At 55.9% G+C, this 403,707-nt stretch carries 326 protein-coding genes, 4 tRNA genes, 1 CRISPR repeat array and 1 riboswitch (1 of these 332 running past the window's edge); of the genes, 152 read left to right on the top strand and 178 right to left on the bottom strand.

Annotated elements, in window-relative coordinates; genetic code table 11:
* Nucleotides 1-99: 99 nt before the first annotated feature.
* The 5 genes from JO972_RS05225 to JO972_RS05205 form a co-directional block, all read right to left on the bottom strand.
* On the bottom strand, nucleotides 100-1,836 hold the full coding sequence (locus JO972_RS05225) for an ABC transporter ATP-binding protein (protein WP_309488950.1): 1,737 nt from the start codon (nucleotides 1,834-1,836) through the stop codon (nucleotides 100-102).
* Nucleotides 1,837-2,018: 182 nt separating this feature from the next.
* Nucleotides 2,019-2,282 carry a 50S ribosomal protein L28 gene (rpmB, locus tag JO972_RS05220; RefSeq protein WP_309488949.1) on the bottom strand — a complete coding sequence of 88 codons (264 nt, stop codon included), beginning with the start codon at nucleotides 2,280-2,282 and terminating at the stop codon, nucleotides 2,019-2,021.
* A 98-nt stretch (nucleotides 2,283-2,380) separates the two neighbouring features.
* Nucleotides 2,381-2,872 carry a VanZ family protein gene (locus JO972_RS05215; protein ID WP_309488948.1) on the bottom strand — a complete coding sequence of 164 codons (492 nt, stop codon included), beginning with the start codon at nucleotides 2,870-2,872 and terminating at the stop codon, nucleotides 2,381-2,383.
* 36 nt (nucleotides 2,873-2,908) lie between these two features.
* Nucleotides 2,909-3,229 carry a thioredoxin gene (trxA, locus tag JO972_RS05210; RefSeq protein WP_309488947.1) on the bottom strand — a complete coding sequence of 107 codons (321 nt, stop codon included), beginning with the start codon at nucleotides 3,227-3,229 and terminating at the stop codon, nucleotides 2,909-2,911.
* Nucleotides 3,230-3,515: 286 nt separating this feature from the next.
* Nucleotides 3,516-4,139, bottom strand: a complete 624-nt coding sequence (locus JO972_RS05205; RefSeq protein ID WP_309488946.1) for a hypothetical protein — start codon at nucleotides 4,137-4,139, stop codon at nucleotides 3,516-3,518.
* Between the two features lie 328 nt (nucleotides 4,140-4,467).
* Between JO972_RS05205 and JO972_RS05200 the strand changes: the two genes are divergently transcribed.
* On the top strand, nucleotides 4,468-5,883 hold the full coding sequence (locus JO972_RS05200) for a Gfo/Idh/MocA family protein (RefSeq protein WP_309488945.1): 1,416 nt from the start codon (nucleotides 4,468-4,470) through the stop codon (nucleotides 5,881-5,883).
* A 64-nt stretch (nucleotides 5,884-5,947) separates the two neighbouring features.
* Here JO972_RS05200 and JO972_RS05195 read toward each other — a convergent pair whose 3' ends face one another.
* The 6 genes from JO972_RS05195 to JO972_RS05170 form a co-directional block, all read right to left on the bottom strand.
* On the bottom strand, nucleotides 5,948-8,764 hold the full coding sequence (locus tag JO972_RS05195; protein ID WP_309488944.1) for a sulfatase family protein: 2,817 nt from the start codon (nucleotides 8,762-8,764) through the stop codon (nucleotides 5,948-5,950).
* Nucleotides 8,765-8,789: 25 nt separating this feature from the next.
* Entirely contained in the window at nucleotides 8,790-11,204 is a 2,415-nt protein-coding gene (locus JO972_RS05190; RefSeq protein WP_309488943.1) for a sialate O-acetylesterase, read from the bottom strand.
* Nucleotides 11,205-11,326: 122 nt separating this feature from the next.
* On the bottom strand, nucleotides 11,327-12,007 hold the full coding sequence (locus JO972_RS05185; RefSeq protein WP_309488942.1) for a PEP-CTERM sorting domain-containing protein: 681 nt from the start codon (nucleotides 12,005-12,007) through the stop codon (nucleotides 11,327-11,329).
* A gap of 169 nt (nucleotides 12,008-12,176) precedes the next feature.
* Complete coding sequence (locus JO972_RS05180; RefSeq protein ID WP_309488941.1) at nucleotides 12,177-13,973, bottom strand: M56 family metallopeptidase; 1,797 nt, start codon at nucleotides 13,971-13,973, stop codon at nucleotides 12,177-12,179.
* A gap of 94 nt (nucleotides 13,974-14,067) precedes the next feature.
* Nucleotides 14,068-14,463, bottom strand: coding sequence for a BlaI/MecI/CopY family transcriptional regulator (locus tag JO972_RS05175; protein ID WP_309488940.1), 396 nt, complete (start codon nucleotides 14,461-14,463; stop codon nucleotides 14,068-14,070).
* A 192-nt stretch (nucleotides 14,464-14,655) separates the two neighbouring features.
* Nucleotides 14,656-15,504, bottom strand: coding sequence for a LysM peptidoglycan-binding domain-containing protein (locus JO972_RS05170; protein ID WP_309488939.1), 849 nt, complete (start codon nucleotides 15,502-15,504; stop codon nucleotides 14,656-14,658).
* 193 nt (nucleotides 15,505-15,697) lie between these two features.
* Here JO972_RS05170 and JO972_RS05165 point away from each other — a divergent pair, with 193 nt between their 5' ends.
* A complete protein-coding gene (locus JO972_RS05165) occupies nucleotides 15,698-18,124 on the top strand; it encodes an ATP-binding protein (RefSeq protein ID WP_309488938.1) in 2,427 nt (808 codons plus the stop codon).
* Between the two features lie 84 nt (nucleotides 18,125-18,208).
* Here the strand turns inward: JO972_RS05165 and JO972_RS05160 are convergent, their stop codons facing one another.
* Nucleotides 18,209-20,347: a TonB-dependent receptor plug domain-containing protein gene (locus JO972_RS05160; RefSeq protein ID WP_309488937.1), complete on the bottom strand. Its 2,139-nt coding sequence runs from the start codon at nucleotides 20,345-20,347 to the stop codon at nucleotides 18,209-18,211.
* Between the two features lie 516 nt (nucleotides 20,348-20,863).
* Between JO972_RS05160 and JO972_RS05155 the strand changes: the two genes are divergently transcribed.
* Together JO972_RS05155 and JO972_RS05150 are read left to right on the top strand one after the other, a co-directional pair.
* Entirely contained in the window at nucleotides 20,864-23,566 is a 2,703-nt protein-coding gene (locus tag JO972_RS05155; RefSeq protein WP_309488936.1) for an alkaline phosphatase family protein, read from the top strand.
* 245 nt (nucleotides 23,567-23,811) lie between these two features.
* On the top strand, nucleotides 23,812-24,336 hold the full coding sequence (locus tag JO972_RS05150) for a PEP-CTERM sorting domain-containing protein (protein WP_309488935.1): 525 nt from the start codon (nucleotides 23,812-23,814) through the stop codon (nucleotides 24,334-24,336).
* A gap of 216 nt (nucleotides 24,337-24,552) precedes the next feature.
* Here the strand turns inward: JO972_RS05150 and JO972_RS05145 are convergent, their stop codons facing one another.
* From JO972_RS05145 to JO972_RS05115, 7 genes are read right to left on the bottom strand one after another with little or no spacing between them, the layout of a single operon-like run.
* Entirely contained in the window at nucleotides 24,553-25,347 is a 795-nt protein-coding gene (locus tag JO972_RS05145; RefSeq protein ID WP_309488934.1) for an SH3 domain-containing protein, read from the bottom strand.
* Complete coding sequence (locus JO972_RS05140; RefSeq protein WP_309488933.1) at nucleotides 25,344-27,176, bottom strand: BatD family protein; 1,833 nt, start codon at nucleotides 27,174-27,176, stop codon at nucleotides 25,344-25,346. The genes JO972_RS05145 and JO972_RS05140 overlap by 4 nt, the downstream gene beginning before the upstream one ends.
* Nucleotides 27,177-27,193: 17 nt before the next feature.
* Complete coding sequence (locus JO972_RS05135; protein WP_309488932.1) at nucleotides 27,194-29,365, bottom strand: vWA domain-containing protein; 2,172 nt, start codon at nucleotides 29,363-29,365, stop codon at nucleotides 27,194-27,196.
* A gap of 4 nt (nucleotides 29,366-29,369) precedes the next feature.
* Nucleotides 29,370-30,398 (bottom strand): vWA domain-containing protein, encoded by a 1,029-nt coding sequence (locus JO972_RS05130; protein ID WP_309488931.1) that lies wholly within the window; start codon nucleotides 30,396-30,398, stop codon nucleotides 29,370-29,372.
* Nucleotides 30,395-31,309 (bottom strand): hypothetical protein, encoded by a 915-nt coding sequence (locus JO972_RS05125; protein WP_309488930.1) that lies wholly within the window; start codon nucleotides 31,307-31,309, stop codon nucleotides 30,395-30,397. Before JO972_RS05125 ends, JO972_RS05130 begins: the two co-directional genes overlap by 4 nt.
* Nucleotides 31,306-32,193: a DUF58 domain-containing protein gene (locus JO972_RS05120; RefSeq protein WP_309488929.1), complete on the bottom strand. Its 888-nt coding sequence runs from the start codon at nucleotides 32,191-32,193 to the stop codon at nucleotides 31,306-31,308. The genes JO972_RS05125 and JO972_RS05120 overlap by 4 nt, the downstream gene beginning before the upstream one ends.
* A gap of 12 nt (nucleotides 32,194-32,205) precedes the next feature.
* Nucleotides 32,206-33,195 (bottom strand): AAA family ATPase, encoded by a 990-nt coding sequence (locus JO972_RS05115; RefSeq protein ID WP_343221534.1) that lies wholly within the window; start codon nucleotides 33,193-33,195, stop codon nucleotides 32,206-32,208.
* 181 nt (nucleotides 33,196-33,376) lie between these two features.
* Between JO972_RS05115 and JO972_RS05110 the strand changes: the two genes are divergently transcribed.
* Entirely contained in the window at nucleotides 33,377-33,820 is a 444-nt protein-coding gene (locus JO972_RS05110) for a thiol-disulfide oxidoreductase DCC family protein (protein WP_309488927.1), read from the top strand.
* Between the two features lie 394 nt (nucleotides 33,821-34,214).
* Entirely contained in the window at nucleotides 34,215-35,468 is a 1,254-nt protein-coding gene (locus JO972_RS05105; protein WP_309488926.1) for a hypothetical protein, read from the top strand.
* A 291-nt stretch (nucleotides 35,469-35,759) separates the two neighbouring features.
* Here JO972_RS05105 and recA read toward each other — a convergent pair whose 3' ends face one another.
* Nucleotides 35,760-36,791, bottom strand: a complete 1,032-nt coding sequence (recA, locus tag JO972_RS05100) for a recombinase RecA (protein ID WP_343221539.1) — start codon at nucleotides 36,789-36,791, stop codon at nucleotides 35,760-35,762.
* Between the two features lie 270 nt (nucleotides 36,792-37,061).
* Between recA and JO972_RS05095 the strand changes: the two genes are divergently transcribed.
* The 6 genes from JO972_RS05095 (at nucleotide 37,062) to JO972_RS05070 (ending at nucleotide 42,790) form a co-directional block, all read left to right on the top strand.
* The gene (locus JO972_RS05095) at nucleotides 37,062-37,721 is read left to right on the top strand and encodes an MBL fold metallo-hydrolase (RefSeq protein WP_309488924.1); all 660 of its coding nucleotides are present in this window, start codon (nucleotides 37,062-37,064) and stop codon (nucleotides 37,719-37,721) included.
* 293 nt (nucleotides 37,722-38,014) lie between these two features.
* Nucleotides 38,015-38,452 carry an ElaB/YgaM/YqjD family protein gene (locus JO972_RS05090; RefSeq protein ID WP_309488923.1) on the top strand — a complete coding sequence of 146 codons (438 nt, stop codon included), beginning with the start codon at nucleotides 38,015-38,017 and terminating at the stop codon, nucleotides 38,450-38,452.
* A 212-nt stretch (nucleotides 38,453-38,664) separates the two neighbouring features.
* Nucleotides 38,665-39,123, top strand: coding sequence for a phage holin family protein (locus JO972_RS05085; protein WP_309488922.1), 459 nt, complete (start codon nucleotides 38,665-38,667; stop codon nucleotides 39,121-39,123).
* Nucleotides 39,102-39,524, top strand: a complete 423-nt coding sequence (locus tag JO972_RS05080) for a hypothetical protein (protein WP_309488921.1) — start codon at nucleotides 39,102-39,104, stop codon at nucleotides 39,522-39,524. The genes JO972_RS05085 and JO972_RS05080 overlap by 22 nt, the downstream gene beginning before the upstream one ends.
* 61 nt (nucleotides 39,525-39,585) lie before the next feature.
* Nucleotides 39,586-42,126 (top strand): LPS assembly protein LptD, encoded by a 2,541-nt coding sequence (locus JO972_RS05075; protein ID WP_309488920.1) that lies wholly within the window; start codon nucleotides 39,586-39,588, stop codon nucleotides 42,124-42,126.
* Between the two features lie 25 nt (nucleotides 42,127-42,151).
* Nucleotides 42,152-42,790, top strand: a complete 639-nt coding sequence (locus tag JO972_RS05070; protein WP_309488919.1) for an NAD(P)H-dependent oxidoreductase — start codon at nucleotides 42,152-42,154, stop codon at nucleotides 42,788-42,790.
* A 32-nt stretch (nucleotides 42,791-42,822) separates the two neighbouring features.
* Here JO972_RS05070 and JO972_RS05065 read toward each other — a convergent pair whose 3' ends face one another.
* Nucleotides 42,823-43,245 (bottom strand): hypothetical protein, encoded by a 423-nt coding sequence (locus JO972_RS05065; protein WP_309488918.1) that lies wholly within the window; start codon nucleotides 43,243-43,245, stop codon nucleotides 42,823-42,825.
* Between the two features lie 176 nt (nucleotides 43,246-43,421).
* Between JO972_RS05065 and JO972_RS05060 the strand changes: the two genes are divergently transcribed.
* The gene (locus JO972_RS05060) at nucleotides 43,422-44,900 is read left to right on the top strand and encodes a leucyl aminopeptidase (protein WP_309488917.1); all 1,479 of its coding nucleotides are present in this window, start codon (nucleotides 43,422-43,424) and stop codon (nucleotides 44,898-44,900) included.
* Nucleotides 44,901-44,906: 6 nt separating this feature from the next.
* Nucleotides 44,907-45,821, top strand: coding sequence for a cysteine synthase A (cysK, locus tag JO972_RS05055; protein WP_309488916.1), 915 nt, complete (start codon nucleotides 44,907-44,909; stop codon nucleotides 45,819-45,821).
* Here cysK and mtnP read toward each other — a convergent pair.
* Together mtnP and JO972_RS05045 are read right to left on the bottom strand one after the other, a co-directional pair.
* Nucleotides 45,818-46,690, bottom strand: coding sequence for an S-methyl-5'-thioadenosine phosphorylase (gene mtnP, locus JO972_RS05050; RefSeq protein ID WP_309488915.1), 873 nt, complete (start codon nucleotides 46,688-46,690; stop codon nucleotides 45,818-45,820). The two genes, cysK and mtnP, sit on opposite strands and share 4 nt — an antisense overlap.
* A 33-nt stretch (nucleotides 46,691-46,723) precedes the next feature.
* Entirely contained in the window at nucleotides 46,724-47,338 is a 615-nt protein-coding gene (locus JO972_RS05045; protein ID WP_309488914.1) for a L,D-transpeptidase family protein, read from the bottom strand.
* A gap of 73 nt (nucleotides 47,339-47,411) precedes the next feature.
* Here JO972_RS05045 and JO972_RS05040 point away from each other — a divergent pair, with 73 nt between their 5' ends.
* Nucleotides 47,412-48,197, top strand: coding sequence for a L,D-transpeptidase family protein (locus JO972_RS05040; RefSeq protein ID WP_309488913.1), 786 nt, complete (start codon nucleotides 47,412-47,414; stop codon nucleotides 48,195-48,197).
* Nucleotides 48,198-48,229: 32 nt separating this feature from the next.
* On the opposite strand, the gene JO972_RS05035 is transcribed toward JO972_RS05040, so the two are convergent.
* From JO972_RS05035 to thrS, 3 genes are all read right to left on the bottom strand, one after another.
* Nucleotides 48,230-48,490, bottom strand: coding sequence for a PLDc N-terminal domain-containing protein (locus JO972_RS05035; protein WP_309488912.1), 261 nt, complete (start codon nucleotides 48,488-48,490; stop codon nucleotides 48,230-48,232).
* A gap of 54 nt (nucleotides 48,491-48,544) precedes the next feature.
* A complete protein-coding gene (gene infC / locus JO972_RS05030) occupies nucleotides 48,545-49,186 on the bottom strand; it encodes a translation initiation factor IF-3 (RefSeq protein ID WP_309488911.1) in 642 nt (213 codons plus the stop codon).
* A gap of 232 nt (nucleotides 49,187-49,418) precedes the next feature.
* Nucleotides 49,419-51,323: a threonine--tRNA ligase gene (gene thrS, locus JO972_RS05025; RefSeq protein WP_309488910.1), complete on the bottom strand. Its 1,905-nt coding sequence runs from the start codon at nucleotides 51,321-51,323 to the stop codon at nucleotides 49,419-49,421.
* A 193-nt stretch (nucleotides 51,324-51,516) separates the two neighbouring features.
* On the opposite strand from thrS, the gene JO972_RS05020 reads away from it, so the two are divergent.
* Nucleotides 51,517-53,292 (top strand): hypothetical protein, encoded by a 1,776-nt coding sequence (locus JO972_RS05020; RefSeq protein WP_309488909.1) that lies wholly within the window; start codon nucleotides 51,517-51,519, stop codon nucleotides 53,290-53,292.
* 92 nt (nucleotides 53,293-53,384) lie between these two features.
* Here JO972_RS05020 and JO972_RS05015 read toward each other — a convergent pair.
* From JO972_RS05015 to thiE, 5 genes are all read right to left on the bottom strand, one after another.
* A tRNA-Ser gene (locus tag JO972_RS05015) sits at nucleotides 53,385-53,474 on the bottom strand.
* A gap of 291 nt (nucleotides 53,475-53,765) precedes the next feature.
* Nucleotides 53,766-54,356 carry a PEP-CTERM sorting domain-containing protein gene (locus JO972_RS05010; RefSeq protein ID WP_309488908.1) on the bottom strand — a complete coding sequence of 197 codons (591 nt, stop codon included), beginning with the start codon at nucleotides 54,354-54,356 and terminating at the stop codon, nucleotides 53,766-53,768.
* A 25-nt stretch (nucleotides 54,357-54,381) separates the two neighbouring features.
* On the bottom strand, nucleotides 54,382-55,404 hold the full coding sequence (locus tag JO972_RS05005; protein WP_309488907.1) for a hypothetical protein: 1,023 nt from the start codon (nucleotides 55,402-55,404) through the stop codon (nucleotides 54,382-54,384).
* 323 nt (nucleotides 55,405-55,727) lie between these two features.
* On the bottom strand, nucleotides 55,728-56,648 hold the full coding sequence (locus tag JO972_RS05000; protein ID WP_309488906.1) for a PfkB family carbohydrate kinase: 921 nt from the start codon (nucleotides 56,646-56,648) through the stop codon (nucleotides 55,728-55,730).
* Between the two features lie 61 nt (nucleotides 56,649-56,709).
* Nucleotides 56,710-57,402, bottom strand: a complete 693-nt coding sequence (gene thiE / locus JO972_RS04995) for a thiamine phosphate synthase (protein WP_309488905.1) — start codon at nucleotides 57,400-57,402, stop codon at nucleotides 56,710-56,712.
* 111 nt (nucleotides 57,403-57,513) lie between these two features.
* On the opposite strand from thiE, the gene JO972_RS04990 reads away from it, so the two are divergent.
* From JO972_RS04990 to JO972_RS04965, 6 genes are all read left to right on the top strand, one after another.
* Nucleotides 57,514-58,356: a tetratricopeptide repeat protein gene (locus JO972_RS04990; RefSeq protein WP_309488904.1), complete on the top strand. Its 843-nt coding sequence runs from the start codon at nucleotides 57,514-57,516 to the stop codon at nucleotides 58,354-58,356.
* A gap of 91 nt (nucleotides 58,357-58,447) precedes the next feature.
* A complete protein-coding gene (locus tag JO972_RS04985) occupies nucleotides 58,448-59,023 on the top strand; it encodes a bactofilin family protein (RefSeq protein ID WP_309488903.1) in 576 nt (191 codons plus the stop codon).
* A 143-nt stretch (nucleotides 59,024-59,166) separates the two neighbouring features.
* Complete coding sequence (locus tag JO972_RS04980) at nucleotides 59,167-60,132, top strand: polymer-forming cytoskeletal protein (RefSeq protein ID WP_309488902.1); 966 nt, start codon at nucleotides 59,167-59,169, stop codon at nucleotides 60,130-60,132.
* Between the two features lie 341 nt (nucleotides 60,133-60,473).
* Nucleotides 60,474-61,412 (top strand): quinolinate synthase NadA, encoded by a 939-nt coding sequence (nadA, locus tag JO972_RS04975; RefSeq protein ID WP_309488901.1) that lies wholly within the window; start codon nucleotides 60,474-60,476, stop codon nucleotides 61,410-61,412.
* Between the two features lie 33 nt (nucleotides 61,413-61,445).
* Nucleotides 61,446-62,525 (top strand): 3-dehydroquinate synthase, encoded by a 1,080-nt coding sequence (gene aroB, locus JO972_RS04970; RefSeq protein ID WP_309488900.1) that lies wholly within the window; start codon nucleotides 61,446-61,448, stop codon nucleotides 62,523-62,525.
* 209 nt (nucleotides 62,526-62,734) lie between these two features.
* Nucleotides 62,735-65,104: a matrixin family metalloprotease gene (locus tag JO972_RS04965; RefSeq protein ID WP_309488899.1), complete on the top strand. Its 2,370-nt coding sequence runs from the start codon at nucleotides 62,735-62,737 to the stop codon at nucleotides 65,102-65,104.
* A 48-nt stretch (nucleotides 65,105-65,152) separates the two neighbouring features.
* Here the strand turns inward: JO972_RS04965 and pheS are convergent, their stop codons facing one another.
* From pheS to JO972_RS04935, 6 genes are all read right to left on the bottom strand, one after another.
* Complete coding sequence (gene pheS, locus JO972_RS04960; RefSeq protein WP_309488898.1) at nucleotides 65,153-66,169, bottom strand: phenylalanine--tRNA ligase subunit alpha; 1,017 nt, start codon at nucleotides 66,167-66,169, stop codon at nucleotides 65,153-65,155.
* 160 nt (nucleotides 66,170-66,329) lie between these two features.
* Nucleotides 66,330-67,112, bottom strand: a complete 783-nt coding sequence (locus JO972_RS04955) for an Hsp33 family molecular chaperone HslO (protein ID WP_309488897.1) — start codon at nucleotides 67,110-67,112, stop codon at nucleotides 66,330-66,332.
* Nucleotides 67,113-67,397: 285 nt separating this feature from the next.
* Nucleotides 67,398-67,829, bottom strand: a complete 432-nt coding sequence (locus JO972_RS04950; RefSeq protein ID WP_309488896.1) for an Hsp20/alpha crystallin family protein — start codon at nucleotides 67,827-67,829, stop codon at nucleotides 67,398-67,400.
* Between the two features lie 255 nt (nucleotides 67,830-68,084).
* Nucleotides 68,085-68,462 (bottom strand): 50S ribosomal protein L20, encoded by a 378-nt coding sequence (gene rplT / locus JO972_RS04945; protein ID WP_309488895.1) that lies wholly within the window; start codon nucleotides 68,460-68,462, stop codon nucleotides 68,085-68,087.
* Between the two features lie 150 nt (nucleotides 68,463-68,612).
* Nucleotides 68,613-68,822 carry a 50S ribosomal protein L35 gene (rpmI, locus tag JO972_RS04940; protein WP_309488894.1) on the bottom strand — a complete coding sequence of 70 codons (210 nt, stop codon included), beginning with the start codon at nucleotides 68,820-68,822 and terminating at the stop codon, nucleotides 68,613-68,615.
* A gap of 73 nt (nucleotides 68,823-68,895) precedes the next feature.
* The gene (locus JO972_RS04935; RefSeq protein WP_309488893.1) at nucleotides 68,896-69,882 is read right to left on the bottom strand and encodes a 2-hydroxyacid dehydrogenase; all 987 of its coding nucleotides are present in this window, start codon (nucleotides 69,880-69,882) and stop codon (nucleotides 68,896-68,898) included.
* A gap of 123 nt (nucleotides 69,883-70,005) precedes the next feature.
* On the opposite strand from JO972_RS04935, the gene asnS reads away from it, so the two are divergent.
* Complete coding sequence (asnS, locus tag JO972_RS04930; RefSeq protein ID WP_309488892.1) at nucleotides 70,006-71,385, top strand: asparagine--tRNA ligase; 1,380 nt, start codon at nucleotides 70,006-70,008, stop codon at nucleotides 71,383-71,385.
* 53 nt (nucleotides 71,386-71,438) lie between these two features.
* On the top strand, nucleotides 71,439-72,629 hold the full coding sequence (fabV, locus tag JO972_RS04925; protein WP_309488891.1) for an enoyl-ACP reductase FabV: 1,191 nt from the start codon (nucleotides 71,439-71,441) through the stop codon (nucleotides 72,627-72,629).
* Nucleotides 72,630-72,750: 121 nt separating this feature from the next.
* Here the strand turns inward: fabV and JO972_RS04920 are convergent, their stop codons facing one another.
* Entirely contained in the window at nucleotides 72,751-73,533 is a 783-nt protein-coding gene (locus JO972_RS04920) for a PEP-CTERM sorting domain-containing protein (RefSeq protein ID WP_309488890.1), read from the bottom strand.
* Nucleotides 73,534-73,851: 318 nt separating this feature from the next.
* Nucleotides 73,852-75,951 (bottom strand): glycosyl hydrolase, encoded by a 2,100-nt coding sequence (locus tag JO972_RS04915; protein ID WP_309488889.1) that lies wholly within the window; start codon nucleotides 75,949-75,951, stop codon nucleotides 73,852-73,854.
* Between the two features lie 239 nt (nucleotides 75,952-76,190).
* Between JO972_RS04915 and JO972_RS04910 the strand changes: the two genes are divergently transcribed.
* Nucleotides 76,191-76,937 carry a TlyA family RNA methyltransferase gene (locus JO972_RS04910; RefSeq protein ID WP_309488888.1) on the top strand — a complete coding sequence of 249 codons (747 nt, stop codon included), beginning with the start codon at nucleotides 76,191-76,193 and terminating at the stop codon, nucleotides 76,935-76,937.
* A 21-nt stretch (nucleotides 76,938-76,958) separates the two neighbouring features.
* On the opposite strand, the gene JO972_RS04905 is transcribed toward JO972_RS04910, so the two are convergent.
* The 7 genes from JO972_RS04905 to nuoB all read right to left on the bottom strand — a co-directional run bounded on the left by JO972_RS04905 (nucleotide 76,959) and on the right by nuoB (nucleotide 81,748).
* Nucleotides 76,959-77,513 carry a Maf family protein gene (locus JO972_RS04905; RefSeq protein ID WP_309488887.1) on the bottom strand — a complete coding sequence of 185 codons (555 nt, stop codon included), beginning with the start codon at nucleotides 77,511-77,513 and terminating at the stop codon, nucleotides 76,959-76,961.
* Between the two features lie 6 nt (nucleotides 77,514-77,519).
* Nucleotides 77,520-78,335 (bottom strand): 1,4-dihydroxy-2-naphthoyl-CoA synthase, encoded by an 816-nt coding sequence (gene menB / locus JO972_RS04900; protein WP_309488886.1) that lies wholly within the window; start codon nucleotides 78,333-78,335, stop codon nucleotides 77,520-77,522.
* Nucleotides 78,336-78,366: 31 nt separating this feature from the next.
* Entirely contained in the window at nucleotides 78,367-79,077 is a 711-nt protein-coding gene (locus JO972_RS04895) for an alpha/beta fold hydrolase (protein ID WP_309488885.1), read from the bottom strand.
* Nucleotides 79,078-79,098: 21 nt separating this feature from the next.
* Nucleotides 79,099-79,590: a redoxin domain-containing protein gene (locus tag JO972_RS04890; RefSeq protein WP_309488884.1), complete on the bottom strand. Its 492-nt coding sequence runs from the start codon at nucleotides 79,588-79,590 to the stop codon at nucleotides 79,099-79,101.
* Between the two features lie 79 nt (nucleotides 79,591-79,669).
* Complete coding sequence (locus JO972_RS04885; protein ID WP_309488883.1) at nucleotides 79,670-80,458, bottom strand: rhomboid family intramembrane serine protease; 789 nt, start codon at nucleotides 80,456-80,458, stop codon at nucleotides 79,670-79,672.
* A 129-nt stretch (nucleotides 80,459-80,587) separates the two neighbouring features.
* Nucleotides 80,588-81,142: an NADH-quinone oxidoreductase subunit C gene (locus JO972_RS04880; protein WP_309488882.1), complete on the bottom strand. Its 555-nt coding sequence runs from the start codon at nucleotides 81,140-81,142 to the stop codon at nucleotides 80,588-80,590.
* 36 nt (nucleotides 81,143-81,178) lie between these two features.
* Nucleotides 81,179-81,748, bottom strand: coding sequence for an NADH-quinone oxidoreductase subunit NuoB (gene nuoB, locus JO972_RS04875; protein ID WP_309488881.1), 570 nt, complete (start codon nucleotides 81,746-81,748; stop codon nucleotides 81,179-81,181).
* Nucleotides 81,749-81,938: 190 nt separating this feature from the next.
* Between nuoB and JO972_RS04870 the strand changes: the two genes are divergently transcribed.
* The 7 genes from JO972_RS04870 to JO972_RS04840 all read left to right on the top strand — a co-directional run bounded on the left by JO972_RS04870 (nucleotide 81,939) and on the right by JO972_RS04840 (nucleotide 93,568).
* Nucleotides 81,939-84,341 (top strand): Amuc_1098 family type IV pilus outer membrane protein, encoded by a 2,403-nt coding sequence (locus JO972_RS04870; RefSeq protein WP_309488880.1) that lies wholly within the window; start codon nucleotides 81,939-81,941, stop codon nucleotides 84,339-84,341.
* Nucleotides 84,342-84,415: 74 nt separating this feature from the next.
* Entirely contained in the window at nucleotides 84,416-85,945 is a 1,530-nt protein-coding gene (locus JO972_RS04865; RefSeq protein WP_309488879.1) for a hypothetical protein, read from the top strand.
* 42 nt (nucleotides 85,946-85,987) lie between these two features.
* Entirely contained in the window at nucleotides 85,988-87,067 is a 1,080-nt protein-coding gene (locus tag JO972_RS04860) for a M42 family metallopeptidase (RefSeq protein ID WP_309488878.1), read from the top strand.
* 26 nt (nucleotides 87,068-87,093) lie between these two features.
* Nucleotides 87,094-89,079 (top strand): hypothetical protein, encoded by a 1,986-nt coding sequence (locus tag JO972_RS04855; protein WP_309488877.1) that lies wholly within the window; start codon nucleotides 87,094-87,096, stop codon nucleotides 89,077-89,079.
* 57 nt (nucleotides 89,080-89,136) lie between these two features.
* Nucleotides 89,137-90,072 carry an AAA family ATPase gene (locus JO972_RS04850; protein WP_309488876.1) on the top strand — a complete coding sequence of 312 codons (936 nt, stop codon included), beginning with the start codon at nucleotides 89,137-89,139 and terminating at the stop codon, nucleotides 90,070-90,072.
* A gap of 12 nt (nucleotides 90,073-90,084) precedes the next feature.
* A complete protein-coding gene (locus tag JO972_RS04845; RefSeq protein WP_309488875.1) occupies nucleotides 90,085-91,470 on the top strand; it encodes a DUF58 domain-containing protein in 1,386 nt (461 codons plus the stop codon).
* Nucleotide 91,471: 1 nt separating this feature from the next.
* Nucleotides 91,472-93,568 (top strand): DUF4129 domain-containing transglutaminase family protein, encoded by a 2,097-nt coding sequence (locus tag JO972_RS04840; protein ID WP_309488873.1) that lies wholly within the window; start codon nucleotides 91,472-91,474, stop codon nucleotides 93,566-93,568.
* A 14-nt stretch (nucleotides 93,569-93,582) separates the two neighbouring features.
* Here the strand turns inward: JO972_RS04840 and JO972_RS04835 are convergent, their stop codons facing one another.
* Both JO972_RS04835 and JO972_RS04830 read right to left on the bottom strand, forming a co-directional pair.
* A complete protein-coding gene (locus tag JO972_RS04835; protein WP_309488872.1) occupies nucleotides 93,583-94,560 on the bottom strand; it encodes a M56 family metallopeptidase in 978 nt (325 codons plus the stop codon).
* Between the two features lie 31 nt (nucleotides 94,561-94,591).
* Entirely contained in the window at nucleotides 94,592-94,981 is a 390-nt protein-coding gene (locus tag JO972_RS04830) for a BlaI/MecI/CopY family transcriptional regulator (protein ID WP_309488871.1), read from the bottom strand.
* A 106-nt stretch (nucleotides 94,982-95,087) separates the two neighbouring features.
* On the opposite strand from JO972_RS04830, the gene JO972_RS04825 reads away from it, so the two are divergent.
* The 6 genes from JO972_RS04825 to uvrA all read left to right on the top strand — a co-directional run bounded on the left by JO972_RS04825 (nucleotide 95,088) and on the right by uvrA (nucleotide 107,758).
* The gene (locus tag JO972_RS04825; RefSeq protein WP_309488870.1) at nucleotides 95,088-95,936 is read left to right on the top strand and encodes a hypothetical protein; all 849 of its coding nucleotides are present in this window, start codon (nucleotides 95,088-95,090) and stop codon (nucleotides 95,934-95,936) included.
* Between the two features lie 102 nt (nucleotides 95,937-96,038).
* A complete protein-coding gene (locus JO972_RS04820; RefSeq protein ID WP_309488869.1) occupies nucleotides 96,039-97,361 on the top strand; it encodes an OmpA family protein in 1,323 nt (440 codons plus the stop codon).
* Between the two features lie 19 nt (nucleotides 97,362-97,380).
* The gene (locus JO972_RS04815) at nucleotides 97,381-98,232 is read left to right on the top strand and encodes a M23 family metallopeptidase (protein WP_309488868.1); all 852 of its coding nucleotides are present in this window, start codon (nucleotides 97,381-97,383) and stop codon (nucleotides 98,230-98,232) included.
* Between the two features lie 80 nt (nucleotides 98,233-98,312).
* Nucleotides 98,313-100,907, top strand: coding sequence for a protein kinase domain-containing protein (locus tag JO972_RS04810; protein ID WP_309488867.1), 2,595 nt, complete (start codon nucleotides 98,313-98,315; stop codon nucleotides 100,905-100,907).
* A 127-nt stretch (nucleotides 100,908-101,034) separates the two neighbouring features.
* Entirely contained in the window at nucleotides 101,035-102,231 is a 1,197-nt protein-coding gene (locus JO972_RS04805) for a serine/threonine-protein kinase (protein ID WP_309488866.1), read from the top strand.
* Nucleotides 102,232-102,289: 58 nt separating this feature from the next.
* A complete protein-coding gene (uvrA, locus tag JO972_RS04800; RefSeq protein ID WP_309488865.1) occupies nucleotides 102,290-107,758 on the top strand; it encodes an excinuclease ABC subunit UvrA in 5,469 nt (1,822 codons plus the stop codon).
* Nucleotides 107,759-107,766: 8 nt separating this feature from the next.
* On the opposite strand, the gene JO972_RS04795 is transcribed toward uvrA, so the two are convergent.
* The 7 genes from JO972_RS04795 to JO972_RS04765 form a co-directional block, all read right to left on the bottom strand.
* Nucleotides 107,767-108,822: a fatty acid desaturase gene (locus tag JO972_RS04795; protein WP_309488864.1), complete on the bottom strand. Its 1,056-nt coding sequence runs from the start codon at nucleotides 108,820-108,822 to the stop codon at nucleotides 107,767-107,769.
* A gap of 85 nt (nucleotides 108,823-108,907) precedes the next feature.
* Entirely contained in the window at nucleotides 108,908-109,726 is an 819-nt protein-coding gene (locus JO972_RS04790) for an NAD-dependent epimerase/dehydratase family protein (RefSeq protein WP_309488863.1), read from the bottom strand.
* Nucleotides 109,719-110,528 (bottom strand): type I methionyl aminopeptidase, encoded by an 810-nt coding sequence (map, locus tag JO972_RS04785; RefSeq protein ID WP_309488862.1) that lies wholly within the window; start codon nucleotides 110,526-110,528, stop codon nucleotides 109,719-109,721. The genes JO972_RS04790 and map overlap by 8 nt, the downstream gene beginning before the upstream one ends.
* Before the next feature lie 162 nt (nucleotides 110,529-110,690).
* The gene (locus tag JO972_RS04780; protein ID WP_309488861.1) at nucleotides 110,691-112,067 is read right to left on the bottom strand and encodes a VWA domain-containing protein; all 1,377 of its coding nucleotides are present in this window, start codon (nucleotides 112,065-112,067) and stop codon (nucleotides 110,691-110,693) included.
* Between the two features lie 28 nt (nucleotides 112,068-112,095).
* Nucleotides 112,096-112,629 (bottom strand): RNA polymerase sigma factor, encoded by a 534-nt coding sequence (locus JO972_RS04775; protein ID WP_309488860.1) that lies wholly within the window; start codon nucleotides 112,627-112,629, stop codon nucleotides 112,096-112,098.
* A 65-nt stretch (nucleotides 112,630-112,694) separates the two neighbouring features.
* Entirely contained in the window at nucleotides 112,695-113,318 is a 624-nt protein-coding gene (locus JO972_RS04770; protein WP_309488859.1) for a redox-sensing transcriptional repressor Rex, read from the bottom strand.
* Between the two features lie 62 nt (nucleotides 113,319-113,380).
* Nucleotides 113,381-114,304 carry a Gfo/Idh/MocA family oxidoreductase gene (locus tag JO972_RS04765; protein ID WP_309488858.1) on the bottom strand — a complete coding sequence of 308 codons (924 nt, stop codon included), beginning with the start codon at nucleotides 114,302-114,304 and terminating at the stop codon, nucleotides 113,381-113,383.
* A 285-nt stretch (nucleotides 114,305-114,589) separates the two neighbouring features.
* On the opposite strand from JO972_RS04765, the gene JO972_RS04760 reads away from it, so the two are divergent.
* The 8 genes from JO972_RS04760 to JO972_RS04725 all read left to right on the top strand — a co-directional run bounded on the left by JO972_RS04760 (nucleotide 114,590) and on the right by JO972_RS04725 (nucleotide 125,656).
* Entirely contained in the window at nucleotides 114,590-116,089 is a 1,500-nt protein-coding gene (locus tag JO972_RS04760) for a prenyltransferase/squalene oxidase repeat-containing protein (RefSeq protein ID WP_309488857.1), read from the top strand.
* Nucleotides 116,090-116,226: 137 nt separating this feature from the next.
* Nucleotides 116,227-117,546, top strand: a complete 1,320-nt coding sequence (locus JO972_RS04755; RefSeq protein ID WP_309488856.1) for a hypothetical protein — start codon at nucleotides 116,227-116,229, stop codon at nucleotides 117,544-117,546.
* A gap of 98 nt (nucleotides 117,547-117,644) precedes the next feature.
* On the top strand, nucleotides 117,645-118,652 hold the full coding sequence (locus tag JO972_RS04750; protein WP_309488855.1) for an AAA family ATPase: 1,008 nt from the start codon (nucleotides 117,645-117,647) through the stop codon (nucleotides 118,650-118,652).
* A 19-nt stretch (nucleotides 118,653-118,671) separates the two neighbouring features.
* Nucleotides 118,672-120,507 (top strand): hypothetical protein, encoded by a 1,836-nt coding sequence (locus JO972_RS04745; RefSeq protein ID WP_309488854.1) that lies wholly within the window; start codon nucleotides 118,672-118,674, stop codon nucleotides 120,505-120,507.
* Between the two features lie 43 nt (nucleotides 120,508-120,550).
* Nucleotides 120,551-121,513: an ABC transporter ATP-binding protein gene (locus JO972_RS04740; protein WP_309488853.1), complete on the top strand. Its 963-nt coding sequence runs from the start codon at nucleotides 120,551-120,553 to the stop codon at nucleotides 121,511-121,513.
* A gap of 22 nt (nucleotides 121,514-121,535) precedes the next feature.
* A complete protein-coding gene (locus tag JO972_RS04735) occupies nucleotides 121,536-122,972 on the top strand; it encodes a hypothetical protein (RefSeq protein ID WP_309488852.1) in 1,437 nt (478 codons plus the stop codon).
* Nucleotides 122,969-123,847 (top strand): DUF58 domain-containing protein, encoded by an 879-nt coding sequence (locus JO972_RS04730; protein WP_309488851.1) that lies wholly within the window; start codon nucleotides 122,969-122,971, stop codon nucleotides 123,845-123,847. The genes JO972_RS04735 and JO972_RS04730 overlap by 4 nt, the downstream gene beginning before the upstream one ends.
* A gap of 12 nt (nucleotides 123,848-123,859) precedes the next feature.
* Nucleotides 123,860-125,656 (top strand): BatA domain-containing protein, encoded by a 1,797-nt coding sequence (locus tag JO972_RS04725; protein WP_309488955.1) that lies wholly within the window; start codon nucleotides 123,860-123,862, stop codon nucleotides 125,654-125,656.
* A 585-nt stretch (nucleotides 125,657-126,241) separates the two neighbouring features.
* On the opposite strand, the gene JO972_RS04720 is transcribed toward JO972_RS04725, so the two are convergent.
* Both JO972_RS04720 and JO972_RS04715 read right to left on the bottom strand, forming a co-directional pair.
* On the bottom strand, nucleotides 126,242-127,048 hold the full coding sequence (locus JO972_RS04720) for a metallophosphoesterase family protein (protein WP_309488850.1): 807 nt from the start codon (nucleotides 127,046-127,048) through the stop codon (nucleotides 126,242-126,244).
* Between the two features lie 9 nt (nucleotides 127,049-127,057).
* Nucleotides 127,058-127,978, bottom strand: coding sequence for a diacylglycerol/lipid kinase family protein (locus JO972_RS04715; RefSeq protein ID WP_309488849.1), 921 nt, complete (start codon nucleotides 127,976-127,978; stop codon nucleotides 127,058-127,060).
* Nucleotides 127,979-128,197: 219 nt separating this feature from the next.
* Here JO972_RS04715 and JO972_RS04710 point away from each other — a divergent pair, with 219 nt between their 5' ends.
* The 5 genes from JO972_RS04710 (at nucleotide 128,198) to JO972_RS04690 (ending at nucleotide 136,772) form a co-directional block, all read left to right on the top strand.
* Nucleotides 128,198-131,680 (top strand): hypothetical protein, encoded by a 3,483-nt coding sequence (locus tag JO972_RS04710; RefSeq protein ID WP_309488848.1) that lies wholly within the window; start codon nucleotides 128,198-128,200, stop codon nucleotides 131,678-131,680.
* Nucleotides 131,681-131,733: 53 nt separating this feature from the next.
* Nucleotides 131,734-132,420, top strand: a complete 687-nt coding sequence (locus tag JO972_RS04705; RefSeq protein WP_309488847.1) for a hypothetical protein — start codon at nucleotides 131,734-131,736, stop codon at nucleotides 132,418-132,420.
* A gap of 137 nt (nucleotides 132,421-132,557) precedes the next feature.
* Nucleotides 132,558-135,269, top strand: coding sequence for a vWA domain-containing protein (locus tag JO972_RS04700; RefSeq protein WP_309488846.1), 2,712 nt, complete (start codon nucleotides 132,558-132,560; stop codon nucleotides 135,267-135,269).
* A 108-nt stretch (nucleotides 135,270-135,377) separates the two neighbouring features.
* Complete coding sequence (gene thiD, locus JO972_RS04695; RefSeq protein ID WP_309488845.1) at nucleotides 135,378-136,196, top strand: bifunctional hydroxymethylpyrimidine kinase/phosphomethylpyrimidine kinase; 819 nt, start codon at nucleotides 135,378-135,380, stop codon at nucleotides 136,194-136,196.
* Between the two features lie 150 nt (nucleotides 136,197-136,346).
* On the top strand, nucleotides 136,347-136,772 hold the full coding sequence (locus JO972_RS04690) for a hypothetical protein (protein WP_309488844.1): 426 nt from the start codon (nucleotides 136,347-136,349) through the stop codon (nucleotides 136,770-136,772).
* Between the two features lie 27 nt (nucleotides 136,773-136,799).
* On the opposite strand, the gene JO972_RS04685 is transcribed toward JO972_RS04690, so the two are convergent.
* Nucleotides 136,800-138,839: a CHASE2 domain-containing protein gene (locus JO972_RS04685; protein WP_343221537.1), complete on the bottom strand. Its 2,040-nt coding sequence runs from the start codon at nucleotides 138,837-138,839 to the stop codon at nucleotides 136,800-136,802.
* A 189-nt stretch (nucleotides 138,840-139,028) separates the two neighbouring features.
* Between JO972_RS04685 and JO972_RS04680 the strand changes: the two genes are divergently transcribed.
* The 3 genes from JO972_RS04680 to JO972_RS04670 all read left to right on the top strand — a co-directional run bounded on the left by JO972_RS04680 (nucleotide 139,029) and on the right by JO972_RS04670 (nucleotide 141,689).
* Nucleotides 139,029-140,000, top strand: a complete 972-nt coding sequence (locus JO972_RS04680) for an outer membrane beta-barrel protein (protein WP_309488842.1) — start codon at nucleotides 139,029-139,031, stop codon at nucleotides 139,998-140,000.
* A gap of 85 nt (nucleotides 140,001-140,085) precedes the next feature.
* The gene (locus tag JO972_RS04675) at nucleotides 140,086-140,967 is read left to right on the top strand and encodes a FecR family protein (protein WP_309488841.1); all 882 of its coding nucleotides are present in this window, start codon (nucleotides 140,086-140,088) and stop codon (nucleotides 140,965-140,967) included.
* 26 nt (nucleotides 140,968-140,993) lie between these two features.
* Nucleotides 140,994-141,689: an RNA polymerase sigma factor gene (locus JO972_RS04670; RefSeq protein WP_309488840.1), complete on the top strand. Its 696-nt coding sequence runs from the start codon at nucleotides 140,994-140,996 to the stop codon at nucleotides 141,687-141,689.
* Here JO972_RS04670 and JO972_RS04665 read toward each other — a convergent pair.
* Both JO972_RS04665 and JO972_RS04660 read right to left on the bottom strand, forming a co-directional pair.
* The gene (locus tag JO972_RS04665) at nucleotides 141,686-142,393 is read right to left on the bottom strand and encodes a hypothetical protein (protein WP_309488839.1); all 708 of its coding nucleotides are present in this window, start codon (nucleotides 142,391-142,393) and stop codon (nucleotides 141,686-141,688) included. The two genes, JO972_RS04670 and JO972_RS04665, sit on opposite strands and share 4 nt — an antisense overlap.
* 19 nt (nucleotides 142,394-142,412) lie before the next feature.
* Nucleotides 142,413-145,778, bottom strand: a complete 3,366-nt coding sequence (locus JO972_RS04660; RefSeq protein ID WP_309488838.1) for a hypothetical protein — start codon at nucleotides 145,776-145,778, stop codon at nucleotides 142,413-142,415.
* A gap of 394 nt (nucleotides 145,779-146,172) precedes the next feature.
* Here JO972_RS04660 and JO972_RS04655 point away from each other — a divergent pair, with 394 nt between their 5' ends.
* The 5 genes from JO972_RS04655 (at nucleotide 146,173) to JO972_RS04635 (ending at nucleotide 150,406) form a co-directional block, all read left to right on the top strand.
* Nucleotides 146,173-146,394, top strand: coding sequence for a hypothetical protein (locus JO972_RS04655; protein WP_309488837.1), 222 nt, complete (start codon nucleotides 146,173-146,175; stop codon nucleotides 146,392-146,394).
* A gap of 28 nt (nucleotides 146,395-146,422) precedes the next feature.
* Nucleotides 146,423-146,896, top strand: a complete 474-nt coding sequence (locus JO972_RS04650; RefSeq protein WP_309488836.1) for a GAF domain-containing protein — start codon at nucleotides 146,423-146,425, stop codon at nucleotides 146,894-146,896.
* A 194-nt stretch (nucleotides 146,897-147,090) separates the two neighbouring features.
* Nucleotides 147,091-148,017: a deoxyribose-phosphate aldolase gene (deoC, locus tag JO972_RS04645; RefSeq protein ID WP_309488835.1), complete on the top strand. Its 927-nt coding sequence runs from the start codon at nucleotides 147,091-147,093 to the stop codon at nucleotides 148,015-148,017.
* A 12-nt stretch (nucleotides 148,018-148,029) separates the two neighbouring features.
* The gene (locus JO972_RS04640; protein ID WP_309488834.1) at nucleotides 148,030-149,487 is read left to right on the top strand and encodes an aldehyde dehydrogenase family protein; all 1,458 of its coding nucleotides are present in this window, start codon (nucleotides 148,030-148,032) and stop codon (nucleotides 149,485-149,487) included.
* Between the two features lie 43 nt (nucleotides 149,488-149,530).
* Complete coding sequence (locus tag JO972_RS04635; protein WP_309488833.1) at nucleotides 149,531-150,406, top strand: aldehyde dehydrogenase family protein; 876 nt, start codon at nucleotides 149,531-149,533, stop codon at nucleotides 150,404-150,406.
* A 5-nt stretch (nucleotides 150,407-150,411) separates the two neighbouring features.
* Here the strand turns inward: JO972_RS04635 and JO972_RS04630 are convergent, their stop codons facing one another.
* On the bottom strand, nucleotides 150,412-154,323 hold the full coding sequence (locus JO972_RS04630; RefSeq protein WP_309488832.1) for a lamin tail domain-containing protein: 3,912 nt from the start codon (nucleotides 154,321-154,323) through the stop codon (nucleotides 150,412-150,414).
* A gap of 227 nt (nucleotides 154,324-154,550) precedes the next feature.
* Here JO972_RS04630 and JO972_RS04625 point away from each other — a divergent pair, with 227 nt between their 5' ends.
* The gene (locus JO972_RS04625) at nucleotides 154,551-155,492 is read left to right on the top strand and encodes a dihydrodipicolinate synthase family protein (RefSeq protein WP_309488831.1); all 942 of its coding nucleotides are present in this window, start codon (nucleotides 154,551-154,553) and stop codon (nucleotides 155,490-155,492) included.
* A gap of 150 nt (nucleotides 155,493-155,642) precedes the next feature.
* On the opposite strand, the gene JO972_RS04620 is transcribed toward JO972_RS04625, so the two are convergent.
* Together JO972_RS04620 and JO972_RS04615 are read right to left on the bottom strand one after the other, a co-directional pair.
* Entirely contained in the window at nucleotides 155,643-157,202 is a 1,560-nt protein-coding gene (locus JO972_RS04620; protein ID WP_309488830.1) for an aldehyde dehydrogenase (NADP(+)), read from the bottom strand.
* 20 nt (nucleotides 157,203-157,222) lie between these two features.
* Nucleotides 157,223-158,218: a proline racemase family protein gene (locus tag JO972_RS04615; RefSeq protein WP_309488829.1), complete on the bottom strand. Its 996-nt coding sequence runs from the start codon at nucleotides 158,216-158,218 to the stop codon at nucleotides 157,223-157,225.
* A gap of 74 nt (nucleotides 158,219-158,292) precedes the next feature.
* Between JO972_RS04615 and JO972_RS04610 the strand changes: the two genes are divergently transcribed.
* Entirely contained in the window at nucleotides 158,293-159,042 is a 750-nt protein-coding gene (locus JO972_RS04610; protein ID WP_309488828.1) for an AraC family transcriptional regulator, read from the top strand.
* Nucleotides 159,043-159,107: 65 nt separating this feature from the next.
* Here the strand turns inward: JO972_RS04610 and JO972_RS04605 are convergent, their stop codons facing one another.
* On the bottom strand, nucleotides 159,108-160,361 hold the full coding sequence (locus JO972_RS04605; protein ID WP_309488827.1) for an NAD(P)/FAD-dependent oxidoreductase: 1,254 nt from the start codon (nucleotides 160,359-160,361) through the stop codon (nucleotides 159,108-159,110).
* Nucleotides 160,362-160,598: 237 nt separating this feature from the next.
* On the opposite strand from JO972_RS04605, the gene JO972_RS04600 reads away from it, so the two are divergent.
* Both JO972_RS04600 and hisD read left to right on the top strand, forming a co-directional pair.
* Complete coding sequence (locus JO972_RS04600) at nucleotides 160,599-160,958, top strand: FHA domain-containing protein (protein WP_309488826.1); 360 nt, start codon at nucleotides 160,599-160,601, stop codon at nucleotides 160,956-160,958.
* A 61-nt stretch (nucleotides 160,959-161,019) separates the two neighbouring features.
* Nucleotides 161,020-162,315: a histidinol dehydrogenase gene (gene hisD, locus JO972_RS04595; RefSeq protein ID WP_309488825.1), complete on the top strand. Its 1,296-nt coding sequence runs from the start codon at nucleotides 161,020-161,022 to the stop codon at nucleotides 162,313-162,315.
* Nucleotides 162,316-162,350: 35 nt separating this feature from the next.
* On the opposite strand, the gene JO972_RS04590 is transcribed toward hisD, so the two are convergent.
* The 4 genes from JO972_RS04590 to JO972_RS04575 all read right to left on the bottom strand — a co-directional run bounded on the left by JO972_RS04590 (nucleotide 162,351) and on the right by JO972_RS04575 (nucleotide 167,786).
* Nucleotides 162,351-163,337, bottom strand: a complete 987-nt coding sequence (locus tag JO972_RS04590; RefSeq protein WP_309488824.1) for a hypothetical protein — start codon at nucleotides 163,335-163,337, stop codon at nucleotides 162,351-162,353.
* Between the two features lie 78 nt (nucleotides 163,338-163,415).
* Nucleotides 163,416-165,089 (bottom strand): cation:proton antiporter, encoded by a 1,674-nt coding sequence (locus JO972_RS04585; protein WP_309488823.1) that lies wholly within the window; start codon nucleotides 165,087-165,089, stop codon nucleotides 163,416-163,418.
* Between the two features lie 150 nt (nucleotides 165,090-165,239).
* Complete coding sequence (locus JO972_RS04580) at nucleotides 165,240-166,085, bottom strand: hypothetical protein (RefSeq protein WP_309488822.1); 846 nt, start codon at nucleotides 166,083-166,085, stop codon at nucleotides 165,240-165,242.
* Between the two features lie 69 nt (nucleotides 166,086-166,154).
* Nucleotides 166,155-167,786, bottom strand: a complete 1,632-nt coding sequence (locus JO972_RS04575) for a cell division protein FtsZ (RefSeq protein WP_309488821.1) — start codon at nucleotides 167,784-167,786, stop codon at nucleotides 166,155-166,157.
* 333 nt (nucleotides 167,787-168,119) lie between these two features.
* Here JO972_RS04575 and JO972_RS04570 point away from each other — a divergent pair, with 333 nt between their 5' ends.
* Nucleotides 168,120-169,721: a S8 family peptidase gene (locus JO972_RS04570; protein WP_309488820.1), complete on the top strand. Its 1,602-nt coding sequence runs from the start codon at nucleotides 168,120-168,122 to the stop codon at nucleotides 169,719-169,721.
* Between the two features lie 459 nt (nucleotides 169,722-170,180).
* Here JO972_RS04570 and JO972_RS04565 read toward each other — a convergent pair whose 3' ends face one another.
* The 9 genes from JO972_RS04565 to cutA form a co-directional block, all read right to left on the bottom strand.
* On the bottom strand, nucleotides 170,181-171,104 hold the full coding sequence (locus JO972_RS04565) for a prepilin-type N-terminal cleavage/methylation domain-containing protein (protein WP_309488819.1): 924 nt from the start codon (nucleotides 171,102-171,104) through the stop codon (nucleotides 170,181-170,183).
* Between the two features lie 37 nt (nucleotides 171,105-171,141).
* Nucleotides 171,142-171,885 (bottom strand): type IV pilus modification PilV family protein, encoded by a 744-nt coding sequence (locus JO972_RS04560; RefSeq protein ID WP_309488818.1) that lies wholly within the window; start codon nucleotides 171,883-171,885, stop codon nucleotides 171,142-171,144.
* Between the two features lie 69 nt (nucleotides 171,886-171,954).
* Nucleotides 171,955-172,701: a prepilin-type N-terminal cleavage/methylation domain-containing protein gene (locus JO972_RS04555; RefSeq protein WP_309488817.1), complete on the bottom strand. Its 747-nt coding sequence runs from the start codon at nucleotides 172,699-172,701 to the stop codon at nucleotides 171,955-171,957.
* A gap of 176 nt (nucleotides 172,702-172,877) precedes the next feature.
* On the bottom strand, nucleotides 172,878-173,333 hold the full coding sequence (locus tag JO972_RS04550) for an ExbD/TolR family protein (RefSeq protein ID WP_309488816.1): 456 nt from the start codon (nucleotides 173,331-173,333) through the stop codon (nucleotides 172,878-172,880).
* Between the two features lie 52 nt (nucleotides 173,334-173,385).
* Entirely contained in the window at nucleotides 173,386-173,625 is a 240-nt protein-coding gene (locus JO972_RS04545; protein ID WP_309488815.1) for a DUF1232 domain-containing protein, read from the bottom strand.
* 91 nt (nucleotides 173,626-173,716) lie between these two features.
* Nucleotides 173,717-177,427, bottom strand: coding sequence for a DEAD/DEAH box helicase (locus JO972_RS04540; RefSeq protein ID WP_309488814.1), 3,711 nt, complete (start codon nucleotides 177,425-177,427; stop codon nucleotides 173,717-173,719).
* Nucleotides 177,428-177,765: 338 nt separating this feature from the next.
* Nucleotides 177,766-178,497, bottom strand: a complete 732-nt coding sequence (locus JO972_RS04535) for a hypothetical protein (protein WP_309488813.1) — start codon at nucleotides 178,495-178,497, stop codon at nucleotides 177,766-177,768.
* Between the two features lie 13 nt (nucleotides 178,498-178,510).
* Entirely contained in the window at nucleotides 178,511-182,077 is a 3,567-nt protein-coding gene (locus JO972_RS04530; RefSeq protein WP_309488812.1) for a hypothetical protein, read from the bottom strand.
* A gap of 278 nt (nucleotides 182,078-182,355) precedes the next feature.
* On the bottom strand, nucleotides 182,356-182,664 hold the full coding sequence (gene cutA, locus JO972_RS04525; protein ID WP_309488954.1) for a divalent-cation tolerance protein CutA: 309 nt from the start codon (nucleotides 182,662-182,664) through the stop codon (nucleotides 182,356-182,358).
* 64 nt (nucleotides 182,665-182,728) lie between these two features.
* Between cutA and JO972_RS04520 the strand changes: the two genes are divergently transcribed.
* From JO972_RS04520 to JO972_RS04495, 6 genes are all read left to right on the top strand, one after another.
* Nucleotides 182,729-183,937, top strand: a complete 1,209-nt coding sequence (locus tag JO972_RS04520) for a sensor histidine kinase (protein ID WP_309488811.1) — start codon at nucleotides 182,729-182,731, stop codon at nucleotides 183,935-183,937.
* On the top strand, nucleotides 183,934-185,358 hold the full coding sequence (locus JO972_RS04515) for a sigma-54-dependent transcriptional regulator (protein WP_309488810.1): 1,425 nt from the start codon (nucleotides 183,934-183,936) through the stop codon (nucleotides 185,356-185,358). The genes JO972_RS04520 and JO972_RS04515 overlap by 4 nt, the downstream gene beginning before the upstream one ends.
* A 53-nt stretch (nucleotides 185,359-185,411) precedes the next feature.
* Nucleotides 185,412-187,226, top strand: a complete 1,815-nt coding sequence (locus tag JO972_RS04510; protein ID WP_309488809.1) for a hypothetical protein — start codon at nucleotides 185,412-185,414, stop codon at nucleotides 187,224-187,226.
* A 31-nt stretch (nucleotides 187,227-187,257) separates the two neighbouring features.
* Nucleotides 187,258-187,584, top strand: a complete 327-nt coding sequence (gene xseB / locus JO972_RS04505) for an exodeoxyribonuclease VII small subunit (protein WP_309488808.1) — start codon at nucleotides 187,258-187,260, stop codon at nucleotides 187,582-187,584.
* Nucleotides 187,559-189,445 (top strand): 1-deoxy-D-xylulose-5-phosphate synthase, encoded by a 1,887-nt coding sequence (gene dxs / locus JO972_RS04500; protein ID WP_309488807.1) that lies wholly within the window; start codon nucleotides 187,559-187,561, stop codon nucleotides 189,443-189,445. Before xseB ends, dxs begins: the two co-directional genes overlap by 26 nt.
* 223 nt (nucleotides 189,446-189,668) lie before the next feature.
* The gene (locus tag JO972_RS04495; RefSeq protein ID WP_309488806.1) at nucleotides 189,669-189,818 is read left to right on the top strand and encodes a hypothetical protein; all 150 of its coding nucleotides are present in this window, start codon (nucleotides 189,669-189,671) and stop codon (nucleotides 189,816-189,818) included.
* A 116-nt stretch (nucleotides 189,819-189,934) separates the two neighbouring features.
* Here JO972_RS04495 and tnpA read toward each other — a convergent pair whose 3' ends face one another.
* The gene (gene tnpA / locus JO972_RS04490) at nucleotides 189,935-190,381 is read right to left on the bottom strand and encodes an IS200/IS605 family transposase (RefSeq protein ID WP_309488805.1); all 447 of its coding nucleotides are present in this window, start codon (nucleotides 190,379-190,381) and stop codon (nucleotides 189,935-189,937) included.
* An 88-nt stretch (nucleotides 190,382-190,469) separates the two neighbouring features.
* On the opposite strand from tnpA, the gene JO972_RS04485 reads away from it, so the two are divergent.
* Nucleotides 190,470-190,682, top strand: a complete 213-nt coding sequence (locus JO972_RS04485; protein ID WP_309488804.1) for a hypothetical protein — start codon at nucleotides 190,470-190,472, stop codon at nucleotides 190,680-190,682.
* A 52-nt stretch (nucleotides 190,683-190,734) separates the two neighbouring features.
* On the opposite strand, the gene JO972_RS04480 is transcribed toward JO972_RS04485, so the two are convergent.
* The 3 genes from JO972_RS04480 to JO972_RS04470 are packed head-to-tail and all read right to left on the bottom strand — an operon-like array spanning nucleotide 190,735 to nucleotide 193,316.
* Nucleotides 190,735-190,905: a hypothetical protein gene (locus tag JO972_RS04480; protein ID WP_309488803.1), complete on the bottom strand. Its 171-nt coding sequence runs from the start codon at nucleotides 190,903-190,905 to the stop codon at nucleotides 190,735-190,737.
* Nucleotides 190,906-190,959: 54 nt separating this feature from the next.
* On the bottom strand, nucleotides 190,960-193,041 hold the full coding sequence (gene feoB / locus JO972_RS04475) for a ferrous iron transport protein B (protein ID WP_309488802.1): 2,082 nt from the start codon (nucleotides 193,039-193,041) through the stop codon (nucleotides 190,960-190,962).
* A gap of 23 nt (nucleotides 193,042-193,064) precedes the next feature.
* The gene (locus tag JO972_RS04470; RefSeq protein ID WP_309488801.1) at nucleotides 193,065-193,316 is read right to left on the bottom strand and encodes a FeoA family protein; all 252 of its coding nucleotides are present in this window, start codon (nucleotides 193,314-193,316) and stop codon (nucleotides 193,065-193,067) included.
* 200 nt (nucleotides 193,317-193,516) lie between these two features.
* Between JO972_RS04470 and JO972_RS04465 the strand changes: the two genes are divergently transcribed.
* The 9 genes from JO972_RS04465 (at nucleotide 193,517) to JO972_RS04425 (ending at nucleotide 206,871) form a co-directional block, all read left to right on the top strand.
* Nucleotides 193,517-195,715: an NADP-dependent isocitrate dehydrogenase gene (locus JO972_RS04465; protein WP_309488800.1), complete on the top strand. Its 2,199-nt coding sequence runs from the start codon at nucleotides 193,517-193,519 to the stop codon at nucleotides 195,713-195,715.
* A gap of 120 nt (nucleotides 195,716-195,835) precedes the next feature.
* Entirely contained in the window at nucleotides 195,836-199,054 is a 3,219-nt protein-coding gene (locus tag JO972_RS04460; protein ID WP_309488799.1) for a DUF7133 domain-containing protein, read from the top strand.
* 147 nt (nucleotides 199,055-199,201) lie between these two features.
* Nucleotides 199,202-199,789 (top strand): hypothetical protein, encoded by a 588-nt coding sequence (locus JO972_RS04455; protein ID WP_309488798.1) that lies wholly within the window; start codon nucleotides 199,202-199,204, stop codon nucleotides 199,787-199,789.
* A gap of 175 nt (nucleotides 199,790-199,964) precedes the next feature.
* Entirely contained in the window at nucleotides 199,965-201,341 is a 1,377-nt protein-coding gene (gene lpdA, locus JO972_RS04450; protein ID WP_309488797.1) for a dihydrolipoyl dehydrogenase, read from the top strand.
* Between the two features lie 73 nt (nucleotides 201,342-201,414).
* The gene (locus JO972_RS04445; RefSeq protein ID WP_309488796.1) at nucleotides 201,415-202,005 is read left to right on the top strand and encodes an LURP-one-related family protein; all 591 of its coding nucleotides are present in this window, start codon (nucleotides 201,415-201,417) and stop codon (nucleotides 202,003-202,005) included.
* Between the two features lie 20 nt (nucleotides 202,006-202,025).
* Nucleotides 202,026-202,895 (top strand): DUF4339 domain-containing protein, encoded by an 870-nt coding sequence (locus tag JO972_RS04440; protein ID WP_309488795.1) that lies wholly within the window; start codon nucleotides 202,026-202,028, stop codon nucleotides 202,893-202,895.
* Between the two features lie 112 nt (nucleotides 202,896-203,007).
* Nucleotides 203,008-203,679 carry a GYF domain-containing protein gene (locus JO972_RS04435; protein ID WP_309488794.1) on the top strand — a complete coding sequence of 224 codons (672 nt, stop codon included), beginning with the start codon at nucleotides 203,008-203,010 and terminating at the stop codon, nucleotides 203,677-203,679.
* 38 nt (nucleotides 203,680-203,717) lie between these two features.
* The gene (leuS, locus tag JO972_RS04430) at nucleotides 203,718-206,519 is read left to right on the top strand and encodes a leucine--tRNA ligase (RefSeq protein WP_309488793.1); all 2,802 of its coding nucleotides are present in this window, start codon (nucleotides 203,718-203,720) and stop codon (nucleotides 206,517-206,519) included.
* Nucleotides 206,520-206,523: 4 nt separating this feature from the next.
* Nucleotides 206,524-206,871 carry a VOC family protein gene (locus tag JO972_RS04425; RefSeq protein ID WP_309488792.1) on the top strand — a complete coding sequence of 116 codons (348 nt, stop codon included), beginning with the start codon at nucleotides 206,524-206,526 and terminating at the stop codon, nucleotides 206,869-206,871.
* 132 nt (nucleotides 206,872-207,003) lie between these two features.
* Here JO972_RS04425 and JO972_RS04420 read toward each other — a convergent pair whose 3' ends face one another.
* The 10 genes from JO972_RS04420 to JO972_RS04375 all read right to left on the bottom strand — a co-directional run bounded on the left by JO972_RS04420 (nucleotide 207,004) and on the right by JO972_RS04375 (nucleotide 214,263).
* Nucleotides 207,004-207,354, bottom strand: a complete 351-nt coding sequence (locus JO972_RS04420; protein ID WP_309488791.1) for an MmcQ/YjbR family DNA-binding protein — start codon at nucleotides 207,352-207,354, stop codon at nucleotides 207,004-207,006.
* A 90-nt stretch (nucleotides 207,355-207,444) separates the two neighbouring features.
* Nucleotides 207,445-207,954 (bottom strand): plasmid pRiA4b ORF-3 family protein, encoded by a 510-nt coding sequence (locus tag JO972_RS04415; RefSeq protein WP_309488790.1) that lies wholly within the window; start codon nucleotides 207,952-207,954, stop codon nucleotides 207,445-207,447.
* 74 nt (nucleotides 207,955-208,028) lie between these two features.
* Nucleotides 208,029-210,014: an ATP-dependent helicase gene (locus JO972_RS04410; protein WP_309488789.1), complete on the bottom strand. Its 1,986-nt coding sequence runs from the start codon at nucleotides 210,012-210,014 to the stop codon at nucleotides 208,029-208,031.
* Nucleotides 210,015-210,146: 132 nt separating this feature from the next.
* Complete coding sequence (locus JO972_RS04405) at nucleotides 210,147-211,034, bottom strand: S1C family serine protease (protein ID WP_309488788.1); 888 nt, start codon at nucleotides 211,032-211,034, stop codon at nucleotides 210,147-210,149.
* A gap of 170 nt (nucleotides 211,035-211,204) precedes the next feature.
* Nucleotides 211,205-211,624, bottom strand: a complete 420-nt coding sequence (locus JO972_RS04400; RefSeq protein WP_309488787.1) for a hypothetical protein — start codon at nucleotides 211,622-211,624, stop codon at nucleotides 211,205-211,207.
* Between the two features lie 154 nt (nucleotides 211,625-211,778).
* A complete protein-coding gene (locus JO972_RS04395) occupies nucleotides 211,779-212,390 on the bottom strand; it encodes a sigma-70 family RNA polymerase sigma factor (protein ID WP_309488786.1) in 612 nt (203 codons plus the stop codon).
* 161 nt (nucleotides 212,391-212,551) lie between these two features.
* Nucleotides 212,552-212,941, bottom strand: coding sequence for a dihydroneopterin aldolase (locus JO972_RS04390; protein ID WP_309488785.1), 390 nt, complete (start codon nucleotides 212,939-212,941; stop codon nucleotides 212,552-212,554).
* 7 nt (nucleotides 212,942-212,948) lie between these two features.
* The gene (locus tag JO972_RS04385; protein WP_309488784.1) at nucleotides 212,949-213,611 is read right to left on the bottom strand and encodes an HAD family hydrolase; all 663 of its coding nucleotides are present in this window, start codon (nucleotides 213,609-213,611) and stop codon (nucleotides 212,949-212,951) included.
* A gap of 24 nt (nucleotides 213,612-213,635) precedes the next feature.
* Nucleotides 213,636-214,043 carry a DciA family protein gene (locus tag JO972_RS04380; RefSeq protein WP_309488783.1) on the bottom strand — a complete coding sequence of 136 codons (408 nt, stop codon included), beginning with the start codon at nucleotides 214,041-214,043 and terminating at the stop codon, nucleotides 213,636-213,638.
* A complete protein-coding gene (locus JO972_RS04375; protein ID WP_309488782.1) occupies nucleotides 214,027-214,263 on the bottom strand; it encodes a ferredoxin in 237 nt (78 codons plus the stop codon). The genes JO972_RS04380 and JO972_RS04375 overlap by 17 nt, the downstream gene beginning before the upstream one ends.
* Nucleotides 214,264-214,464: 201 nt before the next feature.
* On the opposite strand from JO972_RS04375, the gene JO972_RS04370 reads away from it, so the two are divergent.
* Nucleotides 214,465-215,784 (top strand): hypothetical protein, encoded by a 1,320-nt coding sequence (locus tag JO972_RS04370; RefSeq protein ID WP_309488781.1) that lies wholly within the window; start codon nucleotides 214,465-214,467, stop codon nucleotides 215,782-215,784.
* On the opposite strand, the gene recN is transcribed toward JO972_RS04370, so the two are convergent.
* Entirely contained in the window at nucleotides 215,774-217,426 is a 1,653-nt protein-coding gene (gene recN / locus JO972_RS04365) for a DNA repair protein RecN (protein ID WP_309488780.1), read from the bottom strand. The two genes, JO972_RS04370 and recN, sit on opposite strands and share 11 nt — an antisense overlap.
* A gap of 55 nt (nucleotides 217,427-217,481) precedes the next feature.
* On the opposite strand from recN, the gene JO972_RS04360 reads away from it, so the two are divergent.
* Nucleotides 217,482-218,273: an MBL fold metallo-hydrolase gene (locus JO972_RS04360; RefSeq protein WP_309488779.1), complete on the top strand. Its 792-nt coding sequence runs from the start codon at nucleotides 217,482-217,484 to the stop codon at nucleotides 218,271-218,273.
* Nucleotides 218,274-218,285: 12 nt separating this feature from the next.
* Nucleotides 218,286-219,857 (top strand): TIGR03790 family protein, encoded by a 1,572-nt coding sequence (locus JO972_RS04355; protein WP_309488778.1) that lies wholly within the window; start codon nucleotides 218,286-218,288, stop codon nucleotides 219,855-219,857.
* 13 nt (nucleotides 219,858-219,870) lie between these two features.
* Here JO972_RS04355 and JO972_RS04350 read toward each other — a convergent pair whose 3' ends face one another.
* Entirely contained in the window at nucleotides 219,871-220,851 is a 981-nt protein-coding gene (locus tag JO972_RS04350) for a hypothetical protein (protein WP_309488777.1), read from the bottom strand.
* A gap of 191 nt (nucleotides 220,852-221,042) precedes the next feature.
* On the opposite strand from JO972_RS04350, the gene JO972_RS04345 reads away from it, so the two are divergent.
* Entirely contained in the window at nucleotides 221,043-221,765 is a 723-nt protein-coding gene (locus JO972_RS04345; protein ID WP_309488776.1) for an outer membrane lipoprotein-sorting protein, read from the top strand.
* A 68-nt stretch (nucleotides 221,766-221,833) separates the two neighbouring features.
* Here JO972_RS04345 and JO972_RS04340 read toward each other — a convergent pair whose 3' ends face one another.
* Nucleotides 221,834-222,181 carry a TraR/DksA family transcriptional regulator gene (locus tag JO972_RS04340; protein WP_309488775.1) on the bottom strand — a complete coding sequence of 116 codons (348 nt, stop codon included), beginning with the start codon at nucleotides 222,179-222,181 and terminating at the stop codon, nucleotides 221,834-221,836.
* 139 nt (nucleotides 222,182-222,320) lie between these two features.
* Nucleotides 222,321-222,481, top strand: a riboswitch (cobalamin riboswitch).
* A gap of 32 nt (nucleotides 222,482-222,513) precedes the next feature.
* Here JO972_RS04340 and JO972_RS04335 point away from each other — a divergent pair.
* The 8 genes from JO972_RS04335 to cas2 all read left to right on the top strand — a co-directional run bounded on the left by JO972_RS04335 (nucleotide 222,514) and on the right by cas2 (nucleotide 233,252).
* On the top strand, nucleotides 222,514-224,427 hold the full coding sequence (locus JO972_RS04335) for a TonB-dependent receptor (RefSeq protein ID WP_309488774.1): 1,914 nt from the start codon (nucleotides 222,514-222,516) through the stop codon (nucleotides 224,425-224,427).
* Between the two features lie 54 nt (nucleotides 224,428-224,481).
* A complete protein-coding gene (locus tag JO972_RS04330) occupies nucleotides 224,482-225,291 on the top strand; it encodes an ABC transporter substrate-binding protein (RefSeq protein ID WP_309488773.1) in 810 nt (269 codons plus the stop codon).
* Complete coding sequence (locus tag JO972_RS04325) at nucleotides 225,291-226,226, top strand: ABC transporter substrate-binding protein (RefSeq protein WP_309488772.1); 936 nt, start codon at nucleotides 225,291-225,293, stop codon at nucleotides 226,224-226,226. The genes JO972_RS04330 and JO972_RS04325 overlap by 1 nt, the downstream gene beginning before the upstream one ends.
* Nucleotides 226,227-226,261: 35 nt before the next feature.
* The gene (locus JO972_RS04320; protein WP_309488771.1) at nucleotides 226,262-227,068 is read left to right on the top strand and encodes an ABC transporter ATP-binding protein; all 807 of its coding nucleotides are present in this window, start codon (nucleotides 226,262-226,264) and stop codon (nucleotides 227,066-227,068) included.
* Nucleotides 227,061-228,050: a FecCD family ABC transporter permease gene (locus JO972_RS04315; RefSeq protein ID WP_309488770.1), complete on the top strand. Its 990-nt coding sequence runs from the start codon at nucleotides 227,061-227,063 to the stop codon at nucleotides 228,048-228,050. Before JO972_RS04320 ends, JO972_RS04315 begins: the two co-directional genes overlap by 8 nt.
* Before the next feature lie 183 nt (nucleotides 228,051-228,233).
* The gene (cas9, locus tag JO972_RS04310) at nucleotides 228,234-231,800 is read left to right on the top strand and encodes a type II CRISPR RNA-guided endonuclease Cas9 (protein ID WP_309488769.1); all 3,567 of its coding nucleotides are present in this window, start codon (nucleotides 228,234-228,236) and stop codon (nucleotides 231,798-231,800) included.
* A gap of 220 nt (nucleotides 231,801-232,020) precedes the next feature.
* Nucleotides 232,021-232,950: a type II CRISPR-associated endonuclease Cas1 gene (cas1, locus tag JO972_RS04305; RefSeq protein WP_309488768.1), complete on the top strand. Its 930-nt coding sequence runs from the start codon at nucleotides 232,021-232,023 to the stop codon at nucleotides 232,948-232,950.
* On the top strand, nucleotides 232,917-233,252 hold the full coding sequence (gene cas2 / locus JO972_RS04300) for a CRISPR-associated endonuclease Cas2 (protein ID WP_309488767.1): 336 nt from the start codon (nucleotides 232,917-232,919) through the stop codon (nucleotides 233,250-233,252). The genes cas1 and cas2 overlap by 34 nt, the downstream gene beginning before the upstream one ends.
* Nucleotides 233,253-233,284: 32 nt before the next feature.
* Nucleotides 233,285-234,767: direct repeats of the CRISPR family, unit length 36 nt; unit sequence ATGTTGCCCTGTTGGGTTTTGGAATCAAGGCAAAGC.
* Between the two features lie 233 nt (nucleotides 234,768-235,000).
* Here cas2 and JO972_RS04295 read toward each other — a convergent pair.
* A complete protein-coding gene (locus tag JO972_RS04295) occupies nucleotides 235,001-236,542 on the bottom strand; it encodes an alkaline phosphatase family protein (protein WP_309488766.1) in 1,542 nt (513 codons plus the stop codon).
* 28 nt (nucleotides 236,543-236,570) lie between these two features.
* Between JO972_RS04295 and JO972_RS04290 the strand changes: the two genes are divergently transcribed.
* Nucleotides 236,571-237,068 carry a low molecular weight protein-tyrosine-phosphatase gene (locus tag JO972_RS04290; protein ID WP_309488765.1) on the top strand — a complete coding sequence of 166 codons (498 nt, stop codon included), beginning with the start codon at nucleotides 236,571-236,573 and terminating at the stop codon, nucleotides 237,066-237,068.
* A gap of 137 nt (nucleotides 237,069-237,205) precedes the next feature.
* On the opposite strand, the gene JO972_RS04285 is transcribed toward JO972_RS04290, so the two are convergent.
* The 5 genes from JO972_RS04285 to JO972_RS04265 form a co-directional block, all read right to left on the bottom strand.
* Entirely contained in the window at nucleotides 237,206-237,652 is a 447-nt protein-coding gene (locus JO972_RS04285; RefSeq protein WP_309488953.1) for a L,D-transpeptidase, read from the bottom strand.
* Entirely contained in the window at nucleotides 237,652-238,821 is a 1,170-nt protein-coding gene (locus JO972_RS04280) for a beta-ketoacyl synthase N-terminal-like domain-containing protein (protein WP_309488764.1), read from the bottom strand. The genes JO972_RS04285 and JO972_RS04280 overlap by 1 nt, the downstream gene beginning before the upstream one ends.
* A 23-nt stretch (nucleotides 238,822-238,844) precedes the next feature.
* Nucleotides 238,845-239,864, bottom strand: coding sequence for a biotin synthase BioB (gene bioB / locus JO972_RS04275; RefSeq protein WP_309488763.1), 1,020 nt, complete (start codon nucleotides 239,862-239,864; stop codon nucleotides 238,845-238,847).
* A gap of 88 nt (nucleotides 239,865-239,952) precedes the next feature.
* The gene (locus JO972_RS04270) at nucleotides 239,953-240,645 is read right to left on the bottom strand and encodes a hypothetical protein (RefSeq protein ID WP_309488762.1); all 693 of its coding nucleotides are present in this window, start codon (nucleotides 240,643-240,645) and stop codon (nucleotides 239,953-239,955) included.
* A gap of 105 nt (nucleotides 240,646-240,750) precedes the next feature.
* Nucleotides 240,751-242,562 carry a carbon starvation CstA family protein gene (locus JO972_RS04265; protein ID WP_309488761.1) on the bottom strand — a complete coding sequence of 604 codons (1,812 nt, stop codon included), beginning with the start codon at nucleotides 242,560-242,562 and terminating at the stop codon, nucleotides 240,751-240,753.
* 155 nt (nucleotides 242,563-242,717) lie between these two features.
* Here JO972_RS04265 and JO972_RS04260 point away from each other — a divergent pair, with 155 nt between their 5' ends.
* Nucleotides 242,718-243,251, top strand: coding sequence for a GYF domain-containing protein (locus tag JO972_RS04260; protein ID WP_309488760.1), 534 nt, complete (start codon nucleotides 242,718-242,720; stop codon nucleotides 243,249-243,251).
* A gap of 33 nt (nucleotides 243,252-243,284) precedes the next feature.
* Nucleotides 243,285-243,692, top strand: coding sequence for a DUF2752 domain-containing protein (locus JO972_RS04255; RefSeq protein ID WP_309488759.1), 408 nt, complete (start codon nucleotides 243,285-243,287; stop codon nucleotides 243,690-243,692).
* Nucleotides 243,693-243,729: 37 nt separating this feature from the next.
* Here JO972_RS04255 and JO972_RS04250 read toward each other — a convergent pair whose 3' ends face one another.
* A complete protein-coding gene (locus JO972_RS04250; RefSeq protein ID WP_309488758.1) occupies nucleotides 243,730-244,902 on the bottom strand; it encodes a class I SAM-dependent rRNA methyltransferase in 1,173 nt (390 codons plus the stop codon).
* Nucleotides 244,903-245,147: 245 nt separating this feature from the next.
* On the opposite strand from JO972_RS04250, the gene JO972_RS04245 reads away from it, so the two are divergent.
* Nucleotides 245,148-245,570, top strand: coding sequence for a hypothetical protein (locus JO972_RS04245; RefSeq protein ID WP_309488757.1), 423 nt, complete (start codon nucleotides 245,148-245,150; stop codon nucleotides 245,568-245,570).
* Nucleotides 245,571-245,605: 35 nt separating this feature from the next.
* Here JO972_RS04245 and rnk read toward each other — a convergent pair whose 3' ends face one another.
* On the bottom strand, nucleotides 245,606-246,031 hold the full coding sequence (rnk, locus tag JO972_RS04240) for a nucleoside diphosphate kinase regulator (protein WP_309488756.1): 426 nt from the start codon (nucleotides 246,029-246,031) through the stop codon (nucleotides 245,606-245,608).
* 103 nt (nucleotides 246,032-246,134) lie between these two features.
* Between rnk and JO972_RS04235 the strand changes: the two genes are divergently transcribed.
* Complete coding sequence (locus JO972_RS04235) at nucleotides 246,135-247,052, top strand: LysR family transcriptional regulator (RefSeq protein ID WP_309488755.1); 918 nt, start codon at nucleotides 246,135-246,137, stop codon at nucleotides 247,050-247,052.
* 163 nt (nucleotides 247,053-247,215) lie between these two features.
* Nucleotides 247,216-250,041 (top strand): DNA polymerase I, encoded by a 2,826-nt coding sequence (gene polA / locus JO972_RS04230; protein WP_309488754.1) that lies wholly within the window; start codon nucleotides 247,216-247,218, stop codon nucleotides 250,039-250,041.
* Between the two features lie 41 nt (nucleotides 250,042-250,082).
* On the opposite strand, the gene JO972_RS04225 is transcribed toward polA, so the two are convergent.
* The 6 genes from JO972_RS04225 to JO972_RS04200 form a co-directional block, all read right to left on the bottom strand.
* Nucleotides 250,083-250,820 (bottom strand): segregation and condensation protein A, encoded by a 738-nt coding sequence (locus tag JO972_RS04225; protein WP_309488753.1) that lies wholly within the window; start codon nucleotides 250,818-250,820, stop codon nucleotides 250,083-250,085.
* A 120-nt stretch (nucleotides 250,821-250,940) separates the two neighbouring features.
* Nucleotides 250,941-251,180, bottom strand: coding sequence for a hypothetical protein (locus JO972_RS04220; protein WP_309488752.1), 240 nt, complete (start codon nucleotides 251,178-251,180; stop codon nucleotides 250,941-250,943).
* A 90-nt stretch (nucleotides 251,181-251,270) separates the two neighbouring features.
* Nucleotides 251,271-251,960, bottom strand: coding sequence for a hypothetical protein (locus tag JO972_RS04215; RefSeq protein WP_309488751.1), 690 nt, complete (start codon nucleotides 251,958-251,960; stop codon nucleotides 251,271-251,273).
* A 13-nt stretch (nucleotides 251,961-251,973) separates the two neighbouring features.
* A complete protein-coding gene (locus JO972_RS04210) occupies nucleotides 251,974-252,699 on the bottom strand; it encodes a hypothetical protein (RefSeq protein WP_309488750.1) in 726 nt (241 codons plus the stop codon).
* A gap of 145 nt (nucleotides 252,700-252,844) precedes the next feature.
* Nucleotides 252,845-253,852 carry an acyltransferase family protein gene (locus tag JO972_RS04205; RefSeq protein ID WP_309488749.1) on the bottom strand — a complete coding sequence of 336 codons (1,008 nt, stop codon included), beginning with the start codon at nucleotides 253,850-253,852 and terminating at the stop codon, nucleotides 252,845-252,847.
* A gap of 18 nt (nucleotides 253,853-253,870) precedes the next feature.
* A complete protein-coding gene (locus JO972_RS04200) occupies nucleotides 253,871-256,330 on the bottom strand; it encodes a U32 family peptidase (RefSeq protein ID WP_309488748.1) in 2,460 nt (819 codons plus the stop codon).
* A 160-nt stretch (nucleotides 256,331-256,490) separates the two neighbouring features.
* Between JO972_RS04200 and JO972_RS04195 the strand changes: the two genes are divergently transcribed.
* The 5 genes from JO972_RS04195 (at nucleotide 256,491) to lipA (ending at nucleotide 263,395) form a co-directional block, all read left to right on the top strand.
* Entirely contained in the window at nucleotides 256,491-257,375 is an 885-nt protein-coding gene (locus tag JO972_RS04195; protein ID WP_309488747.1) for a hypothetical protein, read from the top strand.
* Nucleotides 257,376-257,384: 9 nt separating this feature from the next.
* Nucleotides 257,385-258,224 carry an HAD-IIB family hydrolase gene (locus tag JO972_RS04190; RefSeq protein ID WP_309488746.1) on the top strand — a complete coding sequence of 280 codons (840 nt, stop codon included), beginning with the start codon at nucleotides 257,385-257,387 and terminating at the stop codon, nucleotides 258,222-258,224.
* A gap of 4 nt (nucleotides 258,225-258,228) precedes the next feature.
* On the top strand, nucleotides 258,229-261,216 hold the full coding sequence (locus JO972_RS04185; RefSeq protein ID WP_309488745.1) for an alpha-amylase family glycosyl hydrolase: 2,988 nt from the start codon (nucleotides 258,229-258,231) through the stop codon (nucleotides 261,214-261,216).
* Nucleotides 261,217-261,287: 71 nt separating this feature from the next.
* Nucleotides 261,288-262,409, top strand: coding sequence for a DNA alkylation repair protein (locus JO972_RS04180; protein ID WP_309488744.1), 1,122 nt, complete (start codon nucleotides 261,288-261,290; stop codon nucleotides 262,407-262,409).
* Between the two features lie 44 nt (nucleotides 262,410-262,453).
* Nucleotides 262,454-263,395, top strand: coding sequence for a lipoyl synthase (lipA, locus tag JO972_RS04175; RefSeq protein WP_309488743.1), 942 nt, complete (start codon nucleotides 262,454-262,456; stop codon nucleotides 263,393-263,395).
* 14 nt (nucleotides 263,396-263,409) lie between these two features.
* Here lipA and JO972_RS04170 read toward each other — a convergent pair whose 3' ends face one another.
* From JO972_RS04170 to chrA, 3 genes are all read right to left on the bottom strand, one after another.
* Nucleotides 263,410-263,601 (bottom strand): DUF3008 family protein, encoded by a 192-nt coding sequence (locus tag JO972_RS04170; protein ID WP_309488742.1) that lies wholly within the window; start codon nucleotides 263,599-263,601, stop codon nucleotides 263,410-263,412.
* A gap of 115 nt (nucleotides 263,602-263,716) precedes the next feature.
* On the bottom strand, nucleotides 263,717-265,096 hold the full coding sequence (locus JO972_RS04165; protein WP_309488741.1) for a hypothetical protein: 1,380 nt from the start codon (nucleotides 265,094-265,096) through the stop codon (nucleotides 263,717-263,719).
* 115 nt (nucleotides 265,097-265,211) lie between these two features.
* Complete coding sequence (gene chrA, locus JO972_RS04160) at nucleotides 265,212-266,399, bottom strand: chromate efflux transporter (protein WP_309488740.1); 1,188 nt, start codon at nucleotides 266,397-266,399, stop codon at nucleotides 265,212-265,214.
* 81 nt (nucleotides 266,400-266,480) lie between these two features.
* Between chrA and JO972_RS04155 the strand changes: the two genes are divergently transcribed.
* On the top strand, nucleotides 266,481-266,798 hold the full coding sequence (locus tag JO972_RS04155; RefSeq protein WP_309488739.1) for a DUF3817 domain-containing protein: 318 nt from the start codon (nucleotides 266,481-266,483) through the stop codon (nucleotides 266,796-266,798).
* Here the strand turns inward: JO972_RS04155 and JO972_RS04150 are convergent.
* From JO972_RS04150 to JO972_RS04140, 3 genes are all read right to left on the bottom strand, one after another.
* The gene (locus tag JO972_RS04150) at nucleotides 266,777-267,397 is read right to left on the bottom strand and encodes a SprT family zinc-dependent metalloprotease (protein WP_309488738.1); all 621 of its coding nucleotides are present in this window, start codon (nucleotides 267,395-267,397) and stop codon (nucleotides 266,777-266,779) included. The genes JO972_RS04155 and JO972_RS04150 overlap by 22 nt on opposite strands.
* A 31-nt stretch (nucleotides 267,398-267,428) precedes the next feature.
* Nucleotides 267,429-268,358, bottom strand: coding sequence for a hypothetical protein (locus tag JO972_RS04145; RefSeq protein WP_309488737.1), 930 nt, complete (start codon nucleotides 268,356-268,358; stop codon nucleotides 267,429-267,431).
* 63 nt (nucleotides 268,359-268,421) lie between these two features.
* Complete coding sequence (locus JO972_RS04140; RefSeq protein WP_309488736.1) at nucleotides 268,422-268,619, bottom strand: hypothetical protein; 198 nt, start codon at nucleotides 268,617-268,619, stop codon at nucleotides 268,422-268,424.
* A 149-nt stretch (nucleotides 268,620-268,768) separates the two neighbouring features.
* On the opposite strand from JO972_RS04140, the gene floA reads away from it, so the two are divergent.
* From floA to msrA, 3 genes are read left to right on the top strand one after another with little or no spacing between them, the layout of a single operon-like run.
* Nucleotides 268,769-269,797, top strand: coding sequence for a flotillin-like protein FloA (gene floA / locus JO972_RS04135; protein ID WP_309488735.1), 1,029 nt, complete (start codon nucleotides 268,769-268,771; stop codon nucleotides 269,795-269,797).
* 57 nt (nucleotides 269,798-269,854) lie between these two features.
* Nucleotides 269,855-270,370: a hypothetical protein gene (locus JO972_RS04130; protein WP_309488734.1), complete on the top strand. Its 516-nt coding sequence runs from the start codon at nucleotides 269,855-269,857 to the stop codon at nucleotides 270,368-270,370.
* A 21-nt stretch (nucleotides 270,371-270,391) separates the two neighbouring features.
* Nucleotides 270,392-270,952, top strand: a complete 561-nt coding sequence (gene msrA, locus JO972_RS04125; protein WP_309488733.1) for a peptide-methionine (S)-S-oxide reductase MsrA — start codon at nucleotides 270,392-270,394, stop codon at nucleotides 270,950-270,952.
* A gap of 55 nt (nucleotides 270,953-271,007) precedes the next feature.
* Here the strand turns inward: msrA and JO972_RS04120 are convergent, their stop codons facing one another.
* A complete protein-coding gene (locus JO972_RS04120; RefSeq protein WP_309488732.1) occupies nucleotides 271,008-274,013 on the bottom strand; it encodes a LamG domain-containing protein in 3,006 nt (1,001 codons plus the stop codon).
* A gap of 268 nt (nucleotides 274,014-274,281) precedes the next feature.
* Here JO972_RS04120 and JO972_RS04115 point away from each other — a divergent pair, with 268 nt between their 5' ends.
* Both JO972_RS04115 and JO972_RS04110 read left to right on the top strand, forming a co-directional pair.
* Entirely contained in the window at nucleotides 274,282-275,373 is a 1,092-nt protein-coding gene (locus tag JO972_RS04115; RefSeq protein WP_309488731.1) for an LptF/LptG family permease, read from the top strand.
* Between the two features lie 6 nt (nucleotides 275,374-275,379).
* Complete coding sequence (locus JO972_RS04110; RefSeq protein ID WP_309488730.1) at nucleotides 275,380-277,245, top strand: SulP family inorganic anion transporter; 1,866 nt, start codon at nucleotides 275,380-275,382, stop codon at nucleotides 277,243-277,245.
* Nucleotides 277,246-277,281: 36 nt separating this feature from the next.
* On the opposite strand, the gene mnmE is transcribed toward JO972_RS04110, so the two are convergent.
* From mnmE to cdaA, 7 genes are all read right to left on the bottom strand, one after another.
* Entirely contained in the window at nucleotides 277,282-278,625 is a 1,344-nt protein-coding gene (mnmE, locus tag JO972_RS04105; protein ID WP_309488729.1) for a tRNA uridine-5-carboxymethylaminomethyl(34) synthesis GTPase MnmE, read from the bottom strand.
* Nucleotides 278,626-278,634: 9 nt separating this feature from the next.
* A complete protein-coding gene (locus tag JO972_RS04100; protein ID WP_309488728.1) occupies nucleotides 278,635-279,939 on the bottom strand; it encodes a hypothetical protein in 1,305 nt (434 codons plus the stop codon).
* A gap of 207 nt (nucleotides 279,940-280,146) precedes the next feature.
* A complete protein-coding gene (gene hisC, locus JO972_RS04095; protein ID WP_309488727.1) occupies nucleotides 280,147-281,253 on the bottom strand; it encodes a histidinol-phosphate transaminase in 1,107 nt (368 codons plus the stop codon).
* Nucleotides 281,254-281,294: 41 nt separating this feature from the next.
* On the bottom strand, nucleotides 281,295-281,966 hold the full coding sequence (locus JO972_RS04090; RefSeq protein WP_309488726.1) for a ubiquinone/menaquinone biosynthesis methyltransferase: 672 nt from the start codon (nucleotides 281,964-281,966) through the stop codon (nucleotides 281,295-281,297).
* Between the two features lie 38 nt (nucleotides 281,967-282,004).
* Entirely contained in the window at nucleotides 282,005-282,478 is a 474-nt protein-coding gene (locus JO972_RS04085; RefSeq protein ID WP_309488725.1) for a GNAT family N-acetyltransferase, read from the bottom strand.
* A 74-nt stretch (nucleotides 282,479-282,552) separates the two neighbouring features.
* Nucleotides 282,553-283,194, bottom strand: a complete 642-nt coding sequence (bioD, locus tag JO972_RS04080) for a dethiobiotin synthase (RefSeq protein ID WP_309488724.1) — start codon at nucleotides 283,192-283,194, stop codon at nucleotides 282,553-282,555.
* A gap of 98 nt (nucleotides 283,195-283,292) precedes the next feature.
* Nucleotides 283,293-284,132 (bottom strand): diadenylate cyclase CdaA, encoded by an 840-nt coding sequence (gene cdaA, locus JO972_RS04075; RefSeq protein ID WP_309488723.1) that lies wholly within the window; start codon nucleotides 284,130-284,132, stop codon nucleotides 283,293-283,295.
* 121 nt (nucleotides 284,133-284,253) lie between these two features.
* Here cdaA and JO972_RS04070 point away from each other — a divergent pair, with 121 nt between their 5' ends.
* Genes JO972_RS04070 through prfA form a run of 3 tightly spaced genes read left to right on the top strand, consistent with a single transcriptional unit; the run spans nucleotide 284,254 to nucleotide 287,086 of the window.
* A complete protein-coding gene (locus JO972_RS04070; RefSeq protein WP_309488722.1) occupies nucleotides 284,254-285,231 on the top strand; it encodes a DHH family phosphoesterase in 978 nt (325 codons plus the stop codon).
* Nucleotides 285,231-285,965 (top strand): tRNA pseudouridine(55) synthase TruB, encoded by a 735-nt coding sequence (truB, locus tag JO972_RS04065; protein WP_309488721.1) that lies wholly within the window; start codon nucleotides 285,231-285,233, stop codon nucleotides 285,963-285,965. Before JO972_RS04070 ends, truB begins: the two co-directional genes overlap by 1 nt.
* Nucleotides 285,966-286,012: 47 nt before the next feature.
* Nucleotides 286,013-287,086, top strand: a complete 1,074-nt coding sequence (prfA, locus tag JO972_RS04060) for a peptide chain release factor 1 (protein ID WP_309488720.1) — start codon at nucleotides 286,013-286,015, stop codon at nucleotides 287,084-287,086.
* Between the two features lie 185 nt (nucleotides 287,087-287,271).
* Here prfA and JO972_RS04055 read toward each other — a convergent pair whose 3' ends face one another.
* Nucleotides 287,272-288,081, bottom strand: a complete 810-nt coding sequence (locus tag JO972_RS04055; RefSeq protein ID WP_309488719.1) for a helix-turn-helix transcriptional regulator — start codon at nucleotides 288,079-288,081, stop codon at nucleotides 287,272-287,274.
* Nucleotides 288,082-288,463: 382 nt separating this feature from the next.
* Nucleotides 288,464-289,123, bottom strand: a complete 660-nt coding sequence (locus tag JO972_RS04050; RefSeq protein WP_309488718.1) for a nitroreductase family protein — start codon at nucleotides 289,121-289,123, stop codon at nucleotides 288,464-288,466.
* A 378-nt stretch (nucleotides 289,124-289,501) separates the two neighbouring features.
* Here JO972_RS04050 and JO972_RS04045 point away from each other — a divergent pair, with 378 nt between their 5' ends.
* The gene (locus tag JO972_RS04045) at nucleotides 289,502-290,533 is read left to right on the top strand and encodes a Gfo/Idh/MocA family protein (protein WP_309488717.1); all 1,032 of its coding nucleotides are present in this window, start codon (nucleotides 289,502-289,504) and stop codon (nucleotides 290,531-290,533) included.
* Nucleotides 290,534-290,612: 79 nt separating this feature from the next.
* Here the strand turns inward: JO972_RS04045 and JO972_RS04040 are convergent, their stop codons facing one another.
* A complete protein-coding gene (locus JO972_RS04040) occupies nucleotides 290,613-295,616 on the bottom strand; it encodes a carbohydrate-binding protein (RefSeq protein WP_309488716.1) in 5,004 nt (1,667 codons plus the stop codon).
* A gap of 524 nt (nucleotides 295,617-296,140) precedes the next feature.
* Here JO972_RS04040 and JO972_RS04035 point away from each other — a divergent pair.
* The 4 genes from JO972_RS04035 to JO972_RS04020 all read left to right on the top strand — a co-directional run bounded on the left by JO972_RS04035 (nucleotide 296,141) and on the right by JO972_RS04020 (nucleotide 299,759).
* A complete protein-coding gene (locus JO972_RS04035) occupies nucleotides 296,141-296,359 on the top strand; it encodes a hypothetical protein (protein ID WP_309488715.1) in 219 nt (72 codons plus the stop codon).
* A 186-nt stretch (nucleotides 296,360-296,545) separates the two neighbouring features.
* A complete protein-coding gene (locus JO972_RS04030) occupies nucleotides 296,546-297,016 on the top strand; it encodes a MarR family winged helix-turn-helix transcriptional regulator (protein ID WP_309488714.1) in 471 nt (156 codons plus the stop codon).
* Nucleotides 297,017-297,020: 4 nt separating this feature from the next.
* Complete coding sequence (locus tag JO972_RS04025; RefSeq protein ID WP_309488713.1) at nucleotides 297,021-297,971, top strand: NmrA family NAD(P)-binding protein; 951 nt, start codon at nucleotides 297,021-297,023, stop codon at nucleotides 297,969-297,971.
* Nucleotides 297,972-298,010: 39 nt separating this feature from the next.
* Entirely contained in the window at nucleotides 298,011-299,759 is a 1,749-nt protein-coding gene (locus JO972_RS04020) for an aryl-sulfate sulfotransferase (RefSeq protein WP_309488712.1), read from the top strand.
* Nucleotides 299,760-300,065: 306 nt separating this feature from the next.
* On the opposite strand, the gene JO972_RS04015 is transcribed toward JO972_RS04020, so the two are convergent.
* The 4 genes from JO972_RS04015 to JO972_RS04000 all read right to left on the bottom strand — a co-directional run bounded on the left by JO972_RS04015 (nucleotide 300,066) and on the right by JO972_RS04000 (nucleotide 302,850).
* The gene (locus JO972_RS04015) at nucleotides 300,066-301,124 is read right to left on the bottom strand and encodes a hypothetical protein (protein WP_309488711.1); all 1,059 of its coding nucleotides are present in this window, start codon (nucleotides 301,122-301,124) and stop codon (nucleotides 300,066-300,068) included.
* Between the two features lie 278 nt (nucleotides 301,125-301,402).
* Nucleotides 301,403-301,474: transfer RNA gene (locus tag JO972_RS04010), tRNA-Arg, on the bottom strand.
* 87 nt (nucleotides 301,475-301,561) lie between these two features.
* Nucleotides 301,562-302,386, bottom strand: coding sequence for an endonuclease I family protein (locus JO972_RS04005; RefSeq protein ID WP_309488710.1), 825 nt, complete (start codon nucleotides 302,384-302,386; stop codon nucleotides 301,562-301,564).
* The gene (locus JO972_RS04000) at nucleotides 302,383-302,850 is read right to left on the bottom strand and encodes a M50 family metallopeptidase (RefSeq protein ID WP_309488709.1); all 468 of its coding nucleotides are present in this window, start codon (nucleotides 302,848-302,850) and stop codon (nucleotides 302,383-302,385) included. Before JO972_RS04000 ends, JO972_RS04005 begins: the two co-directional genes overlap by 4 nt.
* A 163-nt stretch (nucleotides 302,851-303,013) precedes the next feature.
* Between JO972_RS04000 and JO972_RS03995 the strand changes: the two genes are divergently transcribed.
* From JO972_RS03995 to JO972_RS03975, 5 genes are read left to right on the top strand one after another with little or no spacing between them, the layout of a single operon-like run.
* Nucleotides 303,014-305,155: a TonB-dependent siderophore receptor gene (locus tag JO972_RS03995; RefSeq protein WP_309488708.1), complete on the top strand. Its 2,142-nt coding sequence runs from the start codon at nucleotides 303,014-303,016 to the stop codon at nucleotides 305,153-305,155.
* 4 nt (nucleotides 305,156-305,159) lie between these two features.
* Nucleotides 305,160-305,435: a hypothetical protein gene (locus JO972_RS03990; protein WP_309488707.1), complete on the top strand. Its 276-nt coding sequence runs from the start codon at nucleotides 305,160-305,162 to the stop codon at nucleotides 305,433-305,435.
* Nucleotides 305,432-306,937: a PepSY-associated TM helix domain-containing protein gene (locus JO972_RS03985; protein ID WP_309488706.1), complete on the top strand. Its 1,506-nt coding sequence runs from the start codon at nucleotides 305,432-305,434 to the stop codon at nucleotides 306,935-306,937. The genes JO972_RS03990 and JO972_RS03985 overlap by 4 nt, the downstream gene beginning before the upstream one ends.
* 7 nt (nucleotides 306,938-306,944) lie before the next feature.
* Nucleotides 306,945-307,814, top strand: coding sequence for an ABC transporter ATP-binding protein (locus JO972_RS03980; RefSeq protein ID WP_309488705.1), 870 nt, complete (start codon nucleotides 306,945-306,947; stop codon nucleotides 307,812-307,814).
* A 5-nt stretch (nucleotides 307,815-307,819) separates the two neighbouring features.
* Nucleotides 307,820-311,386, top strand: coding sequence for an ABC transporter permease/M1 family aminopeptidase (locus JO972_RS03975; protein WP_309488704.1), 3,567 nt, complete (start codon nucleotides 307,820-307,822; stop codon nucleotides 311,384-311,386).
* Here the strand turns inward: JO972_RS03975 and JO972_RS03970 are convergent, their stop codons facing one another.
* On the bottom strand, nucleotides 311,387-313,918 hold the full coding sequence (locus JO972_RS03970) for a DEAD/DEAH box helicase (protein ID WP_309488703.1): 2,532 nt from the start codon (nucleotides 313,916-313,918) through the stop codon (nucleotides 311,387-311,389). It abuts the gene before it with no gap.
* 132 nt (nucleotides 313,919-314,050) lie between these two features.
* On the opposite strand from JO972_RS03970, the gene JO972_RS03965 reads away from it, so the two are divergent.
* The gene (locus JO972_RS03965; protein WP_309488702.1) at nucleotides 314,051-315,826 is read left to right on the top strand and encodes a M24 family metallopeptidase; all 1,776 of its coding nucleotides are present in this window, start codon (nucleotides 314,051-314,053) and stop codon (nucleotides 315,824-315,826) included.
* 652 nt (nucleotides 315,827-316,478) lie between these two features.
* Here JO972_RS03965 and JO972_RS03960 read toward each other — a convergent pair.
* Genes JO972_RS03960 through JO972_RS03950 form a run of 3 tightly spaced genes read right to left on the bottom strand, consistent with a single transcriptional unit; the run spans nucleotide 316,479 to nucleotide 318,212 of the window.
* Nucleotides 316,479-317,216: an AIM24 family protein gene (locus JO972_RS03960; protein ID WP_309488701.1), complete on the bottom strand. Its 738-nt coding sequence runs from the start codon at nucleotides 317,214-317,216 to the stop codon at nucleotides 316,479-316,481.
* Between the two features lie 55 nt (nucleotides 317,217-317,271).
* Nucleotides 317,272-318,027, bottom strand: a complete 756-nt coding sequence (locus JO972_RS03955) for a YqjF family protein (protein ID WP_309488700.1) — start codon at nucleotides 318,025-318,027, stop codon at nucleotides 317,272-317,274.
* Between the two features lie 44 nt (nucleotides 318,028-318,071).
* Nucleotides 318,072-318,212 carry an entericidin A/B family lipoprotein gene (locus JO972_RS03950; protein WP_309488699.1) on the bottom strand — a complete coding sequence of 47 codons (141 nt, stop codon included), beginning with the start codon at nucleotides 318,210-318,212 and terminating at the stop codon, nucleotides 318,072-318,074.
* Nucleotides 318,213-318,343: 131 nt separating this feature from the next.
* Between JO972_RS03950 and JO972_RS03945 the strand changes: the two genes are divergently transcribed.
* Nucleotides 318,344-318,892, top strand: a complete 549-nt coding sequence (locus JO972_RS03945) for a protein tyrosine phosphatase family protein (protein WP_309488698.1) — start codon at nucleotides 318,344-318,346, stop codon at nucleotides 318,890-318,892.
* A gap of 78 nt (nucleotides 318,893-318,970) precedes the next feature.
* Here the strand turns inward: JO972_RS03945 and JO972_RS03940 are convergent, their stop codons facing one another.
* Nucleotides 318,971-319,639 (bottom strand): YiaD family glycine zipper/OmpA-like lipoprotein, encoded by a 669-nt coding sequence (locus JO972_RS03940; RefSeq protein ID WP_309488697.1) that lies wholly within the window; start codon nucleotides 319,637-319,639, stop codon nucleotides 318,971-318,973.
* Between the two features lie 149 nt (nucleotides 319,640-319,788).
* Here JO972_RS03940 and JO972_RS03935 point away from each other — a divergent pair, with 149 nt between their 5' ends.
* Nucleotides 319,789-320,898 (top strand): redoxin domain-containing protein, encoded by a 1,110-nt coding sequence (locus tag JO972_RS03935; protein WP_309488696.1) that lies wholly within the window; start codon nucleotides 319,789-319,791, stop codon nucleotides 320,896-320,898.
* A gap of 271 nt (nucleotides 320,899-321,169) precedes the next feature.
* On the opposite strand, the gene JO972_RS03930 is transcribed toward JO972_RS03935, so the two are convergent.
* The 3 genes from JO972_RS03930 to JO972_RS03920 form a co-directional block, all read right to left on the bottom strand.
* On the bottom strand, nucleotides 321,170-323,542 hold the full coding sequence (locus JO972_RS03930; protein ID WP_309488695.1) for a Tex family protein: 2,373 nt from the start codon (nucleotides 323,540-323,542) through the stop codon (nucleotides 321,170-321,172).
* An 89-nt stretch (nucleotides 323,543-323,631) separates the two neighbouring features.
* Nucleotides 323,632-324,600 (bottom strand): polyphosphate kinase 2, encoded by a 969-nt coding sequence (gene ppk2 / locus JO972_RS03925; protein WP_309488694.1) that lies wholly within the window; start codon nucleotides 324,598-324,600, stop codon nucleotides 323,632-323,634.
* Nucleotides 324,601-324,708: 108 nt separating this feature from the next.
* A complete protein-coding gene (locus tag JO972_RS03920) occupies nucleotides 324,709-326,496 on the bottom strand; it encodes a chloride channel protein (RefSeq protein WP_309488693.1) in 1,788 nt (595 codons plus the stop codon).
* A gap of 155 nt (nucleotides 326,497-326,651) precedes the next feature.
* Between JO972_RS03920 and JO972_RS03915 the strand changes: the two genes are divergently transcribed.
* From JO972_RS03915 to JO972_RS03905, 3 genes are all read left to right on the top strand, one after another.
* Entirely contained in the window at nucleotides 326,652-327,827 is a 1,176-nt protein-coding gene (locus JO972_RS03915; protein ID WP_309488692.1) for a right-handed parallel beta-helix repeat-containing protein, read from the top strand.
* 72 nt (nucleotides 327,828-327,899) lie between these two features.
* Nucleotides 327,900-329,399 (top strand): anthranilate synthase component I, encoded by a 1,500-nt coding sequence (gene trpE / locus JO972_RS03910; RefSeq protein WP_309488691.1) that lies wholly within the window; start codon nucleotides 327,900-327,902, stop codon nucleotides 329,397-329,399.
* A 57-nt stretch (nucleotides 329,400-329,456) separates the two neighbouring features.
* Nucleotides 329,457-330,020, top strand: coding sequence for an anthranilate synthase component II (locus JO972_RS03905; RefSeq protein WP_309488690.1), 564 nt, complete (start codon nucleotides 329,457-329,459; stop codon nucleotides 330,018-330,020).
* Between the two features lie 148 nt (nucleotides 330,021-330,168).
* Here JO972_RS03905 and JO972_RS03900 read toward each other — a convergent pair whose 3' ends face one another.
* The 3 genes from JO972_RS03900 to JO972_RS03890 are packed head-to-tail and all read right to left on the bottom strand — an operon-like array spanning nucleotide 330,169 to nucleotide 333,506.
* A complete protein-coding gene (locus JO972_RS03900; RefSeq protein WP_309488689.1) occupies nucleotides 330,169-331,698 on the bottom strand; it encodes a sulfatase family protein in 1,530 nt (509 codons plus the stop codon).
* Nucleotides 331,699-331,721: 23 nt separating this feature from the next.
* Complete coding sequence (locus JO972_RS03895) at nucleotides 331,722-331,958, bottom strand: hypothetical protein (RefSeq protein ID WP_309488688.1); 237 nt, start codon at nucleotides 331,956-331,958, stop codon at nucleotides 331,722-331,724.
* Between the two features lie 36 nt (nucleotides 331,959-331,994).
* On the bottom strand, nucleotides 331,995-333,506 hold the full coding sequence (locus JO972_RS03890; protein WP_309488952.1) for an arylsulfatase: 1,512 nt from the start codon (nucleotides 333,504-333,506) through the stop codon (nucleotides 331,995-331,997).
* Nucleotides 333,507-333,664: 158 nt separating this feature from the next.
* Between JO972_RS03890 and JO972_RS03885 the strand changes: the two genes are divergently transcribed.
* Together JO972_RS03885 and JO972_RS03880 are read left to right on the top strand one after the other, a co-directional pair.
* The gene (locus tag JO972_RS03885) at nucleotides 333,665-334,945 is read left to right on the top strand and encodes a hypothetical protein (protein ID WP_309488687.1); all 1,281 of its coding nucleotides are present in this window, start codon (nucleotides 333,665-333,667) and stop codon (nucleotides 334,943-334,945) included.
* Nucleotides 334,946-334,981: 36 nt separating this feature from the next.
* The gene (locus tag JO972_RS03880) at nucleotides 334,982-336,100 is read left to right on the top strand and encodes a HupE/UreJ family protein (RefSeq protein ID WP_309488686.1); all 1,119 of its coding nucleotides are present in this window, start codon (nucleotides 334,982-334,984) and stop codon (nucleotides 336,098-336,100) included.
* A 13-nt stretch (nucleotides 336,101-336,113) separates the two neighbouring features.
* Here the strand turns inward: JO972_RS03880 and JO972_RS03875 are convergent, their stop codons facing one another.
* On the bottom strand, nucleotides 336,114-337,283 hold the full coding sequence (locus JO972_RS03875) for a hypothetical protein (RefSeq protein ID WP_309488685.1): 1,170 nt from the start codon (nucleotides 337,281-337,283) through the stop codon (nucleotides 336,114-336,116).
* Nucleotides 337,284-337,364: 81 nt separating this feature from the next.
* On the bottom strand, nucleotides 337,365-341,051 hold the full coding sequence (gene hrpA / locus JO972_RS03870; RefSeq protein WP_309488684.1) for an ATP-dependent RNA helicase HrpA: 3,687 nt from the start codon (nucleotides 341,049-341,051) through the stop codon (nucleotides 337,365-337,367).
* Nucleotides 341,052-341,131: 80 nt separating this feature from the next.
* On the opposite strand from hrpA, the gene JO972_RS03865 reads away from it, so the two are divergent.
* The gene (locus tag JO972_RS03865) at nucleotides 341,132-342,400 is read left to right on the top strand and encodes an NAD(P)/FAD-dependent oxidoreductase (RefSeq protein ID WP_309488683.1); all 1,269 of its coding nucleotides are present in this window, start codon (nucleotides 341,132-341,134) and stop codon (nucleotides 342,398-342,400) included.
* A 3-nt stretch (nucleotides 342,401-342,403) separates the two neighbouring features.
* Here JO972_RS03865 and JO972_RS03860 read toward each other — a convergent pair whose 3' ends face one another.
* A complete protein-coding gene (locus JO972_RS03860; RefSeq protein WP_309488682.1) occupies nucleotides 342,404-343,210 on the bottom strand; it encodes an alpha/beta hydrolase in 807 nt (268 codons plus the stop codon).
* 252 nt (nucleotides 343,211-343,462) lie between these two features.
* On the opposite strand from JO972_RS03860, the gene JO972_RS03855 reads away from it, so the two are divergent.
* Both JO972_RS03855 and JO972_RS03850 read left to right on the top strand, forming a co-directional pair.
* Complete coding sequence (locus tag JO972_RS03855) at nucleotides 343,463-344,335, top strand: D-hexose-6-phosphate mutarotase (RefSeq protein ID WP_309488681.1); 873 nt, start codon at nucleotides 343,463-343,465, stop codon at nucleotides 344,333-344,335.
* Complete coding sequence (locus JO972_RS03850) at nucleotides 344,332-345,003, top strand: HAD family hydrolase (protein WP_309488680.1); 672 nt, start codon at nucleotides 344,332-344,334, stop codon at nucleotides 345,001-345,003. The genes JO972_RS03855 and JO972_RS03850 overlap by 4 nt, the downstream gene beginning before the upstream one ends.
* A 1-nt stretch (nucleotide 345,004) precedes the next feature.
* On the opposite strand, the gene JO972_RS03845 is transcribed toward JO972_RS03850, so the two are convergent.
* Nucleotides 345,005-347,116 carry a hypothetical protein gene (locus JO972_RS03845; RefSeq protein ID WP_309488679.1) on the bottom strand — a complete coding sequence of 704 codons (2,112 nt, stop codon included), beginning with the start codon at nucleotides 347,114-347,116 and terminating at the stop codon, nucleotides 345,005-345,007.
* Between the two features lie 87 nt (nucleotides 347,117-347,203).
* Nucleotides 347,204-349,993: a phosphoenolpyruvate carboxylase gene (locus JO972_RS03840; protein ID WP_309488678.1), complete on the bottom strand. Its 2,790-nt coding sequence runs from the start codon at nucleotides 349,991-349,993 to the stop codon at nucleotides 347,204-347,206.
* A gap of 145 nt (nucleotides 349,994-350,138) precedes the next feature.
* On the opposite strand from JO972_RS03840, the gene JO972_RS03835 reads away from it, so the two are divergent.
* The gene (locus JO972_RS03835; protein WP_309488677.1) at nucleotides 350,139-352,148 is read left to right on the top strand and encodes an ATP-dependent DNA helicase; all 2,010 of its coding nucleotides are present in this window, start codon (nucleotides 350,139-350,141) and stop codon (nucleotides 352,146-352,148) included.
* An 8-nt stretch (nucleotides 352,149-352,156) separates the two neighbouring features.
* On the opposite strand, the gene JO972_RS03830 is transcribed toward JO972_RS03835, so the two are convergent.
* Nucleotides 352,157-352,861 (bottom strand): type I 3-dehydroquinate dehydratase, encoded by a 705-nt coding sequence (locus tag JO972_RS03830; RefSeq protein ID WP_309488676.1) that lies wholly within the window; start codon nucleotides 352,859-352,861, stop codon nucleotides 352,157-352,159.
* 155 nt (nucleotides 352,862-353,016) lie between these two features.
* On the opposite strand from JO972_RS03830, the gene JO972_RS03825 reads away from it, so the two are divergent.
* Nucleotides 353,017-354,330 carry a homoserine dehydrogenase gene (locus JO972_RS03825; RefSeq protein ID WP_309488675.1) on the top strand — a complete coding sequence of 438 codons (1,314 nt, stop codon included), beginning with the start codon at nucleotides 353,017-353,019 and terminating at the stop codon, nucleotides 354,328-354,330.
* Between the two features lie 10 nt (nucleotides 354,331-354,340).
* On the opposite strand, the gene JO972_RS03820 is transcribed toward JO972_RS03825, so the two are convergent.
* From JO972_RS03820 to hemL, 13 genes are all read right to left on the bottom strand, one after another.
* Nucleotides 354,341-355,519: a cysteine desulfurase family protein gene (locus JO972_RS03820; RefSeq protein ID WP_309488674.1), complete on the bottom strand. Its 1,179-nt coding sequence runs from the start codon at nucleotides 355,517-355,519 to the stop codon at nucleotides 354,341-354,343.
* A 61-nt stretch (nucleotides 355,520-355,580) separates the two neighbouring features.
* Nucleotides 355,581-356,000 carry a septal ring lytic transglycosylase RlpA family protein gene (locus JO972_RS03815; protein WP_309488673.1) on the bottom strand — a complete coding sequence of 140 codons (420 nt, stop codon included), beginning with the start codon at nucleotides 355,998-356,000 and terminating at the stop codon, nucleotides 355,581-355,583.
* A gap of 504 nt (nucleotides 356,001-356,504) precedes the next feature.
* Nucleotides 356,505-357,089 (bottom strand): polysaccharide biosynthesis/export family protein, encoded by a 585-nt coding sequence (locus JO972_RS03810; protein ID WP_309488672.1) that lies wholly within the window; start codon nucleotides 357,087-357,089, stop codon nucleotides 356,505-356,507.
* A 117-nt stretch (nucleotides 357,090-357,206) separates the two neighbouring features.
* The gene (locus tag JO972_RS03805; RefSeq protein WP_309488671.1) at nucleotides 357,207-359,351 is read right to left on the bottom strand and encodes a GumC family protein; all 2,145 of its coding nucleotides are present in this window, start codon (nucleotides 359,349-359,351) and stop codon (nucleotides 357,207-357,209) included.
* A gap of 177 nt (nucleotides 359,352-359,528) precedes the next feature.
* Nucleotides 359,529-360,773, bottom strand: coding sequence for a hypothetical protein (locus JO972_RS03800; RefSeq protein WP_309488670.1), 1,245 nt, complete (start codon nucleotides 360,771-360,773; stop codon nucleotides 359,529-359,531).
* A 56-nt stretch (nucleotides 360,774-360,829) separates the two neighbouring features.
* Nucleotides 360,830-361,516, bottom strand: a complete 687-nt coding sequence (locus tag JO972_RS03795; protein ID WP_309488669.1) for a lysozyme inhibitor LprI family protein — start codon at nucleotides 361,514-361,516, stop codon at nucleotides 360,830-360,832.
* Nucleotides 361,490-361,560 (bottom strand) — tRNA-Gly (locus JO972_RS03790). The genes JO972_RS03795 and JO972_RS03790 overlap by 27 nt, the downstream gene beginning before the upstream one ends.
* A gap of 185 nt (nucleotides 361,561-361,745) precedes the next feature.
* Nucleotides 361,746-362,501 carry a Nif3-like dinuclear metal center hexameric protein gene (locus JO972_RS03785; RefSeq protein WP_309488668.1) on the bottom strand — a complete coding sequence of 252 codons (756 nt, stop codon included), beginning with the start codon at nucleotides 362,499-362,501 and terminating at the stop codon, nucleotides 361,746-361,748.
* Between the two features lie 80 nt (nucleotides 362,502-362,581).
* Entirely contained in the window at nucleotides 362,582-363,778 is a 1,197-nt protein-coding gene (locus tag JO972_RS03780) for a vitamin K epoxide reductase family protein (protein ID WP_309488667.1), read from the bottom strand.
* A gap of 57 nt (nucleotides 363,779-363,835) precedes the next feature.
* Complete coding sequence (locus tag JO972_RS03775) at nucleotides 363,836-364,114, bottom strand: hypothetical protein (RefSeq protein WP_309488666.1); 279 nt, start codon at nucleotides 364,112-364,114, stop codon at nucleotides 363,836-363,838.
* 117 nt (nucleotides 364,115-364,231) lie between these two features.
* On the bottom strand, nucleotides 364,232-364,432 hold the full coding sequence (locus JO972_RS03770) for a hypothetical protein (RefSeq protein ID WP_309488665.1): 201 nt from the start codon (nucleotides 364,430-364,432) through the stop codon (nucleotides 364,232-364,234).
* Nucleotides 364,433-364,462: 30 nt separating this feature from the next.
* A tRNA-Leu gene (locus JO972_RS03765) sits at nucleotides 364,463-364,545 on the bottom strand.
* Between the two features lie 105 nt (nucleotides 364,546-364,650).
* On the bottom strand, nucleotides 364,651-365,934 hold the full coding sequence (hemL, locus tag JO972_RS03760; protein ID WP_309488664.1) for a glutamate-1-semialdehyde 2,1-aminomutase: 1,284 nt from the start codon (nucleotides 365,932-365,934) through the stop codon (nucleotides 364,651-364,653).
* 189 nt (nucleotides 365,935-366,123) lie between these two features.
* Here hemL and JO972_RS03755 point away from each other — a divergent pair, with 189 nt between their 5' ends.
* On the top strand, nucleotides 366,124-366,843 hold the full coding sequence (locus JO972_RS03755; protein ID WP_309488663.1) for a hypothetical protein: 720 nt from the start codon (nucleotides 366,124-366,126) through the stop codon (nucleotides 366,841-366,843).
* Nucleotides 366,844-366,913: 70 nt separating this feature from the next.
* Here the strand turns inward: JO972_RS03755 and JO972_RS03750 are convergent, their stop codons facing one another.
* From JO972_RS03750 to JO972_RS03735, 4 genes are all read right to left on the bottom strand, one after another.
* The gene (locus JO972_RS03750; protein ID WP_309488662.1) at nucleotides 366,914-368,257 is read right to left on the bottom strand and encodes a right-handed parallel beta-helix repeat-containing protein; all 1,344 of its coding nucleotides are present in this window, start codon (nucleotides 368,255-368,257) and stop codon (nucleotides 366,914-366,916) included.
* A gap of 102 nt (nucleotides 368,258-368,359) precedes the next feature.
* Nucleotides 368,360-368,800 (bottom strand): hypothetical protein, encoded by a 441-nt coding sequence (locus tag JO972_RS03745; RefSeq protein WP_309488661.1) that lies wholly within the window; start codon nucleotides 368,798-368,800, stop codon nucleotides 368,360-368,362.
* 152 nt (nucleotides 368,801-368,952) lie between these two features.
* Nucleotides 368,953-369,744, bottom strand: a complete 792-nt coding sequence (locus JO972_RS03740) for a PEP-CTERM sorting domain-containing protein (protein WP_309488660.1) — start codon at nucleotides 369,742-369,744, stop codon at nucleotides 368,953-368,955.
* 402 nt (nucleotides 369,745-370,146) lie between these two features.
* The gene (locus tag JO972_RS03735) at nucleotides 370,147-370,749 is read right to left on the bottom strand and encodes a polysaccharide biosynthesis/export family protein (RefSeq protein ID WP_309488659.1); all 603 of its coding nucleotides are present in this window, start codon (nucleotides 370,747-370,749) and stop codon (nucleotides 370,147-370,149) included.
* 254 nt (nucleotides 370,750-371,003) lie between these two features.
* Here JO972_RS03735 and rpsB point away from each other — a divergent pair, with 254 nt between their 5' ends.
* Both rpsB and tsf read left to right on the top strand, forming a co-directional pair.
* Nucleotides 371,004-371,684, top strand: a complete 681-nt coding sequence (rpsB, locus tag JO972_RS03730; RefSeq protein ID WP_309488658.1) for a 30S ribosomal protein S2 — start codon at nucleotides 371,004-371,006, stop codon at nucleotides 371,682-371,684.
* Between the two features lie 67 nt (nucleotides 371,685-371,751).
* On the top strand, nucleotides 371,752-372,618 hold the full coding sequence (gene tsf / locus JO972_RS03725; protein ID WP_309488657.1) for a translation elongation factor Ts: 867 nt from the start codon (nucleotides 371,752-371,754) through the stop codon (nucleotides 372,616-372,618).
* Nucleotides 372,619-372,758: 140 nt separating this feature from the next.
* Here the strand turns inward: tsf and JO972_RS03720 are convergent, their stop codons facing one another.
* The 8 genes from JO972_RS03720 to JO972_RS03685 form a co-directional block, all read right to left on the bottom strand.
* Nucleotides 372,759-373,271, bottom strand: coding sequence for a hypothetical protein (locus tag JO972_RS03720; protein ID WP_309488656.1), 513 nt, complete (start codon nucleotides 373,269-373,271; stop codon nucleotides 372,759-372,761).
* Nucleotides 373,272-373,283: 12 nt separating this feature from the next.
* On the bottom strand, nucleotides 373,284-374,123 hold the full coding sequence (locus JO972_RS03715; protein ID WP_309488655.1) for a glycosyltransferase family 2 protein: 840 nt from the start codon (nucleotides 374,121-374,123) through the stop codon (nucleotides 373,284-373,286).
* A gap of 4 nt (nucleotides 374,124-374,127) precedes the next feature.
* Nucleotides 374,128-374,688, bottom strand: coding sequence for a dTDP-4-dehydrorhamnose 3,5-epimerase family protein (locus JO972_RS03710; RefSeq protein ID WP_309488654.1), 561 nt, complete (start codon nucleotides 374,686-374,688; stop codon nucleotides 374,128-374,130).
* Between the two features lie 28 nt (nucleotides 374,689-374,716).
* Nucleotides 374,717-375,646, bottom strand: coding sequence for a Gfo/Idh/MocA family protein (locus JO972_RS03705; RefSeq protein ID WP_309488653.1), 930 nt, complete (start codon nucleotides 375,644-375,646; stop codon nucleotides 374,717-374,719).
* An 82-nt stretch (nucleotides 375,647-375,728) separates the two neighbouring features.
* Nucleotides 375,729-377,015: an SHD1 domain-containing protein gene (locus JO972_RS03700; RefSeq protein WP_309488951.1), complete on the bottom strand. Its 1,287-nt coding sequence runs from the start codon at nucleotides 377,013-377,015 to the stop codon at nucleotides 375,729-375,731.
* 365 nt (nucleotides 377,016-377,380) lie between these two features.
* Nucleotides 377,381-378,679 carry a DEAD/DEAH box helicase gene (locus JO972_RS03695; RefSeq protein WP_309488652.1) on the bottom strand — a complete coding sequence of 433 codons (1,299 nt, stop codon included), beginning with the start codon at nucleotides 378,677-378,679 and terminating at the stop codon, nucleotides 377,381-377,383.
* A 38-nt stretch (nucleotides 378,680-378,717) separates the two neighbouring features.
* Complete coding sequence (gene fdhD, locus JO972_RS03690; protein WP_309488651.1) at nucleotides 378,718-379,518, bottom strand: formate dehydrogenase accessory sulfurtransferase FdhD; 801 nt, start codon at nucleotides 379,516-379,518, stop codon at nucleotides 378,718-378,720.
* The gene (locus JO972_RS03685; RefSeq protein ID WP_309488650.1) at nucleotides 379,515-380,018 is read right to left on the bottom strand and encodes an MOSC domain-containing protein; all 504 of its coding nucleotides are present in this window, start codon (nucleotides 380,016-380,018) and stop codon (nucleotides 379,515-379,517) included. Before JO972_RS03685 ends, fdhD begins: the two co-directional genes overlap by 4 nt.
* A gap of 431 nt (nucleotides 380,019-380,449) precedes the next feature.
* On the opposite strand from JO972_RS03685, the gene JO972_RS03680 reads away from it, so the two are divergent.
* Complete coding sequence (locus JO972_RS03680) at nucleotides 380,450-381,601, top strand: serine/threonine protein kinase (RefSeq protein ID WP_309488649.1); 1,152 nt, start codon at nucleotides 380,450-380,452, stop codon at nucleotides 381,599-381,601.
* Here the strand turns inward: JO972_RS03680 and moaA are convergent.
* Nucleotides 381,598-382,623, bottom strand: coding sequence for a GTP 3',8-cyclase MoaA (gene moaA, locus JO972_RS03675; protein ID WP_309488648.1), 1,026 nt, complete (start codon nucleotides 382,621-382,623; stop codon nucleotides 381,598-381,600). The genes JO972_RS03680 and moaA overlap by 4 nt on opposite strands.
* Before the next feature lie 39 nt (nucleotides 382,624-382,662).
* Here moaA and JO972_RS03670 point away from each other — a divergent pair, with 39 nt between their 5' ends.
* The 4 genes from JO972_RS03670 to JO972_RS03655 are packed head-to-tail and all read left to right on the top strand — an operon-like array spanning nucleotide 382,663 to nucleotide 385,650.
* Nucleotides 382,663-383,838: a molybdopterin molybdotransferase MoeA gene (locus JO972_RS03670; protein ID WP_309488647.1), complete on the top strand. Its 1,176-nt coding sequence runs from the start codon at nucleotides 382,663-382,665 to the stop codon at nucleotides 383,836-383,838.
* 40 nt (nucleotides 383,839-383,878) lie between these two features.
* Nucleotides 383,879-384,358, top strand: a complete 480-nt coding sequence (gene moaC / locus JO972_RS03665) for a cyclic pyranopterin monophosphate synthase MoaC (RefSeq protein WP_309488646.1) — start codon at nucleotides 383,879-383,881, stop codon at nucleotides 384,356-384,358.
* A 12-nt stretch (nucleotides 384,359-384,370) separates the two neighbouring features.
* Nucleotides 384,371-385,177, top strand: coding sequence for an NTP transferase domain-containing protein (locus JO972_RS03660; RefSeq protein WP_309488645.1), 807 nt, complete (start codon nucleotides 384,371-384,373; stop codon nucleotides 385,175-385,177).
* Nucleotides 385,178-385,218: 41 nt separating this feature from the next.
* Nucleotides 385,219-385,650 carry a molybdenum cofactor biosynthesis protein MoaE gene (locus JO972_RS03655; protein ID WP_309488644.1) on the top strand — a complete coding sequence of 144 codons (432 nt, stop codon included), beginning with the start codon at nucleotides 385,219-385,221 and terminating at the stop codon, nucleotides 385,648-385,650.
* An 8-nt stretch (nucleotides 385,651-385,658) separates the two neighbouring features.
* Here JO972_RS03655 and JO972_RS03650 read toward each other — a convergent pair whose 3' ends face one another.
* The 4 genes from JO972_RS03650 to JO972_RS03635 all read right to left on the bottom strand — a co-directional run bounded on the left by JO972_RS03650 (nucleotide 385,659) and on the right by JO972_RS03635 (nucleotide 389,687).
* The gene (locus JO972_RS03650) at nucleotides 385,659-386,315 is read right to left on the bottom strand and encodes a PIN domain-containing protein (protein ID WP_309488643.1); all 657 of its coding nucleotides are present in this window, start codon (nucleotides 386,313-386,315) and stop codon (nucleotides 385,659-385,661) included.
* Nucleotides 386,316-386,379: 64 nt separating this feature from the next.
* Complete coding sequence (locus tag JO972_RS03645) at nucleotides 386,380-387,255, bottom strand: transglutaminase family protein (protein WP_309488642.1); 876 nt, start codon at nucleotides 387,253-387,255, stop codon at nucleotides 386,380-386,382.
* A gap of 7 nt (nucleotides 387,256-387,262) precedes the next feature.
* Nucleotides 387,263-388,261, bottom strand: a complete 999-nt coding sequence (locus JO972_RS03640; protein ID WP_309488641.1) for an alpha-E domain-containing protein — start codon at nucleotides 388,259-388,261, stop codon at nucleotides 387,263-387,265.
* 22 nt (nucleotides 388,262-388,283) lie between these two features.
* Nucleotides 388,284-389,687 (bottom strand): circularly permuted type 2 ATP-grasp protein, encoded by a 1,404-nt coding sequence (locus JO972_RS03635; protein ID WP_343221535.1) that lies wholly within the window; start codon nucleotides 389,685-389,687, stop codon nucleotides 388,284-388,286.
* Between the two features lie 243 nt (nucleotides 389,688-389,930).
* Between JO972_RS03635 and JO972_RS03630 the strand changes: the two genes are divergently transcribed.
* The 9 genes from JO972_RS03630 to JO972_RS03590 all read left to right on the top strand — a co-directional run bounded on the left by JO972_RS03630 (nucleotide 389,931) and on the right by JO972_RS03590 (nucleotide 402,038).
* Complete coding sequence (locus JO972_RS03630; RefSeq protein ID WP_309488639.1) at nucleotides 389,931-390,851, top strand: tetratricopeptide repeat protein; 921 nt, start codon at nucleotides 389,931-389,933, stop codon at nucleotides 390,849-390,851.
* Nucleotides 390,848-391,141, top strand: coding sequence for a hypothetical protein (locus JO972_RS03625; protein WP_309488638.1), 294 nt, complete (start codon nucleotides 390,848-390,850; stop codon nucleotides 391,139-391,141). Before JO972_RS03630 ends, JO972_RS03625 begins: the two co-directional genes overlap by 4 nt.
* A gap of 79 nt (nucleotides 391,142-391,220) precedes the next feature.
* Nucleotides 391,221-393,314, top strand: coding sequence for a SpoIIE family protein phosphatase (locus tag JO972_RS03620; RefSeq protein WP_309488637.1), 2,094 nt, complete (start codon nucleotides 391,221-391,223; stop codon nucleotides 393,312-393,314).
* A gap of 94 nt (nucleotides 393,315-393,408) precedes the next feature.
* Entirely contained in the window at nucleotides 393,409-396,429 is a 3,021-nt protein-coding gene (locus JO972_RS03615; protein WP_309488636.1) for a DUF7133 domain-containing protein, read from the top strand.
* A gap of 210 nt (nucleotides 396,430-396,639) precedes the next feature.
* On the top strand, nucleotides 396,640-396,912 hold the full coding sequence (locus tag JO972_RS03610; RefSeq protein WP_309488635.1) for an RNA recognition motif domain-containing protein: 273 nt from the start codon (nucleotides 396,640-396,642) through the stop codon (nucleotides 396,910-396,912).
* A gap of 133 nt (nucleotides 396,913-397,045) precedes the next feature.
* Nucleotides 397,046-399,124 (top strand): S9 family peptidase, encoded by a 2,079-nt coding sequence (locus tag JO972_RS03605; protein WP_309488634.1) that lies wholly within the window; start codon nucleotides 397,046-397,048, stop codon nucleotides 399,122-399,124.
* Nucleotides 399,125-399,168: 44 nt separating this feature from the next.
* A complete protein-coding gene (locus JO972_RS03600) occupies nucleotides 399,169-399,573 on the top strand; it encodes a Minf_1886 family protein (protein ID WP_309488633.1) in 405 nt (134 codons plus the stop codon).
* Nucleotides 399,574-399,629: 56 nt separating this feature from the next.
* A complete protein-coding gene (locus JO972_RS03595; RefSeq protein ID WP_309488632.1) occupies nucleotides 399,630-400,379 on the top strand; it encodes a platelet-activating factor acetylhydrolase IB subunit in 750 nt (249 codons plus the stop codon).
* Between the two features lie 207 nt (nucleotides 400,380-400,586).
* On the top strand, nucleotides 400,587-402,038 hold the full coding sequence (locus JO972_RS03590) for a tetratricopeptide repeat-containing sulfotransferase family protein (protein WP_309488631.1): 1,452 nt from the start codon (nucleotides 400,587-400,589) through the stop codon (nucleotides 402,036-402,038).
* A 39-nt stretch (nucleotides 402,039-402,077) separates the two neighbouring features.
* Here the strand turns inward: JO972_RS03590 and JO972_RS03585 are convergent, their stop codons facing one another.
* Both JO972_RS03585 and JO972_RS03580 read right to left on the bottom strand, forming a co-directional pair.
* Nucleotides 402,078-402,743, bottom strand: a complete 666-nt coding sequence (locus JO972_RS03585; protein WP_309488630.1) for a PEP-CTERM sorting domain-containing protein — start codon at nucleotides 402,741-402,743, stop codon at nucleotides 402,078-402,080.
* 541 nt (nucleotides 402,744-403,284) lie between these two features.
* Nucleotides 403,285-403,707 carry the 3' end of a vWA domain-containing protein gene (locus JO972_RS03580; protein ID WP_309488629.1) on the bottom strand. It continues 636 nt past the right edge of the window, so the window shows 423 of its 1,059 coding nt (coding positions 637-1,059); its start codon lies beyond the right edge, outside the window — the gene reads right to left on this strand; its stop codon occupies nucleotides 403,285-403,287.

Here is a 403,707-nt window from a genome sequence, read left to right as displayed (position 1 = left end):
TCTGATGTTTGATACTATTGTTCATAAGGTGGTAGCATTCTACAGAAACCGTTGGCTCGGCCTCGACTACCTTCTCATTCAATCTTCGCTACGGGGAGCCTAGCCGCTTTGGCGATCGTAGAGGTCGCGATACAGTCCGCTGCTATCGTAGATCTCTGCGTGTGCGCCATCGGCCACGATCTTCCCTTGATCGAAGACCAAAATACGGTCGGCGATCTTGATGGTGCTGAAGCGGTGCGCAATGATGAAGGTGGTGCGCCCTTTGACCAGCTCCTCCAGCGCCTGCTGGATCTTCGCCTCGCTCTCGCTATCGAGTGCCGAGGTGGCTTCGTCCAGGATCAGGATGGGGGCATTCTTCAGGAAGGCGCGGGCGATGGCAATGCGTTGACGCTGGCCGCCGGAGAGACGGGTGCCTTTTTCCCCGACCATGGTCTGATAGGAATCGTCCAGCGTCTTCTCGATGAAATCGTGTGCATGTGCCTTTTTCGCGGCTTCGATCACCTCCAGATCGCTCGCCTCAGGATTACCGATGCGGATATTTTCCAGCACCGTGGCATTGAACAGGACGGGCTGCTGGGAGACGACGGCAATGGCACTTCTCAGGTCGCTCTTGCGCACGGCGCGGACGTCATGACCATCGACGTAGACGCAGCCCTCGTTGACATCGTAGAAACGCGGAATCAAGCTGGCGAAGGTGCTCTTGCCGGCACCGCTGGGTCCGACCAGAGCCACCACCTGACCGGAAGGGATTTCCAAATCGACGCCGTCCAGCGCGAGTTGGTCCTCGTAGGCGAATTGAATGTTCTCGAAGCGGATGCGTCCGCTGACGTTCTCGAAGGGCACAGGCTTCTCAGCCTCGGGCAGTTCGTCTTCGTAGTGCAGCAGGTATTCGATCCTGTCCAGCGATGCGTTCCCCCGCTGAATCTTGGTGTGGATTTTACCCAGTCGCTTGATCGGATCGTAACACATGTAGAGTGCCATCAGCAGCGGCATCATGTCGGATTCAAAATCCAAGCCGGCGCGACCGGCGTAGACGATGGCCACGGCGACGCCACAGGCGGAAACGAACTCAATGGTCGGCCCTAACATTTTGTCATACTTCACCACCTTCATCCGCGCCTTGAACAGGCGGATCACTTGGTTTTGGAAGGTGCTCACAATACCGCCCTGCATGTTGTACGAACGGATTTCCATCGGCGCCTGCAAGCCATCGGTCACCGAGGCCGTAAGATCACCAGTTTGCTCCTGCACGGACTTCGCCTTCTTGAACAGCTTCTTTCCGATCAACTGGATCGGCATGACGCAGAGCGGAATGGTTGCCAGACAGATGTAGAGGAAGAAGAACTCGCTCTTCTGGGACGACATGTAGATCAGGAAGCCAAGCGCTCCCAGCATCTGCATCGGCTGAATGATGATATCGTTGGAAATCTCCACCAAGGCCATCCGCATCATCTGGGTGTCCCCCATCAGGCGGCTTAGCAGGTCGCCACTTTTATGTTTTTGGAAAAACTTCAGCGGCAGCTTTTGCAAGCGGGAAAAGACATCCACCTGAATGAACTCCAGCACTCGCAGGCCACAGTATTGGATCAGGTAGTTGTTGATAAACTGGCTGAGGCCGCGGACGAAAAATACCGCCGGCATGATCAGCGCCACCATGAGCAGCTCCATCAGAGGCACCTCGTCACCGCGTCCGAAGACTTCGGGAAGCACCTTTTTCATCATCCACGGCAGACCGGCCCCTGAGGCCGCTCCGAAGATGGCGCCGGCGATCAAGGCGGCGATGAAATGCCACCTGACGCGCAGGAGGTATTTGTAGTAGGGCAAAAAGCGCTTCATAGATTTTCTGGAAAGTGCCGAAACTACAAGGAATCACTGCGGTGGCAGCCCAAGTCGCTCTGGCGTCAGAATCTTTACCCGAGATAACGAGAACACACAAGCTATGTCCTCCCCATCGGGACGCAAAAACGACGGCACGAATGCCGTCGTTTTCAAAAATCAATAACGATGAAGTCGTCGAGTTAGATCAACCCGGCCTTCTTCAGCGTGGCGAATGCGCCGTTTTTGTTGATGGTCTTGATCGCCTTGGCGCTCAATTTGACTTTCACAGTGCGACCCAGTTCTGGAACGTAGATGCGCTTGGTGTGCAGGTTGGGAGAAACGGTGCGTTTCACGACCTTGGTGACGTGACGTCCGATACCACCCTTCTTCTTCGCGAGACCGGAACGGTGAATTCTACCACCGACACGGACACGGGAACCTCTGATACTGCATACTCTGGCCATTGTTCTAAAAAGTTAAGTCTGAAAATTAATTGCTGATACATCGCGGCAACACAGTAATGCGCTGCTTGTGGGCGGGGAGAAATACACTCCAGCGACTATCAGTCAAGGGTATTCGCGACAATTTCTGCTTCTAAAGCCTCAGACGACCGCTTTTTCCGCGCCATCAGCCTGGGAAGCACCCAGCGAATCATCACCCAGAAGCCGACCAGCGTGCCTAAAATATCAGCCAGCCAGTCGTAATTGTCATTGCCGGTTCGGCCGGGAGTAAATGTCTGATGATACTCGTCCAAGCGACCAACCACGGTGCCAACGAGCACAACGCAGAGGAATACTCGCCAAGGAAAGCGTGATGTCCACGGTCGGCGCAAGGCCAAATACCCCGTGAGCAGTCCACCGCCGCCGAAGAAATAGCCGAAGTGGGCAATCTTATCCAAATGGGGAATTTCCGGCCCCTCTTTCGGTCCCGGGTTTCCTGCCGAGAGGAACCACAGCGTCACCAGCCAGGCGACATACAGGCACAAATAAGCCGCGGACTTCCGAGGAAGCCACGCGGCTGAAAAGTCGATCACCATGGAAAATGGATTTCGCATCGGTGATCTTGTGAATGTTCGATGAGGGTTCGCGGATTAGGCGAGACCTTCGAGGGTGGATTTCAACTGATCCAGAGTGACATTGGCACCTGTGATGGTTTCCTTCACTTCACCATCCTTGAAGAACAGGAGGCAAGGGATGGAACGCACACCATACTTGGCGGCCAGCGCTTGATTGGTGTCAACTTCCACTTTACCGACGTTGGCGGTGCCTTCGACAGCCTCAGCCAGTTGATCGATGAGCGGAGAGATCATTTTACAAGGACCACACCATTCTGCCCAAAAGTCCACAAGCACAGGTTTGTCTGATTTCAGAACCTCGGCTTCAAAGTTAGCTTCATTATATGCATTTGCCATGGGCGGACTATGTACGCGCTATCGAGTACGTCAAGAGCCGCCCATGGTAAAAAATCCATGGACGGCTCGTTAATTTGATGGCAGGTGGCGAACGGGAACTCAGCTCCTCAGTCAGCCACGCATCAGTCGGTCAGTTTTCCAATTGGGAAACTAGGACATGGTGCCGGTTGAAAATGCCAACCAAGCCACGAGACCTCCGATGATGAGCAGGATGATTTGTAATACCATTGTCGTAAATTGTGAGTTTGTTTTTTAGGTGATGGGAAGGATCGGGAATTGCGGCCGATTACTCAAAGAGTTTACCCCATTCTCCGTTCACCCAAACGCTGGCGGTAGCAAGCTGGACACCGAGCACGATCAGGGCTGCGACGAGAGCCACGACAGAAAGTCCGGCTGCTGCGCCTTCGCCACTTGTTTCATCTGAGTCGTCGTCATCTGCGGTGCGGATGGTTGCGGCTTGTGATGGAGTTGCTGGCGTCCCCATAGGCTGGGTCTGCTGCAGTTGAACGGTTGCTTTCGGCAGAGGCTGGCTCTGGCCTGCTGCTGCACCACCCACGAGAGGCACGGTGCCAGGGCCACTGGCGCTACCTGGAGTGTTAAGTTTGACAGTAGGAGCCGGTGCTGGGACAGCAGGCTTGGTTCCTGCTGCGCCTGGAGTATTCAGAGGCACGGTAGGAGCCGGTGCCGGTGGCTTGGGTGCGCCAGCACCAGGTGTTTTCAAAGGAATAGTAGGAGCTGGTGCAGGAGGCTTGGGTGCGCTCGGTGCAGGAGCCTTGGGCGCGCTAGGCGCTGGAGGAGCGGGTGCTTTGTTATCCCCTGGAGTGGACTTGAGGGTAACACGCACGGTTTCCTTACGAAGAGGGACCGCTGAGGTTTTCTTTGATGGCTTCTGGTCTTGTTCGTCGCTCATAAGATCTTAGTTGGTTGTATAGGTAGGTGTGGTGTGTTGTTGACGGCGTCGCTGCATCGTCGATTGATTTGGTGCTGCTGAGATAGAATCGTTAGAGGAAACCAAGTGCTCAGACACGGCGACAAAAATGTGGTTTTATTTTTAGCAATAAAGCCTTTGCCAAGGGCTCATGTCAAACACACAGGTCATTTTTTTTCACAGCCCAGTCCGGTGACAGGTCGGGATCCCCCGCCGCACGGGTCATGTTTATCAGCTCAGCGTCATATTTCCTGATTGAGTGTTAAGCGATTGTCCACCGCCAGTTCTGCGCGCATTCTAGGACATCACTATGAAAGACAATAGTAACTCACGCAGAAAATTTCTCAAGACTCTGGGAGGTGTCGGAGCCGGCCTCACCGCTGCCCGCACCTTTGCAGGTCCACAGGAAACCGGCAGCCCGACCCGCTTGGAAGGCGCTCAGTATATGGGAGGATTTGTCGCTCCGAAATTAAAAACGGTCAAGGTCGCCATCATCGGCTGTGGTGCTCGTGGCCGCACGCATTACTCCCAGCTCTCCGCTTTTGAAGGGACCGAATTTGTCGGTATTTGCGATCTCTACCCAGACTTGGCCGAGAAGGCGAAAAAGAAGGTGCTGGCCAACGGCAAAGGCAAACGCCACCAGCAGGTGAAGCTCTACAGCGGGGACCAACATGCCTACAAAAAGATGCTCGCCGAGACCAAGCCGGACCTCGTTTACGTCGTCACCCCTTGGGAATGGCATGCCCCCATGGCCATTGATGCCATGAATGCCGGCGCTCACGTCTGTGTGGAAGTGCCGCTGACCACCTCCATCGCCGAATGCTGGGATGTCGTCAACACCTCGGAAAAAACCAAGAAACACTGCATGATGCTCGAAAACGTGAACTACGGTCGCGATGAGCTGATGTTCCTCAACATGTGCCGCCAAAATCTCTTTGGTGAGCTACTGCACGCCGAGGCCGCCTACATCCACGAACTGCGAGGGCAGATGAACCACGTCGATAACGGACGCGGCACCGGCAGCTGGCGCACCTACCACTGGGCAAAGAAAAGCGGCAACCTCTACCCGACTCACGGACTCGGACCGGTGGCACAGTATATGAACATCGCGCGCACTGACGACACCTTCAACCGCATCGTCTCCTTCTCATCCCAGGCACGCAACCACCAGCTCTGGGTGGACAAGCACGCCAAAGCGGACAGCAAGCTCAAGAAGATCGAGTTTGCCGGTGGCGACATCAACACCTCAATTATCAAGACACACCTCGGCCGCACGATCATGGTGCAGTGGGACGAGAGCAGCCCACGTCCATACTCCCGACACAACTTGATCCAGGGAACCAAGGGCACGGGTGCCGGATTCCCCACACGCGTTGCACTCGAGGGCGGAGTCCCCGGCGGGGCCAAAAACCACCACAGCTGGGCGACCGGCGACGGGCTGAAAGAAATGTATGAAAAATACGATCACCCGCTCTACAAGCGCATGGTGGAAGTCGCCAAAGAACACGGCGGTCACGGCGGCATGGACGCCATGATGAACTTCCGCGTGATCGAATGCCTTCGCGAGGGCCAACCGCTCGACCAGAATGTCTACGAAGGCGCTCTGTGGTCCGCAGTGACCCCACTGAGCATCAAGTCGGTGAAGGAAGACGGCATGCCCCAGGTCTTCCCTGATTTCACCCGCGGCCAGTGGCAGTCCACCAAGCCACTGCCGATCGTCAGCTAGACGATCTCACGGCTACCATTTGCAAAGCGGCAATCCGGAAACGGTTTGCCGCTTTTTTCTTAGGCTAAGACTCCTCCAGCACGATCCGATAGAACCAACGGCGCTGCGCCGAAGCGCCGGGAGGAAGATCGCTGTCTTGATGCAGGAAGGCTGTGCGTGCTGCTGCGCCGGGAACTCCCGTGGCGACGACGTCCGACCAATCGACCAAATCCATCGAGCGTTCCACTCGGTAACTAGCTCCGACTTCCGAGTTCCACACCAACACAAGCGACGAGGTGCCCGGCTCCGAGGTGAGCGCTGCGAGCACCCGGAAGGCACTCGGCTGAATCTTCTCCACCTTGATTTGGTTCAAGGTCAGCTCTACCGCGGTCGTGCCCATCTGGACACTGCTGAGATGTCGGTCGTTGGTGCCCAGGGTATCGTAGAAATTCGCAGGCAGTCCAGAGGCGAGCCAGGTATTCGCGTTGGTGAAAGTCGTTGGAGTTCCGGCTGTATCATTCAGCCCGGTGAGCGAATAGGCGTAGCCGCTGGGAGTGATATCCAAGGTCGCGACGAAGCCATCCAACAACGAACTTTGTTGCAAATCCGCCCCGAGATCCAAAATAGTGCCTGCCGGAGAGTCGCCATCATTTCTCACCAGGGAGAAGCCATTGACACTGCCGGTCTGACTTTTACCGAAAAAGACCAGCCCCAGGTTGTTGGCACTGCGGTAGAAGCCTGTTCCGGTTGAGAACCCGAGGAACAGGCCATTGGCCTCCGGCTTATCCGATACCGCAGCAACCTCCCAGCTCAACCTAACACCATTGTCAGCTCCGGCAAAATCGATCGCCGTCAGGCTCGCAGCCCCCACATTGCCGCTGCCACCACTGCCAGTGTTGATCTTGAGCTGGTTGTTCGCCTCCAGCAAGGTCCCTCCAGATGCCACGGTGTTGGAAACAAGCTGCACCCCTCCGTGATCGCCCTCATCGGCAGTGGCCACGTTGCCATTTTCAAAAGCATCCACAATCAGGCTCTGCGCCAGACGGCCGGCCGGATCTGGCAGGCTTTGCTCATCGTTGAAATCCGTGCCAAACGCACTTTCCACGAGATCATCCATCCCATCGCCATCGGTATCGCTTTTTGCCGGATCGCTTTCGCCGGCATCGACTAGACCATTCTGGTTAGCATCCTCCAGCCCGTCTGGACGGAGGTCGCCATCGGAGTCAGCCTTGGTGGGATCGGTGCCGAGATTGAACTCCTGCAGGTTGGTCAGCCCATCGCCGTCCGGCCCGTCGATGTTGGCATCGTTGGGGTCATCCTTATCGAGCCCATAGAGGTTTTCAAAACCGTTGTTCATGCCGTCGTTATCGTCATCCTCCAAATCCGGATGCGGCGCGCTGCGGTCGTTGTCACGGATCGCATCGAGCTTCGCATGCAGGTCGGTGACAATGGCGGTTTCCGTCGATAGCTGGTCCTGGGCAAAAACCTCGCCAGGGTTGGCATAGAGGTCGTAGAGGCGCTGCGGTGTGTCATCGGTTCTGGTATCGCTCCCCTCGCCTGCGGCTCCACTGAAGCCACCCGAACCAGTGCCGAAGATCAGTTTCCATTTCCCTTCTCGGATCGCAAACACTCCATCGAGACTGTGATGCACGATTGGTCCACGAATGGGGCTGGTGAAAGCTTCTCCGAGCAACACTTTTTTGACCGAATAGGAATCGGCACCCGCGTCAAGAGTGTATCCCTCATCCACAATATCGGCGATGGTGGCAAACAGATCCGTCATACAGACTGACTCATCCGAGACAGAGGCGGCGGTGATGTGACCAGGCCACTTGGCAATAAAAGGAACGCGATGCCCTGCCTCATGGATGTCCCCTTTTTGCCCCCGCCATTTAAGATTCAGGTTCATATCATGACCAGATGACGCTTCGTCGAAATGCTTAGAGTCAGCCCCGTTGTCACTGGTGAAAATAATCAGGCTGTTATCGCTGATCGAGTCCGCGGTGTTGCCATCCCCATTGGGGTCTTCCAGATGCGCGATGATGTTGCCCACATGGGTATCGATCTGATTCACGTAGGCGATGTATATTTCCTCCGGTGTCATGCCCGTCGTGTCAATATCCGGCACCCACGGCGCGTGCGGTGCAGGCAGAGGATGATAGATGAAAAATGGCTGACTGCTGTGGTTTGCCACGTGATCGGTGATGTAATCGCTCAGCTTGACTTCCAGCCGACCCATCAATTTCTCGAAATCAAAACCGGGCGCAATTTTACCCGAGCGGATAAAGCGCGGTGAAGGGCTCGCTGGCTGAGTCGGCCAGGTGCTGTAGTCCGGACTGTCGGTATCATCAGCCATGTTCACTAGATTTCCGTCATCCACGATGCAGTAAGGAATATGATCAAGGGAAGCAGGCAGGCCATACCAGTAATCGAAACCCACATCATTGGTGCCGAGCTGGCGTTGGGCATCGGTGCTGGTTTGGTAAATACTGGTCAGGCCGTCATTCTCCGTCATCCCCAGGTGCCATTTGCCGATGTTCGCGGTGCGGTAATTTTTGCGCTTCAGCAGCTTGGGAATGGTATCGCGATCCGCGGCGATGAGGCGTCGACTCGATCCATTGAGCACACCGGATTTCAAGCGTGTTCTCCACGCGTAACGCCCGGTGAGCAGGCCATAGCGCGTGGGAGTGCAGACCGCCGAGTTGGTATGAAAATCGGTCAGACTCATGCCCGCGCCAGCCAGAGCATCGAGGTGAGGAGTGCTCGTCTGAGCGTTGGGGTTATACGATTGAATGTCACCATAACCAAGATCATCGACCAGGATCACAATGATGTTTGGTGTTTCAGCCTGTGCGGCGGCGGTGAGACCAAGGCATGCGATCCATGGTAAAAGACGTTTCATAATTAGGGGGTAGGGTTGGAATGAATCAGTTGGAATGCCTGATTCGGAAGAACAGCTTACCATCGTCCGCTGTGGATGGCGAGGCGCGAACGGCGATATCATCGAAACGGATACCGTGCGACTCCTCAGCACTCAGGTAAAGATAGTAGGTGAAGGTCACGTCCTCGCTGGTGGTGAAATCAGGCAGATCAACGGTGACCTCTGTCACGTTCACATTCCCCGCTGCCGGCGAGTAATCAACCAGCGCGTCTTGCTCGGCACCGGTGCCGATGCGATAAGTGATGTCGACTTTCGCCGTCGATTCAAACTGATTGGCATAGAAAACAAGTTGATCATAGGTGATCTCCTGACCGGTGCCTGAGATCGTGAATGAGAAGTAGTCCCCCGCGGTGATTGCAGCTTGTCGACTGGCCTCGGTGCAGCCGGCAAGGTTGAAACCATTGTTCCCCGAGCTTGAGGGCGAGAAGATCCCGTTATTGATGATTCTCAAATTCGCCCCTCCGCCCGTGAGGCCGCCCCCTTGGCTGAGACGGGAAGCCTGGGTGTCGGGCTCTGAATCCACCGAATCATAGGACGCGGTGTCGAAATCACCACCCGTCGCCCCCTCAGCACCGTAGAAGGCGATGGTTTCCGAGAAAACAGACTGGCCTGTCCAGCTGCCGACCGCACTGTCTGCGGTGACTTGTGCCACTTCGGTCCAACTTCCCGGCTCCAAAGTGGTGGAGCTTTCCACGATGTAGGTGGCTCCGGACTTCGCCGGCCATTCGAGGGTGTAGTCGCCCTCTTCTTCAGCCACGATGGAACTCACTTTGAAAAAGCTGTTGCCGTCAAGCGGAGCCGTCCCCATGGCGATCTCGGTGCCGTCTTCCGAGCCGTCATGATCGCTGTCCGCATTGTTCGGGTCGGTGCCTAGCGTGGCTTCCTCCGTGTCCAAGAGACCATCTTGATCGCTGTCGTTGGTCAGCAGAGTTTTCATCGCTTGAAAATGCCCCAGACCGAGTTCCACCTGCCCGACACCAGTGAAGTGGATGGCGTCGCCACGCATGGGAAACTTGGCGTCGTCGTCGGTGTTGACGGTGGTCACATTGGGCAGGTTTGCTGCAACATTGTCCTGGGCGCCACGCACGGTGGCAAAGCCCGCATTGCCGGTGATCGAACTCTGATTATCGGAGAGCTTGCCAATGACAAAGGGCCGGGACAATCCGCCAAAAATATCGGCACGCACCCGATTGACCAGTGAAGTCAGATTGGCCTCGTAGTTATTCGCATGGGTCGTGCTGGTGCAGTCCGCCTCCCCCTGCTGCCAGAGAAAACCCCTCAAGGTGTAGGTATGCCCAGCATCTCTGAGCGCCGTGGTGGCTGCTGCTACCGTGGCCAGAAGTGATGCGTAGCGATCACCTGAGGCACTCCAGTTGGTGTGCAGATTGGTGCCTCCGTGACAGTATTTCAAGATGGCAATATTCTCCCCCGGATACTCGTCCGCCATGGCATCGCCGAAGCTAACTTCAGGGCCCATTTCCGGAGAATTCTCGGGGCTCACCGTGCCGTGACCACTGCCCGGGGCGAGGTCGATCCACTCATTCTCCGGTAATACCTGATTCGTCGCCGTTTGGGTTTTATGATAGTAGAACCGGACATCGCTCTGCGCCGTTTTGTAAAATTCAAACTGGGGATGACTGGTGCCGGTGCCAAAGTCGGCAGCCCACCCACGACCATTGCCATTCGACTGCCCTGCCAGGATGTAGACATCATAATGCGTGGATCCTGATGAGGCTGCGATTGTATCGAGAGCCACATCAAAGCCATCAGTGCCGATGCGCATACCGGATAAATTAGAGCCTGTTTGAGCACTAATTGACAGCGTCCCGGTATAATCCCCCGTCAAGAGATCGAAGGTCTGGTCATCGCTCAGACCAGCGATTGCGCCGCTCGCTCCGCTTGAGGTTGTTTGCGACTGTGTAGCACTTCGAGCATTGGAATCCCAATCATAGGTCACACTTCCATTCGAAGATCCGGCACGGTAAGTATCAATATTATTGAAATTGAAATTCACCGCCTGAAGCGTCTTTCCTACTGGTAACCCTGTGGCGGAAACGTAACTCACGGTAAGAGTGAATACCTCGTTCTCTTCGAAGGAAGTATTGGCACTTGCACCGGTATCATTCCCGTTTATCGAGTCGATCCCCAATCGTCCAGAGCCCGTAACTGCCTGTATATCGAAGGAGGGGTTCCCCAAGGTGTTTGGCGATTCGCTGGCGGTAAATTGAAAATTGAGCGTCACGGAGACACCATTGCTATCCGTAAAGGTCTGGTTAAAATTTTCTGACGTTTTGGCCTCAATCGTGAGCACTTTGGCATTGTCCAAAGATGACGTGATCGCTCCCTGAGAGGCAAACAGCCCCATGGCGGACGCGGCGATTATGAAGATGGGTTTTTTCATCGTTATTGTGTGTTGTAACTATCCAAGAAAAGACTCAGGGCTACAGGTAGAATTGAACAAAAAACCCGCTCTCTACGAAGAGAGCGGGCTTGAATTTTTAAAAGATGGGTTTCGCGACGCAATTACTTGCGGCGACGCAGGATCAAAGCAAGTCCGCCAAGGCCGAGAAGTGCTGCGGAGGATGGCTCAGGAACAACGGCTGTGAGTTCGAGTTGTGCAATGGGGCTGTATTGGTTTGTTCCATCTACAGTAATGACTAGTTCACCACCTGTAGATTTCAATCCATTGAAACTTACGTAACCGTCTGGAGCTATTCCGCTAGATAATACAGTATTACCACCAGCCGTCCAATTTACCTCGAAGTTCTGAGGATTAGCCTGTGTATCAGCTCTTGTAGATCCAACGACCAGATCATAAGCCAGAGAATCATCCAGGTTATTGAAAGTGAGGGTCAAAGAAGTAGGATTACCGGAGGCTCCATTAGAAGTATTAGCAATAATTCCGTCTGCATAGATGGTAGCATCAGTGGTGTTTCCTCCGTTACCGGCTACATAATTTATGTTATCCTGTGAAGAGCCGTCCAAGGTAAAGCTCACTCCTGTAGCGGCGCCATCAGACAGACGAATCAAATCAGCGACATCACCTGTATTCGTAGCATGCGTGCTGTGGTTGTAATTTGCTGTGGTTGTGGTCGTGGCTCCGAAGTCAATGGCAATGATATCACCTAATACCACAGCCGCATTGGCTGTGGCAGCTAGCGAAGCGATGGACGTTAACATGACGGCTGTCGTTTTCAGTTTCATATCGTGTGTGTGGGTTTAATGAACAATAGCTTCTGAGGATCAAAAAATATTGTGTTGATGGACAAAGTAACGACAAGATTTTGCGAACGCAATCTAAAAGAACATAATTGTTCGATAAATCATCAAAATTACACTGGATCGAGGAAAAGTCTTCACTCCCAGCTCCGCATCAATTCCCCGTCTTGAGTGATTCAACGCCATGGGCATAAAATGCCTTGATCTCCTTGGCGGTCAGAGCTCGATTAAAAACGGACAGCTGATGCAGGAGGCCCTCGAAATGATTATCTTTCACCACATAGGCCTCCCCAACCCCCACATACCAAACATCAGTCACCCAATCCAAGCTCTTCATATGAATGTGATTGGTGCCACCGTTCACCCCCCGGTAATCTGAAACCTTTTCGCCATTCAAGTAGACGCGAAACCAAGCTTTCGGACCTCGCTCACCGTCCGCCAGTGTATCATGACGACAGAAAAAGGTCAGATTCACCCATTCCCCCGTAGGCACAGCTTCGGAGGCCTGGACAAAGGCATTTCCATAACTTGCAAAGCTAGGAAAATAACCTGGCGACGGATGCAAGGGAATGCCTTCGTTCCCAGATAGAAGCAGAGCCTGTTCGCCATATTTAACATACTTGCCTGCAAATCTCTGGGACCCTCCGTTCCACACTCCATTTCGATCGCCCTTCATGATCAACCCACCTCCGTCTGAGTCGGCATCGAGTTTCAACCAAAGTGAAACTGTAAAATCATCCCGACTGAAATCCATCCCAGGAGCACGAAATAAAACGTAATCATCCCGACCATCAAAACGCAGCACCTCGCCCTTATCCGGATCGCTATCCCACTTTGCCCCCTGAATACGCCCGTGACATTCATGACCTGACCAATCAGCAACGATTGTCCCGCGGCCACGTTCAAATTTCCAGTGAGCGACCAACCCATCTACCCGAACAGGAATGATCGGTTGATCCTCGGGCCAAGGCGTCAGCTGGATCAACGCGGTAAACAACAGCACGGTGAAAGTTCCACCTACCACCAGCCAACGAAGCCTTGCCCCCAAGGGTGTGCGCCAACGATCCACTGAAGTCAGAGCAAGTAGACGCTCCTGCAGAAATCGATCACGTCCGGGACTCATGGCCACGAGAAGCTCCGAGTAATCGACCGCCGAATACCCGGCCAGGATCACAGCATCATCACACGCTTTTTCAGTCTCAACATAACCTCGCCTGGATAAAAACCAGATCAAGGGGTGAAACCAAAATACCACCTGAAGCCATATCATCGGTAATTGCCGGACGACATCACGCCGCCTCAGATGGGCAAACTCATGCACGAGCACCATCTCTAGAGCCTCTCGACTCCCACTCAACAAGCGTTCAGGGATAACAACAACAGGTCGTATCAATCCACCAGCGAAGGGAGCGTGGCATTTTTCACTGACAAGCACCACAGGAGCCGGGGTGATATTGAGCTTTTCTGCTGATAGGTTGATCGCTTGCAGTCCCCCCTCCCCCTCAGGTATTCGAGCTGCCGTGAGGATCTGAAGACTCTTGAAGTAGAGCCAGAGATGCCTACCTATAGAAACCAACACCCCACCCAACCAGATCCAGAAAACAACAATCACCCCAATGGGAAGGCCAACATCCTCCTGCTCATTCGTGGCTACAGCTGGAGGAGCCTCTAGCTTTCGGAATGCGGCGTCCTTCTGAAGCGCTTCATTCAGCACTTCGTTTTCTTCCGAAAACGCATGCAAACCATCCAAGGCTGGAATCGTCCAATGAAACACAGGAAATGATGATCGCAATAAAGGCGCGACTATTAACAAAAGAGCCGCGCCCCATAAAATCGCACTGCGTGCCGACGCTGAGTTCCCCTTACTGACGACCAGAACACCAAGAACGAGCAGAGCCGGAATAATAATACCGAGAGCTGCTTGGACGAGCCATGAATAGATAGGTTCCATTGAAGATGAGTCATGATGTCAGGGTCCCATCAGACATAAACACCTAATCACTAAATTTCACAGCTAGGCATTATCGGGCAACCACCGATTTCCTTCAATCCTTATTGCGCTTCCTGATCTCCGTCAGAGCATCCTCAATCGCATCCAGCTCTTTATCGGAATACTTTGACGCGTCGGTATCCAATAGCTTGGAGATGCCTAGTGATGGCGAACCTTTAAAAAAGCTGCTCAGCACGTCACGCAAGGCCTTGATACCCGTATCCAGACTCGACTCCACAGGGCTGTAGATTTTTTTCCGACCATCCTTATGCATTCTCACCACGCCCTTTTTATACAGGATCCCCATCAAACGTCGTGCACCAGCCTCAGTTGCAGGTGGATCGAGCCGCTCCTGTAGTTGCTGCACACTCATCTCTCCCACCTCATGGATGAGAAACATAGCTTGTCGCTCCCGCATGGATAATTGGGACAAATCTGGTCGGGCCGCCATGTTTTCATTTTAAAGCTAACATAACTGTCCGTAAAGAATGAAGTCACCACATACAAAAAGGAAGGGCGCCTGGCGGTATCACTACCACCAGACGCCCAGCCCTTTTTCGTCGTTATGTTCTCCTGAGGAGAAGTTGTTTCCTGTTGCCGGCCATGGTGGTCGGCAGAAATAGATGACTCGATCGTGCCCCGACTAGTTTTTCGGCACGTAGAGTTCGGATCCTTTGGCGAGCATGGTGCTCTTGCTCAGGCTCAGGCCGTTCAGGGCATTCAGCTGTGTGGTGCTGGCACCGTATTTGCTGGCGAACTGACCGTAAGTCATCTGATCGTGCACCGTGATGGTGCGGATCGCTGGCTCAGGTGCCTTGGAGCTCACGGGTGTGCTGGCTGGCTTTCTTGATGGAGCTGGCTTGGACGACTTGGCTTTGGGAGCCGACTTGTGACTGGCTACCGCCTGACGGCTCGGCGCAGCTTTGGCATTGCCGTCGATTTTCAGCTGCTGGCCCACACGCAGGCTGGTCGGGCTCACCTTGGGGTTGGCAGCGATCAGCGACTGAGTGCTCACCTTGTGCTTGCGAGCAATGGAATAGAAGGTCTCACCACGTTGCACCACGTGTTTGCCGGAAGCTGCAGGAGCCTTGCTGGCAATGGCTTGGTGATTTTGTGGACGGGGGGCGTGACTCGTCGTAGCGCCGGGGATGCGCAGTTTTTGCCCGATGCTGATGTTGTCCGAGCGGAGATTGTTGGCTTTTTTCAGCGTGGCCACACTGGTGTTGTGACGCTTGGCGATGCGGCTGAGGATATCACCTTTAACCACGATGTATTCGCCCGACTTGGCCGCGGGAGCGGCCTTTTCAGGAGCGACGGCACGTTCACCGGTCGTGCCGGATCGCAAAGATCTGAGCTCGCGCTCAAGAAGATCGATTCGACGCTCGGTGGAGCTGACTCTGGAACGCAGAGCTTCGAGTTCACTCTGTCCTTGGGCCAAAAGGGAAGCGGCCGGAAGAGCAATCATGGTGGAGATTAGGGCGATGGTTTTCATAACAGCCCCATTATTCTAAAAACTTTTATTTTGACAAGCGAAAGTTTAAGAAAACTTAACAATTCGCTAAACCAAATCACTTAAAAGACTGACTATTAGCGACTTTTCAAGCCAAACCACGTTCAAAATTTATTTTAGTATTTTCACAACTTGTGACTTTTCAAGCCCCCCTGCGCCCTCTCAAATAGCGCATATGGAAATCAAGACAAGCGATTACGAGAAACTGGGTTCATTCTATCTGGGCCGCAGTTATGATCTGAAAAAAAGCCAGCTGGAAGAAGATCTGGTGCTGTATGATTCCAAGGATCTCGTCACCCACGGTGTGGTGCTGGGCATGACCGGTTCAGGAAAAACCGGCCTCTGCCTTTCCATCCTGGAGGAAGCGGCGATGGACAACGTGCCGGCCATCATCATCGACCCCAAAGGCGACATTGCAAACCTGATGCTGACCTTCCCAGATTTCCAAGGTTCCGATTTCCGCCCCTGGATCAATGAGGACGACGCGGCAAAAAAAGGAACCAGTCCGGATGAGTATGCGGAGAAAACGGCCAAGATGTGGAAGGAGGGCATCGGCTCCTGGGGGCAGTCGCCCGAGCGCGTGCAGCAGTTCAAGGACAAGTGCGATATCAACATCTTCACTCCCGGCAGCAAGGCCGGCATCCCCGTGTCCATTCTCAGCTCGCTGGAGTGCCCGCCATTCGAGGTGATGGACGATGGCGAACTGCTCGGCGACCGCATCGAGAGCACTGTCAGCTCGCTGCTCTCCCTGGTGGGGGTGGATGCCGACCCGATTCAAAGCCCTGAAGCTGTCTTGTTAGGCACCCTGTTCGGCCATTGCTGGCAGGCTGGGCAAGACCTCTCACTGGAATCGTTGATCCGTCATTTGCAAAAGCCACCCTTCGATAAGGTGGGGGTCATCGATATCAATTCCTTCATGAATGCCAAGGAGCGGCAGAAGCTCGCCCTCAAGTTCAACTCCCTGCTCGCCTCCCCTGGCTTCTCCACCTGGATGGAAGGCCCGGCACTGGACATTGCCAAGATGATGCATACGCCGGAGGGCAAACCGCGCATCTCGATTTTCTCCATCGCCCACCTCAGCGACTCCGAGCGCATGTTCTTCGTCAGCCTGTTGCTGAACCAGATGTTAGGGTGGATGCGCTCGCAGAGCGGCACCACCAGCCTGCGCGCCATGCTCTACATGGATGAGATCTACGGCTTCCTGCCACCCTCGGCAAATCCACCGAGTAAAAAACCGATGATGACCATGCTGAAACAGGGTCGGGCGTTCGGTCTCGGCTGTCTGTTAGCCACCCAGAACCCGGTGGATCTGGATTACAAGGCGCTGTCTAACATCGGAACCTGGTGGCTGGGTCGACTGCAAACCGAGCGAGACAAGGCGCGTGTGTTAGACGGCCTGGAAGGAGCCGCCGCTTCACAAGAAGGAGGCTTCAACCGTAGCCGCATGGAGGAGCTGCTGGCCGGTCTCGGCTCGCGTGTTTTCCTGATGAACAACGTGCACGAAGACGCCCCCGAGGTGTTCCACGTCCGCTGGGTGATGAGTTACCTCTGTGGACCTCTGACACGCACCAAGATCAAGCAGTTGATGGATCCCAAGCGTGACCAATTTCCTGCTGCCAAAGATCAGCAAAAGACCGCCCCGCAATCGTCCAACCCGATGGCCATGCCCAGCGCCTCCTCGCAGAGCGGAGCCAGCGAACGTCCAGTGGTCGGCACCGGCGTCACCGAGTACTTTGTCCCCTTCGCCGGAGAAGCCGATGACATCACTTACAAACCGGCCTTGCTCAGGGAGGCGAGTGTGCATTTCTCCTCGTCCAAATGTGATATCGACGACTCCCGCCTGATGCGCTTCACCAATGCCATCAGCGAAAAAGGGATCGACTGGGATCACGACGCCGGCTGCACCCACCCTGTCAAATCACTGAAGTCCAAACCCCGCCAAGGCTGCAACTTCGGTGAGCTCCCCGGCTTTGCCATGAACAAGGATAACTACAAGCAGGTGGAGAAGGACTTCGCCGATCACATCTACCGCAATGAACGGGTGAAAATTTTCTACTGTCCCCTGTTTAAGAGCTACTCAAAGTTAGGCGAGAGTGAAGGCGAGTTCCGTGGTCGTCTCGCTACGCAGGCGCGTGAAGTCCGTGACGAAGCAGTGGAAAAAATGCGCGATAAATACGAGGCCAAGATTAAAACCAAGGAAGGCCAAGTCGACCGCGCAGAGAACAGCCTCGCCAAGGAAGAAGCGGAAGCCAGCAGTGCCACCTGGGACATCGGAGCCAAAGTCATCGGAGGTCTGTTAGGCAGTCTTTTCGGAGGTCGCAGGAGCAGTTCATCCAGCAGTGCGGTAACCAGCGCCGGCCGCGCTTACAAACAACGCCGCGATGTCAAAATCGCCGAGAAAAAGATCGCTGATCTCGAGGAGGACATCGCCGAACTCGAAGCCGAGCTCAACGAGGAAATCGGTGAGCTCGATGAGCAGTTCAACCCCGCCACGGTGAAACTCGAAAATGAGGTGATCAAACCTTACAAAAAAGACATCGATGTCCGCACCGTCGCGCTACTCTGGCTCCCCTACGATCAGGACGGTCAGAAAGCTTGGTAAAGCCCGTCTCTCACCGAGCTCCCCCCTAACAAAAAATCCACCGCCCATGAACGGGACGGTGGATTGGGGGTTTTAGTAGGGGGTTTAGAACTCGTAGCTCACACCAGCGTAGATCGAGCGAGGGAATGCCGGGCCGTAGATGTAGCCGGGGTCACGGTAGGCACCGGAGGGTAAATCGTCCTGAAAATCATTGAGCAGATTCTTGATGCCCAGACTCAAGGTCAGTGAGTCATCGTTTGCCAATTGGATTTCCTTGCGCAAGCCAATGTCGACGTTGAAGAACCAGTCGCTCCGTTCCAGGCTCTGGTCCACCAAGCTGCCGTCGCTGGCAAATTGCTGACGCGGAACATCCATCGGACCGGTGAGTTTGAGGTTCATGTAGGTGTCACACCAGCTTCCCCTGTGGGTGAAGCGAAGCTGCCCCATCGATTCCGGCGAGCGCGTGTATCGATCGGTGAAAATCGCATCGATCCCTCCGTCCGCTTCAAACACCTCAAAGGGATCATCGTGGCGGGCACGTTGTTCGACCCAGGAGAACTGCACATCCCAGTTGTCCGCAAAGTAGCCGAGGTTGAACTCGAGCCCGTAGACCGCGGAGTCGCTGCCATTTTCGCGCAGCTGGACACCAGCACCACCGGAGTCAGGGCCACCGACCACAAAGGTATCGCTGAGACTGGTGTGGAAAACGCTGGTCTCAACCCGCCACTGGTCATTGATCTGCCACTCTGGTGAGATCGAGAAGGTCAGGGATTTTTCCTCATCGAGATCGGACGCATTCCGTATCGCCTGGACATCACCACCGACGACACTGATGTGAAGGTCTTCGTCGAATACTTCCGGAGCACGGAAACCGGTCGAAACAGCACCTCGGATTCGGAGGTCTTGGTTGTGTGTGTAGAGCACCGATCCGCGAGGCGAGAACACCGGCTGATCCAAGTTCGAGTGGAAGTCCATTCGCCCGCCGTATTCGAAGGTCCACAATTCGTTCGGCGTGTAGCGGTGCTGGGCAAGAATGCCGACATCGGAAAACGAATCCGTGAGTGGTGTGGCACTCGCCGCCGTGTCTTCGATTTTCTCGTAGCGGTATTGCGCGCCGTAGGTGAAACGGTTCTGATCGTGCACCTGATGGATCGCCAGGGCATTGATGAAGTGCAGCTGGTCCAAGGTTTCGCCATAACCGGTGTCGCCCGTGCTACTTCCGGGGGCCCAGAATGGGGTGCCGTTTGGATGGTAACCATCGGGCGTATTAAAGGCACCGAGTCCGCCGTAGTAACTGTCGCGGTCGGTTTGGGAAAAGGAGTAAGCCAAGGTGCCAGCCCAGTTTTCGTTGAGTTGACCGTCCCACTTCACCGTGGCAACCTGACGCATGGAAAACAGCTCCTCCGCTATGATGTTTGTGTCCGGGCTGCGCTCAAATGCCGCTCCGGCGTCACCACCACGACGCTCTTCATCCGTCAACATGTAGTCGAAACTCAAGGTTTGGTCATCCGCCGGCTGCCAGACCAGACGCAAGCCGGCTGCGTGCAGCCGACGCTCGGAAATGTCCGTGAAACCGTCGCCATTGAGATCCACGGGCTGGAGGTAATCGTGATTGTAGTAAATCGTCGCCTTGAAACTGGCATCCTCATTGACGTAATCATGCAGCAACATAGCAGAGTAGGATGGCCCCCGACCAAAGGAGTTCCCTTCGGTGAAATTGCTCATCTGTCCTCGTAAGATGGTGCCGCTTTCATTCGGGTCACGGGGCAGAAGGTTGATCACCCCTGCCACCGCATTCGGGCCATACAACACCGACCCGCCACCTTTGACCACCTCAATGCCACCAATCAATCCGGCCGGGATCTGCTCGATGCCATAGACACCGGCTAGCCCTGTAAAGTTCGGTAATCCATCGCTGAGGATGCCGATGTATTGTTGGGGCATGCCAAGCATCTGAATCTGCTGCGTGTTGCAATTGCCACAATCGGTCGCCACCCGGACGCCGGGAGACGCTTCAATGGCTTCCGCAAGATTTCGAGCCGCCGCCTTGGCGATGAGCTCCGCGCTATAGACCTCAGTGCGGACCGGGGCATTTCGCAGTGGCTCGACAAAGTGAGAGCCGGTCACCACCAAGGGCTCCAGCCCCCCGAGGATTTCCTGCGCCTGAGTATGCACGGCCAAATTCAGCCCGGCAACTACCATAGCCGCCGTTGTTCGTTTTCGAGTTCGTTGATGTCTTTTCATAATAGGGTAATGGGTTTGAGTTATAGCTTAGAGGTATATTATTAGCCCCGGATAATTCTCGAGGCTTGTTTGGCAAAAACACAAAAGATGCGCAAGCCTTAAATTAGCCTAAGCTAATTTTTTAAACCCTGAGAAACTACCCAGTTTGAAAAAAGTCTCAGCGCACCAGAGCCACACTGTTGAGAGGCAGCCAGCAGGTATCGCCATTGAGCAGCCGATTGTGATACTATTCCCCTCGCTTTCCTGACACCTCGTCCCCGGGTGACCTGTTTGATGCCAGCACTATTTAGTTTAAGAACGAGCTCATCAAACCTTTATGAAAAGACATCAAGATCCTTACTCGTCTGGCCGTCCTACAATCGAGACGATCAGAAAAATTGGTAGAAATCAGCCCGCTCCCCCCCTTAAAAATCATCACTTCTTTAATCATAATAATGAGCCATTTAACTACCTGCCAATCTTTTTTTTAAACTCTCGACACTGACCATGGGAGACTCCAATAATTTGCCCAACATCATGTTTACGAACAAAAAAGTTCTACTGGTAGGCTGGGATTCTGCAGACTGGAAAATTATCAATACCCTGCTCGAAGAAGGAGGAATGAACGGCATCCGTAGTCTTATGGATGGTGGCACTTATGGTAATTTAGCGACCTTGGAACCCCAGCTTTCGCCCATGCTGTGGGCCTCCATTGCCACTGGTAAAATGGCCTATCATCATGGTGTGCAGGGCTTTACCGAGGTCGATCCAGTGAGTGGTCAGATCGTCCCCGTCTCCGCGGCTACCCGCAAATGCAAAACCCTCTGGGAAATGTTGGGGGAGAAGGATCTTCGCTCTCATGTAGTCTCTTGGTTTGCCACCCAGGGCGAGCAAAACCTTAATGGCAAAATGGTCTCTAATATGTTCGGCCATCTCAAGGGCTCGACTGCTGATCAAGAGCCTGCCGATTGGCCTGCACCCATGCCCGGCACCTACTGGCCTGAGGATCTCGCGGAGACGATGAACGAGCTGCGCGTCAGTCCCCACGAGATTGACGAGGAGATGCTAAAGCCCTTTATCCCAGACGCTCACAAGATCGATCAATCTCGCGACAAGCGCCTCAACAGTCTGCGCGAACACCTCGCCGAAGCTTACTCGGTTCACTCTGCGGCTACTCACGTCATGGAAACCGATCCGGAGTGGGAATTCATGGCCGTCTACTACCGGGCCATCGACGAGATCTCTCATCACTTCATGCACTACCATCCTCCTCAGATGGAAGGCATTCCCGACGAGGACTTCGAGATTTATCAGCACGTCGTTAAGAGCACGTATCGCGCACACGACATGATGTTGCAACGCCTACTCCAGCTCGCCGGACCGGAGACCACCGTCATCCTCGTTTCCGACCACGGCTTTCACTCAGACCACTTGCGCCCGAAGTTCACTCCCCGCATCCCTGCGGGCATCACCGTATGGCACCGCGAGCAGGGCGTTCTTTTGGCAAAAGGCCCGGGGATCAAATCCCAACAAGAAATCCACGGCGCACGCCTCCTCGATATCGCTCCCACGATCCTCCACCACTTCGATCTCCCCTGCGGAGATGACATGGAAGGCCGTGTCCTCAACGAACTCTTCGAACAGCAGCGCCCCATTCAAAGCATCCCCACCTGGGAAGATCCCAATGGCATCCAGCAGCAGCGTGGCTCCCTCAGCAAGCAAGAAAGTGAAGCCCTGCTTCAACAATTCGTCGACCTTGGATACATTGACGAAGTTTCCTCCGACCCCACTGAAGCCGCGGCCGAGACCAATCGCGAGAACAAGTGGAACATGGCCCGCGCCTTTCTCTACAGCGGTAAATACGAAGGAGCCCTTCCGCTCTTGGAAGACTGCTTCAATGCCTCGCCGGAACGCACCGACTACTCTCAAACCCTTGCCAAGTGCCAACTCTCCCTCGGCCTCACCACCGAGGCGGAGGAAACTCTGGAAATCTGCCTCGAAGCCTTTGGTAAAAATATTGCCGCACTGATCCTACAGGGCCATATCGAACTTGAGAAAGGTCATCCCGAATCCGCCCTCAAGCACCTCGAAGCTGCCCTCGCCCAGGCTCCGGAGGAAGTTCCCGTTCTTGAGCTGATGTGTCGTGCTTACATTGCTTTAGAGCAGGTTGAAAAAGCCAGCGAACTATCCGATACCCTTTTCCGATTAGATCCTAACAACATCCAGGCCCACTTCACCCGCGCCCGCTGCCAACTCATCCAAAAAGACTACAGCGCTGCCGCAGAAACCGCCCTCGCCGCTATCAGCCTTCAGTTTGCCTCCCCCCGTGCCCACACCATCCTGGGAACCGCCCTTCTTGCACTGAACGATCTCGAGGGAGCAGAACACGCCTTCGTAAACACCCTGACACTCGACGCAGACCACCCTGTCGCCACTCGATCCCTCATCACCGTTTACCAACGGCAGGGTAACACAGAAAAAGCCCAAACGCTCGAAGCCAACGCAGTCCGCATCAAAATCAAACAAGCCTCCGAATACAAAAAACACCTCCAATCCCTCCGTCACGGCATCGCCGCCCGCGCCAAAGAACGCCACGCAGAACGTAAGGCTCTGCGGGCAGCAGCCGCCAAAAAAGCAGCCGAGGAAGCCGCCAGTGAGCCATGCTCCTTCACCATCGTCTCAGGCCTGCCGCGCTCCGGCACCTCGCTGATGATGCAGATGCTCCGCGCTGCCGGCATGGAACTCATGCACGATGGCAAGCGCCACGCCGATGAAGACAACCTCGAAGGATACTGGGAATGGGAAGAAATCAAATCGCTCAAAAAAAATCCCCGTCTCATCGAGCAAGCCAATGGCAAGGCCATCAAAGTCATCTCCGCCCTCATCCCTCAACTCCCTCCCCGCCACCACTACCGCATCATCTTCATGAAGCGCCCGGTCGAGGAGGTCGTCGATTCCCAATGGAAAATGCTCGAGCGACAAGGCAGTGCCCCCCGTTCCGATAAACAACACCTCATCCAAACGCAACAAACCCACAAGGACCAAATCCTTACCCGACTACGCCAACGCCAGGATGTGGATCTTCTCGAAATCGACTACCCTGAGCTCGTCGCAAACCCGATGGAGCAAATCCCACGACTCATCGCGTTTCTCGGAGAAGATGTCTCGGCTCCCGAAAAACTCGTGTCAGCCATCCGTCCCGATCTCCATCGAAATAAAGTGGCACCGGCCATGTCCTGAACATCATGTCAAGAAAGGCACTTTCCCTCACCTCAACACCGCGCGACTTCTCCCACTGCTGTTGGTCTGGCCATAGCGGATCACTGAAAGCAACCGACAGGCTCTCCCAGCCCCTACGCTAAGGGCTAAGCCGCTGGATGACATTCTCAACACCAATCTCCCCTCCTCCGATGCACGGAGGAGGGACTATAAAAAAGCAAAACAAAAAAATGAACAAAACAAATACACTAAGAACCTACCTCACCATGACTGCTGGGGTTGGTTGTGCGGCCAGCATGGCTGAAGGAGCGATCACCTTCTATGGGCCCGGAGCACAAAACATCACATCGGACCCAGCTACCCCCACCGGGATCAGTATCCGGAAGCCCAGTAATGGCCTAGCGCTGGACGGCGGATACGTAACTCGTATTAACTTCTCTGGTGGTACATACTTCACGAGTGGTACTGACCTCGCTGTAGGATCTGGAAACGGCATGGGCTATTACTTCATTGGCAGCTTAGGCTACGGAGCTAGCGCAGGAGACCAAAACTACGCAAACCTCTCATTCGATGGAAACGACAATGTCTATGAAGCCGTCGCCCAATTCTACTTCGATGGACTGGGTGGAGGTTATCTGGTCGCCGTTGCCACCAACGATACAGGAGAGGCTCTAAGTATCTCTGAAGGCAAAGCCATGATTGACAGTGTCCCAGAGCCTTCCAGCCTCGCGCTCCTCGCACTCGGCTCCGCGGGCCTCCTCACCCGCCGCCAACGTAAAAAAGCAGCCTAATTCTGCAAGAGTCTTCTTTACTGAGGGCATTTTTGCGTGCACATGGTCTAACTAGATCGTGTACACGCATTTTTTTTACTCGTCAAAAGCTCGGTCTCCCATGAAAAGAGGCTGAGCCGAGATGCGACCGCTAACCTTGACTGCACCTGCATTCACCACAATGATTGAGCTGATGACTTTAAAGTCAAATCGAGGCAGGATCCATAACAGAGAGCTCTAGCGAACTAACTCCGAACTATTCGTCGGAAGCCAACAGCTGTCGCCGTTGAGCAACTGGATGTGATACCAGTCACCTCGTCTTTCTAACACCTCGAACTCGGTGCCGGCATGCAGCGGCGAGCTGAAGGCATTGTCGTAGATGATACCATCCCCCTGACGCGCGATCACCTCGCGCTCGACCACTACTCCATCCACCGGATTGTCCCAGGCCTGGTGACTGACGAGCAGCGACACGCCAAAGAGCACGCTCAGCAATCCACTAACAGCCAAGCCACCGTAGAGCCAGCGGCCACGGCGGTAGAGCGACCACGCCACCAGCGCCCAAAAGCTCAGGTGACCGACAGCAAACAAGGATCCCCTCAGCGCCACCGGCCAGCGGTGCCAAAAGCTCAGTGCATGTTTCACCCGCTGCATGGTGGTTTCAGGCAGTTCATCAATGGTGAGCGATCTCACGTATTCGAGATTGTGTCGGACCTCATCATTCAAAGGGTCCAAGGCCTGAGCCCGCTGGTAGTGCAACATTGCCCGACCAGTTTCACCGGAGGAAAAGTAGGCATTTCCCAAGTTCATTTGCAGCTCGGCGGAGTTGAGTTTTCTCTGCTCGATCAGGAATTGGTATTTGAGAATCGATGCCTGATAGAGTTCCTGAGCCTTGCTGGGATTCACCAGGGCTTCGGCATTGGCGCGGGCAAAGAGGTCGTTGGCCTCGGTGAAAAGGCGCTGGTCGTCTTGCTCCGCGGCCAGCAAGCCGAGCGGAAGCATAGTGAGAATAAGGAGGAACAATCGTCTCATGATAAGGCGGCGTTGATGGTTTGGACCGCTTGGCGAGCTTGTGCGATCATGGTGGATAGGTCGGGCGTGGGACTGTCGGCTCGGTAAGCCTGCGCTTCACAGCGGCCGTAGATTTCGCGAATCGCATCTAACGAAACACGATCTCCCAGCTGGAGTTCAAGCTCCTCGAAGGTGTGTGCGTGTCGGACGAGGTTGAGTTTTTCGGCAAAGTAGCTCCTCACGATGTCGTCGAGCCGACCGATCCCCTGCTCCGGCTGAAGCTTCGGAGCAGCTTGTTCAAGCGCACGCAGTCGCTTGCTGAAGCGGGCCATCGCACGCATCGATCTGGCACGCACCGGATCGTTTTGCATCAGTCGGCGTTGGGCCGTGGCGAAATAGAAAACCAGAAACGCGGCCGGCGGTAAAAACAGACAGAGCAGCAGCCAGGCGCCGGGAGAAAAAGCAGCGGGCCGGATCGCGCTGAGCGAGGTGGCATTGGCGCGGATCCCTTCCGGATTTTTCGCCAACCGATTCTTCAAGGGCCCCACTCCCGTCATATCCGCGTCGAAGGCGGTCACCACCTCGGCGGCCTTCACCGTGATCGGTATCGGTGCGGATTCGGCCACCGCGTAGGACTTCGTCTGAGGATCAAAATACGGAATCCGAACTGCCGGAATGGATGTCGCGTCCTGAGCCAGTGGGCGAAGCGTGCGGATGTAGGTTTTCCTTTTCCCCACGATCCGGCCTGACGACTGCCGGGGCGGAATGGCAAACTGGCGGGTAAAGGCGGGCTGCGACGAGAGGTCAGGAAAATCTAACACCTCAGGGAAGGCATAGTCATCGACCACGATCGTCAGAGTGATCGGATCCCCTGCCTGCAGCACCGTGGGGGTGGCGGTGACCGTCACCTTGCAGGAGCCAACCACTCCGGCAAAGTCGTGAGGCTTGCCGGCATCCGGCAGCGGCAGCACGCGCACAGTTTGGGAGCTGGAAGCGGCGAAATACTTCTGATACTCGTCCCCGTCAGCCTCCGCGAAGAAGTTGTTATTGAAGTAGCTCGGGTAGTTGGTTCGCCAGCGTGCATTGCGATTGCGCGCGGCGGGCGGGGCAACGTAGGAGATCAGCAGGGTGCTTGGCGACCACTCAAACTCACCGGTCTTCACTGGGATGACGATTTTGGCAAAGGATACGCTGTGCACATTTCGCTCGGCTTCGTTGAGCAGGTTATATCTCCCAATCAAGCGCGTGTTGGCCACCGGCAGACCGATCGCCGCCTTGTCGTCGCCATCAATCCAGTCGAAGGGGTTCCGGATTTTAAAGGCTGGATCGTAGAACAAAGGCAGGTTCAATTTCACCGCGCGAAAGCCATTGAGCGGCAACGGCGACCGCCATGTGTAATCGACCATGAAAGGTTCGCCGACGTAGAAATCTCGATCAGGGATCTCCCTGACGATCTCCAACCCTGGATAGGTTTGTGCCTGCTTCACCTGAATGAACATTTCCTCATCCGTGCTCAAAACCTGGTCACCCACCTCCACGGAAATCGGTGGAATGGCCACCATGCCGGCACTCATCGGCATCATCCGGTAGCGTAACGCGACGGTGGAAAATGCATCTCCTTTGACCACTTCCTTTTTAACGAACTGGATGGCCAAATCGTCAGTGCTCTCGACTTCTTCGATGTCCACGCGATCTGCGGGGCTGACGAGGATTTCAAATTGGAACTCCTCACCGACAAAAAATGTCTTCGCCGACATTGAGCTGTGCAGGCTAACCTCGGGTGCCGCGATCGCCGTGATCACAGTCCCTAACATCGCCATAGCGAGGATGAGTTGTTTGTAGATATTCATGCTGGTGCTTGTCGTCGTTACCAATCTTTCTCGACCGGGTTGCCTTTCTTTTTGGCGCCCTGCGCCTGCCGCGCTTCTTGCATCGTGGCATTTTTCCGGATCACATCTTCGGGGGTGTCGTTCGGCGGTGGCAGTTCCATGGATTCGAGATTCATCTGATTGGCGTCGGCCGGTTCGGAGTCGCTCTGCGCTTCGCTGTCGCCTTCGCTTTCCTGGTCGCCCTCTTCTCCTTCTTCATCACCTTCTTCACCTTCCCCCTCTTCGTCGCCGGCCTCACCGTCTTCCGCCTGCTGCTCCGCGTCATCCGGGTCGGACGGCAGAGCGTCCAACGCTGCATGCAAGTTTTCCAAAGCCAAGCCTTCCTCCACGTGTGCCGCGTGTGGGTTGTGGATGAGGTAGGCCTCCGCAGCCGATTCAAATTCTTCCGCCTGGTTTAGGTGATCCCTGCTGGCTCGCAGAGGGCTGGCTTCGGCGGGAATGCCGTCGAAAAACTTCTTCGAAGTGGCATCGACGAGTTCGACCGCTTTTTCAGTCAGGCTGATGATTTCCTGCTCCTCCTTTTGCATCGTCTGCTCCCAGTTCTGCTCGGCCTGGTCGTCGATGAGATGAGCATCGGTCAATTTCAAGGTCTTGGCCTGCGCAGCGGCAGCTTTCTCGATGGCGGTTTTCAAATCTTCCAGCGCCTGCTTTAGCTCAGCCCGTCGTTGTTCTTCTTTTTGGATCTTCTGCTGCAGTTTGTGGCGTTCTATTTTGGCCAACTCCATGTTCATCGCGGCATCACGGTCTTGTGGGTTTTGCAAAAGAACGCGGCGATACATACGCACACTTTCGCTCACCAGAGAGAGTGCCGTGTAGGAGTCCTCCGCCTTGCCTGACAGGCGGTAATAAGTATTCCCCAGGTTGTAAGTGATGTCCCTGATCAGTCCACTGCCCGGCTGCCGCCCCAAGGCTTCCGCGAAACTTTGCTGGGCTGACTCATAAAGTTCCAAGCGATACTCAGCATTACCTTTCTTATACCACAGCCGCGCAGCCGCTGAGCTTGTGGCGGCCGACTGATAGATTTCCAATGCTTGCTGAAAGTCTCCACGGGCGTAGGCGGCGTCGCCCCCCTCCACCCCGGCGGCTTGTGCATCAGGCAGCCCCGCCAGCATCAATACCGCCGCTGTGAGCCAATTTTTTTTCGTCCGCCGCGTCATACTGTGTGGCATCAGAATCATCACCACTAACAGAATAAAAGCCAATGCGATCAGCCACTGGTAGAGTTCATCGTAATCAATCACCGATTCCTCAGCGAGCTGCTGTTTTCCTTCCTGATCACTGATGCGCTGATAGATATCGCCGAGCTTCATTTGCCGGGTTCCAACGGCGAGAAAGGCTCCGCGGTCTGCCTGCTTCACCATGTTCCGCAGCTGCACCACATCGAGCTTCGACCACACCTCCTGCCCCTTGTAAGTCATGTAATCCGATTGCTCACCGACCTGGGGAATCCGAGCACCAGCGGAGGCGTCACCTAAACCAATCGCGATCAACTTCACCTGCTTTTCATTCACCACCTCGAGAGCGTAGTCCAGGTTTTCACCCTGCTCGCCACCATCTGTTAGCAGAACGATATCTTTGTATCCCTGAGCCGAATCGGAGAACAACTTATCGCACACCTTGAGCAGGGCATCACCAACCCGGGTGCCACCGTGCGCAACGGTGTCCGGTCCCACACGATCCAGGCTGTTGAGGAAAAAGTCTTTGTCTTCAGTCAGCGGACAGGCAATCGAAGAGGAGCCGGCAAAAACCACCAAACCCAAGCGGTGATCGTCCAGCTCACTGACACACTCGGCGATGGATGTCTTGGCCGACTGCAAGCGGTTCGGCAATCGATCCTCCGCCAGCATACTCTTGGAAACATCCAGTAGGAAAACCACATCACGTCCCTCGCGCTGGAGCATGCGCGGGTGAGGATTGGCGGCAGGTCGGGCGAGAGCCAGGATCACCAGAGCACATGCGCCGACTAACAGCAACAAGCGCCACCATTCCATCGAGTGGTGCTCCAGCCCCCGCCAAGCAGCGTCCTCACCGAAGGCGCGGATATCTTTTTTTCGTCGCGCCACACGCACCCGGTAGATGAGCAGAAGCAGCCCCACCGAAGGCAGCAGCCACAGCATCGCAGGTTTCTGGAAAATCATCTCACTCATCATAACATCAGGGTGAAATCCGGAGCAGGGTGGAAGTTAATAAATATCGCAGTAAGAGCAACAAGAGAGCCGCGACGGCAAAGTGAGCAAAGGCCTCATCATATTCCATGAACTCGACTTCCTGCACCTTGGTTTTTTCCAGCTCATTGATCTCCTCATACACCGCTTGCAGTGAATCCATGTCGTGCGCGGTGCGGAAAATGCCGCCGGTGTGCTGCGCCATCTTTTCCAAGACCTGGTCGGATTCTGAGCTGGCCTGTGGTTGAAGAAAGGTGCCGTTGTCGGTTTTCACCACCTTGGGTTCGTTTTCATCCTGCAGGCTGATGGTATAAATCCTAATCCCCCACTCCTTGGCCATGGCCGCGGCCTGCAGGGGCATTTGTTCGCCGCTGTTATTTTCGCCATCGGTGAGCAGCAGGATGATCTTGCTTTTTAACTGCCCCACCTGATCCTCACGCTCCTTGAGTTGGGCGGCAGCCAGGGCGGTGGCGTCACCGTAGGCAGTGCCATCTTCGTTCGGCCGATCGTTGATCGTCAGTTCCTGAATCATGTAAACCAGCGCATCATGCCCCAAGGTCATCGGGCAGATGCTATCCGAGTAGCGGGCAAAGGAGATGACTCCTATCATATCATCGGGCCGACCCGACAACTCGTCGCCATCGCCGGCGACAAATTCCTCCATCACGCGTTTCGCCACCTCCATGCGCGTCATCGCTCCCTCGGGCGTCTTGATGTTGGTGTCCATGCTGGTGGAAACATCGACTAACATCTGAATGGCAATCCCCTCCCGGTCTTCACGTTGCCCGGTCGATTCCACCTGCGGCCGCGCCAGGCAAACAATCAAACAAGCGAGCGCCAGATACAGACAGAGCGGCGGCAGGAATAACAAGCACTGCCGCCAGGTGCGACCACTGTCCTCGAAGAAAACAAACGACGGGTAACGGATCGCCTCCTTACGCCGCTGCCTGCGCTGATAGATCATCAACACGGGCAGGAGCAACAAAAGCAGCAGATAGTAGGGTTCGGTTAGAGTCATGACCCGACCTCCTTTCCTGTCCGGTCCAAAATTCGGGCAAAGCGTTGATACAGCTGACCGACCGCAGCGGCATCGGCTGGTCGGGCGGCATAGCGCATCCGGTCGTAGTCGGCAATGGCATCGCCCAACTCTGCGTCCACATCCACCACTTGCTGAAGCCCTGAAAAATCGTGTTTCTCGAGGGGCTCACCGAGCCGATCTGACAGGGCGCGACAGAAACTTTTTTCCAACCGCTGCAGGACCTCTCCGGACTCGGCTGTTTGAAGTTTCTCAAATTCCCGACCGCACGGACTGACCTCATCCGTTAGAGTGCGGTCACGCAATAACCACCATCCAATAACTAATAGAATTACACTTCCAATCCCAACGGCCCACCACCAAGAACCTTGCTGTTTTTCCTCCGGTCGGTCGATGGGGGCGATGTCACGCAGCGGCTGATCAGCCTGCGTCAGCACCGAGAGCACCTTGACGCGATGTTCTTGGGAACGAACTACGCGTGACTGACCCTGACCATCCACCGCTTGCACGGTCACTGCGGAGAGCACACTATCGCCCGGCAAATCGGGCTCTAGCAGAAAAACCCGCCGCTGCCGCACCCAGCCATCGGCATCAAGCACAGGAGGATCTGCGTGCGATTCGAAAATGGTGAAGTCGCCCCACTGCCCCATCGGCTCGGCAAAGGCCGGCATCTGCACCTTGATCGATTCCTCGGCGCGCACCACCACCTCCACCTCAAGCATTTCGCTGGTGCTGATTTCCTGATCCGTGAGATGCACGGTGAGCTCAAGCCCGTCGGCCGCGACCGTGGAAGTGGTGCCCGCAGGCTTGCCGGTCTCTTGTTTCTGACAAGCGACCAGCAGCACAGCGAGGCAAGCTGCGAGCAAGATGTTGACTTGTTTCCAGCTCATCATGCGTCGGCACTCCGGTTCATCCGGTCTCTGAAAAATTGGATGATTTCGTGCAGGAAATCGTCTTCCGTATCCAGCGGTAGCAGGTCGGCATTCACTTCACGGCAGAGGTCCTGCAACTGCGATTGATGACCGGCTGAGCGGCTTTTGACCAACTTTCGGAGTCGGCTGTCGCTGCAATCGATGCTGCGCATTTCCCCCGTTTCCGCATCCACCATTTCCAGCATGCCACTTTTCGGAAGTTCACGTTCCCTAACATCACTGAGCGAAACGCAGATCAGGTCGTGCTGTTGAGCCGACTGCCGAAGTGCGTCACTGTAGGATTGATCGATAAAATCAGAGAGCACAAAGGCGATGCAGCGACGGCTACGCACTTGGTTTAAGTAGTCCAGCGCGCCGGCGATGTCGGTTCCCTGAGACTTCGGCTCGTGGCGCATGATTAGATCGATCATCCGCATCACATGGTTCTGCCCCTTGCGCGCCTTGATGTGGAGTTCGATCTGGTCGCTGAAAAGAATCAGCCCCACGTTGTCGTGGTTGTGTGCCGAGGCAAAGGCCAAGAGAGCAAAAATGTTCGCCGCCATCTCCCGCTTGGTGAACACACCACTGCCAAAATCGCCAGAGCCTGAAACATCGAGCAAGAAATAGAGCGATAGCTCGCGCTCTTCCATGAAGGTTTTCACATGCGGCTTTCCGGTGCGGGCAGTGACATTCCAATCGATGGTCCGCACATCATCGCCGTGGCTGTACTCGCGCACGTCCTCGAACTCAATACCCATGCCCTTGAAGCAGCTCCGGTATTCGCCAGCCAGCAATTCAAGCACGGCCTTCCGACTGTGCACCTGAATGTGGCGCACCTTACTTTCGAGCTCGCTCTGATTGATCATGAGCCTTGCAGTTTATTCCACCGTTTCCACCGTCGATAAGATACGCTGGAGAATATACTCCACGTCTTTCCCTTCGGCTTCCGCTTTGTAAGTGATCGATACCCGATGCCGCAGCACGTCCATCGCAATCCATTTGACGTCGTGAGGGGTAACGTAATCGCGCCCTTCTAACAATGCATGTGCACGCGCCCCCTTCATCAGGAAAATACTCGCCCGCGGTGACACGCCGTGGTTGATCAGCGGCACCAATTCTTCCAGCCCGTAGTTCGCCGGGTTGCGGGTGGCATCGACCAATCGCAGCACGTATTTTTCGATCGCCTCATTGGCATGAATGCCATCGAGCGACTCGCGCATTTTCAAAATCTGATCCCCCGTCATGATTGGGCGCACTTTCATTTTCGGCGCATTCACCGACATGCGTTTCATGATCTCGTGCTCTTCCTGCATCGTCGGGTATTGCACCATCACCTTCAGCATAAAGCGATCGAGCTGCGCCTCAGGGAGTGGGTAGGTGCCTTCTTGCTCGATCGGGTTCTGCGTCGCCAGTACGAGGAAGGGTTCGTCCAGAGCGTAACTATCGGTGCCAATGGTCACCTGCTTTTCCTGCATCGCCTCTAACAAAGCACTCTGAACCTTCGCCGGCGACCGGTTGATCTCATCCGCCAAGACGATGTTGGAAAACACCGGCCCCTTGTGCGGAGTGAAGTCGCCAGTTTGCTGGTTGTAAATCAAGGTGCCGATGAGATCGCCGGGCAGCAGATCAGGAGTGAACTGGATCCGACTGAAATCACCCCCCAACGTCTGCGCCATGGTGCTCACGGTCAGGGTTTTCGCCAAGCCAGGAACACCCTCGATGAGCACGTGGCCGTTGCACAGCAGAGAGATCAGTAAGCGATCAACCAAATCTCCCAGGCCCACCACCACCTTGCCAATCTCCTCGCGCACCTCGGTGAGTTGGCGGTTTTCTTCTGTAAATGATGTGTTCGTCGTCAAGGTGCTCATTGTGGTCAATTATCGGACTCTGTCCAATCACGTAAACGTTTTAATTCCCCCGGAATTTCATCGGATCGTTGGAAAATCTCGAAAACAGCGCCTAAATCGATCGCTTTAGGATGCGGAGAAAAACAAATCATCCGTCCATGACAAGCGATGCTGGTTCAGCTACGCTACCCAACAAGCAGCCATGACGGATCCCAAACTTCAAGCCAGCCCCATCCTCTTCCTCGATGGCGACTGCGTGTTCTGTCAGAAATCGGCCACCTTACTACATCGGTGGGATCGGTATGACCGGCTTCATTTTGCCCCGCTTCAGGGTGAAACAGCCGAGCTGTTACCCCAAGCCTGGCGACAACTCACAGATGAAAACCAGCAGGCTTCCGGTGCCGCTGTGCTTACCGAACACTACGGCACCAATAAGCAAACTCACTGGCGCGGAGTCGATGCGATCCTGCGCGCGCTCTATCATTGCGGCGGGATTTCCAAGCTCTTCTGGTTACTCCATTTCCTGCCGCAATGGCTCAAGTCGCCCAGCTACCGTTGGGTCGCCAGACACCGCCACCGACTCACATCCGGCCAGCCCCATTGCCTCATCCCTGATGAGTCCTTCCGGAAAAAGATGTTACCCTAGCTGAAAAATCATCAACTCTTAACAAAATATGTTTTGCTTCGATATACATACTTTGTAATCTCAAAGAATGCGATCGAAGGTGTTTTCACACACACGACACTTGATCATCAGCATCCCTCTCTTGGCTAGCTCGACTAGTCACGCTCTGGTGATGCCGGAATATGATGCAAGCAAACATCTGCGTTTTCTCAACTTTTCAAGTGCTCCGAGTCATAACGCCAACTTTATCCATGCGGCTTATGACCTCACAGGAGTGGCCTGGCACACCACGACCACATCACGGCAACTGGCCATGGTTTCTCCACTACATTTTGTAGGAGCGAACCACTACAGACCCGGTGTGGGTGCCACGCTAAGATTCTTGGATAAGAATGGAGTCCTTCGAGATTACACGGTGGCAACTCAGACTAATATCACCAATGACGAAGGAGAGAACTCCGATTTATTCATCGGAACACTTAACACCGCGATCACAGACAGCGACGCCATCACTTACCATCCATACCTGAACTACGATCGAGAGTTATCATACTACAACAAGTCTCTGATCGTGCTTGGCAAAACCACTCGAGGAGGAGCTGGCACGATTGCTCAAATCACTGACTCTCCAGTCAGTAACCTAAACACAACGCGGGTATTGAGGTTCGATTATCTTGTCCGCAGCAATGACGAAGACGGCTGCTATTTCGAAACGGGAGACTCCGGTAGTCCCGTCTTTGTTGATCAAAATGGAGTCGCGGCAATCGTCGGAACCAACAGTTTATTATCCTCGGTCACTACACCAGCAGGGACAAACTACCTCAATTACTCGAACTTCATTCCCCACTACGTCGATAAACTCAACGTGGTGATGGAGAGCACGGGCTACCGAATGACCAAGGCCATCCCCGGCAGTACCACGCTAGTTCTAAGCCACACTCCACCGAGCACAACCATCCGAGCCGGCCATGACTTCACCATCGGCTTGAACCTCGGAAATACGGGCAGCTCCATGGCTGAGAATGTGAAGCTTGAGAACAGCCTCTCCACCAGCTACTCCGTGAGCTCTGCGTCAGGTAGCAGCTGGTTTGATGAATCAACTAACACGCTCATTGCTGCGAGACGGGCCTCCATCGACACGAGTGAAAATACCGATTACAGTCTCACACTCTCCATCCCCATCGCTGGGAGCCACACTCACACGGTGACTTATCGTTCCGACCAGTCTTCCGAAGTCAGCGAAAGTTTCACCATCGATGTGATGGAATCCTTTCTCAGCTGGTCCTTGGGACTCAGCGACCCCTCGGTGACCGGTGATGATGATCACGACGGCGTGAGTAATTTGTTAGAATACGTATTCGGTGGCGATCCTGCGGTAGCTTCGCGCTTGGTCGCTGGAGAAAACATCAGCTTGCTGCCCCAATTCCAGCTTGTCGGCGGAAGCTACACGCTGAGCTATGTGCGTCGGATCGATTATGCCGACCGAGCTATCACCTATCAACTCACTTCATCCAGCACCTTGGCGATCGATAGTTTTTCCGACGCCAGCGCAATGATCAGCAACACCAGCATCTCAGCGATCAATGCGGAATACGAACAAGTGACCCTGACCTTGGCCCCATCAGGAAGCGAACGTTTCTTCCGAATTGAAGTCACACTGGATGAATAATGAAGTATGAGGGGGAGTAAATGTAGATCGTCCCGAATCAAACAACCCTCACGCACATCATCACAACCGTGGATCGGCCCTCGATAATCGTTGCATGAGTTCGCTCATGACCTCTTACTTGATCTTCAATATTCTGGGTTCGAGATAGCCGGTGTACACAAAGCCAGCAATGGCTTCGCTACGGGGCGAGATGCTGCATGGATCGTTTTTCCAGCCTGCAGCCCGAATGCAAAAAACCGCCTCCTTGCAGGCAAGGAGGCGGGTCAATGAAACTGAATGATGTCGAGCCGTTTAGTCTTTGTCGGCAGCCATGGCTTCCTTCACCTTGGTCTCGATTTCTTCGTAGAGCGCGGCATCTTCTTTCAACGCCAGCTTGGCGCCGTCGCGTCCTTGCGCCAGTTGGTTGCCTGAATAACTGAACCAGCTGCCGCGTTTTTGCACGATGTCGAACTCGAGTGCGAGGTCCAGAAGGGAACCGACTGAGGAGATTCCCTCGTTATACATGATATCGAATTCCGCTTCCTTGAAGGGGGCGGCCACCTTGTTTTTCACCACCTTGATGCGGGTGCGGCTACCTTGGATGGTGCCATCGGTCGCTTTGATCTGGGAAATACGGCGGATGTCCACGCGCACAGAGGCGAAGAACTTCAGCGCACGGCCACCTGGGGTGGTCTCCGGGCTACCGAACATGACGCCGATTTTTTCACGAATCTGGTTGGTGAAGATGCAGGTGGTGCGGGCCTTGGCAATGAAGGCGGTGAGCTTCCGCATGGCGGCACTCATCAAGCGCGCTTGGGTGCCGACGGTGCTGTCGCCAATTTCCCCGGCCAGTTCCTGCTTGGTGACCAGCGCGGCCACGGAGTCCAGAACCACCACATCGATGGCATTGGAGCGCACCAGGGTTTCACAAATTTGCAGGGCTTCCTCACCGGAGTTCGGCTGGGAAACTAAGAGATCGTCAATATTCACCCCGAGCTTGGCGGCGTAGGCGGGGTCCAGTGCGTGCTCAACATCGATGAAGGCAGCCAGACCTCCCTTTTTCTGGGCCTGGGCAATGGCAGTCAGGGTGAGGGTGGTTTTACCGGAGGATTCTGGGCCGTAAACTTCCACGATCCGTCCACGAGGGAAACCACCGACACCGAGAGCACGGTCGATCAGCAAGTTGCCAGTGGGGATGACATCGACATCGACCCGGTGGCCGTCGCCCATGCGCATGATGGCGGTCTCGCCGAAGTCTTTTTGGATTTGAGAGATTGCAAGATCGAGATTTTTCTTACGGGCTGCGGCGAGTTTGTCGTCGGCGTCATTGGATTTGGTAGCCATGGATTTTTTCGGTGATGCCTTGTCGGCAGTGGTTGATTTTTTGGCCGGCTTGGCGTCCTGGGTGGGAGAGGCAAGATCGGCGGCGGATGCGGAATTAGGTTTAGCGGCTGCTGTGCTCATGACAATGGTGTTTTTGGTTTTCCGAAGCCTGCCATCGCGATTCGGACGCGTCAATAAAAAACTGTTCACTAGATTAGTGTTATAGAGAACAGGTTCACCTGAATGCCGGATCGAATCGCTTAAGTGCACACATTTCCCCCAAAAATTAGCATGACCCGGCGCGCCATCCTGCGCATGCTTCCGCCGCACATGAAGATTAGAAAATACATCGGCGGCATGGTGATGACCAACGGCTACCTCCTGGGCGAGGGCGAGCACAGCGTGTTAATCGACGCGCCATCGGGCGTCACTGATTGGCTGGAGCAAGAAGGCGAACTTCCAGGCGAACTGCTGCTGACCCACCAGCACTACGATCACGTCGAGGACGTCGCCCGACTGGCCGCCAAGGGAGTGAAAATCCGCGCCTTTGCCGAGTATTCCAAAGATTTGACCTTGGAGAACTTTCGTGAGCAATGGGGCATGCCGATTGAAGTGGCTCCTTACCGGATCGACGATGTGCTCGTCGACAGCCGTGAACTGACTTCGGGGGGCATGACTTTCCGCATCGAACATGTGCCCGGGCACTCGCCGGACAGCATTGTTTTCATCACCGGTGAGAACGATGACTCAGGGCCGGCTTTGGCCTTTGTCGGTGACACTCTATTTGCCGACAGCATTGGTCGTCCGGACCTCCCCGGCGGTGACCAGAAACTGCTGCTGACCGGCATCCGTGAGAAATTGCTCACCCTGCCTGAAGACACCCGGATTTTCCCCGGACATGGATTCGAGACCAGCATCGGCAGAGAACGATCGGGCAATCCCTTCCTCTAAGAGCTGTTAGCGATCGATGACCGGCTCAAAACTAACAGACCCGACAAAAAACAGCAGTCGCCCACGCTCCAACATTCTTCATTTTCCTTGTACGCTCTCTTGCGTTCCCTCTGGTTTGGTGCCAACCTATGCCTAAGGACAGAAAGTCGAGCATTGCTTATCGAGACAGGCAAGCCAGCAGTGACTTCCGCCCTTCGATAACCGCATCGCGAGAGTCATCCCAGAGGCCTGAAACGGCTGCCTGATGTGTCTCGCAAACACACGAATTACAAACCCAGTCACCTAACAAAACCATGGAAGAGACATACGCAGACCCCAATCTAACCTCCGAATCACCTTTCAGTGAGACACCACCATCCCACGGTGCCGCCAACGATCTTCGCGCCGCTGCGGGAGACAAGGCCAAGCAAATCGCCCACGAAGCTGGTGACAAAGCCAAGCACCTGGCCAATGAAGCCAGCGTCAAGGCCCAGCAACTCAAGCAGACTGCGGTGGACAAAGCCCAGCAGTTCCGCGAATACGCTGGCACCAAGGCCACCGGCATCAAGGACACCGCCGGAGCCAAGGCCCAGCAGTTCAAGCAAGTGGCTGGCGAGCAAGTGCAACACGGCCGCGTCAAAGCCCGTGCCGTGCACGCTGACACCGAGGAATACATCCGCCAGAACCCCACCAAATCCGTGCTCACGGCACTGGGAGTTGGCTTCGTCCTCGGAATCATCGTTCGCCGCTAATTGATCAAGCAATCATTCGAACGTAGGAAAGTCGGGAACTACCTCTGTGTAGCTCCCGCTTTCCTCGTTTCCTTGCTGTTTGCTGGAGTGAAATAGGAAACCTCGCCGTGTCCGGACTTGTCTCCGCAGACAACGCAGTGTCACGTTTCCCAACATCGCTTCCGGCAATTTGCATCGCATCCTTCGATTATTAGAGAACCGCCCATCGATCCATGGCCGCCCACCCTCACCCCGATCCCACCGATCGGCCGTCCGACTTCACGCCAGAACTTGGCAATGCTGTTGACGCTCCATCCGACTTGAAACAAGCACTGAGTGGCTTTTTCGCTGCACGCGTTGAGCTGGCAAGCATCGAAGCCAAGGAAGCTGCCGGCTTTGTCAGTCAGAAAATCGTCCATGCAGTGATCATGGCTGCCTGTGGATTCTTCATCTGGTGCTTGGTGCTTGCCGGAATCACCGGTGTGCTCGCGCCCATCGTGGGAGGCTGGTTGGCGGATTCGGTAGCGTGGTTACCCGGCTGGTGTGCAGTGCTTTTCGGTCTAGCACTCTTACACGCCATCGTCGCCCTCATCTGCCTGATGCGCCTGAAGAAAAAACCAAGCGAAGAACTATTCGGTCTCACGCGTCAGGAACTTGAAAACGATAAACAATGGCTAAAAAGAAACAAGTAGCCCTGAGAAAACAGGAACTCATCGCCCAGCTCGCCGACTCGCGCGTGCTGATTGATCAGGGACGTAGCCAGCTGAAAGAAAAGCTCAACGTCAGGAAGCAGTTCCGCGGCTTGATGCAGCGCAAGCCCAAGCAGCTGCTTATCGGCTCGGCCGTCACCGGTCTCGCCGCCACCCTGTTACTGCGCCGACCCAAAAAAGTGAAAGCCGTCAAGGTGCGCAAACCTTTCACCAAGATCCTGCTCGGCTGGTTGCTGATCGCGATCAAACCCGCCGCGAAGAAGTGGCTGATCGATTTTGCCAAGAAAGCCGCCGTCGCTCAGGTGAACTCTCTGAACCAACGCCGCCTCGCCCCCATGGAGCCCGATCAGTTCCAAACACCGACGCCACCGCAGCCACGGTGATTTCTGTCAGAACTTTCTTTGATCTTTACTCCATAGGCACATTTCGGCCACAGTGCAGGCAATGAGGCGTTTCGGTTCTAGCATCTTCCTTCCCCTGAGTTTCCTGTGTATTGCGCACACGTCGCATCTCTCTGCCCAAGACCTTCCGGCCGCCAGTCCTGACGCGGACGCCGCTGCCGGTCAAGAGGGTGAACAGCAGCTTGGCCGTGGTGGCGACCCCACTCAGCCAGACTTCGATGCCGGTCTCGGCGGCAACTTCGCCGGCATGCCTGAGATGCCCAGCAGTATCCGGGTTGATAACGATGGCACGCTGGAATTTGATCTGGAAAAAGGAACCTACCTCTTTCTTGGAAAAGTAATTGTCCAAGGCGACAATGGCCTGGTGCTAAAAGCCGGCAAGGTGCTCGTCGATGCCAAGGCCGAAACGGCCATCCTCACCGGCAATGTCTCCGTGCTGCAAAAAGCGGGTAAGAACCCCGACGGCACACCGGCACCCGGCATGCACCTTTTTTCAGACAGGGTCACCCTCGACGCCAAAAAGAAAGTCGTCACCCTGTTAGGTAACGTCAGCATCTATCAAGGCCCCACCCTGCACCGGGGCGACCGCGCCGTCTACAACTACGGCACCCGCCAGCTCGGGACCGAAGGCCTGGCGAGTCGGCTCGGACCAATCTTATTAGAGTCCGACAGCTTCAAGCTCGAAGACCACAATGGTCGCAAAGCCTACGTCGGCCAGAACGCCGGCATCACCACGCACGATGTGGAAAACCCGAACTTCTGGCTCCGCTCGGACACCACCACCATCTATCCGGGGAATAAGGTCATCTTCAAGAACCTGCGTCTCTACGCTGGGGACACCTCAATTTTCTGGCTCCCCTACCTTTCCCAGCCTCTCGATGCCGACCTCGGTTACCACTTCCTCCCCGGAGCGAAAACCAGCTGGGGCCTCTACCTGCTGAACACCTACGGCATCATGCTCGGCGGCGATGTCGATGAAGTCACCGGCGAGCGCGAGAATGCCTGGTTGCTCTCCCAGTGGCATTTCGATATCCGCACACGTCGCGGTATCGGCACCGGTCTGGACCTCTACGACTATCGTCTCAAAGAGAATGAAAACCTCGGCTGGCTGAAACTTTACTATCTGAACGATTGGGACCCGTCATTGGAGCGCTCTTCGGAAGACCGTGGATTCGTCAATGAAGACCGCTGGAAACTTGAGCTCAAGCATCGTCTTACCCTCCGTGAACAGGGCGACAGCCGCACCTTCCTCGATTTCGACGTCACCGCCCTCAGCGATCGCTATTTCCTCGAGGATTACGAACCGGGCACTTACAAAATCAACCCGAACCCCGACAATGACATCGGAATTTTCCACCGTAATCCTAAGGCTCTCGCCGGGCTCTATGCTCGTCTGCGTTTGAATGATTTCTACACCACCGACACCCGTCTGCCCGAGATCTTCCTCGATCAGGTCAAGGGGCCACTTTGGGACAGCCCTGTGCTGCATGAGGGGCAGACCAGCTTTGGTATCTACCGCGAATATCTAGCAGATTATTATGAAAACGAACTCCAGGCCGAGGCCGATGCCCTGCTCCCCGGAGACCCGCGCCTCGCGGAAATCAACAGCGTGTTAGACGATCGTGGATTCAGCCGCTTCCACACCTACCACGAGTTCAGCCTGCCGCTCAACCACGGCGGCGCCGTCGCCATCGTCCCTCGTGCCGGCTTTGGCCACACCCGCTATTGGGGACTAGAAAACGACACCGACTCGTTCAGCAGCACTCACTTCTCCGTGGGCTTGGATCTCTCGATGAAATTCTCCAAAGTCTATCCGGACATCCAGAATGCCGACCTCGGTATCGATGGCTTACTGCACATCTTCCAGCCCTACATCAACTTCTCACAGCTCTCCACCAATGGGATGGACAGCTCATTCTACGGCATCGATCAGCTGACGCCATCCACCCGTCCTCGTCCTCTCGAAGTCGGCCGTTTCACTGCCATCGATGACCTGAGTGACTGGTCGATCATGCGTCTCGGCATGCGTAACCGCCTGATGACCAAACGCAATGGCGACACCCACGAATGGCTGACCATGAACACCTACATCGACGTCTTCTTCAATGACCCGGAGCTGGGACGTGATTTTTCCAATCTCTACAATGAAATCACCTGGCAGCCACTACCATGGATGAGCTTGGATCTGGAAACGCAGTTCCCTATCGCCGGTGGTGGGTCCGGTTTCCGTGAGGTCTCCAGCTGGATCAACTTCATGCCGAATGAGCGAATGGAACTCAGTCTGGGATATCGTCAGCTGAACAATCACCCGATCCTTAACGACAGCGACCGGGTGGACATCAAGGGCTACCTCCGCCTGAGTGAGGCTTGGGGCTTGGGCTTTTATCAACGTTGGGAATTTGACGATGGCACTCTGGAGGTGCAGCAGATCAGCGTCCACCATGACTTCGATAGCTGGACCGGCTCGCTAGGCCTGCTTATGCGTGACAACCGGGACGCCAGTGATGAATACGGCCTGGTGCTGAATTTCACCCTGAAGGAATTCCCTCGCATGAACCTGCCGCTTTCCGTCGATAACGAATAGCCGCTTGCAGCCGCCGATACCATTCATGACACCACAAGAACTAATCCAAAGCCTGAACTGGCGCTACGCCACCAAGGAATTTGACGCTGAAAAGAAGATCCCGTCTGACATCTGGGACACCATCGAGCAGAGCCTGGTCCTCACACCTTCCTCCTTCGGCCTCCAGCCTTGGAAGTTTCTAACCGTCACCGATGCCCACGTGCGCCAGGAGTTACTCACCCACTCGTGGAATCAGCACCAAGTGACCGACTGCTCCCACATGGTCGTGCTCTGCGCGAGATCCCAAGTGGGCGACACCGAGATCGATGCCTGGCTGGATCGCTTGGTTGAAATCCGTGGTGTCGACCGTGAAAGTCTCGATGGCTATGCCGGCATGATGCGTGGCTTCCTCGGAAATATGGACGAGGCCCAAAAGTTAGCCTGGTCCAAGAACCAAGTCTACATCGCCTTGGGGCAGCTGATGGCATCCGCCGCAGCCCTCAGCGTGGACGCCTGCCCGATGGAAGGCATCATCCCCGCAGAATACGACCGTATTTTAAACCTGGAAGGCAGCGGCTACTGCACCACCGTCGCCTGTGCGCTAGGTTACCGATCCGCTAACGACAAATACGCTGAAATCCCCAAAGTTCGCTTTGAAAAAGCCAGCGTGATCGACTCGATCTAAACCGCTCTCATTACACCAAAGTGGCGGGCGGATTACATGCCTCCGCCACTTTGCTTACCATGGGCTTGCTCATACAAGGAAGCCATCAAGCTCTTTAAGACAGCTTGAGCCAGGGATTTGTCTTTATCCTGAAATCCCACAGTGATCTCGCGGCCCTCTACTTTCACGCTGAACTTTTCGGTCAGTTTCACCTTGGCGGCCACTTCATCGCTCAGCCCCCAGCGGCTCACCAGATCGTGCTCGGTGATGGCCTTGGTCATCACCGCATCGGTGAGGATCGCCTCTTTGAACTTATCAGGCTCCACCCCGTCTTGGCGTGCAGTGAGTTTCCCTTCAAAGCGGAACTCTTGGTTTTGCTTCTGACGGAACTTCTTAATTCCCCAATAGGCACCGGCGGAACCAATAAGAACAACCAGCATCAGAGCAATCGAGGCATAGAGTGTATTGCGCGACATTTCAAAATCATACACAGGATCAAAAACCTGCCAAGCCTAACAAACAGACACAGGCAAGTGCCGGAAAGGTAAGAATTGTTACCCATCATCCGGGCGGATATCTGGAATCCCCATTGACTTCGAAGGGGGCAGAAGGTGAGGTGTGGATATCTTAGAAACCAATTTTTCTCATCATTTTGAAAATCACATTTGCCGCTAGTCAAAAGGCCACCTCCGGTGTGGTCGTCGTCCCCGTGTTCAACAAAAACAGCCTGCATGGCGCAGGAAAGCAGTATTGGACCGACTCCAAAGGCCAGCTTGCCGCCGCCGCCAAGGCCGCCAGCTTCACCGGCGAGGCCGATAGCAGCCTCCCGGTATTCCTCCCCAAAGGATCCGACGTCGCTGGACTCTTTCTCGAGGGCGTGGGCGAGCAGGACGACTTCAATGCCGAGCTGTTTGCCGCCAAGGTGCTGAAACAACATCGCACTGGCGCGCACAAAACTATCACCCTGCACCTCGACGGTCTCGATCTAACACCGGAAGAGCAAGCCTCCGCCGGCATGGGGGCACGACTCGCCGGGTATCATTTTTTCAACTACCGCACCAAGCTCCCCGAGCACAGCGAGACCACCGTGACGACTCTGCGCATCATCGTGGACGATCCCACCAAAGCGCGCGCCGCCTTCAAGCAATTCTACGGACCCGTGAGTGAGGGCCAGCTGCTGGCACGCGATCTGGTCAACGAACCATCCAACACTCTGTTCCCCAAGGCCTATGCCGCACGATTGAAAAAAATGACCGAGCTCGGCCTGAAAGTGGAAGTGCTCGGCGAGAAACAGATGACCGCTCTGGGCATGCACGCTCTGGTAGGCGTAGGTCTGGGGTCCCAGCACGAATCGCAACTGGTCGTAATGAAGTGGCTCGGTGGCAAGAAGGATGAAGAACCTGTCTGCCTGGTGGGCAAGGGCATCACCTTCGATACTGGTGGCATTTCGCTCAAACCGGCTCCAGGGATGTGGAACATGAAGGCGGACATGGGAGGCTCTGCCGCTGTGGTCGGTGCCATGCACGCCGTCGCCTTGCGCAAGGCCAAGGCCAATGTCATCGGCATTGTCGCCCTGTCCGAAAACATGCCGGACGGCAAAGCTCAGAACCCGGGTGACATCATCACCTCGATGTCCGGACAAACCATCGAGCTGCAAAGCACCGATGCCGAAGGTCGACTCGTCCTCGCCGATGCGCTCTGGTATGCCAAGGAGAAGTTTAAACCGCGCGCCATGGTCGACCTCGCCACGCTCACAGGAGCCATCATCGTCTCCCTCGGTCACGAACACGCCGGCCTGTTCACGAATTCGGACAAGCTCGCATCCGCCTTTGAGGACGCATCCAAAGCCTCCACGGAAAAAACTTGGAGACTGCCAATGTCACCGGCTTACGATCGATTGTTAGACTCCCCTTCCGCCGACATGAAGAACTCCGTGGCCGGCGGTGCGGGATCGATTACCGCAGCACAGTTCCTGCAACGTTTCGTTGGTGACATCCCCTGGGTGCACCTCGATATCGCAGGCACCGCGACCCATAAGGAGCCCTCCAAGGACCCGCGCTTTCCGAACTTTGCCAGCGGATTTGGTGTCCGTTTGCTGAACCAATGGATTGCCGATCAATACGAATCCTAATTCGCCATGATTTACGACAATCTCTCAGAGCTGATCGGTAACACCCCTTTGCTGCGGCTCAATGCCTACGCGCCGGGGGCCAACATCCTCGCCAAATGCGAGTTCATGAACCCAATTAGCATCAAGGACCGCCCGGTGCGGGAAATCATCCTCCAGGCAGAGGCGCGCGGGGATTTGCACAAGGGCGACACCATCATCGAGGCAACCTCCGGAAACACCGGCATGGCCCTGGCATCCATCGGTAATCGTCTCGGTTACCGGGTGATCATCGTGATGTCAGCGATCCAGAGCGTCGAACGCCAGATGGTGATGCGAGCGCTCGGGGCGGAGCTCATCCTCACCCCGGCGGAACTCGGCACCAAAGGAGCCAAGGCCAAGCTCGATGAACTCTGCGCCGAAAACCCGGACTATTTCTACCTCGGCCAGCACCGCAACAAGGACAACCCCAAAGCGCACTACCAAGGGACCGGCCCGGAGATCTGGCAGGCCACCGAGGGCAAGGTGGATCTATTTGTCGCCGCCCTCGGCACCGGAGGAACCATCACCGGCACGGGCAGCTATCTCAAGGAGCAGAATCCTGAGATCCAGTGCATTGCCATCGAGCCTGATATCGCCCCATACATCTCCCAGGGGAAATTCCAACCCCACCGGATCATGGGCACAGCACCCGGCTTTGTGCCCGAGGCACTGGACGCGACCGTGATTGACGCCTTTGAGCTGATCTCCGAAGAGGAAGCCTTTGCCGCCTGCCGTGAGATCGCCGCCACCGAGGGCATCCTCGTGGGCATCACCTCGGGAGCGAATGCCGCCGTCGCCAAAAGGCTGGCGGAAATGCCGGAGCATGCCGGCAAAACCATCGTCTGCATCTTCTGCGACACCGGCCAGCGCTACCTCTCGGTAGACGGTTTGTTCGATGTCTAACTACCGCTCGATTCCATATACTTGCCTAGCAGCGGCTTGAGGTTTTCAGCCGTTTGCTCAGGCCAGTATTCCTGGGGCGTCATCAGCGCGGGCGCCAGGGCATCGTGCTCAGGCCAGTTTGGAGTTTCCGGCACTTCGGCGATGGCGCGGGCTATGATTTTTTTCGCCTTGGCAGAGTTCGCCATCAGGTGACCAATCACCGTTTGCACGCTGACGTCTTCTTCCTCCTGATGCCAGCAATCGTAATCCGTGATCATGCCCAGGGTGGCCAGCGCGATCTCTGCCTCTCTGGCCAGCTTTGCTTCCGGCAGATTCGTCATGCCGATGATGTCAAAGCCGAGCTGACGGTTCGCCTCACTTTCCGCACGGGTCGAAAAGGCGGGACCGTCCATGTTGACGTAGGTCCCCCCGTTGTGCACCACGCAGGCTTCCGCCTCGGCGGCTTCGGCGAGGATGTTGCGCATCCCGGCGCTAACAGGATCGCCAAAGCCAATGTGGGCGCAGATCCCATTGCCGAAAAACGTGTGCTGATCACGACGGCTGGTGCGATCGAAATACTGATCGGGCAGCACGATGTGGCGCGGTTCGTAGGCCTCCTTCAGGCTTCCCACGGCGGTGACACAGATCAGCCAGCGCACCCCGAGACTGCGCAGTGCCCAGATGTTCGCGCGGTGGTTGATTTCGTGAGGCAGCAGTCGGTGCCCTTTGCCGTGCCGTGGCAGAAACCACACCTGGCGACCCGCCATCGTTCCGCCGACGATCACATCGGAGGGTTCCCCGAAGGGTGTCTCGATGCTGCGTTCCTCGGTTTTTTCAAACCCTTCAATTTCGTAAAGGCCACTGCCTCCGATGATTCCTATACTATGCATAAATAATGAGGTGATGGTTGCCCGGGGCTACCATTAGAACTTGCTGCGCACACCAAAGTCCTCTTTCCCCGCCATGTCCACGGCGAGGCTCTTTTGGAAAATGGTGACCGGCGTGCCGATCTGCGCCTTCTGATAGATCAGTGGCTGGGCTTTTTTGTAGACTCGGATACAGCCGAAGCTGGCACGTGTGCGCAGCGGGAAACCACCCACATGCATGCCCACGCCATCCCAGGTGAGCCGGAGCCAGTAGGGCATGTCGGTGCCCTCGTAGACGGTGCCTGCAGGCGGCGGTCCTTCGTGCAGCCAGTTCTTTTCCACCACCACCTTGCGGCTCTTGGCATCGACATACTTGCCGTAGAGGTTCGAGCGTTTGTGCTCCAGCTTCTCCAGCACAGCGAATGTCCCCGTAGGGGTTTCATGGTCTGGCACACCGGTGGAGACATCCGTTTTCAGGATCACTCTGCCTTCGCCGTCCAGCAGCCAGGCTTTCTGATCCCAGAGTGAGATTTTCACCGAAGTTTGCTCGGCATCCGCCTTGCGGTAGAGCGGCTTGTTGACTTCGTAGCCGGGGCCACCGCCAGGCATCCACTGGCATGATACCAGGGTCGTGATTAACAACATCATCACACCTCGGCAGGAATTTTTCACAAGCTTGCTCACACCGGCAAAATAAGTTTCATCTGCCGGGATTCCAATGGTAAAAGTCAGAAGATCATCCCCAATGACTCTCCGCAGCTCCATCCTCATCATGCTGGGAAGCCTCAGCGCTTTCGGCGGCTGGATGTGGTATGAATTCCAGCTGCAGCCACCGAACATTTCCATGGACCCCATCAGCACACTCAGCGAGGAGGAATACCGTCGAGGAGACCTACGCGCCAAAGATGCCATCACCCGGCGCTCGCCTCGACTCAGTAAGGCCCTGGCAGAACGAGATCTGAAACTCGGCGATCCGGTCTTCATCCGCATCTTCAAGGAAAGCCGTGAGCTGGAAATCTGGGTGCGCCACAGCGCCAGCGGCCGCTACCGGCATTTCCGCACCTGGACCATCGCCGCAATGTCAGGAAAGCTAGGGCCGAAACTCGCCGAGGGCGACCAGCAGGCGCCCGAAGGTTTTTATGCCGTTGGGCCGTCCCAAATGAAGCCGGACAGCACCTTCCACCTGGCCTTCAACATCGGCTACCCGAATGCCTACGATCGAGCCCACAGCCGCACCGGCTCATTCATCATGGTGCACGGCAACCGGGTCTCGATCGGCTGCTTCGCCATGACCGATTTGATGATCGAAGAAATCTACACCCTCTGCGCCCTGGCCCTGGAAAATGGGCAAGCGTTCTTCCGGGTGCATTCCTTCCCCTTCCGGATGAGCGACGCCCGCCTGGCCGAGGCGACAAACTCCAGTTGGCATCCCTTCTGGCTAAACCTCAAGGAAGGTTACGATTGGTTTGAGACCCACAAGACACCACCCAATGTTGAGGTGCGCGATCAGCGCTACCTGTTCAGCGAGTGAGGCCGGTCGGTTTAACCGACAAAACCACTGCGCTAGCGGCCGAGTTCGCGTTTGCGCGTCGGGCGGCGGGCCAGCAGGTAGATCAGGGCGCCGATCCATCCGGCCAGTGCGATCACGAGCACCCAGACGATTTTGTCGTTACCCTCCGAGGGTTCGTTTTTAATACAGTCCACCAAGGTCCAAATCCAGAATACCACAAAGGCAATACCAATGGCAAAAAACAGCAGCGCCGGCAGAATCATCATGCTGCCGTTGGGTTCGGCTTGGGCGAGAGTTGAAAAAAGCATCGTCATGATTGAAAAAAGGCGGTGTGACTCTTGATCACACCGCCCTAAAAATGATTTGGGTTATTCGCCCGCCTTATCTCCCTCGTTGGCGTCGGCTTGAACATCATCGCCGAGCTCGTCGTCATCGTCAAACTCGATATCTTCGTCACCCTCGTCATCAGGGTCCACCAAGTTACCGTGGCTGAGATAGAAGTGACGCTTGCGTTGCTCTTTGGGCAGCGGGGAAAGCATCATCGTCACGGCGCGTCCGGCCAAGCGTGGCGCCTGATCGACGTTGGCGATCTGCTTCAGATCTTCGCCCACCTTGGTGAGCACTTCGAATCCGATCTCGCGGTGAGCATTTTCCCGACCGCGGAACTGCAGACGCACACGCACCTTGTTCCCTTGATCCAGGAACTGCTCGGCGCGCGCCAGCTTGATATTGTAATCGTGTGTGTCCGTTCCCACCCGGAGTTTGATCTCCTTGATTCGATTGGCCACCTTGGGAGCTTTCTTCTTGAGCTTGGCTTGCTCGTATTTGTATTTCCCATAGTCACAAACGCGGCAGACGGGAGGATTGGCATTGGCCGCCACCTCCACAAGATCCAAGCCCACGGACTTGGCCTTTTCAACAGCCACGCGCGAACTCATCACGCCGAGCTGTTGATCTTCATAAACGACTCGCACCTTGGGTGCACGGATACGCTCATTGACACGAGTCATGTCACGGCGGCTGCGGTTTGGCTTTTTCTTCGGTTTTGCTATGGTATTCTCCTTGGTTGTTTAGGGAAAGGGGGTGTCTAACTGACTGCGGGAGTCGATCGGACACACGTCATCACGACGTGTAAAAAAGACGAGTATGCCATCTTATTCTCCATACGCTTCATGCGTGGTGCAGGGGCTGCAGCTAGGAATCAACAGGGCACACTCGGAGGTGCGGCATCCTTGTGCCGACTCACAGTGCACGGTCGGCAATTTCCTGTTGGATGGTTTGAACAAATTCATCGAGAGTCATCGCACCCAGATCATCCCGATCCCGGTGTCTCACAGAGACGGTTCCGCTTTCAGCTTCCCGTGCTCCGATGACTAGCATATACGGCACACGATCCATTCTGGCAAGTCGAATCTTGGCACCCACCTTGTCCGCATTGCGGTCGGCAGAGACACGGACACCAATTTCGGCGAGCGCTTTCACCGCTTCATCGGCCGCGTCGTTGAATTTCTCGGAAATCGGCAGCACGCGCACTTGCTCAGGCGATAGCCAAGTCGGGAACTTGCCCTCGAAGTGCTCGATCAAGAGACCCGTAAAGCGTTCCAGCGAGCCGAATGGCGCGCGGTGAATCATCACCGGACGGTGCGGTTTGTTGTCAGAGCCGATGTATGTAAGGTCAAAGCGCTCAGGCAGGTTGTAGTCCACCTGCACCGTGCCCAGCTGCCAGTCGCGACCAATCACGTCCTTCACCACAAAGTCAATTTTTGGCCCGTAGAAAGCAGCTTCACCCTCTTCCTCAGTATAATCAACACCGAGAATTTGCACCGCCTGACGCAGGGCGTCCTCGGCTTTGTCCCAGTTTTCTGGTTCGCCGACGTATTTGTCAGAGTCAGGATCACGCAATGAAAGACGCACGCGGTAATCGTTCATGCCGAGCGTTTTCAGCACTTTTTTCACCAGTTCAAGGCAGCTCTGAACCTCTTCTGCCACCTGATCGGGGGTGCAGAACAAGTGGGCATCATCTTGGGTGAAGCCACGAACACGTGTCATGCCGCCCAGCTCGCCGGACTGCTCCCAGCGGTAAACGGTGCCGAACTCGGCCAAGCGCACTGGCAGATCACGATAGCTGTGATGATCGCTGGCATAAATCTTAATGTGATGGGGGCAGTTCATCGGCCTGAGCATGTAGCCCTCGATCGTGCCAGTTTCCAGTCCGTTGGTCAGCGTCGAGCAGCTGGCATTTTCATCCGCCAACTTTTCCAGAGTATCACGCTCGGCAATCGCCGGAAATTGGCTTTCTTGATAGTAAGGGAAGTGGCCGGAGGTGCGGTAGAGGTCCAACTTGCCGATGTGTGGGGTGAACACCTGGGAGTATCCCTGCTTGTCCAGCTCATCGGTGATGAAGTCCTGCAGCGCACGGCGCATCAGTGCGCCCTTGGGTTTCCAGAGGATCAGCCCCTGCCCCACCGCTTCATCGATGTGGAAAATGCCAAGCTCTTTACCTAAGCGACGGTGGTCACGCTTCTTCGCTTCCTCGAGCTTTTCGAGGTGCTCGTCGAGCATGGTTTTGTTTTTGAAACAGGTGCCGTAAATACGCTGAAGCTGCGGGCGGGTGTTGTCGCCTTTGTAGAAGGCCGATGCCACGCTCATGATCTTGTGCGCTTTGCAGTTACCAGTGCGGCCGACGTGAGGACCGGCACAGAGGTCCCAGAACTCGCCATTTTTGAAAATAGAAATTTCCTCACCTTCAGGGATGTCGTTGAGCAGATCCACCTTGAACTGACTCACGGCATCGCGCTCGGACAGAGCACCGAGACGACCGCTCTTTGCCAGCTCCATGGCCTCATCGCGGGTCACCACCTCTTTTTCAAAGCGCTGGTTCTCCTTCACGATCTTCTTCATCTCGGCTTCGATTTTGGGGAAATCGTCCGGAGTGATCGAGTGATCCAGGTCGATGTCATAGTAGAAACCACTTTCCACCGGTGGTCCGCCGGCCAATTGAGCGTCCGGCCAGATCCGCAGCACGGCGGTCGCCAAAACGTGGGCACAGGAGTGGCGGAGCCGATCCAGATCGGACATCTGGTGGCGTTGATCGAGTGTTTTCCGTTCTTTCGCTGGCTCGTTGGCCGCATCGTTCGCTTCAGGCATGACGGGAGGAAAAAGCCATTACCCGCGCGGATTTGCAAGCTTTTACAGCGTCAGGTGCCAGGTAAGTCAGCTTAGCAAGTGATCCTACTTTGCGCTGTTTACAGCACGGTCAGGTAAGTGTTAGTCTGCGAGCATGATGAAGATGTGTCAACTTGCTGCGATCGGTTTACTCCTATCGTGCTTCCCCTCCCTCATGGCGGAGGAAAAGAAGGATGCCAAAGCGGAAACTGCGTGGCAGGAATACGACCTCGACAACACCAACGGATTCTATTTTGGAATCATCGAGTTAGCTCCAGATTTTGTCAGCCAACTTTTACCATCCCCCAAAGAAGCCACCGCCGATGACCCTTTCGGAGGTGAAAACGACAAGGACACAATACGAGTAAGACCTGGCCAAGGAGTTCTTGGCCCCATAGTAGACATGGCTCGCCTACCTCAATGCGTTCCCCAGCATCCAGGTTATCGTGACATCTCGAAGCTAGTTCATGAGCTGGGGATTCGCGTGTCAGAACATCAATGGGTGCTTCACTCCGGAGGCATGTCTGGAGACAATCGTCTCTACTACTGTCTCGATCCGGGCAATGCCGACATTCTGGAATCCATTTGTTTCGCTGTCCACCACTGCTGCGGGCCGTTCAACTTCATCCATCGCAGCGTATTGGTCTCCGTTCCAGATCAAGGCTTGGACAATCAAGCCTGGACGATGGAGCGCCTACTCCAGCTAGATTATACTGTGCACGCTCGTCATGGAAACGTCTGCCGCAGTGGAGAAAGAGCCCTGATTGAGTTCCGCAAGAAAGCACCTGAACCCACCAGCTATCTCGTTCTTGAGCCCACCCTGGGTGAAAGCGCTATCATCGCAGATGTTAGAATCGAGTATGCTCAGGCTTGGACTGGTGAGCATAAATCTTCAGTGATGCAGAATACAGCTTTTACCACTTCTGTCGGAAAACCGCTTATACTTGATTGTGGGATCCAAGGGCAAGATCGGCGAAATTTCCTGTTAATTACCGAAACCAGTGAACTCAAAGGCCTCTTAAATCACTCAGAACACCGCATCAATCGCATCCATATTTCTAAAATCGAAGGAGCATATGCCATGCGAGGCAACATGACACCCAAGGGCCACAAAGCCACGCCGAAACCATTCGAAACGAAAGCTTTCCGATGTGATTCTGATTTTCTAGTGAAGCTGAGAACCGCACTGAATCATAACGACCTTGGCCAGGATAGTCCATTCGGCGCAGGCCCCAATACGAAAGGGCCGCAAAAAATACCAGCGCCCATCCGCATCAAAAACTACAAGCCGACCCAACATCTAGGTCCAGACGACACCGTGTTTGATATCACCCCGCAATGCCACCTCTTAGGATTAACCAAACGTCAGGGCGAAAGCATTTACTTCAACAGTTCAAACTCCCGTCTAATCATCACCGGAAGCCTTACTACTCAAGCAGACATGGTTTCTATCATCAAAGGTTTCAGCTCCACAGCGCGCATGGTGAGAATCACAGCACGTATCGTAGAAGTGAATGCCGGGGGACTCAAACCCACTCAGTGGAGTCTGGAAAAAATTGCCCTTAGTCACCCGCAAACGCAGGCGATGTATGCAAGCACAGCAAGGAGTGGCGAACGTGCTACAAGCGGGCAGGAAATGGCTGCCAACGTCTACAAGAATAAGGAAGGAAAAGAAGTCACCTCACGTGATTATGAATTTGAAGTGGAGCCTACTATCAGTGAGTCCAGCCAGAAGGTAGATCTAGGTTTTGCCATTCACAGCCAAGCTTTGGGCGATGAAAAAACCTCCATCATCCTTGAAACAGCCATCACCATCCCCGATGGCAAACCCACCATCGTTGAACTCGGCCATCCGAACAGTGCCAGCCGCACTCACCTGCTGATCCTGCATGCCGATGTGATCACGCCCGACGGCAGCTATTACCGTGATCGATTTAAAGCGCTGAAATGAAGGTAGGCCGGTGCTGCCTTTTTCTCACCGAGTTCTGAAGCGCCAAAGCCAAGTGACACCTAGCGGGCATATTGGGCGGTCATGCCACCAAGTGGCAGAGGGAGTGGGATTCGAACCCACGGTGACATTCCTGCCACACTCGATTTCGAATCGAGCGCCTTCGACCACTCAGCCATCCCTCCTGGAACTTGTGCGGAGAGCTTGGCTCTCCATGATGTTGAACTCTCGGGTCTCGCAGTCGATACTAGTGAGAGTCAGCCTTCGGAGAACATCGCAGCAGGGGTGAATCCTTGGCTGGCGACACTTTAGTTCCTCGGGCGCGCAAAAACTAACGATCTGGCGTTGGCAATCAAGCAGGATTTTCATCCTCGGCTCGAAAAAATCCTCACCCCCACCCTACAGGCTCTGTGCCAACACAAAAAAATGGAGCCTTGGATCACTCCAAGACTCCATTGATAAAAATTTCGCTCAGTCTATCGACGGCGGCGGATCAGCAAAGCCAAACCACCCAGGCCAAAAAGCGCTGTGGAGGATGGTTCTGGGACGACACTAATCATATTAAATTCACCACTTTCGAAATCACCCAAGAGCAATGAGCCTGTTGTATTGTCAAGAGCCACGGATCCGGGCCCTCCAAGAGGATCATCTTCAACAAAAGTATTACCGTCTGGATTTGAGGTAGCTTTCCAAACTAGGAACTCATCAGATGCCTCTAGAGTGCTAGCATTACCCAGAACAATATAAACATCCTTTGAGGCATATTCAGAGGTAATATTTTCGGTTAAATCAAACCTAAAGTATCCGTCTAGATTACCGATAGAATCCTCGAATGCCCCACTGCCCAAGGCAGTGTAATCGGACAAAATATCAGCAGTAGATACCTCAGTTCCAAATGTTGGTTCTGAATCATAAAAGCCCACAGAAACTGTACCTGTGTTATCAGTGACAGGAGTTGAACCGTCACTATAATTAACAAATGCTTTAGTCTCTAAAGTGACTGTAGCTGATTGGGCTATTGCTGAGATTCCGATACTCAGCGCGGTTATGCTTATTAATTTTTTCATATTAGATATAGTCTAAGGCTAGTTTTTAAAGATTGTCATATAAGTCGTTAGGCTCGTATGGAGCGTTTACAGCTGCTCCACGTCGTTGGATAATGAAGCCAGATGTCATTTCAACATCTGATGCATCCCCACCCACGGAATCTTTCCAGCCCTCAGTAACAGGAACGGGAAATGCGGCGGGGTCTTCATCTCGGTAGGTAAACTTATTCCATGCACCAACATCACTTGGCATCCAAACAACATCGCCATTGGTCAAATCTCCATGAGTAAGTACGGCCTGAAGATTGCTATCAGACAACGTCGTCGATGCAGGAAAAATCCCGCTGTAGTAATTATATGCACCTCCACCTCTCAGGTCCAACAACGTTTTCGTCGTTTTGACTGCACCTGTGAAAACCAAATCCAAATCACTATTTTCGCGTCTTTGGATAAAAATACCATCCATGTAATTGATCCGAGTATTTGCAGCATCGCCGCCCACTGAGTTTTTCCAACCGGCTGTCACAGGCACAGGAAATGCACCAGGGTCGCCCTCGCTGTAGTAATATTTATCAAAACCTCCAGTTCCATTAGAAATCCAGATGACATCGGCAGTTTGTAGATCACCAGCCTTGAAGCCCTTGCTATTATCAGAACCAAACAAGTCAGAAATAGAAGGAGCCCACCTTACTTGAAAGCTATCTCCTTCAAGAGATGCATCAAGCCCCGGAATATTCGTGAAGGAACTTCCACTCCAACTAGTAGCTTCAATAATCAACCCGTCGTTATCACCATCCGTGATTTCGATGATGACCTTGCTGTCTGAGTCTGAATCACCCAATGATGCTGACAAATCCGAAATATTAGTGGCTATATCATCACCAGACAGAGAGCCTAACACACCAGCAACAGCGATAGGTTCGTGCAATGTCAGTCCCAGCATGTTCAACCCGGGTGAAACAGTGTGAGTAACAAAGCCCGCAGGCTTGGTGTAAGCCGTGTCCTGAGCAACGGCACTGGCAGCGCCCATCAACAGGGCGGCCATTGTGGTGATCGTGGTAATTTTCATCTTAGTGTGTTTGAGATTAGGTTCTTGGGGCAAGCTTGTTTGAAGCAAGAAATGCCACCTGCGTCAGCCTCGGATTATATTCATCATGCCGTATGGACACATTTCAGCTATCTCCGATTGAATGCAATTTGCTGTTTGCCGCCTCGGATGTCAATGTTCAAAGAGCGTTTTAACTCATTTAAGCGCACATTTCAGAGAACCTAAGCATACATCAGCCAATTGACCCACTGAGAGTTACCACAGGAGAAGTGCGACCGGAGAACGTTGCTTGAACAATTCTAGACAGCTCAAAAAACCACTTTTTCAGGCCGTTCCGGGCAGTTTTAGTCCCACTGACTCATGGCCTTGAGACCGTCGAGACGTTGTTGAATTTCCTGCTCGGTGACGGTTTCGAGTCGGCGAGTGGAGAAATCCTCGCAGGTGAAGCTGGCGAGGATAGAACCGCGCAGAATGGCATCGCGGATCTGGGCGAAGCTAAAATCAACGCCGCCGAGGTCTGCCAAATAGCCGGCCATGGCTCCGAGGAAGGTGTCGCCCGCGCCTGTGGGGTCAACAATTTCGCGCAGCGGCCAGGCGTGGAACTTGAAGATGGCGTTGTCCGGCCCAAACAAGATGGCTCCAAACTCGCCGAGCTTGATGACGACGTAGCGGGGTCCTTTTTCCAACAGAATCTCACCGGCGAGGATCAGATTGCTGGTGCCGGCGAAGTCGCGGGCTTCGGACTCGTTGATGACCAGAAGATCGATGCGCTGTAGCACTTCGTGGAGGCGTTCGTTGGCGATCTCAATCCAGAGATCCATGGTATCGGCGACCACAAACTTCTCGGCGGCGGTGCACTGATCGAGCATTTCGATCTGGTTGTCCGGCGACATGTTGGCGGGCACCACGATGCGGCTGTCGGCGATCTCGTCAGGCACCTGGACCTTCCAGCTTTCCAGCACGTTGAGACCGACGCGGTGCGTGGTGCGATCGTTCATATTCTCGTGGTATTCCCCGGTCCAGGTAAAGGACTCGCTATCGGAGCGTTCAACACCACTGAGATCCACGCCGTGACTTTCGAGCATTTCCAAATGTTCCTCCGGGTAATCGTGACCGACCACGCCGACCAGATGAGCTGGCTTGGTGTAATAGCTGGCAGCGAGAGATGCGTAGGCCGCAGATCCTCCGAGGAGGTTCTTAGCTTCGGCATTCGGAGTGGAGACGTTGTCGATGGCGATGGTTCCGCCGATGATGATGTTGGACATGGTGGTATGGTAAATTGTGATGGGAAAATGAAATGGCCTGAACCTCTGGCCCGGCAGTCGTCTAGGAGCTCTCGCCGAGTGATGACACCACCTCGCGGGTGGAGGACTGAACATCCTCGGCCAGCAAGAGCGCGGAAACAATGACCACGCGGCGCGCACCGGAGGCAAGCACCAATTCCAAATTGTCCGGCTTCACCCCACCGATGCAGAAAACTGGAATCTCGCAGCCCACCGTTTCCTGAACCACGCGGATATTCTCCAGACCGATGCCGGGGCGACCTTGTTTCGTGGGGGTTGGGAACAGCGGACCAAAACCGATGTAATCGAACCCTTCCGCCAAGGCGCCTTGGGCCTGTTCCACCGAATGGGTCGAGCGGCCAACCAGCATCTCTGAGCCAACTACCTGACGCACCGCAGCGAGCGATCCATCGTCCTGACCAATGTGCACACCATCGGCCCCCAAGGCCACGGCCACATCGGGAAAATCGTTGATGATGAACGGAACCTGATGCTTACGACAAAGGGCCGGCAAGTCGGCGAGGTGCTTACGAGCCAGTGCGAGCACACCCTCGGCATCGTAGCCCTTGGCACGCAGCTGCAGCACACCGGCTCCACCTTCGAGCAGCTGGGAAGCAACATGCATCATGTTTTCCACCTCCACATAGCCGGTATCGAGGATGCCGTAGAGTTTCGCCTGAGCCAGCGGACCTTCTGTAATCGTGTCACTTTCCATTCCGCCACCGCCATAGGGCAAGATCTGCCAACATCAAACATCAAACTGACCTGAGGCGACATCAAAGTGGACGCTAAATTCAATTGCCATCCCCGGTATCCTCGGCTATCACCCGCCGAGAAGTACTACATTATGGCTGAAATATCTAATCCCATCGCTGAAATTGACCACGGACCGAGCAAACTCGATCAATTTCTGGACCGCCACACTCCGAAACTTGTGATCGGAGCCATTCTGATTGCCCTCGCAGTGATCGGATACGTGATTTACTCCGGTTTGGCCGAGGCCGAAGCAGAAGAAGCAGGATCGGCACTCTACGCAGCCAACACGGCGACAGAATACCAAGAAGTCATCAGCAAGTGGCCTGACAGCGAAGCCGCCGCCAGCGCTCAACTCCTGCTCGCAGGTGTCCAGTGGGAAGACTCCAAAGACGAAGCCGTCAGCACTTTGCAAAGCTTCATTTCCGAGCACCCCGAACACTCGGCCGCCGCCACGGCAAAGGTCAGCCTCGGACTGCGCCAACTCGCGCAAGGGAAGAACGACGAAGCCGTCAGCACCCTGACCGAAGTGGCCAACGATGAATCCGCCGCTTACATCGCCCCTCTTGCTCAGATCACCTTGGGCGATATTGCCAAGGCCGCCGGCGACACAGAAGGAGCCAAGACCTGGTATGAAAAAGCAGCCGAGGACAATACCGGCCAAGGCAACACCTATGCCGATACCGCCAGCGCCCGACTGCAACTGGTCAACGCAGTGCCCCCCACCAAAGTCAAACCAACCGCTCCAGCTCCCGCCGTTCCACCAGCAGCCCCTGCGGCCGCCGGCAGCACACCATCCCCCGCTCCCACACTCCCTCCTCTGGTCGCTCCCGATCAAGATCAGCCAGCCACCCAGCCTGCTGACGCACCCGATGCAGAAGGCCAATCAGAAGAGCCCCAAAAGCCAGCTGAGAACCTCAATGAAGGACCTCGATAGTTTGGCTAAACTTTGCAAAGTTTTTAAAATTTGCACTTGCAAATAACCCAGCCTTTGCGACTTATCTACCTAGCAACCACAACTATTTATCGTGTTCCAAAAAGTAATCGGACAAAAGCCAGATTCCGCCGCTCCGTCCACCGGCTCCGCTAGTAATGACACCCCAAGAAGCTCTGCTCCAGCACCCGCAGCGCCGAGTAGTCCAAGCCCTAGTGTCAGCAGCAGTCCGGCGCCTCGTTCCGCAAGCCCTGCACCCAGCGGACGCAACGTCCTCAGCTCGGACGTGGAAATCAAAGGCACCATCAAATTTTCCAACGATCTCGTCGTCGACGGTAAGATCGAAGGCAACATCAACTCGGATGGATCATTAACCATCGGTGAAAACGCCCGCATCAAAGCTGAAGTCAAAACCCGCTCGGTCATTGTCTACGGCAAAGTGCACGGCAACATCGAAGTGACCGACAAGGTCGAGCTGAAAGCCAACGCTGAACTCGTCGGCGATATTAAAGCAGCCTCTCTCTCCATCGAGCCTGGAGCCATCTTCGTGGGTAAATCCACAGTCGGCACACCAAGCGTCTCGCCTCAAGCTAGCAGCAACAAAAATGCCGCCAGCTCCAACAAAGGAAGCAGCCAACCAAGCGCCAAGCAGGCAGCGGCTCGGTCCTAACCTACTTTCGAGCTATCTTCTCGAACACTTTCAAAGCCCACCGCAGGTTCGCCGGCGAGTGGGCTTTTTACCACCCTGACCGATTCTTCACCTCCGATTTTACCCAATTTTAACCACCGCCCGTAGACCGCCGCACCCACGCCATGGCATTTTTTTCTAAGAAAAAGAAAAACGACACCCCCAAAGAGCCGGCAGCCCGCAAGAACACCGTGGACTTAAGCTGTCCGGACTGTGGATTTAAGCAAACAGAGTCTAACATGGCGGTCTCCACCTACTGTCGAGGGTGTGGGGTGCATTACAAAATCGTCGATGGCAAAGCGGAGCCTAACAAGATCGCTCCCAGTAATCCATTCGCCACCCTGAAAAGCGATGGCCAAGCGCCCCGGTTGCGTCCACGACAAGACGACGACCAGGCGGACAAAGCATCCAAAGACCAACCTGCCGCAGAGAAAAAAGAGGATGAAAAGCCCAAGGCTGAAACGCCAAAGAGCAAACCGACATCCCCTTTCCCCTTCGCCAAACCAAAGGCCGATGTCGCTAGCTTTGTGCAAAAAGCAGCTGCCAGCACCGGCCTGTTTCACGGTAAGGATCAGCCACGTAAAGTGCGGTGCTTTGAGTGCGAAAGAGAGCACGAAGCACCAGCGGAGGCCAGCTCGACCCTGTGCCCTGGCTGTGGTGCCTACATCGCCCTCAAGGACTACGATATCCACAGCAACTGGAATCGCCGTATCCAAACCCGCGGCAATGTGGTGATCCATAAAAAAGCCTCGGTCACCGGCATCACCATCCACTGCCACCATCTCACCACCCACGGCGACTTCACCGGAGGCGTCGATTGCTCCGGAGATTTCACCATCCGCAGCCACGGTAAAATCATGGGCCGCGTTCGCTGCAAGCGCCTGATCATCGAAAAGAGAGCACAGGTGGAATTTGCCAATGCCGTGCACTGCGAAGACGCCATCATCGATGGCAATGTGACCGGTCACTTCGAGTGCTCAGGAAAACTCATTCTCCGGAAAAAAGCCACCCTCACTGGCGACATCAAAGTCGCCACCATGGCCGTCGAAGAAGGAGCCCGCCACAACGGCCGGATGTCGATTGGGCAGTAGGCGCCTATCGGGAGCCGCCAACCGAAAAGGCGGCATGAACGCCAAGATCGTCCCCCCTAGAGATACTATCGACAGTGGGATAGACCGATGGCCGATGAAGCTTCTATCGTCCCTCCGGGACTTGATGCTTATCCCTCTCTTCTTCCCGGGGTTTCACCCCGCGCTAGCTTCTCACGACCCTCCGGGTCTCCACCGGCACCCGGCACCCGGCACCCGGCACCCGGCACCCGGCACCAGTCAACCAGTCAACCAGTCAACCAGTCAACCAATCCCCCTCCATCAAGGGAGCAGCTGGCTCATTATCCACTTGTTTCTTGTCTCCGCCCTTTTACCTTAAACGCATGTCCACCACCTCACTCGATCTTCGTGAAGACATCTTGCGTCTGAAAAAAGAACGCAACGCCGTCATTCTCGCTCACAACTACCAAACCGGCGACATTCAGGATATTGCCGACTACGTAGGCGACTCTCTGGGCTTGGCCTACCGCGCCCAGGAAACCGACGCCGATGTCATCGCGTTCTGCGGCGTGCACTTCATGGCGGAGACCGCCAAGATCGTGAACCCTAACAAAACCGTCGTGCTCCCCGACAAAGACGCCGGCTGTTCGCTGGAAGAATCCTGCCCCGCTGACGAGCTGGAAAAATACCTCAACGACAACAAGGAGAAGAACTACTACGTCATCGCCTACATCAACTGCTCGGCTGGCGTGAAGGCCCTGTGCGATGTCATCTGCACCTCCGGCAACGCCGTTAAAATCGTCAACAAAGCCCCAGCCGATCGACCCATCCTGTTCGTTCCCGACGCTAACTTGGGTGCCTGGGTGATGGAGCAAACCGGACGCAAGATGGACCTCTGGCAGGGTGCCTGCTACGTGCACGTCGAGTTCACCCGGGAATCGATCAATAAAATCAAATCCGAGTATCCAGACGCGTTGGTAGTGGCCCACCCAGAATGCACCACGGCAGTCCGCCTGCTCGCTGACGAGGTCTGCTCGACCGAAAAAATGATCGCCTTCTGCCAAAATGCACCGGTGAAAAACATCATCGTGGTGACCGAGAGCGGCATGCTCCACCGCCTGCAAAAAGAAGCTCCCGATAAAAACTTGATCGCCGGCCCCACCGATCGCTGCGCCTGCAACGACTGCCATTTCATGAAAATGAACACCATGCAGAAGCTGCACGATTGCTTGGAGAAGTTGGAACCCCAGGTGGAACTTCCGGAAGACATCAGAAAACGTGCCGAGGCACCCTTGCTGAAGATGTTGGAGCAGAGCAAGTAAGCCTCTCATTGACCACTCACCCATTGTAGTATCGTGCCAAACGTTCACGTCAACCTTGCCGATCGTTCATACGACATCCTCGTTGAAGATGGCCTGCTAGATCGCGCTGGCGAGCTCATCGCGGGCCTCGGCCTCAAAGGCAAAGCCGCCGTCATCACCGATAGCAATGTCGGCGCGCTCTATGCCGATCGACTTGTCGACAGACTCAGCGAGGCAGGCATCGAGACCAGCGTGCACACCGTGCGGGCTGGCGAGGCCAGCAAGTCGATGCTGCAAACGGCCGACCTCTGCGGCGAGATGAATCGTGCCGATCACGACCGTAGCTCCTTTGTGGTCGCACTCGGCGGTGGCGTCGTGGGTGACCTAGCCGGCTTTGTCGCAGCCATTTTCTACCGCGGCATCCCCTTCGTCCAGATCCCCACCACCATCGTCTCCCAGGTGGACAGTTCTGCCGGAGGAAAAACCGGAGTGAATGCCTCCGAGGGCAAGAACCTCATCGGAGCCTTCCACCAGCCACGCCTGGTCATCGTCGATCCTCTCACGCTCGCCTCCCTGCCCGGTCGGGAATACCGCGAAGGATACGCCGAAGTCATCAAACACGCTGCCATTCGCGACGCCGCAATGATTGACGACCTCGCCACACTCGACCCCGCCGATCAGCATCCGTCCGCCGACCTGCTGGCCAGAAACCTTGCGATCAAAGCCCGCGTGGTTGAAGAGGACGAACAAGAAACGTCCGGCGTGCGCGCCCTGCTGAACTTCGGTCACACCATCGGCCACGGCATCGAAGCCTCCCTCCCCTACGGTGAAATGCTGCATGGCGAGGCGATCTCCCTGGGTATAAAAGCCGCTCTTTTCCTGTCGGAAAAAATCAACCAGTTCTCTCCTGCCGAGAGCGCTCGCATTCTCGGACTGCTGGAGAATTTCCAACTCCCTCTCACCCTGCCCGACTCCATCCCGACCGAAAAAATCATGGATAAGCTCAGTCGGGATAAAAAATTCACCGGTGGCGTGATCAAGTTTGTGCTACTCACCGGACCAGGGGCAGCGGAGGTCTCATCGAAGGTCACACTGGATGACATCCGGGAGGCCGTCGAATACCTACGGGCATAAGGAGCTAGACTCAGCTCCCGTTCCAAAAACAGGGAAGGAGCTAAGGGTCTTGGACTTAGTGGAAAGATCATTGTGGGTATTTTCCTAAAATAATTATTTAGACGCTCCAGAAATTTAGCTCTTGCGTGTTAGGTTTTGGAGTTACAACGTGCTTACAATTCACACATGAATTCTGTAATGAGCAGATTTCAACTATTTCCATCCAACCCATGAAGCGCCTTTATCTCTTTGCTGGAGTCACAGCTCTAAGCACAACCGCTTGGTATTTCTACAACGCAGCAGGAGATGATCACCCGCCACAAGCCGGTCACACACCTGACCACGTTCATCATGCTCCCTGCGATCACCCCTCGCATAGCAAGGAAATCCCCCAAGTAGGCCATCATAGCTGCAAGGGGTGCTCACACGACCGGCAAGAAGAGCTCGCCGTGGCCCAAGTCCTCGCCGACCAGCGGAAAAGTAGCTGGCCCCATGCCGTGCTGGAACACCTGGAAAAATCCTACCAGGTCTCCGCCCAAACATTGCGCCACCTGAGCCGCTCGGTGAGCTACACCGAGTTCGAGCAGCTCACCGAAGAGCAGCTGGAACGCGTTGTCAAATACACCGAATTTGTGCAAAACCACGAAGCAGATGAGCTCGTTCATCTCTGCTGGGCTGTGGAGACTGATCCAATGTTCGCTTCTGCCATGGACACCGTAAGAGCTCTCGCTATCGAAGAAGGCGAATCGGAGGAGCCGCTTCCTGTTTTCCAAGGAGATGATCGCTGGAGCTACACCGCCACCGATGGCAATGTGGGCTCTACCGGTAGCCCTGTGACCATCACTTGGGGATTTGTCGCCGATGGCACAGACATTGAATCAACCAGCTCTTTCTCCGGCGGCACCAGCGATCTGATCGCCACGCTGAATGCCACCTTCGGAGCATCGACCACCAGCAGCTACGAAGACGCTCCATGGTTCGAATTATTCGAATCTGCATTCACCTACTGGGCGGAAGTCACTGGTAATACCTATGTTTATGTCGATTACGATGACGGCATTGAAATCAACGGGCGCTCCAGCTCAAGAAATACCTACCGAGGCGTGATCGGCGTGCGTCCAGACGTGCGCATTGGCGGCACCACCCTCGACGGCACCTCGAACACTCTGGCCTATAACTATTTTCCAGATGCTGGAGACATGGTCATCGATACCGATGACAGCCTGAATTTCAACAACAGCAGCACCACCAAAAAACGCTTCCGCAACGTCATCGCGCATGAGCACGGACACGGCCTGGGACTCTCCCACGTCTGCCCGGTCGATCGCAGCAAGCTGATGGAGCCGAGTGTGACCACTAATTTCGTTGGCGTGCAGTTTGACGATATGATTACGGTCCAGGGGCTCTATGGCGACAAGTTGGAGCGCAGTGCCAGCTCCACCACGAACGACAGCACCAGCACCGCCTACGATCTGGGCAGCTTACCAGCCAACCTTGAGCGCGAAGAGCTGTCGATTTCCGTCAGTGGAGACGTCGATATCTACCAATTCAGCATCAGCTCGGCAAAAAAACTCAGCCTCCGTCTCACGCCGACCAACCAGGCAGCCTACCTCGAAGGCGAGCAGTTGAGTTCAGGGTGCAGCAGCGGCACAAGCTTCGACCCCAGTGTAAGGCAGGACCTTGCCGTGCGCATCCTCGCGAGCAATGGCAGCACGGTTCTAGCCACAGCGGATGCCACAGCCATTGGCGGAGAAGAGGTCATTAACAATCTGGCTCTTACTCAGACGGGTCAGCCCCACTTCATCGAAGTCACTGGAGGCGGCGAAAACAGCGCCGATAATAACAACGCGCAAATTTACTCCCTCGTCGTCGAAACCGAAGACCTGCCCAACCTCTCAGTAGCCAGCAGCGATGGAGTGGCCAAGGAAAGTGATGTGGCTGATACCGGCAGCTTCACAATCACCTCGAGCATCGCCCCTTCCTCGGATCTCGATATCGCCTACACCGTTTCCGGAAGCGCCAGCTCTGGCAGTGATTTTATAGCGCTGGCTGGCACCGCCACGATCGACAGCGGCGAAACATCCACCGCTGTTTCGGTGAAGGCCATCAGTGACAGCATCGTTGAAGGGGATGAAACGGTGATCATGACCCTCGCCAGCACCAATGACTACGCCATCACCACCGGCACCGCCTCAATCACTATTGAGGACCTTCTTTTTGACGATTGGAGACACACCAACTTCGGCAACGCCACAGAGAACATCGGAGAAAGCGAAGACTTCGACTTCGACGGCCTGCAGAACCTGCTCGAATACGCGCTTGGAGAAGACCCCACAGAGCTGACCAGCGATCGGCCGACTGCCAGTTTGGAAAATGGAGGCACCCAGCTGGTGCTCACCTATCAGGTGGACACCACACTCAGCGATATTCAATACATCGTTGAAGTCTCCCCCACCCTTGGCGACAGCGAAAACCCATGGACCTCCACAGGCGTGACACTGCAGAACGGAGCAATCGTCGACGGCAAACGCACGGTCACAGCTACCGTCAGCGTCACTGCCGAGCGTCAGTTCATGCGCTTGCGCGTGGTGCGCAACTAGAACCTCGCCCCTGTGACCAGACCTTAGCTCAGCCCATCCAGTATCTGACTAAGCGAACTGCTTAAGGAAACGAACGTCGTTCTCGATCAGAGCGCGGATGTCCTTGATACCCCACTTGATCATCGCGAGACGGTCGATGCCCATACCGAAGGCAAAGCCAGTGACCTTGTCCGGGCTGAACACATCGTCGCCGCGCGTTTCGCAGAGCGATTCGAACACGGCGGGATCGACCATGCCACAACCGGCGATCTCAATCCACTTCGGCTCTTGGCCTTTGGCGTGAAGTTTGATGTCGATCTCGAAGCTCGGCTCGGTGAAGGGGAAGAAATGCGGACGGAAGCGCACCTCGGTGTCGTCACCGAACATGCTGCGCAGGAAAAACTCGAGGGTGCCTTTGAGATCGCCCAACTTGACGTCGGTGTCGACGTAGAGACCTTCGAGCTGGTTGAAAACAGAGAGGTGAGTGGCGTCAATTTCGTCACGACGATAGGCCGAACCTGGAGCGATGATGCGCACCGGCGGGGTTGCCTTTTCCATGGTGCGGATTTGCACGCTGGAGGTGTGGGTGCGGAGCAGCTTGCCGCTGTCGAAGTAGAAGGTGTCCTTCTCGTTGCGTGCGGGGTGATCTTCCGGGGTGTTGAGAGCATCGAAGCAGTGATACTCGTCCTCGATTTCCGGGCCTTCCGCCAAGGCAAAGCCCATACGGCGCAGCGCCTGAATCGCCTCGTCTTTCACCTGGGTGATCGGGTGCATGGCGCCGGCAGGCAGCGCGCGTGACGGCAGGGTGAGATCGAGCCCTTGGACCGACTTCTGATCGGCCTCCTCCTCGAGCGCCTGCTGCTTTTCCTCGATCGCGGAAGTGATCGCCTTGCGAGCAACATTGAGAAGCTGGCCGACGACGGGTTTATCTTCCTTAGAGAGATCCTTCATCCCCGCGGAGGCGGCGGTGAGACGTCCCTTCTTTCCGAGAAATGCCACGCGGGCATCATCGAGGGATTTTTCATCGCTCGCAGCAGCTACGGCAGCAAGGGCATCAGTTTGGATGGTTTCGATTTCCTGTTTCATCGGCGGGCTTTTCTTTAGAGAATTCCACGTTGATGTAAATGCGGAAGTCGTGAATTACACCTTCCTGCCAGCTTCTCAGCACTGCTTCTGATCGGAGAAAGGTTCTTGAGGCTCTCATCTGCTGAAGCCAGCACAGGAATAGCCCGATGACAGGAACACCTTAGTCCTCGTCCAAATCCTCCGGACGGACTTCATAGGTTTGGCCGCAGCGTGGGCAGTTCACCTTGATGAACTCCTCACCTTGAAACAGCTCGTCCTTACGATCGCGCCATGAGCTCAAGCTAGGCAAAATGCGCTCGAGGCTGCAGCCGCAGTTGAAATGAAACTTTCGAGTTTCCAGCACCTTGGTTTGCTCTTCCTCAGTGATGGCAGCCACTTTTTTAGCATCGAGTTCATCGAACCACTCCTCGTCATAACCAGGCTGGGCGGCGATCAGGGCATAGTTTTCATCGTCCAGGCGGAAACATTTCGCCGGACGCTGCTCGCTCTGCTTGTAGTAGTGCTCAATCCATTCAATGGCGTCATTCGTCTCCAGCGCAACGGTAGTCACACGGGGTTTTTCTCCCGAGACACTGGTTTGGCTGTAAAGCAGGTTCCGGTCCGGCTCACGCACGTCCTTGGTAAAGAGGCGACCGGTGATGTTCTCAAAAGTGCTACTACCGGTGGCAAAATAATTCACCCGCGGAGCACGCAGGTTGATCGTCCAGGCGAGGGTCTCCGCCCATGGTCGTGCAGTTAGATGCAGAGTGAGAACGGCTAGCAGATCCTTGAGAGTGGCATCCATCTCATTGTCATAGCGTTGCTTGCTCTCCATCAAGTGGATGTAATAGCCGGTGAAAATCGGAGTAAACTGGCCACGCACAAGGAGGCAGTTCCGGTGACGAACAAAAATCGACTCCACCTTGGTGAAGTCTTCGACAGGCTGCATGGATGGCTCGGACATAAAAAAGTATTCGGTTGGAAAGTTTTGGGATTCAGGCGGATTCCGCTTCGCGGTCTTAGACAGGTAGACGGGAGTTGCCAAGTCATTCGATGTATCATCAGCCAAAGAACTGACTACCGCCGACTCGACCTCAAGCCATCCACGAGAAAGCTCAGGCCCGCCGACCGGAGCCGACAAGCCTGAGTTACCTACACAATGAAAAAATAACAGTGAAAATTTGTTCGCTAAGATGAGATGGTTAGGTGCCCGCCATCACTCGGCGAGCACATTACTCCCACCTTGCACTTAGTTGACTACGATTTGTTTAGGCTCGGCTTTCACCTTACGTGGAATTTTCAGATAAAGGATGCCGTCTTCCAGTCGGGCATCGATATTGTCGGTATCCACCTCGTCGGAAATGCGCACCCGGCGTTCGATTTTGCCTAGGAATTTGCGTTCCTCATCCGAGGTCTCCGCAGTGATGAGAAGGAACTCTTCGTCCACGCTCAGGCGAACTTCGTCTTTTTTATAGCCGGGCAGCTCGAGACGTAGATTCCAGCCTTTTTGGGTCGATTCCTCGGAGCCTTCACCTTCGTTGTTTGCCACATCTTCAGAGTATTCCGCCAAGGCGTAATCCTGGTTTTCGCTCGCTCCACGTTCCGGTTGGCCAAAGGCTTCGGTGACAAAGCGGTCGAGTTCTGAGAATAAACGATTATTGATTGGGTAATGGTTGATCATGTTTGTTCTATGTTGGTTTTAATTACACCTCCATAATTGCAAGGTGTATGCCACAGCACCGATAAAGAACTCAAACCACTGTAATTGTTACACTTACATAAAAACACCCCCAACCACGACCACTCCATAACAGCCAATTGGGACAAATTGACGTGTCATTATGTCACCCATGTGTCAGATCTACCCACAAAAAAACGGCCACCGGGGAAATCCCTGGTGACCGTTGTTGAATGGTTTGCTTGTGGCTTAATCGAATTAAGCGGTCGCTGGCGCCTTGTTATCGAGGGCTGCCTTGGCCTGCGCGACGATACTGTTGAAGGTATCGATGTCGTGCACAGCGAGGTCGGCAAGGATCTTGCGATCGACTTCGATGCTGGCGGCTTTGAGGCCTTCGATGAAGCGGGAGTAAGTCAGGTCCTGGGCACGGGTTCCTGCGCTGATACGCTGGATCCAGAGGCGGCGGAACTGGCCTTTACGCTTCTTACGGTCGCGATACTCATAAGTCTGCGCTTTGCGGACAGCGTCCTTGGCATACTTGTAGAGTTTGGAGCGGAAACCGCGGAAACCTTTGGCACGTTTAAGAACGCGCTTCCGGCGCTTGCGGCTGGCTGGGCTATTGGTTGCTCTTGGCATGTTTCTTTGTTTTAGAACGGACGGTTATTTTCACACCCCCCGCAGTCTCGTCCATTCGGTCTCGGTTTTCTGTTTATAGAGCGCCGAGAAGGCTGCGTAGGGGCCGCTCGTGATGCGAGCGGTTGGCGTTGGCGACGCCGATTCTTGCTGTTAGGCAAAAGGAAGACTTGCTTTGACATTCTTGATGTCAGCGTCGGAGACGAGAGCTGCCTTACCCAGGTTGCGTTTCCGCTTCTGGTTCTTTTTAGTAAGAATGTGGCGTTTGCCCTGCTTCCGGCGCAGAATCTTCCCTGTGCCCGTCACCTTGAATCGTTTGGCGACGGCCTTCCGGGTTTTTGCTGTACCTTTTGATTTGGCCATGGGGCGCGGAACCTAGCGAGAAGGCCGTGGATTGCAAGGGGATTTTTGCCTTTTTCTCCACCTCAACGATTTCCTAGCTGACTTCCGTCCCCTGATAGTCTTGCCCCTGCTCGTAGGCATCGAGGTTCTGATTGGTCACCCGTGCAATCTCGGTGAGCGCCTCACGGGTGAAAAAGGCCTGATGCGAGGTGAGCAGGACATTGGGGAAGGTGGTGAGCCGCATGAGCACATCGTCGTCGACCACGTTGTCTGAGAAGTCCTCAAAAAACAGACCCGACTCCTCTTCATAGACATCAAGTGCCAGGCCTCCGAGTTTGTGGGACTTGAGCGATTGGATTGCGGCATCGGCATCGACCAAGCCGCCGCGGGAGGTATTGATCAGGTAGAGGCCGTCTTTACATTTTGCCAAGGACTCCGCATCGATCAGATGGTGGGTCTCCGGGGTCAACGGACAGTGCAGCGAGATGACGTCGGATTGCGCGTAAATGGTGTCGAGCGAGGCAAACTCGAGACCGTCTTTTTCGGTGCCGACTTCAACCGTCGGGTCATAGGCGAGGATCTTCACCCCGAAGCCGCACAGCAGATCGCAGAACACGCGACCAATTTTCCCCACGCCAATCACGCCGACAGTTTTGCCATGCAGGTCAAAGCCCATCAGGCCGCTCAGGGAGAAGTTCCCATCGCGCACCCGTGGATACGCCTTGTGGATGTGACGGTTCAGCGCCAGCAGCAGCGCCAGGGTGTGCTCGGCCACCGCGTAGGGCGAATACTCCGGCACCCGCAGCACGGTGATGCCGAGCTCCTTCGCCTTTTCCAAGTCGACATTGTTGAATCCGGCACAGCGGAGCGCGATCAACTTGATCCCGTGCTCGTGAAGTTTCTCTAAACAATCGCTGGAAAGATCATCATTCACAAAAGCACAGACCGCATCGCAACCTTCCGCAAGAGGCACCGTGGCCGCACGCAGGTGGTTGCCAAAAAACACCCACTCGTGGGAAGAACCTTCGGCTTCGAGGAATTGTTGGTCGTAGGGTTGGGTGGAAAAAACGGCGACTTTCATACCAAGCATCAAAGCAAGCCAATTACCCACGACAAGCACCAAGCGTATATCCAACAGAAAAATCACACTGCTCCACTGTCACTTGAATCTTGATTATCCCCTCTCAGTTCCTAAAACCCCGCCATGCGAACGCTTATTAAACGTGCTCTCAGCAGCGATTCATCCCTCGATACTATCACCATCAAAGGCTGGGTCCGCACCCGGCGCGACTCGAAGGAGTTCTCCTTCCTGGAAATGAACGACGGCTCGTGCCTGGCCAACATCCAGTGCGTGGCCGATGCCGGCATCCCCGGATACGAGGACATTGCCAAGATGACCACGGGCGCCGCAGTCGGGATCACCGGCAAATTGGTCGAGTCCCCGGGCAAAGGCCAGAAGTGGGAAATCCACGCCACCAGCGTCGAGCTCATCGGTGAAGCACCGGCCGACTACCCACTGCAGAAAAAGGGTCACACCCCCGAGTTCCTGCGCAGCATCGCTCATCTACGTCCGCGCGCTAACCTTTACGGCGCGGTTTTTCGCATGCGTAGTCGGATGGCGCAGGCAGTGCACCGCTTTTTTGCCGAGCGCGATTTTAACTACGTGCACACCCCCATCATCACTGACTCCGATTGCGAAGGTGCCGGGGAGATGTTCCGCGTCACCACCCTCGACCCCGCCAAAGCCGAGGCGCAGCAGTTTGAAAACGACTTCTTTGAAAAACCCACCTACCTCACCGTCAGCGGGCAGTTAGAAGGTGAGGCCTTTGCCACCGCCCTCTCGAACATCTACACCTTCGGCCCCACCTTCCGTGCAGAAAACTCGAACACCACACGCCACGCCTCCGAGTTCTGGATGATCGAGCCGGAGATGGCCTTCTGTGATCTTCAAGGCGATATGGACCTCGCCGAGGAGTTCACCAAGTATCTGGTGGACGACGCCCTGAACAACAGCGAGGGCGACCTCGACATCTTCGCCCGCTTTGTCGACAAAGGCCTGCTGGAACGTCTCAAGTTTGTCTCCGAGAAACCCTTCCAGCGCGTCTCCTACACCGAAGCCGTGGAAATCCTCGAGAAGAGCGGCAAGAAATTCGACTACAAAGTCGAGTGGGGCGTGAACCTGCAGTCCGAGCATGAGCGCTACCTCACCGAAGAGCATTTCAAGTGCCCGGTCACCGTTTACAACTACCCGAAAAGCGTCAAACCCTTCTACATGCGCACCAACGAGCCCGATGAGAAGGGCCGCGAAACCGTCACCGCCATGGACGTGCTCGTCCCCGGCATCGGCGAGATCATCGGCGGCGCCCAGCGTGAAGAACGCATGGACGTGCTGCAGGCCAACATGGCAGCTCACAACCTGTCCGAAGAAGACTACGGCTGGTATCTCGACCTGCGCAAATACGGCAGCTGCCCCCACGCCGGTTTCGGCATGGGCTTCGAGCGCATGCTGATGTTTGTCACCGGCATGAAGAACATCCGCGACGTCATCCCCTTCGCCCGGACCCCCGGCTCATGCGAATTCTAAGCCTCCAAAAAATCCTGTAACAACTTATCAATCCTGTCTAAAAATAACCAACCATGATCGTTAAACCTAAAATTCGCGGCTTCATCTGCATCACGTCCCACCCCGACGGTTGCGCGGCCAATGTCCAAGAACAAATCGACTACGTCAAATCCCAGCCCAAGGTCGAAAACGGCCCGAAGAGCGTGCTGGTGATCGGTTCCTCCGCCGGCTACGGCCTCGCCTCACGCATCGTGCCCGCCTTTTCCTCCGGCGCGAACACACTCGGCCTGTTCTTTGAAAAACCAGGCACTGAAAAACGCACCGGATCGGCTGGCTGGTACAATACCGCCGCTTTTGAAAAAGCTGCCACAGAAGAAGGCCTGTTCGCCAAGTCATTGAACGGCGATGCCTTTTCCCACGATCTGAAGAAGCAGGCGATTGACATCATCCAGAAGGAAATGGGCAAGATCGACCTCGTCGTCTACTCCCTCGCCTCCCCCCGCCGCACCGATCCTGACACCGGCGAGACCTACTCGTCCGTGCTCAAAACCACCGGCGGCGATTACACCAACAAAACACTCAACACCGACAAAGGTGAAGTCTCCGAGGTCACCATCGGTGCCGCCACCGAGGAAGAAATCGAGAACACCATCAAGGTGATGGGTGGCGAAGACTGGGAGCTGTGGATGAACGCCCTGGCCGATGCCGACGTGCTCGCTGACGGAGTGAAAACAGTCGCCTACTCCTACATCGGACCTGAACTGACATGGCCGATCTACACCGATGGCACCATCGGTCAGGCGAAGAAGGATCTGGAAAAATCCTGCTCCAAGCTCAACGACAAGCTCTCAGCGCTGAACGGCGAGGCCTATGTCTCCGTCAACAAAGCCCTGGTCACCCAAGCCTCCTCCGCCATCCCCGTGGTGCCGCTTTACATCTCCATTCTCTACAAGGAAATGAAAGCCAAGGGGCTGCACGAAGGCTGCATCGAACAAATCCAGCGCCTGTTCTCCGATCGCCTCTACTCCGGCGACCCTCAACTCGACGACGCCAGTCGTATCCGCATCGACGATTGGGAAATGCGCGACGACATCCAAGCCGCCGTTGCCGAGTCCTGGAAAAAGATCTCCAACGAGAACTTCACCGACCTCGCCGATTTCCAAGGCTACCAAGACGAGTTCCTCCGCCTCTTCGGCTTCGGCATCGACGGTGTCGACTACGAAGCAGAGACCGATCCGGAAACCGCGCCGGCGTCACTGGCGTAGTGCTGAGCTAGCGCGGTCGATCGACCCGCTCTGCTCGTTTCGCTCCAAGTCATTAAAAAAGCCCCCGCTGATTCCAGCGGGGGCTTTTGTTTCAATCCACTTCTGTGAGATCTTAAGTTTCCTAGCGGCGTCTGCGCAGCGTCAGGCTCATGAACCCGAGACCGAGAAGTGCGGCAGATGACGGCTCAGGCACCACAGTGAGTGAGAACCCGTTGAGTGTGGCATTACCTGTTCCCGGCCCGTTATCTATTTGAAAAGAAATATCATCTGTCACCCCATCTGCCACGAAGGTGAAATTGACAAAGGGAATGGAGCCCGTCGCATCGCCACGATCAGTGATTGTAGCACCATTGTAGAGCGTCGATTGCACATTGCCCTCAGCGGCTAGGTTCCCACCGTAAGTCACGGTAAATTGCCCCTCTTGACTGATGTTGTCACCAATCCCCCAGATAGAGAGGGTAATGGTATCGCCTACGGAAGAATTCACCAAGAGGCCATCAAAGGTAACAATGGTGCCCGCTGCAGCAAACGCGTAACCTTCGGTAATGGGATTCAGGTCATTGTGAGAAGTATCTCCTGCATTGAAACCAGAATTTGTGCCCGTGTTAGGCAGGCCGTCGATGTGACTTGTAGTTACGGTGAAGCCTCCAATCACGACGCCACCGCCGAAATTGCTACCAAAGTTAGAAGCGTTCCCTCCCCCCGTGCTATTGTAAAACGTATCGGATGCAGAGAGTCCCGAAGAAGGGTTTTGAGAGATGAAATCATTGATGGTGGGGATACCGGCATCACCGTCTCCGCGTCCATCCGGCACGTCAACATTCACGGCAATGCCAGCCGCCATGGCGTGGCCACTCATCAAGAGCGAGGGAAGTAGCGTTGTAAGTATCTTGCGGGTTTTCATAATGTATTAATTAATGGCTAATTGGGTTTGTATGTTTGGGTCATCATGATTCCCACATCGCCACGATTAACAATGAAGGGGGTTATTGATGACAGTGAATGATTTTCACACAGCACCCACTCAACAACAAGAAGCTTACTTTATCACTACACCGCACCCGCTTATCATTTTTCGTCTAAACCACTTCGATTCAGAACCTTAGACCCACGCAACCTCACTCTCACGCTCCAATGGAGAGTCGAAGACACAGCACATCACAGCCCCTGAATGAGGAATCCCCCAATCAGAAGCCCGCGAGCGGCAAGGCAGGGCAACGAACTACTTCCCTGATGGCACCACGGTGAGAGTGCCCGGCTTGGCCGTCATTTTAAAACCATCGGAAAACCGCACCACCAAGGGCTTGTTTTGGAAATTATAGGCCGCGTAGGTTTTCTTCCCGCCCTTGAGGTAAATATTGGTGAAGGGATGTGTGGAGATGATGCCCGAGTCGTTGCGACCAAGCCGGTCCAAGGTGTGAATCCAGTGATACATGAAGGCATGAGTATTCCCTCCTTCCAGACTGCAGCTGGGGTTTTCATCGATGTATTTCGCCGCCATCTGGGGATCGTTCAACGCATTAAACATTACCACCAGGTCGCCCCAGCCGTTGTTGTAGTCGTTTCCTTTTTCACGTTTCTCCACAATGCGATCGTGGTTCTTTTTCACATAGTCAGGAAAGCGCCCCATGTAGATCGAGGCCGGGGTGAATGGCAGCCAGTTGATTCCGTGGATGCAATCGATGTCGCCGGAAAACCATGTCGCAAAGGCGCCCTTGCCACCCCAGATCATGCCGAGTGCCACGTTGGGAAAGTCCTTGGGGAAATTGGTCCCCGAGACATCGAACCAATACTCCTCCACCGCCGTCCGTTCGGTGTTGTAGAGGAAGATGCCGGTGTCGCGCAGTGCGGTGTCACCGGTCGCCTCTCCCCAGAGCATCAGCCCATACCAGGCATTCATCGATTCGGACGACGACTCCTGATTGTTGCCATCGGCAAACTTCGCATGCCCTGACGCCCATGAGTGACCGGCGTAGAGATCGAAACAACGGAGACGCGGAAACATGGGATCGTCCTTTTTGATGGAGGCAATGTCACGGATGACCAAGTTCACCATCGGCCCCCATTTTTTCGCCCAAGCTGGGTCGAGACGAGCCACCTCCCCTGCTGCCCGGATAAAATACCCGTAGTGGAAGTGGTGATCATTGAGCTGATCAGCACTGCCATAAGATGGTTTGTTGCCAATCAAGGTGCCCCAAGTTTTGTTGTAGTAGAAAAGAGGTGTCTGCTCACCCTGACTGGCGGTGAACCAGTTTTCCAGACGAGTGCGGATTTCATCGACGAATACCTCCTGCAGCTTCTTCTCACCGAGCATTTCTGCAATGCCGCTGAGGGTGGCCAATTTGCCAAGGTGCTTCCCTTCCCAGTAGGTGTCCTTGTATTCCGTCGTTTGGTTCGCAGCTTCTTTTTTGAGGTAATCCAACATCCGAGCACGGTCGGCAATGCCTTCTGCAGGCAACATCGGCAGCAATCCCTGAATCGGCACCGCGGTGCTAAAACCAGCGCCTGTTGCAATTTTCATCGCCCCGCGCACCGAGCGATATTCCTGCCCGGTCAGCGCGGCTTCGCTGTATTTCCACTGATGGGGGTAAAGTGCAAAAATCGTCCCAGCCCCGGATCCTTCCATCGCCTTGGTCTCGATCTGATAGGCCGTCTTGAGCGTGCCATTGAGGGGCTTGTAGACCACCGAAGTATGGGTGACGTGGTTGTGAGCGTGTTTTTTGAAAAGGCTGAAAGTTTTGGTTTCTTTGTCCGGTAAAAGTGCGATGGAAAAATAGCCCTTCGATTTCTCATTGGTCCATTTCGAGCCATCCAGACCGGTCCACTTCGAGCCTTTGGAACCGAATAATGCATAGTGACTACCTCGCACAGTCACGCCCAGCACGGAGTCGCCCTCCTTCCCCTGCCAGACCACCGGCTTGTCAGAGAACGTCAGCTGAGGGTTACCCCCCTTGATCTTTCCGAAAACGTAGGGGCTGCCATGACCGAAGCTTGTTTGCAATTGAGCAGAGTCTTGAGTGAAATCAGCAGTAACAAACCAAGCGGAGTAGCCGCCAAGTTTGCTCGAAGGAAAGGAACTCACCTCGCTGTGACCGATGACGAAGTCGCCCGTGGTGGACACGCCACTGCCCATAATGTTCCCTGAACGGCCATCGATGCCAGCTCCCGGATACGAGACGGCGAGACCGCCGGAGTGGCAGACCATGCCCAGCGGATGAGGGAAAAGATTCTGCGAGTAATTCTCCCAGACGAGGGAGCTCCACCACTGATTCGTGGGTGTGGCTCCTTGAAGATCATCGGATTTTGATATCTGTGTTGGCAAGGGCTGACAATCGACAGGCCTAACAGTGGTGTAACTGCCGGCTCCCACTTTCACGATCTCAGCTGAAACGAAGCCCGTTGAACAGAACGCCCCCATCCATAGTAAATATTTTAAACGCATGATACATCACTACACTACCCCCTGAGGCTGAGGCGATTCCTTTTCATTAAATTAGCGGCAATTGGCTAGATCTCAAATCCTGACTATACTTTCACTCAACGGTCATAGTAAAGTCTGTCATGCCAGCCAAGGAACGAGCCGATGCGTTGTTAGTCTCCCGCGCACTTTGTGATTCACGGGAACAGGCGAAACGTCTGATCCTCGCAGGCGAAGTCATGGTCGGCACCACGGTGGTAGCCAAGCCAAGCACCAAGATCGATTCCGACGCCGAGATCACGGTGAAGCAGCGACCTAAATTCGTCGGTCGCGGCGGGCTGAAAATGGAGGGCGCGCTGGATGCTTTCAAGATCGACCCCACAGGCCTCACTTGCCTCGACGTCGGAGCGTCCACCGGCGGCTTTACCGACTGCCTTTTACAGCGTGGTGCAGTGCGAGTTCACGCCGTCGATGTCGGCACCAACCAACTGGTCTGGAAACTCCGCAACGACCCCCGCGTGGTGGTGAAGGAGAAATTCAACGCCCGCCACATGACACCGGACGACATTGGCGAACCCATCGATCTCGCCGTCACCGACGTGTCCTTCATTTCCCTAACAAAAATTCTCCCGCCGATGTTTGAGACCTTGAAAGAGGGCGGTCAGATCGTCTGCCTGATCAAACCGCAGTTCGAACTGCAGCGCGATGATATCAGCAAGGGAGGTATCGTGAGAGACCCGGAACTGCACCAGCGAGCAGTGGATAAGATTCACGACTTTGTCACTCAAGAGCTCGGGCACACGTGGATTGAGTGCATTGATTCTCCGATCAAGGGGACAGATGGGAATCGGGAGTTTTTGGCCTGGTTGCGTTTGAGTGAGGAATCATAGGACTTATAGGTCCCATACGACCTATGCTTCAGCGAGCTTTTCCAGCAGCTGCGTGATCGGTAAACCTACCACGTTATCGTAGTCACCCCTCACCTCGTCGATGATCATCTCTCCGTGTTCCTGCACGGCGTAGGATCCGGCTTTGTCCATGACGTTGACCTTGGTCATGTAGTCTTGGATCAGCTCGGGTGTTAGAGTTTTGAAAACCACCTCGGTGATGCAGTGGAAGCTGTTGGTGGTTTCACCTTGGGCGATGCACACGCCGGTGCACACTTGATGAGCGCGACCGGAAAGCTTGGCGAGCGTTTCGCGGGCTTCTTGTTCCGACTTGGGTTTACCGAGCGGGGTTTGATCGATGTAAACCAACGTATCGGCGCCGATCACTGCGGCCTCAGGGTGATCCTTCGCCACCTCCACAGCCTTGAGCCGCGCATTCTCTTCGCAGAGCAAGTGCAGCGGCATGTCAACATCATGAATCTCCTCGGCGGGCGATGGGATGACGTCAAAATCGAGCCCCGCCTCGGCGAGCATTTCACGCCGCCGTGGCGAGCCGGATGCTAGAATAATTTGAGCCATGGCTGCCTACGGCACACGAGGGAACTTGGAGAAGTCAGGCTGACGTTTTTCCACGAAAGCATTCTTACCTTCCTTGCCCTCCTCACTCATGTAGTAGAGCATGGTGGCGTTGCCAGCGAGGTCTAACAGGCCCATCTGACCGTCGCAATCGGCATTGAGCGCGGACTTCAGGCAGCGCAGGGCGATCGGTGAGTGCTGGAGCATTTCACGGCACCATTGCACGGTTTCTTTTTCCAAATCGGCAAGTGGCACCACGGTGTTAACCAAGCCCATATCCAGAGCTTCCTGAGCACCGTATTGGCGGCAGAGATACCAGATTTCGCGGGCCTTTTTCTGCCCGACGATACGAGCAAGGTAGCTGGAACCGAGCCCTCCGTCGAAGGATCCCACCTTGGGACCTGTCTGGCCGAAGATGGCATTATCCGCCGCGATGCTGAGATCACAGACAACGTGAAGAACGTGACCACCGCCGATGGCGTATCCGGCGACCATGGCGACCACAGGTTTCGGCAAATTACGGATCTTGCGCTGCACATCGAGGATATTCAGGCGTGGCACCCCATCGCCTCCGATGTAGCCGGCGTGACCGCGGACTTTTTGATCTCCTCCGGAACAGAACGCTTTGTCCCCCGTTCCAGTGAGAATGATCACGCCCACTTCTGGATCTTCGTGAGCCAGATCCAATGAGATTAACAGCTCCTTGGTGGTCTCGGGGCGGAAGGCATTCCGCACCTCCGGCCGATTGATGGTGATCTTGGCGATCTGACCGTCCTCGCTTTTCTCGTAGAGAATGTCTTCAAATTCGTGTGCTGATGTCCACATGGGCAGAGTTTTAAGTTCTAAGGTTTAAGATTCAAGTTGTTTCGAGAAATGCCCTGACCAAGTCGGCAAATTGCGTCGGTTTTTCCCACGGCACACGGTGACCGCAGTCGGCGACAACCTCATGATGCCCCTGCGGTAAATGTGGCACCGCCTCGGCGGCAAGCTCGCTAAACTTACGGTCACGTTCACCGCTGAGCCAGAGAACCGGTGTGCGAATTTCCTGCAATCGCGGAGTGAGATCTTTCTGAGCACCAAGCGACCAATCGATGAACGAGCGGGCAATGGACGCCCGACGATCTTTCAGGCTCAGCCGCTCCGGCATTTCCACGCCTTCTAATACCCCTTGCGCACTCCATTGCTCAAGAAATTCAGGCCATTCACCCTTGAGGGCGCGGGCCGACCACTCGGCGTCACTAATGCGGCGCGCCGCTCGCTCGGACTCATCGCTGAGCCCCGGATGCGCGGAAATGATGACCGCGGATTTCCAAAAGTCAGGCTTTGCCAGCAAGGCATGCAGGGCGAGCCGACCGCCCATGGAATACCCGACCAAGGTCGGTGAAGGATCGATGCGAGTGATCTCCCCTGCCAGAGTATCGCCGAACTTTTCCAGCGGCATCGGGCAGCAGTCGAGAAAGCGCCAGAGGTCGAGTCGGCGCACCTCCTCACCCTGCGCGCGCATGGCGGAGGCAAATGGATGCCAATCTGCCGCCCTGCCGACGGCGCCGTGCAGGGCCCAGATCATCGTCTTTCTAACTAAATTTCGTTAGAGCGACTTCAAACATGCCTGAATGGCATCGAAGTCAGGCAGATCTTTAGGGTGATCTTGCACCTCGGCGTATTTCACCACGCCGGATTTATCGACGACGAAGGCAGAGCGCTTGGCCACGCCACCCATGATCAGATTCGCTTCCGGCAGGAAGGCGTCGTATGCCACGCCGTAAGCCTTGGCGACGTCGTGCTCGTAATCGCTGAGCAGCGTGATGCCGATGCCTTCTTTCTGAGCCCATGCTTCCTGAGCAAAAGGGTTGTCACCAGAGATACCGATCACTTTGGCATCCAGATCTTCGTAAACAGAGATCCCTTTGGTGATGTCGCAGAACTCATCGGTGCAGACGCCGGTGAATGCCATGGGCACGAAGAGGAGAACCAAGTTGGACGAGCCGACAAGCTCGGAAAGCGTGACGGTTTCCGGTCCGTCGGCAGTTTTGGTAACGAGGGTAAAATCGGGGGCTTTGTCGCCTACTTGAATGCTCATGATATGATGTTGGTTATGGTTGCTTGGATCAAAATCGACCCCCGCCAGAGTAATAAAATGCCCGACACCATGACAAGCCTCAACCCGCACCATCGATGCCTATGTCACGCTCGCGTTTGGCACGCATCTGTTGTAAATCTGCCAGACTAGGGGTCGGGGCCAACAACTTCCGCGCCAGCCACCATCCGGTCAAAGCGCCGCCGAAGTGACAGGCATGACTCACGAGGAACAACGCCTCGCCACCCCACACCTCCAAAGTTTCACCCATGGTCGACAAACCAGGGATGCCGAGCGCTGGAGTCAGCAGCCACAGCAACCCCTCCGCCACAATGATTCCTATGCCCAGAGTCTTGCCACTGACAGGAACCGGCCACATTTTCGACTCCGGAGACAGCGTGGTCAGGGTGATTAAAAGGGCGCAACAGGCACCTGAGATCCCGACCAGCCGAAGCTCCTGATAGCCATTGGCTAACATCACTACGGAGGTCAACAAATGCAAAAAACCGCCCACAGCCACGCCGCAGACAACCACTCTGACCCAAGCTTGCTGTCCCAGAATATGAATCACTCTACCGCCAATCAGCCAGAGCATGAGCACATTGATCAATAGGTGAAACCAGCTACCATGGAGTAAGGCATAGCTGAGAATTTGCCAGACCTGCCATTGCTTGACGCCCGACCACGACAATCCCAAATGAATAAACAATTCCGGCACATGGCGCGGACCTCCAGCCTGCTCGACACCCCAATGAATCCCGACTAATAAAACCACCAAACAAGTCGCCAAGTCCAGCCCAGGCAAGCGCACCCGAACACGCGGCAGCCATGGCAGCTTCGGCGTGTCTTGGGGGATTTCCGGTGGAGGCATAGGCAACTCAATCATCGTCTGGCACACTTGCCCATCCAACGGATGCGCAACTTCCTAGACTACGACAGTCGACAGTGCCAATTTGCTCAAATTTGAGCGATAATAAATTTGCCCTATTCCCAGGACGATCTAGCGAGCACGAGGCTCCGCCTTGACCTTGGACCCGGCACCCGGCGAAGTCACGAAGGGACCGCCTGCCAAGGGAGCCTCACCGGTGAAGGCGACGTCTGGCATTTCACTCGGCTTTCCAGCCAACGGGAACTCCTTACGCAGCGGGTGGAACGGATACCCTTCCCACATTAAGATACGGCGCAGGTCGGGGTGACCGGAAAAGCGGATCCCCATCATGTCGTAAATTTCACGTTCGTGCCAATCCGCAGTAGCCCAGATGTCGGAGACAGTGGGCACTTCCACCCCCTCGTCGATAGCAACCTTGACCCGCAGATGCACGGAATCGTCCACCGTGGCCAGTTCATAGACGACCACAAAACGGGGATCCTCCCCGGTGTTATCGACGCTGGAAGCATCGAGCAAAAAATTCAGCCCCAGTTCACGGTTGGCAAACTCCATCACCGCGCGAAAATCATCCAGCGGGACGGTGACGCTGTGCTCACCCCGGAACTCCACACTGGTGGCGGTGGTGAATTTCTTGAGAACTTGTTCGGCAGCTTCTTGGGCAGTCATGGAAAACGGTGTCGGATTTCGATGTTTAAAAATGGATTAGGCGTCAGGTGTCACTTGCTTCTGCACCTTGGTCGGTTCCTCGGTTTCGATCTTCTTCTGAAGTTTCATCAAACCCTCGATGAGGGCCTCGGGGCGCGGCGGGCAGCCGGAAATATAGACATCCACAGGAATCAACTGATCGATCCCCTGTAGCACGGCGTAGCTGCGATACATACCGCCACTGGAGGCACAAGCGCCCATGGCAATGCACCACTTCGGCTCGGGCATCTGATCCCAGACTCGCTTGACGGCGAGCGCCATCTTATAAGTGACGGTGCCAGCGACGATCATGACGTCACTCTGACGCGGGGAAAAGCGCATCACCTCCGCACCAAAGCGGGAGATATCAAAGCGTGAGGACGCGGTGGCCATCAGCTCAATAGCACAACAGGCCAGCCCCATCGGCATTGGCCACAGTGAGTTTTTCCGCATCCAGTTAATCGCCGCATCGACACGGGTGAAGACAATGTTGCCTTCAATCTTCGAATCGAAAGCCGCATGGGTCAGCGCTGCTTGCGCACTTTCTAAGGTGTCAGCGGAACTCTGGGTATCAGTGGATGTAACCATGGCAAAAATTAAGGGAATCTCCCTGACGCACCCTAGCGAGCGAAGAGACCTTCACAAGTCAATTCCCATGCATTTTAACGCCTGCGGCAGACGATTGAATCTACGTCGCCTACGGAGCATCGGTGCATTTTTTTCATTTTTAGGCTTACCCCATCGCCTGAAGCTGTTTATAAGCACCCCACTACGTCCCATGGATAATCTTAGTCTCTCATACCGGAGGAAAATCACGCGTGCTGGCTTGGCATGTGTGTTAGGAGCATGCTCGCCTCAAATCTTACCACCGCTGGCCGCGCAGGAATCTGTTGTACAGCAGGAAATGAACCGCCGTGCCGAGAACTCCCGTCAGGCATATGACCTGCTGAAGACAGGTGACGCCGCCTATCAAAAACAAGATTACGAGGCCGCCGTAAAAGATTACTCACGTGCTTTTGACCTTCTCCCCAAGGCCGCCAGAACGGAAGAAATTCGTGTCATCGCCGCAGAACGCTACGCCACCTCCGCCACGGAACGCGCCCGCAAACTGGCCAAGACCGGTGATTACGCCGCCGCACGCACGTTACTAGATACCGTGCTGAAGCCAGAGATCGCCCCCACTCATATGGGTGCCTTGAAGCTGCGCCAGCAAATCGACGACCCGATCCGTTACAACCACGCGCTGACTCCAGAGCACGTTCAGGATGTTGTCAAAGTCGGCAGAAACCTGCGCGAAGCAGAAGGCTTTTTCCAGCTCGGTCAATACGACCGCGCACTGACCATTTACAAATCGGTCCTAAGAACTGACCCCTACAACAAAGCCGCTCGCCGCGGTATGGAACGGGTAGTCACAGCAAAAACCGATTATTTCCGTGCCGCCAATGACCACACTCGTGCCGAGCTTCTCAGCCAAGTGGATCAAGCATGGGAAACCTACGTAGCTCCGAGCGACAGCACTCCGGATCCGATCGAGTTCAACCAACCATCCGATCTCGCCCCCGACACCCGTGACCGTCTAGCAGGCATCGTTGTCGACGTGGTGGATCTCGACAACGTTTCCGTGGAAGAAGCTCTCGACTTCGTCCGTCTGCAGAGCCGCCTCGCCGACGCCCCCGGTCCAAACGGCGAAGCCAGTGGCATCAACGTCGTGTTTAACCCCGGCCTGCCAGATTCTGACACCGCCAGAAGCATCGGTGCATCAAGAATTAACCTGAAGGCACGCAGCCTACCTATTTCCAAACTACTCGACTACATCGCCGATCAAAGCGGCACTCAGTGGCGCACTGACGGTGTTGGCGTGATTGTCACCCCCCTGGGCAGCACAGACGCCACACTCAGCAGCCGCACTTTCCGCGTCCCACCAAATTTCCTGAGCTCTGCAGCAACGAAGGAGTCCGCCGATGAAGGCAACATCTTCGACAGCGGCAATGACAACAACGGCGAAGGACTGCTGAAAAAACGCATCTCCATCACCGAGTTCCTCAAACAGAATGGTGTCAGCTTTCCTGAGGGAGCCTCCGCGACATACACGCGCTCGAACAACCTCCTCACGGTTCGCAACACACCTGATAATATTGATCTCGTTGATCAGCTTGTCTCCATCATTGCCGGAGAAGCTCCCATTCAGGTAAAAATCCAGACCAGCATGATCCGCGTGAGCGAGACCAAGCTCAAGGAACTCGGGTTCGACTGGGCAATCACCCCTTGGTCCATCAACCAAAACCTCTTCATGGGTGGCGGATCTGTCGGAAACGGCAGTGATCTGGGATCCCTCGGCTCAATCGACATCGGAGGCAACGGCGTTACCTCTGGTAACCGTAGCGGTAACAGCGCTACCACATCCGACTCCATCGACGCCCTGATTAGCGAAGCTAGTGGCGGCACTTCCGGTTCTACATCTAGTCGGGCACCCGGCATTCTTTCTCTGACTTACATCGGCAGCGGCGTCCAGGTGCAGATGATGATGCGCGGTCTGGACCAAAACAAAGGAACCGATGTCATGGTGAACCCATCCGTCGTCTCTCGTAGCGGCGAACGGTCCAAGATCGAGATCAAACGGGAATTCATCTACCCCACAGAATACGAACCACCAGAACTTCCTAACTCCATCGGCAACAGCACGCTGAGCACCGGCATCTTCCCTGTCACCCCCGCTACCCCCACAGCCTTCGAGACCCGAAATGTCGGCGTCACGCTGGAAGTGGAGCCTACGGTAAGTGCAGATAAAAACTTCATCGAGCTTTCGCTTCGCCCTGAGCTCGTCGAATTCCAAGGGTTCGTGAACTATGGATCTCCCATCTACGCACTGACCGATACCGGACTGCTCTCTAGCGGAGACACTGAGCCTCTGACTCTGAACAGCATTCTCATGCCCGTGTTCAAAACCATCCGCATGCCTAACAGCGCCGTCACCATTCAGGATGGTGCCACCGTCGTGCTCGGAGGGTTGATGACCAGCCGCAAATCCAAGGTAGAAGATAAAACGCCCATTCTAGGCGATATCCCCTACGTAGGTCGCTTGTTCCGCTCCGAAGCAGAATCCACCTTCAATGAAGCTGTTATCATTAGCGTGCACGTAGAACTGGTAGACCCTACAGGTAAACCTTGGCGCAATCGCTAACAGACACAACTTACTCGATTTGACGGTTGCAGCGGTGATGATTCCTTCTAGCCTGCCTGCTAACACAAAGTTTTATGGCATCCGATTCCTCTTCCCAAGATAACAGTCAATACTCCGTCGATGAGATGATGGCCAACCTCAAGCGAGGCGACCGTCAAAAGCAGCGCAGGAGTTCGGGCAGAGAAGGTGAATTGGTGACACGCGAGGACGGCACTCAAGTCGTCAAAGTGAAACGCCGCAAGCGCCGTTCTAAGCAGCCAGAAAAACCCAAAAAACAAACCCTGAGTCCGAAGGCCAAGTGGGCTTTGTTAGGCAGCATTATCGGGGTTCTTTTATTGATCGTGGTCGCGATCATTTTCATCATTGCCAAATACAACGGCCGCACATTCACAGAAAGCACTGAGGCGAAAATCGCTGAGATCTCCGGCGCTTCCGAAACCGCCGTGACACAGCTCCGTGTGACCCCAGTTTCTGCCAAGGCTGGGAAATTCGAACTCTCTTGGGATCGACATTCTTTCTTGAATCAAGCAACTCTGAACAACCTTCGGGCCGACATCAAAGCGACCAGCTTTTTCGGTAGCGATTGGGTCGGTGAGGAAGTTGTCGCCAGCACTGGCAAAGTTTATTTCCAGACTCCTGTGTCACTGGCAGAGACTAGCCACGATCCGGTTCCCTCCCCTTATCAGTTCGGCTCCTACCGCTGCAACGAACTCGATATCCACTTCGGTGATGAGCGCGATGCTCCATCGATCATCGCCCTGCAGATGTCCCAGCGCAAGATGGAGAACGAGCGCTATCAGTTTGTTTTTCAGGACGGACTAATCCAAGTTCCCAACTGGCCCGAGCTCACCCTCGCCTCGGGGGTCATCACGCTTAACTCGCAGTATGCAGAAATCGAAACCCTGCTCGGAACCACCGGCCATACCACAACCGGCCAACTTTCAATCAGCGGTCGTATTTCCAGAGCCATGAACAAGACCGTCTCACTGGACATCAATGCCAAGGATTACCCCATCCACGATCTTCTCGGCAAAGAACTCGGCCGCATTATTCAGGGGACATGCACCAGCTCCACCGGCACTCTTTCCTACGATTACCAAAAGAGTTCGGTCGCCGGACTCAGCTTTGTGCTGCCGTTTTCCTCCACCGATATTCAGCTGACAGAGCTACCGATGCTGGCAGCTCTGAAAGACCTCACGGGAAATACCGACTACGTGCGCCCGATCTTCCGCAACAGCCGCGGCACCATCACCCGCACCTCCGAAGGTGTCAGCATCAACGATATCGCCTGGATCAGCAGCAGCCTGCTGACGATCCGTGGCAACCTCCACATGGGCGACGACAAAAAGCTCAGTGGAACTCTCGATATCGGCGTGCCTTCCACCGCCTTCCACAGTGACCCGCCCGCCCCCTTTGAAGGGCCTAAGGACGGACTCTACCACGCCACCGTGACCATCTCCGGCACCATTCACAATCCATACGACAACCTCGGCGAGCAAATCAAAGCGGCTGGCGGCAATTCTGCGATGCCAAAAACCATCCCATCAACCCCAATTGACCCACAAAAGGCACTTGAGGACGACTTTGATTCACTGAGCCGTTGATCTTGGGTTGTCATCCGGCGTAAAGCTGTTTGAATGAGTGGCATGACAAAAGCGGACAAGCAATTCCTCTTCGATCTACTCAGCACCCCGAGCCCCACGGGCTTCGAAATGCCCGGCCAACGCGTTTGGGCCAAGCACATCGGCAAGCACAGCGACAGTGTCGACTGCGACACCTACGGCTCCACCTGGGCCGTCTTGAAGGGTTCCAGCAAAACCAAATCGGTGATGCTCGAAGCCCACGCTGACGAGATCGGCTACATGATCAAACACATCACCAAGGACGGCTTCCTGTATGTCGATCGCGTAGGGGGAAGCGACGCCGCCACCGGTCGAGGCCGCCGACTGGATATCCTCACCGAGCAAGGACCGGTCACCGGCATCATCGGCAACACCGCCATCCACCTACGCCGCGACTCGTTGGCCAATGAAAAAGCTCCCCAGATCCATCAACTTTGGGTGGACGTCGGAGCATCCTCACGCGAGGAGGTAGCGGAAATGGGCATCCGGGTCGGCCACGCCGCCGTCTATCAAGATGGACCGATGGAAATGGCGAACAAACGCCTCGTCGGCAGAGCTCTCGATAACCGCATCGGCGGATTCATCATCGCCCAGGTGATGAAAAAAATCGCCAAAGCCAAGAGCAAGCCCAACCACTCGCTGCTGTGCCTCAATGCCATTCAGGAAGAAATCGGCGGCTCCGGCGCCAAGATGGCCACCCACCGCCTGATGCCCTCGGTTTGCATCTGCCTCGATGTCACCCACGCCACAGACACCCCCGGTCTCAGCGCTGCGCAATACGGTGAGGTCAAACTCGGCCAAGGCCCCAGCCTGACCCACGGAAGCGCTAACCACCCACTGGTGGTGGAACGCTTGATGGCCGTCGCTGAGAAAAGCGAAATCCCGATTCAACACGAAGCAGCCAGCCGGTTCACAGGCACTGATACCGATAAGATTTTCGATGTCCAACATGGCGTGCCCAGCGCACTGGTCTCCTTGCCGCTGCGCTGTATGCATTCAGTTGTGGAAACTGCACATTGGGACGATATTGAGGCCACCATCGACCTCCTTGCTGCCTTTGTCAGTTCGCTCAAAGCGGGCGATGACTTCAGCCAGAAACTCTAATTCTCCCCCAACCGTTCACCGCCACCATGAAACTTTTCCTCTCCATCATCGCCCTGACCGCCAGCCTGAGCACCACGGCCATGGCCGATCTTGGTGAGGACGTCAAACCGGCAGTCGATTACCTCAACATGCTTAATCGCGGGAACTTTGAACTCGCGGATCGGACGGCGCTGTCTCCGCACTGCGACATCAACCGCCGCAAGCAAATCAAAGAACAGCTCGAGTTCTATTATAAGACGAACCTTTCCGAAGGAGATGTCTACACCCTCGAAGCGCATAAAACTGAAGGTAACTTCGCAGCCCTGCTACTCCGATCGGTCGATCCCGTCTCCCCCCTGAGCATCCACATCCACCCGATCGCAATGCTCAAGCGCGACGACGCCTGGCTGCCCGCCCCGCTGCCAGGCTCATTTGCCAATACCGGCTACGGCTACGATCCAGAAGTGGAAAAAACCGTCAAGTCGCTGGAAAACTGGATGAATGTGGAAACGCTGAAACGCGAAACCGCAGCTCGTAAAAAAGCGTCCACTCAGCTCATGGGCCAGATCACCGAGCGGATGAAAACCGCAGGCTTGGAAAACATCAGTCCGCAAGAGGCGGTGCTCAAGCTGATCTCCGCCCTACGCGAGAAGGACCTGCTGCAAACCCTCGCCATCACCGGCGCAGCCACACCAAAAGCCGAAGAACCTCTGATCAGCACCCTCGATTACATCGCTCGCGGGCTGGAGCAAACCGATCCCTCAAGCTATTGGTTTATGGTCAGCTCCCGCTCGGTCATTCCCGAGGTGATGAAGGTCGATGAGATTAAAAAGGAAATCGCTCTAGGCTTCTGGAACCCGATCGGCAAGACCGAGGCGCGTATTCTCTATTTCCCCTATTTCGAATCCGATGGCCGAACCTTCGTCAACATTTCCCAACTGATGAAAATCGCCCTTCTGCGGGAAGACCAACGATGGCGCCAGCACTGGCGGCACCGCCGGGGCGATGAAACGGCCCTCGAGAAGAAGCTGCCAGCGGCCATCTTTGAGAACAACCCTACCAAAGGTGCGGCAGAGAGTGCTCAGCTCATGGAAGCGGTGCTCAATCACAAACAATCCGGCACCTTCAGCCAACTCATCCCCATGCTGCCCAGTGGCGATCCCTATTTCGAGCAAGACGATCGCAAAAAGAGCACCCTATCGGCACTCGGCAACCTCTGGCGCCGACTCATGGAAATGGACGGCAACCCGATGCGTGAACTGGGGGTGCTGCAGGAAAAAGACCTCGCACTCGCCCCCCTACAGTTCGCCAAAAGCAACCGCCCCGGTGAGTTTGAAACCATCAAAGTCTGGATGATCCGTCAGCAGGAGCGCTGGTATCTCATCCCCGAGGAAACTCTCGCCATGATGTCCGGCAAGGATGGTAAGACCACGATGGCCAAGCTCGATAAGAAGCTGGAGTCGATTCAAAAAGAGCAGCAGGAAAAACAATCAAAAGACCTGCTTGGCAAAGTCATCACCCTGACCCCACCACTGACGCTAGATCCAGTCAGCGACACCGATGCCAAAAAGCTGGTGAAAAGCTATCGCAAACTTCTCAAGTCCAAGGAAATGGCCGCTGCCATGGGACACTGTGCCGTCCTCGAAGGAACTAACAGCGCCCAAACGCTGAAGATTTTCAACTACGCCATCCGCGGAGCCAACGATCAAGCGGTCGAGGACCTTCACCTTGGCATCAACCGTTCCGGCAAGTGGCTCGGACTGAGCTTGCGCACCACTTCGAAGTCCTCCGGACTGATGGATTACCCGCTCTATTTGATCGCCCACACTGAGCAAGGCGGGAAGATCATGTTAGATATCGACCTGCGCGAAGCCACCAATCGTGGACGAGAGTTGCTCAATGCCAAAACCTGGCGCAAGCTCAAGCAGACGCTGCCGGAAAGTTCACTCGCTGATATTGAGAAACTGTTCAAATTGCACAGTCAATTAAGCCGCGCTGATATCGCGAAAAACCAACAAGAGGAGGAAGAGTAAACACGACACTCCTGCTCACCTCATCGATTTTTTTACAGCCTGCCATCACCCTTTTCTATGTCTCCTTCGGAATCCGCCACTCGCCTTGAACAATCCGTCTGCACCATCATCCGTGGTCAGGAAAAAACCATCCGCAACATCCTGGCCTGCCTTATCTCGGGTGGCCATGTTCTGCTCGAAGACAATCCAGGCACCGGCAAAACCACCTTGGCCAAGGCGATCGCCGGCTCGATCAAAGGGGCCGATTTCAGTCGGATCCAGTTCACCCCGGACCTTCTCCCCTCGGACATTCTCGGCGTCTCGATTCTCAACCAGAAGACAGCCGAGTTCCAGTTTCACCCCGGGCCTGTTTTTACCGACATCCTGTTAGCCGATGAAATTAACCGGGCATCACCGCGGACGCAAAGCGCCTTGTTAGAATCAATGGCGGAGCAGCAGGCGACCATCGAGGGCAAGCGTTATCAACTGGAAGGGCTGTTTTTCGTCATCGCCACCCAGAACCCCGTGGAGTTCCGGGGCACTTACCCCCTGCCGGAAGCGCAGATGGACCGCTTTGCCATGCAGTGCTCACTGGGCTATGTCAGCGCCGCCGAGGAAGCCGACATCCTGGCCTCACAAAACAACGGCCACCCACTCGATAGCCTCGACCCCGCAGTCACCCTCGATGAAGTCATCGCCCTGCAAGCTGCCGTTTCCAACATCCGCATCAGCGAGGAGCTGCGCCACTACATCGTCGCTCTGACCAATGCCACACGCGGCTTGGAAGATGTTCGGCTCTCCGCCAGCCCGCGGGCTTCGCTCAGTTTGATGAAGGTGGCGCAGGCACTTTCCCTGTTTGAAGGCCGCGATTTTGTCACCCCGGAAACGATCCAAGACATCGCCCCAGACGTCATTGCCCACCGTTTGGTGATTGCCCCCGAAGCCAAGTTCAGCGGACTGACCGGGCGCCGCGTGGTGGAGGACATCCTTGAAAAAATCCCAGCCCCCGTCTAGGCTCAGCAAGATATGGCGGAAGCACACACAGCCAGTTACTTCAGGCGTCAGATTTACCAGGTGTTCCGCCGCAACTCGGCCTTGGCGCACTTTCTCACCCTGCGCATTCGCCCCGCCGGGGTCTTGCTCATTCTCGCCGTGCCAGCGGCCTGGATTTTGATGCCACAGAATGCGCTCGGCCCCCTGTTTCAGATCCGTGGGATCATTTTTGCCGTGCTGGGGGTTTCGCTGATCTGGGCCTTTTTTCGTCGCGCCAAGCTCACAGCCAGGCGCGAGCTCCCACGCCTGGCGACCGCAGGCGAGCCCATGCACTACCGGGTCATCGTGAAGAATACCGGCCGGCGCCGCCTGTCCGGAACCAGAGTGTTAGAGATGGTGCCAGATAACCGCCCGACCTTGGAAAACTTCGCCAATTCCCGCGAGCCGGGGGAAGAGAAGCGCAACTTTTTCGATCGGAAACTGGGCTACTACCGCTGGGAGTGGCTACAGCGCGGACTGACGCTTTTCAGCAACGATCCATCCCCAGCACTCCCCTCCATCGCCCCGGGAGAATCCTCCACCACTCGCCTCAGCCTCACTCCCACCAAGCGGGGAATCATTTCCCTGACTGATCTTCGCGTCTGCCTGCCGGACCCCCTGGGCGTGTTCCAGCGCTGCCGTAAAATCAAGGCGGAGCCGGGCAAACTCATCGTGCTGCCACACCGCTATCGTTTGCCCGACTACGAGATCCCCGGTAGTGCGCGATTTCAGCTTGGCGGAGAAGCCGCATCCAGCACCACGGGGCAATCGGGTGACTTCACCTGCGTGCGCGAATACCGCCCCGGCGATCCGCTGCGCCATATTCACTGGAAAAGTTGGGCCCGCACCGGCAAGGCGATCGTCAAGGAATACGAGGACGTTTTCTTTCCTCGCTACGGCTTAGTGTTAGATACCTTTGCTCCCGCCGAGGAAGCTGAGATGTTTGAGCAAGCCGTCTCGGTAGCGGCCTCATTCGCCGCCAGCATCGATACCCGTGAGAGCCTGCTGGACCTCATGTTCATTCGCTCCGAGGCCTATGTGTTCAGCGCTGGCCGGGGTGAAGAGCGCATTGATAAAATGCTCGAGGTGCTTGCCGGGGTCCAGTGTGCGCCTCAACAAGATTTTGAAGCCTTGCAGAAACTGATTCTACGATACCGCGATGATCTTACCGCCTGCATCTGTATTTTCACCGGCTGGTGCGAACAACGCCGTGACGTGGTCGCCAACCTGCGCCGGGTGGGCATGCAGCTCAAAGTGATCTCGATTTGTCAGGACCTGGAATCGGCACACCGCCTGCACGCCGAATTCCCAGCGCCCGTTCCCATTCAATGGTTACGAACCACCCACATTGAAGAAGACCTGCACCAGCGACTCGCCTAAGATGAATCAACACGCACCACCTCGCTTACTCACCGGCGTCGCCCTGCTTTTCTGGGGAGGCCTGACCGGCAGCCCGATCCTCGGTTTGCTCGCGGCGGCGCTCCTGGAAGCCAGATCTTGGGCGTCATTGCGCTGGGAGTTCAGTCGGGTTTCCTACGTCAGAGCCTGGCACTTTTCCGTGATCTGCGCACTCCTCTTAGCGGTGGTCTCTTGGCTCAACGGTATGAAGGTGGGGAGAATTCACACTCTCTTTGTCTGGGCCCCCCTGACCCTACTGCCGATTGAGCTGGCCCAACGCTACGGCAAGGCCGCGTTGATTCCGCTGAACACCTTCTCCTTTTTCGCCCGACGCAAGATGGAGTCCGACCTGAAAAATGGTCACCACACCAATCCCCGGATGATCAACACCGGCTACATCTACCTGGCCATCGTGCTGTTAGCCACGGCGGTGGCGAGTCGGAATGAAATCCAGCACTTCGTCGGACTGGCGATCATTTTCGGTGCCTGCCTGTTATTCAATGCACGCCAGAACGGCTTCCGCCCGCTCGCCTGGCTGGTGGCCTTCGCCACCATCATCACCTTCTCCTACGCCGGCCACTGGGGCTTGTTCAAACTCTATCAGCACTACGGTCAAGGCGGAGACTCTACGGTCGACAGTCGACACACCTCAGCCAACGAAGCCCGCACCAGCATCGGTAAGCTAGGCCGCCTCAAGCTCAGCCCTAACATCTTCTGGCGGATGAGTGTTGCCGATGACAACACGCCGCAGCTACTGCGAACTGCCACCTACAACAACTACAGCCGCGCGGTCTGGAGAAACATCCCAAGCCCTACCGAGGAGGACAGCCTGATCAAGGACGACGGCTTTATGGACGAAACACGGATCGAGCTCGGCACGGGGCGCGATATCCGGGTTTTTAAACAAACCAGTTCCGACACCCCAAACATCACAGGAAACCCCACCGTGCGCCTAGTTGGCGAGGTCGATTCCGCGGTGATCGCCAACCCCATTCCGATGCCGCATTTCACCCAGGCGGTTGGAGATCTTGGGAAAGAGAGCGAGGTCTCGCTGGAGTGCAACGAGCTCGGCACGGTGAGGATCATTAACCCAGACTACAACGTGGTCTCCTACTCAATCTGGCTCGGCGATGAATCGACCACTGAGACCGCCCCCAACCAGCGGCACGATTACGACCTCCCGCCGGAGGAACGCGCTGCGGTTCGCCGCGTCTGCGACGAACTCGGGCTCGAGAAAGGCATGTCCGCAGAAAAAATCGTGCTCCGGCTGCGATCCCACTTTTCTAACAAATTCAAATACACCACCCACCTCACCACACCTGGCTTGCGCAAGAACACCCGCGGCACCGCCATTGGTCGCTTTCTTGAGAGCAGCCGACGCGGTCACTGCGAATACTTCGCCACCGCCACCGCTCTGATCCTCCGCGAGTGCGGGGTGCCGGCACGCTATTGCGTCGGTTTCGCCGTCACCGAGTTCGATAGCGAGCGCGATGAGTGGGTGTTGCGTGGCAAACATGCCCACGCGTGGGTGCGAGTGTGGAACCGCGACCACTGGGAAGATGTCGATCTGACACCACCATCGTGGGAGTCGCTGGAAGAAGCCAACGCATCCGCCTGGCAGCTTAAGTTGGTCGATTGGTGGCAGCGACTGCGCGAGGACTTCTTGATCTGGAGAACGCAGGATGAGAACAAAACCAAAACGGCCGTGGTCGCCGGCGCTTTACTCGCCCTGCTGCTGGCATGGATCGCTTGGAGACTGTGGAAATCCCGTCAACGCGGAGAGAAGAAAGGACCGAAAGCTCGCTACCAACGCCCGAAGGGAACGCCGCAAACAGCACTCAACAAATTGGAGCGCAGGATTGCTAGAAAAATAGGACCTCGCCCCGAGGGCCAGCCACTCTGCGATTGGGTTCGTCTACTCGAAACCAAAGACCCGAGCCTGCAGAGCATCATCGCGCCATTGACCCAGCTCCATTCAGAAGTCCGCTTCGATCCCGAGCACAGCAGCGAAGAGCATGCTGCCAAGATCACCGAGCTCAGCGCCGCCTTGAAGAAACGCCTGAAAACGATGCCCGCCTAGACCGGCAGAGGGACTCATTCGCCTGGGAACGGATTGGCACTGTGACGAAGGTCGATTTCCTCCGGCGTGTAGCCCCCGATCTCCTGCAGGGGTTCAAGCACATCCGCCGGCCGAAGCAAACTGAGCCCGAGTGCGGTGGACGTGGTCAAAATGGCGGCAGTGATGGCTAACAGAGAGCTGCCGCTGCGGCCACCACCAAGCAGTCGGTTGACTCTCAGTTTCAATGGCGCGTGATCGGCCATCGCCATGGCACCTGGAGGTCGAGCTTCGGCCATCGCCGTTTCCACCACGTCGCAGAGCGCGCTGATGTAGCTTTTCCGATCGGCCCCGGCCGATACCACCAAGGCATCACAGGCATATTCGCACTGGGTGAGAAACTTGCCACGCAGCCACCATACCAAGGGATTATACCAGTGCAGGGCACAGGCGATTTCAGCAGCCAGACGGAACCACAGGTCCCTGCGACGAAGATGCCCCAGCTCGTGTAAAATTGCCATTTTCCGCGTTTCGTCACTCCAATCATGAGCACAGATGGGGAGTAAAATCACCGGGCGAAATAACCGAGCCACCACTGGCGAGCTCAGACCTGACTTGATCTTCATCTCGGGGAGCTTGGTTAGTCCCAGAAGTTCAGCGCACTCGACTAACACAGGTTTCCAATCTTGAGGATCCACGTCATCAGACTGCTCCAGCCATCGGTGCAGAGCGATGTGATGCCTGACTATACGCAGCAGCATCAGCAGAGCCATGGCAGCCCAGGCGATGGGTAACAGACCCGTCATCCCCCACGAAGACAGACTGGCGACAGCATCTTCCGCCCGAGGCATCACGACCTGCACTTTCGGCAGCAGAGCCAAGAGAGGTAAAACCAACAGCAAACCCAAACACAACGCCGTCAGCCAAGGCCGCCCGCAAGGGTCCTTCCGCCCCGTCACCCACACCCACAAAGCGGCGATGAGAGACATCAGTAGGCTAGTGATCAAAAGGGACATGGCTCGCGGCGGGTGGCAGGTTTCCTAGAACTTACGCATCCGAAGGACTCTGATCTTCCAGAGCATTGCGGATTTTCTCGATCTCCTTCTCGTCCAACTGCATGTCCTTGGGGTCGAGCAGAGCGGCAACCAGCTTTTCGGGTCGACCATCGAAGAAGGTGCTTAGTAAATTCATCATCGCCGATCTCCGGGCACGCTTTTCGGCGATGGCCGGCTTGTAGATATAGCGCCGGGACTCCTTGCTGTGAGTCACCATCCCCTTACCTTCCAAGGTGGCCATCAAGGCGCGGACAGCGGAATACGACGGAGGGTCAGGCATGGCCTCCAGCACTTCCTTGGCCGAGGCCTGCCCCAGCCGATACAAAATGTCCATGATCTGACGCTCGCGTCTGGACATGTGGCCTTTTTCCAATCGATTCATGCCCTGAAGTTCCCACAATGCTAAAAATGCCGCAATTAAAAAATGCTGTTATTTTAGCACAAAGAGATTGACACACCTCCATAATTGCTGCTTTTCTAGCACCATTATGAAACACCCTATCCGTCAGCTTGCCCCCCTAGCGTTCCTCGCCGCCGTCACCTGGCTACTGGCATCTTGTGCTTCGCCCGAAACCAGCGCTCCGGCACCGGCAGTGAGTGTTGAAGCCGATTCCAACATGCCGTGGAATGCTCCGGCCACGGGCGCTTCCTCTCAAAAAAGCCGCGCAGTGAACGCAAGTGCAGCTGTGCGCCGCCCAGGTTTAGGCACCGGTTGGGGCGAGACGGTTTCATCCCAGGTTGGTTACTCGAGCTTTACCCGCGCCAGCTCGAAACCCGCCGGAGTGGCATCCATTTATTACAACGATAAGGAAGGAGTCGCCGCCATGACCGGAGCTTGGAAATACAGCGGCAGCGGCATGCAGCGCGCGGCTGGCGGATTGGTGGAATGGGGCGTCAAAGGCGGCTGGAGCATGCTGAAAAACTACAACTCCGGCGGTCGGCGCTACGTAGTAGGTCGCAAAGGCAGCGATTATGCCTTGGTGGTCAAGAACCTGAGCCGATCAGCTCTTGAGATCGTTCTCAGTGTCGACGGGCTGGATGTCATGGATGGCAAAACTGCCTCCTTCAAGAAACGAGGCTACATTATCCAGCCAGGAAAAACTCTGACGGTCAAAGGTTTCCGCACCAGCGAGGCGGCCGTGGCAGCTTTCAAATTCTCCTCCGTCGCAGGCTCCTACGCGAACTTGAAACACGGCAAAACTCGCAACGTCGGCGTGATCGGCATGGCGGTGTTTACCCAGCAAGGTGTAGATCCTTGGAAATGGTCGAATAGCGCAGTCCAGCGTCGCCACAGCGCCAGCCCCTTTGCAGAAGCTCCATCGACACGAGCACGATAGTTTTTTTTCACATCTCAAGATGATCTAACTCCTGATTGCGATTCATCGTTTTCAGGAGTTTTTCTGGTTGGAAGTCATTCGTTTAGAGTTCATGTTTCGGCCATGGAGCACACCAGATCCAAGACCCCCTATATTTTTTTCATCTCAGTCATCGTGCTGACACTCATCGCTATGGTGTTGCTGGTGCGCCAATGTTCTTCGCAACCAGCAGATGATGGCACAGGCCAAGACGGAGCCGCCGATACTGAGCAAAGTGCGGCAGACGCCGACAGCATTTCACTGACCGTCGACGGCAAGCATGTCGACGAAACCAGCACCGCCCGCACCGGCACCCCGGAGGAATTGGTGGGACATATCCGTGACCTAATCGTTGAGGCAAACGACAGTGGCGATGCCCAAGACTTGATCAAATTTCTCGGCGAAGGAGCTCTGACCGATCAACAATCCAAAGACCTGCACCAACTCGCCGCCAGTACTCGATTGAAGCTCGATAGCTCCGAGCCCTTTTCGCTGTTAAAAAATGCCGATGACCGCTGGGCCATGAATCTCGCCGACCGACAGCGCATCCTTCTCGATCTAGCCAAAACCCAAGAGGGTCAGTGGAAAGTCAACACAGTCACTCTCCCCGGCGAGCGTCGTGCGGCGAACGCCTACGGCATCGATCCCGCGACACCGGAAGACGAACGCCAAGCAGCTATCACCGTGCACAAGTTCATGGAAGCTATCTTGAAGCTCGATCCCACCAGCGCCCGATCATTTGTCGATGAGTCACAGGTCAACTACGCCAAGCTCGCCGGTCTCTGCATTGTCTTCGAAGAAGGAGCCTACCAGCTCGCTGAGGATCGCGCCGTCCGCAAGATGTTCCTGCGAGACAAGTCGGCTGGCTGGCTCGCTCGGGTCACGACCAAAGACGCCACCCAGATGGCCATGTTCGCGATCAGCACCAAGCGCAAGGATGCCAACTCTCCATGGAAAATCACCGAGATCAACCTCGATAAACTCTTGGCAGATTACGCCGGCAGATTCAGCGGCGGCGATATTTACTACACCCCACTGATCAAGAACCCGAAGGGTGGTGACAGCCTGGCGATCTACTTTGACCTGGATTCCGAAGAACTCACCGCGAGGACCAAACGTCAGCTCAAGATCGTTGCCAATTTACTGAAAAATGATGCGGGTAAAAAACTCACCATTTCCGGTCATACCGATGCTCTGGGCTCAGATGCTCACAACCTGAAACTATCCGAGCAGCGAGCTCGTAAGGTGATGGCATACCTCACCGAACAGGGGGTCAACGCCCCACAAATGATGGTCACCGGATATGGCAAATCACAACCGCGCCGCCCTAACACCACTCAAGACGGCAAGGACGCTCCAGACGGTAGGCGCGCCAACCGCAGGGCTGAAATCCTACTCAACTTCTAACTTTATTTAGGCAATCATCATGAAACAACGCATTATTCTTGGAGCGGTTGCCATCCTGTTCATCCTCGTCGCCTGTCTGGTTGTGCGCGGATTTCTTAAATCCCGCTCTGGCTACGAGGTCCTGGTTAAATCCATGGACTCCTGGCAGCAGGCCGATGCTCCGCTAGGCTACCCCCTTAATTTCGCATCGCTCTCCGAAAACCCCAGCGAGGATGCGCAGATCCCAAACTTTGATTCCCGCCTGATCCAACTCTCGGCCTTCGAGCGTGCCCGGGTCCCCGTTACTACGCGCATGCACTCCGCCATGGGCAGCGAGTTCGGCGCTCTAACCTACAATGCACAACCCTATTGGGCCGATAATCCAAAACGTGGCGGTCATCACACGGGGGATGATTTCAATGGCATCGGCGGCATGAATACGGATTTGGGCGATCCTGTCTACGCGGTAGCCAACGGACTGTCCGTCTATCGAGGCGAACCCTCCAAAGGATGGGGCAACACGTTGATGCTGGCCCACCGCGATGTGGAAGGTGCCATCTTCATGTCAATGTATGCCCATCTGGATCAAATTTATACCCCTTACGGCAGTATGGTTTCACTCGGGGAAACGATCGGCACCGTCGGCACAGCCAATCTTAATTACCCAGCCCATCTACATCTCGAGATGCATCGAAGCTCCGGAGTCCACATAGGGGCTGGCTATACGAAGGTTCTAGGAGATCGGGTCGACCCCAGCCATGCCATTACGCAACAATCCACTGGCGCCCCTCATCAGCTTTACAACAGTCCACTGGCGATCATGATGCAGGAAAATCTCGAGTATACTCAGCAGAACCTCTCGATTCAAAACCAGAGCACTCAAGATAATTAACATTGATCGATTGAGATTCCTCGGTCAGACCTAAGTCACCTAACCGATTTCAAGACGAATTTTACCTAACCTTTTTCTCGATGACCCCAACACCTACACCCGACGATTTCACGCCCCCTGAGATCGAAGAAATCGCTGGTTTACTCCCGGCCTATGAAATTCTCTCCTTTATTGCCAAAGGGGGCATGGGAGCCGTCTATCTCGCTCGCCAAAAATCGTTAGACCGTGAAGTAGCGATCAAGATTCTGCCCCGCCAATACGGAGCCGATGCAAGCTTCCGCGCTTCATTTCAAGCGGAGGCGAAAAGTATGGCCAAGTTCAACCACCCGAACTTGATCGGGATCTACGATTTTGGTCAGGTTGATGGCCTACTCTACATCATCATGGAGATGGTGCATGGAGAGTCTCTCTATCACTACTCCTACGGGAAAACCATCGATCCAGAGGAAGCCAGCCGGATTATTATCGGCATCTGTAAGGGGCTCAGCAGCGCGCATAGTCATGGGATTTTGCACCGCGATATCAAACCGGCAAATATCCTGCTCGGACCCAAAGCATCTCCAAAAATTGGTGACTTTGGTTTGGCGCGTCCCGTCGGCGATCACGAGAGCGACAGCGCTTTTGGCACCCCCGGCTACACGGCGCCGGAAGTGATGAACGACCCCAGCGCGGTCGACCAGAGCACCGATATCTACTCTGTGGGCGTGATGCTCTACGAGCTACTCACCGGAGCTCTGCCGGATAACGTTTACACACCCGCTTCGACCATTGCCAAGTGCGATGCGAGGTTTGATCAAATCATCCGCAAAGCCACGCACCCGACGCCCACCATGCGCTACCGCAGCGCCGATGACATGGCTGACGAGCTGGAAAAGGTCTGTCAGCAGAACTCGTCGAATCGCCTACTGACTCGCCCCGCCACTCATTCAAACAACAGAAACGCTCTTGCCGTCCCTGCCGCCGCGGGCAGCCGTCCGGGTTTACAAGCCTCTGCTGCGGGCTCTCGGGCTAGATCCACCCCTGCATCGGTGCCACCTCCCAAGGTCGGTTCCAATGTGCCTTTCATCCGCAATGTGATCATCATCATCGGCTTGCTCGCCGCGATTTACATTGCTTGGGAAAGCCTGAAAGCAGTCAGAGCGGAACGCGCTGCAGAAAACGACTTGGTGAAGCAGCAGGATGAGGAAAAGCAGAAAAAACGAGAGGAAAAAGCCAAGGCGGCTCTAGCAAATGCCCCCAAACGCGTCCAACCGACTCCCCCTGTTAAAAAACTCACACCGCCCCCTGTCAAAGAGGAAACACCATGGCAGACATTGATGCGACTCCGTCCCAAGTTGGCCCAAGGAATGCGCAGTGAGATGCCTAAGGGCACTTTCACCCGCGATGGCCGCGCGCGGATGTATATTCGGAACAATCTAACTTGGCACCAGGCCCAGAACTTCTGCGCCCGCCACGGTGGCTACATCGCCGTTCTTCCTACTGAGGCCGATCTGCAATGGCTTTGTGGTAAATTGGAATCCGATCAGAAAATCTGGCTCGGCGCAGGCAGCGCAGGTGACGGTCAGTGGCGCTGGGTCGATGGCACTCCATGGAATCAGGAAATCCGCAGCACGTCCAAAGCCGCTTACGTAGCTGTCGACGATACCTCCATCCTCGAGCCTGTGCCTGCAACCGCCAAACGCACCTTTTTCATCGAGTGGAACATGGATGGAACGAATCCAGGCACCGTTGAGAACCAACTGAAGCGCTGCGCAGAGTCCATCGCCAACGGAGATCCTCAATACCCGGCTGGAACCACCTCATATGATAATCGGCACTACCTCCTACTGCAGAAGCGAGCCACCTGGCAAGAGGCCCAAGCCCTGGCTGAAATCGGAGGTGCCACTCTCGCCGTCCCATCCAATCCGGACGAAAATGTCTGGCTCGTCGAGTTCGTAGCAGCCGCCTTGGGTAAAGGAGAGGTCTGCTGGATTGGCGGTCACCGCCCACCGAACGGCTCCTGGCAGTGGGCCAACGGCGAGGCTTGGGAATTCGCCAACTGGAATCAAGGTGCCCCGAATGCCAAACCGACCATCGCAGCCGGTTGCGCCATTACAGCCAATCAAAATTGGAACGACTTCCCTGCCTCAGGTAAATCCTCGCATTTGATTATCGAGTGGAGCCAAGACGGAGAAGGTAACGAGGAAGTCGCCGACATCGGCGATGGCAACGATCAACTTACTCCCCTACGTCAAAAATGCGCCGCCTTGATCAAGGACATTCAGCAACGCTACGACAAAGAGTATTCCAATAACATCAAAGGCTACGAGCAGGAATTGAGAGCTTACGAACGAAGCCTCTCCAAGTCAGTCGCCGAAGCGGTCCGCCCAGGCTTGGCCATCATGACCAGCCGCTATCCAGGCAATCGCATCCCCGATGACATCCCTCGGGCCAATATGCCGGCCAAAGTCACCGAGATCCTCGACTCCCGCATTAACCGACAGACTCTGACCACCGCAAAATACGCTGCGGAAATCCAGAGCCTCAGTGAGAAATACCGCGCCAACTTGGAAAAAATCGCCCAAGAGCTCTCTAGCAAAGGACTGAAATCCCACCTGACACGCGTGCGTAAAGAGATCACCAAATCGCACAGTCAGCCATTGGCCTTCGAAAAGTATATACTGAATAGCCAGTAAAAAACACACTTTTGGACAATCTATTGAATTACCAAAGCAAAGCTACTGTCGTTTTTTAAAAAAGGATCGGTTCCGCTTGACGTAATATTAAAACTTCCTTAGTAGTTGATGTCAAATCCTTCTGGACATGACATCGAAGCCCACCGCGAACACCTCGCCTAGCGCAGAGGAGATCGAATCATACCTACCGGCCTATGACCGTGTGGAGCTGATTGCGACCGGTGGCATGGGCGCCGTCTACCGCGCACGGCAGATTTCATTGGACCGCACGGTGGCCATCAAGGTGCTTACACACGCCTGTTCGTCCTCGCTCCAGTTCCGCCAAATTTTCAAGTGCGAGGCCCAAGTGATGGCCAAGCTCAACCATCCAAACTTGGTTTCAATCTACGATTACGGCGAAGCGCACGGCTTGCTGTATATCGTGATGCAGTTCGTCCAAGGCCGTTCACTTCACGATGCCGCCCACGGTAAGTCTGTCGAAGCCCACGAGGCCGCAGCTCTGATTTCTACCGTGAGTAAAGCGCTAGCCGATGCCCATAACTCGGGAATCCTACACCGCGATATTAAACCGGCCAACATCCTCGTCGATTCCAAGATCAACCCAGTGGTGGTCGATTTCGGCCTCGCCCACCAGTCGGATGAATCTACCAAGAAAGGCGAAACCGTCTTTGGCACTCCGGGTTACACCGCGCCCGAGGTCATTACGCCTCCATTCAGTGCCGACCAGCGAGCTGATATTTTCTCCCTCGGAGTGCTACTCCATGAGCTACTCACCGGGCAGCTTCCGCAGTCGCCCTACCTGCCGCCATCCAGCCTAGTCACCGTGGATCCCCGCTACGACAGCATCGTCATGCGTGCCATCCACCCAAGCCCATCGATGCGCTACCACAAAGCCGAGGACCTCGCTGCAGATCTTGATAAAGTGCTCGCCGGACAGATGCTAAGCCCCACACCGCTACTACACACTCCGGTGAACCATCCGCAAATGGTGCGTCGCGTTCCCTCAAGTCCGATCGTGGCTGTGGCTCCTACACCCCCACCCAAGGTAAAGCCCATCAACGGGGAAGAACCTCCAGCTAACGAATCACCGAAATTGGATCATTCACGCGAAACATCTTGGTCCACCAAGTTGGCTCTCGCCGCCTGCTTGGCCATCGCATTTTTGGTCACCGGTCTGGTGATCAGCCACACCCAAGTCGATTCCGGGCCCGCCACCAGCAGGATGACTCAACCAAGTTCTCAGCCCAAGCAATCCGTGCTGGAGAACGATGAAAACAGGACTGAACCCACGATCGGACCAGGGATTACCGCCAACAGCCTGTAATCTCTGACCGCCCGATTCTCGGATTTGCTTTTCTGCACACAGCAAGCATAGTGGCTGCGTGCCACCGAAGAAACGTAGTCAGAATGCCGCCCAGACCGATGTCATCAGCATCAAAGGCGCACGCCAACACAACCTGAAAAATCTGGATCTCGAGATCCCCCTCGGCAAGTTCAGCGTGATCACCGGCCCGTCCGGATCGGGGAAATCTTCCTTGGCCTTCCACACCCTCTACGCGGAGGGGCAGCGGCGTTATGTGGAAACATTTTCTCCCTACGTCCGCCAATTTTTGGACCGCATGGACAAGCCTGCAGTCGATCGCATCGATGGAATCCCGCCCGCCATCGCCATCGAGCAGAAGAACACCATCCGCACCACCCGCTCGACCGTGGGCACGCTCACCGAGCTGAACGATTACCTCAAGCTGCTCTACCCCCGCCTCGCGGTCGGATACGATCCGAAGACCGGCGAGGAAATCACACCCGACAGCCCCGACAGCATTCTCGCGTGGTGTTTGGAAAACTTGGCTGACGAGCAGGCATTGGTCGTTTTCCCCGTCGATCTCCCCGCACAGGGCGACATTGCCGATACCTTTGAAATTCTCAACCAGCAGGGATACACCCGGATTTTCCACGGCGGCGAAATCATCCGCACCGATGAGGCTCCGGAAAAATCTAAGGCCAAGCTTTCCGGCAAGAGCCTCGTCGTTCAGGACCGTGTGAAGATCACCACACGCAATCGAGCCCGATTGTTAGAGGCGATCGAGACCAGCCTGTCACTCGGCAAAGGAGAGTGCAGCATCGTCTCGACAGCGGGGAAAAAACCAAGCCAGCAAGATTTCTCCACCCAGTGGAAAAATCCGAACACCGGCTTCACCCTCCGCCGTCCAACCGCCTCCCTGTTCTCATTCAACTCGCCACTGGGAGCCTGCGAACATTGCCGCGGATTTGGTCGGATGATCGGCATCGATCTCTCGAAAGCCATCCCCGATCCCTCACTGAGCATCAAACAGGGCTGCGTCGCTCCTTTCCAGACCTCGCGCGGCGCCGATTGTCAACGTGACCTGCTCAGAGCCGCCAAAGCCAACGGCATCGATATCAACACGCCTTACTTCGAACTCGAAGAACACGAACGCCGCTGGCTGATGCGTGGCGAGCGCGAGAACTCGGAGGATGCCTGGGAAAGCGGCGAGTGGTATGGCGTGAAAGGCTTCTTCGATTGGGTCGAGACCAAGTCCTACAAGATGCACGTCCGCGTCTTCCTGTCTCGCTACCGCGCCTACACCGACTGCCCTCACTGCAACGGCTCCCGCCTCACCCCCGAGGCGCTCTGTTTCAAAATCCATGGCCAAACCCTGCCGGACCTCTGGAGCATGCCGATCAACCGGCTCTGCGATTGGTTTGCCGAGCATTTTGACACGTCGAAAAAGAAATCCGGCTTCGATTCCAGCACCCTGCACGCCCTCACCGAGGTGAAGTCCCGCTTGTCCTACCTCTGCGATGTCGGTCTCACTTACCTCACCCTCGACCGCGCGGCCAACACCCTCTCCGGCGGCGAAATCGAACGTGTCAACCTCACCACCTGCCTCGGCGCCGCGCTGACCAACACACTTTTCGTCCTCGATGAACCAACCGTCGGCCTGCACCAGCGCGATATCGATCAGCTGGTCCGCGTGATGAACGATCTCCGCGACAAGGGGAACACCGTGGTCGTGGTGGAGCATGAGGAAACCGTCATGCGCGCTTGCGATCACCTGATCGACCTCGGCCCCGCCGCCGGTGAACATGGGGGTGAAATCGTGGCTGAGCTGTCCGGCCGTCAGGCCCAACTCAAGAAGTCGCTCAGCCGCTTCCCGCAGTCGACCACCCTGCCCTACCTCAGCGGCCAGCAAAGCATCAGCGTCCCGAAAAAACGCCGGAAAGCCAAACAGCATCTCAAGATCACCGGCGCCAATCGGCATAACATCAAGAACCTCGATTTCGATCTACCACTCGGAATTTTCACCTGCCTAACAGGCGTCTCCGGATCGGGCAAATCCACCTTGGCCAATGACGTGCTCTACCTCAATCTCGCCAGCCAACTCGGCCTGACCGCCAGCGATGAAGCGGCACCGATCAAGAACATCACCGGCAGCAATCACATCCGCACGGTCGAGCGGATCGATCAATCACCGCTGACCCGCACGCCACGCTCGACCCCCGCCGTGCACTCCGGCGCCTTTGAAGCGATCCGTCAGCTGTTCACCATGACGCCCGAGGCCAAGGCGCAGAAGCTGAAACCCGGCTACTTTTCCTTCAACTCAGGCGACGGCCGCTGCCAGCGCTGCCTCGGCAATGGCTTTGAAAAAGTCGAGATGCAATTCCTCTCCGATCTCTACATCACCTGTCCGGAGTGCGAGGGAAAACGCTACCACCAAAAGACTCTCGAATACGAATACGACGGACGCAACATCGCCGAAACCCTCAGCCTAACAGCCACCGAGGCGGTTGCCGCTTTCGAAGCCGAATCACACAGCGGCAAGGAAGCCACCTTGCGGAAAAAAATCCAATCCGCGCTGCAGCCACTGATCGATGTCGGCCTCGGCTACCTGCGTCTCGGTCAACCACTCAACACCCTCTCCGGCGGCGAGTCCCAGCGACTCAAACTCTGCGGCGTGCTGGCAGAATCGGGGACCAAGAAAAAGGCCGCAGGCGAAGCGAAGACCCGACTACTGATCCTCGACGAACCCACCACGGGCCTGCATTTCACCGACATCGAAAGGTTGTTAGAAGTCTTCCATCGCCTCGCCGACGCCGGCCACACCCTGCTCGTCATCGAGCACAACCTCGACGTCATCCGCGCCTGCGATCACATCATCGACCTCGGTCCGGGACCAGGTGTCGACGGTGGCGAAATCGTCTTCACCGGCACCCCCGATCAAATCCTAAAGAAAAAAACAGAAACCGCCAAAGCCCTCAATCCCAGCACACAGAGTACTAAGAAAATTCTGAAAAATTCTGTTCATTCTGTCAAAAACAACAACTCCATCGTCATCTCCGGCGCGCGCGAGCACAACCTCAAGGACATCTCGGTAGAAATCCCCCGCGATGAATTGGTGGTCGTCACCGGCCTCTCCGGATCCGGCAAATCCACCCTCGCCTTTGACATCGTGTTTGCCGAGGGGCAACGGCGTTTCCTCGATTCGATGTCGCCCTACGCCCGCCAGTTTGCCGGTCAGTTAGAGAAGCCCGACATCGATCGCATCACCGGCCTGCCTCCCACCGTCGCCATCGCGCAGCGCGTCTCCCGAGGCGGTGGCAAATCGACCACCGGAACCGTCACCGAGATCTATCACTTCCTCCGCCTACTCTACGCCAAGCTCGGCATCCAGCACTGCCCGGAATCCGGCGAACCAGTGATCTCGCAGACCGCAGAAGCGATCGAGCTGCAGATTGAAAAGCTTAGGAAGAAACACAAAAACCTCCTCATCCTCGCACCGCTGATCCGCTCGAGGAAAGGTTACCACACCGATGTCGCCGCCGCCGCTGCGCGCAGGGGCACCAAGCAATTGTTAGTGGATGGCCAGCTGATCAACACCGCCGATTTCGAACCTCTCACCCGTTACAAGGTGCACGATATCTTCGCCGTCTGCGATAGCAGTGAGGAGGCTTTGAAAATGGGCAAAGGTCACTGCTCCGTGCTGCTCAAGCCGTCGGACAGCGAGCTCATCGCCTTCTCCACCGCCCGGGTTTCACCGGTGACCGGTAAGTCGTTTGAAGACCCGGACCCTCATCATTTTTCCTTCAACTCACACCGCGGCTGGTGCCCACGCTGCCGCGGCTACGGCACTATCAACGCCGGCGCGAGCAAGCGCGTGAAGACCGATCAATACAACTCGGCTCTCGAAGCGGAAATTCACGAGACACTGGCCAACAACGATCCGGACGCCCGCGTCCCCTGCCCGGATTGCCAGGGCAGCCGACTCCGTGAAGACTCGCGCCACGTGCTGATCAAGGGGCACCCAATCTATGCGATCAATGCGCTCTCCGTCACTGAAGCCGCGGAATTGTTAGAAACCTGGAAATTTGCCGATCGCGAGCAACTTCTGGCACGCGACATCCTGCCGGAAATCATCCAGCGTCTGCATTTCCTCGATCATGTCGGTCTGGGATACTTGCAGCTGGATCGCTCTGCCGACACCCTCTCGGGTGGTGAAAGCCAACGCATCCGCCTCGCCGCCCAGCTGGGATCGAACCTGCGCGGTGTGCTCTATGTGTTAGACGAACCAACCATCGGTCTGCACCCGCGTGACAACGTCAAGCTGCTCGACACCCTCGCCGCCCTGCGCGATCGTGGCAACTCGCTGTTAGTCGTGGAGCACGATGATGAAACCATCGCCCGCGCGTCCCACCTGATCGAGCTCGGCCCGGGTGCCGGTGTGCTCGGCGGTGAAGTGACCTACGATGGCAAACCGCCCGAAACCACCTCCGCTCCGGCGGTGATGAAGGAAGACCACCCACGCCGCTCACTGCCAAAAGTATCTGCCAAATCCGGCTGGATGAAGCTCACCGGCTGTCGGGCCAACAACCTGAAGAACATCGATGTCCGCATCCCCCAGGCACGACTCACTGTGCTCACCGGAGTGTCGGGCTGTGGTAAGTCGTCGCTAATGCGTGGCTGCATCGCGATCGCCGCAGGCAAGACATCCAAAGCCAAGGACCGTCCATTTGACAAGGCCACCGGCTTTTCCAAGATCAAGCACACCTTCGAGGTCGATCAGACACCGATCGGGAAAACCTCGCGCTCCTGCCCAGCGACCTACGTAAAGCTGCTAGACGCGATCAGGCAAACCTTCGCCCAGCTCCCCGACGCCCGCACCCGCGGCTTCACCGCCTCCCGCTTCTCGTTCAACAATGCCGAAGGCCAATGCCCGGAATGCAAGGGCAATGGCAGGATCAAGTTAGAGATGGACTTCCTCCCCACCACCTGGGTGCCCTGCGAGGCCTGCAACGAGATGCGCTATAATCCCGCGACTCTGGAAATTCGCTACAACGGCAAGAACATCGGTGAGGTGCTGAAAATGAACATCCGCGAGGCGGCCGACTTTTTCCACGCCCACACCAAAATCCACCGCACCCTCGCCCTGCTCAGCGACACCGGCCTCGGCTACCTTCAGCTCGGCCAGCCCAGCCCCACGCTCTCCGGCGGCGAGGCCCAGCGGATCAAGCTAGTCAGTGAGCTCACCAAGGGACGGAAGTCACTGACCAAGGGAGCTCTGCAAAACAACAACCTCTACCTAATCGAAGAGCCCAGCATCGGCCTGCACGAAGAGGATGTTAGGAAACTCATCGACGTGCTGCATCGCCTGGTCAACGAAGGCCACACGGTCATCGTCATCGAGCACCACACGGCCATCATGGCGGAGGCCGACTACATCATCGACATCGGCCCGGAGGCGGGAGAGAAAGGAGGCAAAATCGTCAGCCAAGGCACCCCCGAACACGTTGCCAAGTCCAAGACCTCGCGCACCGCTCCCTTCCTTGACCTCTAGCACCTTCTCTATTCCACCCCAAGTCGGGCATGCGCCACCTTACGCCACCATGGCGGCAGCAGCACCACGGCGATGGTCCAGAAGTAACCAGCCGGCAGCTTCGGGGCTTTTTCCTCGGTGGCTAACAGATAGTAAGGTTTCACCGCCAGATGGTGGTAGGAGTGGTGTCCCACGCGGAAGGTGACGAAGCTGGAGAAAAAGTGATAGGTGTCCCATGAGTGTTCTGCCCCGGTTTTTTCAAACTTCCCGGTTTCCTCCACCTTCTCACGCAGCAGACCGTAGTGCTGGATGTAATTCACCGCCTCCAGGACGAAATGCGATCCCACGACGTGCGTGATGTAGAACAAGAATCCCCAAGGACCGGCGATCAGCCACATTAGCAGTAAAATCGCCACCTGCCCCACGGCGTAGGTCACCATTTTGTTGCTGAAGAAGCCCGACCGCTTTGCCTCCATCTGCCAGGAGCGCAGCATGCTACCGGGGATGGTGCGGATGATGTATGCGTAGATACTTTCGTTCATCCACGCCGTGTTCTCATCGTGGTCAGTGCCAGCATGAACGTGGTGACTGCGAATGTGGATGAGCTTGTAGTGGGGGTAAAAAATGAAGGTGGTGGTGATCCGCTGACAAAATTGATCCATCCGCTCTTTGCCATGCAGCAGCTCGTGGCAGGCGGCAAAGGCAATCCCTCCGATCAAGCTCACCGAGGGAAGTAAAAGGCCAAGCTCCAATGGGCTGAAGCGCTCGATATGCATCGCCAACCAAACCACGGTGCCGATGTAGCCCAGGGCGTAGAGTCGCGTGTTCCAGTGGAGCACCGACAGCGCCAGAGGGCCAAAGCTTCCTTTTTCAAACTCTCCGGTGTCCTGCCAGCCAGTGACCGTATCTAACAATGGAACCACCACCAGTAAAAAAGCCAAAGGCAGCACCATCCACCAGCCGCTCAACCAGACCCCAAGGGCCAGGAGAACAAACAGAAGGTGAGGCAATAAACACCACGCAACGTGGCGGACTTTTCCAGAATCAGAGGTTCCTGGCTGCGGTGCAGATGGTTGGGTGGGCATACTTCCTTGAGGTGCGTTGGGAGGATGCCACGAGTTATTATCGCATCGCCTAAAACATGTCAATTGGCGAGGATCGCCGACCCGATCAATCGTGCTCTTCCGGCAGACAGGCCAGGGCCATAGACAGAAAATCCGGGTAGCGTGGCTGCCAGCCGAGCGCTTCCAGGTGGGTGCAGCGCACGTATTTGCTGCTATTGCCCCGTTTTCTCGGCTGGTCCGTGGTTGCTGCGCTTTCTGACAGCGGCAGGCCAAAGTGATCGGCCAGTGCCTGATAGCACTGCCGCTGGGTGCAGGAACCGGCGGAGACGTTATAGAGAACATCGCCGCTGCCGGGCTGTTCCGCGATCAGTCTCAGCGCTGACGCGGCATCGGCTCGATGCACAAAATTCATCACACGCTCGCCCTCGCCATCGAGCCGAGCTTTTCCTGCGAGCAGGTTTTTGACAATGTGGCAGCGCCCCGGCCCGTAGAGGCCTGAGAGTCGAGCGACCCGACCTCCGGCCGCCAGCACCAGATCCTCGGTTTGCTTCAGAATTTTCCCGGTGGCCGTTTTCGGTGCAGCCACACTGGCTTCACAAACCTCACTGTGGTCTTCCTGGGCATAGACCGAGGTGCTGGAGACGTAGATCAACGAGCTCGCTGGAAAGCGTGCGATCAGATGCTTCGCAGATTCCAGATAAACCTGCCGATACTTTTCCTCGCCTCCACCGCCACTGGAGGCGCACTGGATGACCACATCGTAGTCGCCGGCAATAGCCATCACCTGATCGGAACAGGTGAGATCGCAGCAGATGTCGGCGTCCTCACTGCGGCTAAGGGTGGTCACCTCCCAGCCAGCCGCGTTGAATTCATCTTTCAACGCAGCGCCTAGAAAGCCGTGACCGGCGATGAGCAGACTAGGCATCGCTCATGGAAATGCCTAACAACTCCTCCGTGGCTTCGCGCGGACGCGCCGTGAGAATGTCCGGTTTTCCTTCGGTCACCAGCACCGTGTGCTCGAAGTGAGAAGAGTATTTGCGATCGTTGGTGATGACGGTCCAGCCATCGTCGAGAATGGTGACATCCGGCACCCCGGCGTTCACCATCGGTTCGATGGCGAGCACCATGCCCGGTCGCAGCTTGGGAGAACGACCGTGTGGTCGGAAGTTCGGCACCTGCGGCTCTTCGTGCAGATTTCGTCCCACACCGTGACCGACAAATTCCTTCACCACGGTGAAATTGAACTTCTTCACATGCGCTTCCACAGAACCACAGAGGTCAGCTAACAGCACACCGTTGCGGGCGTGATCGATGGCCTCGTAAAGTGATTGTTCCGTCGCACAGAGCAGACGTTTGGTTTCCAGATCGATTTCGCCGGCCGGCACGGTGGTGGCGTTATCGCCGATCCAGCCGCCCTTGGTGATGCCGACGTCGATTTTCATGATGTCGCCCTCTTGGATCACGGTGTCCGAGCCGATTCCGTGCACCACTTCCTCGTTTCGGGAAATACAGATATTGCCAGGGAATCCACGGTAGCCGAGGAAGGCACTTTTGCAGCCGCGCTCCTTGATCAGCTCGGCCGCGTAGGCATCGATCTCACCGGTGGTCTTCCCAGGTGCCACGGCTTTGGCACAGAGCTGGAGGATCTCACTGGCGGTTTCACAGGCGACGCGCATCTTTCTGATGTCGGCTGGAGTCTTGATCGGGATTCGGATTTTTTTGGCCATGATAATAAAATGCTTAGGTTCCGCACGGACTGTGCGCAGCGGCCCTCAGTGGGGCTCGTGGTCGGGTCGACCGGCTGGGGGCAGGCATACCGCTTTTATGCGGGATGAAAAGCAAAAAGCCCCGCAGTTACGGAGATCCCCCGCCCGGCTCTCCGAGATCGACTATTCGCCCTGGGCCAAAAGTGCGGCAATCGCCTTGAGCAACTCAAGCGCCTCGCCACGGGCGTCAGGAAATGGGCCGAGATCGTTTTGCTCAATGACGTCCACCATCGAGAGCAGTTCTCCTGCATCCAGCTTTCCTCTCGCTGAAGTCTCCGACAGCAGCATCCCGGTGGCGGTGACAGTGGATGCGAAGCGCAGGTCCGCACTGGCGGCAGTCCATGCCTGCACCTGACCTCCTGTCATGTTCAGCAAGTCCTCAGGCTGAGTTCCGAGACGCAGCGTGACGAGCGTTGCCGCCTCCGAGATGGCACCCGTAGCGGCTTCATTCGGCTGCAGCTCGTAGATCACATAGTTCCCGTGCGAGCGCGATAGCTTGCCAGGCCCCGCCGGTGCAGCGGCCATGCCCGGCTTCACCCCGGCATAACCTAACAAACGCGCACGTTTGACGTTATCAGGATTGAAATCCACCACCGCAGCGGCAGTCGGTGGCTGAGCGCTGGCGGCTCCAAGGTGCACGGCCAGCAGGATGGTGGCGGGGTTCCAGGGTGTTTGACAAAGCTCGAAATCCGCGACCAACCCATTCCCCTTCAGCATGCTGGGTGGGCGGTAGCCAAAGTGGTTCACCAGCTCCTCGATGCGAATAGCGCGTGCTGGCGGCAGCGTTTTCCGCTCGGTGACATAGCGCCGTAGTAGCGGCCAGCTGGAGGCGCCGGACGCCACAGGCACCTCAAAGGAGGAGCTGCCGGAGCCAATGTTTTTCCAATCCGCCTCCTCAAGCTCGGGCATCGGCAAAGGGGATTGTAAATCCTGCTGATTGATCCGTCTGGTCAGTTCTCGGCGGTAGCGATCGGTATCTTCACTGATGGCCGAGGCCACCGAGCGAGCCGTGGACTCTGGGTCGCTGTTCGGTGCTGGTGCGACATCGCCACCCGAGCCATCGACCACGGCTGGCGAGCTGAGGTTTTCCATATCCACCTGACTCCAGTCCATACCATTCCCGCCGTCGGCGAGATCTCTTGGCTGCGGCTGGTGGCCACTGCGCTGGCTGAGGAACAAACCGATCGCCACGGCCGCAGCCGCGCCGATACCGACCACGGCCGGGCGTTTCCAGAATGGCACCTGGCCGCTGGCGATGTCCTCGATCACCGGTCCCCCGCCGGCACTGCGAACCGTTTTCCGCTGCTCCGGGGTAAGAAATTCATTGGCTCCATCTCCCAGCGTGCCGTGCAGCAGGGAGGCCGTTTCCCGCACCTCGTCCACCGCACGGCGAATGCGTGGGTCTGAGTGCATCGCCCGTGCGATCTCAACAGCCTCGCTGCCGGTCAGTTCGCCTAGTGCAAAAGCGGTGATGCGTGGGTCATTAACGTCGATTTTCATCTCGGTGGTGGGTGTTCGTGGGGTAAAATTATTTGAGGTCGTCGGGAAGGATGGAGCGCAGGCGCTTCATGCCGGTGTGGATCAGGAAGCCCACATTGCCGGTGCTCAGCCCGGTTTGATCGCTGATTTCCTGGTAGCTGTAGCCTTTTTCGAACTTGAGCAGAATCACTGTGGCCTGGTTCTCCGGGAGCTTGGAAATACAGGCTTTCACCTGCTCGACCCGTTCTTGCGCCACGGTGATGGTGGCGGGAGAATCGGTGCCGCTGTCCTGGGCGGCCAGCAGGTCCTCATCGGTGGGGACCATGCGTTTTTCCTTCCGCAGCACATCGAGAGCGCGGTTGCGGCAGACGGTAAACAGCCAGGACTTCAAGCCGTCGTTCACCTTGCCTGCGTCCTGCTGGTAGAGGCGGATGAAGGTGTCCTGAACCACGTCGCGAGCGCGATCAAGATCATGCACGATGGTCTTGGCGTAGCCGATCAGGGGGGACTCGAATTCCGAGATCGCCCGTTCGACCAGTTCTGAGCTGGTTTCCACCATATCTTTGTCGTTTGGATCGCCCATTGAGGCAAGTTCTATGGGGTGAAACGCAGTGGCTCAGATTTTCTTGGGGAAAAAAGCAACAATCGCTATTTGCGCACGAAATAGCTCAAATTTTCCAACTCCAGGGCGAGGTCGACGTTGTTCACGGTGACATCCGCAGGCACCTGGAGCACGGCCGGGGAAAAGTTAAGCACGCCTTGGATGCCGGCCTCCACCAGTACATTCACCGCCTCCTGGGCATGCGCGGCGGGCACACAGAGGATTGCCATTTTCACGTGGTGTTGGCGGGCGAAGGAAGCAATCTCCTCCGAGGGAAAAAGTGGCACAGGGATGCTTTTCTCGGACAATTTTTCGGAATCCGAGTCGAAAGCAGCGAGGATGTCGTAACCTTCTTTCTTGAAACCATCGTAGCGCAGCAGGGCCCGCCCCAAGTTCCCGGCACCCACCATAATCACCGGCTGGAGCTTCGCACGCCCCAAACCTTCGTGAATGGCCAGGCGCAGAGCTTGCACCGGATAACCTCGGCCTCGGGTGCCAAAAGCCCCGAAGTAGGCCAAGTCGCGACGCAGCTGGGAGGATTTCACGCCTGCGGCGGCCGCCAGAGCTGCCGAACTGACCATCTCATGACCATTCGCCTCCAGCCGCTCGAGACAGCGGCTGTAGAGCGAGATCCGGTAGATCGACTTCTGCGGTATTTCTAACCTTTCCACAACGAGAAGTTTGCCTTGCTCACGCTTCGAGTCAAGAAAGCAGAACTCGCGAGGTTGTCAGATTATTTGTCGAAACTGGAGGTGATCCGATTGGTAATGTCCAATGCCAGATCAAGCGCAGCGGCACCTTGCTGGCCGGACACCTGAGGCGTCTGTCCCTTTTTCGCGCATTCTACGAACGACGCCAGCTCGAGCTTCAGCGGCTCGTCTTTTTCCACACTGACATCCACTTTCTCCACCCCGGAGCCACCAATACGATACATGCCGGCACTCTGCTCCTGGTAATCGAGGGACAGGTAGCAGTCGCCTTGGAACACCCGGATCTTGCGCATCCGCTCCGGACTGATCCGGCTCGCCGTGACATTGGCCACGCAGCCGTTTTCAAAGCGAATGCGTGCATTGGCAATATCTTCGCGCGAGGTCATCACCGCCACGCCCACAGCATCCACACTCACAATCGGTGAGCGCACCAGGTGCAGGATGATTTCCAAATCGTGAATCATGAGATCCAGAACCACGCCGATATCGATGCTCCGGTTAGGAAATGGCGACAGTCGGTGTGCTTCGATGAAGCGGGGCTCTGCCAGTCGATCTTCCAGTTCGCGCATCACCGGGTTGAAGCGTTCGATGTGGCCGACCTGTAGAATGCGATCGTATTTCTGGGAGGTTTCGATCAGCACCGTGGCGTCGTCCAGGCTATCTGCGATGGGTTTTTCCATCAGCACATGCACGCCCTTCTCCATCAGTTCGCACCCGACACTGCGGTGCGCGATGGTGGGCACGGCGACCGTGGCGGCATCGACCAATTCAACAAAGGCATCCAGCGTATCCACAGCCACACCACCAAACTCGGCGGCCACGGCCTCGGCTCGGTTTTTGTCCTGATCATACACCGCGGTCAATTCCACGCCTTCAAGTAGGGAAAACACCCGGGCGTGATTCCGCCCCATTGCGCCTGCTCCGGCCACACCAGCTTTTAAATTCATGGTGGCTGTTTAGATCAAAGCCAGCGTCGTGACAAGAGCGTGAAAGAAAATGTCGCAAAATGCCAAAGATCTTTCTGACAATTTTGATCTATAACGAGAGCGTAATCTGAATCATCTTATCGATGAAGGATTACCAAACCCAAGATTGGCAATTTTTTTATTACATATTTTTCGCTGGTCAGGGTTATTCTCCAACCTATATTTACTAACCATCATAGTCTCGTAGTCTGCACTTCAATTTGAAATGTATCTTCGCTCCTATTCCACCCCAACATTAACTACAGCATGAGCTTACACGCCCAACTTTCACCAGAAGCCCAAGCCAGACTGGCTGCACAGCAGCGGAACTCCACCATCACCAGTATTATCATCTCACTTTTGGTGGTCACCCTGATCGGGATCATTCTGCTTTTCTTGCTCTTGCCGCCGGTTGATAACTTCACCCCGGAAATCGTTTCCTACCAATCCGGAGCTGACGACAAGGAAAAGGTGACCAAGCGCGAAATGACCCGCGCCGTCGAGCGCAAGCCATCGGCCCCCTCTTCCTCCATGGCGAAAGTGATCGCAGCGAACACCTCGTCCACCACCGCCGTGCCAGTTCCGGAAATCGACGTTCCGGATCCCTCCATGGACTTTGGTAATGGCGATGACTTTGGCGATGGCTGGGGCAGCGGAGACGGCGAAGGCGGCGGCGGTGGATTTGGCAGCATCCCGGCCACCATGCGCGAGCGTTGTTCCAGAGATGATCGCTTGAACCGCCTGGCCAAGAATGGCGGTAATGAAAAATGTGAAGAAGCCGTGATGAGCTCACTGCGCTGGTTGAAAAAGACCCAGAATAAAGATGGTAGCTGGACCGACCAAAAAGTCGCCATGACCGGTTTCGCCCTGCTTGCCTTCCTCGGCCACTGTGAAACGCCCAACTCCGAGGAGTTCGGCGATGCCGTCACCCGTGCCATCGTTTACCTCGTCAATGTCAGCATGAAAAATGGCGGCAAAATGGCCGATGACTTCAAGGACCGCCACTGGCCATACGAGCACTCCATCGCCACCTACGCGCTCGGCGAGGCCGCAACATTCTGCATCAAACTGGGCATCAACATCCCCAAACTGAACGATGCGACTAAGAAATCCGGAGACTGGATCCTCGAGCACCAACACTCGTCCGGAGCTTGGGATTACGATTACGACATGTCCGGAAAACGCGGCGGAGATACCTCCATCGCCCTCTGGCACATTCAGGCACTCAAAGCCTGCAAACACACAGGCCTCTGGGAAGAAAAAACCTTCACCAGCCCAATTCGCGAGTCCTTGGAATACCTTAAAAGCAAGCAAAGCTCGGACGGCGGCGTCGGCTACACCGCGCCAAAACCTCATGGCGAAAAAGGGTTCACCATGACCGGAGGCGGTATGCTCGCCTTCCAAATGTGGGGAAAAAGCCACGACTCCGTAGTCCGCAAAGGTTCACGCTACATCCAGAAGAATGCCAAGTTCGACTGGAACACCGCAGATTCCGACCTCTACCGTCACTACTACCACGCCCAAGCGATGATCAACCGCGGCGGCAAAGAGTGGGATAATTATAACAACATGTTCCGCGACCAGCTGCTCAACAATCAGAACAAAGACGGCACATACAAGAACGTCGGTGGCGGGGCCAAAGTCAACGGCGTGGCTGCCCGCTTCCAAGGTGGATCTGAAGTGGCCGTGCATTACCGCACTTGCCTGGCGACCTTCATGCTCGAGGTTTACTACCGCTTCCTCCCAGCGACAGGCTCGAAACACTAGGGCTACCCCTTACTTTCCAACGGCTCCACTTCACAGTGGAGCCGTTTTTTTATACCCGCTTCATCAGATTTTCATACTTCTCATCTTGCCGAGGGGTATTTCTCAACTAACATGATATTCACCACTTGCCCCCTACCATGGCCGCAGAACAAACATGGCGCACGATCGCCAACAGAACATCACGTAAGATCAACTTCGGTTGGTGGTTGCAAGTTCTGGCTACGCCCCTGCTGATCACCGCCTTGCTGATCGCCTGCGGAATCTTGATCGTGCGGCGTGAGCTCGATGCCCTGCCCTGGTTGGAAATCGGCGCTGGCACAGTCGCCGCTTTAGCCCTCACTGGGGTCGCCTGCTGGCTCGCCGCGCGCAAGCACTTCGAGACCAGTCAGCAATCACTCGTCCGGCTCGAGGCCTCCATGCGATTGCGCAACGCCTTGACAGCCGCCGACCACGGCATCGCCCCCTGGCCCCAAGTCCCCGCAATCATCAACGATGGCACAAGCTGGCGCTGGCAGCGTCTCGCCCCGCCACTCGTCGGTGCCCTGCTAATCATCGCCTGCGGCTTCCTCATCCCCATCCATGCCAAGTCGGCACCGGAGGCATCGACCCAAGAGCCGTCCGCCTGGAACGAGCTCGATACCAGCCTGGACCAGCTCGATAACCAGGAAGTGGTGCAGCAGGAATATGTCGACGAGATGCGTGAGAAACTTGAAAAGCTCCGTGAGCAATCGCCCGACGAATGGTTCAGCCACTCGAGCCTGGAAGCCACCGACAACCTGAAAAAAAGCCACGCCAACGAGCAAGAAGCACTGAAAAACAACCTGCAACGGGCCGAACGCAACCTCGCCGAACTCCAACAAGGCGGTGGCAAAATGAACCAGGAGAAAAAACAACGCCTGCTCAATGAGTTCGACCAAGCCCTTCAGAAGATGGAACAGGGAGGCATGAAACCGAACGAGGAGCTGCTCAAACAGCTGCAAAAACTCGACCCCAACGAGCTCGGAAACCTCACCCCCGAACAGCTCGATCAGTTGCGCGAAAACATGCGCCAGCACGCCGAGAAGCTGAAGCAGCAGGGCGAGGGAAAAGGCGACCAGCCAGGCGAAGGTGAAGACGACTGGATGAACGACCCGGAAGGTGAGGGCGAAGATGGCGAAGGAGATCAACCCGGCCAAGGTGGTATCAATCGAGGCCCCGGCACCGCCCCTGATGTCCTCGGCGACCCGCATGCCGATGCAGGCAAAGGGAAACTGGAACGACTCCAAAACGACAACAAAGACCAAGCCCTGCCAGGCGACCTGCTCCAGACCAGCGACGGCAAACACGATGTCGATCAAACTCCGACAGGCCCCACCGCCGGTGGTGCCGCCAGCAACAAAGGCCAAGGCGGCGACCGCGTTTGGAAAGACTCCCTCCTCCCCGAAGAACAAAAAGCTCTGAAGAAGTTTTTCAAATGAAACGCTTCACTCCCAATCAATCCCTGTCCCATCACTAACCTATCCATCGTCCAGACACCCCATTGGTTTTTGGAACTTGGTATTTGAAACCTAACATCATGCAGTTCGCCACCGAATCTGAAATCGCCGCCGCCAGCAAACACGTGCGCTCACTCAATGCCACCCTGAACCAAGTGCTCTTCGGGCAGGAGGAGTTGATCGAGCTGGTTACCACCGGACTGCTGGCACGCGGTCACATCTTGTTAGAAGGTTTACCCGGATTGGGAAAAACGGAGCTGGTGAAGGGTCTTTCGAAAGCGCTCGGACTGGGATCCAAACGTATCCAGTTCACCCCGGACCTTCTCCCCGGCGACATCACCGGTAACCCTGTTCTTCAGGAGCAGGATGGACAGCGGAAGTTCATTTTCCAACCGGGGCCCTTGTTCACCAACATTCTGTTAGCCGATGAAATCAACCGGGCATCGCCCAAGACCCAGTCGGCGATGTTAGAGGCCATGCAGGAACGTCGCGTCACGGTGATCGGAGAAACTCACGATCTCCCAGCTCCATTTTTCGTCCTCGCCACCCAGAACCCCATCGAACTCGAAGGCACCTACCCCCTGCCCGAGGCGCAGCTGGATCGCTTTATGTTCAAACTCGAGGTCAGCCGCAACAATGTTGAGACCTTGGAAAAAATCGTCAACCACCGCGAGCTCGGCACCGAGCCGGAAGTCAGCTCCGTGATGGATGCCAGCCAGCTGGACGAGGTGCTCACCCTGGTGCGTCGGATTTATCTACCGGACGTGGTGGCCAACTACATCGCGCGCCTGGTCGATGCTACCCACCCGGGCCAATCCACCGCCGCCGCCGGGATCAAATACGGCTCCAGCCCGCGGGCCGCGCTGTCCCTAGCGTCCGCCGCGAAAGCCCGCGCCATGATGAACGAGCGCACCCACGCCAGCTTCGAGGACGTCAAATACGTCGCCCCCGCCGTGCTCCGTCACAGGATGATTCTCGACTACAATGCCCGGGTGGAAGGCAAGACAACCAATGACACCATCCACGCATTGTTAGAAGAAGTGCCCTTCCAGTCCAAGGAAGCTCCGCGCACCATGGTCAGTCAATAACTTGCGCTTCCCGCTTACCATGAGACCCATCTTTCTCCGACTCCTCATCGTCGCGTTCGCCCTGTTAGGATGCGCCCAGCTCCCGGCCCAGCATCAGCTGGCGAGAAATGTTTACGACACCAAGAGCAACACCTGGGTGAAGGTCACCTGCCTCTTTGGCAGTCTTCCTGCTTACGGATACGTGCCAATCCGGGTGGAGATGAACAACGCCACCGAGATCGATCGCAACCTCACCCTCGAATTCACCTCCAAGGACCACTCGGGCTTTGGATCGGAAAGCGGCAGCCGATTGAACTCATCCTTCGAATTCTCCTGTGATGCCGAGAGTCGTGAAACCTACGACTTCATCGTGCCGGTCACCACCATCTTTCAAACCTCCACCTACGACACCGGCAGCGAGCTGATCATGAAGCTGAACTGCAGCGGGTTTCCTCAGGTCAGTGGCAGCCTAAGCAGCGTGCTCTCCTACGATTGGCCATCGGTGGTCGCGAGCAGCGCTCTCTATGTGCCCAATGCCTCCACCCTGACCAGCCACATCTCCAGTAGCTCACGCAGCTCATCGAATGTGGAGTTCGCCAGCAGCTTCGACCCATCTAACATGTCTACCGACTGGCGTGCCTACATCGGTCGAGACGTGATGATGCTCACCAGCACCGACTGGACCAAACTCGACCCCGGCGCACGCAATGCCATCTTGGAATGGAATCGGCTGGGAGGCCGACTGCTCATCTACACCTCCGCCGCGTCCGAGACTTTCGCCAGTTTACAAATCGATTCCAACAGCCCGGCAGACTCGGGCAGCAGAGTGATCCAGCGCAGTTTCGGCACCGTCAGCCTCCTGCCCTTACCCACTTCCGGCCGGCTCGACGCCACCGCGACCACCGCCATGGTTCGAGGCAACTCGACGGGGAAAACTCAGCTCACCCCCGGCTACTCCAGCTTGGGCCAGCATACCAACTACTACCATTTACTCTACAGCTACGCCGCTAAATGGCCGCTTTTGGACATCTTGGGTCAAAAGCATTTCAACACTGTCTTCTTTATCCTCATCCTACTTGCCTTCGCTATTCTGATTGGGCCGATCAATCTCTTTGTGTTCGCCAAAGCTGGCAATCGTCACAAGCTCTTCATCACCACGCCAATCATCTCCCTCGCCGCCAGTGCTCTCTTGATTGTGCTAATCCTGTTCCAAGACGGCTTTGGGGGCCGTGGTCACCGGATGGTCCTGATGGAAATTCAACCGCAGGAAAATAAGGCCTACATCATCCAGGAGCAAGCAGCCCGAACCGGAGTCCTGTTAGGCGCTTCCTTTGAAACCTCCGAGCGCACTCTGATGACCCCCGTGGCGCTCAGTCCGTCGCGCTGGTCGCGTGTCACCACCGATAGTAATGCCCCCAGTTCCTACACCGCCAATGAAGGCGACGACGGGCTCGATGCCTCGGGCGATTGGTTTCAGTCCCGCAGTATTCACGGCCACCTATTGCAATCCGTGCGTTCCACCCGTGGCAGGATCGAGCTCTCCCCCGAAGCCGGAGCCCCCGTGCTGACTTCCACCTTCGACTACGATCTCGGCACTGTATTTTATCAATCGAAAGACGGCGCCTGGTGGACATCGGACGCCCTCGGCAAAGGCAACTCCGTGACCCTCAGCCCCAGTAGCAAAAGCGCTTTCCAAAAATGGTTCGTCACCCAGCGCCACCAGTTCTCATCCGGCAATGCCAAGCAACTCGATTTCCTCGCCCGCCAGCCCGGCCGCTTCTACGCCCTCACCGAAAACGCTCCCGCCATCGAAACTTACCGTTCCATCAAATGGCTAAGCACCAACACCCTGATCACAGGGCACATCGCACGCTAACCCGATCCGTCCGATCAGACCGATCTGTCCCATCTTTTCAATCATGAGCCACGCCATCGTCGTCAATAATCTCTACCGCTACTTCGGCCCGCTGAAGGCTGTGGACGGAATCAACTTTGAGGTGCCTCACGGGTCGGTCTGTGGCTTTGTCGGGGCGAACGGTGCGGGAAAAACCACCACCATGCGGGTGCTGGCCACACTGGATTACCCGACCATGGGGACGGCGGAAATTTGCGGCATCAATGTGGTCAATCACCCGGCGAAGGTGCGATCGTTGATCGGCTGGATGCCAGATCATTTTGGCAACTACGAGCACATGACGGTGCTGGAGTATCTGGATTTCTACGCCCGTGCTCTCGGTTACTCCGGCAAGGAACGCCAGATGCGCATCCAAGAGGTGATGGAGTTTGCCGACCTCATCCCACTGGCCGACCGGCTTTCTAACAAACTCTCGAAGGGCATGACGCAGAGACTCTGTCTTGGTCGATCGCTCATCCACGACCCGCAAGTCCTGATCATGGACGAGCCGGCCGCCGGTCTCGACCCCAAGGCTCGAGTCGAGCTGAAACACCTGATCCGCATCCTCGCCGAGGAGGGAAAAACGATTTTCATCTCCTCCCACATCCTGTCAGAGCTGGGAGAAATGTGCGATAGCCTGCTGTTCATCAACAACGGTCGCATCGTGCACCATGGCGATGCCGAATCGCTGCGTCAGGGCACCGACAGCCTCGGCGGCTACTTCTTCGATGTGCAGGTGTTAGGAAACCCGCAAGCGGTCTCCGACTGGGCCGTGACCAACCCCTACGCCGAGTTCATCGAAAGCCGCAAGCAAGGTGGCCGACTCCGTATCGACTCGCTGGAAAATGCCTCCCGTGTCCTTAACAGCATGGTCAAAGACGGCCTGCAGGTGGTGGAATTCCACAAAGAGCAGAGGAATCTGGAAGACGCCTTCATCGATATGTTGGACAAGGTCAACACCCCGCCGGCCATGCCCAAGCAGCCATAAGTCCCAGAGGCCCATACGACCTATGTCTTCCATCAAACATATCGCCGATTTCCCGGACAAGCTCAACCCGATGTTGGTGAAGGAGCTTCGTCAGGGGCTGCGCGGTGTCGGTTTTGTGGTTCTTTTCATCACCCTACAGGCCTTTCTCGCCTTTATCTTGTTAGTGACTGCTGCAGGTGCCTCCTATCAAAATGCCGGCCACCTACTCTCCAGGGTGATCTTTTTCCTGTTCTCCTTCGCGGTGCTGGTGGTGCAACCCCTGCGCGGAATCTCGGCGCTATCTTCAGAGATCAAAGGCAACACCATCGATCTCCTCTGCCTGACTCGCTTGAGCGCATGGCGGATTACTTTTGGCAAATGGATCTCGCTCGTCAGCCAATCGGCACTCATCCTAACAGCCGTCGTCCCCTACCTCATTCTGCGCTACTTTTTCGGCGACATGCAGCTGCTCGCGGAGGTCTTGATCCTGCTCAGCATCTTTCTGGTTTCCATCACCCTGACAGCCTTCACCGTGGGCTTCAGCGCCATCGGCTCCACCCTGATCCGAGTGCTGCTGCCGATCACCGGGGCCTGTTTCATGTTTGGTTACATCTGGTCGCTCTTCGTAACCAATCGCTACGCCTATCAAGAACTCGTGCAAAGCTTCACCCTCACCACCGGCACCAGCCAGTTAGGCTTCCTGGCCTTCGTGGTGATGTGCCTTTACGCCGGGTGGATGTGCCTGGACCTCGGCACCACCCAGATCGCACCGGTGGCAGAGAACCGCTCGACTCTTAAACGCGTCGTCAGCCTCGGCCTCATCACCCTCACCCTGACGGCACTGTCGTTGGCTGGCGCTGATCTCGCGATGGCGGTGACTGCCGCGCTGACACTCTGCATCCCAGTCACCTTGATCTGCCTCACCGAAAACCCACACCTCGTGCCTCCCATCGCGGCTCCCTTCGTGAGAAAAGGAGGCTTGGGTAAACTGGTCGGTAGGATGTTTTACCCCGGCTGGGCGACCGGTCTGTTTTTCACCTCGCTGCTCTTCCTGATGGTGCACGGCATGTATTTCATTCTGAGCGACGGCAGCCACGCCGGAAGTCTCGAGCTGCTGTTCATCCCCACGCTGTTTGGCGCGCTCTTGTTCCCCCTGGCATTGACTCGCTTGCTGGCGCGGAAACATGACAACCGCTTTGGCCTCTTCATCCTCTTTGTTTGTACCCAGTTCCTGATTCTAGCCATCGTCGCGGCCACCGAAGAGTGGTCGACCAAGCTCGAGGTGCTGCCCTACTTCTGCTGGGTGCCAATCACCCTCCCGGTGCTGCACCACCGCGATTTCTTCTCACCCCAGACGCTGCTCTACATCGCCTACGGCAATGTGGCTTTCTACTTTCTCGCCGCACTCGCCACTTCACTGCCAGTCTGGCGCCAGGTGCGTGAGAGTGAATCTCAAATCCTCCCTAACAACGAAGCATGACACCCGAGCAGCTTAGCCAACTCTACACCCAAGCGACCGTCTGTGCGGAGCGCTTGACCCTGCCTTTCCGCAGTCAGGTCTGGCGCGGTATGGCCGGCGAGTTCCAGGGCGCAGGCACCGGCTCATCGATCGATTTCCAAGACCACCGCGCCTACGTGCCGGGCGACGATCCTCGCCATATCAACTGGCAGGCCTACGCCCGCACCGGGGACTACTCGATGAAGCTTTACCGCGAAGAGGTACGGCCTGTCATCGACATCATCCTGGACGTTTCCGAGTCGATGTTCTTCCAGCAAGACAAGGCCGAGCGCACGGCGGAGTTGTTCTACTTCACCGTGGTCTCGGCGATGCAGGCAGGGGCCTCCACGCGCTTGCATCTGCTCAAAGGTGCCAGCTACCGAGAGATTCCGATGGATGCCGTCAGCTCACACCACTGGCTCGATACCGCGAAGTCGCTCAGCTCCGATCACGATGCCTCACCGCTGGCCCTCGACAAGGTGCCGATGCGAGGCAATGCCATCCGCGTGCTGATCTCCGATTTGCTCTTCGAAGGAGACCCCACACCACCGCTGCGACACCTCACCCAGCAGCAAGGCAAGGCGATCCTGCTGGCTCCTTTTTTACAATCGGAAGCCCGTCCTGAGTGGGAAGGAAATTACGAATTCATCGATGCCGAGCAAACCAGCCACCACCCGCACCGGATTGAGAAATCCACCCTGCGCCAGTATCATCAAGCCTACCGAGAACACTTCACCCAATGGCACGCCGCCGCCCGCCGTTTCAACGCCCCCTTCGCCCGCGTCAGCACCAACACCGACCTGCTTACCGCCCTGAACGAAGAAGCGGTCACCGCCGGTGCTCTCACCATTTCCTAACCACGACCTCCCATCAACCTCATCCTCACCAACTTTCACGGCTTCTGGGCGCTACTCGGCATCCCTGCGGTCATCCTGATCCACTTCCTGCAACGCCGGGCAAAAGTGGAAACGGTGAGCACCCTGTTCCTGCTGAAGCAGACTCAGCGGGAATCGACCAGTGGCCGCCGCTTCGATCGACTGGTCAACTCCGTGCCGCTGTGGCTGCAAATTTTAGCCGTTCTGTTAGCCACCTGGCTGCTGCTTCAGCCACGCTATGTGAAGGCCAAATCCACCCAGCGTATCGCCATCGTGTTAGACAGTTCGGCATCCATGCGTGTTTTTAAAGACAAGCTACCCGAGACCATCCAGCGTGAGATCCCCCGCTTACAGGGCAACGCCGCTAACATCGAAGTCTGGCTTATGGAGTCGGATCCATCGAAGGCAAAAATTTACCAGGGGAACTCAACCGAAGACCTGCTCACAGCACTCGCCGACTGGTCACCGAGCGCAGGCGCCACCGAACCGACCAATACCCTGCGCGTGGCTCGCAGTCTGGTAGGCAGCGAAGGCGCCGTGAGCTACATCACCGACAGCCCACTCGCCAACCACGCCCCCTACAACAGCTCAACCATCGCCATTGGCGAGCCGACCGATAACTGCGGCTTCACCGGAGTCACCTTCGAATCCGATGGCCCGAATGTGATTTGGAAGGCCATTGTTAGAAACTACTCAAGCACCGAACAAACCTGCACATGGAAACTGGAAACCGCCACAGGTGCCAGCAGTAGTCGGGAGATCACCCTGAAAGCCGAAAGCCTAACAACGCTGCAAGGAGCCTTCCCCAAGGATCATACTCGCTGCCGACTGGTGCTCAGCGCTGATGCCTTTGATCTCGATGACACCCTGCCGATGGTTGTACCGTCGCCGAAACCACTCTTCGTCACCTCCACCCTGCCTAAGGAAACCGTGTTCTTGAGCGATCGGATGCTCGCCAGTTTTCCCAACCTGAAACCAGCGCCCGAGTTCGCTGCGGCGGACCTCATCGTCACCTCCACCGAGACCACGCCCACGACCCAGCACCTGATGGTTTTTCCTCAGGACAAAGCCAGCAGTCGTCCCTACCTCACAGGCAACATTGTGGCCACCAAGCACCCGCTAACCGAGGGACTGAACTGGCAAACCTTGCTGGTGCGCGAAAGTTATTCCATCCCCCACGCGGCGGATGACGAGGTCCTGCTCTGGCAGGGCAACCGCGCGCTGATCTACCTCCGAACCCATCCGAACTCACGCAAGAAGGCGCTGATTTTCAACTTCGATATCAGTCGCTCCAACGGCATGAAACAGCCAGCTCTCGCGGTGTTGATGCTGAGATACTGCGAGCTGCTGCAGCGTGAAAAAGTGGCCCCCGAAACCCGCCTCACCGAAACTGGCGAACCGCTGCAAATCACGCATCACACCGGCGCCGACGCGGCGCCATTGGTGCAGAACATCATCACCCTCGCTGGCGAAAGCTTGGAAGCCCGGGAAATCCCCACCAGCCGCAACGACCTCAGTGCGCCGGAGCAACCCGGCTTTTTCATCCTCAGCCAGGGTGATCAAGCGCTGCTCACCTCGGCCACTTACTTCGCAGATACCCGGGAAGCTGATTTCTCCGACTGCGCCACGGAAGAATCACCCGCCAGCAGCATGGCCAGCGCCGTGGACCATCACACCCGCGACGACCATCTCTGGCGCATCTGGGTCTGTATGATTCTAGCTGCCGTGTTCGGAGCATGGTGGTTTACCAAGTCGGGCCGAAAAGAAAGCCTACCAGAAACGGCGCGGTAGGGTTGTTTTGCCAAAACAACCGGAGCGAAGTCATGCACCTTGGCACGGGTGCGCATGGGGCAATGGCTTTGAGGTGCCTGAGTGGAGACGGATCCGTGAATGGCGCTGCCCGGCGGTATGAGGCCATACCGCCCTACCGGTTAGATTTCCAGCCATTCGACCGCAATGATGCCGGTAGTGTGATTGCCGCGCAGGCTGCCCTGCGGCCGTGGTAGGGTTGTTTTGCCAAAACAACCGGAGCGAAGTCAGGCACCTTGGCTCGAACGCGCATGGGGCAATGGCTTTGAGGTCCCTGAGTGGAGGCGGATCCGTGAATGGCGCTGCCCGGCGGTATGAGGCCATACCGCCCTACCGGTTAGATTTCCAGCCATTCGACCGCAATGATGCCGGTGGTGTGATTGCCGAGCAGGCTGCCCTGCAGCCATGGTAGGGTTGTTTTGCCAAAACAACCGGAGCGAAGTCAGGCACCTTGGCTCGAACGCGCATGGGGCAATGGCTTTGAGGTCCCTTAGCGGAGGCAGATCCGTCAATGGCGCTGCCGGCGGTATGAGGCCATACCGCCCTACCGGTTAGCGTTTCAGCCCTTCAACCGCATTGATGCCAGCGACCGTGTTGTTTTTTAAAGTTCGTTGTTAGATCGTGTGTGAACGAACCATCCAACCAGCTGTAACGAAGAATCTCGATCCGCGTCTCTGCCAGACGCAGCAAATGAAACCCGGCGGGTTCCCCCTTGGTGCGGGTGGAGCAGACGGTGGATGACTGGGACACGACCACATTCCGGTCGTCGTGCCCAAGCTCAATCACCCCTGCGTAGGACTGATGAAAATGACCGGCAAAAACGATGTCCACTTTTCCCATGGCCAAGGACCGCTGCACCAGCGGCAGTGGCGAAATCAGCACTCGCGAGGTTTCATCCTTACGGTGCAGGGGGTGGTGAAAAGCCACCATGCGCAGACCTTCCGCATCATCAAAACCGGTCGCAATTCGCTGCCCTTGGAAAGGCGAGAGAAATCCCCGTGACCAATCGATATGCAAACCGAAAGGAGTCGACGAATTAAAACCTAACAAACGCCCGATCGTTAAGTCGAGCGTCGGCTCAAGCTCCTCGTTGATGTATTTTTTATAGCGCCGGAACGGACGAAAAAAGCGATCGATCGGCTGGTTCAACAGCGGCACATCATGGTTTCCTGGGATCGTAAACCGTGGCTCGGGCAATCGTTCTAACCAAGCACTGGCCGCCACCATCTCCCGCTTGCGTGCTCGCATGGAAAAGTCCCCGGGGACCAGGGTAAGATCAGGCTGGATCTCCGCTGCCAGGGCAATCGCCGCCTCGGCCTGCTCAAGATCAACAGCGCCGAAGTGGGGGTCTGAGAGTTGGAGAATTTGATACATCGTCGAGCTTTAAACCTCTGGGTTGGGGATGAGCATGCGCAAGGCATGGGGGATTAGTTCGATTTTCAAGGGCGACGGCAACTGCGTCACTTCGCCATCGATCATGATCTTAATCTCCTTCTTGCCTTGGAAACTGAGTGTCGCCGCCGTGACCGAGACCTCTTCCATGTCCGGGTCCTGGCTACTTTTTCCTAACAAAAATGAAAGCATCCCCCGCAGCATTGCCCATCGCGTCAGGTGCCGGAATACGTAGACCGTGGCCTTCATGCGGTCGACCTGTTTCCGTTCGGGGATGATCCCCAGGGTATCGCGGTATGCACCGGGCACCACGGAGAGCATACGACTCTTGAACTGATGCTCAACTTTTTGCTCCCCATCGGTGCCGGTGATGGTGACTCGGTAGACGGTGGATTTCGCAAAACGGCTCACCGTCCAGCCGAAGATCCGTAGTGACTTACGCCACCATTTTTTCCCATGATACTCATCGATCATGCGAGCCATTTTCGGATAAAAGCCGATGATCGCGGTGCACAGGCAAGGTCGGTTGCCGATTTTCATCAGCTGAATGTCACGAGGTTCCGCACGGGCCAGGGTAGTGAGCGCCGAATCAAGCTCCAACGGAATATCGTGGTCGCGTGCAGCGAGATTAAACGTCCCCATCGGCAAAATCCCCATGGCGATGCCAGTGCCTGCCAGCATACCGGCTGCGGTGTTGACCGTGCCATCACCACCAGCCACGAGTATCCCGTCCGGCTTTTGCGGTATCACTTTTTGGAAAACCGACTCCACTTCCGCGCCACGCGTCATTTTGACGTCCAACGTAACTTCATATTCCGCCATGCGTTGCCGCATCATGGTCGAGAGCTCTGCCAGATCGGACTTCTTCGCGAGACCTGACTCTTGATTAACGATGGCGATGAATTGACGCATTGGGGATGTATTACCATAGCCAGCATCCGCCACTGCGCAAATGCCTACCTTAGCGCAGCGCTACAAGCTCTTTCGCTGACGAACAAAGTCACTCACAGCCAATATTATGCATGTCATTACAATGTGTATTTTAAATTGACGTTCATTGTCAGAATGCGCAAAGATGACATATTGTAAGGTTATACCTAAACATTCAACACATATACATTCATTAAAACGATGAAAACTACACACCCCCATCGAAACGGAGGCTCCTCACACGGCCACACACAATCCGGCTTCGCACTCATCGCCACGATATCGGTGATGGTGCTCTTATCCATGATCGCATTGGCGATGCTCTCACTGTCCAGCATCTCCGTGCGGTCTTCAAACCATGACCAAGCCATGGAGGAAGCTAGGCACAATGCTCGACTTTCATTGATGATGGCCATCGGCCAGCTGCAGTCGCTATCAGGGCCCGACACGCGAGTGACCGCGAGCTCACGTTTACTGTCGGAAAGCCACGTGGCTGCGACCGGCGTTTGGAGAAGTTGGGAAGGGACCGATCATGACGGCACGGGTAAACCGAAGGCTCCGGACTACGACCTAAAAACACGCACAGGTGACCCTGACAAAGATCCCGCCAACGCCAGTGACGATGGACGTTTCCTAGGTTGGCTGGCTTCTACCTCGGCCAGCCCCAGCGTCGATGACCTCAGTGATTTTTCCAAAACTGCAACCGATGATTACATTCTAATGCTAGGCTCCGGCAGCGTGGCCAGCCCCGATGAACATGTCTACGTCAACCCCTTACCGGTGAACGATGGCCGGGGTGCGGTCGCTTGGTGGACCAGTGGGGACAACAGCAAGGCGATGATTAACACCGACCTCACCGAAACACCATCCTCTGTGGTGGAGTGGCATCAGCGTGTGCGCTCGAATGGACGTGCCGATGCGGAAACCTTTGGACTGGGGAAAATCAATGACCGCGCTGTGGGCTCCACCGTTCCCAGCAGAGAAAGTCTAGAACTCGTAGAATCAGGCGCCGAGGTGCGAAAATTCCACGATCTCACAACCTATAATCGAGGTCTGTTGACCAACACTGCCACGGGAGGCTGGAGAAAAGATATCTCTCTGCTGTCCGAGCAGTATCAACAGCTTCCTAACACCGACCTTCCATCGTTCACCATGGAGCCTGGAGACATTGAAACTTTTGACAAGGCCACACAGAGCAGCTTCCCCAACGATGCCTTGATTTACCCATGGTCGAGCTACCGCAACGTCCGCAATACAGCATGGGGCAAGGTCCCACCCATCTGCTCTTGGACCGCCTTGGTGGATTACGCGTTGCAATACCAGAACCTGACCAGCGGCTCATCAGCCAAGACGGCCATGAACACCCACATTTCTGGCATTGGCGCCAATGACCGTTATAACTTTCAGGAAAAAGTTCGTCGTATTCCGCAACTGGCACGCATTCAGTGGGTCTTCTCACTCTGCTCCACTAAGCAAGTGAGTGGCACCAATGCGGGGAAATACAAACCAGGCCTGATGCTCACGCCCGTGGTCACGCTATGGAACCCCTACAACGTGGAACTTACCACCTCAGCCTATCAAATGAGAATCCGCCGCGAAGGAATTGTGCCTCTGAGGTTCTCCTTTAAAGTGGGATCAACCGTCTACCCGCTCACCTCGATTCCGCAGATCACCAACGGGGATATCACGCTGAGGATTCGCAACTCATTCACCCTTGCCCCCGGTGCCACGCGTATTTTCGGACTGAGCAATAACAGCCCGCAAGATGCCGCTAATCGCACACTCGATTTGGTGCCCGGATACCAGCCCGGTGGCGGCTTGCGATTTTATCGCATTAATTCAGGTAATGAAGTTTACGTGAATGCCAGCGATCCATACAGCATCGAAGAAGTCGCCTACAATGATACCTCTGCAGGGAACGGCAGCATCGGTATCTACTTCGATACCACGATCAATAGCTCCTACACCTTGGCCCAGCGCATGGGCTATCGTGAAGATCAGCTCGGAGGCTCAGATGTTGTCGAGCAGCTTTATCCACCGCTCACCCAGAGTGCCGAAGTCGACCGTGTCGACGATGTTGAGGACACTGGCAGCTATGCCTTTGCCAGCGCAATCTTCGGCTTCCGTATGGCAACCCCCATCTCATCCGCGCCAGAGCACCAGCACCTTTATTCGAAAGGCATGCTGCAGAGCAATCCGCTCAATTACTATGCGGAGGTGGGCAAAGAAGATAATGGGTCCAGCCTTACAACGATGGCTGGCTCTGGCGTATTCCACCCGATCAACGCCCCCTATGATTTTGCCTTCTTAGACGTGAATGGCTGGAATGATACGCGTTATATCCCCCAATTTGATGCCAGCACAAACAGCGGATATATCGTCTCCGGTTTATCGGCCTACGACGGACTGACACGTAGCGTGATGGCCGAGCTCCCGACCCGACCACTACAAAGTTTAGCGCAACTGCAGCACTTCGACGCCCGCAACAACAACCCCATCCCCCCATTCCAGTTCAACTTGATCGGCAACGGCTCGGCTCATCCACTTTTCGAACCCACCCAGGTCTCGGTCTCGACGTCTGTGAACTCAGGGATGATCAACGACGACACTTATATGCTCAACCATCTCCTCTTTGACGACTGGTTTGTATCCTCCATCGCGCCTGACCTCGATGATTTCAGCAATTCGGAAGATCGAGATTATGAAACCGTCTACCGCGACCATGTCACAGGCGTCGAACGACTACCCAACCGCTTCTACCTGCCAGCCAGCGGGGCCGATGAAGATGCCGTCAGTGACCATGTCAACTCAGCCACCAACGTTTACACTTACGCCTCGATTGCTTCCCAGCTAGAAGTAGCCGGTATGTTCAATGTGAACTCGGTATCCGTCGAGGCATGGAAAGCTATTTTGAAACACAGCCGCGATAGCGAAGTCCCCTATTTGGCATCGAACGGCAGCACCACCTCTGATGCGCCAAGGTCCTATCCCTACCCCAGAACCTCAATCGCTGGCGATCAGGCGGTAAATTCCGGCTCCACCGAATCCAACCCATTGAACAGTGACGCCGCCATTTTTGCTGGCTACCCGGCACTCACGGACGAGCAAGTGGACGCGCTCGCCGAGGAAATTGTTGAGGAAATCCGCAAACGTGGACCATTCCTCTCGCTCTCCGAGTTTGTGAATCGTCAACTTTCTTCGGACAAGGACCTTGCCATTGCCAGCACTATTCAAAAGGCACTCGATAATTTGGCAGCCATGGGCACCTCAGCAGAGAACCCCTTTGCTGAAATCCAATCAAGAGCCTTTGAGATCACATCTCCTCCTCCAGGAAACACCGATTACAAATTCCCAGAAGCCGCTCTGGGGTCCTCCGCTTTCGGAGTGCCCGGCTGGGTGCGCCAGGCTGACATTCTCACCCCACTGGCCCCCATCATCACCGCTCGTGACGACACCTTCACCATCCGAGCCTACGGCGATGCCAGAGATGCCTCTGACCCTGATAAAATCGTCGCCACCGCATGGTGTGAAGCCACGGTGCAGCGCAGCGCCGAATTTGTCGACCCCAGCGACCCCAGCGTCATCGACCCTTATTCCACAGAGATGAAGTCTGAGGTGAACAAGCGTTATGGACGACGCTATCAGATCGTAGCATTTCGCTGGCTTGCAAAAGATGAGTTGTAAAAAGAAACCTTGTATCCACCTTCATCACCCCTACCTTAACTGACACTCCCCCCATGAGAATTCAGTCGATTATCCTTCTCGTGCTCCTCGTAGCCGCCCCCATGCTCTCGGCTCGCACTGTGCGAGCGATTTTCCTTCAGCCCCACCGCGGAGCTCCGAAAACAGCCTTTCTCTTCACAGGAACCAAGTCGATAGAGATTGATCTGCCCAGACGCAATCTCTCCCCCCAAGTGGAGATACCCGAAGGGAAGGTGACCTTGGCCGTGAGTCAGAGCAAGCTTACCGAGGGAGTTGAAGTTCCTCGTGGCATCCAGTCAGTCAAGATACCCGCGCAATGGAGCCGCTGCTTGTTAGTGTTCATCCCAAAGCCCAACCGACCCGGTTTCCCCGCCGTCGTCATGGCCATCAATAGCTCGGACAGTAACATCGCCAAGGGAGACACCATGGTTTACAACCTCTCCGATGCACTTTTCATCGGTAAATTCGGGAATCAGACTCAGCTCTCCGTTCGCCCGAGGAAATCAGGTATCGTCAAAGCCCCCATCGATAAAAGAGGCTCGTATCCTGTGGCCATCGATTGTGTCTTACCTGAAACAAAAAAACGTTCTGCCATTTGTCGCACCAACTGGATGCATCACCCAAAAGCTCGTCAGATTCTTTTTGTCGTCCCCTCATCGGGCCAGAAAGTCCCGCGTGTCTGGGGCGTGCTCGATCGGAGGGATGAGAGAAAAGAACCGTGATCTCTAATCACGAAAACGTATCGTTCCCAACTGCACTGTCCAACGCCGTTGGGCGGATTTTTCAAGAGCTGAACATTGCAATTTTTGAGCGACTGGGCAGGTTGGGATCATGGCAGTATCCCACTGCTTGATTCACGATGACATTCAGCGCTCCAGAGTGGTTTTTTCTGCTACCCGTCTTTATCCTGTTAGGTTTGCTATGGCGGTCCTTGCAATTGTGGAAACCACTGCGTGCGCTGTTGCTGCTGACACTCACGGTCTTGTTAGCCGACCCCCATATCAACAAGCAACAGGACGCACTCGACCTGTGGGTGATGTTAGACCGCTCTGAATCCACCGAGGACCTTGTCGACAAAGGCTTGCCGGAGTGGAAAAAGCTGTTGGAGAAATCAAAACCTTCGCGCCAAGACCGACTTCATTTCATCGATTACGCCTCCGAAGTCGTGGAGCAAAAACCTGGCACCGAGACCGCCGTGTTCACCGGCAGCCGGAAGATGACGCGCACCAATCTGGCGATCCAAAACATCACCGCCCTGGCACCGAAAGACCGACCATCGCGCATCCTCGTCTTCAGCGATGGCTACTCCACGGAGCCCCTCTCCGAAGCAGCCGCCAAGCTCAGCTCGATGGGAATCCCCCTTGATTACCGCTTGGTGAGGGAGGAAACCACCGATGACTTCCGCGTGGCCCGCATCCACCTCCCGGTCAGAACTCAGGTGGGCGAGCCCTTTGTTTTAGGCGTCACCGTGCGTGGCTTCACCGATACCACCGTGCCCTTGATCATCAAACGCAACGGCCAGACACTTTCAGAAACCCAAGTCAAAATCACCGGGGGCACCGGCAAGGCGGAGTTTACTGATCGGATCGCACGCAGTGGCTCTTATGAATACACCGCCGACATCATGCCGGAAAAAGATGCCCACCCAGGCAACAACCGGGCGGAGCGATGGATCGAGGTAACCGGCGGCCCACGCGTTCTGTTAGTCAGCAAATACATCGACGATCCTCTAGCAGCCGCCTTGAAAGATCAGGACTACGATGTGCAGGTGGTCAGCGAACCAGGCAGTCTTAGAGTCGGGCAGCTCGCCGGTGCGCGCTCGGTGGTGTTTAACAATATCCCCGCCTTCGAAGTCCCCGCCGCCTTTCAAGACGCGCTGAACTTCTACGTGCGCGAGCAGGGTGGAGGCTTCATGATGGTGGGAGGGAAACAATCCTTCGGCTCCGGTGGCTATTTCCAATCACCCATCGATCCCCTGCTGCCCGTTTCCATGGAGTTGAAAAACGAGCACCGTAAGCTCGCCGTCGCCATGGCAATCGTCATGGACCGCTCCGGCTCGATGTCGATGAGTGCCGGTGCCGGAAAATCCAAAATGGATCTCGCCAACACCGGAGCCGCCCGCGCGGTTGAGCTGTTGGGCACCATGGATCAGGTCGCCGTCTTTGCCGTCGATAGCGAAGCCCACAAGATGGTCCCCCTGGTAGAAATCCAGGACAAGAAAAATGCCATCACCGGCAAAATCCGCCGCATCAAATCTCAGGGCGGCGGCATCTACGTTTACAACGGCCTGAGCGCCGCGTGGAAGGAGCTGAAGAAGGCCAGCGCCGGCACCCGCCATATCATCCTCTTTTCCGATGCCGCCGACTCCGAAGAGCCCGGCGCTTATAAGAAGTTGTTAGCCGAGATGACACGTGAAGGGGCCACCGTTTCCGTCATCGGCCTCGGCACCCCGGCCGACAGCGACGCCAAGCTCCTGCAAGAGATCGCCAAGCTCGGCAAGGGCCGTTGTTTTTTCACCACCCGCCCCGCCGACATCCCACGACTATTTGCCCAGGAAACAGTCACCATTGCGCGCTCGGCATTCGTCACCGATCCGGTAGGCACTCGCGCCACAGGCAAGTGGAGTGAAGTCTCGGCCACCCCCTTCAGCTGGCCTGCACAGGCTGACGGCTACAACCTTTCCTACGCCCGCCCAGATGCCACCACCTCCCTAGCCACCACCGATGAATACCTCGCGCCACTCGTCGCCCACGCCCGCCGTGGCATCGGACGCACAGCGGCTGTCTCCTTTCCCTTGGGTGGGAAATACTCTGAAAAAATCCGCGCTTGGCCACCATATGGCGACTTCATCCAGACCCTCACCCAGTGGCTGATGGGCGATCAATTACCGCCAGGAATCGGGCTCAGGCATCGGCTCGAAGGCACTCGCCTCACTATCGATCTCCTCTACGATCATGAAGAATGGGGCCAAAAATTCGCCATCACCCCGCCGCGAATTCGCCTTCTGGAAGGCGACGCCGCAGGCACCCCTTACGAGGTGGCCTGGAAACGCATTGCACCGGGTCGTTTCTCTCTCACCAGAGACTTGGAAGAAGGCAGTCTGATCCGCGGTGCGATTCAAACCGGAGAACACGCCATCCCCTTCGGCCCACTCATCGTTGGCTCCAGCACCGAGTGGGCATTCGATCCCGACCGCCTTGCCGAACTCCGCTCCGTCTCAGCCCAAACTGGCGGACGTGAGCTGGTGGATCTTTCCCAGGCCTGGATGCGCCCGCCACAAATCCACGATACCGACCTTCGGATCCCGCTTGCGATCATCGCATTGCTCTTGGTCGTTCTCGACGCACTAATTACCCGCACGGGATGGAAATTGCCATTGCCTGCGATCACGCAACGCCCCGCCAAAGCCAAAGTGATCCAACCAAGCCCCGCCGCCGTGCCGACAGCGCCCCCAGAACCTTCTATCGCTAAAGCTTCACCGCCACCATCCAACCCGAGCGCCGCCCCGGATGTGACGATGCCGGAAACAAGCCGGAGCTCACGCTTCAGCCGGGCCAAGAAAAAGCGGTAACCCATTTCCCAGCTCTCCCTAGGTCTCGCACTGTGACAGAAAAATCAGATGCACCCCCGCAGATCCTGTGTATGTTACAGGCTCAACATCGCATTCGTCCTATCATCCATGAACTCGTCATCGTCCTCCAACCAACACAGCGCACCTCCGGTCGCTCTCAGCATTGCTGGTTCTGACTGCTCAGCGGGTGCCGGCATCCAAGCCGATCTGAAAACCTTTCAGCGCCTTGGTGTGCATGGCCTATCAGCCCTCACCAGCGTGGTGTCTGAAACGCCTCTAGAAGTGCGCGAAATCGAAGCCACAGCCCTACCTCTGCTCCAAAGTCAGATTCAAATCCTACTCGAGAGCTACCCTGTGACCGCTGTGAAAACGGGCCTGCTACCATCACGTGCATGCATCGTCGCCGTCTGTGAAATCTTAAAAGACCTCGATATTCCCATCGTGGTGGATCCGGTCATGGTCGCCTCCAGTGGTTCCGCGCTAATGCAAAATGACGCCGCTATGGCCATCGCCGATCGGCTCATCCCCCTCACCACTCTGGTCACTCCAAATATGCCCGAGGCCTCGGTATTGCTCGATCGCGAAATCCGCAGCGAGCGCGATCTCGAACCAGCGGCCAAGGAAATCGCTGAAAAATTCAACACCTCCTGCCTGGTCAAAGGAGGCCATCTTCCCGGCACGGACGATCGCTTAGACGTGCTCTGGCACGATGGCGCCGCCTACCGCTTCCAGCATCCGGACGCCCACATTGGCTCCGGCATTCACGGCACCGGCTGCGCGCTTTCCTCCGCCATCACTGCGGGCATCGCCCACGGTCAATCCGTCGAGACTGCCGTGGAAAACGGGATCAAAACGGTGCAAGAATTAATCACCGGCTCATATCAATGGACGCACAACGACCGCTCTGTGCGCTGCCTTGGATGGTAAAGCCCCCTCACAAGCAGCAATATCCTCCACTTAGCCGGATAATTAAGAAAACTTAACAAGAAACCCTCAAATCCCTTGAACATGGCACCCGCTGCGATGTCTTACATTTACCACGTGCATTCACCCCCCAGAACTGATACCCAATAACTTATGAGTCACTCCCACGAATCTTCCCCCCTCGCCCCCCAGTTGACCCGCGTGAGCCTCACCCTTACAGCCTGCCTGATCATGACTTCATGCAGCAATTTCAGCGCGACAGACCTCGCTAAGAAGTCGGTCAAATCGGTGAAATCCATCTCATCAAACATCATCCCGTCCCGTGTGCCCATCGCCACCGTGCGAGCTCAAGATTTGCAAGAAATGCCCACTGGTGCCGATCGCGCTCTCGCTTGGGAGCGCCATCTCAATTCTCAGCGTTTCGCCTCCAACTCGCGCAGCTGGTTTTCTCCTAAAAATTACAAAGCACCTACCCTGCCGGACGAAAGAAGCCTACCTACCGACGGAGGCCTGCTTCCCCCACTGAATCCCGGCCAAGGATCATCGCTCGATGGTGGAGGATCTCTCCCCGAGCTCTAGTATTCTCAGGTGGCGGTTTGCCCATCGCTATTTACTGTCCATCCGAATCACGCCGTCCCATCCGGGCGGCGTTTTTGTGCCCGCACTCAGCTTCATTAGCTCCTGCTGATAGAACCGGGCCACACCGGCAAAGGTGGGAGCTGCTTCGAGCTCAGCAAAGTGAGCGGTCGCTTTGCTCAAATCACCACTGCGGAAGGCGGCTACCCCTGCTTCCAAGACGAGCCGTTGTTGATCATCGTGAGGGAATGGCGTGTAGAGTGACACCGCGGCATCGCGTCCCTTGACCCGCACACTGAGCACTTCGACCCACCCCTGCGGCTCGGTCAGATGCGCATACACTGCAGAGGAAATGAGCAACTCGACAGCCAACTTTTTGGTCAAACCCTCAGTCCGGGATGCCAGGTTGACCGCATCACCAATGACGGTGAAGTCAGTGCGTTGATCCGAGCCGACCTCGCCCACCACCGCCTCGCCATGGTGAATACCGATACCTATGTGGAACGGTTCCAAGCCTTCACTCGCCCACTTCGCATTCAACTTCGCCAGCTCATGCAACATCCCTTTGGCTGCCTGCACAGAGGCCTCGGCCTGAGCTTGTGAGTCATCGCGATCCAGCCCGCCCCACGTTGCCATAATGGCATCGCCGATGAATTTATCCACCGTGCCACCATGGGCAAAAATCACCTCCACCATTTTCTCGAGGTATTCGTTCAGCTGGCTCACCAGCTGCACCGCATCCTGCTGCTCCGAACGTGTGGTGAAGTCGCGCACATCGGCGAACAGAACGGTCACCTCTTTCCTATTTCCTGAAGCTGCCGCGTAGTAGCCGGACGGAGCTTTCACGATGGCATCAGCTACATCCGGCGACATCGATCTCTGCAAATGACGGTGCAATTGCTGCCGGCGCGCACGTTCCGTGATGGCCTGCCATATCATCGCGCCAAAAATCCCGGATGAGGTCGTAGCCATCCATGGCACACCACCAATGACCACCCCGGTGAAGTAGCAGGTGAAATAGGCGGTGCCCAACCAAAGGACAAAGGCTACTGACAAGGCCAGCAGCAACCTCCCTACCCGGCTCCAGGCAAAGGCCACTGCACAAGAAACCATCAGAGCGACACCGCAAAGAATCCAACGCAACAAAAGCCCGTCGCCTAACAAGCCTTCACGATACCAAGCGTCTTCAAGAATCGCCCCCAGTGCGTGAAGGTGCAGCTGGGCACCATACACCTTACCTGCCGGCGTGTCGTGCGCGTCTTGAAAGGTGGGAGCCGCCGGCCCGATAATGACCACCTTGTCCTGAAAAAATGCCGCCTCACGATACTGCTGCCAATCGCTCGGCACAAAGATGCGATACAAACTTTGAGGCTCATAAACCTCGTCGACATTGCGCCCTTGCACCCTCGCCATGCGGAACCGGGCGATCTGACTCGGCGCGGTCGGCTCTTTTCCCAACTGCCGTGCCGCCGCCACAGAGAGAGGCACAAACACCGGCTCATCCGATCGCCGCGGCTGATTATTGACCTCTCTGAGGGTTTTACTCAGCTGCACTTCGCGCACTAGCCGATCTTTGTAATGAGGCCAGAAATTGACATAGCCTGACGGTGTTTCACTATCGAGTGGTCCTAGAAACGGCTCAATAGGTTCCACCATCTGAGTCACCGTCTGCTGATCGCCGGCGGCTTGAGCCATGAAAGCGGACGCCAGCACCACCTTGTTGCGGTGTCGCGCTATCGCAGCAGCCAACGCCTCATCCTCCTCGGCAGTGGCGCCTTGGGGGAAAACGAGATCAATGATGATCAACTTAGCCCCCGCATTGGCGAGGCGGTCAATGGCCTCTGCATAAACCCGGCGGTCCCAAGGATAACGCTTCGACATTTTTTCCAGCGTCGAGTTTCCTGCCACCACTTCCGCAGCAGGGCCGTCGAGGGTCAGGCTGGCGGAATCGATGCCCAGAAAAACAAAATCCTCTCTGGGTTTCAATCGATGGTCGTGGGCGGTGAAAAAGTCCCGCAGCATCCGTTCCTGCTTGGCCAGAAAGTCTCCCATGACCGGCAACCACCACATCGCGGCAGCGAGTAGACCGCAAATGAAGCAGGCTAACACCCTGCTCCGGGTGTCCTGATCCCAGCGACCCCACCGCAGAGTTTCGCCAGAACGCGTGCTATTATTGGTCTGTTTGCTTGTCATCGCTAATGTTAGTGCCCTAGGTTGACCTTCGTTATCTCTGTGTAACTGAACAACAACCCACCTGCCATGCGAAAAATCGCTACTCTATCAAAACCTTCAGGGTTCCTATCACCCGCCCTTGTGGTCGCTACCCTCACCGCGAGTTCTGTCGCCAGCTTTGCCATTGACGCCCTCTCACCCGTCGAACGCTTCTTGGGAGACGGCTTCGACCCAGACGAATACAGCGATCAGAACCTCGACCAGCAGAAGCGTTTCGCCCCCACCAGCCCCGGCGACTCGGACTTGGGAGACCAGTTGATTTTAAAACGTTACCAAGGACGCGCACCACTGCGTTTTGACATCGCGACCCACCTCTTCTGGACGGACAACGTGGCTAGCACTCGAAGCAACGAAGACGATGGTGTGATCTGGAAAACTCGGGCCGCCGCGTCCTGGAAACCACGCATCGGGGATAACCTCTTTGCCGATTTCTCCATCACCCAGAGCATCTATCGCTATGATTCGCCCAGCCGCCTGGACTTCGAGCGCACGGACGGTCGTGTGGGATTGGTGAAAATCGTCCCCGAGTTCTTCGACATGCTGTTTTTTGCGCGATACGAATACGCCCGTGTTACCTCTGGTTCACTCAGTGACGGAATCTACAATTCACATCGGCTGCGCGTTGGAGCCCACAAGGTCTTCCTCAGCACGCCGAAACACACCGCCTACGTCGCCTTGGATTATGCCTATGATCTGAATACTAAACCGAGTCGACTGGAGCGTGATGAATACAGCGCGCACCTTGGCTACACCTACCAAATCACTGACGACCTGAAGGCGGTCTTTTTCTATCATCTAGCACTTTACGATTACGATCAGGCTGGGCGCGACGACGTGAACCAAGTCGCTGGGGCCGAACTTTACTGGCAATTGAATCGCTCTGCCCGAGTTCACGCTTCCTTACTTTACGCGGAAAACGATTCCAACCTCTCCGACGGCGCCGCCGATTACAGCGCTTTTCAAGGAGGCCTTGGTCTTGGGATGACCTTCAATTTCTAAGCGATAAAAAACTGAATGCATCCACCGTTCACCCCGTCCTAGACAGCGACACAACAACAACGCCACTCAACAACCCCACATCGCCATGAGCCGAATCTCACTCATCACCACACTCAGCGCTGCCAGTTTATTGCTGGGGCCCAGCCTGCAGGCGGATAATTTACAATCAGCCAAAGTCACCACCCGCGTCAATGACGTCCGTTTGCACCAGCCGAACTCCTCCCGCCAAGCGAAAGTGGGAGATACCGTCCGCGGCCATACCTCCGTGCAGACAGGCCGCCGCTCTCGTGCTGAACTAACCTTCCAGGATCGGACAGTCACTCGGCTCGGAGCGAACTCAGCCTTCACCTTCCGCCAGGGCAGTCGCGATATTAATCTCAATCAGGGCTCTATTTTACTACAAGTTCCCAAGAGCGCCGGAGGAGCTACCATTCGCACAGCCACCGTCACCGCGGCAATCACAGGCACGACCCTGCTGATGGAATACAACCGTGATAAGTGGGTCAAATTAATTACTCTGGAAGGCACCGTGTCTCTCAATCTGGGAAAACAAAAAGGCAAAGGTGGCCTGTTCCGCCGAGCCCAGAAAGTTAAAGTGCCTGCCGGCCAAATGATCGTCATGCGCCCCGACGGGACAATCATCACCCGCCCGGTGGACGTTGACCTGAAACGATTGCTGGAAAGCTCCCTGCTCGCAGGCAACCAAGTCTTCGGTCCGCTCTCACCTGAAGCTCGCCGGCACATTGCTCTCGCCGTGGAAGCGCAGGAAAAACTCAAACGCAAAGGCATCTTGGTGAGCGAGAACCAAGTCAATCGCCATCCGGGTTCAAGAGTCATCGCGGACCGCAACGACCTTCGCGACATTCTCGACAAGCCAGATCCCTACGAGTACGAGACAGACTATCCTGACGATTATCCGGGAGACACAACAGGAGGCAATGGCACGCCCCCCGATGTGACCCCCTAACAGTCAGACTTAACCGATCAAATCCTATGTCAGATCATCCCAACGATAGCGAACTGGTTGCAGCAGCACTCGGCGGTGACGCGGCTGCCTGCGCCCAGATTGGCGGTCAGGAAACTCTGAACTGGCTACACGCAGTCCTCGTCAAACGAGGAGCCAGCCACAGCGAGGCCTCAGATATCGCAGCGGACCTTATCGCAGATTGCTTTGGAGGGAAAAATGGAAAACCTCCCCTACTGGAAAAATACAATGGTAAGGGCAAGGTTCGTGCTTTCCTAACTCGCGCGGCGATCAATCGACTCATCGATTACAAACGCCACGCCAAGTTCCAAGGTCAATTACCCAGCCGTAACCTGGATTCAGCACCCACAGATGAATTCGACATGCTCGCAGGCGAGGATGGCGCAAGTCCTCCGGACGAGGATCAACTCGTGGGACTCATCCGCGATGCCCTCGTGCATGCCATTAGTCGTTGCGATCCTCTCCATCTTCTGCTTATGCGCTTAGTCGTGGTCCATGGTGTCAAACAAGACGCCGTGGGAACCTTATTCGGCTGGAGCCAATCCAAGGTCAGCCGGGCAATCTCATCGGTGATGACCACCATCAAGGAGGAGACTATGGCCGAGCTGAAAGCCGCCGATCCATGGCTGGAGCTCGAGTGGGAAGACTTCCTCAGTCTCTGCCGCTCATCCACCGGCTTTCTGGTCGGCGCTAGCTCCTCTTAAAAATCGCGGATCGGAGCGCAGTAGTAGGTGGTATGCTGCGGCGCAGGCTTCGGCATGATAAAGAGTACATTGCGAATCCGGTCGCTGTGACTCCACATCTGTTTCACAAGTCGGCGCGGTTTTTTTTCTCCGCGGATCACGGCATTTAACTTCACCGGGTAATAGCCATTTTTCTGCACCGGGTTCTTGACGATTTTCAGCGACTTCGGTTTGAGTTTCAGATGCTTGTCGCCGATGGAACCGACCACTCCCGCCTCAGAAAAGTTCATCATGTAAATGCTGCCGAGGCCAAAATGCCGATCGCTGGCATTGATCGCCTGAATTCGGATGGGCATCACCCTGTTCTTCGGGTCTTCGAATACCAGCAGTAGCACCTTCTGCCACTTTTCCGGGATTCTAACCAAGGGAGCTCGCTTCGGCAGCCGCTGGCCCTCTGCCAGTGGCGAGCTGAGAAAGCGCAACAACAGATCACCCTGAGGGATCTTAAAGGTTTCGGAAAAATTGGTGCGGGTCAGTTCCGTCTGTGCCACCTGCTTGCCTCCGGCATAGAGATAGGCTTCACTGGGGGCATCCGCGGGGGCCAGGTAATACATCAATTTCACAGGGCGGCCCTTGTTTTCAGCCTCCTGAGCCAGACCGATGGCTGACAGCAATCCACTCAGCAGCAGTATCAGTCGGACCATTTTTTTATCTTGGGTTTTCATTCTCTGTAATTCGAAAATCTTAGATCTCGTTAGGGTTCATCCATCGGAATTTTTTCACTTCGTATCGACGACCATACGACTGCTCATCATCGCTCGGCAGGGCGTATTTATCGGAGCCGTCAACAAATTCTGCCGTTCTCTGCACCACGGCCTCGCACCAGGCTTCGGCTAACACCTTGCCTGAATCATCCTTGCTGGCGCCGTAAGCACGGATGACAAAGGTATCATCACGGGCTGTTAGGATTCCGCTAAGAGGGCGAAGCACATCCGCCTGGCGAGTCCAGCCAGGGAAGCCATAGGCAGGGTTTCCTTCGGCCGCGGCTGGGAAGGGATAGGTAAGAGGAGAACCTGTTGGAGTCACAGAGGAGGCTGTGTCGGTGAAGATCGTTTGCAAATCACGGAAGGGGTTTTCACTACTCCCCCCCTCAGCCAAGCGCATCAAAGCACTCTCAACCGCCCCAGCTTGAGCGAGGTCACTGTCTCCCGAAAGCTGACGGTTGTAAAATTCAGAGAGCGAGAGAAAAGGGCCACGCTTCTTCACCTCTGCCACAATCTCACGCGCCAGGGCCATGATTTGCTCGTCCGTGAAACGCCTTGGCTGAGTGAGCTCAGTGTACCCGCCGGCACCTGCGGAGCTGTCCGAGCTAATAAGCGTCCGAGGGAAAGGAGTGCCGCTGTTCTCCACCAACGAGGCCGAGGCACTCGCGTTGCCTGGAGTGCTGTCGTTTAAAGTCAAAACTCCGGGACCATCGCCACCACTGAAGTTCCGTTTCAACAACATGGCCCAGGCCAGTTCCGAGGTGGAGTTGACGTTGAACATGCCCGTGACTTCGAGCTCTGCGGCGACTTTCTGCCAGGCATCTTCATAGCTCAGAAAATCGGCTGCTTCACCGGCGGCATCGGACACCCCCATCGCATTCGCGGGGGTATAATAATGGTTGGGCAGAGGCTCGCTGCCGCTGAGGTGATCGGCATAGACGTCTTCCATGCTGCGGCTTTGATTGGCCGACCAGTCGTTCATGCCGGGCGTGATGGAGGAGACAAACCAATCGTCCATCATCACGTGGTTGATCGCATAGCTATGATCGTGCCCATATTCAGCTCCGCCACCCACTGGTTTGACGCGGATTTCATCGCTTTCGATAAACGGGCTGGTGCGACTGTTGCCCAAGGCATTGAGCGTGTATGGGCCGGCATCATCACAGGCATTGACGTTGAAATGCTGCAGCGCCCCGATCGTGCGCAGCGGACGACTTGGGATTTCCAGCAGCACCAAGTTTGCCAGACCATCACTGGCGCCAAATCCACTGCCAATGTAGCCTTCAAGGTCATCGGTAATACCGCTGGGCATGCCTGGGTCGGCATAGGAATTCACCGCATACAGCTGAATGTTGTAGGGGAAACCATCAAAGCGTGCCTGCATGTCCTGTTCGTCAGCCTCGGCTGCGCCACCCACGATGAAGCCCACGGTTGGGTTCATGTTGTGAATCCCATTGACCATGATGTTGTCTCGGTTCGGATTGGTGTCGCGACCGTAGCGCAGGCCCATAATGACGCTGAGAACTGGTTGGGGGGAAGAGGCCAAACTAGACAAAGATGCCGAACTGGTAGCGGTCAAAACCACCTCTTCGCCCAACATCCGCTGGGCATCATCGGTATCGAGCATGTTCTGCACATTCGTGGTGCTGGCATTGCTTCCCGTGCCGAGTTTCTGTGTAAAATATAAACCTGTCCCCTTGACGTTGGGACCTGTGAAGGTGGCGTCCATGGTGGCTTTGCCCACTGAATATTGAACGGTGCCTGGCTGTGCGGGGTAATACCGGTTCGCATTGTTGAGCAGTTTGTAACTCAGACCACTGTCAGGACGATAGCCCTCCACAAAGGTGATCTTGCTTTTGATATTCTTGTTCGCAATCGCATTCCCCTGAGGAGAAAACACCCTAACTTCGCCCGGCAGCCACAAGTTCGGCGAAGCGATCGGAATATAACAGGTCATGTTGCTGCTGTTGTTCGTGGCGTGAGCGACAATTTTAGCCAAGTCCTTGGTAACCGAGTCGGCCCCGACCTTGAATTGAAAGTTCACCGGACAAGCCACATCGCTGAGGGCAAACTGCATGTTGTTGTAATTGCTGGTATCGAGAGCGATGCTGTATGGGTTCCAAAGAGTGATTACCGGGGTGATCAGGATCGAGGGCACATAGGTCGAGCTGGCGGTATCTTCACGCGCTGTGAGTGAAACCACCAAGTGTGCCCGAGCCAGCACGGGCAGATGCCTAACCTTATCGATCCAATCGGTGTGCGTCTTACTGGAATACAAGGGAACCTTCGTGATGGGGTTGCCCGAACTTTGAACACGGCGATATTGCGTCATGTATTCTACGAGAGCCGACCAGCTCACGGCGTCCGGATAGACGCTAGTCTGATTCCCCCAAGGGTAAATGAGTGCCGATCCAGCACCTGCGCCGACATGCTGCTTACTTGCCTCATAGACCTCTCCTGGCTCAAGGGTCAACGAGGGGAAAGGCTCTGAAATAGCCGCAAAACTCTCGGTAAAAATCGATAAATCACGCTTCCAGCCACCGTTGGCATTGTTGGTTAACAAACCTTTCGAATGCGCGGTGAGGTCGTGAAAGAACTCGGCCGGATCCGCCGCGCCTGACGACGATGAGTTTTTAACCAAAGTCAGCGATGGTTGTGTCAGCGCTTTATCGGTCTCACTGCTATCTTCGATGCTGAATGCATCACCACTGGGACCGGGAGAAACCACCATCTGATCAACGGCTTCGGTGGTGGACACCGGAGCGGTGGTGGGTTTCAGACGGACCTTGGTATTCTCACCTTGAATCCACCAAGCCACGGCACCGCGACCGTTGTCGTTGCTGATTTCCGTAGGAACCACGTGCACTTCTTGATCGCTTCCACTTGGCAGCGTGCCTGCGGCCAGTAGCGGCACGGTCTCGCTGGTTTCGTCCAGAGCTGGTGGGTTAGAGGGATCGTAAAGGTCTTGGGTATCGTCTGAGATGAGCCAGCGTAGAAAGCGTCCATTTCCGGAGCCGCTCTGATCGGCTGCTCCTTTGATATCGTAATCAGGAGCAATCGGCCGCCCCGTTGAGGTATCGTGATCCAGCCCCTCCCAGGAACGCCACACTCCAGTGAGCTGCCTGACATGCTTACTAGTTTGAGCGTCGCTGGTGGAAAGAGCATCTGCCGGGGCGGTGATCCTGGTGTCAGCTCCCGTTGTTTTCTGTAATTCGGCAATCGCCATCATCAGCGCCATGCGCGCATTGGTCTTGGCCTCCTCTGCATCCCTGCCGGCCTCACTGGAACGCAGCTGGATGGTGGAAAGGCTCAACATCGCCAGTGAGATCATTACCAGCAGCACCATCACCGATATCGAGGCGATCAGCGCAAAACCATTTTCACTTGAAAAGCAGACACGAAGTCTCCTCTCGGTAATTTGCGGACAAAATGGGTTAAGTGGATGAACCATCATTGTTTCGGGGGGAGCTAACGAAATACTATGCATTTACATAATGACTACCGTATAATTAATCTAATTCACTCATGGTCAACATTCAAATGACTCATCACCCCACATCATGATGCGTAAAACCCACATGCTCAAAATCACTTTGAACAGCCCCCTCTCTAGCCTCCAAGCGATGAGCTAGAAGCTTGCAATTTACCGAGTAATGAGCAGATTAATGGAAATTCAGCTTAAATATTGCATACGGGAGAAACCGCCCCGTCTAATGAGCGCACAAGCTAACCATCTCATCATGAACAACGAATTTGCAACCATCTCTGAATTCCTCACTGCCTTTGCTCCGGAAGTTTCCGGACGTTCCAGCGAGGCCATTACTCCAGAACTTCGCCAGAAACTGGAAAAGATGGCTGCTGGCGAGCTTCCCGAGGACGAGGGACGCCATCTTTCTCGTGAGATTTTAGCCAATGAACATGCCTTGAGCACCTTGGCCGACCTTCTCCACAACAACGCATAACTGGCGCTCCCCGCGCCCCAAGGAACCCATGCCCCCCGAAATCGATGACGCCACCAGCGCGCTCCTCACTGAGGTGCTCCAACGCTGCTGTGGCGTTGTCCATTGCAGCGATTGCGCGCTTTGGTTGGCTGGAAACGATCACCTCCACCCACTGCTCGGTCACGGTCCGCACTCATCGCGCTTTATTGGCGACTACCGCCACCCGCTCAGTGAAGGCCTGATCAGTATGGTCTTCGCTTCCGGGCAGCCGTTTTGTGAAAACAATATCCAAGCAAATCCTCAGCACAGCTCCCGCCTCGACCAGCAGCTCGGCATTCAGACTGATGCCATGATCGTAGTCCCGGTGGTCTCTGCCGGGGAAATGGCAGGCGTAATCACTTGCGTGCACACCAGTCAGATCGACTCACCTGCGGAAAATAGCCAGGCATTTACCTCCGCCGATATGGATGAACTGGAATTCTGTGCCGCTCTCGTCGGTAGAGTTTTGGAAACCCGCGTGTAAGTGCATCAGGAAGCGTGCACAGCCATGCGAGCCGTCCCGCTAGCACTGAGGACATCGCGCCGAGGTTGAATCGTCTCCTTTTTTGACGTGCATCCACTCCGCAATCAGCGATAATTCACGCTACGGTCCGCGGCCACTAGCTACGATCGTGTTTTGTCTCTATTCGTTCAGCCACGCTCCTTTTTTATTCCAGCATGAAGACCTCAGCCACCGCTCCATCCGGTCGTATCGATATTCCCCACTCCCCACCTGTGGACCAGGTCGGCATCGCCGAGCGCGCGGCGCGGTTTACGACCCGCAGCATCAAAAACGAGACCAAACGATCCGGCTTGAACATGGTGCTGAATATGATCGACCTCACTACCTTGGAAGGAGCGGACACGCCGAACAAAGTCCGTCAGCTCTGTTATAAATCCGAGCACCTACACGACTCCATACCGGGCCTCCCCACCACCGCAGCGGTCTGCGTTTATCCACCCTTTGTCAAAGTTGCCCGCGAAGCTCTCGGCGATCGGTCACCGGTGAAAATCGCATCGGTTGCCACCTACTTCCCCTCCGGCCACGCCACCCTCGAGCAGAAAATCGATGAAGTTCATCGCGCGGTCCACGATGGCGCGGACGAGATCGACATGGTCATCTCACGCGGTCGTTTCCTCAGCGGCGATCACCACTACGTTTTCGATGAGATCGCCGCGATCAAAGAAGCCTGTGGCAAGGCTCGTCTGAAAGTGATTCTGGAAACTGGCGAGCTGGGCACCCTCGACAATGTTCGTCGAGCCAGCGACATCGCCATTCATGCCGGGGCGAATTTCATCAAGACCTCCACCGGAAAGATTGCCTCCGCCGCCACCATTCCCGTGACGCTGGTGATGCTGCTCGCCATTCGCGATCACTTTTTCAAGACTGGCAAAATGGTTGGAATGAAACCAGCCGGCGGTATTTCCAAATCCAAGCTCGCCCTGCACTACCTGGTGATGGTGAAAGAAACGCTCGGACCGGAATGGCTCGATAACCAATGGTTCCGCTTTGGCGCCAGCAGCCTCGCCAACGACGTGCTGATGCAAGTCGCCAAACTCGAAAGCGGCCACTACCAAGCCGCCCAATACTTTTCCAAAGACTAATCCTTTCTCGCCATGCCTAAGAAAAAATCATCACCCGACTGGACCTACGCCGCTGCGCCGGAGACCACCCCAGTCAACATTGCCAAACGCTACGATCATTTCATCGGTGGTCAATGGACCGCGCCCAAGGAAGGGAAATACTTTGCCACCAGCAACCCAGCTACCGGTAAAAAACTCGCCGAAGTGGCCCAGGGGTCACAGGCCGACGTCGATGCCGCCGTTCAAGCCGCTCGTGCTGCTTACAACGGATCTTGGGGGAAAATGAGTGCCCGTGAGCGAGGCAAATACATCTACCGCATCGCCCGCCTGATCCAAGAACGCGCCCGCGAGTTTGCCATCATCGAGACCATGGACGGCGGCAAGCCGATCCGTGAATCGCGCGATATCGACATCCCTCTGGCTGCCAACCATTTCTTCTACCATGCCGGCTGGGCGGACAAGTTAGACTACGCCTTTCCCAATCAAAAAATCTCCCCGCTCGGTGTCGCCGGCCAAATCATCCCTTGGAACTTCCCCTTCCTCATGGCCGCGTGGAAAATCGCACCCGCTCTCGCTACAGGAAATACCGTGGTGCTGAAACCGGCAGAAACCACTCCCCTCACAGCGCTAAAACTCGCTGAGCTCATTGCCGATGCCGGCCTGCCCGATGGCGTGGTCAATATCGTCACCGGAGCAGGAGAAACAGGCGCGGCCATCGTCAATCACCCTGATGTGGACAAGGTAGCGTTCACCGGCTCCACCGCCGTGGGGAAGCAGATCCAGCAAGCGATCGCCAACACCGAGAAAAAGCTCACCCTCGAATTAGGTGGCAAGGCGGCGAACATCATCCTCGAAGACGGGGCGATCGACCAAGCAGTGGAAGGCATCGTCAACGGCATCTATTTCAATCAAGGCCACGTCTGCTGCGCCGGCTCCCGCCTCTTTGTGCAGGAAACCGTCGTGGACGAGGTCATGTGGAAGCTGAAACGCCGGATGGATTCGCTAATCGTCGGTGACCCGTTAGACAAGAACACCGATGTCGGAGCCATCAATTCCAAGGCCCAGCTGAAAACGATCAAGAAATACATCCAAGCCGGCATCAACGATGGCGGCGAGATCTATCAGCCTGAATGCCAGCTGCCGGAAAAAGGCAACTGGTGCCCGCCCACCGTCTTCACCAACGTCGCCCAATCTTCTCTGATCGCTCAGGAAGAAATCTTCGGTCCGGTGCTCGCGGTGCAAACATTTCGCACGGTGCCGGAAGTCATCGAAAAAGCGAACAACACCCCCTACGGACTCTCCGCCGGCGTCTGGTGCGATAAAGGATCACGCCTCTTCCAGATCACCAGTAACCTGCAAGCCGGTGTCGTCTGGGGTAATACCTTCAACCAATTCGATCCCACCTCCCCCTTCGGCGGTTTCAAGGAAAGTGGCCACGGTCGCGAAGGAGGTCTCCACGGCCTCGCGGCCTACCTCAACACCAGCCTCTAACACTCGACTCACAAAATTCGCGATCTCAAATAATGCATCACCCATGAAACGCATCGAAGTTTTGAAAACATACAAACTCTACATCGGAGGAAAATTCCCCCGCACCGAGTCCGGCCGCTATTATCAGCCCGAGGGCAAAGGTGGCAAAAAACTCGGCAACCTCTGCCAGAGCTCACGCAAGGATTTCCGCAACGCTGTGGTCGCCGCGCGATCAGCACTCGCCAGCTGGGCTCCACGCGATCCCTTTAATCGCAGCCAAATCCTTTACCGCATCGCTGAGATGTTAGAAGGGCGCAGCGCACAGTTCGAGGACGAGCTGCAACGCCAAGGTGCCAGCCCCGCCGCCGCCCGCAAGGAGGTGGAAGCCGCGATCGACCGCTGCATTTACTACGCCGGGTGGTGCGACAAGTATCAGCAGACATTTTCCTCCGTGAACCCAGTGGCCAGTGCCCACTTTAACTTTTCAGTCTACGAGCCCATGGGCGTGATCGCCGCAATCGCTCCGGAAAAATCATCGCTGTTAGGACTACTCGGCACCGTGCTCCCGATCATCGCAGGCGGCAATAGCTGTGTCGTGCTCACGTCCGAAAGCAAACCGCTCTGTGCCATCACCCTGGCCGAAGTCCTCGCCACCTCGGACCTCCCCGGCGGCGTGGTCAACTTGCTCACCGGCAATCGCGACGAACTGCTACCCGTGATCAGCACCCACATGGATGTCAATGCGGTGGTAGCATCTGACCTCACTGACGCCCAAAAGTTCAGCCTCCGCGAGCAATCCACCAGCAACCTCAAGCGCGTGATTCTCAGCAAGGAGGACCCGGCCAAATCTGAATCCCCCTACCCCATCCTGGCCACCCAGGAGCTAAAAACCACCTGGCACCCAATCGAGTCCAGCATCGCCGGCGGCAGCGCATACTAAGCGATCTACTCCGCTGGTGTCAGCTTCAGGCGCACAAACAAGTTCGCCTGCGCCGCCACACCGCTCGCGATGCGATACGTTTCACGCACCAGGTTCCCCGGTAGCACCACGCGTTTCACCAAGGTGCTCCCAGCCGGAGGAGGCCCCCAGCCGCTGAGCCCTTCGGACTGCTCAATCACCGCACTCACACCAAAGGCTTCCGGGTCGCGAGTGAAGGTAAAGTAAATGCCATCTTCACCAGCATCCGATTTCAACGCTAGCCCAGGTCCTTGCGAGCTACCGTGAATGGAGTCACTGCTGCCGGAGTAATATTCAACAATTGCGGGCACTCCATCCACGTCACTATCAGCCGATGCCTGGCCGCTGAATGGCCCCACAGAGCCATCGCTTGGCGAACCGTGATTGGCGATAGCCATCCATGCTTGAGGATCACTGAAATCAATGTCTCCGTTCAGATTCGCCAACTGAAGGCTCAGGCCCAATCCGTCGGCATCACTCGGCCACGGTGCCTTGTCGTTGTAGCGAAAAGATGCCAGCACGGTGCCCTCGGAGTTACGTAGCTGCAGCCACTCGCTTGAGTTTCCCAGCCCCCCGCTGTATTCCCCGGCGATGCCACTGTTCGGCACAGTGGGGTAGCGAGCCATGAACGCCTGACGATTGGCCACGATGGAAATCCGTTGACCGGGAGCCATGAGCAGGCCGTCAGTAAATGTGAACTTCACCCCCTCCAAGTGATCGTTAATCACCTGCTCCGCCAATTGGACACCACGTAGTTCCAAGTATTTGTTAGTAACGTTAGCGAGCTCGACAAATTCAAAATCTCCATCGTCATTAGACACGGCAAGCTCAGCTGTCGTATTGGGATTGGCTGGATGATAATGAACTTCAGAAATCACCAAGTCACCTGGTTTAGGATAGCTGCCGGTGCTGTAATACTTACTCGTCAATGCCGACCACTCAGCTCCATTTAAAACCCGAGCGTTTAGATACGTTGGAACGTTAAGCGTATAGGTGGATTTTGATCCCTCAGCGACCGAGAGGTCCATATCAAAGCCAATATCCGATGACCCAGCATTCACTTGGTGAACCTCTACGGCAAGAGTGTTTTGCCCTTCTAACAATAAAGAAGTATCAATGAAAAAAGACGAGTAAGCAATCTCACTAGCTCCCCCCACCGCATTTTCAGCAAAGTCCGAATAAACAATCGCACCCGGTGCGAGGTTCGACCGATACACCTCCACACCATTGAGGTAAACGATGACGCCGTCGTCCGCCAAGACAGAAGCTGAAACCGAGCCAATCTCATGGACAGCATTGATGGAAAATTGACGCCGTAAGTAGCAGGTTCTTGGGTTGGCCCCACCTGCAGCCGTGCCATCTCCCATCGTCGTATCCGGCGTGACACTTGATCCCGATGCCCCAAGCGCCCCAAAACCGAGCACGCCAGCCCCTGACGACCAGCCACTCGCAGCAAAGTCCGGATGTTTCCAATTGGATGAATTATAGCCAGCCTCGCCATCCACCAGCGCACTGGAACCACGGTCAGTGCCGCTATCATCAAAAGCCCATACTGAATTTTTACCGACGATAGTGTCCATGGATGCCATGGTAAATGACTGCGCCAATGGATTCACGCTACCATCCGGGAGGCGAGGATCGCTCCCGTCTGTGGTGTAATAAACCGTGCCAGTGGGGGCCGACATTTGAATACTGGTGCCAGAGATCAAGGTTTCGGTCCACGGGGAGAACGACGGGGCCTGGGTGGCTGGGTACAGACCGGCGTTCTGCAAATGCCCGATGAACACCTCCGTGCGTGTCTCGATGACATCCATCAGATCGTCCACAGCGCTTTCCCAGTTTTCTTTATCAGCAGGCTCGGTGCGATCGGCATCGCCCCAACGTGCGGACTCCGCAATGATCACCGTATCCAGAATCTGACGGCGTGCCTCTAGCAACTCCAGCACTCGATCTTTGGTAAGCAAGCCTCCGTTCGACAGCGCTGCATGAGCTCGATCAGCAAAGCGCTGACGATACTCTGGGGTGCTCTCAGCCAAATCCATGTGTATAAACTGAGGATTACTTTTTTCAAATAGCGCACGATCATCCACACCGTTGGTGGTGCTCATTCGGTCGTTGTTACTATTCCACCTACTTCCGCCCGCTCCCAACGTGTGTTCTGCGTCGTGCATTAGATGCACAAAGCCCCGATCACCTTGAGAATCTCTGACGGCATACCAATTGTTAGACGCCCCAACAAAAGACGACAGGCTGTTATCGTAGGCCCCTGTGTATCCAACAAGCAGCATGTAATCGATGAGGTTATCCACATCTAACAAAACAGGCAAAGCCAGATCACGAACACCATTGGCATCCAGGCCCTGCATCTGGTAATAACGCACCGTTGTTGGGTTGGCCAATTGAGCTTTGGTCAGCTGCCAGAGGTCATACCAAGCACCGTAGAGATCGCCATCGGTAGCTTCCGTATCGTAGCGATTCACATTATATCGGCCCGAGGCTTTGATGGCATCATAATCATCGCTAGACCCTCCGAGGTAACTCTCACCCCAGTTGGCTTCGGCTCGTTCCTGAGTCATGAATAAACCCCAATAGATGCCATTAAGGTAAAGATGATAGAGGCGACTGCGGGTGTAGGGTTGCCCCATTGCCCCTTGTAAATCACGCGCCAGCGTATCTCGGAGGAAGGTGTTTTGCGAGACATCTCCATCCTTCGACCACGAGTAGTTTTGGGCCGTTCGGAAATCTATTTTATCAAACTCATCCACGCCTTCAGCCTCGAACAGAGGGAAATCGAGCTTTCCATTTCCGTATTCTCCACGGAAAAACACTCTGAACGAATGCTTCGGATTGTTATCGGCACGACTTGCTCCACCGCGGATTCTTATCCCACAGGGAGAGCTCACCGTCTCGGTCATATCACCACCAAAGAACTCGATATTCGCCACACGCTCCCAATCGCGCCCGCTTTCTTCGGCATTCGAATAAATACCGTTCACAGCCCCTGTAAGATTATCCAAATCCGTGGTGAGCATCACCGAGGGTATCGCAGTCAGCGCGTCTTCCATCTGCTGGGCGCTGTATCTCCCGGTAATCTCGGGGTCCATGCCGTAGTCATAGACCTGTTCATTTACGGGGGAACTTGGCCACCCGGCGGGAGCATTACCATTGGCAAACTGCGTCCGCACATCGGAAGGAAAGAGATAGCTCTGAGTATCCACTTTACTAGGAAACAATCCAGCCTTGAAAGCAGCAGCACGCAGCACGGTGGTCTGGCTAATGGGCAGAGGAGCGGTGTAAACGAAACCTGTGGTCGTGGTCGGGGCAGAGCCGTCTGTGGTGTAGCGAATCTGAGCGCCCACCGTGGCACTGGTGATTTCCACACTAATTGGAGCATGGTGGATCCCGCGACCGACCGAGAACTGGGTATCTTCGACACTCCCTCCCGTTGCCACCGCATTCGCCGCCCCTGGTGACGGTGTGGTAAAAAATCCACGCGTCACACCGTCCGGTCCAATCCCATAGGAAATGTCATCTTCCTGTGCGGGAAATGCCGGTGCGTAGTCATGTAAAACCACTCCCTGCGTGTCTACTAGTGCCAAGTATTCGCCACCGGAGGAGAGTTTGAAATTTGTGTGCAGCTCGCCAGACGTCGGTGCCCTGTCTTTCGACGAAGCAAACACCACAAGGTAGCCACCGGCTGGAATCGTCACGTTGGGAAAAGTCCACTGGCTAAGGTCCGAGTCATCATCGGTCAGGTGGTAACCCAACATGGAGACCGCGGAGGTCCCAGAGTTATAAATCTCCAGCCAGTCCGATGATTCGCCATCTTCATCGACCAGGCTGACACCTGTGCTCGCTGCCATGAATTCGGAGATCACCACCTGCGCCTGCAAGTTCATCGAACACAGCGAGATAAAAAAGATAAAGATGAGTGCTACAACACATTGGCGGGGGGGATCTTTTGCCATTTCTGATAATCATGAATAAAGATAATGATTCAATATCTAGTTTTGACTGTATGCTCCTAGGGATTACACATGTCTCTCCGCTGGAGCCCCTGCATTTATCCCCAAAAATCAGTTCCCGCCGTAAAATCCGCCTAGACATTACTGCTATGATCTCAGGCATGAGCAACATATTCTCAGGAACAATTCCCGCTCTGATGACCCCTTGCGACGCCGAGGGCAACCCAGATTTTGACGCCCTGGTAAACACCGCCAAAAGCCTGATCGAGGCCGGCATGGACTCCGTGGTTTACTGCGGATCAATGGGCGACTGGCCCCTCCTCACTGAAGAGCAGCGCATGACTGGCGTGAAAGCCCTGGTCGACGCCGGCATCAAAACCATCGTCGGAACCGGCGCACAAAACACCCGTTACGCAGCGGCACACGCAGCTCACGCTCGCGAAGTGGGCGCTCACGGTCTGATGGTCATCCCTCGCGTCCTCTCACGCGGAGCTTCTCCTGCAGCTCAATACAATCACTTCACCGCCATCCTCGAAGCCGGTGGCCCTGACCTTCCTGCGGTGATCTACAACTCACCTTACTACGGTTTCGAGACCAAGGCTGATCTCTTTTTCAAACTCAACGAAAGCTATCCTCAACTGATTGGCTTCAAAGAGTTCGGCGGTGCAGCTCCCATGAGCTACGCAGCAGAAAACATCACGACTGGTCGCGATGATCTCACTCTCATGGTGGGGGTCGATACCGGAGCCTTCCACGGCTTCGTCAACTGCGGCGCCGGAGGTGCCATTACTGGTGTCGGTTGTGCCCTGCCCAAAGAAGTTCTGAAGATGGTCGAGCTCTGCAAACGCGCAGCTGAAGGTGACTCCACAGCGCGCCGCTACGCCCTGGAACTCTCCGAGGCCATGAACGTGCTCTCCACCTTCGATGAAAAACCAGATCTGGTGCTCTACTACAAACACCTCATGGTGCTGGAAGGTCACAGCGAATACAAATACCACATCAACCCAGACGACAAACTGAGCCCCGCACAAGAGGCTTACTTGAACCAACAGCACGCGCTGTTCCGCAACTGGTGGAGTTCTTGGGAAGGCAAAGACGCCTAAGTCGACGCCCACACATTCTCTTTACCAAAGCCAGTCATCGCAAACGCGTGACTGGCTTTTTTGTCTCTACGTCATTGGCACAAAGCCAAAAAAAGGGAGGCTTCGCAGCATGCGAAACCTCCCTTCTAATGTGTGTTGCATCAGATAAAGTTAGACCTCACTGCGCTGGATGCCCAGTGGGTTGCCGTCTTGCAACTCGGCAGGCAGAAGTGACTGCGGACAGTCCTGCCAGCATACGGCACGGGTGAAACGGTAGATTGCCATTGTTCCCACGGAGGTGCTACGTCCATCCGAGGTGGATGGGAATGGTCCGCCGTGCACCATGCTCGCGCAGACTTCCACACCAGTGGGGAAGCCGTTGAACACGAGACGTCCAGCACGGTCTTCCATCAGGCGAGTCAAAGCCACCTGCTCGGCAAGCTCTTCCTCAGTTCCGTGAACCGTGGCGGTGAGCTGACCTTCCATGGTAGCAAAAGCACCTAGCAGATCTTCTTCCGATTGGTAAGTCACGATGATACTCGCTGGGCCAAAGACCTCGTTGGTGAGCTCTTCCGAGCTGGTGAATGTCTGGATATCAGTTTGGAACAAGGCAGGCACCGCTTGGTTAGAACCTTCACCGGCGCTGGCTTTACCGAGTTGAGTGACGGCGTCATGTTTTTCGAGAGCTTCAAGACCGCTGCAGTATGCATCGCAAATTCCGCTGTTCAGCATGGCGCTGGAAGCGGACTCAGCCACCAAGCTGGCAGTTTCCTTGGCGATCACTTCGGCGTAGTCCTCGTGCACGAAGATCAGGCCGGGGTTGGTGCAGAACTGGCCGACTCCCAGAGTCATCGATCCGTGCAGGCCTTGGGCAATTTGCGCTCCGCGCTCCTTCGCTGCACCGGGCAGGATTACCACTGGATTGATTGCGCTCATCTCGGCGTAGACCGGAATCGGCTCAGGACGAGCAGCGGCAAGATCCATCAGGGCTCTACCTCCGCCGTAAGAACCGGTGAAACCAACCGCCTTGATTGCAGGGTGTTTCACTAGGGATTGACCAATGGAACGGCCGCCACCGTAGACGAGAGAGAACACACCCTCAGGCAGACCGCAGTCGGCCACAGCCTTCTGAATGGCCAGTCCCACCAGCTCGGCAGTGCCGCTGTGGGAGGAGTGAGCTTTGACGATCACCGGGCAACCGGCAGCAAGAGCCGAGGCGGTGTCGCCACCTGCGGTGGAGAATGCCAGCGGGAAATTGGATGCCGCGAAAACGGCGACGGGACCAAGCGCACGCAGCATGCTGCGAGTATCTACCTTGGGAAGTGGCTGGCGCTCAGGCTGGGCACGATCGATGCGTGCATCCACCCAGGAACCCTCCTCAACGAGATTGGCAAACATGCGGAGCTGACCACAGGTGCGGCCGGCTTCGCCCCGAACGCGCATTTCTGGCAGTCCGGTTTCCAGCGGCATGCGGGCGACGAGGTCTTCAACAATGGCCTCGATGTTCGAGGCGATGGCACGCAGCAGCTCTGCTTTTTTCGCACCGCTGCAGTGACGATATTCCTTGAAGGCAGAATCGGCTAGAGAGACTGCGTGCTCAAGCTCCTCGTGGGTAGCGGCGATGTACTCGGGCTCGAGATATTCGTTGGTAGCTGGGTTATGGCTTTTGCCGAGGGCTTCTGTGCCCTTGCCGCGAGCGGCTCCGATGATGGATGTTCCTTGCAATGTCATGATAATATAAATGGTTCTAGTTAGGAGGTGAGAAATTCGTCCGGGCGAATGCCGTAACGGAATGGATCTTCGCTCGGAATAATGAGCTTCGCCTCGCCTGTAACGTAGGCGGTGCCCGACACAATCGGGGTGATTTGCTCGCCGTCAAGCTCTTCCACTTGACCTTCAAAAATGGTATCGAGAATGCTCGCCTGGCGCCAAGTTTCGCCGGGTTTTAATTTCCCATCTGCGTAGAGGCAAGCGAGTTTGGCACTGGTTCCGGTGCCGCAGGGTGAGCGATCATATTCCAAGCCGGGGCAGAGCACAAAGTTCCGGCTATCGGAGGCTTCATCGGTCGCTTCGCCAAAAATTTCAAGGTGATCGATCTCGCCGCCATCGGCACCGGTGATGCCTTGATCGGCCAATGCCTGAACCACGGCCACACCATAGCTGGTGAGCGCAGAGATATTCTTGTATTTCACCGCGGGAGCAAAATCATGGTCGTCAGCCTCGGTGAGGAAAAACCAATTACCCCCCCAAGCGATATCGCCAGTGACTACGCCGTAGCCAGGGACATCAACCTGCGCCGCACGACGGTAGCGGTAGCTCGGCACGTTTCTCACTGTCACCGAGCCAGAGGCATCCACTTGCGCTTCAACAGTGCCAACGGGAGTCTCAATCAGATGATTCCCTTCACTAATCATACCGAGATGAAGCAGGCTGACAGCTACACCAATGGTGCCGTGCAGACAGCCGTTGAGGTAACCTGTGTTGTTGAAAAAAATGATTCCTGCGACACAGTCCGGGTTCACAGGCTTACAGAGCAGGGCACCTACCATTGCGTCATGGCCACGGGGCTCATTGATGCAGGCGGAACGTATCCAATCGTATCGCTCAGCCAGCAGGCTACGACGTTCCATCATGGTGCCGGTGTCCAGACCGGTCACATCTTCAGGCCAATCAATCACCATACGCGTGGGCTCGCCGCCGGTGTGGGAATCAATTACCTGCAGATATCTCTGTTCAGGGTTGCTCATTTTCGGTCATCACTTTACCATGTGGGTCTAGTGGAAATTCGTAGAGACAGCCAACCAATCAGCACAGCCCAATCATGACACCTGCCGAGGAAATCAGAGAAGCCTTTTTCCACAGGCTCGACCGTCCGTTACTCACTGAGCAACTGTTTGATCAGGTGCCAGATATCGCATTTTTCATCAAGGATCACCTTGGTCGTTACGTCGCAGCGAACAACACTCTCGTAAAGCGCTGCGGCCAGGAAGACAAGGATGCCATCATCGGCAAAACCGCCGAGGAATTATTCCCCGCCCCTCTCGGTGGAGCTTACACCAAGCAAGATCAACTCGTGCTCAAGACGGCACGCAGCATCACCGGCCAGCTGGAACTTCACCTCTATCCAGACGGCCACGAAGGCTGGTGCCTCACCTACAAAGAGCCCATTCTCGATAAGGATAAAATGATCATCGGGGTCTCCGGTATCTCGCGCGATCTCCATTCTTCGCTGCAGCATGGCGATGGGCTCACTACCATCTCCAAAGTGCTCAGCTACATTCGCGAGCACATCGATCAGCCGCTCCGCTTACCGGACTTGGCAGAAATGGCCGGGCTCTCGGTCTATCAGCTGGATCAGCGCATTCGCGCCCTCTATCAGATGTCCGCAGGCCAGTGCATCACTCGTGCCCGCATCGATGCCGCCTGCCACATGCTGATCACCACCGGCAAAAGCATCTCTAACATTGCTCTGGAGTCCGGCTACTCGGATCAGTCAGCCTTCACGCGTCAGTTCAAACAAACGACTGGGCTCACCCCCAAGGCCTACCGAGATCGCCGGCGGAACAGCTAGCTAGACCCGAGCGGCTCGCAAGCGTTCTGCACGGTGAATCGGATTTCGTCGGCGAAGGCTGCGGGCTAATTAAAGCGCAGCGGGTCGAGCTTCCGAATATCCAGAGGCGGCGTATTGCTGGTCAGAATCTCGGCAACCACCTGTCCGGTCACCGGCCCCATGCTCAGGCCCATCATCGAGTGCCCACTGGCCACTGTGAGGTTCGCGCTACCAGCGACCCGACCAATGTATGGCAGGCCGTCCGGAGAACAAGGACGCAGGCCGGCCCATGGCTCGATACCTGCGAAATCACTTTCTTGAAAATTAGGAAAGTAGTGGCTGACCGACTTCACAATCCCATGCACCCGGCGAGGATTAACGGAGAGATCATTGCCACAAATTTCCATCGTGCCGCCGAACCTTAATGCGCCACCCATCGGGGTGACAGCTACTTTTGCCTCGCAAAGAATCGAACAAAGCTCAGGGAGCTCGCGTGGGTTTTTCATCGTCAGCGAGTAACCTTTTCCTGCCTGCATTGGCATCCGGTGCCCCATAGTCTTCATCAACTCGCCAGACCATGCACCACAAGCCAGGACGATTTCTTGGTCGTCAGGAAGATCCACGCCCTCGAGCTTAACCATTCCGTTTGACCCTTTGGAGAGCCCCGAGACCTCGGCCCCGATCATGAATTCAGCGCCCATGGCTTTCACCTTGGCCCGCAGGCTGGTGACCATGGTGGCAGGGTCCATGTGGCAATCGTCCTTGAACCAAACGCCCCCTTTCACATCCATCTGGATCCCCTTGTCCAGCTCCTTGAGACGGGCGGCATCGCAGACCTCTGCACCCACGCCCAGACGGTTGGCCATTTCAGCCACTTCGGCTTCTTCGTGCAGTGTTTTCTCAGAATTGCACAGCATTAGGAGACCTTTTTCAACGAGCTCCACCTCCAGGTCCTTCGCCAGCTCGGTGAACAAGCGACGACTTTCCAAGTTCAAATCACGGATCAGCTCGCAGCTGGCATCGACATGTTTGGCGGTGGCGTGTTGGGAAAATAAGCGGCACCAGCGCACCAGATCCATGCTCATGCGCGGGCGAATGTAAAACGGCCCCTCTGGATTGGCTAGCCAACGCAGACCTTTGGCGATGATCCCTGGTGCGGCCAGCGGGATGAAATGGCTGGGCACTACCATACCAGCATTACCGTAGGAGCAGCTCGTCTGGGAGTCGCCCTCGCGATCAATGATCGTCACGGCCCGCCCAGCCTTCAACAGACTGTAAGCTGTGCAGAGACCAATGATCCCAGCCCCCACCACGACAACGCTGTCCGACTTCTTTTCCATGGCGTTTAAAACTACCATCTACGTCTAGTGAGGATTCTGAGTTCCCACCTCGATATTGGCATAAGCTCAAGCATGGATCCCTGTCCAAGCCCAGCTAGACTGGACTCTCAGCAAACACCCGCTGCGGTCGATTTCTCCGATTTTTTGAATCATCTCGCGTTTTGCTACGTTATATTCAGTGAACGATCTGCGATCAGCGCGGATCAACCGAACTGAAACCACCAACTCCTTACAGTTATGCCTAAAATCAATATCAGCCAGCCCCACAAAGACGCTCAAGCATACCGCTTTGACATGAAGCGCATGCGCGTGATGATCGGCCGCAGTAGTGAGAACGACATCACCATCGAACACCGCTCCGTTTCCAAGGGCCATTGTTTCATCGATCGCTTAAAAGGCGGCTTCGTGCTCCGCGACAATGGATCAACCAATGGAATCAAACTCAATGGCAAACGCGAGGAAGTCATCACCCTGACCAATGGTATGGTGGTGGAAATCGGAGACGTGCCGATGGCCTTCACCCTCACCGAGGAAGAGTGCGATCAACTCACTGCCGAGCGCTTCAAAGCACGCCCCGAGCCAGTGGCCGCCGCTTAAGTGTGCTAAGCACTTCACCCCGCACTTGCAGAAAGTGTGGTCAGCATGTATGCGACAGGCCATGAAAGTGCTCAGCCACAAAGATGCCGCCTACGCCCGCTTTGTTAAAAAGCTTAACCGCCGTGCCGTGCCGGGTGCAGCCGGCAGTCAGGTGGAGGAAATCGTTTCCTCCATCGTCAGCGACGTTCAAAAGCGGGGCAATGCGGCCGTGTTCGAATACACGGAGAAATTTGATGGCCTGAGGCTCAGCGCGAAATCGCTTTTTGTCTCTCAGGAAGAGATTGATGAGGCCTACGCCGCCGTCGATGCTGACGTTAAAAAGGCTGTCGCCGCCAGCCGCCGCAACATCCACGCCTTCGCCAAGCGCAGCATGCGCAAGGACTGGAAAGCCAAAAACCGCGAAGGAGTCATCGTCGGCGAACGTTTCACTCCTTACGATCGCGTCGGTGTTTACGTTCCTGGCGGCAAAGCCCCTCTCGTTTCCTCTGCACTGATGACCGCCGCCTTCGGCCAGGCCACCGGGGTGCCTGAAATCCTTGCCGCCACACCTGCCGGCAAGGATGGCAAGATCAACCCCGCCCTGCTCTACGCCCTCGTGGAGTCCGGGGCCACCGAGATCATCAAGGTCGGCGGCGCTCAGGCGATTGCCGCCATGGCGCTCGGCACCAAATCAGTGCTTCCCGTCGAGAAAATCTTTGGCCCGGGCAACAGCTTTGTGGTCGAAGCCAAACGTCAATTGGTCGGGGCTGTGAGCATCGACCTCCTCCCCGGGCCAAGTGAGGTCCTCATCGTCGCCGACAAAACCGCCAACGCCCAATTCATCGCCGCCGACATGCTCGCCCAGGCTGAACACGGTGGCGACAGTGTGATCGGATTTGCCACCAACTCGAAAGCACTGCTGAACAAGGTGGAGAAGGAGCTTGAAAAGCAAGCCGCCGAACTAAGCCGCGAGAAATACCTGCGCGAAGTGCTAAAAAATGGCACCTTCTGCCTGCTCACCAAGTCGATCGAAGAAGCGGTGGAAATCTGCAACGCTTTTGCTCCGGAACACTTATCGCTGGTGGTGGAAAACGAGGACTGCTGGCTGGACCAAATCCGCACGGCAGGCGCGATCTACGTCGGCCCACTGGCGGCCGTCGCCGTCGGAGATTTCCTCGCCGGCCCGAGCCACACCCTGCCAACAGGAGGTTCCGGGAAATCATTTTCAGGCCTGCGTGCCGATCAATTCCAACGCCGTGCCAGCATCGTGCGCATGGACCAGCAAGCACTACAGAAGTCGCTGCCAGCCGTGGAAACATTCTCACGTGTCGAAGGCCTCGATGCCCACGGACGCTCGGTGAGCATCCGGGTGGAATAGGGCTCAAGCCTGGAGCCTAACAAAAATCTGTTAGATTACTCGCCAGATGTCTGGGATCTCGCTTCGATCCCCTGAATCATCATATTGAGCATGCCGCCTTTGCTCTCGAGGCTTTTGCGGTATTGCACCTGTTGATTGTCGTTCAGCACAGGAGCCAGTCTTTCCACCTTGGCATCAATCTGTTTTTGGCGCTTGTCTTTGATCTGCTGAATCATCGACGCCTGATTTAGATCACCAGCATTTTGAGGATTGGCCAGTTCCATCATGCTCCCCATGTCCATATCTCCGAGGTCCATTTCCACACCGTAGCTGGACATCATCGCGCGGCTGACAAAATCGGCATCACTCTGCTCCTCGAGCCCCTTCTCGGCATCTTCCATCAAGAGGCCGTAGACCTCATCCTTCTGCTCGAGTGAGAGATCAAGGGTTTGTTGTAGCTTGGCCAAATCTTTCAGCGCCACTGACTCCACCTGACTCTTCTTTTTCCGCTCTTGATAGGCTTCCAAACCGTCCAGCTGATCGCCGGATAGATGCGCCTGCATATAATCATTCAAACCGTCGCCTCGAATAGCTCCTGCTATTTCTGAGATCTTTCCAGGATCGGTCATGATGCTTGCCATGTTGGAAATATCGATTTTTTCTAACTGTTTGGCGTAAAAATCGCGCAGCGCCTGCTCTTGTCCGGCATTTAGTCCAAGTTCTTTAACCATGGCGGCAATTTTCAAATCAAATTGGTCGCTAAAACGCTTACGCATCATTTTCGTTTGGCGACTCTGGGTTTCATCAATTGCTTTTTGTAGCTCAGGATCCACGTCATCCGCAGCATTCTCACCCAGCACCACTCGGTTTCTACGGGCAGTTTTGGCTGCACTTTGAGGAGATGCAGACACCATCTTTCGCGAGCTGGATCGGGCGGAATCTTCGACGGAGCGACTGGCAGTTTCAGGAGTAGGTTTCGCCAACCAGCCGGCGGCAAACCCAAGGCCGATACCGGCCACGGCAATCAGTAGGGTATTTTTCATGATACGTTTAGGGGTTGAGGTTTCGAGGAAAGCGTCACCCATGCGGGAGCTTTGTCTATTTCCCCTGGCATTGCTCCCTTACATCTCGACTGAGTAACAGCCCAGCACGGCCTGCACCATGGCATCACCACTGGTCGCTTCATCGTGGAAAATATGATGCACGCCCTCTTTTTTCAACATTTCCACCTCAGCGGAAAACTTGGCTCGGGCGTAGGTAACAATCCCCGGGTTCAATTGTCGCGCAGCAATCACTCCCTCGCAGGCGAGGCGGGGTTCAGGAAAGGTGAAGGCGATGGCTCTGGCTTTGTCCACCTTGGCCAGCTGCATGGTATCCTCTTTGGTCGCATCTGCAAACATCACACGCACGCCTCGCTGGTGCAGATCACGCACGGTATCAGCATTCATTTCCAAGACCACCACCTGAATCGAGGCACGTTTCATCGCCTCATGAACCCTCTGACCCACCGGACCGTAACCGCAGATCACAACATGATCGCGAAGAGTATCAGCATCCGCGTGATTCGTCAGAGCTTCATTGGTAGACTTCGGTTTGCACCAGCCACGCGCTTCAAGCTTCGAGGACAAAGGAATCATACTACGCATCAGACCAGGCACCAAGGCCATGGAAACTGCCGTGCAGGCGAGTAGCATCTGCTCAAGCTGCGATGGCAAACCTCCAAGGTCGGCTGCACGATTCATCAATACCAGCGAGAATTCACCACTACTCGAAAGCGCGGCACCTGCGAGCAAAGCCTGCCGAAGGCGCAACCCCATCTTGCGCCCGATGGCAATAATTACCAAGCCCTTGATCAAGAGAATGGTCGCCACGCCAAGGGCAATGATCCACCACGATTCACGCACCACGCTGAGATCGATCATCAGTCCCACGGACACAAAGAAAACGGTTAGAAATAGATCCTTGAAGGGCAAGATATCCGCCAGCACGCGGTGCGAGTAGATCGATTCACTCACCACCAAACCAGTGGCGAAGGCCCCCAGAGCGAGGCTAAGACCAAACCAATTGGCGCCCCAGGCGATCCCCGCACAGAGTGCGATGACCGTGACGGTGAACAACTCGCGACTCCGCGACAATGCGACGGCGTGCAATAAATGCGGCACCCCGACCCGACTAAGCCCCCAACAGAGAGCCAAGAAGAGCACACCTTTCAGCAGCGACCAGACGATGGGCATCGCGCCGCCAGCGCCATCGCCAACCAAGGAAGGCAAGACCACCATAAAGACAATCACCGCAAGGTCTTGAAAAATAGCGATCCCCAGAGCCATTCGAGCACCAGGAGTATCGGGCTGCCCTAAGTCTTGGAAGGACTTTATGCTGACTGCTGTGGAAGAGAGAGCGAGGGCAAAGCCAACGACTAACAATGTGCTTCCTGAGACCCCTAACAAATAACAAACAGCCATCGCCAAGAGCGTGGTAACCAGCATTTGCATCCCACCACCACCGAGCACTACTCGTCTCAGATGCAGCAATTCGCGAATCGAAAACTCGATCCCCAAAGTGAACATCAAGAGCACCACTCCCAGTTCGGAAAGACCGGCTACGGCATGTTCCGGGTCGGCTCCAAGCCAACTGAATGCGCCTGTATTGGCGAAGACTACGCCGCAGGTGAAATAGCCTACCAGCAGCGATTGCTTGAATCGTAACAACAACAGGGAGACCAGGACTACGCCCCCTAATACCATCGCCATTAAGGCGACGACGGGTGCCACTTCATTACCGGCTGCCAGAAACATCGGATGATGCTAGCACCCTCACCGTTTCTTGTCACCGTATTGTTGCGGCGCATCTAGCCTTACTTGGCTATTTAAAGCGGCTACCGTATGCGCAAAGGAGCATCTCAGAATCTCCACATTCTAAGTATGCTCCTAATCTGCTGAATGCCACTAGCGCATTTCCAGCTTGGTCTTAGCCCACATCCACTTGACGATCTTGCCGTCTTTGATGAGAGCCAAGGCATCGTGTTCCTGAACGCCGAGGATGGTTTCAGCTTTGAAGGTGACCAGTCCAGTCTGGTAGGTTTCGCCATCGAACTCCGTGGCCTTGCCTGCCTTCATGGCGGTGACTTGATTCGGTTTAAATTCGGTAACTTCTCCTGCTGTGATGCTGGCTTTCATGGCAGCAACAATGGCTGCTTCATCCAGCTGCTTGGCAACTGGCTCGGCCGCTGGGGCTGGAGCAGGTGTCGGAGCGGGAGCTGGGGTGGGTGCCGGCGCAGGCGCAGGAGTGGGCGTAGGTGCTGGCACTGGCGCCGGTGTGGGTTCTGCAGATTTCTTTGCCACAGCTGCCTGCAAACGGTTGAGCATCAGGGGCACGGCAAGCTTTTTGAAATCTGTCTGATCAACATGAATCATCCCTTTCACAGGGAATCCCACCGGTTGAATTTCCAGTTGTTCGCCGACTAGACGTAGCGGCTTCACCTTGCTGCCATTTTTCAATGACATAGTCACACCGCTAGCTGAATCCGTGATCGTGAATGGCACCTTGAGAGCTACTTTTTCTGGGAAATCCTCTGGGGTAATCTTGCTAAGGTCCACTAGCACCACTTCCTCTTCTGGAGCTACCGCCGGAACGGCAGGAGTCGCCGGTGTTGCGTCATCAGTGCCGTCACCAGTGTTATCTTCAACTTTTGATTTAGCCGAGGAGTTAGAACCAGAGAAAAAGATTGGCTCGAGCACATAGCCAATGCCAACGCTGATGAGAATGAGGATAATGGAACCTACGTTTGTCATGTTCAAAAACAGTTAGCAGCCTGAGGAAGATCCTGCAAGGGGGGAATGAGTGAGGACACAGGAAACTTCTTAACGCCGCCTCTTGCGGAGGAAAGGAGGGATATCCAAATCTTCACCTTCGTGGAAATTCGGGCTTTCACCCTCAAATTTACCTTTGGGCCCACCATCGAGCTCCAATTCTGGCTGAGCTGGCGTTTTCCCCGGCCGTTTAGGCGGCATCTGTGAGATGGGCTCTTCGTTGATCGGCTCCATTCCGGAGAATACTTCATCCTGTGGAGCGGACTCATCCGCGCCATTCAAGTCTTCCAGATCATCCAATGCTTCAAACTCCGCCACTTCCTCTGTTTCTTGACTGGGATCGGAGACGGGCTCCAGTTCCTCGACAGGCTCCACGCTGGCTACCTCCTTTTCTTCCTTTTCAAAAACATCGCCGATGACCGGAACGTCGGCAGCTTCGTCGTAATCTTCCTCATCATCAGCCTCAGCGAAAGGATTGCTGGGTTTGATCGGTGCGGCAAAGAAAGGGTCTTCGCTCATCTCGACCTCAGCTTCTGGCTCCTCTTCTGCAGGGCTAAAGCCCTCCGAAGGTTCCATGATTTCCTCGTCCTCGGAGGTATCGATCAATGAGGCGGCGGCTACAGCGGCAGCCACGGCTTTCTCCTCATCGCTTTGGGAGACCGGCTCCGTAGGACATTTCTGCTCCGAAACTGACTGGCTTTCCGGGTTGAGTTTATTTTCTGGCAAAGCACTCACCAAAGTTACGCTCAGGCTGTCGCCCATGCTGGGGTCGACAGCAGCTCCGAATAAGATGTGCGCTGTGGACGGCACGTGTTTGGCCAGTCCTTGCATGAGCAGCTCCACCTCGTAGAGGGTGAGGCTTTCTCCACCACAGATATGAACCAGCACGGTGGTAGCATCGCCTAACAAGCTCCCCTTATCGAGCAAAGGGCTGGTCAGAGAGTTCTCGAGCGCAGCTTGCGAGCGGTTCTCTCCGGTTGCGATGCCCGAACCGAACAAACAACGCGAGCGTGTTGTGTTGAGAGCGGTCATCAAATCGTCCAAGCCCACATTGATCAGTCCGGGACGCACCACAAGTCGGGTGACAGCCTTGATCGACTCCGAGATCATTCGATCCGCTGCGGCAAAGGCCTCGTGGATGCCTTGCTTCGCCAGCACCAACTCACCCATCCGGCCATTGTCAAAGGTCACCAGAGCGTTAGAAAGAACGGCGAGTTCGTTCAGGGCTGTTTCAGCCTGGTCACGGCGGCGCGCCCCTTCGAAGGAAAATGGCATGGTGGCAAAAACCACCACAAAAGCGCCCTCTTCACGGGCAATACGGCAGATTAGAGGGGCTGCACCTGAGCCCGTGCCGCCGCCGAGACCGACACATAAGAAAACCATTTTCCGATCGCGCAGGGCGTCGCGGATTTCCTGCTCGGACTCCTGAGCCGCTTTCAAGCCAAGTTCAGGGTCTCCCCCAGCGCCCAGCCCCTTGGTCAGGTTCCGGCCGATTTGAATTTTATCACCTGCCACAGAACTGGCAAGTGTCCGCATGTCTGTGTTGACGCAGAGCATTTCCGCCCCAGTCATGCCATCGAGTGCAGCGCGGTCCAACATGTTGCCACCAGCCCCACCGAGGCCAATGATTTTAACGGAAGATTCAGGAATGGTCTGCTGCGGATCGCGTTCGTAGGAAATCATGTTTCTAAGTATCGGTATTCGGTGAGGGAGTGTGGGGTATCCTTGAGGAATTGTTCAGATTTCCTTAACAAAATAACACTCGATTGGCGAGCAAAGAATCCGCGCGGGAACACGCAAAATAGGACTCCGACAGGAACACAGCGCCAGCAGCTTGAGCCTGCCATTTTAAAGCTCTTTTCTGGGAATTCATGCTGTCACTGAAGCTCTTAAACAAAGCCATACCCGCGACTCCGCTTGGCTAATACGCTGAAGTCTCGGCAGCCACGATCAAATTGCTCGCACCCATCTTCATTTTCCGGGGTTGATACAGACATCGCTACGGCACTTATTCTCATGAAATCCAAGACTCGCACATCCGTTCTACTACTCGGCATTTTCATTCTTGCGGGGGTTGCTACTTACCTCCTGACCCGCTCTCCCGAAGTCACCGACAATCAGCCTACAAAAGAAATTGTCAGCAGTCGCCCACCCACCAGCAATGAGCTTCCGGCCAACAAACCCATGGGCCGAAGCCAGAATAAGACGGCCACTGCTCCGAACCAAGATGCCCTGCCACCCTTCGCTCTGAAAAATGAACGGGTTCTGGTTTTCAAAGACGAAGAGGCCTACCGGAAATTTCTCGCCAGCCTCAAGGCGCGAGGGTTGACCATGCTAGGAAAATCGGACCGATTACTAGCCGTCCGCATTGGTCTTGGTCGCGGATCCTCGCTCGTTGGCATCGATGGTGCAGACATCGCATATAATTACCTCGTCACTATCCCCACACTCCCTCAAGTAGCGGCCCAAGCTGGAGCCGTAGGCTTTGGCCAGAACGCCCTTTCATGGCTCGGCATCTACGTCGATAACTCAGCTTGGGGAGAAGGTGTTACCGTGGCGGTCATCGACTCCGGTGTGAACGCACACATTGCGCTCGATGGAAACATCACCACTCTCGACCTCACCGAGCTTGCTGATGGCACCACTCAGCTGAGCCACGGCACAGCAGTTGCCTCCATCATCTCCGGCGATCACCCCCTGACCATGGGGGTAGCTCCAGCCTCTGAAATTCTTTCGATCCGCGTGACGGACGCCAGCGGCAGTGCTAACACCTTCACCCTGGCCGAAGGCATCATGGCAGCTGCCGATAATGGAGCCCAAATCATTAACATCTCCATGGGCACTTATGCCGACAGCCAACTTCTGGCCGAGGCGGTGCTTTATGCTCAGGAAAAAGGCTCCGTCATTGTCGCCTCCTCCGGTAACGAGGGATTCGATTCGCTCGCCTACCCAGCCGCCTATGAAGATGTCATCTCAGTCGGTGCAGTTGAAAGCCAAGGCGATCATCTCGATTTCTCCAACAGCGGAACCGACCTCTCCATCACGGCCCCCGGCTACCAAGTGAATGCCGCTTGGGGTGAGGACATGCTGACATCCTTCTCTGGAACCTCGGCCAGTGCTCCATTTGTGAGCGGAGCCATCGCTGCAACGATGTCCAATTACCCGGATCTTAGCGCTCAAGAAGCTGCCGACCTCGTGCTCAGCGTCACGAACGACGCCGGGCTGCCCGGCACTGACGCCGACTACGGCACAGGCATCTTGGACGTTGGTCGGGTGATCCAAAATAGCACGTCCGGAATTTACGATGCCGCGATCAGTGGCCAGACACTGGTGCCGGCCACCTCGTCCAGCTCATTGCCCACCGTGCTTGTTACAGTTCAAAATCAAGGCACAGAAACCCTCATCAACAGCCCCGTCACCATCACCAGCCCCAGTGGAACCGAACACTTGAACGTCAGCAGCCTGGCCCCCGGTGAAACCCAGACCTTTGAGGTCCCCATTTCCATCCCTGCCAGTGGTGCAGCAGTCTCGGTTAGCTCATCAGTCACCATCACCTCAGGCGATGCCGACATCAGCAACAATGCCCGTAGCACCAGCTACACGGCAGAGACGGAGTAGACATGAGGCTACAGCCAGTTTGCTGAAGGCATTCTGATAGCCTTATGACACGAAGTCTCTTCTACCTCCATCTGGACCACGATGAGCATTCCCGCGGCATGGTAATCATCGCACTCCAGTGAGTCTTTATAGATCGTAAAATCTGCAGTTTGCTCAACGAGAAAGCTTAATGAAAACGGTCAGTTTGACGCCTTGTTGAAACTGCACCTTCGAAACCAGCCGGTGTCTCGCACGGGACGAACGGATTCATGGATCAGAGATCCCATATGTTTAAACTGAAGCGTATTCGTTAACAGTCCGCTTTGACTGTCTCCGTAATACCCACATGTTCGCCCCCCCCCAAAAAGAGCCTTCCTCTAGGCAAGTATGATCGGCCCGGATAGGCTGAACACCGACATAAAAAAGACGGACTCCGCAGAGTCCGTCTTGATGAAAGTTTGGTCGATCTGATCCGGCTCCTTAAGAGCGTGGGACGCTGATACTTTTGCTGAAGTGGTGCATGTGCTTGCCACGTTCTTTTTCCCAAGCGGTGGATCCCAGACGTTTCGAAAGAGTGAGACCAACGTCCGTGAGCACGGTCATGGCGATGTCAACACCGACCACACGGCCACTTTTGATTTGGTCTTCGGACAAGCCAGAGCCACTGGGAACCTGAAGGGTGCCGGTGTAATCGAGAGCCGATCCTTTGATTCTGAATTCGGTGAGAGCACCAGGCTTCATGCTGGCTCTGACCGTGTGGGTGACGGATGCACCGCTGGTGCTCGGAACAGTCACTTCAATGACGAAGGTCACCGTGAATTCATAGATGTTTTCAACCAGGAAATTCTCTGACGCTAGATCATTCGTGGAATCGAAGGTGGAGTCCAAATCGGTGACGGCCAAGTAATCAAAAGCCTCATCCGGATCCACCAGGTGACGATAGAGTGAGAAGACAGCAAAACGGTCGTCCTCAGTGTCGCCAATCTGGTCGCGGAAAACCAGACGGTAGCTCACGGCGGAAACATCACCACCCTCATCATTCGTGCCGCCAATGTCGCCGTTGTAGCGATCAGTTGCGCCGGTGAAGAAAATCAGACGGCTGGTGTTGGGAATTTCATTACCTGTAGGTCCCTGATTGCCACTTTCCTGCCCGGCATACAACCACTCGTAGTTGTTACCATCACGACGGGAAATCATGCTTTCAAAGTCCTTTGAGATGGTGCTCAGCGCTTCCTTGGCCTGACGTGAGGCACGGACTTCATCGCGACTATTGCGGTAAGTATCCATCGAGATACCCGTCATGTAGACCAGCACACCCAGAAGGATCACGGTGATGGTCATGGCAACGAGCAGCTCAATGAGCGTGAAGCCTTTGTTTCGATTGGGAAGAGAGATTGTTTTCATAAATTGGAAATCCTACAGGTTTCTGAGCGAGGGGGAATTAGCGGCGGACAGCCATGTTTCTGGTGAAGACAGGTTTACCCCGCTTATCAATTTCGAAGCCGTTGCGCACATACTGCACCAGACTGCTTTTCATCACGTAGAATTCGGCTTGGAAAGCGACTACCGCTTCAGGGTAGTTTTCATACTCCACCGCTGTTCCAGGGTTGCGGGGATCAGCGATTTTGTTGTCGGCCAATGTGCTGACCTCCAGTTCTCCATCGGTATTGAATACCAGCTGGGTCATGCGCACGTAGAACACGCGGCCTTCCACCACTTTTGGTTGCAACTCGTCGTCCACCTTGGTGTCCCCCAAGCGTCGCACCACGGATTGAATCACATAGTCCTGACCTGGCAGATCTTCAGTGGTTCCAGTAGTGAATGGTTGCAAAGTCCCATCACTGTTTGGAGTGGCAGTGGGGTCACCGCGGTATTGATAGATCAGCACCATGGTATCGTTACCCGGCGTGAGATCGGCGGAATTTTCAATCCAATCGTAAGCTTTCTCAAAAGCGGTGTCGTAGCCGGAGGTTCCGGCTTCGTCCGGACGGAGAACGGAAAGTTCGTTTTCCAGAGTCGTGGCCAAACGGTTGGCTTCTTTGGCTGACATGGATTTACGAATTCCCTGCACGGCTGGCCCGAAGGCTGCCAGGAAGGCGGTGATCATGATGGTGATGATCCCCATCGCGATCACGGTTTCGACCAGTGTGAAGCCTTGTTTGGTTTTGATTCCGCTGTGTTTCATATAAAGAACTTGGTTGGATCGGGAAATAAAGTGGTGTTTCCGATTTAAAAAATGTGAGGTTGGTAGGGATTAGAATTCATCCCCAGGACCGGCGTCGGATGGGATGTCAATCTGATCGGGGTGACGGAAGATCGAAGTCGTTCCTTTGGACCAGATCATGAAACCTCCGAAGTTTTTAGGTCCGCCACCTGATCCGGCACGAGGAAATTCTGCACCTGGTGGCAGAGAGCCTGCCCCGCAGACAAAACTTGCCCCTGCATCATTGGCAATTCCTTCAGAGTTGAACTGGTAATAAAAATAGGGTCCAGAGAGGTTATCATTACTCACGCCGGAATCTTCTCGCAGATAGATTTCCTCATCGGAACCGGTCAGCTCAGGAATTTCCCCTGTTCCGTCCTCGTGATTCAACTTACTGTATTCCTGACTGAAATAGACACCTTCTGGCAGATACATACCACGACCGGCAGCGATCCAACGACCATCATCAGCTTCGTAAACCACGAGCATGTAACGCAGGTATTTCTCGCTATCGTCACGATCGGCACTGATCAACAGTCGACTCGTGGTGCCGTTCCCTACAGAAACGGCTCTGGCTTCGGCAAAGGCTGCCTCGGCAAGAGGGACACCGGCGGAAACCCCACTGGATTTACCCAAATTGCGCAAGCCCATCGCTCCAATCGTGAGTAGAATGGTAATAATGGTAATTACCACCAACATTTCCACCAAAGTGAAAGCGTGTCGATTAGATCCGCTGCGAAGTCCCGCTTTATACGAACCAAGCAGGTGACGAGTGGGCGATGGTGATAAATAATTCATAGTTGACGTGAATGCTACGAAGATTCCACAGGGATGGAAGCTCCTTTTCTGATCATTAACCTATTTTTTTCCGCGCGGCAAGCTATAATGTAAATACATTGTCAAAAACTACCGTCGATGGATGGTTAATCCGAACTTCATGCAAGCTAGACAAGTCGATATGACGCATCAAGCATTTAGTCCACTAAGGCGATGTCTTTTATACCAGCGCCAGCTAAACAATTGATCACATCGATATAACGCTGCTGTTGCACGGAATCATGGACTTTCAGAAGCACCTTGGGCTGATCGGCCCGTCCGAGGCTGGTGAGAATCTGTAGTCGATCACTCAACAATGGCAGCTTGCGGCTGTCAGGGTCCGACTCCACAATTTCTGCAGCGTCGCATGGATTCACGACAACTCCCCCATCCTGTTTGATTTCAATCACCATCGGAAGGATCACAGCCCGATGATGATCCGAGGGAAATGGAACATGAGTGCTGAGATCCTGCTCGCGAGGCTGGATAGTGGTGGTGACCAAAAAATAGATCAACAGGAGAAAACAGACGTCGATTAGGGACGAGATGTCGAGCTTCGGGGCGTCATTTTCGTGAGCAGATATTGAGGTGTCATTTGATGGGGACTTTTTCATGGTTTCACTGAGTGAAACGCATGAAACCGGTTAAACTTGGAGCTTTCTTGCCCTAATCCACGTCGATGACTGTCTCTTTCTGAGTATCTTCCTCTTTCTTCTTACCAAAAAAACGAGCCATATCGAAGCCAAAGTATCGAGCACAGGCGAGGAGGATCGCTGTGGCAGTAGCCTCATCCAAATTACCCACAATTGGGAGATTATCAGGCAGGAATTCAATAAATCCAGCACCTGGATTAATCAGGTAGATCACACTGAGTATGGCCGCCACGAGGACGAAAAAACTTTTCATACTGGCAAGCTACACGTTTTTCCATCTAACGCAAATGTGCGACAGACATCGTAGCAGGGTGGCACCTCATTCGATGCCACCCTGATTGCGATTATTTACTATCCTTTTTAGCGGATTTTTTGGCCGCAGCCTTCTTTGCCGCTTTCTTAGCAGTCTTTTTCACTGCCTTCTTGGTAATTTTCTTCGCGGCTTTCTGCGCAGCGGCATCGGCCTTGTCGGCGTCAGACACGTCATCGGCAATGAGGCCACCGGCTTTTTTCGCCGGACGTTTGGCTGTTTCCGGTTCGTCATCGAAGTCGTCCATGCCCGGACCGCCGGTGCCGAGGATGAATGCGAGATCGTCCATGCCCAGGTTGCTGGCGAAGCCTTCGTCACCGAGCACGTTGGTGACCAACTGCGTTTTCTGGTGCTGAAGCACGCGGATTTTCTCTTCCACCGTCTCACGTGTGAGCAAGCGGTAAGCAATCACCTTGTTCTTCTGGCCAATCCGGTGCGTCCGGTCAATCGCCTGGTTTTCCACAGCGGGGTTCCACCATGGATCGTAGAGGATGACGTAGGAGGCCGAGGTCAGGTTCAGACCAGCACCACCAGCCTTCAGCGAGAGCATGAAGACGGACGGGTCTTTGGTTGTCTGGAAACTTTCAATCTCACCCTTACGGTCCTTGGTCTGACCGGTGAGGTAGTGGAATGGGCGACTCTCCACCTCAAGGCGGGCCTTGATGATATCGAGCATGGAAACGAACTGGGAGAAGACCAGCACCTTGTGGCCCTCCTCACGCAGCTGGTCCAGCAGGTAGAACAGAGCGTTCATTTTCGCACTTTCCTCTTTCAGGAACTTGGGATCGATCAGGCCCGGGTGACAGCAAATCTGGCGCAGGCGCATGAGCCCCTGAAGGATGGCGAAGGAGTTCTTCTTCACCGCCTCGTCAGACTCAAATCCGAGCAGCGCCTTCTGAATGCGCTTAAGCTCGGCCTTGTACATCTCGTCCTGGACACCTTCCATTTCAGCGAAGACCTCTTCCTCCGTTCTTGGCGGAAGATCTTTGGCGACCTGGAGCTTGGTCCGGCGAAGCAGGAATGGGCGGAGACGGGAAGCCAGCCGGCTCTGGGCACCGGGGTCCTTGCGCTTGTCGAAGCGTTTCTTGAAGTAAGCACGACTTCCCAGCACACCAGGCATGGCGAAGGACATCAGCGACCACATATCCATCAGGCGGTTCTCAATCGGAGTACCCGTGAGCACCAGACGGTTCATTGAGTTCAGATCGCGAGCAGCCTTGGCAGCCTTGGAATCCGGGTTCTTGATCTGTTGACCCTCATCGAGGATGGTGGTGAGCCACTTGACCTTGGCCAGCTCTTCGCCACTGAGGCGGAGCTGGGCGTAGTTGAGAACGAAGACGTCCACCTCGGTTTCGAGGATGTGGAGATCCAAGTCGTCGCGGGTGCGGAGCACTTTGACACGGAGTTCGGGCGCGAACTTGCCGCACTCAGAGTGCCAAACATCGATCACGGACTTCGGACAGACCACAAGTGATGGCGGCACCTTCAGGGGGTCGCCTTTTTGTTTCTTAAGCTCCTCTTCACGGAGCCACAGCAGGTAGGTGATGGACTGGATCGTTTTACCCAGACCCATGTCATCCGCGAGCAAACCACCGAAGCGGTTGACGGCGAGGTAAGCGAGGAATCGGAAACCTTCCACCTGGTAGGGACGAAGGGTCGCTTTGAGACCTTTCGGCACCTCGGCATTGACCTCGAGTTGAATTTCGCGGGAGCGATCTTTGATGCGCTTCCAAGCCTTCGGATCGAACACCTCGGCGGCTTTTGGATCGGCCAGCTGCAGGGCGTGCATCCGGTGTGTCTCGCCAGTGAGATCGAAAGGATCGAGTCCGAGACGGGTCACGGCATCGCGCTGATCGGCATCGAGCTTGATTTCCAAACGCATCCAGCCACCGTCGTCCATGCGAACGTAACCACCGCGAGCGGCGACCAGTGAACGGATTTGGGCATTGGAGAGAGTCACGCCTTCCACATCGATAACGATGCGGAGGTCGAACCAGTCGATTTCCTGATTCACCACCTCGAAGCGGATGGCGGCGGTCACTGGGTCAGCCAGCAGCGTTTGCAGCTTGCCATCCATCTCGGTGACCATGGACTCGGGTAGGTTTTTCGCCCACTCGGAGAATTTCTCGGGGAAGAGCTTGGTGATTCGCGACTTAAAGGCGTCCAATTTCTCATCATAGGTCAGGCCCATATGAGCGAGCAGTGATGGCACGGGGTAGAGTTCTTCACGAGCAAAGCGCAAGAGCTGCTTGCCTTTGACCGGCTGCTGCTCGACCAGTTCCCACTCGTCTTTGATGCGTTTTTCTTCGCGGCGTTCCTTTTTCTCCAGAGCGCGCACATCCACGACCAAATGCTCGGTCTCGGCGGCGGTGAGCCCCTGCTCGATCTTCATCTTGAAGCGAGGGTAGAGATCCAAGTCGGTCACACGCTCACGCAGTGATTCCGGCAAGCTGGCTCCCACTTTTCTGAGGAATTCAACACCCTCCAGGCTATCGATGACATCCTTGGGGATGTGGTAGCGTGGTTGGACGTCGGTCTCCGTAAGCCAGCGTGGCGGCCCGGGGAAAACGGTTTCGTCTGATTGGTAAAGGACCTCACGACCAGGCAGCAAGCGCACTGAGTGAGTGACGTGTTCGCCTGCGGCGGTGACCAGCTGCAGGGCAAAGCTGTCCGGCGCATAGGGATCGTCTTCACAGATCCAACGCAGTGATTTATCGACGACCTTGAACTGGCGTTCATCAAGGTTCACCACGTATCCCTTCAGCGCAGGCTGACGGAAGATGCGGTTCATGAACTGACAGGCCTCTTCTTGATCAAGATCGATGCGAGCATCGCCTTCGTTTTTATAGAAGGTCAGGAACTGCTCCCAGATCAGCTGACTGGATGCATCCATGCGGAGAGCGGAATCGGCAAACAGGCCGAGAAAACGATCGATGTCGTTTTTTTCACGCAGTGGCAGCCACTCGGATCCTCCTTCTTTGCCTTCCTTGTATTCCACACGGGCTTCATTGATCGTGGAAAGCAGGCGGAATTCGATGTGCACTGGCTTATCGATCGGTGGGCGTTCGTTGACGCTTTCGATGCGGTCATACCATTCGGCCACTTCGCGCTCGCGCTCCCATTCCTGCATTTTCTTCTGCACGCCTTCGAGGTCGGTGACAGCATTGAGGAATTCAGGATAAGGCAGCTTCTTCTTGTAAAACGCGTAAGCGATGTAGTTCCAAAATTCGAGGATGTCGCCTGGAGGCATCGGCCAGAGTTCCAGCGGATCATAGCTGACAATTTCCCAGCGTGGATTCAGACGCACCAGATCGTGATCGTGGATTTCACCTTCGATCACATAACGACGGTAGCGCTTTTCCACCTTGCCGATGAAGTCGGCCTCCTTGTCGTCGAGCTCACGACCCAGCTTGTCCTCGATGACGTCAATGATCGGTGTGTCATCGAACTCATTCGGGCTCTCGGGGAGATCTTCGCCACGGTGCATACGCTCCATCATGGTGGCATACATGCAGGCGCCGGCGACGATTTCGTCTTCCGCGGTGCAGCTTCCAAACCAGCGGTTCCCCTGAAGGCGCAGACTGGTGCGGAAGGTTCCGGTGGCGTCTTCCACCCGGCCTTGGATAAATAAGTGGTTACCAAAAATTTGAGTCACCGCGCCCTCCTCCTGGAGAGTATCTCCACGGGTGCGTGCTTTTTCTGGAAAACTGTTGAGAAAGTTCAGTGTCGCTCTGTCTGGATTCATTCCTTTTAAATAGGTGATGTATTAAATCGTTGTCTAATCGCGCTACGCCGCCTCGTCATGCATGCCGACACAGATTCTGTGTAAACCTAACATCCTGAAAGCGTAAAACCGGGCACCCTTCAGTTCGCGCAGATGGCAGAACGAAGAGTGACCCGGGGATTGGGGGAGGTATTCTATAGCTGGTTTTACCATATCTGCAATAAAAACCTCTGTGATCTCCTCGCCACACACGGGTCGCTTCAAGCATTCATCACCAAACAACAAGGCTGCGAACATCAAGTTCGCAGCCTATTCTGATTGTATATGACCAGGTAAAAAACTAACCCCTCTACGGGGTGCTATTCGTTGAAGTAATCTTCCATCACCTGGGTGCGATATTGCACCTTGCCACTGGCTTTCGTCTGCGGGTAGATGAAGAAAATCATGCGGCGCTGCTTAATGTGCTTCACCACGGAGGAATACACCACCTTAGGCTCGTCGCCGATTTTGGTGATCATCTCGATAGGGATGACCGTGCCATTTTCTACAGAGTAACTGTTGATGACCGATTTCTTGGGTGCACAAAGAAAGCGGTTTTTCTTATCTTGGACGTAACCGAGAACCGGAGTAGCACCGAGGTTCACCACTTGATACGATCCATATTTGAAACGACGAGGCGAGAACTCAAGCACTTGAGCCGATCCCTTCTTGAGTTGCTTGCTCCAATAAAGAATCAACAATGGCTCCACCACATCCACGGGTTTTTTGACCGTAAGGTAGGGAGTGTAGACAGGTTCGGCATCAGGCCGCTCCACCTTGGTGAAGAGGGTGATGGGCTGATCTTTGGCAAAAGGGAACTTCTGCGTGTAAGACATCTTGTAAGCCTTGAGCTCACGAAAATCACCCTTACGGCCCTTCACATAAAGCTGCTTGCCACCCCACTCACTGAAGAGGCTAACACGGAAGCCGGATAGGTTTTTCTCTTCCTGTCTCTTGTCTGCGGCAGCGGTGCCGTCTTCCTGAGCACCCAAGGAGGCGCTATTGAAGATCAAGGCAAGACAACTGAGTGCGAATAGTTTTTGAGTAAGCATGGATGGTGTGATTCTAAATTTCGTTCGCGGACAACCAGCGGAATGAGCTCACCTTGAAACGGCGCCCGAAGGTCTCAGCCGTCTCTGGCAGACTTGTATTTGGAATCCACTGGCGAAGGATTGGCTCGCTAGTGGAGTTTCCACTAGGGTAATCTGGATTCTGAACGGTGCTGTCAACCTCTGGATCGACAACCCATTCAGGAGTCCGTTGAACCACAGCTTCGCACCAAGCACGAGCTTTGATATTCCCGGCGCTATCTTTACTGTCGCCATAAGCGCGGATGATGAAGGTATCCGAACGAGTGGCAATCACTGGTCCGAGAAGGTTTAAGACATCGCCTTGGTCAAGTTGACGAGGCATCCCTTCACTCGCAGTCGGAGCGGAGCGGGCCAGACCGTTTCCGGAGGTGCTACCTACCTCGAAGCCATTGTTGACATCAGATTCGTCAATGGCGGCCTGAATGGCACCAGCTTCACCGGTGTCATCACTGAGGAGGCGACGGTTAACAAAGTCAGCCAAGCCCATGAACGGACCACGCTCTTTCACCTGTTCAACGATCGCTTCAGCCAGCTTATCCAGCTCGCCATCGTCCAGTGCGCGGATACCGGAGTAATCATCATCCAGGCTGGCCGGAGTGGAGAATCGGCTGATCGGAGAAACATCGGCACCCATGGTCTCGTTTACCAGGCTGGTTCCGCTGAGGTAGGAGATTTCTCTACCACTGAGCGAGGACAGAACAGCCTTCCAAGCGTCAACACTGGTTGAGTTCACGTTGAATGCACCGGCGATGCCGAGATAGTTACCAATTTTTGTGTAGTCCTGCAGATCGCTGAGATCGTCGGATGATGGCAAGTCCACCAGAGTCAGGCGGGAGTTGGCGAGCACCTTATCGACTTCGCCTTCAGTCAGCGCAGTTACAGCCTCCACATGGCTACTGTATGGTTGGGAATCTGCACCACCCCAATTAATTCCGGAGAAGAAGTAACGATCCCAAAGAGCCTCGTTGGCAGCCCATGAGGTATCGAACTGATACTTGGTGGAAGTTCCGGTGAAGCGAGTTGCGCTAAATTTGTTATACAGCTTGCGTAGGTCAGATGCCCCAACCTGCGGACGAGAGTGACCAATGGAACGCATGGCGTGGAGGTTGAATTTCGAAGTATCCGCATGCTGCAGACCACCCAAAGAAACCATTGGTGCGTGAGGCAGGTCAAAGAGCACCACTTTGGAGGATCCGCCTCCTGAAGCACTTTTTGATTCACCCCAGTAAGCACTGGTGCGATCGCTACCGGCAATCTGCAAAGAAGAAAGCTGGGTATCACTGAGGATCAGGTCCCAGTTCGGGGCTACCTCGTGAGACTTGTCGTAATCAGCAGAACTTGTTGCCAAAGCGCGGTAATTGAAGTCGCTCATCACGGCGGCATTGCCGTCGTAATCTTTCAGCCCCATATCGAGAGTGAACAGACCCAGACCGCCAACTGCTGGCTCAGGGAAGGAGTTGACGTTTTTCGTCGTTGTCACTTCGTTCAGGCTGGCTGGTGTTACCTGAATCGACTGAATAAGCGAGTATAGCTGGCGATCGTAGATGAATGAATCGCCTGAGGCATCCGATTGATCGAGCAATGTAGCCGTGGAACCATCTGCCTGCAGCGGGTGATGCAGACGACTGAAGATTTGTGGGATCTGATAGGTCAGGTAGCCACTTTTGAAGCGTGAATAGAAGATCTTCGTGGTAATCTGTGAATTGGGCTCCACGTTCATGGTCTTCTTCACACCGCCACCCAGGTAAACCCCGGCGGCTTCGTTGTATTGCATCTCGGTTGGGATGACGTAGGAGTCACCAGAGGTTCCGGTGAAGCCACCACTCACGGAGACAACCTTGATCTGACCTGGCTCGAGACGGTTGTTCCCGGTGGAGGAAGGCAAGATCCGGAAGCTCTGCAGTTTTTGAGAATGGCCTCCTGACCCCAGTGTGAACAACTGAGTCTTAGTCGACCCCGTTCCAGCTTCGGTGTAGGTCACCTCCATGCCGTTGAGGAAGTTGAAGTAAGCCAGATCAACACTCATCGAGTAGAATTCGATCGGGTAGTTGTAGGGATTGTGAACCACGAAGAATGGGTTCAGCGTAATGTAATAATCATTGTTATCACGGGCCAGACCATACTGCATCACCATGCGGATCAGCTGTGGAGCCACTTTCTGAACGGTCGGCTCGTTGCGTGCCCCGTTCTGGAACGTATCATAACTACCTGCCACACCGTGTTTCGAAACGATGGGGAAGTTCTGTGAGCTATTGGAGTTACTGTGGGTGGCTTGGTGACGAGATCCGAGAGAACGGTTATCCGTCGTGCCAGGCTGACGGTTATAAGTGAACGGAACAACACTGTGCGCGACCAAGGCATCCGAACCACTTGATACGGAAACCCCTCTGAAGTTCAGCTCGTTGCGTTCCTTCTTGTAGGTTCTGTAATGGTTACGCAAGACGTCCCAAGTTGGCCCACGATAGCGATTGGTTGAATCAACAGGAATCTCGTAAAGGAAGCCCAGTGACTCGTCAGTGTCGTCTGAATAATAAAGTGGGTTGGTGCGGGTATCGCTGGTGAACGAGCTGTATCCGGAGGTCAGGTTCACCTCCTCAGCAGCGCTGAATTCCTCCACTTCGTTGAAATCTTCGATGTCCAACTCGAAGGCAGTGGATAAATCGCGGCGAATACCACCCCAGCGGTTGTCCACCAGAAGACCAACGTGTGAGCTGGTCACATCATGAAAATGACGCCCTACAGCAGCTTGGTCGATGTTACTCAGATCAACAGATCCAAGCGTAAGAAACTTCGGAAGATTCGCGACTTCACTGCCGTCAGGTAAGTATTCCTCATAGGCATCCATGTCGGTCATTTTGTGAATACCTGTTCCCATTGGCACGCCCATGCGACCCGCAGTGGCCCAAGTTTGGGTCGCGGAATCATCGGCCACAGCAATGTCGAAACGAGCTTTCACGCCTTCGTCCCCCACCCAGTAGGCATAACTACCGGTGTTTGATCCCTGATCGACGTCCACTTTTTCAGCGTAGACGAAATCATCTTCATCCTCGACGGAACCTTCAGCTACCAGACTCACCCAGCGGGAGTCAGAAGTTGGCACAGCCGTACTGAGCTCGGAGGTCGCCGTGGCACGAGTGGCGGGAGTATCTTCATCCCGACCCGATACCAGAGCAGCCATGTAAGCCTGGCTATCACGAGAAGCAACTGGATCAGTCACATCCCATTCAGAAGTATCCCAGACGGTGGTGTAATTCCGCTTATGAGGAGAAACGCTATCACCCAAAATGGACGCCGTGGCAGTCACCCGGCGATCGGGCCCTGCGTATTTTTGCAAATCACCCAGTGCAATCATCAGAGCCATACGCGCATTCGCCTGAGCTTGCTTCTGATGCTGCTCATGAGATTTTTGGCGCAGCTCCACGGTGGAAAGCGAAAGCATGGAGAGTGCGATCATGACAAGAAGCACCATCACCGAAATGGTAGCAATCAATGCAAAACCTTGTCGGTTTCCAGCAGGTTGATGGTTAATGTGTGTTTTCATGCGATTTCTAGTTTGGGTTAGTGGTATTTACTAATGCATTACAACGTCAATGAATGGCATATACGACATAGATACATAATTATCGATCATCCGTCTACGGTGATACTTTTTGTAACTAGGTTATAATTTACCCTATAGCGACTTTTGTGCTGCCCATTGACCATCTGAATGCTACAGAGTGGTCAATCTATTTCGGCTCAAGCACTATGCATGCCAACCTCAGCGAAGAGAGATCTAATAGGCTAGCGAAAGGGTTAACATTCCACCCATGCACTCACCTAAGCCGTTGAGTGACTGGCAATCCAGGCTAAATATCCAGCGGCACCATCAGCCACCGGAAGTGCAATAATCTCCGGCTCTTCATAGGAATGCAGCGCTGCCAACTCACGATTGAGAACAGCGAAAGCCTTACGCGAAGTCTTGATCACAGCCAAGATTTCCTGCTCCCGACAGACCTTCCCCTGCCACTGATAGATCGATTCCGCACCGGGGATGATATTTACGCAGGCCGCGTATTGCCTTTTCACAAGATGTGTGCCAATCTGTCGCGCCTCCTCCATATTAGGAAAATTGCATAGCACTACCATCGCCTCCGTCATTGTGCCATTCTAGCTCGAAACACATCCCCTCGCAACGCTTTCCACCACTTGAATGAAACCTGGCTTCCTCGATAAACTCATCGCCCGCCTGGATCAGGTCGACCCCAGCGAAGTCCAGCGCTTAGTGACGCGGCTAGTGCGGGAAAAGGGCTTTCTCGAAAGCGTCTTCGAGGCACTCCAAGAGGGCGTGCTGATCTTAGATCCCGAAGGCCAGATCACCTATGTCAACCAGGCCGCGTCGAGCATTTTCGGCATCGACCCCATCCGAACCATTGGTCAGAACCTGTCCAAGACAGTGCGCGGACTGAACTGGAAAAAACTCGCCGATCCCAAACGGATTGTCAGCCGGGATCTCGAGATTCTCTATCCGGAAAGTCGCTACCTCAACTTCTACCTCTCCCCCATTCAAGGCGAGGTGGAGAACTCCGATCGACTGCTGGGCTACGTCTTGTTAGTCAGAGACATCACCGACTCCCGACTCGAAGAGGAGAAAAACGTCGAGAGCGAAAAACTCAATGCCCTCACCCTGCTAGCCGCAGGAGTCGCCCACGAAATTGGCAACCCTCTTAACTCGTTAGACATCCACCTCCAGCTGCTCGAACGAAAAACTAAGAAGCTCCAAGCAGACGACCAAGAAAGCCTGCTCCAGCACCTGCATACCGCCCAAGGCGAAATCCGCCGACTCGACACCATCCTCAAGCAGTTCCTGCAGGCGATCCGACCAACTCACCCAGAACGAGCGCCCCACCAACTCCACGACCTCCTTCGCGACACACTCAATCTCTTAGCACCCGAACTGGAAGAACGCCATGTTAGAATCTCATTGGATTTGGCCGATAGCACACCGCTGCTGCAGCTCGATGGTAATCAGATCAAACAAGCGCTCTACAATTTACTCAAAAATGCCTTCCAGTCACTACCCGCCAGCGGTGGTCAGATTGACATCCTCACAGGTGTCACCGACTACGAAGTGATGCTCACCATCCGCGATCACGGCAGCGGAATTCCGCCTGAAATGATGGGCTCAATTTTCGAACCTTACAGAAGCTCAAAGAAATCCGGCACCGGTCTAGGCCTGCTCATCGTCCGCCGCATCATCCGCGAACACGGCGGTGATATTAAAATCGAAAGCGAGGAGGACGAGGGCACCACAGTGACCATCTCCATCCCTCGGAAAAACCGCAACGTCCGCCTACTGGAAACTAACGACAGCTCCGTGATCGACCTCGAACCCAGCCACCAGCCACCCGCTAACTCATGACCTCCGCCACTTTACTCATCGTCGATGATGAAAAACCCACGCGCGATGGCCTTCGCATGGCGCTTGAGGATCGTTTTGACTGCTACGTCGCTGCCGACATCAAGGAAGCGATGGTGGTGCTGAAATCGGAACCCATCGATCTATTACTCACCGACCTTCGCCTGGCGGGCGACAGCGGCATGGACCTGCTGGACAAAGCTCTAGCTCTTCCCCAGCCCCCCGTCGCCGTGATGATGACCGCTTACGGATCCGTGGACACAGCGGTGGAAGCGATGCGCCGAGGTGCCTGGAACTTCATCACCAAACCCCTCAATCTAGATAGCGTCGAGCTCCTGCTGCAGCGCGCACTGCGCAGTCGGTCATTGGAAAAAACCAACGTCCGCCTGGAGCAGGAAAACCGCGAACTGCGCGTGAAAAGCGGTGGCCGCAAGCACGGACTCGACAACCTGATCGGCAAATCTCCGGCGATGGAAAAAGTGGGTGAAATGGTCAACCAGGTCGCCCCCACCCGAGCAACCGTCTTGATCGAGGGGGAGAGCGGCACGGGTAAGGAGCTGGTGGCCCACGCCATCCACCAGCTGAGCGGTCGACCCGCCGACCGACTCCTCGTGGTCAACTGCGCCGCCCTCTCACCGCAACTATTGGAAAGCGAACTCTTTGGCCACGAGAAGGGAGCCTTCACCGGTGCGGCCCAGAAACGCATCGGTCGCTTCGAACAGGCAAATGGAGGCACCATTTTCCTCGATGAAATTGGTGAGATCGATCAGGCCACTCAGGTCAAACTCCTGCGCGTGCTGAGCGAGCGCACCATCGAACGGGTCGGCTCGAACAAGGCGGTCAAAGTTGATGTCCGCGTGATCGCCGCCACCAACAAAAACCTCCGCAGCATGGTCGCCAAGGGCGATTTTCGCGAGGATCTCTTTTTCCGCCTCAATGTGGTGCGGGTGGAGATGCCGGCGCTGCGCGAACGTGCCGAGGATGTGGTCTTGCTCTCCCAGGCCTTCCTCAAGGAGTTCTCACTGGAGAACGGCAAGGAGCTGAAACCTCTGAGCGACGACGCCTTGAAATTGCTCCGCAGCTACCCATGGCCCGGCAACGTCCGTGAGCTCCGAACCGCCATCGAACACGGCGTGGTGATGAGCAACGATCCCGTCATCCATGTTCAGCACCTCCCCTCTTTCCTCAGTCAGAACGAGGCGAGCCTCACTCCAAGCCATGACGCCCCGTCGGAGATCTCGGCAATCAGCACAGAAAAGCAGGAAAACTCGCTTGCTTCCGAGGACGAATTCAACTTGCATGAACTGGAGATGCGCACGATCCGGCGCGCCTTGCAGCACACCGGAAATAACCGCACGGATGCCGCCAAAATCCTCGGTATCAGTCGCCGGACCCTGCAACGCAAATTAAAGGAGTTCAACTAAGCACCCAGAGCCCCTCCTCGCCCCTCACCACACACACCCTCTTCACTTTCTCCATGAGCAAATCTATCCCTTCCGGCAATCCATCCGACCCGGCGAAACTCATCCGCCGCGCGCTGTTTTTCGTCTTTCTCGCCGGCTTGGCCATCGTTTCTCTCTTTGTTACCTTCAAGGGCCTGTCCGCCCCACGCGGTATGGAACAAGCACAGATCGGACGTGAGATCGCCCGGGGAAATGGCTACAGCACCAAGGTCATCCGCCCGATCGCTATAGCCCAGATGAAGGAGGCCAATGATGAGAACCCCATCCTTGCAAACCTCCAAGACACCTACCACGCCCCGCTGAACCCCTGCGTCTATGCCGCCGTACTCAAGGCCACCGATGCCAGCGACAGCAAACGCTGGAGAATGAGTGAGCGGTCGAACATTTACCAGCTCGACCGCGTCATCGCCGCCACCTGTGTGATCTTCTTCCTCATCTCCATCGGGATCAACTACCTGCTGATCTCGCGCGTGTTTGATACCACCATCGCTTCGGTCACCGCCATCCTCATGCTGTTCTGCGAGCTGATGTGGAAGCTTTCCCAGTCCGGCCTGCCGCAGATGCTCATGCTGATGCTCTTTTCCAGCTCCATGTTCTTCCTCTGGCGCGCAGTGGAAAACTCCGAGGACAATCGCCCCGCCCTCGGGCCGGTGCTGATCTCCGGCGTGTTCATGTGCCTGCTGGTGCTGACTCACTGGATCACCCTGTGGATCTACCTCGGCTACGTCATTTTTGCCGCGGTGTATTTCAAACCACGTGGCGTCATCGCCGCCGCCCTCACCGGCATGCTCGCGGTCTTTGTCATCCCGGTGATTTACCTACTCTACATCAGCCCCACCGGCAGCCCCTTCGGCACCGCCTACTACGCCATCCACAATGGTCTGGGAAATGGGGAAGACTCGATCATGCGCACCCTTTCCCCCGCCGGGGAAGATCTGGGACTGCGTGGTCTGCTGATGAACATCCTCCGCTCCACCCTGCTGCAAATTTCCGATCTGCACCGCAACTTCGGAGCCATCTTGGTCGCCCCCTTGTTCTTCCTCGCCCTGCTGCACCCCTTCAAGCGTCCCAGCCTCGCAGTCTTCCGCTGGGTGATCCTGCTGATGTGGGTCTTTGCCGGCATCGGCATGTCGATTTACGGCATCCGTGACGGAGCCATGGACCCGAACCAGATCCACATCCTCTTCGCCCCGCTGATGTCCGCCTACGGACTGGCCATGGTTTCCATCCTCTGGAGCCGACTGAACATTCCCCCGTCCCTGCACGCCCTGCGCTACTCGCACCTGATCATCATCGTGGCGATCAGTGCCGGCCCGATGCTGCTTTCCATCCCCCAGGATCTGAAACGAGGAATTCAGATGGAAGGATACGGCGGCTCCCCGCAGTGGCCCCCGTATTTTCCCAAGGTCTTCAACCGCACCCTCGCCGACAACACCGCACCAAAGGAAATCGTCATTTCGGACACCCCATGGGCAGTGGCTTGGTATGCCGACCGGATGTCCGTCTGGCTGCCGAGAAACTTGGAGCAAATCGAAGAAATCGAAGAGATTGCCGAAAGCCAGAAGACGCCCGTCAACGGCATCGTCATCACGCCCTATTCCTATAACCACGAACGCATTCTCGCCACCGCAGCCCCCGGCACCGCCTACGGCGACCTCTACCCTCTGGTCTTCGGCATCTGGGCAAAACAGGCAGGAGCTCCGAACTTCATCGACATCGTCCCTGAATTCAAGCAACTGTCCCAGCGCTACGAGCACCACCAACCGCTGTTCTCACGCGGCTACATCATGTTCTACTCCAGCCGACCCGTGGTCAGCTCGAAAGACTAATCCGATCCCATCATCCAATCCATCCACACTCATGCCGTCCTCTCCTAAAAAGAAAAACGACACGTCCACCAAGTCCACGCCCAGCTTCGAGCAGGCACTGGAAGAACTGGAGGACATGGTGGAGACCATGGAATCAGGCCAGCTCCCGCTGGAAAAACTGATCGCCAACTACGAGCGCGGTGCCGAACTCATCGGCCACTGTGAAACCGTGCTGGATGACGCACGCAAGCGACTCGAACTCATCACTCTCAAACCCAAGGCCTCCGCCACGGAGACCACCCACGAATCAACCCAGGACGAGGCCCCGACCTCGACGACCTCGAATAATAATAATGACGACGAAATCCGGCTCTTTTGAACTCCCCAAAATCCTCTCCCAAATCAAGGGACCCGAGGATGTCAAGGCACTGCCTGCCGAACAACTTGATAACCTCTGCGAGGAAATTCGGCACACCCTAATCCACTCACTGTCTCGCACAGGCGGGCACCTCGGACCGAACCTCGGTGTGGTGGAGCTGACCCTCGCCATGCACCGGGTCTTTGACAGCCCAGAAGACAAATTCCTCTTTGACGTCTCCCACCAGGGATACGTGCACAAGATGCTCACCGGACGGGCGGACACCATCCACACCATCCGCACACCGGGCGGACTGAACGGTTTCCTGCTGCGCACCGAGTCCGAGCACGATTGCTACGGTGCCGGTCACGCAGGCACCTGCCTCTCCGCCGCACTCGGCATGGCTTCCGCCCGTGACCTCAAGGGCGATAGCAACCACGTGGTCGCCGTCGCTGGCGATGCCGCCTTCACCTGTGGCCCCACCCTCGAAGCGATGAACAACATCGAGGAAACCACCAAGAAGTTCATCGTCGTGCTGAACGACAACGAGTGGTCGATCGACCGCAACGTCGGCGCCATGGCCAAGTATTTCAACGCCCTGCAAACCCACCCCACCTTCTCCTCCGTCCGTAACAAGGCGGCTGAATTTGTCGGTAAAGTAGGTGGCGAAACAGCGCGCAAGTTCGTCCACAAAGTGGAGCGCAACACCAAGAACCTGATCCTGCCCAACGTGCTTTTCGAGAAGTTCGGCCTGCGCTATTACGGCCCGATTGACGGTCACGATCTGCCCTTGCTGATCCGCACCTTCGAGCACCTCAAGCAACAGGAAGAACCCGTCATCCTGCACATCATCACGGAAAAAGGACGCGGCTACCAGCCAGCCTTGGCGAACCCCGGGAAATTCCACGGTCTCGGCACCTACAAAGTGGAAGACGGCTCCACGGCCGCGGCGGACAAACCCACTTACTCGGAACTCTTCGGTCGCGCCGTCACCGATTTCGCCAAAGAAGACAAAAGCATCACCGCCATCACCGCGGCCATGCCCGGCGGCACCAAGCTGGAGATCTTCAAGAAAGAGCTCCCCGAACGTTACTTTGACGTCGGTATCGCGGAGGAACACGCCGCGCTCTTTGCCTGCGGTCACGCGACCCAAGGCCTGCGCCCCTTCCTCGCGATTTACTCGACCTTCATGCAGCGTGCGATCGATATGATCATCCACGATATCGCCCTGCAGAACCTACCGGTAAGAATGTGCATGGACCGCGGCGGACTCTCCGGCGACGACGGCCCAACCCACCACGGACTGTTCGATATTGCCTACCTCAGCGCAATCCCCGGCCTGATTCACATGCAGCCGAAGGACGAGGAAGAATTCATCGACATGCTCTGGACCATGGCCAACTACGACGACGGCCCGACCGCCATCCGCTACCCACGTGGCGCCGGCATCGGAGCCAAACCGAAGGACAAACCCGTTCTTCTCGAAATCGGTAAGGGTGAAGTGCTCCAAGACGGCAGCGACATCGCCGTGATCGCCCTCGGCCACATGTATGAAACCGCTCTGGAAACGGTGAAAGAGCTCGAAGCCCAAGGCCACTCAGTCGCCCTGATCAACCCACGCTTCATCAAACCCCTCGATGCCGAGCTGATTACCCGCTACGCAGAGAAATGCAACGTGGTGCTCACCATGGAAGATCACGTCCTGCAAAACGGATTTGGCGCCAGCGTCATCGAGCTCCTCAACGATCGCAACATCGACACCCCACTCGAACGCATCGGCTGGCCCGACGAGTTCATCGATCACGGTAAAGTCGAAGAGCTGCGCGAAAAACACGGCCTCACAGCCGCCCACGCCGTCAGCCAAGTCAACAAACACCTCTAAGCGCCCACGCGCCAAATCAGAAATCCGGGCTGTCTGAGCAAACACGGTCTGCGCTCCATCGCGCCAGTGTTTCTCAACTCCCGGGTCTCTCGGTCTCTCGGTCTCTCGGTCTCTCGGTCTCTCGGTCTCTCGGTCTCTCGGTCTCTCGGTCTCTCGGTCTCTCGGCTTATCGACTCCTAGAAAACTACATTTCTAGATTTCTTCCAGATCTCGGAGCTAAGGAGTGTTAGAAAACTTCTCGCACCAAAGCCAAAGCCAAAGCCAAAGCCAAAGCCAAAGCCTGATCCTGATCCTGATCCTGATCCTGATCCTGATCCTGATCCTGATCCTGATCCTGATCCTGATCCTGAGTTTGAGTTTGAGTTTGAGCTGAAACCGCCCCCGCTCAAATCCCAGCCCCGGAGGGGCGATAGAAACTAGCGCGGGGTGAAACCCCGGGAATGAAGTTCCGAGAGCACCAAGTCCCGGGAGGGACGACAGAAGCCCCGCCTACCATAGAAAGCGTTCATCGTATTCCACCTTCCCCCGCTTTAACATCGCCAGATATTCCTCCTTGAAGGTCACCTTCCGGTGATGCTCTTCCTGATGAAGCATATATAGTCGCACCTTTTCCAAATCGGGAGAACTCACCGTAAAGGCCCCATAACCCTCCTGCCACGCAAAGGCCTTCCTCTTGAGCTCCCCAGTCACCCATTTCGATGAACAAGCTTTCAGTTCACGCATGAAATCCGACAGACTATGGGTGGTTTTCAAACCGACCAATAGATGCACGTGATCCGCAACGCCACCAATGGCAAGGGGCACTCCGGCCAGACCGCTAACCGCCCCACCAAGGTAGCCGTGGAGTTTAATTCTGAATGCGGCATCGAACCGGGCTTCTCGTTTTTTTGTGGAAAACACCAAATGGTAATAAAGGGCAGTGTGGGTGGATGCCATGTCGTTCAGTATGGCGCAATGTTGATTGGAGACGAGACCAAAAGGAAGAGCTAAGGGGGGGCCAAGCTTCTGTCGTCCCTGCCGGGACTTGATCCACCTAACGGCGATGTGCCCCCCGGGGTTTCACCCCGCGCTAGTTTCTATCGCCCCGCTGGGGCTATTCCTCGAAATCTACCAACTCGAAATCACCACGAGCGGCAGCATCGCCACGCCACGCCACGCCACGCCACGCCACGCCACGCCACGCCACGCCACGCCACGCCACGGCACGGCACGGCACGGCACGGCACTGACAAACTGACAAACTGACAAACTGACAAACTGACAAACTGACAAACCGATAACCTTCGCCACTACCTCTCCTGAAGCTTCTTGCGCTTGGAGGCGGCGCAGCCGCAGCGGCCGCCGCAGCATTTGGCATCGCTTTCGGCGATCTTGGCTTTAACCCAGCGGCGGATGAAGATGCCGATGGTGACGAGCACGATTGCCGGAGCGGCGTAGCTTTGCCAGTTTTCCCAGTCCATATTCAGAATCTCGCTTAGTTAGACGGCGAATGCAATCGGCATTCCCCCGGAGACTTAGACAAACAGGCTCCCGACTTGGAACACGAGGAAGGCAGCAAGCCAGGCAAAGGCCGACATCGCACCGAGCTGACCCAGCGCCCATTTCCACGAACCGGTTTCACGCCGAACCACTGCCGTGGTCGGCAAGCATTGCAGCGCGTAGACGAAAAAGACCAGGAGACTCATGGTGGTCAGAGGGGTGTAGATGGGCGTGCCATCTTCCCAGGTGGCGGCGTTCATTTTGGCTCGGAGTTGATCGAGGAATGAATCCTCATCCTCGAACTCCTCCTCATCGACTGAATAGGAGATCGCCAGACTGGTGTTGAACACCTCGCGGGCAGCAAACGCGGCGACCAGTGCGGTTCCGGTGCGCCAATCGTAACCCAGCGGCTTCACCACAGGTTCAATCGCATGACCGATTTGCCCCATGTAACTTTGCTCGAGAGCGAGACCGGCATCGGACGCCGCAGGAGTGCCCTCTTCAGGTTTGGGGTAGGTTTTCAAGGCCCAGAGAATGATGGAAATCCCCAAGATGATGGTGCCAGCCTTGGCGAGAAACGACCAGGCACGCTCGATCAGATGGCGGAAGATGAATTTGAAATCCGGCACCGTGTAGGACGGCAGTTCCATCATGAAGTGCGTCTGCTCCTCACTCCCCTTGACGCGTGGGGCAAGCAACCAGGCGGCCAGCAAGGCCGTGCTCGTGCCCAGGACATAAAGCCCAGCCAATACCAGAGCCTGAACCATTGCTCCGTAACCAGCCAGCAACATCCCAATCAAGAGCGCGTAGACTGGCAGACGGGCGGTGCAGCTCATCCACGGAGCAATCATGATGGTCAGTAAGCGCTGCTTGGCGCTATCCATGGTGCGGGTGGCCATGATGCCGGGGATGGCGCAGGCATATGAACTCAGCAAGGGCAGGAAGGCCTTGCCACTGAGCCCCACCTTGCTCATCAGATTGTCCATGAGGAAGGCGGCGCGCGACATGTAACCGGTGGTTTCCATCAGCCCGATGAAAAACAGCAGAAGGAGAATTTGCGGGAGGAAAATCACCACACTACCGACACCATCGATGATGCCGTCGGACACAAGATCTTTAACATCCCCCTCCGGCATTCCGCCCACGACGGTATTTTTGACAAAATCAATCCCCGCCTCGACCCAGCCCATCGGATACTCGGCCAGGCTGAAAATGGTCCAGAACACCACCATCATGGAGGTGGCAAAAAACACCCATCCAAGAACAGGATGCAGCAGAATTTGATCGATTTTATCGCTGGTGGTCAGGCCCTGAGTGTCCTGACGGCGCGCAGCCATCTTGCAGATTTCCTGCACCCGGCGAGTGCGCGATTGGGAGATATTTTCATCGGGCGCGGTGCCGGAACGGATCGCCACATCGGCCGCGTCCATCGCCGTTTGACGCACACCGCGATCGATCCCCGGCTGCTCTTCGGTGCGGTAGGCCACATCGGCCAGCAGGTGAATGGCGTGAGCTTGGGGCTGCTCCAGCCCAGTGGTCTCAAGCTCGGACGTCAGATCAACAATTGCCTTTTCCGTGGCTTTATCCCCCTGCCACGTGCGATTGGGGATGTGAGGGAAGGGCTGGCGGATGGCGTGTTTGAGATCCACCACGCCCTTGCCCTTGTTTGCTTGGCAAGGCACCACCGGCAGACCGAGTTCCTCCGAGAGTAAGTCGACATTCACGCGAATGCCTTGTTTTTCCGCGAGGTCCACCTTGTTCAGTGCCACCACGATGGGCAGGCCGAGATCGACGATTTGGGTGACCAGATACAGGTGTCGCTCCAGGTTCGAAGCATCCACGACACAGACCACCGCTGATGGACGTTCGGCACCTTCTTGGTCGCCAAGCAGGACATCGCGGGTAATCCGCTCGTCGGGAGAATTGGGGCTCAGCGAGTAGCAACCGGGGAGATCGAGCAGCTCGTATTTGTTGCCGTGAGGCGTGCGAAGAGTGCCGGAAACGCGGGAGACCGTAACACCGGCGTAGTTCCCGGTTTTTTGGTTCGCCCCCGTCAGAGCATTGAAAAGTGTGGTTTTCCCGCTGTTCGGGTTTCCCACAAGAGCGATTGTTTCCATACTTGGAGTCTTGTTGTGTTCGGTTAAACCATTTCGACCATCACCTGGTCACCGAGTTTGCGGCTGAGTGCCATGCGGGTGCCGCAGACAGAGCAAATCATGTTGCGTCCGTCAGAGAGCTTGCAGATTTCCATCTCCTCGCAGAAACCCAGTTCGCGCAAGCGCTTGCAGGCTTTGCCCTCCAGCTGACTGATACGTAACTGACAGCCAGCGCTCGCCTGACTCAATGTCGTAGCGGGAGTGGCGTGGTGGTCGTTGGCAGCGTCTGCGATCATGCTCGCCCACAATCAAGCGCAATTGAGACTCGCTTGCAATAATTTTCCACCGCCAAACACAGAAGCATCGCGCGAAGGGGTGGTTTCCCTCGGATTCTCGACGGTTTTCCGGTCGTCGCCAGCGCCGGCACACGGGGAATAACATTGACCTTGGGCCGCCTAACTCATAAACACCGCGCCGTAAACCGCTTAGGACTACTATGAGCCAAGAAACCATTATTTATACCAAAACGGACGAGGCACCCGCCCTGGCCACTTATTCTTTTCTACCCATCGTCGAAGCTTTCACCAAAAGCGCCGGGGTGAATGTGGAAACACGCGACATCTCCCTCGCCGGACGCATCCTCGCCGAGTTCCCCGAGTGCCTGAGCGACGAGCAAAAAGTCTCCGACGCCCTCGCCGAGCTGGGTGAACTGGCCAAGACCCCCGAAGCGAACATCATCAAGCTGCCCAACATCTCAGCCTCCGTGCCACAGATGGAAGCCGCCATTGCTGAGCTCCAGAGCCACGGCTACAAGATCCCCAACTACGCCGACGCCGAAGAGCGCTACGCCAAGATTAAAGGCTCCGCCGTGAACCCAGTGCTTCGCGAAGGCAACTCAGACCGCCGCGCGCCCAAGGCCGTGAAGGAATACGCCAAGGCCAACCCCCACCGCATGGGAGCTTGGTCCGCCGACTCCAAGACTCACGTCTCCACCATGAGCTCCGGAGATTTTTACTCGAATGAGAAATCCGTCACCGTCGAGGAGGCCACCACCGTCAAGATCACTCACACCGCAGCCGATGGCACCGAGACCGTGCTCAAGGAAAGCACTCCCCTGCTCGCCGGCGAAATCATCGACGCCACCGTGATGAGCAAAAATGCCCTGGTGAAATTCCTCGCCGAACAAGTCGCCGAGGCCAAGGAGCAAGGCGTGCTTTTCTCCCTGCACATGAAGGCCACCATGATGAAGGTCTCCGACCCAGTCATCTTCGGCCACTGTGTCCGCGTCTTCTTCAGCGATCTGCTGGAAAAACACGCCGATACCTTCAACTCACTCGACATCGACCTCAACAACGGCTTTGGCGATCTCGTCAGCAAGCTCTCGTCCCTCTCCGATGAGCAACGTCAGGAAATCGAGGCCGACATCCAGGCAGCCTACGCCAATGGCCCGGACCTCGCTATGGTGAACTCCGACAAAGGCATCACCAACCTGCACGTGCCATCCGATGTCATCATCGATGCCTCCATGCCCGCCATGATCCGCACCTCCGGTCAGATGTGGAATGCCGAAGGCAAGCAGCAGGACACCAAGGCCGTGATCCCCGACTCCTCCTACGCCGGAGTCTACGCCGCCACCATCGATTTCTGCAAAAAGAACGGCGCATTCGATCCCACCACCATGGGCACCGTGCCCAACGTCGGCCTGATGGCTCAGAAAGCCGAGGAATACGGCTCGCACGATAAAACCTTCGTCATGCCCGCCGCCGGCAGCGTAACCATCACCGATTCCAACGGTGCCACGCTGATTGAACACAGTGTGGAAGAAGGTGACATCTGGCGCGCCTGCCAGGTGAAAGACGCTCCCGTGCAAGACTGGGTGAAGCTGGCCGTCAACCGCGCCCGCGCCACTGGCAGTCCGGCCGTTTTCTGGCTCGATGAAGATCGCGCCCACGACAGCCAAATCATCGCCAAAGTCGGTCAATACCTCGGCGACCACGATACCGAAGGTCTGGAAATCCACATCATGGCACCCGTTGAGGCCACCGAGTTCACTCTCGCTCGTTTGAAAGATGGAGAAGACACCATTTCCGTCACCGGCAACGTGCTGCGCGACTACCTTACCGACCTCTTCCCCATCCTCGAGCTCGGCACCTCCGCGAAGATGCTCTCCATCGTTCCCCTGATGAACGGCGGCGGACTGTTCGAAACCGGTGCCGGTGGATCTGCGCCAAAACACGTGCAGCAGTTCAACGAGGAAAACTACCTCCGCTGGGACTCCCTCGGTGAGTTCCTCGCGCTCGCCGTTTCCCTCGAGCACCTGTCGGAGAAATTCGATAACGCCAAGGCCAAAGTCCTCGGCGCTACACTCGACGACGCCACCAGCAAGTTCTTGCTCACGGATAAATCCCCGACCCGTAAAATCGGCGGCATCGATAACCGTGGCTCCCACTTCTACCTCGCTCTTTACTGGGCCGAGGCACTCGCCGCCCAGAGCGACGATGCCGAGCTCGCAGCAGCCTTCGCTCCCATCGCCAAAGAACTTGCTGAGAACGAAAGCAAGATCGTCGAGGAACTCATCGCCGTGCAGGGATCGCCAGTCGATACCAAGGGCTACTACCAGCCGGACGAAGCCATCACTTCCGACGCCATGCGCCCGAGCGAGACCCTGAACAAGGTGCTCGCCAGCCTGGTCTAGGCCCTTGCCGTTTCCCTATTTCATCCCGCTTCCCACTACCGGGGGGCGGGATTTTTTATTCCCTCCCTTGCACGACAACTGAAAATTGTGTGCCATGTCCTGACGTATCTCTCCCTATCCATGACCTTCCGCCATCACCTCATCTTCCTATCCGGCTGCCTCAGCCTCAGCGCCAGCCACGCCGCCCCCACCCTGGTTCCCAGTGAAGCCCTGCCCCAGATCAAGATTGCACCGGACACAAAGCTGAAAGTATTTGCCGATCATGCCTCCCAAGGCGTTTTCTCCCCAACGGCTCTGACCATCGATGAAAAAGGTCGGGTTTTAGTCGCGGAGACCTGGCGTTTCATGGACAACCGGGGGATCGACGACAACCGCCAGCGGCGATACTGGATCAAGGAGGACATCGCCTCCCAAAGCACCGATGACCGGCTCGCCATGTATCAGCGTTGGCATGCCAAGCACCCACCGGAACACTATACCCGACACTCGGAAAAAATCCGCATCCTCCAGGACTTCAACCACGATGGTGTGGCTGACTTCCATCACATCTTCGCCGATCAGTTCAACGCCCCCTTGGACGGCACTGCGGCAGGTATTTTCTCATATAATGGCGATGTTTACTTCGCCTGCATCCCCCACATCTGGCTACTCAAGGATAAGGACGGCGACGGCATTTCCGATAGCCGAACCTCGCTGCAAGATGGTTTCGGCGTGCGGGTTTCCTTTTCCGGTCACGACCTCAACGGCTTCGCCTACGGCCCAGACGGCAGAATCTACGCCACTATTGGCGACCGTGGATTCAACATCACCACCAAGGAGGGTCGCCACTACAGCTACCCTGGCCAGGGCGCCGTGCTGCGCTTTGAGCCGGATGGATCGAACATGGAAGTGATCCACACCGGCCTGCGCAACCCGAAGGAGATCGCATTTGACCAATTCGGCAATGCCATCACGGTGGATAACAACTCGGACCAGGGAGATCGCGCCCGCGTGGTTTACGTCATGGAGGGAGCCGACTCCGGCTGGCGCATGGGCCACCAGGTGCTGCATTCCTTCCACCGTGCCGCCGATCTGGAAAAGCGCCCGATCAACCGCTGGATGCAGGAGAAAATGTGGCAGACGCGCAACCCCAGCCAGCCGGCCTACATGCTCCCGCCGGTAAGCAATCTCACCAGCGGCCCCTCCGGCCTAACCTATCACCCTGGCCCCGTTTCCTACCCAGGGACTCCCGGTCATTTTCTCGTCTGCGACTACCGGGGCGCGGCCAAGATCTCTAACATTCTTGCCTTCGCTGTTGAGAATGACGGCGCGGGCATGAAGGTCTCCGAACATTACTTGTTCAATCAAGGCGCGGCCGTCACCGATGTCGATTACGGTTACGATGGGAAAATCTACGTCAGCGACTTCATCGGCGGCTGGAAAACCCACCAGGCGGGTCGGGTTTACACACTCAGCAAAAAGGGATCGGAACACGATACCACCATCGAAAAAGTCGGCATCCTGGTGAACAGCAACTTTGATGAAATCACCGACGACAAGCTCACGGCCCTGCTCGCTTACCCCGACATGCGCATCCGCCTGCGCGCCCAATTTGCCATGGCGAGAAAACAACAGCCGGAACTCTTCGTTGCCGCGTTTGATGGCAGCGACGAACTCCTGCCGAGACTGCATGCCATCTGGGGCCTGGGAATGAACGCACGGCACGAGAACCAAGCGGGGAAAAAAGCCACCGCCCAACTCATCGCCATGGCCATGCAAGATCACGAGGAGGAAATCCAATCCCAGATCGCCCGCTGCCTCGGTGAGGCTCAGGCGATGGAAAAACGAGGCCTCGCCCTGGAAACTCTCCTGCAGAATCCGTCACCCCGCGTGCAGAGCTTCGCAGCCATCGCTCTCGGAAAAATCAAGCACCGCGCCGCATTTTCCAAGCTCGTTCAACTCCTGGCTAACAACAACGATGCCGACGCCTACCTGCGCCACGCCGGTGTAATGGGCTTGTTCGGCACCGCGCAGACCGATCAACTGCTAGAGTTGAAAAATCATCCGTCGGCCGCCGTCCGCCTCGCTGCCGTGCTCACCCTGCGCCGCCACCGCAGCCCGGAGATTGCACAATTTCTCAGCGACCGCTCACAGTCCGTCCGCGACGCCAGCATCCGCGCCATTCACGACCTTCCCATCGTCGCTGCACAGCCCTCTGTGGCCAAGCTGCTGCCAGCGTTTGCCAGCGATCCAAAACCATCAGGTAAGCTCACCCCCATGATGCAGCGTCGTCTCGTGCACTCGGCTTTCCGCGTCGGCGGCGATGCCAACATCCGCGCCTTGCTCAGCTACATCGGCTCGACCAATCCACAGGTCGATCTCGATCAGCGCCGCGAAGCCGTCCGTCTGCTCGGTCTCTGGAACACCCCTCCCGCCATCGACCAATCACTCGGTCGTCATCAGCCGATGGAAAAACGCAGCAACAAGAACCTGGTCAACATCCTCCAGCAGGACCTGCCAAAGCTGCTCACTGCCAACAGCCAGGTCACCGCCGAACTTCTCGCCCTGAGCTCGCACTACCGCTTGAAGCTCGATGCCATCCCCGCCTCCCGCCTCCTCAGCATCGCCCGCAATGGCAAGATCAACAGCAAGGCACGAACGGAAGCCTTAAAGAGTGTGGCCCAGAACCCTCCCGCTAATTTTAGCGAGGTTCTAAAGAAGCTCATTGGAAACAAGGACCCGCAGGTCGCTGCCACTGCCCTGCGCCTCCACAGCAAGCATGCCAAATCCGGCAGCGCCACACTGATTCAACAAGCGACTGATCCCGGCAAGCCCCTCATCCTTCGCCAGACCGCCTGGTCACTGGCCGCCGCGAGCCGGGACGCCGCCGTGCAGCAGCATCTTGCCACCGCCGTGCAGCAGCTCACCGCTGGTCAGGGAGACGCTGGGGCAGCCCTGGAAATCATCGCCGCAGCGGAAAGCCAGCAGCAAGCAGCCGTGCAGCAGGCCCTAGCGAAATACAAAGAATCGCTCGATGCCCAGAACCCACTGAGCCCTTACAGGATCACCCTCCACGGAGGCAACGCCACCGCAGGAGAGGCGATTTTCAACTCGCACCCAGCCGCCCAGTGCATGCGCTGCCACACCACGGAGAAACATCACGATGTCGCCATGGCCGGCCCCAACCTTTCCGGATTGGCGAAGCGTGGCGACCGCAAGTTTATCCTGGAATCGCTGGTCGCACCGAACGCCAAAGTCGCGAAGGGCTTCGGCACCGTCTCCGCCATGCCTCCCATGGGTGCCCTGCTCAGCAAAAAGGAAATCCGCGATCTCGTGGCCTACCTTTCCACTCTCAAGTAAGCCCAACGTTCTGGATAGCCTCCGGATCAAAGAATCTGCATAAGTGCGGGATCGATTCGTCATACCTGCTGCCAGCTTGAGCCCTTGCCAAAGCATCATCACTCAGGCAGAATCGCTTACACCCACTTCAAACACCCCACCTTCATTATGGCTAACCAGAAAAAAGGCTGCGGATTCCTTATCACCGCGCTTCTTATCCTCATCGGCGGCGGAGGCATTGCAGCCTTCCTCGGCATGAGTGCATTCTCCACAAGCAAGGAGTTCACCGAAGACATCAACAAGGGCATGAGCTTCATGACGCCCTACACGCTTAATTACACTGCGGACGAAGACACGGAGGTGACCATCTGGCTCACCAGCGATGCCACCACCGACCTCGCCCCGATCTCTGTCGAGTTCATCGAAAAACAATCCGGCGCGAGCATGATCGCCTCAAAACCGGGAGGGACCAGTAGCTTAGGCAATCAGCACCTGGTGGCCAAACATCAGGTTGAAAAAGGCAAGGTCTACCAAGTCAAGGCCAGCGGCTTGGCCGACGGCCACACCCTACGCATCGCCAGTGTGCCTTCCACCTCGGTATTTGCGATCGTAGGAAAAGGCTTAGGCGCATTCGCGATTTTTGGGGGCTGCGGTTTCCTCGCCTTGGTTTTTGGCATCATCGGCATGATCAAATATTTCGGAGGAAAAGACAAACCGTCCACCCCTCCACCAGGCGCCCCGCCGGCCATGGGCTAGCCGACCACGCCTTCACTTCGTAAAACCAGCTTCCGGCAGTCTGCTGAGGGCTGGTTTTTTCTTTTCCTCAGTGGCTCGTCATTGACATTCCCCCACCATCTGTCCACGTTTCCTCGGCTCCCAAAAAGCCGCACTATCCCCATTTCCTAATTCCAACTTCTTATTCCTAATTATCATGTACGATCTCATTGTCATCGGCGGAGGCCCCGCCGGATACGTCGGAGCCATCCGCGGAGCCCAACTCGGAAAAAAAGTCGCCGTAGTTGAGGCCGACCGCGCTGGCGGCACCTGCCTGAACTGGGGCTGTATCCCCACCAAGGCCCTGCTCAAAAACGCCGAGCTCTTCCAGACACTCACCAAGAAAGCCGCCACCTTCGGCCTCGCATTTGAGAACCTGACCTACGATTGGTCCAAGGTCATCGGCCGTTCACGTCAGGTCTCCGATCGCCTCGCTGGCGGTATCGAGTTTCTGTTCAAGAAAAACAAGGTCGACTACATCCGTGGCTTCGGCTCCATCGCAGCTGAAAACAAGGTGGAAGTCACCGCCGCAGACGGCTCCAAGCAGATCATCGAAGGCAAGAACATCCTGGTCGCCACCGGTTGTAAGAGCCGCGAGTTGCCACCTCTTCCCTTCAACGGCAAGTCCGTGATCAGCTCCAAGGAAGCCATGGTGCTGCCACAGCAGCCGAAAGAAATGGTCATCATCGGCGCCGGTGCCATCGGCGTTGAGTTCGCTTACGTTTACAATGCTTACGGCACCAAGGTCACCATCATCGAAATGCAGCCTAACCTGCTCCCTGTCGAGGACGATGAGATTGGTAAAGAACTGCAGAAGTCCTTCACCAAGCAAGGCGTGCGCTGCCTGACCGATACCAAGTGCGTCAACTTCAAGGACAATGGCGACTCCGTTTCCATCGATGTCGAAGGACCGAAAGGAAACGAAACCATCACCGCCGATGTCTGCCTCGTTGCCATCGGTGTGGCTCCCGTCCTCCCCGGAGGCATGGAAATGGAACTCGACCGCGGCTTCATCAAAGTCGGCGATCGCTACGAGACCTCCATCCCGAGCGTTTACGCCTGCGGCGACATCTCCGGCCCACCATGGCTGGCTCACACAGCCAGCTTCGAAGCCATCCAACTCGTCGAAGGCCTCTTCGTCGAAGGCCACACTCCTCGCAAGGTGGGCAATTTCCCTGGTTGCACCTACTGCCACCCACAGGTCGCCTCCGTCGGCAAGACCGAGCGCGCACTCAAGGAAGAAGGTGTCGAATACAAGGTCGGCAAGTTCCCTTACGCCGCCCTCGGCAAGGCCCAGGCATCTGGCGATGCGGAAGGCTTCGTGAAACTTCTCTTCGGCAAGGAACACGGCGAGCTGCTCGGCGCTCACATCATCGGTGACAACGCCACCGAACTGATTGCGGAAATGGGTCTGGCTCTGGAAATGGAACTCACCACCGATGAGCTGCACTCCACCATCCACGCTCACCCAACACTGGCAGAAGCCATCCACGAGGCCACGCTCGATGCAGACGGCCACGCGATTCACTTCTAGGCCATCATTTAATCTAACCGATGCGGGAGCACAGTGCTCCCGCATTTTTTTGCCCATTCACCCAAACACCCGTATGAACTACCCACTTCAGTTCCGTTTCAAAATCGTCGCCCTCGCCCCGCAGATCTTCGTTGAAGACGCGCAGGGAAACAGTATCTGTTACGTCAAACAGAAGATGTTCAAACTCAAGGAGGACATCCAAATTTTCTCCGACAATACCAAGAGCCGCCAGATCGCCGCGATCAAGGCGAACAAGGTGATCGATTGGTCCGCCCGCTACTTTTTCTACGATGCCGCGGGCAATGAGATCGGCTCGGTTGGTCGCCAAGGGATGAAGTCTCTCTGGCGCGCCCGCTATGATGTTTTCAACCCCGGTGACGACACCACCGACTTCAACCTCCAGGAGGAAAGCCCATGGGTCAAAGTCATGGACGGCCTGTTCGGCGAGCTTCCCATCGTCGGCATGCTTTCCGGTTACCTGTTCCACCCCACCTACCTGGCGACCCGCTCCGATGGCACCCCGGTCATGCGCGTGCGCAAGCAGCCGGCGCTTTGGGAAGGGAAATTCACCATCGAAAAACTGGGTGAACTGACCGTGCAAGAAGAGACCAACCTCATTTACTCCTTCCTCATGCTGCTTCTGCTGGAGCGCTCGCGAGGTTAAACAATTTACCCGTAACTACGATGACTACAGAAAAACAATGGTTCTACACCGACTCCGCCGGCCAACAGGCTGGCCCCGTTAGCGCTGATGGCTTGAGACAGCTTTCAGCGGCAGGCACCGTCAGCTCCGCCACCCTCGTCTGGTCCGAAGGCATGGCTGAGTGGACACCCGCCACCCAGGTCCCCGGATTGCTCCCCACTCAAACCACTGCCGCCGGTAACCCCTACGCAACACCACAAACATCCGTCACCGCCCCAGTCAGTCATGACGACTACCCGATCCCAGAGGTCAAACGCACCAACTACGGGCTGTTCATCGGCACCTTTTTGTTCGGCTTCATCCTATTCATGGCCGGATTTGTCATGATGGGCCTCCAGGATAGCTCCAGCTACGATGCCGCAGACCCCTACGGCCTGAATAGCAGCACTACAACCAGCGAACCATCCGTCGCCAGCATCGTCCTGCTCATTGTCGGTGGTCTGTCTCTCGCGTTTGGAGGCATCCTCGGCTTGGTGTATTTGCACCGCGCCTGGACCGTGATCCAACCCGGTGGCGCCACCACAACGCCCGGCAAATCGGTCGGTTTCCTGTTCATCCCCCTGTTCAATCTCTACTGGTATTTCATCGCCTATTGGAAATGGTCTCAGGACTGGAACCGCGTCACCGCCTCCCACAGCAAGCTGGTCGCTGCGCCAAAGGCCAAGGAAGGTGTCTTCCTCGCCTACCCCATCCTGAACATCGTCGGTTCACTCGTCAGCATTGCCGGTATCGCTGGCCTCGTGATGTATTTCATTCTGATGAAGCAAATGTGCAACGCGGTGAACTACATGCACGATCTACGCCTGAGCAACCCGTCCGAAGACAAGCCCGGCGGACTCTCACTCTACTAATTCATCTTCCCCCCACTCTCTCCACCCCGGCGGGCTACTGTCCCTCCGGGGTTTTTCTTTTCTTTCCCCTATAATTCGCTAAACACGGCGGCACCAGAACCTCTCCCTGAGCATGCAAGTCACCGATCCATGGTATTACACAGACAGAAACGGAGCCCAAGCAGGCCCCGTTTCCACGGCTGAGCTACAGCAGATGATCACGTCAGGCAGGCTACTCAATACCTCCATGGTCTGGAAACAAGGCATGGCGGATTGGACTGTGCACAGCCAGATCGCCGAGCTCCAACCAAGCCCACAAGCGGCCCCCGTGGAGCAGACTGAATCGGTCAACCCATACCATCCACCGGCAAGCATGCCGTCGCCGGCGGACGCCCCCTCCCCCTATCAGCCAGAGGAACTCAAAGAATACGGAGGCATCCGAAGATTGAATTACTTCATGAGAAACCTGCTGCTGATGGTCGCCATCGTTGTGCTTGCAGTTTTGACATACGCGCGCCGCACGGAACCGTCGCCCATTATCCTCCTTGGAGCTTTGGTGATCTTTCTCTTTTTCTATCTTCGCTTTGCCATCCTTCGCATTAGAAATATCGGCATCAGCGGCTGGTGGCTCTTGCTGTTCCTCGTCCCGCTGGTGAACAACCTCCTAAACATCGCTCTGATTGCCTGTCCCCAAGGCTTCGCCGATCACAAAAAAATGGACGCCGCAGGCATTGTCCTCGCCGTCATCTTTGGTGGCTTTTTCCTCCTGTCACTTGCCATCAATATCTTTTCAGTCATTGCCTGATTTCCACAATTCTTCATTCAACATTCACTATTCCTAACATGTCCGACCAACGTAAACCTTTCCCCTTCGACGAGTTCGAATCCAAGTGGCAGAAACACTGGGATGATGCCCAAACATTCCGCACTCCGAACCCCGGTGATGACGACTTCGATGCCTCCAAGCCGAAGTATTTCATCCTCGATATGTTCCCCTACCCGTCCGGAGCCGGCCTGCACGTCGGTCACCCCGAGGGATACACCGCCACGGACATCTTGGGTCGGTATAAAAAGATGAACGATCACAACGTCCTGCACCCGATGGGTTGGGACGCCTTCGGCCTGCCTGCCGAGCAATACGCAATCAAAACCGGCCAGCACCCACGGATTACCACGGAGGCAAACGTCGATAACTTCCGCCGCCAGCTGAAGTCCTTGGGCTTTGGCTACGATTGGACCCGCGAGGTCAACACCACCGATCCCAACTACGTGCGCTGGACCCAGTGGATTTTCCTGCAGCTCTACGGATCGTATTTCAACGAGGAAACCCAAAAAGCCGCCCCTGTGAGTGAGCTGGAAGAAAAAGGATGGACCCGCGAGCAGATCGACGAAGTCCGCCTTGCCTTCATCCACGAAGCCCCCGTGAACTGGTCGCCGTCCATGGGCACCGTGCTGGCGAACGAGGAAATCGAGGAGTGGAAAGCCAAAGGAGAAACCGTCGAACGCCGCCCGCTGCGCCAGTGGATGCTGCGCATCACCAAGTATGCCGAACGATTGATTAACGAGCTCGATGACCTCGATTGGCCGGAGTCGATCAAGCTGCTGCAGAAAAACTGGATCGGAAAATCGGTCGGTGCCGAGGTCCGTTTCGAGGTCTCACCGAACGAGGCCGCGAACACCGCCGGCGAAGGTGGCTACAATCCTTTCCAAGTCACCGTCTTCACCACCCGTCCCGACACCCTGTTCGGCGCCACCTACATGGTGCTGGCACCCGAGCACCCACTGGTATCCCAAATCACCTCGCCTGAGCAAAAGCAGGCGGTGGAAGAATACATCCAAACTTGCGCATCCAAGTCGGACCTCGAACGAGGCGACCTGAACAAACACAAATCCGGCGTGCCCACCGGCGCCACCGCCACCAATCCGGTGAACGGCGAGCAGATCCCCGTGTGGATCGCCGATTACGTGATGATGGGCTACGGCAGCGGAGCCATCATGGCCGTGCCAGGCCACGACGAGCGCGATTACGAGTTTGCCCAGAAATTTGATCTCCCTGTGGTGCAGGTCGTCCAGCCTAAGGGCGATGACGAGTGGCAAGGGTTCACCGGCAACGGCACCGCCGTGAACTCCGGTTTCCTCGACGGCATGAAGACCCGCGATGCCAAGAAAGCCATCATCCAGTGGCTGGAATCAGAAGGCCACGGCCACGCCAAGGTGAACTACAAACTCCGCGACTGGCTGTTCTCCCGCCAGCGCTACTGGGGCGAGCCCTTCCCTATTCTCTGGGAAGACGGCCAGCACAAACCTGTGCCGGAATCCGAGCTACCCGTGCTGCAGCCTGAGATGGACGATTTCAAACCGACCGGATCCCCGGAAGGCCCGCTGGCCAAGGCGACCGATTGGATCAACTACTCGGAGACCGCCAAACGCGAAACCAACACCATGCCCCAGTGGGCTGGCTCATGCTGGTATTACATGCGCTACTGCGATCCTAACAACACCGATCGCTTCATCTCAAAAGAAGCTGAAGAGTATTGGTCTGGCAACGAAGGCACCGGCATGGTGGACCTCTACGTTGGCGGCACCGAGCACGCCGTGCTGCACCTGCTCTACGCCCGCTTCTGGCACAAGGTGTTGCACGATCTCGGCCACGTCTCCACCATCGAGCCGTTCCAAAAACTGGTCAACCAAGGCCTGATTCTTGGCGAAATGGAATTCTCACAATTCCGAGCATCTGATGGAACACTTGTTTCCTTCAAAGACGTCACTGAGCAAGATAATACTTTCCATCATAAATCCAGCGGTGAACCTCTTACCAAGGAACCACTCAACGGAGAACAAGTTGATAAAGACGGTGAAAATTATGTATTAAAATCTGATCGCTCAATTCGTGTAAGAGGCAAAGCCGAAAAGATGTCCAAGTCTCTCGGCAACGTCGTCAACCCGGACGATGTGGTAAAAGAATACGGTGCTGATGCCTTGCGTCTCTACGAAATGTTCATGGGACCGCTCGAGCAGGTCAAGCCATGGCAGATGAAAGGCGTCGAGGGTGTTTCACGTTTCCTCGCACGTGTCTGGCGTCTTGCCTTTGAGCAAAACCAGGAAGGCGAGTGGGTGCTGTCCAGCAAACTCACCGATGACGAACCTACGGATAAGGCGCTGCTGAAAGTGCTGCACGAAACCATCAAGAAAGTGGGCGAGGACATCGAAAAGCTTTCGTTCAACACCGCCATCTCCCAGATGATGGTCTGCACCAATGCCTTCACCGCAGCGGAAAAACTGCCAGCTGTATTGCTGCGCGATCTGCTCAAGTGCCTCAACCCATTTGCCCCACACCTTACCGAAGAAATTCACGAGCAGGTAGGCGAAGCCTTCCCAAGTGCGAAGTGCTCACGCGGTCGCATTCTCGCGGACCGTGCCTGGCCGAGCTACAAGGAGGAATACCTGGTCGAAGACGAGGTGGAAATCGTGGTACAGGTCAACGGTAAGCTGCGCGGCAAGATCACCGTGGCCAAGGATGCGCCGAAAGATGAAATCGAAGCCCTCGCGCAGCAGGATAAAAACGTCCAGCTGCACACCGATGGCAAAACGATCCGCAAAATCATCGTGGTCCCAGGTCGTCTGGTGAACATCGTCGCCAACTGACATCATGAAGGTCGAAAAAGTCAAATACGTGCTGTGGGCAGCCGATTGGAAACGCTGCCTGCACTTCTACCGCGATCTCTTCGGCGGTGAGATTAGCTTTGAGTCGGAGACTTGGAGCGAAATCGTCATCGCCGGAGCGACCATCGGCATCCACGGTGGAGGCGAAGGCAAGCGCACTTGGACTGGCCTCAGTTTTCAGCTCGACGACCTCCGAGCCGGCATTGAAAAACTCAAAGAGCACGGTGGCAAGCTGACACGCGAACCCACCGACACCGAGGAAGATCCACTGCACCTCGCCATGTGCATCGACCCCGACGGCAACGAGTTCATGATGACCTGCCGCCGCGATTAACTCTCACTTTAGGAGTGCGGCGAGGCATCGCCGCTTTAAATTCGCGGAATGCTTGGAATGCAGTGCCTGCTAACGTCCTGCTAGAGACTCAGCTGAATGGCTTTGCCAGAACGTCGATATCTCACTGCGGCCTCAGCCGAGCTTTTCACGATCTACCTTTTTCAGCCCCTTGACCACCAAGTCGTAGGAGTAGTCGATCAGCTCACGAATCAGCTCGGGCGCTAGTGTGCCGTCGAGATAGACGCTATTCCAGTGCCTCTTGCTCATGTGATAGCCAGGCTTCACCGCCTCGTGTTCATCGCGCAGTTCCAGCGCGCGATCAGGGTCGCATTTGAGATTCACAAAAGGCGGGTATTCGTCCGGATCGGTGAGGGCAAACATCTTGCCCATCACCTTGTAAACCAGCGCCTGCGGACCGAAAGGCGTGGTTTCCACCGCGCCCTTTTTAGCGCTACAGTAATCAATCACATCGGCAACAGTCATGGCTTATTTCTGCTTGTAGCGAAGGGTTTGCAACCTTCGTAGGTTGGCGGCTAGATCCGTTTGCTATGCTCGAAGGTTACAAACCTTTCGCTACGGGAGCTTAATCGACTCAGGATCGAAGGCCTCTGGATCGAAGTCGTCATCCATCCACTCGGCGAAGCCTCCCATGCATTCCTTGTAGCCAAACGAGCCACCGCAATCTTCCGGCGGGCAGGCGCGCTCGCCTTCTAACACCTTCGGAGCATCGGCCTCGGATTTTTCCTCGATGACAACTTCATGGGTCCACTCGTCAAAGAAATCGTAGCGATACATCAGACGCAGCGACAGCCGTCTGCGACCGACAAAATCCTTGAGCACCACCTCCTTTTCGTCGGTAAAATCATCCTGTGGTCCGACTTGTTCCTGCGTATTCGAGATCACACTGCCGAGATGCCGCCCTTTGCCATGACGGAACTGGTGGTCTTGCCCCCCGCTCCACCCCATGACCTTCTGGATGATTTCATTGAATTCCGCAAAGGTCGCTGTCGCCGGCACAGTGAAGCGCCGCCAGATGAGCGGCTCCACTTCGTAAAGGAAGATCTTGATGACGTAGGAATCCATGGCTCCGATATAATCGCCGCAATGAAGCTTTTCAAGCTCTTAGCTCAGCTAAGCCCAGCGTGAGAGAAGTCGATCTACGAATCACCACGCATGTCGGCAAAGAAATTGGCGAGGTCTTCCTCGGAGGCTTCCTCACCCATGATATCATCGTAGTCCATGTGCTCGACGTATTTGTCATCGAGCTCCATCAGGAACTTACTCGCTTCGCCTGCGTGCTCCTGCCCCCATTTCATGCGCACCGAGCACCAAGTGAGAGTGCAGCGGTCCTGGGCGCGGGTGATGCCAACGTAGAGCAAGCGACGTTCCTCATCGGTGGTGCCTTCTTCAATACTGCGTTTGTGCGGCAGGATCCCTTCTTCCAAGCCCACGAGGTAGACAATGGGATACTCCAGCCCCTTGGAGGCATGCAGGGTGATGAGGGTGACCCCTTTCTGCTTTTCAATATCATTGTCGTCCTCGCGGTCACGGGCGAGAGCTGATTGATCGAGGAATTTCTGCAGCGTCTTGCCTTTCTTGGACGCGTCTTTGAGCTGCTGCACCACATCGTCGATGCTGTTGCGGCGCATGTCCATTTCCTTCTCATTCTTGGAGTTGCGCTTGACCCATTCGATGTAGCCGGTCTCCTCCATCAGCTCCAACAAGACATCGCCCATGTTCTCGGCACCGCTGGTCATGCGCTCGCGGTATTTCATGATCAGAGTGGTGAACTCGAGGATGGAATTCTTCGCGCGGGTGGAAAGGTCTTCGGGGGGCACGCCCATCGATTCCCACACGCTGCCACCACGCAGCCGTGAGTTATCGGTGAGAATAATCGCCGCTGCCTGGCCAATCCCCCGGGGCGGTGAGTTCATGATGCGCAGCAGCGGAATATCGGCGGACGGGTTGGCCAGCACCTGCAAGTAGGCGAGAATATCGCGGACCTCGCGTTTGTCGTAAAAACTTTGCGCGCCAATCATCCGGTAGGGGATCTCTTCCTCGCGCAGCCCCTGCTCGAGGTGACGGCACTGCGAGTTGGTGCGGAACAAAATGGCGATGTCTTCCAGGGGGATTTTTTCCACCCGGTGGAGGTCGGTGATCTCATGGGCAATGAATTCCGCTTCTTCCGCGTCACCAGGCATGGAAATAATGCGGATGTCCTCGCCGCCGGGTTTCACCGAGCGGAGCTGCTTTTCCCGCCGCCCGACGTTGTGCACGATCAATGAGTTTGCAGTGTGAATGATCGAGTCGGAGCTGCGGTAGTTGTACTCCAAGCGAATGATCTTCGGATTGGGGAAGAACTTTTCAAACTGAAGGATGTTCGCCACCTCGGCGCCACGCCAGCCGTAGATACTTTGATCGTCGTCGCCGACCACGCAGACGTGATAGGGCTCGCCCACCAGCTGCTGCAGCAGGCGCATTTGCAAGCTGTTGGTATCCTGGAACTCATCCACAGTGACGCGGGTCCAGCGTTTGCGGCAGATGTCGCGGACGTCGGGGAACTCGCGCAGCAGCTGCTCGGCCAGCAATAGCAGGTCATCGAAATCCACCGCATTCTGCGCGCGCAGTTCGTTGGCATAAGCCTGGGCGACCTCCGCCACAAAGGGATCGTCCATCTCGGAGAATGGGATGCCGGCATTCTTCGCCTTGGAAATCAGGGAGATCACCAGGCCGGGTTCGATTTTCTCCTGGGCGCCCCCCTTGCGGATGATGATTTGCTTGATCAGACCGGTTTGATCGTTGCCAGTGTAGATGGTGAAGTTCTGTTTGTAGCCGAGCCGATCGATGCCGGTGCGCAGAATTCGAACGCAGAGCGAGTGGAAGGTGCAAACGGTGATCTCCTTGCCTGCGGCCTTGTTGACCATCTGGCCGACACGTTCGGACATCTCGCTGGCGGCCTTGTTGGTGAAGGTCACGGCGAGGATCTGATCGGCTGGGATGCCACGGTCCACCATGTGCGAAATCCGACAGGTCACGGTGCGTGTTTTCCCGGTGCCGGCACCTGCAAGAATAAGCACGGGTCCATCGAGGGCATTCACAGCCTCGGCTTGCGCGGGGTTCAGACTGGAGAGATCAAATGACATAGCGGACGGAGATGTAGCTGCAAAACTCCAAGTTACAAATTCCAAATACCAAGAAAAAAGACGCACCTCACGGCGCGCCTTGATCGGGAGCCAATCGCCCCTTGTTGAGCGTTATCAACTCACCCTGAGAACTTAGCGCCCCGGGCTGACCTCGGGAGTGACCTGCAGATCCTTCACTTCGGTGCCACGAAGCACCTTGAATGAAGTCGGCACTCCGGCGACAAGATAGTAAAAGGCATCGACCACTTCAGCATACTCACTGACCTCGTGCCCCCCGATGCTGAGGATGACGTCGCCATTTTTCAGACCGGCCTTCCGGGCCGGAGAATCGGGGCGGACGCTTTCCACGATGGGAGTGGCCACCAGCTCATCCATGATGATTCCGATCCAGCAGCGACTGACGTTGCCATTGCGTTTCTGGTCCTGGCGGATGCGGCTGACCACCTCCACCGGCAGGGTGTAGCTGCTGCTCTTGGCATTGAACACCGCTTGGCGGACAAGACCGATCAGTTTTCCGTCGGCATCATAGACGCCACTGCCGGGCTTTGGAGCCTCATTGCTGTGGTTCACACGCAGCACCGCCAGAGGAAGCACCTTGCCTTGAAAACGGTTGACCCGACTGACCATCCGATCCGTCGAGCTGCGGTCGGTGGCAGATCCGTGGAGCGGCTGGCCGGGAGTGAGGTTCTGAGACGATCCGGTGACGGCGGGTTTCCCCATGCTAGCGACGGATTCGGTCGGCATCTGGTAGATCGCCACGCGGCTGTCGGCATCGTTGACAACGAATTTCAACGGCAGCTTCTGCTCGCCGATACTGAGCGTCGCCTTTTTCGGATCCGAACCGAGCTCGACCACAGTGGCCAGGAGCCCATTGTCCTCCAACAGCACGCAGGCGGAGTTGGATTTTTTGCCCCCCTTGGATTCGAGCGCTGCGAAATCAATGGTCTGGGCCTGAGCTTGAAGAATGGACAAGGTGGCACCGATCACCGTGCCGAGAGTTAGACGAGAGAATCGTTTCATAGGAGTCATAAAAATTACACTTAAACTGGCACCTCAGCTCGCTGGCACAAGGTCAAATATCACCGCGTTCTGTCAGAGTGCGGAACAAACCTAACTCCTAACAGAGAAACCGGCCACCGCGGAGACATGACGATTTCCACCACCTCGGCTCACCAGTGGCAGAGCGACGCTTAGTATGCCTCGTGGTGCGGAGTCTGGTCTTTGTCCGGTGTCAGCATGTCTTCCTCCTTATCCTCGGCAGCTTGGCCAAGTGGAGTGGTAGCTGAGGGGACCTCGTGCTTCACCGGTGCGGTGGGCAGCTGGGCCGGATCGTTTGCTTTCGGCCAGAGCACGAAGGCTAACATAAATGCCGCGTAGGCCAGGCCCGCGCCATAGACCACGTTCAGTTTGTTCCAGCCGGAGAACCAGGTGCCGACCCGCTCGACAAACAAACTGCGGGACGAACGGTGCATCAGGTCCTGACGTTGACGCCGATGGAACTCATCGAGGAATTCCTCAAAGTAGGCATCGTCAGGCTGCTCATAACGCTTCAGTGCGATGAGCTTCTGAACGTCTTGGAAATTTTCAGTGTTGAAATTTTCTTGCGGCATAATGATGAGGTGGTTGGGCGTTCGACGGTTGGGGATTTGGAAATTACTTCGCAAAAGACATCTGACGGTGAGCTACTTTAAAAAGATTGCTTAAGAAATCAAGACAATAAAGCCGCTGCCGTTTTGTGCGTGATGTTGGTCTGAGTGGTTGGATTTATTGATCGGGCGAGTGCGTCCGACCGGTGAATTCCTGAAGGTGTCCTTGGAGTTGTTTGTGAGCGTAGTAGAGGCGAGATCTGACGGTCCCTTCGGAAACGCCGAGGATCGCGCTGATTTCAGCGTGTGGCATGCCCTGGATATCGAACATGGTCACCACCGATCTATGATCATCAGACAGCGCAGCCATGGCTTCGTTCAATTTTTTTTGAAGTTCATGGATATTCGACTGCCGACGTGGGTTGGCATGGTGCGCTTGATCGATGAATGCCGGATCGTTCTGGATGCCGGAATCAACGTCATCGAAGCTGAAGCCAGCCCTCCTTTTCCGCTTTTTGAGGTAGTTCAGCGTCATGTTCACCGCGATCGAGTAGATCCAGGTGTAGAAGGTGGATTTCCCCCGGAAGCGGCGCAGCGACCGGTAGGCCTTGGCGAAAATATCCTGCAAGAGGTCGTGGGTGTCCTCTTTGTTGGAGGTCATGTTATAGACTAGGCCATACAGCTTGCCGCTGTAGCGCATCACCAGCTCATCGAAGGCGGCGGTGTCACCGGCTTGGGACCGACTGACCAGTTCGGCATCGGGGTCGACGGATTTTCTCTCTCTAGCCATAGGTCGGCGGAATCAGGGTAAGGGGAATAGGTGGGTTGCTTGTGGTGCATCGCCAACATGGGCGATCTAGTAGGGGGTGTCAAAGCCACTTACGTGATCACGACGACAACCGCTCGAGGCAAAGCGGACTACAGAGAGAGACACGTCACCGGAGGAAACGTTCAATTCCCCCGCTCAGCATCCGCATAACGTGTGGTCACGACTCCCACACAGCGGGTGTTCGGCAGAATGAATTTTTCGATTTCCACGGTCACTGCAGCGACAGGAAACTCAGCAAGCACGGCTGCGGCGATGTCTTCCGAGAGAGTTTCGATCAGCTTGCGTGGTCGCTCCATGGAGATTTCCTCCACCCGGATCGACACCGCGTGGTAATCGATGGTGCGTGTGATTTCATCTTCCAGAGGCGGCGTCAGCAGCTCTGGCTGAGGAGTCATGACGAGGGTCACCAGCAGGTCCTGGCTGTTGGCGCGCTCGGCATCGGGCACTCCGATGTAGCTGCTGACCACTAGGCCGCGGATGAATACTTGATCGGGGGAATGTTGGGGAAGCATGGGAAGCTTAGAGGGAAGGGGTGGAACTTTCTAACACAGATCGAACTACCGACAAGTCATTGGCAATCCAATCGGGCTCAGAGCTCAGCAGCTGCTGCTCGTTCTGATAGCCGGTCAACAGCGCGATCGATGCCACGCCACCGTGACGGGCGGTATCGACGTCATGCGTCATGTCACCCAAGAACACCGTTTTGCTGGCATCCAGTTGGTGGGTTTCCAGCAGCTGGTGAATCTGCTCACGCTTATCCAGCACGCCGGCATAGGATGATTCGAAATACTGCGCCACAGCCAGCTCTTCAGCATGGCCTTCGAAGGCTTGGGCATCCATCGAACTGAGAATAAACATGCGACGGTTTCGGCTTTGCAGGAACTGCAGGAAATCCATGGCATGTGGCAGCAGCGGCGAAATCACTCCGGAGGCTGCCGAGTTGGCAAATCCTACCCGAAAATGATCCTCCAGCTCGTCCAGTGGGATGTTCGGCAGGATCTCTTCGTAGAACCCGACGTAGGGTAAGCGGAATCTCAGGCGAAACTCGTCGCGCGTGATCTGCTCTTTGCCATAATGCCGGAGCACGTGGTTGGTGGCATCCAAGACCATTGCGAGGTCATCGACCAAGGTGCCGGACCAATCAAAGATCCAGTTCTCGAAGCTGTGGATTTTTTCCTTCATGATTCCAGAAGATGCAATCGGTCCTTAGCCGATTTTAAAAACGATTTTCTTCACCGTGCCCTTGCCGAGCTCACGGTGTAAGTTAGAGAGCAGCTTGCCGCTCATTTGTTGCAGGTGAAATTTCATCGCCGGCTGCACCACACGCAGCACAAGGATGCCGCCCTGGATCGACTCCGGCACGGTGTGCTTAGAGACAAATTCTCCCGCCACCGTGCTCCAGGCGTCTTTCAACCTCTGCTCATCAACGCCGTCGGTCAGTCCGACCGCCTTGAGCAAATCATCCAGATATTCCGCCGGCTCGTGGATGTTTCTGTTGGGATTCGGCGGATCAATGCCTCCGCGCCACTCGGTGAGGAGCCTGGCGCGGATGCGGTCGGTGCCCTTGGTGCGGCCCCGACCTTTTTTTGATCTGGGTCTATTCTCCGCCATCATCGCCAATGGCCTCGACCGGACAACCGTCCATGGCCTCGACGCACTGCTCGCGCTCCTCGTCGTTTTCAGGCTGCTTGTAGACGAAGGAATACCCCTCGTCTTCTTCGCGGGTGAAATTGTTCGGTGCGGTTTCGCGACAGAGGTCGCAATCGATGCACTGACTATCAACGTAGAAAGTGCCACCTACGTTCTCGGGATTCTTATCTTCTTTATCGGCCATGGTATTGAATGCTTGCTGGTGAGATTCTATTTACGCTTCTCCTTCGCCTAAGATAGCCAGCTAGGCAAGTCTGAAATCCTGCGCCGGCGGGTGTTTTCGTCCCGCCCTCCTGGATTTCGACATTTCGGTGGCCTTTTGAGCAAAGAATCGCCTTGCAGCTACTCCCCTCTTTACCCAACCTCATAACCAGCATTCAGCAACATGGACGACAACAAAAATAAGGCAGCCCGCAAGGCGCGCGAACTCAGCAATCATCTCGAGGAAGAAGACCTTTGGGACCTTGAAGACAGCTGGGACGATGACGATAGCCCGGCGGAGCAGGAGGAGGAAACCGACAGCCCGTCCGCTGACAACGCTGAAGAAAAAACAGTCGATGAAACGGCTGAAACCAGCAGCACCGAGGAGCCTGAAGAAGACATTCAGCAAGAAGAACTTTCCGAAGAAACAGAGACACTCGATGACAACGAAGACGAACTACCGGAAGCCTCGGAAACCGGCGACCTGTTCTACGAACTCGAAGAATTAGAGGAATTAGAAGACGAAGAGCCGGAAAGCGGTTCCCCTGAGGACGAAAGCGCAGAGGTGCTAGATACCGAGGACACATCCGACAGCCAGGACGTCAGCGAAACGCTTAGCGAGAAGAAAACCCAGATCGAAGATCTCGATATCGAAGACGAACTCGAGACAATCGAGGACCTGGAAGAGCCGGAAGAACAGGAAGACCTCGCCCCCGAGGTCATAGCGAGCGACGAGGAAGAAGATACCGAGGAAGCGGCCATCATCGAGGAGACCGAACAAGGCGAGGACGACGTCATCGATGCATTCGAGGACGATGAAGAGCCTCAGTATCAAAAAATCCAGCCAGCGACAGAAGCCAGTGCTGCCGAAGAGCTGGGTGCCGAGCCGGAAGACGCGGCCGAGACGACAGCCACAGCTGCCTCAGCAGGCGATCCCGACGCCACCGCCCCGCTCAAACGTCTGGGCTTGAACGCGGTGGAAAAAGTCGCGCTCTCAGCCGTGGCTATCAGCCTGCTGGGACTGGCCATTTGGGGATACATTTTCCTGCACCAACGCAACAGCATTGGTCGTGAGGGTGCCTCACTGGAACTGCCGATCAAAGGCCAGCACACCACAATTTCCAACTTCCAGACCTACTGGCAAACGCCCGATAACAACGCCGGCGTCAAGCTAGGTGCCAAGGTGATTCCCTTCGCCAGTATCACCCTGGCCGACGACGCATCCGGCTCAGGTGCCTTCCGGATCTACTTCTCTGATGCCGACGACAACAGCATTGGTGACACCATCACGCTGGAATTCTCCGGCGGGAAATTCGCCAACGGTCAGAAGACCACGGAGATCTCTGCCACGGATGGATTTCACGAGGAAGGCGACTTCAACGCCTACGTGTTAGACCGCCACATGGCTTGGGAAATCCAGGTTCTGGAAGCCGCTGACGCTTCCGCCAGCAGCTCCGAATTCACTGAGATCCTGAAGACCACGGTCGAACCGATCAGGAAGTAAGTAGGCTCTCGGCCATGGCTCTGGCTTGCTCACCGCCACCACCTAACATCCGCACCAGCTCCTCGATGCGTGACTCATCGGTGACCTGCACCAGCTGCGAGCAGGTGCGTCCGTCACGCACTTCCTTGCTGACCACAAAGTGCGTCGCCGCCACCGCGGCCACCTGCGGAAAGTGGGTGATGGCCACCACCTGATGACGCTCGCCAAGACGAGCCATCTTCTCACCGACAGCCCGGGCAATCTCACCGCCGACGTTGGCATCGATTTCATCGAAGACCATCAAGGGCGTGGCATCTTGGTCAGCCAGTGCACTTTTCACCGAAAGCATCACGCGGGAAATCTCCCCGCTGGAGGCAATTTGGCGTAGTGGCTTCAACGGCTCTCCGGGGTTCGGGCCAAATTCAAACTCGACCCCTTCCAGACCTCCCGCCTCCGGTTTTCCATGAGGCAGCAAGCGCACTTCAAAGGCTGCCTGCTTAAACCCTAACTCCTTAAGGTGGCGGGCAATTTCCTTCGCTAACTTCGGCGCTGATTTGCGGCGTTTATCGCTGAGCTTCGCACCGGCGGCATCGGCATCTTGACGGGCATTGGCCACCGCAGCCTCCAGCTCCTGCAGGCGTTCCGAGCGATTCTCCACCGAGTCCAAACGCTCGGCGACCTCTGCACGGTGCGCCACCACATCGTCCAGGGTGGGGCCGTATTTCCGCTTCAGGTTTTCTAAAATATTGATCCGTTCTTCGAGGCTGGCGAGCTCTGCCGGGTCTGTGCTGAGGTCATCCAGATAGTCCACCAGACCGGCATCGATTTCTTGCAGTTCCATCACCGCACGATCGATACCCTCGAGGGTTTCACGCAGGCCGGGATCGAGCTTTTCCAGATCGCGACACATCTTCTGCAGCTGCCCGAAGCGATCCATCAAGGTGTCCTCGCCGGCGGAAATCAAATTACTCGCGCCGGATGCCAGCTCGACCAGTCGGGAGCTGTTTGAGGCGCGCTGATAGAGAGCTTCCAACTCCTCTTCCTCATCGGGGTTCGGTTTGGCGGCGTCGATTTCCTGCAGCTGATGTCGCAGCAGCTCGAGCTCGCGCTCGCCCTCGATGCCTGCCGACTGAAACGAGGTGAACGCCTCGTCCGCCTCGCGCCACTTTTTCCAGGCTTCGTGATAGCTTCGTCCCAAGTTGGTGGCACCGGCATAGGCGTCTAACATAGAAAGTTGTCGCTCGGTCGACAGCAGCCCTTGGTGGTCGTGCGGACCGTGTAGATCCACGAGGAAGGCCCCCATGCTTTTCAAAACCGCCAAGGTTGCCGGCGAGTTATTGATGAACTGTCGGTTCGAGCTCTGCCCGATGACCCGTTTGACAATCAGTTGACCATCATCGCAGGGGTCCAAGCCGCTGTCTTCCAGAATCGCATTGATCACCGGTGGATCGGCAAGGTCAAACACGGCTTCCACCGTGCAGGTGTCTTCACCAGTTCGGATCAGCGACTTATCGGCGCGCTCTCCGAGAACCAGTTTCAGTGCTCCGACGATGACAGATTTCCCCGCTCCAGTCTCCCCTGTGACACCGACAAGTCCCTGATCCAGAGACCACGACAGTTGATCGACCAATGCCAGATTGTTGATTTTAAGTAAGCTCAGCATGCTGTGATTTTATCCTCTTTCGAGACGGGCGTAAGTATGCAAAGCTTTCGCCAAGTTGAAACCTGAAATTTCACTCACCTTTCTTGGCACCAGCACATCCACCGGAGTTCCGGTGATCGGCTGCTCATGTGCGGTCTGCACTTCTGGCGATCCTCTGCTGATCCGCACCCGCTCGTCCATCCACCTGCAGACGGACGAATATTCGATCCTGGTCGATAGCGGACCGGACCTGCGCGAGCAGGCGCTGCGCGAGGGCCTGGCGCAAGTGGACACCGTGCTCTACACCCACTCCCACCTCGATCACATCACCGGCTTCGATGAACTCCGTGCCTTCTGCTGGCACCGCGACGAGCCCTTGCCGATGTATGGATCTCCCGGCTGCCTAGCCGAGATCAAGCGCATGTTCAGCTGGGCTTTTCTACCGACCAATACCTACCGAGGATACATCAAACCTGCACCCATCGAAACCGACGGAGCCTTTACCTTGGGAAAACTCACCGTCACTCCGGTGCCTGTTGTCCATGGCTCGGTGGAGACCCAGGGCTATCGCTTCGACTACCTCGGCATGCCCAGCCTGGCTTATCTGCCCGATGTGAAAAGTATCCCCGAGAGCAGCAAGAATTTGTTAGAAAACCTCGACACCCTGATCATCGATTGCCTGCACCGGCGCGAACACCCGACCCACATGAACCTGGACGAAGCACTGGCCACCGCTGGGGAGCTGGGGGTGAAGCAAGTTTACCTGACCCACATTTCCCACGAGCTTGACGTGCGTGAGGTGGAACTGCCGGAGCATGCACAATTTGCCCACGATGGATTGAAGCTCACCTTTCCCATCGACCTCTAACCAAACACCATTATGAAAACATTCTTCTGCCTTTTCCTGCTCACGGCCCTGAGCGTCGTGGCCGCGCCCATTGAGCCAGCCCAAGTGGTCGTGCTCTACAACAAACGGCTACCAGAATCCAAGGACCTCGCCGAGCACTACGCCAAGGCCAGAAAGATCCCTAGCAAGAACCTCATCGGTCTGGATCTCTCCGAAAAAAATGCCATTACCCGCGCTGAGTATGACTCCACCCTACGCGATCCCCTACGCCGTCTTCTGGTCACCGAAGGCTTCTGGACCATGGGTAAAAATGCCCAAGGTTTTGCCCTGCCAGTGCGCAGCAAGGTCAGCACCCTGGTCTGCATGCGCGGCGTGCCCTACCAGATTTCACGCAGCCCGGTCAGCGACACCCCACCGCAGAAGCTGCCGGCCCAGTTTGCCAAGCGCACCGAAGCCGCCGTCGATTCCGAGCTCGCCATGGCTGGCGTCCACGGAGTGCCAGTCGCCGGCCCCGTGAACAACCCCTACTTCAAAAAAGACAGCTCCATCGCCGAAGCCAAACTACCCTACGTTCTGCTCGTCGGAAGAATCGACGGCCCGTCCTACAGCACCTGCAAGCGGATGATCGATGACGCCATCCTCACCGAACAGCAAGGGCTGTGGGGGATGTGTTATCTCGACAAGGCACTGAAAGGCGCCGGTTACGCCATTGGCGACCAGTGGCTCGATCACATCGCTCGCCTGAATGACGCCACCGGCATCCCCACCGTGATGGATGCGAACAAACAAACATTCACCACCAATTATCCGATGAATGATGCGGCATTGTATTTCGGCTGGTACACCACCAATCGCAATGGCCCGCTGCTCAATCCGGCATTCCGTTTCCGCCGTGGCGCAGTCGCCGTGCACCTTCACTCCTTCAGCGCCGCCGACCTCCGCCATGCGAATAAAAAATGGGTCGGTCCCATTCTGGAAAAAGGAGCCGCAGCGACGCTGGGCAATGTTTACGAACCCTATCTGCAGCTGACCCACTATTTTGACATCTTCCATCAGCGCCTGATCGAAGGTCATTCCTTGGTTGAAGCCGCCTACATGTCCGTCCCTTACCTCTCGTGGCAGAATGTTGTGTTAGGCGATCCCCTCTACCGCCCCTTCCTGCACCTCAATGGCGGCGGCACCGTCGCCGAAGAAGACCGCGACTTCCGCGCCATCCGCGTGGCCAATCAACGCTGGGGCAAGGAGCCGGAGACCATGGTGAAAAAACTGCGCACCGTGGCGGCGGACAAGGGCAAAGCCCGATTCTACGAATACCTTGGCCTCTGGTTCCGCGCTAGAAACCAGGACAAGGTGGCGATGGCCTTCTTCGATTCCGCCGCGAAAAAACATATACAACCTGCCGACCAACTACGTCAGTGGCTCTACACCGCAGACGTCCACCGGGCTGCAGCGGACAAGGCCATGGCGATCTCCGTGCTGAAAAAAGCGCGTGAACGTTATAGCGACATCCCCGAGGGGAAAACCGTCACCGCCCTACTCAATATCCTCGATCCACCGCCGCCACCACCGGCAGATGCCGTGAAGCCAGCGAAGGCCAAGCAGTAAGCCGTAGCACGGCCTACTCGCCGCCACCGTATGGGCTCATGCTGCCGACATCGGCACTCTCGGAGAGCCAGGCTAACAGGTCATCCACCTCGGTGCTGTCGCCACGGAGCGCTTCCAGTGACGACCAGTCGATGTGGCTTCTCGATTTCACTGCGGACACACGCGTCACATCCAGTCGCTCCATCAGAGCCTCGGTTTCCCGTGGGTGGGCGTTGAGAATGTTGGCCGGGCGTGGCAGGTCATCGAGGATTTCCGCAGTGAGACCGAAGGTGGTCACACCGATGCCGAAGGCGATGCTCAAGCGGCGAATGGAATCGGCCAGGGCTTCGTCCTCAATCGGCGCGGCATAAATCAGCTCACCGCCCTGCGCCCAGACCGAGGCACTCAGGGTTTGGAAAAAATCTTCACGGAACGAGTGGTGCGCCGGCAGGATGCGGAGACGTGCTGCGTGCAAGCGAAACGGTGGCAGACCGAGCTGCGTTTTCAGCTTTCTCAGAGGCATCGCCTGCTCATCACCTTCGCGACTTTCCCAATCGACCAATAACATCTCCGGGAACTTCCAAAGATTTCCGATAGGGGCGTCAGCGGCAAAGGGTTCGCGGAAAGGAAAAGGGAAACGTCCATTGACATCGCACCACTTGTTCACGATGGCGCGGAATTTGCGAATGCGCATCATCGCATGATCGACCTGCGCTTGATCGCCCTGGATATCATCCAGTCGCCCTTGATACTGCGAGTAGATTTCTTGGGCACTGGAGAGCGCCGGAATGGGTGCGGTGCGGCGATAATAACCTTGGCCTTTTTCCACCTTGGCAATTGGCGAGGTGGGATCACAGGACATGATCGAAAAATGATAACGCAGCGAGGCATCGGAATAATTGCCGTCCAGTTTCATCCGAATCAGTCGAATTAGCTCAGTGCCCTTAATGGCTTCTTTGGGATTCGCAGGAAGATACTCGGTGAGAGTGTCGTTGAGTTGCGTGCGTAAGCTCATGATGTAGTTTGGGAGGGGCGCGTAAGACAAATCTGCGGGGAACAGAGATGTGATAAAAATCTGCGCTCATGAAATGCCTTGAAACCGTTACGCTCAAGCATGATTTTAAAATTTGCAGCCAAATGAATCATTTTGTGAATAACTATTTTATTCTTGTCGTCTATAGGAGTATGAAGTGTTATTTTTCCAGCATGACAATCCGTCCATCCTTTCTCCCCTTGATCGCTGCGGCCTTTGCAGTCGCCACCTGCTTGGTTTCTAACGTCCGTGCGGATGAAGCCGCCGATCGGATTCTTGAGGGAGTGCGCCTTTCCGCCACCCTCCAGCAGAACAATCTCACCGGCAACTTGCGCAAAAATGGCAAGCGCTCCCCCATCGCTTTGTTCCTGCGCGGGGAGAACATTCAGTTCCAATATTTCGATGGTAAAGTTTGGCAGAAATTTCACATGCGTTTGAAGAAAGACAAATTCGATCTCTTCGAGCTGAAAAATGGCAAGACTCTGCGCTTTCCCAGCAGCAAACTCAGCCAGCCGATCATGGGAACAGATCTCACCTACGAAGATCTCGCATTCCGCTTTCTCTACTGGCCCAATGCCACGATCGAGGGTTCAGAGAAAATCAAAACTCAGGACTGTTATAAAATCCGCCTGGTGAACCCCACACGCGACGGTAGCTATGGCATCGTCTACATCTGGGTGCACAAAAAATATGGAGCCCTGATGCAAGTCTCCGGCTACAACCGCGATGGCCAGCTCCTCAAACGCTTCCACGTGACCAACCTGATGAAGGTGGGCGATGTGCAAACCTTGGAAAAAATGAATGTGGAGACCTACAAACTCGGCACCCAGAAAGTCACCGGCATCACTTACATGGAGTTCGAGAAACCCAAGGAGGTGAAAAAAGGCCTGCGCTAACAGCTTGGGACGTTGAATGGAGAGCTATACCTTGCTCCCTCCCACGGGCTGAGGCTGATCCCTACACTTCAAGCCGACTTTTCCTTGGCGCTCTGGCAATCAATGCACAGAGAGACAGAAGGTTTGGCCTCCAAGCGGGCCATGCTGATTTCCCCACCACATTCTTCACAAATACCGTAGCCTCCTTCATCAATGCGTTGGAGTGCGAAGTCGATTTTCTCGAGCAGCTTACTTTCGGTGTATCCCAGCTGATGTTCCACCACGGACTCGGCAATCTTCTCAGCGCGATCCGCCTCGTCAGCAAGTGCGCCAGCGGTGCCTGTGTTGGCGACACCGTGACGGTTCAAATCCTCCAGCACCTCTTGGCGCTGCAGCACCAAGGCCTTCCGTATCTTATTGAGTTCGCTTTTATTCATGGCTCAGGCATCACTATTAGGGATGATTCTGAAGGATAATCTGTAATCAAATCTTTGTCAAATCGCCCACTCTGAGCGATGCAACGGATTTTCATTGTTATTTATTGAACCCCGTCCAAGTATCCGCGCGCTGTCGGACATCCGGCAGCACCTTTCGGGAGGCCCGTAGCACGGGCAGGAAATCGATGGGGAATCCGGTGACACATCAGTCGATGCCATTCCGGAGCGGTTACGCCACTGTGAGCCAGGATCAAACACGATCCGGTGAGCCAGAACACCAGCCTGAGAGGATCCGAGAACCTTCCTGCGACTAACAGGAACCACTCAGACCTATGAAACATAACCAATCAGCACTCGATTCAAGTGCCTCATCGTCGGCCCGTCTTACGCCTAACATTCAGCGTCACACCGGGATCATCACCATTGCAGCCACCGCCGCCAGCCTCGGCATGGCATGTGCCAATGAGGAAGAGAACGAACTTCCGAACACCACCATCATCGCTAACCGCGCCGAGACGGATCTTTCCAAAGTCGGCAGCGCAGTGACCGTGCTCGATGTCAGCGGACTGGAAAGCGACGGCATCTATCACCTGGACGACGCCCTGAAATTTGCTCCCGGCGTGATCTCAGAATCCATTTCCGGCCAGCGCGGCTCAGCTTCATCCCTGCTGCTGCGTGGCACCACCACCGGCCACGCTCACATTCGGGTCGATGGCATGCGTGTTTCCGGCCCTAACATCACCTCGGGCAGTTTCTTCGGCGGCTCCGGGCTGCTCGGATTATCCCGCGTTGAAATCCTCCGCGGACCCCAGAGTGCTCTGTATGGCGGCGATGCCATCGGTGGCGTATTGGGGCTCTACTCCGCCAAAGGCAGCGGCGCTCCCAGTGGCTCGCTGCGACTGGAAGCCGGCTCGTTCGATAGCTTTTCCAGCAGCCTGAACTTCCAAGGGCAAATCGACCAACTCTCCTACAACTTCGGTATCGGCTACGAAAGCACGGACAACGATCTGCCGAATAACGACTTCAGCCAGCTGAGCTACGCGCTGCGTCTCGATTACCAGGTCAATGACTCTCTCGACATAGGCCTGACCCTGCGGGGCTTCGATTCCGAGTTCCGTCGTCCTATTTACTCGGACCCCAGCTTCTCCCGCGATGCCGACGATGACACCACCAGCACCCTCGCCACCATCTACGGCGAGCTGCAGGTGAACGAAATCTGGAAATCCAAACTCACACTCGGTCTTTACGAGGAGGATTTTGATTCCACCACCTACGCCTCGGCCAACTTCTACCGCACCGACGGGGAGAAAAAGGCGATTTACTGGGACAACACCGTGCAGTGGAACGATCGCCACAGCACAACGGCTGGCCTGGTCTATGAAACCACTGATTTCCAATATCAAAGTTACTACTACGGCCTGACCGAGGACCAACGTGACGTCCGCCAGTACGGCGCCTACGTCAACCACAGCTGGGACATCACTGAGGCCTTCACCCTGACTGGCGGAGTTCGCTGGGAGGATTATGACACCTACGGCGATGAGGTCACCTGGCGCGCAGCAGCAGCGTATCGGATCGAGTCCACCGGCACCAAGTTCCGCGCCAGCGTCGGCAAAGGTTTCCGTCCTCCGTCCTTCATCGATATCTACGGCTTTGGTGGCACCTCCAACTTCGACTTGGAAGCTGAGCAATCGATCGGTTGGGACCTCGGTGTCGATCAATCGTTCTGCGATGGTCAGTATCTCGTAAGCGTCGGCTATTTTGAAAACCGGATCGAGGACCAGATCACCACCACCTATGGAGGCCCTCCGTTCTACGCTCCGATCACCACCAACGCCCCCGGCACCACGGTCACCCGTGGCGTGGAATTGGAAGCGCACGCTACGTGGCTGGACGGCCGCGTCCGCGGCAGCGTGAATTACACCTGGCTGGCCGAGTCACTGCAAGACCAGCCCGAGCACTCCGCCGGTCTGCGTGTCAGCACCGATGTCACCGACACCTTGGAAGCAGGCTTCAGCGTCAATTACCTCGACGACCGTAGCTGGGGTGGCAACGAGGTGGATGCCTACACCCTCGTCAACCTGCATGCCAACTACCAGATCAGGCCCGGCATCACCCTGAATGCCAGAGTGACCAATGTCTTCGATGAGGACTACGAGTTCGCCAATTTCGGCAGTGGTCTGTATCAAACCACCTACCCAGGACGAGGCCGCGGTCTCTTTGGCGGCATTACTTTTGAATGGTAAGCATTCGCTGCTTGGCAGGATCGCCCGATCAGGTGATCCTGCCCCCGCCCATCTATGAACCGGACCATTTATTGCGAAGCAATTGATCACTACTTCATTCTTGCCACTCGTCCGGCTCGAGTCGTTAGCCTTTTGCCCTTTGCCACCGAGACCCTTCACACGATGGGCCTCGCTGATTCGCTGGTGGGTGCCTCCGAATACTGTCGCCGCTACGTGCCGGAGCTCGAGGCCCCGGTGGTGGGGCAATATGTCTACTGCGACATCGATAAGATCAAGGTTCTGAAGCCCTCGCTCATCCTGACCACCAATGGGATTCAAAGGAATCTCGCCAACCAGCTCGCTAGGGAAGGCCTGCCGGTTTTTGTCCTCCCGCTGCCGCAGAGTTTCTACGGAATTCTGGAAAACATCCGCGTTCTCGGCAGGTTGATGAACCAGCTTGAGGAAGCCCGCACACTGACGGCGTCACTCACCGAGCGGGTGAATATTTTGAGGCAAAATGCCCCCGCACGGCGACCTCGGGTCTATGTGGAGATCTGGGTCGATGGAGAAATGCACACCGTCGGTGGTGGTTCCTACATCCAGGACCTGGTCGACATTGCAGGTGGCGATCTCATCTATCGCGACAACAGCACGGATTACCTCGTCCCCGATTTCGATTACGTCGCCAGCCAGAAGCCGGACGTCTATCTCTTCTTCCACGAGCCGGAATACGAGCTCAATGCGGAAGAGCTCATCTTCCAACGCCAGTGGGACATGGACTCTCAGATCATCCTTTCCACGGTGACCCCCGGCAAGAATATCATTCAAGACGGCCCCAGCATCCTCGACACCGCTGAGTGGCTGCACCAGCAACTCCACGCGTGATGTCCAAACCGACCCATCCCCGTCGCTACAAGGGCCTTGTCATCATGGTCGTGGCTGTGGTCGCCATCTTTGCCGCCAGCCACTGGTGGAGACAATCCTTGGACCAAGCGGTCGCCCGATCCTACCCGCCGTCCGACCGCAGTGAGAGCACGCCGCGCATTGTTGCCTTGTCACCCAGCGCCGTGGAAATCATCTACCAGTTAGACCTTGCCGAGCAACTCGTCGGTGTCTCCCGCTTCTGCCAGTTCCCACCGGAAGTCAGCTCCAAGCCAGTCGTCGGCGGCTACCTCGATCTCGACTTTGAAGCTCTGCTCCAACTCGAGCCCGATCACGTCCTGCTACTCGTCGAGCAGGAGTCGCTGGCGCAGCGGCTGCAGCAGCTCGGCATCGAAACCATCTCGGTGGATCACACCAGCACCACCGGAATCATCGACTCCATCGAGGTCTTGGGTTCAGCCTTCGGTAAAGAGGACAAGGCCCACAGCATCGTCCGCCACATCCGTGAGCGGGTCCAGCAGGTGCGGCAACAATACCCAGCCCCGTCACCACCGCCGCGGGTGCTGGTCTGTATTTCCCGCGATACCAGCTCAGCGCACCCCGACCGCATCATCGCCGCAGGCAATGCCGGAGTGCATCAGGAATACATCACCATGGCCGGCGGTCGGAACGCTTATCGTGGAGCCATCGCCTACCCCTCGCTCTCACGCGAGAAACTGATTCAGATCAACCCTGATGTCATCATCGACCTGATCCCTGAGAAGGTCTGGGAAAAGGCCGACCGTGATCAGCTCCTGCAAGCATGGTCGAGCTACTCCGAGCTGAAGGCGGTGCAAAACCAACGCATCGTCATCATTCACCAAAACCAACATCACATCCCCGGCCCCCGCTTCCCTGACACCCTCGAAGCCTTCGCCCAAGCCATCTCACCCAAGTAGGAAAGGGAAACCATTTCCCCAAGATTCACACGTCCATGCCCGCACTCGATATCCATCAGCTCTCGCTAACCATTGGCGCGCAGCGGCTCCTCACGGGAGTCAGCTGCTCGATCCGGAGTGGCGAGCGGGTGGCCATTGTTGGGGCCAATGGGGCGGGCAAGACCAGCTTGCTGCGCTGCCTGTTAGGATTGATCACCCCCGATCACGGCGAGGTCCGCATCCAAGGAGAAACCATCACCCGGCTCACACGCGCGCAGATTGCCCAAAAAATCGCCTACGTCCCTCAGGGCCTCGGCGGAGACATTCCCTTTTCCGTGCAGGACTTCATCCTGATGAGCCGCTACTCCCACGCAGCCATCGGCCCCGGGATTTTACCCCACGATCACGATGGCCGGCATATCGCCAAGGACATGATGCAGCGCGCCGGAGTGGATCACCTCGCCCAAAGAAGCCTGAACACGCTGAGCGGTGGCGAACGGCAGAAGGTCAACATCGCCGCCGCACTCACCCAGCAGTCCCCCATCCTCCTGCTCGATGAACCGGCAGCGCATCTCGATCCGAAACAGCGCGAATCGATTCAGGAGTTGTTAGGAGACATCGGCCAGGGCGAAAAACGCACCATCGTCAGCGTCACCCACGACCTCAACTGGGCGGCGATGGATTTCGATCGTATCATTGGCATGAAAAATGGCGAAGTCCTCTACGACGCCACCCCCAACGATTTCATCACCACGGAGACGCTGGAGGAAATTTTCGATTCCCGCTGGTCGGTTCAGCCACACCCCGAGAGCGGAGCTCCCATGGTCGTCCCCAGACATCACCGCCACCCGAGCCATGACTAAGTCACCCAGGAAAACCATCTTCGGCGTGCTGCTTCCTGTGGCAGTGCTGACTCTACTGATCGCCCCTTGGGTGGGGATCAGCAGCCCTGATTGGTCGGTGATCGCCCGCCCTGGAGCCGAGGATCTCGATGCCCTCGTCTTCTGGCAAATCCGCGTGCCGCGGGTGCTCTTGGCCATGCTCGCCGGCATCGGCCTGTCGCTTGGTGGTGTCGTGTTTCAAGCCATCTTCAGGAACCCGCTGGCCACCCCCTTCACCTTGGGCGTGGCTGGTGGAGCCTCGCTCGGTGTGACTCTCTCGCTTTTCCTCGGCATCCAGTTCACCTTCCTCGGTGTCTCCGGGCTCTCGCTTGCCGCGCTGTTGGGAGCCATAGTTTCCATTGCCTTGGTCTACGGCGTTGCCAAAGCCACGGGAAACACCTCACCGCAGACAATGTTGTTAGGCGGTGTGGCGATCAGCTTTTTCTTCTCCAGCCTGATCCTGCTGTTCCAATACCTCGGCGACCTTAGCAACACCTTCCGCATCATCCACTGGCTGATGGGCGACCTCAGTCGTGCCAGCTACGACACTGTTTTCCAGGTCCTCCCCTTCATTTTCAGTGGCTCCTTAATCATCGCCTACCTGCACCGGGAGTTGAACCTGCTGACCATCGATGACGACCTCGCCGCAAGTTACGGGCTGCGAGTGGAACCCATGCGTTTCACCCTCTTCATCGCAGTCTCGCTGATGATTGCCGGCATCGTCACCGTCTGTGGTCCCATTGGTTTTGTTGGCATCATGGCCCCGCACATCTGCCGCCTGCTCATCGGCACCAACCACCGCCACCTAATCCCAGCCTCCATTCTCTTCGGCGGCAGTTTCCTCACCCTATGCGACACCATCGCTCGCACCCTAGCCACCTCCGCCGAAGTCCCCGTAGGCATTATCACCGCACTGTTAGGTGGCCCGTTTTTTCTTTGGCTGTTGTTTAGGAGCGGGAGATAGAGCCAATAGGCTCATTTGATAATCCCGAGAATCTTCTCCCCTTATAAAAAGCGACCCCGCCTCTGATCAGAAAGGCGGGGCCACAGGAAGTAAACGCTTTTGATGACGGTGTGCAATGCAGTGAGCCGACTTGCGTTTCAAACTTTGTCTTGATTCCGAATAAATTTCTAACATTCTTATCCTATGCCCTCAAGCAAAAACTTATCCTTCTCTTTCGACATTGGTCATTCATCCATCGGCTGGGCCGTTTTAGAAAAAACGCCAAACCTACACCCAAAAATCCTAGGGGCGGGAGTTGTGACTTTTCCCGCAGATGATTGCCTTGCATCCACACGACGCGATCACCGCCGCACGCGACGCAATATTCGTGCCACACGGCAGCGTATTGAGCGGCTCAAGCTCTGGCTTGAGCACAGAAACGTCCTAACCCGAGAAGAACTTGACCAGCCGGGTCATGCAGCGCCGTTTCTTTTGGCCTCAGCTGCCCTCACAGGTGTGAGAAAACTCACGGCACTCGAACTCTGGCACGTCCTCCGCTGGTATGCCCACAACCGCGGCTACGACGGAAACTCCCGCTGGTCGCGGCAGGACGATGATGATTCTGAGGACACTGAAAAAGTCAAAAATGCGAAGGAACAACTCAACAAATTCGGCACACATACAATGGCTGAGACTGTCTGTCAGTTACTCGATCTCAAACCTGCCGATGTGGATAAAAAAATATCCTCATTCCTTCCATACAAAACACTCAATACAGCCTATCCTCGCTCGATAATAACAGAGGAGGTATCACGCATTCTCGATCTGCACTGCGACCAAATCGCAGGTCTGGACTCCACCACCTGCAAACTTATTTTTCCCGACAGGGATTTGACTCACGAGGAACGGACATTACTTACCAAAGCAAAGATCAAGCTTCCTAAGCGGTATCATGGAGGACTGCTGTTCGGCCAACTCGTTCCCCGCTTTGATAACCGCATCATATCGCGCTGTCCCATCACTTGGGCGAAAATCTACAGAGCAGAGATTGAAAAAGGCACCGATGAAAAAGAGGCCTGCCGCATTGCGGAACGTGATGCCAAAGTTCCTGCTAAAAAATGTCCTGAATTTCTTGAATATCGGTTAGCCAGGATTCTAGCCAACCTCAAGGCCGACGGCGAACCGGTCTCTGCCGCTACCAGACAAGCCATTTTCAAAACAGCCCAAGATCAGGGCAGGCTCACTCACAAGGATCTGGAAACAATCATTCAGCAGCATCACCCCAATTCTAACACAAACATTCACACCTACTTCCAGCTGCACCCGGATAGCGAGGAAGCGCTCGTATTTGATCCCGTGATGCACGAGCTTCACAAGGCCAAGGGAACACGTGCTAAACTCTCCCCATTCTGGAAATTCCTTCCCGAATCAACGGATGCATCAGCAGTTGATACTTGGCAAAAGGGCGACTCGGTCAACCTTCACTGGATCATCGAACAAACCAAGGGAACAGGTAATGAAGCCGCCCTGGAAAGCGAAATCGAAAAGCAGTTCAAAAAAGCGAAAAAGAATTTCGCCGATATTGATGATTTTTGCCAACGCACAAAAGCCTCCGTGAAGTGGCCGACAGGGCGTGCTCCTTTTGCCCGCCCCGTGCTGAAACAAGTTACTCAAGAAATCCTCGCTGGCTTTGATGCCACAAAAGCCTGCTTGGCCACAGACCAAGAAAAAGGAGAACGAAAACCATCCGATGGTGTTCTCTACGAATTTTCCGTGCCTAATTCAGAGGTTAACCAACTCCTGCAAAAACGCCCTCTTGAAAAACTAACCAACAACCCGCTTGTCCGGCATAGGCTTCTCATTCTCGAACGTCTTCTTGAGGATATGATCAAGGAGTTTGCCCCGAACGACGAAAAATCCATTAACGAAATCACCGTAGAGGTTGCCCGCGAAGTCAAAGAACTGTCGGGCAAGACTGCCAAGGAGATAGCAAGCGAGCTTAATGGTCGACTCAAAGACTTCAAGGCCGCTGTCTCGCACCTCGAAAAAGAAGCTCCTACCCTACCTGTAACTGGGGGGCTCATCCGCAAGTGCCGCATAGCCATGGATATGGGCTGGACTTGCCCGTTTACAGGGAAGTCATACGATGCTTACGAACTACCCAAACTTGAACTCGAGCACATCATCCCGTTTTCCTCTCGCAAGACCAATGCCTTGCACGCGCTCGTACTGACATGGCCAGAAGTCAACCGCTGGAAGGGTAACCGCACAGCCAGAAAGTTTGTTATCGATGAAGGCGGCAAAAAAGTGCCTAACAAGGAACTACTATCGATTCTAGGCGAGAAGCCTTACCTCAAACTCGTAGGTAAACTCAAAGTTAAAGGCCACGACGATGACCGCAAACGCCAACGCGCACGTAAGGCACTACTAGAAGTCACTACGTTCGAGAAGAAGGAACAAGGGTTCACCGAAGGCTCACTCACACAGTCCAGTCACCTCATTAAACTCGCCATGCGCGGTCTAATTAAACGACTCCCCCATGCAAACCTTGTCTCCATCCCAGGCATCGCCACGGGAGAAATCAGAAAATCATGGAGTTTACTCGGCACTCTCGGCCATCCCAATGTCTGCGGAAACGAAGCCATGCGTTGGTTGGAAAAACGAGACCGGGAAACAGGTCAACTCGTCACTGATGGATACAACAAGTTTCCAGCCCTCGGAACACCCGATCCTGCAAACAAAAAAGCCGTCAAAGCAGCACCCGTCTGTCCGAATGACGAGTGTGAAAAGCCTCTATCTTGGCCAGAGGATATTTCTGTCTCCCAAGCCCATTGCCCACATTGCCACGCCATCCTGCGCCGTGTGCCAAAACCCAAAGACGAAATCCGCAGCCTGACGCACCTGCACCACGCTCTCGATGCCCTGACTATCGGGCTCATCACCCATTACTTCCCGCTCACCCAATTTGGCCAGAACCAGTCAGGCAAGATCTGGCAAGCCCTCGTTAACCGCAACAAAACTGAGGAGGAGAAAAAGTTCCTCCGGTCGCTCAAACTATTCAGTGAACACGAGCGCAGAGACAAAAAAGACATTTCCAAAGTCCGCACAGAATTCAGCCTTAATCCGCTGCACAAGGACGTCAAAGAGCAAGTTATTCATCACCTCGCCCAAGGCCGCGTCGTGCAACACATTCCGGCCAACCGCTCGGGGACAAAAGCCGAACTAATGACTTGGGGTATCACGGAGTATTCTCAAGAACAGGTCAAGCTACATCAGAAAACATCAACCACCGAAAGCAATATCAGAGTAAAAACTCACAAAATCCGAACCGAGCGTCCAGATAAATTACTAGGTCCAAAGCCCCACCATGGCTCGGGTAAACTCAAAGCTGTCAATGGAGCTCTCATCATCGGGGAGAACTTCGGTCTTGTGCTTGATCCCGAACCCCAAGTTATCCCTTTTCACCAAGTCCAACGTCAGCTTGATGCAATAACAGAGATAAATAATGGACAGGTCCCGCGCATTTTAAGAAACGGCATGCTCATTCGCCTGAAAGCGAACCCTCCACGTTCGCAACAGGATTACATCGGCATCTGGAAAATAGTATCTATCAAAAACAACAAGGGAAAATTTCTACTCGACCTCATCCGTCCTGCCTATATCACGGCCCGTAACGGAGTTGCTTGGTCGGGAATGAATAAAACACTCGACCCTCTGCTTGAATGTGGCATGGAAATTGTCACAAATACTTACTCAGGGTGGGACACGTAAAAACAGTCTTTGATGGGCTATGCGCAAGCCGCTTGCTCTCTGCAAAACTATACCCACGGTATCTCGATTATCTCCGACCTGCTCGGATTGATAAACTCCTCTGCACTGTCATCCCTTTCCAAAACCTTGGAAAGATGATGCAGGGCTTATCTGGTGTCATCGTTTTCATTGTTGACGCTTACGACGCAGATCGGGCATTGTGTATAATACCGTTAGATTTATGTCCTATCACATCGTCAGCATCGACACCCCCGAGTGCTCTATCTCATGCAAGAAAGGGCAACTGACCTGCACAACACCAGAAGGCTCCAATTCCATCCCCCTTGAGGACGTTGCCGCCATTGTAATAACTTCATTTTCCGCCTCCATCCACTCCAAGCTCCTGCTAGAAGCCGCCAAACTCGGCGTCGCCCTGGTCCTCTGTGAATCCTTCAAGCCGGCCTCTCTCGTCCTTCCCGCAAACCGTAGCACCGACACCCTTCTCACCCGAGCCCAGATCAGCCTCCCCAAAAAAATCCGCGACAATCTCTGGAAGAAAACTATCAATGCCAAAACTCTGAACCAACTAAGCCTCGCCCAGCAAATCGGCCCATCTCATCGAGCCATTCCCCTTCTCGAAATGACCGCCAAAGGCCGTAAGCAACATAAGGAATCCATCTGCGCTCGTGCGTTTTGGGATATCTACGGTGATACCGTTGCCGAAACCGATGACTTCAAGCGCGGACGGAATGAAGGGGGCATCAATCAGCTTCTAAACTACGGCTACGCAGTTTTGCTCTCCACCGTGCTGCAAAACTGCTTCGCTCTTGGAATTGACCCCACGTTCGGCATCAACCACGTTGTACGTGAACGCTCCACCCCACTAGCATACGATCTCATGGAGCCTTTCCGCCCTTGCGTCGATTGGCGCGTCGCGCAATGGGTGAAACAACATCCAGATTGTCAGGAAACTGACAATTGGAACGTTAGTCCGGAGTTCCGCCGCTGGGTTACAGGCTTCCCTGCAGTGCTCATCGATTACTTTGGGCTCCATCTCGATATCCGCAGCTGCATCGAAGGCGTCATCCGCTCCTTCCGCAAAGCTCTCATCGAGCAAAAATCCGGACTTTATAAACCATGGACACACTCAAATTCAAAATGGGCTGGCTGATGGTAGCATTCGACCTCCCGGTCACTACAAAAAAGGAACGGAAGGCCGCTACAAACTTCCGTAAATTCCTCATCGAGGACGGCTACCAGATGATGCAATTCAGCGTTTACATTCGCCCCTGTGTCACCGCCTCTCGCCAGCAAACCCACCTTCGCCGCGTCAAAGCCCACATGCCCCCAGAAGGCTCCGTCCGTGCCATTTACATTACCCGCGCCCAATGGGAACGCTCCTACATCATCCATGGAAGCCCCGCAGAGGAAGTGCCTCCAGAGACACTCCCAGACCAAACACTACTATGGTAACTCATTGATAATAAGAACCCAACAAGACAACCATGTTGCCCTGTTGGGTTTTGGAATCAAGGCAAAGCACTAGAAACAACCTACACACTACACCTAATGTTGCCCTGTTGGGTTTTGGAATCAAGGCAAAGCGGCAAAGCCTTCTTCGCAGCTGACAAGAAGATGTTGCCCTGTTGGGTTTTGGAATCAAGGCAAAGCTTTCGGAATAAAGAGCCGCACACAACGCTAATGTTGCCCTGTTGGGTTTTGGAATCAAGGCAAAGCAAGGAAGATGACGAGGTGGTGGTGAAGGATATGTTGCCCTGTTGGGTTTTGGAATCAAGGCAAAGCTATGACTGCCGGATCACCTCGCCTGAGGGTATGTTGCCCTGTTGGGTTTTGGAATCAAGGCAAAGCGGCCTATCGGATGCCCCTTTCGCGGAGCTGATGTTGCCCTGTTGGGTTTTGGAATCAAGGCAAAGCGCTGGATGGTGTCGGTCGTGTGATTGACTTATGTTGCCCTGTTGGGTTTTGGAATCAAGGCAAAGCGCTGACTCGGTTTCATACGTGACCCACGATGTTGCCCTGTTGGGTTTTGGAATCAAGGCAAAGCAAGGGCTTATCGTGATGTCTAGCGCAAAGAATGTTGCCCTGTTGGGTTTTGGAATCAAGGCAAAGCAATGACGGCAGCGACAACGTGATTGATACAATGTTGCCCTGTTGGGTTTTGGAATCAAGGCAAAGCTACGATGTCTCGTAAATCGAACGTAGAGGAATGTTGCCCTGTTGGGTTTTGGAATCAAGGCAAAGCAAGCCCGATCTGGTTTTCATAGATGAATGCATGTTGCCCTGTTGGGTTTTGGAATCAAGGCAAAGCCTCGGATCCCTTAACATGACCGGGATCTTGATGTTGCCCTGTTGGGTTTTGGAATCAAGGCAAAGCACCTTAAAACGGTTCGGCATTCGTGCGAAAATGTTGCCCTGTTGGGTTTTGGAATCAAGGCAAAGCCCAAAGCTAGGGGCTGAACTATGCGCCAAGATGTTGCCCTGTTGGGTTTTGGAATCAAGGCAAAGCATGGATGGGCTCAAGGGGGATGCGAGTCTAATGTTGCCCTGTTGGGTTTTGGAATCAAGGCAAAGCCCATCGTGGGAGGGGTATAATCTTATCGAATGTTGCCCTGTTGGGTTTTGGAATCAAGGCAAAGCATCTACAAGCGGACACTGACCACGCAGTATATGTTGCCCTGTTGGGTTTTGGAATCAAGGCAAAGCGCAAATGACCTCGACCACGCGGCCGGTGCGATGTTGCCCTGTTGGGTTTTGGAATCAAGGCAAAGCTGGTCCTACCCGATGGCTAAAGACTCATGGATGTTGCCCTGTTGGGTTTTGGAATCAAGGCAAAGCGGCGACGAGATAGGCTATTGTTCCGTGGTTATGTTGCCCTGTTGGGTTTTGGAATCAAGGCAAAGCCATCATCGAAGAGGTCGACGAGCCGGAAGAATGTTGCCCTGTTGGGTTTTGGAATCAAGGCAAAGCATTCAATCATGAGATCATTTTAACCTGTTGTCTTCTTAAACCGTCCGTGTGCCCTGTTTCAGCATCCTAATGGCTAGTTAAGTTACGCGTTCGCCTTCTATCGTTCCTCCGGAACTCGATGTATCGGGCCGGTCTGATTCCCGGGCTTGTCACCCCGCGCTAGTCTATGTCACCTCTTCGAGGTTGCTTGTGTTGAGGGCGTGCTCCACTGGCACGTTACGCGCGACTTCTGATCACTTCCCTTCAGTCGCCTTGGCTTTGAGGTCGAATTTTTTATCTCCCACACGTTCGATTTCCACGAAAAAGGCGCCGAGCTCTCTGGTGAGGGAGAGCTGGCCGGTGAACCAGGACTCGAGCTGGGTGGTGCCGGCTTCGGCGTCGGTTTGCACGCTGACGGCGGTGGCGCCGGGGTGCAGGCGGAGCTGAACTTCGTTCTGGCCGAGCCGAATGTGGGCGGTGCCACCCTTGAGCTTCATCAGCTTTTTCTGCTCCGGGTCTTGGGTTTCGACGGGCAGCAGGCTGGCGGTGATCTTGTAGCGACCCGGGCGCGCGATGTGCACCGACCAACTACCGGAATAGGCCGGGAAGGTTTCCTTGTATTTGGCGCTAGTTTTCAGCCCTTCTAACACGTCGAGCAGGTGCTGCTGGCCGACCATGGGAGCGGAGAGCGGCGAGCTGCCATCGGCCGCGATGATTTTGGTGCTGCGCCAGTCGAGCGCGGTGAGGCGGGTGACCTGGTTGTCTTTTGCTCCCACGGTGAAGGCGCGAGGATCGTTGAGCGCCCGGCTGGCTTTTTGCCACCATTGGGCGTGGGCGGTGAGGAGTTTTTGATGCGCTTGCTGATGGGTGGCGATGTCGAGTTCCTGCGCGGTATCGGGTCGGTGGTTGTTCGCACGGTAAAGGCTGAGGCCATCAGCCAGAGCCAGACCATCGGCAAGAACCAGGGAGCCATGGTGGCGATGTTTCTCCGGGGACTCGTTGACTGGCCAGTTGCCGCGGTGAAAAATCATGGCGCTAGCTGCGGGTGCCACTTTCCATCCTAACATTTTTCGCAGAGCGTGGTTGAGATCCCAGTCGGTGAAGATGTCTTCTGGCTCCTGGGCGTATTGGGAGGTGTAGCAGTGCCACGTGGCCTGATGATGGTAGTCGGGCTCCTCCATCGATGGCATTTCGGCGACTATGATCACGGTGGGATGCTGATGCTCTTCTAACCAGGCTTTGAGCAATACTTCGATCTTGCTGCGACTCAGGTGACGGCCTTCGGCGAGGTGGATGAAACTGGGCATGTCTGCGGCAGGCTTGGCCAACACGAACTCCGGCGGAGCACTGCCCCAGGGATCTGTGAGGGTGTTTTTCTCAGCGGCTTCGAAGGCGTTTGCTTGGGTGAAACCGCGGCTGGCAGGATCGAAGGGAGCGGAGGCACCCAAGGCCCAAGCTCCGAGAAAGTGGCTGCGGTATCCTTTTTCCTCGAAGCGTTTGGCTAATGAGGGCGTCGTGTTAGACGCGACGGGTTGACGTCGCCAATCGAGGTCCTTGACCACGCCAAGCTGAAGTGGGGGCAGGCCGAAAAGTAAAGCCGCCTGCGTGGCGGAACGGCCGGGGCTGACGAGGTAGCGGCCTTGATGCTGCTGCCAGTGTTCGCCTTTCAAGACATCCATCTCCAAGCCATTGCTTTCACCTGTGGCCAGCTGGACGAGGATGACATGGGGCTTGATCGACTCTGCGCTCAGGCAGGAACAGAGCGCGAAGATCAGATAGAGAACTCTTGTCAGCATGGATGTGAGACTACAACATGGAGGCATCATGCCAAGAACGCCTTTCAACGTGCTTTTTGTCTGTCTGGGGAACATTTGCAGGTCGCCTGCCGGAGAAAATATTTTCCGCCATCAAGTGAAGGAAGCAGGCCTAGCCGACGCGATCCGGATCGATTCCGCCGGCACCGCCAATTACCACACCGGCAAGGGACCGGACCGGAGGATGTGTGCCACACTGCGGGCGCGCGGTGTGCCCAGCGATGGAAGTGCGCGGCAGTTTACGGTCTGTGATTTCCAGAAATTCGACCTCATCCTCACCATGGACGAGGAGAACTACAGCAACGTTTCCTCCTTAGCCCCAGATGCCGAAACGCTCACGAAGGTGAAGATGTTCACCAGCTTCTGCACGGTGGAGGCAAACCGCATTCCCGATGTACCTGATCCGTATTACGGCGGTGCCGAGGGGTTCGAGCAGGTGGCTGATATGTTAGAGGACGGCTGCGCGGAGATTATTCGGCGCTATCAGGATGGGGAGTTGGACCGCTAAATACGCGGAGGACGCTAAATTCTCTGGGGTTGATGACTCAGGTTTTTTGGACCGCGAATCTGGCGAATTGGGCGAATTTTTTCTTATCCTGACGATTCGTTGGATTCGTGCGATTCGCGGTTCGGAAACTTAGCAGTTTAGGGTTCGATGGTCATTGGGGTGCCTTCTTCGATGCGGTCGTAGAGGTCGATGACGTCTTGGTTGCTCAGGCGGATGCAGCCGCAGCTGGCGGGCTGACCTAGCAGGTGTTCCTGATTGGTGCCGTGGATGTAGATGTAGCGATCTCGGCTGTTGGCGTTCTCCGGGTCGAGTCCATTCAGGCGGAGGATGCGGGTGAGAACGAGGTCGGCATCGGACGGGGCTCCGTCCCAGTGGCCGATGGGGAGCCGGGATTTGAAAACCGTGCCGGGAGCCTCGCCGTCGCCAATTTTTTCACAGACTTCGAACCGACCGGTGGGTGTGCAGTAGCTACCTTCCTCGAAACCAAGACCATTGGCGGCGCTGGAAATGGGGTAGCTGATGACCAGCTCACCTTGCTCGAGGAGGTAGAGCGTTTGGTCGCTGATAGAGACTCGGATATGCATCACGCTTGGGCTGGGGTGCGGAGGGAGACGGCGGAGTTGTGGCCGCCCATGCCGACGGCGATTTTCAGCACGGTGGAGCCGCCGGGATCCAGATCGTTCGGGGACAGATTGAACCCTTCCGGCTGAGTGAGGTTCGGCAGGTTCGGTGGCAGTTCGCGCTTCCGTAAGAAGTCGGTAAGGATAGCGACATCGAGCACGCCACTGGCGCCGACAGTGTGGCCGGTGAATGGCTTGAGCGGGTGCAGCGAAACTGGGTCGCCAGCGGGGAGCGACTCGTGCAGCGCGGAGAGCTCCGCCTTGCCGTGTAACAGAGTGCCACTGGCGTGAGGGCAAACCGCAGTGATGGCAGGCTCGTTTTCCAGATCGGCGACCGCCTTGGTGAGCAATTCACGGAGGCCGGCTCCGTCCTCGGGCATGCCAATGGGCGAATCTGCATCCGAGTTGCACCAGTATCCTGTTAGTGAGACGGCGTCGGGTTTTTCCTCGATGTTAGAAAATGATTCCAGCACCAGCGCGGCACCTGCCTCGCCGGGGAAAAAGCCGGAGGTTTCTGGCGACCAAGGGTCGTTTACGGCGGTGGATGACAGCACCCCAGTTTGTGCGTAAACATCGAGCACCTCATCCATCAGCGGCAGTTCCACACCGATGACGATGGCGCGTTTCACCATACCTTGCCGCAGCATCATGTTTGCCATGCCGAGCGCATCCAAACTGGCGGCGCAGCCACTGGAGATCACCTGCCAGGGGCCGCGAATACCGAACTCGATGCTGACGGCAGAGGCAAGCTCGCCGTGCATCGAATTACTGGCGGCCATGAGGCCGAAGGGGCGTCGACCGGGCCAGGGCGAGACCCAACCGGCGATATTGCCACGGCTGCTACCGACGATGACAGCGGCATCGCGAAGATCGTCCTGGGTCAGGCCGGAATCGATGATCGCCTGCCGTGCGACGTGCAGCGACAGAAACGACGCAGGTGCCCATTTCCTGGAACAAAGCAGATCACGCCGCTGAATCCACGAGGCGGAGAGCTCGGCATAGTCCGACTCCGCACCTAACAAGCCAGACAAGGGAGCCAGCTGGCATTCCCCCGCCCTGATCTTGGCGGCGTGCTCGTCCGGACCATCGCCGAGGCCGGACGTCAGGCCAATTCCCGTGATGGCAATGTGCATGGCAGAATGTTCGGCGCGGACGACTAGCCGCAGCAGGGTGAGTTCGACTCACAAGGGGCTGGCGAAGCGGGTCGGTCCTCTTCCTTGCAGGGTGCCGCCATGGAAGGGTTCGGTGCCTGGGCTTTGAGATCGAGTTTTTCAATCAAAGCGAGGTCCTTCTTAATCGCCGGGTTCTCGGCGGTGAGCAGTTTATCGCCGTAGAAAATCGAGTTCGCTCCGGCGAAGAAGCACATCGCCTGGCCTTCCTCGCTCATCTGGGTGCGGCCTGCGGAGAGGCGGACCTTCGCCTTGGGACAGGCGATTCGGGCGACGGCAATCATTCTCACGACGTCGAAAATATCGACCGGATCGGAATCGCCGAGCGGGGTGCCGGGCATCGGCATGAGGGAGTTGATCGGCACACTTTCCGGCTGCGGGTTGAACTCGGAGATGGTCTCGATCATTTTCAAGCGATCCTCCGAAGTTTCGCCGAGGCCGAGAATACCACCGCAGCAGATGCTCATGCCCGCATTCTGGGCGTGGCGGATGGTGTTGAGGCGATCGTCATAGGTGTGGGTGGTGACGATGTTCGGATAGTGCTCGCGTGAGGTATCGACGTTGTGGTTATAGGCGGTGACACCGGCGTCCTTGAGCTCGACGGCTTCCTCGGCACCGAGTTCACCGAGGGTGACGCAGACTTCCATGCCGAGTTCGGAGACCGACTCGATGATGTCCTTCACCTGCTCGAATCGCTTCGTGCCGGCACGCACGCCCTTCCAGGCAGCGCCCATGCAGAAGCGAGTGGAGCCACTGGCACGGGCTGCGCGAGCGCGCTCCATGACGGCGTCTTTTTCCATCAGGCGTTCGATTTCCAGACCAGTGCTGTGACGCGCCGACTGCGAACAGTAGGAACAATCCTCGGAGCAGCCTCCGGTTTTGATGGAAAGCAGGGTGCAGAGCTGCACCTCATTCTGCGGCCAATTCGCCTCATGCACCTCGCGGGATTTTTTAAGAAGCTCAAAGAGCGGAAGGCTGTGAACGCGATGCAATTCGTCGTATTTCATAGGTAATAATGGATAAAATGTGGGTGGTTGGAAAAGTGGTGACGTCTGGGGCAGTAGGTGCCGCAGAGGAGAAAGGCAAGGCCTCAGGCTAGCGCACCCATCGGCCGCTGACGGTGGGCATTTTCCCTTGGCCGACAGATTCGTAGTTGGTCTTGCCCTTGGCTCCCACCAAGGTGGTGCCGACGGCCCGTTTCCAGACGGCGCTCATGCTTTCGCCCGTGTGGCAGCCCCAGCTTGTGCAGTCGGCATTCCGCGCAAAAACACTGCCGCGAATCTTGGAAAGATCATCTTGGTGTAGCCAGGCTTTACTCGCGCCAATGATCTCGCGACTGTAATCGAGCAGGAAGCAATACTTGTTCGAGTGGCCGAAGAAATCGAAACCAATGACCGAGCGCGACGGCTGACGGTTGATGGTATTAATCACATCCTGGCCACTACTGACCCAGACGAGAGTCACCTTGCGCCGTTCTGCAAGTTCGGTGATCCAGGTGGTGTAAGGTTTCCGGTCCTCCAGGCCTCTCGAAGCGTAGCCGGGACGGTAAACCATCCAGGTGATCGGAGCGTCCGACCCGTAGGCGCGGCGGATCTCCACCATCCGCAGAGTGGCGCCACGGATGAAGTTCGCCCACCAGCGGTCGTGCTGATCGCGGGTGACACGCAGATTTTCCCACTTCCGAAGAGCCGGGCCGCCGCTGAGAATCAAATGCCGCTGGGCAGATTCTGCCACGCTGGAAAAGCCAGCCATGGCAACCATGAAAAGAATCAGAAAACGAACGCGCATGGAGAGATTATTCACGTCACGGCGGGAGCTGTCCAGAGCGAACTCCTTGATTGATCAAGATGCAAGTTCAGCCGAATCACACTCATCCGGCTCCTTGAAACGCCGCTAGGCGGCCACCGCTTCGACCACCATCCAGAGCTCGAGCAGCAGGGAGACCGACCCGATTCCCACCAGCAACCATCGCTCCTGGGCGATCCAGCTCTCTGTTGACCCCAGCGCGCTGACAAAAATCTGATGAGCCATCGCCCAAGCCGGCAGCACGAGCATCGGCACGGCGGGCAACACCACAAACCAGACCGGCAGTCGGTTTCTTTTCATCCAGAAGATCACCACTAGGAAGGCCAAGCCACCGAGCAGCTGGTTGGTGGCGCCGAACAATGGCCAGAGAATCATGCCTCCGGTGCCAGCCGGTTTTCCTGCGGCGGCAGGCAGGGAAGCCATCCCCCAGGCCACGGCGATGGCAAAAATAGACGCTCCGTGTTTATTCGCCAGCCAGCTGAGCGGATTGGCATTCAGGGCGATCGGCTGCGGGGCACCGGCGTCCACCTCCTTCCGCATCAATCCCCCGGCCAGCTCCTGCACCACATAACGTTGGAGTCGGCAGGCGCTATCGAGGGTGGTGGCGGCAAAGGACGCCACAAACACCCCCATCAGCGCGGTGGCGTATTGACCGGGAACGCCCATCGCCTTGAGGAAATTCGCCGAGCCATCGACAAAGGCACCGACCTTGGCTCCCAGGCCCATCGCGTTCCAGCCGGCATAGCGCGCATCCCAGGCATCGGCACCTAACAGCACCGAGCCATCGGACGACTGAATCCCGAGCCCCAGCCCGGCCACACAGGCCAGGATCACCAGCACAGCGAGAAAGCCCTCCGTCAGCATCGAGCCGTATCCAACAAAGCGGGCGTCGGTTTCGCAGCGCAGTTGCTTCGATGATGTGCCGGAGGAAACCAGGCAGTGAAAACCGGAGATCGCCCCGCAGGCGATGGTGATGAAGAGGAAGGGGAAAATCATCGGCAGCTGCTTCGCCTCAAACGAGGACTCCAGCGCCGGGGCGGCAATTTCCAAGTTCGGCCGAATCCCCTCGACCGGTGCCCCGCCCCAAAGGCCTGCCACGATCAGCCCCAGCACCACCAGGCCGAGGGCGGATAACAGCTGCAGGGCATTGATGTAGTCCCGCGGCTGCAGCAGGGTCCAGACCGGCAGCACCGAGGCGATGTAGGAATAAACTAACAGCACCGTCACCCAGGTCATCAGCCCCCACGATTTCAATGACTCATTGAGCCCCCCGAGCCAACCGACATCGCCAAAGATCACCGAGAGATACATCAGGACGAGGGCTCCCACCGAGGCGAGCATCATGTTTCCGCCTTTGCGGTGAATGAACAGACCGATTATCACCGCCAGGGGGATTTGCAGCAGACAGGGGGTGATCGACTGAGGATAGGCGCGGAAGACCAGCGCGATCACCAGTCCGAAGATCGCCAGCACAATGGTCAGCGCGAGAAAGAGGATGAGTAAAAACAGCACTCGCACCCGCGGAGAGATCACCCGCCCAGCGATGTCGCCCACGGTCTGACCGCGGTTCCGCATCGAGACAATCAGCGCGCCGAAATCATGCACCGCCCCGATAAAGACGGAGCCCACCAGCACCCAGATCAAGGCCGGTAGCCAGCCCCACATCACCGCGAGGGAGGGCCCCACAATCGGCCCGGTGCCGGCGATGGACGTGAAGTGGTGGCCAAAAACCACCCCCTTGCTCGTGGGCACATAATCGCTGCCATCCTCGAACTCCACCGAGGGAACTTTCGCTTCGGGGTCGAGCTTAAAGATCTTGTTCGCCAACCATTTGCCGTAGGTGTTATAGGCAATCAGGTAGAAAACAAAGGAACCGAGCGCGATGACCAGCGTGAACATGAGGCAAGATACTGGAAAAGATGAATTTACGAATCAATCACCAAGTCAGCTTGTTGTGGCATCAAAGAATGAAACAGTCTCACCCAAACTGATCAGATGCATGTTCCATTTCTGCATTGCATCCGCAGCCCGTTTTATCAATGCTCGGCGCAGTTATGGCAGAGTGGTTTTACGGCAAAGACAATACGCAGCACGGTCCGGTTTCTGATTTGGAAATCCGCACCCTGATCAGCTCCGGCGAGGTTCAACCCGAGACCATCATCTGGCGCGAGGGCATGGCCGATTGGTTACCGCTCAAGGACGTGCAGGAATTCCAGTCCGTGGTCGCCACCTCAGCCGATGGCACCCCGGCCCCCGGAGCGAATCCTTACAACGCCCCACAAACCTATGCCGGGCAGCAGCCTGACGTCGGCACGATCCCAACCGACGCCTTGGCAATCACCAGTCTGGTCTGCGGCATTCTCGCCGTGATCATCTGCTACATCTGGGCCATTTTCGGTATCCCGGCAGTGATCTGCGGTCACATGTCGCTGAAGAAAATCAACAACAGCGCCACTCCCATCGCCGGCAAAGGCATGGCCATCGCGGGGCTCATTTGCGGTTACATCGGCATTGGTATCCAGGTGCTTGCCATCATTGGCTTCATCGTCGCATTCGCCAGTGCCTCCGCTGGCGCAGGCATGCCCTAACCAGGCTCATCAACAGGCACGACTAACAGCTCAATGAAACGTCATCGCCTGTGGCCGCTCCTGCTGCCAATCGTGGCCTTGGCCATCATCACGGCATTCCTCGGAATCACCCACTGGCTCAGTGGAGGCGGAGCCCAATGCACCGTCCTGAAATACACAGGCTTTTACTGCCCCGGCTGTGGAGGAACGCGCTGCGCCAAGAGCTTGGCCAATGGCAACATCGGTGCCGCCTTTGATCACAACGTTCTCCTGGCAGCCGCCGCCTTCCTGTTCATCGCGGTCTGCCTCTACCTGATCGTCCGAATCTCGGTGCTGGGAAAAAAAGCTCCCTCCTTTTCTAACATCCACCCTATCTGGCTGTGGGCAGGAGTGGCGATCATTGCCATCTTCACCATCCTCCGCAACCTCCCAGCCACGCCCTTCTCCCACCTCGCACCGTAGCTGGAGGAGGGTTTTGAAAATGAACAGCGTAGGCGTCTTAGCGCGAGGGCATCACCTGCAGGACAAAGCCCTTGAGGTATTCGGTCTCGGGAATTGCCGGCAGCACCGGGTGGTCGAGTCGTTGACCGTGTGAAGCCACCATGCGCAGCGAGCGCTTGGCATCCACCGAGGCCGATACGATATTCTGCAGGAACAGCTCACGGGTGGCGTGATGCGAGCAGCAGTAGCTCGCCAAGATGCCTTCCTTGTCGAGCAACTTCAATCCACGCAGGTGGATCTCTTTGTATCCGCGCATGGCATTGTTCAGGCTCTTTTTGTTTTTGGTGAACGACGGAGGATCGAGAATCACGATGTCGTATTGATCTTCACAATGCTTCAGGAAATCAAAGGCGTTGTGTTTCACCGCATTGATTTCCACACCATTGAGCTCCGCATTGCGCATCGCCGCAGCAATCGCCGGCTCGGAGGAATCGACCGCCGTGACACTGGCGGCACCCGCCTTGGCACAAGCGAGGGCAAAGCCTCCTTGGTTGCAAAAACAATCCAGCACCCGCTTGCCCTTCGCCAGCTTCGCCACCTCGCGGTGCGCGTCTAACTGGTCAAGATACAATCCGGTTTTCTGGCCATCTAACAAATCGATTTCAAACTTCACGCCACCCTCGGCGGTGGGAGCCTCGACCACAAACGGGTCGGGTTTTTCACCATGCATGATGGTGATTTCCTCCTCGATCCCCTCGGCAGCAAGCATTGGCGAGTCATTGCGCAGGATCAGGCACTTGGGATTCAGCAGTTTCACCAGCACCTCGCCGATGATTTCGCGATTGAGATACATCGCTAGAGTCAGGGTTTGCAGCACCACGTGGTCGTCATAGCGATCCACCACCACGCCGGGCAGTCCGTCCGACTCACTCCAGACAATGCGCGCCAGCTTGGGATCGATCCCCGACCGCTCACGCAGCTCGATCGCTTGGGAGATCCGGCGCTCGAAAAACTCCGCTTCCAGCTTCTGCTTGCGACGTGAAATCCGGCGGGCGACAATCTGCGACTGCGGGTTGTAAATCGCCGTGCCCAGTGGCCGATCGCGGAAATCCTTGAGCGAGATCACCTCCCCTGGCTGGGGGTCGCCAAAGACTTTCTGGATTTCCGAAGCGTAAACCCAATCGTGTCCGTGAAAAATACGTGCGCGTGGTCTGATGATAATTCCTGGCATGGCGACACCGTTGAAGCATGGTTGGCGAGGAAATGGGAGACAATTCGCACATTGTGGATACCTGCGGTGCTGGACAGAATTAACAGAATTTTTCAGAATTACTTAGTTTGAGCGTCCACATGCCAGTTGAATTAACAACCGAAGAAAAAATTCTGCGAAATTATGTTAATTCTGTCCAGCGTCGCAGACCACCAGCCGGAAAATTGACACCAGCCCCCATCCGTGGCAATTTTCTCCGCACATCCATGAGTCAGCCTGATCCAAACTACGCCATTGCCCGCATCGATCTCCCCGATGCCGGGACCCACGGGTGGCAGGTGCGACTGCAACGCCGCGGCATCAAGTATGCCAAGTTCTTTGGCGATCGGGTGCACGGTCATCCGGAGCACGCCCTGCTCGCCGCCCGCCGCTGGCGCAATGCCCTGCTGGAAAAGCTCACCGACCAAGCACGTATCTGCGAGCGCTCACCGCGCAACAGCTCGGGCGTGGTAGGCGTTTCCAAAATCACCGTCAGCGCCGCCAACGGCACCACCTATCACTTCTGGCAAGCCACCTGGTCCCCCGCCCCCGGCCAGCGCCGCTGCGTCAAGTTCAGCATCAAACGCTACGGCGACCGCGAAGCCTTCCAACGCGCCGTCGAAGCGCGGACGGAGGGGATTAACGATTAGCTCACAGCTCGTGACATCGAGCGCCGCGAACGCATCTAGCTTCTTTTTCCGGGTTGGAAATCCACCTTGGCGACCACAAACCGGCGCACTCCAGCAGGCACTTGCCACTCAAATTCATCGCCAACCTTGTAGCCTAACATGCCACAACCAATTGGTGACAGCACGGAAATCTTACCGGCGTCCACATCCGCATCTTCAGGATAGACCAAGGTGAATTGTAATTTCTCAGCCGTGTCTTGGTTGATGATCGAGACCTCTGAGTTCATCGTAACCAGATCACGCGATACCTCCCCCTCGGAAATCACCGACGCACGATCCAGCTCATGAATCAAGGTGCTTAAGCCGTCCCGTTGTTCACCACTGCGTTGCATCTTGGCAATCATACCCTCCAAGCGTGCTTTATCCTCTGAAGTGATGTGAATGGGCAACGACTGAACGGCACTTGATGTTGATGTTTTCATAATCATTTTAAATAAACTCCGCCTAAGATAACAAGATCACATATTTTGACTAAGACTCATATACGATTGCTTTCATAACTTTTTCCTATACATCATCGAACCCATGGATTTCCTCAACTATCACCACCTGCGATACTTCTGGACGGTGGCTCGCACAGGCAGTGTGCGGCAAGCCGCCGAGGATTTGGGTGTCTCGCAGCCATCCATCAGCGCCCAGCTGAAACTGCTAGAAGAATCATTCGGTGAGAAACTGTTCCACCGCTCGGGCAGAAAGCTGGTGCTCACCGAGGCTGGGCAAATCGCGCTGACTTACGCCGATGAGATCTTTTCCGCGGGGCGGGAGCTCACCAATGCCATCAGCCAGGGCTCGAATAACCGGGCCACCCGACTCAACGTTGGCATGACGGATTCGTTATCGAAACTCATCGCCTATGAAATCCTGAAACCCGCCTACCAATACTCACGCCCTACCCATGTGGTCTCACGGCAAGGCGAACTCGCAGTATTGATTCACCAGCTGCAAGCCCACCGACTGGATCTCGTTCTGGCGGACGAACCGGCCACTACCAGCTTGAAGACCAAGACTTACAACCATCGGCTGGGGCGTTCTGGGGTCACTTTCTGCGCGACTCCTCAGCTGGCAGCCAAACTTCGTCGCGGCTTCCCACAGTCGCTCCACGGAGCTCCCGCGCTTCTGCCCAGTGACAACATGGGCATGCGCTGGGCACTGGAGGCGTGGTTCGACAAACAAGGAGTGCGCCCGCAGCTTGTCGGCGAGTTCGAAGATTCCACTCTGATGGAAGTAGCCGCGGCGGGCGGCCTTGGTTTCACCACCGTGCCCACCGTGGTCGATCAAGCGGCGCTGAAACATTATGGGTTGAAAGTCATCGCCAAGGTGGAAGAGTGCGGCAGCGATTTCTACGCCATCACCGGCGAGCGACTGGTCAAACACCCACTGGCAAAAGTGATCACGGAGAATGCGTATTCGCACCTCTTTGCGGAATCCCCTGAGCCGGAGTAAGCCCTCAGCCCGAACGCTCACATCATTTTTATCGCCAATTCCCCGCTTGTCACTTTTCCTTGGCGTGCATTTCTGACACCTTGTCTGCCCACACCTGCTCTGTGCCCCCCACCACCTAGCATTTTATCCGGATGACCTTCGTCCGATTACCTTTTTTTACCCAATGCACAATCTCTTCCTACTCGACGGCATGGCGCTGGTTTATCGCGCTCATTTTGCCTTCATGCGCAATCCCATCCTGACCAGTAAGGGCTTCAATACCTCGGCGGTTTACGGTTTTGCCAACGCGCTGCTGGACATCATCGACAACCACGATGCCAGTCACATTGGGGTCGCATTCGACACCCGCGCCCCGACGTGCCGACACGAGCTTTATCCGCCCTACAAGGCCCAGCGTGAAGCGATGCCCGAGGAGCTCGCGGCGGCCATCCCCTACGTCAAACAACTGTGCAAGGCCTTCGGCATTCCGGTGCTGGAGCTCGATGGTTATGAGGCGGACGACATCATCGGCACCCTCGCCCACCGCGCCGATGCCGACGGCGGCATTCACACCTACATGGTGACACCGGACAAAGATTTCGCCCAGCTGGTCACCGACACCACCACCATGTGGAAACCGGGTCGACAGGGCAACAACCACGAGCTGCTCGATGTCGCCGCGATTCAGAACCAGTGGCAGGTGGAATCGCCAAAACAAGTGATCGATATCCTCGGCCTCTGGGGCGATGCCTCGGACAACATCCCCGGGGTGCCCGGCATCGGTGAGAAGACCGCAAAGAAACTGGTCGGCCAGTTCGGCTCGGTGGAAAAGCTGCTGGAGTCGACCGATCAGTTGAAGGGAAAACAGAAGGAGAACCTCATCAACTTTGCCGATCAGGCACGGCTGTCGAAGGAGCTCGCGACCATCATTCTGGATGCACCCGTCGAGGTCAGCTGGGATGACCTGGTGATCAGCCAGCGTGACGACGAGGCCCTGCAGGCGCTGCTCACGGAAATGGAATTCAACTCCATTGCCAAGCGACTCTACGGCGACAGCTTTGTGGCGGGTCGGGGGCATGAAGAAAGCACCACGACCGCCAACGAAGAGCCGGAAAGCGCCAATCTCAAGACCATCGCCGATGTCGAGCACAGCTATCATCTGATCGATGACGCCAAGGATTTGCACCAACTGATCAAGAAACTCTCGCTTTCCAGTCGTTTCTGTTTCGACCTGGAAACCACGTCTCTCGATCCCCGTAGCTGCCAAATTCTCGGTATCGCCTTTGCCGTTCAGGCCCACGAAGCCTACTTCGTGCACACCGGTGCGGGGAGCAAGCTGAGCATCGACATGGTCTTGGACAAACTCAACGTGGTGCTGGATTCCAAGATTGAAAAAGTGGGCCACAACCTGAAATTTGATCTCTCCGTGCTACTGGCCCACGGCTGCCCGGTGAGTGGTCCGTTTTTTGACACTATGTTGGTGCACGCATTGGTCGCCGCCGACCAACGCCACAGCATGGACTTCGTTTCCGAGGCCTTGTTAGGCTACACGCCGGTGAAACTGGCCGACCTCTCGCAGAACTCGAAAGGGGCGGACGGAGATCTGTTTGGCTTCGATGAGGAAGAACCAAAGCCTGCGAAGAAGTCGACCAAGAAGAAGGAAATCAAAATGCACCTCATCCCCGTGGATGAGCTCGCCGATTACGCGGCGGAGGATGCCGATGTGACGTGGCAAATTGCCGAAATTCTCAGAGGTCAACTGGAGGAAAGCGGCCAGCAGCCCATCTACCAGAACATCGAAGCCCCGCTGATGCCGGTGCTTACCGCGATGGAAAACGAAGGCATCTCGCTGGACATCGTCGCCTTGAAAGGAATCGGCGACTCGCTGACGAAACGTATTTCCAAGCTCTCCGAAGCCATCATCGAGGCTGCCGGACGTGAGTTCAACCTAAACTCACCCAAACAGCTCGGCGAGATTCTCTTTGGCGAAATGGAACTGGTCGAGAAGCCGAAGAAGACCAAGACCGGTCAGTTCAAGACCGATGAGCAAACGCTCTCCGCGCTCGCACCCAAGCACCAGATCGTGGCCGATATCCTCGACTACCGCGAGGCGAGCAAACTCAAGTCCACCTACGTCGATGCCCTGCCGCAGCACGTTTCCAGCAAGACCGGTCGGGTGCACACCCATTACCAACAGCTGATGACCTCAACGGGCAGACTCGCCTCCAACGACCCCAATTTGCAAAACATCCCCGTGCGCTCCGTCGCCGGCCGTGAGATTCGCAAGGCCTTTGTGCCTCGGGATCTACACCACACCCTGCTCGCCGCGGATTACTCCCAGGTGGAACTGCGTGTGATGGCCGCCCTCTCTGGCGACGAAGCGATGATCGAAGCGATCAAGGCCGATCTCGATATCCACACCGCCACTGCCGCGCGCGTTTACGGAGTGGCCATGGACGAAGTCACCTCCGAGATGCGCCGCAATGCCAAGATGGTCAACTTCGGCATCATCTACGGCATCTCCGCCTTCGGCCTCTCACAGCGTCTCGACATCCCACGCGGCGAGGCCTCCGAGATCATTGAAACCTACTTCAAGCAATATCCGGGAGTGAAAAACTACATGGAAAGCACGATCGAATCCGCCAAGGAAAATGGCTATGTCGAGACGATCAGTGGTCGGCGCTGCCATGTGCGTAACATCGATTCGAAAAATGGCACCATCCGCAGTGGTGCCGAGCGTGCCGCGATCAATGCCCCGGTGCAGGGCACGGCGGCCGATATGATCAAGCTGGCCATGGTCCAGGTGCGTGCACTCTTGGACAAGCAGGAAGCCAAAACCAAGATGCTGCTGCAGGTGCATGATGAACTGCTGTTCGACCTCCACCTCAGCGAGCAGGAGACGCTGGTTCCCCAGATTGTCAAAACGATGGAAAACGCCCTCGTGCTGCCCCACGGGATTCAGTGCAAGGTGGAAACCGGCACCGGCGACAACTGGCTGGCAGCCCACTAGTGGGGGCGTGGCATGATCCGTCCCGGTCATGCCACGGAGCGTCACGTCACAGACTTCCGCTCCACCTCAATCTCACCGAGGATGTGGTCCTGGCGAATGCGGAACTGATTCATCTTCATCAGCTCTAACACCGCCAGGAAGGTCACGATGACTTCGGCCTTGGAGGTGGCTTTTTCAAACAACGAAGAAAATTGCACGCTGCCACCCGGTTGCACGGTGGCGAGCATGAGTTCGATTTTATCGGAGACCGTGTAGCGATCATCGACAATATCGCCGAGGTCATTGGCCTCCTCGAAGCGCTTCAGCACGTTCTGAAACGCGCGGATGAGATCGAAAATATTGACATCCGGCAGCGGCTCCTCGACCTCCTGCACGGGCGGGGCCACTTTTTCCGGCACGTGGGCGAAGTAGTCTTCCTGCTCGGTTTCCTTGCGCGACAGAAACCCGGCGGCGTCCTTGAACTTTTTATACTCGATCAGCTGGCGGATCAGCTCCCAGCGAGGGTCGTCCTCCTCGATATCCTCCTCCGGCGGTTGCTCGGCCTTCGGCAGCAGGGTCCGGCTTTTAATATACATCAAGTTCGCTGCCATCACGATGAACTCGGAGGCGAGATCGATGTTGAGCATTTTGAACGTGTTGATGTAATCGAGGTATTGCCTAGTAATCCGCTCGATCGATACGCTGTGGATATCCACCTCATCCTTCTTGATGAGATAAAGGAGCAAATCCAGAGGACCTTCGAAAATATCGAGTCTGACTTTGTAATCGGCGTCTTCCACGTTGGCCCCATCGATAAGTGATCCCAGCCCCGCGTGCGAGGAAAATTTCTCTCCCTCCCACAGCAGAAGCTGGGAATCTGGTGATTGCGTAGGAAAAAGGGGAACTACGCAAAAATTACACTATCGGTGCCAACGATGGCCACGGCGGTAATGTCCGTGGTGACCATGGTGCGAGCTGTTGTTTTTCCCCGCCGAGTAGGCAATCGCGCCAATGGCCACAGCGCCAACGGTGGCGGCTACGGGATCAACGCTCTGGACCGGGCGACCGTAGGAGTCGTAGGTCGTGGTGCAGTTGGCAAGAAACAGAGCAGATATCATCGCTCCGACGGCTAATTTAACGGATGAGAGTTGGTGTATCATGCCCTTTCGACGAAAGCTCGGGGCCAAATATTCACCAGAAATTTGGATTTTTATCCAACCCTCTCCACTATGGCCAAGTGCACGGATCCATTACTTGGGAAACAGCAACCGCTTGGCATCCGGTCCCTCATTGCCCCAAATCGTTCCGGCACCCCCTTCGAAGAGCCTTTTGCCATTGGCCAGGATCACATCGCCGTTGGCATCAATCGGATAAGTGGTCACCGAGCCGTCCAACCGCAAGACGATCGCCTTGCCATCGAAAGCTTTGGGATCGAATTTAAAACCTTTTCCGGTCATTGGAGCCAGCAGCAGTGGCATCGCGGCATTCTTCCCCATGGACAGCCCTTTGTAATAGGCAAAGCCACACTCGCCGGCCTCCAAGGTCTTGGCTTTGGTGGAGATGTCGTTATCCGGCTTTTTATCGGTAGGCGCTCCACCTTTGACGAAGAAAAGCTGCTCGGACTGGGTGTAGCCACCTGCTAAAAATTGGCCGAGATAATCGTTGGAATGTTTTCCTCGGTAAGCTTTCAGCAAGTCATCACTGTTGGCGGTTTCATCGTTGGGAAATTCACCGTAATCTAGGTCAAATTCGGCCATCAACAGGAAGATCTGCTTGGCGTTCATCACGGCCTTCGTCATTTCGCCGCGCTTGCTTTTATTCAGCAGCTTCCCAATCACCCCTCCGGCTGGTTTTGCCTGTTGAGCATGGGCAACAGGCATCAGCAAGCCGGCACCAAGAAGCGAGAGCGCTGCGCATTTTCTAATCCGTGAGGTTTTCATTCTTGCGACTCTATCATTCGCCTGACTCCGGACAAGCCCCCTCTTGTTTCGGCTTGCGGGCGATTTTTTTGCCGATGTAAATGCAGATGAATAGGAAGATGAGCGCCACAGCAATCGTTGGCGGTGTGACCCACTCTTTCCTAACAATTGCAGGTTTGAAATCGTAGGGGTGTTTTGCGTAGAGCAGCCGACTGGAATCAAAGCCCTCTTCACCCCACACGGTATCGGCACCTCCTTCGAAGAGAGTTTTGCCATTGGGCAACTTGGCTAACCGATCCTTATTCAGTCGCAGCGTTTGCACCGAGCCATCAATCCGCAGCACCACGGCCTTTCCCTTATACACATCGCTGTTGAACTTGTAACCATCGCCATACATCGAAGCTAACAAGAGAGGTGTCCCCGCCAGGTCCGAAGTGCTCAGCCCTTTGATATAAGCAAAACCGCACTCGCCCTCAGCCAGCGTCGTATCTTTGCTGCTGTAATCATTATCCGGCTTCACCCTACGCTTTCCCCCCTTGGCGTAGAAAATCTCTTCACTCTGCACGTAGCCCCCCGCAAGAAATTGGCCGAGGTAGTCATTGGAATACTCGCCAGTGTAGGCCTTCAACGCATCCTTTTTACTGGCACTCTGATCACTAGGAAATTCGCCAAAATCATCGTCAAATTCGACCATCAATAGAAAAATCTGCTTCGCATTGTTCGTGGCCGTGGTCATATCAGCCTTCCTAGGGGAGGACATGGTCACCGGTGTCATCATCATGAACAAAACCAATAAAATCGCCACCACCAGCACGACCTTTAACCAGAAATCTTTTGGACTTTCATGATGCTCCATTGCGAAATTCTATCATGTCAGCCTAATTCGACGAAGTCACAAAGCTGTCCTACTTCGCCAATTCCTTCTCCCGCGCGCGGGTTTTGAATTTTCTGGCGAGGTTGTGGATCGGCAGCTCGATCCATCGGTAAAACAGCAGGGCCGCAGCAACGGAGACAAGTGTCGACAGGGTGATGCCCACCGGCTGCACGTTGATCCACTGCCAGTTCTCAGGCAAGTTTCTCAGGTGGATCAGAATCGCCCCACCGAAGGCGAGGTGCAGCAGGTAGAGCGAGTAGGAAATCGCCCCCAGCTTCACCAGCCACTTCACGTTGATCGGTGGACAGTAGAGAATACACAGCGCCGTGAGCACACCAATGTTGGCACTTGTTAGGTTCCGCGTTTCAGTATGGCAAAAGGCCGCCAGAACCAGCATGGGCCAAAAGACATGGGCGGGGATACGTTTCTGCTGCTTGAGAAAGGCGAGGATGCCGATGGCAAAAAATGCGGTCCAGGTGAAAACCGTTTCGCCGTAACCGACAAAATAGCTCGGAACGATCCACAGCAGTAAGGCCCCAACCTGCACCCAGGTTTTCTGATGCACCAGCATGGGAAACGACAGCGCGATGAGGAAGTAATACTGCGCCTCGATCGCCAAGGTCCAGAAGACCGGAAGATACCAAGACTCCCCCACCAAGTCACAAGTCAGGGTGAAGTTCGCCAGTGCCCGGGACCACGTGAGGTCAGGCGAGTCGCCACCGTATCCTAACAGCGGACTGCCATAGGTCGCCAAAATCACATTACTCAAGGCCACGATGGCAAAGACCGGGTAGAGGCGGATAAAGCGCCGCAGCAGAAAGTTCGGAGTGTCGCGGTATTTGAAACTCGACCAACTCATCGCCAGCGGGATGACAAAACCGGAGATGACAAAAAACACCTCCACGCCGTAGTGGCCATATTCCAAGGCCGCGGAAAGGTTTCCCCCGTTGCGGTAATTGAAGTGAAACAGACACACCACAAAGGCGGCCAAGGCCCGCAGCACATCGAGCACTGCAAAGTGAGGTTTTGGAGCACTCATCGGATGGAACGTTTTCCCCTATCGACCGATGACCTGTAGAGTCCCCTCGGTCACGCCTAACTGCTCCATCACATCCAGATCCTGCCACAGGTGGTTGCCACTGGTTTCCCCGGCGAGCAGCTGCTGGTAAGCGTGGATCGACTTCATCGCGGCGGCGTGATCTTCATCGAGGAAGTCCATGCGGCACTTCCGCAGCCCGGTGCCGCGCATTTGCTGGTAGAAACGCGCACCCGTCTGGGCCCGACCATTAAACAGGGTGTTCCGGCATCCCACGTCCGCCTTCAAGGTGTGCAACTGCCCCACCCTGTCTTTCAGCTGCACGTGGTGTTTCTCGCAGGGTTTGCCGCAGTTCAGAATGCTGGTGCCGCCATCGCTGAGGAAGGTGCAGAACACGCAGTGCTCCATATGAAACATCGGCATGTGCTGGTGCAAGGTGAGCTCAAACCAATCGGTGGGCGCGGCTAACAGAAGGTCCATGACCTGCTCGACATTGAGGTCGTAGGAGACGGTGAGTTTGTCCAGTTTCCCTTCTTCCTTGAGAATCTTGGCGGTCACCGGATTGGCGCAGTTCAGTGAGAAGTCGCCGGTTTTATAAAGCTCCTTGTTATCTTTGAAATAGGCGATGCCTCCGAGGTTGCGAATCAGCACACCATCAGGTTCGGCACGCTCGACCACTTTGAAAAACCCTGCCTCGCCGGATTTTTGGATGCGCGGTGTGGCGAGGTGAATCCGTGCGCCATCAACTTGGCGGACAGCCGCCACGGCGTCCTTGCCACGCTTGATGTCCTCGAAATCGACGTAGATGTTAGAAACTCCCGATTCCAGAGAGGCCTCGATTTGCTCCATGGTCCGGCACAGCACCGAGAGCTCCCGCTGGTGCGATTCATCGGTCTTGCGAGCTGGCATCAGATCGGCGAGCTGACCGGTCGAGGCGACTTTGACTTCCGGCGTCTTTTCCACCTGATCCATCGCATCCACCAGAGCACGGCGGAGCCGGTTCACTGCGGAGACCGGCATCATCACCGCACCTTCTAACTGGTTCGTGACGGTTCCGAGTTTCCATGCGGTGCCACCGAGCCGACCCAACTGTTTTTCCAGAAACTCCTGGGTGAACGGTCGGCTCTCAGCGGCTTCGAGTTTTTCTTCCGAGCTCACTTGGATTTTTCCACAGGCCAGAGTCATTGCAGCGCCGGCTTTTCCAGTGACCACGATGTTCAGCACATCGCGGACAGGTTCGAGCTTGGCATTTTTCCAGCTCGCGGTGAGAGATTTGTTGAGTTTCGGGTCGTCGGTTTTCCAAATTTTCTGTCCGACCTCGATCCGTTTCCAGTCGAGCCCACTTTCCTTGCGATGGAACAGAAGACGATCGCCCTTCACACTCCAAATACGAGCGCCCTGCTCCTGATTGCGGTCCTCGCCGGCATCGAAGACAATGCCATCGCCCGCCTTCACCGGAATCTGGGTTGCCAGCTTCACCTCCACCCAGCCGTAGTCGCAGGCGGTGACTTCGCCGAGGTAGACGCCGCGTTTTTTACCAAACTTACCATGAGTCAGGCGCGGGTGATTGGTTCCCTCCAGCCAGCCGGACGACAGACCACGGGAAAAGGTCATCTCCATCGAGTAGCGATCTTCATCGGTGACCGGACTTGCCTGCTCCGCCACGGCGGCATCGATCGCTTTGCGATACACTTTGGTGATCGCTGCGACATATTCCGGCGACTTCAGTCGGCCCTCGATTTTATACGAGACCACACCTTGTCTGACCAGATCAGGGACAAAATCCACTGCCGCCAGATCCTGCGGGCTGAGCAGGTAGCGCACGTCTTCCATGTCGCGCTCCTCGCCATCGACCACCAGCGTATACGGCATCCGGCACGCCTGCGCGCACTCGCCACGGTTCGCCGATCGCTGACCGAGACTCTCACTGGTGAGACACTGACCGGAATAGGCCACGCACAGTGCACCGTGGACAAAGACCTCCAGCGGCACGCACTCCTGCGGTTTAAATTTTTCAATGTGCTTCAGCGATAACTCACGCGCGAGCACCGCACGGTCGAGCTGATAGAGCTGATCCGCGAAGGCGAGACCTTCCGGCGAAGTGATCGTCATCTGCGTGGACGCGTGGATTTCAATCGATGGAGCCACGTGTCGGCACAGCCGGGCCAGTCCCAGGTCCTGCACGATGATGGCATCCACCCCCGACTCCTCCAGCAGCCGCAGTTGCTTCTCCGCCGCCTCCAGCTCGCCGGTGAAGATCAGCGTGTTCATGGTGACAAATCCGCGCACGCCGTGGGCGTGGAGGAAGTCCATCAGCTCGGGGAGATCGGCCTCGGTGAAATTGTCGGCACGCAGCCGGGCGTTGAATTTCGGCAAGCCAAAGAAGATGGCATCCGCGCCATTCGCCACCGCGGCGCGGGCACAATCCCAGTTTCCCGCAGGGGATAGCAATTCAGGCTCTCGATCAGTGGCAGCAGACATCAGCGGCAGCATTGCTGAAAATCGGCAAATGTCCATGCGCGAAACGCCGAATGGTGGGGATCCGCGGCGCTGGTTTCATTTAAAAACTGTCATGGCATTGTGCTTGCTATGAATTAAAATCATCTTTCATACTCCCCACTGACCCTACTTCAATTCATCCATGCCCATCGCTCCCAACTGGCTTCAATCCTTGATCCGCACCGAATCTCTGCCCCCACAATTCGAGGATCTCGCAGTGACACACTACCTGCCATTGGCGGACGCCATCGTCGGTTGGGCGAAACAAGAAAGCGGCCCCTTGGTAGTCGGCGTCAATGGAGCCCAGGGGACAGGAAAATCCACCATGTCGAAGGTGCTGGCACTCGCCCTGGAGCACGAGCATCAGCTCAGCTGCGCGATTATTTCCATCGATGACATCTATCTCACCCGTGACGAGCGCAGCCAGCTGGCTTGCGACGTCCACCCACTGCTGCAGACCCGCGGCGTGCCCGGCACCCACGATGTTGCCATGGGGATCGACCTCATCCAGCAGCTCAAAGCGCGGAAAACACCCGCCATCCCCGTGTTCGACAAGGCGGTGGACGATCGGGCACCCAAATCCCAGTGGGTCAGTTTCACGCAACCCGTGGACGTCATCCTCTTCGAAGGCTGGTGCGTCGGAGCCATGGCTCAGCCGGCATCTGCGCTGACGGAACCCTGCAACCAACTTGAAAAAACGGAAGACGCCGACGCCGCCTGGCGCAGCTACGTCAATGCGCAGCTGGAAACGGCCTACCCCCAGCTCTTCGCCCTGATGGACCGCCTGGTCATGCTCAAGGCCCCGGATTTCGAATGCGTCTACGAATGGCGCCGACTGCAAGAGGACAAACTGCGCCTACGCCAGCAAGGCGCGGGCATCATGGATGACGAACAAATCACACGATTTATCATGCACTACGAACGACTCACTCGCTGGATGTTTCAAGAAATGCCGGACCGCGCCGACTGCGTGCTGGAGCTGAGTCACGACCACAGCATTGCCACCGCCAAGTATCTCAAACGTTAAGCCGCATCGATGAAAAAACTCCTAATCATCACCGACCTCGATGCCAGCTTCATCGATGACAACTATCAATACAGCGAGGCCCAAGAAGCCATCGAGCAGCTCGCCGCGCGTGACTTCCCCCTCATTTTCAACTCCAGCAAAACTCTCGCCGAGATCGAATCGCTCGCCGATGAGCTGGCACTCACCACACCGCTGATTGCGGAAAATGGAGGCATCGTCGCGGTGCCGGAGAGCTCACCGTTGGCTGCGTTTTGTGACGACTCCGGCTGGCACAGCGACCAAGGCTACCGCACCCTGATCACCGGATTGTCGCGCGACTTCATCATCGAACACGCCCACGCCGCGCGAGATGAACATGGCTACCAGTTCACCGGATTCAGCGACATGAGCGATCAGGAACTTTCTGAGCTGACTGGCCTTAGCATCGAGGCCGCGAAGATGGCGCGCCAACGGCATGTCTCCGAGCCCATCCTCTGGAAGGACAACGAGGAAAATTGGGAGCGCTTCCAGAAGACCCTTCATTCACAAGGCATTCGCACCCTGCGCGGCGGACGTTTTATTCACCTGATGGGGCCGGCCGATAAGGCTGACGGACTGCAAGCCGCTCGCGACCTCTATCAGAAATGCAATCCCCACTCCTTTTTAACCACTGTAGCGCTGGGCGACAGCGCGAATGATCAGTCGATGCTTGAAGCTGCCGATATAGGCATCATCATCCCCCATGCTGACGGAGTCAAGGTGCACCCCGCCGGCACCCACATCCTCCAAGCCCCCTACCCTGCCTCGAAGGGCTGGAACCATTCCATTCTCAAATTGCTATCCACATTCGAACTTACACAACCAATCTAACACCATGGGAGACTTTCATCAATTCGGCGTCGTAACCACCCTGCACCAGCTCAATGACCGCCCCCTCGAAGAGCTCGAGGAAGAACTGCTAGCCATCCGTAAAAAGAAACCGATGGGCCTCATCCTCCCATCACTCTACTCCGAGCTCGAAGGCCCGGCGCTGAGCTCGATCGTGGATGAAATCTCCAGCGTCCCCTACCTTGACCAAGTCGTCGTCGGCCTCGACCGCGCCGATGAAAGCCAGTTCAAGAAAGCTCTGCAATTTTTCGATCGCCTACCTCAGCACCCCGACATCCTTTGGAACGATGGCCCAAGGCTGCGGAAAATCGACGCCCTGCTTCAGGAAAAGGGGCTCGCTCCCCAGGAAGCCGGCAAGGGCCGCAATGTCTGGTATATGTTCGGCTACATCCTTGCATCAGGAAAGGCCGATACCGTGGCCATCCACGACTGCGATATCCTCACTTACAAACGAGATCTGTTAGCCCGACTGATCTACCCGGTCGCGAATCCGGCATTGAGCTACAAGTTCTGCAAAGGATACTACGCCCGCATCGCCAACAACTCGATGAACGGCCGTGCCTGCCGTCTGTTAGTCACCCCTCTGCTGCGTGCCCTGAAGAAAGTTTGCGGCCCGAACGACTACCTCGATTTCCTCGACAGCTTCCGTTATCCGCTCGCCGGTGAGTTCTCCCTCTCGCGCGATGTCATCGAGGACATCCGCATCCCGTCCGATTGGGGTTTGGAAATGGGCACGCTCTCCGAGATGCACCGCAACTACGCCACCAATCAGATCTGCCAGGTCGATGTTGCCGATACCTACGATCACAAACACCAGGACCTCTCTCTCGACGACAAGACCAAGGGGCTCTCGAAGATGAGCTGCGACATCGCGAAATCGCTCTACCGCAAGATGGCTACCCAAGGGGAAGTCTTCACCCAAGAGCGCATCCGCACCATCAAGGCCACTTACTACCGCATCGCCCTCGATCTGGTCGATAGCTACCACAGTGACGCCGCCATCAATGGCCTGGGCTACGACATGCACACCGAGGGCCACGCCATCGAAGTCTTCGCCGAGAACATCATGCAGGCCGGCAATGACTTCCTCAATCCGGACATGTCCATGGACACCCCCTTCATGCCCAGCTGGAAGCGCGTCATTTCCGCGGTTCCGAACATCATGGACATGCTGCTCGATGCCGTGGAAGCAGACCGCCGGGAGTTTGGCGAGAACACCCGCTACGATGTCATGCAGCACCCGAAGGTGAACCAACTTCGTCTGGGCATCCAAGAGCGCGTCCGCAACATCTACGGCGAAGAAGCCACAGAGCCCGTGACCGAGAAGATTTTCAACCTCGCGCCACTGGCGAAAAAGGCGATCGAATCCACTCCCAGCGTCAACAAGTGGAATGAGCAAGACATCATGGCCATCACCTATGCCGACTCGATCCGCAGCAAGAACGAGCCGCCACTGCGCACCCTCTTTGAGTTTTTCCGCAAGGAGCTGAAGCATCACGTGAACAACGTCCACATCCTGCCCTTCAACCCCTACAGCTCGGACGATGGTTTTTCCGTCATCGACTACAATGCCATCAACCCCGATCACGGGTCTTGGGCGGACATCGAGCAGTTCACCAAGCACTTCAAGATCATGGCCGATCTGGTGCTGAACCATTGCTCGACGAAATCAACCTGGTTCCGCAACTACCTGCGCGATATTTCTCCGGGGAAAGACTACTTCATCGACGGCTCCAAATTCAAAGACCTGCGCAAGGTGGTGCGACCACGCAGCACGCCGCTGCTGACCTCCGTGCAAACGATCGAGGGCGAGAAACAGGTCTGGTGCACCTTCAGTGAAGACCAGGTCGATCTGAACTTTGCCAACCCTGAAGTGCTGCTGGAAGTCATCCGCATCATTCAACTCTACCTCGACAAAGGGATCCACATTTTCCGCCTCGATGCCGTCGCCTTCCTCTGGAAAGAAGATGGCACCAATTGTGTGCACCGCCCGCAGACCCACGAGATCATCCGCCTGCTGCGCCTGATCCTCGAGAGCCTCGAGCCGTCCGCCGTGCTGATCACCGAGACCAATGTGCCGAACAAGGAGAACCTCAGCTACTTTGGCAATGGCAACGAAGCCCACCTGATCTACAACTTCTCCCTGCCGCCCCTGCTGCTGCACACCATGCTCAGCGGCGACTGCCGTCACTTGAAAAAGTGGATGATGTCGATGCCGCCGGCACGCCGTGGCCGGGCCTACCTGAACTTCATCGCCTCCCACGACGGCATCGGCCTGCGTCCTGCCGAGGGCCTTCTGTCCGACAAGGAAAACGAGCAACTGCTGGGAACCATCCGCGAGTTTGGCGGCGAGATCTCCATGCGCCGGATGCCCGATGGCGAACTGAAACCCTACGAGGCCAACATTTCCCTCTACAGCGCCATGGCCGGCACCATCGAACATGGTCGTGACCAGTGGCAGCTGGATCGCTTCATCACCGCCCACACCATCATGCTGGCACTGGAAGGCTTACCGGCATTCTACATCCACAGCCTGTTAGGGACGGAGAACGATCTTCAGGGCATGGCCGATACCGGTCAGGCACGCTCGATCAATCGCTACAAGTGGGACCAGCAAGAGCTGGACGAGACGCTCGCCAACGACGAGCTGCACCACAAGCACCTGTTCGAAGAACTCAGACGCCGCATCGGCATCCGCAAGCAGCAGGCGGCTTTCCACCCGAACGCCACCCAATACACCCTGCACTTCGGCAATCACATCTTCGCCTTCTGGCGCGAGAGCTTGGACCGTTCGCAGTCGATCTTCGCCATCCACAACATCTCCGATCAACCGCAGCATATTCCGCTGGTGGACTTGAACCTGATCACCACGGAACGCTGGACGGATTTGCTCACCGGCACCTCCTACAGCAGTCAGGACACCCACCTCGATCTCCCCCCTTACGGATGTGCTTGGATTTCCAACATGGGCTAAGAACTCGCCTGTGACAGTAAATTCACCTTGCCCTGTGCTTAAAAATGCTTTGCCATCGCTGCGCTTAGAACATGGCAGCGAATGCACTCATGAAAGACGGCCTGGGCGAGGCCGCGGTGGAGCGGATCATTGATGGTCTCCACGGGGCGGGTGCGGATTTTTCCCACGCCGTCTTCCGCAAAGACGCGCTCTCGGCCCTCCCTCGCCTGGAGCTGAAGGACCGGGTGCGACACCTCATCGTGGTCATGGGGAAACACCTGCCGTCATCCTTTCCGCAGAGCGCCAAGATCCTCGGCCGCATCCGCGACCACTGGGACAAGGGAGACCCCAACGATAATCTCAGCTCCTTCGCCGCCTGGCCGATCACCGACTACGTCGCCGAATACGGACTGAATCATCCTGAAGTGGCGCTTCCGCTGCTGCGTTACCTCACACCACTCTACACCGCGGAGTTTGCCATTCGGCCATTTTTGGAATGCCATCCGGAAATGACCTACCGTCAGATGGTGCTTTGGTGTCTGGACTCCAGCGCGGACGTGCGCCGGCTCGCATCCGAGGGAATTCGCCCCCGCCTGCCCTGGGGTCGACAACTGCCGAGTTATATCGAAAACCCCAGCGACATCATCGCATTGCTCGAGAACCTGCGCGACGACCCGTCCGACTACGTCCGCCGCTCGGTCGCCAATAACCTCAACGACATTTCCAAAGACCATCCGGAGCTGGTGCTGGAAACCTGCCGTCGCTGGCTGGCCGATGCCGTGCCGGAACGTCAATGGATCGTCAGGCACGCCACCCGCACGCTGGTCAAGTCCGGTCACCCCGAAGTCTTCCCCCTCCTCGGATTCACCGCCAAGCCAGTGGTCAAAATTACGCCACCAACGCTGACACCCGGCACCGTAGAACTCGGTGGAGCGCTCCACATCACCACCACCATCCGCTCCACCTCCACGAAAAAGCAGCGCCTGGTCATCGATTACGCCATCCATTTCATGAAGGCCAACGGCCGGACTGCGGCCAAGGTTTTCAAATGGAAAAACTTAGCCCTACAAGCAGGTGAGTCAGTGACCCTCTCGAAATCGCACCCCCTGAAACCCATCACCACACGGCGGTATTACAGCGGTAAACAACGCGTCGAAGTGCTGGTGAACGGAAAAATGACACAGTCGGCCGATTTTAATCTTCTGGTTCCTTGAAAATTGGCACTTGAATGTTGTCTTTTCAGGTTTAGAAGGGCGGCATGAACTGCCACGGCCCGAAGATGAAGATGGACCCTGCGCTGCACACCGAGCGCAAGCCTGATTGGATCAAAGTCCGCCTTCCCAACGACCCGAAATTCTGGTCGACGAAGTCGATGATCACCGACCTGAACCTGGTCACTGTCTGTGAAGAGGCCCAGTGCCCCAATCGCTGGGAATGCTGGGGCCAAGGCACCGCGACCTTCATGATCGCCGGTGAAAAGTGCACCCGCGCTTGCGGATTCTGCGCCGTGAAAACGGCTCGCCCCGATGCCCTCGAGCTCGATGAGCCGGCGCGCGTTGCCGAGGCCACCAAACGTCTCGACCTGAAACACGTGGTCATCACCGCCGTTGCGCGTGACGATCTCCGCGATGGTGGCGGCGAGCATTTCAAGAATGTCATCAACAAGGTGCGCGAGGTCAACCCGGGCATCATCATCGAGGTGCTGACTCCGGATTTCAACGATAAGGATTTCGCCCTGGAACTCTGCATGAGCGCGCGGCCTCACATTTTCAACCACAACTTGGAAACCGTCGAACGCCTGACTCCCATCGTCCGCAGTCGCGCCAAATACCAACGCTCGCTCACCGTGCTGAAAAAAGCCAAGGCCATGGCCGGCGGCAAAGTCGTCACCAAGAGCGGCCTGATGTTAGGTCTCGGTGAAAAAGAGGAAGAGCTTTACCAAGCGATGGATGATCTGCTGGCTCACGATGTCACCGTGCTCACCCTCGGTCAGTATCTGCGCCCGACACCACGCCACCTTCCCGTGGTGGAATACATCACTCCTGAGAAGTTCGACGAATACAAGCAGGTGGCCCTCGACAAAGGCTTCCGCCACGTCGCCAGTGGTCCCCTGGTTCGCTCCTCCTACCACGCTGCGGACTTCCGCCCGGAGCTGGATCTCATCGAGGACATCGAGAAAGAAGCAGCGGTGCAGGCCTAGGCTTGCCCCCTCAGTCAATCATCAGCCTCCACGTGATCCGGCAGACCTTGCCGCTCCGTGGAGGCTATTTCTTTGAGCTCCTCTTCGCTCATTCGGTCGAACATCTCTTGCGATGCGCCACGAAGCTCCTCGGGGTTCGTTTCTCCCCGCTTGGCTGATAGTGCCGCACCGGCGGCTCGTTGCTGTGCTTTGGATTGTGCTTTCATCAGAGCATACCCATAACACCATTTCCCCGCTGCCTCAAATGCACTCGGGGGGGATAAAAAAACGGGCGCGCCCCCCGATGGAGACGCACCCGCTAGCTAGATAGATTGTTTTCGATTAACGGCCACGTCCGCCACCGCCACGTCCGCCACGGCCACCGCCTTGGGACATTTGCAGCACACGCGCACGAGCTTCATCGCTCAGGGCGCTGGTGTTTTCGATATACTCGGTAGCGGCTTCCTTATCGGAGCGAGCCCACATCATAGCAGTCATTCCGACGGTGCGAGCACGATCACGGTCATTGGTGATGCTTTCTGCAAGTTGCAGATTCTGCTGCACATCGCCACCCATGTTGGCACGGACGTAGGAAGAAACGGCCTCATCGCGAACTTCACCGGCTGGTTGTTCGTTCACAAAGGCGTAGGCAGCTTCGGAGTCTTGAGTCACCCATGAGGAGACCACACGACCAATTCCGTCTTCTTGAGCATCAGCAGATCCATTGGCCAGCAACCAAGAAGCTGCGGCGGAGGGATCTTGGCGGCCCCACTCACGTGCGATGTCTTCTACCGCTGCATCACGGTCTTCACCCTCGGGGATGGCAGTGATGTTGGCTGCGGCAGCTTCCGGGTCGGCCTCGGCCAGTCCGCGCAGAGCACGGGACAAAGCGTCTGATTGTTGATCGGCAGGAAGTGTGGCGATCCATGCCTGAGCTTCACCCCAGTTGGACTTACCCCACTCACGAGCGATGGTGTTCTGAGCATCTTTCTTGGCATCAGCATCGTCGATGGACGAGAGCATGGCAGCGGCTTCAGCAGGATCTTCCTTGGCAGCTTCGCTGACGATGCTGCGGACGGCATCACGCTGGTCGCGTCCATCCAAGGATGTCGCCCAGGCCATGGCACTGTCGCTGTCCTGGCGAGCCCACTCGGCAGCGATCACGCCGGCGGTGGAACCTCCGCGGCCTCCACCTCCACGCATCATACCGGCCATACGAAATTCGGCAGGGTTATCCGTGTAGTATTTTGCGGCATCCTCAGGATACTTGGCGGCCCAGCTCTGCATCACAGTGCCACGGACGAAGTTCCCGGCCATGCCCATGGTTTTGGTGTAGGCCATGGCAGCCGTAGGATCTTCTTCACCCCAACGGGCAAATAGCAGGTAACCAGCCATGATGCGCTCGCTCCACGGCAGGTCTTCGAGTTTTTTTGCTTCATCCGCAAATTGGGACGGGTCCAGGCTGGCGTAAAAATCGAGCAGTGCCTGGGTGCGGGCACTTTGGCCGCGAGTGGCTAGCGCATCCTTGACGCTTTTGACCCGGTCGCCACGGCTGGCGGCCCCTCCGGACGAGGCACTGGCCGCACGGCGTGCTGCGGAGCGTGCATCTGCGGGAATATCTTTATCCGCATCCATCCCTGGAGCGGTGTTTTTGCCGGCAAGAAATCCTGCGGCACCTCCGATGACGAGAGCCGCGACGGGCCCAAGAACTGTAGCTTTCATATGATGGTGTTGTTATAGGGTTCGATCGATGTGTACTTCCTTAGACAAGAACTCTAACCCAAGCAGCGGAGCAAAGTCGCAAAATTGTCGCGCTTTTTCCCCCTTTCCACCGCCATCAGGCCATCGCACCCGCGCCCACAGCGGATAAGACGACTAAGGCCCAGACCGGCAGCCACTTGTGATTGATGGCCAAAGCCAGCACAAACACCACCGCAGCATCGACGATCCCCGACACCCCACCGCCCGTCAGCATCCCCAATAAGGCGGCTGCAAGCACGCCCACCACGGAGGCATTGGCACCACGCACCGCAGCGCGGGCAGACGGGAGATGTTTCAATCGATTCCACACCGGCAGTCCGCCAGCCAGCAGCACCATGCCGGGAAGAAAGACCGCCACCGTTCCAACGGCTCCACCGAGCCAGGCATTCCCCAGCAGGGCCATGTCAGCGCCCAAAAATCCACCAAAGGTAAACAGAGGCCCCGGCACCGCCTGCGCCGCACCATAACCCGCCAAAAAGGAATCCTCCGTCACCAGGCCGGCATCCACGGTGGAGCTTTCCAGCAGAGGCAGCACCACATGCCCGCCACCAAAGACCAGCGATCCGGCATGGAGCAGGCCACCCACCCCTTGGGCATCGCGCCCGTTGAGCATAACGGCTGGGATCGACAACAGCACGACCATCCCCACCGCAGCGACCAGCACACTGCGCCACCAAACCGATTTCCCCTCGCGAGCGGGTGTCGGTTTGCCCAACTCCTGATCCGCGCAAGCACGGCGAAACATCATCACCCCGGCGGACGCACCGAGCAGGATCACCAGAGGCTGCACCCATGCTTGCGGCACGATGGTTAAAATGATCAACGCGACCACCGCCAGCAGCACCTCTGGCAGCTTGGGACAGAGGCTTTTCCGCATCCCCAGCAGGGCCACCGCCACCACCGCCACGGCGGCCAGTTTCAAACCGTGCAGCCAACCGGCCCCCAGCCACTGCTGCACACTGCCCATGCCCACGGCAAAAGCAATCATCGCCAGCGCCGATGGCAAAGTGAAGCCCAGCCAGGCCCCGAGGCCGCCGAGCCAGCCACCACGCTCGTAGCCAATGGCGGCGCCCAACTGACTACTCCCAGGCCCCGGCAGGAACTGGGTGAGCGCGACCAGTTCGGCATAACGTTCTTCGCTGAGCCAATGTTTTTGATTCACATAGGTATCGCGCAAATACCCCAGATGCGCCACCGGCCCACCAAAGGAAATCAAACCCAACTTGAGAGCGATCCAGAAACATTCGAAAAATCCACGAGACATGCGGCGGACAGTAGGAATGAAAACGTAAATTCCAAATACCAAATCCTTGCCTCTGTTACAAAATCGCCTTAATACGGCGTCATGTTCAGCACAGCCATCGGCCGACTTCGCATCATCAGTGTCATTGAGGGGCTTTCCTTTCTCTACCTGCTGTATCATTCCATCTACACCAAGCGCATTCTTGGGGTGGAAGACGCCATCCGCGTGCCGGGCATGATCCACGGCCTGCTGTTCTGCCTCTTCTGCATCGCCCTGCTCGATGCCATGCTGGCGCACAAGTGGAAGCTGAAGATACCATCACTCATCTTCCTCGCCTCCCTCATCCCCTTCGCCCCAATCTGGGTGGAGATTTGGCTGAAGAAGCAGTCGGAAAAAGATCAATCCGTCACCTCGAGCTGACTTTCCACCAGGCGGAAGCGCTTGTGGTAATAGCCTCCGTTGTGCGCCTTGCAGCAGGCGTAACATCCGGCTTGGCGTTTCATTTTACGCACCCGGTCAAATCCCTCACCGCATTCCGGACAGGTGTAGCGCCACTTCCGCGCCATCCTGCGTCCCGGCAACGGCAGCGAGTGGGTTGCTTTCTCCCCGGGGATGCCGAGATCGGCACAGGCTTGCTGCCACTCGATGCCGTGCGCTGAGATTCTTTTGCGACCCGCCCGGGCATAGGCCACCAGATGCGCCAGCTCATGGAGCAGGGTGCGCTCCACCTCTTCCGGCGCCACTTCCCAAAGCTTGGGGTTGAGTTCGATGATCGCCTGCGGCCAAAACGCCCGGCCCGCCGTGGTTCGCATCCGCGGGTTCCAGGCCACCACCACCACTCCGCCCAGCTGATCCAGCCCCAGGCCGCGCAGCATGTTGGCACAGCGACCGGTCAGAGCATCGTCGGCATTCGATGGGATCTCCGCAGTCAGTGGCTTCTTGGGCTCCTTTTTGGCAGCCTGCTTGTCCTGAGCATCGCTCGAGCGATCTTTGCGAGAGAAGAAAAATTCCAGCTGCATCACAGTCCCCTTGCTAAGCTAGCCGCCGAGATCAGGCGACGAGAAAAATAGGCAGCGGCACAATCAACGCAACATCCGCCAGCACCCGTTGGGCATTCAGCGAGAAGCGGGTGCGGTAGTGGTTCACCAGCTGCAGGGCCGCCGCGGAAACCATCACCGAGTAGAAAAATGGCTTGGAATACTGGTCGGCATACATCGCGGCAAACACCAAACTTCCCCCAGCGAGCACAATCAACCCAAGTGTCAGGGTGGCTTCATGAGAATAGGCGGCTTCCTCGGTTTCCGCCTGATCTGCACGCTCCCATAGGTCAATGGCCGTGATGTTCATCATGCACAGGGCGCCAAAGACCCAAACTTCGCGGCAGTGGTAAAAGATCACCACCAAGGTGCGCAGCACCATCAGGCCGAAGTTCCACAGCGCATCCAGCAGCCCAGTGTGCTGCAGCGCGTAAATGACGTCTTTCAGATCGGTCACCAACAGCGAGGCATTGGCGGCATTCACCGGAATCCCCACTCCCATGGCAAAGATCATCCCGGCGAGGAAATTCTTGATGTAGGGGACTTCGCGACTGCGAAACCACGCGAGCAGGAAGTAGATCCCGCAGAGGACCATCAGCACAACGCCGGCGGAAAAGACCGACCGCGGCAGCACATACATCGCCTGATACAGGCAGGTGGCACTGACGATCACGGTGGCTCCCAGCAGAGGCCAGCGCCATTTCCAATGCCATCGATGGCGGGGCGAAATATCGCGCACATCGGTGTGCGTCCAGCTATCGATCAGGCGATCCAGCACATAAACGCACCAGATAGCAGCAGGCAGCACCCACCAAGACGTGGAGGGAATGTATTCCACCCGCAAGGCTTTCGCCAGCATCCACATCCACGCCAGCGCAACCAACGGAGCATCGACGCTCAGCAAGTTGGGAATCAACCAGAATGGAGGCCGATTTTTCTCCATAGCCTAGCGCCGCACTCATCGTCTGCCCGGATCGTTCCCCGGGCAGCATGAAAGAGCACTCTCTTAGTGATTGTGCCCTTCGTGAGAATCGTCGCCAGCGTCGGCGTCGGCATGGTCGCCGTGATCACCGTGTTCAGTTTTTGTTGGGTAAAGGTTCTTGGTTCCTTTTTCCCCATCGCTGTCTTCCCAGGAGTGGCGCTCACAGGAAATGAAGGCAAACATACCGGCTACGGCTAAAGTGCTCAAAATGATCTGTTTCATGTCAGGCATGTGAATACCCCATCTTTGAGGGAAAGCAAGGCGACATTCCGCACTAATTTTTATCCCCTGTGTTCTTGCAAGATCAAGGATCATCACACACATTGGCAGTGGGTTTCCAACGACCTGCCACGCTTCCAACAACCACCGTCATGCCACTCCCTATTCTCGCCGCTGATTTCATCGCGCCCATCCTTCTTGTCGTAGCCCTGATCTTCGGCCTGATCTTTTTCCTCGTTCTGCTGAAGTTTTTCAAAACCTGGCTGCGCGCCCGCCTGTCGCAGGCACCGGTCAGCATGGGCAGCCTGATCGGTATGTGGCTGCGGAAAGTTCCCTTCGGCATGATCGTCGACAGCCGAATCACCTCGGTCAAAGCCGGACTGGATTTCAGCACGGAAATGCTCGAGGCCCACTACCTCTCCGGCGGTGACGTCGCCCACGTCGTGCTCGCCATGATCGCCGCCGACAAGGCAGGCATCTCCCTTTCCTTCGATCGCGCTTGCGCCATCGACCTCGCCACCAAGGACACTGGCAAGACCGTGCTCGAAGCCGTGCGCACCTCGATTAACCCGAAAGTCATCGATTGCCCGAACCCCAACAGCGGCAGCAGCAAGATCACCGCTGTGGCCAAGGACGGCATCGCAGTCAACGCCCGCGCCCGAGTCACCGTGAGAACCAACCTCGATCGCTTTGTCGGTGGTGCCACCGAAGAAACCATCATCGCCCGTGTCGGTGAAGGCATCGTGACCTCCGTCGGTTCCGCAAGTTCCTACAAACACGTGCTGGAAAACCCCGACAACATCTCCAAGTTGGTGCTGGAAAAAGGCGTCGATGCCTCCACCGCCTTCGAAATCCTTTCCATCGACATCGCCGATGTCGACGTCGCCGATAACATTGGCGCTCGCCTCCAGGCGGAGCAGGCCGAGGCCGACAAACAAGTCGCTCAAGCCAAGGCCGAGATGCGCCGCGCTGCTGCCGTGGCTGTGGAGCAGGAAATGTCCGCCCGCACCCAGGAAATGCGCGCCAAGGTGGTGGAAGCCGAAGCCGATATCCCCATGGCCATCGCCGAAGCCTTCCGCTCCGGTAACCTCGGCATCATGGACTACGTCAAATACCAGAACGTCAAAGCCGATACCAAGATGCGCGATTCCATCGCTGGCGACAGCGACGAGAACGAGTAATTCATCCGCCGCACCGCGCTTCACTCAGTCTCCCCCTCACCAACTTTCCCAAACACCATGGAATTAGACGGCCAAGTCATTGTCCTGATCCTCTTTGTAGTGATCAGCGGCATCCAGTGGCTGATCAAAAAGATCCAAGGCAAGGGACAGGAGGGTGAGGTCAACGAATCACTGGAGGACATCTACGATGATTTCCGCGAGGAAATCCGCCGCCGTCAGACGGAGGTCGCCGGTCCACCCGCGCCACCACCGCTGCCCGGCAGCCAGCCACCGCCCCAACCGCGGCCAGTGGTCGCCGTGGAACGCGCTGCCCCGGCAGCCGTGCCGCAACAAGCGATCGCCATCGCCCCGCAGACTTTCAAGATCAAGAAACCCGAACTCAGTGAAGAGGAAAAAGCCGCGGCTGAGCGGTTCCAGGAGCTGCTGAAGAGCCCGGGCAAACGACGCCGCAAGCGCTCCGCGAGCGGGCACATCACCGCCCGCGAACTCCTCTCCAATCCGGAGTCCGCCCGACAGGCCGTGATTCTTCACGAGGTCTTCGGTCCGCCGAAGTCCAGCACGCCGGGGTATTAAGCCAACAAAGCATTCAAACCGATGACAGAGAATAACGAGACGAAGAGCCAGGAAGCGGTCGCCGTATTTGGCGGCGGATGTTTTTGGTGCACCGAAACCATGTTCCAGCGCTTGAAGGGAGTGAACTCCGTGGAAAGCGGCTATAGCGGCGGCACCACCTCATCTCCCAGCTACCGCGAAGTCTGCTCCGGATCCACCGGCCATGCCGAGGTGATCCAGATCTGCTACGATCCCAGCGTCATCAGTTACGAAGAACTGATCCGCGTGCACATGGGCAGCCACGACCCTACCACTCTGAATGCGCAAGGTGCCGATGTCGGAACCCAATACCGCAGCATCATTTTCTACAGCACCGATGATGAACGTCAGATCGCCGAGCGCGTGATCGCGGAAATGGACGAGCTGATAGACCGCGATGTGGTCACCGAAGTGAAGGAACTGGAAAAGTTCCACCCCGCCGAAGACGACCACCGCGATTACTACAACCAGAACTCGGAAAAAGGCTACTGCCAAGCCGTCATCGAACCGAAGCTCGCCAAGTTCCGCAAAACCTATCAGCACCTGCTCGCATCACAGGATTGACCCTCGGGAGGTCGAGTTAACTCCTGCCGATGAGCCAACGTCGTCGCATTCGCCCTCAACGGCTGCGACGAAGCAGCCACTGCGATTGCTTCAGCCCGTCCAGAGGGAGGTTGTAGGTCCGCTGGTAAGTCTGCGACTCGGCGTGGTAGTCGGTCTGCCAGAAATCGTTGCCGTGCACCGCTTGATCGAGTCGAACCTCTTGGCCGTCGATCACTTGGTAGAGCTGGTAGCCGGTGGCATGTTTCAGCCCTTCAAAACGGATCGGCACATAGCCCACGCCGCCTTGTATCCGCACACTAACAGCATCGCTCTCCGCCCGAACCAAGATCGGATAGGCTTGGCGTAATGTGCCCCCGCTCACCTCGACCTGCAGATCATTGCCACGCGCTTCGCGGTGGATAGTTTTCCACGAGGACGGATGCTCCTCGAGGTGCTGACGGAATGCCGTGTTCGGCCCGTAATAATCGTCTGCCACGCGGGGCAAGGTGATCCATTCGACCTCCAGCTCCACCGAGTCGCCCCGGGTGAATGTTTCAACGCCTTCGGGAGCCACCAGCATGCAGTCGAGGTTCGGTCGACCATCGCCCGCACTGCGGAAGGCCGAAAAACGGAGCGTCGGCTGACGATACGTCTTTCCACCTGCACGCACTTGATAAGACCGAATCACCAAGGCGCGGTAGCCCGTCGCCTTCCCCTGAGCATTGGCCGAGTAGGCTCCTGGAAACGCCACCCACCACGGACCTTCGCCAGTCAGGGTTGTCGATGCGAGATAATCAGCCCCCTCCTTCAGCCCCTTTGGCGGCTGGTGCTCTTTGATCAAGCCCGCTGCATTGCCGTAGGCGATCTTTGGAGTGACGTAGTGCGGTGTCCGCCCCATCTTGAAGAGCCAACCTTCCGCCGGCAGCGACTTTTCAATGCCATAGCGCAGCGTGGTGAAGGTGCGGGCATAGTCATCGGTGCGCAGCGTTCTCACCGTGGCCTTGAGGTCCACGTCTTCCCCCGCACCATAGAATCCATCGTAGCGAACTTCGCTGAGACAGGGGCCGTGGGCGAGGTAGGCGGTCTTCAGACCATTGAAGAGGAGCTTCCGATCTTGGTCGTCGCGGAGCCCCAACCAATCGCCCCCCCATCCTGCGTCCGTCCAACCCCACTTCTTCCCCTCTTTCCCTGCACGGGCCATCAGCATGCGCACATCGGTCACGGTGACATCCACCAGGCTCATGTCCATATCCATGCAGTAGGTCTCGCCCCAACAACCGATAGCCAACTGGTCCCAGCGACCATGACCACCGTAGCCGATCAATGACAGCTGCGCATGACTGGCCGACGGCAGGGTGCCGTAAAATCCGTAGACGAACTTCAAGCGATATCGTGTAGTGCCAGCACTCACCGGCAGCAGGGCATAGCTCCGCAAATACGATCCCATCTCACGCTCGTGCCAGTTTTTGCTGAGCTGGACGGGGATCCCTGTGGGCACGCCATGCTCATCGCACAAGATCGGGCACACGCCGGTGACGTTGCCGGGGTTGATCATTTCGAGCAGGAAGGGGATGCACTCTTTTTTGTTAGAACGCACTGTGATCTCAATGTCATCGTAGTCACGGATATCGGTGTAGCCGATTTTGAAGGCTCGCTTAGGTCGATGCACCCGTGCGACATAACAACCGAACTGCGGCTCGTATTTCACGGGAGGCAATTGATTCAGCTTCATGGCCACGGATAACTCGGCAGCACTGCCTTTCTTCGTCTTCAGCGGACACTCCAGCGTCACCTTGTGCGCCTGATCCACCGACCACGCTTCGCGAAACGTCTGTGAGGTCTGCCATTGCTGGTGTTTTCCGGCAAAACGCAGTCTCACCTTGGTGTTCGTCCAAGTCGGGGGCACCACCTTGGCGCCATGATCAAAGCTGTTCTCGTAGCTCAGCCCTTGGCGGGTTTTAAGCTCGGTGGCATGGCGCGCGTGCTGGTCGATCTGTTGTTTCGAAAGCGCCCGGTTCCAAATGCGCAGCTGATCGATCACCACCGGGGTGACGCCTCCATGCCCATCCGCGCGCTTGCCAATACTCAAGTCGCCCTTTCCTAACACCCGCTTTCTGCCCACCTTCTGACTGCCCTTCAACTTGCCATCCACGTAGAGTGAAAAGGTGGCACCGTCATAACTCATGGCAATGTGATGCCACTTGGCGGGCAGCAGGCTGTGGCGATCGCTGCGTAGCACAAACCGATTTTCTCGTCCCCTGCCGCCGATGTTCATCGTCGCGCTCAGCTGCCCACCGGCCACGCTGAAACCGAAGTTCCCCTCGGTGATCTCGTTACGGTTCTTGCACAGAATCCAACCACGCTGATGTCCAAAGTGCTCCTTCGGAAACATCACCCAGCTCTCCACGGTGAACGTTTCATGCTCGAGCTCCGGCTGGTGGGGAATCACCAACGGCTGCCCGATCACTGCGTGCCCGTTGTGCTGAACCCCGAGGGCAGGACCATCCTGATACGAAACTGCGGGGGCGATTTCCGCGGTAAAACTAACTGAGTCCGGCCAGGCGACCAGGGATAGCTTGGCATCGGCCGAGAGCTGCTCGCCGTCTGGGTTCCTCAGCACCAACTGCTGCAAATCGTAATGCTGCACATAGCGCGCGGACTCCCACATGCGCACCAGGCTCAGCCGCTTTTTCACAATCGGGTCGGCGGCTTGGCTGCTGACAGCACGGTAGACCTTGCCATCTTTTTCCACTTCAATTTCCAGCGACGCCGGGTCGAGCGATCTCATCCGCTCCTGGTCTGCCGCCAGTGCTCCCGCATAATCCAGACCATCGCGGAATGTAGCGAAGCGGGGACGATCGAGTTGGGCAAGATCCAGAGCCAACCCAAAGTGACCGGTTTCGATGCAGAGCACATCGCGTGAGCGATCATCGGCGTGTTTGCGCATGCCATTGGCCCAGTAGCCGAAGGTGTAATCTTGCGGGTTGAGTTGTTCCGGGCTGATGGCGGCGTGACTGCTGAGGCAGCCGAGCAAGGCAGCTGCGCCGGACATCATGGTGGCGATCCAAGTGGGGTGGGACATCGATTTGATTAGGAGGTTGTTAGTGCGCTCACCGAACGTGAAGCAGCAGAGAAGTGCATACTGGGAAAACGGTGACTGTTTTTCAGAAATGGCAGCCTTCCCAGCATCCACCACTGACCTCATTCGTGCAAGTCGGCACAGAGACATGCTCACCGTCGCGCTCAGGCTCCGCAGAGATGTTGGGGATTGGCGTCTGAGACATTTTGCAAGGACTCCATACTCGACAGTTTCCCAATCCAGCGGCAAGATGACATGCATGTTACGCCTCATGGATCGCTACATTGGGAAGCAGATTATCTCTGCCACCCTGTTCGGCGTCGCGATGCTCTGTGTGCTTCTGGTTTTAGGCAATCTGTTTAAGGAACTTAGACCGCTGATGGTGGAGAGCAATGCCTCGCTGCTGACCATCGGCAGCTTTGTGCTCAGCGTCATTCCATTCTCGCTAATCTACACCATCCCCTGGGGCTTTCTGGTCGCAGTGCTGCTGGTGTTCGGTCGTTTGTCCGCGGAAAACGAGCTGGTCAGCATGCGCATGGCAGGCGTGGGCTTGTTCCGCATCGCCATGCCGGTCTTTGTGCTTGGCGCCCTGCTCTCGGTGCTCTGCCTCTGGCTCAACATCAGCATGGCCCCCAAGGCCAAGGACACCATCAAGTTTGTGCTCTACGAGGCGGTCAAGGAGAACCCTAACGCGCTGTTGGACCCGGGCGTCGTTCAGACACGTTTCAAGAATCAGAAAATCTTCGTCGAAAGCCGCGAGGGCAATATTCTTTACGGCCTGCACATGTACGAACTTCAGGGGGATGAAAACACCGGCTACCCCACCAAAAGCATCTACGCCCGTGAGGCCAAGCTCAAGATCATCAAGGAGACCAAGCAGCTGCGCCTCCACCTCACCGATGCCTACATCGAGACTCGCAACGAGAAAAACGACCGCGAGCTGATCTTCATCGGCGAGCAGGAACCCTTGTTGTTTGATTTCTCGGCCGAGCGCAAAAAGTCCCGCAAGGCCAGCACCATGACCAATGAGGAAATCCACCAACTGCTCCATGACGAACCTGAGCTGGAAGGGAAAAAACGCTACAAGCTGGCCAACGAGATCCACCGCCGCTACGCCTTCTCGCTCGCCTGCCTGGCGCTCTGTCTGGTCGGTGTTCCACTGGGAATCAATGCCCGTCGCCGCGAGACCTCCACAGGGCTGGCCATCAGCATCGTCGTCGCCCTCGGCTACTTCCTGTTCTTCGCTGCCGCAGAACAGTTTCAGGACAAAAGCGGCTCCACCGCACTCTTCCTCTACTGGCTGCCCAACGTTCTTTGCCTGGCTCTGGGCACCTGGTTGTTTTTCAAAGCCCGCAGGAAATAACTCCCGATGAAGCGCCACCTCAAAGCCGTTTTAAGAAACACGCTCCATGGGGCCCAACGGATTCTATCCGGCAATGGACTCGATCTGTTCCCGATCCGCGGACCGATCAAGCGCTACAACCGGAAGAAGTTTTCCTACGATGCCAAGGCAGCTCTGAATACTGCCTTGCTCGCCCTGCCCCAGGGGATGGCCTACGCCGCCATTGCCGAACTGCCGATCCACTACGGCATCCTCAGCTCGGCCATCTGTGCGATCGTGGCTCCCTTTTTCGCCAGTTCACGCTTCACCATCCTGGGACCCACCAATTCCACCGCCTTCATGGTGTTCAGCTTTTTTGCCGCGGCCTCCGGCACCCTAGGGAAAGCCCCGGTGGAATACATGCCGCTGCTGGTGCTCATGGTCGGTGTACTCTCGGTCATTGGAGCGGTGTTCAAGGTCGCCGATCTCCTGCAATACGTCAGCCGCAGTGTTCTGGTAGGCTACATCACCGGGGCCGCCTTGCTGATTCTCACCAACCAGCTGAAGCATGTCTTGGGCATTGCCGAGCCGATGAGCCAGGGCGCAAGCGCGAGCACCTTCTTTGCCATCATTGAAAAAATTGGTGCCCTCTGGGACAGCTACCAATGGCAGCCGATGCTCCTCGGCGGGCTTACCCTGACGCTCTACCTGGCGCTGCAGAAGAAATTCTCCACCTTACCCAACTTCGCCATCTCGCTCGCCGTTTCCGCCGTCACCGGCTGGGCCTTGAAGCAATACGTCGCCGGGTTCGAAAACATCAGCACCTTCACCCCGCTCCACCTCGATCATCTGGTGCTGCGCATGCCGGATATCAATATGGAGGATATTTCCACCCTGATGGCCGTCGCCTTCGCAGTCGCCTTCCTCGCCTCACTGGAAAACTCGGTGATGGCCAAATCGCTTGCCAGCCGGTCCGGCGATCGCACCGATGTGAACCAAGACATGCTCTCGGTGGGTATGTCGAACATCGCCACCTCATTTTTGGCAGCGATGCCTTCGTCCGGCTCACTGACACGCTCAGCGCTGAACTACGAATCACAGGCCAAGTCGCGCTTCGCCTCGATCTTCTGCGGTCTCCTCTGCCTCGCCGGCTTTTACGTCATGGTGAAGCTACCGGTGGTGGAAAACATCCCCAAGACGTCACTCGCCGCGCTGGTCATCGGCATTGCCATCTCACTCTTCAAATGGAAGAACATCCGAATCTGTCTGCGCTCGACTCCGGACGATGCCCTGGTGATCATCACCACCTTCGCCGCCACCTTGCTGACCCGCCTCGACTACGCCATCTTCATCGGCGTCGGCCTCTCCATCACGCTTTTCCTGCGCAAGGCATCGAAACCCCATCTGGTGGAATATGAGATCAATGACGAAGGCAGCCTGCAGGAGCTGGATGCCAAAAACAAACGCCAGATCCCGGCAATCTCCATCGTGCACGTCGAGGGCGATCTGTTCTTCGGTGCGGCCGACCTGTTTCTCACTCAGATCCAACGCACGATTGCCGACGACAACTTAAAGTGCATCATTCTCCGACTGAAAAATGCGCGCCACCTCGATGCCACCAGCGTGCTCGCTCTGGACGAGCTGATCAAAGACACCCGCAAGAAAGGGGTGCACGTGCTGGTCTCCGGCGCCACTCGCGAAGTCTACGAGGTGCTGAAAAAGTCAGGCGTGTTGCAAACCTTACAACAAGGGTGCATCCGCGAGGAAGGTGAGACCAACCTCTTCATGTATTTCCGCGGCAACCCGAACATCTCCACCCGCGACGCCCTGATCCGCGCCCAGCAGCTGATCGGCACCAAGGATGCGGACATTAAAATCTTCTTCGATCCGAATAAGGAAAAGGAAGGAAAGTAGTCGCTGTGACAGCGGTGGACCGCGTCGGTGCGTCGGCTATTTCCCGATGCAAAAGCTGCTGAAAATCTCGCCCAACAATTCCTCGGTATCGATCCTACCCGCGATCTCACCGATCGCTTCCATCGCCTCGCGCAGGTCGACCGAAATGAACTCCGCACCGGCACCGGTGAGCAGTGTCTGCTCGGCAGCTTCGAGTGCGGCTTTGGCTCGTTTCAGGCAGGCTTGATGGCGAGCATTGATCGCCACCGCATGGCCACCCCACTCGGCAGCACCCATCGATAGTTCTTCTGTGATCTTGGCGATCAGTGCGTCCAGTCCGTCGCCTCGGGTGCAGGAAATACGGACACCTCCTGCGTCTTGCCAATCAGCATGCAGCTCGAGATCCGATTTGTTCACCACCAGCAGATGGTGACGACCTTCAATATCCTGTTCCGTCAGAAGGTGGTTACGCGGCTGACTGCCATCGACCACTTCCAGGACCAAATCTGCGGTCTTCACCTGCGCCTGGGTGCGGGAAACGCCCTGCTGCTCGATCACATCCGCCGTCTCGCGCATCCCCGCCGTATCGATCAAGCGCACCGGGATCCCTTGCAGGTTGATCACCTCCTCCACGGTATCCCGCGTGGTGCCTTCGATGTCGCTCACAATGGCTCGCTCGAACCCTAACAGCTCATTCAGAAGACTGGATTTCCCGGCATTGGGCGAGCCGTAGATCACGGTGCGCACTCCTTCGCGAAGGATCCTTCCCTGCTCGGCGGTGTGCAGTAGTTTGGAAATTTGGCTGGCCACGGATTGCAGACGCTTCGACAGCGCGGCCCCCGTATCGGTATCGATATCCTCCTCGGGAAAATCAATATAGGCTTCGACGTGCGCGGCGATGCCCAGCACCTCCTGGCGGATCAGCTCCGCCTGGTTGCCGAGTTTCCCCTGCAGCTGCTCATGCGCGGCGCGCATAGCCAGATCAGTCTGAGCCGAGATCAAATCCATCACGGCCTCCGCCTGAGTGAGGTCCATCTTGCCATTCAGAAAGGCGCGTTTACTGAACTCACCGGCACCCGCAGGAAGAATGCCGCTTTCAAAAAGTCGCTGCAAAACACGGCGCATCACCAGCACACCACCGTGGCAGGCCAGCTCAGCAGTGTCTTCACCGGTGTAGCTGCGCGGTCCGTGGAAACAGGTGATCAACACCTCATCAATGACTTCACCACTGGCTTCGGTCACCTTGGTGAGCACAGCTTTGCGTTCGGCGAAAGCGGCGCAGTCCTTCTGCCCTAACAGGCATTGACTGACACGACTGAAGGTTTCAGGTCCGCTGACTCGGATCAATCCCACGGCACCCATTCCCGGGGCGGTGGCGATGGCGGCGATGGTGGCTTCCATGTTTTTAACTTACTGAGTTTCCGCAGCACTTGAGCTACGATCGGCGGGCGGTGTGGTATTTCCCAACTCCCCACCCACTCCGAGAAACTCCCAGCACAGCACTCGCTTCAGTTCCAGCACGGAGGGTTTGGTGTCGGACCACGCCAGCTCCACGGTGGCGGTGCGCGGTGGCACCAATCGGCTGGTTCCGCGCCAATTGATCACGGAGAGAATTTCACCCACCTCGGAGTCCACCTCCACCGGCAAGTTCACAAAATCTTGCGGGTAGGCGTAGTCGGAAAGTTTGTAACTCCGGTGTGTCTTGTCGTTACGCAACGCGTGGCTGACCACCTCGTTCACCACGACGCGGAAAATCTTGCTCTCACCGGGCGCAGGATACTCGGTGAACTCGCGGAAGGTGCGGAACTTGCCCTGAATGAACACGGAGGCATCAAGCTTCAGCCCCTCGTCCGTCTGTTTGAAAAAGGCATTGATGCTCACTGGCTGGGAAAGGTTGTCTTCATCGATGCGGTGCGCCATCTCGATCAAGGTCACGTCTTTCTGCCCCATCACCGTTTCCACGTCGCCGATCGGGGCGAAGTATTCGCGGATATCGATCTGGGCCGGACGACGATACTGCATCAGGAAAATGCCACGTCGGCGGTCTGCCAGATTGGCATCGCTGAAGCTGAAGGCCGAGAGCGGCGTTTCGCTCTCCTCATACCCGGCAGGGAAATTCGCCTTGAGCTGCTCGAGCACATGTTCGTTAGGGATGACATACTGCATCCGCTCCTCGGGCGTCTTCGCCGCCATGAACTTTCCGAGCACCTCAGCTGCCTCTTTTTTCCAGCCACGCTGGAGCCATTCATCCTCGGCACTCGGCATACTCATCGAACTCATGCCACCGTTGGGAGCGCCACCACTTGCTGATGGTTTCCACTTTCCAGCCAGCCACAGTGTGACCACGCCAGCCGCGACCAGCACAGTGATTGCTGTGAGAACGGGGATGAGATTACTTTTCTTCTTCGCTGGTCTTGCCGGTGTCCTTTCGGCAGGTGCAGCCGCGGGTTGAGATTCTAGAGCTTCTAGAGCTGGATTGAGTGGTATTGGAGCTGCGGAGGCGGCAGCTTCAGGAGCAGGCGATGCCGGTGAGTTGCGTACCGACTCGGTGGACTTGAACTGCATCGGCCGGTCTTCGGCGAGACCTGGAGGAGTCGCTTTTGCAGCTGGTGGAACGGCTGTGTCAGCAGGAGTCGGAGTAGCGGGTGCGAGTGCCGCTGGCTGTGGCTCAGGCTTAGCGGGTGCTTTTCCTAACTTTTGATCTGGCGATGTCACCGTTTTGCCACAATGCGGACAGGGCGCCACCGTCGGGGGTAAGCCGACGGGGATGTAAATAACCTTTTGACAGAACTGACAAGTAAAGCTCATTTGGGATGGTTGGGGACCGCCGGACATACTAAAGAATGGTTGATAGCCCAATGAACATAAAGGCTGAGGCCCTGCTGTCAACCGCCCATCCTTGAGTTGTTAGAGCTGAAGAGATCATACCGATGCAATCGCTGGCAGCACCTCGTCAAGAACCTCGATGCAGCGCTGGTTCTCGGCTTCGGTGCCCACCGAAATCCGCACCCATTCCGGAAGCTTGTAGCCGCTCATGGCACGGACAATGACGCCTTTTTTCAGCATGTTCTGGAACAGCGCATCACCGTCACCCACCTTCACCAGGATGAAGTTGGCGACGCTGGGCACGTATTCGAGTCCGCGCTCGCTGAATGCCTGTTCATAAAAACGCAGACCGGCATTGTTCATATCCAGCGTGTTTTTCACGTGTTCTTCGTCGGCCATCGCCGCCAGAGCCGCAACCTGTGCCATCGAGTTGGCATTGAATGGCTGACGGGCTTTCTGCAGAATCGATGCCACCTGGGGCGCTGCCAATCCGTAACCAATCCGCAGACCGGCCAGGCCATACGCCTTCGAGAAGGTGCGCAGGACACAGACGTTTTTCCCCTCGCGGACATACTTCAGCGTGTCCGGTGCGTCTTCGAGAAATTCAAAATAGGCTTCGTCAAATACAGCGACCACGTGGTCCGGCAAGCGATCCATAAAGCGATCGAGCGCCTCCTGACCGACCAGGGTTCCGGTTGGATTGTTAGGATTGGCGATGAATACCAATCGGGTGTTCTCCGTGATCGCATCCGCCATGCCGTCGACGTCGTGGATGAAGTCCGGATCCGTCACCTCCACATACTTGGCACCGAACAGGGTCGCCATCAGCTTATAGACCACAAAGGCGTGCTCCGCGGCGATCAGCTCGGCATTCGGATTCAGGAAACAGTGGCAAAGCAGCTCAATGATTTCGTTCGAACCATTGCCGAGCACCACATTTTCCAGACCCAAGTCGTATTTTTCCGCCAGGGCGGTGCGCAGCTTGTAGCCACCTCCGTCCGGGTAAATGTGCACCCCCGAAGCCTCCTTTTCCATCGCCGCAATGGCTGACGGAGCAGGCCCCAGTGAGTTTTCATTCGATGCCAACTTCACGATGGAATCTGGCTCCAGGCCAAGCTCCCGTGCGGTTTCCTCGATAGGTTTCCCTGGCTCGTAAGCAACGAGATCGCAGACAAATTGATTGGCGAATTTCTGAATCGACATGCCGCGAAACTAGGCAGCCGCCGTGTATTCCGCAATGCTAATCACGCCGTGGCCGTGTAGATACTCGCCACCCCAAAGGTCAAGGGGTCGGCTTGGGCATCGGTGAAACCTGTCGACTCGATAAGCTCACACATGTCCTTGCCGCTGGGGAATTGTTCAATGGTCCCTGCGAGGTATTCGTAGGCGTCCCCCTCACCGGTCATCAGCCCGGCAATTTTCGGCAGCACCTTGTTCAGGTAAAAGCGATACGGTCCACGCATCACTCCGGTCGGCAGCGAGAAGTCGAGCACCAGGAGATGGCCACCCGGCTTGAGCACGCGACGCATTTCCGTCAGTGCATCCGGCCAGCTCGCCATGTTCCTAAGACCAAAGGCCACGGTGAGCACGTCATAAGAATCATCCTCGAAGGGCATGTTCATGGCATCGGCCACGATGGTTTCCCTCACCCCGTCTTCCGCAGCATGGGCGAGCATTTCAGGGCAGAAATCAGATCCCGTCACCTGGGCATCCGGGCATCGACGCTGCAGTTCCAGAGCTAAATCACCGGTGCCGGTGGCGACGTCGAGGATACGGCTCGGTTTCCAATCGGCCACCATGCCCCCGACTTTTTTCCGCCAGAGAATATCCGTGCCCAGGCTGAGCACGTGATTGGTCACCACATAGCGATCGGCAATGCGGCTGAATGCTTTTTTGACGTAGGTAGGGTCCTGCATGATTGAATGTTCTAAGAATCTTGTTTTCGAAAGCCTAACTATCCGGGGAGGATGTCGCGGTAGATGCCGGGGTCACTTCCGGGGATCTCGACGGCACCGATGGCTTTTTCATAGAATTCGCGCGGACCAACGCCGCCGATCATGCCATAGACGTATCCCAGATCCTTGAGCCCTTCCATGGCCATGAACAACAGTGCTTTTCCGATCCCCGTGCCGCGAGCAGCTTCGTTCACGCCGGTCGGACCATAGAAGCCCTTCGCGGTGGTTTCATAGCAGGCAAAACCGAGGATCTCCTTGTCCTTGGTTGCGATGTAGCAAGTCACCGGCTGACGCGAAAAGGCGACCTTCACTTCGCTCTCCCACTTCGGGGAAAAGTGCTCACCGGCCCAGGCGGCGACGATGTGTCGCTCGTAGGCTCGCGCCCGACGGAGGATAATCCCCTGCTGCTCCACCCGATCGTAGACCGGGCAGGAGTCCGGCAGCTCATAGAGCCTCACTAACATGTCAATCATAGCTTCCTGATATATCAAGCCCTCGGCAATGTCTAGCCCGTCCGCCCCGGCCGCAGCAAAGGTGAACGGTCGACTCAGCCGATTAAGTCTTCGAACGGCCACGCTTCCACGCTTTCCTGACCGTGGATCACGTCCATCAGAACTTCGACTCCCGTGAGGTCCTCGGCTATGCCTTTGTTGGTGATCGCCGCCGTATCGAGTTCGTCGACCAAGTTGTTAAAGACCATACCGGCCGGCTCGATGCCTGCCGCACGCATGGCCTGCACCGTGAGCAGCGTCTGGTTCAGTGCGCCCAGCTTGTTACCCACCACCAGGACGACCGGCAAACCGATGTCGCGTGCGAGGTCGGCGACCATGTATTCCTTGGAAATCGGAACCATCCAGCCGCCCACGCCCTCGGCGATGACCAGTTCATGATCGCTCGCCAGATCGTGGCAGCCCTGCACCAGTGAGGGAATTTCCAACTCCCGGTTTTCAAACATCCCTGCCACATAGGGAGCCGCGGGAGTGCGCATCCAGCACGGGTTCACCCGCTCCAGATCCACTTCGTCGCCCGATGCTTGTTTCAGTGCGTAGGCATCTTCGCGTCCGCCGCAGCAGATCGGTTTGTAACCCACTGCCTTGTGCCCTTCGGCACGCAGCGCTTCGATAATCAACGAGCTCACATAGGTTTTGCCCGCCCCGGTGTCCGTTCCGGTTATAAATAGTCCTTTCAAAATAATCCTTTCGTCACGAAATCATACCCAACTACTCCGAGAGCTCACTCTTGAGCCCCGGCTGATTGAACGTTTGGTTCTCGTTTTTAACAATGTAGTTAATCAGGAACCAAATCATCACCGCGACGATCAGCGTCATCAGCTTCGCCGGCCAGTGTTTCTTCAACATCTTCTTCATCATTGTTTTGCTCCTTGGGTAAAAATATAGATTCCATCGCCTCGCGGAATTCCTCTTCGGTGAGGCCGCGGTCCAGCTTGCCATCGACACAGATGGAAATTTGGCCGGTTTCCTCACTGACCACCACCGCCACACAGTCGGTCTCCTCGGTTAAGCCAATGGCCGCGCGGTGACGCAGCCCGGTGCTCCGGTCGGCCAGCTCACGCGAGCTCACGGGGAAAACACAGCCAGCCCCCGCCACCCGGTTCTGGGCGATGATCATGCCGCCATCGTGTAGCGCCGTTTTCGGGTGAAAGACAGTCAGTGCGAACTCCGGGGAAAAGACCGCGTCAAGCTCCACGCCGGTCTCCAAATGATCCTTCAGCGAGATCGCCCGCTCGAAGGCAAAAAGCGCTCCGATGCGTTTCTTCGACAGCTGCCCGACCGCATCCGCAAAGGTGTCGAGGAACTCGTGCCGCTGGGTTTGGGAAAAGGAAAACAAGCGACTACTCCCCAGCCGCGCCAAGGCATTTCTCAGCTCAGGTTGGAAAATCACGATCAAACCAAAGGCCATCAGCGCCAGCACCTTGTAGAGCAACCACCAGATCACCTTCAGATCTAACAATAGCGAAACCGAAGACAGCACCATCAGCAACAGCGCCAAGCCCAGAAGAATCCTTGCCCCGCGTGTTTTTCTGAAGACACGGTAGATCTGGTAGAGTCCAATCCACAGGATCAAAATCTCCACACCTGCCGTCCAATTTTCACTGAGAAATTCCACTTGCGGGAAAGAACATAACCACAAACCCTGAAACAGGAAACCCAATACTTCTAAAACCCTTGCGCCATCGCTTGCCAGAGTTTATGCCTCCACTCCGCAACGTTCGACCCGTTCCACGCCCATGAGTGAAAATTCCACCTACGCCGAAATCACCGAGGCCATCCGCGCCCACGACTCCTTCATCCTCCTCAGCCACATTCGCCCCGACGGCGATGCCATCGGCTCCCAGCTCGCACTCGGCCACGCCCTCGAGGCCATGGGTAAAACCGTGCACTACATCAATGAGGACGGCCTGCCTGACAACTTGAGCTTCATGGCGGAAAGCCAACGCATCCAAACACCGCCGGCAGAACCGCTCGATGTCCAGGTCTGCATCGCTCTCGACTGCGCCACCAAACCACGCCTCGGCGAGAATGCCCTGCACGCCGCTTCCAAAGCCAAGCTCTGGATCAACATCGATCACCATATTTCCAACCCGGCCTACGGCGATCTAAATCACATCGACTCCACTTCGCCTGCCACCGGCCAGATTCTCTACCAACTGATCAAGAGCGCCGACATGCCGCTGCCGGATGCCACCCGCGATGCCATCTACGTCGCCGTTTCCACCGACACCGGCTCGTTCCAATATTCCAACACCACCGCAGCCACCTACGAAATGGCGGCCGACCTGGTCCGCCGCGGTCTCGACGTCGGCACCATCAACGCCCAGATTTACGACAGCAACCCTTACCGCAAAATCGAACTGCTGCGTTCACTGCTGAACACCCTGCAGTTAGAAAACGACGGCAAGGTCGCCCACTGGGAGCTGCCTTACTCGGTGAAGGAAGAATACAATCTCAAACCAGAGGACTCCGAGGACCAGATCGATCTGATTCGCGGTATCGATGGAGTCGTTGCCGCTGCCTTCTTCGAGGAGCTCGAAGACGGTAAGATCCGCGTATCGCTGCGCGCGAAAGACGATACCTTCAACGCCTGTGAGACCGCCCAGCTCTTTGGTGGCGGCGGTCACGCCCGCGCCGCCGGCATCCGCATGGCCGGCCCCATCAGCGACGCCCGCGAAAAAGTGCTCGCTGCGATTTCCAACGCTATTTCCTAATGTCCCAGAATCCACTCATCACCGATGCGCCTTGCGGTGTCTTGCTCATCGACAAGGAGCCTGACATGACCTCGCACGATGCCGTCGCGATCTGTCGCCGACAGCTCAAGTTTAAAAAAATCGGCCACTGCGGCACCCTCGACCCCATGGCCACCGGACTGCTGATGTTAGTCATCGGCAAGGCCACGAAGATTCAGGACCTGCTGATGTCCGAGGACAAGGAATACACCGGCACCATGACTCTGGGCATCACCACCGGCTCCCAGGACAAGGAAAGCGACATTGTCGAAGAGAAGGAAGTGCCACCTTTCACGGACGAGGAAATCGACGCCGCCTTCAAAAAATACGTCGGCCCCTTCGAGCAGACGCCCCCCATGGTCTCCGCGATTAAAAAGAACGGCGTGCCCCTCTACAAACTCGCCCGCAAAGGCATCGAGGTGGAACGCAAGGCCCGCGCGGTTTACGTCACCGACTACGAAATCACTCGCACCGCCGTGCCGGAAGTCGATTTCAAAGTGAACTGCTCAAAAGGCTTCTACGTCCGCACTTACGCCCACGACATCGGCCAGGACCTCGGTTGCGGCGCCCACCTCTCCGCACTCCGCCGCACCCGCTCCGGCAAGTTCACCGTCGACCGCGCCATGACTGCCGCCGACCTGAAAACAGCCACCGCCGAAGACATCAAAAACTCCCTCATTTCCCTCGCCGAAATTTCCCTCATGAGAGGTGCCTAGCACCACTCGAACTGAATACAGAATAATTCTAACTGAATACTTCCACCATGGACTACAGCACTCTCATCGAACAACGCCGCGAACGCTTCGCGGAGGTCGAACAGCTCATCACCGATCCAGACCTCTTCTCCGATCCCAAACGCGGCAAGTCCGTGATGAGTGAACACGCTCGTCTCAAGGACCTGCTGGCCATGTGGGATGAACTGGAATCGGCCAAAACCAACCTCGAGGAAAACCGCGAGCTCGCCAAAGAGGAGGACCCGGAAATGGCTGAGATGGCCGAAATGGAAATCCCCGAACTGGAAAAAAAGATCGAAACACTCTCGGAGCAGCTGCAATACGCCCTGCTGCCACGTGATGAAGCCGAGGACCGCGATGCCTTGTTAGAAATCCGCTCCGGCGCCGGCGGCGACGAAGCAGCCATCTTTGCCGGGGAAGTGATGCGTATGTATCAGCGCTACGCCGAGCAGCGCAGCTGGAAATACGAAGTCATCGATGCCATGCCGTCCGAAGCCGGTGGCTTCTCCAAAGCTGTGATGAAAATCACCGGGGAAGAGGTGTTCCGTTACTTGAAATACGAGTCCGGCGTGCACCGCGTCCAGCGAGTTCCCGCCACCGAGACCCAAGGCCGCATTCACACCTCCACCTGCACCGTGGCCGTCATGCCCGAGGCCGAAGACGTCGATGTGGAACTGAAAATGGAAGAGCTTGAGATCAAAGCCACCCGCTCCGGCGGCCCCGGCGGTCAGCACGTCAACACCACCGACTCCGCGGTCCAGATTACCCACCTTCCCACCGGCATCCAGGTGAAGTGTCAGGACGGTCGCTCCCAGACTCAGAACAAAGAGAAAGCCTTGGAAATTATCCGCGCCAAGCTGTTCGAGGAAAAGCAGCGCAAGCAAGCCGAGGAATACTCCGCTCAGCGCCGCTCATTGATCGGATCCGGTGATCGCTCGGAGAAAATCCGCACCTACAACTTCCCCCAATCGCGCATCACCGATCACCGCATCGGCTTCACCACCCACAATATGGACGGCATCTTCGATGGCGACCTGTTCGAACTCACCGAGGCGCTGCAAAAAGTGGAGATGGCACAGAAACTCGAAGACGCAGGAATGTAGTCCAGCCAGCCCACGTGACAACGAGAGTCGGCGTGGGCAGCAGATGCCCCAAAAGGGAATAAACAGAGAACTCGGATGAGGTAATGACAATGCGTTCCCATCGTCTAGGTTAACTTGGACTATGATCTATCTTCACCTTAAAGAAGCCACAATGCTTGAGGCTGGGATGATCTTGTGAACAACGGTTAGATACAACTTGCCACCAACCCATTACGCCCTCGAACTCCAAATTTTCGGTAGATCGAGTTAATGTATTGGATCGCTGTGCTTACTTCCACATTCATCTCCATGGCGATTTCCTTGTGGGTAAAATCGGTGAACAGTAAGGAGAACGCCTCCATTTCCCTAGGGGACAAAGGAGCCCTTGCCGGAGGAATCAATCCTCGTTCAAGTAACAGCTTCTGATGGAGGTTTACAGAACCCAAAATAGCCAAGCGTGCCAATCCGCGCTCCCGCTCACTGAAGGGATCCTGATCAGGGGCCCGATCAATTAAAAAATAGGACTCAACCTCAGGAGTGACCGTGTAGACTGCGTGCATGCGCTCCTTAATTCCGAGGATCGGCACATAGTAGCACTTGGTTTTCCAAAAACGCTCGTGTTCGTCATCCGAGATCACATCTTGCCGAAGTTGCACCCGATGTTTTCCCGCCGTCCTGACAATGTTGATCGTGTCCGCGCCGGGTCCGTATTTTTTGGCATATTCGAAATAGACCGATTGGCCGTGAGCCAGATCCAACACAGGTGCAAAATCAATCAAATCCATGCACCACCAGCCATCGAAGATCCGGGTCGAAAATACATCACTCGGTGCTTTCCCATGAATGGCTGCCAGCCACACGACATTCTTGGCATCCAATAAGTCCGCCAGCATCACCGTGTATCTTCGCAAAATTTCCCTCACATTAGTCAGCCGTGCCTCAGCGGCCACACGCCAAAGATCATGAAGGTGGTTCTGTTCCTCTTGCGTCAGTTCTGTGAGTTCTTGTAATACCATGTTTGTTTCATGTGCAGGTCGACGGGAGTGTTAGACTTCCTTATCCCCTAACACATTAAAATCTCCTGACCACAAAATATGTTAGAAAACCTCGCTCTCATCTATTTACAGAATCCAACGAAGCATAGTTATAGAAGCGTGCCCATCTGACGAATAGGCATCCAATGCTATGCACAAAAACAGACACATGCAGCCAAACCACTCAATCGTCCAGCTGACTTCATTCCTATAAGGGATGGCCCATCACAGGCAGTCCATGTTCACTCAATCAGTCCCAACCGCACCACCATCGATATTTTAGAAACCTAGGACTGTTGAGCAATTCACATCCTTCTGAATCTCCTCTGAAGGGGCGTTTGCATCAATCTTGCAGCTTCCGAGATCAATGAACCGAGACGATCTCATCTAACGATTTCTTAGTTATCTCAGGCACCGTGCAGCCCTCCGCCGGATAGCCAACTACGAGTAACAGGAACGGCTTCTCTGAAGCGGGACGCTGCAAAACTTGATTGAGGAAATGCATGGGGCTCGGCGTGTGCGTGAGGCTGGCCAGTCCGGCATGGTGCAGAGCGGTGATCAGAAAACCGCAGGCTAAACCGACCGACTCCTTCGGGTAATACGTTTTCCCCTCCTTGCCCTCCTCATCCACCACACGCGACTTCTGAAAGACCGCGATCAGAGCGGGGGCACGTTCCAGAAATGGCTTGTTCGCATCCGTGCCCAGATGATCCAGCGCATCCAGCCACTCCTGCGGCGCGCGTGATTGATAGAACTCCCTCTCCTCAGCTTCCGCCGCCTCACGGATCTTCCGCTTTACCTCGGCACTTTTCACCACGGCAAAATGCCAGGCCTGCTGGTTCGCCCCATTCGGAGCCCTGCCAGCCACCTCAATACAATGTTCGAGCACCCCGTCGGGAATGGGATCCTCAGAGAAATCACGCACCGACCGCCGCGGCTTCATCAGTTCAAAAAACGACCGCGCCCGCTCCTGCATTTCATCCGCAGGAAGACGCTCAAAGTTCAAAGGTTGCCTATTTTCCATGATCTCGATTGGGTAAGAAATAGAACGTGTCAGATCAAATCCATCCGACAAGTGCCATCAGAATTTTTCTAGATCGTTAATACCACATGTCTCGACCTGCCCAGATGACACATCACCCAATTGATGTCATTTTGACACCCGCCCTCATCACAGGTCATCGTCCGTCGGAAGCTTACCGAGTAGGCTGACAAACAGCCGAACACTGCTGTTTCACTCGTAATTTGGCACAGCTTTGCAAAACCAGCTATCTGGCAGTCCATCACAGATGGTCAAGAAGACGCCCCCACGCAGAACCGTTTCAACTGAGTGTTATTTCTCATGTTCGCTTTTATACTGTTAGGTTGAATAGTTAGGATGCAACGATGACTCTCGGGCAAGATGACTAAACAAACACTTCGTTGGGGCCTTCTTGCCTGCGGCAATATTGCCCATAAATTTGCAGCCGCGGTGAATGAAACCGAGAACAATGTAATCCATGCGGTGGCAGCACGTGATGAGGATTCGGCAAAAGCCTTTGCCGCTCAACACGGCGCGCTGCACGCCTATGGGAACTACGCAGACATGCTGGCGGATCCGGAAGTGGACGCGGTTTATATTTCCACCGTTCACCCACTGCACTTCGAGTGGATCTCTCGCAGTCTGATGGCGGGGAAACATGTGCTCTGCGAAAAGCCGATGACCATGAACCTGCGCCAGGCGAAACTCGCGCAGAAGTTGGCCAAGGACAACGGCCGCATCCTACGCGAGGCTTTCATGTATCGCCATCATCCCCAGACCCAGAAAGTGGCCGATCTGGTAAGCTCCGGTGTGATCGGAAAAGTCCGCTTCATTGAGGCTGATTTTTGTTACAACAGCAGCCCAGATCCGGTGCATCGATTGATCAATAACAGCCTGGGCGGCGGCGGCATTTTGGACGTCGGGTGTTACACCATGTCGTTTGCCCGTCTGATCGCCGGACGCGCAGTCGGCCGACTCTTCTCGGAACCGCTCGAATTGAGCGCCATGGGCCAGCTGGATCGTCAATCCAAGATCGATCTGTGCACCACCGCGACTCTGCGCTTCGAAGGCGACATCCTCGCCCGCCTGAGCTGTGCCATCAACATGAACATGGATATGAAAGCTGCCATCTACGGTGACAAGGGCCGGATCACTGTCCAGAAACCTTGGTTCTGCAATGACGAGATTCAGGTGCAGCTGGACGGCATTGACGAAGTGGAGGTGATCGAAGCGGAAACAACGCCACCGCTCTACACCCACGAGATTGTTAGTTTTGCGGCTGAACTTCGTGGCCACCCGCTCGACCAACACGCCGTTGGCATGCGCCTGGACGACACCATCGGTAACATGAAAGCCCTCGATCTATGGCGCGCTGAGATCGGCCTGGCCTACGAAGCGGATGCGCTGCGTTGATGGGTGCAACGGTAGGCATTTCCAACAACAAGCGCCTCTTCGAAGTCACCCCCAAAGGTGAAATGGTCCTCAAGCAGTGTCACTGCCTACTAACAGAAATTCGATAGAAGCATTTGGTATCTGAGGGATCAACAGGGAAGTTGAATGTGATGACTCCACCATTTCCAAGGATCGGATCACCGATATCGACCCAATTTCCCATTGTAAGATCTTTTTTCTCTTGTCCTTGGTAGAGGTGTCCTGGTTTTGAATTCAGCAGTTGAATACCTACATTGTCTCCAGCCAAGTTCATGCTGGGAAGTTGGAAATCGAGGTCTTCGATCACAAGCGGATCGGAGGGCACGGCGACGACTTCGCCAGACGCATCGCTTTCTTCGCCATCAGCATACCTGGCAACAATGACGTAGTAATAGGTGCTACCTGGATTCAGACCGGTGTCGGTATAAGTTGTTCCTGTGATGGTGTCATCGATGATGCTGTAGGAACCTCCCTGAGTCGTAGAGCGCTTGACGGTGTAGCCAATAGCACCCGGAACGGCATTCCATGTAAGTGTAATCTCAGTGCCGCTAATAGGAGTCTCCGCTATTGATGTAGGTGTTTGTGTTTGTATGAGTTCGAACCAGTTCAGATTGAACATGGCACCAGTGCCTGACTCGTTAGACTTCGCCTCAACATAGACCAGGTAAAGATCGTGAGTCCCGGATGTCGGCTCGAGAGGTGTTTCAATCGTGCTCCAATTCTGCCAATCGCCAGTTTCTGGAACTGCTGTCTTGCCAATACGCAGGCCTGTTGGGCTGCCGGTGCGGATTTCAATGACGCCATCAGGACGCCCTTCTGGACGGGAGATACGTAGGCGGATGTCCGTGGCATGGCTCAGATCGATGTCGTCGTAGCGAGTCCAATTTCCCTCGTTGATATTGGATAGATTCAGTCCGCCACCAACGTCTGTGCAGGACTCGGTGCTATGTGCAGCCGGATTGCTGCCATCAAAGTTCTCCGCTTCGATATGTGCGTAGGGCACGGACTCCGGCTCTAATAAAATCTCATAGCAGTAGGCTGAATTGTCCTGAATGGTAACATAAGCGTAGCTGTCGGTATGTGTTGCGATCGTTCCCGTCTCCCCTTCAACAGGCAAACCATCGAACTGACTCCAGCGCGTGAATTTAATCGGTTCGTCACTAATTGTTCTGCCAGAAGGAACGATGGTCACCGGATGATCTGTGTCAGAGTGGTTGAGAACCCAGACCGTCATCAAGTTGCCACGAATCAGTGCCGACACGGCTGAGTCTGCATCGGCTTGATCCGGGTCAGAGTCCCAATAATCCTTGAACACACCAGGTTCATTGACATCCAGGGCAAAGCCTCGGTTCGATGTGTTGGTCAGCTTCTTAAACATGTAGTATTTAACGCTACGCTTGTTGTTGACGATGTAGCAGTGCCCCTGATTACTGAAGCCGATGGCCAGCCAGCCATTGAGCCCGGAGAACCCCGCATTGATGCATTCCATCATGTAGGCGAATGTCAGGACTTCGTCGGCGTCAGAGGTGCTCTTCCAGCCGTGGACTTCGGTATTCCAGATCTCGGGAACTGGCTCTGACTTTCCATCATACATTTCGTGGACTCGGTCTGCGAAGCTTTGTGCCGATCCTCCTTTGTCGGTGTTGTGACATGATGCAATGGAGAGGGCTTCTCTGTAGCTGCCATATTGAACACCACTCATCCACGATCTCCCCTGAGAGTAACTCCATGCCGAGGGGCCAACGAATTGGGGGATGTCATCGGCAGTGAGCGTCACAGTAGGATAATCGGGGTGGATCACAGGCTTGGTGCCATCCAGATAGTCGTCGAAAAGGGCTTTAATATCCCTGACATCTTGAGCATTCAGGTAGTTCCACTCGTTCGTCAAGTCCATGTAGGAAATCTTGAACCCGTGATGCTTCATCAGAATCAAGTAGCGGAGTAGATATTCCGAACATTTGACCTCGTCGAAACTGTAGTTGCTATTACTACCGCTGCTGCCAGTGATCCACTGAGGGTAGGGTTGCCAAGCGACGTTGTTAACGGCTTCATCTAACGGGCGTGGGCTGGCGAAGAATTTGATGTCTGGATTTGCAGCCTGCATGTCCTGCATCATGGGGATGATCCGGTCGTTATTGGTGCTGCCGCCTTCATTGTCGTCATTGTCCCAGTAAGCGTCTTCCTGCAATACGCCTTCGGTCAGTTCATATTTGGAGTTGATCGCCACGCGAACGTAATCGACATCGCAATCATCGACCGACCATGCCGCAAATTTGTCTCTGACAGATGAACTGCCCTGCCAGAACCAGAGGCGCTCGTAGTCAATGCCGTAGCGCATCTGCTGTTTCCGGGTATTGCCTACAGTCAGAATCAGCCCCGAAGGCGTGCCATTGGCTGTCACGCGCAACACGCCATTGCTGCCTGAGTTATCCACACTGAAAGACCAGATGCTGGTATCGACTCCGGGAGCGAAGGCCAGGCCGTTGTCGGTGATATCCCCGTTCTCAACTTCCATGACAATCCAAGTGCCCCCGCTTTCTCCCGTGTCGTAGTAGTCGACATCGAGTAACGCGCCGCTCTCGAAGGTTGCATAGGTTCCATTGGTGCCTTCTACGTCGTCGATGAAGATCTTGGTAACACCCTGAGAGTCGATTCCCACCTTAAGCGTAGAGTCTGCGTGCTGTGTCCACGAGCCATCGCCAGTCCCGTGGGAGCCAATGCCGATTTCACTGCTTGCAGACCCGAGCACCGTGAAGGTGCCTGTCCCAGCTTCGGACTCGTGTCCGAGTTTGACGCCTCTGCGGGTTCGCAGGGAACCACTGCTAATCTCAAGGGTGCCTGTGCCACCAGCGCTTGAGTCGTGATTCCCGCCAAGATAGATGGAGTATGCCGTCTGGCCCAAGCTTCTGACAACCTCTAGATCGCCACCTGAGAGGTAATAAAAACCGGTTTCTCCCTGGAAGCTCCCAATCTCAAGTTCGTTGATCTGTGCCGTGCCTCCGACATGGTAGAGTGAGCTAGCCACGCGGCTGTCCCAGTTGGATTGTGCGTATGCTCTGAATAGCCCACCTGAAATCGTCAACGTGCCGCCATTCAAATATAATGCGTTCAAGTTTACCGCATTGTCTTCGTTGTAAACGACGTTTCCAGAATTGATGATCGCGCGGTCGCGCTGCGTGTAGGGGCCGGTAGCGTTGTCCCAGTTTAAACCATTATCCCAGTCGCTACTTTCGGAGCCAACCCAGACGACCTCTTCGTTTGCGGGAGTGGCAGTCGATGTGACGGTAAGGGTGCCGTTGGCGCCGGTGTTATCGATACTGAAAGACCAGATACTGGTATCCACTCCTGCAGCAAAAGCCAAACCGTTGTCGATGATGTCGCCGTTTTCGACTTCCATGACCGTCCACGTGCCTGCGTTGCCACCATTATTGTAGTAGCTGACATCGAGCAGTGCACCGCTTTCAAAAGTGGCGGAAGTTCCCGTTGTATCGCCAGCGCTATCGTGGAGGAAAATAGGGGTCAGCCCATTGGCATCGATGCCTACCTTGAGCACAGACCCTGAGTTTTGTGTCCAACCTCCGTCGTTATCGCCAGTCCGAGCTCCGATGCCGATTTCAGAACTACCTGCACCCAGCACCGAGAAGGTGCCCGTGCCGGACTGAGTTGCATGCCCAAGTTTCACCCCGTGCCGAGTCTGCAGGGATCCTCCGCTAATTTCAAAGAGACCAGTGCCGCCGTTGTTGTTGTCGTGATCAGCCGCTAGGTAGAGGGAGTAGCCCCCAAGACCGCGGGCAACGATGAACTCCCCTCCGTTGACATGGATGGAGCCGTGATTTCCGGTCGATCGACCTCCCACCTCCACTTCGTTGATCTCCACCGTTCCTCCACTGAGGTAAAGGGGGCTGTCTACCAAGCTGTGCGAAGTGGTGCCGAAAGTCGATTTGAACAGGCCGCTTGAAATTGTCATAGTGCCGCCAAGCAGGTGCAGTGCCCTCAAATTTGGACCAGATGCCGTGGTGTAAACGACCGTGCCAGAATTGATAACGGCATGATCACCAGCCGTGACAGGTCCGGCATTGTTGTCCCAGTTCGAGCCATCGTTCCAGTCGCTGCTTGTTGTCCCCGTCCAGTTGATGAACCCCGCCGTGGGCGCAGCTGCCGTTGAGGTGACGGTCAAAAGGCCGTTGGGGCCTGAGTTATCGACGTTAAAAGACCAGATGCCTGTATCCACGCCGGGAGCGAAGGCCAGGCCGTTGTCCGTGATATCACCGTTCTCGACTTCCATCACGGTCCAGGTGCCAGGACCTCCGGAATTGTAGTAACCGACGTCGAGTAGCGCACCGCTCTCGAAAGTCGCGTAGGTGCTGTTCGTGCCTTGCGCGTCGTCGATGAAAATGGGAGTCAGCCCGAGGCGATCGATGCTGACCTTGAGTGTCGAGCCGGCGTGTTGTTCCCAGCCACCATTCCCCGTGCTACTGGTGCCGATGCCGATCTGACTGGCCTGTGAGCCGATGACCTCGAAAGTGCCAATTCCCGCCACGCTGGCATCTCCCAGCTTGACCCCTCGGCGAGTGATCATCGATCCAGCGACCACTTGAAACGTGGCGGTCCCACCGGCATCTGAGACGCGGTTGGTGCCAAGATAGAGGGAAAAGCCGTTCACTTCCCTAGCGAGATCGAGATCACCACCGTTCAGTTGATAGATTCCGTTGTAGCCCGTGGCACTGCCCATTTCGAGTCTGTTTAAAATGACATTGCCACCGGTATGGACAAAGGTTCCATTCATCAGACAATCTGACCATTGCGCGCTGGAAGTTACTGTGAATTCACCTCCAGAGACCGTCATGGCGGCATCATCAAATAGACGGAGTGATCTGAAATTGGGGCTGGTTCCTGTGCTGTAATCCACCGTTCCTAGATCCATATAGATGGTATCTCCTGCTGCCGGAGTGAGATTGCTGTCCCAGTTCAACCCGATGTCCCAATCACTGTTGACATCACCGAACAATGTAACGGTGGCTGCGTAGCTCGCCATCGAGAGCGAGGCAGAGACAAGAAGGGTCATGCACTTCTTTGAAAATCGAATCAAGTGCTGAGGGGGTTTGGATAACATCATAAATTAATTGGGGAGGAGGGCGTGTGGGGTCAGTTGAATCCGTGTGCACTGACATCAGCTGAGAATGCATGCACTATCAGGGTTCCCCCTTGTGGCTTCGCTGGAAAGGTTCAGGGTGAATAGGCCTTGATGCCTAGCTTCTGGAACAGCTTTTCCGGAGGTATCGTGTGAAGTTCCCATCCGACACTGACCTGTGCGTATAGACCCGCAGTGCGGTTTTTTTGTGCTGAATCAAAGGGTGCGTAAAGTCCACCTCGCTCAGCTGAGCGATTTTTTCATCATCAGCCATACATCCTTATCCAGATTTAGTGCAAATCTGCCGGTATTTGATGATCTTTTTTCATCATCAGATCACAGGAGCTTGCTCAAATTCCCTTCACTAAGAAAATGAAGATGCGAGCCAACGAACGCCGCAAACTCAACCAACACCGTTGCCGCAACGATAGTTGGTGTTGCCGTTGCCCCCGCTACGAATGCCACCAAATTACAGGATAGCAGAAATCAGTGACCTCATCGCCGGGCACAAGCTCACCAAGGATCAGGAAGATTACCTCACCACCCTTGCTGAGCTCACATCCATCTACGAGGAAAACAACGTCCCTCATTTCCCCCAGCTCGAACCTCACGAAACCATCGCCGATAACATCGTTCACTGGGCCACTCTACGCGTCCCCCAACTACCATATAGATGAATGCCTCATTTCTTTGACTGACCCCGTTTACGTTAGATCTATGGCGAGCAGAAATCGGTCTGGCCTACGTGGCTGATGCGGTGCGTTAATGGGAAGACCTATTGAGAACTTTAACAACACCTCGATTTTTATTTGCATAATACAATAAATACCGTATTAGTTGCACTATACAACTTAATAAACTCAATGATCATCAACCAACATGACAGCCCCGGCTTCGCCATTGGCCGCACGAATTACCTGTTTCGACTACGTATCATCGAAGCTCTTCGCCTGTCGAAATCTCAGCTGAATCCCGAGGAGGCCTGGATTCTGATGGTGCTGAAAGAAGCAGACCGACCGCTCCCCGGCTCCGAATTTAACGACTTCATGATGCGTGATGCTTCAACTCTGACCCGACAACTCAACGGCCTCGCCGGCAAAGGCATGATCGAGCGCCAGCGTGACCCGAACGATGGCCGAGCCGTAACTATTCACCTCACTCGGCAAGGTAAAGCCGAGCTGAAAAAGCTCGAACCCCACGCCGCTGACATCCGCACCCGCGCCGCCGCTGGAATCGACCCCAATGACTACGCCGTGATGATCGATTGCCTAATGAAAATTCAAAAAAACCTCGCCTCACCAGCTAAGAAAAAAAACGGCACAAAAACCAATTAATATCATGATCACTAATAACCCATCCACCACCAAAACTAAAGTTGCCGTAGTAGGAGCCACCGGCCAGTTCGGTCATCCCTTGACACTCAACCTTGCCTCCGAAGGGGCTGATGTGCTCGCCATTTCACGTGCTCCATCCGAGCGCAATCAGGCCAGACTCGCCGAGCTTGAGAAAGTCGGATGCCATCTCGGTTTTTGCGCCGACCCTTCTGAAGAAAATGCCCTGACGAGTTTGTTAGAAGGCTGCGACACCGTGGTCATGGTCACTCAGGCCAGTCCGGAGAGTCTCGCCTCAATTGACCCGCATTACCTGAACGCTGCCAAACGTGCCGGTGTCCGCAAATTTGTTCCCAATGAATTCGGCTGCCACACTCTAGGCATAGAACGCGGTATTAGTGCGCTATTTGATGCCAAAAAGGACATGCACGAGCGCATTGACGCCGCCGGTCTAGAGAAAACCCTGATCTACCCAGGCCTCAATTTCGATTACTGCCTGCCGAACTTGCGCCTGTTCCACCAGGTCACCACCTTCGCCGATCTTGATCAGCTGCTGACAACCCATCACATCGATGACATCGGGGTGATTGCCGCTCGTGCCATCCTGGACCCACGCACCACCGGCAAAGCCGTCCAGCTCTATACCAATCGACTCAGCCAGCGAGAAATGCTCGCACTGTTAGATCAAAGTTGGCCCGACAAAGACTTTCCCATCAAGCACGTCAGCCGCGAGTCCATTCTCGACGATATGAAAAATGCCACCGACGAAGTCACCGCCAAGGCCGGTGTCGAGACCGATCTCGAACGCGCTCAGATCAACTACGTTTGTTACATCACCGGCGCAGTGACCAATATCGACTATCCAAACACACTCAACGCCGCCGAGCTCTACCCTGACTTCGTTTACAAAACCCCAGCGGAAATGCTCGCCGACGAAGCCTTCGTTTTCGGAACCTAAATCTCCCTAACACACCGCCACTCAAAACCCAAAACAGCCATGAAAACTAGAACCACATCCCTTCGACTCGCCGGCGTTTCCCTGCTAACGCTGACTCTCACATCCATCGTCAGTGCCAAGGAATTCCCCTACGGAAAAAACCACGACTACCCTACGTTCAAAGCCCTTGATCTCGATAAAGACGGACAAGTCACCGTCAGCGAAATCGATAAAGCTGCTACATCTTTACTCACACTCGATAGCAACTCAGACGGAAAACTCAGCCCGGAAGAGCTCGGTGGAACTGGTCCGTTCTTCGGATACCTCCGCATGCAAACCACCATCCGCGTCCTCGATCGCGATGGCGACACAGCGCTTTCAAAAGCCGAAATCGCCAACGCTCCCACTCAGCTCAAGCGCCTTGCAGCCAAAGGAAACGCCGACGGCATCCTCAGCAAATTCGAAGCCTACGATAACCGCATCAACCTCGGTGGCGGTCAAACCAAAGCCAATCCTGAAGAAGGCGTCGGCCCGATGCTCGAATACATCATCAACTACCCACGTAATTCCAAAGTCATCGCCCCGGGTAGCGATCCACGTGCCTACCAAGGCTATTTCCTCTACACCGAATCCGGCGCATCATCCGATGTGCAGGTCAACACCGGCACCTACCTGTTAGACCCCAACGGCAAAAAAGTCCACGAGTGGAAAACCGACCGCTACTCGCCAGAAGGCAGCGCCGCCTATCTACTCCCCAACGGCAACCTCGTCCGTAACGTCGCTCCCTCCGACTGGTTAGATATCGAGGACTTCAGCGTAGGTGCCCACGGCATGGTCGAAATCCTCGACTGGGACGGCAAGGTTCTCTGGGAATACAAACGCCACAAGAAAGGTAGTTACGTATTACACCACGACATCGAACCACTCGCGAACGGCAACATCCTCGTCATTTCATACGAAGCAAAAACGCCCAAAGAAGTAGCCGCACTCGGAGGAAAAAAAGCCACCGCCATCCGCTGGTTTGAAAAAATTCTCGAGATCAAACCCAACCTCAAAGACGGCAGCACAGAAATCGTCTGGGAATGGGACGTCACAGATCACCTCATCCAGGACGAACACAAAGAGCTAGCCAACTATGGCGATCCAGCCGCTCATCCAGAGCTTCTCGACATCAACTTCATCCCTGCTGGAAACCGACAAGTTCACTTCAACTCGATCGACTACCACGCTGGCCGCGATCAAATTTTAATCAGCTCGATGAACTACGGTGAAGTTTACGTCATCGATCGAAAGACTGGAAAAATCATCTACCGCTGGGGCAATCCAGCCGCCTACGGCATGGGCACCAAAGCGGACAAGATACTTGCTGTCCAACACGATGCTCGCTGGATGGACGACGACACTCTGCCACACACTGGCGACTTCACCGTACACAACAACCGTGCTGGAAAGATCCCCGGCAAGGAAGGTCCCTTCGCCATGGGTGTCACCTACACATCTATTCTGGAAGTAAAACTCCCCTCTATGAAAGACCGTGCCTATCCACGCGAAAACGGCAAACCCTACACGGCCGAAATCACCTGGCAATACAAGCCGGATCCACTCGACTCTTGGTATTGCCCCTTCATGGGCGGCGCATCGCGTTTACCAAACGGAAACACCCTAGTCGTCAACTCCTACAACAAACGCATCTTCGAGGTCACCCCCAAAGGCGAAATGGTCCTCAACTTCCACATCCCAGGTCCAGGCCGCATATTCCGCATCTATAAAATCCCAGCCAGCCATCCGGCACTGAAGGGAAAACTGTAGCGAGTCCCCCGGTGAAGACGCCGTTGACATGGGCTTCAAGACACCAATGGAAACATGAAAGCGTTCGACTTATGGCGTGCAGAAATTGGGCTAGCTTATGAGGCGGGTGCGGTGTGTTGATGGGAGAGCGGACGGGAGCTTCAATAATACTTACTAACAGTTTCCGCATGCGTCATTTCTTTGACTGACTGCTTTCCATTGATTGGCAGCTGCGCGCGTCACACCCACGACCAAGAAACTGAATGCGTCATTTCTTTGACTGGCCCCATTTATTAGGCCGTATTAACCCTAACTTTCTACGAAAATTCAAGAAATCACCTTCGCTGTCTTAAAAGCATGTGGGTTTCTGGCAATAAAGTCATCGAGTAACACTGCCAAACCAGTAACTCCAAAATTGTGTTTTAGAGTAAATTCAGACAGTCCCATTCTCATTAGGCCTTCGGGAAGATGGTTTGTTATGAGATCAGGAAGTGTATATGCGTCAGCCTTTTCCCATAGTTTATCGATGGTCGCTGTCTTATATGCATTATCAAGGGTGAAGAAAACAACCCCTGCGAAAAGCTGATCAAGAAATAAAGATCCTACTGCCGGAGGCAAGTGTTCACTCTCCTCAATATCATCATAAACTCTTGCTTGGTGTGATGCTGAGCAACGTAATAGCCACAACCGCTGAATACGAACATCGTCGACCTCACCGGCATCGTCGAAGAGTGCCTGCAATCTAAACTTGATCAGGTCCTCCTTATTATTCCTAGCGTCCCCACAAATGAGACATTCCAAGGCTGAGAATTTGGAGAGAAATCCGATACCTGCTACGACTGACTCTGCACCATGGCGATACATGCGCATGGCATAAAGCAGGTTGGTTCTTAATTCAGTTTCGGGAGTAGATTCAACCTCAGCTACCACGTCAAAGTATTGAAGAATCTTTGTGAAAAGTAGCTCATTTCGCGCTTGCCACTGACCAGCTTTGTCAAAACCCTGATCTTGAACAGTTGTCCAGCCGCCTTGTTTATAAATGTATGCACGTGCCTCATTGGATTGGTTCTCAGACACAAGGACAAGGTCCGAATACTCAGGCGGCGAATCACAAATGAGGCAATACCCGTCTACTAAGCCGGAAACTTGCAGATGAGCAGCCCTCATGGCGCTCTTTGCATCATCACATTCCACACGAAATCCAAAGATGAAGATTGGCGTATCGTCATTCCTTTTTGTGAACGCTTTAAATGCCTGTGAATGAGTTTCGAGTATCTCAAGAACCTGTTCACCATTGCCATGTATCTTAGCTACAAAATAGTGCCCCCCGCTAATAAGCCTGTCCACAGGAAGCCCTTTTAAAAAAAAATAGACGTCATATTGCATAATTTATTCTCAGAAGTGAGCGAGTCAGAGATTGAGCTTTGCTTAATTGTCGATAGAGGGATGGGCAGGTGACTTTTAGAAGAACCATATCGCTGGATGGTGGTAGTTAAGAACCGTGTTCTCGGTTTTAAATTTCGGAAGTTCAGAACTGAGCTGTTCCTTGCGCTCTACTAATGTGGCACGAGTCATTCCTGACTCGGGAGAAAAAATAGATCATCTGGATCATGACGCGATGATCATCTCGTAACTACCCCTAACTAACAAGGGCTTAAAAATAATACCCCCAGCGAGAATCGAACTCACATCTAAGGTTTAGGAAACCCTTGTTCTATCCGTTGAACTATGGGGGCGTTGGGAAATTGATGGCTGATTGTGAAGCAGAGGTCAAGACGTGTTGCGGGTTTCCACCGGAAACCGATAGACCGAGTGGCCGATTGCTAGTTTGCAAAGATGCGCTCGGCGTATTCAGGGTGATCGATGAAGGGGTTTCGGTTTCCTTGGTAGTGGCGGTGGATCTTTTGGTTGCGCTGGCGTTCTTGGTCGCTGACTGGATCGGTGCGGTGCCATTGCAGGAGGGTGCTGAGTTTTCCTAACTGACGCTTTTTGAAATCGGGTGTGTTGCTGAGTTCGAGGTCGGTGGCGTTGGCCTCGCCGGCTTCGTAGCGGACGGCCATGTAGAAGAGGGCGCGGGCGATATCGCCTTTCACCTGATTCGGTGGCTCCCAGGAATCGGTGTCGTGGGAAAATGTCTGGCCGCCGAAGTCTTCGCCGTCGGTTTCATCGAAGTAGAGGTGGCCGCGCTGGCCGTTGATGCCTACATCGGAGGCGCGGATGTGGTGGAGGTCGGTGTTGGCAATGCTGGAGCGACCGATGCCGTAGGCGCGTGGCCAGAGATGCTCGCGGTTCCAGTCGCCTTGATTGCCGCCGTTCTTGGCATTGCTGCGGTGGCGCTGTTGGTAGATGAGCAACACATTGCCCTCGGCTCCAGCATCGAGATCACGCAGGGCTTCCCAGAGCTCGGAATACTTGAACACGCGCTGATGGCGGATACGTTGGTGCAGGGCTGTTTTGAGCTCCTGGCCGCTTAGGTGATCGAGACCTTGGTAGTAATCGTCTTGAGATGATGGCTCTGGCAACGGCTGTTTTTCAAGTTGCTCTTTGTAGGCTAACAGGTTCCGTTTTTTCAGAGTATCCTTGCCAACCAAGTAGCTGACCACGAGCAAAATCGCCATGATCAGGACGGCGTAGTGGATGGCCTTCATGGATGCTTCGCCTGAGCGAGGGTGAGGTGATGTTTGGCAGCGCGACCGCTGATCGATTCGTTTTCCACCAGCTCGGTGGCGATGGCTTTCACCGCCTGCCATGTGCCGGACTGGCTGAGCAGGTGCTGGGTTTTATCGAGCGTTTTGTGGATCAGTTTTTCCGCCTGGCGGGCGTTGCCGGATCTGGACATCGCCAGCTTCTCCACCATGCGCAGATCCTGTGACGCGCCATGGATATTGTATTTCCCTGATTTTCGACCTTCCGCCGCCATGCCGGCTAACAGGATGAGCATTTCGGCCTCCAGCTTATCCTGCACCTGCTTCGCCCTCCCCTTTTGCATCGTGCAGACGCCGAGCCGATTCTGCGATGGGATGATGCTGACTTTTTGCACAGATCTTCCCATGAGCAATGCCATCACGGCGTGGCCTGCTTCGTGGTAGGCGGTGAGTGTTTTCTGGTCCATGTAGGCTCTCGCAGATTGATCGCTGCGAGGTAGGCTAGCACACAGGCTTCGGCCCCTGCAAGACAAGGAAGAGCTACTTCAGACCTCAAAAAGACAATTCACCGCTAATATATGTCAAGGGGTCGCTATCCAACTTTCTGGAGATCGTTAGATTAAACAGGTCATGAAGCACTCATCCCATCTCGCACTGCTACTTAGCTGTGCTGCCACCACCCAGGTCTTCGCTCAGTCTGAAACACCATCAGCGGAAACCACGCTTGATCCCACCGTGGTCAATGCCGAGAGAGACAAAGACCTCTTGGTCGATCCACAGCTATCCCTCGGAGCCAAGCTGCCATTTTCCATCTTCGAAACACCACGTGCTGTGGAAACAATCACCCGTGAGCAGTTCACCCAGCGCGGCGCACAAACCTTGGCAGAAGCGACCAATTACACCGCAGGGGTTCAAGGCGACTACTACGGGCTGGATCTCCGACAAGACTTCGTGCGCGTTCGCGGCCTTACCTCGGAAACTTACCGCGACGGGCTGCAACACCAATTCAACTTCTACAACAACACTCCTCAAGAGGTTTACGGCATCGAACAGATCGATATCATCAAAGGACCGGCATCCATCTTATTCGGGCGTGGCTCGGTAGGTGGCACGGTTAACAGCACCTCCAAGCTCGCTGGGCCCGATGTTGAGAATGAAATCATGACCAGCTACGGCAGCAATGACCGCTTTCAGTTAGGGCTCGATTACAACACGGCACTGAACGCCGAAGAGACATTGTTCTTCCGCCTGGTGGGCTACTACCGTGAGTCTGATACCTATGTGGATCACGTCAGCGATAACGCCCGCTTCCTCATGCCCTCCATCACTTGGAAGCCTAACGATGACACAACTTTGAGCGTGCTGCTGAATTTCCAAGAAAACCAAGCCGGACCATCTCTCCAGTTTTACCCATATGATGCCACTCAAGTTCCTGGTTTTACATTGAAAAACAACGTCTACATCGGTGAACCCAGCGTTGATCGCTACGATACCGATCAGACTGGAGCTTCAGTCATCTTCGAGCATCGCTTCAATGACACCTTCAAGCTAAACTCCACACTTCGCTATGTGGAATCATCTGCGGATTACGCCGAACACACCATCGTGCCATCAGTGATTGCAGATGCTGCTGGACTCGGCTCCGACCCACTCGGCACAGGTGCATCCTACCACCGTCTGCTCTATGGTGCTCAGCACGAAACGGAAGCCTTCTCCGGCAACGCTGTGCTCACCGCGGACTTCGACACTGGTTCCGTGAAGCATAACCTACGCTTCGGCATCGACTTCGCCCTTGTCGACCGCGACCGTTACACGCTCCCAGCCAATGCAGCGCTCTTCGGCCTCAACTACACCTACGCGGGTGTGATTGACCTTACCGATCCTACCTACGGAGTTTTCGCCACATCACTGCCCGACCTCACCGATCTGGACTCCTACAGCGAAAAGCTCTTCGGAGTTTACCTCCACGACCGTGTGGAGTGGGAAAACTGGATCGTCTCCGGCGGACTCCGATTTGATGATTACACACTCGACAGCAATAAGTTTGCCTCCGATGTACAGCAGGAATGGTCCTATGATTTCGGCATCATGTATCAGTTCGAAAATGGAATTTCTCCCTACTACTCCTACTCTGAGTCTTTCGAACCTCAAGGCATCAACGACCTCACCGGCGAGCCACTCAAACCCAAGCTCGGTGAGCAACACGAGATCGGTATCAAATGGAAGCCTAACGATGACACACTCGTCGTGGCCTCGTATTTCCAAATTGAAGAAAGCAACCGCGTCTTCCGCCCAGACCCCTTCACTGTGGCTCAGTCCAGCAGCGTGGAAGTAGACGGTGCGGAACTGGCATTGCACCATCGTTATCAGGATCTCTACTTCCGAGCCTCCTACACCTACTTGGACACGGCTAACAACGACATCGACGGCGCCCCTGCTCTTGCCGGTGTGCCAGAACATTCCGCATCCGCCTGGGTAACCTATGACCCGAAATCAGGCCCGCTCGCCAAATTCCGCACCGGCCTTGGCGTGCGCTACACCGGCAGCAGTTCCGATGGCCGCGACTGGCTGACAACCGACTCCCACACGCTGGTCGATGCTATGATCGGCTACTCCTGGGAAAACGTCGACCTGAAGCTCAGTGTCACCAACTTGTTTGATAAGCAGTATGTCCAGACCATCGAAACTGGCGAGCAGCTTGGATTCCCTGTCTCCAGTGCTTTCCTCGGTCAAGACCGCTCGGTCAACCTTGAGATGACGATGAAGTTCTAGCCCCATGGCTCGACCTAACAAAAAACTATCCTTCAAGGGAGTGGCTTTCCACTCCCTTGTTGTTGTTATCACGCTGATCGCCGCTGAAGCGATTGGCATGCTGATTGTGCTACCACTGATGAAAAAGGACCCCGGCTACATCGTCATCGCCGGTCTCGGTGTCCTGCCCATCTGGGGCAGCCTGTTAGCGATTGTTTACACGGCCGATAAGCGGGTCAGAGCCATCCTAGCTCTTGTGACTCTTACCATCATCAGCGGACTGATCTTAGCCATCCAATGAACTCAAAAAAACGCAACCGCTTCTGGCAACTTCACTCACTGTTAGGGATTACCTTGGGTCTCCCGCTCTTCGTGATCTTCGTTGCAGGCACCTTGGCATTTTTTGAACCCCACGCGTTGAACTGGCTCCAGCCACAGTTCGATCGACTCTCCGCTGAGAAAAAAGCGCTGAACCCGGCGATCGATCAGCTGCTTCAGCAGCACCCGGAGACCGATGAGATCTCCGTTGTCTTCGCCTCCGAAGCACGACCTGTCACCGACATTTACCTGGAGGCAAACCACGAGGCCACGCACTACTGGCTCGATCCCGTCACCCACGAGGCCACCAGAGCCACGGAGCATGAGGCAGACATATTCCATTTCTTTGTGAACCTTCATTATTTTGAATTCATCCCTTACGGACGAGAAGCCACCGGAGTGATTGCCGCACTCTTTTTCACCATCATCCTCACCGGCGTAGTCTATCAGTGGAGAAGAATGAAGCAGGACGCGCATCCCAAAAACCTCTCATTACAGAACAAGAACCGATGGAAAAACATCCACCGTTTCACCTCCTTATTCACCCTTCCCTTCCAGATCGTTTACTCCGCCACTGGCGCGGCTCTCGCGCTTGGCCTTCTGCTCGCTGCTCCAGCCATCTACCTCTACTTCGACGGTAAATCGGAAGCACTCAATGAAGCGCTTTTCCCAGGACAAGTGATCACAGCAGCTCCCGTGAGTGAGACTCCACAGTTTCCTATCGATGAAGCTATCTCGGTAGCGCGCAGTGAGTGGCCAGCCGAAGTTACGCCCCTGCTCATGCAGATCCATTACCATGAAAAATCAGAGGCAGCCCCGGCGTCTAACACGATTATTCTTCACGGTAAGGAAAACGGCACCCACTTTGTAGGAACCCACCTTCTCACACTGGATGGTGATCTCAACGTCATCCACGATCAGACACCGACCTCACACCTCGGCCCCATGATGATCGAGGGGCTGGTGAACCTTCACTTTGCGAGTTTTAACAACCTTGTGATTAAGATCGTCTTCATTTTTGCCGGCCTAATCGTCTCGCTCTCCATCGCCGCTGGTGTGTTTATTTTCCTGCAGAGACGACTCCAAAACGTCTCGCAAAAAACACGCTCTACCAAGATCCTCACAATCCTCACTCACTGGTGCCTGGGAGGCCTCCCGCTAGCCATCGCGCTCTCGCTGCACACAGCTCAGTTCGCCCCGGACTTCCCTCTTCATGTCTTCTCCGCAGTGATGGCAGTAACCTTCATCACCAGCATCATCGTGAAGAAACCGCTGGCCTGTTATTCCCTGCTCAGTGCCGCGGCATACATCGCGCTCCCCATCACATTCGCCCTCGCCCACAAGCAGTCACCGCTCCAGTTCGGCTCCGAACACGCTACCATGGTGACTCTCTTCAACCTCTTTTTCGTGTTTACTGCCGCTGGTATTTATGGATTGAAGGTCAGTCTGAAGACGCTGGGAACTGCCGAAGAATCATCAGCCTAATCGAGAGATGCTCAAGATTAAGAGTCTATCAAAAACCTACTCCAATGGCATCCACGCGCTGCGTAACATCAGTCTGGAGCTGGAACCTGGAATCTTTGGACTCCTTGGTCCCAATGGCGCTGGGAAGTCTACCCTGATGCGGACGATTGCCACTTTGCAACTCCCTGATTCCGGGCAAATCCAGTTAGATGGCCTCGATTTTATCCAAGAGCCACGAAAAGCGCGCGAACGAATCGGCTACCTCCCTCAAGACTTTGGAGTCTACCCCCGTGTCACAGCACGCGAAATGCTCGACTACCTCGCAGCTTTGAAAGGCATTGGGCCATCGGCTGCACGCAGAGCCGAAGTGGCTCGACAGCTCGAAAAGGTCAACCTCACAGAGGCTGCCGACCAGCGACTAGACACCTATTCTGGTGGCATGAAGCAACGTTTTGGCATCGCGGCGGCACTTCAGGGAAAGCCTGAACTCGTCATCGTGGATGAACCCACTGCAGGACTGGACCCTTCCGAAAGGAGACGCTTCCAATTACTCCTTACCGAAGCGGCAAAAGATTGCATCCTGATTCTCTCGTCCCACATCGTCGAGGACATCGCCGGACTCTGTTCAAACATGGCAATCATGCATAAAGGCCAGCTTGTGCTGGAAGGCGATCCCAGCACACTCACCCACGAGCTGGAAGGCCAAGTATGGGAGTTCAGCACTTCGCTTGAAAAGCTCCCACATTTTCAGCAAAACCTCAGAGTGCTTTCCTGGTTACCCAAACAGGACGCCATCATCGTCCATGCCTGGACAGAACCGGGAGCCTATCAGCCCACTCCATCCTGTGTGGCAGTAGAGCCCACACTGGAGGATCTCTACGCGTTTCACACTCGCTAAGCCCCATGCCTCTTGCTTCCATCTTCAAGAATGAGTTCCGGCTTCAGCTACGCCGGCCTTATGTGTGGTTTTGCTTCATTAATTTCTTTTTGCTAGGACTTCTTGATACCATGCAAACTGGGTTGCAGAGCCAAGGCCATAGCTGGATCAATGGCGCGGCGATGATTTGCAACCGAGGCATCATCTACAGCCTCTTGGGCACTGTGGCTATCGCAGGAATCATACTGGAGCCATTCGTGCGCGATCGATTACACGGCACCAAGGAGCTCATTCTCACTACACCTACCAGCCGCTTCATACGCGGCCCCGTGCGCTTTTTCATTGCATGGATCATCGTCACTCTTGCCACGCTCCTTCTCATTCCCGGAATGATCCTTGGTGCCATGATGCCGGGCATCCCAGATGCTGCGGTAGGCCCTGTAGTTATCAGCCACTACTTAAAAACGGTCGGCTGGTTTTTACTCCCTAACTACTTTCTAGTCTCGGTGTTAATCTACTGGGTAGGGAATCGATTTGAAAACCGATCAATATGCTTTGGCACCGCAAGCGCGGCACTCGCGCTCTGGGTGACAACTCGACTGATGTTAGGTATCGATATTTTTCAAGAAGACACCTTTTCGCTCTACGCACTGCTCGACCCCTTCGGCAGCATTGCCACGTTCGAGTTCACTCGCGAACAAACAGTCGCACAAAGCAATATCCACTTCATTCCCTTCGCCAGTCTAGTTTTATACAATCGACTGATCTGGGTAGGGCTCGGCATACTGATCTTCGTAGGTGGCTCATTGGAGGTTCCTACTCGGCTTCGGTATAGGCAAAAAACAGGCAAGGTCGCTAAGGTCAGAGCTCCCTCTAAAGTAGAGGTTAGCTTGAGCGTAAAACAGCCCAGTCTCTTCGCTCAGTTCTGGCAAGACCTGCGTTGGAACCTCTGTCTAATGTATCGGCAACCTTCAACGCGAATCACTGTTGTGTTCGTCATGTTCACCCTTTGGTGGTCGGCTTCCAGTGCGGTAACGGTGCAGTATTCTCTACCGACCACCGATCTACTGATCCATAATACCAACTATTACTTTGATAAAATCCTCATCCTTGCTGTGTTCTGGCTCGCGGGCTCACTCGTCTGGCGTGATCGCAGTCTCAAGGTCGATGAAATCATCAATACCCAGCCGACCCACTCCTTTACCTCCTATCACTCCAAGACAGTCACACTCTTACTCGTCGTCATCTTTTTTTGGTGTGTGTCTATTGGAGTGAACATTCTCTATCAACTCAGCCACGGATACCACCGTCTAGAGCTTGGACTTTACTTCATCGACAGCTTTATTTTCAAAGCCCCCTACTATCTCTGGTTCGGCCTACTCGCGATCGCGCTACAGGTTGTGATCAGAAGCCGTTACCTCGCACTTGCTGCAGTCTTCAGCATCGCCTTAAGCTCCGTCCTGTTGGACGCCATGGGGATTCGCCACCCCATGTTCCACTTTGCACATGTCAGCCATGTTTGGTATTCTCTCATGGATGGCTATGGCCACTTTTGGGAAGCCCACTGGTGGATGCTCGCTTATTGGTCTCTGGGCTCTGTGAGTATCTGGCTGATCGGGCTTGGCGTCTACCGTCGAGGAAGCGTTATCCCGCCCCGTTGGGACAGTTTCTGGAGAACATTTCGCGGTCTTTATGCCCTCGCCTTGCCCTGCACGGTGGCGGCTTTCCTACTCGTAGGTTGTTTCATCCACCACTTATCTGTCGATAAGGGGAACTGGCCACCGGTCGATGAAGATCAAGTTAAAGCCAATATTGAGTTAGAATACGGTGCAGACTGGCGCAATCAGCTGCAGCCACGAATTACCGGTATTGAGGCCGTGTTGGATTTATTTCCACACGAGCGCCGTTATCAAATGCACGGCACATACACGTTAGAGAATCCTGGTGACACACCCATCGCCCAAGTTCTCATTCTATCGGCCTCCGGCTTGGTCATTGAAGACATTCGTTTTGCCCAGGGAGCCACACAGGTTGAAACTCGCCCCGAACTCAATGCACAAATCTGGAAGCTCAACGAACCATTACAAGCCGGCCAGAACACCACTGTGGCCTTCACTACTTCGCGCACTCCACCAGCGGGGATTTCTATTCACACCGATACCGATTCAGTCCCGGATGTCGCACCTAATGAAATGATCGAAAATGGCACCGCGATGCTCAACTTAGAGCTCATGCCAGTCATCGGCTACACGGACCGAGTGGAACACAAACCGGCATGGCAGCGGAAAAAATACGGACTCCCTCAGAAGTGGTCAGCACCATCCGGACAAGATTCACTGGCTCAAGGCCACGGAACTCTCCACCTCTCTTGGGTGCGCAAGCACCGAATGACCATACGCACTGCTGCCGACCAAACGGCGCTCTATGGTGGAACCCTGAAACGCAGATGGAAAGAACCTAACGGCCGCAATGCTTTCCTCTACGAAATGACCGGCAAATCACGCGGTTGGAGTGCCGTTGTCTCAGGGAAGTATGAACGTCGCATCTTCAAAAAAATGGGGCTTCCCGATGTGGAAATTTACTTTAACCCACAACACATCGCCTCGGTCGACACATTCGGGACGGAACTCCAAGCAGCGATCGAGCATTTCACCCAACGTTATGGACCCACTCCATTTGATACTTTCCGCCTCGCAGAGAACTCACTTCACTATGATGGCTTCGGCAGCCGTGGTGGACTAGCCTACTGCTCTGAGATCCTCGGCTGGAAGGCTGACCTCAAAAAAGGTGGCACTGAAGCTATCCGGCGCTACGCCGCTTTAATGGTCGCTCTCAGCTGGTGGGGCGATCAGATCATCCCTGCCAATATCAAGGGAGCCAAGGTCATCCACTCAGGATTACCCTACTGGACTGCAGCCCTCTATTTGCATCATCAAAGAAGTTCTCTAAGCGATCACACTATCCGCCGCCAAGAAATGATGGAAATGTTCAGAGTCCGCGGTGAAATGGTCGATCACGAAGTGCCTTTCATCACAGAGTTTAAAGATTCTACCATAATTCGAAAAAAAGGATCCACGCTTATCCTTTACCTGGCTGAACAATTAGGAGCTGAGCGGCTCGACCGTATTTTAGCTCAGTGGCTGGCGCGATGTAGATATCAAGCTGCACCTTATCCGACAGCTGCGGGGCTTTACAACCACCTCAAGAATCACACTCCGACCACACTGCATCCATTTCTCTCTGATTTCTTCGAGCACATTACAATTTGGCGAACGAGTATTGAGGCTGTGACTTGTCAAAAAACTCCAAATGGCCAGTGGAAATTACGATTCAAAGTCCAAGCCGAAAAATCTTATACCTCAGGCTGGGGCGATGAACATCCAGCGCCGTTTCAGACAAAAATTCAAATCGCGGCCTTCCGAGATCACACCATTGAGAAAAACGCAGAGATCCATAGCGAGTGGATTCTTCCTCAGGCCAAAACCCAATGGATCGAATGGACTCTTAATGAGAGGCCGAAACAGATTGGTTGCGACCCCTATTTATTGCTGCCCGATCCCAACCCTCAGGACAATACTATGCGGGTGAAATAATCACACCACCGGGCCCAAATTTTCCAGATGGATGACGGGTTCCTTTTTCTCATCGGACTTCTGCAAGTCCACAAGCAGGGTCAGCGACCAGTCGTTGCGTTCGTCCGGGTCGCAGAGGGTTTGGTTGATTCTCAGCTGGCGGGTATCGTCGAGAGTTTCGGTGTGGGTGTGCTTTTGGTTGCGGGCCTCCGGGTCGAGACGGATGAGTTGTCGACCATCGTAGTAGGCGTCTAACTGTTCATCGATGCGGGCAGCGGTCCACTCGTCGCTGGGTTCGAAAACGTCCATGAACCCGGCGATGTTATCGGCGGAGAGGTATTTCACGGCGGTGAAAATTTGGTGGTGCAGGAGGCGGGCAAATTTCTTTTTGTCCTGAGTGATCGGACGTTCTCTTTCGGGCGCCACCTCGCGGTCTTCCGGGCGCACGTAGTCGGGGTCTTTCATCGTTTCCCACTCGTCGATCAGGCTGGAGTCGACGCTGGTGAGGTGTTCTTTCAGGTAGCGTTCGGCCTCGAGCAGTTCCTCTGTCTTCAAAGCGGGCGGAACCGTCTGGCTGAGGACTTTGTAGCCCTCGCTGAGGTGGCGCAGGAGGATGGCTTCGGAGCGCTCTAACTTGTATTTGCGAATGTAGTCCTCAAACGACATGTAATCGACAAACATCTCGCGCGCGATCGATTTTGGCCGGATGTTTTCCGACTCGATCCACGGGTGTTTCACATTGAACTCATTGAAGGTGTCGTAGATGAAATCCTTGCCTGGCATGGGGTGGGTGACCTCGTCCAGCTTGTCCATGCGCTGGTCGTAGTCCATGCCTTCGGCCTTAAGCTCATTGATCAGCTCGCTCTTGATTTCATTCACCTGGGCGCGGAGAACGGCCACTGGGTTTTCCAAAATGGCTTCGATGAGTGAGAGCACGTTGAGGGCGTAATCGGGGGCTTCGGCATCCAACAACGGAATGGTTTCGATGAGATACAGGCCCAGCGCCTGGTTCATGGTGAAGTCGTCTTGCAGATCGACGTGCAGTTTCACCTTCGGCACATTCTCCCCTTCCCCACGCTCGGCTGGCGGCGTGATGGTGAGCACCTTGCCGCGCACCAGCGCCATGAACATGGAGCGGGCGTGACGACGGATTTTTTTCTTCGAGGCCTCAGTCTCGTGACTGGCCTCGATCAATCGCTTAAGCTCGCGGCAGCCGTCTTCGTTGGTCCTGCTGAGCACGTTGAGCATCAAGTTGTGGCGGAGTTTGAAACTGGAGACCAGCGGTTCCGGGTCGGCGGTCTGCAGTTTGGCGAAGGTCTCCTTGCTCCATGAGACGAAGCCTTTTTCCGGTGGTTTCTTTTTCACCACCTTCTTCTTTTTCGCCGACGCGGCCGCCTTGGCTTCCAGGCGGATGTTTTCGATGACGTGTGCGGGTGCCTGGGCGACGACGTAACCGATGTCGTCAAAACCACGCCGACCGGCCCGACCGGCGATCTGTTTGAAATCGCGGACGGAGAGAATTTTCGTGCCAGTGCCATCGTATTTGCACAGCTGGGTGAACAGCACGGATCGGATCGGCACGTTGACTCCCACGCCCAAGGTATCGGTGCCGCAGACCACTTTCAGCAGACCTTGCTGGGTCAGCTTTTCCACTAACAAGCGATACTTCGGTAGCAGGCCGGCGTGGTGGATGCCGATGCCGTGGCGGAGAAGTTTGCTCACCTCCTTGCCGTAGGGGGAGCGGAAGTTCGCCTCCTGCAGGGCCTCGGCGATCTGGTGTTTTTCCTCCTTGCTGCAGAAGTTGCTAGAGAGCAGTGCCTGGGCGGACTCGGCACAGGCGCGCTGGGCGAAGTGCACGAGGTAAACTGGTGCTTTGTTCTTCTCCACCAGCTCGGTGACCTGCTCGGTGAGGGGGATCTCTGAGTAAACAAACTCCAGCGGCACCGGGCGTTGGTCCGACTGCACCAAGACGGTTTCCTTTTTCGTCAGGGTGGTGATTTCCTTCTGGAAAAATGCGGTGTCCCCGATGGTGGCGGACATCAGCAGGAAGCGCGACTGCGGTAGGGTCAGCAGCGGCAACTGCCAGGCGACTCCGCGCTCGTGGTCCGAGTAGTAGTGAAACTCGTCCATGATAACATCGTCCACCTTCGCCTCCGAGCCCTCGCGCAGGGCGAGGTTGGAAACGATTTCCGCGGTGCAGCAGATGATTGGCGCATCTGGGTTCACCGTGGCATCGCCGGTGATCATGCCCACCTTGTCCGGGCCGAAGGTGGCGCAGAGTGATAGAAACTTCTCGTTCGCCAGCGCTTTGATCGGCACCGTGTAGTAGGAAGTTTTTCCGGCGCAGAGCGATTGGTAGTGCAGCGCCAGGGCGACCAGCGACTTTCCTGAGCCGGTGGGCGTGTTGAGAATCACATTGCTGCCGGCAAAAAGCTCCAGCACAGCCTCCTCCTGGTGGTCATACATCTCGACCCCCGAATCGATCAGATAGTCCAAAAATTGATTGAGCACGTCATCGGAGGTGAAGGTGCCGGAAGGTGGGGTGAGCTGCATGCGCGGGCAGCATATGGCGATGTACCAGAATCTCAAGACCCGTCTCCAACTCGGTCAATTTACAGCCTATCAAACAACTATTTACATCAAATAAGCCTTGAGCCTAGCGGGCTCCCCCCCTTTGCTCACGGCATGCAAGTTTCCGAAAAACTCTCTCAACTCAGAGCTGCCATGGCTAGCGAGTCCATTGACGCCGCCATCGTTGGTAACACTGATCCCCACAACAACGAATACGTCGCCCCACGCTGGCGCTGCCGCGAATGGCTCGCCGAAATGAAGGGATCCAACGGCACCGTGGTGGTCACCGCCGACTGGGCTGGCCTCTGGACAGACAGCCGCTACTACCAATCTGCCGAGGAAGCCTTGGAAGGCACAGGCATCGAACTCATGCGCATGAGCGATATCGGTGTTCCTAGCATTGCCGAGTGGCTTAAGAAAAACTGCAAAGAGGGGGAAACCGTCAGCTTCAACGGCACCAACACCTGCCTGAAACAAGCCAAGGCATGGATCAAGACCCTGAAACCTGCCGGGCTGGAAATCCGCAGCGACATCGACTTCATCGAGCCGCTCTGGACAGATCGCCCCGCAGCACCCAAAGGAGAACTTTACCTCGTCGGTGACGAGCTCACCGGCCAGAGCATCGAGAGCAAAATCTCAGCCGTCCGCGAAAAAATGGCCGACGAGAAAGTGGATGCCTATTTGCTCGGCCGCACCGACGAATCCTGCTGGCTGCTCAACTTCCGCGGCACCGATATCCTCAACCAGCCGACCCCATACTGCCACACCCTGGTGACCACGGACGAGGTGATGTTTTTCATCGATTCCGACAAACTGACCGACGAAGCCACGGAGAAATTCACAGCCGCCGGCATCACCCTGCGCGACTACGACGAAGTCGAGGGCGTACTTGAAAAGCTCTCCTCTGACACCCGCCTGCTGATCGTCCCTCACTACCTGAACTACCAGCTGGCCAAGGCTTCCGAGCAATGCATTCAGATCGAAGGCCGCCCGATTGCCACCGATCTCAAAGCCGTCAAGAATGCCACCGAAGTCAAGCACCTGAAGCAATCCCTGATTGATGACGGCGCTGCCATGGTGCGCTTTTATGTCTGGCTCTACAAGAGCCTGAAAGCGGGTGAAAAAGTCACCGAACTCTCTGCCAGTAAAAAACTCGAAGCCTGTCGCGCGGAAGTCCCCGGCTACCGCCACGTCAGCTTCGAATCCATCATGGGCTACGGTCCTGACGGCGCGCTGAACCACTACTCGGTGGATGAAGAAAGCGACAAGCCGGTTTCCCTCGAGAACATCTTCCTCATCGACTCCGGCGGCAACTACGCCCACGGCACCACCGATACCACCCGCACCATCCCCATGGGTGAACCTACCCAGGAGCAGAAAGAAGACTACACCAGCGTGCTCAGCAGCATGATCGAGCTCCTCATCCTGCAATTCCCGGAAGGAACCACCGGCGCGCAGTTGGACGGGGTTTGTCGTCTGAACCTGTGGAAACAAGCACGCAACTTCAAACACGGCACCGGTCACGGTGTTGGTTTCGGTCTTGAGGTGCACGAAGGACCGCAGAACATCTCCGGCGTCAATGCCGAGCACATGAAGCTCGGCATGATCACCACCATCGAACCCGGCTGCTACCGCCCTGGCAAACACGGCATCCGCATCGAGAACATGGTGCACACTGTGGTCAGCCAGGAGACTGATTTTGGCAGGTTCTTCAAATTTGAGAACCTCACCTTCTGCCCGCTCAACGTCGACCTCATCGAGCCCTCACTGCTCCCTGCCGAGCACACCGAGTGGCTTAACAACTACAATGCCGAGGTCTTCGAGAAACTCTCTCCCCTTCTGAGCGAAGAAGAGACCGAGTGGCTCAAACACGAATGCCGCGCGATCTAACCACGATCAGCCGACACAGCGATAATCTTCCGGCGGTATGGGCTCATACCGCCGGTTTTTTTGTTCAGCGACTGCCTGTGTAGGGGTACATTGAAGCGATTGTACGCCGTTTTTGTGGAGCTGGAGTGAATGGCTTCGGTCCGGTTGCTTTGGCAAAGCAACCCTACCACAAGCACCCTCGGCAGGACGGGTGGAACACAGCCATCAACGTAAAAGTCACGTTGCACGCGGCTCTCACCAGGGCGCGACAAGACGCGTCCGGTAGGGCGGTATGGCCTCATACCGCCGGGCCACGCCATTTAGCTACCAGCTTGTATAGAGGTAACATCGAAGCCATTAGACGCCGTTTTTGTGGAGCTGGCGTGAATGGCTTCGGTCCGGTTGCTTTGGCAAAGCAACCCTACCACAAGCACCCTCGGCGGGGCGGGTGGAACATAGCCATCAGCGCAAAAGTCACGTTGCAAGCGGCTCTCACCAGGGCGCGACAAGACGCGTCCGGTAGGGCGGTATGGCCTCATACCGCCGGGCAACGCCATTTAGCTACCAGCTTGTATAGAGCGGCATCGAAGCCATTAGACGTCGTTTTTGTGGAGCTGGAGTGCATGGCTTCGGTCCGGTTGCTTTGGCAAAGCAACCCTACCGTCATGGAGCCTTAGCCGCCGGCTTGAAGGTAAACCTCTTCGTAGGGCTGGATGACGACGAAGCCGTCGCCTTGGAACTTCATTTGGATGGAATCCCCCGATCCACGACCGAGCAAGGTCTTGAATGAGATGTCGGTTTTCAGCTGGGGTTCGAGGTTTCCAGACCAGGCAATGGTCGCATTCGGATCCGTCACCACCGGCTGGTCCGGTGTGACACGCAGAGTGATTGGCTCGAAGTGGCTGGTGATGGCTAACAGTCCGCTGCCATCGAAGCGCACGTTGAAAAGCCCACCCGCCATCATACCTGCCACCTTGCGCATCATGGTGATCTTGTGTTTCACCGAAGATTCAAAGGCGAGCACATCGTTGCCATTGACCACAATCGCATCGTTCTGAAGCTTTAGCAGGATGATTTTCTTACCGGAGTCCGCGAGGTAAAGTTTCCCCTGCCCTTCGGCGTAGCTGATTTTCATGCCTTCGCCGGAAACAGCTTTTTTCAGCAAATTGCCCATCCCTTGATCGAGCATCCCCTCACGTTTGAAGCTGATGTTTCCCAGGTAGGCGACCATGGATCCCATCTTGGTGTTCATCTTACCGTTGAGATTCACTTCCAACATCCTCGGTGACTCCAACTCAAACACACCGTGGCCACGATCGCGCTGAGCGGTGTTGGTTAGAAATTCTTCGATGGTTTGAGCTGGGCCGGCAGGGCTACCGGGAGGCATGGGTGGTGGGGTGCTGTTTTCCATAAGTTGTTTGTGTTGTTCTCATGACGATTAAAAACAGCCCCCATGCATGTCGAGATTAATCACTGCGTGAGAGCGGATGGATGTTCACGGAAACCGGCTCGGCAATTAGTGAAGAAACTGGTGGCGTCTCCGGCTCGGTGAAGCCTGCTAGTGAACACAATCGTGTGGAGAAATCCGAGCATGTCACCTCTTGGTATTGATACGGCGTATGACTTACCTGCCCTTGGTATACCCCACCTGTCCGATCCACACTAAACAAGCGATAGCGCTCGAGAAGAAAGAATTCCAGTGAACCAGGCTCGGCAACTGCCGATCTTGTTAATTGAGCAGGATACTGGAACAACTGGTTCACTTCGTCCCCATGACGTTGCGACTGATACTTGAGCTGACCTTCCTGTTTCAGGGATGACATGCGCGCATGTTGATAGGGCAGGTTAAACAATGTCCGCGCCAACTTCACGGCAAGCCACTGATTGCAGTCGAGTGAGTAAAACCAGACTCCTGGCCGGCCTTGCCGATCATAGACATAAGTCCGCAAGTTGAGTTCTTGGAACCATGAGAGCCCGGGAAGCGGTGGGCAGAAAACAGGTCGGACACGCTGCATAAAAAAAGGCACCACTCCCAGAAATGCGGAGCCCTCGTGGGTATCCACCGTTAACCCTGCTGGCAGAGTGCGCTGAATCGAGTCGGCATCAATTTCCCAGTGAAGAAAAAGCAAATGCGCCCAACGCTGCCGCATCACCACTCCGGCAGGCTGATTTCCTCGCTCAGAAAGGCGCTGCTCAAGAGTGGGTGGACAGGACGATGGCATGCCGGTTTTTTTTGATCATGATCGCCCTGTCATTGATTCCGAACTTAGCGTGAGAGAGCGGTATTTTCGAGAGCCGCGCCTCCTCGCTGAATGTCTTTCCCAACACCTGCGATGGTATTGCATGATGTCATGGTGAGAGCTACGAGACCTGCGCTGGCGAGAATGATGGTGGTAATAAGTTTCATGGGGCGAAAAATTAGCCAAGCTGGAGTGAATTTCCAATGGTTTTTGGAAATTTGTGCAGCCCACTTTCCCAATCACTCTTCGGCGATGCTTTTTCCATTGCAGACGATTGCTCCAGCGATATTTTATGACTATGTCTATCAACCGAATCCTCAGCTCATCCATCCTCTCGCTTGCCGCAGCAGCTTCCATGCTGGGCCTCAGCGCGTGCACGAGTCACGATCACGCCGACCCCAAAGTGGCTGAACTCAAGGTCAAGAACCTGACGCAGCCGCAACCTTATATTTACGCCAGCGGTCAACCGACCCAGGAGCAGCTCAAGGAGCTTGCCGACTCCGGCGTCAAGCATGTGGTCAACCTCCGCCCTGCCAGCGAAACCGACTGGAACGAGGAGGAACATGTGCGCTCGCTCGGCATGAGCTACCTCTCGATCCCCGTCAGCGGCGCCGCAGGCCTGACCAAGGAAAATGCCAAACGTCTTGATGGAGCGATCTCCGCCATCGGCAAAGACCCAGCCATCATTCACTGCTCCAGCGGCAACCGCGTCGGTGGCTTAATCGCCATCCGTGAAGCTACCATCAAGGGAAAAACCAAGGATGAAGCCATCGCCGAAGGCAAGCGCTGGGGACTCACCAGAATGGCCCCAGCGGTAAAAGCCAAGCTCACCGAAATGGGCTATTAATAGGCGGCCATTCCTAGAAACGGTCCCGTTAGAAATCAATCAAGCTCACCTTGGGGTGAGCTTGATGTTTGTTTGAGCTTAACGTTGGTATGGCTCTAACTGAATCGTCACGCGGCGGTTCTGCTGACGACCACTGGCGGTGCTATTCGACGTGATAGGTTGGTCAGGGCCACGACCAGTCACCAGCAGGCGTTGGGAAACTACCCCCCGGCTCTGCAAGGCTCCAGCCACGGAGCGGGCGCGTTTTTCGGACAAAGCGTAATTATAGCTGCGAGCGCCGACGTTATCGGTATGACCGACCACATTCACCAGCGTCCGGTTATACTTTGCCAGCACGATAGCCACTGAATTCAAGGTCTCAGTGAAACTGGAATTCACCGTCGAGCTATTGGTGGCAAAGGTGATGTCACCAGGCATGTTCAGCACCAGATCATTGCCATTGCGTGACACACCAACACCGGTGCCTTGAAGCTGAGCACGCAGTTCTGCCTCCTGTTTGTCCATGTAGTTGCCGATCAGTCCCCCGCCCAGAGCGCCAATACCCGCGCCGATCATCGCCTTCTGTCGGCGATCGGTGCTGCCAGACCCAGTGAGTGAACCCAGTCCAGCACCAACAAGGCCACCGATGATGGCTCCTGATGTGGCTTTGCTCGTCTGCGTATTTCCCGTGTATGGATTAGTCGTCTGACAGGATGTCAGTGCTAAAACTGGCAACAGAGCGACGACCGTGAATGTTTTATGTTTCATCGGCAGAAAACTAATCTCAGCTTCGCCGATGCGCCACTCCGATTCCGCGATATTTTGCTCCGGCGAGAACGATTTTAAATTGGGGGGAAATGTGAATCACCCTCGAGTTCCACTTGCATCCTGATCGAGCGCGCTAAGAATGTGATTCTATGAAAATCAGCACAGCGACCATCGCGGCGATCACCGTTAGCTTATCCACCCAGTTCATTGCTGCGCAAGGGCTGCAAGACAAGCTGGATGCCCGCAAGAATGCCTTTCTGAAACGAGCACCCGAGGGCATCATCAACAGCCAGAAGAAGGCACTGCGCGAGCTTGAGGTATCTGGGATCTACGCGCGTGTGCTCAAGGTGGGCGACAAAGCCCCGGACTTCACTCTGGGCAATCCCGATGGCCAACAAGTGCGCCTTGCCACCCTGCTCAAACAAGGTCCGGTGGTGCTGACATGGTATCGTGGCGGCTGGTGCCCCTACTGCAACATCGCCCTCGCTGAGCTGAGTGAGAAAAATGACTCCTTCAAAAAATTAGGAGCCACCCTTGTGGCCCTCACCCCCGAACTGCCGGATGCTACGGCTGGGTCGGTGAAAGATCATGGGCTGAACTTTGAGGTGCTGTCCGATCTGAACCACGCCGTCGCCGAGCAATACGGTCTCGTGTTTACTCTCAACAAAGACACCCGCAAACGCTATCAGGAAAAGTTCAAGTTAGAGGAACGCAGCGGTAAGGAGGCGGCGAAAAAACTTCCACTGCCCGCGACCTATGTCATCGATACCGATGGCACGATCACCTACGCCTTCATCGATGCCGACTACCGACGTCGCGCCGAACCGGCAAGGATCGTCGACGCCCTGAAAGCCATCAAAGACGGCCCAAGCGCCAAGCATCTGCTGCTGCAGTTCTGGGAAAACACCTGGAACCCGCCCTACGATCTGGATCTCATCGATCGGAATATGTCCGAGGACTTTGTCCTCACCAGCGCCGGCAAGGACATCCAAGGTCGTGACGCTTTCAAAGCCTGGGTGAAGGCCTCGTTAGAAAAAGCCAATGGCCTGAGAATCGAGAACCTCGACAGCTTTGAAAATGCCGATGGCTCACGTGTGGTAAGTCGCTGGATTACCCGCGCCAATACCGGGGCGGTGCCAGATTCAGATCAAGCCAGCCACCAGCCCTTCGAGTTCACCGGCATTGCGCTGTGGGCGTTCGAAGATGGCAAGCTAACCCACAACTGGGTGGAACGGTCTGCAAGTAAGGTGAGCGAGTAAGCGGTAGGGCAGATTGCGTGCCCTGCCGTAGCCTTGGCGAAGGAAAGGCCTGAATCTGCCGGATCGGAGCTATGCAACTACCGTATCGAGAACGGCATCTAACTGCTTTTGATATGCAAGTGAGATGCTTGGCTTGCCCATGGACAGGAATGTCCATGCTCCGATCGCTAGATAAGCTCCGTAGCGAAGCCTTTGCAGGCTTCGGTATTAGCGCTTCGGTCAGCCGTTCACCGACGAAGGGTGCAAACCCTTCGCCACGGCAAGGGATGGCCTAACGGCCTTTCTTGAGCGCTTGGTCGAACCAGTTGCCGCCGAAGGAATCGTTGCCGCCGCCGCGCTTGCCACCACCGTTGTTGCGGTTTCCGCCACCGTTGTTATTGCGGCGTGGGCCGTTTGAACGACGGTCGCCTCCGCGTTCTCCGCCGCGTTGGTTTTGGCGGGCTGGCTCCGGGTTGCTGCGCATGCTGAGGGCGATGCGGTTGCGGTTCAGGTCGACTTCGGTGACGGTGACATTCACCTTCTGGCCGACTTTGACCACCTCCGCAGGATCGGCGATGTATTTATCGGCGAGTTGGGAAATGTGGACCAGTCCGTCCTGGTGCACGCCGACGTCGACGAAGGCACCGAAGTTGGTCACGTTGGTCACGATGCCCGGCAGCTTCATACCCTCGGTGAGATCGGCCGGTTTGTTGACACCTTCGGCGAAGGTGAATAGCTCGAACTGCGCACGGGGGTCGCGACCCGGTTTGGCGAGTTCGGCAATGATGTCCTTCAGGGTGGGCAGACCGACTTCATCGCTGACGTATTTTTTCAGATCGATCTTCTTCCGGGCATCGGCATCGCGGATCAGGGTGGGCACGTCACAGCCGAGATCGGCCGCCATTTGCTCGACCAATGCGTAGCGCTCCGGGTGCACCGCCGAGGCGTCCAGCGGGTGCGTTCCACCAAGGATGCGGAGGAAACCGGCGGCCTGCTCGTAGGCGACCTCGCCAAGACGGGGGACTTTTTTCAGCTCCTCACGGGTCTTGAACGGACCGTTCTCAGAGCGGTAGGCGATGATGTTCGAAGCGATGCCGGAGTTCAGGCCCGCCACATATCCCAGCAGCTGGCGCGAAGCGGTATTCACCTCCACGCCGACGCCGTTCACACAGCTGACCACGGTATCGTCGAGGCCTGTTTTCAGAAGATTCTGATCCACATCGTGCTGATACTGGCCGACACCAATGCTTTTTGGATCCAGTTTCACCAGCTCGGCGAGCGGGTCCATCAGGCGGCGCCCAATGGAAACGGCGCCACGCACGGTGATGTCTTTATCTGGAAATTCCTCACGGGCGACCTCGCTGGCGGAGTAGATCGACGCGCCGGACTCGTTGACGATGATGATGGGGATTGACTTCGGAAGCCCCGCTGCGCGGACCACAGCTTCGGTCTCGCGAGAGGCGGTGCCGTTACCGATGCAGATGGCCTTGGAGTCGAACTTGGCGACCATTTTTTTCAACATCTCGACAGCTTCCATCGCCTGCGAGTGGCTGGTGGTGAAGTGCAGCACGGTATCGAACAGCAAGTTCCCCTGGGCATCTAACACCACGGTCTTACAACCGGTGCGGAAGGCGGGGTCGATGGCAATCATCGGACGCTGGCCCAGTGGTGAGGCGAGCAACAGCTCACGCAAGTTATCGGCAAAAACACGGACGGCTTCGATGTCCGCTTCCTTCTTCGCCTTCATGCGGAACTCGGTTTCCAGGGAAAGCCCGAGCAGGCGCTTGTAGCTATCGGCAATGGCGAGGTCGAGCTGTTCGGCGCAGGGGCCTCCATTGCTGACGCCGAAACGGCCGCGCATTTTCGTCAGTGCCGTTTCCTCGTCCGCCTGGATGCGCATGAAGAGGAAACCTTCTTTCTCACCCCGGCGCATGGCGAGCATGCGGTGCGATGGCACGTCCTTGAGTGGCTCGGACCAATCGAAGTAATCTTTGAATTTCTGGGCATCCGGCTCGGTATCCTTGCCATACATGATCTTGGAGGTGACGGTGCCCTGCTCCTCTATCAGCTGACGCAGCTCGGAGCGGGCATCGGCATCGTCACTGAAGCGCTCGGCGAGGATGTCGCGCGCGCCGGCCAAGGCGTCGGCCAATGTCGGCACGGCGGGATTGAGCTCGGCGGTTTTATCCTCCGGCTTGCTCTCGACGATGAATTTCTCAGCCTCGGCTTCGACATCGGCACCGGGATTCTCACGGTTGTCCCAGATGAAATCGGCGAGGGGCTCGAGGCCGCGTTCCTTGGCCATAGTGCCACGGGTGCGGCGTTTTGGACGGAAGGGGGCGAAGATGTCCTCGAGGCGGGTGATGGTTTCCGCGTCAGCGATCTTTTTCTTCAGCTCGGCGGACAGCAGTTTGCGCTCCTCCAGGCTCTTGGTAATGGCATCGCGGCGCTTTTCGAGGTCGGCCAGCTGCACCAAGCGATCGCGCACCGCCATGATCTGGACCTCGTCCATGCCGCCGGTTTGCTCTTTCCGGTATCGCGCAATGAAAGGCACGGTGGCGCCCTCAGAGAACATCTGGGCGGTGGCCGCTACTTGCTTGCTGTTGAGAGAAAGCTCACCGGAAATGCGAGCCACGAAGGGGTGGGAAGAGGAAAGACCGCTCATAAAAATGGTTACAAAAAGAAGTGCGCAGTTTGCCCAGAAATGGCGACTGGAAAAGCTTCTTTTTCTAACAACTGTGGCATTTGCAGCCCCTAAAGCTCGGGCACCCCGTGCTCGGCCAGCTGCTCGTCCTTATCGTAGACATTCGAGGCGCTGGTGACGATCTGTGGATCCGGCACGGGAGCCATGGCCTGGTCCTTGTTCGGGTAATCCACGCTGTGGAGGAAATGGCGCAGGCAGTTGATCCGGGCGCGTTTTTTATCGTCCGACTTAATCACCGTCCAGGGAGCGTCCGCGGTATCGGTGTGGAAGAACATGGCCTCTTTTGCCTTGGTGTAATCATCCCATTTATCCAAGGATTCGATATCGATCGGGCTGAGTTTCCACTGCTTCAGGGGGTCGGTTTTCCGTCCGTGAAAACGACGCAGCTGTTCGAGGCGGCTGACGGAGAACCAGTATTTGATCAAAATAATATCGCTATTCACAATCATGCGCTCCAGCGACGGGCACTGTCGGAGGAACTCGAGGTATTCCATCGGCGTGCAGAAGTTCATCACCCGCTCAACACCGGGGCGGTTGTACCATGAGCGATCGAAAAACACCATTTCGCCCTTGGTGGGGAGGTGTTTGATGTAGCGTTGGAAATACCACTGGCCACGCTCGCGATCGGTGGGTTTCTCCAAAGCGACCACGTGAGCAGCCCGGGGGTTCAAGTGCTCCATGAAGCGTTTGATGGTGCCGCCTTTCCCCGCCGCATCACGCCCTTCGAAAATGACCACGATGCGTTTGCCCGTGGATTTCACCCACTGCTGCACCTTGAGTAACTCAGCCTGAAGCTTGATCTTCTCTTGCTCATACTCGGAGGTTTTCATCTTTTCCCGATAGGGGTAGATGCCTTTTTCATAGGCCACCTCAAGCGATGCCTGATTGCTTAACCCCTTGGGGGAGCCATCACGGGCTTCGAGCAGCTCGCCCAAGTTGGCAAATGCCGGATCGAGCTCGATTTTCTCCGTTTGCTTTACCTCTTCGTCTTTCGGCTGGGAATTGTTCGTCTTGCTCATGATGATAACAGATCGAAAATGATCCAATTTTACAAGCTCAGCCTAATCCTTGCACAGCCTTTCGCGATATCTGCGAAGTGTGTCGCTTTCGTCAGCTGATCGCAGCACCTACATTTCCGCCGCATTCTGCTGCCGGGCAATGTCGTTGATGGTGAGAATCCCCAGCAAACGATCGGTCTCCACCAGACTGACCACCGGAAGCTGTTGGATATCTTTGGAAATCATCATCTGTGCGGCGTCGCGGATCGAGACATCGGGGTGCACCTGCACGGTTTCCTGATTTTCCACGAGCTCGGCGATCACAGTTTCGGGCGCACATTCACGCATTTCGTGGTGGGTGATGACACCGAGGAAACGGTTCTCTCTATCCACCACGGTGTAGGCGTGGTGGTAAACCAGGTTACTTTTCAGCAGGCTGAGGTTCTCATCGGCTGAGAGCTCACCTTGCACGGAAGTGACATCGTGAGTCATGATCGCGCGGACCGGAAGGTTCCGGTAATCTTGGGCACCGCGGTAGGAAGGCATGCGCTTGAGAGAAACGCCATCCTCCATCAGCAGGGCATCGTAAATCGCGATCGGGCGAAGTTTTCTCGCGATCACCCACGAGAGCATGTTGCCCCCCATCAGTGGCAAGATCAGCGAGTAGTTGCCGGTCATTTCAAAAATGATAATCAGCGAGGTGAAGGGACAGCGGATCACCGAACCAAACATCGCGCCCATGCCAAGCAAGACACAGCCACCGATGATCTGGGACTCATCCACCAGCTGCCAATCGGTGAACTGATGGCTGAGCTCCACCAGCGCGTAGCCCATCAGCCCGCCTAACATCCCACCGAGAAACAGGGTAGGGGAAAACAGCCCGCCACTGCCGCCGGTGGCGTAGTTCACCACCACCGCGAGCAGCTTGAACGCCAAGAGCGTCACCAGAATGCTGATGATCAGCTTATTTTCAAATGCCTCCTCGAGAGATTCGTAACCGATGCTGAACACGCCCGACTGAGCATTTCCCTCCATCCCGGTAATCCACCAGGCCAAGAGTCCCACCGCACCACAAATCAAGCCACCGATCGCCGGCGTGTACCACGATTTCAGCCAACGCGTCGCCTTCACCTTGCGCCGCAATCCGATCACGGAACCGACAAAAAAGTGCCCGAGGAAGCCAGCACAAGCCCCCAGAGGAATCGCCACCAGCATCCACGCCGCCGTTTCATAATCGAGCACCAAGTGGGTGGAAATCACCGGGTCTTCGCCCAGGATCGAGCGCGATACAGCGGCCGCGATCACCACGGCTACCACCATGCCACCGATGGCCTTGGTGGAAAAGTTATCGAGCAGTTCCTCGAAGACGAAGGTCAGCGCGGACAAGGGCGCATTAAATGCAGCACCGATCCCCGCCGCCATGCCCACGGGAATCATCGCCCGCACCCGTTCGGGATCCTTGAAGGCAAAACGCCCGATGCGTGAAGCGATCGCCGACGAGGCGTGCACCATCGGTCCCTCACGCCCGAGAGCATTACCAAAACCAACAAATACCGTGCCCAGAATCACCCGCCAGACGCCGGTCATGGTCTTGATTCTTCCGCCTTGATTGTAATAAGCCGCCTTGGTTTGGGGAATACCACTGCCCACGGCATCGTGCGCCCAAAAGTGGATGGCCAGTCCGCAGATCAAGCCCCCCAAGGCCGGAGCTAACAGCAGCACCGTGATGAATTGGGAATCGTCCCCGGAGGTCGCCAATTTCCAAACGCCGGCGAAGGTGTGGTGGATGGTGAGGTGAAACAAGACGCCCAACAGACCGCAAAGCAGGCCACAGACCATGCAGGCTACCAGAAACCGCTGCCGATCATCAAACCGGCGGCGCATCAGATCCTGCAGCTTGCTTCTCTTTTCTTCCATCGCTCTGCGGTGTTCATAATCGATCAGGGTCAAAGGTCGAGGGAGCATTTATTTTTTTCAAATTTTGACGTCTCAGCTACATTCCCGTGAGCGATCGAGCAACATCATCACCACCATCGACGTATTATCCTGTCACCCGCCCCCCCCAACACAGCATGCCCCCACTCACCGCACCCTATTTCGCCACACTGCTCACGATCAGCTGCCTGCCCTCCCTATTGGCGGACACGCTCACCTGGAATGTGAAAAAACAATTCGGCATCACCGGCAAGGGCCTCAACACCGCGATTAAAGACGCCAGGAAACATTTTCAGTCGGCACCTAATGACACCCTCGTCCTCGAGATCGACGCCGGGCGCTACTCACTCAACCCCACCCCCAACCAGCAAGGCATCATCAACCTCAGCCATGTCAAGCCAGGCCCCCGTGGTCGACTGATCATCAAAGGTCAGGGCATCGACAAAACGGTGCTCGTTTTCGACGATTCCGAACACGCCATCGTCGGGCGACACACCTATCGCGTCACCATGTCCCACATGCACATGACGCGGGAAAAATACACCGTCAGCCAGGGCCACGTCATCAGCACGGCCCCAGGCAAGCTCGTGCTGAAAATCCAGCGAGGATTCCCGACTCCGGCAGACATTTTCAACCCGGACAGCGATCAAGGACGTTATCTGAAACGCTACGAAAACAGCCAAACGGACCCCAGGATCGTGACCCGGGACAATGAACAGATTGCCTGGAAATCGGCCCGGCCGCTCGGAGACAGCATCTGGGAAATCCGCCTCAAACAACGTCAACTCGTTCCGCACTACCCGAAGGGGGCATTGATCGGGATCAAATCGAAACACGGCGGCCAAACCTATTGGTTCAACGGTGGCTCCGACTTCAAATTTGACCACATCAAGTGGACTCACAAAACCCGAGGGGTCTTTCGAGGGGCCTTCGACAAGATCCACATCACCCACTGCATCACCGATCGGGCAGCCCCCATCCACGGCCAGACTCCCTGCCTGGCATCACCGGGAGGAGGCCCGCAAATCGGGCAACCCTGGGACCCTCCGACAACGGGGAACTTGGTGAAAAACTGCCGTTTCATCGCCTCCGGTGATGACGCTGTGGCCTTTTTCCACGGCAAAGGCGCCATCAGCGACTGCTACATCCAGGATGCATTCGCTCGCGGCATCCTGCTCGCCAACAGCCCGGATGCAATCAGCGAGAACAATGAGTTGGTTAGAAATCCGTTGCAGCGCAGCAAGGACCACCGACTCCCCACCAGCACGGCCCCGCCGGTTTCCGTAGAAAAGGGTCCACCCAAGCGCCGCTAAACCGTCAAAGGTCTGCTCAACAATGATCATTTCGGATTGCGCTCCGAAAATTTCACGCCATGCTCTGCCGCGTTGAGCACTCCATCCGTCAGCCCCGCCCTTGATGAGTTCCGCAATCTCGCGGAGCGCGGCAACGTCGTACCCGTCTACGCACAACTCGCCGCCGACTTCGAAACCCCTCTCTCCGCTTATCTGAAGATCAGCGGCGAAGGAGAAGCCTTTCTTTTTGAAAGCGCAGAAAGCTCCGGCGACAGCGGTCGCTACTCCATCCTCGGCAGTAGCCCACGCACCGTCATCAAGGCCTACGATCACGAAATCACCCTCTGTGAAAATGGCGAGTGCAAGCAGTGGACCGCGGAAAAGGACATCCTTGCCGAGCTGGAGGAGCTGATGGGGAAATACCAACCCGTCACCCACGGCAATGCCCCACCCTTCTACGGTGGCGCTGTTGGTTACCTCGCCTACGATGCGGTGCGCCAGTTTGAGCCCAGCATCGGAATTCCTGCGAAGGACGAGCTCGGACTGCCCGACGCCCTGTTCATCATCGCCGAGGACCTACTCATTTTCGACCACCGTCTGCGCCGCCTGATCGTGGTGGCCAATGCCTTTCTCGACGAACACGCCGATGCGGAAGCCGCCTATCAGAACGCCCGCGATCGCATCGCATCGCTGATTGAAAAGCTGCACCAGCCACTGCACATTCCACCGCTCAATGGTCTGGCCGAGTTTGAGACGCCGGAGGCAGCTAGCAATACCTCGCAGGAGGAATACGAAACCATGGTGGAGCAAGCCAAGGAATACATCGCCGCCGGGGATGCCTTCCAGATCGTGCCGAGCCAACGTTTTGAAGTCGATTTCGATGGCTCACCGGTCGATCTCTACCGCGCCCTGCGGCACGTGAACCCCTCACCCTACATGTTCATCCTGCAATTGGACGACTTCGCTCTCGTTGGCAGCTCGCCGGAAGTGCACGTGCGCGCCATCGACGGCCGCATCGACATCCGCCCGATCGCCGGCACCCGCTGGAGGGGCAAGACTCCGGAGGAAGACGACGCCCTCGCCGCCGACCTGTTAGCCGACCAAAAAGAGTGCGCCGAGCACCTGATGTTAGTCGATCTGGCCCGCAACGACGTCGGCCGCATCTCCAAACACGGCAGCGTCACAGTGGATGATTTCATGATTGTCGAGCGCTACAGCCACGTCATGCACATCGTTTCCAACGTGCACGGCGACCTCGATGACAAGCACAGCGCCTACGACGTGCTCCGCGCCACCTTCCCGGCCGGCACCGTTAGTGGCGCCCCGAAAATCCGCGCCATGCAGATCATCAACGAGCTGGAAAAAAGCAAACGCTGCTCGTATGCTGGAGCGGTCGGCTACTTCAGCTGGGATGGCAACCACGACTCCTGCATCACCCTGCGCACCTGCCTACTCAAGGACGGAAAAGCCTACGTGCAAGCCGGAGCTGGAGTCGTCGCCGATAGTAATCCGACCTACGAATACGAAGAAACTGTCAACAAATCGATGGCCCTCCGCCGCGCCATCGGCCTAGCGAAAACCATCGCCCAATAGGCACCTCCCCAGTTCTGTAGACCTCCCCTATTCCCTCATACTCACTTCCCATTTCCCATGTTGCTCGTCATCGATAACTACGATTCCTTCACCTACAACCTCGTGCAATACTTTGGCGAGCTTGGCACGGAGATGAAGGTGGTGCGCAATGATGCCATGAGCATCGATGAAATCCGCGAGCTGTCACCCGACCGCATCTGCATCTCCCCCGGCCCCTGCACCCCTACCGAGGCCGGCATTTCCTGCGATGTGATCAAGGAGTTTGGCAAGACCACGCCCATCCTCGGTGTCTGCCTCGGCCACCAGTCCATTGGCCAGGTGTTCGGTGGCGATGTCATCCGGGCTGAGAAGTTGATGCACGGCAAAACCTCCCCGGTTTACCACATGAATCAAAGTGTGTTCAAAGGCCTGCCCAGCCCCCTCACCGCCACTCGCTATCACTCGCTGGTGGTGAAACGTGAGACGCTGCCCGACTGCCTAGACATCACCGCCGAGACTATCAACGGCACCATCATGGGCCTCCAACACCGCGAATATCCCATCCACGGTGTCCAGTTCCACCCCGAGTCGATCTTGACCCAAAACGGCATGAAAATGCTGGAGAATTTCCTCTCCTACTAGAGGACTCGCAGACTATTGCCCTACTCCGCCACTGCGTCCTCAACCAAAAAGACCCGACAGCTCACTGCCGGGTCTTTTGTGAATTAAACAGTCAACGCTGCGCCTAACGTCTGCGCTTGAACACAGCGAGAGTCCCGTTGCCAGAACTTTAGTCCCGCTCAGGGGCACAGCGTTCGCCGCTGACATAGCGGTCGAGCAGCTTGCTCATGGCTTCCACTCGTTCAGGTTGCTGATCGTAGAGGTTTTTCTTCTGTCGTGGATCGTCTTTGAGGTTGAACAAGAGTCCGGGAGTTCCCTTCGGCCAGGTTTTCAAACCAAAGTGCTCGAGGTAGTGTTTGCGCTCAGGTTGGGCCGCTCCGGAGCGGGCATTGATCAGCACCCAGTCGCCTTGGCGGAGAGCGTATTTCCCCTTGCTGGTATTCTGCACCGTGGCGACCCGGAGTGGCTTCTTGTAGTCCTCACTTTGCCAAACTGGCAGCAGGTTGTAGCTATCGATTGCTTCATCATTGCTCAGCTGGTAGCCGATGATCTTGGCAAAGGTGGCGGCGAAGTCCACCTGGCTCACGGTTTCAACCGAGCGGCTGCCGGCTTTGATTTTAGCTGGCCAGCTGACGATGAAGGGCACGCGGTGGCCACCTTCGTAGAGGTCACGCTTCAGGCCGCGGAAATCTCCGGAGCTCCATTGATTGAACTTTTGCAATCTCTCGTAGGCATGCCACTCGGTGCCGTTGTCGGCGGTGAAGATGACGATGGTGTTTTCCAACAATCCTTTCTTTTCCAATACGTCCATGACCTTGCCGACCATGGCATCGGTTTCAGCGACAAAGTCCCCGTAGTAACCGGCTTTCGATTTGCCATGGAACTCTTTGTTAGGAACGATGGGGTAGTGTGGCGAGTTGAATGCGAGGTAGGCAAAGAATGGCTCGCCGGCTTTCTGCTTTTCAATCCACTCGACCGTTTTCTTGGTGATGGAGGGAAGGATGTCATAGGGATTCCAGCCTTCAGCCATCGGCCCCGGACGGAAGCTGCCGCCGCCTGCGAGCGGGCGCGATTTGATAACCGGCTTGGTGGGAATGGTTTTGAAGCGATCATTTTCAATCCAGCAGTAGGGAGGAAAGTTGATGGTGCCATCGCCGAAATAGTAATCGAAGCCTTGATCGATCGGGCCACCGGGGAAACGCTTGGACCAATCGTAGGAGGCAGCGTGTTTGTAGTCTTCCTTCTTCACACCCGGCTTGCGGATGGCGTCCCAGTCCCAGCCGAGGTGCCACTTGCCGAAGCATCCGGTGGCGTAGCCCTGCTGCTTGAACATGCGAGCGAGGGTGAACTCGTCTTTCTTGAACACGGACTTCCCAAAGGCATTGACAATGCCGTGAAAACGGCGCCAGTGGTGCTGGCCGGTGAGCATGGCAAAGCGGCTCGGCGTGCAAATGCCGGACGAGCTATGGCCATCACTGAAGGTCATGCCCTGGCTGGCGAGCCGATCGATGTTAGGCGTGATGATTTTTGCCTTGGGGTCACCGTAGGAAACATCCCCGACCCCCATGTCATCGGCATAAAGGATCACGACATTGGGTTTCCTTGGGATTGGGTTCTCATCTGCTGCGACCGCGCTAGTGAGGGTCAATCCCACAGCGATCGCTCCGATGGCCGTGCTCATTGTGTTCTTACTCTTCATAATCTTCTCTTTGGTTACTCTTTTTACAGGACGCCCGCCAAGCCTCGAATTTTTTCGCCAGCTCCGCGACGACTTCCGGATGCTTCCGGGGATGTCCATTTTCTCGGCAGGCTCGGCGACTCCACATTGAAGCTCCTGACGTCGCCCCAGCCGTCATCATCCGCCATCATCAGGATCATGTTGGCTCGGCTCGATTCTGCGTGGGCAGTTGCAGCAAGCAGGCTGATGCCGGCGAACAATTTCACAATCTTTGTTTTCATAGGCCTCTCTGGTGTTGCTCTCTTGCTTGCTCCCCCTTATTCGGTGGAATCCTGCCAGCGAATTTCGGGCGCGTCCCAGGCAGGGATGCCGGTGCTGGCTTTCTGCGCTCGGTAATCGACGTGAAACGGCTTTTCCTCAGCCAAGGGCACGCCGTCATTGATCATCAGTGGCCGTGCCTCAGTCCAGAACTGTTCGTAGGCTTTCTTCATTTCCGCCACCAGCTCAGGGTGCTTGGCGGTGACATCCACCGTCTGCTCAAGATCGTTTTCCATGTCGTAGAGCACACCTTCCACCAGTCGGAACTTCTGATTCCTCACGGAGTAATTCTGCCATTTGAACTGGTCTGGGTCGGCCCCTCGTTTCCAGCGGGTCACATGTTGAAAGTGGTAACGGTCCGGCCAGGCTGGCTTCTCCTCCAGCAGCAGAGGTTTCAAGCTCCGCCCTTCGAATGCCTGGTTGGCCGGCAGTTTCGCACCCGCAAAATCCGCCAAGGTGGGGAGAATATCCAGATAGCTCACCACCCTGTCCACGGTCCGGCCCTGCTCGATCACGCCATCCCAGCGGACGAAAAACGGCACCCTCACCCCACCCTCATGCACGGTCCCCTTGAGACCTTTCATCCCCGCATTGTAGGACATCATCGGCTTTCCAGCGGCATCGCTGCCGAGCTTGACCTGAGGTCGCCCCGCCTTCCCTTTCAACCCACAGCCACTGGTCGTCATCCCATTGTCAGAGGTAAAAATGACCACGGTGTTCTCCATCAATCCCCACTCGTCAAGCTGCCTGAACATCTGCCCCATGCAGTCATCGATATGCTCAATCATGCCGTAGAACCCGGCCGCCTTGCTGTTAAACCCAAGGTCTTGGAAATGCTGCTGATACTTCGGCGGCGCCACGAAGGGGCTGTGCGGTGCATTGGTGGAAAGAAAGGCGAAAAATGGCTCTTCGGAATCCCTGATGGAGTCGACCCAACCCAGGGTCGCCTTGAAAAGCACATCCGTGCAGTAGCCCTCGGTTTTCACGAAGCGACCATTGTGTTTGAACACCGGGTTGAAGTAGCCATTGTTCGGCACGTCGGCGCAAGATCCAGGATAAGCCTGACCGATGCCGCCCGCACCGTGGATGAACACTTCGTCAAACCCTCTATTTTCCGGCTGGTAGGGGGCTTCATCGCCGAGATGCCACTTTCCGAAGTAGCCCGACCGGTAACCGCGCGTTTGCAGGACCTCCGGAATCGTCACCGCCTTCAAGTTCAGCCGCTCGCGCTCATAAATCGTGTGGGTCACCCCGTTTTTGATCGAGTGCACCCCGGTCATGATCCCCGCCCGGCTCGGCGCGCAGGTCGAGCCCATCATGAAGCGATCGAAGCGGATGGATTGGGCGTGCATCTTGTCCAGCTGCGGTGTGCGAATCCACGGGTGCCCGTGCGCCCCCAGCACCGGATACCCCTGGTCATCGGTCATGATGAAAATCAGATTAGGCCGATCGCTGCTCCCAGCGGCGAGTCCATGACACAGTCCCGCCGCCCAAAGACAGAGGCCGAGCATCACTGGCCGTAATTTCCATGCTTTCATCATCACCAGACTACGTCGCAAATCGCAGAATCTTGAACACAATTTCGCCTTCAGACTGACATCGTCCAGCCGAACTGGGCGGTCCGACAACCGAACTTGACCAATGAGGGGATCAAACACACATTGGCTGCGTGCCTCAACTATCTTTAGAATCGATCAAAGCGGCCATGCCGGAATCCCAACTTCGCCACGACGGCGGATGGTTGTTCTCCCCGAAACCGCTTCAGCTGGACAAAAAAACGGCCAAGACCATGACCCGACTCGGCCATCCTCTGGCCCAGTTCCAGCAGGCATCCGATTCCATCTACCAACGCAGTGCCAAGGGCAAACTCTCCAGCTGGATTCACCAAGTGCTCGATGCCGGCAAACCGGAATGGATCATCGAAGCGCAACGCTCTGCTGAGATCAGCCAGAACATGCCGCGCGTGATCCGCCCCGACCTCATCCTAACAGGAGACAAAGAACAATCCTCCTTCGCCCTCACCGAGCTCGACTCTGTGCCCGGCGGCATGGGGATCACCCTCTGGCTTTCCCAACTGTATTCGCAACATGGCTACGATGTGTTAGGTGGCGAAAATGGCATCCGCGACGGTTTTCAATCGCTGCTTCACGAAGGCGGTCGAGTGCTCGTCAGTGAGGAGTCTGGCGATTATCAACCGGAGCTCGAATGGCTTGCCGAGCAGTGTTCTAACATCACGGTGGAATCCGCCGAAGCCGACTCAGGAGACGACTCTCCAGCCTACCGCTTTTTCGAATGGTTCGACTGGAAAAACATCCCCGCCGCCCAGCAGCTTGCGGCTTCCCCCCAGCTCACGTCCCCCTGCAAACCGCACCTCGAGGAAAAGCTCTGGCTCGCCCTGCTTTGGTCGCCCGCGCTGCGTGGGGTTTGGGAAAAGGAACTTCGCGGTAATCACCTCAAACGCGTGCGTGAGATTGTGCCGTTCAGCTGGGTGGTCGATCCCACACCGCTGCCCCCGCAGGGCGCACTTCCGCGGATCGATGTGCATTCATGGGACGAGGTGGCTAATTTCTCCCAGACAGAACGTCGTCTCGTGCTGAAAATCAGCGGCTTCTCCGAGCTGGCGTGGGGGTCCCGTGGCGTTTACATCGGCCACGACATGCCTGGCAACGAGTGGGCGGAAAAAATCCACGAAGCCATGGCCGCTTTCGATTCCCAACCGCGCATGATGCAGCAGTATCACGCCGGCCAGATCATCGAGCATCCGTATTTCGATCCCGACACCGGCGAAGAAAAAATCATGCAAGGACGCGCCCGTCTCTGCCCCTACTTCTTCACCGATCAGAACGGTAAGACTGGCTTCGGCGGCTGCCTCGCCACCATCGTGCCCGCGGACAAAAAGAAAATCCACGGCATGAAAGACGGCATCCTGGTGCCTTGCATGGTGGAGTAGTTCACAGTGACATCTGCACGATTATTCAGCTCCCCCATGAAAGTCGCCCTCCTCCTTTTGCTGCTGTGCGGTGGCCTGCAGGCTCACGTCGTCGAGCAGCTCTTCGCCGATTTCTCACGCAGCGAGAAATCGTGGTCGCTGAAGCTACGCTTTGACGCCGGCCTGGCGCTGCCCGAGATGCGGCAGGATAAAAACACGCCGCAGCCGAAACGTGCCTGGCTGTTGTCGAGGACGCCTTCGCAGCTCGCTGACATGAAGCGAGAAACGGAGCAATACCTGCACACATACCTTCAGCCTAGCTGGGTGTTTTCCGAGGGGGGAAAAATCGAGCGTCTCGCCTTCGACTGCAGCTTCCCGGCCTGGCAGACCTCCCCACCGTCGTTCACCCCCCGCTTCACCGACACCGGCTGCGCTTACTACGACGTCATCATCACAGGCAACATCCCCGCTGAGGCAGGCGAACTGCGGCTATTCATCCCGGATGGCAATCACCCAGACCTAGCGATCGGCTTTGACAATGGCACCATCCTCACAGCCTACCCCAGGAAATCGCTGACGTTGATCAACCGATCCAATACAGCCCCGACGGAATCCGATTCCTTTCTCAACTTTCTCGACTACGGCTACCGCCACGTCATCCCCGAGGGCTGGGATCATGTCTTGTTTATTCTCGCCTTGGTTTGCCTCACCTTCGCGTGGAAGCCGCTGCTCAGCCAGTCGCTCATTTTCACCGTCGGCCACACCATTACACTGGGCCTGGTGGTCACTGGCACTGTCTCGACACCAGACGACAATTGGATGAAATGGATCGAGGTCCTGATCGCCGCCACCATTCTCTATGTGGCCGTTGAAAATATCCTCAGTCAAAAAGTCCGGGCGCACCGGCTGCTGATGATCTTTGTCTTTGGCCTGATTCACGGCTTGGGCTTTGCCTCGGTGCTGGGGGACAAGATCCGTGCAGCCACCGACATCACCCTGCCACTCACCGCCGCCAACCTCGGTGTCGAGCTGGGGCAGATCACCGTGATCGGCGTCACCTTGCTGGCGCTTTACTGGGCGAGGGAGAAGAAGTTTTTCCCCACCCTGCTCAAAGGGCTCTCGGCCATCATCGCCCTGACCGCCAGCTACTGGGTGATCGAGCGAGTGCTTGGTTAAAACTCCGCGAGTCTTACTTGAACTCGATCTTCACGCCTCTCCGGCTCCAGCCTTTGGAGATCTCAGCTTCGAGCTCGTCCCAGCTGCGGCCTGCAAGTAATTCCTTCTGAGCTTCGGCCCCCTTCTTGCCCGCCTTCAGAGCCCTGAGGAAGTTCTTTAAATTGGCAGCATCTTCGTCGCCGTCGTAGTGGCAGAAGTAGGTCACTAACAATGCGCTGAAACCATAGTTGTAGTTGCCATTGCCGCCGGTGAAACTGGCATACGACTGATCCATGAACTGCTTCAGATCCGGAGCCTTGATATCGGTTCCCAAATTGCGACCACGGTTATCCGATCGGGAAAAACCGGTCACATATTGTTCGATCGCGCGATCTGCGGCATTCACACTGAACTTGCCACTGCGGTAGGGGGTCGCGGCAACATATTCTGCCAGCCCCTCGGTATACCATCCACGTGCACCCTGGGCGTAGTATTCGCGATCCGTGATCTGGTGAGTGATCTCGTGCGGTAAGGTTTTGTTGGTGCGATCATAATCTACCCGCCAGGAGCTCGAGCCTTTGATCAAGCCCAAGCTGCGGAACGGCACCATGATGATCTCCTTGCCGCCCATGAACACACCGGCCGAACCGACTGGACCACCGGCGCGGTAGTATTGCTCCATCTTCTCGAAGAGATAGATCTTATAGCGCTGGCCAGACGCCACGTGTGCCTTCGAGTTCCCCAGAGGCAGAGCCTTAACATACAGGTAAGTGGCCTCGAACAGGAGAGCGAAACGTTTCACCACCGATTTGCTCAGTTCGGCATTGCTGATGAATTCGTAGTGGGGGCTGGTGTAAATAAACTCCCCTTCGTCACCGCGGGACTCATCGATCTCCATGCCCACATCAGCTGATATCAGCCTTGGCCATTCGCTGGAGAAGTAACGCTCGATATCTCCGCCCAGCGCATCCTTGTCCGCAGTCTTCGGGGCCCAATTGGCAACGAATTCCCGGTCCTTCTGACTCAGCGTCGCGGTTTTGATAGTCACCGTTTTGCCACTGCTGAGTTTGAGGTCCACCGTTTGATCGGATTTCCCAACGATCTCAGCTTCCAGGCTCCGACCTTTGACATCGGTCCAGGTTCGCGCCAGGGCGTAATCACAGCAGATCAGCAGGCTTACACCTGCAACAAGTAGGTTTTTCATAGGGGATAGGAACATCATGAGGAGGGTTCTAACGGAGCGAGCTTCATCATATTTCATTCTAACGAAATTAAACAGTTTTTTTTACGCCATCAGACTAGCCATGGCGGTTTCAATTTTCTTTTCGGAAACCTTGATTTTGCGAGGCAATGACGGCGCAAACTCGGCGACGCGCCATTCCATCAGCTGCCAGCCAATCGGCCATAGATTAACGTTATCCGGGGATTTTTTCCAGATGACAAACCAATCGTCCCAGAGACGACAGACACGCTCGCGCTTCTCATCGTCTTTGACCAACGGCAGGCTTTCGAGTCGCTTAAGCCGCTCTTCCATGGCTTGGAAATAGCGACCGTAATCCCGCAGCCGATCGTAACCAGCACGCCAGGCAAAACCGGACCCTAACAACCACTCAATTTCCTCCGCCAAATCGCGGGCAATCAGGTTCAGGTGGCGGTCCGAGGCATTGTCTTCGATCCAATCTGAAATCACGCGGTAAGATTCTAACATCTCTTCGAAACCGCGGCAAACACGATCGGCGCAGGCGAAGAGCTCTCCCCGACCGTGATCGATAGCGGCAGCGAACTGTTCGGCATTTCGCGGGAGACTTTTTCCCATCGCCCCCTCGCAGGAAACCCTCAGGAGATCGATGATCAACTGGCCATCGCCAGCGTCCATCATCGGCAGCATCACCTTGGCCATCATGCCGAGCGGGAACTTGCGGCGGACGTAATCGGTCTGCTTCGGTTCCACTATCTGGAACAACCTCACACAGCCGGCACGGTGGCTTTCGGCGGCTTCGGTTTCGTTCAAATAAGCACGCATGCCGACGGTATCCCCTTCATCGACCAAGGCGGGAAATACTCCATCGTCGGTCACCCGAGGAATCTCGCCAAAGTCCCAGCCTTCGCCGCCGGTCATTTCCCACTCTTGGTTCACATGCAGCTCCAGTCGCTCACGCATCAGACCGGTGAGTTTTTGACGAAGTTCGTTGATGTCGGTGCCGAATGCCAGTTCTTCGTCGTCATCGCTCCAAATGCGGATCTTGGCGCGATAGCCATCGGGAAGCCGCGACTCATCGAACATTGCGGCATCGATGACATGGCCGGTGCGCTTGCTGAGGAAGGCGGCCAGCTCGGTGAGCAAATCCCGCGCCGGCACCCAGCCGTGCCATTCCTCGAGAAAGGCGGTGGTGACATCTCGCGCTGGAGAACATGCCTGGCGCTGACTTTTTGGCAGCGAGCGGATCAGCAGATAGACGCGCTCTTCCAGTAAACCAGGCACCACCCACGAGGGAAGAAAATCGGGGAACTCCGCGACATCGCCCAAGCCGAGCTCGAACACCATGCCGTCCTCCCGCTCGCCGGGGGTGTCATTGTAGCTGACATGGTAGCCCGTTTCACCATGCCAGACAAGATCCGGAAAAGCATTCAGGTCCTCAATTTCACCCCAGATGCAATCCTCCACGGTGATCATCAGCTGATCCTCGTTATTGCCGGTGGTGCGCCACTTTTGAAAAGCTTTGGCGGTGCAAATGTTTGTGGGAATGCGCTCGAGGAAGAAATCGTAAACCGCCTCGTCCGACCACAACCCGCCCCGGCGGCGCAGCTTGTGTTCGGCATCCTCGACCTCGGCTTTCACCTCGGCCAGACGGTGCATGAACTTTCCTTTGGTCCGCAGCCCAGACTCTAACACCGCTTCGCGAATGAAAACCTCGTGAGCCTCCTTCGGATTGACTCGGCCGTAAAACACCTGACGTCCATCGACCAAAGTCAGCCCGCCACAAATGACCGTTTCCTTGCCGTAGACCGCGCCCTGTTTTTCATTCCAAGTGGGAGAATGGTAGCGATGACGACAAAGGTGCGGCACCACCTCCTCGACCCAGCGGACATCTAACAAAGCCACCTTACGAGCAAAGACACGGCTGGTCTCCACCAGCTCGTAAGCAATCAGCCATTCGTGGCGTTTTTTGCCAAACAAGCCTGAACCGGGGAACACAGAAAACTCGCGACCGCCGGTGCTGCGGTAGATGCGTTTCTCCTTGTCCCAGAAGCCAAACTGCTTGGGGATGCCAGCGAGCAGGGACTTGTGCATTTCCGCCTCGTCGCCCCACTGGCTGCGCTCGCTGGCCAAGGGAGAAGTTTTCACTTTCAGCGTATCGCGAACCAAGCGGCCCAGCTCATTGACCACCTGATCCCACTCCATCACGCGGCGGAAGCTGATGAAGTTCTGTTTGCAAAATTTTCGCAGCTGGTTGCGCTTGAACCGGCGCTTTTCACGGAAGGTGTTCACCGCCGACCAGATATGCAGCAGGGTGAGAAAATCGGATTCCTCATCGTTGAATTTCACATGTGCCTTGTCGGCCTCCGCTTGCTTTTCCTGCGGTCGCTCGCGCACATCCATCACGCTCATCCCCCCCACCATAACGAGCACGGCATCGAGCACCTTGCGCTCCTTCGCCTCGATCAACATCCGGCCCAGGCGTGGATCCAGAGGGAGTCGCGCCAGCTGGTGACCGATCCTTGTGAGGTAGCCATCTTTTTCAATCGCACCCACTTCTTCCAAGGTGCGATGGCCTTCACTGATCGCTTTTGCCGATGGCGGACTGAGGAAGGGAAACTCGCGGACATCCGGCAGCTTCAGCGACTTCATCCGTAGAATCACCCCCGCGAGCGAGCTGCGGCGGATTTCTGGATCGGTGTATTCATCGGCGGCATCGTGGACTTCCTCATCGTAGAGCCGCACACAGACGCCCTCTTGCACCCGACCGCATCGGCCGCGCCGCTGGCGGGCACTGGCCTGGCTGATCTGCTCGATCTGCAAACGCTGGATCTGTCGCGCAGGGTTCCAGCGGCTGACTCGGGCCTGACCGCTATCGATCACATAAACGATGCCCGGAATGGTCACGGATGTTTCCGCGACGTTGGTAGCCAGCACCACTCGCCTGTTCGCTCCGCCAGTTGAAAAAACGCGCTGTTGCTCATCGAGGCCGAGGCGAGCGAAAAGTGGCAGGATTTCCGTGCGTGGGAAATTTTTCCCCTCCAGCGTATCGGCGCACTCACGGATCTCACGTTCACCGGGAAGGAAAATCAGCACATCCCCGGTGGCGTCCATGTCGGTGACCCATTCAACACCGCGGGCAACGTGGCGCGCCAGGTCTTCACCATCACTGTGCGGCGGTAAGTAGAAATCCTCGACTGGAAATGTTCGTCCCTCCACATTGACGATCGGCGCATCGTTAAAATACTCGGAGAACTTTCCTGAGTCCATGGTGGCGGAACTGACCACGATGCGGAGATCCTTGCGGCGTTTGAGCAGGTTCTTGAGGTAACCCAGAACAAAATCGATATTCAGGCTGCGCTCGTGGGCTTCATCGATGATCAAGGTGTCATACTGCCGCAGATCGCGATCGCGCTGGGTTTCGGCGAGCAAAATCCCATCGGTCATGAACTTGATCGACGTTTCGCCTTGGACTTTTTCAACAAAGCGCACCTGGTAGCCCACGCGATCGCCGAGAGCTGTGCCCATTTCCTCGGCCACACGCTTCGCCACCGTTGCGGCGGCCAGACGGCGCGGCTGGGTGCAGCCTACACGGCCGTCTTTGCCCTCCTCAACCGCCAATTCATAAGCCATTTTCGGCAGCTGAGTCGTCTTTCCGCTGCCTGTCTCCCCCACCACAATGACCACCTGGTGCTTGCGCATGGCAGCCATGATCTCATCGCGGCGTTTGGCCACGGGGAGGTCGGGGTATTTAATCTTTGGGGCGGCGGACATGGGGGGCACATGGCAGCAGGGCTGACACTAATTGCCAAGTGTGGATTGCAGATTGTCCAAATGTATACTAAGCGTCCCGCATGAGTCACAAGAACGTGCAGCGAGTAGTCATCATCGGCGGCGGATTTGCCGGCCTGGAATGCGCCCGCAATCTAGCCAATAAACCGGGATTTGAAGTCACCTTGCTCGACCGGACCAACCACCATCTCTTCCAGCCATTGCTCTACCAAGTGGCCACCGCCACCTTGGCAGCACCGGACGTAGCGCGCTCCCTTCGCGGTATTTTGGAAAAAGCCAAGAACGTCACTGTGTTCATGGACAACGTCTGCGGCATCGACAGCGACAGCAAGAAAGTGACCGGCGAATCCGGCAAAGAGTATCCGTATGACACACTGGTCGTCGCCGCCGGAGCCAAAACAGGCTACTTCGGAAATAACCACTGGGGCGAGCACACGATCGGCTTGAAATCGCTCAGCGATGCTTACTCAGTGCGGAAAAAAGTCCTCGAAAACTTGGAAGCCGCCGAGCGCACCGACGATCCTGCCGAGCGCCAGCGACTGATGACCATCGTCATCGTTGGTGGCGGACCGACCGGTGTCGAACTCGCCGGAGCCTTCGTGGAGCTGATCAAACGCTCGATGCACCGGAATTTCCGTCGTCTCGATGTGCACGATATCAAGGTGTTGCTCGTGGAAGCCGGACCACGCGTGCTGCCACCGTATAAAGAAACCAACTCAGCCTACGCACAGAAACGCTTGGAAAAAATCGGCGTGGAAGTCCGCACCAGCACCATGGTCAGCGACATCCAAGCGAACAAAATCATCACCAAGGACGAGGAAATCGAATGCGGTGCGATCCTATGGGCCGCCGGCATCGAAGCCGAAGGCATCACCGCGCACTTACCCTGCGAGCGCAACCGCGCCGGCAAGGTGACCCCCGAGGCCGATCTCTCGCTCCCCGGACACCCGAATATTTTTGTCGCTGGCGACTTGGTCTTCATGAAAGACATCGCCGACAAGCCTGTGCCCGGCGTCGCCCCGGCTGCCAGCCAAATGGGACGCCACATTGCCAAGCTGCTGCTGAAAGAAAGCAAATCCGGCGGCAACGCAGTGCGCCCTGGTTTCAAATACCTCGACAAAGGATCGATGGCCATCATCGGTCGCTCTCAGGCGGTGGTGGAATTTGGCAAAATGAAGCTCACCGGATTCATCGCCTGGCTCGCCTGGCTGTTCATCCACATTGCCTTCCTGGTCGATTACCGTTCGAAGGTGGCCGTGCTGCTGCAGTGGGCCTGGGCGTATATCAGCGATGCCCCCGGCGCGCGCGTCTTCGGCTACCAGAGGAAGTGACCTTCACTCCGCGCTGAGCTCGCGATCCAAGAAATCGATGGCGTGATCCATGGCCTTTCCTGGAAACAGGAAAGTGCCCACATGCCCCCTACCCTTCACCCAGTGGAGCTCGTGCGGGATTCCTTTTCGCGCCAGCTCGCGCTGCATTTTCACGCTGTGCTCCGGCACCACGACATCGTCCCGGGTGCCGTGGTATAAAAACATCGACGGGCTGGAGACGGTGACGTTGAAAAGAGGAGACGCCGCCCGGTAGCCATCCGGGTATTCCTCGTAGGTCCCCCGCAGGAACACCTTCACCACATCCTCGTCCGCGACCAGGGTCATGTCGTGTGGGGTCGAGCCCGCCACGATGGCCCTAACCCCAGGTTCATCCCCCGCCAAGCCGAGCATGGCGACCAGCTGACCACCGGCCGAATAGCCAAAGAGACCAATGCGACCAGCGTCCACGTTGAGTTCGCCGGCATGGCTGCGGAGCCATGCGAGTGCCTGTTTCAGATCGTCCACCGGATCCGGGAAGAACCACTCCGGCGTCATCCGATACGTCACATTCATCACCAGATACCCCCGCTTCGCCAACCTTCTGGCGATGGCCGACATCTGATAGCGATCGTCGCCGAGCGCCCAGCTCCCCCCATGCACCAAGAGCACGGCGGGTGTCGGCGATTCCGATTCAGGCTGATAAAGATGTGCCGGCAATGCCTCCGGCCAGTCGTCGGGCGTGTAGACCACCTCCTTCAACCGACTCGTAGAATGTCCACCGAGACTCAGCGAACTACCGCAGCTACTGCAAACGACAGCGCAACACACCATGACTAGCAGGAAGCTCAGAAATCTGGGTTGAGGAAGAGAGAACATAGGTGGGATGGCGAAGCTAGATAGCTTCTATTTTGACAAATATGGGCATTAGCAAGTTTTCTACCTCCTTGCAACGCACAAGCATGACCTCGGACGGGAGTTAGAAAGACATCGCCGCGATCGCCCACCCTGAGTCGATGCGCAAACTTCACCTCCCCCAAGCACTTTTTCTTGCCTCCTCAGGGTTCTCCTTTACTGGTCTTCTCCGTGCAGACGATCAATCAACTCACTGAGCGCTTTGGCATTGAGAACGCCATTTGGTTCGAAGAAGTAGCCGAGGGATACCCGGTGGTGCACATTCGCAACGCGCACGCCAGCGCCAGCATTGCGCTGCATGGCGCCCACCTGATCGATTACTGCCCCACCGCTCAAGACCCGGTCATTTTCACCAGCCGGGCCGCCGTTTTTCGTGAGGGCAAAGCCATCCGCGGCGGTATTCCGATCTGCTGGCCATGGTTCAATGCGCATCCTGAGAAATCGCCATCGCACGGCTATGCGCGGATATCATTTTGGCAATTGGACAGCGTCAGCAGTGGGGACGACCACACCCGACTCCGCTTTTCCCTCCCTCCTCAGGACGACGGCGGACTGACCGCAGCACTGGAAGTGGTGGTCGGGCCAGAGCTCGAGCTCACCTTGACCAGCCACAACAGCGGCACCGAGCCGCAAACATTCAGCGAGGCGCTGCATAGTTATTTCCATGTTGCCGACAGCCGACGAACGGAAGTCCTCGGACTGGACGGCAGCCACTACATCAACACCGTGGGCGAAGAAAGCCTCGGCATTCAGCAGGGCGCTTTAACATTTCCTGACGAGATCGATCGCATCTACAGCTCCACCTCCGGGCTCACGATCGTGGATCCAGATAGCGACCGACGAATTCAACTTGCCAAATCACAAAGCGGCAGCACCATCACCTGGAATCCGGGGCAGGAAAAAGGCCAGGCGATGAGTGACCTCAGCGATGAGCAAATTCACTCCTTCATCTGTGTCGAAGCCGGCAATGTGCGCGAGCAAAGCATCACCCTAGCACCCGGCGACTCCCACTCCATCACCCTCACCATATCCACCACATCATGATCACTGACCTGCACCCCGCCTTCACGGAAGCCAAAGCTGTCCTCTTCGATTTTGACGGCATTGTGTTAGACACGGAATGGCCCATCTACATGACCTGGAAAGCCCTCTTCGAGCGCGAAGGTCAGGAGCTGCCACCGGAGATCTATGTGAAATGCATCGGCAGCGATTTTGATACCTGGTCGCCAGAAACCTACCTGGAAGAACTCACTGGGAAGCAGTTTGACTGGGAAACGGAAAACGCGGCTCGGCAGGTGGACATCCTCAAGAACTTGGAAGGCAGCCCGGCGATGCCCGGAGCTGTGCCACTGATCGAGTGCCTGGCCGAACACCCTGACATTCTCACCGCCGTGGTTTCCAGCTCGTCCCACCACTGGGTGGACGGATGGTTGGAAAAACTCGACCTAAGCAAGAACTTCAACACCACCGTCTGCAGAGGTGATGCCCCACGGATCAAACCAGCGCCTGATCTTTATCTGGAAGCCGCCAGGCAGCTGGGCGTGGCCCCCTCCGATTGCCTGGTGATCGAAGACTCAATGAACGGCATGATCTCCGCCCACCAAGCAGGGATGCAGGTGGTCGTCGTGCCCAACCGATTGACCTCCGTCCTGGACTTCAGCGAGGCCGACTGGCAAACCAAGTCGCTGGCGGAGCTGGTGCCTGTCGACTAGATCAGCTGCGTTTACCGGGCTTTTTCCGACGCTTCTCAGCCTCTTCCCGTTGCTGCTTCTGCCTGGCTTCTTCGGCTTGTTTCCGTTCCTGCTCTGCCTTTTCGCGAGCTTTTCTAGCCCGCTCGGCGTCCTCGGCGGCCTTCTTCTGGCGTTCTCTCTCACGGCGTAGCTTCTCCTGGCGCTCGCGTTCTTGGCGGGCTTTTTTAGCTTCCTCCTCAGCGCGCTTTCGGGCGGCTTCCTCGCGGGCCTTCTGCTCTTCGGCGGCTCGCTGACGTTTTTCACGCTCCCGTGCGGCCTTGGCTCGCTCGGCCATCTCTTTGGCTTTGCGCTCTCTCACAGCCCGCTCGGCGGCCTCGCGTGATTGCTTTTCTTTCGCCCGGCGTTCGTCGCGTTCTTTTTTCTCTCTGGCTTCGCGGGCGTTTTGCTCAGCCTCCTTCTTGCGGCGTTCCGCCTCCTGCCGTTCACGTTTCGCACGATCTTCGGCAGCTGCTTTTTCACGAGCTGCTTTTTCCTTCGCCATGCGCTCCTTGGCAGCGCGTTCCTTGGCGGCTTGTTCGGCCTGCTCGCGTTGTTCCTGAGCCTTCTTCAGATTACCAGAGGGTTTCTTCCGCATCCGGCGGATACGCTCCAGCCGTTCGGCCTCGGCCTTGTCGCGGGCGGCTTTTTCTCTTGCCGCCTGCTCGCGGACTTCCTCCATCTTACGTTTTGCCTTCGCACGCTCATCGGCTGCCGCTTTCTCGCGAGCCGCCTTGTCACGGGCGGCTTTCTCTCTGACCATGCGCTCCTTGGCGGCGCGTTCTTTGGCAGCCTGTTCAGCCTGCTCACGCTCGCGTTGTTCCTGAGCTTTCTTGAGATTGCCAGCGGGCTTCTTGCGCATTTGGCGAATGCGTTCCAGTCGTTCAGCCTCTGCTTTTTCGCGAGCTGCGCGTTCTCTCGCTTCTTGAGCACGAGCCTCGTTCAGCTTGCGCTGTTGCTTCGCCCGGTCCTCTTCGTATTTCCTTTTTCGCGCCGACTGCTCAGCCTCCCGCTTCCGCTGCTCGGTTTCATCCTTTCTCTTCCGCTCCGCCACCTGGCGCGCCAGTTCGGCACGGCGTTTTTCGAGTTCCAGTTTCAGCCTCTCTGCCTCGCTCATCTTGGCGCGGTCGTGGCGGTCGTCGGGTCGGGTGCGTGAGCTGACATCACGTCCTTTGCGTTCCTTGAATAAGCGAGCGCGTTGCTCACGGAGTTGTTTCTCCCGCTCCCAGCGCTCGGCCACTTCCTTGCGATTCCGCTCCACCTGCTTACGACGATCCGTTTCATAATGCTGCCAGTCATGGCGGCGACGAGCCTCACGCAGCTTCCTTTCGCGTTCCTGACGAATCCGCTCGCGACTGGCGTGCAGTCGTTTGTATTTCTCACGAAGCTGTGCCAACTCCTTCTCACGCTGCTTCGCTGCATACCACTCACGTTCCAACTGCTTTTGGCGATGAGACCAGTCGCTACGACGGTGACGGGGCTCGATCCGGCCATGTTTCTCATAGGCCAAGCGAGCCTGAAGGATCGTCAGAATAATTGTGCGGACGCTCACTTCACAACGCGCTTCTGCTTCCGCGTAGGCGCGTTCTTGAGCGATGTCTTGCTGATACCAATCGTAGACGACGTAGGCATTGTAATCGATCTCCTCCACCAACGGCGGCTGATATTCCGGCAAATAAGGATTTCCCTCCAGTTCATAGACCGAATCGATCTCGCTAAGTGCCAAGTTCCCCTCCAATGGGGCTGGAGTCTCCACGATTTCATCCTCCGGCACCTCGATCGCTTTCACCGGCTGATCTTCGATTAAATCCTCAGCGGCGATGGCATCCAAACGTTTTTGCTCTTCGATGCTCGCGAGCAAATCGCGTTCGCGCTGTTCCAGCTCCTTGATCCGCGCCGCCTGGGCCTGACGCTCCTTCTCCTCCAACTCCCGAATTCTAGCCGCCTGATCCGCAATGAGCTGATTTTGCTCCGGGTTGGAGGCATGCTCGATGGACGGAGACTCTTGCTGATCCGATGAGGCCACCGATGGTTTATCGCAGGCGGAAAAGATCAAGGTCACCGACGAGGCGGCGAGAAGGGAGGTGTATTTTTTCATAATGAATGAGGGCTGGATCATACGATACAGCCGATTCGACGCGTCGCGACGAATTTCCATTCAATTTATCTGCACACTGCGCCGTGATTAACCGGTGGTGCGTAGACCGCTGGCAATGGCATTGACCGAATACTGCAGGGCATTCAGCAAGGTGGCCTGGGCATCGGCGTCACCGGCCTCTTGGGCCGCGCGCCAATCTTTCAGCAGGCTCACTTGTTGTTGGTGCAGCAAGCGCAGCGGCAGATCGCGCATTTCCAAAGTCCGCAGCATCCGAGGACGGCGCTCGGCAAAGGACGATCCGAAGATCTGGTTGATCATCTTCTCTGTGCGTTTGAACTCATCGACAATCTTACCGTGCAAACGATCGCGTAGCTCCTCGTCGGGGACCAATTTGGAATAGGCGGTCATCAACTCGAGGTCGGCGCTCACCAGATTGGTCTCCACATTGGTCAGCAAGTAGCGCAGGAATGGCTCCTCGTGGACCAGCTTCGACAAGGAGTCGAAATCCTCCGGTTTTTCCGCCTGCAATTTCTCCAAGGCGGTGCCCACACCAAACCAACCGGGCATGTAATAACGTGCCTGGGTCCAGCTAAACACCCAAGGAATGGCGCGCAAGTCATCGAGCGATGCGGTGCCGGTGCGACGTGATGGACGGGAACCAAAACAACCGTGCTCCAGGGCATCGATCGGTGTGGCTGTGCGGAAAAACGGGATAAAACCAGGGTCTTCTAACAAGGTCCGATAATAGGCGCGGCTTTCGGTCGAGAGCCATTCCATGACCTTCTGGTAATGGGCACCGCCGAGATCTGCCGAAGCTCCTTCGGGGGCCTCCAACTTGGTATTGCCCACCGTGACACCGGTGACTCCGGCAAGCAGGAGCTCCAGATTATACGCAGCATTCGCGTGATGAGCGTACTTGCGAGGGATAACTTCGCCCTGCTCGGTGACCCGCATCGATCCCCGCAAGCTACCGGCTGGCAACGAACGCAGGAACCACTGAACCGGACCGGCACCACGACTGATAGTGCCACCACGACCGTGGAAAAACTCGCAGCTAGCACCCGCGGTATAACAGGCGTTGGTGATTTCAGTCTGCGCTTTCTGCAGTGACCACTGACCGGAGAGCAATCCACTATCCTTGTTAGAATCGCTGTAGCCCACCATGATGGGCATGCAAGACAGTCCACTGGGGGTCTTGCGCAGGTAATGTTTCCCGGCTGGAAGTGAGAGGTAGGACTTCACCATGCCACCTGCACGATCGAGATCGTCGCCAGTTTCAAAGAGAGGACAAACCGGCATACGGCTCACCCAGAAGCCGTCCTTGTAATCGGCCATCAGCCCTTCGCGGGCAAAAAGATGCACTAACAGCATGTCAGAAACCTGACGGGTCATGCTGACCACATACGGTCCGAGGCAGACGCGGCCGTGGACGCGGACGTGACGCCGCAGGACGCCAAAGCAGTCCATGATTTTTCCAGACTCGCTCTCCGAATCGCTTTTCCACGGAGCGAACAAGCGCTCGTTCTGCAACTCCTCCAGCAGGAAGGAGACGCGTTTTTCCTCCGGCCAGTCGGCAAAGTTCTCACCGTCTTCCACTCCCGCAATGGTAAGCATCTGGGCAGCGGCATTGTCGTGGAAGGCGGAGTTCTGACGAATATCGAGAGACGCCAGATGGAAGCCGAAGACCTCGGCCAGGCGGCGCAGCGGGTGAATCACATTCCGCGCAGTGTGCTCAGCGCCAATCTGGCGGAGTGTGGTTTCCAGCAGGCTCAGATCGTCCAAGTATTCGCTCACCCCTGTGTATCCTTGCTTGCCCATCAAGTGCTCGCGCATCAGGTAGGTGAGGCAGCGCCACGGCTCGCGCGGATTCGTTTCCGCGATACGCTGACCTTTGGCACCCAAGTTCTCGGTGAGCTCGGTGATACGGGCAGTCAGCTCGGCGGGGATCGCCTCTTCGTTCGGTGAAAGGGTTAGCACATTGGCGGCGGCACGCAGTTCGCGCTCGTGGATGTGTAGCGCGTGCCTGTGCAGGCGGAGCAAGGTGTCCTCGGTGACATCGGCAGTGACCAGCGGGTGACCATCACGATCCCCACCCACCCAGGTTCCGAAGCAAAGTTTGGGGTAAGCTCCAGACTCGCGAAGTTTTTCCACATCCCAGCCAGCGCACTTCCAAGCGGACTCCAGCGAGGCATCGAGACGGGCGATGACATTGGGGTAAACTTCGCGCAGATAGTAAATGATATGGCGCAGCTCTCCGACTAAGCTCGGGCGCGCAGCGTGGATTTCACCCGTGTGCCAGAGCGTTTCCAGCGTGACGTTGATCGACTCGAAAACGGCCTCCAGTTTCTCCTGGTCGTCAATATTCCGATCCCACTTCGCGAGGTCTTTGTAGAGTGCCAGGTGGCGTTCGCGCACGGTCGGGCGCTTGGCCTCGGTCGGGTGGGCAGTGAGCACTGGGTTGACCGAAATAGTGGGCAGCACTTCAAGCACTTCATCCTCGGAGAACCCTTGCTTTTTCAATCGGTTCAGAACCTGGGCGAACATCCCCTGCTCGGCATCCAGCCCTTGCTCACGACGGCGAAGGTTGCGGATTTTCAGCGAGGTCCTCTCCTCGACCATGTTGAGGATTTCAAAACAGATCGCCTGCAACTGGGCGGTGACAGCAGCTTCGTCCGGCTCCTTGGTGCAATCGCGAATATCCTGGCCACGCCACGGAATGCTCTCGGCGAGATGAGAGGATTTGCCCAGCAACCCAGCCAGCATATCCATCAGGCAGCGCAGGCGCTCTTCCAGCTCACCAAAACCATCACGGCGATAGTCTTGGTTGGCAATGCGGAGTTTCTCGGAGGTGGTGTTGAGGGAAGAATCTTGGCTCATGAAAATGTCGTGGTTTAAACAGCGTGGCCTTATCCTCAGTGACAGCTTGGAGTGAGTCGAGAAAGAATCCAGATCAGTTTAGTCATGAGGAATCGCGGTTGGTGATGGACGATGTTCAAACGATGAGGTAGGACTGTGTCGGACGATGATCGGATTTGCAGAACAAGGTGCCGCTCCCGGTGAGCTGCTGAAGGAAATGGAAGCCATGTTTTCAGAAACAGGCCGCCTCTCGGCATCGCCTGATTTCGAATTCCGCCCCGAGCAGCAGCAGATGGCGATGGCGGTGTCCGAGGCCTTGGAAGATCGGCACGTGCTCTGCGCCGAAGCGGGCACCGGAGTGGGGAAATCGCTCGCCTACCTACTGCCCGCAGCCAAGTATGCCTTGGAAAGTGGCAGGAAGGCCGTGATCTCCACCCACACCATCAACCTGCAGGAGCAGCTGGTCTCCAAGGACATTCCGCTGGCGAACAAGATCCTCGGTGGCGGCTTGAAAGCGGCGCTGCTGAAAGGCCGTGGCAACTACCTCTGCCCGCTGAGACTGCGCCGGGCGATGGACCAAACCGGTGATCTCTTCAGCACCAGCGAGGGGGAAGAACTCAAGGCCATCTGGGACTGGGCCGAAGGCACCAATGATGGCACCAAAAGCGATCTCGATTTCCAACCGTCCCCCAAAGTCTGGAGCCAAGTCTGCAGTGAAGGCAGTGTCTGCACCATCAGAACCTGCGGCCGCAATGGCAATTGCTTTTACCAAAAGGCCCGCAAGCAGATGGAAGAAGCCCACGTGGTGGTGCTCAATCACACCCTGTTCTTCTCGCTCTTCGCGCTGGGTGAACTGGCGGATGATGATCTTGGCTATCTCTTTCCAGACGACTTTGTCATCTTCGATGAGGCCCACACCCTCGAGCATGTGGCCGCCGTTCAGCTGGGGCTGAGCCAGAGCCATGCCGGGCTGAAGTTCGATATCCAAAGGCTCTACAATCCGAAAAACCGCAAGGGCCTCCTGCGCGCCCTGCGTCATCCCGGGTCGATGAAAGCGGCCGAGCGCGCGCTGGAGGCAGCTGATGAATTTTACGACAGCATCTCCCACCAGGTGAAGTTCGGCCAGTTCAGCAAGGAATTCCGAGTGCGCAATCCGGACTTCGTGGAGAACACCATCGCAGAACCACTGCGTCAGCTATGGACCGAGGTGGAAAATTGTGCAGACGCCTTGGAAAAAGACTCCACCACCAGGAATGAACTCATGGATGGCGCCCGACGAATGCGCGAAATCCACGCCGGAATCCGAATTTTCCTCGATCAGGAAGACGATGACAGCGTCTACTGGGTGCAAAAAGGCGGCCGCGACGGTAACCTGCTCAGCATTCACGCCGCACCGGTGCGTGTGGCGGATCGACTCCGACGGATGATGTTCGGCGATGGCCGCACCTGCATCATGACCAGTGCCACCCTCGGCACCGGAGACGATGACCTCAGCTACTTTCGAAAACGCGTGGGAGCCGAAAACTCCGTGGCCGTCAAAATTGGCAGTCCATTCAACTACAAGGAGCAGATGAAGATCTACGTGATCAAATCCATGCCCGATCCCTCACACGACGATTACGAAAAGGCGCTGGTCCACTGGATTGGACGCGTGCTGAAATACACTGAAGGCAAGGCCTTTGTGCTCTTCACCAGCTATCGGCTGATGCGCAATGTGGCTGAGGCCATGGAAGACTTCTTTTTCGACCACGACTGGCGACTGCTGGTGCAAGGCGACGGCACACCGCGCCACAAGATGGTGGAGATTTTCCGCAAGGACATCCACAGCGTGCTGTTCGGCACCGATAGTTTCTGGGCCGGGGTGGACGTGCCGGGCGAAGCGCTCTCCAATGTCATCGTAACGCGACTCCCCTTCGCCGTGCCAGACCACCCCTTGGTGGCATCTCGGCTGGAAGCGATCGAAGCAGACGGCGGGAACTCATTTGTCGATTACTCGGTGCCCGAAGCCGTGCTGAAACTTCGCCAGGGGGTAGGTCGCTTGATTCGGACGAAAAAAGACAGCGGCATGGTCGTCCTGTTAGACAACCGCGTGGTGACCAAACCTTACGGCAAAACCTTCCTCAGCTCCATGCCGGACGCCCCCATCAAGGTGGTCAACCAGCAGATCAAGGACTGAGTGCTCCGCTATACGCGAACAATCGGTTCGAGAGCCGCAATCGCCTGCTTCAGCATCTTGGCCGGCCACTGACCGGGAGCGGTAGGAGTGTCGCCGAGGTATCCGTAGTTCAGTAACGATCCATGCTGCGCGTAGAGCAATCTGGAAACCGCACCTAACGGCCCCATGCCCATCAAGGACATCGGGTGATCATTTCTCCGCAGCACTCGGGTGCATCGGGCAAAGTCATCCACCTCGCGGTGCATCACCGCCAGCTTCACGATGTCGGCCTCCTCGGCCAATTCCACGGTCCGTTGCAATGAATACTCCTCGGGGGTCTCTTCAAAATTGTGATAGGAAAGAATCAGCCCGACCTCTTTCAGGCGGATCTCATGAATGGCGTCGCGCATGGAATCATAGGAGGCCAATTCGACGTCGATCCACGTCGCGCGGTCGGCCACAGACAGCAGCAGTTCAGATCTTTCCTCAGCCGACAAGGCAACCAAGCCACCTTCGCTCACGGCCCGTGCGGTAAACAGCAAAGGGAAGTTCTTAAAGCGATCAAGCTCGATCATCAGCGCCTCCTCATGGCCCACCATGGCATCAAGCCGGACCTCCAACAGATCACATTGCTCTGGCAGCTCAATCGGCTGCAAGCACGCAAGGTGGTTCAACGATGCTACGGACCCCACCACGAGGGGTTGATCAGGGATAGTCACTTGGCGTGCGCTCATGGCATGGAATTAGTCCCACAGGATCGCCTTATCTGTCAATGTCTACCACCTCAACAAGAACACTTTCACCAAACAGTCTGAAACATGCCCCACTTTACCCTTTCGAAAACCAAACAGCTGCGCCACAACAGGGGCGGCCACAGGCCTTCAACGATATGGAAAAAACTCTCGGCATAGGACTCGCAGGATTCGGCACCGTAGGCACCGGTGTCTGGGAAACTCTGGAGCGCAATCTGGAACTCATTCTGAAACGCACTGGCGTGGAAGTGGAAATCAAACGGATCGCCGTGCGCGACCCCAAGAAAGCCCGCCTCAAAGACGTGCCCACCGAGGCTTTCACCACCGATTGGTTAGAGGTGGTCAACGATCCGGACGTCGATATCGTGGTGGAGCTCATCGGTGGCACCACCACCGCATTTGACATCGTCGCCTCGGCCCTCAGCGCGGGTAAACCCGTGGTCACCGGCAACAAAGCCCTGCTCGCAGAACGCGGCAAGGAGCTGTTCAGTCTGTCATTGGAAAAAGACACCCCCATCCACTTTGAAGCCGCCGTCGCCGGAGGCATCCCCATCATCAAGACGGTGCAGGATTCCTTCGTGGGGAACCAAATCGAATCCATGGCCGGGATCATCAACGGCACCTCAAACTACATCCTACAGCGGATGACCGAAGCCGGACTCGGCTACGAGGAAGCACTCGGAGAAGCCCAGCAGTTAGGTTACGCCGAAGCTGACCCTACCTTGGACGTCAACGGCTGGGACGCAGCGCATAAAGCGATCCTGTTAGCCACCCTCGCCTACGGCTTCATCATTGACCCCACTAAGGTCTACGTCCGCGGCATCGAGCGTGTGCGCAGCACGGATATTGAATTTGCCAAACGTCTCGGTTTCGTCGTCAAGCTGCTCTGCGTGGTGCGCGAGCATGAGGATGGCACCATCGAGCTCCGCACCCAGCCCTCCTTCATCCCGGGCAGCCACGTATTGGCGAGCGTCAATGGCGTGTTCAATGCCGTCGCCGTGATCGGCGATGCCGCCGGAGAATCACTCTTTTACGGTCGTGGTGCCGGGAAAGATCCTACCGCCTCCTCGGTGGTGGCCGACATCGTGGAAGCTGCCCGCAGTGTGGGCGAGATGAAACCCGGCAGCCACCGCGGTTTCCTGCCCTACAAAGACGAGGGCAAGATCATGGATATCGAGGACACGCAAACGCCTTACTACGTCCGATTCGATGTCACCGATGAGCCTGGTGTCGTTGCCAAAATCGCCAACGAACTGGCGATCGCCGGCATTGGTATCGCCGGCACGCACTCGCCTGTGAATGCGGACGACCCGGACGCGGACTTCGTCGATATGGTCTTCCAGCTCCACACCTGCCGTTTTGGCCTGTTGAAAGACACCTTGAAAAAGATCGAGGCTCTGAGCTGTGTCAATGCGCGCCCCGTCGTGTTCCGTATCGAAAACCTGACCTAAGGGCGGAGATCTAACTCCCTGTGTAAACCTGCACCGGCCCAACTCCCGGGCCGCCTTGCACGCTGCGCAGTTTTCCCACCGCCTTCTTCACCGCCTCCACAGCAGCATCGCATTCCTCCTGGGTGCTGAAGATGGAAAAGGATACCCGCAAGCTACTCTTCGCCTGTTGGGCAGAGATCCCCATGGCGGTCTGGACATGGGACGGCTGTTGCTTCCCTGTCATGCAAGCGCTGCCAGCCGAGCACTGAACGCCGTATTCATCCAAAAGAATCAATAAACCTGCCGCCTCACAGCCTTGGAAGGATACATGACTGGTGTTCACGCTGCGATGGGTCAGTGAACCATTGACGGTGACGCCGTCGAGCTCTGTGGTCAGACGTTTTTCAAAATGATCGCGCAGCTGCACGATTGGAGCATGGGCATCGGCATCGAGCTTTGCCTTCATAATCTCGGCCGCCTTCCCCATGCCCACAATTGACGCTACGTTCTCAGTGCCACTGCGTCGCCCACCCTCTTGGCCACCGCCACGCAGCATGGGATCGAAGCGCACGCCCTCACGCACATAGATCGCTCCGACACCTTTCGGAGCGTGGAATTTGTGACCTGAAATCGAAAGGAAATCGACTGGCACCTGACTGACATCCACCGGCATTTTGCCCACCGCTTGGATGGCATCGCTGTGGAATGGCACACCCGCCTCGTGGGCAAGGATCGCCGCTTCTTGAATCGGCTGAATGACCCCGGTTTCATTGTTTGCCCACATGACCGAGGCCAGCGCACAGGCATCATTTTTCACCGCAGCGGCGAAATCATCGATCAGCAGTCGCCCCTCGGCATCGACGCCCACCTTCTCCAGCTTCACGCCATATTTTTCACACAGCGCATCGCTGTAGCGCAAGATGGCGCTGTGCTCGATCTCACTGGTGACCATCGTTCCGCCACCGGCCATGGCGAAGGAGAGCACCGCGTTATTGGACTCGGTGCCGCAACCGGTCATGACAATTTCCTCAGGCTTGGCATGGATCAACGCCGCCACTTGTTCATGGGCCGTCTCCAATGCCTTCCGCACCACCTTCGCCGCGCGATAGCCACTGGACGGGTTATACCACTGGTCGGTCAGAAACGGGAGCATCACCTCAAGCACATCCGGGTGCACCTGAGTAGTCGCATTCGAGTCGAGGTAGATCATGCCGATATGTAACCTGTGGAGCGGCTCGCCGCAAGAACAAGGCCATGCCTAGATCGTGCGTCTACCACCAGAACCAGGATCTCTTGGCTTTACGTTTGTATTTTCCATCCCCCACGCTGACCACCTCCACGCGGACTTGGGTGAGCCCATGTTCTTTAAAACCAAGCTTGGATGCCGCCCGCGGTGTGACATCGATGATCCGCCGGGGAATGAATGGGCCCCGATCGTTGACCCGCATTTTCACCGACTTCCCATTCGAGAGATTGGTCACCTTGACCACACATGGGAGCGGCAAAGTCTTGTGTGCCGCCGAGACATGCCAGGGCATCACCTTCTCACCCAGTGAAGTATTCCCCCGTTTCAGTCCGAAAAATTTGCTTTCATCATACCATGAGGCAATTCCGTCTTCACTGTAATTCAAAGCCTGCTCCACCGACATGGGGTGGTAGCGTTGCCCCTTGATCGTGTAGGACCTCTGCATGTAACCGCTGTAACCACCTCCACAAGAGACAAAAAAACAACACAGTAGGGGGATCAACATCCAGCGCAACACAGGGAACATGGCCGAAGCCTAGCGCAATGGCGCCGCTGCGAAAACTGGAAAAGTAGTCGTCAAAGCAGGGTCTTGACCTTGCTGGTCACTCTGCCTATAAGCGCAGCGCCTCTCAGAAACTATCCAATTTACGATATGACCCGCACATCCATTGAAGCCTGCGCCAAAGCTTTCGTTGTCGTTCTTTTTTGCCTCTTCGTTTTCTCCGTCTACAACGTCTGCGCCATGATTGGCTGGGTGTAAGGACTGGCAAAATATCTATTAAATCTGAGCTTGGCCATTCATGACGGGCCGAAGCTACGGCTGTGCACAGGGTGCAGCCACACTTATTGTAAGCGCTCTATGCCATACGTCCGCCAGGGAGTGACGAGCAGGCAAAAAAATAGCCGGTGATATCGCAATACCACCGGCCATTTTGTAAAACTTAATCGATTAGGTCCCGTTCCACTTCTTCTGTGGCACGTTAATTGTATCGTTGGGATACACCTTCACACGCATGTGAGCTGCATTTCTCATATCGTAAGTGTATTTTTTTCCATTGCGGTGCAGCTCCACACGACGAATGGATCCAAAGGCCGTTTCGCCACCTGCAGCCGAAATTGCTTGGAACAGAGTCATTCCTCGGGTGTATGGCTTCTGCCCCGGAGACTTCACAAAACCACCGACACTAATGAGCTGAGCATCAATCTGCGAAGCCGCACTGTCTTTACGTGAAACCACTGTGATGCGGGGGTTTTGATACATCTGCGCGGCGCGGTAGCTGCTTTCGATACGGCGAGCGAGTGCCGAGCTCGACATCCCACTGGCTTTAATTCCGCCTTGGAGGAGAGGAAGATACACATGACCATCTGGACTGACCACATACTCACCACTGATGCGGGTCTGTTCAGAAGCAGGCACTCCTTTGATCGTAATGCTGAGTATTTCCTTAGTGGAAATAGATTGAGCCACCGCTACGCCGGAACACAAGGTCACGGCAGCCAAAGCAAGGGCTAGGAATTGAGATAATTTTTTCATAGTCGGTAAAATTCGTCTGGGGTTTTGATTCAGAATGAGTCGCCAAACTCATGGAGGTTGGACAATGAGCATACGCTTGGCGCGGCACATGTCAACATCCCTGCGGTTCGGTAACGATCAATAGAGGTCCTCGTCAGACGAGGCTGATTTACTCTGCTGCTTGGCGTTAGTTGAGGCTTGAACGTTCTGCTGATTGTCCTCGCCACTGGTTGGGGCGTAGTAAGTGTAGTAACTAGTGTAGTATTGGTATTGGTTATCACTGCGGACATCGACGTTGTTGAGAACCACCCCAATGACTTGGCCACCCACATTTTCCACTGCCTGCTTCACGCGAAGGAGCATGTTACGTGGTAGTTTCCGATGCTGAACCACAATCATGGTCAGATCCACCTCACTGGCCAGAACCGAAGCGTCACTGACACCCAGGATCGGTGGGGAGTCCACCAGCACCAGGTCGAAACGCTGCTTCACGTCCTGAATAAGCTCGGACATCCGGCGCGAGTTCAGAATCCCCGCAGCATCCGCAGGAAGAATCCCCGAGGGCATAAAGTAAAGGTTGTCCACCGGAGTCTGAAGAATCACATCCTCAAGCAGAAGGTCAGTGGTGAGGTAATTGGTGAGACCCACTGAATTATTGATATCGAAGAAGGTGTGTAGACGCGGACGACGAAGGTCGGCATCGATCATCAGGGTCGTGTAACCACCCTGAGCACAGATGTATGCCAAGTTCACCAATGTGGTCGATTTACCCTCACCAGCACCACCGGAAACCACAGTGATGGAGTTGTCCTCCGGGTTCTTCCGGTTGAATTCGATGTTGGTTCGTAGAATTCGATACGCTTCTGCATCCGGGCTCATGCCACTTTGCTTGTGCAGGACTCCCACATCTTTGGGAATCACCGCCAACACAGGAACGTTCAGGAAACGTTCGACGTCCTCAAGGCTCTTCACTGAGGTATCCAGATATTCCAAACAGAATGCGATACCCACGCCGAAGATCAAACCGACTACAGCGCCAAGAGCCAGGTTAAGTGGAACGTTGGGGCTCACAGGAGTGTCCTGGATTTCAGGCACCTGGTGCAAAATAATGTTGGTTGGAGGCATCACCAGCTTGGCTTTCTCCAGGTCATACTTCACTTCCATCTGATCCTTGATGCTTTGCGCCGTTTGGTATTCTTTTCGGGCCAAGTTGAACTCTTGGAATGACCGAGCTTTCTCTGTGCCTCGGTCTTGTTGGTCATTAAGAACCTCTTCCATTTTCTCAACGCGACCTTCAACGAGCTTAAGCTTGTATTTCAAGGATTCACGCACGTTGACGGCACGCTTTTTCAAACTGGAATCAAGTTCGGCGATACTTGCCTTACGCGCTTTGATATCCGGGTGCTGTGGTCCCAAACCTTGAGCGAGCATGACTTGAAGATCTCTTTTTGCAGCCACGAATTGATTGTAGTTATCACTAAAACCCACCTCAGGAAGCTCGGCAGCCACGGCCACAAGCTCATCATCGTCCAAAGTCAGCAGTTTGTTGATCTGGAATGACAGCTGCTCTTTTTCACGGTTGGCTTCATAAAGCTGTTTCTCGGCAAGGTTCCGCAACTCAAGCTGGCCACCAATCATTTCTCCACCTCTTTCGCTCTCGACCCAAATGACACCGACTTTTTCAGCGATATCCATCAGGCGTTTACGCATTTCGGCAACTCGGTCGCTCTTGTTCTGCAGTTCAACTTGAATAGCTTTCAATTGCTCTCTGCGAATACCCATTTCCAAGTCATTCCGGCGTTGCTCGTAGGCCTGATAAACGGCTTCGGCTACTGCTTGAGCATCCTCTTTTTTACGGTGTCTGACTGAAATTTCGATCAGGTCGGTGCCACGACGTTGATTGGTTTGAACGATGCCTCGCAAGGTATTCAGCACCGTCTTGCGATCCTGACCCCAGCGTGTCTCCAGCTGCTTCTTATCAATCGCCAACTCGAGGGTCGATGGTGCGACGATGATCTCGAACTGGGTATTCATGAACTGACGGGTCATCACCGGTCCAGTTCCTGCAGTTTGCATCATGGTGGGTGAAACATCATTAATTGGCTTCACCTCAACCAGTGCCGAGCTCTCATATTTTTTGGGCATCACGTAGGTGATCACCGCCGCAGTAAGAAACACCAAAAGGAAAGTGAGGAGAATAACTCCATAGCGGTTTTTAAGAACCTGCCAGTAATCAATGGCATGGAGTGATGATTCGTTTTGATTGATGTTTTGCTGTTGCATATTCAGATCTATACTGGGCTGTTTTGAGGCAGATGGTGAAATCTTGCTATCGCTCGCGATTAGCACACGAGCTAGCTGGATGTTTTTCTATGAGAACTTCAGATTTGTAAATCAAAAAGCCGTCGCAATGTAAGACATTGCGACGGCTGATATGTTCGGATTTTTTAGACAGGAAAATTAGAACTCAACGCGGAGCCCCAGAGAAGCGCGGTTGCGCTCGTAGGTGCGTGAGGCAGCTGATGTGCCTACTCCGTTGCTTGCGTCACTGTCGGTCCAGTTGTAGGAACCTGTGACATACATACCATCGTTAATCTTGTAGGAGAAACCGAGGTAGAGGTTCAGGAGGTCCTGGTCGAGATCGGCAATAGCGCCACCTGCAACAGGAACGGTGCGACCATCTTCCATGTCAGTCATGATGTAGTTCACACCTGCATGCAGGGTGAGATCAGGTGAGACGATGTAGTCAGCGGAAACGCCCACACGAAGGGTGTTGTTGGAATCGTAAGTGTAGCCAGCGAAGCTGGTGCCGTAATCTTCCACGCTGTAGCGAGCGAATGCACGCACGCTGAACTGCTCATTCACACGGGTGCGAATAGCGGCTTCGAAGAATGGGCTATCTCCGTCAGAACCGCCATCGACGTCGCGGATCTGCACACCACCTTTAAGGGCGAGAACAGAGTTCGGGCTGAAGCGGTGCTCAATACCTGCAGTGATGTAGTGGTTGGTGGAATCACCGGCGGTGCCGTCGGCATCGGTCCAGCTGTAGCGGTAATCAAGAGTCCAAACCGTTTGCTCGGAAGCACGGTAGCGGAACTGATTGTAAACGCTGTAGATCATACGATCGTTGCCGCTCAGGTCGCTCTGGTAATCAAGACCACGCACTTTGAAACCGGTGTAGGTAGCAAAACGCTCACTCCAGCGGTAACCGACAGCATTGTCTGATTGATAGTGAAGATACTCACCAATTTGACGATCGGTGGAGAAACCGTAGCTGTAATCTGGCTCAAGCTCATATGCAACGTAGTTGCGGCTGCTGAAACGAAGTCGCTCGCTCACGCGGTGTGCCCAGTTAATACCGAGGCGACCTTGAGCATACATGTCATCGCTACCGGAGGCAGCAGGAGCATCGAAGTAGTAAGTGCCACCAACACGAGCATAAACGTCCCAAGTGGTTTGAGGTGTGATGCTCACGAGTGATGCACCAACGTAAGCGTTGACGTAGGTCACATCGTCTTCGGAGCCAGGACCGGAAAGAACGGTAGGGCTCACGTTATCATCGTAGCCGAAGCTAACACCTGCGTTCCACTTCAATGGGGAGCTTTCCTGAGCATCGTCGTTAGGTGCGATGTCATACAAACCTTGCGCGGAAGCTGCACCGAGAGAAGCCAGTGCAAATGCTCCTGTGATTAGTTGTTTTTTCATAGATTCTAAATTATTTTCAGTAAAGTTAATGGTTTATATCAGCTAAAATCAACGGGCTATCTAGGGATAAGATAATCCATTTTGTCCATGATTTGCTCGTCCTCGCTTGTAGATGATGGAGGAGTCACAACAGGAGGCTGAAGACCTGGAGGGAACAGAGGGAAACCGCCGGGGCCACCAGGAGTGGGACCTTCTGGACCGCTACCGGGAAAATCGAGAGGATTAGAGGCAACAGGAGGAACAACAACTTCCTTACCACCCTTGGCGCTTCCGCCTTTAGCACTGTAGCCGTCACCAGCATTGGCACCGAATTTGGTGACCACAGCTTGAACCTCGGCCAAAGCGTCAGGAGCGACTGCGACGGCACACTGTCCGATAATACGCACTTTTTCAGGAGCTGAAGTGACTGCTGCGGAGACGATGTCTGCCACCAGTTTCTTGTCTGCATCGGAAGCGACGATTGCGGCCTTGACGATCTCGCAAGCGCAGGACTCGTTTTGAGCCACTTGAGTTGCGACCAGCTCGAGGACGTTTTCTGGATTTGCGGCAACTGCTTTTTTCACAGCTGTCGAAACTTTATAACAATCAGGCGCAGCTGCATGGGCTGGTGTAACCAAAGCCAATACAGCACCGAACAGTGCGTATTTCATAGTGTTTTTCATAGTATATAATCCTTTCTGGGTGAACAGATGGTGTGTTTTTCCTGTCATAGAAAAAGCGGGTAGCGAGAATCGAACTCGCATGATCAGCTTGGAAGGCTGGAGCTTTACCATTAAGCTATACCCGCAAAGGTGAGGGCATTAAAACCCCAGCAAAGTATGCCGACAAGTACTAAATCGTCTTTTCTTTCTTATTTTTAAAATTCCCAGAAGCAATCTCACAAACGCTCAAAGTATTGTATTTTGCTGGCTTAGCCGGATCAAACAACTTTTAGAACACTTCTCTTTTTCTGTTAGGAGTGATTTTTTTAAGCTATAAGCCCGTGGGGTGATCGATGAATGTGGACTGGAGTTTGAACCGCTCGGAAAGCAGGGTCGCCAGTGCCTTGACCCCAAATGTTTCCGTTGCGTAGTGCCCTGCGTAAAGCAAGTTTACGCCCAACTCCTCGGCGAGCGGGAAGCTCCAATGCGGCCCTTCCCCTGTGATGAAGGTATCGATGCCTTCCGCGGCCATCGCAGCAACTTCCGATCCAGCCCCACCGGTGATGACCCCCACCCTGCCGACGCTATTTGCCCCTCCGACACAAACGTGGACGGGCCCAGCAACGGCATCAGTCAGGCGTTGATGCAAGGTGTCGAGGTCGACATCCATCTGCTGTTTGAGTCCAAGCTGGATCCCTTTCCAATCAAAAAATGGCACGGCATCCCCCATCTCCAGGGCATTAGCAAGCAGCCGGTTATTACCATATTGAGCATGCACATCCAGTGGGATGTGGGCGCTGTAGAGGGCCATGCCAGAATCCACCGCCAGTTTGAGTTTGCGATACATGGCCCCAGTGATGGTCTGCGCGCCCTGCCAGAACATGCCATGGTGAACGATCAGCAAATCTACCCCTTGAGCCACCGCTTTTTCGAACACGGGCAGCGAGGCATCAACAGCGGCACCGACGCGCAGAACCTCGCTGTGGGAGTCAATTTGCAAGCCATTGACAGCGCCTGAGTAGTCGGGAATCTCCGCAATGTTGAGTTCTTGATCGAGAAACGTAGTAATATCCGAAAGTTGGGCCATGCCGACAATCTAAGCTGAGCTTATTTTAAAACGACATCAAAAAAACTTGGTCGAAGTGCTCAATTCAGCATGAAAAGTTTTCATCTAATACCTAACTGGTTCTGCAACATCTGCTCAAGTTCCTTAGCCGAGCGGGTATTTCCCTGCATCATGACGGCCTTTTTGATCAGCAACTTAGGCATCACCGGAGTTTTTTGGGCGAACTCTTTGTAATCCGCAGCATCCTGTTTGAGTATCGATTGGATCCACGGATTGTTTTCCCAATTGAACTCAGCATCTCCCACCAAGCTTGCTGCCATCGCTTCTGCGGCTTCGACAGGAACTTGATTGTTTTCGAAAAGCCAGTGATGAAACTCAGCGAATTTCGTTCGATCTGCCTGCCAAACAGCCAAACCCAATTGGGCAAATTCACAGGCCATGGGCTGATCCTTCACTCCCTCCGGCAGGTAAGGATTGCACTTTTGATTAATTGGCGCAGGCAATAACACGATGCAAATTTTGTCCGGGTATTTTTCCAGCAGGCCATTCAGATTCTCGTGTAGCCCACGGCAGGCATCACAGGTGTAATCGTAGTATTTCACCAGCACATGCTCTGCATCCGGTCGACCAATGTGCGGCAAAGCATCCACTCGATAGGCTTTGCCTCCATCAAAAAACTTCACCAGCCGCCCATCGCCCTGGGCATGAACGTCGCTGGATTCCGCTTCGTCATCAACTTTGCCCAAGCTGATCTCTTCCAGTTGGTGGCTTTGGGGCGCGGGGCCAAAGTATTGCATCAGCGCAAGAGCTGCCACTAGCATGAGAGCGCAGGGAACCAGGGCGGCCGACTGCCGAAGGAAGCGGCCTCTATTCTTGAAATCAGCCAGCAAGATCGCAGCCGCCAGCAGGAAACCCACCGCATGCATGGTCATGCAGTATTTGCAGATACTTTCCAGCGCTACGATCTGCAACACACAAAACCAAACTGCGGCGGCAAGCACCAGCCAGGCTGCAAGCTGCCTGTACCAACTCACCAGCTCACCTCGCATGACGACGCTTGCGAGAACTCCCAAATAGAGGATAAGGGAAAAAACCGAAACAGGAATGACTCCAAAGACCATCGACCACTTACTACCCAGCACATTGGCGCAGTCGCTACCTCCGCCACAGCCAGCTAGGGCGCTGATCGAGCCATTCAGTTTTTCAATCGTCAGCCAAAGGCTCAAGCCGGCAGCAAGTATTGCCAGAACGGCAATCACCACCTTCCATTTTGTGCTCAGATCCTGGTTTGTCTTCATGGGCGACAACATTGGCGCGCATGGCCACTGTGACCAGAGCAGATTGACAGAAGCAGCTTATTTATCACGCACAGGCACGCCATTTTCGTCCAGCGCAACCCAATCATCCCCTTCACGATTCCTACGCCAACCATTGATCGCAAAGAGCAGGGTCAGAGCCAAAAAGAAGATCGCGGTCTCCATCAAGAAGGGGCTGGTGATCAGAGCTAGACACATCCGCCCAAGTTCACCGGCAAAACCGGGCAGGTAAGCCGATGCCGCAACTGCCCCCAGCATGACAAAGAAGAACAAAATCAGGCTGAAACCAATCAGGGTATGTTTTTTACGTGCTTCCATGGTGTAGACAGGCACTCGTTCGCACCCAAGTAACTTATTTTCAAGCTCAAAAAAAGCGCACCCGCCAGAATGACGAACGCGCTTGGAAATCAATAAAGTCCGGAGAGCTTCGATCACCTAGCCACCGAAGAGGCCTTTGGCCTTATCGAGCAGACCATCCGTGTCTGGCATCTCACCGTTCACTGCGGAGTTGACGATATCTTGCATGCCCTCGGGCAGCTTGTCTTTGACGAAACCAAGCACCAAATCAATGGCTTGCTGGCTCATCTCTTCGCTGAGGCCTAATTTTGCGGTCAATTGTGCTTTTAATTCGTCCATGATATTAAGTGAGTAGTTTGTGGTGAGAAGTACCGGGAACAGGGGTCGAACCTGCACGCCCAAAGGGCACTAGATCCTAAATCTAGCGTGTCTACCAATTCCACCATCCCGGCGTGGAGCGACGTGACTATATGAGAACTTCGAACTTTGGCAACGGGTTTCTTGCTCATTTTTCAACTAAGAACCGATTAAAACAAGCACCCGTAAGCCCCTTATTTTTAGATTTTCGCCAAGGCCGCCGACATAGCTTCGAGCGTCCGATCAATCTCAGCTTCGCCGTGCGACACGGAGATGAAGCCGGTTTCGTAGGGGCTTGGTGCGGTGTAAACACCCTGCTCCAGCATCTCGGTGAAGAATTTGCGGAATGCCGCCGTGTCCGCGGTCATGACGGAGTCCAGGTCGACAATTTCCTCCCCGGTGAAGAACAGGCAGAACATCGAGCCGACCCGGTTGAATTGGTAATCCAGTGACTTCTCCTGCAGCAGCGCACGCACGCCGGCTTCCAGTCGGGCGCCCAGCTGGTCCAATTTCGCATAGCCGTCTTGGCGTTCCATCTCGCGCAGCTGGGCCAAACCTGCCGCCATGGCCAGCGGGTTACCACTGAGGGTGCCGGCTTGGTAGACTGGACCGTCCGGCGCCAAGTAATCCATAATCTCCGCCTTGCCGCCGAAGGCGCCGACCGGCAATCCGCCGCCGATAACTTTGCCCATGGCTGTGAGGTCGGGAGTAATACCTTCCAGCTCTTGCACCCCACCTTTGGCCACGCGGAAGCCAGTCATGACTTCGTCAAAAATAAACACCGCACCATGTTTCGCGGTGATGTCACGGAGGCCCTGCAGGTATCCTTCCTTGGGGAAAATCAAGCCGGCATTGGCGGGGTAACTTTCCACAATCACGGCGGCAATCTGATCGCCCATCTCGGCAAATACAGCATTCACCTTTTCGATGTCGTTGTAGGGCAGGATGATGGTTTCCGCGGCAAAGGAGGCAGGCACACCGGCAGAATCAGGCTTGCCGTGGGTGAGCGCTCCCGATCCGGCGGCAACCAAGAGGCTATCGACGTGACCGTGGTAGCAACCGACAAATTTAATCACCTTGTCGCGACCGGTAAACCCGCGAGCCAGTCGAATGGCGCTCATCGTCGCTTCGGTTCCGGAGTTCACCATGCGGACTTTTTCCACCGACGGCACCCAATCGACGATTGTTTCCGCCATGTCCACCTCGTAGGGGTTGGGGGTGCCGAACGACACCCCTTCCTTCGCGGCCGACTGCACAGCCTCCACCACACACTCGGGAGCGTGGCCCAAGATCGCGGGCCCCCAGGTGCCGACGTAATCGATCATTTCATTGCCGTCGACATCCTCGATGCGACAGCCCATGGCGCGACGGACGAAAAACGGGTCGCCATCGACATTTTTGAATGCTCTGACCGGGGAATTCACACCTCCGGGGATCACCTGCTTGGCAGCCTTGAACAACTTGCTGGAAATATCTCTTTTCATGGTAAAATCGTGCCGAGAACCGGCGCCGCCAACATGAAAGCCCAGCCGAGGCAATGCAAGCCCTCAACCATGCAATCCACATTGGCTTGAATAAAGCGGGAAAAGTAATCGTCGAACTCACATCCACGAGCTGCCCAGCGCAGATTTTCCGGTGGATTTCAAACCGACCCTACACTAAGCTACCCTGTGATGAAAACTGCCACCTCCATCCTCGTCGCCTTGTTCGCGGCCCTCGCCACGACTGAGCAAAGCGATGCCGCCCCGAAAAAATCCCTGCTGAACAACGACCCGGATGTGATCTACCTGAACGAGCACATCAACCGCACCATTCACCTGCTAGTGATCAAACCGGCGACGATTTACGCCACGAAAAAAGGAGGTCGCAAGCTGGGCACCTTCAGCCCGGACACCAAGGTGGAGCTCATCGCCATCACCGATCGGGCCTACCGGGTGAAAGGTCAGGCCACCCATGCCGGGGTCAGTGGCTGGATCAGCCCGCAGTTGGTAGCTTCCAAGGATAAAAACTTCATCGTAAACCTGAAAAAACTCTACGAACGCCAGATGGCGGTGAAGGAACTCATCGCCAACCATGAGGTGGCCATCGGCATGACCCTCTCCGAGGTCAGACAATCACTGGGAGAACCCACCGAAACCGAGGTCAAACAGACCCGCGAGGGCGAATCCGGCCAGTGGGACTTCGTGATCACCGAGGAGCAAAAACACTACCGCACCATCCGAGACCCCAGCACCGGCGGCATCTACCGTCAGCTCTCCCACATCACCACAGAAGAACGTTCACGCACCACCATCGAGTTCGATAACAACACCGTGACCTCCGTGACCCGCAAGAAAAACAACGGCCCGGGTCGCGTCCGCATCATCCCCGCTCCGGTGATCTTCCACTGGTAATTAGAGCTCTCCTGGAGCGCTGGTTTGTTCACTCCACCGTGGCGATTAGATCAGCTTCGCTGCCCTCACCTTAGGGCTTGCGGATGGTAACCTTGTTATTTTTCCCTCGATCCGTCACTTCCCCACTGCTGAGGATGGTGTTGCCGCTGGAACTGGATTCGAGAATGATCGGGTACTCCGTGGCATTGATAATGTTGGAGCCTTTTCCGGTCACCACGATCGGTCGCAGGTTTTCATCCTCCGCCCCCGGCTGCCGACGGAAAATAATCTTGTGCTTGTCTCCTTGAATATCCGCGAGGTTGTGCGGACCGACGATTTCGGGCGACCGAATAATCGTGATGTCCAGATCCTGCACCGAGCGGGATAAACGAAAGTCGCTGAGCGGTGCGTAGGAAAAATTGCCAAACGATCCGGAGACCTTTCCTTTTTTCGGCATGTTGAAATTGGTGGCTCCACAATCGATCGCAATGGTGTCCTTGACGGTGGCGGATCGGGCCAAGTACAGGCGCACACCTCCCCGCATCTGTTTCACCCGGCAGTTTTCCACCGTCACGTGACCACTGCGGGCATAGGAACGGATCCCATCCTCGGAAAGTGGCAGCATCACATCGCGTGGGATCGGTCGGCCATCGCTGCGGTATTTGGATCGCTTCGGCAGATCCTTCGCATGAGTCTCCGCGTAGAGCTCCTTGCTCGCACGCATCCGCCCCTCGACGTAGCAATGCTTGATCACTGAATGATCGGCCGGAGCTTGCATGTAGATGCCGTGGCCAAATGCACGCATCTGAATCTCACAGCGTTGCAGCATGTTGTGCCTGCCAGTGAGCAAAATGCCGCAGCGTTTATCCAAGCCAAACACATTATCGCGACCGATGCCGTAAATGCTGCCATAGCCATAAGGAAAAGATCCACGTACCGTGAGCTTCAGGCCGTGGATCTGGTTGTGATCGCCTGAGACTTTCACCACTGGGTCGCCACGCAGTCCGCTCGCTAGCTTCCTGCGTTCCATATTATATTGGCTGAAATCCTTCACCTCCTGCAAGCCGTTCTCGTAGGTGTCTTCGAAAGTACCCCCTTTGATCATATTGTGATCTCCGGTCACGCGGAAATAGCAGGATTTCGTCGAGCCCACAGGCGCTTCCAGCATGACTCCAGTGAGGTCAATCTTATTGTTAGAACCGCTGACTTCAACGTAACGATTTTTTTTCGAAAGGTCCGCAAGGTTGTAGTCGCCCGCAGCGAGAACGACCGCCTGATCGCTCTTGGTTACAGCTTGACGCAGCTCTTCGAGACTTTGCACGGTCACTTTGCTCTCGGCTTGAACCAGCCCAGCCATCATCAAGCCGAGCATGAGGCTGATGCTGGAGAGGAGTTGTTTACGCCGTGAATGGGGGGGAATTGAGGAGTTCTTCATCACAATAATCAGTGCCCTCCTAACAAAACCAGTGAAATGAGCCAGTCAATTGAGGGTTACTGACGCTATTACAGCTGCGGTTTCACATCTCTATCACACTTATCATGACATGCCCGCGGGCGGAGGTGCGTGTGGGAATGTTTCCGTTGAGCGACAGTTGATCAGTCGCACGTGATCACATTTCCCCTCGTAATTATCCCAGAGCTCGATGAATAACCCGTCTGGAGCACTGGCTTCAACGATGGCCTCCAGCCAGCTACGGTATGCAGCATCGTCACCTATCGCCGCAGCCATTAGGTCTGGGAATTGCCGCTGGATACCGGACGCCAGCTCTTTAGGTGTCCGGCACCTCTCCCCGCCCCAGTCAAATACAGAGCTGTCGCCGATTGAGCCGTGAGGGCCACGCGTATTCGAATCAAGGACATGCAGCCGATAGCGCCAGTGTCCACCACTTGGGGAAAGCCCGGCACCCAGACGTAATTTCCCATAGCCACCGGCATGAAGAGCCAGCACAGCTTCGATCAGTAGTCGCCCAGGGTGCATCGATACTATGTCAGTTAACTAAAAAAGTAAGGATATAACACGTAGAGCCTCGCTACAAGCCTGAGCAGCAGGCCAGAAATGGGGCCGAGGGAGAACACGAGCGCCAGCCCTCCCTCAACCCCAACCCCAGTAAAAAAAACAGCTTCGAAGCTCTATTTCCGCCGGCGGAACATCATGGAGAGAGATCCAAGCCCCAAAAGCGCCACAGAACTTGGCTCGGGAACTTGCGTCAGGCTCAGACCGCTGAGGGTGCTGAGCGTTCCATTGGCCTCGGAGATGTAAATCGAACTGAAGTCGACATCCGAGGCGTAATCATGACTCGCCAGCACTCCGGCAATTTGGCTATCGGTCCAAGTCACCGAACCAAAATTATCAACCCCATTGTAATCGGACAGATCCACGGTAACTGTCAGAGTGCGATCCCCAGCGTTCCCGTCCGGACCGTCGATAGCCACAGAGCCACCCGGACCACCCCACATATCCAATTCACCCGAGCCTCGTAAAATAATCGAACCCGTGCCCTGCTGGTTTAAAAAATGGCTGGTAGTCGACGGCTCGTTGAGTGCGGAAAACCCCATGGAGAGCCATGTATTACCGGAGCCAGTGACATCCCCGATGGTCATTGTTAGGATAAAGACCCCATTGGCGGAGCCTTTGGTATCGTTGATGTAGCTTCCGAGGTTGAGGTAGGCCGATGAGATCGCCGAGGTCCCAACGACAACCGAGCCATCGTCGAAAAACGTATCGGAGGAAACCCAAGCACTCGAGCCGCCTGCCGCGCCGACCCCCGCGTCGAAGGTCTCAGCCGTGCTGCTGTCAAGCGCTCCACCGGCACCGCCGAATGTCTCCTCGACGATCACGGTGCTTGCTGTGGCCGACCCAAGGGTCAGAAGTGCCGCAGCAGACAACGCGAGTTCAATTTTTGTTCGTATCTGAATAGTCATGATATTGTGTTATGCAATTACTCGTCATCCCATTCACAGTGAGAACCTTCCAAAGATGATTCGCCTATGAATGGAAATTAGATACGTTCCATACTGAAATACCTCTAGAAGTCGGCAAGAAACATTTCAGTGCTCCCCAAACCCTCTCCAGCAGATTTCATTACCCCGTTCAAGGGCTCCTCAAGTTTGAGGCGTAGGCAGCTCATCTCAATGTTTATAGGGTTTGGGCGGTATCACGCTAACTCCATGACAGCTAGACACATGGGAAAGCAAACCGTCCAATCTCTGCCAATAGGGTCAATAACTGAACCAACAATATCCTGAATTAGTTAATTTCCACAGACCGATTCCCCAGCAAACAGCGCCGATTCGGACAAATTGTGAGCTCAATGGATGGAGAACCTAACCTCGATCGAATAGTCCGATCCGCTGCGGCACATTAATCAGATCATTGGGGTAAACCTTCAACGTCTGCACTTTAGCATCCGTGAAATTATACTTATGACGCATCAGTTTACCCTCGCTGTTTCTCCGAGTCAGGTAAAGGAACTTGCTGGCAAATGGCGTGCGATCGCCTGCCTGCTGGATCGCCTCGGCCAAGGTCATACCTTCGCGGAATTGCACCCGACCCGGTTTTTTCACCTGTCCACCCACACTGAGGACCTTTTGCACCAAGACCTTCTCCCCCTCAATCACCTGCAGCGAGATCGTTGGAGCCGTGTAGATTCCGGCATTAATTAGTGCCGCTTCAATGCTGCGCTCGACCTGCTCGGGAGTTTTTCCCGCGGCCATCACATTCTGATTGATGATCGGAATCCGGATGTTGCCAGATTCACGGACGCGGTATTCCCCGTTGACCTTCACCTGCTCAGCCGCCGGCACACCTCGGAGAGAAAGCTGAACCGCATCGCCAGATTTAATCTTCGCTGCGAAGGCGGGCGTGTGGAGCGATAGCACGGCGAAGACGATCGCCAACAAGTTAACTTTTCTAAATAGTTTTATCATGAGGATATTTGGACTCTTCCTATCACAGACATCGCCCTAGCTGGATCTGTTCGATTTTTCCTGCTCGGAACCAAAAATACCTTGTCAAATCTAGGTTCATCCACTAGGAACCCGCCAGCCTTTGGCACGCCGCCTTGTCAACTACGGGGAATTGAAGGACTTAGCCCAATCAGATTCTTGATTGAGCTACAGAAGCGGCTGATTCCCCAACAACCCAGAGCCTCCCTGATTCAAGGGCGGACACAACTAATACAATGGTCAACGAACTGATTAACGAAATGGTAGACGCTGGTGTTCATTACGGACACCAGACCCGCAAATGGAACCCGAAAATGAAGCCTTACCTCATGAAGGACAAAGGCGGGATCTACATCATCAACCTCGAGGAAACTGTGAAGTGCCTCGACAAAGCATCCGATTTCCTCGGTGAGCTCTCCAGCAAAGGCAAGAAAGTCCTCTTCGTTGGCTGCAAGCGCCAAGCCCAAGACGCCGTTCGCGAAGCTGCTGAAGCCATTGGCCAGCACTACGTGAATCACCGCTGGCTCGGTGGCACCCTCACCAACCTCGCCACCATCCGCCGCTCTGTTGAGCGCCTGAAATACCTCGAAGACATCGAGAAGTCCCCTGACTTCAAGAAAATGTCCAAGAAGGAACTCTCCGCTCTCGGCCGTGAGCGCGATAAGCTTCTGCGCAACCTCCGTGGTGTGCGCGACATGGAAAACCTTCCTGCCGCCATGGTCATCGTCGACTCCGCTCGTGAGACCATCGCTGTCGCCGAAGCCCGCCGCTTGAACATCCCAGTGATCGCCATCGTCGATACCAATGCCGACCCAGGCGTGATCGACTACCCGATTCCCGGTAACGACGATGCTACCCGCTCGATCCGTCTGATCCTTCAGAACCTGGTCGACTCCATCGCCGTCAAAAAAGACTAATTCTACGACTGCCGGCATCAGTCGGCAGTCATTATCATCGATTAACTAACAACAGATAACTCAAATCATGATCACCGCATCCGCTGTTCAAGAGCTCCGCAAAATCACCAACGCAGGCATGATGGCCTGTAAGAAAGCCCTCACCGAAACTGAAGGCGACATGGACGCCGCCGTGAAACTCCTCCGCGAGAAAGGCATCGTCAAATCCGCCGGTCGTTCCGATCGCGAAACATCCGAAGGCCTTGTGTCCGCTCACGTTTCCGAGTGTGGCAAGAGCGGCCTGCTCGCTGAAGTCAACTGCGAGACCGACTTCGTTGCTAAAAACGAAGACTTCGGCGCATTTGTCACCGACATCACCAAAACCATCGCCGAATCCGACGCCGCTGACGCCGAGGCAGCTGCTGCTGTTTCCTACGCTGACGGCACCGTGCAAGACGCACTGGGCGCCAAGTTCACCGAGCTCGGTGAAGTGATCAAGATCAAGCGTGTCGCTCGTTACAACCTCGAAGGCAACGGCGCCATCGACAGCTACATCCACATGGGTGGCAAAGTCGGCGTCCTCCTCGAACTTGGTGCCGAGAAAGAAGAGACCGCTTCCAACGAAGCCTTCCAACAGCTTTCACGCGACATCTGCCTGCACATCGCAGCACTCAACCCAGCCGGCCTGAGCCGCGACGACATCGACGCCTCCACCATCGAGGAAGAGAACGAAATCAACCGCAAGCAGCTCGAAGCTGAAGGCAAGCCTGCCGAGATCATCGAAAAGATCCTCATCGGCAAGATCAACAAGTACTTCTCCGAGTCCTGCCTGATCGACCAAGCCTTCGTCAAAGACGACAAGGTCAGCGTCAAGCAGCAGCTCGCAGCTGTCGGCAAAGAGATCGGTGACACCCTCACCATCCGTCGCTTCGCCCGCTTCAACATCGGAGCGTAAGGCCAAAGGGCTTTCCAAGCCCTTTTCCGCAACCTTTCAAACCCCGCCTGCCTCGTGCACGGCGGGGTTTTTTATGAGAGACGCTAGAATGATTTTGCTCCGCAAAGCTAATAAGCTAATAAGCGAGCACACAAAACGCTCTAGCTAGAGCACGACCGTTCGACACGCTCCTGATACTCCAGCATCAGAGGCCGCAGCTCAGCCTCTAATCCGCTCACCTTTTCGACAGGGAAAACAAGCGCTCTCACGTCTCGATTGGGATGCCTCTGCAGATAGTAGGGAACATTATGCAATAGCTCGAAAAGCGTGCGATCAATCTGCGCAGCATGTGATTTTTCGGCGAAAAAAAGCCGACTTTCCCGCGGCTTGTCCGGGCTCATAAATTCGGCATGAAAATGCCCGTCATCAGGACCCAGACAATCAAACTTCAACACCTCATGTCCCAGCACATAGAGAGACAGAGCCGTGCCGTCACCCACTTGATTCACATGCTTCCAATAAACATCGATGCAAACCTCCGGGCTAATTGAATAACGTTTGAGGTCGCGTCGATCAGGAAACGTTCGGTCCAAGTCCCGCCCCGGACCACGAAGCAGCCCCATACAGGAACGTCTCCGCTTCACAGCTTTTCTGAATTTCTTAAGGAGTCCCATAGTGCTTTGTTGTTACGATTTGAAAAAGCGCTTCCAGATCGGCTGTGACCGCCGTTTGTATTTCAAGATCCGTTGATCATAACGAGCTCTCTGATCGAGAATGGATTTGTTCACGGCAGCCTGATAGTCTGCGCTCCCTCCCGGCACCCCATACAGCTCGATATACTTGCGAGACTCTGCCGCCCTCTCGGGGGTGGAGAGCCCCGGGAAATTGCCCCTTTTCAAATAAACCACGGTAGGGAACCAAACCGTGGATGTGCGCAGCCAGTCGCAAGCATAGAACTGCTGCCACATGTAGCTATCAGTAAACAATCCTGTAGGTGTCACGCGCCAGCCATGAGGCAGCTTTTTGTAGGCATCTAAGCGATGCATTACAAAAGATAGAGGGATCTTGATCATCTCCTGTTGCCTAGCCGCCCGGGCCCTTTCCGCAGGTGCCAATGAGGTGTCCGGCGAATTAAGGTGGCGGATTTCTCCATCGTCTCGTAGCACCGTCAACATCGAGTGAGCCATATCACAGGACTGTAACTCGCGGAACATGAGCTCAAGGTGGTTTTCTAAATACAAATCACGGTCACAAAGATAACCCACAACCTCACCTTGCGCCTCATTCGAGAGCAATGCATGCCTGTTCAGCTCCCCCCGCGATTCATCTTTGGGGAAATCGAAAAAGCGAACCCTTGAATCACTGGCGACCAAAGCTTCAGCACATGCACGAGTCTCTTCGCTCACACCATCACCGACAATGAACAGCTCCCATTCCTTCATCGTCTGGCGCCGCACACTGGTCACCGCATGTTGAAGCACAGGGCCACGATCCGCGGTAGTGGGCAGTAGAATCGTAGCCTTCATCAACCTAACTCATGCTCCCTCTTAATGCTTCGACTTCAGATCGGAGATTCTCGAGCGAACCAAACTCGGCTGCACGTTGCGCAATCACCGGGTCAGAAAATTCCCATGGAATTTCCAACGCTGGATCAGCCCAGTGCACCCCAATGTTGTCGTCAGCCCCGTAGTCAACATAACTCTCTGAGACCGCCTGCAAATGCATCGATGGCGTGTGGAAATACCAACCGTGCACAATTCCTACAGGGAAAGTTAGAGCCGCCAGATCCGCACCAAATAATCGATACAGCTGCCAATGACCAAAGGTCGGAGAGTCAGGGCGTTCATCGCGCAAACCGACTGATGCCTCACCTGACAAAAGACAAAAATACTCGTCGTGCCTCAAGTGGATGTGGCAACCACGGAAAACATTCGCCTCAGAACTAACAACACTCCACTGACACGGGTCAATTGCCGTCCCCCAAGAATCTTGAAATACTTCGGTAAAGGAACCTCGATCATCCTTATGCATCTGACAGTTGGCGAGATCGACACCTTCAATAACTTGCCCTTTAACTAAATATGATTTCATGTGTGTGGGGGGATTGCAACTTGGCAACCTATCCACCTAGTATATGTTTCCTGATCGTGTCAATCGTGAAAACGACCTCCGCGCCACCTCTCACTGAGCACAACGAACTAAAGTCCCCACTGATCAGGGCATCCAGAAACGCCTCAAGTTCAGTGATCAAGGCCGATACCGATGCATAGACGTAGTCTGTTGTGCTATCAGCTTCAATAAAGCCTCCGGCAGCAATATGTTGAACCACACCCGCGGTATCATCAGGTAAAACCAACACACCTTCACTGCCATGGAGCCTGACCTCTCTTCGCTTTTTGGCATATCGGTTAGAAACATCGAGCAGGCAGTCTGCCCCATCCGAGTTCTTAAAAAACACCGTGCACCCGACCACTTGACCATCGATCTCCTCCGCCATCGCTGAACTAGGCTCTGGAAGCTCGCCAAGGATATATTGGAAAATAGATAAATCGTGCGGTGCAAGGTTGGCCAAGGTATCGACATCTCTTCGCGGACTTGTCCAATTACAACGCGCACTGCGGATTTGCGTGAGTTCCCCAATGAGCCCCTGCTGATACAGCTCTTTGAGTGTACGAACTCCAGGATGAAAGCACCAGATGTGCATCACAAATAAAGGAGGCCCCTCACGATCTAGCAAAACTTGCGCGCCGCTAGAGTTGTCCGCCAATGGTTTCTCACAGAAAATAGGTGCTTCAGAGCCTTGCGCATCCAGTGCCGTGATCACCTCGGCATGAGTCGTCGCAGGCGTGGCGACAATCACACCATCCACCGCACCTAACTCATGAAGCTCAGCCGACACCTGATGAGCTCCTTGCACTTTGGCAGCGGCTTCGGCGTTCGCCTCGATAACGTGCACTCGCACGCCCAAGCTCAGCAAATCGCGCAGGATCACGCGCCCCCATACACCACAACCGATTAACCCCAAGCTTAGGTCTTTTCTTTCTCTCATAAAAACGATGCTCTCTCGCGAGCTGGGGATTTCGAGAAAAAAAACGGGCCACGATCAAAGCCCGGCGAGCTCTCCAAGACAGTTATTTTTTCAGCGAGTCCGTTTTTTTATTCAAAGCATCCAGAATGGCTGCGATCTCGGGGATGTGACCGTAGCTCTCCCTGAGTTTTTCCGTCCCCCTGGCCACCTTCGGATCAACACGATTCATCGCCGACCCGACAACGGATCCTGCCAGATATTTATCGGAAAATTCATCCAGAGCATGCAGGGCTTCATGGTAGAGTTTATTGTCGGGTGTCTTTTCCAGTTCTTTAATCAGCAGTTCCAGAGCCCGACCATTGTGTCCCTCCGGTTGATAGTATTCTTTGAACACCATGGCATTCGAATAGGCTCGCATAGAATGGCTTTCCTGCAGCTCTTTCAGCCAGATCAGTGCGGCGCGCTCAAAATCTTTGGCTTCTTCGAGGTGCTCGCTTTTTTGCTCACCAAGATATCGACAGGCCATCCAAAAAACGCCGTCCTCTCTGTAGCTATTTGCTGCGCGTGGGTGCCCTTTGGGGCTGATGCGGTGGAAGCCATTCTTTTTGAAACCGGCTACCGCATTAGCGGTCGTATAACGGTTGAAATCATATCCGCCGCCAATCGCATAGACCACTTCCGCACGAGGTTTAACGCCGGACAACACATAACCAGCGCTTGGCATCACACCGTAGGCAGGTCTGAAGCTGGCATTGACATATGATTGGGCACCACCACCGGAATGACCGGCGTAATGAACGCGTTTTTCATCCAGCGGCAAGGTTCCGAAAAGGTGGTCTAAGCTTTTTTTACAGAAATCGCTGTTCTTCTTCATGCTGTGGGCATTCGATGAATTTACGGACAGGGCCACCACCCAGCCAAAACGGTCCGCAACATCCGTCATGCCTTTTATAAACCCCGGCTTCTTGGCTCCCCAGGGAGCACAGAAAAAGATCAACGGCGCGGGACGATCCTGCTTCAAACTTTTCGGCAGATAGACGAAGTAAGACGCCCCTCCACCAGCGTCGACCGGGCCTTGCATTTGACCCAGGGGATAGGCCAAACCCTCCGCCGGTTTCGCATCGCTGCCTGCTGCCGGCTCGGTCGCATCAGGGATCGCAAAATGCTTCTGCAAAAATTTCTGATCACTCTCGACCAGCTTGTCCATCGCCAGCTTGACCAATTTACCATTGCCCATTTTCAAATGAACCGTGCCGTCCTCCACCTGCAAGGCAGAAGCCTCAGCCTTGTGGCCAGAGCTCGTCTGCCACTCGCGCATCTCAGTGGGGCTGGCCGCGTGGAGCACAGAGTTGACAATCAGACAGCAAAGGAAAAGCGAGCGACATTTCATCATTTCAGGGGTGTTTGGTTTCTTGAATCACATCCATCAGCGCCACGAATCGGTCGCATCGAGATGAACGACTATCAGACGAACCTAATTTGCCCGAGGGATCAAGATCATTCCTGTTAGCTGACAGAGTCTCCTACTGAGCGCTGTGGAATCCACTCCCGACAAGGAGGCGCCTCATAGCAGCACCACCGAACAGCTTCGCTGGCGGGGCGCTCGCCTTCATACACCAGAGGGCATTCATGCCATCATGAGCAGCCACTCAGGGGAAAAACCAGGAGGCCTAGCCCCCGTCTTTACCGACGTGATTTGGGAAGACCTCGGCACCCGAGTTCAGGGAAGGGATGCCTAACGATGACCTATCACGATCACTTCCGCTTCTTCGGCTTGCGCCAGTCGGTGCGTTTCTGGGTGGTTTTCTTGGCGGTCTTTCTCGCCTTCCCGCGGGGGGAGTTTTCGAAGCGGTCCGACGAGTGGCGCTTGGGCTGCCTTTTGACGAAACGACGTTCCTTTTCTTCCTCCGGTGCAGGCACCTTGTAGTTGAAGCCATCGAGGAAGCGCTTGGCGAGCGTTTTGCCGATGTGGCGCTCGAGTTTTTTCAGACGTTCACCATCGTTTTCGGTGAGGAACGTGATCGCACAGCCTTCCGCTCCAGCGCGACCGGTGCGGCCGATGCGGTGGATGTAGTCGTCGCTCTGACCGGGGAAATCATAGTTCACCACGTGGGTGACGTTGGGGATGTCCAAACCACGAGCGGCGATGTCGGTGGCGACGAGAACCCGCAGTTTGCTCGCCTTGAAATCTCTCAGCGCGCGGGCGCGGTGGTTTTGTGAGCGGTCGCTGTGGATCGCTTCGGTATCGATCCCGGCACCGCGCAGATCCTTGGTCAACAGATCCGCATCTTCGCGAGTGCGGACGAAGGCGATGACGGAGAAAAATTGATGGTCTTCCAGCAGCTCGATCAGCAAGGGCGTCTTGAGGTGCGGCTCCACGGGGTAGAGATACTGATCCACAGTCTCCGCCGGATTGCTGCGCGCTCCCACTTCGATGGTATGCGGGTCTTTGAGGATCGTCTTCGCGAGGCGCTCCACCTGCTGAGGGAAGGTGGCGGAGAACAGCAGGCTCTGACGGCGCTTCGGCAGGCTCTCGGTGATGGCCTGGATGTCGGGAAGAAATCCCATATCCAGCATCCGGTCGGCCTCGTCCAGCACCAGGTGGGTGAGTTTGCCAAAGTTGCAGTGTCCGTCTTTCATCAGCGCCATCAGTCGACCAGGGGTCGCAATGACGATGTCGACGTTGCTCTGCAGCTTTTCAATCTGATGCTTTTCACTCGCCCCACCCATGACGATGGCGGTGCGGAGGTTGGTGAATTTTCCGTAGGTGCGGATGCTTTGGTTGATCTGCTGCACCAGCTCACGGGTCGGTGCGATGATCAGCACCCGGGCGGCGCGCTCGGTGAGATCGTGATTGCTCGACACCAGTTGGGAAAGCAGCGGCAGTGTAAATGCGGCTGTTTTTCCGGTGCCAGTCTGAGCCAGACCGATCAGATCCCGGCCGGAAAGAATGGCGGGGATGGTTTTGGCCTGAATGGGAGTCGGCTGGCTGTAGCCGGCATCGTCAGTGGCCTGAAGGATGCGATCGTGGAGTCCGAGTGACTGGAATGACATACCCGCTGAGTAGTCCGAAGGGCGGGAAATCTCAAGTTTTATCGCTCAGCGCCAGTGATCCGCTGGGGGCCGGCGTAGACGTTGAAGGTCGGTGGACGCAAGAACCCCACCAGGCTCTGCCGGCTTTCACGGGCAAATTCGATGGCCAGTGACGAGGGCGCGGAGATCGCGGACACCATCGGAATGCGCGCCATCAGCGCTTTCTGCATGACCTCGAAGGAGACCCGACCCGATACCTGAAGCAGAGTCAGGGAGAGATCCACCTTTTCCATCGCAGCCCAGCCAATGACTTTATCGATAGCATTGTGTCTGCCTACGTCCTCGCGCAGCACCAGGATCTCACCTTGGGCATTGGCCAGACCTGCGGCGTGCAAGCCACCAGTGCTCTCGAAGATCTCCTGAGCGGCACGCAGCGCCTTGGGCATCGTTAACAAGATATCGGCATCAACGGAAAAACCATCCTCCACGGGCGCGGCCTGAAGGTGAATGGCCTCGATGCTCGCCTTGCCGCAAATGCCGCAGGACGAAGCGCTGAAAAGATTCCGACTTAGCTTGGCGTGATCCAGCACCACCTCATCCGCCAAGAAAACCAGCGCGTGGTTCTTTTTCTGTTCTAAATCAATGCGCATGACATCCGCCACCGAGGCCACCAAGCCCTCTGTCAGCAAAAACCCAGTCACCAGATCCAGATCGTGCCCCGGCGTGCGCATCACCACTGCCACAGGAGTGCCATCCACGGTGATCTGAAGCGGCTCTTCGGCTGCCGCATGATCGGACTGCTCGGAGAGCTTGCCAGCGCCGTATTTCCAGATTTGGAAATCTGTCGATTGTCCCGTCATTTACCTGGATCAGGTTCCACTTCACCGGTCACCTCCAGCTCATAGTCACCGGGTGTCAATTTTCCACCTTGGACGATGCGAGTTCGTAAGCCTCCACGCCCCTTGAGAAATTCGAAGGCCCCAGGAGCACAGGCTTCGTCCATCCAGTAACAGGGTTTGCACTCGCCGGAACCGGTGAATTCCAGACCGCCGAGGGTGAATCGTTTGCCGATCAGTTCGTTGAGATCCACCCCTTCAATCAGCACATTCCTTCTAAATGCGCTCGGACTCAGCTCCCCCTTCACAATCTCTTCCTGCACCTCTTGGTAAACCGCCCAATCAAAAAACGTCAGCTGGCCCTTGTAGTCGGGTTCGAAATCATAAAAGCGATCCCCCTCGATGCCATGGCCGGCGACGCAGCGCATCACCTCCACTTCTTCGATCACATGATCCATCGACCCCTTACCGTGTCGGCCAAAGTAATTATGCCCGGGGGAAATATAGAGTTGTTTAAGAGTCACGTTCACAAGCCGAGGCTGCCTCATATCAACTGCGCTTGCACGGCCAAAAAGCAGTGAAATGGGACACGCAACAAGCTCCAGCCAAGGGGAATAAGGATTATAGAAAATATACACTAAGATGATTTGGAGCCTTCTGAATCGCCTTGACTACAACTTAATTAATCAAAGTTTACTAAACCAAGTCGCACCACAGCGCACTTTTAACAGTTTTTCTGTAACAAGCTAGAAACGTTGATATTACGGCAAAGGATGAGTATTATAATTAACATTTTGATAGCAAAACGACTGTTTTTAAATGCTTTTTTGTAATGAATTCTCGTAACCCCAGATCATTAATGTATCTTTTTTATAAATCAACGCAGAGCGCAGCGCACCGCTCACCTTCTACGTAGTTCCCTCCAAAACAACTAGCAACGACTCACTACCCGACCATGACAACGCTCGAACAACCCATCCGCCTAGAACCTGTCGAACTCGAAGCTGCAGCTTCTGAACCGCGTTACACCATCTTAGAAACTCTTGAGAACCATGGGGGAGGTAACGGCCTCGCGGTGGTGAATCGGGCTCACGACGAGAAACTTGACCGCGAAGTGTCTGTCAAACGTCTCCTCCCAACCATGCCAGAAGTATCTCACACGCTCCGCGTGGAAGCCCTAATGCTGGCAGCCGTCAATCATCCGAACATTATTTCCATCTATGATGTTTACGAAACAGACAATCGCGTCTGCATCGTCATGGAATCGCTCAGGGGACAGTCGCTGGATCAAGTATTCGCCAAAGGCAAATTCTCCGTCGAAGATCTGACCACTTTGATGTTCCAGACTCAATCTGCTCTGGCCAGCGCCGAGTCTTCTGGGATTGTTCACGGCGATCTGAACCCGCACAACATTCTCCAAACTGTCAACGAGCAGGGTGAGCTGCAGTATAAGCTTCTGGACTTTGATCAATCGATCTTCGCCAAGACCAAGATGCCACTCGAGAGCCACTACGCCGCCTACGGGTCGATTTACTGCATGGCTCCAGAGCGCTTTGAAGGCACCGCACCCAGCACAGCATCAGACACCTATGCCATGGGTTGTATTTACTACCTTGCGCTCACCGGAACCTTCCCATGCACAGGCGCTGCAAATATCGAAATCATGGCCTCGCATTTACGCGGCCAGATCACCCCGCTGCAAGAGCTCCGTCCCGATCTTCCGGAGTGGCTCTGCCAATGGGTTCACTGGCTTCTCGCTCGCAACCCCAAGGAACGTCCGCAGAGCCCCAAAGCAGTCAAGGAGTCCTACCTCGAACTGATGCAGAGATTTACCAGCTCTCCTGAAAAGTTCCTCAGTGTCCTGGATTCTCCCACCCATGCCTTGGCTCAGAAAGAGATCAAAACCGAAGAGGTCAAAACTGAGGAAAATGACAGCTGGGTCGTAGCTCGCGGCACAGAAATCGGAGGCCCTCATACCTGGGAAAATGTCATCAATTACCTCTACTCAGGCTCACTGCTTTCCACCGACCTCATCAAAAATGACGCCATGGACAACTGGGTCCTTCTCGGCGAGCTCGTGGAGTCCCGCATGGCCACCGCCGGCTAACCTCCGATGTAGGACATCTCAGGTTTTTCAATCGGCTCGGCCAGACCGGCCCGCAGCTCCGAATATCGATCGTCGCGTCTCCCCCAGAGCGCGGCGATCTTTTGCGTCAGCTCCTCGGCACTGGCGCCATCGCGCAGCATCGTTTTGATGTCGTGCCCCTTGGTGGCAAACAAGCAGGTGAAGATCTGGCCATCGGCAGAGAGCCGGGCACGATTGCAGTCGCTGCAAAAGGGTTGGGTCACCGAGGAAATAAAACCCACTTCGGTGTCGGGGAGATCGGCGTGATGGAAACGTTTCGCCGTTTCCCCCACACGAGGCGAGGCAACAGGCTGGAGATCGTAGTGGCGGCGCAGCTCAGCCAGCAAGTCGGCGGACGGCACCACCTGGTCGCGTTTCCAACGGTTGGTATTGCCGGTGTCCATGAACTCGATGAAGCGCAGCGCCACCCGACGGCTGCGGGCGAATTCCGCCAAAGCGCTGACCTCATTTTCATTCACCCCCTTCTGCACCACGCAGTTGATTTTCACCCCCAATCCTGCGGACAGGGCGGCGTCGATGCCACGGATCACCTTGTCGGGAGTCGCGCCCACGCCGTTCATCTTGGCAAAGGTCTCGGCGTCGAGAGCATCCAGCGATACCGTGGCGCGCTGCAGCCCGGCACCCACCAGGTCCTCGGCAAAACGTCCCAGCAACACACCATTGGTCGTCATCGCCAGATCGCGCTCGCCGGGGATGGCGTCCAGCATTTCGATCAGCTCATGCAGCCCCCGCCGTAGTAGGGGCTCGCCTCCGGTGATGCGTAATTTTTCCACACCCAGCGTGCAGAACACAGCAGCCAGTGTGGCGATTTCCTCATGGGTCAGGATCTCCGGCTTGGGCAAAAAAGCATAGCCCGGGCCAAACACCTCCGCCGGCATGCAATAGCGACAGCGGAAATTACAGCGATCCGTCACCGAGATCCGAAGATCGCGGAGTGGCCGTGACAGGGTATCGCTGGGCGACTGCATGCGAAACACTCGCACGGATGGACAAAAAAGGCCAAGCGTGATTTGATCCATCTTGTGCAGCCGCTCATTTCCATCCACGAGGCCGAAAAACATCTCCTCTCCAAGCTCCCGACCATGGGCAGCGAGGAAATCGACGCCGACCAGGCACTGGGGCGCCGACTGGCGGTGGCGATCACTGCCGACCGTGCCATCCCACCCTACCACCGCGTGATGATGGACGGCATTGCCATCGCCTACGACAGTTTTGCGTCCGGGCTGCGCGAGTTTGCCATCGCCGGCACCCAAGCCGCCGGGCAAGCCCCGATCTCACTCAAGAACCCGGAAACTTGCCTCGAAGTCATGACCGGGGCCGTGCTGCCGGAGGGCTGCGATTGTGTCATCAAGGTCGAGGACATTCGGGTGGAAAACGGCATCGCCCACCTCAGCCCCACCTGCCCCGCCCAAGCGGGTCAGCACATTCACCCGATGGGCAGTGATAGCGACACCGGCGCGGTGCTGGTCCCCGTCGGCGCGATCATCGGCGCACCGGAAGCCGCCATCGCCGCCTCCGTCGGCCAAACCGAGCTCAGCGTTTTCAAACTCCCCAAGATCCTGCTCATCACCACCGGCGATGAAGTCATCCCGCCGGCCGAATCCCCCCAGCCGCACCAGATCCGTCGCAGCCACGCACCCGCTATCGGCGCAAGCATCACCGGTCACCGGCTCGGTTGCTTGGAAAACATCCACGTTCCAGACACCCTCGACGCGCTAAACGCAGCCCTGCAGCAGGGCATGGAAACGGCCGACCTCATCCTGCTCACCGGCGGGATCTCGATGGGAAAATTCGATTACGTCGCCCCCGTGATGAAGGCCCTCGTCGGGGATCCGCTCTTCCATGGCATTGCCCAGCGGCCGGGAAAACCCTTGGCCTTCTGGCCCGGCGAGACACCCGTCATCGCCCTGCCGGGCAACCCGGTCTCCGTCATGGCTTGCATGGCGCGCTACATCCTGCCCGCCCTTCGCAACATGCGCGGCGAAAGCTGGCAGCCCAGCACTTACCCACTCGCCAAAGACGTCCGCTGGAACGCCCCATTCCCCGGCCTCGTGGCATCGCAGCTAGCCGGAAACAGCGTCCATGCTCAACCGCCACGGAACTCTGGCGACTACACAGCACTTGCAGGAGCCAGCGGCATCTGCGAACTTGCTGCCACATCTCCAGCCGGCACCCTCGTCCACTACTACCCGTGGTAAAAAAATTCTGAAAAATTCCGTCAATTCTGTCCAAACAACAATGTCCCAGCTCACCCACATCAACGAAAACAACCAGCCTGGCATGGTCGATGTCTCACCGAAGGATGTCACCCGCCGCACCGCCACCGCGCAGAGCATCGTCGAGGTCGGCGCCGAGGTGATGTCGCTCCTCACAGACGGCGAGATCCAGAGCAAAAAAGGCCCGGTTTTCCACACCGCCATCATCGCCGGCACCATGGCGGCGAAGAAAACCTCCGACCTCATCCCCTTCTGCCACCCGTTGCCGCTGCACAGCTGCAAGTTCAACATCGAAGCCAGCTCGGGCACCGAGATCACCATCACCTGCACCTGTGTCACCACCGGAAAAACCGGCATCGAGATGGAAGCGCTCGCCGGAGTCAACGGCGCCGCGCTGACGCTCTACGACATGTGCAAGGCCGTGAACAAGGCCATGGTGATCCGCGAAACCAAGCTGCTGGAGAAAACCGGCGGCAAGAGCGGCGACTACGCAGCGAGCTAAGCCAACAATCACATGAAAGGCCTATTACTAGTCGGCGGCAAATCCTCCCGCATGGGTGAGGACAAATCCGAGATCGTCTTCCGCGACGGACTGACCCAGCGCGAGCGAGGCGTTCAATTGTTAGAATTGGTTTGTGATGAAGTATTCATTTCCGTTGCCGAGGGTGATGGCGATGGTGTCATCGCAGATGCTTTTGGAAATGTGGGTCCGCTTGGTGCCATCGCCTCTGCCCAAAAGCATGACCCAAAAAGCGCATGGTTTGTGCTAGCCTGCGACCTCCCACTGTTAGAAAAAGGCCACCTACAAACACTCGCAGATGCCCACACAGCGGAGTGTGACGCCACCTACTTTTCCAGCGCCACCGATGGACTACCTGAACCACTCTGCGCCATCTGGTCGCCTACCACCGTCAGCCATGTGTTAGAATCTATTCAATCAGGAAAACGCTGCCCCCGCTCAGTGCTCAAAAACCTCAATGGCCAAGCGCTGCCATCCCCCGGTCTCTGGCCACTGGCCAACACCAACACTGAAGCCGACGCCATCGAAATCCGCGCCCGACTCGACGGCAGCACCAACGAGAAGACCATCACTCTTTCCTACTTCGCCCAACTGCGTGAACTCGCCGGCACCGACCTCGAAAGCCACCGCACCCACTCCGTCACCCCCGCCGGAGTGTTCGAAGAAATCCGCGCCAAACACAGCATCCCCCTGAAACGCAAAGGCATGATGGTCGCCGTCAACGGAGACTTCACCGATTGGTCACACCAGCTAACAGAAGGCGAGGAACTCGTCTTCATCCCCCCCGTCGCCGGTGGCTAGGCCATCAAACTGCAAATTCCAAACACCAAGCTTATTTCCCCGTGTTCAAGTTAACCGATCAAACCATCGACCCGCGCGCACTTTGTGATGCCGTCCGTGATCCCTCCGCCGGTGGCTTCGCCAGCTTCGAAGGCTGGGTGCGCAACCACCACCAAGGCCGCGATGTCGCATCGTTAGAATACGAGGCCTTCCCTGCCCTTGCCGAAAAAGAAGGCAATCGCATCCTCGAAAAAATCTGCGCCGAGCACGATGTCGTCGCCGCCCGCTGCCAGCACCGCACCGGTCACCTCCAGATTGGCGAAATCGCCATCGCCATCGCCGTCTCCGCCGCCCATCGCGCCGCCGCCTTCACCGCCTGCCGCGCCATCATCGACGAGATCAAACACACCGTCCCCATCTGGAAAAAAGAACACTACACCGATGGCACCAGCATCTGGGTGAAATGCCACGGCTGCGCCGAGCACGCGCATTAAATTTCAGACTAAGGGTAGACGCACTTACCATTCTCCTGACCTCTAACGACTCCTTCCCGCTTCAGATTCTCGAGAATCTGCTTTGCGTTATTTTCATTACCGGCAGGAGAACTGTTAGCTATCCAATTAACTAACTTTGCTACGGTATTAGGTCGCTTATCTTGGGCCACAAGTCGAAGTTTAGTAATAATCTTAGCAGTAGATGTATTGCTAGCGATTCCTTTTTTCGCCGCTTTCTTCGCAACCTTTTTCACCGCCTTTTTGGCTACCTTCTTCGCGACTTTCTTAGTGGCCGTTTTCTTCGCTGCAGCTTTGGCCACTTTCTTCTTCGCGCTGCCTTTTCTGAGACAGGTTCGCCCTTGGCTTTTGAGGTGATTGATCAACCCATCGAAACCCTTGTCGTGGGAGATCACGTGGAAGCTGATTTTATTATCCGCCGCTCGATGCGCAACGCCCATGTAGAACGTTAGATGGAAATCGAGGTTGTTGTTGCCCGTGGTCTCCATGCGGATGATCTCGAGCCGACTGAATGAGTCTGTGGGAATATCACCTAGATTAATGCGTTTGTGCCGAGGGCCTACGAAGACGAGTAGTCTATCGTATTTCTGTAGGTTCAGCTCCTCTAACGAACCTACATTTTCATAATCAATAAACGCCCAAATCATTATAGATCCATACCTAACACATCAGTTCTCCCAAGGCGATAGTAGAATAATGATATGACTAATACTAAACCAATCGACTCACAGCTCGGTCTGGCAGGCGTTCGATTTTGACGAAGACGTCGAGGAAACTTTGTGAGTGGCCGTAGTAGGTTCCGGAGATCGGGGAGACGTCTTTGTAGTCGCGGCCGGTGGCGAGCACGATGTAGGTAGCGTCGGTGATTTTATTGTTGGTGGGATCGAGGCCAATCCAGCCGTGATCCGCGATGAAGACTTCCACCCAGGCGTGGGATGCCTGGGCGCCGCGTAGGCTACTGTCGTGAGTGGCGTCAAAGAAGTAGCCGCTGACGTAGCGGGCGGGAATCCCCAGGGAGCGGCAGAGGGCTAACATGGCATGCGCAAAGTCCTGGCACACCCCTTCTTTCCTGCGGATGACCTGTTGGGCATCGGTATCCACCGAGGTGACACCGGTCTGATAGGAGTAGTGCTGATAGATGTGCTCCATGATGGCGTAGCTGGTCTGGAAAACATCTTCGGAGCTGTCTTTGATATCCACCGCCATGCGCCAAGTGGCCGGATCCCAGGTGACGTAGAGACTGGTTTGCAAAAAGGGATGGCATTCCTCGGATCGCTGCAGCTGCGCCAGGTCGCGGTGCTGAAATCCATACGGTAGGTCTTCAAAATCGACTTTGCTGCGCGTCTCCACGGTGCAGGAGCTATCGATGGTCAAGGAGTCGTGGGCGCCGGGGATTTCCAGATGGTGGACGTAGTTCCGATTGAAATCGATGAAGTGACTCAGACGGGTCGCCGGCAGGGTGTAGACCAGCGATTGCTCACAGTGCTGCCAGGGACTTTCCTTGGGTTTCAGGCGCAGTTCATTGACGCTATTGCTCACTGGTGAGGAATAGTGGTAGGTCGTGCGGTGATGAACGCTGAGGCGCATGAGAAAGTTACTGCTGCTGTTGTTGTTGCTGTTGATACTGCTGCCAGATCGGTGCGCCCACGGGCGGGGCATCCCTGTCGGGAGCGAGCAGGACGTAGGTCTCGAAGATCTGCTGGCCGATCTCATTGAGGTCGGACTGCAGCGCATCGATGAACTGATGCAGCCCCTGTTCCCAAATCGACGACAGGCTGGTGTAATTTAACTTCGCCAGCAGCGAGCCGGTGAGCCGTTCCGCCTCGTTGGAAAAGCTGCCGTTGGGCATTCCGGAGACGGCGTGTAAGGTGTCGTCCAGCTGTCGCAAACAAAAGCGAATACTGCGCGGAAACGATTGCGAGAACAGCAGGAAGGAAACGACATTTTCCAGGTTGATATCGCCGCGGTATTCGGTGCGGAATGCCGAGAACCCGGAACAAGAGCTGAGCACCGAGATGAGCTGGGCACGGTCCGGGTTCGATGTCGCATGCAGCATGTCGATGATCCGGCTGGTCTTATCCACCCGCTCCAAATAGCGCCCTAAGAGGACAAAGTGCCATCCTTCATCGTGGAGAATCGTGGAGTCTGTTAGTCCCTGATAGAGCAGGCAAAATTTGATCACCCGATTGTAAAATTCATCGGGGTGAGCCTTCCACAGCTGCATCGCCTTCTCCGATTTTACATAGAGATGGAAGCGGTTGCACTCCAGCCACATGTCGTCGGAAATCTGATCGCGCACCATGCGTGCGTTCTCCCTGGCATGGGCGATGCAGGTGCGGATGGAATCCGGGTTGAGCTCTGAAAAGGCGATGAAGTTGCCAATTTCCAGCTCGTCCATCTCAGCCACCCCCAGAGCTTCGGCATAGGCCTGCTCGGCGCCGGCGGCATACAAGGCTGGGGCGGTGGAGCGATTCATCATGGTGGCGGAATCCAGCGAGTCATGATCGCTCACCGCCACGAGACGCGCGAGGTTCTCAGCCCGTTCGATGTAACGGCTGTGCCAAATAAGACTGTCTGCAACTCTGGAAAGCATGGTGATCGAGGTGAGGAATGAACTAGGGCTGTGAGCGGAGCACCCAGGTGTCCTTACTGCCGCCACCTTGGGAGGAATTGACCACTAGCGAGCCCTTGGTCAGGGCGACACGGGTCAGTCCGCCGGGGATGATGTTGATTTTCTCACCGAAGAGGGCGAAGGGACGAAGATCGACGTGGCGACCCTCCGGCATGTTGCCATCGCAGAAGGTCGGGTGTCTGGAAAGCGAGACCACAGGCTGGGCGATGTAGTTTCTGGGGTTCTCCTGGATCAGCTTGGCAAAAGTCGCCTGCTCCTCCTTGGTGGAAGATGGCCCCATGAGCATGCCGTAGCCGCCGGATTCATTCGCCGCCTTCACCACCAGCTCCGGCAGGTGATCGAGCATGTATTTCCGATCGTCATCGCGCCAGGCGAGGTAGGTCGGCACGTTGTTGAGGATCGGTTCCTGATCGAGATAATAACGGATCATGTCCGGCACGTAGGCGTAGGTCACCTTGTCGTCCGCGACACCGGTGCCCACGGCATTGGCCAGCGAAACATTGCCACGCAGGTAGGCGTCCATCAGTCCGGGCACACCTAACAGCGAGTCCTCCTTGAAGGCTAGAGGGTCGAGAAAATCGTCATCGAGTCGGCGGTAGATCACATCCACCTGCACCAGACCACGCGTGGTGCGCATGTAGACGTGGGCATCTTTCACCAGCAGATCGGGACCTTCGACAATTTCGATCCCCATCTTGTGAGCGAGAAAGGTGTGTTCGAAATACGCGCTATTATAGACGCCGGGAGTGAGCAGCACACAGACGGGCGTTTGCCCCTTGCGCGGAGAGAGATACTGCATCGTTTCCAGCAAGATCTCCGGGTATTGATCGACCGGACAGACACCGTATTTGCGATACAGATCAGGGAAGGCCCGCTTCATGGCCTCACGGTTTTCCAACAGATAGGAAACTCCCGACGGGCAGCGACCGTTGTCCTCCAGCACCAGATAATTTCCCTGGTCGTCACGGATTAAATCGGATCCACAGATATGCAGGTAGACGTCTCCTGGCGGAGTAAAGCCGACCATTTCCGGCCGGTAATGCGCTGCCGACTTGACCACCTCCTCCGGGATGATGCCGTCCTTGATGATGTTGCCATCGTGATAGACATCGTGCAGGAACAAGTTCAAGGCCGTGATCCGCTGCGTCAGACCATACTCGATCTGCTCCCACTCGTCGGAGGTGATGATGCGGGGGAAGAGGTCGAAAGGGAAAATCCGCTCGGTCCCCCGGTCGTCTCCATAAACGGTGAAGGTGATACCACTTTCCAGAAATCCGGTGGTGATCCGCTGTTGGATTTCATCGATGTCGGAGGCCTCCAGTTTCGACAGCCGCTCCATCAACAATCGGTAATGGTCACGGACCTCGCCCCCAGACGCCGAGAACATTTCATCGAAGAAATGCTCCGTCTGATACTGCGCAAAAATATTGTTCGCCACGGTGATTTCATCATTCTAGCACAAGCTGTGCCTGATCAGAAAAATTCTCACGCAGCCGGATCCGCAGCTCCATGCAGCCAGCCAGGCACTGGGTTCAAATCGGCCACCGACGCCTGGCCTGATCAGGAGAAGATCCCGGCCGACAGACGATTCACATTGCTCTCACAGCACCCTTTGATTTAACTTGTTAGTATGAAATCCCTGCTTGCTGCCATCCTGATCCCGCTGACTCCGGCCTGCCTCTGGGTGGATGGCACGACCTTGAACGGTCGGCATGTTTCGGTGGGTGGCTGGAACCAGGCCAAGGTGCTGCGCAAGGCGATGGATACTCCTCCGCACGACGTGCTGCTTAAGGCGCTCATTCTCAGCGACGAGTCGGACGACATCACTGACACCGAGCTGCAAGCGATCTCCAACCTGCTCGAAGGCAATTCCGCAGCGGCCATCGAGACACTCAGACGCCTGGAACACCAGCACCCGAATCGCTACAGCAGTGCGGCCAATCTCGGCACCGCTTACGAACTTCATGGCGACAACCGCAAGGCCCTGAAGTGGATCAGCGAAGGGATCCGCAGAAACCCGGAAAGCCATCACGGCACCGAGTGGCTGCACGTTGCGATCTTGGAAACAAAGATCGCCATGGAGCAGCAATCGGACCCGCTGTTAGAAAACCCCATCATCCCACTTCCCAAGCATTTTGATCGCTCCACCCGCATGGAGATCGCCGGGCAGACGCGGACGATTTCCGAAATCGACAAGGCGTTGAGGTATCAACTGCAGGAGCGCATGACCCTGGTCAAACCGAGCGACCCGGTGGTGGCCGATCTATTATTCACATACGCCCGCGTCATTGCACACACCAGCAACCTGGAAGAAGCCCTGGGCGTGCTGGCGCTCAGCCGGGAATACGGTTATCCGCAGCTGCAGCAGCTCGCCTCCCTGGAGGAGGAATACCGGAGGATGATCATGATTCGCCGGGTGAAAAGTTACGCGATGATCGCAGCTGGCGTCATCGCCGTCCTCTGCCTGCTCGTTTGGATGTCTCGGAAAAAGTGGTTTTTTATCAGCCGCAAAAGTTACCTGGAACATCAGCAACACAGCCAGCAAGAATGAGAGCCAAGCCAACCTCCACGATACGCCGAAGTTTGCTCGCAGCGGTGGCATTTTATCTCATCAGTTATCTGCTGCTGAGCTCACTAGGGACCTACGGCCCGGCGGCCTATGGCACCAATGGTGTGAAATTCTATCGCTGGTATCCAAGAGGCATTAGCACCGGTGGTGTGCCACAGCTGGTGATCGGCATGGTCTATGCGCCGCTTTGGGCTCTGGACAGAGCCTATTGGCACACGCAAAAGAAATCACATCGTCATGGCTACCCGCGCACGGACGAGCTCCCGTGGTAGCCGCTCCCGCCTACTCCCAAGCGGTCTATTATTTCCTACTTCCCTCCATTCCAACGAGTTGTTATCCTGACTTGTTGCGATGCGATTGAAATACAAACTCTCTCTGGCGATGATCCTGGCGGCAGCAGTGCCGAGTGCGATCGTGGTGCTGGTGCTGCAGCAGCTTGGTTACCGGCATCTGCTGGCTGAGCGCGGACAGCTGTATCGGACCGAGGCGCACGCCGCGGCGCAGAGCCTGAGCCAGTCGGTCAACCGCGAGGTCTCCCAGCTGCAATCGCTGCTGCAAATTTCCACCACCATCGAGTCGTTCACCGAGACCGCCAACGTCGCCGATCCCAGCCGCAGCGAGGACCAGCGCGCCGAAGCGGACCAGGAGCTGGAAAACAACTGGTCGTCACTGCCTGGACAAGACAGCCGGCTTCGCGCCATCTTGCAGAACCCCGCCGCCCGACAGCTGCGAACCTTCCAAGCGGGCAACCCGCTGGTCAATGAAATCCTCATCACCGATCGCGCTGGCCGGGTGATCGCGGCGACGAAGAAAACCTCCGATTACATTCAGAGCGATGAACTCTGGTGGCAGCGCGGCACGGAACTAAAATCTAACAGGATCTGGTTTGACAGCCTGCATCAGGATGAAAGTGCTGCGGTGTATTCGCTCGATATCGTCTTGCCCATCTACAACCTGCGGGGAGATCTGCAGGGGGTGATGAAGGCGGTTTTCAATGTGGCTCCCCTGTTTGCCACTATTCCTGCCGCCTTGGACGGCCGGGCCGACCAGGTAGACGTGGTCGACGCCCAGGGTGCGGTGCTGGCGCGCATCAACCAGCCCCTCTACCAGGCGCTCAGTGACTCCTTGGCGGATTCGGTGATGGCCAAAGTCCTGCAAACAGGCAACGGCGGGTGGTTTCTCGCCACAGCCCCCAGCTCGAACAGCGAGCGTATGTATGGCACCGCCAGCGCACGCTTGGGGGCCAATGCCGAGGCGGATCATCAGATCTTTGTCGTCGTCTCCATCCCTGCCGCGGAGGTGACCGTGCCGATCCAGAATCAGCTCCGCTGGATTTTGTTCGGATCCAGCATGGCGCTGCTGCTCTGCCTGACCACGGTTCTGCTCTACGTTCAGGCCAAGATCACCCGCCCCCTGGAACAGCTTCGTGACGGCACCCAGAGTATTTCGGCCAGCGCACGTTTACGGGTCGGCGACGAGACGGTGGCGGATCGGCAGCAGGCGCACCAAGTGGTCGAGAACCTGCACGACATCCGCACCGGGGATGAGATAGAAGAGCTTGCCAGCAGCTTTGCCACCATGGGCTCACGGGTGCTGCGTTACCATCGCCATTTGGAAAGTGAAGTGGCTGAGAAGACGGCATTGATTCACCAGGATCTGGAAATGGCGAAGGAATTTCAGGAAGCGATGCTCCCCGACCACTACCCCAAGGTCCCCAGCCCCCGCCCTGAGGAAGAACATCTCAAGCTGCACTTCTGGCACCTCTATCAGCCGGCCGACACCTTAGGGGGCGACTTTTTCGACATGTTCCAGATTTCCGAACATCGGGCCGGGCTGTTCATTGCGGATGTCATGGGGCACGGTGCGAGGTCGGCTCTGGTCACCGCCATCCTGCGAGCCTTGCTACCGGGCCTGGTCGAGGCCGCTGCCGATCCTGGGGTCTTCATGCAGCAGCTGAACCAGCATTTTCTGGAGATCATGGAGCGCAGCAGGCAGACGATCTTTGTCACCGCCTTTTTCATCGTGCTCGATACCAAGGATGAAACCGTCACCTACGTCACCGCCGGTCACCCGTCGCCAGTCTACACCAACCGGAGCGCGGGCGACACCGATTACCTCTTCCATGCGGTGAAAAACCAACCCGCACTCGGTCTCATTCCGGGAGCCCAGTATGAGGCCCACAGCCGCGCCCTGCAGGCTGACGATGTCTACCTGCTGTTCACCGACGGCCTGATCGAAGCGGAAAATGCCGAGGGCGAGATGTTTGGCGACGGTCAACTCATCGAGACCGTGCACGCCCACCGCCAGCTGCCGGTGGATGAACTGACCCATGCGGTGGTGGAGCGCCTGAACGAATTCACTGGCAACCGGCCACTTGACGACGATTTATGCTTGGTGGCGGTGCTCACCGATCACGGACCAGCGGGGGGTGCGGTCCGATCCTGACAGTAAAAAAAGAGAAAGCTTTGTGCCGCTTGACTAGTATTCACTGGCGACTCATCTTGAATCGCGCTCTGCGAACACACTAACTCATTTTTTTATGACGAGACCACCATTCATCAACTCCTTGTTGCGATCTTCCCTGCTCACAGGGATCGTCGCCACCGCGACCGGCAGCTTGTTTGCCAACCCACCCGAACTGGACATCACCAAGTATGCCGACAGTGATGTGACTCCATCGCCAGCCTGTTTATCAGCGGCCCCTAATGGTGACGTCTACGTCGGGGTGGATCTACTTGGCTCACTGGGCAAAGGCTCGGGCAAAGGAAGCATTGTGAAATTGGTGGACACCGACAACGATGGCAAAGCGGACAAGCATACTGTCTTTGCCAAGGTCGACAACCCACGCGGCCTCTTTGCCGTTGGAGACAAACTTTACGTGCTGCACACCGTGATCCCTCCCGGGAAAAAAATGACCGGCATGCACCTCAGCGTCTTCACCGATGCTGACGGCGACGGCAAGGCCGATGGTCCAGCTAAGCGACTGGTCAAAAACGTCTCCACTCTGAAATCCAACCAAAAACGTGGCGCAGACCACACCACCAATGGGATCCGCATGGGCATTGACGGCTGGATTTACATCGCTGTGGGCGATTTCGGATTTGTCGGAGCTGAAGGCACCGATGGGAAAAAGATCACCCAGCTCGGCGGTGGCATCCTCCGTGTGCGTCCCGACGGCACAGAGATGGAAGTCTACACCCACGGCCTGCGCAACATCTACGATGTCGCCATCGACCCCTTCATGAACATCTTCACCCGCGGCAACACCAACGATGGTGGCGGCTGGAATGTGCGATTCATCCACCAGATTCAGTCCGGTGAGTATGGCTACCCGGTTCTCTTCAAGCACTTCACCCACGAAGCCATTCCGGCCCTCAAGGACCTCGGTGGAGGATCAGGAACGGGTGCTCTTTTCTTCCAGGAACCAGGCTGGCCTGAGAAATACAACAATGTGCCAATGATGGCGGACTGGGGACGCAACCACCTCTACATCCACCGTATCACCCCTGACGGCCCGACCTACACGCAGCAAGCGGAAGACTTCATCCAGAGCCCTCAGATCTCTGATGTCGACGTCGACGGCTCCGGCCGACTCTACCTCGCCGCTTGGGATGGCGCCGGATACAAGGGCAGCCCGAAGAAAGGCTTCATCCAGCAAGTGACACCCAAGAATTGGAAATACACCCCCTTCCCTGAGCTCGGCAAACTCTCCCAAGACGCCCTGGTCAAGGGGCTGCGCTCTCCTAGTTCCACCACTCGCCTGCACGTCTCGCAAGAAATCCTGCGCCGTGCCAAGCCGGACAGCTATGGCGATGCCGTTCTGGCGATCGCCAAAGACAGCTCCGCCAGCGCCGAATCCCGGGTAGCCGCGATCTTCACCTACGCCCAGATGATGGGCTCCAAGGGGATTGACTCCCTGCAAGAACTTGCCAAAGACGCCAGCGTCCGCGAATCCGCACTCCGCGCCATGGCCGATCGCAAGCTGATCGCCACCAGCCTGGACACCGCGCCCTTCATCGCCGGCATCAAGGACGAGAACCCACGCGTTCAGGTCGCTTCCGCCGTCGCTCTGGCACGAATCGGAAAACAATCCGCCGCGGAAGCGCTGCTCAGCGTGTCCCAGCCACCGGCACCCGACAACAATGCCGCCAAATCCGTGGCCGCTCCGGTTTACTCCAGTCAACCGATCACCGGTGACCAAACGCTCGATATCGACGTCGATATCAACCGCATCAAGGACATGTATCTCATCATCGAAAGCACCGATGATGATGCCAGCCAGGACTTCGCCGCCTGGTTTGATCCGATTCTGGTCGATGACAAAGGCAAGGAAAGCAAGCTCTCCAAGCTCATCAACAAAGCCACGAGAAAGAACCCTAACCCAACGAAAATCCAGCACCCGTCCAGCCCAAAATCTGAGCTGAAAATGGTCAACGGCAAGTCCGCCAGCCAAGGTTATGCCGGTAAGGCCTTCTCGGTGATCCACTTCAAGATCGCCTTCGAATACGTCCGCCTCAAGGCCACCATCGGCCTCACGGACAAGTCCAAGGGACAAGGCAGCGTGCGCTTCGTGGTCTCCGCCACCGCCCCCATCCTCGATGATGCCAAGCGCGAAGGCCCTCACGCCACACCGAACTCCCCCATCATCCTGCCTCACATCGCGGTGCAGTCACTGGTGGAACTGGAAGCCATCGATGCCAGCCTCGCCGCCCTCGATGGTGACAACCAAGACGGAGCACTCTGGGCCCTGCGCTTGATGCACGACCAGAAAGTCGTCGACGGCCTGATTGCCAAACTCAACTCCACCAGCGACGGCAAGCTGCAGATCAAGATCCTCAGCGCCCTGGCTCGCCTTTACACCCGGGAAAAAGCCTACGACGGCTCCTGGTGGTGGGGCACCCAGCCAGACACCCGCGGACCATACTACAAGCCGGAAACTTGGGAGGCCTCCTCGAAAATCGAGACCGCTTATCGCTCGGCCTATGAAAAATCCAGCGTCGCCGGCAAGAACCAGCTCGCCGCCATCGCCACCAAACACCGCATGAACCTCAAAGGCATCGGTAAAATGGAAGTGGTGAAAAAGAACACCGGCAAAAAAGTGGGCGACCTCTCGATCGAGGACGTCATGCTCGCCTTCGAGAAAAATAAATTCGACAAGGCGAACGGGAAAAAAGTCTTCGCCGGCATGGCCGCCTGCGGTGCCTGCCACAACCTCAAGCCGGAAGACCCGATCAAAGGGCCAAACCTGCTGACCTTGGGCGGACACCTGACCCGTGACCAGATTGCCGAAGCCATCCTCAAGCCGGAAGCCACCATCGCGGACAGCTGGGTAGACGTCACCATGAAGGACGGCAGCACCAAGCACACCGGCACCTTGGTATCCAAGACCGATACCGAAGTGGTGATCCACAATATCGCCGGCATTCCGATGAAATTGAAGATGGCAGACGTGGCCAAGGTTGCCAAAGCCGACTCCACCCTCATGGGGCCGCACCTGGCCGATCAGCTGTCGATTAAGGACTTCACCGACATGGTCAATTACCTGCAATCGCTGAAATAAATAGCCGCTCTTGTGCTCAAGCTCTGTGACATCCTTGTCGCAGAGCTTAGATTCTTCTTGCAAAAAAGCTACAACAAGACTAACTGGACAAGATTACTTCAATAAGAGGTGATTCCCTTTGCCGACAATTAGGCAAAACCCTCTCGAATAATTTGTGCATACGGTTAATCGATAGTTTCAAGTTGAACAATGCACATACAAGAAAAGCAAATGAACATATATGTAGGTAACCTGTCTTACGGACTCAGTGATAACGATCTCCAAAACCTCTTCGCAGAGCATGGATCCGTCGCTAGCGCCAAAATTATCCAAGACAGAGACACAGGACGATCCAAAGGATTTGGATTCGTCGAAATGCCCGATGATGGCGACGCTCAAAAAGCGATCGAAGCCCTCAACGGCCAATCCGTGGACGGCAGAAACCTGACCGTCAACGAAGCTCGCCCACGCGAGGAGCGTCCACCACGTCGCGACAACTGGTAATCTCTCTCTAGACATTCCCTTTTTAAGGCCGTCTCCCTATGGAGGCGGCCTTTCTTTTTAGCCCTGCTTCCATTTTCAGCACAGATTCGCCAGCCGCGTAAGATCACCGTTCCCGGCATCGTTTAGCGAGGTAATGATTCGAACGCTCATCCTTCTCAGCTACCTACTCCAGGTCCAGGCGCAGGCGACCAGCACTGCGGAATACAGCCAAAAGTGGAAACAGGCCTCGCAGCTGTCCAAGGAAACGGTCACCAACCTGAAACCGGCATTCCGCTGGGTGGACGGTGCCTTGGCATTCAAAAAGCAATCGCGCGATCCCCAAAGCGGCAAGATCACCGAGCAGTGGGTCCAGGTTCAGCTGGCGGATGGTCAGGCCGAGGAAGGGATCGATCCCAAACAGCTGCCGAAACAGTCGGCTGAAACCAAAAAACGTCCGTCACGCAAATCGTCTAGGCGCGGGAAAAAATCCGACAGTCGCCAGGACTCACCGGACGGCCAGTGGCGCGCCAGCATCGAGGACGGTCGGGTCTTTCTGCAAAAGCTCGGCAGCGACTCCGCCAAAAAGCCGCTCGGAGCTGCCAGCGAGAACGGCAGCTACTACACCGGACCCATCAGCTGGAGCCCGAGCTCCACACACTTCATGGCCCGCCACGTCCAGCCCGGCCAACGGCGCACCATCACCCTGGTGGAATCGTCACCGAAGAAACAGTTGCAGCCGAAGCTTCTCACCGTGCGTTACGACAAACCGGGCGACCACATCGATCGCACCGAACCGCGCATTTTCAGCCTCGATGGTCAATCCGAGCACGCCCCCGATCCCAAGCTCACCGCGGATCAATACAGCCTGGGTGAGGCCGAGTGGAACCACGATGGCAGCGCGCTGCTCTACGAATACATCGAGCGGGGCTTCGGCAAACACTACCTCATCTCGATGGATGCCAAAAGCGGCGAACAGCGACTCATCGCCAAAGAAGAAAGCGATACCTACATCCACGTTTACGGCATCCGCTACCACAAGGACCTCACCGAAACGGGCGAAATCATCTGGGGATCGGATCGCGACGGCTGGCGCCACCTCTACCTACTCGATGCCAAAAGCGGCAGCGTGAAACATCGCATCACCCAGGGAAATTGGTTTGTCCGCGATGTCATCGACGTCGACACCGAGGCCCGCCAATTGGTCTTCAGCGCCAGTGGTAAAAACCCCGGCGAAGATCCCTACCACCTCCATTACTACCGGGTGAACTTCGATGGCAGCGAGCTGACCGCACTGACGCAGGGCGACGGCACCCACAAGCTGGAGTTTTCCCCCGATGGCAGCCACTACATTGACACCTGGTCGAGAGTCGATCACCCACCGGTCTACGAGCTCCGTCGCAGCGCCGATGGATCGCTGGTCAGAGAACTCCTGCGCGCTGATGCCAGCAGCTGGGCGCAACACGGCCTGCGCATGCCTGAGAGATTCCACTGCAAAGATCGCAACGGCCGCTTCGATGTCTGGGGCGTCATCATCACACCGCCGAACTACGATCCGAACAAGAAATACCCGGTCATCGAACACATCTACGCCGGCCCGCACAGCGCCTTTGTGCCGAAGGCGTTCAGAACGTCCTACCACCTGATGACAGAATTTGCCGCGGAGGGATTTGTGGTGGTGCAGATCGACGCCCTGGGCACCAACTACCGCCACCACGACTTCACCCATTTCTGCTATAAAAACTTGGTCGACTCCGGCTTCCCGGATCGGATCAAATGGATCAAGGCCGCCGCAGCTACCCGACCCTACATCGATACCTCCCGCGTGGGCATCCTCGGGGGCTCGGCCGGTGGCCAGAGCTCGACCGCCGCCATGCTACACCACGGTGAGTTTTACAAGGCCGCCGCCTCGGATTGCGGCTGCCACGACAACCGGATGGATAAAATCTGGTGGAACGAGCAGTGGATGGACTGGCCGATCGGCCCGCATTATGAACAACAAGCGAATAGCACCCATGCCGCCAAACTCCAAGGCGCGCTGATGTTGACCGTGGGCGAGCTCGATACCAACGTCGACCCCTCATCCACCACCCAGCTGGTGGATGCCCTGCTGAAAGCGGACAAGGACTTCGAATACTACCTCGTCCCCGGCGCCGGCCACGGCTGCGGGGAAAAACCGCACATGCGGCGCAAGCGCATCGAGTTCTTCAAAAAACACCTCGGCGGAGTGCAGTAAATCCCCGTCTTGACAGAAAGAGCGGAACACAGGAGAATTTTACCATGCAGCCGACTCAGTTTATGGATGCCGTGAAATCCGTGCTCGCACGTGACAAGCGCTTTGACATTGGTGCCTATTACTTCCTCAAGGACGCCTTGGATTTCACCGTCAAGCGGGCCATGGATAACAACGATGGCCAGCACCGCCACGTCACCGCCAGCGAGCTGCTGCACGGATTCCGCGATCTCGCGATGCAGGAGTTCGGCCCCATGGCCACCACCATGATGAGCGAGTGGGGCGTGAAAGATTGCACCGATATCGGCAACATGGTCTTCGCCCTGATTGAAGAGGGAGCCTTCGGCAAACAGGATTCGGACACCCCCGAGGACTTTGCCAACCTGTTCTCCCTGCACGACACCCTCGCCGCCCCCTTCCTGCCGAAAAAGCCAGCCACATCCGCGAGCTAATTCTCCGACTTCTCCCGGCCGCCTCTATTTTGCCACTCACCACTTATTCATTTCCCATGATTCTCAAATCCACTCTCGTCGCAGCCATGTTCTGCAGCAGCCTAGTTCAGCTCCACGCCCAAGCACCTGCAGCTCCCACGCAAGAGGCCGAGGCCAACTCCGCCACCACACCAGCCGACAAATTAAAATCCGCCTGGTGGAAAAAACGCCACGAGCAGAAAGTCGCCGCCGCGAAGAAGGCCAAGGTGGACCTCCTGTTCATCGGCGACTCCATCACCCATGCCTGGGAACGAGGTGGCGCGAAGATCTGGAAAGAATACTACGCCCCGCGCAATGCCTTCAACATCGGCTTCTCTGGCGACCGCACCCAGAATGTGCTGTGGCGACTGGACAACGGCGAGATGGCCGGCATGAAACCCAAGGTGGCCATCATCATGATCGGCACCAATAACACCGGTCACTCGATGCAAAAAGCCGAGGAAACGGCGGCCGGCATCAAGGCGATCATCGATCGGGTGCATCAGCAGAACCCCAAGACCAAGGTGCTACTGCTCGCCATTTTCCCACGTGGCGCTCAGCCCGATCACAAAATGCGTGTGCTCAATGACAAGGTGAACGAGATCATCAAAGGCTACGCCGAGGACGAACGCATCACCTACCTCGATCTCGCACCCAGCTTCCTGGAGGACGATGGTGTGCTCAGCAAAAAAGTCATGCCGGATTTGCTCCACCCGCGCGCCCACGGCTACCAAATCTGGGCCGAGGCCATGGAGCCAACCCTGAAAACGCTGCTCGAAGAGAAGTAAGGCACCGTTCAAGGCAGGCAGCACGAGTATCGATCAGTCTAGAGACATACAACATCAGGCTACACCTCAGCTGCGCGCCCTTGCTGCAATTTCCTGTGCTTCGTTCTGCCTCGTTGACGCTGGCATTTCCGCGATGTCCTACCTACTTTAGAGTTCATGACAGACGATGAACTTCTTCGGCTGCTTGCAGGCCCTCAGCGAAAAAATGTGAATTACTGGATGAGCTACTGTGGGCGTCTGGCCAGCAGGCAGCATGGCAAAGAGCTTGTCCGAGTGCTGCGCAAAACCGCAAAGCTTGTACACAAGAAGGATGCACCAAAATTCCACTTGGCAGCTGCCCGGCTGCTAACGAAGGCGTGGAAATACGAAGAAGCCGAGAGACACTGGACGCTGGCCGAACGGGCGACAACTACAGCTGAACCAGCCGCCGCCGGACTCGCTCGCATGCTCGAACGGGCAAACCGAGTGCAGAATGCGTTAGCTTTGCTTCCACGGTTAGGCACGGAGCTGGCGACGCTGCCACTGCGAGCGAAACTCCACCGCCGCGCAGGCGATGCGGATGCCGCTCTGGAGATCGTTTCAGACTTGGCTCGCTGCGAGCGTGATATGGAACCCGCCACCGCGGCCGAGGCTTGGCACGAGAAATTCCGCATTCATGACGCATTGGGCGATTATGAAAGCGCCTGGGCTGCCCTGCTGAAATCCAAAGAAGCATCGCGCCAAGCCATCGGCATTTCGCGCCAGCAACAATGGCTGGCTAGCCGCCGGAAAACATTCGCCAGAATGCGCATGGTCATGGATAGCCTGGATCGGGACACGGTCAGGAGGTGGCTGGACGAGGGGGATGCTACTGACCTCTCCCCGTGGTATGTCATGCTGGGTATGCCGAGGTCCGGCACCACACTTCTGGAAAACATGCTCGAGACCCACAGCGAGGTGATATCCACCGATGAGCGCGATGCTCTGGCGGCGACCATACTTGAGCCTGTGACCAAGGGATTTTCTGTGCCAGCGGATGAAAAATTCGCGGCCAACCAGTTCATCAACTATCTGGACCATATCCGCCCTGATACCGCGGCAAGAGGACACGAGGCCTACCGCGAGGAGTTGAAACGCCAGATGGATACCTACCAGCCGAATAAAGTGCTCCTAGACAAGAACCCAGGATTAATGGAGTCCGTCATGCTGTTTCCCCGCCTGCTTCCGGGGGCAAGTTACATTGTGCCATTCCGCGATCCAAGAGCGGTGCTGTGGTCCACCTTCCAAGTATTCATTGACGCGCCAAGCGAGATTAGCGTGTTCTGGACGAATGCAGAAGATCTCGCAGAGGTGTATGAACACACCATGCAGGTATGGTGGAAAATGCGGGAACTACTGCCGCAGGAGCGCTTCACCGAGTGCCGCTATGAGTCACTGGTTGAAAATCCGCAGAAAGAAGGCCGCGTGGTCACTGATTTCATGGGACTGAATTGGCAGGAAGAGCAGGCAAGTCCACAAGAACATGTCGCTACCAAGCAGCTGGTGCTCTCGCCAAGCTATGATTCGGTCACCGAAGCACCGCACAACAAAGCGGTGGAAAAATGGAAAAGATACGAGCCATGGATCGGGCAGGCAGTACAGCGCCTGGATCCATGGCTCGAGAAACTTGGTTATTCCTGATTCCCACTCCCAAAGGGGCGGGAAATAGAGAGGGACGACTTACTTCCGGCGACGGAGGATCAGCGCGAGCCCCCCGAGTCCGAGCAAGGCAGCCGAGGAAGGCTCGGGAACCACTGACAGGTTGACGTTGTCAACCTGGTAGACAGCTGAGCGTAAGGCACCACCATCACCAGGCTTCTCAAATCTGATATAGATATTGTCGCCCATTGTCACCCCGGCATTAATCAGATCCGTCGAGGTGATGGTGATGTTAACATCGTGCGTGCCGGCGGTGGAAATGAAGCTGCCTGAATCGACGAGGTCAGAAAGAAACCGGTCAGTTCCGTCACCAGCGCCAATTTGCCACGACGGCAGGGTGCCATTAAGCTGCGTGTTGCTGGTGATATAATCGAAGCTGAAGGTGTAAGTAGCAGTGATGTCCCATGTACTGGATGAGACAAAGTTGGCATTTGTGTTATGGTAGCGGAATCCCATGTGAATCGCGCTGCCGTCCACCGAGCCGTCGAAGTCCGTGGAGGTGGCGCCTCCAGTGCGGAACCAAGCGTCCTGGTTATCGACTGGGTTTCCGCCATCATTTGGGAGTGAGCCGCTCAGACCAGTGAAGTCTTCGTCGATGATTGGAGTAGCGGCGAAGGCCGGGCCGCTGAGGATGGCAGCCGCCAGCGGGCTGAACATAAGTTTTTTGAGGAATAGTTTTTGTGACATGATGCGTTTGTGAGTAATAGACTTACAATGCTAAAAATGGCATGTTGCTTTCCTATGATCAAATTATGATCTTCCCGTATGATCGTCAATTTTACCGAGAAGCATTTGCCTATAGCCGTGACATCAAGCAGACAAACCTTCACAGATTCACCTCTCAGGGCACTTCTTCGACATCGGCCAGAAGTTCAGGCCAATGCCATGGAGCCGACACGGAAAAAACCTCTCGTAGAAAAGTAGAAATCCCCAAGAACTGGGATGCGGTGAATGATCATGGCGTAGCTACCAAACCATCGCCATGAAAACCTCAAAGCCAAATTCATCGCATTCCCTGCCTCAGATTCGACATCCACGCAGATGATGTCGATGCCTTACACGCGAAGCTAAATTCCCACGGAGTGAAATTCAGCGGTGAGATCCACAATGAAGCCTGGCGCGGCCGGGTGCCCATTTATTTGATCTCCTGAACGGCGACTTTGCGTAGCAGCTATCGAACGCGACGGCTGGGGAATCGTAAGCCCAGAATCACTGAGCCAACTTTGGCTTACTTCTTCACCTGACCTCTTTCGTCGACCAGAGCGTATTGACCGCCGCTGATCTCGGCCATTTCCTTCATGGCGCTCTCTGCTCCAGGCTGCATCAAGGCGACAGTGTTGATTTTGCAATCACGTGATTTTGCTTTGCGCGCGATGCTCTTGGCCACTTGCTCGGCGGCACCGCCTACGGCCCCATCGGTCATGAAGCAGATTACTTGCGGAGTGGGTTTCATTTCCAATGCCATCTCCAGCGGCCTTGCCCAGTCGGTCCCCCACACCAAAGGTGTCTCCTCAATCGCGGCGCTGGAAAGCTTGAGCTGTTTGACATCCGCGCTGAGCCAAAGCGCGCGCTGTTTACTGCCTTTGGGTTCCCAGGAATGCGCACCACCGCGTGGCGATTCCCAACGGTAACTGCGCTCGCCGCTAATTAC

The organism is Oceaniferula flava, from assembly GCF_016811075.1.
Lineage (GTDB): Bacteria > Verrucomicrobiota > Verrucomicrobiia > Verrucomicrobiales > Akkermansiaceae > Oceaniferula > Oceaniferula flava.
This window is presented reverse-complemented; position numbering and strand designations above follow the sequence as displayed.

Excerpts from the sequence above, each read along its gene's own strand:
- JO972_RS04815 (WP_309488868.1), top strand. The coding sequence starts at position 97,381 with ATGAAACAACGCATTATTCTTGGAGCGGTTGCCATCCTGTTCATCCTC.
- JO972_RS03625 (WP_309488638.1), top strand. The coding sequence starts at position 390,848 with ATGAGAGCCAAGCCAACCTCCACGATACGCCGAAGTTTGCTCGCAGCG.
- JO972_RS05120 (WP_309488929.1), bottom strand. The coding sequence starts at position 32,193 with ATGATCAATCAGAGCGAGCTCGAAAGTAAGGTGCGCCACATTCAGGTG.
- JO972_RS03700 (WP_309488951.1), bottom strand. The coding sequence starts at position 377,015 with ATGAAATGTCGCTCGCTTTTCCTTTGCTGTCTGATTGTCAACTCTGTG.
- JO972_RS04030 (WP_309488714.1), top strand. The coding sequence starts at position 296,546 with ATGATCATCAACCAACATGACAGCCCCGGCTTCGCCATTGGCCGCACG.
- JO972_RS04780 (WP_309488861.1), bottom strand. The coding sequence starts at position 112,067 with ATGAAAATCGACGTTAATGACCCACGCATCACCGCTTTTGCACTAGGC.
- JO972_RS05180 (WP_309488941.1), bottom strand. The coding sequence starts at position 13,973 with ATGGAACCTATCTATTCATGGCTCGTCCAAGCAGCTCTCGGTATTATT.
- JO972_RS03980 (WP_309488705.1), top strand. The coding sequence starts at position 306,945 with ATGCTCAAGATTAAGAGTCTATCAAAAACCTACTCCAATGGCATCCAC.
- hisC (WP_309488727.1), bottom strand. The coding sequence starts at position 281,253 with ATGTCGATTCAGAAATTCGCCAATCAATTTGTCTGCGATCTCGTTGCT.
- JO972_RS04190 (WP_309488746.1), top strand. The coding sequence starts at position 257,385 with ATGAAAAAACTCCTAATCATCACCGACCTCGATGCCAGCTTCATCGAT.
- JO972_RS04250 (WP_309488758.1), bottom strand. The coding sequence starts at position 244,902 with ATGCCAGGAATTATCATCAGACCACGCGCACGTATTTTTCACGGACAC.
- JO972_RS04350 (WP_309488777.1), bottom strand. The coding sequence starts at position 220,851 with ATGAGCTTACGCACGCAACTCAACGACACTCTCACCGAGTATCTTCCT.
- JO972_RS03605 (WP_309488634.1), top strand. The coding sequence starts at position 397,046 with ATGATTCGAACGCTCATCCTTCTCAGCTACCTACTCCAGGTCCAGGCG.
- JO972_RS04270 (WP_309488762.1), bottom strand. The coding sequence starts at position 240,645 with ATGCGCGTTCGTTTTCTGATTCTTTTCATGGTTGCCATGGCTGGCTTT.
- JO972_RS04325 (WP_309488772.1), top strand. The coding sequence starts at position 225,291 with ATGTCCAAACCGACCCATCCCCGTCGCTACAAGGGCCTTGTCATCATG.
- JO972_RS05020 (WP_309488909.1), top strand. The coding sequence starts at position 51,517 with ATGGCGGAGGAAAAGAAGGATGCCAAAGCGGAAACTGCGTGGCAGGAA.
- JO972_RS04850 (WP_309488876.1), top strand. The coding sequence starts at position 89,137 with ATGTCTCCTTCGGAATCCGCCACTCGCCTTGAACAATCCGTCTGCACC.
- JO972_RS04510 (WP_309488809.1), top strand. The coding sequence starts at position 185,412 with ATGAGCAAATCTATCCCTTCCGGCAATCCATCCGACCCGGCGAAACTC.
- JO972_RS03975 (WP_309488704.1), top strand. The coding sequence starts at position 307,820 with ATGCCTCTTGCTTCCATCTTCAAGAATGAGTTCCGGCTTCAGCTACGC.
- recA (WP_343221539.1), bottom strand. The coding sequence starts at position 36,791 with ATGGCTACCAAATCCAATGACGCCGACGACAAACTCGCCGCAGCCCGT.
- truB (WP_309488721.1), top strand. The coding sequence starts at position 285,231 with ATGTCCCAGAATCCACTCATCACCGATGCGCCTTGCGGTGTCTTGCTC.
- JO972_RS04665 (WP_309488839.1), bottom strand. The coding sequence starts at position 142,393 with ATGAAAACCCAAGATAAAAAAATGGTCCGACTGATACTGCTGCTGAGT.
- JO972_RS04120 (WP_309488732.1), bottom strand. The coding sequence starts at position 274,013 with ATGTCCCACCCCACTTGGATCGCCACCATGATGTCCGGCGCAGCTGCC.
- JO972_RS03695 (WP_309488652.1), bottom strand. The coding sequence starts at position 378,679 with ATGTCATTCCAGTCACTCGGACTCCACGATCGCATCCTTCAGGCCACT.
- JO972_RS04735 (WP_309488852.1), top strand. The coding sequence starts at position 121,536 with ATGTCTTCCATCAAACATATCGCCGATTTCCCGGACAAGCTCAACCCG.
- JO972_RS05170 (WP_309488939.1), bottom strand. The coding sequence starts at position 15,504 with ATGAAAACCATCGCCCTAATCTCCACCATGATTGCTCTTCCGGCCGCT.
- JO972_RS04210 (WP_309488750.1), bottom strand. The coding sequence starts at position 252,699 with ATGTCCTCCCCTAGGAAGGCTGATATGACCACGGCCACGAACAATGCG.
- JO972_RS05135 (WP_309488932.1), bottom strand. The coding sequence starts at position 29,365 with ATGATGAGTGAGATGATTTTCCAGAAACCTGCGATGCTGTGGCTGCTG.
- JO972_RS04410 (WP_309488789.1), bottom strand. The coding sequence starts at position 210,014 with ATGTCATTTGATCTCTCCAGTCTGAACCCCGCGCAAGCCGAGGCTGTG.
- JO972_RS04265 (WP_309488761.1), bottom strand. The coding sequence starts at position 242,562 with ATGTTCACGCTGGTCATCGCGCTCGGTTCCTTTGTTTTCTACCTGATT.
- JO972_RS04345 (WP_309488776.1), top strand. The coding sequence starts at position 221,043 with ATGACAATCCGTCCATCCTTTCTCCCCTTGATCGCTGCGGCCTTTGCA.
- cas2 (WP_309488767.1), top strand. The coding sequence starts at position 232,917 with ATGGACACACTCAAATTCAAAATGGGCTGGCTGATGGTAGCATTCGAC.
- JO972_RS04200 (WP_309488748.1), bottom strand. The coding sequence starts at position 256,330 with ATGTCTGCTGCCACTGATCGAGAGCCTGAATTGCTATCCCCTGCGGGA.
- JO972_RS03680 (WP_309488649.1), top strand. The coding sequence starts at position 380,450 with ATGACAACGCTCGAACAACCCATCCGCCTAGAACCTGTCGAACTCGAA.
- rpmI (WP_309488894.1), bottom strand. The coding sequence starts at position 68,822 with ATGGCCAAATCAAAAGGTACAGCAAAAACCCGGAAGGCCGTCGCCAAA.
- JO972_RS04910 (WP_309488888.1), top strand. The coding sequence starts at position 76,191 with ATGCCAGCCAAGGAACGAGCCGATGCGTTGTTAGTCTCCCGCGCACTT.
- JO972_RS04070 (WP_309488722.1), top strand. The coding sequence starts at position 284,254 with ATGAGTGAAAATTCCACCTACGCCGAAATCACCGAGGCCATCCGCGCC.
- JO972_RS03775 (WP_309488666.1), bottom strand. The coding sequence starts at position 364,114 with ATGGAAGCACGTAAAAAACATACCCTGATTGGTTTCAGCCTGATTTTG.
- JO972_RS04055 (WP_309488719.1), bottom strand. The coding sequence starts at position 288,081 with ATGGTATTACAAGAACTCACAGAACTGACGCAAGAGGAACAGAACCAC.
- JO972_RS04795 (WP_309488864.1), bottom strand. The coding sequence starts at position 108,822 with ATGCCCACCCAACCATCTGCACCGCAGCCAGGAACCTCTGATTCTGGA.
- JO972_RS04470 (WP_309488801.1), bottom strand. The coding sequence starts at position 193,316 with ATGATCGCAGACGCTGCCAACGACCACCACGCCACTCCCGCTACGACA.
- JO972_RS03995 (WP_309488708.1), top strand. The coding sequence starts at position 303,014 with ATGAAGCACTCATCCCATCTCGCACTGCTACTTAGCTGTGCTGCCACC.
- JO972_RS05000 (WP_309488906.1), bottom strand. The coding sequence starts at position 56,648 with ATGTCCAACATCATCATCGGCGGAACCATCGCCATCGACAACGTCTCC.
- JO972_RS04740 (WP_309488853.1), top strand. The coding sequence starts at position 120,551 with ATGAGCCACGCCATCGTCGTCAATAATCTCTACCGCTACTTCGGCCCG.
- JO972_RS04440 (WP_309488795.1), top strand. The coding sequence starts at position 202,026 with ATGACTACAGAAAAACAATGGTTCTACACCGACTCCGCCGGCCAACAG.
- JO972_RS04045 (WP_309488717.1), top strand. The coding sequence starts at position 289,502 with ATGACTAAACAAACACTTCGTTGGGGCCTTCTTGCCTGCGGCAATATT.
- JO972_RS04355 (WP_309488778.1), top strand. The coding sequence starts at position 218,286 with ATGAAAACATTCTTCTGCCTTTTCCTGCTCACGGCCCTGAGCGTCGTG.
- JO972_RS04215 (WP_309488751.1), bottom strand. The coding sequence starts at position 251,960 with ATGAAAACCTCACGGATTAGAAAATGCGCAGCGCTCTCGCTTCTTGGT.
- JO972_RS03640 (WP_309488641.1), bottom strand. The coding sequence starts at position 388,261 with ATGCTTTCCAGAGTTGCAGACAGTCTTATTTGGCACAGCCGTTACATC.
- JO972_RS04730 (WP_309488851.1), top strand. The coding sequence starts at position 122,969 with ATGACACCCGAGCAGCTTAGCCAACTCTACACCCAAGCGACCGTCTGT.
- JO972_RS04710 (WP_309488848.1), top strand. The coding sequence starts at position 128,198 with ATGAAAACTACACACCCCCATCGAAACGGAGGCTCCTCACACGGCCAC.
- tnpA (WP_309488805.1), bottom strand. The coding sequence starts at position 190,381 with ATGGCATCCACCCACACTGCCCTTTATTACCATTTGGTGTTTTCCACA.
- JO972_RS04980 (WP_309488902.1), top strand. The coding sequence starts at position 59,167 with ATGGCATTTTTTTCTAAGAAAAAGAAAAACGACACCCCCAAAGAGCCG.
- JO972_RS03935 (WP_309488696.1), top strand. The coding sequence starts at position 319,789 with ATGAAAATCAGCACAGCGACCATCGCGGCGATCACCGTTAGCTTATCC.
- JO972_RS03780 (WP_309488667.1), bottom strand. The coding sequence starts at position 363,778 with ATGAAGACAAACCAGGATCTGAGCACAAAATGGAAGGTGGTGATTGCC.
- bioB (WP_309488763.1), bottom strand. The coding sequence starts at position 239,864 with ATGAAATACGACGAATTGCATCGCGTTCACAGCCTTCCGCTCTTTGAG.
- tsf (WP_309488657.1), top strand. The coding sequence starts at position 371,752 with ATGATCACCGCATCCGCTGTTCAAGAGCTCCGCAAAATCACCAACGCA.
- polA (WP_309488754.1), top strand. The coding sequence starts at position 247,216 with ATGCACAATCTCTTCCTACTCGACGGCATGGCGCTGGTTTATCGCGCT.
- JO972_RS04860 (WP_309488878.1), top strand. The coding sequence starts at position 85,988 with ATGACAAAAGCGGACAAGCAATTCCTCTTCGATCTACTCAGCACCCCG.
- JO972_RS04405 (WP_309488788.1), bottom strand. The coding sequence starts at position 211,034 with ATGAAACGATTCTCTCGTCTAACTCTCGGCACGGTGATCGGTGCCACC.
- JO972_RS03920 (WP_309488693.1), bottom strand. The coding sequence starts at position 326,496 with ATGGAAGAAAAGAGAAGCAAGCTGCAGGATCTGATGCGCCGCCGGTTT.
- JO972_RS03595 (WP_309488632.1), top strand. The coding sequence starts at position 399,630 with ATGATTCTCAAATCCACTCTCGTCGCAGCCATGTTCTGCAGCAGCCTA.
- JO972_RS04180 (WP_309488744.1), top strand. The coding sequence starts at position 261,288 with ATGGCAGCGAATGCACTCATGAAAGACGGCCTGGGCGAGGCCGCGGTG.
- JO972_RS04165 (WP_309488741.1), bottom strand. The coding sequence starts at position 265,096 with ATGAAAGCTACAGTTCTTGGGCCCGTCGCGGCTCTCGTCATCGGAGGT.
- JO972_RS04675 (WP_309488841.1), top strand. The coding sequence starts at position 140,086 with ATGAGCCGAATCTCACTCATCACCACACTCAGCGCTGCCAGTTTATTG.
- JO972_RS04315 (WP_309488770.1), top strand. The coding sequence starts at position 227,061 with ATGACTAAGTCACCCAGGAAAACCATCTTCGGCGTGCTGCTTCCTGTG.
- JO972_RS03890 (WP_309488952.1), bottom strand. The coding sequence starts at position 333,506 with ATGCTCGGCCTCTGTCTTTGGGCGGCGGGACTGTGTCATGGACTCGCC.
- JO972_RS03915 (WP_309488692.1), top strand. The coding sequence starts at position 326,652 with ATGCCCCCACTCACCGCACCCTATTTCGCCACACTGCTCACGATCAGC.
- JO972_RS03795 (WP_309488669.1), bottom strand. The coding sequence starts at position 361,516 with ATGCGAGTTCGATTCTCGCTACCCGCTTTTTCTATGACAGGAAAAACA.
- JO972_RS04775 (WP_309488860.1), bottom strand. The coding sequence starts at position 112,629 with ATGGGCGATCCAAACGACAAAGATATGGTGGAAACCAGCTCAGAACTG.
- JO972_RS04515 (WP_309488810.1), top strand. The coding sequence starts at position 183,934 with ATGACCTCCGCCACTTTACTCATCGTCGATGATGAAAAACCCACGCGC.
- JO972_RS03720 (WP_309488656.1), bottom strand. The coding sequence starts at position 373,271 with ATGGGACTCCTTAAGAAATTCAGAAAAGCTGTGAAGCGGAGACGTTCC.
- JO972_RS03800 (WP_309488670.1), bottom strand. The coding sequence starts at position 360,773 with ATGAAAAAACAACTAATCACAGGAGCATTTGCACTGGCTTCTCTCGGT.
- JO972_RS04535 (WP_309488813.1), bottom strand. The coding sequence starts at position 178,497 with ATGCTTACTCAAAAACTATTCGCACTCAGTTGTCTTGCCTTGATCTTC.
- JO972_RS04235 (WP_309488755.1), top strand. The coding sequence starts at position 246,135 with ATGGATTTCCTCAACTATCACCACCTGCGATACTTCTGGACGGTGGCT.
- JO972_RS04635 (WP_309488833.1), top strand. The coding sequence starts at position 149,531 with ATGAAACGCATCGAAGTTTTGAAAACATACAAACTCTACATCGGAGGA.
- JO972_RS04630 (WP_309488832.1), bottom strand. The coding sequence starts at position 154,323 with ATGAACTTGCAGGCGCAGGTGGTGATCTCCGAATTCATGGCAGCGAGC.
- dxs (WP_309488807.1), top strand. The coding sequence starts at position 187,559 with ATGACGACGAAATCCGGCTCTTTTGAACTCCCCAAAATCCTCTCCCAA.
- JO972_RS04890 (WP_309488884.1), bottom strand. The coding sequence starts at position 79,590 with ATGAGCATTCAAGTAGGCGACAAAGCCCCCGATTTTACCCTCGTTACC.
- pheS (WP_309488898.1), bottom strand. The coding sequence starts at position 66,169 with ATGAAACAGGAAATCGAAACCATCCAAACTGATGCCCTTGCTGCCGTA.
- JO972_RS05090 (WP_309488923.1), top strand. The coding sequence starts at position 38,015 with ATGGAAGAGACATACGCAGACCCCAATCTAACCTCCGAATCACCTTTC.
- JO972_RS04395 (WP_309488786.1), bottom strand. The coding sequence starts at position 212,390 with ATGGCTAGAGAGAGAAAATCCGTCGACCCCGATGCCGAACTGGTCAGT.
- JO972_RS05225 (WP_309488950.1), bottom strand. The coding sequence starts at position 1,836 with ATGAAGCGCTTTTTGCCCTACTACAAATACCTCCTGCGCGTCAGGTGG.
- rplT (WP_309488895.1), bottom strand. The coding sequence starts at position 68,462 with ATGCCAAGAGCAACCAATAGCCCAGCCAGCCGCAAGCGCCGGAAGCGC.
- JO972_RS04835 (WP_309488872.1), bottom strand. The coding sequence starts at position 94,560 with ATGTCCCTTTTGATCACTAGCCTACTGATGTCTCTCATCGCCGCTTTG.
- JO972_RS04905 (WP_309488887.1), bottom strand. The coding sequence starts at position 77,513 with ATGGCTCAAATTATTCTAGCATCCGGCTCGCCACGGCGGCGTGAAATG.
- JO972_RS05190 (WP_309488943.1), bottom strand. The coding sequence starts at position 11,204 with ATGAAAAAACCCATCTTCATAATCGCCGCGTCCGCCATGGGGCTGTTT.
- JO972_RS03715 (WP_309488655.1), bottom strand. The coding sequence starts at position 374,123 with ATGAAGGCTACGATTCTACTGCCCACTACCGCGGATCGTGGCCCTGTG.
- JO972_RS04005 (WP_309488710.1), bottom strand. The coding sequence starts at position 302,386 with ATGAAGGCCATCCACTACGCCGTCCTGATCATGGCGATTTTGCTCGTG.
- JO972_RS04610 (WP_309488828.1), top strand. The coding sequence starts at position 158,293 with ATGACACCTGCCGAGGAAATCAGAGAAGCCTTTTTCCACAGGCTCGAC.
- JO972_RS04140 (WP_309488736.1), bottom strand. The coding sequence starts at position 268,619 with ATGAAACAGATCATTTTGAGCACTTTAGCCGTAGCCGGTATGTTTGCC.
- JO972_RS05080 (WP_309488921.1), top strand. The coding sequence starts at position 39,102 with ATGGCTAAAAAGAAACAAGTAGCCCTGAGAAAACAGGAACTCATCGCC.
- JO972_RS04550 (WP_309488816.1), bottom strand. The coding sequence starts at position 173,333 with ATGAAAAAGTCCCCATCAAATGACACCTCAATATCTGCTCACGAAAAT.
- moaC (WP_309488646.1), top strand. The coding sequence starts at position 383,879 with ATGTCCCAGCTCACCCACATCAACGAAAACAACCAGCCTGGCATGGTC.
- JO972_RS03735 (WP_309488659.1), bottom strand. The coding sequence starts at position 370,749 with ATGATAAAACTATTTAGAAAAGTTAACTTGTTGGCGATCGTCTTCGCC.
- JO972_RS03900 (WP_309488689.1), bottom strand. The coding sequence starts at position 331,698 with ATGAAGAGTAAGAACACAATGAGCACGGCCATCGGAGCGATCGCTGTG.
- JO972_RS04965 (WP_309488899.1), top strand. The coding sequence starts at position 62,735 with ATGAAGCGCCTTTATCTCTTTGCTGGAGTCACAGCTCTAAGCACAACC.
- lpdA (WP_309488797.1), top strand. The coding sequence starts at position 199,965 with ATGTACGATCTCATTGTCATCGGCGGAGGCCCCGCCGGATACGTCGGA.
- JO972_RS03985 (WP_309488706.1), top strand. The coding sequence starts at position 305,432 with ATGAACTCAAAAAAACGCAACCGCTTCTGGCAACTTCACTCACTGTTA.
- JO972_RS04805 (WP_309488866.1), top strand. The coding sequence starts at position 101,035 with ATGACATCGAAGCCCACCGCGAACACCTCGCCTAGCGCAGAGGAGATC.
- JO972_RS04640 (WP_309488834.1), top strand. The coding sequence starts at position 148,030 with ATGCCTAAGAAAAAATCATCACCCGACTGGACCTACGCCGCTGCGCCG.
- JO972_RS05175 (WP_309488940.1), bottom strand. The coding sequence starts at position 14,463 with ATGGCGGCCCGACCAGATTTGTCCCAATTATCCATGCGGGAGCGACAA.
- JO972_RS04170 (WP_309488742.1), bottom strand. The coding sequence starts at position 263,601 with ATGAAAGCACAATCCAAAGCACAGCAACGAGCCGCCGGTGCGGCACTA.
- JO972_RS04385 (WP_309488784.1), bottom strand. The coding sequence starts at position 213,611 with ATGAAGGAAAAAATCCACAGCTTCGAGAACTGGATCTTTGATTGGTCC.
- JO972_RS04425 (WP_309488792.1), top strand. The coding sequence starts at position 206,524 with ATGAAGGTCGAAAAAGTCAAATACGTGCTGTGGGCAGCCGATTGGAAA.
- JO972_RS04585 (WP_309488823.1), bottom strand. The coding sequence starts at position 165,089 with ATGTTTCTGGCAGCCGGTAATGAAGTGGCACCCGTCGTCGCCTTAATG.
- lipA (WP_309488743.1), top strand. The coding sequence starts at position 262,454 with ATGAACTGCCACGGCCCGAAGATGAAGATGGACCCTGCGCTGCACACC.
- JO972_RS04605 (WP_309488827.1), bottom strand. The coding sequence starts at position 160,361 with ATGGAAAAGAAGTCGGACAGCGTTGTCGTGGTGGGGGCTGGGATCATT.
- JO972_RS04000 (WP_309488709.1), bottom strand. The coding sequence starts at position 302,850 with ATGGACCAGAAAACACTCACCGCCTACCACGAAGCAGGCCACGCCGTG.
- JO972_RS04990 (WP_309488904.1), top strand. The coding sequence starts at position 57,514 with ATGGCTGAAATATCTAATCCCATCGCTGAAATTGACCACGGACCGAGC.
- JO972_RS04115 (WP_309488731.1), top strand. The coding sequence starts at position 274,282 with ATGGATCGCTACATTGGGAAGCAGATTATCTCTGCCACCCTGTTCGGC.
- JO972_RS04245 (WP_309488757.1), top strand. The coding sequence starts at position 245,148 with ATGAGTCAGCCTGATCCAAACTACGCCATTGCCCGCATCGATCTCCCC.
- JO972_RS03710 (WP_309488654.1), bottom strand. The coding sequence starts at position 374,688 with ATGAAATCATATTTAGTTAAAGGGCAAGTTATTGAAGGTGTCGATCTC.
- JO972_RS04745 (WP_309488854.1), top strand. The coding sequence starts at position 118,672 with ATGAGACCCATCTTTCTCCGACTCCTCATCGTCGCGTTCGCCCTGTTA.
- JO972_RS05165 (WP_309488938.1), top strand. The coding sequence starts at position 15,698 with ATGGAAATCAAGACAAGCGATTACGAGAAACTGGGTTCATTCTATCTG.
- JO972_RS04580 (WP_309488822.1), bottom strand. The coding sequence starts at position 166,085 with ATGACAAACGTAGGTTCCATTATCCTCATTCTCATCAGCGTTGGCATT.
- JO972_RS03860 (WP_309488682.1), bottom strand. The coding sequence starts at position 343,210 with ATGGTGTGTTGCGCTGTCGTTTGCAGTAGCTGCGGTAGTTCGCTGAGT.
- JO972_RS03990 (WP_309488707.1), top strand. The coding sequence starts at position 305,160 with ATGGCTCGACCTAACAAAAAACTATCCTTCAAGGGAGTGGCTTTCCAC.
- hisD (WP_309488825.1), top strand. The coding sequence starts at position 161,020 with ATGAAAGTGCTCAGCCACAAAGATGCCGCCTACGCCCGCTTTGTTAAA.
- JO972_RS04520 (WP_309488811.1), top strand. The coding sequence starts at position 182,729 with ATGAAACCTGGCTTCCTCGATAAACTCATCGCCCGCCTGGATCAGGTC.
- JO972_RS04340 (WP_309488775.1), bottom strand. The coding sequence starts at position 222,181 with ATGAATAAAAGCGAACTCAATAAGATACGGAAGGCCTTGGTGCTGCAG.
- JO972_RS04565 (WP_309488819.1), bottom strand. The coding sequence starts at position 171,104 with ATGAAAACAATCTCTCTTCCCAATCGAAACAAAGGCTTCACGCTCATT.
- JO972_RS04255 (WP_309488759.1), top strand. The coding sequence starts at position 243,285 with ATGAAACGTCATCGCCTGTGGCCGCTCCTGCTGCCAATCGTGGCCTTG.
- JO972_RS03845 (WP_309488679.1), bottom strand. The coding sequence starts at position 347,116 with ATGAAAAAATACACCTCCCTTCTCGCCGCCTCGTCGGTGACCTTGATC.
- JO972_RS03785 (WP_309488668.1), bottom strand. The coding sequence starts at position 362,501 with ATGGCCCAACTTTCGGATATTACTACGTTTCTCGATCAAGAACTCAAC.
- JO972_RS04380 (WP_309488783.1), bottom strand. The coding sequence starts at position 214,043 with ATGATGGCGGAGAATAGACCCAGATCAAAAAAAGGTCGGGGCCGCACC.
- JO972_RS04035 (WP_309488715.1), top strand. The coding sequence starts at position 296,141 with ATGCCACCAAATTACAGGATAGCAGAAATCAGTGACCTCATCGCCGGG.
- JO972_RS04390 (WP_309488785.1), bottom strand. The coding sequence starts at position 212,941 with ATGCTTCCCCAACATTCCCCCGATCAAGTATTCATCCGCGGCCTAGTG.
- JO972_RS04085 (WP_309488725.1), bottom strand. The coding sequence starts at position 282,478 with ATGATTGACATGTTAGTGAGGCTCTATGAGCTGCCGGACTCCTGCCCG.
- JO972_RS05205 (WP_309488946.1), bottom strand. The coding sequence starts at position 4,139 with ATGAGCGACGAACAAGACCAGAAGCCATCAAAGAAAACCTCAGCGGTC.
- JO972_RS04320 (WP_309488771.1), top strand. The coding sequence starts at position 226,262 with ATGCCCGCACTCGATATCCATCAGCTCTCGCTAACCATTGGCGCGCAG.
- JO972_RS04575 (WP_309488821.1), bottom strand. The coding sequence starts at position 167,786 with ATGATTTCCTACGAACGCGATCCGCAGCAGACCATTCCTGAATCTTCC.
- JO972_RS04290 (WP_309488765.1), top strand. The coding sequence starts at position 236,571 with ATGCCAAGAACGCCTTTCAACGTGCTTTTTGTCTGTCTGGGGAACATT.
- chrA (WP_309488740.1), bottom strand. The coding sequence starts at position 266,399 with ATGTCTCGTGGATTTTTCGAATGTTTCTGGATCGCTCTCAAGTTGGGT.
- cas1 (WP_309488768.1), top strand. The coding sequence starts at position 232,021 with ATGTCCTATCACATCGTCAGCATCGACACCCCCGAGTGCTCTATCTCA.
- JO972_RS04655 (WP_309488837.1), top strand. The coding sequence starts at position 146,173 with ATGAACAACGAATTTGCAACCATCTCTGAATTCCTCACTGCCTTTGCT.
- JO972_RS04920 (WP_309488890.1), bottom strand. The coding sequence starts at position 73,533 with ATGAAAACCCGCAAGATACTTACAACGCTACTTCCCTCGCTCTTGATG.
- JO972_RS04700 (WP_309488846.1), top strand. The coding sequence starts at position 132,558 with ATGACATTCAGCGCTCCAGAGTGGTTTTTTCTGCTACCCGTCTTTATC.
- JO972_RS04130 (WP_309488734.1), top strand. The coding sequence starts at position 269,855 with ATGGAATTAGACGGCCAAGTCATTGTCCTGATCCTCTTTGTAGTGATC.
- JO972_RS03880 (WP_309488686.1), top strand. The coding sequence starts at position 334,982 with ATGAAAGTCGCCCTCCTCCTTTTGCTGCTGTGCGGTGGCCTGCAGGCT.
- JO972_RS04620 (WP_309488830.1), bottom strand. The coding sequence starts at position 157,202 with ATGACATTGCAAGGAACATCCATCATCGGAGCCGCTCGCGGCAAGGGC.
- JO972_RS04015 (WP_309488711.1), bottom strand. The coding sequence starts at position 301,124 with ATGCAATATGACGTCTATTTTTTTTTAAAAGGGCTTCCTGTGGACAGG.
- JO972_RS03610 (WP_309488635.1), top strand. The coding sequence starts at position 396,640 with ATGAACATATATGTAGGTAACCTGTCTTACGGACTCAGTGATAACGAT.
- nadA (WP_309488901.1), top strand. The coding sequence starts at position 60,474 with ATGTCCACCACCTCACTCGATCTTCGTGAAGACATCTTGCGTCTGAAA.
- JO972_RS05005 (WP_309488907.1), bottom strand. The coding sequence starts at position 55,404 with ATGAAAATTACCACGATCACCACAATGGCCGCCCTGTTGATGGGCGCT.
- JO972_RS05155 (WP_309488936.1), top strand. The coding sequence starts at position 20,864 with ATGTTTACGAACAAAAAAGTTCTACTGGTAGGCTGGGATTCTGCAGAC.
- JO972_RS04205 (WP_309488749.1), bottom strand. The coding sequence starts at position 253,852 with ATGAGTGCTCCAAAACCTCACTTTGCAGTGCTCGATGTGCTGCGGGCC.
- infC (WP_309488911.1), bottom strand. The coding sequence starts at position 49,186 with ATGACTCGTGTCAATGAGCGTATCCGTGCACCCAAGGTGCGAGTCGTT.
- leuS (WP_309488793.1), top strand. The coding sequence starts at position 203,718 with ATGTCCGACCAACGTAAACCTTTCCCCTTCGACGAGTTCGAATCCAAG.
- JO972_RS03705 (WP_309488653.1), bottom strand. The coding sequence starts at position 375,646 with ATGAGAGAAAGAAAAGACCTAAGCTTGGGGTTAATCGGTTGTGGTGTA.
- JO972_RS05065 (WP_309488918.1), bottom strand. The coding sequence starts at position 43,245 with ATGTCGCGCAATACACTCTATGCCTCGATTGCTCTGATGCTGGTTGTT.
- JO972_RS04870 (WP_309488880.1), top strand. The coding sequence starts at position 81,939 with ATGGATAATCTTAGTCTCTCATACCGGAGGAAAATCACGCGTGCTGGC.
- JO972_RS04935 (WP_309488893.1), bottom strand. The coding sequence starts at position 69,882 with ATGAAAGTCGCCGTTTTTTCCACCCAACCCTACGACCAACAATTCCTC.
- JO972_RS03740 (WP_309488660.1), bottom strand. The coding sequence starts at position 369,744 with ATGACTATTCAGATACGAACAAAAATTGAACTCGCGTTGTCTGCTGCG.
- JO972_RS05115 (WP_343221534.1), bottom strand. The coding sequence starts at position 33,195 with ATGAGCACCTTGACGACGAACACATCATTTACAGAAGAAAACCGCCAA.
- JO972_RS04625 (WP_309488831.1), top strand. The coding sequence starts at position 154,551 with ATGAGCAACATATTCTCAGGAACAATTCCCGCTCTGATGACCCCTTGC.
- JO972_RS03930 (WP_309488695.1), bottom strand. The coding sequence starts at position 323,542 with ATGAGCGGTCTTTCCTCTTCCCACCCCTTCGTGGCTCGCATTTCCGGT.
- JO972_RS04020 (WP_309488712.1), top strand. The coding sequence starts at position 298,011 with ATGAAAACTAGAACCACATCCCTTCGACTCGCCGGCGTTTCCCTGCTA.
- JO972_RS04590 (WP_309488824.1), bottom strand. The coding sequence starts at position 163,337 with ATGAAAAATACCCTACTGATTGCCGTGGCCGGTATCGGCCTTGGGTTT.
- JO972_RS04155 (WP_309488739.1), top strand. The coding sequence starts at position 266,481 with ATGTTCAGCACAGCCATCGGCCGACTTCGCATCATCAGTGTCATTGAG.
- trxA (WP_309488947.1), bottom strand. The coding sequence starts at position 3,229 with ATGGCAAATGCATATAATGAAGCTAACTTTGAAGCCGAGGTTCTGAAA.
- JO972_RS03755 (WP_309488663.1), top strand. The coding sequence starts at position 366,124 with ATGAAAACTGCCACCTCCATCCTCGTCGCCTTGTTCGCGGCCCTCGCC.
- JO972_RS04750 (WP_309488855.1), top strand. The coding sequence starts at position 117,645 with ATGCAGTTCGCCACCGAATCTGAAATCGCCGCCGCCAGCAAACACGTG.
- JO972_RS03830 (WP_309488676.1), bottom strand. The coding sequence starts at position 352,861 with ATGAGCGCACGCCAAGTGACTATCCCTGATCAACCCCTCGTGGTGGGG.
- JO972_RS03750 (WP_309488662.1), bottom strand. The coding sequence starts at position 368,257 with ATGAAGAACTCCTCAATTCCCCCCCATTCACGGCGTAAACAACTCCTC.
- JO972_RS04435 (WP_309488794.1), top strand. The coding sequence starts at position 203,008 with ATGCAAGTCACCGATCCATGGTATTACACAGACAGAAACGGAGCCCAA.
- JO972_RS05215 (WP_309488948.1), bottom strand. The coding sequence starts at position 2,872 with ATGCGAAATCCATTTTCCATGGTGATCGACTTTTCAGCCGCGTGGCTT.
- JO972_RS03660 (WP_309488645.1), top strand. The coding sequence starts at position 384,371 with ATGAAAGGCCTATTACTAGTCGGCGGCAAATCCTCCCGCATGGGTGAG.
- JO972_RS04670 (WP_309488840.1), top strand. The coding sequence starts at position 140,994 with ATGTCAGATCATCCCAACGATAGCGAACTGGTTGCAGCAGCACTCGGC.
- JO972_RS03615 (WP_309488636.1), top strand. The coding sequence starts at position 393,409 with ATGACGAGACCACCATTCATCAACTCCTTGTTGCGATCTTCCCTGCTC.
- JO972_RS04335 (WP_309488774.1), top strand. The coding sequence starts at position 222,514 with ATGAAACATAACCAATCAGCACTCGATTCAAGTGCCTCATCGTCGGCC.
- JO972_RS03955 (WP_309488700.1), bottom strand. The coding sequence starts at position 318,027 with ATGCCATCGTCCTGTCCACCCACTCTTGAGCAGCGCCTTTCTGAGCGA.
- JO972_RS03810 (WP_309488672.1), bottom strand. The coding sequence starts at position 357,089 with ATGAAAAAATTATCTCAATTCCTAGCCCTTGCTTTGGCTGCCGTGACC.
- JO972_RS04285 (WP_309488953.1), bottom strand. The coding sequence starts at position 237,652 with ATGCATATCCGAGTCTCTATCAGCGACCAAACGCTCTACCTCCTCGAG.
- JO972_RS04260 (WP_309488760.1), top strand. The coding sequence starts at position 242,718 with ATGGCAGAGTGGTTTTACGGCAAAGACAATACGCAGCACGGTCCGGTT.
- JO972_RS04545 (WP_309488815.1), bottom strand. The coding sequence starts at position 173,625 with ATGAAAAGTTTTTTCGTCCTCGTGGCGGCCATACTCAGTGTGATCTAC.
- JO972_RS04615 (WP_309488829.1), bottom strand. The coding sequence starts at position 158,218 with ATGAGCAACCCTGAACAGAGATATCTGCAGGTAATTGATTCCCACACC.
- JO972_RS03585 (WP_309488630.1), bottom strand. The coding sequence starts at position 402,743 with ATGTCACAAAAACTATTCCTCAAAAAACTTATGTTCAGCCCGCTGGCG.
- hemL (WP_309488664.1), bottom strand. The coding sequence starts at position 365,934 with ATGAAAAGAGATATTTCCAGCAAGTTGTTCAAGGCTGCCAAGCAGGTG.
- JO972_RS04880 (WP_309488882.1), bottom strand. The coding sequence starts at position 81,142 with ATGACTGCCCAAGAAGCTGCCGAACAAGTTCTCAAGAAATTCACCACC.
- JO972_RS04330 (WP_309488773.1), top strand. The coding sequence starts at position 224,482 with ATGAACCGGACCATTTATTGCGAAGCAATTGATCACTACTTCATTCTT.
- JO972_RS04280 (WP_309488764.1), bottom strand. The coding sequence starts at position 238,821 with ATGCACATTGCCATCACGGGAATTGGCCTGACGTCCGGCCTCGGCGAT.
- xseB (WP_309488808.1), top strand. The coding sequence starts at position 187,258 with ATGCCGTCCTCTCCTAAAAAGAAAAACGACACGTCCACCAAGTCCACG.
- fabV (WP_309488891.1), top strand. The coding sequence starts at position 71,439 with ATGATCGTTAAACCTAAAATTCGCGGCTTCATCTGCATCACGTCCCAC.
- JO972_RS03895 (WP_309488688.1), bottom strand. The coding sequence starts at position 331,958 with ATGAAAACAAAGATTGTGAAATTGTTCGCCGGCATCAGCCTGCTTGCT.
- map (WP_309488862.1), bottom strand. The coding sequence starts at position 110,528 with ATGGCCAAAAAAATCCGAATCCCGATCAAGACTCCAGCCGACATCAGA.
- feoB (WP_309488802.1), bottom strand. The coding sequence starts at position 193,041 with ATGGAAACAATCGCTCTTGTGGGAAACCCGAACAGCGGGAAAACCACA.
- JO972_RS03770 (WP_309488665.1), bottom strand. The coding sequence starts at position 364,432 with ATGGACGAATTAAAAGCACAATTGACCGCAAAATTAGGCCTCAGCGAA.
- JO972_RS03650 (WP_309488643.1), bottom strand. The coding sequence starts at position 386,315 with ATGATTTGGGCGTTTATTGATTATGAAAATGTAGGTTCGTTAGAGGAG.
- JO972_RS04555 (WP_309488817.1), bottom strand. The coding sequence starts at position 172,701 with ATGAATTATTTATCACCATCGCCCACTCGTCACCTGCTTGGTTCGTAT.
- JO972_RS04855 (WP_309488877.1), top strand. The coding sequence starts at position 87,094 with ATGAAACTTTTCCTCTCCATCATCGCCCTGACCGCCAGCCTGAGCACC.
- JO972_RS04040 (WP_309488716.1), bottom strand. The coding sequence starts at position 295,616 with ATGACCCTTCTTGTCTCTGCCTCGCTCTCGATGGCGAGCTACGCAGCC.
- JO972_RS04455 (WP_309488798.1), top strand. The coding sequence starts at position 199,202 with ATGGCTAACCAGAAAAAAGGCTGCGGATTCCTTATCACCGCGCTTCTT.
- JO972_RS04195 (WP_309488747.1), top strand. The coding sequence starts at position 256,491 with ATGCCCATCGCTCCCAACTGGCTTCAATCCTTGATCCGCACCGAATCT.
- JO972_RS04400 (WP_309488787.1), bottom strand. The coding sequence starts at position 211,624 with ATGCCGCAAGAAAATTTCAACACTGAAAATTTCCAAGACGTTCAGAAG.
- deoC (WP_309488835.1), top strand. The coding sequence starts at position 147,091 with ATGAAGACCTCAGCCACCGCTCCATCCGGTCGTATCGATATTCCCCAC.
- JO972_RS04865 (WP_309488879.1), top strand. The coding sequence starts at position 84,416 with ATGGCATCCGATTCCTCTTCCCAAGATAACAGTCAATACTCCGTCGAT.
- JO972_RS03840 (WP_309488678.1), bottom strand. The coding sequence starts at position 349,993 with ATGAGCCAAGATTCTTCCCTCAACACCACCTCCGAGAAACTCCGCATT.
- JO972_RS04375 (WP_309488782.1), bottom strand. The coding sequence starts at position 214,263 with ATGGCCGATAAAGAAGATAAGAATCCCGAGAACGTAGGTGGCACTTTC.
- JO972_RS03950 (WP_309488699.1), bottom strand. The coding sequence starts at position 318,212 with ATGAAACTTATTACCACCATCATTCTCGCCAGCGCAGGTCTCGTAGCT.
- JO972_RS04705 (WP_309488847.1), top strand. The coding sequence starts at position 131,734 with ATGAGAATTCAGTCGATTATCCTTCTCGTGCTCCTCGTAGCCGCCCCC.
- JO972_RS05035 (WP_309488912.1), bottom strand. The coding sequence starts at position 48,490 with ATGACGATGCTTTTTTCAACTCTCGCCCAAGCCGAACCCAACGGCAGC.
- JO972_RS03645 (WP_309488642.1), bottom strand. The coding sequence starts at position 387,255 with ATGCGCCTCAGCGTTCATCACCGCACGACCTACCACTATTCCTCACCA.
- JO972_RS05095 (WP_309488924.1), top strand. The coding sequence starts at position 37,062 with ATGACCCGGCGCGCCATCCTGCGCATGCTTCCGCCGCACATGAAGATT.
- JO972_RS05010 (WP_309488908.1), bottom strand. The coding sequence starts at position 54,356 with ATGAAAAAATTAATAAGCATAACCGCGCTGAGTATCGGAATCTCAGCA.
- JO972_RS04845 (WP_309488875.1), top strand. The coding sequence starts at position 90,085 with ATGGCGGAAGCACACACAGCCAGTTACTTCAGGCGTCAGATTTACCAG.
- JO972_RS05185 (WP_309488942.1), bottom strand. The coding sequence starts at position 12,007 with ATGAAACTGAAAACGACAGCCGTCATGTTAACGTCCATCGCTTCGCTA.
- JO972_RS03850 (WP_309488680.1), top strand. The coding sequence starts at position 344,332 with ATGATCACTGACCTGCACCCCGCCTTCACGGAAGCCAAAGCTGTCCTC.
- msrA (WP_309488733.1), top strand. The coding sequence starts at position 270,392 with ATGACAGAGAATAACGAGACGAAGAGCCAGGAAGCGGTCGCCGTATTT.
- JO972_RS05150 (WP_309488935.1), top strand. The coding sequence starts at position 23,812 with ATGACTGCTGGGGTTGGTTGTGCGGCCAGCATGGCTGAAGGAGCGATC.
- JO972_RS04460 (WP_309488799.1), top strand. The coding sequence starts at position 195,836 with ATGACCTTCCGCCATCACCTCATCTTCCTATCCGGCTGCCTCAGCCTC.
- JO972_RS04465 (WP_309488800.1), top strand. The coding sequence starts at position 193,517 with ATGAGCCAAGAAACCATTATTTATACCAAAACGGACGAGGCACCCGCC.
- fdhD (WP_309488651.1), bottom strand. The coding sequence starts at position 379,518 with ATGACGGGACAATCGACAGATTTCCAAATCTGGAAATACGGCGCTGGC.
- cas9 (WP_309488769.1), top strand. The coding sequence starts at position 228,234 with ATGCCCTCAAGCAAAAACTTATCCTTCTCTTTCGACATTGGTCATTCA.
- JO972_RS04295 (WP_309488766.1), bottom strand. The coding sequence starts at position 236,542 with ATGCTGACAAGAGTTCTCTATCTGATCTTCGCGCTCTGTTCCTGCCTG.
- JO972_RS03905 (WP_309488690.1), top strand. The coding sequence starts at position 329,457 with ATGTTGCTCGTCATCGATAACTACGATTCCTTCACCTACAACCTCGTG.
- JO972_RS05110 (WP_309488927.1), top strand. The coding sequence starts at position 33,377 with ATGACGGATCCCAAACTTCAAGCCAGCCCCATCCTCTTCCTCGATGGC.
- rnk (WP_309488756.1), bottom strand. The coding sequence starts at position 246,031 with ATGAAAACATCAACATCAAGTGCCGTTCAGTCGTTGCCCATTCACATC.
- JO972_RS05140 (WP_309488933.1), bottom strand. The coding sequence starts at position 27,176 with ATGAATATCTACAAACAACTCATCCTCGCTATGGCGATGTTAGGGACT.
- asnS (WP_309488892.1), top strand. The coding sequence starts at position 70,006 with ATGCGAACGCTTATTAAACGTGCTCTCAGCAGCGATTCATCCCTCGAT.
- JO972_RS04790 (WP_309488863.1), bottom strand. The coding sequence starts at position 109,726 with ATGCCTAGTCTGCTCATCGCCGGTCACGGCTTTCTAGGCGCTGCGTTG.
- JO972_RS05125 (WP_309488930.1), bottom strand. The coding sequence starts at position 31,309 with ATGATGAGCTGGAAACAAGTCAACATCTTGCTCGCAGCTTGCCTCGCT.
- JO972_RS04650 (WP_309488836.1), top strand. The coding sequence starts at position 146,423 with ATGCCCCCCGAAATCGATGACGCCACCAGCGCGCTCCTCACTGAGGTG.
- JO972_RS04885 (WP_309488883.1), bottom strand. The coding sequence starts at position 80,458 with ATGCCTCCACCGGAAATCCCCCAAGACACGCCGAAGCTGCCATGGCTG.
- JO972_RS03940 (WP_309488697.1), bottom strand. The coding sequence starts at position 319,639 with ATGAAACATAAAACATTCACGGTCGTCGCTCTGTTGCCAGTTTTAGCA.
- floA (WP_309488735.1), top strand. The coding sequence starts at position 268,769 with ATGCCACTCCCTATTCTCGCCGCTGATTTCATCGCGCCCATCCTTCTT.
- JO972_RS03865 (WP_309488683.1), top strand. The coding sequence starts at position 341,132 with ATGAGTCACAAGAACGTGCAGCGAGTAGTCATCATCGGCGGCGGATTT.
- JO972_RS04570 (WP_309488820.1), top strand. The coding sequence starts at position 168,120 with ATGAAATCCAAGACTCGCACATCCGTTCTACTACTCGGCATTTTCATT.
- JO972_RS04660 (WP_309488838.1), bottom strand. The coding sequence starts at position 145,778 with ATGGTGCTGCTGGTAATGATCTCACTGGCGATGTTGAGCCTTTCCACC.
- JO972_RS05075 (WP_309488920.1), top strand. The coding sequence starts at position 39,586 with ATGAGGCGTTTCGGTTCTAGCATCTTCCTTCCCCTGAGTTTCCTGTGT.
- JO972_RS04110 (WP_309488730.1), top strand. The coding sequence starts at position 275,380 with ATGAAGCGCCACCTCAAAGCCGTTTTAAGAAACACGCTCCATGGGGCC.
- JO972_RS03820 (WP_309488674.1), bottom strand. The coding sequence starts at position 355,519 with ATGATCTACCTCGACTCGAATGCGACTACTCAGGTGCACCCGGATGTG.
- recN (WP_309488780.1), bottom strand. The coding sequence starts at position 217,426 with ATGCTGAGCTTACTTAAAATCAACAATCTGGCATTGGTCGATCAACTG.
- JO972_RS04600 (WP_309488826.1), top strand. The coding sequence starts at position 160,599 with ATGCCTAAAATCAATATCAGCCAGCCCCACAAAGACGCTCAAGCATAC.
- JO972_RS05195 (WP_309488944.1), bottom strand. The coding sequence starts at position 8,764 with ATGAAACGTCTTTTACCATGGATCGCATGCCTTGGTCTCACCGCCGCC.
- rpsB (WP_309488658.1), top strand. The coding sequence starts at position 371,004 with ATGGTCAACGAACTGATTAACGAAATGGTAGACGCTGGTGTTCATTAC.
- JO972_RS04220 (WP_309488752.1), bottom strand. The coding sequence starts at position 251,180 with ATGATACACCAACTCTCATCCGTTAAATTAGCCGTCGGAGCGATGATA.
- thiD (WP_309488845.1), top strand. The coding sequence starts at position 135,378 with ATGAACTCGTCATCGTCCTCCAACCAACACAGCGCACCTCCGGTCGCT.
- mnmE (WP_309488729.1), bottom strand. The coding sequence starts at position 278,625 with ATGGAAGCCACCATCGCCGCCATCGCCACCGCCCCGGGAATGGGTGCC.
- JO972_RS04955 (WP_309488897.1), bottom strand. The coding sequence starts at position 67,112 with ATGTCCGAGCCATCCATGCAGCCTGTCGAAGACTTCACCAAGGTGGAG.
- JO972_RS04720 (WP_309488850.1), bottom strand. The coding sequence starts at position 127,048 with ATGTATCAAATTCTCCAACTCTCAGACCCCCACTTCGGCGCTGTTGAT.
- JO972_RS03835 (WP_309488677.1), top strand. The coding sequence starts at position 350,139 with ATGATCGGATTTGCAGAACAAGGTGCCGCTCCCGGTGAGCTGCTGAAG.
- JO972_RS05070 (WP_309488919.1), top strand. The coding sequence starts at position 42,152 with ATGACACCACAAGAACTAATCCAAAGCCTGAACTGGCGCTACGCCACC.
- JO972_RS05200 (WP_309488945.1), top strand. The coding sequence starts at position 4,468 with ATGAAAGACAATAGTAACTCACGCAGAAAATTTCTCAAGACTCTGGGA.
- mtnP (WP_309488915.1), bottom strand. The coding sequence starts at position 46,690 with ATGCATAGTATAGGAATCATCGGAGGCAGTGGCCTTTACGAAATTGAA.
- JO972_RS04840 (WP_309488873.1), top strand. The coding sequence starts at position 91,472 with ATGAATCAACACGCACCACCTCGCTTACTCACCGGCGTCGCCCTGCTT.
- JO972_RS04760 (WP_309488857.1), top strand. The coding sequence starts at position 114,590 with ATGAGCTTACACGCCCAACTTTCACCAGAAGCCCAAGCCAGACTGGCT.
- JO972_RS03745 (WP_309488661.1), bottom strand. The coding sequence starts at position 368,800 with ATGCACCCTGGGCGACTACTGATCGAAGCTGTGCTGGCTCTTCATGCC.
- JO972_RS03825 (WP_309488675.1), top strand. The coding sequence starts at position 353,017 with ATGGAAAAAACTCTCGGCATAGGACTCGCAGGATTCGGCACCGTAGGC.
- hrpA (WP_309488684.1), bottom strand. The coding sequence starts at position 341,051 with ATGTCCGCCGCCCCAAAGATTAAATACCCCGACCTCCCCGTGGCCAAA.
- JO972_RS04480 (WP_309488803.1), bottom strand. The coding sequence starts at position 190,905 with ATGGACTGGGAAAACTGGCAAAGCTACGCCGCTCCGGCAATCGTGCTC.
- JO972_RS04690 (WP_309488844.1), top strand. The coding sequence starts at position 136,347 with ATGAGTCACTCCCACGAATCTTCCCCCCTCGCCCCCCAGTTGACCCGC.
- JO972_RS04810 (WP_309488867.1), top strand. The coding sequence starts at position 98,313 with ATGACCCCAACACCTACACCCGACGATTTCACGCCCCCTGAGATCGAA.
- JO972_RS03965 (WP_309488702.1), top strand. The coding sequence starts at position 314,051 with ATGCAAGTTTCCGAAAAACTCTCTCAACTCAGAGCTGCCATGGCTAGC.
- rpmB (WP_309488949.1), bottom strand. The coding sequence starts at position 2,282 with ATGGCCAGAGTATGCAGTATCAGAGGTTCCCGTGTCCGTGTCGGTGGT.
- JO972_RS05160 (WP_309488937.1), bottom strand. The coding sequence starts at position 20,347 with ATGAAAAGACATCAACGAACTCGAAAACGAACAACGGCGGCTATGGTA.
- JO972_RS04560 (WP_309488818.1), bottom strand. The coding sequence starts at position 171,885 with ATGAAACACAGCGGAATCAAAACCAAACAAGGCTTCACACTGGTCGAA.
- thrS (WP_309488910.1), bottom strand. The coding sequence starts at position 51,323 with ATGCCTGAAGCGAACGATGCGGCCAACGAGCCAGCGAAAGAACGGAAA.
- JO972_RS04895 (WP_309488885.1), bottom strand. The coding sequence starts at position 79,077 with ATGATCTGGGCCCTGCACGGCGCCGTCGGCAGGGCGGCAGATTGGCAT.
- JO972_RS05130 (WP_309488931.1), bottom strand. The coding sequence starts at position 30,398 with ATGACTCTAACCGAACCCTACTATCTGCTGCTTTTGTTGCTCCTGCCC.
- JO972_RS03970 (WP_309488703.1), bottom strand. The coding sequence starts at position 313,918 with ATGCAGCTCACCCCACCTTCCGGCACCTTCACCTCCGATGACGTGCTC.
- JO972_RS04420 (WP_309488791.1), bottom strand. The coding sequence starts at position 207,354 with ATGACTGTTGCCGATGTGATTGATTACTGTAGCGCTAAAAAGGGCGCG.
- JO972_RS05085 (WP_309488922.1), top strand. The coding sequence starts at position 38,665 with ATGGCCGCCCACCCTCACCCCGATCCCACCGATCGGCCGTCCGACTTC.
- JO972_RS04825 (WP_309488870.1), top strand. The coding sequence starts at position 95,088 with ATGAAACACCCTATCCGTCAGCTTGCCCCCCTAGCGTTCCTCGCCGCC.
- JO972_RS04145 (WP_309488737.1), bottom strand. The coding sequence starts at position 268,358 with ATGGAGAAAAATCGGCCTCCATTCTGGTTGATTCCCAACTTGCTGAGC.
- JO972_RS04530 (WP_309488812.1), bottom strand. The coding sequence starts at position 182,077 with ATGAAAACACACATTAACCATCAACCTGCTGGAAACCGACAAGGTTTT.
- JO972_RS05040 (WP_309488913.1), top strand. The coding sequence starts at position 47,412 with ATGACTCTCCGCAGCTCCATCCTCATCATGCTGGGAAGCCTCAGCGCT.
- JO972_RS04685 (WP_343221537.1), bottom strand. The coding sequence starts at position 138,839 with ATGTGGTGGTTGCCGGTCATGGGAGACTTTCTGGCCAAGCAGGAACGG.
- cutA (WP_309488954.1), bottom strand. The coding sequence starts at position 182,664 with ATGGTAGTGCTATGCAATTTTCCTAATATGGAGGAGGCGCGACAGATT.
- menB (WP_309488886.1), bottom strand. The coding sequence starts at position 78,335 with ATGTGGACATCAGCACACGAATTTGAAGACATTCTCTACGAGAAAAGC.
- JO972_RS04025 (WP_309488713.1), top strand. The coding sequence starts at position 297,021 with ATGATCACTAATAACCCATCCACCACCAAAACTAAAGTTGCCGTAGTA.
- JO972_RS04150 (WP_309488738.1), bottom strand. The coding sequence starts at position 267,397 with ATGCAGCTGGAATTTTTCTTCTCTCGCAAAGATCGCTCGAGCGATGCT.
- prfA (WP_309488720.1), top strand. The coding sequence starts at position 286,013 with ATGGACTACAGCACTCTCATCGAACAACGCCGCGAACGCTTCGCGGAG.
- nuoB (WP_309488881.1), bottom strand. The coding sequence starts at position 81,748 with ATGGTTACATCCACTGATACCCAGAGTTCCGCTGACACCTTAGAAAGT.
- JO972_RS05145 (WP_309488934.1), bottom strand. The coding sequence starts at position 25,347 with ATGAGACGATTGTTCCTCCTTATTCTCACTATGCTTCCGCTCGGCTTG.
- JO972_RS03805 (WP_309488671.1), bottom strand. The coding sequence starts at position 359,351 with ATGCAACAGCAAAACATCAATCAAAACGAATCATCACTCCATGCCATT.
- JO972_RS03620 (WP_309488637.1), top strand. The coding sequence starts at position 391,221 with ATGCGATTGAAATACAAACTCTCTCTGGCGATGATCCTGGCGGCAGCA.
- JO972_RS03635 (WP_343221535.1), bottom strand. The coding sequence starts at position 389,687 with ATGTTCTCGGCGTCTGGGGGCGAGGTCCGTGACCATTACCGATTGTTG.
- JO972_RS04950 (WP_309488896.1), bottom strand. The coding sequence starts at position 67,829 with ATGATCAACCATTACCCAATCAATAATCGTTTATTCTCAGAACTCGAC.
- JO972_RS04050 (WP_309488718.1), bottom strand. The coding sequence starts at position 289,123 with ATGGAAAATAGGCAACCTTTGAACTTTGAGCGTCTTCCTGCGGATGAA.
- JO972_RS03600 (WP_309488633.1), top strand. The coding sequence starts at position 399,169 with ATGCAGCCGACTCAGTTTATGGATGCCGTGAAATCCGTGCTCGCACGT.
- JO972_RS04090 (WP_309488726.1), bottom strand. The coding sequence starts at position 281,966 with ATGCAGGACCCTACCTACGTCAAAAAAGCATTCAGCCGCATTGCCGAT.
- JO972_RS04715 (WP_309488849.1), bottom strand. The coding sequence starts at position 127,978 with ATGCGTCAATTCATCGCCATCGTTAATCAAGAGTCAGGTCTCGCGAAG.
- JO972_RS03815 (WP_309488673.1), bottom strand. The coding sequence starts at position 356,000 with ATGCAGAGGTCCTACACGATCAAGGGGCAACGCTACCACCCCATGTCG.
- JO972_RS04680 (WP_309488842.1), top strand. The coding sequence starts at position 139,029 with ATGCGAAAAATCGCTACTCTATCAAAACCTTCAGGGTTCCTATCACCC.
- JO972_RS04540 (WP_309488814.1), bottom strand. The coding sequence starts at position 177,427 with ATGAATCCAGACAGAGCGACACTGAACTTTCTCAACAGTTTTCCAGAA.
- JO972_RS03960 (WP_309488701.1), bottom strand. The coding sequence starts at position 317,216 with ATGGAAAACAGCACCCCACCACCCATGCCTCCCGGTAGCCCTGCCGGC.
- JO972_RS04445 (WP_309488796.1), top strand. The coding sequence starts at position 201,415 with ATGAACTACCCACTTCAGTTCCGTTTCAAAATCGTCGCCCTCGCCCCG.
- JO972_RS04185 (WP_309488745.1), top strand. The coding sequence starts at position 258,229 with ATGGGAGACTTTCATCAATTCGGCGTCGTAACCACCCTGCACCAGCTC.
- JO972_RS03630 (WP_309488639.1), top strand. The coding sequence starts at position 389,931 with ATGAAATCCCTGCTTGCTGCCATCCTGATCCCGCTGACTCCGGCCTGC.
- JO972_RS04765 (WP_309488858.1), bottom strand. The coding sequence starts at position 114,304 with ATGAATTTAAAAGCTGGTGTGGCCGGAGCAGGCGCAATGGGGCGGAAT.
- ppk2 (WP_309488694.1), bottom strand. The coding sequence starts at position 324,600 with ATGAGCAAGACGAACAATTCCCAGCCGAAAGACGAAGAGGTAAAGCAA.
- JO972_RS04370 (WP_309488781.1), top strand. The coding sequence starts at position 214,465 with ATGGACGACAACAAAAATAAGGCAGCCCGCAAGGCGCGCGAACTCAGC.
- JO972_RS04820 (WP_309488869.1), top strand. The coding sequence starts at position 96,039 with ATGGAGCACACCAGATCCAAGACCCCCTATATTTTTTTCATCTCAGTC.
- JO972_RS04755 (WP_309488856.1), top strand. The coding sequence starts at position 116,227 with ATGGCCGCAGAACAAACATGGCGCACGATCGCCAACAGAACATCACGT.
- JO972_RS03945 (WP_309488698.1), top strand. The coding sequence starts at position 318,344 with ATGTCTATCAACCGAATCCTCAGCTCATCCATCCTCTCGCTTGCCGCA.
- cysK (WP_309488916.1), top strand. The coding sequence starts at position 44,907 with ATGATTTACGACAATCTCTCAGAGCTGATCGGTAACACCCCTTTGCTG.
- JO972_RS04415 (WP_309488790.1), bottom strand. The coding sequence starts at position 207,954 with ATGGATTCCTACGTCATCAAGATCTTCCTTTACGAAGTGGAGCCGCTC.
- JO972_RS04830 (WP_309488871.1), bottom strand. The coding sequence starts at position 94,981 with ATGAATCGATTGGAAAAAGGCCACATGTCCAGACGCGAGCGTCAGATC.
- JO972_RS03875 (WP_309488685.1), bottom strand. The coding sequence starts at position 337,283 with ATGAAAAACCTACTTGTTGCAGGTGTAAGCCTGCTGATCTGCTGTGAT.